We start from the raw sequence: 433119 nt of genomic DNA, 5'->3' as shown, positions 1-433119 counted from the left end.
GACTGCGTTCGTTGGGAGGGGAAACGACACAACACCGGTGAACTCCCGGCCGCTCGTCTCGTCGGTGAGGACGTAGTCGATACCTTCGTCGTCCAAGGTATCGAGAATCGCCTCACGTTTGCCCGCCGGGATGGTGACCTGTACGAGTCGCACACCGAATCGACGGGGGCGGGTGAAAAATAACCCGCGGTGGTTTTCAAGCCTGAGCGAAAAGAGAGCGTATGTTCCAAAATCGCCCCGACCGCGACACCGAAATCGTCCTCGTCGGGCGGTCAAACGTCGGGAAATCGACGCTTATGCGCCTTCTCACCGGCCACAAGAAGTTCAATACGGGCAAGAAACCGGGCGTGACCCGGCAACCGAACCACTTCGACTGGGCACCGGAGAGTTTCATGATAACCGACCTCCCCGGCTTCGGATTCATGTCCGGCGTGGATGAAGACCACCGCGAGGAGATCAAGACCAACATCGTTCACTATATCGAGGAAAACGCGGACAACATCATGCTCGGCGTCCTCGTCGTGGACGGAAAGAGTGTCATCGACATCATTGACCGCCACACCACAGACGAGACGATTCCCCACGACGTGGAGATGTTCTACTTCCTCAGAGAACTCGGGATTCCCGTCGTCGTCGCCGTCAACAAGATGGACAAGGTGGACGACAAAGACGAGCGCCTGAACGACCTCGCAGACCGACTCGGCCTCGCCCCGCCGTGGAAGCAGTGGCAAGACGTTATCTGCCCGATTACCGCCAAACGCGGCAACATCGACACGTTGAACGAGGCGCTTCGAGAGCACGCCCACGCGAACAAGCGCGACGACTTGCTCAAATTTTTTTAAATCGTAATTTTGTGAGTGGTGCGCTTCTCCATCACTCCACTACCGTCGAATACGGTGGCGGAAGGAGGACGTCCGTGTCTGGGTATCGTGTCTTCCAGTCGCCCCACGTCGTCAGTTCTGAAGGGCGGATGACGAGACGCTCGCCTTCGAGTGGCCCGCAGATGGCGCGCCCGAGAATTTGACTCCAATAGGAGCGCGTCGCCTCGTCGAACATCACGAGATTGGCGTTGTTGCGGACGTGTTCTGAGACAACCGAGCTGTTCTTGTAGGCGACGAACGTTCTGTTCTCCAGTTCGCTCGCGGCGGTGTAGACGCCCGGTGCCTGCCAGAGGAGGCCGGAGACGAGAAAGCGCGTTGGCTCGTTGTTGATGAGTCGGTCTGTGACGAGGCCGCTGCCACAGAGCGGGCAATACGTTATCAAAACGGGGCCGCCGAAGTCGTCGTTCACTATCTCGTGCCACCAGAGAATCGTGAGCGGGTAGGCTCGCGCTCGCTCGTCATCGCGGAGGCCGATGACGGTCTGGTGGTCGGCGAGAGTCAGTTGGTTGCGCCGGAGATATTTTGACTCGATTTCGAGGCCGTTCCAGCTCGTGCCGAATCGCGGTTCGACGATGGCGCGGATGGTTTTCGGTTTGATCTCCTCCTCGCAAATTGTACTCGGGATGCCCTGTTCTGCGAGTGAGAGGGGCGGGACGGGTTCGGTGGTCGTCGGCTCCGTTGGCGACCCACCCGTGAGACAGCCCGCAGCGGCGCTGAGTCCGGCGGCTGTGGCGAGAAACCGACGACGGTGCATGGAAGAACTAAGCACGAATCGAACGTAACTGGTGCGCGTGTGGGTACGGGCCGCTCACAACCATAGAGAGTGGGCGGCTCAGAATGTGAGCGTCGTCACAAGGGGCTCAGAGGGGGTAACTGTCGTCACCGCCGCCCAGTGAGACGTATCGGATGGAGGGATTTGACGCTTACCAATCAGCGAGTCCGCGCAGTTCCGTAGACACGGTCGCCACGTCACCCGTGTCGAACAGTCCCGCCTCGGTCGCAATCCCCGTCACGAGGTCGGGTGGCGTGCGGTCGAAGGTAGGATTCGACACGCCGAGGGTTGCGTCGCCGTCGTACAGTTCCGCCGCGTCTCGTGGCTCGGGGTCGTAGCCGTCTCGCGGATTCACCTTGTCGAGCGAGCAGACGGCGTAGAAGGGGATTCCGAGCGTGTTGGCGGCGCTCGCCGCGACGCGCGTTCCGACCTTGTTCACGACGCTGCCGTCTGCGAGAATCGTGTCCGCGCCGGCGACGACACACGCCACGTCGAAGTCCGCGAGCGCTTGGGCGATACCCGCATCCGAGACGAGCGTCGTTTTCGTCGTCGAGGCAAGCCTCTCTGCGACGCGGACGCCTTCGCCGCCGGGGTTCGAGACGGCGACGATGACGTGGGCAGGCGTCGCGTGGTTGAGGGCGGTGAGCACCGTCCCGGAGCGCGATAGCGTGAACACGGTTTTCCCAGAAAGGCAGTCAAGTTCGGTTGCTGCCGCGTTGTCTGCGTGTTCTGCGCGCGTTCGAACGGCGCGAGCCTCGGCGGCCACCGCCTCTGGCGTGTGGGCGGCGGCGTGCAGCACGCGATTGATGCGGTTTTCGATGACCACCATGCTCGGGCGGGCGGCGACGAGGTCGCGGGCGAGGGCGGCGACGTCCTCCCAATCGTCGGCCGCTTTCGCGCCTTCGTGGAGGACGTCGAGTGCCCACAACGAGAGCTGTGCCGAGCCGTGGTCGCGGTCGTCGCGGATGGTTTCGACCGACAGGTCTCGGGCCATACACCTCCTTCGTCCGGCGAACATTTAGAAGGGCGGGCGGTGAATCTCCGCGTATGCCACGCGTGGCACTCATCGCAGACACGCACATTCCCTCCCGAAAAGAGACCATCCCCGAATGGGTGGTAGCCCAAATCGAATCAGCCGAGTACACCATTCACGCGGGCGATTTCGACTCGGTTGACGCCTTCGAGCGCGTCAAAGAGATTGCCGGTGAATCGTTCACGGCGTGTCTCGGAAACATGGATGCAGACGACCTCGACTTGCCAGAGGTTGCCACCCTCGACGTGGGCGAGGTTCGCTTCGTCGTCACCCACGGCACCGGCGATCTCGACACCTACAAAGAGCGAGTGGCTGGTATTGTCGCTGACCACGCGGCAGGGACGACCATCGGCGTCTCCGGGCACACCCATCAGGTGCTCGACGAAGTGGTAGACGGCGTACGTCTGTTGAATCCGGGCAGTGCAACTGGCGCAGCCCCCGCGCTCACGACGACCATGCTCGTTGTGGATGTCGACGGCGACGCCATCTCCGTCTCGCGCATCGACGGGTAGCTTGCACCTATCGGGTCGCTTTTTAGGTGACGACAGCGACCAACACCTATGGAACTGTTCTCGGTGCCCGACCTCCCCGAGGTGCGTCCGGGCGACGACATCGCCGCGCTCATCGCAGAACGCGTCTCGCTCGACCCCGACGACGTCGTGGTGATTGCGAGCACCATCATCTCGAAGGCGGAGGGCAGACAGGCCAATCTTGCTGAGTTCCCGGCCGGCCCCCGTGCCCGCGAAATCGCGGCGACTCTCGAAGCGATTACCGGCGAGGAAAAAGACCCACGCTTCGCCCAAGCCGTGCTCGAAGAATCGACGGACATCGTGATGGACGCGCCCTTCTTACTTACGGAAACCCGCTTTGGCCACGTCGGCGTGAACGCGGGCATCGACCGCTCGAACGTCCCCGATGCAGACCTGCTTCTCCTGCCGAAACGCCCGAGTGAAAGCGCCGCGCGGATTCACGACGAACTCGGCGTCCCCGTCGTCGTGACCGACACCTGCGGCCGACCGTTTCGTCACGGCCAGCGCGCGGTGGCGATTGGGTGGGCGGGCATGCCGGCGAGCCGCGACTGGCGCGGCGAGCGCGACAGAGACGGCCGCGAACTCGGCGTCACCGTCCAGTGTGTCGTCGACGAACTGGCGGGCGCGGCGAACCTCGTCTCGGGCGAAGGCGACGGTGGGACACCCGTGACCATCGTCCGCGACTGGGAGTTCGGTGACCACGGCGGCAGCGAGAACCTGTATCGGTCTGTCGAGACAGATTTCGTCCGCCAAGCACTCAGAGGGTGGTCGTATGAACGGAATTGAGCTAACCCCGGAACACCCCGTTTCGGAGCTTGCGGAGTACGGAACGTTGGCGGAAGCGGCTGGGTTCGACACCGGATTCGTCTCCGCCCACTACAACAACCGCGACCCGTTCATCGCACTCGACCGCATCGGACAGGCGACGACCGACCTGCGCGTCGGCCCTGGCGTCGTCAATCCCTACGAAACCCACCCCGTGGCGCTCGCTTCGCGGATGGCGACGCTCGACGAATCGACGGACGGCCGCGCGGTGTTCGGGCTGGGCGCGGGCGACCGCTCGACGCTCACGAATTTGGGCTACGACCGCGACCGGCCCCTGCGGCGGGTGCTCGAAACGATGAAAGTCGCCCAACGGCTGTGGGCGGGCGAGCGCGTCACCCACGATGGGACGTTTACGGCGACCGATGCGGGCCTCAACTACGACGCGGGCGAGATTCCCGTTTACATTGGCGCACAGGGGCCACACATGCTCAAAATGAGCGCGAAACACGCAGACGGTGTGCTGATAAACGCCTCACACCCGGCCGATGTCGAGTGGGCGGCGGGCCAGATTTCTGAGGGGTTAGCGATGCGTCCCGACGACCGTGGCGCGTTCGATGCTGCGGCCTACGCGAGCGTGAGCATCGCAGAAGACGGGGAGGCGGCGCGCGAGGCTGCCCGGCCGCCGGTCGCGTTCATCGCGGGCGGGGCCGCACCGCCAGTGTTGGAACGCCACGGCATCGACCCCGATGCGGCGGCACAGATTGGTGAACAGATTGGCGCCGGTAAATTCACCGCGGCGTTCGGTGCGGTCACCGACGACATGATAGACGCCTTCTGTATCGCGGGGACGCCCGACGAAGTGGCGGAAAAGGTGGACGGCGTCCTCGCGCACGTCGATAGCATCGTGATGGGGTCGCCGCTTGGCCCAGATATCGAGACGGCTATTGCCCTTGCTGGGGCGGTCCTTGCGTGACGTCACCGACCATCGCGTCGCCCACCGCACCGAGGCCGAGGTAGAGCAGAGCGAGCATCGAGACGCCCGTAAGGAGCGCGCCCATCGTGAGCAAGAGCGCAGAGAGTGGGTCGCTCAGGGCGACGTCAGTAAAGCGCATCGTGAGTTCGACGGCGTTGTTCAGGAGTTCCAAAGCGATGTTTGCCATAGTCGTGGGATTGTACTGCGGGTATTTGATTGCTACTGTCCGACACGGCAGACGGTATAAGTCCGTCGCGCCGAGAGAGTAGGTATGAGCGAGGATTCGACGCTCGATGCGTTCGCCGGGGGCGAGGCGGCAGAAGAAGAGGCAGACGCGGCCCCGGAACCGAGTGCGAATGAGATTGCGCCCGCCACTTCGACCTACGCGTGGTCACCCGAGGGTGCCGCCTGCGAGGCGTGCGGAGAAGTCGTCGAGCGCCGGTGGCGCGATGGGGACGAGTTAGTCTGTGAATCGTGTAAATCCTGGTAGTTGACGGGTTGAGTGCCCAGTAACGTTAGATATTCTGGGGCACTATAACGGGCGAAGAGGTGCACACTCTCGTTGGGTATATGACAGAAAGCATTTGTAACCAGCCTCCGGAGTGTCAGACAACCTCATTGTAGAGCGTAACTACCCCTCCCATGACAGACGCCGACATCACTAGCGCCGAACCGAGTGCGGCAACTACTGCGTTGTCCATCGACGACGCGGGCGCACTCGCAGAGGACATAATCGAGAACGTAGAACAGGTAATCGTCGGAAATCACGGCACCGTCGAGCAAATCGTCACCGCCATCTTAGCACGCGGGCACATCCTCTTAGAGGACGTTCCCGGCGTCGGGAAGACGATGCTCTCGCGCGCCGTTGCTCGGTCGGTCGATTGCTCGTTTAAACGCGTCCAGTTCACTCCCGATTTGCTCCCCTCTGACGTGACCGGCGTCAACGTCTTCAACCAGCAAACCCGAGAGTTCGAGTTCCGCCCCGGCCCAATTTTCGCAAACTTCGTCCTCGGCGACGAAATCAACCGCGCACCGCCGAAAACCCAGAGTTCGCTGTTAGAGGCGATGGAAGAAGAACAGGTGACGGTCGATGGCGACACCCACCGCGTCCCGCTGCCCTTCACCATCATCGCGACCCAGAACTCCGTCGAGCGAAATCGCACCTACGAACTCCCGATGGCCGAAGTCGACCGCTTCATGAAGAAACTCCACCTCGGCTACCCCGACGAGGACGCAGAGAGCGAGATGCTCCTGCGCGTCGTTGGCCATCACCCAATCGAGGAACTCCAGCCGGTTGCGAGCGCAGCAGCCCTCCAATCGGCCCGCGAAACCGTCTCGCAGGTGTCCATCGAGGAGCCGATTCGCCGCTACGTCACCCAGATTGCGGGCCACACCCGCGAAAACGCCGTCCTCGGCGTGAGTCCGCGCGGCTCCATCTCACTGCTGCGCGCCGCCCAAGCCCGTGCGGTCATCGACGGCCGCGACTACGTCATCCCCGACGACGTCCAACAGGAGGCCGTGTCGGTGCTCGCCCACCGCATCCAACTCGGCGCGGACACGGCTGGCGTGACCAAGCGCGAACTCATCGAGGACGCACTCGAAGCCGTTTCGGTTCCATGAGCATCACCCGCCGGGGCATCGTGGTGGTGGTCGCCATCGCACTCGCACTCGCCATGTCCTATCAGTTCGGCGGGCGAGCGCTGAACGCCATCGTCGTTCCCGCTGCCATCGCGCTCGTCGCGGGAGCCATCCAGAGCACGCGCCTCTCGAAGCCGGACGTGAAACGAAGCCAGCCAGCGCCCGGCTTCCCGGGAGAGACGCGAACCGTCTCGCTCATCGTCGAAGGCACGAACACCGCGAGCGCGAGCATCACCGACGCCGTTGGCGACGGGCTGTCTTCGACGAAGACGCACTTCGAGGCATCCGTCCCCGGCACCATCACCTACGACATCGAGTACGACCGGCGGGGCGAACACGAACTCGGCCCGGTCACCGTTTCGGTTCGAGATATGTTCGGCCTGTTCGAGCGCACCTTCTCGTACCCGCTCATCACGCGGACGCTCGTCTATCCGCGACTCGAAGACCTCTCAGACGACGCACGCCACACGCTGAATCTCCTCTTTGACGAAGCTGCCGTCATCTCGCGCCAAGAGTTCGACAGCCTGCGCGAGTACGTCCCCGGCGACCCGCTGCGCGACATCCACTGGAAGACGAGCGCGAAACGCGATGGCGACCTGCTCGTCGCGGAGTTCATCGGTGAGGCAGAAGAAGACGGCCTCTCCATCGTCGCAGAGGGCGACGCCGGGCGCGCAGACGAGATGGCCTGTGCCGCCGCGAGCGTCGCGGCCTACGTCCTCGATTCGGGACTTTCCTGCGACGTGACCGCCCCCGGTGGCCACGTCACCCGCGCCCGCGGTGATAGCCAACGAAACCGTGTCCTCACGCTGTTCGCCCAGACGCCCGCCGGCGGGGTCGCAACCGCCCGCCGTGAGGCTGCTGATGTGCTCGTTTCTGCGACGGGCGACGGCCCGACGACCCTCTCGCTGCGCGACCGTGAACTGACCTTTAGCGACCTGACTCGCCGGGCTGCGGTGGCCGCAGACGGCGGGATCCCTGAGCCATGAGTACTGAAACCCCCTCCTTTGTCGACCGCACCGACTTCGGCCTGCGCGACCCGCTTCGCGTCCTCTCGCTCGTCGCTGCCGCCATCCTGACCATCTCCTACGTGAACGTGCTGTACGAGGTGACGACCATCGTCGGTGGCTCTACCGACCTCCTCGTACTCGTCGCCGGGACGCTCCTCGTGAGCACGCTACTCGCGCGCTATCTCTCCTCGTGGGTTGCCCTCCTGCTCGCCGCCATCATGCTCGGCGGCGGCATGTGGGTCTACCTCCAGTCGATTCCCGACGGCTTTGCCCTGCTCCTCCAGACCGAGCGCGTCCTGAGCGACGTGACCGCGCTCATGACCGGCCTGTCGATTCTTCGGGTGACGAAAGCCAGCGTCTGGGCGATGGCAATTGCGCCCGGGCCAGTGTTCCTCTCGTGGTATTTCGTCATGCAGCGACGCTACGCCCTCGGTGCGCTCGTCGGCGCGATTCCCCTCGGCTTGTTCGTCCTCACGGGAGACGCTGACATGCTGCTCACCGCGATGGGCGTGACCGCCGCCGCCGCACTCGTCGGGTTTGGCGAACTCGAACGCTTTGGCGCGAGGCTCGGACAGGCAGACCTGTTGACCGTCGTGCTCGCGACGATGGTCGTGCTCTCGCTTACCATCAGCGTCGTGCCCGGCGGCGCGTCGAACCCGCTGTTCCCGGGCCACTCAGGCGGCGACACCATCGAATCGAACCTGCTCACCGCAGACGAGGAGGTCGCCGTCCTCGGGAGCATCAGCCTCTCACCGGAGGTGCGCTTTAGCGTGACCGCAGACCGCCCACAGTACTGGAAAGTTGGCAGCTACGACCGCTACACCGGTGGCGGCTGGGTGCGAACCGGCGAAAGCACGCTCTATACGAGTTCGCTCGCCGCGCCGGAGGGTGATTCGCGGCGACTCGTCCAGACGTTCGAGATAGAGACCAGTCGGATGGACACGATGCCCTCGGCGTGGAAGCCAGTGAGCGTCCGCGGGACGCAATCAGACCGGACGCGGGTGACCCAACACGAGGGTATCCAGCCGCTTGGCTCACTCCGCGAAGGCGACCGCTACACAGTGTTGAGCCGGGTGCCCCAGACCCACCCCGACCAACTGCGTTCGGCAGGGACGGACTACCCAGAATACATCGAAGACCGGTATCTCCAACTCCCCGAATCGACGCCCGACCGCGTGGGTGAGTTCACCTCGCAAATCACGGCCAACGCCGAGAACCCCTACGACACCGCGCGCGTCATCGAGGTATATCTCGAATCGAACAAAGCGTACTCCTTAGACGTTGAACGGCCGGACGGCGACATCGCAGACTCGTTCCTCTTCGAGATGGACCGCGGCTACTGCACCTACTACGCGACGACGATGGTGACGATGCTCCGCACCCAAGGCATCCCGGCGCGCCTCGCGGTTGGTTACACGCCCGGCGAACAGGTCGCAGACGATAAGTGGGTCGTCCGCGGCTTAGACGCCCACGCGTGGGTGGAAGTGTACTTCCCCGAGACCGGCTGGGTGCAGTTCGACCCGACGCCCGCAGGCCCGCGCGAAAACGCAGAAACCCAACGCCTAACCCAAGCGCGAGCGGCCGGTGAGGAGAACGTCGATACGAACGAAACCGGCGCGACGACGACCACCGAGACGCCGGATACGAACACGAACACCAGTTCGAACAACACCGTCTCCGGCCCCGACGACGACCGCCTCTCCGAGATTCTCGGCGGCGACCCCGGCTCACAGGGCACCTCGAACACGAGTACGCCACCACCCGGTCCCGATGGAGCCGCGCCTGAAGATGGGGGTGGTGGCATCCCGATTCCGAGCCGCGAACAGACCGCCGTTGGGCTGGTCGCGCTCGTCGGGATGGCCGCGGGTGCCCACCGCACGGGAGCGTCGAAGCGCGCCTATCGCGCCCTCTGGCTGCGCTGGCCACAGTCTGGCACGCCAAAAGAGGATGCCGCACGCGCGTTCGCCCGCCTCGAATACCTGCTCTCGCGTCATCACGGACCGCGTCGACCGGGCGAGACGCCCCGGCAGTATCTGACGAGAGTGGACGCAGACGGCGATGCGCGGCGAGTCGGCGCAATATACGAGCGAGCGACGTACGCTGGTCGCGTGAGCCGCGAGGAGGCAGACGAAGCGCTCTCGCTCGTGACCGATAAAGTCCGGGACGCAACCCCGTTGGTGCGGCGGCTGGGTCGGTAGCGTCTCACGAATTTCTAAAAACACAACACCCGACAGCGTTTAGTAGGTCCCTTTCGTATCTCGGGTCGTAATGTCGGAAGTGTGCTCGACGTGTGGATTGCCCGAGGAACTCTGCGTCTGTGAGGACGTAGCTCGGGAATCACAGCAGATTAACATCCGCATCGACGAGCGTCGCTATGGGAAGGAGGTAACGATCATTGAAGGTCTCGATCCAAAGGACGTGGACATGGATAGTCTCTCGTCTGACCTGAAATCGAAGTTCGCCTGCGGTGGCACCGTCGAAGACGGCTCCATCGAACTCCAGGGGAACCACACGGGCCGCGTAGAGGACTTCCTGCGCGATAAGGGCTTCAACGTCGCCTGACCTTCAACTGAATCGTCACCTTCGGCCTTCGGGCCACACCTTCACTTTCTACGAAAACAGAGCGCCAGCGGTGCTAAAACGGCGCGCCGGGGCCTTCGTTGGACTGCTCTGCTTCGAGCCCGCCGGTTGCAAAGTCGTACTCCCACGCATCCAGCCCGCCAGCGAGGCTCTCGACGCGGGCGTGAGACGTGCCTTCGTACGACGAGATGAGCCGCACTGCCTGTAAACTGGAGACGCCGTGCGGGCAGACGGTCACGATGTGGTCTGCATCTGTGAGCGTCGGGATCTTGGTTACGAGGCTGTGAAACGGGATGTTCTCGCTGCCGGGGATGTGTCCCCGGGCGAACGCTCCGGGCGAACGAATGTCGATGATACGCACGTCTGCGCCCTCATCGAGCAGCGCTTTGACCTCGTCCGGCGCGATTTCGTCGTCCCTGCGGTCGGTCATATACGTGGTTTATTCGGTGGGTGAGGATAAGCATCTGGGTTGAGATGAAAAAGAAGAAAACGGGGTTGTTGAGACAGAGAGGAATCAACCACCTCGAAAGCCCCTGCGTTTTCAACGGCTGCACCTCGCTGTCGCCAGAAATCGGAGGTTTCTGAGATGCCAAAGCGGCTTTGCCGCTTTGAACCACGCGCTTCGCCTCACTCCGTTCGGCTGCAGTGCTTACGTCGGTTCGCTCGCCGAAAACGCGGCCCCTTTCAGTCCCACCCGTGGCGGTTGGTGAGCTGACTGGGTTGTAGAGATTGAGGAGAGGAGCTAGATGAGGCCTTCTTCTTTCGCCAGTAGAATGCCTTCAATCGTGGCGTCGTTTGCGGGTTCTTTTCGAGCAAGTTCCAACGCCTCATCAACGGGAACCGACGTGACGGTGATGAACTCATTGCCGTCGAGTTTGCGCTCGACGGGGCGGAGGCCCTCTGCGAACACGATTCCGCGGCGGTGGCGCAACACGCCAGTTGAGCACCAAAACTCTTCTATGAGGGCGAGGCTGTCTGCGGCGAAGCCCGTTTCTTCTTGCAGTTCGCGCGCCCCGGCTTGGGTGTAGGATTCGCCTTGCTCGACGATGCCTGCGGGGAGTTCGAGACACTGCTCGCCAATGGCGGGCCGGTACTGGTCTACGAGAATAATCTCGTCGTCTGCGACAGCCACCACGACGACGGCGTCGGGTAGTTCCGCCCAGTAGTACTTCTTCTCGGAGCCGTCCGGTTGGGTGACGAGGTCGTAGCCGCCGGTGTACCAGCCGGTTTCGTACTCGGCTTTCGATTCGAGAACGGGCCAGTCGTGGTCGCGCGACTCGGTCATACGTCCTGTACAACCGTTATCCGATAAAGTGTGCCGTTGTGAGAGACGTACACTGCGTCACCGTCCACGGCGGCGGGGTTGCGCTGGCCAAGCGCCGACCGTTCGTCAAAAGGTGAGTGGGTAAACGCCTCTTTCAGGCCAATCGGCCCCTTCCAGTAGGGTTCAGACTGCCCGGATGCGAGCGCCACACTGGTGTAGGGATAGCGATTACTCGGCAGGAACGACCCGTTTACCACCTCGTGGTCGCCGTCTGTGGGCGTCGCGGTCAGGTAGTAGGGGTCGCCGCTATTGAGCAGACTCGGCACCGCACCGAGCGCGAGCAAGAGGACGAGAAACACACCGATGGCGAGGAGCGCGTTGCGGGTGACCGGGCGCATACCGAGGGTTGGGAGCGAACGGGAAAAAGCGCCTCGCTAGAGTTAGAGCGTCTCGCGGTAGATGCGGCCGAACGCTTGGCGACGCAGGGTTGCCACAGCGGCCGCCTCCTCGTTCTGGAAGGTGGCGGCCACGACTGTGTTCGCAAACGGGGCGACGTGCCAGACGACGTGGTCTACGCTGTCGCTTCCGGCTTCGACGACGTCGTACTCGTCGTGGGCGGCACACCACTCGTCGAACTCTTCGCGGGTGCCGACGGTGACTTTGAGCAGTGAGGAGAACAGCGCGTTTCGTGCGGTCGTGACCACGTCGTCGGTGACACGTTCGTGGTACTCCTCGCGGTCGAACGCCATCGCTTTCGCCGTCTCTTTGACCGTGAGTTGGGCGGCGGGGCCGACCTGTTCGAACTGCTCGCGGGCGTCCTCTATAGTCTCGGGCGAGAAAAGGCCGTCTTTGTGCATGGTCTGTGTATGTGGCGGGACGCAGTTACGCGTTTTCGTCTTCGTCTTTCGCGCGATGTTCTTCCGCCATCCGCTTTGCCTCCTCCATCGCCGCCTGCGTTTTCGCGTCTAACTCGGGCGACTGGTCGGGCGCTTCCGTGTGGTGTGCATGGTTTGGCTCGTCATCGAAGAGGTCGCCCGGGCGCACGTCGTCGTGGTCGTGTTCGTGGTCGTGTTCGTGGTTGTGACCCGTCGTATCCTCGAACACCTGCGGGTACTCGCGTTCTTCTGCGAACTCGGTGACGCGCGCGGCGAGTTCTTTCTGTCCCTCCGCAGACCAGCCGGGGGCGTGTTCGTCCAACCACGCTTCGTGCTCGGCGTTGCCGAGGATGGCGGTGAAGGCGAGGTGGTTCGCAAGATGCTTGCCGTCCATCTGCGGTGCCTCACAGACCGGGCAGACATATCCCATGATGGGTGGAATGTGAGCCGTCGAAAAAAGGCAATCGCCTCACTCGTCTGTTTTGAGGAAGATGAGCGCATCCTCGCCGTCTTCGTAGTAGCCGGGAACGCGGTGGTGTGGGGCGAAGCCAAAGCGTTTGTAGAGCGCCTGTGCGCCCGCGTTCGAGTCCCTGACTTCGAGTTTCACCGAGCGCACGCCGTGGGTGGCGAGGACGAACAGCGCGCGTTCGAGCAATAAACTGCCAATCCCCTCACCTCGGTGGGCGGGCGAGACGGCAAAGTCCTTGATGTGGCCAATCGGCCGCCCATGGTTCGCCACCGCGTCGGCCACGACGTAGCCCACGATGTCGTCGGTTTCGGCGACGAGAAAGCCCGGTTCGCCAACGAAAAACTCGAACGCCTGATACGGCCACGGCTGGGGGAACGACTGGCGTTCGATGCGGAAAATTGAGAGCAAATCTGTGCGCGTTGCTTCCCGAATTTCGACTGCCTGCCCGACATCGTCGGCCGTCGTTGTCACAGAGAGAAATACGCACGGAACGCTATATATCACATTTGGGCGAACATTTTCTGCCGGTGGGTCCCTCCCGCTGGCGTGGGGCGAGTCAGTGACCGAGAGTCGTCGCTCGGGGCCGGTGAAAACGAAAGAGAAGGGAAGAGAGATTAGTCGTCTGCGGGTGCTGCGCCGCCTTCGGTCTGCATCTTCGTGTGTGGCAGTTTGCCACCGTCTGCGAGGATTTCACGCTCGCGCTCGGACGCTTCGAGTTCTGCGGTGAACTCCCAGTCGTCGTTGACGCGAACCGTGAACGTCTCCTTGCCGTTGCGGACGCCTTCTGCGACGTCGTCGACGATTTCCATGTCGTCGCCCTGTTCGAGCTTGTCGTAGGTCTCCTCGTCGATGACGAGTGGGATGAGACCGAAGTTGAACAGGTTCGCTTTGTGGATGCGGGCGAACGACTGGGCGAAAACGCCCTGGATGCCGAGGAACATCGGACACAGCGCGGCGTGTTCGCGGGAGGAGCCCTGCCCGTAGTTCTCGCCGGCGACGAGGAAGCCGCCGTCGGAGTCGAGCGAGCGCTGGGCGAAGCTCTGGTCGACGCGCGAGAGCGTGAACTCAGAGAGCTTTGGGATGTTCGACCGGTACATCAGGATGTCCTGCGTCGCTGGGATGATGTGGTCGGTCGTGATGTTGTCCTCCATCTTGAGGAGCGCGGAGCCTTCGAGATGGGCGTCGAGTGGGTCTTTCAGCGGCACGTCGCCGATGTTTGGCCCCTTGATGAGGCTGTCGTCGACGGGTTCGTCCGGCGTGATGATGTCCGCTTTCGAGCCGTTGTATTTGTCGGGCATCACGGCACCCGGTGCGGCTAAGTCGCCAAGTTCCTCTGCGAGGTCGCGTGGGTCGACGATTTCGCCTTTGATACCGGCGGCGGCGGCAACCTCTGGCGAGCAGAGGTAGACGTTGTCGTCTTCGATACCGGAGCGACCCTCGAAGTTGCGGTTGAACGTCCGCAGGGAGACGGAGTTGGAGGCTGGGACGTGACCGATACCGATACACGCACCACAAGTTGCCTCGGAGAAGTTGACACCGGCGGCCATCATCTCTGCGACCCAGCCCTCACGGGCGAGGAGTTCTGCAGACTGCTTGGAGCCGGGTGCGACGATGAACTCCGTTTTCTTGTTGACTTCGCGGCCTTCGACCATCTTCGCGGCCGGGAGGATGTCCGTGTAGCCACCGTTTGTACAGGAGCCAACCATGACCTGGTCGACCTGCGTGCCTGCGACTTCGCGGACGGGAACGACCTTGTCCGGCATGGATGGGCACGCGATGAGCGGTTCGAGGTCGGAGAGGTCGATGACGATTTCGTCGTCGTACTCCGCGTCCTCGTCGGGCTGGAGGTCAACGTAGTCGTCTTCGCGGCCGACCCGAGAGAGGAAGTCCTTCGTCGCCTCGTCGGTTGGGAAGATGGAGGACGTCGCGCCGAGTTCCGTACCCATGTTGGTGATGGTCGTGCGCTCGGGGACGGTGAGCGTCTCGACACCGGGGCCGGTGTACTCGAAGATTTTGCCGACGCCGCCTTTGACGGAGAGCCGACGGAGCATCTCGAGGATGACGTCTTTTGCGGTCGACCATTCTGGGAGTTCGCCTTCGAGACGAACGTTCACGACTTCCGGCATCTCGACGTAGTAGGGGCCGCCACCCATGGCGACGGCGATGTCGAGGCCACCGGCACCGATGGCGAGCTGGCCGAGGCCACCGGGCGTTGGCGTGTGGGAGTCAGATCCGAGGAGCGTCTTGCCGGGTGCGGCGAAGTTCTCCTTGTGGACGTTGTGGCAGATGCCGTTGCCGGGACGGGAGAAGTAGGCCCCGAACGTGCCTGCTGCAGACCGGAGGAAGCGGTGGTCGTCAGAGTTCTTAAAGTCGAACTGGTAGGTCTGGTGGTCACAGTACTGGGCGGCGAGTTCCGTCTGGACTTCGTCGATTTCGAGCGCTTCGAACTGGAGCCAGACGAGCGTCCCCGTCGTGTCCTGTGTGAGCACTTGGTCGATTTCGATACCAATCTCTTCACCTGTCTCAAGTTCCCCTTCGACAAGGTGGTCAGCAAGAATTTTTTCCGTAAGCGTCTGTCCCATATCAGCTAAAAATGCAGGCTACAGTGTTATAAATCCCGTGAAATTAGCCATGGAAAACCATCATAAACACCGCTTCCGCCGGCAATTTTCTCGAAAGAATTGCCATTTTCACGCGAACTGATAGACACTTGGTGACATATCAACTAGACGGTCGCACAGCCTCGCCGCGGAGGTCGTCGAGAACCGAATCGAGCGCGACACGAATCGAGGAGATAGACGCCGTGCGCGTGGTCGTCGCGCGCGTCTGCATCGCATAGAGCAACAGGCCCACGAGGTGTTCTGCGGCGACGGGCACGTCTACGTCTGCGAACTGGCCCGCCTCGATACCGGCCTCGATGAAGTCTGAAACCGTTGTGACGAGCAGCGAGTCGAGTTTCGTGAACTTCTCGCGGTAGGCCTCGCTTTGAGCCGCCTGTGCGCGAAGCTCTGCGTACACGCGCAGGAAGGTTCGTTTGTCCGCTGAGACCGTCTCCGGGAGGAGTTTATCAACGAACGCACGCAGGTTCGTCTCGGGGTCTGCGCCAGCACCGTCTAAGTACTCTGCGGTGAACTGAGCGAGGTGGAAGTCGAGCAACGCCAACAGGAGGTCGTCTTTGTCGTCGAAGTGGTAGTAGATGAGCGAGGGGCTCTGGCCGAGTTCGTCGCCAATGGCCTTTATCGAGAGGTCGGCGTAGCCGTGGGTGGCGAGCGCGTCGAACGCCGCCGCGATGATTCGGTGTTTCGTGGAGCCTGAGTCCGCTCGCACGCCGGGATGGGTCATAGAGTTCTCACCGGAACTTCGACGCGCGTGACCCTCAATACTTCGAGAATGGGTCAGGCCTCGACGGTTTCTTCGTCGTGTTCGCTGTCACCTTCCTCGAAGAACGTGACGCCAGTCGCCTCCGCTGCGTATTCCCAGAGCCGTATTGCGACCTGTTCGTCACGGGCGGACGTGGAGATTTTCGCGGGTTCCGGGTAGCCACGGATTTCGAACCAGCCGTCGGGGCCGTAGTAGCCGCCCGCCTGTGCATCGGGCGCGGTCGCCGCGTAGAGGGTCGGCAGCGCGCCTTGGTCTTGGTCCATGCTGAAAAAGCCGATGCCGAAGTCCGTGAGCGAGCTGTGGCGCTGGAGGTTCGTTCGCGTAAAGCCGGGGTGGGCGGCGAGCGAGCGAGTGCCCGCGTCGTGGGCGTCGAGTTGGCGCTGGAGTTCGAGGGCGAACATGAGGTCTGCAAGCTTGCTTTGACCGTATTCGCGCCACTGGCTGTAGGACTTCTCGCCGCGGAAGTTGTCGAAGTCGATGCTGGCTCGGCGGTGGGCGAGGCTCGACAGCGTCACGACCCGCGAATCGGGTGTAGAGAGGAGCATCGGGAGCAACTGCCCGGTGAGCGCGAAGTGGCCGATGAAGTTCACGCCGAACTGGAGTTCGAAGCCTTCCTCGGTCTTCGAGAACGGCGGAATCATCACGCCTGCGTTGTTCACGAGCACGTCGAGGTCGCTGTAGCGGTCGGTGAACGCGGCGGCGAACTGTGCGACCGAGTCGAGGCTTGCGAGGTCAAGTTCCATCGTGTCGAGCGAGGCGTTCTCCACCTCGGATTCGAGTTTGCGTCGGGCGGCGTCGGCACGGTCTGCGCTCCGACACGCCATCACGACGTGTGCGCCCTTTTCCGCGAGTTGTTTCGTCGACGCGTAGCCAATGCCGCTGTTCGCGCCGGTCACGATGACCGTCTTGCCGGTGGAGTCGGGGATGTCTGCCGCCGTCCAGTTTGTAGATGCCATTGTGTGTTTCCAAGTGAGCGCCCAACAGAGTTGTTTGAACGTTCAATCAAATACTGGGATGGGGTTCGAGGCGATAAGCATATCGGTAAAATGATGGCTGTATGGGAGGTTCGTGCTTCGGCAGACCTTTGCTCTCGGGCCAAACTCCCATAGGTATGTTCCGAAGCGGGCAGTTCGTTGCAGACAACGTTACCCCGGTCACCGACGAACAAATCCAACCGAACGGCATCGACCTCACCCTCGAAGCCGTGTTCGAACAGCGCGAACCCGGCCGAATCGGCACGGACGGCAAGGAAGTTGGCGACCGCCAGCGCATGGCGGGCGAACAAGTGGTCGAAGTGCCACCTGAAGAGCCCGACCCGAACGGGGCGTACTACCTGCCACCCGGCGGCTACATCGTCCGCTATGCCGAAATCGTCTCCATCCCCGAAGAACACGTCGGGTTCATCTACCCGCGCTCGTCGCTGCTTCGCAACTCATGTATGCTGAACACCGCGGTCTGGGACGCGGGCTACGAAGGCAAAGGCGAAGGCCTGCTCCAAGTCCACCACGACATCGAAATCGAACACGGCGCGCGCATCGCCCAGCTGGTGCTCGCAGAAGCCGACCACGAGGGCGTTTACGAGGGGTCGTATCAGGGCGAAAACCTCGACTAAGAGAGGTATTGTCACTCGATATTTTGATAATTTAATGCAATCAGCGATAGATATTAATGTGGTATTCTCGTGCAGTTGCTATGGCACGTCAGAACACGCCACGACGGACGTTTCTCAAAGGCATCGGCGCGGCAAGCGTCGGCACGGCGCTCGCAACCGGGAGCGCGGGTGCGTCGTTGCCACTCGTTGACGACGTTCTCAATCTCACAAGCGAAGACCCACAGGAAGTGCTCGTTGTCTTCGACTCCACCGACGACATCTCGTTGCTCTCAGGACTCAGCCTCGTAGACGGCTTCGTGGGCCTGAACGTCCTCCCAATCGGCTACACCCGCCTGACCGGGTCGCAAATCGAGGAAGTCGCGTCGTGGGACGCCGTCCGGCGCGTCGAAGCCAACAAAGAACTCAATTACCACAACGCAGACGCCCGCGAGGTGACCGGCGTTTCGACCGTTCAGTCAGACCTCGGCTACACCGGCGAAAACGTCCACACCGCCGTCATCGACTCGGGAATTTCGGGGCTGCATCCTGACCACCAAGTGAACCTCCAGCACAACTATCGCTACCTCAACCCGCTCGGGACGAGCGAGACCACCTTCTGGACGGACGTTGGCAACATCGACACCGACGACAACGGCCACGGCACCCACACCAGCGGGTCGATTGCGGGCGACGGGACGAACACCGCCGAGAACCGGGGGATGGCCCCGAACGCCGACCTCACCGTTTACTCTGCGGGACTCACGCTCCTCATCATTCACGCTGTTTCTGCGATGGACCACCTCATCGCTGAGCGCCTCGCCGGAAACACCGACGCCCACATCGTCTCGAATTCGTATGGGAGCGCGAGCGCAGACGACTACGAACCCGATGCCGCGCTCAACGTGGCGACGTGGGAAGCGTTCCAAGCCGGGATTCTCCCCGTCTTTTCAGCGGGGAACTCCGGCCCGGCGACCAACACGCTCAACGACTACGCGAAAGCCCCGCACGTCCTCAGCGTGGCCGCCACCGACGACCAGAAGGCGGTCACCGACTTCTCCTCGCGCGGTCGCGCCTCCTCGTACTCGGGCGAGACGAACTACGACCGCCAGACCGCCTTCGAGAACTTGAGTGCGTATCACGCAGGCGAGTCCGTGAGCGGCCCGGTCGGCCTCTATCGCAACGGCGTCGGCGCACCCGGCAACGCCGTCGTGAGCACGCTCTCGCCGCTCGACCCACTCAACGCGACGGGTGACGGAAACGACCTCTACTACGGCCCGCTCAGCGGGACGAGTATGTCGTGTCCCGTCACCGCCGGGATTGCCACGCTCATGGTAGACGCCTACTACGACGCGACGGGGTCGTACCCGGAACCACTCGACGTGTTGAACACCATTGAGGCAACCGCCACGGAAGCCCGAGAAACGTACACTCCGGCGAACATCGGCGCAGGCTTCGTTGATGCGGAAGCGGCCGTCTCGCGGGCGGCAAACGGCGACTTCGCTGCCTTCAGCGAGGTCAGCATCGTGAGCGAATAATTAGATGAGTTTCGTGGTCTCTCGGAGGACGCCTCCGGAGTGCCACACGAGGTGCTTTTCCTCTGCGTGCAGTTCTGCGTGTTCGAACGTCTCGTACTCGCTTCCCGCCCGGACGCGGAAGCCACAGTCTGGCTCCGGGCAACTGTACTCGTAGGCCATGCGAGAGATACGCGCGCTGAGGAGAAAGCAGTGTGTTAATTGTTAGCAAACAGGTCTGAACGCCCGAAGTTCAGACGTTTGGACGATTTGGCCAGAAGAGTATTTTATAGACAATTGTTGCCTAGTGCCATGCGCTTCAGCAGACGCACACTCCTAAAAGCAACAGGCGCGGCGGGCGCAGCCACTCTCGTCCCGTTCACGGGGAGCGGCTTTGCACAGACTCCAACCATCGACACCAGTCTCGACACCGACAGCACCGAATTACAGGAAGTGCTGGTCGTGTTCGACGACTCCGCGAACGTCGACCTCATCACCCAGTTCGACCTCCCGGCGGGCCACTACGCCTTCGAAGTGTTGCCGATTGCCTATACGAAGCTCACGGGCGACCAGATTGCGACGCTCGCGGAGATTCCCGCCGTGAAATACGTCCAAGCGAACACACAACTCGACTACCACAACGACGATTCGCGGGAGGCGACGGGCGCGGACATCGTCCAAGAGAACCTGTTTTACACGGGCGAAACCGCCCATTCGGTGGTCATCGACTCGGGCATCGACGGCGACCACCCCGACCACCAAACGAACCTCCAGCACAACTGGCGCTACACCGACCCACTCGATGCGGGCACGATGTGGGTCGATGCCGGTCCCGCAGACACCGACGACAACGGCCACGGCACCCACACCAGTGGCTCGGTGGCTGGGGACGGCACCGCGAGCGACGGCAAGTACCGCGGGATGGCCCCCGACGCGAAACTCACCGTCTACTCGGCGGGGGTGACCCTCCTCATCGTCCAAGCCGTAGGAGCCTACGACCACCTGCTCTCGCGGGTGGAACAAGGGAAAACTGACGTGCAAATCGTCTCGAACTCGTATGGCAGTTCAAGCCCCGACGACTTCGTGCCGAGCGACGCGCTCAACGTCGCCACGTGGGAGGCGTTCCAGCGCGGTATCCTCCCCATTTTCTCTGCGGGCAACGACGGCCCCGGCGAGAACACGCTCAACAACTACGCGAAAGCCCCGCACGTCCTCGGCGTCGCCGCAACGTTCGACGACAAGACGGTCACCGATTTCTCCTCTCGTGGCCGATTCGCCGACTACGACGGCGGCGGCGAGGGCGCACAGTACGACCGCGAACTCGCGCTGTCGAATCTGACCGACTACTTCGACGCGAACCTCGCAGACCAGCCGGTGCTCTCTGAAACCTCCTTTACCGGAACCGTCGGCCCCGGTTCGAGCGACGCGGGCGTCGGTGACTCGGCGTATCAGGAGTGGACGGCCCCCGAGAAGGCGGGCTACGTCGAAGCCGACGTGTCGTGGACGCCGCCGGGCCAAGATTTAGACATCTACCTCCATCAAGGCGCAAAAGACGGCCCCGTCGTTGCAAGCGGCGCGAGCCTCGACAACCCCGAACACGTCGCGGGAGCCGTGACCGGCGGCGAGACGTACTACTTCGAAATCGTCCCGTACGCGAATCTCACCGCCTCGTGGACAATCGACCTCACCGCGCGCGAAGCCCCGCCTGCGGGCCAGCAGCCGGAAGGCCCGTTCGGCATCTACCGCAACGGCGTCGGCGCGAACGGCAACCTCGTCATGAGCACGCTGTCGCCGGACGACCCACTCCAAGCCTACGCGAGCACGAGCGACCCGAACGAACAGGACGCAGAAATCTGGTACGGCAAAATCTCGGGAACGAGTATGTCCTGTCCCGTCACCGCCGGGGTCGCCACGCTCGTCGTGGACGCCTACAACCAGACCCACGGTGAGTACCCAGACCCCCTCGACGTGTTGCTCATCATGGAGGCGAGTGCGAAGGACGTACGCGGCGGCTACAACCCGGCGAACATCGGTGCCGGGTTCGTGGATGCCGTCGGCGCGGTCACGCTCGCAGAGGAGAACAAGCCACACCCGGCGAAGTTCAACGACGTAGACCTCACGAGCCTCGACGAGACGGCCACCGACACGGTGTTTGAGGCAACTGGCTCGCGGGCCGACGACGGCTCCGTGTTCACCGCCGGGCAGACGAATCAGGTGACGATAACCGTCGAGAGCTCGACCGGATCTGCGTTCGTCCGCGATACGATTCCGTTCGACTGGACGCTCGTCGGTGGCGACGACGCCGAGGTGTACACCGAAAACGGCACGCGCTACGTTGAGTTCACCGAACCCGTCGGCGCGGTCGAAGACGGCGATGACCCAGTCACTCGGACGTACTTCCTCGAAGCCCCCGACTCGACGGGCAGCTACGAGTTCGGCCCCGCAGCGGCCACCGCGACGTTCGACGAGGTGCGCACGGTGACGCTGACCGGCACGGACAGCAACACCGTCGGCGGTGTCGATACGAACTGAGCAGTTCTCCTTTTTCGCGCAGCGAGCCGTGCTGGCCGGGCCATAACGTATATGCGAATGTGCCTAATATCGAGACTATCGACAGGTTGTGAAGGTATGCCCTAGCATGAAAGCGACTGACGACCGTGTCCGCGTGTGGGTACTTGGAACGATTTTGGTAGCGGTCGCGCTCGTTCTCTCACCGATGGCCGTCACCGCGCTCCCCGACGACCCACTTTCCGGGACAACGAACACGACTGACACCACGAATACGACGCTTGAGGCGAGCACGGAGACGCTGACTGACACACCGACCACGACGCTTGAAGCAAACACGGAAACGCTGACCTCGACAGCAACGCTTTCGACGACGCTCGATTCGACTGATTCGACCACCGAGACGACGACTTCCGCGACCACTTCGACGGACACGCTAACCGACGAGGTGTCGGCTCCGACGCCCACGCCGACCGAAACCGTCGATGGCGTCGAATCGACCGTCGAGGACACGGCGACCAATGTCGTCGAAGACGTGAGCGACGGAACGACCACCGAGAGCGTTGACACGGGAGACGCGACGAGCGAGTTAACCGCGACCACAGACACCCTCACCGACGGTTCGACTGACCCAGCCGACACGGTTGTGGAAACCGTTGAGTCGACCACCACCGCAACCGTCTCGGTGGAAACGGCATCGACCACCGACCTGACCGCGACCACTGAGACGACGGTCACGGAAACGGCGGTCACGACTGACACCGTCGCAAGCAACCCGACGAAAACGGTCACCGAAACCCTCGCCACCGATACGACCACGACGACCGAGGCGGTTGTCGAGGAGACGGACGGTGTGACGGAGGACACGACCGAGGACGAATCACCCACGCAAACGAACGACACCACGGCGTCTGTGGAGGCGAGTTCGAGCGAATCCGCCGACGTTGTGGCGGTGGCAAGTTCCGCATCCAGCGAAGAACGGAACGTGGCGGAGTCGGCGGAGACAACCGCAGCAGCCGACAACGCCACAGCACTCCTCCCGCCGTTTTCGACGGGTTCGTTGCCGGAACCCGTACCTGAGGAACCCGGCATCGCGCTCGGCGTGGGCGCGCTCGTCACCGCGGGCGCGGTGCGCTATGGGCCTGCCATCGACTGGTCGAGTTTCAGCCACGTTGCAACGCAGGCGTCACACTCTGCCATCACCAGCAGGCTGCATGCGGGCGTAGAGCGCGTGACGCGCATCATTGCGCCGTTTCGCTACAGCCGCTTTGACGACTCAGACCCGCTCGAACACGAGGGGCGCGACGCCGTCTATTCGGCCATCAGCGAGTCGCCCGGCATCTACCTCTCTGCGGTGGCCGACCGCGCCGACGTGCCGCTTTCGACGGCCCGCCACCACCTCCGGGTGCTCGAAGACGAGCAGCTGATTTCGGGCGCGAAAATACGGGGCAAGCGCCGGTTCTATGCTGCCCACACGGAGGGTCACGAACTCGCCGCGGCGCTCAACGACGAGGCGACGGCGGCCGTCTTAGACGCGCTCTCGCGGCTCGGCCCGTCCTCGGTGTCTGCACTCGCCGCCGACCTTGGACGCGACCCGAGTACGGTGACCCACCACCTCCAACGGCTCGAAGCCGACGACATCGTGGTGCGCGAACGCGAGGGCCGAGCGGTCGTCACCCGGCTCTCGCCCGAGGCGAACGCCGCCCTGCGCCCCGAACCAGAGCCAGCACCCTCCGCGCGCATCATGGCCGACGGCTCAGGCGTCGAGGAAGGTCTCGACCAGTAAGTCGAACTGCTGTTCGAGGTCGGCTGGCGTGTGGACGACCTGCCCGAGAATGACTTCGTCAAAGCCCATGGCTTCGACCGCATCGAGGTCGGCGTGGATGTCCGCAGGCGTGCCGGTCAGGCAGTAGCGTTTTGCGTAGTCGAAATCCCGGTCGCCCGCGAGATAGTCCTCGAACGCGGGTTTCTGTTCGCGGTGGGCTTCTTCGCGGTCGTCGGTGTCCACGACGTGGATGTACTGGAGCATCACCCGGCGCAGGGAGTCGGGGTCGACACCCTGTTCGCGGGCGTACTCGGAAATGATCTCCCACTCGGCTTCGAGTTTCTCAGGCTGCGTTGGCCGGGCAAGCCAGCCCCCACAGTCGAGAATCCGGTCGAGAATGGGGCGTGGAATGCGACGGTTACCGTCTTCGTCAACAATCGACGAGCCACCAGCGAGGAGCTTTGGTGGGGTGTCGAGCACGGGGTCGATGCGCACATTCTCGAACTCGTGAAAGCGCCCGGAGAAGGAGGCTTCGCCCTCGAACAGCCGGTTCAACACGGACACGGCTTCGCTCACACGCGGGCCGCGTTCGGTGCGCGGAACCCCCGTCACTTCGAACTCCTTTGGCACGTATCCGGCTCCAAGCCCGAGCGTGACCTGCCCCTCCGTGAGGTGCTGAATCGAGAGGGCTTGTGAGGCGATGTTCGCGGTGTGCCGAAGCGGCGCGATGAGAATGGACGTGCCTAGATTCGCAGATGGCGCGACTGCGGCGGCGTGTGACAGCGCAATCAGTGGGTCGAGCAGGCTCGTGTGGTAGGTATCTGGTTTGACGACGTGGTCGAGTACCCAGAGCCCGTGAAAGCCCGCGTCGGTCGCTTCGCGCGCCCACCAGCGAATCGTCTCCGCCGGGACGCGATACTCGCCGGTACAGTGGGTTGGCAGCATACTCCCAAGGTGCATACCTCGAAGTGGTGGGTGTGTGACTAAGTAGCTAGCCTTCGGGGAAGCGCATCTCGCGACAGTCAGTCGGATTCGGTGAGTTCGATTTCGTTCACCGAGAGGTGGATGTACCGGATTGGTGAGTGGCCCGTCGGTGGAATCGGGTCGGTCGGGAGCAACGCTTCATCGAAGTGGATAGACGATCCGGTGAGAAACTCCGTCTGACCGGCGACGATTGCGCCCTTGATGTCCGCGAAGTGTTCTATCGTCACGGAGCCAACACCGGCGTTACCGCCGTTTGGCGCGTAGATGACGCCCGTGAACTGGCCGTCGTAGAGAAGCATATCGGCGTCAGCAGGGGCGTAAATCCACAGCGAGTTCGCCCTGTCACCCGCTACGGTAACGGTCGCGTAGTTGAAAGTAAGTGCAGTCCCGTTGAACCAGACGCGAGCCGTCCCGTTTTCAGAGTTGATAACACGGAGTTCCGCGCCGTTGCTGACCGTCAAGCTGTTGTTCACGACGAGGTTGACGTCACCCTGGCTCAGGTCGAGGACGAGCACCTCGTCGGAGCCGTCTAAGGTGAGGTCATCGACGATGTAGTCGCCAGCCGAGAGAGTGACGGGGCCGCCACTGGCGTCTACGTTGGTACCCGAGAGTGCTGAGACATTTGCATTATCGTTGGTCGGCGCGATGGCACGCACTTTTGCATCGATAACACGGTCGATCGCAGCAACGTCCTCGAAGTAGACTGGCTGTTGTTTCATCCAGCCAGCAATCGTCCCTTTTTGCGTGACCAGCGAGCTGTAGGTCACGTTCCCAGAGATGTACATGCTGTTCGAGTTGGCGTTTAGCGAACCCCCTGCGATGAGGTCTCCGTTGATGTTGACCTGTCCTGTGGTGATTTCTACGTCTCCTGCCCCGATGACGTGCCCATTCGACCCAGCCGTCGCGGCATCGTAGGGGCCAACCCGCGAATCGTAGCTGTCGGTGAAGTCCGTCCCAGAGCTGGCCTTAATAATGACGTCGTCCGGTGAGGTCGAAAACAATCCACCTAGCACCCCCGGGTTCTGGAGTGGCGCAGCGAACTCGATCGAGGCAGTCTCGGCCGCCGAGTCGTACGTGACCGTTCCGTTGAACTCGCGTTCGAAATACGCGCCCCACGCGACGTAGTAGTCGCTCTGGATGGTCACTCGGACACGAGAGCCGGGTTTCAGGATAGCACCCTCATCTTGTGAGTGATACACCGATTGAGAGTGCACCGACTGCTCGGTGATGACGGCTTCAGTGTCGAGGGTCGTCTGTCCGCTGGTGACGATGATAGGAAGCGTCAACGTGTCGTCTTTGTAGTGGAATCGTGGTGCAGAGATCATCCGCGCTTGCCCGTCCCCATCGACGCGCCAGAGCCCACCGCCTTGTGCGGCGAGCGTGACGTTACCATTGCGATACACGACGTCGCCAAGCGGCTCGTTTACGAGCACCGTCTCGACCTCGTTCGATTCGTACGGGAAAACCTCGACGCGGATTGACCCGGCACCCTCGCGGACGTGCATCGTTCCCTCTTTGCCGTCGAGTCCGAGCGCCATCGTCTGGAGTTTCGTGTCGCCAAGTGCAACCTGTTCCATGCGGTTGTCGAGTTGCATGAGTGTGACCTCTGCTTTGCTCGTCTCTGCGGTGTTCGATGCCATTTCGAGGCCGGCCGAACCCACCGACGCGGTGAGTGCGACAGTCGTCATGACGAAAAAGAGCAACAGGACGACCCCAATCGTCTCGGCCTGTGCTCGCGTGGCTGTCCCCCAGTTGTTGTGTGGTGAGCCTCTCGGCTGTCCACTGTCCCCCCAGTGTCCCATTGTCTAACCCCCCAGTTAGCCCGTCCCCACAGGCTATCTTAGGTGAAAAGTGTACGTTTATTAGTATATACTTATCGTAAGAATGTTTGACAGTATTGAATGTATTAATTGCGTGTGTTTTTCTACAGATTATTACTACGGATGGTCTGGAAACGACCCATTACTACCACCGAATGATTTGTGATTATCGACACGGATTCGGGAAATCGTACCCACCAGCACCGTAAGTAGACACATTACTATCACATCTGCCACCTATCCAGAGTGGGCTCGCTCACCGCTCGAAGTAGCGGTTGTAGTGTTCCCGACACCCCGGATTAAACGCCGCCCCGCACGCCGGACACGCGTCGTCGGCGCCGAGATACGCCGTGACCGAGAGTTCTGTGTCACAGACGCCACACAGCACCGCAGGCTCGTCGAATCGGGCGCGCGGCCAGACGACGGCGTCGTGGTCAGCGACGGCTTCGTGACACTGGAAACACGGGTAGTAGGTCTCACAGCAGGCGAATTTGAGCGCGACCACGTCGCGGGCTGTGTCGTAGTGGGCACAGCGCGTCTCTGAGTCGACGCCGACGCCTCGAACCTCGGGCATTGGCGGGGGTTGGGGTGGTATCGGGTTGAACGTTCTGCCAGCTCAAGGTTCTTATCAGTGGTCGGTGAAACGAGGGTATGGCTAGCGCTTCGGGGTCGCTCTCTGAACCCTACGTGCTCGCACACACGAAGCGACGGCTGTTTCCAAAGTCTGAAGATTCGCAAGTGTATGCTGTCACTGACACACAGTTTTCGACGGGAACGTGGCTCGCAGACGAGCGCATTCGAGCAGACATCGTCGAAGAACTCGCGCCGTTCAACCACGTCAAGATTGGTAGTGGCTATCCGGACTTAGTCGGCGTCAGAACGCTCGAACCCGAACTGCTCGCTGTCGAGCGCTTCGGTGACGACCCGCCGCTCGTCGCCATCGAGGCAAAAGGCCACACAAGCAACGGACTAGTGGACACAGAGCGCGGCATCGTGCAGGCGTACAACCGCCTCGGGGAGGCGAACGCGGCGTATCTGGCCGCACCGGCAGACGCCATCACGCAAACCGATGCGACGCTCGCACGCGAGTTGAACGTGGGGATTTTGAGCGTCTCCCCGGACGGCGCAGTCGAACCGACTGTCGTCCCACGGCTCGTTGGTCACCGTGGCTCTGAAGCGACGGACGCAATCCGATTTCAGGCAAGCGCACAGGGCGTCGCCGACAAGTCCTTCGGGTTGAATCACCCGAAAAACTACCTCGGCTATGCGCTTGCTTTTGCGCTCGGGGAGAACCAACACGAGGTCGAGCAAACGCTCTCGCGGTACGTCGTCCGTGAGACGAACAGTGCCCGACGGGGAGCCCTATTTCTTGGCCTTGTAGACGACGACCTCGGTCGAGAGACCCTGACACCACTCGGTCACGAAGTGGTGCGATTTGCACAGGAGACCTGTGGCAGCGTGGAAGCGGCCCTCGAACGGTTCGAACACTGGAAAGGAACCCAGTCGCGCTTTTACACCGACGCCCCGCGCTGGGGGCAACTCGCCCGGCGCGTCGTGTTTGCCTACCCGGCGACCCAACTGCTTGTGACGGAACTCCAGCAGCTCCACGAATGGAACACGCCCGAGCCAACGCTCATCGACCTCGTGACGACGCTCTACGAACAACACCCAACGTTCACGGTTGAGTTGTTCATTCGGGGAACGGCTTCGGTTCGGTCTGCCGTGCTCAGCGAGGACGGTGAGTTAGTGAGGGAGGCACTCATGGACGGCAACGTGTATCACTCGCCAACCGTGTTCCAGTTGAAGGCGATGCTCTATCACGTTGGCCTGCTCGCAGAACGGGGGAAAGAACCGAACCGCCTCGACCCGGAAACTGACAGCTGGGCGCTCAGAACGCCGGTGTGAGCGAAATCCGGCGAGGGCGTTTCAGCTCTGGACGGCAGTATCAGACCGCCGGAACCGCCCGAGACGGCTGTAGCCTTCTATCTCGCCGCGCTCGCTGAGGAGCACCTCGTACTGGCCGAGGATGTCCTGGGTGTCCGGAACCGAGTGGCGTTCGACGACTTCGACGACCGCTCGCCACCCGTCGTCGCCAGTGGCCATGACCTCAGAGACGCCGTCTAAGTCGTGACCGATGAGGTCGGTTGCCGTCTCCGCGACGCGCGTGCGAACGTCGAGGATGGACAGGTCGCCATCGAGCGACGGGTCGTCTGCTGCGTCCTCGTCGATGGTCGGGTCGTCTTCGTCGTGCTGGTAGCAAAACGACCCGTCGGTCGCCTCCCGGTCACAACGCGCGCCGTCTTCGGTGAGCGCGCGACATTGGTCTACGTCGGTGCTCATTTAGTTCGTTGCCGTGAGTTCGAACTCCTGGATGTCCTCCAGGTCACCGGATTGGGTTACTTGCTCTAGCCTGCTCATCTCGGCTGCGTACTTGAGGAACGTGTCCACGGAGGCGGCGACGACGCGTGCTTCGACGGTGAGCAGTTCGATCCCGACGACCGAGAGGCGGGCGAACACGTCGATGACGACGCCCTTGTCGAGGATGCGGTCGAGTACGTCTGCGAGACTGGAGGTGTCTGGTTGGGAACCTGCCATTGCCTGTGTCCGTCTCTCGTGGACCCCTTTATTCGTTGAGGCCGACGGGTAAAATTTCCAGACTGTTTGGCCGTCACAATTAGAAGGCGGTGTGGCAAATGGCTATGAGAACAATGAACCGTCATACCGACCAGCGGCGGGCACAGAGACGATGACGAGCAATTACTACGTCTACGGCGTCGTCGGAAAGACGACGGTAGACGTTGCCGTTGCCGGGGTAGAGGGGGCGACCGATATCTACACGGTCGACTATCCACCGTTCTCAGCGATCGTCTCCGACATCGACACCGAAGAGCCGGAAGAAACCGACGAGAACGCTCGGGCACACGACGACGTGTTGCAGGCCGTAATGCAGCTAGACGGCGGCACGACGGTCGTTCCGATGCGGTTTGGAATGGTGTTCGACTCCGCACGCGGGGTGAAGAACATCCTACGTGGCGGGCGCAGAGCCTTCACCAAGGCGCTGCGTGACACCGAGGGGAAGGTGGAACTCGGAGTGAAACTCGTGGCAAAACAGGACGCAGACGTGGACACCGAGGCCGTCCACGATGACGTGACCCCGCGGCTTGCCCCCGTGGCAGAACAGGCCGCAGACGGCGACCACTTCAGCGACCTCCTCGTGTTGAACAAGTCATATCTCGTCGCCCGCGAGAACCGCGACGCCTTCGACGCCGTGGTTGAGGAACTCGAAGCCGAGTACCCCGACCTGCGGGTGCAGTACACGGGGCCGTGGGCACCGTACAACTTCGTAGACATCGAAATCAGCGGGGAACGGAGCAATGTTACTGGTCGATGACCTCCTGGTTCGTCCGCTGGTCTCCATCCTCAACGCCATCCACACCGTCGCGCTCACCGAGCTGTACGACACCGACGCCATCCGCGACCAGCTCAAAGAAGCGCGGTTGCTCTACGAACTCGGCGACCTCTCGCATGCGGCGTACGAAGCGAGAAAAGCAGAACTCGAAGCCGAACTGGAGCGGGCAAAACGCGCCCACGAACGCCTCGGCGGGCGCGTGGAGGTGAAACAATAATGGACACTGACCTTGGTGACACACTCGACACGGCAAAAGAGACCGCAGAAGACGTCGCAGAGACGGTCACAGACACGGCTTCAGACCACGCACCCGAGGAGGTAGAACGCCTCCAAGAAGCAGGAGACGAAGCAACCTCGATGGTCGATGAAATCAACGTGACCCAATTGGCACAGGCCATCACCATCTCCGAGGTACCTGACGCCCTCGACGATGCCGACCTGAACGACGTGATTACCGAACGCGACGTGGCGGACGTGCTCGACATAGACGACGTGCCGGAGGCCGTCGATGCCGAGGCGGCGAAAAACGCGATGGACGTGCGCGGTGCGTGGCGACACGCCCGCCGAATGGTCGCGGCGCTCAAAGGCGACGACGAGCGGGACGTGGAGACGCCCGATGTGAGCGACGAAGCCGTAGACGAGCCCGAAGATTTAGACCAGTTCAGCCAACTTGCGGTCCAGAAGAAGGCGAGCGAGGCCGTCGACGAGTTCCGCGACGAGTTATTGAAGGCGAGAGCGCGGCTGAAAGAACTTCACGACACGAACAAAGAGCGGACGACGCCGGATTCGCGCCAGCCGTCATCGCGGAGTCCAACTGCCGTATCGACGGTGCCGTCTCGGAACTCCGGGACGGTGCCGGGGCTTCGCGGCTCGACGGTTCCCGAAGAAACGAAGTACTCCACCGCGCCGAACCGTCCGCGCATCTACGGGAGTCGCTTCGAGGAGGAAGATGATGGATAGCGCCCGGCCCTCCCGCCAGCAAGGCGACCTCGCGGACATGGTCGAGCTGCTGCTCGACAAGGGCGTCGTCATCAACGCCGACATCGCGGTGTCGGTCGGCGACACGGAACTGCTCGACATCCGTATCCGCGCGGCCATCGCCTCCTTCGAAACGGCCGCCCAGTACGGCCTCGAATTCCCGAGCGGCACGGACATGGAACGGGTGGCGGAAGCCTCCGGGCGAGCCCCACTCGACACAGACACCATCGACGCGACGGCAATGACCGCCGAAGGAGACGCCGATGACGACGATTGAGGTGGACGGCGCGGACAACGGCCTCGTCACGCTCGTCGCCGCCGTCGCGGACGTGTTGCTCGAAGTGATGGAGCGCGAAGCAATCCGCCGAATGGAGTCTGAAACGCTCTCAGATGAGGAAATCGAACGCCTCGGGAGACGGCTTGCCACGCTCGAAGCCGAGTTGGAGCGGTTCAAACGCGACGAGGGAATCGAGGACGACGTGACCCGGTTGCGCGGCGACCTGAACGGCCTCATCGAGCACGCCCTCGAACTGCCTGACGACGCCGTCGGACTGGGGGGAACGAGATGAGTGACGAGCGCCGCTACGTGTTCTGTGTGGTCTCGCTCGCAGACGGCCCCGTGAGCTACCGGACGGTCGGCCTCGATGGAACCGACGCGTACCTCGTCTGTGACGGTGACCTCGGCGCGCTCGTCCAGCCACAAGACACGGCGTTCGAGTCGACCGAGAAGACTGATGTTCAGCGGTTGCTCGTCGACCACCTCGCCATCGTAGACGAGATTGGCGAGGCGTTCGGGACGCCGCTGCCGTTTCGCTTCAACACCGTGTTCGAGGGTGGTGACGACGCAGTGCGGGCGTGGCTTCGTGAGTCGCGCGACGAACTTGCGACCCAACTCGACCGCCTCAATGGTCACTGGGAGTATCGGGTCGAAGTCGTCTGGGCCGACGACCGCCCGGCCAAAAATGAGACCGACTACCGCCTCAACGAACTCGAAGCAATCCTCGAAGATGCCCCACCCGGAAAGCGATTTCTCGTCGAAAAGCAGTACGAACAACGCGTGTCCGAACTCGCCCGCGAGCGGAAGGCCGCAGAGCAGGACGCGCTCGAATCGCGGGTGGAGCCACACGCGAAAGCCGTCAAAGCGCTCGGTGAGCAGTCGGTGAAACTGGGCGGAGGGAGAGAGGACGGCGAAGTCGTCGCGCGAATCTCCGCGCTCGCCACCGAGGCGGGTGCCGAAGCGATAGGCGACAAACTGGACGAGGTGGCCACAGAGGAGGGCGTTGAAGTCAGATACACCGGGCCGTGGCCGCCGTACACCCACGTCGCAGAGGGCGTTCTCGAATGAAGCCAAGCAAAGGTGAGGAAGACGCGTTCGTGGATTTTGTCGACGTGATTCTCCGCGAAGGAGCCGTCGTGCAGGCAGATGTCGTACTCTCGGTGGCTGACGTGCCGCTCGTCGGCATCAAACTCTCTGCGGCGCTCGCGGGGATGAAAGCGATGACCGACTACGGCATGTTCGAGGACTGGGACGAGCGGATTCGCGTTGGTGGGGAGACGGACGATACAGAACGCGCCATTGAGTGAGAAGTTCACTTAGAAGTGGTCGCGCCCCGTATCTCGCGTCGTGACCGAGCACGTAGACGACACGCCGACGATTACCTGCTCGCGGTGTGACCGCGAGTGGAGCCTTTCCTACGAACTCGACGACCTCGGGGTGGGCAACCAGTCGTTCGAGCAGTTCGCCTTAGACCACATGCGCCACACCGGCCACTTCCCCGACGAAGTGACGCCGTGGATAGCCGATTGCCAGCAGTGTCCCGACGGCGAGCACTTCTTGTCTGAAAGTCCGGCGCGTCGATGGGCAGAGACGCACGTCCGCCACACGCGCCACGACGTCGTCCTCGAACACGCAGGTGACGACCCCATTTGCGTCGGGGCTGACGGCGACGACACCTACTGACTTCGGTGTTACTACCGGCCTTAAGAGCCTGTCTCGTGTAGGAATAGGCAAATCGTGTCATCACGACACGAGGATAGGCCATGACCTCGAACGACCCACTCGCGCCGCAGGAGACGCCCCACTCGGCGACGGACATTACGCATCCGGGCGGCATGCGCGGCAACCGCGTCATGCCAACGGCCCGGCTCCAGCACGCAGACCCGTTCGTCGTGTTCGAGCGATTTTACATCGAGCCAACGCAGGGATTTTCGACCCACCCACACCGCGGGTTCGAAATCGTCTCTTACATGCTCGCGGGCGGGATGCGTCACGACGATTCCCTTGGCGAGTCACATACCGCCCGCGAAGGCGACGCGATGCGAATTACGACCGGGAGTGGCATCCAGCACTCGGAGCTGCCCGCAGACGGTGCGGCGTGCAACGGCCTGCAACTCTGGGTGAACCTCCCGCGCGAGAAGAAGGGACTCGACCCGTCGTATCAGGACGCGACGGCCGCCGAGTTGCCAGTTGAGGAAGTGGAGGGCGCAACCGTCACGACCGTCGTCGGCGCGGGGTCACCGATTACCCTCGAAGCCGACGTCGAGTACCGCGACGTGACGATTTCAGCGGAGTGGAATTGGCGCGTCCCCGACGGCTGGTGCGGCGTGTGCTACGCCATCGCCGGAGCCGGACGCGTAGACGGCCACGACTTCGCCGCGGGCGAGTACGTGCGTCGAGACGGTGGCACGACGACGCTTTCGAGCGACGGCGACCTCCGCGTCGCGGCCATTTCAGGAAAGCCACACGGCGAATCCATCCGCCAACGCGGCCCGTTCGTCGATTGAGAGTACCCGATACAACCAACACCATGAGCAACGAGATACCCGTCACCGACGACCTGCCAGACAGCCCAATTCACACCACCGGTACCGACCACATGACCATCTGGGGGAGCAACGAGGAGGATACGGTCGCGTTCTACCGCGACCTGCTTGGCATGCCACTCGTGCTCCGCCAGCCGAATCTTGACGACCCCTCCCAAACACACCTGTTTTTCGACACGGGCGACGGCCGCATCATCACGTTCTTCGTGAGCGACGACCGGGAGTCGAACCCGTACGGCCAGCGCGGGGCCGTTGGCTCGGTGCACCACCTCTGTTTCCGCATCGCGCCCGACCGCTTCGAGGAGATGATCGAGGCCATCGATGACGACGGCCGGAGCTACAACATCTTCGACCGCGGCATCTTCTTCTCGCTGTACACCCACGACAACAACGGCCTCGTCATCGAGCTCTCGACCGACAAGTACGACATCCCCGACGACCGCCGGGGCGAGGTACTCGCGAAGGTGCAAGCGCTTCGGGAGGCTGATGGGTCAGATTTCGCCGAGGATAAGCACATGAAGGCAGCGTTAGAGGAGTTGGGGATGGACGCGACGGCGCACGAGTTGCCCGATGCGCCGACTGGGACAGGGGTCTAGTCGCGAAAAAATCCGTCGTGTCACTGGAGGTCGGTGGCAGATGACAAAGGATAGCAACGTTCAGTCGGGTGGGAGAGAAACGCCATATTTTGTCGCGACACACCCCAGAATGATATTATACCATTATATTCCAATAGAATATAACTATTGGTAAATATTATCATATTAAGGATACCGCACACATATTATAGGTGTTAACATCAAATAAGATGAGAGATACAAAACGATTATTAATGATGTCTCCACGGGTACAATATGGCACGAGATAACACACCACTCAATCGACGAGATTTGTTGAAGGCGACCGGTGCAGTTGGCACTGCGGGATTAGTTGGACTCGCTGGTTGTACGGGCGGCGGCAATGATGGTGGAGACGGCGGTGATGGCGGCGATGGCGGCAGTGGCGGAGACGGCGGCAGTGGCGGTGATGGCGGAGACTACCCCCCACTCGGGAACTTCCCCATCGAAGGAGACACGGCAATTTTCGGGTTCAACGTCCCACAGTCCGGGCCGTACGCCTCTGAGGGTGAAGACGAACTGCGAGCGTACAAACTCGCGGTAAAGCACCTGAACGAGGGAGGTGGATGGGTCGATTCCCAGTTCGACGACCTCTCGGGCGACGGCGTTCTCGGGTACACCATCGACCACGTAGACGGTGATACGGCTACCGACGCAGACCAAGCACGACAGTCCGCGTCCGGGATGATTCAGCGTGACAACGCAGTCATGATCTCGGGCGGGTCGTCCTCCGCGGTGGCAATCGCCGTCCAAGGGCTATGTCAGAACGAGAAGGTCATGTTCATGGCGTGTCTGACCCACTCGAACGACACCACCGGAAAAGATTGTGTGCGCTACTCATTCCGTGAGATGTTCAACGCGTACATGACCGGGCAGGCACTGGCACCAGTGGTAAAGGAGGCATACGGAAGCGACCTCTCCTTCTATCAGCTATACGCCGACTATAGTTGGGGGCAGACCCAGCAAGCCTCGATGAACAAGTTCATGACCGAAATCGCAGGCTGGGAACAGACCGAATCGGTTGCGACGCCACTGGGTACCACAGACTACTCGACGTACCTCTCAGAAGCACAGAACTCCGGTGCGGACGTCCTCATCCTCAACCACTACGGGCTTGATGGCGCAAACTCCGTCCAGCAGGCTATCGACGCGGGTATTGACGAGAATATGGAGATTCTCGTTCCGCTGTACAACCGCCCGATGGCCGAGGCAGCAGGTGGCGCAATCGAAGGCGTCTACGGAACAGTCGCGTGGGACTCACAAATCGACAATACCCCATCGAAGGAGTTCACCGAAGCGTTCAACGCAGAGTACGACCGGACGCCGTCCGGGCCCGCACAGCTTGCGTACGCCCAGACGCTCCAGTACGCTGCGGCCGTCGAGCGGGCAGGCACCTTCTACCCGCCAGAGGTCATCAAGCAATTGGAGGATTACGAATACGACAACATCGGGATGGGAGCAGAGACCATGCGTGGGTGCGACCACCAGTCCCAGCGTGACGTCCCAGTCGTGAAAGGGCTTCCAGCCGCAGACCAGCAGTCAGGCAAATACTTCGAAATTGTCAACATCACGAGTCGTGACGATCTCGGGTATGCCTGTGATGCAGGTCCGGCCGCCGAGTGTGAGCTCGGTTCGTACGAATAAGGCCGTCCTGCAACTACCGTTATCTTAATGAAAGTAAAATTCCAGATGTCCACCGCCGAGTGCATGAGTACATTTACCACACACATGAAAGAATTCGATTCGAACAACAGAAATCGGAGTCCGAGGGTATGAGTGTCCTGTCAGACATCATCGTCATCCTCCTCAACGGGCTTCAGCAGGGAGCCATCTACGTCCTTCTCGCCGTTGGTCTTTCCATCATCCTAGGGACGCTCAAGTTTGTCAACTTCGCCCACGGTGCCCTCTATCTCGTCGGGACGTACGCAGGTCTCTTTGTCGCCCTCAGTGTCCCCCTTTCGAGCGGCAAACTACAGGAGTGGGGATTTTCTACGTTTGGACTGGGTTGGGGATTCTTAGCCGCGCTGTTACTGGTCCCACTCGTCGTCTTCGTCGTCGGGTTGGCGATGGAGCGCTACCTCGCGCGGTCGTTTTACGACCGCCCTGACACGGACCAGATTCTCGTCACATTTGGGCTCGCAATCGTCGTCCAAGAACTGTTCCGAACCCTCTTTGGAAGTAACAGCCTCCCGTTTACCCAACCAGAGCGAATCCTCGAGTTCGGATCCTTCGCCGGGATTCCCGTCTCTGGCCCAGTCGCCCTGCCTATCGTGGGTAACTTCCCACAGTGGCGGCTGTGGGTCATCGGAATCACCGCCATTCTCGTGGCGCTTGTCTACCTCATGGTCGAGTACACTGACTTCGGCCTCGTCGTCCGCGCCGGGACGCGCGACGCGGAGATGGTCCGACTCCTCGGCATCAAGATTACGCGACCCTACATCGTCGTGTTCGGCATCGGTGCCGCACTCGCCGGCGTCGCGGGTGTCGTTGGTGGTCCCCTGAACGTCGTCAACCCAACCATCGGGACGAACATTTTGGTGCCGGCGTTTCTCACCGTCGTCATCGGCGGCGTTGGGAGCATCGCCGGTGCCGTAGTTGGTGGCATCGTCTTCGGCCTCACCACGGCCGCACTGGTGTCGCTGGCACCGGCGTGGTCGCAGGTCGGGCTGTATGCAATCGCGGCCATCGTCCTGCTCGTTCGCCCACAGGGAATCCTCGGTGACGAGGAGGTGGCTCCGTGAGCCAAAAAGAAACAAACCGGAGCGCAAGCAGTGACGGCGGAACCGTCTTCGGAAGTAGCGTTATCGCCCGCTGGGAACACCTTCGCGGACAGGAGGGAACCGTAGTCGCACTGACTGCCATCTTCGTGGCCTTATTCCCGTGGCTGTTCGCCCGTGCACCGGTCGTCGCAGACTTCCTGCAAGGCTATCAGGACCTCGCGACACTCATCCTCATCTGGGGCATCTTCGCCATCGGCTTTGACCTCCTGCTTGGCTACACCGGCCTGCTCTCGTTTGGCCACGCGGCCTTCTGGGGTGGGTCAGCGTACGCCGCTGGCATCATCGCCAAGAACGTCATCGCAGATCCACTCGTGATGGTGCTCACCGGGACTGCCTTCGCGGTGGTCCTCGCGTGGGTGCTTGGCTTCCTCTCGCTTCGGCGCGGTGGAATTTACTTCTCGATTCTGACGCTCGCGTTCGCACAGATGTTCTACTACATGGCCGCCTCCCCGCTGGCATTCCTGACCAACGGTGAGAACGGACTGACCGGCGTTCACGTCGACAGCCTCCTCGGAGTGGTCAATCTCGAAGCCGACCTACCATCCATCGCGGGAACGCTCTTGGGAACGGGATTCTACGCCTTCGTTGGCGTGTTCTTCGTCGCCGCCGTCGCCATCGCATTCCGCATCCTGAACTCGCCATACGGGATGGTGTTTCGGGCGATTCGTGAGAACGAATCGCGCGCCGAGTTCGTTGGCCTCAACGTCTGGCGATACAAACTGATGGCGTTCATCATCTCTGGAGCGTTCGCTGGCGTCGCGGGGAGTCTGTTCGCGATTCACGGGGCGTACGTCCCGCTCGAGTCGCTGTTCTGGACGCAGTCGGGTGAAATCGTCATCATGACCGTCCTTGGCGGTGCAGGGTCGATGTTCGGCCCTATTCTTGGTGTCGGTGTATATCTCTACATCGAGAACATCGTCAGCACGCTCCAGGCACTGACGCTTCCGGGAACGAGCATCGTGCTCATCGAGGATTTCGGATTCTACTGGCACCTCTTGCTCGGAACCGTGTTCGTCGTGGTCGTCTGGCTCGCCCCTGACGGTCTCTGGGGAATCCTCGGGTCTATCCGTCGATTCATCGCCCAGCAACTGAGACGGCTCGTCGTGTTCGTCACCGAGCGGCTCGGAGGTGCGAACTGATGGCGCTGTTAGAGACCGAGAACCTCGTCAAAGAGTTCGGCGGACTCGTCGCCACCGACGACGTGAACCTGACCGTCGAACAAGACGAGCGCGTCTCCATCATCGGCCCAAACGGGGCCGGGAAGTCGACGCTCATCAATCTCATCACGCGACGTCTTGAGCCGACGAGTGGCGACATCCGTTTCAAAGGAGAGTCTATCCTCGGCCTCAAGCCCCACGAGGTGGTCCAGCGGGGCGTCTCGAAGTCGTTCCAGACCGCCGCTATCTTCCCCGACCTCACGGTCCAAGAGAACGCGGAGATTGCGGCACTGGCCGCAGAACGCGGCGCGTTTGGCTTCGGATTCCTGACCCACCGCGACAGCCTCACCGACGTCCGCGACCTCGCCCACGACACCCTCGAATCGGTCGGCTTACGGGAGCGCTCACAGACCATTGCAGCCGACCTGCCGTACGGTGACAAACGGCGACTGGAGATTGGTATCGCACTCGCGAGTGGGCCAGACCTGCTCTTGATGGACGAACCCACCGCGGGGATGTCCCCCGAGGAGACGAAAGCGACGGTCGAACTCATCGAACAGGTCAAACGCGACCACGGCCTCACGTTCGTCCTCGTCGAACACGACATGGAGATCGTCTTTAGTATCTCAGACCGCATCATCGTGCTCAGTCGCGGGGGGATCATCGCAGAAGGAACACCCGACGAGATTCGGGGCAACGAAGACGTCCAAGAAGCCTACCTCGGAGGAGTCGAGCTATGAGTCTCTTAGAAATCGAGTCGATAAACGCGTACTACGGAGAGAGCCACATCATCCGTGACCTCTCGATGAACGTAGAGGAAGGCGAAATCTGTACCCTGCTCGGTCGCAACGGTGCTGGAAAAACGACGACGCTTCGGTGTATCGCTGGAGCGACACCGCCTGCGGTCCGTGCGGGCCATATCCGATTCAAAGGAAACGACATCACCGGCACTGCCACAGAAGACGTCTCGGTGCAAGGTATCTCGCTCGTCCCCGAAGAGCGCCGCATCTTCCCGAACCTCACGGTAGCGGAGAATCTTCACCTTGCAGAGGTCGTCAACAACAGGTCGAACACCTTCGGCCGGTCGCTGTCGTTCGGTCATACGGGGATGAGCACAGAGGAGGTGTACGCCCAGTTCCCCCGATTGGACGAACGCAAAAGCCAGCGGGCTGGAACGCTCTCGGGCGGCGAACAGCAGATGCTCGCGATTGCTCGTGCTCTGAAACAGAACACCGATTTGATGCTCCTCGACGAACCCTACGAGGGGCTCGCGCCGAAGATTATCGAGGACGTAGAGAACGCGGTCAAACGCATCAGTGACGAGGGGACGACCATCCTCCTCGTCGAGCAGAACGCTGCCGCGGCCATCAAGCTGGCAGACCGCGCCTACGTTATCGACCAGGGAGGCATCGTGTTCGACGGCACGGCCGACGAACTGCGCGACGACACCGAAACACGCGAACGCTACCTCGGGGTGTGACCGATGGCGGCAACCCAGCCGGACCTCGAAACGGCGCTCGACACGCTCATCGCTGCCGGTGCAGTGGACGAAGCGTCGGACGGCACGCTAACCACGACCGAACCGTTCGAGAAGGTGTTGGCGCTGTACCACGACGTGTACGGAGCGGTTTCCACCGAGGAGTTCCACACCACCGTAGCAGAGCTGTTCGGTATCGACGAGAACGTCGTTGAGCAACGAATCGACGACCTCGACATCACCCGCGCCGACGTGGTCGCCTACCTCGCTGCCCAGTCGTTTCTTGAGGTGCCGGTCGGCCAGCAACTGCTCGCGGTCATGGCCGAGCTACTCGTCGAAATCACGCCGTCATCGCCGGTTCCAGACGAACTCACCGAACTCGATGATGGCTCGTATGAGTCGTTCCTCGAAACAAACCCCGACGCGGTGATTACTGTCTGGCGACGGTTCTGTGACCCGTGTGATGCGATGAAAGCAGACCTAGACGATATCCTCAAGCGAATTCCCGATGGCGTCGCCGTCGCGGGTGTTGACGGCGAGGCCACCGACAGTTTCTGTCGGACGTTTGCTGTCGATTCGGCACCGACAGTGCTCTGTTTCGCTGCTGGGGAACTGGTCGAAAACACGTCTGGACGACAGTCGGCCGCCGAAATCGGACACCTTCTCGACCGCATCTACTAGCGTTACTCGTTTTTCGGAACACCCGTCACCATGACCGGTCGTCCAGCATTCAAAATGACCGACTGCGTGACGCTCCCGAACAGCGCCTTCCCCGCCGGAGAGCGTTTGCGCCCGCCGATGACGATGAGGTCTGCGTCCTCGTCGTTTGCGAACTCGATGATAACGGTGGCCGGGTCGCCCGACGCTTCGTTGACAGTGTATTCGATATCCTGCGCTTCGAGCCACTCTCCCGCCTCTCGAATCGAATGCAACTGCGTCGCTGACGCTCCGCTCGGGTTGTCAACGAAACTGTGGACAAGGGTGACTTCCTTCTCTGCAGCCTTGCCTGGCAACTTCCCGACTTCTTCGACACATGCGAGCGCGTGTGCGGCATCGTCATCGACACCAATTACCACATGGTACATACTAACACGACCTCGTGATGGGGCTTAGTAGTTGTGCCACACGAACGCAATCGTCTGCACATGCGGTCGCAGAATGCAGCTCTCTTTTTGACGGGTTTGGATTCAGCCGCCGCACTCCGCTCGTTGTATAAGATTCAAAAACGGATCCGACGGGACCGAGCAAAACCGAAGGTTTTGCGACGGTCGTCAGGGGAGTGAGATTTTGCGCAGCAAAATCAAACGGACCCGACGGGATTTGAACCCGCGACATCTTGGTCCGGAACCAAGGACTCTGTCCACTGAGCTACGGGCCCTCACAATTGAGTTCCGGACAAGAAGGTAAAACCGTTGTGAGTCAGTCTTCGCCGTCGGCCATGGCCGGGCCGGGCTGGTCGATGACCGACTGTTTCCACGTCCCGCGGGTGAACCATGCGGCGGCGGTGATTGCGCCGACGATGTTGCCGAGGGCCATCCCCCACCAGATGCCGGTTGGGCCCATGCCTTCGACGAAGGCGAGGTAGTACACCGTCGGGACGCGGCCAATCCAGAGGGCGAGCATGGAGAAGACGAGTGCCGTCTTCGTGTTGCCCGCGCCGCGGTAGGCTCCGAGGAGGACTTGGAGGACGCCGATGAAGGCGAACTCCACCGAGCGAATCCGGAGGTACTCGCTGCCGAGACGGATGGTTGCTGCGGCGTCGGCCGTGCCGGTGTCGAGGAACACGCCGACGATGGGTTCGGGGAACAGGGCGGCGATGACGGCAACGCCGAGCATGACGCCTGCGCCGACGACGGCGGCGAGTTTGACGGCGCGCTCTGCGCGGGCGGTTTGCTTTGCGCCGAGGTTCTGGCCGACCATCGTGTTGGTCGCCCGTCCGAGGCCCATTGCGGGGAGGAACACGAGCGAGATGAGGCGGTTGCCGAGGCCGTAGGCGGCGACGACGGGCGGGGCGAACGTCACGACCATAGCGGTGAGCGTAATCATCGCCAGTGCGCTCGCGGACTGTTCGAGCGCGCTCGGGACGCCGATGGAGACGATTTTGCGGATGATGTCGAGTTCAGGGTTCAGATCCGAGAGGCGCACGTCCGGGCCCGAAGTCGTCATGAACAGCACGTAGAAGCCGAGGCCGGTGGCGATGGCTCTGGAGACGAGCGTGGCGAGGGCCGCGCCTTCGATGCCGAGGGCGGGGAAGCCAATCCAGCCGAAGATGAAGATGGGGTCTAACACGACGTTGAGCGCGACGCTGATGGCCATGATGCGCATCGGCGTGCGGGTGTTGCCGTAGCCGCGCATCAGCGCGGAGAAGACAAAAAAGCCGAACAGAAACGGCGTTCCGAGGAAGAACACGCGCATGTAGGCTGCGGCGAGCGGGACGACTTCGAGAGCCGTCTCAGGGTCGCTCGGGAGGAGGCCAAGCATCGGCTTGGTGGCGAAAAAGCCGAGCGCGCCAAGGACGATGGCGAGCAGCGTGACGAACGACATCGTCTGGCCCGCGACTTTCCCTGCAGAGCCTTCGCTCTTTGCGCCGGTGTACTGGGCAACGAGCGTGCTCCCGGCGACGGTGAACCCGCCACCGACCGAAAGCAGGAGGAAAATGAGCGGAAACGCGAGGCTCATCGCGCCGACGGCGGCGGCCGAAAGGCGGCCGAGCCAGATGGTGTCGGCGATGTTGTAGGCGACCTGGAGGAGCTGCGTGATGACGATTGGCAACGCCAAACGGAACATCGGCCGGGCCAGTCCCCCCTCAGTTATCGAACTCTGGGTTTGGCCACTACTCACTATTGTTATCCAATTGAAGGAAAGATATCAGCGCTCTGGTTCGGCCGCTATGGCGTCTCGCCGGTTTCGAGCGTGAACGGCTTCTTCGGGTAGGCAACACAGGTCAGCATGTAGCCCTTGCCGAGTTCCTCTTCGCCCAGCATCTGCTGGTTGTCGTGGACGACGAAGTCCTCTGCGTTCTCGCCGGAGGCGACCTTCCCCGCACAGGAGATACACTGGCCCTGACGGCAGGCGTAGGGGAGGTCCCAGCCTTCGTCTTCGCCCGCGTCGAGGATTGTCTCGTTGTTTGCGACTTCAATCGTTTTCCCTTCTTTTGCGAACTCGATTTCGAAGTACTCGACTTCGTCTTCAGGGATGTCGGCCGGGCTCGAAGACCCAGCGGATTCGCCGCCTTCTTCGAGTTCGCCGCCAGCTTCGCCCCCAGCGACTGCGCCGACGGCGCCGCCGCCACCAATCGAGCGGTTCATCGGTTCGGGGAAATCCGTTTCTGCGACGGACGCGGCGCGCCGTTCGAGGACTTGGTCGGTGATGTCCTCTGGAAGCGACTTGGCCGTTCCCGTCGAATAGTGCAAGGCAACCGCGACGAGCGTTAACAGCACCCCGAGCGCGACACCCAGTACTTCAACCATGGTCGGCGGTACGGAAGCCTAGTTTAACAGCATTTTGATTAGGGCGGACGGTTCGGGGGCAAAAATTGGAATTCGGAGGTCGATTACGGTTCGATGCGCGCGAGCGAATCCCCCCGGCGGAACTCCTCGTTCTCACCGACGAGGCGCTCTGCGAGGGTTCCCGACTGGGGCGCAGGTACGTCGACGCTCACCTTCTCGATTTGAATCTCGCAGATGGTGTCACCCGCTTCGACGGTCGCGCCCTCACGGACGAACCAGTTCGAGACGACGCCTTCGTCTACGTCCATCGCGTCCGCTGGCCACACCGCCGCCGAATCGACGAGGACCGCAGCGTCGCTCATTGGGTGTCGCGGATGGCGTCTGCGATTTGCTTCGCGCTCGGGTTGAGAGCGGTTTCGAGCGGCCGGGCGTACGGAATTGGCACGTCCGGGATGGCGAGTCTGCGAACCTCCTCTAAGTCGTCTAAGGCGTGTTCTGCGACCCGTGCGACGACCTCGCCGGTGAGGCCAAAGGAGCGGTAATCTTCGTCCACGACGATGAGCCGTCCCGTCTTGCGCACCGAGTCCACCACCGTCTTGGTGTCGAACGGCACGAGCGTCCGGAGGTCAATAATCTCCGTCTCGATACCCTCGTCTGCGAGTTCGCGGGCGGCCTCACAGGCACGGTGGACGTGGAGTCCGAGGGTGACGACGGTCGCGTCTGCCCCTTCGCGCTTGATGTCGGCTTGCCCGAACGGAATCGTGTACGGCTCTTCTGGGACGGTGTTCTTCGGCCCCTCGGGCGACGGCATCCAGCCGAGGCCCATGAGCCGCTTGTGAAACATGAATACGACCGGGTCGTCGTCCCGAATCGCGCTGTGCATCAGCCCCTTCGCGTCGTACGCATTCGAGGGCACGACGACCTTCATGCCCGGCAGGTGGGCGAAGGTGCCGTACAGCGTCTGAGAGTGCTGGCCAGCGTCAGAGTACGTCCCGCCAACGGCAGTCATGAGCACCATCGGGACGCTCACCGCCCCGCCGCTCATGTACGTGTTCTTCGCCATCTGGTTGTATATTTGGTCCATCGCGACGCCGAAGAAGTCGACGAACATGAGTTCGGCAATCGGGCGCATCCCGGCTTGGGCCGCGCCGACGGCCGCGCCGATGAACGCCGTTTCGCTGATGGGTACGTCCATCACGCGGTCACGGCCGAACTCATCGAGCAGGCCCGTCGTGGAGCTGAAGATGCCGCCGTAGTCGGCGATGTCTTCGCCCATGACGAACACTTCTTCGTTGGCCTCCATCTCCTGTTTGATGGCCTCGACCATCGCGCGACTCATCGTCAGTTCGCGTTCTGCGACTTGTTGGGTCATTAGTCATCACCCTCCTGTGCGGCGGCCATGTTCGCCGCCTCGACCCACTCCTCCGGTGGGTTGTGGAACACGTCTTCGAGCGCCTCGTGTGGCTCCGGTTCCGGTTGTTCTTTCGCCCACGCGATTGCCTCGTCGACGCGCTCGTGGGCCTTCGTGCGAATCTCGTCGAGTTCCGATTGGTCGACGCCCTCGTTCAACAGGTCTTGTTCGAGGCGCGGAATCGGGTCGAGTTTCTTGATGCGCTCCAGTTCATCGTCAGGCCGGTAGGCTTCGGCGTCGCCCATGAAGTGACCCATGTGGCGGTGTACCTGCACCTCAAGCAAGGTTGGGCCGTTTCCGTTGCGGGCGCGGCTGACGGCCTTTTTCGCGGCTTCGTACACCGCAATCGCGTCGTTCGAGTCAACGCGCTCGCCGGGCATGCCGTGGCCCTTCGCGCGCATCGAACCGTCTTTGACGTCCGTAACGCGGTCTTTGGGCATGCTGATGGCCCAGTCGTTGTCCTCAATGACGAAGACGACCGGGAGCTGCTGGACCTGCGCGAGATTCAGCGATTCGAAGAAGCCGCCTTGGTCGATGGCTCCCTCACCGAGGAACGCGACGGCCACGGAATCGAGTCCGCGCTTTTTCGCGGCCATCGCCGCACCGACGGCGGTCGGACAGCCTTGCGCAATAATGCCACTGCAGGCGAAGTTGACGCTCGGGTCGAACAGGTGCATGTGCCCGCCTTTACCCCGACAGAGGCCCGTTTCGCGGCCAAAAATCTCCGCTGTCATCTTCTTTAAGTCGACGCCTTTGGCGATGGCGATGTGGTGGGGCCGGTGTGGGCCGGTTACCGTGTCGTCATCGCGCAGGTGTTGACAGACCCCCGCACCCGAGGCCTCGTGACCGGCCGCGAGATGCAACTCCCCCGGAATCGGCCCGGCGGAGATGTCGAACGCCGGTTGTTTCCCCTCCAGATACTCCTCCTGAAGGCGCTCTTCATAGTAACGCGCAGTTACCATGTTGTCGTACATTTGCTGTAATTCGGTAACGCTTGGCATGAGTTCCCCTCACATACAACATTTGCCGAGAGGGAAATTAAACGTTCACGTCTGTAGACAGTACTGACTCAGGGGTGTGAACGTCCAGAAAATTGGGGATACGGGGGGATTGGGGTAGGGGAGTTGCGTGTGTACGTGGGGATTAGCACATAGACCGGAGGTCTTCTACGAAGTGGTCGCGGTCGATTCGAATCCACTCTGTGTTTCCGAGCACCCGGAGTTTGTCTACGGTCAGTTCAACGTACTCGCCGCGGTATGCGACGTCTAGCGTGCTGTTCTCGTACTCCAGGTCCACCGCACGGGGGATCCCGTCTTGGTTGGCCTGCATCATTTGCTGTTCAGGAGTAGGGGGTACTTAACGTAGCGAAACCGGCGAATAACGCAAAAAATGATTATATTCCCAGATATTGATGGTATGTCTACCCATGTCATGAAACACGTCGCGTTGATCGAAAATCGAAACGCTAGCAATGCGGACGTTCAGAAAATCGCGAGAGAATTTGTGGGCATTTTTCCAGATTTTACTCTAGAACCTGTCACGAAAGTCGCCGAATTTAGTCGTTCTTGCGCGCGACCTCGTGACGACCAAAGCCGTAGCGAAGCCGGTTGGCCAGCCGCCGCGCGAAACGCTCCTCGGTGCGGCTCTCGAAGCGCTCTGCGAGCGACTGGTAGATGAGCGGGACGGGCACTTCCTGTTCTAAGGCTTCCTGTACCGTCCACGTCCCCGTCGAACCACCCGCGACGTAGTCTGCGACGTCGCCCAAGTCGTTGCCCTCCTCTGCGAAGGCTTCCTCACAGAGTTCAAGGAGCCACGACCGGATGACCGCGCCGTTGTTCCACGTCCGGGCGACAGCCTCTAAATCGAGGTCGTAGCGGCCGTTTGCGAGCAGGTCGAAGCCCTCGCCGTAGGCCTGCATGAGCACGTACTCGACGCCGTTGTGCACCATCTTCACGTAGTGGCCGGAGCCTGCAGGCCCCATACGGTCGTGGCCTGCGGGGCCGGTTGCGACGGCGTCAAACACCGGCGTCAGTTCGTCGTAGGCCCACTCGAGGCCGCCAATCATGAGCGAGAAGCCGAGTTCTGCGCCCGCGGGGCCACCGGAGGTGCCACAGTCGAGGTACGCAGCAGGACACTCCTCGGCGCGGCGCGTCGATTCCTTGAAAAAGGAGTTCCCGCCGTCTACGACGATGTCGTCGTCGGTGAGCGACGGGTTGAGTTCTGCGAGCGTGGCGTCCACCGCGTCGCCCGCGGGCACCATGAGCCAGATGCGCTTTTGGTCGCCGAGTTGTGTGAGGAAGTTGTCGAGCGTGGCCGCAGGCTGTGCGCCGGCTTCCGCGGCCGTGGCGACGGCCTCTTCGTCAAGGTCGAAGGCGACCACGTCGTGGCCCGCTGCGAGCACGCGAGAGACGACGATTTGCCCCATTCTGCCGAGTCCGATGACGCCGAGTTGCATATTGCACCCTCCGTGGACGCAAAGTAAGGGGTTGTGGTTCGCCGTGGGGGAGATACGGGAACCTTTATCAAAATACGGGCAATCTCTCGGGGTATGAGCGTGATGTCGTCGGTAGTACGCTACTAGCGCGAATGCTCGCGCACGATTCCTTAGCCGACGGCGACCCGTCAGTATCGGGTTTGCCCCTGCTCAGACTCGCTGCTTTCAAACCATGACAGATATGCAAGAGACCTACGACCCCGACACGATAGAGCGAAAATGGCGCGACGCGTGGGAAGGCTCCGACGTGTACGCCTACGAGGGCGACGAAGAGCGCCCCGACTACATCATCGACACGCCCCCACCGTACCCGACCGGTGACTTCCACATCGGCAACGCCCTCGGCTGGTGTTACATGGACTTCGCCGCCCGGTACCACCGCCTCAAAGGCGACGACGTGCTGTTCCCACAGGGCTGGGACTGCCATGGTCTCCCGACGGAAGTCAAAGTTGAGGAGAACAACAACATCCACCGAACGGACGTGCCCCGCGACGAGTTCCGCCAGATGTGTATCGAACACACCGAGGCGCAAATCGACGCGATGTACGAGACGATGCAGACCCTCGGATTCAGCCAGGACTGGGACCACGAGTTCCGCACCATGGACCCCTCCTACTGGGGGAAGACCCAGCGCTCGTTCGTCGAGATGGCCGAAAAAGACCTCGTCTACCGCGACGAACACCCCGTCAACTGGTGTCCGCGCTGTGAGACGGCCATCGCAGACGCCGAAGTCGAGAACATCGACCGCCAAGGGAATCTCTACTACATCACCTTCCCCGGCGTCGAAAACGCCGACATCGAAATCGCCACCACGCGCCCTGAACTGCTCGCGGCGTGTGTCGGCATGGCCGTGAATCCTGACGACGAACGCTACGCAGACCGCATCGGCGACACCTTCGAGGTGCCGCTGTTCGGCCAGGAAGTCGAACTCCTCGCAGACGACGACGTGGACGGCGACTTCGGAACCGGCGCGGTCATGATCTGTACGTTCGGGGACAAACAGGACGTTCGCTGGTGGGCAGAACACGGCTTAGACCTGCGTGCGGTGTTCACCGAAGACGGCCACCTGAACGACCTCGCAGGCGAGTTCGCAGGCCTCACGATTGCGGAGGCGAAAGAAGCCGTCGCCGAGAAATTGGACGAGGAGGGGTACCTCAACGACACCCAGCCGACCGAGCAGTCGGTCGGCGCGTGCTGGCGCTGTGATACGCCAATCGAAATCCTGAGCAAAGAGCAGTGGTTCATCCGCGTCGACACGGACGAAATCATGGAAAAAGCCCAGGAAATCGAGTGGATTCCAGAGCACATGTACACCCGCCTCGAAGACTGGGCGGAGGGCATGGAGTGGGACTGGGTTATCTCCCGCCAGCGCGTGTTCGCAACGCCGATTCCGGTCTGGTTCTGTGACGAATGCGACCACGTCCACGTCGCAACCACCGACGACCTGCCGGTTGACCCGACCGACTCCGGTCCGTCTATCGGGGACTGTCCAGAGTGTGGCAGCGACAACTGGCGCGGCGAGACCGACGTGATGGACACGTGGATGGACTCATCCATCTCCGCGATGCACGTCGCAGGCTGGCCAGAGAATGAGTTCTCGCCTGTCCAACTGCGCGAGCAGGGCCACGACATCATCCGGACGTGGGCGTTCTACACCATCCTCCGCACTGCGGCGCTCACCGACGAGATTCCGTGGGAAGAAGCGCTCATCAACGGCATGGTGTTCGGTGAAGATGGTCACAAAATGTCGAAGTCGCGCAACAACTTCGTCCAGCCAGAGGAGGTTGTGGAAGAACACTCCGCGGACGCCTTCCGCCAAGCCATCGCCCTCGGCGGCCAACCCGGCTCTGACATCCAGTTCCAGTGGAAGGAAGTCACGAGCGCGACACGCTTCCAGACGAAGGTGTGGAACATCACGCGCTTTGCACTCCAGCACTTGGACGAGGAGACGCCCGAGATTCAAGACCCGGCCTACCGCGACGCGGACAAATGGATTCTCTCGAAACTCGCGCGCACGGCCACAGAAGTGGGCGAAGACATGGACGCCTACCGCTTCGACGCCGCGCTCCGCAAAGTGCGCGAGTTCATCTGGCACGACCTCGCAGACGACTATCTGGAACTCATCAAGGGCCGCCTCTACGAGGGTCGTCCCGGCGAGCGAAACGCCGCCCGCCACGCCCTCTATACGGCGCTCAGTGCCTCGCTCGTGATGCTCGCACCGTTCGCTCCGTTCTTCGCCGCAGAGGCCTACAGCCACCTCCCCGGTGGCGAGGACACGGTTCACAAAGCCGCGTGGCCCGTCCTCTCGTTCGAAGACGAGGAGGCAGAGGCGCGCGGCGACCTCGTCGCCAACGCCGCCTCCACCATCCGCGCGTGGAAATCCGAGGAGGGCATGGCGCTCAACGCCGAACTCGACCGCATCGAACTCTACCCCGAGGACGACCTCTCGATTGACACCTACGACCTTTCCGGTACCGTCAACGCGCCGGTCTACATCGAACAAGGCGTGCCGAACGTCGACCTCGTCCCGGTCGGCGTCGACCCAGACCACAGCGTCATCGGGCCGAAGTTCCGCGGCAAGGCAGGCGCGGTCATCGCTGCCCTCGAAGCCGCAGACCCCGCCGCGTTGAAGAAAGAAAAGCGCACGGGCGAAGTCGAGTTAGAGGTCGATGGCGAGACCATCACCCTCGACGCAGACGCCTTCGACATCAAAGAAGAACAGCAGGCCGCGACGGGCGAAGAGGTCGAAGTGCTGGAGATTGGGGGCGCGACGCTCTTGCTGTTCCCCTAACTGATTCTCAACTTTTTTCGAGCCAGTCGCAGAAGCTGTCGAACGATTTCATCCCGTTTGTTCCCACCCTCACCAGAAAACTCATCACACACGCCTGAAACGACAACAGTATGGCTCTTTCTCGCAGACAGGTTCTTCATTTGCTCTCCGTCTCACTGGTTGGGTTCGCGGGTTGTAGCACGTCGAGTCCCACGAATACCGACGATAGCACGCAGACGCCAACGATGGCATCCACGACGAACCCATCCCTAGAACAAACGACAACAGGCGCGTGGGACGTGACAGATCTTCAAATTTCAAATCAGACGGGGTCGCCTGTTACGGTGACAATCGAGCTGTGGGAACGCCCATTTGTGGAAAAAGAAGACCCCTACGAGACGCTCACGGAAACGAGAACCCCGGGACCGGATGAAGAACCGGTGTTCACCGACACGTTCGAAATGGAGCGTAACGGCGGACGAACCTACGAGAATCTCCCTGCGTTTGATAACGCGGTTCGCGTCTCCCTCTCGGTCGAGGATGGCCCGTCTGGCGCGTATAGCTGGAGGGGGGACGGCGGTGACAGTCGCGGATTAACTGTCACCATCGAATCCGACCACATCGAATTTCAGGAGTACGTCGCATAGCAGTCCTCGCCGTCGAAAAACCGAACCCAACCGCACCTGTTTTTGCCACACCTCGTGTAGCGACTCCATGGACGAGCGAGTGCGCGAACACGCCCGAACCCTCGTAAACTGGAGTGCACGAATCGAACGCGGCGACACCGTCGTTGTCAACGTCGGCGAAGACGCCCATGACCTCGGCGTCGCCGTCGCAGAGGAGTTGGGGAACGTCGGCGCGACCATGTTCGTCACCTACGGTTCTGGCGAGATGCTCCGTGGCTACCTCAAAAACCATGACGGCGACTTCGAGGAGGTGCGTGGACCGGAACTCGCCGCCTACGAGAACGCAGACAGTGTCCTCTTTCTCGGCGGCGGATTCAACACCACCGAACTCGCGGACGTAGACAGCGACGTGCGACAGGCGTACAACCGCGCGACAAACACCGCCCGCGAAGCCCGGATGGACACCGACTGGGTCTCGACCGTGCACCCGACCCGGTCGCTCGCCCAGCAAGCCGGGATGTCCTACGCAGAGTACCAAGATTTCGTCTACAACGCGGTGCTCCGCGACTGGGAATCGCTCGCAGACGAGATGGCGCAGATGAAAGACATCCTCGATGCGGGAAGCGAAGTCCGACTCGTCAAAGCGGACACCGACCTCACCATGTTTATCGAAGGCCGCATCGCAGTGAACTCCGGGGCTTCCGTGGCCTACGACTCACACAATCTGCCCTCCGGCGAGGTGTTCACCGCACCGTACGACACCGAAGGAACCGTCTACTTCGACGTGCCGATGACACTCAACGGCAAGCGCGTCCGCGACGTGCACCTCACCTTCGAGGACGGCGAAGTGGTGGAGTTCAGCGCCGGACAGAACGAAGAAGTCTTAGAAGAAATTCTGAATACGGACGAGGGTGCACGCCGCCTCGGAGAGCTAGGTGTCGGCATGAACCGCGGCATCGACCGCTTCACCGACTCGATTCTGTTCGACGAGAAGATGGGCGACACCGTCCACCTCGCCGTCGGCCGGGCTTATGACTCGAATATCCCAGAGGGCGAAGAAGGCAACAAAAGCGCCGTCCACGTGGACATGATTACGGACATGAGCGAGGACTCGCGCATTGAAGTCGATGGGGAAGTCGTCCAGCGAAACGGCGTGTTCAGGTGGGAAGACGGGTTCGAAAAGTAATGCAGCGTTCGTTCGAAGGCGTTACCCGAGCAGGCTTTTGACCCACCCGTTATTCTGGACGAAGGTCGTCTTTTCGAGATAGGCATCCACGCCGAGAATGCGGCCCGCACCGAACGCACCGAGACCGAACAGCAAGGCTGCGTACACGATGTGGTCGTCAACGACCCATCCGTGTGCGATTGGCAGCCCAGCGAGGATGCCACCCTGTAAGGCCGCGGCCCAGTAGAACAACATCATTATCGCACCCCAGAACGCGCTCCAGCGGACGAAAGCCCCAAGCATGAGCGCGAGGCCGGCGAGCGTCAACCCCCACGCGTTGAGTGGATCGATGAGTCCGATATAGTCGGTGCCGAGCGTCATCCACAACCCCCCAAGCGGGTTGCCTTCGGGAATCGCGTTGAGGAGGAAGCCGCGAGCAGACCAGGTCGGGTCGAGAATCTTCGTAATCCCACCCTGGAACAGTACCCATCCCATGACAACACGGAGGATGACGAGGGAGTAGCCAACCCAGTGGTCTGAGTAGTCAAAACTGACACTGCGTCCGAACAGCTCAGCATCCATTGTATTAGTTTCAGACATATACGTCTGCGAAAATGTAAACAAGATATAAAAAATTGTTGTCTGTTTCGGCTAGCACCGCGAATTACGCCTCAAACACGGCCACCAGCACGAACAGACTTCCAAGCAACGCCACCGCAGCGACGATGTAGAGGCGCGTGCTCGTCTGAACTCGGTTACGAACCAGAAGAACGCGCCGGTCGCGTAGAAAAACACGGCAAACGCGAGCAGGATACCTTGGACAAGTCGGTCTGGTCGCTCGCGTTCTGGGGCTGGTTTTACGATGCCCCGATTCGAGGTGCGGGCGGAGGTCGTCGAACCGCTCGGTCGGCACGGCAAGCAGCCGCGGCGAGGTCAGCCGAGACGCTCCCGACGCGTAGGAGAGGTAACAAAGCGTCACGTCACCGACGTGGACGGGTTGAATCCCGTCGAGCAAAGCCAACGAGATGGTGGTTCCGACGTGCAGTTCACCCCGCTCCGGGTCGAGCCACCCCTCCCCAGAGAGGGCGGCGGTGACGACGAGCAGGAGAAACGTGAACGCGAAGATGCCGTAGAATGCGCGGCCGTCTGCGAGAAAGGCGAGGCCAAACACGACGGCGAGTAGCACGGCAGGAGGCACGATCTGTCGCCAGCCATCGACGCCCGGAAATTCGAACGGAGCGAACGCAGGGCGCTGAGATTTGTCGGTCAGCATCGGCCAGAGGTAGAGAATCGACCCCGGGCCGCCGACGAGAAGGAGGAGAACGAACAGCGCAATGACCGCCGGGCGTGCGGAGGCGAGAACGAGGGGAACAATGAGTGCGAGAAAGGCGACAAAGAGGAGGATAATCGCCGTGAAAGCGGAGACTGAAAGGATGCTGAGGGCGCGGACGACGCGCGAGGTGTCGCCGGAGACCGACCACTCGATGCGTGGAGACGCAGTCACGATAGACTAGTTTCTGTCAGGCGGATAAAATCAGTTCCACCACTCGCCACGACGGTCTGAATACGACGCCTCGCGGAAGGGGTCTGGGTACTCAGATTCTTCTTCGAACCCGAAGCCGTAGCCGAGCCACCAGCCGACGTGCCAGCCGGTGGCGTCGCGGTCGATGTGCGTGAGCGTGATTTCGAGGTGCGTGTAGGTTTCGAGCGCGCCGTCACCGTCCGGGTCTTGGCCACGGACTGCGCCACACGAACCGGGGTCAACACCACACGGCGAACGGTCAGTAAAGCGAATCACGATGTCGGCTTCGGACGCCGAATCCACCGTGGCAAAGGAGACGTTCTCGGGGACGTAGTTGTCCGCGCCGCCTGCGTAGTAATCGAGGGCGTGTTGAACCTGAGCGCGGGCTTCGGCGCGTTCGCCCTCCGGAACCACGCCGTAGTCAACGTACACCGAGAGTTCTGCGTGGTCCCACGGGAGCGGGCGTTCGGTGGCGTTCGTCTGTGGCAGCGTCGTCAGACTCGCCTGCCCGTCCATAATCGACCGGGGTTCGTCTGAGTGGTCGAGGCCCATCGCGTGGCCGAACTCGTGTTTGAGGACGTGGGTTGTGGATTTGTCAGAGAGCCCAGAGAGCACCTGAATCGTTTCGGGGCGGCGCACCTGCCGGGCGTCGGTGATGTACGGTGCACAGCCCGCGACCTCGCGTTTGTCGCCGCAGGTTTCTACGTGCGGGACGAACTCGATGATGATGTCCGGGTTTTCGGCGTTCGGTTCGAAGTCGAACGAGAGTGGATAGCCCGCGTAGCGCTCGCTGTTTACCTCCCAGTAGGCAAGCGCCGCTTCGACGAGCGGTTCGTAGTCGCGCGAGTCGCCTTCGGGAATCGAAAGGGCAACGGTCAACGTCTGTTCTTGCCACGGATTGTCCTGTGCGACAACGGCCGTCGGCGTGGCTTGCGGCGTCGGTGTCTGGGTTTGGGTGGCCGGTGCGGCGGTGGTCTGGCCGGTAGACTGCGTGGTCGGAGTGGCGGTGTCAGCAAAACCCGGGTCTATGGGGGCCGCACAGCCCGCGAGGACGATGAGGAACGAAAGCAGGAGGACGCGCCCGTTCATTACGCACATATCGGCTCGCCCCACCTATCATGCTTGTGGTGGGAGCAGTCGCTCTCTGCGATGAAAGTGGCTGAGGGGAGTAAGCCCCCTTCTGTTCAACCCGGTATTCGGCTGAGCGTCCGCATCGTCGTCCGGGCTACCTTAGCCGATGGGACTTGCACCGGTGAGGTTTCGCCGTTCCATCCGTTCTCCACCATCGACCCTCGGTGGGTTAGCTTCCCGTCCTTGCGGTTGGGGTCGCGCACCTCATCGGTCCGGTGGAGGGGTCTCGTTTCTGTTCCAGAGCCAGCGGTCTCCCGCTCCAGACTTGCGCCTGGTCACCTGCCCAGACAGTGGGGGGACTTTCCTCGTTGGCTTGCGCCACGGGAACCGGGCTCCCTCTGCCGGCAGATGGTAGGCCGCGTACCACAATTAAGGCGTTCGATTGGCGGGGAGACAGGAGGCGATGGGATAGTTCGGGTTCCAAATTGTCTGAATGAAAGCGTTGATTACTATTGTTCTCGTTACAGGTGGTATGTCCGAGGCTCAAACTGCGCTCTTTTCATACGACGACGGCCGCGGGGCTGTCGACCTCGCACGCGAGGCGGTAGACCTGTTCGTCAACAACGGCCAGCGAAAACAGCCCGGGAGTATGCGCGATGCCTTCTACAACCGAGCCGGTGTGTTCATCCGCCTGCAAGCGACGCAGGGACGGGGGCGACTCAGAGGCTGTGCTGGAACCGTCCAGAGTACAGAGCGCGTGGGCCACACCATCATCGAAGCCGCCATTCAGGCGGCGAGCACCGACTCGTGTGGCTCCGAACTCGAAGCCGCAGAGCTTTCGAGCACCGCATTTTCGGTCTGCATCGTCACCGACGTGATTCCGACCGACGACCCTGCCACAGACTTAGAAGTCGGCACCCACGGCCTCGCCGTCCAAAAGGGCCGCCAATCGGGCTGGCTCTACCCGACCGTCCCGGTTGAAAACGGCTGGAGCGAGTTCGAGTACTTAGACCGGACGTGCCGAAAAGCCGGGCTCTCGCCAACGGCGTGGGAAAAAGACGACGTGGACGTGTTGCTGTTTCGCAGTCAGGTGTTCGAAGAGCGAACCCCGAACGGGTCGATAAAAGAACTGACCTTCTAATTCTCGCCGAAGCCGACCTTCATCGCGTCCGTCGCGGCGCGTTTTGCTGCGTCCGTGAGGTCAAACTCACGGACGAGTTCACCCTCGCGGATGAGCGGTTCGAGCAACGGTCTCCCGTCGGTGGGGCCGGGGCGACTCGCAAGGCCGACGTCGTGGCCACCGTCGCGGGTGCGGTACACCTGTTTTTTCCCCGAGAGCTTCCCGCGTTTTGAGGCGGGTTCGCCTTCGACTTCGACAATGTCGAGCGCGAAGTCGAGCGGGTCTGCGTTCGAGACGTAGCCGCCGACGCCGAAGCCATCGACGAGGTCTTTCAGGTCGTAGAGGTCTGCGGGCTGGAGGCCACCGGAGACGAAGATATCGACGTGGTCGTAGCCGCGCACGTCGAGTTCCCAGCGCACCTCTTTGATGATGTGTGCGAAGTCGCCGCGCCGCGAGCGCGTCGTGTCGATGCGGATGCTCTCTAAGTCCTCTCCGAGTTCCGCGGCGGCGCGAAGCGCCTCCTCGACCTCGTCGCCGTAGGTGTCACAGAGCGCGACGCCCTGTCCAGTCGCCTCGTAGAAGGCGCGCCACGCGGCTTCCTGTTCGCCCCGGCCGTAGCAGATGAGCAGGGCGTGGGGCATCGTGCCGCCCGCTTCACGCCCGAGCAGGTCGCCTGCGGCAGCGTGCGAGAAGCCGTCGAAGCCCGCGAGGAGCGCAGAGCGTTCGACGACCGCAGCCATCGAGGGGTGGACGTGGCGCGCGCCGAAGCTGAGCATGGTCGTGTCGGGGGCGGCGTGGCGGGCGGAGAGCGCCTTCGTCGCAATCCCGGTCGCGTGTGAGAGAAAGCCGAGCAACGCCGTCTCGTAGCGCGCGAAGTCGCGGTACTTGCCCGTGATCTGGAGGACGGGCCCCGCATCGAACAGGTTGCCCTCAGAGAGGGCATCGACATCGACGGGAAGGCCTTCTAAGAGGTGGGCGGCGTCTTTGACGCCGGCAAAGAGCTTGAACTCGCCCGTGGGAAATTGATTGGCCGTTACTTCCGCGACGACCGTCGGGTTCTTCCCCGCGTGGTCGAGAGTGGTTTCGGTCCGCTCGAAGTAGACATCCGTGGCGCGCCCGGCACGGATGGCTTCGGTGGACACGATATCGAACGCATCGGACATAGTCGGCGTTTCCCGGCCAAGCGCGAAAAAGCTACCCGTCTATGTTGGCGAGTTCGCGGACGGTGGGCGCGTTCACGATTTTGACGCGCGTCCCCGACCGGGTCACCCGGAAGGCGTCTGCGAACGGTTCGCCTTCGGGGATGCGATAAACGCCATCGCCACGAGGGTCCGCGCCGTTTCGTTCGAGCACCTGCCGGTAGGCATCGTGGAACTCGCGGGCGTCTTCCTCGGACTCCCACTCGGTCACCCAGACGTAGCCGTACGCGTCGCCGTTGTGGTACGGAACGAGGCTGTCACCGGCCCACCCGGTCGAGGCCGGGAAGGCATAGGCGTACGGCGACTGGTCGGTGACCACGCCGTTCGCCCAGAGCATGGCGTAGATGGACGCTTCGCCAACCGTGTCCGCGTTGGTGTCGAGGGAAAACCGCTCCCAGCCGCCCGACGACCGGTCTGGCACGTCGAGTTCGACCGGGCGGTCGTCCGGGTAGTCTTCGGGGTGGATGACCTGTTCTGTGCTCTCGGGAACGTCGTCGTAGGCGGCGTTGACGGCCTCCCAGCCGCCTCGGTCGCGCAGTGACTCGACGAACGTCGGCCCTTCTGCATACGGCTGGTAGATAACCGAGAAGACGCCGCGATTGAAGTCGTCTGGCGCACTGCTCGTGCCCCGGTCGGGGCGGGCTATGCAGTCCCACTCGGCCTGACAGCGCGATTCGTAGAGCTGTTCGACGTAGTTCGCGTCACCTTCGGTGAGGCCGTCTGCGGCGAGTTCGCCGTCTTGGGTGGTCCGCCCGCCGGGAAAGCCAAAGTGCTGGTCTTGGAGGGCGTGGACGAGTTCGTGTGACAGCGTCGTCCGGTCGACCATCGGCGTCGCAGAGTCGCTCACAAGCGTGATTTCGCCGCCCCCGCTGTAGTAGCCCTGTACCGCACTGCCGTAGACGCCGCCAAAGGCGTCCGAAACGGTGTCGTCTTCGGAGACGAGAAACAGCCCCTCCCAGACCTGTTCGTTCCACCGGTCGTAGTCGGTCGGTTCGCCGTCGTCGTTCCCGCGCCGAGCGCGGTACTCCTCGCGGCTGATGAGCGTCACCGAGACCGACTCTTTGAACTCCAGCCCGCGGATAACCTCGACGCGGGCCATCGTCCGGGCGATGACGGCCTTGCGCTCGGTTTCGTTCAGGCCGTCGCTCTCATCGATAGAAAGCGGGTCGTCGTGCCAATAGCCGTTTTCCCAGCCAAGCGTGTCGTCGTCGGGGTCGTCTTGCGGGCCGAGAAGGCCGCCGACACAGCCGGAAAGCACGACGAGAAAGGCGAGGGCAACGAGCGAGCGAGTACGCGCCATCAGGCGGCGGTCTCAGACACGTCGGGGAGGTCGTCGGTCGTCGGCGCGTTCACGATGGTGACCGTGTCGCCCTCGAAGGAGACGTAGAAGGCGTCTGCGAACGGTTCTCCCTCGGGGATGACCCAGACGTTTTCGCTCACGCGGTGTGCACCCCAGTGTTGGAGGAGACGCTCGTAGCCCGTGACGAACTGCGCTGCGTCTTCAGGGGAGTCCCAGACGAGTTTCCAGACGTAGGCCGTCTCGCCGTCACCGTTTTTGTACACGTGCATCCGGTCGCCGTCCCAGCCGCGGGTGTAGCGCAGGTCGTAGTTGAACGGGTCAGAGCTGTTGACCTGCCCGTTGTCCTCGTAGTTGATGAATTCCTGGGGCTGCACCACGCGCGACTGATTGTACGAATCGGTGAACGTGTAGGCGAACATCGAAGAGAGTGCGGACTGCCCGAGGCTCGCGTAGGCCGGGCGCTCTTGGTCTGGGTTTGGCGACTCGGGGATGACGCGCTCCCAGTCACCGGCGTTCGTGTCTTCGAGGGTTACATCGGTCGGCTCGTCTTCGCCGTATTTCTGCGGGTAGATGACCTGTTCTGCGCTGTTGGGCAGGTTCGCGTAGAGGTCGTTCACGCCGTCCCACCCCTGCGTGCGGTGCATCTGGCCGACGAAGCCGGGACCGTCGCTGTACGGGAAGAAGTTGAGGAAGTAGATACCCCAGTGGAAGTCGTCAGGGACGCCGCCACCGCCGCTCGATTCGGGCGCTTCGAGACACTCCCACTCGCCGCCACAGCGTTCGAGATAGAGCCGCTGGACGTAGTTTGCTTCCCCTTCGATGAGGCCGTTTCGCGCGTTGTAGAGTTCGCGGGTTGGCCGCGAGATAGAGGAGATGTTGTAGTGTTGGTCTTGGAGGGCGTGGACGAGTTCGTGTGAGAGTGTTCCTTCTGCGTCGAGCGACGGCGTATCGGAGTTGGCGACGATGACGATGGCGTCCTCTTTCGGGCTGTAGTAGCCGAGGACGTTCGAGCCGCGATTCGTGTTCTGGACGTCTAAGGCGTCTCTGTCTTCGCCGACGAAGAACATCGCTTCGAACTTCGAGTTGTCGAAGGCGCGAAAGTCGTCTGAGTACTCCTCTTGGCTCTGGTTCTGGTACTCGGCGCGCGTGATAATTTCGACTGGGACGGTCTCGTTGAATTCGAGTTTGCGCACGTTTTCGACCCGCGCCATCGCGCGGGCGACGATGGCGTCGAGTTCCGTCTCGTTCAGGCCGTCGTCGGTCGTCACCGAGAGCACGTCGTCGTGCCAGTAGCCGTTCTCCCAGCCGAGTACGTCACTCTCGGGGTCGGGGCGGGGCGTCGTGGTCGGCGTCTGTGTCGCTGCCTGCGTCGTTGTCGTCGGACTCGGCGACGCAGTTTGCGTGTCCGCTGGCGTCGTTGTCGTCGCATCGGTGGTCTCTCCTGAGAGCACACCGCTACACCCAGAGAGGACGAGGAGGAGTGCGACCAGGACGGTGGCGAGTGCTCGCATACCTCTACAATAGCGGGTGGCAGTGAAAAAGCACCCGGCGAGTTCACGCTGCGAGCAGGATTTTTGCCCGGCGGCGGGAGATGTCTAGCATGGAACTCAACCCAGCAACCACGGCAGTCGTCGTCGTAGACATGCAAAATGGCTTCTGCCATCCCGATGGGAGCCTTTATTCGCCCGGCAGCAAGGCCGTCGTAGACGACGTGACCGCCCTCGTCGCACGGGCGCGGACAGCGGGTGCGACCATCGTCTACACACGGGACGTCCATCCGCCAGCACAGTTCGAGAACGCGCACTACTACGACGAGTTCGAGCGGTGGGGCGAACACGTCGTTGAGGGAACGTGGGAGACGGAATTCGTCGATAGCCTCGACGTGCGCGAAGAGGACCACATCGTCGAAAAAAACACTTACGACGCCTTCTACCAGACGGAGTTGGAGGGCTTTCTCTCGGCCCATGGCATCACCGACCTGCTCATCTGTGGGACGCTTGCGAACGTGTGCGTCCTTCACACCGCGTCAAGCGCGGCACTGCGTGATTTCCGCCCGATCATCATCCGTGAGGCGGTGGGCGCAATCGAGGAAGGGCACAAACAGTACGCCCTCGACCACGCGGCGTGGCTGTTCGGCGACGTCCTTTCACGGGCCGACGTGGCCTTCGCTCAGGACTGAAACAGCCGGAACGCCGCCTGCCCGGTCGCCACTTCTTTGGTCTCTCCCTCGGGCGTCTCGCTTTCGACCGTGATGTCCGCCCAGCCAACCGAGGAGCCAGTGCGGACGACTTCCGCGTGCGCGGTGAGGTCGGCGGAGGCGCGACGGAGATAATTCACGTTCAGGTTGACCGTCGCAAGCGTGTCTTCGAGCGGATTTGCGAGCGTCGTTCGCAGGGCGAGGCCGCCCGCGGTGTCGATGAGCGAGGCCGCGACGCCGCCGTGAATTGTGGGTGGCTCCGTTGGGTTCGTGAACTTGTCGTCGAAGGGGATGGTGAGCGAAATCTCCCCGTAGGAGACGGCGTCGACGCGCATGCCGAGCCACGCGAGGTAGCCGTGTTGTTCGTCGATGACGTGTTGAATCGTCTTGGCCGTCCCATCGGGGATTTGCTGGTCGCTCATATGCAGGTGCTAACGGGCAACGGCCTTCTATGCACTGGCTTGTCGTGCTGACAATCAGTAATTTCGAACTATCTTGAATATTTATATGCTCAGCTCGCGAAGGTGTTTGTAGATACACTGCTGGGGCCAGTGTGGGGGATTGGGGTTGATAGGAATATTCGAGTGGAGGGTACACGGAGCAACTATTGGGACACTGCTAGTCATGGCGTTGGCGGTGTTCGAGGACGCCATTCGCTCGGTGGCAGACATCGTGCACTTCTGGGACGATGATGACGAGACCGAATCCACTGAGAATCGCGTGCCAGCGGGTCCACACCTCGTCGCCCACGTCGTAAAGCGCGTCCCGCCAGACGCCATCGTGACCAAATCGTGGACAGACCCGATAACGGACTGTCACCCAATTCAGTACATCCTCAAAGAGGCGTTCCTCTCGAAGCAAACGCCGAAGCTCGTGCTCACGAAACAGGCGACAATCAACGAGGTCCGCCACGTCTTTTCGCTGTTGCCCTACACCGAAGGCGAAGACGAAGGAGAGCGCGACGGCTACTACGTAAATACCAGTCAGGGCGTGGTCGTGCTCACACTCGAAACGCCGGTCAAGCCCGACGAATCGTGAGCGCCACGTCGTCGCCAATCGAAAAGTCGTGACCCGGTAAGACGAGTTTTGCGCCGAACGTGTCCTGTGAACAGTACAGCGATAGCCCCGTGAGAGAAACGCTGTTTGCGCGGAGTTCAATGTCGTCCCACGTCACGTCGCGGTCGGTGGCGACGCCGACGCGTTCGCCCGCAAGTGTGACTCCTTGCTCGCCGCGATTGCCGAGTGCGCCCCCGCCGTCGTAATGGGGAAGGCCGCCATCGAGCACGACACCCGGTGCGCCCTCGATGCCCGCGAACCATTCGCCCGGAGCCGGGTGTGCCGGTTCATCGAGGCGAACCCACGTCTCGCCGGTTTCGACCACCGTTCCCGTTCCGTCCCACGCGAGCGGGCGCACCTCGCAGTCGAGGTCGAGTGCGACAGAGCCCGCCGCCCGGTAGTGATTCGCCTCGTGTGGGCGAAAGCCGAGGTGGATGTGGTTCGACACCCACGGCGCGAAGAATCCGGCGCGCACCATTTCGCCCAAGGAGTCACCGACTTCGACCACGTCTCCCGCTTCGACGGCGGGTTCGACGTGCAACAGTCGGGCGACGTACTCGCCCGTGTCCACGAGGATGAGGTAGTCGTGTTCCGGCGCGTAGGGCTTTGGTGGGGCGCGCACCGCACGGGTGTCGAGCACTTCGCCTGCGACCGGTGAGGGCGCGTCGTTCGTCTCGGGGTAGAGGTCGATGGCACAGCCGTGGTCGTGGGCCGTGTACGGCGAGTTGTAGAGCGAAAAGCGTGGGTATCGAGCGAGTACCGACGAGTCGAGCGTGACCATCGCCTGCCAGTAGCAAGGGAGGGTGTTTAGTCCCGTCGGGAACTCTATTTTTACATGCGCGTGATTCGTGGCCGGGCAGCCACCGTGGCCACAGACCGGGAGGCCAGTCGCCGGCTGCTCGACTGGGTAGCCGACACCGGAGAGCCAGCCGTCCGCGTCTGGACGCCCCACCGACAGGTCGCCTTCGGGCGACGCGATGCGGGGTCGCCGGGTTACGAGCAAGCGAAACAAGCGGCGAACGCCCACGGCTTCCCGCCAATCGAACGCAACGTCGGCGGCCGCGCGGTCGCCTACACCGGGACGACAGTCTCCTTCGGGCGGGCCGTGCCGATTTCCGACATGCGAAGCGGCCTCAGCGACCGCTACGACAGCCTCACGGCGGACGTACAGACGGCGCTCGCGCGCCTCTCGGTCCATGCCACAACTGGCGAACCACCGAACTCATTCTGTCCGGGCGCACACTCGCTGCAAGCCGACGGGAAACTCGTCGGCATCGCCCAACGCGTCCGGCGCGGCGCGGCACTCGTCGCGGGCATCTGCATCGTCGCAGACCACGCGGAGATTGCGGCCGTCCTTGACCCCGTTTACGACGCCCTCGGCGTGCCCTTTGACCCACATTCGGTGGGAAGCGTCGAGAAGGCGGGCGGCCCGGCGGACCCCGAGAAAGTCATCGACGCGCTCGAAGCCTCGCTCGCCGGGCCGGGCGACCACGAAGTCGTCTCGGTTCGGGACGTTTAGGGTACTCCGTGGCGCAGATGCTTCCATGCTCATTACTAACGCGACGCTCGCGGACGGCCGCCGCCGCGACGTGCGCATCGCGGACGGGACCATCACCGAGATCGGCCGCACCCTCGCGGGCGACGCAGACGTAGACGCGAGCGGCAAACTTCTGTTACCGGGGATGATCGACGCCCACGTCCACTTTCGCCAGCCGGGGTACGACCACAAGGAGACGTGGGAGACGGGAAGCCAGTCGGCGGCGGCGGGCGGGGTAACCACCGTCGTCGACCAGCCGAACACTTCGCCACCGACCGTTTCCGGTGAAGCGTTCGACGAGAAGGTCGCCTTCGCAGAACAGTCGTACGTAGACTGGGGAATCAACGGCGGCGTGACCGAGAACTGGAGTCGAAAGAGCCTGCTGTCGCGGCCACTGTTCGCGCTCGGTGAGGTGTTCCTCGCAGACTCGACCGGGAACATGGGCATCGCCCCCGGATTGTTCGAGGACGCCGTAAAAGCCGCCACGAAGAAGGGCGTCGCCGTCACCGTCCACGCAGAGGACGCAACGCTGTTCGACGAGTCCGCGAAAGACCGCGACGACGCCGACGCGTGGAGCGCCTTCCGCACCGCAGAGGCCGAAGCGGAAGCCGTCGAACTCGCCTGTCGGGTGGGCGAGGAAGTGGGCGCACAGCTCCACATCGCCCACACGAGCACGCCCGAGGGCATCGACATCGCTGCAGACTACGGCATGACCTGCGAGGTGTCGCCCCACCACCTCCTGCTCTCGCGGGCCGACTCAGAAGAACTCGGCACGTTCGGGCGGATGAACCCGCCACTGCGCAGCGAACAGCGCCGTGCGGCCGTCTACAAGCGCGTTGCCGACGGGACAGTGGACATGATTGCGACCGACCACGCTCCACACACGCGCGAAGAGAAAGACGCGAGCATCTGGGACGCCCCGAGCGGCGTCCCCGGCGTCGAAACGGCCCTCCCGCTGCTGCTCGAAGAGGCGCGCAAAGGCAACCTGACCTACGAGCGCGTCCGCCAGCTTACGGCGTCGAACCCCGCCGCCGTGTTCGACCTGCCGAAAAAAGGTCGCGTTGCCGTTGGCATGGACGCAGACCTCGTGCTCGTAGACCCAGACAACAGCCGCGAGATTCGCGGTGCTGACCTGCACTCGAAGTGCGGCTGGACGCCGTTCGAAGGCATGCGCGGCGTGTTCCCCGAGTGGACGATGGTTCGCGGTGAGCTGGTGTACGAAGACGGCGAATTCGGTGAGGCAGTCGGGCAGAACGTTCGCTGAGCGAAAGTTTTGGTTTCCCGGCTCGTAGCTAGGGGAATGGCCGAGATTCCCCCAGAGTTCCACGACCTGTTCGAGGGCCGTGCCTTCGCGCAGTTTGCCTCAGTCCTCCCCGACGGCAGCCCCCACGTCGTCCCTATGTGGGTCGAATACGACGACGGTTTTCTTTACGTGAATACGGTGACAGGTAACCGAAAGCACCGCAACGTCGAACGCGACCCACACGTCTCGCTCGCCATCAGTGACCCAGAGAATCCGTATCGGTACCTCCACATCCGCGGCGAGGTGGTCGAGATGACCGAAGACGTTGGGCAAGAACAGCTCAACCGACTCGCAGAGCGCTACACGGGCAAGAAAAAGTCGCCGCGCGAAGGCGCGGCAGATGCGTCGCGGACGGTGCTGAAGATTCGCCCCGACGCCGTGGTGGGTCGCGCCTCGCCGACGCGCCAGCGCCGTTAGAGCGCGAACGAGGCGAGCACCGAACCCACCATCATGCCCGCGCCGAACCCGGCGATGCGCGCCATCGCGCGCCGGGAGTTTGTTCTGTCCAGTCGCCCCCCTCAGAGAGGTACGACTGCATCGTCTCGATGGCTTGCCCCATGAACACCGAGCCAGTCCAGCCGAGCGTCGCAAAGCCAAGCGCGAGCGCGCCGAGGGCGAACACCTGACTCGTCGCAAAGGTGGCGTCACCCTGATAGAGCGCGTAGGCGACGGTGGCGACGATGCCGACGAGGCCCGCGCCGGCGAGGAGTCGAATGCGTGGGCGGAGCCACGCGCCAACGTCCATTAGTCGATGGCGTCGCGCATCCGTGGGTCAAGTGCGTCGCGCATCCCGTCACCGAGGAGGTTGAACCCGAGGACGGTGATGGCGAGGAACAGCCCGGGGAAGAACGACCACCACCAAATACCTGAAAGGAGGCCGTTGGTGACCCCGTTCGAGAGCATCAGCCCCCACGACGGCGTCCCGGGCGCGGCCCCGAAGCCGAGGAACGATAGCGCCGCGATGTCGATGATGGCGAGGCCGAAGTTCAGCGTACTCTGGACGGTGATGGGCGCGAGCGTGTTCGGCAGGATGTGGCGGAACAGCACGCGTGGGTCGCGCGCCCCAAGCGCGACGATGGCATCCACGTACTCGTCTTCGAGCACCTTGAGCGCCGCCCCACGGACGACGCGGGCGAACCGGGGCGTATAGACGAGCGTGAGCGCGATGACGACCTTCCAGAGGCCTGCACCGAAGATGGCGACAAGCGCGACCGCGAGCAGGAGTGATGGGAACGCGAGCAGCACGTCCATCGTCCGCATGATGACGTTGTCGGTCATGTCCGAGTAGTAAGCGGCCATGATGCCAAGCGTGATGCCCGAAATCGTCGAGAGGCCGCCGCGTTCGAGTCCTACGAGGTGTTTCGCGCGGGCAACGACGACATCATCTACCTCCTGTTAGTGATTCGCGACGAAGCCGAAAAACGCGCCATCTGCATCCCGTCGGACTACGACGTGCGAACCGGAGAAGTAAATGATTTCGCGCGCCCGCGAGGAGGGCGTTGTCTACACCCACGTCCGCCGCCTCTCGACCGACCGCATCATCACCTTCACCCACGAGCAGGCGGCGATGCTGTTGCCACAGCGAGACGAGAACTGACTCAGGGTTCGTGAATGCACCCGCACTCGGGGCACTCGACTTCTTCATACCGTAACTCCTGACTCGCCTGTCGCACCTCGCGCATCACCGTCGAGATCCGCTCTTCTGCGGCGAGTTCTTCGTCCACGGTCAAATCGACGCCCTCGACTTCGAGGAGGAACTTGGCGATTTCCGTCGCCTCGTACATCACGTCGTCGAGTTCCTCTGCGGTGAAGAAGTCACACATCGCGCCGTAGAGGAAGGTCGCACCCGCTTTTCGCACCTTACTCTCGAAACTCGAACGCGCTTGGTTGACCGCTTGTGGCGAGTAGGTGTCGGTCATGAAGGGGACGAGTTCGGGGAGGTTGCGCCCGATTTTCGTCATCTCGACGCCGGTTTCGGTGCGGAAGTCAGAGCAGAGGCGCGCGATGGCCCACTCGCGGGCGGTCACGTACGTGCGATCGCGCAGGAACTGGTTGACGCGGTCGTAGGCTGCGCCGTCCATCTTCGAGAAGCGGGCGTACTCGCGCACGTCCTCGGGGATGTCGCGGTCGGGTTCTGACTCGGGTGGGGTGTTCGATTCCGGAGTTGCCGGTTCGGATTCCGTGGCGTCCGAAGCGGCGTGTGTCTCAGGGGAGTCGCTGTCCGTGTCCTCGTCTGCCTGCTCCACAGCGTTGTCCGGAGCGGGCGGGTCACCTGCCATATGCCACCCTGTTTCGCCGGCCCCAAAACCGTATCGACGGAGGGATAACGACTTTGCCACCAGCACTCGTTTGCCCGCGTATGAACGTGCTGTTGGGTATCGGCGGAACCGACGACTCACTTTACGCGCTCTCAGAAGTCGTCGAGCGGACGAAAGCGACGGGTGATACGCTCACCATCGCCATCCTCGATAACCCCGAATCAGACCGCACCAAAGACGCCATCGAGCGACGCGTGCGCGAGGTTCTCGAAGCAAACGGCGTCGAAGCGAGCATCGAACACCTCTCTGGACACCCCGGAAGCAAGCTGGTCGAGCTGGCAGACAGCGGCGAGTTCGACCGCGTCGTCTTGGGCGGCGGCCAGCGCAGTCCGATGGGAAAAATCAACTTGGGGAGCGTCTCTGAGTTCGTCCTGCTCAACTCCCGAACGTCGGTGACGCTCATCCGATGAGCCACGACGTCTACCCCGACGAGGTGACAGGCCCCTTCGAGGAACCGCCGCTTTCGTTCACCGATACGGAAGGCCGCGAACTTGTCGTCGAAGCGTACGACGGCGCGATAGAAGAACTCGTGGCGATGTACGTCGAGTTCGACCCCGCAGACCGCGCACAGGGCATCCCGCCGGTTGGCGAACAGAGCGTCCGCAAGTGGCTCGAAAACATCGTCCCGAAAGGGCACAACGTGGTCGTCCGCCACGACGGCGATGTCATTGGGCACGCCACGCTCGTCCCCGACGACGGCGAGTCGTACGAACTCGCCATCTTCGTCCTCCACGCGTATCAGGGCGCAGGGATTGGCTCGAAGCTGCTGACCGCACTGCTCGGGCTTGGTGCCACACGAGGCGTCAAAAAGGTGTGGCTCACCGTCGAGCGATGGAACGCCGCTGCGATTGGTCTGTATCACAAAGTCGGCTTCGAGACGAGCGGCACCGAGAGCTTCGAACTCGAAATGGCGATTCGACTAAACTGAGAGCACGGGCTGGCTCGCGTAGAGCAACACGTATTCTGCGGCTTTCGAGAGCACTTCGTCAGGTCGCCCCGTAAGCGGTTCGCGGGGGATGACGAGGAAGTCTGCGTCCACGTCGTCTGCCACGTCCAAGATGACGCTTCCGGGGTGCTGGGTTTTGCGGTGCAGCGAGAAGCCAGCGGCCGCAGAGTGCCCAACCGAGACGGATTCCGGGCGGATGGATTCGAGTGATTTGACGAACGTCTCCATGCGGTCTGCGACGGTGTCAGGTTCGAGTTCGCCTGTCGCCATCGCACGGACGGAGTCTTCGCTCACGATACTGAGGAGGTGAACCGATGCGCCGTAACGTTCGGCAATCGCAAGCGCGTATTCGGCAGCCTGCATCGAGGCTTCGCTGCCGTCGACGGGAGCGAGCACCGTGTCAACTGAAACGGGCGCAGCCATGTGCCAACCTGGGTCGCCCCACCTAAAAAAGGCTCCGAGGGCGCGACAGGCAGAATTTATACATCATCGCGCAAAACGAGAGCGTATGATTGACTCCGTGGTCATCGCAACCGATGGTTCAGCTAGCGTCGAGCGAGCCGTGACGGTTGCGCTCGACCTCGCAAACCGCTTCGATGCCACGGTCCACGCCCTCTACGTCATCGATGACAGCGAGATTGACACCGCCCCCGACAGCATCCGTGCGGAGTTCCGCGACGCGCTCGAAGACGCCGCAGACGAGGCGCTTGCGGCGGTGAAAGCGGGCGCTGCTGGTGAGGTCGTCACCGCCATCGAAACCGGCCGCCCGGCGAGCGTCATCTGCGAGTACGCCCGCGACAACGACATCGACGTCGTCGCAACCGGCACCCGCGGCCGTCACGGCGAACACCGCTTCCTCTTGGGAAGCGTCGCGGAGACGGTGGTTCGCCGGTGTTCGGTGCCCGTTCTCACGGTTCGACAGCTCGAAGGCGAAGCCAGCCAGTAACCGAAATCGCTCGTCTCGCCAACCGAGGCGTTCTTTCCTTGCCAGCCCAACGGGTGCGTATGGACGATTATCTCATCGACGACGAACACCTCTCGTTGTCTCGAAAATCCGTACTCCCGGGGACGGGCTTTTTCACCCCCGATTCGTTCGAAGACGAACTCGAAGACCAAGAAGTCGCGGAAGCCGTAGACGGTGCCTCGACCGTCGTCATCGCAGACCCGGACGCAGACGGACTCGCGTGTGTGGCGCTCATCCGCGCCGCCTACGGCGAGGCCGCGCTCGTCGGCGCTAGCCCCTACGATTTAGAGGACGCGATGGAGCGCGTCGCAGCGTACGCAGAACCCGGCGCAAGCGTCTTCATCTGTGACCTCTGTCCGGACAAGTTCAAGTACGTTGACGAAGAGCTGCACCTGCTCGTAGACCACGCAGACGTGACGTGGTACGACCACCACCAGTGGAACGACGAAGTGACCGAGGCCGTCCGCGAGACGGGCGTCGAACTCGTTATTGGCAACTCAGAAGAGGAGTGTACCGCGGACGTGGCGCTTCGCTCTATCGACTTCGAGTTCCCCGACTACTTAGTCGACCTCGCCGCGGTCACGCGCGACCACGACCTCTGGCTGCGCGAAGACCCACGCAGCGACGACCTCGCAGACCTCGCCTACTGGAGCGAACCAGAGGAGTACGCAGAACTCATCCAAGAACACGGTGCAGACCTTCCGGAAGAAGCAGCGGAGTTCTTAGCCGAGATGCGCGTCGAAAAAGAGGCACTCATCGAACAGGCGATTTCGCGTGCCAACTTCCACGAAATCGGTGAGTGGACGGTCGGCGTCACCTACGGCCGGTGTTCGCAAAACGAGGTCGCAGAGGCCCTCCGCGAACAGGGGTCTGACGCCGCCGTCATCGTCAAACCCGCAGGCAGTGCGTCGATTCGTGGCACCGAGACGTTCAAGCGGTGTCACGAAGTTGCCGAACAGGTAAACGGCGGCGGCCACCCGAAAGCCGCAGGCTGTAAACCTGACATCTACAACGATATGCTCGATTACGCTCACCACTGGACGACCCAAGGTGCGGTGACTAAACAGGCCATCCTCTCTGCGTTCGAGCGACTCGCAGTCGAGGAGTCTGCGGAAGACGACGCAGACGGCGACATCGAATAGCACTCGCGCCTCGAAAGAGGGCGAACGTTTATATCATAATACTGCAATAACAGCCACAGGGGCCACTTGTCGATTTGTTCTCTGTGCCCCTACCCCCCACCCCCCTTACGTCGCCACGAGCGACGGCGTTTCAGGCGTCGCGGTCGCCAACGACCCAGCGGTCTGAGTAGGCCGCCCCGCAGGTACAGTGGGCGTAGGCGTGAATGACGTTCCCTTCCGCGTACAGGCCGCCGACCTCCTCGTTTTGCTCCTCTGCGAACGCGAAGATGTTGCGCACTTGGTGGTCATCGTCGGACTCGTCGTCCCACTTTCGCGGGCAGGTCGCAGAGAGCAGGTCGCCGCCGATGTCACCTTCGGTGCCCATCGCCCGCTGGGCGAACGTCATTGGGTCAACGCCGGTCGCTTTCTCGTACATCGCTCGGCCTTGTTCGCCGGGGAGCACCATCACGACGCCTTCGTCTCGCAGTTCGCCGTGGTCTGCAAGCGCCTCCGGGTTCGAGAGGGCGTGGGCGGCGAAGAAAATCAACACGTCGTCGGTACGCTCACCAGCAAGGAACTCCGCACGCGCAGTTTCGCTCATGGCCGTGCTATCGGCGCAGTAAATAAAAACGGTGTGGCTTAGCGCTCGAAGTTCGTCGCCGCGAGGAGGATGCGAAGCGCCTCGTCCGGCGGGAGGTCGGGCGCGACCGCGTCAGTCACGGTGCACAAGAGTTCCTCGAAGGCTTCGCCCAGATTGTTGGTCGAAATCGTCGCCTCTGAGCGCTCGCCGCAGACGGTGAGCGAGAGGGCGAACTCGCTACAATCGAGTTCGTGTTTGAGGAATCGATTGTCAAGGACAACTTAGCAGAGATTTTGCTCTTGCTCATTGGCTTCCGGGGGCAACCCACGGCAAAGAACTCCTGGGTGACCTCTCGAAGCTGTTCAACGCCCACCTCAGCCCGGGGACGGTGTATCCGGCGTTGCACGAGCTCGAAGCCGAGAACGTCCTTGAGATGCACAAACTCGTCCGAACAAAAGAGTATTCCACCGAAAACGATGGCGTGGCCCGCGAGCGCATCGAAGACGCCATGCGCCAGCACCTCGCGGTTGGGCTCTTTCTCTACGGCTCGCTCCAGCACATCTAAGTTTCGTCGAGCGACCGCGCAATATCGGTGAGGCTCGAATTCGGGGCTTCAACCGCCGTGTACACGGCTCGTTCGCCTGGTTTTCTGATACCGTAGAGGAATCCCTCTTCGACGATATCGACGAGGACAGAGCTGTCGAACGAGCGCCCGGAGGATTTGACCCACGCGTCGAGGTGGTTCTCGCCCTCACCGGCGGCGCGTGCGAGGCGAGCGTTGTCGAACGCGCCGTGGAACTCCGGGCCGTCGCTGCCAAGGGGTGATTCGATTCGTGCGTGATACTGCGTGCCGTCGAGGACGAGTCGGACGACCTCGCCGACGGGGAAGGCGTCGTGGTACGCTTCGGGGATGGAAATCGACGGACGGTCGGTTCGACCGCGGCGAGTGAGGCGAGCGCGAACCTCCGTCACCGAAGGGTTGTCACTCGAAATCTTGTCAGCCATTGCTGAGACCACGAACGCTGACCGGAAAGGTACTGCGCTTTGTGAGCGAAAAAGCCGTGTCACTCTCGAAGCGAGGTGCGGAAAACTAAACCGCCAAAAATCAGCGTTATTCTTCGTCTTCGCCGTCGCCCTCACCGAGGAGGTCTTCGATTGACTCGTCACCGCGGGCGGTGATTTTGGCGTTGATTTGGCGCGTTTCGTCGCTGATTTCGCGGCCGCGGACGGTGATGCGGCGGCGCTCGCCGTCGCGCTCTGGTTTGTAGCCCGTGCCACCGGTGAGGAGGATGGCCTTGACGTTCGGGCCGGAGACGTCTGGGCGCATCGCGCGGCCGGTGTTGTCGGAGCCGCCAGTGATTGCGAGCGTGTAACCGGAGAGGCCAACGGCGCTGCCGTCTACCTCGTCGCCGATGGACTTGCCCATGAATCGGTTCGCATCCTGTCCCTCGATGTCGCGCTGAAAGGTCTCGCCGGACTCGGGGTCAGCGACGACGACCTGAAAGTCTGCCATGCGTGTGTAAATATGGTCGCGCTTGAAAAGCACATCGAAACCTCGTTTTCCCCCGGTTGGTGGGGCGACCAGCCGGGTACGTGTCCTGAGATTGTGCCCCCTGTCAACGTCACCCGATATGCCCGAGCGCATATCGACAGAACACCGGGAGAAGACCGGAACCGGTCGAAAACAGCCGAATTGTCAGTATGAATCACCGAAGCATCAAGTGCGTCCGGAACGAACACACAGCCATCATGGACTCAAAGCGGCTCGAACGGGCACTCACGGCGGAGTTTGACCCGAATGCAGACGAGCTGCGCGTCGTCGTCCGTCAGGCGTGTGACCTAGCCGATTCGGGGAAAATCGCCCGCGACCACGGCCACGAGCTGACGGTCGAGGACATCGTTGCGAACCTGCGCGACGCCCCGAAACACAGTTCGCTCTCCCAGCGCTGGAACTGGTGGCTTGGCGCACTTGAGACGGCCTATGGCGGGTACGCTGAGTTCCGGATTCTCCCGACGCTGTTTGGCGACATCTGAACCGATGGAGGCAAACGAACAGCGCCAGTAACGTCTGCCAGATGAAGCTACGCTTTCTTGGTGGGGCGCGAGAGGTTGGCCGGAGTGCCATCCTCGTAAACGACCGCCTCCTCTTAGACTACGGGATGGCCCCCGGCAACCCGCCAGCCTACCCCGTTGGCGACGTTTCGCCCGAAGCCGTCGTCGTCTCACACGGTCACTTAGACCACATCGGTGCGTTGCCGACGCTGCTGTCGGGTACCGAACGACCGCCGATTCACTGGACGCCGCCGACCCGCGAACTCGCCCTGACGCTCTGTCGAGACACGCTCAAACTCCACGGCGGAACCTACGACTGCCCGTTCACCGAAGTCGAAGTCGGCCGGATGACGCAAGTCTCGAAAGAACACGGCTACGGCGAGACGTTCGAGGCCGCCGGGCACGAAATCACGTTCTACAACGCCGGACACATCCCCGGCAGCGCCCACGTCCTCGTAGACGACGGCGAGACAAGACTGCTCTACACCGGCGACTTTCACACCGACGACACCCGTCTGCTCTCGGGGACAACCGACCGGCCCGAGGCGGACGTGGTGCTCTGTGAATCGACCTACTCGGACGTTGACCACGACCCGCGCGAGCAGGTCGAACGCCGCTTCGCAGAGAGCGTGCAAACCACGGTCAGAGAGGGCGGCACCGTCATCGTTCCCGCCTTTGCGATTGGCCGCACCCAGGAACTCCTCCACATCTGTGCGGCCCACGGCATCGACTGCTACGTCGATGGGATGGGCAAGTACATCACGCAGATGCTGCGCAACTATCCCGCGTACGTCCGGGATGAAGACGCACTCAAGCGGGCGAAATCAAACGCCCGGTTCGTGACCGGGAAAAACGGCCAGCGAAAACGCATTGCCCGGAAGAACACGGTCATCGTGACCACGAGCGGGATGCTCACCGGCGGCCCGGCGATGACATACGTCCCCGAAATTCGAACGAATCCAGTGAACAAACTCACCTTTACGGGCTATCAGGTCGAAGGCACGCCGGGTCGTGAACTGCTGGAGTACGGGCGGGCAGAAATCAACCGACAGGTGATGCCCGTGAGTGCCCAAGTGGAGGCGTACGACTTCTCCGCCCACGCCGACCGAGAGGGGCTTAAAGAGTTCCTCGCCAGCTACACAGACACGCCAGTCTTGCTCAATCACGGCGACCGGTGTGAGGCGTTTGCAGCGGAGTTAGAGGGTGAGGGGTTCGACGCGAGTGCGCCTGCGCTTGACGAGACGGTTCACGTCGAGTGACCAACTCCCGGACGCACTGGCAAACTGGAAAATCATGCCAAGCACTACCAATGATTATGCGCTCGTCTCGCATCTAGAGAGGGTTGGGGAACAACAGTGGCAACAGAAGTCGATTCACCCATCTTTGGGGGCTCGAAGTATCGGGTCCTCCTGCCGATTGACACAGACGAACAGAGCGCGCTCTCGCAGGCACACTACGTGAACTCGCTCCCGAACGCAACGGAGACGGTGATGGTGACGCTCACCCACGTGTTACACGGCACAGAACTCGAAGCGTCGAGGGAACTCCAGAGCGCCCAGCGCGTCGGCGCGGTACAGGCCGCCCACGAGTGGCTCACTGAGCACAACATCGAAGCCGAAATCCGGGACGTGGACCATCCGTATCCACCGCGGGACGGGATTCTCGCGCTTGCAGACAAGATTAACGTAGACGCCATCGTGCTGTCGGGCAGAAAGCGCAGCGCGGTCGAGAGTGTCCTGTTCGGGAGCGTCGTCCAGACCATCCTCAGAAACACGACGCGCCCCGTGGTCATCGTCGACCCTTCGAACAACGACGAGTGACCACAGGACACCGAACACGTATTTTATGACAGGAGAAATTCGGATTCACACACCCACAGCACCGTTCTTCGACACCCAGTTTTATTGGACAAAGTTCGAATGTTCGCGCGTTTTTCGATTATTTGGTAAACTTTTTGTCCTCAGTTGAGGAATGCAGCGCATGGTCAGTCCAGGAATTCACGACATCCACTTCGACGACGCACCGGACGTCACCACGAACGTCCCCGGCCCAGCGTCGAAGCGACTCATCGAGAAGCAGTCGAAAATCGACAGCAACGCCGTCGCGTATCCAAAGCGCGTCCCCATCGCCATCGAGGAAGCAAAGGGCGCGACGGTGCGCGATGCAGACGGCAACACGTTTCTCGACTTCTTCGCCGGAATTGGCGTGTTGAACGTCGGCCACTCGAACCCGTACGTCCTCGAAGGCGTCCAAGAACAGCTGGAGAAAGTCGTCCACACGGTCGACTTCCCGACCGAGGCACGCCTCGAACTCATCGAGCGACTGAACGACATCGCGCCCGGCGCGCTCCCCGACAACAACCGCGTGGTGTTCGGCGGGCCGACCGGCAGTGACGCCATCGAGGCGACCATCAAACTCGCAAAGCACAACACGGGCGGTTCCGGGCTTATTGCTTTCCGTGGCTCGTATCACGGCGGGAGTGCGGGTGCGCTGAGCCTCACGGCGGGCAAGAAGTACAAAGAGGACTACACCCCACTGCTCGGTGACGTGACCCACGTCCCCTACCCCTACGCGACGCGACAAGAGCAGTCGCCGGAAGAAGCCGCGGAGGCGGCGTTGGCAAACGTCCGCGAACTCCTCGAAGACCCCTACAGCGGGCTGGCGAACCCGGCCGGCATTTGGGTCGAACCGATTCAGGGCGAAGGCGGCGTCGTGACGCCACCGGCGGGCTTTCTCCCCCGCCTAAAGGAACTCGCCACGGCCAACGACGTGCCGCTCATCGTCGACGAAATCCAGACCGGATTCGGGCGAACCGGCGAGTGGTTCGCAAGCGACTGGGAAGACCTCACGCCGGACATCATGCCAATGGCGAAGGCGATAGGCGGCATTGGCCTGCCACTCTCCGCGACGATGTACCACGAAGACCTTGATACGTGGGGGCCGGGCGGCCACGTCGGCACCTACCGTGGCAACGTGCCCGCGATGGTCGGCGGCATTCGCGCCATCGACTACATCGAAGAGCACGACCTTCTCGCGCACGCCCGCGAGATGGGCGGCTACATGCGCGAGCGCCTGCAAGCGGCCGCAGACGAGACGGACAACATCATCGAGGTGCGCGGCCGCGGGCTGTTCACCGGCGTTGAGTTCGTCGACAGCGACGGCAAACCGGACAAAGACGTGGTCAAAGAAATCCAGCAATACTGCTACGAGCGCGGCGTACTGGTCTGGAGTGCTGGTCGCTACGGCAGCGTGTTGCGGCTCATCCCACCGCTCGTCGTGACGCCTGAGCAGGTCGAAGTCGGGATGGACGTCGTCGTCGAAGCAATCGCTGAAACCTGCTAACTCGAAGGGGTATCAGTGGGTTTCCCGCCAGTGGGCTGCGATGGCTTCGCCACTGGTCACCCACGTATCGCCCGTGGCGATGGTGTGCTGGAGGAGTTCTTCGAGCATGTCGATGCGCCCCGCGCGGCCGATGATTTGGGGGTGCATCGTCAGGACGAAACAGCGCCCGCGCTTGTGGAGGCCGTCGAACTCGCGTCGCCACGTGTCGAAGACGGGCTGCGTGGGTGAGATGCCGCTCTGGTAGGGAAGCGGTGGATACATGTTGAACCCGAAAAACGGCCAGTCATCGAGGCTCCACTCGAACGGGATTTCGATGAGTTCGCGCTCGCCGTCTAAATCGTGGAAGTAGGGAATATCGGTGTCGATGAGACTGCTTTCGTAGGTGAAGCCGTTGTCTGCGAGCAGCGAAAGCGAGTTGTTGCTCAGGTCTGCGGCGGGGCTTCGGTAGCCGACCGGCGTCTCACCGATGACGTCGTCGAACGCATCGAGGCCGCGTTTCAGTTCTTCTTCTTCCTCGTCTGGGGTCATGTTCGCGGGGTTCGTGTGGGTGTAGCCGTGGTGGCCCAGCTCGTGGCCCGCTTCGTGAATCGCTTGGATGGTTTCGGGGTACGATTCGACGACTTTCCCGGGGACGAAGAAGGTACATGTGCGGTCGTAGCGCTCGAACAGTTCGAGGATGCGCGGCACCGCGACGTTCGGCCCGAACTCGCCGCGGGTCTTTATCGGTGGTTTGTCGTACGCGGGGTCGGCTTCGATTTTCGTCCGCCAGAGTTCTTCTGCGTCAAGGTCGAAACTGAACATCGCCGCTGCTCGATTCTCCCCCCAGTTCGTATCCGTGGTAGACATTCACAGGAACGTTCACCGAGCGTGGTAAAATAGCAATGGGTGCCAGCCATCGGTGCGGCGTTGAGTCGTCAAGATTTTCGGCCAATACCACAGGGAGGCATACAGTTAGGGTACTCTGCGAAAATGGGAACACGAGGCCAGTGTGGCATGACAACAACTAGAACACAAGTGTGTGAGTATATCGAGGAAAACAGCGACCAACTGTTCGCCCTGCTTTCGGATCTCGTCCAACAGGAGTCGGTCACCGGGAACGAAGGCCCCGTCCAAGAGGTCGTCATCGAGAAGTTCGAATCACTCGGGCTTTCGCCTGACGTGTGGGAGCCAGATGTAGAAGAACTCCGCGGACATCCGGGCTTTTTCGAAACGACATCGTTCGCAAAGTACGGGTACGATGGCCGACCGAACGTCGCCGCCGTCGTCGAAGGCTCAGGCGATGGGCCGTCGCTCGCCTTCAGCGGGCACGTCGACGTGGTGTCGCCAAACCCCACCTCCGCGTGGAGTTACGAACCGTGGGGCGCAGAAATCGAAGACGGGCGAATGTACGGGCGCGGAACCGCCGACATGAAAGGTGGCGTCGCATCCTTCATCTTCGCGTATCAGGCGCTTTCGGAACTCGACATCGACCTCGTGGGCGACCTCATCCTCCAGACAACCATTGAGGAAGAAGACGGCGGCGTTGGTGGCCTGCTCTCTGCGTTAGAGCGGGGCTACCAGCCGGATGCGGCCATCGTCCCGGAGCCGTGGATGGTTCCGAACGTCGGAATCGCCAGCGCGGGCGTGATGTACTTCCGCGTCACGGTACCCGGGAAGTCGGCACACGCCGCGCGCGGCTACAAGGGCGTAAACGCCATCGGGAAGGCGTGTAAAATCTACCAAGCGCTCGATGACCTCGACAAAGAGCGCAAAGCCAGAATCGAATACGCGCCCATTACCAACCGCGACCCGGACGCCGCCGGGAACGTCACCAACCTCAACGTCGGCGTCATCGAAGCCGGCGATTGGCCCTCGACGGTGCCCGGCGAAGCCGTCATCGAGTGTCGCATCGGGTGGCCGCCGGGCGAAACCCGCGAGGAGGTTCGCGCACAGGTCGAAGCGGCAGTCAAAGGTGCCGTCGCGGGCGACGACTGGCTGTCTGCACACGAACCCACCATCGAGTGGTTCGGCTGGAGCGCAGACCCACACGAAACGTCGACGGACGAGGAAATCGTCAAATTCGCAAAACAGAACGCAGAGAGTGTCACCGGACGCACCGGCGAGTTCATCGGCGGCGACGCCGGACTCGACGAGCGCTTTTACAACCTCTACTACGACATCCCGGCCGTGACGCTCGGTCCCACGGGTGAGAACATCCACGGCGCAGACGAGTACGTAGAACTCGACTCGCTCGTCGAAACGGCCCAGGCACTCGCGCTCACGGCGCTCGATTGGTGTGGAACTACCACCACAGACAACTAAATTACGTTTTTATTAGTCCCGTATTATTGGGCAGTATCCGACAATCAGCCATCGGAATTGTTTTATCATCGGTTCATGTTATGTAACACCATGACAAAGGAAGACTACTCCTCGCAGCGTCGTCGGTTCCTGAAAACGCTTGGAGGCGCAGCGACCGTGTCGATGGTTGCTGGCTGTCTCGGCGACAACGAAGGCGCAGACGGAACGACTACCACGAGCGGTTCTGGCGGCGAAGAGACGACCACCAGCGGTGGCGGCGGTGGCGGCGGTGGCTCCAGCGGCGACGCGCTCAAAATCGGTGTGTACGGGCCGTTCTCCGGGCCAGCCTCGAACATCGGTGACGCGCTGAAAAAGGGCGCACAACTCGCGGCAAAGGAGATTAACGCGAGCGATTCTGACACGCAGATGGAACTCTACTTCGGTGACTCTGAGTCCGAGCCAGCGAAAGGCCGCAGCGCGGTCGAGTTCCTCATCGACGAAGAGGAAGTCGATATGATTGCCGGTGGCTTCCACAGTGACGTGAGCCTCGCGGTGGTCGAAGTCACCGCAGCGAAAGGCGTCCCACAGATGATTTCGAACTCGGTGAGCGCGGCCATCAACGAGAAGATGGAAAGCCAGGACATGCGCAACGTGTTCAAGATGAGCCCGCCGTCTGAGGCGTACGGCCTCGGCTGGCAGCAGTTCTTAGACGGGATGCAGGAGGCAGGTGACGGTTACTTCCCGTACGAGAACAAGCGCATCGCGATGATTGGCGAGACTACCTCCTACGGGACGTCCGTGATGGACGCCACCGCGTCCTACTTAGAGGAAGGTGGCTGGAACATCGTCTCGAAAGACGAAGTGGCAGTCGATGAGACGAACTTCACGTCGCTGCTGACCCGGATTCGCTCGAACGACCCGGACATCGTCTGGGCAGTCCAGACCGCGCCGTCTGCGGGGGCGAACCTCATCAAGCAGTTCAGACAGACCGGCTTCGACCAGACCCACTTCATGCACACGTTCGTGCCGTCGAACCCCGAAACCATCAACCTCGCCGGGGACGCCGCAAACGGCGTGCTCTGGATGACCAACATCGGCGTAATCCCGAAGCTCACCAAGGAGATCGGACTGGCCGACGCGTGGCAGTCTGAGTACGGAAGCGCCGTGCCTGGGTCCTCCGGATCGCTCTCGTACGACAACCTCAAAATCGTCGAGAAGGTGATGGCGGAAATCGGCGGCAAAGCAGAGCTCTCGGTCGAATCGTGGGAACAGGCGGTCATCGACCTCGAACCCCACACTGGGTCTGCAGGAAACTTCGACTGGACCGAAGACGGCCCGTTCCACCAAGCACTGTGGGGCAAGGATACGGTGCCAGCGCTGGCGTCACAGATTGTCAACCAGGAAAACAACGTCGTCTGGCCGTTCGAACTCTCGGACACGGAAATCGACAACTCGCTGTACGAGTAACCTAAGCGCACCACCCACCGTCAACGACGAGCGTTTCACCCGTCACGAACGACGCGGCATCGCTCGCGAGGAACACCACCGCGTTCGACACGTCCTGTGGCGTGCCAAAGCGCGGTACCAACGTCTGTTCTTTCTTGTAGGCAACCGTCTCAGGGTCGTCGAGTTCTTGGGCTGCCATGCCCGCGTCGATGATACCCGGCGCAACGGCGTTCACGCGCACGCCCTCGGGCGAGAAATCGACCGCGAGCTGGCGCGTCAGATTCACCAGCCCCGCTTTTGATGGCCCGTAGGCGGCGTAGCCCGGCGAGCCGTGTAAGCCCGCCGTAGAGGCGATGTTCACGATGCTCCCCCCGGTTTCGAGTAGCGACGGCAGCGCATAGCGGGCGGTGAGAAACGCACCGCGAAGATTCACCGCGAGAACTTCGTCCCACTCATCAACAGAAACTTCATCTGCGCTCCCGAGGTGGTTCACTCCCGCGTTGTTCACCAAAACGTCGAGAGGGCCGAACCGGTCGAGTGCCGCCGCGATACTCTCGCGCACCTGCGTTTTGTCGGTGAGGTCTGTCTGGAAGAAGGCTGCAGTTCCGCCCTGTGCTTCAATCGCTGCAACGACCGACTGCTGTTCGTCGCGCGGTGTTTCTGCGATGTCGATGACGGAGACCGTCGCCCCCGCTGCCGCGAACGAGCGCGCGATATGGCGGCCGAGGCCGGTTGCCGCGCCGGTCACGAGGACGTGGTCGTCTGCAAACGAGAGGCCGTCTGCGAGCGAGGGAATCGGGCCTGTCATGTGACGAGATGGCGCTGAAGGGGTATAACAATTCGAAACGCGGCAACCAGCCCGTCTCAGACGGTCGGCCAGCCGTGGTAGGCGGCGTACGCCTCGAACCCGTCACCGAGCAGGTCGGCAAGGGCGTCGGTGAGTACCTCGGATTCGACATCGTAGGCGGCAATCGCCTGCTCGAACGAGACGAAGCCGCTCGCAACGTCTTCTGCGACGCGCGCGACGGCGCGATTTTCGTGTGGGCCGTAGCCACCACCGCCACCCATCGTCACCGAGACGACGTCGCCGGTGTCGAGGGGCGTATCCCACACGGTGCCGAGCGGCGATTGCTCGCCGTCAGATCGCGTGACAGACGTGTCGCCGGTCATCCCAGTGCCGCCGCCGTTTACTCCCCACGCGCCGTTTTCGAGGCGGCCAGCGTAGCCCGTGCCGCTCGCGGGACCGGAGGCGATTTCGAAAGCGCGGCGAACGCCGAGCCCGCCGCGATACTCGCCAATGCCGCCGCTGTCGGGTACGAGGCTGTAGTCCGCGACGCGAAGCCACTCGTGGTCCTGTTCGATGGCTTCGATGGGGATGTTCATCTCGTTTTGCAGCGGGTTCGTGGTCGCGGACGCGCCGTCGCCACCGGGGTAGGCTCCCCAGCCACCACCGGGCAGGTCCATGAACACCTCGGTGTGGTCTGCGAACTGTTTGGCGAACACAATGGGCGTCGTGCTGTTGAATGCGCTCGCCGGGACGTGTTCCGGAGAGAGGTCAGCGAGCGCCCGGAGCACGGCGTCGTAGATGCGACAGCACGTCTTCATTCGGGCGCGCGTCGCCGCCGGTTCGGTCGGGTTCACTAACGTCCCCGACGGCGCTTCGATGGAAATTGGCCGGTAGACGCCGGCGCTGATGGGAAGTTCTGCACCGCCGAGCGACGCCAACACCGCGAAGTACGCAGCAGAGTGCGTCGAGGCGATGGGCGAGTTGATGTAGCCGGGGAACTGGTCGGCCGTCCCGGTGAAATCAACGGTCAGTTCGTCACCCTTGACGGTGACTTCGACGCGAACCGTGGTGTCCACGGGGTCGTCACCGGGTGCTTCGATTTCGACCGTCTCGCTTCCCGTCGCGGTGCGGTCTTCGAGTGCGGCGATGCGAGTTCGCATGAACCGCTCTGCGTAGCTGTCGAGTTCTGAGAGCACCTCGTTGTACGTCTCGACGCCGTACTTCGTGGCGATGCCCGACAGGCGCTCGACGCCGCGCCGGTTCGCCGAGAGTTGGGCGTTGAAGTCACCGATGACGTACTCGCTCGCCCGGACGTTCGAGGCGAGCGTGCGGACGAAGTTGTCGAACTCGCGGCTCGTCGTATCGAGAACGAGCGGCGGGAAGCGAAAGCCCTCGCCGTAGGTGGTCGAAACGCCCGTTCCTAAACTGGCCGCACCCTGCCCACCCATGTCGATGTGGTGAGCGATACTGCCCGCAAAACCGATGCGCTCGCCGTCGACGAACACCGGGTGGAAGGCAATGATGTCCACGATGTGCTGGCCGCCGTGGTACGGGTCGTTGAACACCAGAATCTCGTCTTCGCTGAGCGACGCGGCCACCTCGAAGTTCTGGGCAAGCGCGTACGGCATCGACCCCAGGTGCATCGGGATGTGCTCTGCCTGCGCGATGAGGTCGCCATCGGGGCCGAACAGCGCGGTCGAGCAGTCTCTCGCCTCTCGAATCACCGACGAGTAGGCAGTACGAAGCAGGGTCTCACCCATCTCTTCGGCCGCGCTGTGCAGCGAGTTTCTGACGATTTCTAAGGTTGCCGGGTCGATGTTACTCATCTGCGTCCTCCAGAATCATGTTGTAGTGGTCGTCGATGCGAAGGGTTTGGTTCGGGAGGACAACGGCCGTGCTGTCTTCCATCTCCACGATTGCCGGGCCGATTGTCTCGTAGCCCGGTGGCAGGGTTTGGCGCTCCAGTACGGTCGCCGTGTGGTGGTCGCCATCAAGGTACACTTCGCGGGTTTCTGGTTCTGCGGCGTCGTCAATGTCCCACTGGATGGTTGGCTTCTCGCCGGGGACGGTCACCGCGACGCGGCAGGTCACCACCTCGATGTCGCTCGCCATCACGAAGCCGTAGCGTTCGTCGTGGCGTTCCCGGAAGCGGTCTGCGAGCGCGTCGAGGGCTGTATCGGTCAACGCGGTCGGCGTCTCGACGCTAATCTCGTGGGCTTGGCCCGCAAAGCGCAGGTCGGTGTGGCGCGTCACCGTCGCCGACTCGGGGACAGTAATCCCACTGCGCGCAGCGGTTTCGAGGGCGGCGAACTGCTGTTCGAGCGTCGTCGCGGGCGTGTCCGCGAGTCGGCTGATGTTCGTCTTGCTGGCGGTGCGCCGCACGTCGGAGTACACCAGTCCAACCGCAGAGAGGATGCCGGGGCGCGGCGGGACGACGACCCGACTGGCCCCGAGTTCGCGGGCAACCGCGGCCGCGTGGAGCGGGCCTGCCCCGCCGAAGGCGACAAAGGAGAACTCTCGCGGGTCGATGCCCTGCTGGACGCTCAACACCCGCGCACTCTCGACCATGTTCATGTTCACGATATCGTAGACGGCCTGTGCCGCCTCACGCACGCTGCAGTCGAGTTTCTCCGCGAGCGGGGTGAGGGCGTCTTCTGCCGCCTGTTTCGAGAGGTCGATAGAGCCGCCGAAGTTGGCGTCCGGGTTGATGAGGCCAAGGACGACGTTCGCGTCGGTGACGGTCGGTTCCGTACCGCCGTGGCCGTAGCACGCAGGCCCGGGGTCTGCCCCCGCAGACCGCGGCCCGACTTTGAGCAGGCCGCCGTCGTCCACCCACGCGATGCTGCCGCCGCCCGCGCCGATGGTCCGAATGTCGTACATCGGAATCGAGGCGGCCTGCTCGCCGATGGTTCCCTCCTTCGTGATTTCCGGCGTCCCGTTTCTGACGAGGCTGGTGTCCGCGCTCGTCCCGCCCATGTCGAAAGTGAAGATGTCGGAGAACCCGGCCTGCTGGGCGAGCGCGGTAGCCGCAGTCACGCCCGCCGCAGGCCCAGAGACGCCGAGGTAGACCGGTAACCGTGCGGCTTCACTCGTAGGCACAACGCCGCCGTCAGAGCGCATGACGACGATTTCATCGACGTCACTGTGGGCGTTGATTTCGCTCGTCAACCGGTCGAGGTACGTCTCTGCGACCGGGCGCGCGTAGGCGTTCAACACCGTCGTGTTCGTCCGCTCGTACTCGCGAAACTCGGGGAGTACTTCACTGGAGGTCGTCACCGGAACGTCGAGTTCGGCGTCGAGCAGTTCCTTTGCGCGCCGTTCGTGTTCGTCGTTCACATAGGAGTGGAGAAACGAGACGGCGACCGACTCGATGTTCGCCGCTGAGAGCACCGTCGCAATCTCCTGTACGGCAGCCTCGTCAAGTTCCGTGACGACCTCGCCGTCGGGGCCGATGCGCTCTTCGACCCCAAAGCACCGATATCGGGGGACGAGCGGCTGTTTTCGTTCGTACGACAGGTCGTAAATGTCGTCGCGGTCTTGTCGGTCGAGTTCCAGAATGTCCGCGAACGGCGCGGTGGTGACGAGCGCCGTCTCCGCCCCCGCCCGTTCGAGGATGGCGTTCGTGACGACGGTCGTGCCGTGTGAGAGCCGACTCGCTGCGTCCACCCCACTTTCGCGGAGCGCGTTGCCGACCGATTTCTCCGGCGTTTCGGGGACAGAGGGCGTCTTTACGACGCGCACCGTCCCGCTCTGTTCGTCAATGCTGATGAAGTCGGTGAACGTGCCACCGATATCGACGCCGATTCGTGTGTCTTCGGTCATAATTATGAGAGTCCGATTCGAGTGTGCTGGTTCTGCGAGTCGCGGTCTGCAAACCGCGCCGGGGAGAATGGAGAGAGGGAGACGAACGGCGACTCACCGAGTGCGAGCGCAGAGACGGCCTCGCCGACGCCCGGAGAGAGCATGAAGCCGTGGCCGTTGTACCCGGCCGCCGTGATGAGATTTGGAACCGCCGTGTGCGCACCGATAATCGGCATGCCATCGGGTGTGGCCGCTTTCAGGCCCGCCCACGAGCGTTCGATTTCCATGTCCACAAAGCGCGAATCGACGCGCGCGACGCGTTCACCGAGTTCGAGAAGAATGTCGAGACTGACGCTGCCATCGTACGCATCCGGGTCTGCAGTTTGGCCCGAGATTGGCCCGCCGATGAGCGACCCGCCGCCCGGCTCCTCGCGGTAGTAGACGTTGTGGTCGAGCGAGAGCACCATCGGGGAGTCGTCGAGGCTAACCGGCGACGTGACCGCGAACGTCCGAATCGGTGAGATTGGAAGCGAGACGCCCGCCATCGAGCAGATGCGCGGTGCCCAGACGCCCGCCGCGTTCACGACGGTCTGTGGCCGAATACAGAGGTCGCCCGCCGTGACTGCCTCGATACGGCCGTCGGAAATCGAGAGGTCAGTTACCGGCGTGTTCGTGTGAATCGTCGCACCCGCCTCACGAACAGCCTGCGCCTGCGCGGTCGCAAACAGGTACGGGTCTGCGTAGCCGTCGGTCGTGACTTCAGTGCCAAAGGAAACCGCGTCGTCGCACAGTGTCGGGAGGCGGTTTCTGCATTCCTGCCCCTCGTAGCGCGTGACGGGCGTGTCGAATCGCTCGGCGTTGTCGGCGGCCTGTTCGAGTTTCTCGCGGTAGTCGGCTCCGCCGAGCAGCAGGTAGCCCGGCTGGTGGAGACCAATCCCGATTTGACGTTCGAGGGCTTCGAAAACCGGCACGCTTCGGGCGGCGAAGTGTGCCGTCTCTAGGGTGGAAAACTGGCTGCGGAACATGCCCGCGGCTTTCGCGGTGCTCCCGTTGCCAATCGAGGCCGCTTCGAGAAGCATCGCGTCGCCGCCGCGTTCTGCGACCCCCCTTGCCACGCTCGTCCCCACCGCACCGCCACCGATAATCAGTACGTCACACGAAATCGAGGTGGGCATGGTCAGGTTGACCGACGCCCGAGGTACATCTCGACTAATTCATCTTCGTCGGTGAGCTCGTCTTTCCGGCCCTCGAAGGACACCGAGCCCTGGTCTAAGATGTAGATGTACTCGGCGATGTTGAGGACCTTCCGGACGTTCTGTTCGACGATGATCATGTCGATGCCCGCATCCTTGAGGCGTGCAAGATGCTCGAACACATCGTCAATAAGGTTCGGCGCAAGCCCGGCGCTCGGTTCGTCGAGCAAGAGGAATTTCGGGTCGGCCATCAGCGCGCGGCCGAGTGCCAACATCGCCTGCTGGCCACCACTCATCGACCCGGCGTGTTGGCTCGCGCGCTCGCGGAGGACGGGGAACGTCTCGTAGACGTGTTCGTACCGTTCTGCAAGCACGTCGCTATCGGATTCGAGATACGCACCCATCCGCAGGTTCTCTTTGACGGTCATCTCCGGGAACACGTTGCCGCCCTGTGGGACGGTGACGATGCCGCGTTCGACGATTTCTCGCGGCGTGGCGTCGGTCATGTCTTCGCCGAGAATTTCTAAGGTGCCGTCCCAGATGGGGACGAGTCCGTTCATCGCCTTGAGCGAGGTCGATTTCCCGCTCCCGTTCGGCCCGATGATGCAGTTTACCCGGCCGACTTTGACGTCCATCGACAGGTCGTGAAGCACCTGATTCTCGCCGTAGCCAGTATCGACGCCGTCGAGAATGAGTGCAGACTGTTCGCTCATTGTTATTGTCCTCCGAGGTAGGCTTCTCTCACAAGGTCGTTTTGCTGTACTTCTTCGAACGTGCCGCTCGCGATGTTCTGTCCGTTGTTCATGACGATGACGCGGTCACAGAGCTCGGCGACGATGGACATGTCGTGTTCGATTATGAGGATGGTTCTCCCGTTCTCGTTGAGTTTTGCGATGTGGTCTAAGATGTCGTCCATGAGCGCCGGATTCACCCCGGCGCTTGGCTCGTCGAGTAAGATGAGGTCTGGGTCGAGCATCAACACCCGCGCGATCTCGAGCAGTTTCTTCTGCCCACCACTCAGATCCTCGCCGTGGCTGTCGGCAACCCGGGAGAGTTCTAAGTCGTCCAATAGTTTGCGTGCGTGTTGGAGTTTTGCCTCGCCAGAGAGCGGCGATTGGGGGACGAGCATGTTCTCGAACACGGTGAGTTTGCCAAACGGCTTCGTCTCCTGAAACGTCCGGCCAAGACCAAGCGTTGCGATTTCGTGGGTCGAACTCGACGTGATTTCGGTGCCGTCGAACACGATGCGTCCGTCGTCAGCCGCAAGGAATCCCGTGGTGAGGTTGAACGTCGTCGTCTTCCCACTCCCGTTCGGGCCGATGAGGCCGACGATTTCGCCGCGTTCGATTTCGAAGTCCAGCCCGTCTACGGCGACGAGGCCGCCAAACGACTTTTTCAGTCCGTCAATTTCGAGTAGTGCAGTCATTTGTCACGCTCCTCCGTGTCGCTAAAGCGGTCAGTGAATCCGTCGAACTGCTGTTTGAGGATATCGCGTTGCGTGGCGCTGCCCGCGAGTCCGCTGGGGAAAAACAGGATAACCAACATCAACAACAGCCCCCAGATGAGCAGGCGCTGTTCGATAACGCCACGGAGCAACTCCGCGACACCGACGACGGCGATGACGCCGACGATTGCGCCGCTGAACGTCCCGAGCCCGCCGATGATGCTCATTGCCATGAACTGAATCATCTGGTTGAGTTCGAGCATCGGCGGGGAGATGATGAGGATGTTGTACGCCTGCAGGCCCCCGGCGACACCGGCGAGCGACGAGCCGATGAAGAAGCCGACGAGCTTGTGGCGGTAGGTGTCGTTGCCGAGCATCTGTGCGGCATCCTCTGCCTCACGAATCGCCCGTGCAATCAGTCCGAATCGAGAGACGAGCAGGGCGTACTGCACGAGAAGCAGTGCGAGGACGAGCACCAACACGAAGTAATAGAAGACAATCCGGTCGCCGCCGAACATCGGTGCGAAGCCGGTGTAGCCCGTTGGCCCGTTGGTCACGTCGCGGAACGTGATGACCGCAAGGTGAATGATTTCGGCGAATGCGAGCGTCACCATCGCGAGATACGACCCGCTGAGTCGGAGCGACGGAATCGTAATCGGGAGGCTAAACAGCCCCGCAAGCAGCCCGCCGATGACGAGCGCCAGCACCGGTGGAATGCCGAACTCAGCAGCGCAGATGACCGTTGCGTACGCGCCGACGCCGTAGAGCGCCGCGTGCGTGAAACTGAACATGCCGAAGTAGCCAGCAAGCAGGTTCCAACTGGAAACTGCGAGGATGAAGATGAGAATCTGGAGCGTTACACTCAAATGGAACTGGCGGAGGAAGAACGGCGCGCCGAGCGCGAACAGAACGCCGAGTGCGAAGATAACGCCTTTCGGCCCGAGAAGGTCTTCGCTGAGTCGGGTTTGCGTCCGTGAAAGCGTCAGGCGAAGCGACTCTGCGAGGCTCATCCGTCGATCACGCCTCCGATGCCGGTTGGCTTCACAATCAGAATCACAATCATCGCGAGAAAGAGCAACATCGAAGTCTGCTGGCTCGACGTGAACGTGAGGCTCACACTGCGGAGGACGCCGATGAGCAACGCCGCAATCAGCGTGCCACGGACGCTTCCGAGGCCGCCGATGATAACCACGATGAACGCGAGCAAGAACGGTTGCCAGCCCACAGAGGGGTAGATGTTGAAAATCGGGGCGAGCAACGCGCCCGCGAGTCCGGCAAGCGCCGCACTGATGCCGAAGGTGATGGCGTAGATGCGATCAGAGCGAACGCCCATGAGCTTTGCCGTGTTCTGGTCTTGGGCAACCGCGCGCATCGCCATGCCAAGGCGCGTATATTTGATAACCGCAAAGAGCACGCCGAGTGCGGCGAGCGCGACGATGAACAGATACACCTGTTCTGCCACGAAGAAAAACGGCCCGACTTCCCACACGCCCGGCACGATGGTGGGAAGCGTTCGTCGGGTGGAACCAAGCGCGGAGGCTCGAACGACGTTTTCTAGAACTACTGCCAATCCGAACGTCCCGATGATGGCGGCGAATTCAGCGTTATCTCTGTCCCGAAGGCGGCGGACTACCCCAAACTCCGTCACCATGCCGAGGACGAACACGACGAGAACCGCGCCCGGAAGCGCCAACAACGCGTTGCCCGTTAGCTCGAAGGTGAGAAAGCCGGCGTAACCACCCATCATAAACATTGCACCGTGGGCGAAGTTGAGGATACGAGTCACACCCCAAATGAGTGTGAGTCCAACCGCCACCAATGCAAGTTGGCCACCAAACAAAATCCCGTTAAAAATTTGTTGGATGACCAAGAGTAGGTCGACCATATTACGCCCTTTGCAGAAGAAGGATAAAAACCTTGTTTTGTGTTCACTCCTAACAAAGAATAAAACTCCGTGCTGGCGTGCGCTTGTTGGTTTCAAGATGACCAGCAATTGCGCCACTGGGACGCGCTCAGCAACAAGCAGACCGCAGTGTTCGCTAAACGACGCTACTCTGAACCGGCTCGTCGAGTGTCAGTCCATCTCCGGTAAGAGTTTCGTCATCAGTTTCTCGATATCGTAGTCGTTGAACGGGTTTGGCTCGTTTTTCAGCGTCGTGATGACGAACGTCGAACTCGTTCTGTCGATTTCGTCTACGTCCTCGAAGGCTTCGATGAGCTCTTCGACCATCTCACGCGACATAAGGTGTGAGACGAGAATGAAGTCCGTGTCGCCAAGCGTGAAATAGACCTGATTGACCCCGTTTATGGCCCCCAACTTCTCGCCTACGGTCTTGTGATACCCGGAATCGTACTCCGCCCACACCTCGGTGATGAGGGTCAAGCCAAGGCCTGCTTTCTTGAAGTTGATGTCGAACACTTCGTTCTCGATGATTCCGTCTTCTTGGAGTTTTTTGAGCCGATAGTGAACGGTCGATTTCGGGATTCCCGTCTCGTCTGTAATCCTGTCTGGACTGCCAGAGCCGAGCGTCCCGATTGCTTTGAGAATCCGAATATCCTTCTCGTCCATAGACTACGTTCGGAACATTCCGTAATGATTGTTCTGTGTTTAGCCCTCGCGATTAATGTCAGTAAAATTGGCGTTCCGAGAAGTGGCGGATGAGACGCAAAAACTGCGGAAAAATCGCGGCGGTCGGGGTGGGTCAGTCGTCGCTCGTCAGTCCGGTTCGCAAACCACTTGAAGCACCGGGCTTCGCGGAGATGTCCTTGCGCCGGGCATCGAGTTCGGAGAAGCCGTACACCAGCACCACCAGCGTCACGACGCCGAGTGGGAGCAAGATGAGCGGGCTGAGGTTCGTGATGCCGTACAGGACGTAAATCACGCCCGTGGCGATGAGCACCGTAAACGCGTAGTACATCTGCGTGCGGACGTGGTCGATGTGGTCTGACCCCGCGAACGTCGAGGCGAGGACGGTGGTGTCAGAGATGGGCGAGCAGTTGTCACCGAACACCGCACCGCTGAACATCGCACCGACGGCGACGGCGAGGAAATGTGGGTCGTTACTGCCAATCGACCACGCGAGTGGAATCACGATTGGCGTCATAATCGACATCGTCCCCCACGAGGTACCGATGGCGAAGGCGATGAACGCCGAGGTGAAGAACACGACGACGGGAACCATCAACGGTGAGACGACGCCGGTTGCGTACTGGGTGACGTACGCGCCGGTGCCGAGCGCAGAGGCAACGGAGCCAATCGACCACGCGAGTACGAGAATGCTTATCGCAGGGAGCATCGTCCCGAAGCCGTCTAAGACGGTCTCCATCGACTCGGAGATAGACATGAGCCCTTCGCTGAGTGCGAGGAGGATGGCGGTCGAAACCATGGCGAACGACCCCCAGACAAGCGCGGTCGCAACGGCGGTGTTGTTGACCATCTCGATGAACGTTCGGTCGGGTGCATATCCCATCATCACCGCACCGCCGATGACGGTCGCAACGAGGGCGAACACCGGCAGTGCGAACACGCGAAGCGGGGCGTCCTCGGTGACCGGTTCGCCCAACTCTTCTTTGATGTTCTGCAGCGCATTTGCGTCCTCGCGGATGACGTTGCCCGTTTTCACCGCCCGATTTTCGGCGGTGAGCATCTCACCGAAGTCCCGCCCCGAGATGACGATGATGCCGACCATCACCACCGCGAGAATGGAGTACATGTTGTACGGAATGCTCTGGATGAACGTTGCTGCGGCAGACGGCGTCTGGTCTGCAATGCCGAGTTCTTGATACTGGGTTTCGATGAGGCCGATTTCGAAGGCGACCCAGCTCGAGATCCCGATTGTCGCCACGGGTGCGGCAGTCGAGTCGAGGATGTAGGCGAGTTTTTCGCGCGACATCTTGAGTTCGTCTGCGAGGTTCTTCATCGAACTGCCGACGATGGCGTTGTTGGCGTAGTCGTCGAAGCACCAGAGAATGCCGAGCAGCCAGGTCGAGATGCCGATTTTTCGGTGAGAGTTGATACGGCGCGTTGCGAATTTGGTGATGGCGTGTGCGCCCCCTAGCTTCCAGATGAGCGCGATACCCGCCCCGAGTAACATCACGAACACGAGAATCGTTGCGTTAAACGTACTCGCTCCGATTGCGTTTACAATCCACTCGAACGTTTGGGCGACACCGATGTTTCCAGCGTAAATGACCGCACCAATCCACACGCCGACGAACAGCGAAAGCATCGCCCGTCGGGTGATAATCGCCAGCGCAATGGCGAGAAGCGGTGGTGCGAGGGATAGTATCCCGAAGTGTGGAGCCATGTTCTATGCCTTCACATATCATGCAATAAAATATTTTTGCCAATTTTTTAACTAATTAGTGCCAATATTTACCACGTGCTGGACAGCAGTGGACGGTCAGCCGATACTGCTCGGAGAGGGCGAGCAACTGTTCAGTTTCAAGAGCCGTCGGGCTCTCGATGCCGCCAGACGAACCCCTTTCTGTGTGGCATCCGAAGGTACGGCGATGGTCTCCAATCAAAGCGACACCTTCGACATCGGTGGCGAGCTTACCGTCAACCGGCTCGGCTTCGGCGCGATGCGCATCACCGGCGACGGCATCATCGGTGAGCCAAACGACGTCGCGAACGCAAAGGAAGTACTCCAAACCGCAGTCGAACTGGGCGTCAACTTCATCGACACCGCAGACTCCTACGGCCCGGGAACCAGTGAGCGACTCATCCGTGAGGCACTCACGCCCTACGCGGACGATCTCGTGATTGCGACGAAAGGCGGTCTGCTTCGCAACCGAGAGACCGACTGGAAACCGTGTGGCAACCCCGACTACCTCAGGAACGCCCACCTTGCCAGCCTCGACCGCCTCGGTCTCGACGCGATTGACCTCTATCAGTTCCACCGCCCCGACCCGGACACGCCGTTCGAAGACTCGGTGGAAACACTCGCAGAACTCAAAGACGAGGGCGTGATTCGCCACGTCGGGCTCAGCAACGTGAGCGTAGAGCAGTTAGAGACCGCCCGCGAGCTGGTAGACATCGCCACGGTCCAGAACCGATACTCCATCAAAGAGCGCGAATCAGAGGACGTTCTCTCGGTGTGCGAGGACGAAGACATCGGCTTCATCCCGTGGTTCCCGCTCGGCGCGGGCGACCTCGGCAAGACGGGCGAGATGCTCGACGAGATCGCCGCGACCCACAGCGCCACGCGCTATCAGATTGCCCTCGCGTGGTTGCTGCAGCACTCGCCGGTCATGCTCCCGATTCCGGGCACCTCCAGTCTGACGCATTTAGAAGAGAACGTCGCCGCCTCCGGCATCACCCTTGCTGCCGACGAAGTGGCGCGCCTCGACGCGTAACCGAGAAATCCTTTTTCTCCCGTGCGACCGTATGTTTAGCATGGCCCAACACGACCTCGGTCCAGCGGAGAAGGCAGCCTTACACGAACTCCAACTCGGTATCGAAGACCTGTATCGTGCCTACGGAAAGTTTCTCGAATTTCACCACGGAATCGGCCACGCGATGGATCGGTTTGCCACCGCAGAGCGCGTCCTTCGGGAGACGGGCTACACCGAGTTCGCAGATGAGCTGCGCGACCACCAGCTCCCTGCGGGCGTGGTTGGCGACAAATGGACGTACGAACTCGTAGAGGAGTTCAAGCGGGGCTTTCTCGCGGACGCAGATGGGTTCGAGCAGCGGGTGTGTCGAGAACTCGCTGGTGGGGTAGACCACGTCAGCGAGCGCGAGTTACAGTCATACTGGCGGGCAAACGCGAACCCGAGAGCCTAGGCCTGTTCGACGTTCTCCGCGTGTTTTTCGAGGTCTGCGGCGAGTTTGCGAGCCTGCTCTGGCGACAGTCGCACCGAATCGGCGTGCGGCGCGAGGGTGTCGAGTTCCGTCGGGTCGAGTTCGAGTTGGAGTGAGACGTGGTCTGGATTTTTTCTCGGCGAAGTGACGTTGAGTGTCGCAAATGCTTCCTCGGTGAAGCCGTGGCCTTTCGCCTCGCCGTCTACGAGGTCAAGCGTGGTGTACGCGTTGACCGTCATGAGTCGGTCTGCCATCAGTCGTTTGCTGGCGCTGGCGAGGCGTCCATTGCGTCGTCTTCTGCGTACGGGTACCACGTCATCTTCGTGTTGTGCATGAACGGGTCTTCGTACGAGGTTTCCTCCGGTTCAGCGAGGCCTTGGAGGTCGTCTTCGTCCTTCGCGGCGATGAAGTCACGGAAGCTCTGGCCCTCCTCGCGCTGGGCTTCGTACACCTGCAGGAGGTTCTTGATGTAGCCCGGCACCTCGTCTGCGGCGACGCGCATCTCGACCCATTCTGCGAACTGCGGGTTCTCACCGAGACCGCCGCCGAGGCCGATGTCGAACGCTTCGACGGGGTCGCCGTCCTTGCGCGTCTTCATGCCCCGAAGGCTGATGTCCGCAATCTGTGGCTGGGCGCACGAGGCGGTACAGCCAGAGAGGTGGATGTGGAAGTCGGTGAGCCCTTCTGGCAACTCGACGTTGTCGCGCAGCCAGCGGCCGTAGCGCACCATCCGGTTTTTCGTCTCCACGATGGAGAGCGAGCAGTACTCGGTTCCCGTACACGCAATCGACCCGCGCATGAACGGGTGTGGGTCTGGCGAGTACTCCTCTAAGAGTGGCTCTGCGAGGAAGTCGTCGAGGTCTTCTTCTGCGATGTCTGCAACGATGATGTTCTGGCGCTGGGTGAGGCCAATCATCTCAGAGCCGTACTCCTCAGCGAGGTCTGCGAGTTCGATGACGTCTGCTGCATCTTGGCGGCCAACGAGGACGTAGAGACCGACGAAGTACTGGCCGTCGCTCTGTTCGTGGACGCCGATGTAGTCGCCCGGCGCGTCGTTTCGCCCGGCGTTGTAGTCGTACTCGTGGCGCAGGTCGTCGCCCGCGGTTTCGAGTTCGTAGTCGATGTAGTCGTCTTGGAGCACGCTGCGGAACTTCTCTGGCCCCCACTCGTCCATGAGGAACTTGATGCGGGCGTTGAAGCGGTTGTCGCGGTCGCCGTGGTCGCGAAACAGCGCGGAGATACCGGCCGACACGTCGGTCATCTCCTCGGGGCGACAGAACACGTCGATGTCGCGGGCGATGCGCGGCTCTTTGCGTGCGAGGCCGCCGCCGACGCGGACGTTGAAGCCGGTGACTTCCTCGCCGTCGATTTCTTTGGTCGCGGGTTCGAAGGCAAGGTCGTTGATGTCGCCCTGTCCGGCTCCCCGTGTGTCGCCGGTCACGGACACCTTCCACTTGCGCGGGAGGTTCGAGTAGGCTTCGTTGCCTTTGAACTCCTCGTTGAGTTCTTGAACGAGGGGCCAGACGTCTACGTGCTCGTCTGCGTCGCGGCCTGCGACCGGGCTGCCGACGATGTTGCGCCACGAGTCACCGCAGGCTTGGATGGTCGAGAGGCCGACTGCTTCGAGTCGGGAGAAGATGTCCGGGATATCTTCGAGTTGAATCCAGTGGAGTTGAATCGACTGACGGGTCGTCCAGTCACAGACCGCGCCAGGCCACTCGGGGTTGTCGGCGGGACCGGTTGCGTAGTCCTGTGCAATCTCTCCGACGACGCGAAGCTGTTCTGGCGTGAGCCGGCCCATCGGGACGCCGACGCGCATCATAAAGTAGCTCTCTTGACCGGAGCGCTGGTGGTACAGTCCCCACCATTTGAAGCGTTCGAACCAGGCGTCGTGTTCGTCTTCGGGGATGGCTTCGAAGCCCTCCTCGGCGAATCGTTCGAGGTGGTCTCGAATTTCGAGACCGTAGGTCTCGTCTTTCCAGCCCTCGACTTTGGTTGGCATATCTGGCTAGTTGTCCTAGGTTCATATACGCCCAAGCGTGCCGTCAATCATCCCCGCGTCTGCCTAATTGCGGAGAATGTTGCTCCTTTTATCGAGCCGACTCTCGGTGGCGAAGCCGAGGAATGTGCACACTTTCAGGGACGACGCCGTGAAACTCCCCGTCTACGACTCGGCCCACGGTCACCCAATCGGTGACGCTTTCTTCGCCACACAGGATACAGCGACCCGCGATTTTCGCGGCGATGTCGCCGTCTGCGACGGAGACGCTGACGAACGCCTCTGCGAGGAAATCGGCCACCTCACAGGCGCACACGTCGTGTCGGGCGAGCAACCAGAGGTCGCTCACGCTGACTCTGCGGGCGTCGTTTACGCTTATCCACGCCCCGTCGTCGAGCGTGTGGACGGCGACTGTCATGCCCGTGCTTACCCCCGAACGACCCAAAGCCCACCGGCCCGAGCAACGTTCCCCGGCGGTGGTGACAGACAGAACTGAGAAAAACGCACGCAGGCGCGTGATTGTAGCACAGCTTGGGCGTCGCAGAAAGCGGGCGATGTTGCCGACAAGCGGTTTTGTGGGTCAGACTTTCAGGTGAGCGCGGGCTTATTTGAGTTAGGCTTCTACGAGGTGATAGGTCAGCGAACCCCGACACCGGCGCGTTCTCATCTTTCGACGCAGAGCGCGCATCAATCGAACGGAGGGACACCACTTGAGTAACCAGACATCGAACACAGACACCGATTCAGAACAAGCAAACGACCACGCTGCGAGCCACTTAGACGATCTCGAAGATGGCAGTGGCTGCACCGAAATCTGGGAGAAGCTCTCAGAGCAACGCGAAGCCGCAGACGACTGACGACACGGCCGTCGATAGCTGTGCGCAGACCGTGCACGCCACGCGCAGATTTTTACGTTCCATCCTCCTACGGCGTCCTATGAGAGAGCCGCGGCGACGCGACGAGATAGGTGCAGGCCGCGAGTCGCCCGTCGGTGAACCCGTCATCCGCGGCGACCCGTCGGTCACCGGCGAACGCGCACAGGAAGCCGCCCGCTTCGACCCCAACGACCCAGAAAGCCTCGCCGCCGCCGCCCAAACGGTGCGCGACTTCGCAAACAACACCATCGGCGACGAAGACTACGTCTACATGCTCGAAGGCGCGGCCGCCTGCGCCGCCCTCGTGCGCGGTGAAGGCTCCTACAAAGCCGCAGCCGCCCGCGCTGACGGCGGCGTCACTGTCTCCTTCATCCGCAAGTGGGCGCGCGTCCACGACCTCCCGCGGGCCATCCGCCGTCACGTCGCCCAAGGCGAAATCGCTCCGACCGCCGCCAAACACATCGCTCGCGTCCGGGGCGAATCGCGTTTCCTGCTTGCGTGGGCCGTCCTCGACAACGACCTCACCGTTCGGCAGGTGCGCGCCACTGCGAGCGCCATCAACAACGGCGAGAGCATCGAAGCCGCTCTCGCAGAACAGGGCGTCCACCCCGGCGAAGTCACCCTTTCACTGCCGATGGACGCCTACCGTGAACTCCGTCGGAAAGCCTCAAACCAAGGCGTCGAACCCGGCGACATCGTCGCTGAGGCACTCGATACTGTGTGGGGTGACGAGTAGCAAACCCGCAGACGGAATCGTAAAGGTTTACCACTAACCACCGGTAGATGGAAGTACAGGGCTGGTAGCTCAGTTAGGCAGAGCGTCTGGCTTTTAACCAGACGGCCAGGGGTTCAAATCCCTTCCAGCCCGTTACATTCTCCCGCGAGCGAGTGCTGTTTCGACACTGAAGGGATTTGAAGCAGGGAGCAGCTTGTCTGCGACTGGCGTTCAAATCCAGCGGGCACAGACCGCGTCGTCGTTCGTAATCGCTCCGCGATTACTCACTTCCAGCAAACAAATTTACCGTCCTGTGCTCCGGAGGAGCACACCGCCGATGTGGCAGAGCCGCATCGTGATTCGTGAATCCTCCGGATTCACTCACTTCCGAAGCGATTAGAAATCGCTTCGTCGTTCGCCAAACGCTCCGCGTTTGGCTCACCTTTATCTCAAAACCGAACACAGAAACAGGCATGAAACTCGTCGCTTCCACACTCTCACTTCTTTTGACGGCGACTGGTGTCTTTCTCATCCTCGTGAGTCTCGCAACCATCGCGGGAATGCCGTGGACGACCAAAGCGAGCGCGCTTGCCGCGGGGATACAGGTGGGTGGGGCGCTCGTGGCGGCGGCTCTCGGCGCAGGGTTCGTGTGGGCTGGAAGAAAAGCGTAGACCGGATTAGCCTTTGTTCGGGAGGTACGCGAAGGTAACCATGAAGATGACCGAGAGGAGGCTCAAGATGGTGACGCCCCAAAGTCCGTTGATGGTGTCTTCGAACTCGGTGATTTCGTGCTCTTGTGCGGCGAACTCGTCGTAGTTTGGCGAGAGCTGCACTTCCTCTTCGGAGACGAAGTTCGCGACGTAGGACTCACCGGAGAGGGTCACGTTACCCCCTTGGGAGAGTTCGATGGTGTTGGTTTTTGGCGCGAACCAATCGACGGTTACCCCACTCGAAGACACGCTCTTGACGGTGGTCGAGTTGTTCTGGTACTGGATTTGGTCACCGGTCTGGAACTCTTGGGTGTCCGGGTCGGGGAGGTACTCAGAGAGCAGTCGGAGGCTCTCGTTTTCTGAGTAGACGACGTAGCGCTCGCCGTTGCGGGTGATGGTTTCGTTGTCCACGGCAGGGTCAGCGGCCAGCCGCTGGGTGACGTTGAACTCCTGGTGGAGCGCGAACGAAGAGACGTTCGTGCCGTTCGGGACGAGGACGCGGTACGTCCCGTCGTTGTACGGAACGGTCGAGTTGTTCGCTAACTCCGCGGTGTATTCCGCAGACTGGTTCGTCCACTGGAGTTCACCGGCGTAGCTGGCACCACCGCCGCCGCCGTGCCCGCCGCCGCCCGACTCTTCGAGGGCGATTTTCGTCACCGTGTACGTTCGGTCGCCGACCGTGACCGTGTCGTTCATGCCGTACGTGGGGCTATCCAGTTTGATGTGCGGCTGTTCGGCCGTTGCGATGAGCCCGTAGGCCCCCGCACCGGCAACGACGAAGAACACTGCAAATATGGCCGCGGCGCGTCGTTGCATGCCTCAAGCGTCGAACGGACGCCGTATAACGGTTACTAATGAGTATCGCGAAGTCCCCAAACCGGGAGCCAGCACGGCTATCTGCGGGGGACAGCCCACAGATGCCTCGCAGACCGAGCCAACACGGCGCACGCCGGAGATAGTGTTATATGCTACCGAGTCGCATAACTCCTAAGGGTATCGATGGCTACAATGACCCAGCGAGCAGCATGGATGCACTCCGCTGACCACAGGATTCTGGACTATCTCCAGCGCGAGCGCCCGGACTACGCACCGCTCATCGCCAACCGGCTTGGCATGCACTTGAAATACGTCGAACAGCGCATCGAGGTGCTCTGTGCCTACGGCCTGCTCGAAGCAATCAGCGACGAGGTCGTCTATCGCATCACCGAGCGAGGAATCGACTATCTCGAAGGTGCACTGGACCCGACGACGCTCACGCCAGCGAGCGACGAGGCTTAAAACGAGAGGTGCGAGGACGACGAGGGCATGTCGTCTCCGTCGTCGATGCCACCCTCGCGGACGAACCGACATTTTGCATCCGTGAGATACACGTCGCCATCTTCGACCGTTATTTCCACCTCCACGAGCGTCGAGCCTGCGGCTTTGCCGTTGTCGCAGTGCCCAGAACAGCCGTCGAACATCGAGCCGTGTTTGGGGCAAATGAGCTCGCCGTCACGGATAGCCGCGCCCGTCCCGCGGTCGAGCCGTTGGTCGGTTTCGTGCTGGCAGAAGTTCTTCCACGCCGCGACGCAGTCTGCGAGATTGACGAGGATGACTTCCTCTTCGCTGCCATCCAATTCACGCACGGTGAACAGATACGAATCGGTTTCTGAGAGGTCAGAAAGAGAACAGAGGTGCGTTCCGCGAGGCATACCAAACCTGCGCACAGCGCTCCCTTCAATGCACCGCCCTCGGCACATCCACGGGCTTTATCGACGTGGCCTCCGCTTCGTGACACAATGAGACTCTACAACGCGGCCAAACCCGTGCTGTTCCGGTTGCCCCCGGAGACGGCCCACGGGATGGTCCACCGGCTGCTCGGGGCGGTCGATGGCACGCCGATCATGAGCGCGATGCGTCGTGCCTACACGGTCAACGACGACCGTCTCCGGGTGCGGGCGTTTAACCAGCAGTTCGAGAATCCGATTGGCGTGGCCGCCGGATTCGACAAGAACGCAGAGATTCCCGGCGCGCTCGCTGGCCTCGGTTTCAGTCACGTCGAAGTCGGCGGCGTCACCGCAGAACGCCAACCCGGCAATCCGAAACCGCGCATGTTCCGCCTGCCCGAAGACGAGGCGCTCGTCAACCGCATGGGGTTCAACAACGAGGGCGCAGACCTGATTGGCGACCGCCTCGCAGACGTGGACGTGGACTTCCCGCTCGGCATCAACATCGGGAAGTCGAAATCGACCCCGCTCGAAGACGCCGCCGAGGACTATCTGTACACCTACGAGCGCGTCAAAGACGGCGGCGACTACTTCGTGGTGAACGTCTCCAGCCCGAACACACCGGGGCTGCGCGAGCTCCAGAACCGCGAGCCGCTCGAACGCATTTTTCGTACGCTTCAAGACGCCGGCGCGAGCCCGCTGCTCGTGAAACTCTCGCCGAATCTCACGAACGCCGCCGTCGAAGACGCCCTCGCTGTGATCGACGAACTGGACTTAGCCGGCGTCATCGCGACCAACACCTCAACCGACCGCCCGGCCCATCTCCAGAACGCAAACAGCGCCCAGACCGGCGGCTTGTCTGGAAAGCCAATCGAAGGCCGCGCCACGGAGATGATTCGCTTCGTCGCAAAACGCACGGACAAACCCGTCGTCGGCGTCGGCGGCATCGACTCAGCGCGCGGGGCGTATGAGAAAATCAAAGCGGGCGCGAGCGTCCTCCAACTCTACACTGGGCTCATCTATCACGGCCCCTCTCTCGCGCGTGACATCAACAAAGGACTCCTGAAACTGCTCGAAGAAGACGGTTACGACAGCGTCGAAGACGCCGTCGGTGCGGATTTACCCTGATTACTGCAGCGCGCTCAGGTCGAACTCGAAACCGACGACGGGCAGTTCGACGCCGTGTTCGACGAGCACTTCCGGATGTACCTCGCCGATGACGCCGGCTTCCTCGCCGTCTACGACGACCGCGGCGGTACGCCCGGCGATGAACGACGGATGCTGAGTTGCCGGGGTTTCGAGTTCCACGTTGAAGGCGCGACAGAGCGCCTGCAGGCGGGCTTTCGCGTCCTCGTAGGACACGTCGTTGCGCGCGAGGACGGCGGCGACGTGCCGTGCCTCTGCGACGCGGGTGTTCAGCGAGTCGTCGCGGTGGGCGACGAAGCCGATTTCCGCCAAGTCCTGTGGGTACGCCCGGTGGGTGTTGTTCTCTAAGACCATCATGAGCGACGGGAGGTTCCACGTCCGAAGCATGGTGTACTCCTCGCTGTACGGTTCGGTGATGGTCACCGGAGTTTCCGCGCCGAGGCCGTCGTCATCGGGCGAAATTCCCATGCGTTCGAAATTTTCGACCTCGCTCGTCATGTGGAAGTTGAGCAGGTCTTGGAAACCAAGCCCGACGAGCGTGTCGCGCGCGGCGGTTTCGAGCCGCGAGCGCTCGTGGAGGCCGCCGACGGTCGACACATCAGGGTACGTCGGTTCGAGGTCGTTGAAGCCGTAGGCCCGCCCGATGTCGTCCACGATGTCGAGCGGGTGGAGTACGTCCACGCGGTACGGCGGGATGGACACCTCGTAGGCGAGTTCGTCGTCACCGACGGTTTCGACTTCGGCGTCGAGGCCGGCGCGTTCGAGCAAGTCCACGATTTCTTTCTCCTCGAAGTCGAGGCCAAGCAGCTTTTCGATGCGCTCGTGAGTGACGGTTTTCGTCTCCACCTCGAAGTCGGGGCGCGTGAGTTCGCGGTCCGGGTACTCGACCGTGACCTGTTCGACAGTCCCGCCGCGGGCATCGAGTGCGTAGCAGATGATGTTACACATCCGGTCTACGGTCCACTGATCCGTACCCGTGAGTTCGATGAACAGGTCGCGCGAGTCGGTCGAAACCTCCGTGCGACGGCCGTTTATGACCGGCGGGAACGAGAACAGGCCGATATCGTCGTAGATGGCCGGGAACTTGTCGAGGCCTTCCACGAGGTCTGCGTACTTCGTGCCCGTTTCGTGTTCCGTGAGCACTTCGCGCGGGGTGAGTTCCTGATCTGAATCGAGCGCGACGAAGGTGACGCCGTCGGGGTCAACGCCCTTGTACGTGATGCACTGATCGCCCGCTTCGTCGGTCGCTTTCGCGCCCTTGAGCATGGTCAGGTCGTGGACGCCGATTGCGCCTTTGGCGCGCTTGCGCCCCATCGTCGCGTGGAGTTTTTCTTGGAGCTGGATGAGTGATTCGAGCCCCTCATCTGAGAGGTTCACGCCACGGACGATTGCTCCGGTCACGTAGGGGCGTTCGTCGGGCACCGATTCGTCTACGACAATCGACCAGTCCGCGTCGTTCGTCCGTGGGATGTAGACGCCGCGGTCGTCACCGTACTGGTAGCGAAGCGACCGGGCGACGCCCTCGACCGAGAGACGGTCTAAGCGGTCCGGGGCGAACTCCAGTTGGAACTCGCCGTCGTCGGTTTCGCCCTCGAATTCGAGGCCGAGGCCGAACAGGTCGGTTTTGAGTTCGTCGTCGCTCTTTTCGTCGTGGCCGGTGAGCCGGCGCAGTTCGTCTGGATCAACGTCAACAACGGGCATTAGTAGACTACCTCCACGTTTCGCAGCAGGTCAAGGTCACACAGCGTGCCGTGTACGTCGCGGATGTCTTCGAAGCCGTGCATCAACATGAGCAACCGCTCTAAGGCAAGTCCCCACGCCATCACATCGCACTCGACGCCGAGGGGGTCGAGCACTTCGCGGCGGAAGATGCCACTGTTCCCGATTTCGATGATTTCGCCGGTCTCGGGGTGGCGGCCGAATAGCTCGAAGCTCGGTTCCGTATAGGGGTTGTAGTGCGGTTTGAACTCCAAGTCGGTGATGCCGAACTGCTCGTAGAACTCGGTGAACGTTCCCATCAGGTCGCGCACCGAGAGGTCGTCGGCCATGACCCAGCCCTCGATTTGGTAGAATTCGAGCAGGTGGGTCGGGTCGAGTGTGTCGTTGCGGTACACCTTCTCGACGGAGAAGTGCCGAGACGGCTTTTCGAGTTCCCCGACCTCGTGACCGGAGAGATACCGCATCGAGAGCGAGGTGGTGTGCCCCCGAAGGTCGATTGCGCGGGCGACATCCTCGGTCCACGGCGAGTGGTACCCCTCGCCGTCCTCGCCCGCACCGTAGAGATGAGCGTCGTGCACCCGTTCGAGCAGGGCTTCGGGGAGGTTGTCCATCGGCGGCACGTCGAGGGCGAACTGGTCCCAGTGGGTGCGCGCCGGGTGGTCTTGGGGCATGAACAGACAGTCGTTAATCCAGAACTCGCTATCCGCGTGCGGGCCTTCCATCTCCTGGAAGCCCATGCCGACGAGCACGTCTTTGACGCGGTTTGCCGTCTGGCGGAGGATGTGTTCTTTGCCGCCGCGGTACTCCTCTGCGTCGGCTTCGACGTTGTATTCGGCGAACTCGACGTCCTGCCAGTCGCCGGAAGTGAGCATCTCGGTGGTGAGCCGACCAACGGTTTCTGCCACTTCGACCCCTGCCATCAGGGCATCGACACCAGCGTCGGTGAGGCGGACAGAGCGGATGGTCGATTCTGCGACTTCGACGAGGTCACGACGAGAGAGCTGAGAGAGAACGTCGCTGTCTTCGACGGAATTACCTGCGATGAGTGCGGCGAGAGCGGTCGCTTCTGGGTCTGCGTCGGGGTTTGCGTCAGGGTTCACCGAGACTGCGCCGCTGTCTATCGAGCCGTAGCCTTTGCGCGCGAAATTCGAGAGCGCGATGTTGACCTGTGGGCCGCCAAGGCCGGAGGCGCCGATGATGCGCCCCATCTCGACTGATTCCTCGGCAGCGCCCTGTTCGAGCGCTGCCTCGTAGAGGCGGACTTCGGGGAGGCCGTCCTCGGCGTAGTCGCGTCCTTCGTCGGTGATGGTGACGGTCTCGTCTGTTTCCTCTGTAACGGTAACGAGGCCCTCGGCTTCGAGCGCGAAGGCGGCTCCGGCGACCGTCTCTGCGGGGAGGTCGGTGGCCTCCGCCAGTCGGGAGAATGTCTGTGCGTCTGTGGCGGACGCGGCCTCTAAGACCGCGACCTGTGGTTCGGGTAGTTTCATTATTTGGTGTTGTCGCGTACACTGCAAGCAAGTCAGTTAGCGGTTCCGGATGCGCTCACGCCGGTTTCCTCTGGCCCGAAAGCCGGATTCCACCGCCGCGCTATTCAGAACCGAAAAAAGCCGAACCCGGGGGTCACACGAGAGTCGTCGCCGGTCAACACAGGCGTGGGTTCGGATGCCATATCCGGTGATACGAGCGGATTCGCTAAAAAGCGTTCCGGACATTGCTGGAGAGCGCGAACCGCAGATATTGAACACCGACTCAGCGACGCGAGGAGACGAGTTCGATGTCCGCGTCTTTGAGGAGGTGTTCGACCTCTGCGCGCTTTTCTTGATGGTCTTCTAAGAACTCCTTCATCAGCTCTGCGGCCTGCTCTTTACAGCCGCCACAGAGGCGCTCGCCGCCGACACACTCGTCGTACACCTTCTTCGCGAAGGCGTCGTCGTCCGCGGCGAGCAGGTAGGCGTACAGTTCGTAGACGGGACACTTGTCGGCCTCGCCGCCGAGTCGGCGCTGTTCTTCGGCCGTCGAGCGGCCGCCCGTCGTCGCGGATTTCACCTTGTCGTAGCCGTCCTGTGGGTCGTCGAGCAGACTGATGTGACTCGCCGGAATCGAGGAGGACATCTTCCCGCCAGTGAGCCCGGTCATGAAGCGGTGATAAATCGAGGACGGCGCGTAGAAGCCGTAGCCGCCGTTGTCGAGTTCGACCTCTCGGGCCAACGCCTCTGCCTCCTCGCGGGTGAGGTCGAACGAGTCGATGTGTTCGTCGTAGACGCGTTTTTCGCCCTCGACGGCTTCGATGAGCGCCTCGAACGCCTCTTTGGTGGCGTTGCGGTCAACGAACCGAACCCGTGGTTCGAGCGGCTCTTTCCCGGCAGAGTCGAGTTTGGCGACGACGCTGCCGAAGCCGTCGTCGTCGGGGTTGCCGTGTTCGCGGAGCCATGCAGCGGCGTCCTCACACCGGACGGTGTCGCCGTCGTCGGCCGAGAGCGCGCCGTGGGCCGCCCCGAGCAGTTCGAGTTCGTCACCACTGGCTTCGAAACTGGCGAACGCTTTGGTGACGCCGAAGAAGCGCATCCGGGCGGCGAGGTCACGGGCGAGGCGAACGTGGGGGTCTTGGTCCGGCCCCACGGGAATGACCGTCGGCTTCGGTTCGTCGAGTTGAGGGTAGAGAATGTCCGCCATTTGCGTCACGACGCTCTGCATATGCGAAACGTCCGTCTCACCGTCGAAGCCGTAGATGTTCTCCAGTTCGGAGAAGTTGGCCTTGATGCCGAGTTCGAACGCGAGATCCTGCAGCCCGCGGTTCTCTGATTGACGATACAGTTCGCCTGCTTCAGGGTCGAAGCCGAGCGCGAGCAGGCTCAGTAGGTAGTCGCGGGCGTGTTCGTCGATTTCTTCCCACGAGAGGCCGCGGGCGGCGTGGGCTTCTAAGTCAGCAATCAGGGCGTAGGCGTCCGCGCCCTGCTGTTGATGCCAGATGATTTCGTCGAAAACGAGTTTGTGGCCGATGTGGGGGTCGCCCGTTGGCATGAATCCCGAGAGCGCAGCGGTTGGCTTGCCCGCGGCCATCGCGTCGAGGACGGCCCGATAGTCACGGTGGCCGAAGATGACCCCCCGTCGCATCAGGTAATGTGGATTCTCCACGTCGGCAAGCAATTCGTCGAACTCCTCAATGCCGAACTCCTCGAACAGTTTTCGGTAGTCAGCGATGGTCGACGAACCCCACGGGTCGAGCGTCGTCGCATCTGTCTCGCCCGCTGCTCCCGTGTTGTGGTCTGTATCGCGTGTCATGGTGTGAGTCGACCTACTGACAACCAGGTCTCTGTTCCGTCGTTCGCATCCGTCAGCGCAAAAACCATTCGTTTTCTGACCCCGTGGGCGAGTCGCACGTCGAGCGCCAACTCGCGCAGGGCGAAGGCGTGGTCGCGTTCGAGCACGCGAATCAGGTACTCGGAGTGGCTCAGGTCGGAGACCGACTCCACCTCGGCGTAGGTCCGGAAGTCAGCGCCGAATTTGAAGCCCGTTTTGGGGACGACGTCCCGGTCGCGCAGTTCGGTGTACACCGTCAGGCGACGGTCGAATCGGTCGCCTTCGGCTTCGCGGCCGCGCTCAACGATTGCGTCAACGCCTCCTTCGACTGAGAGCGTCCCGTTGGCAGCGAGGTAGGCGGCTTCGAGCAGCGAGAGTTGCACCGGGCCGTCTTCCATCCGACGACCACCGAGTGGCTGGCCGTAGAACGCTGACGCATAGAGGTCGCTCGGCGGCTCCCAGACGACGACGCGGTCGTCGATGAGTGTCCCCGAGCAGGCGGGGAGGTCAAACGTCGAACTGCCGTCGATGTTGAGTTCGTCGGTGTCGAAGTAGGTGATTTCACCCTCCTCGTCTACCACGGCGAGGACGAGAGTTCCCAAAGAAGCCGCGGGAACGCGTTGGCGCTCGCCAACGGCGCGGATGCGATAGGCTATCTCGTCGTTCCACGGGCCGTTGCCGCGGGGGAAGACTACGAAGTCCTCGTCGTCGGTCGGTTCGACCCAGCCCTCGCGTGCGGGAGAGAGATAGAAGCCGCGGTCGCGGAGGTCGCGGTAGACCTGAAAGCGGACGGCGAAGCCGTCGCCGGTGACGTGGGAGAAAAACGCCTGAAAGTCCATCCCATCGACCGTGTCAAGGTCGCCGCGAAAGAGCAGGTGCGCCGCTTCGACGGGGTCGAGTTCGACCTCGTTGCCCCCGAGCGGGCGGCCGTAACCACGGGCGTCGTAGTACTGCTGGCGGGCGTTCCCGCCAACGTGGACGACGCCGTCTTCGAGCGTGCCGTTCATGCCTATTTGCTGGCGGCTGACGACAAAGGGCCTGCGGTCAGACCGCGTCGCAGGTGGCGTCGAGACACCGATGACCCGACGCCGTTTCGAATTGGGGCAGGCCACACGGACAGTCGCCCGCGTGGAGACCGGTCGGGAACGCAAAGCCCGTCTCGCACTCTGGATAGTTTTCACATCCGGCGATGAGGCTGCCCCGTCGGAGGATGTTCAGGTCGCCGCCGCACTTGGGACTCTGCCATTTCCCGTCGAACTCGGCTTGAATCAGCCCGTCAAGCGACTCACACGAGCGGTCGATACAGAGCTCGAATGCCTGTCCGTGGGTGGCGCACATTTTTGGCAGGCCGCAGTCGTCGCACTGTTCGTCATGAATGTCTGCGTGCTGGGGCAGGCCATAGGATGCATCACACCCAAGACACGAGACGGATTTTCGGGTTTTGAGGAGTGTGCCTTCGCACGCGGGACAGGTGCCGACCGGCGTTCCCGCTTCGCTCGCCGGAACGCGAGCTTCGGTGTGTTCGTCATGAATTGTGACCGTGAGCGTCTCGTCGCCGTCGGTTGCGATGATGGCAGACTCGCTCATCGACAGGGAATCGGCGCGGGTGAGCCACGCGACGGGCTGGTAGCCGTCTGCGTCGTGGATGAGGAGCGTATTGTCGGGCTTTGCAATCACCACGACGTGGCCGCGAGCGGTCTGTTCGCGGGTACCTTCGACGCTCATCGTACAGTCGCCAGCGAGGACGCGAATCGAGTCGGGCATGGCCCGGACTGGTTGCGTGTTCGTATAAAAATCTCAGTTCACGCGGACAGTTTTTCGCTCAATCTGCGGCAACAACGGCAGGTCGGGGAACGCGATGTGGACCGCGTACTCAATCTCCTCGAAGTTGCCGCCGAAAACGGGAACGAGCAGCGTGTCCTCGCCAAGATACGACGCCTTCGAAGAAACTTCCGTGTCGTTGCCCGTCACTCGAAGCCCGGCGCGTGCGCCCTTGCCGACGTTCTTGACGTGGACTTCGCGCATGTCGTTTTGCCCCGTCGAGATGGTTTCAGGGAAGTCCCCCCAGTCGAGTTCGACGCTCGGGAGTTTGCGGGCGGCTTTGAAGACGCGCTCTGCAACACCCTCAGAGAGCCCGGCGTCGATGAGGCCGTCTACACCCGCGGCGCGCACGTCTTCTGGCGTTTCGATGCCCTCTCCAGCGAGTTTGTGCGCACGCCCCGAGCCGACGCCGTCGATGGCGGTGAGGCCGACGGCGGCGCTCGAAATCCCGGTTTCCACGCGGGCTTCGACCCGGCGTGCGAGGTTCGCGGTTTCTGCGGTGTCGAAGCGTTCTAAGAACGACTGCATCGCCGCGAGCAGGCGGCGGGCGTTCTGTTGGATGACCCACGCATCAGAGCGGAGTTCCGGCGGCGTCCCGCCGTTCATGCTGGCTCTCAAGATGGCGAGCACTTTGCGCTGGCCGGGTTCCATGCTGTCGGGCGTGTTCTGGCCGACGAGGATAGCGTTGATGGCGTCGCGCTCTGACTGACGCGCGCTCACGCTGTCGAACTCGGCGGCGCAGGCGACGGTTTCGAGAATCGCGGCCTCGTCCACGAAGTCGCGGTCGGCGAGGCGTTTGAAACGTTCTGCGGTGGCAAGTCTGAGGTAGAACTTCGAGGCGAGCACGCCGAGGCCCGTGCCGTCGACGCCCAAATTGTCGTCCATCTCGACGAACCCCCGAGAAACGAGGCCCGAGAGCGCGTCGCGCACGCGGTCGCGGAGGCCCGCGAAGTCGTACTCCTCTGGTTTCGAGCGGGCGCGAACGGCGTAGAACGTGGTGTCAAGCCAGCTCATCACGTCGTCTAAGTCGCGCAGCGTACCCATCGAAATTTCTGCGTTGAGGTGGGCGTCCAAGTCGTCTGCGAGTCGGGACTCGATTTCCTTGCCCTCGCGGAGCAGTTTGCGGTACTTATCGGCCTCGGAACGGTCACACACCACCCAGCCGTAGCCCACGTCGTCGTAGCCCGGTCGCCCGGCGCGTCCGAGCATCTGGAGCACGTCGAGCGGGCTCATGTCCACCTCGCCTTCGAGTGGGTCGTGGAGTTTGGTGTCGCGGATGACAACACATCTGGCAGGAAGGTTCACCCCCCACGCGAGCGTGGACGTGGAGAATAAAAGCTGTATTTTGCCCTCGCGGAACCACTGTTCGACGGCGTCCTTGTCCTCTTTCGAGAGGCCCGCGTGATGGAATGCAACGCCGTCTGTCACCGAATTTTGGAGCGTGTTGTTCTGGAGTTTCTGGGCGTCCGTATGAAAATCGTAGTCGCCGCGTGCGCCAATCGGGATGTCGCGTTCTGCGAGTTCGTCGCGGGCTTTTTTCGCCGCCTGCACCGTGTCTTGGCGGCTGGCCACGAAGACGAGCGCCTGTCCGCCGTCTCTGATGTGCGGTTCTGCGAGGTCGATAGCGCGGTAGAGTCTGCGATACTTGTCGGCAAAGGAGTTGTCTCCGTGGGTGTACGTCTGGACGTCTGCGTGGAGGTCAACCGGGCGGTAGGCGTCGTCGAACTCAAGGGTGGTTTCGGGGACGGCCCCGAGCCAATCGGCCACGTCTTGGATGTTCGGCATGGTCGCAGAGAGCGCGACGATGCGCGGATTACACAGCCGACGGAGCCGCGAGACGGTGACTTCGAGAACGCTGCCTCTGCGGTCTGAGTCGAGCAGGTGTACCTCGTCGATGATACAGCAGGTCACGTCGGTGATAAACGAGTAGCGCGGCGAGTCGTGTTTGCGGGTGGCCGAGTCCGTCTTCTCGGGGGTCATCACGAGGATGTCGGCTCGCTCTGCCCGCCGGGAGTTCAGGTCGCGTTCGCCCGTGACGACGTAGACGGAGTAGCCGAGGTCTTCGAAGCGTTCCCACTCGGACTCTTTCTCGTTGGTGAGCGCGCGAAGCGGCGCGATGAACAGCGCCTTCCCGCCGTCTGCGAGAGCTTTACAGATTGCGAGTTCGGCAAGCGCGGTTTTTCCACTCGCCGTGGGCGCGCTCGCGACGAGGTTCTCCTCGCGGTGTAAAATCGCGGGCAACGCCTCGCGTTGCATCTGGTTGAACTCCTCGAACGGGAACACGGCTTCGAACTGCGGGATTGCCTCTGCGACTTTCACGCGAGACACCTCACAATGCGAGTAGGGAACGTGAGAGAGACCGCCATCTGGTAGCACCTTAGTCGCCCTGCCAAAAGGCGTTTCCTAGTCGGCCGCGCTTGCACTCGCCCGTTTGAACATGCCCGTGCTCGACGAGTGATAGAAATAGACGCCGAGTCCAACGGCGGCGGTGATATTAGAGAGTGTCACCGCCCAGAACACGGCGTCCATGCCAAACGAGAGGACGAGGCCGCCAACGGCGGCGATAGGTAGGCGCACGCCCCAGTACTGGATGAGCGAGGCGAACATGCTGACCTTCGTCCGGCTTGCGCCGTTGAATCCTGCCTGAAACAGGTAGATCGCCCCCAGCGCAGGATAGCCGTAGGCGAGGATGCGCAGGTACTCGATCGAGAGCGCGAGGCTTTCTTCTGAGAGTTCGGGGACGAACAGCGTCGTGAGCGTGGCTGGGAACAGCCACTGGACAAGTCCGATGAGCGCGAGCCCACCGGCGGCGAGTTGGACGCCGAGCCACGTCGTCTGCTTCGCCCGCTCTACTTTCTTCGCGCCGAGGTTCTGCCCGACGATGCTCTGGGCGGCTTGTTGCAGGCCCTGTGCGGGGATGAACGCGACGCTCGCCACGCGCGCCCCGACAACGTATGCGGCGATACCCGCGACGCCGCCAACGGCGAAGACGACGACGACGATGATGAGGCGCACAATCTGGTTCGCGCTCTGTTGGACGGCCGTGGGAAGCCCCACGCTGAAGATGGAGCGCAGTTCCGCCATGTCGAACACGAACGACTGCGCAGAGAGCATGCCGCCGTTTCGCCCGCGGAGGATGAGCACGAGGCCAAGGGCCATTCCGGTTGTGTAGCCAATGACGGTGGCAAGCGCCGCACCCGCCACGCCAAGCCCTTCGAGTGGGCCGTAGCCGAAGATGAGCAGCGGGTCGAGAACGATGTTCACGACGACCGACGTGAGATTCATCCAGAGCGACGCGCGCGAGTCACCCCATGCGACGAGTCCGGCTTCGAGCGTGTCGCCGAGCGCGATAAGCGGGAGTCCGAGCGCGATGACGCCGAGATACACGGCGGCCATCGCCGGAACCGCTCCATCCACGCTCAGTGGGTTCGTACTCACGAGAAGGGTGGTGAGCGGGCGGGCGGCGAGAAAGGCGAGTGCGCCGAGTACGACGCCCATTCCAAGAGTGATGTAGATGCCAGAGCCGAACGACTGGCGTGCGCCAGTGAGGTTGTCGCCACCGATGCGTTGAGAGACGCGAATCTGCGTCCCAACGTAGGGGATGAAGATAGAAATGGCGAACAACAGCGCCACCGCAGGCGCGACGAGTCCCACCGCAGCGACGGCGTCACCGCTCAACCGACCGAGGAAGATGAGGTCAACGATTTGGACGACGACCTGCACGAAATTCTGAACCAGTAGCGGAGTCGAGAGAACCAGCAACGCGCGGAGTAACGGCCCATCGGTGATATCGGCCGGAGAGAGCTCAAAGCTTGGACGCCACATTCTGAAAGATATAGTACAATTATTGCCCCAGATACATATATTTGTCAGGGATTCTCGCGGGGAAAAATATCACACCACTCGTGCGCAGAATCGTACACCGTGACGCACATCGGTACGGTCAGGGCGCGACGCTTGTGGCGACAAATTGGGGTTACCTTAGCTTTTTGTCCCCGTGTCTCCAGACATTTGCGTATGAGTCGCTCGCGGAAGCCTGACTGGCTGAAGATGCGCCCGCCATCCGGCCAGCAGTTCACCAAAATCAAGCAAACCCTGCGCGAGCACAACCTCCACACCGTGTGCGAGGAGGCCAGTTGCCCGAATCTTGGCGACTGCTGGAGTGGTCGCAACGGGCCGGGCACGGCGACGTTCATGCTGATGGGCGACCGCTGTTCGCGGGGCTGTAACTTTTGTGACGTACAGACCGGCGGGATGGAACCGCTCGACGAGGACGAACCCGCGAACGTGGCAGAAGCTATCGCCGAGATTGGCCTAGACTACGTCGTGCTCACCTCAGTCGACCGCGACGACCTCCCCGACCAAGGGGCGGGCCACTTCGCCGAAACCATCCGCGAAATCAAGCGCCGCGACCCGGGCATCCTCGTCGAAGTGCTAATTCCCGATTTCCAGGGCGAACCCGAGTTAGTGCAAAAAATCATCGACGCGAACCCGGACGTCATCGCCCACAACATCGAGACGTGCGAACGCCTCCAGTGGCCGGTTCGGGACAAGCGGGCGGCCTACGACCAGAGCCTCTCGGTGCTCGAACAGGTCGCAGACGAGTCGAATATTTACACGAAGACGAGCATCATGCTCGGCGTTGGCGAGTACGACCACGAGGTGTACCAGACGCTCTCTGACCTCCGGGAGTCAGACGTGGACATTGTCACGCTCGGCCAGTATCTCCAGCCGTCGCGTCGCCACCTCGATGTGTCCGAGTTCGTCCACCCAGACCGGTTCGACGTCTGGCGGCAGGTGGCAGAAGACGAACTCGGCTTCCTCTACTGTGCCAGCGGGCCGATGGTTCGGTCTTCGTACAAGGCTGGCGAGCTGTTCGTCGATGCCATCCTGCGCGAAGGCAAGACCGTAGAGCAGGCACGCGAAGAGGCGCGGGCGGCGTCACAGTCGGCCTGAGTCGGCTGGTTTCACCCACAATTCTTGCGTGAGCGACGCACTGGCAAACCAGTGTGTCACTCGATTCTTCATCAAATTTCATATTCGACCAGAAGTGTCCAGTAACAATCCACGATGTTGAGTTATAATTCCACTATTCTCGCCCAAAATGGACGTTTTCCTAAGAAAGTCCGGCAAGAATAGGAGTTACCCAAAGGGATTTACGAAAACACTTTAACCAAGGATGATGACTTTTTGCTCATGTCAGGAAGGTGGGTTCGACCGTGAGCACGCTTCAGCGTGACCCCAGCGACCAGGTACAGATTCTCGACGATGAGGGCAACGTCTTAGAAGGTGCAACCGTCCCCGACCTCGACGACGAGACGCTCGTGAGCATGTACCAGAACATGACACTCGCGCGTCGATTCGACCAGCGGGCGGTCAGTCTCCAGCGCCAAGGCCGGATGGGAACCTACCCCCCACTCTCGGGGCAGGAAGGAGCCCAGATTGGCAGCGTCATGGCGCTCGAAGACGAAGACTGGATGTTCCCCTCCTACCGCGAACACGGTGCCGCACTCATTCGCGGCCTTCCACTCAAACAGACCCTCCTCTACTGGATGGGTCACGAAGACGGCAACAAACCGCCGGAAGATGTGAACATCTTCACCGCCTCCGTCCCGATTGCGACGCAGGTGCTCCACGCCACCGGTGCCGCGTGGGCCTCGAAGCTCAAAGGCGAGAACAAGGCGTTCATCTGCTACTTCGGTGACGGCGCGACGAGCGAAGGCGACTTCCACGAAGGCCTCAACTTCGCGGGCGTCTTCGACACGCCGAACATCTTCTTCTGTAACAACAACCAGTGGGCGATTTCGGTGCCCCGCGAACGCCAGACTGCGGCGAAAACCATCGCCCAGAAGGCCGTTGCCTACGGCTTTGAGGGCGTCCAAGTTGACGGCATGGACCCGCTCGCCGTCTACAAGGTCACGAAAGACGCCGTGGACAAGGCAAAAGACCCACAGGGCGAACTTCGCCCGACGCTCATCGAGGCCGTCCAGTACCGCTTCGGGGCGCACACCACGGCCGACGACCCGACCGTCTACCGCGACGACGACGAGGTCGAACACTGGAAGAAGAAAGACCCGATTCCGCGCTTAGAGAAGTACCTCCGCGGCGAGGGATTGCTTGACGACGAGAAAGTCGAGGCCATCGAGCAGGAAATCGAAGACGACGTGGCAGAGGCCATCGCTGAGGCAGAGGCCGTCCCGCGTCCATCACCCGACGAAATCTTCTCCCACGTCTTCGAGGAGATGCCCGCTCGCGTCCGTGCCCAGTGGGAGGACTTCGAACAGCTCCGCGAGATGTACGGCGACGAAAAACTCTTGGAGGAATAAATGAGCGATACGCAAAATCTCACGCTTGTACAGGCGGTCCGCGACGGGCTGAAAGGCGAAATGGAACGCGACGACGATGTCATCGTGATGGGCGAGGACGTCGGGAAAAACGGCGGCGTCTTCCGCGCCACCCAAGGCCTGTGGGCCGAGTTCGGTGACGACCGCGTCATCGACACGCCGCTCGCAGAATCCGGCATCGTCGGGTCGGCCATCGGCATGGCCGCTTACGGCATGAAGCCGGTTCCCGAAATCCAGTTTCTTGGGTTCATCTATCCCGCCTTCGACCAGATTGTGAGCCACGCCGCCCGCCTCCGCACCCGGAGTCGCGGCCGGTACACCTGCCCGATGGTGGTTCGTGCGCCCTACGGTGGCGGCATCCGCGCTCCAGAACACCACTCTGAGTCGAAAGAAGCCTTCTTCTCGCACGAACCCGGCCTGAAGGTCGTCGTGCCTTCGACGCCGTACGACACGAAGGGGCTGCTCGCAAGCGCCATCCGCGACCCCGACCCAGTCATCTTCTTAGAGCCAAAGCTCATCTACCGCGCCTTCCGCGAGGAAGTGCCAAACGAGACGTACACCGTGCCACTCGGAAAGGCCGCCACCCGCCGCGAGGGGACGGACGTGTCCGTGTTCACGTGGGGTGCGATGACCCGACCAACGCTCGAAGCTGCAGACGAGCTGTCTGAAGAAGGCATCGACGTGGAGGTCATCGACCTCCGTACGCTCTCGCCGCTCGACGACGAGGCAATCATCGAATCGTTCAAGAAGACCGGCCGCGCGGCCGTCGTCCACGAGGCCCCGCTCACCGGCGGCCTCGGCGGCGAAATCGCCGCGACGATTCAGGAGGAGGCGCTCCTCTATCAGGAAGCGCCGGTAAAGCGCATCACCGGGTTCGACACGCCGTTCCCGCTCTACGCGCTCGAAAACTACTACCTCCCACAGGTGGCCCGTATCAAGGAAGGCATCAAAGAGGCCTACGAGTTCTAAGATGGTATTCGAATTCAAGCTCCCCGACGTTGGGGAAGGACTCACGGAAGCAGAAATCGTTAGCTGGCTCGTCTCCGAGGGTGACACCGTCACCGAAGACATGCCGGTTGCCGAAGCAGAGACGGACAAGGCAGTTGTCGAGATTCCCTCGCCCGTAAACGGAACCGTCAGAGAGATTCTCGCAGAGGCAGGCGAGATGGTTCCGGTTGGCAACGTCATCATCACATTCAACGTGGAGGGTGAAGACGAACCGCCAGTCGAAGCGGAGACGGAAACGGAAGAAGCAGAAGCCGAGGAACCAGTCGAAGCCGAAAAGGCCGCCTCGAACGGTGAATCGTCTGCCAAAGGCGGTCGCGTCTTCGCCGCACCGAGCGCCCGTCGTCTCGCCCGCGAACTCGGCGTCGACATCACGACAGTCGTCGGCTCAGGCCCGAGCGGTCGCGTGACCGACCAAGACGTTCGCACCGCCGCAGAAGGTGGTGATGACGGCGCACAGGCCGCCGAACCGGAGCCAGAAGTCGAGTCGGAGCCCGCTCCAGAGACCACTGAATCGACCGCAGGTGGTTCACAGGCCGTCTCGATGCAGAAAGTAGACCGCGAGAAGACGCTCGCTGCACCCGCGACGCGGACGCTTGCGAAGGAACTTGACGTCGACCTGAACGCCGTGCCAGAAGTCGAGAAACGCGAAGGCCAGTCGTTCGTGACGCCCGAGGCCGTCCGCGAGTACGCAGAGGCCCAAACCGCCGCCAAGGAGGCGGACGTGGCCGCAATCGCGGAAACGTCCAAAGAGGACGAGCGCGTGCCGTATCGGGGCATTCGCCGCACCATTGGCAAGCAGATGGAGCGTTCGAAGTACACCGCTCCGCACGTCACGCATCACGACGAAATCGACGTGACCGACCTCGTGGCGATGCGCGCAGACCTCAAAGAAGAGGCGGAGAGCCGCGGTGTCAAGCTCTCGTACATGCCGTTCGTCATGAAGGCCATCGTGGCCGGGCTGAAGGAGTTCCCGTACATGAACTCCATGCTCGACGAGGAGGCAGAGGAAATCGTCCTCAAGAAGGACTACAACATCGGCGTGGCCGTGGCGACGGACGCAGGCCTGATGGTTCCCGTCGTGAAAGGCGTAGACCAGAAGGGCATGCTGCAGGTGTCCCAAGAGATGAACGACCTCGTGGAAAAGGCACGCGACCGCTCGATTGCCCGCAGCGACATGCAGGGTGGGACGTTCACCATCACGAACTTCGGCGCAATCGGCGGCGAGTACGCGACGCCAATCATCAACTTCCCCGAAGTCGCCATCCTCGGACTCGGCGCAATCAAAGAAAAGCCCCGTGTGGTCGACGGCGACGTCGTGCCGCGCCACATCATGACGATTTCGCTCTCGATTGACCACCGCATCATCGACGGCGCGGTCGCGGCACAGTTTGCCAACACGGTCAAGAACTATCTGGAAAACCCCGCACTACTACTACTTGAATAATGGTCGTTGGAGACATCGCAACTGGGACGGACGTATTGGTTATCGGTGCGGGACCGGGCGGCTACGTGGCCGCCATCCGCGCCGGGCAACTCGACTTAGACGTGACGATAGTCGAAAAGGACGCCTACGGGGGAACCTGCCTGAACTACGGGTGTATCCCCTCGAAGGCGCTCATCTCCGCAACCGATGTGGCGCACAACGCCGCAAACGCAGAGGACATGGGCATCCACGCAGACCCCGCCGTCGACATGCAGGGCATGGTCGCGTGGAAAGACGGCGTCGTGAACCAACTCACCGGCGGCGTCGAGAAACTGATGAAAGCAAACGGCGTGAACCTCATGCAGGGCACCGCCGAGTTCGCTGGCGAGAACACCGTTCGCGTCGCCCACGGCGGCGAGGGACAGGGATCTGAGTCCATCGAGTTCGATTCGTGTATCATCGCAACCGGCTCGCGGCCGTTCCAGATTCCCGGCTTCGAGTTCGACGGCGAACACGTGCTGAGTTCGCGCGACGCTCTCGCGCTTGACGAGATTCCAGAGAAGCTCGTCGTCGTCGGCGCGGGCTACATCGGGATGGAACTCTCGACGGTGTTCGCCAAACTCGGCACCGAGGTCACCATCGTGGAGATGCTCGATGACGCGCTGCCCGGCTACGAACCGGACGTTGCCCGCGTGGTCAAGAAGAAAGCCGAGGAACTCGGCATCGAGTTCCACTTCGGCGAGGCCGCCAAAGAGTGGCGCAAAGAAGCAGACGGCATGACCGTCGTCACCGAGAACAAAGACGGCGAAACCTCGGAGTTCAAAGCCGACAAGACGCTCGTCGCCGTTGGCCGCCAGCCGGTCTCGGACACGCTCAACCTCGAAGCCGTCGGCCTCGAACCCGACGAGAAGGGCTTCCTCCAGACCGACGACCAGTGTCGCACCGACGTGGGTCACATCTACGCCATCGGCGACGTTGCCGGTGAGCCGATGCTCGCCCACAAAGCCTCGAAAGAGGGCCACGTCGCCGCCGAAGTCATCGCAGGCGAGCCGTCGACGCTCGACTATCAGGCCATCCCCGCCGCGGTGTTTACCGACCCCGAAATCGGAACCGTCGGCATGACCCAAGACGAGGCCAAAGACGCCGGCTTCGAGCCTGCCGTCGGCAAGTTCCCGTTCATGGCGAGCGGGCGCGCGCTCTCAACCGGCCACAGTGATGGGTTCGTCCGCGTCGTCGCAGACGAGGAGTCGGGCTTCATCCTCGGCGGCCAGATTGTGGGGGCGGAGGCCTCAGAGCTGATTGCCGAACTCGCGCTCGCCATTGAGATGGGCGCGACCATAGAAGACCTGACCGCGACGATTCACACCCACCCGACGCTCGCAGAAGCCGTGATGGAGGCCGCCGCAAACGCTCGCGGCGAGGCCATCCACACGCTGAACCGGTAGGCGTTCTCCGTCTCTTCTCTCGATTCTCACCGCGTGATACTCAACGCGCCGCTATATCGACTCGGCAGACGAATCTTTACGCATGGAGCGAACTGTCCTCTTTCATGTCGCGTTGGGCGTGTTTGTCGGTCTCGTCGCTGGGTTCGGGAGCGGCCTCCTCGTGACTGCGTGGCTCGACCCGCTCATCTGGCCGTCGCTGTTCGTCGGGATTCCAGTGGGACTAACCGTCGCCGTTGGGGCGACCCTTGCGACGTACGCGATACTGGCACGCCGGACGGAGCGCCGCGGCGGTGACCTAACCCAGCGGACGGCGACCCGCATGTGGGCGGCGGTCGCAGGACTCGTCGGGGTGGGCGTGCTCGCGCTGCTCGCGGTTGGCGTCGTCGCGGTTGGCGAACTCGGGGTGGGCGTGGGCCTGCTCGCCTTTGGGTTCCCGCTCTGGTATCTCATCTGTGTGGGCGGGGCATACGCCTTCCTTGGGGCACGACACAGCGCGGGAAATCGGCGGGCAGGGTCTCTCTGAGTGAGAACGCGCAGTAGCGTTAAATCTCCGTCTGACGTATAGAGTAGCCGAGGGTCTTGGGGTAGACCCGGTGGTTTCAAATGGCAATGCGAAAATACAACCCGTTTGACGAACTCGAAGAGATGTTTGAACGCATGGGACGCCAGTTCGAAGATATGCCCGGAAAAGGCATGATGGGCATGTCTCAGATTATGGTCGACGTAGAGGAACGCGACGAGGAGTTCGTCCTCACCGCAGACCTCCCCGGCTTCACCCGCGAAGACATCCATCTCTCGGTACTCGGTGACCGCGTGTCGATCAAAGCCGAACACGAGGAGTCGATGGAAGAAGAAGACGCGACCTACGTCAAAAAAGAGCGCCGCCACCGCACGGTTCGCCGCTCGCTGCATCTCCCAGAGGACGTAAACGGTGACGACGCGAAAGCGTCGTACAAAAACGGCGTCCTCTCGGTGACGCTGCCGAAGGTCGCTGGCGCGACGAAAGGCAAGCAGATCAACATCGACTAAGCGGTTTTTCTCTGCGGGTCCCGCTGTGGGGCCCGCGAGGCTATCAGACACCTGCGAGCGTCAGGTATGGTAGTTCTTTTACCTTCGCCACCTGAACGAGAGTACATGGATTACGACCCCCGCGCAGTCGAGGGGAAGTGGCGCGAGCAGTGGGCCGAGGAGGGCCTGTACGAAGCCACCCCCGACGACCGAGAGGAGGCGACGTTCATCACGGTTGCGTATCCGTATCCGAGCGGCGGGATGCACATCGGGCACGCCCGGACGTACACCGTCCCGGACGTGTACGCCCGCTATCGCCGCCAACAGGGCGACAACGTGCTGTTCCCACTCGGCTGGCACGTCACGGGTACGCCGATTATCGGTGCCGTCGAACGCTTGAAGAAGGGCGAGGAGAAGCAACTCTCCGTCCTGCGCGACACCTACAACGTCCCCGAGGAGACGCTTTCGGACCTGGAGACGCCGATGGGCTTTGCTCGCTATTTTATCGAAGAGCACTACAAGAAGAACATGAAGGCGCTCGGCCTCTCTATCGACTGGCGTCGTGAGTTCACGACGAACGACGAGCGCTACTCGAAGTTCATCACGTGGCAGTACGAAACCCTGCGCGAGCGCGGGTTGTTGGAGAAGGGCCTCCACCCGGTCAAGTTCTGTACGAACGAGCAGAACCCGGTGACGACCCACGACTTGCTGGAGGGCGAAACTGCGGAGTTCCAAGAGTACACGCTGGTCAAGTTCCGCGACGGCGACACCGTGTTGCCGATGGCGACGCTGCGCCCGGAGACGGTTCACGGCGTCACGAACGCCTACGTCCAACCGGACGGCGAGTACCGCAGAGCCACCGTGGACGGCGAGGAGTGGATTGTCTCGGTCGAGGCAGTCGAAAAACTGCGCTTACAAGAGCGCGACGTAGAGGTCACCGAGGAACTGACGGGTGAAGCCCTGATTGGCACGTTCGTCACGAATCCCGTGACCGACGAGGAAGTCCTCATCCTGCCCGCCGATTTCGTGGACACCGACAACGCGACGGGCGTCGTCATGTCCGTCCCGGCCCACAGCCCAGACGACTGGGTGGCGCTCGCAGAGGCCAAAGCCGACACCGCGCGGATGGAAGCCTTTGGCATCGACCCCGCCGACGTCAAGGCCATCGAGCCGCGCGCTATCCTGACCGTGGAGGGCTACGGCGAGTTCCCCGCCAAAGACGCCGTCGAAGAACACGAGATTACGTCCTCGGACGACCCTGCACTGGAGAAGGCCACCAAAGAGGTCTACAACCGCGAGTTCCACGCCGGGAAGCTTTCTGACATGTACGGCGAGTACGCGGGCGAAATCGTCGAACACGTCCGCGACGACCTGAAAGCCCACTACCAGAGTCAGGGTGCCTTCGACGCGATGTACGAGTTCTCAGAGGAAGTTATCTGCCGGTGTGGCGGCGTTGTCGAAGTCGCCAAACAGGACACGTGGTTCCTGCGCTACAACGACGAAGACTGGAAACAGAAAACGAAAGAAGCCATCGCGGATTTGGACGCGATTCCAGAAAACACCCGCGAACAGTACCTGCACACGGTTGACTGGCTGAACGAGTGGCCGTGTATTCGCAACTACGGGCTGGGGACGCGCCTGCCGTGGGACACGGACTTCGTCATCGAGCCATTGTCCGATTCGACCATCTACATGGCGTACTACACCATCGCCCACCGCATCCAAGACGTGCCTCCAGAGGAACTCACCCGTGAGTTCTTCGACACCTTACTGCTCGGCGAGGGCGACAACAAGAAGGCCCTCAACCTGCGCGAGGAGTGGGATTACTGGTATCCCGTCGATTACCGGTGTTCGGGCAACGACCTGATTTCGAACCACCTGACGTTCTACTTGTTCCACCACGCAGAGCTGTTCGAGAAGCCAAATCAGCCGAAGGGCATCACCATCATGGGGATGGGGCTACTCGAAGGCGACAAGATGTCCTCCTCTAAGGGCCACGTCGTGTTGCCCGCAGAGGCCATCGAAGAGTATGGCGCGGACACCGTCCGGCTGTTCTTGCTCAACTCCGCAGAGCCGTGGCAGGACTACGACTGGCGCGCAGAGCAAGTCGAGTCCACGCGCAACCAGTTAGACCGCTTCTGGATGCGCGCCCAAGCGCTCATCGACGGCGACGAGGGCGAAAAAGACCTGAAGCACATCGACCGCTGGCTGCTCGCAAAGCTGCAGGACACGGTCGAGACGACGACCGAGGCGCTCGACCGCTTCGAGACGCGAACGGCGAGTCAGGCCGCCTTCTACAGCTTCGAGGAGAATCTGCGCTGGTACCGTCGCCGCGCGAATCTGGAACGCCCCGGCGCGACGTGGACGCTGCGGAAGGTGCTCGAAACCCGCCTGCGCCTGCTCGCGCCTATCGTCCCGTTCGTCACGAACGAACTGCACGAGCAGTTGACCGGAAAATCGGTCGAGGAGTCACCGTGGCCGAAAGTCGAATCCGAGTTCGTCCGCACGGAAACCGAAGTGCGCGAACAGCTAATCACACGGCTGACCGACGACATCCAAGACATCGTCAACGTCACGGACTCGAACCCGGAGACGATTCGCATCTACACCGCCGCCGACTGGAAGTACACCGTCTTCGACGAGGTCGTCGAGACGGGGACGAACATTGGCCAGGTGATGGGCAAGGTCATGCAACACGAGTCCCTGCGCGAGAAGGGCAATCAGGTCAACGACCTGGTGCAGAGTCTCGTAGATGTGGTTCGTGGACGCGACGACGACGTGCTCGCCGCGATGGCCGAATTGGACGAATTCGAGGTGTACGAGGACGCCGCGCGCTTCTTCAGCGCAGAGTTCGACGCGAACATCGAGATTTACCGCGAAGGCGAAGACGCCGTTGACCCGGCGGACAAAGCCCGCCACGCAGAGCCGTTCCGTCCGGCGATCCATCTGGAATAGGTCGGATTCGCTGAGTGTAGGCCTACGTTCATTCTTTCTCGGCGCGTCTAGGACAGTATGAGCGAGAGCGAGATTGCCACCACAGACGAATCGGGGCTTACCGGCGACCTGAAAGAGGTGTACCGAACGGTCAAACCAGAGATGGGGATGCACGGCAACACCGAGATGAGCCTGCTTGGGCTCATCTGGTTCGGCCTGCTCGTCGTGTTGCTCATCCCGCTTGCGCCGTTTATCGCGCTCGTCTGGGCGATTGGCTACGTGCGCGAGCGGATGCTGTCTGAAGAAGAAGTGAACGTCCACGTCCGCGACCAGATTCGAGCGCGCGAGCGCGTTCGAAAAGGACGCACTGGGTAGGGAGTTGAGTAGGCGTTAGTGGAGTGCGGTGCCGATGAGGTCGAACGGATAGCCGTTGTCGTTTTCGTCTGCGTGTTCGTAGACGACGTGAGCGGCGGCAACGTCCTGAATTGCGAGGCCGGTTGAGTCGAAGACGGTGAGGCCGTCTTCTTCGGTGCGACCCTCGATTTTGCCGACGACAATTTCGCCAATCTGCCCGTAGATGTCCTCGTCTGTGAGGACGCCTTCGTGGAACGGGACGTTGATTTCGCCCGAGTGGGTCGTCTGGTCGTAGTCGTCGATGACGAGCTTTGCGTCGAGAAGAATCTCGTCTGCGAGTTCGTGTTTGCCCTCCGCGTCTGCGCCCATCGCGTTGATGTGGGTGTGTTCGCCAACGGCCTCCCGGGAAACGATTGGGGATTCGACCGGCGTGACAGTCGAAAGGATGTCACACTGGGCGGCCTCCTCGATGGAGCCTGCGCGCACGTCGAAGCGGTCGTCGAAGGCATCGATGAAGGCGGCGACGGCCTCCTCGTCTAAGTCGGAGATGACGACGGTTTCGATGTCGCGAATCTGGCTGATAGCTTCGAGTTGCGTGTAGGACTGGACGCCCGCGCCGACGAGACCCATGGAGGTGGCGTCTTCGATGGCGAGGTGGTCGGTGGCGACGGCGGCGGCCGCACCAGTGCGCTTCATCGTGAGTTCCGTCCCGTCCATGATGGCGAGCGGGAAGGCGTTTTCCGGGTCAGAGTAGACCATCGTCCCCATCACGGTTGGGAGGCCGAACTTGTCGCGGTTGTCGGGGTGGACGTTCACCCACTTGATGCCCGCGGCGTCCCAGTCGCCCGCGTCGATGTAGGCGGGCATCGACCGAAAGTCGCCGTTGTACTGTGGCAGGTCGATGTAGGATTTCGCGGGCATCTGGGCGTCGCCGCGCTCGTAGGCGGCGAAGGCGTCCTCGATTGCCTGGATGAGTTCAGGCATCTGCGTGTTCTCGTCTACGGCCTCCCGATTGAGGAGTAACGTGTCCATGGTGGCGATTTTTGCGCCCGGAACTTAGTTCCATCTTTCCGTGATTCCGGGGGGAGAACGCAGGAAACGTCCAGATTCACCTTTGGAGACTGACCAAAAAGCCTATTCCGAGGGGCCGAATCGTTTCAGTTAATGTATATTTCCCCCCGCAACCCTCCTTTGTTGTGCGCTTCTCCTTACCGCTGGGTGCAGTGGCTTGACGAGTGACGACCCAAAACAGAGCGTTTCTGCGACGCCACTTGACGTGCCCGAAGACCCGACCTACCCGCCCGGCGTCACGGAGAACGGCATCGAAAGCGTGAGCACACTCCTTTCAGCACACAAAAAAGCACTCGCAACTCAGTCGGTGACAGTTCACGAAGCAACGACGGCGACGCGCATCTGCCATCGGGTCAACTCCACCGACGGCGAGTCGTTCAGTTGCGAGGGGGAGACGGTCATCTACGACGGAACTATCGACGCACGAGTCGCGAATCAGAGTCACTACCTGTTCTCTACGCGCTCTAAGGCAACGAGACGAGAGCACGTCGACGCCTATGTGCTTCACCACTACGCCAACGGCGAGCGCATCTACACGAACCAAACCCGCGCAGAGAACACCACCTATCAGGTACAACGCAATCCGAACGGTGACCCGATCGATCCGCGAAACATGCTGTACCTTATCGGCAACGAAGGTATCCTCACGAACTACCTCCACTCGATGAACATCGTGTCAGTCGAGCAGATTCAGGACTCTCCGACGCAGCTGTATCGAATTACTGCAGACGGATTCGAAAAGCCAGAGGAGTTCATCGGCAGCGGTGACCAAACGGTTTCGGATGGACACCTCACGCTCGTCGTCGCAGAGAACGGGGCAATCCAGTCTTACAACAGCTCCTATACGACTACCGACGAACAAGGCCGCGTCCACGTCGAACAGTCCGTGAGCTACGAGAACTGGGGGAACACGACGGTCGACGCATCCGACTGGATTTCGAAGGTGAACGAGACGAACGAACCGACCGCCGAGACGGCCACCGCGACGGAGGCGACCTGAATGCGGCGTCTTGGTGCCACCCTCGCCGTCGCGCTGTTGCTCGTTACCGCCGGGTGTAGCGGCTTCCTTGGCGACGATTCGAAGCAGGGCTTCACCGCGACTCCCGTGGATGTACCGACCGACGAGCCAACGCCGACGCCCACGGAAATCGTCCCCGGCGTCGGCGTCTCACGTACCGGTGCCATACTTGGCTACTCGCTCGAATATTCGATTCAGCGAGCCGGCGAGAATTACTACGTCTGGCAGTACTATTCTGTGGGACAGGTGGGGAACACGACCGTCGAGCGACCGTCGTGGGTCGAGACGGCGCCGGGTGAGGGCGGCGACGCCACTCCCGAGTCAGCGTCGTAAAAAGTCAAAAAGCGATTCGAGAGTCAGTGGTGAGTGGTGGATTACTGGCCGACTTTTACATCATGCCGCCCATGCCGCCCATACCGCCCATACCGCCACCCATACCGCCGCCAGGTGGCATCTCCTCGTCGCCGCCCTTGTTGGTGGAGAGGTCACCAGCGGCGATGATGTCGTCAATTTTGAGGACGAGGTTCGCGGCCTCGGTGGCACTGGAGATTGCCTGCTCTTTCGCGTGGGCTGGCTCGACGATTCCTGCCTCGAAGGTGTCTTCGATTTCGCCGGAGAAGACGTTCAGGCCAGCGCGCTTCTCGCCGGCTTCGTGGGCTGAACGAAGGTCGACGAGCGTGTCGATGGAGTCGAGACCAGCGTTCTCTGCGAGGACGCGTGGCACGAGTTCGAGTGCGTCTGCGAACGCTTCGACAGCGAGCTGCTCGCGGCCGCTGACGGAGTCTGCGTACTCGCGGAGCCGGGAGGCGAGTTCGACTTCGATTGCGCCGCCACCGGCGAGGACGCGGCCGTCGGAGACGGTCTGTGCGACGACGTCCAGTGCGTCGGTGATGCCGCGTTCGAGTTCGTCAACGACGTGTTTCGTGGAGCCACGAAGGAGGAGGGTGACGCCGTGGGCCTCGCCCTCGCCTTCGACGTAGAACAGTTCGTCTTCTTCGTCACGGCGGATGGAGCCGTGGCCGAGGTCTGCTTCCTCGACGCTGTCTAAGTCGGAGACGATGGAGCCGCCGAGCACTTCCTTGAGGAACTCGATGTCGGACTTCTTCGTCCGGCGGACAGCGAGGATGCCTTCCTTTGCGAGGTAGTGCTGGGCGAGGTCGTCGATGCCCTTCTGACAGAAGACGACGTTCGCGCCGACGTCCTTGATCTGCTCGACCTTCTTTTTCAGCTGGGCTTCTTCGTTGTCGATGAACTGCTGCAGCTGCGATGGGTCGGTGATGGAGACCTCGGTGTCGACGTTGGCCTCTTCGATTTCGATGGCTTCCTTGAGGAGAAGTACGTTCGCGTCAGCGACTTCTTTCGGCATCGAGTCGTGGACAGGGTCTTTGTCGATTGCGCCACCGACGAGGAGTTCGGACTCGCCTGCTGCGCGGCCGGTCTGGGTCTCGATGTTGATGAAGTCGAGGTCGACGACGTTCTCGCCTTCGTCGTTTACGACCGTGACCTGACGGACGGCGTCGACGATGATCTGGCTGAGGACGTCCTTGTTGAGTTCTGCGCCCTTGCCGGTCATGGAGGTCTCTGCGACCTTTCGGAGGAGCTGTTCGTCGTCAGTGTCGATGCGGTCTGCGATGTCGTCGATTTCCTTGCGTGCCTGCTGGCTTGCGAGGTGGAAGCCCTTGATGATGGCCGTTGGGTGGATGTCCTGCTCTAAGAGGTCCTCTGCGTTCTTGAGGAGTTCACCCGTGACGGCGACGGCGGTCGTCGTGCCGTCTCCTGCCTCGTCTTCTTGGGTCTCTGCGACCTCAATAATCATCTCGGCCGTCGGGTTGTTGATGTCCATCTCTTTGAGGATGGTCACGCCGTCGTTCGTGATGGTGACGTCGCCCATCGAGTCGACGAGCATTTTGTCCATCCCTTTCGGGCCGAGTGTGGAGCGTACTGCGTCAGCAACTGCGCGGGCTGCGCGGATGTTGTGTGCCTGTGCGTCGCGGTCCTTCATGCGCTGGGAATCTTCGCCGAGAATGATCATCGGCTGACCCTGCATTCGCTGACTCATAATCAAGAACGACTATAATTGCGATTCTATATAACTTTTTTGCTTTCTTGCGAGGGTAGAATCGGGACACAGAGCCCCGAAACAGCCGATAATCACGCGATAGGGCCGTCTCAAGCGCACGGTCGTGTGGATGGTTCTCACGACATGACACCAGTCTAACTCGCTCGTTTAAGTAGTGAAATCGGCTCGCCTATGCTTCCCGTGCGATGTAGACGCCGAGGATGCCGCCAACCGCGCTCAACACGACGGTGTAGAGGAGGACGAAAAAGAGGATAATCCAGACGATGAGGCCAACCGCCAGTCCGCCCCGTGGCGCACCGGTGCTGATGGTGAAAAACGAGACGATGCCGAAAAAGAGGAAGGCGATGCCCATGATGGGAATCGCCGAAATCGCGCCCGAGAGCGCCCCGACTTTCAGCCCCTCGTCTTTCTGGAGATACCCCGCGATGGCGCCGCCGAGCACCGGCGAGAAGGGAATCCACGAAAAAATGACTGCGACGACCGCGCCGATGAGCGCATTGACCCAAATATTCTGCTCTGCCATACCCTCAATAGGCGGGGAGCAAAGAATAGTCTATTGGATGATGTGTTAGTGTGAATTGGGCGCAGGACCTCGTTCGCAGCGGACGAATCCGACGACCGCGCTGACGGCCATTCCGACGAAAAACGCAAGCGTTCCCAAGATGAGCGCTTCGATGGCGAGGTAGCCCAGTCCATCGAGTTGGAGGAAAGACCCGAGTCGGCTTGGAAGCGAGCGGTGTGACAGGCCGAGAAACACATGGTCTGTGTGAAATCCGAGCAGGCAAGCGTAGGCGAAAATCCACGAGACCAACAGCCCACGTCGAACATACCCGACACCGAACGCGGCGAGTACCGCGACGACTGCGGCGTCGTACGGAATGAACACGACGCCGCCGGTGACCCTGAACACGCCCACGGCGTAGGCCGCGAACGTGAACGAGAACAGAGTGAAGGCAGAAAGGGCAACGAACGGCCAGCGTGGCGGTTTCGACCCGAAAAACAGCGAGTGGAGAGAGGGAACCATGCGCGAAGTTTCTCAGACGAGCGTCTTAACTGTTGGAGTGGTAACAGGTGTGGGCGCAGGGAGCGACAAGACGCGCTGCTGGTGGGTGTTGCGTTGCAGAAAACGCCAGGACTGGGATTTGAACCCAGAATCCCGAAAGGGAACACGCTTTCCAGGCGTGCGCCTTACCGTTCGGCCATCCTGGCTCGCGTCCGTGACTATCCCCGTGATGCGTTTAAGTCCTTCTTTTTCCGGCGGCGAGACGGCGGTCTGCGAGGGCTGTTAGCACCGACGCCCCGACGAAGACGAGGAGCGCCACCCCACCTTTCACCAGCAGGTCAACCGGCTGGCTGGTGAGCAGTTCGTACCCTTGGACGAGCACCAGAAACGCGAGTGCGCCAACGACGCCCCACAGCAGGCTCGCCTTCGTCCGGGGGTGCATCGCGTGGTCGTTACTCCACGGAGGCGATGGCTTCGATTTCGACGCCGACGCCCTTTGGCAGGCTGCCGACTTCAACGGCGCTCCGTGCAGGTGGCTCGTCGTCGAAGTACGTGGCGTAGGTGTCGTTCATCTCCGCGAAGTCGTCGATGTCGTCTAAGAAGACGGAGACTTTGAGCACGTCGCTCATCTCCGCGCCCGCTTCCGCGAGCACGGCGGTCAGGTTGTCGAGGCACTGACGCGCCTGTACGTCGATGGGTTCGTCATCCAGCAGCTCACCGTCGGGCGTGAGGGGAATCTGCCCGGCGGTGAACACGAGCGACCCGTTGGTGGTTGCCTGGCTGTACGCCCCGACGGCTTCTGGAGCCTCGTCGGTGTGGATGATTTCCTTCATACCACGAGACCCAACGCCGAGCGTGATAAAACTGCAGGAGTCTCGCCCCCGGCGAAGGTTGAAGCCCGTGGTGTGTCAACGAACCCACGAACACATGGGAGACGACTACGAGCTTTCGCCGCCCGAACTGACCGCAGACCGGATTCTCACCCTCACAGACCCGCGATTCACCGACGAGTCGGTCGCCATCGTGACCGGGGCGGCCTCCGGCATCGGCCGCGCCACCGCCGTCGCCCTCGCCAAAAACGGCCTCACCGTCGTCGCCACCGACATGGACGAAGACGGCCTCGCAGAGACTGTCGAAATCGCAGCCGAAGTGGGCGCGACCGGTCCCATCGAAACCGCTGACGTGAATCTCACCGACGACACCGCGGTCGAAGCGCTCGTCGAGACGGCCGCCGAGTTGGGCCAACTGCGCTACGTGGCGAACATCGCCGGACTACAGCACATAGACCCCATCGAGAGCTTCCCGATGGAGACCTACGATCTCATGCAGAACGTGATGGTTCGCGCGCCGTTCTTGCTCACGAAATGCGCCCTCCCGCACATCCGCGAGGCCGACGACGGCGTCGGCGCAATCGCCAACATGGCATCGGTCCACGGGCACGTCGCCACCCAGGACAAACCCGTGTACATCATGACGAAGTTCGCCCTCCGCGGGCTGACACAGGCGATTGCCGCAGAGGGCGAGGGGAGGGTTCGAAGTTTCAGCGTCTCTACGGCCTACGTCAAAACGCCACTTGTCACGAAGCAAGTCCCCGACACCGCCCGCGAGCGGGGAATCAGCGAGCGCGAGGTGGTCGAAGACGTGATGCTCGGCCACAGCCGCGTAAAAGAGATGATGGAACCGGTAGACGTGGCGAACCTCTTCACGTTCGGTTTCTCGCAGTACGGCCAGCATCTCGATGGGGGCGACCTGCGCTGGGACGGCGGCATGACACTCACCTATGAGTAAGCGCGTCGCCATTGCGTGTCAAGGCGGCGGAAGCCACACCGCGTTCACCGGTGGCGTTCTCAAAGGCATCCTGCAGGAACGCCCGGACATCGAAATCACTGGGTTCTCTGGTACCTCGGGTGGAGCCATCTCCGCGCTCGCGGCGTGGTACGGCCTGCTCACCGACGGGCCAGAAGAAGCCTGCCGACTCATCGACGCCGTCTGGGCCGACATCGCCGCGACGCCCGGTGTCGACCAGTGGGTCAATAACTCGGTTGTTTCATGGACGCGCGCGAGCAACAGCGGACTCCCACTCCCCGAAATCAGCCCCTACAACCACCCCTTCGCAAACTGGGGTCACGACCAACTCCGCGAGACGCTCCGGCGGGTCATCGACTTCGAGCGTATTCCAGAACTCTACGACGAAAGCCAGCCAAACTTCGTCGTCGGAACCGTAAATGTGAACGCGGGCGACTTCGAGACGTTCGAGAATGCGGCGATTACCGAGGACGCCATCCTCGCGTCGACGGCGATTCCAACCCTGTTTCCGGCGGTCGAAATCAACGGCCACGTTCACTGGGACGGCCTGTTCAGCCAGAACCCGCCGATTCACGACCTCATGACCGGAGCCGGCGAGAAGCCCGACGAAATCTGGGTCATCCAGATAAATCCGCAGGTGCGCGAAGGCGAGCCACAATCGCTGGTCGAGATTCACGACCGGCGCAACGAGTTGGCCGGTAACATCTCGCTCAACCAAGAGCTGCGCTTCATCCACCGAGTAAACGAATGGGTCGAAGACGGGCACCTCCCCAAAGAACACTACAAACCCGTCAGAACCCGGAAAATCGAGTTGAAGCGAGAACTCCCGAGCGCGTCGAAGCTCGACCGCTCGCCCGCGTTCTTAGAAGACTTGCTCGAACACGGCGAACAACGCGGGCGGTCGTTCGTCGCTCAGATAAGCACGTCCACTTCGTAGTCGTTGGCTTCGAGCGCGGCGAGCACCGCTGCGACGTGGTCGTGGCCGCGAGTTTCTAAGTCGACTTCGACCTCCGCGGCGTTCATCGCGAGGTCGCGCGAGGTGCGGTCGTGTTGGATGGCGTAGATGTTCGCCTTCTCTGTGGCGATGACCTCGATGAGGCGTTCGAGCGCGCCGGGGCGGTCTTTGAGCACGGTCCGAATCTTCAGGTAGCGCCCCGTTTCGACCAGCCCGCGCATGATGACCGTCGTGAGCACGTTCAAGTCGATGTTTCCGCCACACAGCGCGGGGACAATTACCTCCCCTTCCTCGTAGTCAAACTTCTCAGAGAGCAGCGCGGCGAGCGGGACGGCCCCTGCCCCTTCAACGAGCGTCTTGCCGCGTTCGAGCAGCGAGATGAGCGCGACGGCGATTTCGGAATCAGAGACAGTGACGACCTCGTCCACGCGCTCTTCGATGACCTCGAACGTCTGCTGGCCGACGCTCCGGGTGGCGATGCCGTCGGCGATGGTATCAACGCTGTCTATTTGCTGGACAGAACCTTTTTCGAGCGATTGGGCGACACTTGAGGCCCCCTCTGCCTGCACGCCAATGACGCGAATGTCTGGATTCTTGGCTTTGAGCGCGGTCGCAATCCCGGCGATGAGACCGCCGCCACCGATGCCCACCACGACAGTATCGACTTCGGGGAGGTCGTCGTAGATTTCTAAGCCGATGGTTCCCTGCCCGGCCATCACCTTCTCGTCGTCGAAGGCGTGGACGTAACACCGCCCCTCCTCGCGCTCAATTTGGTGGGCTTTGTCCGCGGCCTCGTCGTAGTCTTTGCCGTAGAGGACGACCTCCGCACCGTAGGCGCGCGTCGCCTTGACCTTCGAGATGGGGGCGTATTCGGGCATCACGATTTTCGCGTCCACGCCGTTTCGCGTGGCGGCGAGCGCGACACCCTGTGCGTGATTCCCGGCGCTCGCGGTGACGACACCGGCGGCCTGTTCCTCGGGCGAAAGCGTGGCAATGCGATTCGACGCGCCACGAATCTTGAACGACCCCGTGCGCTGGAAGGTTTCGAGTTTGAGATGCACCGTCGCGCCGGTGATATCGGAGAAGGTGTGAGAATAGTCGAGCGGTGTGTGGCGGGCGACCGCCTCAACCCGCTCTCGGGCCTTGATTACGTCAGCAAGTTCGAGCATACTGGTGGTTGCTTGCCCGCCGCATTAATCGTTACCTGTGGCTCTCGGATGGTAAAGTAGGGGGGATAGGGACTGAGCATTCCCAGGGGATGGGGGACGCGGTCCCAAAGCGTATGACTGCATCTGGATGACAGCAGGGAGAGCATATAAAGAATTGGGAGGCGGAGTGAAAGTGAAAACGATAGGCTGCGCCGCTATCGAACGGCTGTCAGACGCTCGTGCGCCAGGTGTCAGTCGAGGTGGTGTCTGACACCTGTATGCTCGCAGGCAGACAGATTACGCAACTTCGTGAACGCGCACCGCATTTTCCGCGAGGTAGCGTCGCACGCGGGCTTCGAACGAGTCATCGCCGGGCCACGCGACCGATTCTGCAACGTCGAGGCGGTCGGGATCACCAACGTACACCGCGACCGAGTGGTCGGTGAACGGTACGCTCACCCGGACGTACAGCCCGCTTTCGACGCCCTCGTAGGCGTCGAGCGAGCGGATGTCAGCGGTTCGTAAGAGCTTGCCAGTGACGGAGTCGCCGGGTGCGGGGGCGAGCGTCGGGTAGGTACCTTCGACGCGCCGGAGCCCATCGAGCCGGGCGTCACAGACGAACTCGTAGGTTGCGACCACCTCGCTGACCGTGTCGGGGTCGGTCAGCGTGCCGTAGACGAACACATCCATAGACAGAGCTACACGACTCGGTGTCTTGCGCGTTGTGGAAAAAAGCGACTGACGGAGCCTTATCGCTCTGCGAGCGGTGTGACCGTGCGGGCTTCTGCGCCGACGTAGCGAGCGCGGGGGCGGATGAGGCGGTTGTCCTCGTACTGCTCTAAGACGTGGGCAATCCAGCCACCGGCCCGGGACATGGCGAAGATTGGCGTGTAGATGTCGATTGGGATGCCCATCTGGTAGTACGTCGTCGCAGAGTAGAAGTCCACGTTCGGCGCGAGGCCCTTCTCCTCGCTCACATACTCCTCGATGGCGACGGAGTAGTTGTACCACTTCATGTCGCCTGCGGCCTCACCGAGCGATTCAGACTGCTCGCCGAGGATGTTGGCGCGCGGGTCTTTGACGTTGTAGACGCGGTGGCCGAAGCCGGGGACACGACGGCCGTTAGCGAGGGCGTCTTCGACCCACTGGCCGGGCGCTTTGCCGCTTGCGTCGACCTCTTCTAACATCTTCATCACGTTCGCGTTCGCGCCGCCGTGGAGACTGCCTGCGAGCGTGCCCACGGCGCTCGTGATGGAGCTGTGGAGGTCGGTGAGCGTCGAAGCCGTCACCATCGCAGAGAACGTCGAAGCGTTCAGGCCGTGGTCTGCGTGGAGCACGAGCGCCTGGTCGAACACGTCTTCTAAGACGTCGTTTGGCTCCTCGTCGTTCAGCATGTAGAGGAAGTTCGCCGCGTGCGAGAGGTCTTGGCGCGGGTCAACGGGGTCGTTCCCGTTGCGGATGCGCGTGTACGCCGCGAGGAGCGTCGGAATCTTCGCGGTGATGCGTCGCGCCTTGCGGAGGTTCGCGTCAATGTCAGTCGGGTCGACGTCGGCGTTTGCGTCGGGGTCGTAGGCGGAGAGTGCGGAGACGAGCGTTCTGAGGGCCGCCATTGGCTCTTCGTCCTGCTCTGCGAGTTCCCGAACCTCGGCGAGCAGGCCGTCTGTGACCTCGCGTTCGGTGGCCATCGCGTCAGCGAACTCGGCGAGTTCGTCCTCTGTCGGCAGCTCACCGTGCCAGAGGAGGTAGAGTACTTCTTCGTAGCTTGTATTTCGAGCGAGATCCTCGATTGTATAGCCACGGTAGACGAGCTTGCCAGCGTCGCCGTCAATAAACGAAAGTGACGACTCTGCAACAAGCACACCTTCTAGCCCTTTCTTGAGCTCGTCAGACATACCGTGACACTAGCTTACCTGCCGGGAAAAACATTATTGTTCGTCCGCATACTGCCGCGGGCTCCGGGCAACGTTTTTTGCCGGTGCCAGTAAACTGCCGTGTATGTCCGATGAGGTCGGCTATGAGCCGGTCAGCGTAAAGCAGGTTTTAGCAGAGATGAAAGACATCGCTGAACTGCTCATCGACCTCTCCTACTCGGCGGTGTTGCTCGGCAGCGACGAGGTCGCAGAGGAGGTGCTCGTCTTAGAAGAACGCATGGACGTCCTCCAGATGCAAGCGCGCATGAGCCTGCTCATGGCCGCACGCAGCCCCGAAGACGCAGAGGCGCTCGCGCCCGTCCTCGGCGTCGTCGGCGCAGCCGAGAAAATCAGCGACGCAGCGGGCGATATCGCCAAAATCGTCTTAGAAGACATCGGCCTGCCCGACGCCATGCGGGCGGCGATTCCAGAGGCCGTCGAAACCCTCGTGCGCGTGACCATCACTGAACAGTCCGCACTCGACGGGAAATCGCTCGGCCGTGAGAACATCGAGACCGAAACCGGCGTGCGCATCATCGCGCTCCGGCGCAGCGGCAACTGGCTGCTGAATCCCGACCACGAAACGAAACTCGAAGCCGGTGACGTGATGTTGCTGCGCGGGCCGGAAGACGGCGTCTCACGGGTGTACGAGCAAGCGAGCGGCCGTGCCTACGTCCCACCGAACCCACCGGAACCCGGCATCGAGGACTTAGAGCGCGCGGTCGACTCGATTGTGCTGATGAAGAACATGGCCGAACTCGCCGTGGACTTGGCCTACGGCTCCGTGCTCTTCGACAGCGCAGAAGTCGCAGAGGAAGTCGTCGAATTGGAAGCCGAAGTGGACGCGCTCCAATCGCGCTTCGAGGCGTGGGTGTTGCAGGCGGCCAGTCGCGTCGACGACCCCGTCCAGTTGCGCGGGCTCGTCCACCTCGCGCGCTCGACGGAAGTCATCAGCGACGCCGCGCTCGAAATCAGCGAGGGTGTCCTGCGCGGCCTCGGCACCCACCCCGTGGTCGAACAGGCTGTCCTCGAAAGCGACGAGGTCATCATCCGCCTGACGGTGGGCGAGGGAAGCGACTTAGACGGCGTGACGCTGCGCGATAAGATGGTGAAAACCGAGACGGGAATGCGCGTGATTGCCGTCCACCGCCGGAACAAAACCCACGACGCTCGCGGCGTCCCTGACGAGTGGGTTGTCTCGCCGGGGCCGCTCACGGCGCTCCACGTCGGTGACGTGCTCATCGCAAAGGGTACGCGAACCGGGGCAGAACGCCTCGCGCAACTCGCCGGTCAGGACTCTCTCGACAGCCTGTAGGCCGAGACGAGTGTGAGAATCACCGTAGCGAACGCGCCGAGCGACGTGGCGAGGACGAATCCTAACGCGAGGTAAAACAGCGGCGAGCGGAACGTTCCCGGCAGAAGGACGAAAAACACGAAGATGGCGAGCGTGGCGAGGAGGGCGAAGCCAAAGCCACGCCGTGCGTTCTGTGGCACGTTGAGCGCGGCGACCATGTTCGCACGCGGCGAGCGGGACGGTTCGTCAGTCACACACGGAGTTTGGGTGCGAGAGCAAAAACCACGTTGGTTTCCCGCATACCGAACATCTAAAGAGCGTGGGGTTGCCGTCTAGGGGTAATGACGACCCTCGGCACGGCAGAGGCCGCTCCCGGTGAGATGGACGTCGGTCGGTTAGCCGTTGGCGAACTCCGCGACGGCAGCCCGCTTCGGCTCCCTGTCGCCGTGATAAACGGGGCTTCCGAGGGGAGCACGCTCTATATTCAGGCGGCGAGTGACGGCGACGAACTGAACGGCGTTGGCGTATTGAAGACGCTCGTTCCACAACTCGACCCGACCGAACTCGCTGGCACGATTCTCCTCGTCGGCATCGTCAACTATCACGGTTTTCAGGTCGCACAGCACAGAAACCCAATCGACGACACGAAGATGAACCGGGCGTACCCCGGTGACAAAAACGGCACCTCATCAGAGCGAATTGCCGCCGCCACCTTCGAAATCGCGAGTCGCGCAGACTACGTGCTCGACCTCCACCAGGGCTCGACCAGCCGGATGATAAACGAAACCCGCGTCCGCTGTGGCCGTCGCCACCACATGCACGACGAGTGCCTCGAACTCGCCCGCGTGTTCGGCTGTGGCCACATTTTGGACCAGAAAGGGCCGAACGGCCAACTCGCCCGCGCTGCGCCCGATAAGGGCATCCCGACCATCGACCCCGAACTCGGCGGCGCGGTTGGCTGGGACGAACAAAGCATCGGCCTCGGCGTCCGCGGCATCTACAACGTGCTTCGCTACTACGGCTTCTTAGACGGCGACGTGGACATCGAGCCCCAGACCCGTGCGCGTGGCTTTCGCCAGTTTGGCGCGCCCTCCGGCGGCCTCGTGAGCTTCGAGAAAGACCTCGGCGACCGAGTGCGAGCGGGCGACACGCTGTTTCGCGTCACCGACGTGTTCGGCACCGTAAAGGACACCATTGACGCCGACACCGACGGCATCTTCTGGCGAACCCGCCGCCTTCCGCAGGTTGCAACCGGCGAGTACGTCTGCTCGGTCGGCGTCGATATCGACGAAATCTGATGTACGCCTGCACGTCCTGTGCCCGAACCTACGAATCGAGTCCTGACGAGCCGTGGCGCTGTGCGTGCGGCCACGCCCTCGATTTTGCCGACCGACCGTTGCCCGACGGCCCCGCACCCGACCCGGTTGCGCTCGATACGCGCCCCGGCCTCTGGACGTTCTCGGAGTTTCTGCCGATGGAGCCGCGGGTCACGCTCGGGGAGGGGTGGACGCCGCTCGTGGATGCCGCAGAGTGGGACGCCCAGTTCAAACTTGAGTACGTCTTTCCGACGGGGAGTTTCAAAGACCGAGGCGCGACGACGACGCTCTCGTGGGCCAGTCAACTGGGCGTCGAAACCGTCATCGAAGACTCCTCGGGGAACGCGGGCGCGGCAATCGCCACCTACGCCGCCCGCACGGGCATCGACGCGGAAATCTACGTCCCTGCAGCGGTGAAACCCGCAAAGCGCCGTGCCATCGAACGCGCCGGGGCGACCGTCGTCCCCATCGAAGGCGACCGACAAGCCGTCACCGACGCCTGCATCGAGGCGGCAGAACGCGGCGAGGGCTGGTACGCGAGCCACGCGTGGAATCCCGCCTTCTTCGCCGGAACGCAAACGGTGGCCTTCGAACTCGCCGCCCAGCGCGACTGGGACGTGCCCGATGCGGTCGTGTTGCCACTCGGCCACGGGACGCTGTTTTTGGGCGCGTATCGCGGCTTTAAAGCCCTGCTTGAAGCGGGCTGGACGACTGAAATGCCACGTTTATTGGGCGCACAGGCCGCCGGATTCGCCCCGATTGCAGACGAACTGCACGGCCCGACAGACGCCAAAAACGACGTTGCAGACGGGATTCAGATACGCGACCCCGCCCGCAAAGACCAGTTGCTCGCCGCAATCGAAGCCACCGGCGGCGACGCGATTGCCGTCGAAGCCGAAGAAACGAACGCCGAACTCGACCGCCTCCACCGCGCGGGTTTCTACGTCGAACCGACGAGCGCGAGCGCGACGGCCGCACTCGCTACCTACCGTGCGCGTGGCGTTATCGACGACGGCGACGACGTGGTCGTCCCGCTCACGGGGAGTGCACTGAAGATGCAGTGAGAGATGACAATCGAATAGCTATTTTCGCCTCCTGAGAAGCAGCGGTATGAGCGTCCTCGCACGCGGCTGGTCGCCCTCACCCCGGCAGTCGCTTGCCCTCCGGCTGTTTCTCGGCGCGCTACTCGTGGCGAATCCCCTCTACATCGGCGTGTTCAATCTCGACTTAACGAGCACGACTACGAAGTCAAGCCAGTGAGTACGGACGACGGTCGAATCACCGTCGGCGAGTCGAGATCTGATAACGAATTCCCCGAAGTCGAGTGCTAAGCACCACAGACGACGCCGCTGTGTGCCTACGAGCGCGAACGACTGGAAACTGGAGCGCGTGAATTCGATCTTGAGTGGGGAGGCATGGATACACGCGACCGATTCGTCCATCACGCCGGTGGTGACTCGCCGTACTACGAGCGACGCGTGGAGCTATCCGGGAGTACCGCAACCGTCACCCTTCGTCCCGTCTCTGCACGGACAGTTATCGAGGAGACAGCTATCGAACCCAATGAGTTGTCGCTTCGAGGGCGGTATGCATTGCTCGTCGGAAGCCTGAAAACCGATGAGTCGCTCCCGGCGGCGAATCATATCATCCGCACGGACGACGGCTACGTCATGCTCGCGGGGACGGGTCGCGCAGAATCGAGTTCTGGTGACTCGGTTGAAGCCCTCGTTTCCCTGCTATTGGTCGTCGCTGGTTTCAGTTTGCTCTGGCGAACCTATCGCAGGCTCCCGGAAAACTGGTGAGTACGCTATTGCTCAGGAAGTGTAGGTGTGTACCTGCTGGCGCGAACCACGGATGGAACGGCCGTGGCGGCGGTGGCAACCGCCAAGGCCCGACCAAGGGGACGATCGGGCGTCTCGCCACCGTGGTGAGCGGTGGCGAGCGCGCCAGCAGTGCAGTGGCATGGCAGACAGCGACGGCGTTTGGCGACGCCGTCGCGAAACCGACGCGGTTTGGTGCAGCGCAGTAGGGTGCGCGTTGGGTAGTTCACAGCCGCGTGGGGCGCGGCCGGGGCGATGCAACCGGTAGGAGATACCGGCGTGTGCCCGACGTGGAAGCCGGGCGTGGGGGAAGGGCCGAAGCCGGGGAACTCTCAGCGAGCGTCCGTTAGGTCAACGAAAGACCCCTCGGACGCCGTAATCCATTGCGTCATCAGCGCGTCTTCGCTCGCCTCGCGTGGGTACACGGTGCACTCTTCGCGTGGGCCGTTCGACTCGATCGTGTAATCGAGGTCGAACTCTGGCCAGCGGTTGCGCGAGGTAAACGACTGGGCTTTCGCGCCGTTCGACCATCCGGACTTGCTGAGATCGTATTCGTTTCCGCTCATGGTTGGGGTCTCCGTTCACGTCGGGTCATCGACGCGTACCAAAGCCAAGTGGCCCTCCCACCATACCTATACACCGACTAAGCAGACCGTTAATTCCGTTCTAAAGACGAGAACGGTCTGAAACGGTCTGCAATACAGTGAAAGAGACACCAAAAAACGCAGGCCGTCAGCGCTCTGCGTGGGTTTCCCACTCGAACCTACCACGAACTAACGGTTTCGCGATATGTCTCCGTGCACACGGCGGCACCTCGTACCACCCGCGCTCGATGCTGCGCGCGACCGACACTTCTACCTTCCCCGGCGCGCTCGTGGAACAGTCCCGACAGCGATAGCCTTGATCTGCGCCTGCAGACTTCATTCGGCAACCACACGTCGGGCATTCGGGGGTTTCGAACGCGGTTGTGTTCAACCCGCGAACGGCGAACTTTTCGAGTTTCAGCGTGCCTCGGCTGAGTTCGCCACACACCACGAGGTCGTCGCCGACGCGGAGGGCGCGCACGCGGTCACGGAACCGCTTCGTTGGCTCGAACGCCGCACACTGGAGGCGCGCTCCGTCGGATTCAATGTCGAAGAAAACGTGCCCTCCTTCCCGCGTTTCCGGTGGGGTGGCTACTCGGCCCGAAAGCCGGTACGCGTGGCCGTTTTTTGCAGTAGAAATCGTACCCTGCTTGAGGTGTGCGTCGGTGCCCTGGTTCGTCACGAACAGCGCGGTTTGCTCGACGGGTTCGCTCTCGATGGCGTGAGCAACCTCTCGGACGGCCCCCGGGTCGTCGCCGCGAATCCCGTGGAGGATGGGACCGGGCGTGTGGGGTACACAGACGGCTTGTCCTTCGACCTCGTCAACCGTGTCCCAAACTGCGGGATAGCCCGTCTCCGCGGCCGCAAACACCGAGTCGTAGTCGATGTCGCGCTCGGTTCCCCACCGCTCGCGGGGGCGATAGGAGATGTATTCGTAGGTCCACTCAGAAAAGGCGTCCCACGCGCCGACAGCGGCAAGCGCGCCGATGAGGCCGCGCCCGCGCTTCCAGTCAGTAGCGAGAAACCCCTCTTGCGAGATGAGTTCGCGGGCGTCTGCGATGTCGTGAAACTCCGTGACGGCGTCACGAGCGAACTGGGTGACGGCGTCGGAGACAGTGTCCGTCGGAGACACCACGAGCCCCGGATTCGTGCGCGGGTCTGCGGTTTCTGCAGACGCTTCAATTTCCTCTCGCGCAATCTCGAAGGCCGGCTCGGAGGCAAAGTCGGTGTGAATACAGAGCGCGGCGTTGCCGCGTGTTTTGTGTTTCACGGCTGGGTTCAGCCGGATGAGGAGGAGACGAGCGACGTGCCCGTCGGCCTCGCGGATGCGGGCGGCGATGCGGGCGGCGGCGTAGGTCGTACACATCCCGCGTTCTCTCGAATCGGTGTCGTCGAGGCCAATGAGCGTCACGCGAGGGGGTTACCGGCGCTCGAATTTCCCGGTTTCGACCCGACGATTGAATATATGAATCTATCCCCACAGACCGGGTGAATCGACCGAAGGCGCGGGTTTTCGGGTGGCACAACGCATATATGGCAGGACTAGCTTATTATAGTCCATGTCACGGTCAGCACTGGTCGAGAACGTGACCGCAATGCTCGCCGATGCGGGCTTTACGGTGAGCGACCGGTGTGCCATCCGTCCGAAAAGCTTCGACGTGGCGGCCCGCCGGCACGATGACCTCATTCTGGTCAAGATTCTCGGCAACATCGACGCCTTAGACGCACACACAGGCATCGAGATGCGCCGCCTCGGACGGTTCTTGGACGCGACACCGCTCGTCCTCGGCCTCCGAACCCGCGACGAAGACTTGAAACCGGGCGTCGTCTACTTCCGCCACGGCGTCCCCGTCATCAGCCCCGATACCGCGATGGACTTCTTCGTCGAAGGTGTTCCACCGCTCATCTACGCCGCCCCCGGCGGCCTCTACGTGAACATCGACGAGGAAGTGCTCGCAGACGCCCGCGAAGAGCGCGGGTGGAGCCTCGGACAGCTCGCCACCGAACTCGGCGTCTCGCGACGTACTGTCTCGAAATACGAAGACGGCATGAACGCGAGCGTCGAAGTGGCCGCCCACTTAGAGGAGCTGTTCAACCAGCCGCTCACGACGCCCGTCGAGATGCTCGCAGAGGAGCTGGCGAAGGAGGAACGGCAGGCAGAGGAGTCCGTAGACCCCGACGATGCGCACTTCGTGAGCGCGCTCACGCGGGTTGGCTTCCAAGTCCATCCGACCGCCCGTGCACCCTTCAAGGCCGTAAGCGAGACGGACAACCGCGAAGACCGCGTCCTCACCGGACATTCTGCGTTCACGAAAACCGCAGAGAAGCGCGCTCGCATCATGAGTTCGCTCGGTGAAGTCACCCAGACCCGGTCTGTGTACGTTGTCGACCGCGCAAAGCGCGATTCGGTGAAACACACGGCCATCATCGAACAGCAAGAAATCGAGCGCATCGACGACCCCGACGACCTGCGTGACCTCATCTACGAGCGCACGAAACGCTCTGGCTCTGAGGCCTAACTACTCTTTCAGCCGGTCGCGGACAGCGGCCCGGTCTTCTGCACTTTCGAGCGTATCGGTATCGAGCAGACGCTCTAGCTTGCGCTCGAACTGTTCGTCGGTGAGTTCGCCGCGTGCGTAGCGGTCTCTGAGCGTTTCGAGCGCGTCACGCTTGTTTTCTGCTGGCTCGTCCGCCTGTTCGCGCTCGCTCGGGGCGTTCCACTGGTCGTCCCACCACGTCTCGAGACCGTCCTCGTCATCGCCAAAGAGGAGCGCGACGATTGGGACGACGACGATGTAGCCAAACAGCATGGCCGCGAGCCACCAGCTTTGCCCGGTGAACATGGCGGCGAGCCAGATACCGGTAACGAGCAGACTTGCGATACCGGCGGCGTTTTTTCCGGCGCGTGCCCGAACCGTTGAACCCATTGGGTGTACATTGGCGTGAGACGGCTAAAAACACAGGTGTCACTGGCAGCGAGTTCCAGTCGAAACAAGGGGGTGTGGGTTGCGTTGGCGAACGCCAGCAGCGACCGCAAAATCGGTGCTTATGCGTAGGTTTCTTCTAAGTACTGGACGATGTCGCCGCTCTCTGCCATCCCGGAGACGCCGTGTTCCTCGTCAACGATGACGGGAACGCCGGTCTGGCCGCTTACTTCCTTTACTTCGGTGCGCTCTGCGTGCGCCGAAGGGACGTCGATTGTGTCGTACTCCAGTCCGAGTTCGTCGAGTTTGTTCGTGACTTTCGCACAGAACGGGCAGCCGGGAAGATTGTAAACTTGAATCGTGCTCATCGACCCCTCCTATGGAGTCGTTCGTAAAAAGGGGAACGGAGGTGTGTGCCGCGCACACAACAGCGGCGGATTAGAGTTGACCGGCGAGCAGGCCGCTCGTGCGGACGAAGAAGTAAAAGACGAACAGGCCAGCCAGAATCCACTGCCCAGCGTGCACGTCGCGCGCTTCGCCGGTGGCGGCTTTCACGAGCGGGTAGGAGATGATCCCTGCGGCGATGCCGTAGGCGATAGAGAACGTAAACGGCATCACGAGGATGGTCAGGCCTGCGGGAACGGCGTGTGAAATCTTGTCCCACTGGACGTCCGCGATGTTGCGGAGCATGAGCACCGCGACCACCACGAGTGCGATATGTGAGGCATAGAGCGGCACGGCGGCGGCGAGCGGCACGAGAGCGAGCGACGCAAGGAACAGGAGTGCAACGACGAGGGCGGTCATGCCCGTCCGACCGCCTTCTTCGACACCCGTCGCGGATTCGATGTACGTCGTGACCGTCGAGGTGCCGAGAATCCCACCTGCGGTCGTCCCGACCGCGTCGGCCATGAGCGGTTTGTCGATGTCGGGGAGGTCACCTTCGTCGTCGAGGAAGCCTGCGACCTGCGCGACGCCGGTGAGCGTCCCCGCGGTGTCGAAGAAGTCCACGAAGAAGAACGTGAACACGATGAGCGAGAAGGCGAGGGCGTCAACGTTCTGGAAGCCCTGGACGAACGCGCCGACGAGCGGCGTGATGTCGTAGCCAGCCGCGGAGTAGGTGACCTGGGTAGAGCCAACGAGCGAGCCTGCAGCGAGCGTGGTTCCGTCTGGAACCTGCTCTGCGGGCAGGGCGCGGTAGCCCATCGCGTGGGCGGCGTACCCGGCGAGCGTGGTCAGGATGATGCCGATGATGATGGAGCCACGAACGCCACGAGCGTAGAGCGCGAACGTGACGAACAGGCCCACCGCGGAGATGATGGCGATGGGGTCTGCGGCGAACACCGGATTGAACGACACGAACGTCGCAGCGTCGCCCGCGACGACGCGCATGGCTTCGAGGCCGATAATCGCAAGGAAGAGGCCAATCCCGGTCCCGACAGCGAACTTGACGGGTTCGGGAAACAGCCCGATGATGAACTCACGCGCCCCGACGGCGGTGAGCGCGATGAACACCACACCCTCCACGACGACGGCGGCGAGCGCGGTCTGCCACGGAACGCCGAGACCGAGGACGACGGTGAACGCGAAAAAGGCGTTCAGCCCAAGGCCCGGTGCTTGGGCGAACGGTCGATTCGCATAGAAGGCCATCACGAGCGTTGCGATGGCCGCTGAAATCATGGTGACCACAGCAATCATCTGGAATGTTTGTGCGTCGGTGCGCCCCGGGACGTCGATTGCGAGGTTGAGAATTGCGGGATTGACGACCACGATGTACGACATCGTGAGGAACGTCGTGAGCCCGGCAACGACCTCGGTTTGGAGGTCGGTGTTGTGTTCCTCGAAGCCGAAATACTCGGCAATTGTGTCAGTTATCGCCATAATGCACGTTTAAGCACAGTGCCTGAAATTGACTTAAAAGTTATCCTCTCACTGCCACGTAAATCAGCACAAACGTGTATAGATTAGGGTTCGAGCTGGGTTAGCGCGCCGACCGGTGCGTCGGTGAGTTCGCGGGCGCGGGAGACGCCTTCTTCGCCCACGGCGATGAGCGCAAACACGCCGCCGACGTCGGCGTTCGCGCTCGCGGCGATGTCGAGGAGGAGCTCTTGGGTTTCCCCAGAGCGGATGAGGTCGTCTACGACGAGCACCATGTCGTTCGCGTCGATGGCCGAGGCCGGGAGGTAGTAGGTGAGTTCGATGCCAGACTGGAGGCGTTGGCGGGCTTCGATGAACTCTTCTACGGCAGTTTCTTTGGACTTCTTCGCATACGCGAGGCGTGCGCCGAAGTAACTCGCCATCGCGGCGGCGAGCGTGATGCCGTCGGTCGCGGCGGTGAGCACCACATCAGGCGTCTCGAACTCGAAGGTGTCGGCGGCGATGGGGGCGACGAGGTCGAGAAATGACTGGTCGAAGACGACACCGGAGTTATCGACGTACCCCTCGCTGTCCACGCGGATGCGGGCGTGGAGTTCGCGGGCGAGTTCGTCGTGGCCGACGCCGCCGACGACCTCACGGGCGCGTTCGACGCCGGGGAGGACGTGGCCGTTGACGTAGCGATTCAGGTCACCGGCGGGGAGGCCGGTGAGGGAGGCGAGTTCGTCGTACGTCCGACTCTGCTTGAGCATTCGGAGGACGGCGACCGCCTGCAACTGGATTGCGGCTTTCTCCGCGCGATTCATGCCCTGTACCTCACGGTTGCACAGTTATGAATACATCGATGGGCTGTCAGGCCGGAAGTAACCATTTGCGTGCATTAGCATGGGCACGTCGTGTTGAGGTTATGAGAGGAGTTGGACGATTGTGCGGCGGTGGCTGTGCGGTGGCTGTGCTGTGGGGTTGTAGTTCGGTTGCTGTGCGGTGCGGAGGCCGTCCAGCGAAGCATCCGAGTGCGCCAGCGACGCATTCGGCCTTTTTCACGCATGGTTTTGCAACGAGCGGTTCGCCTCTGGCGAACCCGAGTTGTAAAAAGATGCGCACTAATAGGGCTCGTTTTTCAGCCCCAGCAGATACGCAATCACGTTCGTGGTGATGTGGAGCAGTGGGGTGAGGATGAGGACGGTCACGATGATGGGGAGGGTGAACGTCTGGCGGAACCAGCCGGGAGTGACAAGGAAGGTCAACAGGAGGGCGACGACGACGAAGTCGAGTTGGTCGAGGAAGGGGAACGCCGCGCCGCGTTCGCGCCCGGAGCGGCGTTTGATGAACGAGGCGAGAATGTCACCGAGCATCGCGCCGAACGCGAGCGTAAAACCGACGGTGAGCGGGAACGCCGGGAGCATGAAGTCGAGTTGGTGGTTGAGGCTGGGACGAATAGCGTTGAGGAGGAGGGCGACGAGGATGCCAATGGCCGTTCCGGCGGCGGTTCCGCGCCACGTTTTCCCGTCACCGAGGAGGCGCTTTCCGTTCCACGTCCGGCCGCCGTCGATGGGCGGACCGCCGCCAAAGAGGACAGCGGCGTTGTTGGGGATGTAGGCAGGCAACATCGCCCAGAAGGCAATCGCAACCACCGCAAAGATACCCATATATCTGCCCTGACTCGGGCGGCTACCTTAATCGGGGGTGGTTTTCATCTGTCACAGACGAAAAGCAACATTCTGAATAGGGGAGCGCAAAAAGTGCCGGTATGATTCCGCCCATCGCGAGCAAATTCGTGGCAGGGGAGACGGAGGCGACAGCCCTCGACCACGCGCGAACGCTCAATCAACGGGGGGTAAAGGCCATTCTCAATCTCCTTGGTGAACACTATGCGGAGCGCGCAGAGGCAGACGCGGACGCAGACGTGTACATCGACCTCGTGGACGACATCGCCGCGGCGAATCTCGATGCGTGTATCTCGGTAAAGCCCTCGCAGGTGGGCATCGACTTCGGCGCGGACGTGTTCGCAGAAAACGTCACGCGTATCGTTGACCACGCCGCGCCGAAGGGTGTGTTCGTCTGGTTAGATATGGAAGACCACACGACGACCGACGACACCCTCGACGTGTTCGAGAGCCTCGCGCGCAAACACGAAGGTGGCGTCGGGCTTGCGATTCAGGCGAACCTGAAGCGCACGCGCGAGGACTTAGAACGCCTCGCCGACGTCCCAGGGAAGATTCGACTCGTCAAGGGCGCGTACGACGAACCAAAAGAAATCGCGTACAAGGACAAAGCCGCGGTGAATCGTGCGTACAAGGAGTACCTGCAGTTCATGTTCGAGGAGTTCGAGGGCGGCATCGCCGTCGGGAGCCACGACCCCGAGATGATTGCCTACGCAAAGGAACTCCACGACGAGTACGGCACGGATTTCGAGATTCAGATGCTGATGGGCGTCCGCACCGACGCGCAGTACGACCTCGCAGAAGAGTACGACGTGTGGCAGTACGTCCCCTACGGCGACCGCTGGGCGCAGTATTTCTACCGCCGCGTGATGGAGCGAAAGGAGAACCTGCTGTTCGCGGTGCGGGCGATTGTTGGTCGCTGAACCGAGAGGTGCGAAGGAAAGGGCTGATAATCGTGGGGCGTGTTGGTACGCTAAATGGCCTCCTGGAAACGCGACATGGCCAGTGGCCTGGTCGTCCTCATCCCTATCCTCGTCGTGGCGTACGTGGTCTTCCGACTGTACATTCTGATTGCGTCGATTTCAGGCGTTGCCAACATCCAACCAATCTGGCTCGGCGTCATTCTGACGCTCCTCGTCTTTTCGCTGTTCGTCCTCGCAGTGGGCTACCTGATGCGAACCGCATTCGGGAGCTTCGTAGAGGAGACCATCGACGGGCTCATGAATCGACTGCCGGGCCTTCGCATCGTCTACAACGCCTCGAAGATGGCAATTGAAACCGCGCTGACCGGCACCGAAGACCTCCAAAAGCCCGTGAAAGTCGAGACGTGGGACGGGCTTCGGATGACCGCGTTCAAGACGGGAAAAATCGCTCCTGATGGCCGCGAAGTGCTCTTTTTACCGACCTCTCCGAACATCACGACTGGCTTCGTCATCGAAGCGGAGTCTGACCGCTTCGAGGAGGTAGACGAGAAGGTAGAAGACGCGCTCATTCGCGTCCTCTCCGCCGGGTTCGGTGAGAACCGAGACTCCGCGGGCGTAAAAATCGACGTGCGCGAAGATGGCGAGAACCCAGCCCCCGGCGACGACTGAACGGAGCGCCTTTACTTTCTCACCACCTACCGGCGAGCAGTGAAGCTGCACGTCCGCTACGAGGGCGACGACGACCCGAAGAAGTGTACCGCCCGCAAACTCGCACGGTTCGACCGCTGTGAGCTACATCGCTCGGCGCGGGCAACGCCCTACGGCGTTATCTTGAACCCCCACGCAGAGCAGGCGCTCTCGCCTGCGGACGCCGAGCACACGAACCTCGTCGCGCTCGACTGCTCGTGGGAAACGGCGGGAGAGGCGATGTTCACCATGCGCGGCGAACACCGTGCCCTGCCCTTCCTCGTCGCCGCGAACCCGGTGAACTACGGCAAGCCGTTCCAGTTGAACACGGTCGAGGCGTTCGCCGCCGGACTTACGATTCTTGGCGAGCGCGAGCACGCAGAAGACATCCTCTCTAAGTTCCGGTGGGGCCACACCTTCCTCGAACTGAACGAGGAACCGCTCCGGCGCTATGCCGAGTGTGCCGATTCGACGGAAATCGTCGCGGTGCAAGACGAGTACTTAGACCGCGGCGAGTGAGTCCGGGGCAACTCGGAAACTTTTAACCGCCACAGGCGGTAACCCGCCAGTATGGCCAGCTTTGAAGCCGCGGAAAAGCGGATTCTCGAAAAGATGATCTGCATGCGGTGTAACGCACGAAACCCAAAACGCGCAGAGAAATGCCGCAAATGCGGCTACGCAAGGCTTCGACCGAAGAGCAAAGAACGGCGCGCAGCCTAAGGCTGCCACTCACGGCCAAGGATGGCGTAACGCTCGATTGCGACGCGCTCGCCGTCCAGAATCGCCGCTTCTTCGAACGTCCCTTCGTGCCGATAGCCGAGGCCCTGCCAGATGCGTGCAGACGCCTCGTTCGGCGCGAGTACGTCCGCGTAGACGCGGTGGAGGCCGCGTTCGCGGAAGGCGTAGTCGGTCATTAATCGACTCGCTTCGGTGCCGTGGCCCGACCCCCAGAACTCGGGGGCGAGAAATAGGCCGATTTCTGCGTTCCCGTCTCCCGCCTCAAACGGGCCGAGGCCAATGGTTCCGGCGCGTTCGCCATCGACACAAATCAGGAGGTTTGCGGCAGTCTCTGCTGAGATGCTCTCTTCGAAATACTTCGTTTCCTGCTTGAGATTGATGGGCGCGCGACTGTAGAGCGTTGGGCGAACCTGCGGGTGATTGATTGTGTCGCGGAGAAATTCGAGATCGGCTTCTTCGATGGTATAGAGCGACAGGCCGTCGCCTTCCATGTAAAGTGCGCCAGGCATGACGCTCAGGACGCAGAACTGACCCAAAAAAGTTGCTCGGCGCGGTTATTCGGGGTACTTCGACTTGCGCTGTTCTGCCCGAGAGAGCGCCGTCTCGATGACATCGCGCACGTCGCCGTGGAACTCGTCGCCGTGGCCCGAGTACATGTGTTCGACGCCTTCGGGGAGGCGCTCGAGAATCTCTTTGATGCTCTCGATGAGGCGTTCGCGCGACTGGCCGGGCATGTCCGTGCGCCCGAAGCTGCCGTAGTCGAAGGCGGCGTCGTTGTGAACGACCACGTCGCCAGAGAAGATGGTCGAATTGCTCACGAGAGAGATGTGGTCTGCAGCGTGACCCGGCGTGTAGATGGCCTCGAACGACTCGTCGCCAATTTCGACAGTCTCGCCGTCGTCTAAGTGGTGGGTTCGCAGGTCGTGTTCGCCGTAGGCGTAACACTCACAGTCGAACGCGTCGAGAACCGCGTCCAGCTTTGCGACGTGGTCGCCGTGCTGGTGGGTGAGCACGACCGCATCGAGGTGGTCTGTGTGCTCGCGGACGGCTTCTACGACGCCATCCATCGCACCTGCGTCGACGAGCACCGTCCGCTCACCGATGACGAGGTAGACGTTAGAGGTGAACGCCTCCGCGTCTTCGGTGATATTGATAACGTGCATACAAACCCGTGGACCCGGGGGTTCTTGAGGCTACCGGGGGAGGCAAGTGAGAGACGCGACGGCTTTCGTCACGAAAGATGATTGTTCGACAGCGCGAACAGAGTTGTTCAGAATACAACAGTTGTCGTGGCCTTTTTCCGCGTGAATCCACAATGGTCCAGTATGGGATTTGGGAGCTACGATGAAACCGAGCAGTCACGACAAGAGGTTGATAGTGACGAAGAAGCTGGTGAAGCTGTAGCGACCAGCGATGCACACCACAATGGAAGCATCGACTACGAAAACGGCGCGTCTTCGGACGAACTGCTCGACCGGTTACAGGAAATAAAGGAGCAGTGAAACAGGGCGTGCGGGCGCTCGGCATCGCCGAGTCGTTCCGCAATGAGCGAAGTACGCTGGCTGGCGTCGTCACACGCGCCAGCCGCGTCGTCGACGGCTTTTCTTTCGAGACGTGTACGGTCGGCGGCCTCGACGCCACAGAAGCACTCTGTACCCTCTACGAGCGCCTCGACCGCGAAGACGTACGCTACGTCATGATTTCTGGTATCGCACTCGCATGGTACAACCTCGTGGACTTACACCGGGTGCACGAGGAAACCGGGCGACCGGTCATCTCTGTGACCTACGAAGCCAGCGACGGACTTGAACAGGGCCTCCGAGACGCCTTCTCGGGCGACGAGTTAGCGGCGCGCATGGCAATCTACGACGCCCAACCGCCGCGCCACGAACTCTCAGTGGGCACGGAGACGGTGTGGGTGCGGTCGGTCGGCTGTTCCCCCGAGGAAGCCGCCGAAGTCGTCCGCGGGTTCACGCCCGAAGGCGGGCGGCCAGAACCGCTCCGGGTGGCCAGACTCGCGGCACGGGCGGCCGACGAGTGGGAGAATTAAGTAGCCCGCTCGCCCAGAGTCTGCCAATGGGAAAAATGGACGGCCTCACCGTCACCGAGTGTACGAAGTGCCCCGACCTCGTGGAGTGTCGGTCGCAAATCGTGAACGGTGTCGGCCCGGCGGACGCGGACATTCTGTTCGTGGGCGAAGGCCCCGGCGCACAGGAGGACGAACAGGGCGAACCCTTCGTCGGACGGAGCGGAACCGTCCTCTCTGACACCCTCCGCGATGTGGGCTTAGAACGCGAGATCGTCCGTATCACCAACTGCGTGCGTTGTCGCCCACCGGACAACCGCAACCCTCGCAAAGAGGAACTCGCAAACTGCCGTGAGTATTTAGAGACAGAAATCGACCGCGTTGACCCCGAACTCGTCGTCACGCTCGGGAAAGTTCCCTCAGAACACCTCTTGGGGCGGTCGGTCGCGGTGACGAGCGAGGCCGGGAGTCTCGTGGACAAAGCCATCGCCGGAAAGCCCCGACGCATCCTCATTTCGGTACATCCAGCGGCGACGTTGTACGACCGCAACCAGACCGACACCTTCGTCGAGACGCTCACGAAGGCCGCGGAGTTCACCACCGACACGGGCGGGCAAAAACGCCTCGGCGACTTCTGACGAGCGCAGAACCCACCGCAACGGAAAGCGACTTGTTCTGCACCGCGAACCTTCACGTATGAGCCAGCGTGCCCCACAGCAGACGGCGATGGCGGACATCGTCGTCGTGGACTACGGTCTTGGCAACCTCAGAAGCGTCACCCGCGGGCTAGAACGCGCCGGGGCGGCGGTCGAAATCACCGACGACCCCGACCGGTTTGCCGACGCAGACGGCATCGTCCTCCCCGGCGTCGGCGCGTTCCGCGAGGGCGTCGAGAACGCAGGCCCCTACCGCGAGGCACTCCGCGCCGCCGCAGATCGCGGCCAGCCCGTCTTCGGGATTTGTCTCGGGATGCAGATGCTCCTCACCGCGAGCGAGGAGGCAGACCGCGCCGGACAGGGCGAGGTGACCGGCCTTGACTTCATCCCCGGAAACAACGTAAAGTTCCGCGAGGGCCAGAAGGTACCCCACATGGGCTGGAACCAACTCACCGTGAAACGCGACCACCCACTCGTGGAAGGCGTCGATGGCGAATACGCCTACTTCGTCCACTCGTACTACGCCGTCCCCGACGCCGAGGACGCGGTTGTGGCGACCACCGACTACGGCATCGAGTTCCCCGCCATCATCGCAAACGAAGCGGGCAACGTCTTCGGCACGCAGTTCCACCCCGAGAAGAGCGGAGAGGCGGGACTCCGTATCCTCAAAAACTTCGTGGACATCTGCATCGCAGACTGATTACAAAAATTCGCGCACGTCCGAGTACCACATGTCATGGTCGTCCACCATGTCGATACGGCGGGCGATTTCTGCGGCGAGGACGTGCCAGCAGAGTTGTTCTGGATCGGCTTTATCGAGGTTGAACGCCGCGTCCTGACACTCGCAAGCGCGCCCCTCGATTACGTACTCGTCTTCGTGGCCAACGACGACGGTGAAGTCGCGGTACTGTTTGACTCTGAGTTCCGAGACGGCTTCGATGGCGCGCACCCCGCGCGAGCCGTGTATCGAGATAATGCGGTCGACGATGGGCGGAGCGAGCGCTCCGGACTCTGCTAAATCGGCCTGCCACCGTTCGACCGCGTTCACGAGGTTCCCTACGGGTCGCGCACCAAAAACCCATGCGATGGCCGGGTTAGGTCTGGCTCGTCGTGCGTGCGTCGACCCATCCGACAGACCGCGTGAAAACGAGGTGGGTCGCCACGAGCACCGCAACGCTTCCGACCATGAGCGCGGCTTCTTCAGGCGAGGAAAGCACACCAAGCGAGACGATGAGGGTCGTCGCACACGCCGGGGCATGGACGGTGTCGGTTTCGAACATCCCGATGCTCGTGAGGATAATCGACAGAATCGCGCTTGCGACGAGCTGTCCCCCCGCGAGCGACGCCGGAGCAAAGGTGGCCGTGATGGTGACGCCGCCTGCGAGAAGCATATAGGAGACGAGGCCGGAAAGCGCGCCGACGAGGTGGCCACCGACGACGCGACGGGGCGAGAGCGTGTCATCATCGGCCGCGAGCATGAACGCGGAAGGACCGAGACTCGGGAAGATGAACGGGTTGCCGGACGCCCACGCGAGCGCGGCAAGGACACTGAACAGCACCCCCGCGTACAGACTCGTCTGGACGGTCCGGCCCATAGCCGTGCTCACGGGTGGAGGAAGAAAATATTGTTCACTCGCCCCGAGAGCGTGTCCCTTTTCGTCTACCACCGGCGAGAACAGATATGCACGTCCGGGAAGGGGACATCGAGGTCGCCGTACCAGAACAGTCAGGCGACTCGATAGAGGACGCCGTGTTCTTCAATCCAAATCAGGAGTTGAACCGTGACATCACCATCGCCGTCCTCAGAGCCTACGCCGAGCGAAACGAGTACGCGAGTTCCTACTTAGACGCCACCGCCGCGAGCGGGATTCGCGGCGTCCGCGCGGCGAACGACGGCTGGGAGGTCACCTGCTGTGACGTAGACGATGACGCCGTTGCGCTCTGTGAGGAAAACTTCGCGCGAAACGATCTCACGGGAACTGCCGTCCGTCGAAATGCGAACGCACTGATGCACGAAGAACGCTTCGACGTCGTGGACGTAGACCCGTTCGGGACGCCCACGCCCTTCGCAGACGCCGCGTTCAACAGCGCGCGAAATCTCGTCTGCGTGACCGCTACCGACACGGCTCCGCTCTGTGGCGCACACTTCAACTCCGGCGTCCGCAAGTACTCTGCGGTGCCGCGAAACACCGATTACCACGCCGAGATGGGGCTGCGCATCCTCCTCTCGATGCTCGCTCGCACCGCCGCCCGCTACGACGTGGGCGTCACCCCCATCCTGAGCCACGTCACCCGCCACTACGTCCGTGTGTATCTCGAATGCAGCCCCCGCGCCACGGACGCGAACCACGCCGTCGATGAACTTGGCTACGTCCACCACTGCAACGAGTGCATGCACCGCGAGTGGGAACAGGGCCTCATCGCCCACCCACCCGAGGCGTGCCCGAACTGCGAGACGGGCATGGTGAGCGCAGGCCCCGTCTGGCTCGGAAGCATCCGCGATCCACACTTCACCGCGGCCGTCCGCGACCACCTCAGCGAGGAGATGGGGCGAGCGAAAAAAGCCGAACGCATGCTCGCAACCGTCGAAGACGAACTCAACGTTCCCTTCCACTTCGACCAGCACAAAGTCTGCAAGCAGTGGGGCGTTTCGGCCCCTGCGATGGACGACTTCCTCGACGTACTCCGTGACGCTGGCTACGACGCGCGACGAGCACACTACGGCGGCACCACCTTCCACACCGACGCGACGATTGCGGAAATCGAGCAGGCCGCCCGCGAGCCGTTCAGTTCTTGAACCGTTCACCCAGCGATTGCCCGACGGCTGTTTCGCTGAGCCCCATCCATGCTGCTTCGTTCGATGCGAACTGTCAAGAATCGCAGGGTGTGGCCACAACCCTTGAAAGGTCCCATCGGTAACGGAGTATCTATCGAATGGCCGCCCTCCACACGGTGAAAGCAGTCGTGACCGTGGCGAAAGAAAAACAGTTGAACGTCAAAGCCGCGAGTCTCGCCTACTTCGCCGTCGCCTCGTTCATCCCATTCGCGCTCCTCTGTATCATCGCGCTCACGAAGTGGGGTGGCGACGGTTTCGCCGCCTTTGTCATCGAGAGTGTCCTTTCGAAGGCGCTCCCGGCACAGTCAGAACAGATTCGGTCGATGGTGATGAACGCCGCGGGGCGAACACGGGCAACGGCCCTCTCCGGCATCGTCCTCTTTTGGTCGTCGCTCCGGCTGTTTCGCGGACTCGATTCGGTGTTCGTCGAACTCTACGGCGACCGCGAAAAACACGGCATTGCAGACCGCATCCAGAACATCACGCTCGCGTTCATCACCGTGACCGGCGCGGTTGCGCTCATCCTCGGGATGGGGTTCGCCCTCGCGGTTCACTTCGACGCCGCGTTCTGGCGGTATCTCGGCCCGCTGCTCCTCGTCCCCGGACTCTCGCTCGTGTTCCTCCCACTGTTTCACATCTTCCCGAAGGGGACGGTTCCACTGGGTGAGGCGCTCCCCGGCGCGCTCATGGCCGCCGTGTCGTGGGCGCTGTTGTTCCTCGTGTTTCGCCTCTACATCACGACCATCGGGCAGGCACGACTCTACAGTGCGGCGGGAATCGCCCTCGTCGTGCTGACGTGGCTGTATCTCGGCGCTATCTTTCTCCTCCTTGGCGTGGTGTACAACGCCGTGACCAACGGCCACGTCGAACCCGAGCGGCCACCGAGTTTTTTGTAGTCGTTGACGAATTGACGAACTGTGAATCAACGCGCCGAAACCATTGCTACCACTGGGAAGGCCATCGTCCGCGAGGCACAAGACCAGCAGATTACGTTTCTGGCAGCCAGCCTCGCCTACTACGCCTTTATCTCGCTCATCCCGTTGTTGTTGCTCACGCTCGCCCTCGGGTCGCTGTTCGGTGGAGAGGCATTCAGCGAAGCAATCGTCGGTGCGCTCTCGGGGATGCTCTCTTCGGACGGTGAAGCCCTCATCGCCGCCGCGCTCACCGGCGCGGCCGGACGGGGTGGCGCGACCATCATCGGCATTGGCTTCCTGCTGTGGAGCGGCCTCAAAATCTTTCGCGCCCTCGACATCGCCTTTTCGAGCGTCTACGACAGCGCGCTGCCCGACTCCATCGTCGCACAGGTGAAAAACGGCCTCGTGACGCTCATCGCGGTCGCGGGCGGCCTTATGCTCACCGCCGCCGTCGGCGCGGCAATCGCGTTCACCGGCCTGCCCGTCCTCCAGCTCGTCGGCCCGTTCGCGCTCGTCATCGTCCTCGCGGTGGCGTTCGTGCCGCTGTACTACTTTTTGCCCGCGGGAGACGTTTCACTCCGTGAAGCGCTGCCGGGCGCGGTGTTCGCCGCGGTTGGCTGGACCGTCCTCCAGACCGGCTTTCGCATCTACGCCGGGCAAGCAGAGCAGTTTCAGGCCTACGGCATCATCGGCGCGGTGTTGTTGCTCGTGACGCTGTTCTATCTCGGGAGCATCGTCTTGCTCGCTGGGGCGGTCATCAACGCCGTTCTCGCCGGGCGAACCGGCGCACCGAAAGACCGGCAGTTACACAAAGGCGGCCCACGACGTGACAAGCGACAACCTGCGAGCATGACCGACGAACGCGACGACACAAAGACGGCCCCCGAATCGGTTTCCGACGAGCTTGCCGCGCTTCGCGCGGACTTAGAAGCGTTCGAGGAGGAAATCGAACAGCGGACGGTCACGCGCGACGAAGTCGAAAGCGACCTCGAACGCTACGTTCGCGGCCGAATGCGCCGAGGCCACGCCCGTGGCTGGGGACCGTATCTCGTGTTGCTCTACGGCACCGTCATGACCCTCGGGGCGTTTTTCTACCTCTCCGGTGGCTGGGCCATCCTCGCGATGCTCGTCGTCTGGCTCTCGACGCTCGGCCTCTACGTCGTGATGCTCGGCGTCGGCCTCGTCGGGAACGCGGTCAACGTCCCCGGCCGGGTGCGTGACCGCTACAGCGCGTGGCGACAAGACAGATGACCAGAGGCTTTGGCGAACTCGACTTTTTGCGTGCCCTCATCCCCGAGGTACTGATACCGCTGTTCGCGCTGGTCACCCAACTCGGTGACCTCTGGTTTTACTTCGTCGTCCTCTCCGTGCTCTACTGGCTCGGGCCGCGAACCCCGCTCTGGCGCGACGGCGTCAACCGAGAGAAGATGGCCTACGTCATCGCACTCACACTCGGCGCGCTCTCGCTCACCCTCGCGCTCAAAGGGCTGTTCGCCCTGCCGCGCCCACCCGCGCCGGACGTCGTGCCCGGCAGCCAGTTCATCCCACAGACCTACCACGCCGCCTATGAGTGGCTCGCGGTCTCTGACGGCTACGGCTTCCCGAGCGGCCACGCCCTCGGCTCGACCGTCGTCTGGGGCGGCCTCGCGCTCACCCTCACCGTGAGTACGTTTCGCCGCCGACTCGCAACCGCGGCGGGCATCGTCGCGCTCATCTCGCTGTCGCGGCTCATCCTCGGCGTCCACTACTTAGTGGATATCCTCGCCGGAATCACCCTCGGGGCGGCCTACCTGCTCGCAGAACGGCGCATCACGGGCGAAGACCCGCGACTCGCCTTCTGGATTGCTTCCGGATTTGCGGCCATCGCGTTCGTGACGACTGGGTTCGGGGTCGAAGGAGCCGCCGCGGTCGGAGCCACAGTTGGCGGCGTGTTCACCTGGCAGGCCGTCTCGCCACGACTCGACCGCACGCCGACCAGACGCGAAGCCTACATCACCGCCGTCATCGGGCTGCCCGTCCTCGGCCTCTTGCTCGCGCTCACGACGACCGTGTCGGAGATACTGGTTGCCTCGCTCCTCGGCAACGCCGCCGTCATCGCGGGACTGTTGGCGCTGCCGCTCGTGAGTAATCGCCAGTAAAAAACCGGTGGATTTCGGCCTTAGAACGTTTCGAGGTAGCGGTCGAGTTCCCACTCGCTGACGGAGATGCGGTAGTCGTCGTACTCCTGAGTTTTCGCCTGAACGAACTTCTCGTAGACGTGCTCGCCAAGGGCCTCCTGGACGAGTTCGTCTTCTTTGAGTGCGTCGAGGGCTTCACCGAGGTTGGATGGGAGCGTCTCGATGCCGTACTCTGCGCGTTTATCGGCGTCGAACTCGTAGATGTTCTCGCGGACTGGGTCGGGCGCTTCGAGGCCTTTCTCGATGCCGTCGAGACCGGCGTGGATGAGCGCAGCGAATGCGAGGTACGGGTTGCACGATGGGTCTGGGAAGCGCGCTTCGATGCGGCTTGCAGCCGGAACGCGGGCGGCAGGCCGACGGATGAGCGCAGAGCGGTTGCGGTCAGACCACGCGACGTACACTGGGGCTTCGTAGCCGGGAACGAGGCGCTTGTATGAGTTAACCGTCGGGTTGCAGACGGCCGTGACCGCAGGCGCGTGTTCGAGGATGCCTGCGAGGAACTGCTTTGCCGTCTCTGAGAGGCTGAACTCGTCGTCGCCGTCGTGGAACGCGTTCTCGCCGTCCGAGGTGAACAGCGACAGATGCGTGTGCATCCCAGAGCCGTTGATTTTGGCGATTGGCTTTGGCATGAACGTCGCGTGGTAGCCGTGTTCTGCGGCGATGGCACGGACGACCATGCGGAAGGTTGCGACGTTGTCGGCCGTGGTAAGCGCGTCGTCGTACTCGAAGTTGATTTCGTGCTGGCCTTCTGCGACCTCGTGGTGGCTGGCTTCGATTTCGAAGCCCATGGACTCTAAGCCGTAGATGATGTCGCGGCGAACGTCAGAGGCGAGGTCTTTTGGGGCAACGTCGAAGTAGCCACCAGCGTCGTTGGTGATCGTCGTTGCGCGGCCGTTCTCGTCCTCTTCGAACAGGAAGAACTCCGGTTCTGGCGCGGCGTTTACCTCATAGCCCATCTCCTCTGCACGGGCGATTGCCTGCTTCAGCACGTAGCGTGGGTCACCCTCGAACGGCTCGTTGTTCGAGGTGTTGACGACGTCGCACATGAGGCGACCGGAGGCGCTGTCTTCGGTGTTGCGCCATGGGAGAATCGCAAACGTTGCTGGGTCGGGCTTGAGCCGCATGTCCGATTCCTGAATGCGTACGAATCCCTCAATGGAGGAACCGTCGAAATAGATGCCTTCGGTAAATGCCTTCTCCGCCTGCGAGGCGGGGACGGCGACGTTCTTCACAGTGCCGAGAATGTCAGTGAACTGGAGGCGAAGGAAATCAACATTGTTTTCTTCGATTTTGTCCACAACAGCCTGTGCTTCTGCCGAAAGACCGCCATCAGTGGCAATATTTTCGTTTGTCATCTTTCTCTTACACGCCTTCGGACTACCTCAATCATTAAAACACTAATGGTCGGTGCAAGTCTCTGATTTGCGTCCAAAATTGGATATTCGTAAAATTCTAATGGGAGGAGGAAGTGGTAGAGAATATGACGTACGAAAACCTCGACAGCAAACTCATCAACGCGCTGCTCGAAGATGGCCGCGCCAGTCTTCGCAGCCTCGCAGACGAACTCGACGTGTCCGTGACAACTGTCTCAAATCACCTGAAGAACTTAGAACAAGAGGGTGTCATCACCGGCTACACCCCAATAGTCAGCTACGACAAACTCGGCTACGGCGTCACCGCAGTCATCCAGCTCAAGGTCGAAGGCTCTGCGCTTCCCGACATCACCGAACAGCTTCGCACCCACCGTCAGATGGTGTCGGTCTACGAAGTCACCGGCGACCACGACATCATCGCGATTGGCAAGTTCAAGGACACAGACGACATGAACAAGCAAATCAAGGCGCTGCTCGTCGAACCCGAAATCAAAGAGTCGAACACGAGCGTCGTGCTGAACGCCGCCGCAGAGCACGAGCAGTTCGACTTAGAAATCGAAGAATAACCACCGAAACCGGGCACCGAGCACGGCGATTTCGCGTGGCGTTTTTTCACAGAGGCAGAAAATACCCACGCCGAGAGCGGCGTTTTTGCAAATACGCAACATCGAAATCGAGGAGCGATGGACGCTCCGCTCGCGGGTGAGCAGCAAAAAATCGGCGTTTGGTTTCGCAGCGATACTGGACGTGGGTTGAGGTGGGTGTATGGTGTTCCTTTGAGGGGAGCTTACATTGCGCCGCCCATGCCGCCCATACCGCCCATGCCACCCATGCCGCCGCCCATACCGCCCATGTCCATGTCGTCATCGTCGTCGTCGACCTGGCCACCGGAGAGGTCGCCAGCCGCGATGACGTCGTCGATGCGGAGGATCATGACGGCGGCTTCGGTTGCGGATTCGATCGCTTGGGTCTTGACGCGGAGTGGCTCCACGACGCCTTCGGCTTCCATGTCGATGATGTCGCCGGTGTAGGCGTCGAGGCCCGTCGTCGTCTCGCCTGCGTCGTGCTTCGAGCGAAGGTTGACGAGGCTGTCGATTGGGTCGAGGCCAGCGTTCTCTGCGAGGGTGCGTGGAATCACGTCGATGGCGTCTGCGAACGCTTCGACGGCGAGCTGCTCGCGGCCACCAACGGAGTCGGCGTAGTCGCGAAGACCGAGGGCGAGTTCCGTCTCCGGTGCTGCGCCGCCGGGCAGGACTTTGCCGTCTTCGAGCGTGACGCGGACGACGCCGAGGGAGTCCTCGATTGCGCGCTCGACTTCGTCGACGACGTGCTCGGTGCCGCCGCGGAGGATGAGCGTGACGGACTTCGCTTCTTTGACGTCCTCGACGAAGATGCGGTCTTTGCCGCCAACGTCGCGCTCTGCGACGGAGCCAGCGAAGCCGAGGTCTGCTTCCTCGATGTCGTCAAGGTTGGAGACGACGCGAGCGCCCGTTGCGCGGGCGAGGCGTTTGATGTCGGACTTCTTGACGCGCCGGGCGGCGAGGATGCCTTCCTTTGCGAGGTAGTGCTGGGCCATGTCGTCGATGCCCTTCTGGCAGAAGACGACGTCAGCGCCGACGGCTTTGAGCTTGTCGACCATCTCCTTCAGCTGTTTTTCCTCTTGGTCGAGGAACTGCTGGAGCTGGTCTGGGTCGGTGACGTTGACTTCGGCGTCGATTTCCGTCTCCTTGATTTCGAGCGCCTGGTCGAGAACGGCGACGTTCGCGTCTTCGACGGCGTACGGCATGTTGTCGTGGACGCGGGTCTTCGAGATGATGACGCCTTCGACGAGTTCGGATTCGTCGATGGAGCCGCCGACGACCTTCTCGACTTTGATGTTGTCCGTGTCGATGCCGTCTTCGTCAGCGACGGCGCGGACGGCGTCGACGACGAGCGAGGAGAGCGTATCCTTCGCGCTCTCCGCACCCTTGCCGGTCATCGCGGTCGCGGCGATTTGGGTGAGAATTTCCTCGTCGTCTGGGGAGACGTCGATGGCGATGTTCTCTAAGATTTCCTTGGACTTGGCTGCGGCCTGACGGTACCCCTGTGCGAGGGTCGTCGCGTGGATGTCCTGTTCTAAGAGGTCTTCTGCCTGCTGGAGCAGGCCGCCCGTGATGACGACGGCGGTCGTCGTCCCGTCACCGACTTCGTCCTCTTGGGTCTGGGCGACTTCGACGATCATGTTCGCCGCAGGGTGCTCAATGTCCATCTCCTTGAGGATGGTCACACCGTCGTTCGTGACGACGACCGACCCCATGGAGTCGACGAGCATTTTGTCCATCCCTTTCGGGCCGAGTGTGGTGCGTACCGCTTCGGCGACCGCCTTGCCGGCGGTGATGTTCATCGACTGCGCATCGCGACCGGATGTGCGCTGGCTATCCTCTGAAAGTACAATGAGGGGCTGGTTGCCCATTCGCTGAGCCATAATCAGTCAGCAGATTGAATGCGATTCTATATAAATCTGTTGGCGGCCAGTTGAGAAAACGTGACACAGAGCCACCGCCAGCGGGTGTGAGAACGACTAACAAACGACAGTTTATATACTGTTAGCCGGAGAAGCGGTGGAACTCCATGCCCTCGGTTTTGAGTTCGTTGTGGGCGCGTTCTAAGTAGGAGTAGACGGTGCCGTGGGGCGCGCCGTCTAAGAGCATTTCTGCGGCTTTGCGGGCGACTTCGACCTGTTTTGGCGTACCGATGATGCCGAGAGTTGAGCCGTAGATGGTGACCGCCGCACCGGACAGTTCGGACATCAGTTGCCGGGTGCGACCGCCTTCACCGATGAGGCGGCCCTTCTGGCGTTTCATGTCGTTTTTGTTGCGGCTGTGGGCGTCGATGTCGATGAGGTCGAACATCATCATGTCGTCGTTGAGCAGGGAGAGCGCCGCGTCCGGGGAAAAGCCCCGACCGATAGCGCGCACCACATCGGGGCCTTTCAGCCCGGCGATGGGGTCGCCAACCGACTCGACTTTCACAGAGCCAGACTCAGAGTCGATGTCGAGGCGTACCTCCGCACGCTCCTCGATTTCGCGCATGGTCGCACCGCCTTCACCGATAAGGACGCCAATGCGGTCTTGCGGAATCTTTACGTGTTGCATGGCGGACTCTACTTTCTCACGCAGTTTTAAGCCTTCGCACACGGCCGACGCGCTCACTCAGCGCCCGCTGTGACGCCGAACTCTACGTCCCCAACCGGCCCCAACCGACGGAGCGTCGGGAGGGCGGTCACGTAGAACGCGACGAACAAGAACGACGCGCCCGTCGCAAGCATGACCGGCTGGGTGCCGTACACGTCAGCCGCCGCCCCACCGAGCAGCGCCCCGAGCGGCGTCGCCACCGTGGCCATGCTCGTGAGCACCGAGGTGACCCGCCCGACGAGACGCTCTGGCATCCCCGTCTGGACGAGCGTCATGATGAGCACGTTCGTCGCGCCGATTGGCACGGAGGCGAGCGCGATGAGCGCGACGGTCAGCGAGAGCGAGGGCGCGAGAATCGCCGCCACCCAGAGTGCCCCGGAGGCGGCGTAGCTCACCACCAAGAGGCGGCCAATCGGGAAGTGGTCGACCGACGACGCCGCAATCGCGCCGACGAGCATCCCCCCAGAAAGCGAGGCGAGCAAGAAACCGTAGGCCGCAGAGTCACCGAGGGTGTCGGCGTACGCCGGAAACACCGCGAACGCCCCGCCAAAGGCGAAGTTCGCCACGACTGCACCCACGATGAGCATGAACAGGGGCGAGTTGCGAAGCGCGGCGATGCCCTCGCGCAAGTCGGTGAGGTAATTCTGGACGGGCGAGCCCGTCGTCTCAGTCGTGTCCTCCGCAGGCGGCACGCGAACGGAAAAAAAGAGCAACGCTGCGGCCGCGAACGTCACCGAATCTGCGAGAAACAGCGCAACTGCGCCGAAGAAGGCGACGATGAGGCCGCCAACGGCGTTGAACACGAAGTCCACACCCTGATAGGCAAACGAGAACGCCGAGTTCGCCGCCACCAGTTCGTCGTCAGCGACGAGCCGCGGCAGCGCGACGATTTGGGCGGGATACACCAACTGGTTGAGCGCAGAGAGGATGGGCATCACCACGAGCACGAACCAGACCGTGAGGTGGCCGGTGTAGTGGGCGAGCGGGATGGCGAGCACGAGAACGCCTTGAATCACTTGCGTCGTGACGAGCACGCGGCGAATCGACAGCCGATCGACGAGCGGTCCGGCGAGAAACTGAAACGCCCCCGGGAGAAGGGTGAGAAAGCCCGCAAGACCAGTATAAAAGGACGACCCCGTGAGCGAGTAGACGAGCCACATCGCCGCGATATAGTAGAGGCTGTCGCCCGCATTCGTGATGAGCCGCCCGGCCATGAGCCGGAGAAATGGCCCATTTCGAGAGAGCGAGTGCATGGCTGCAGTGACGCAGAAAGCGGCCATAAATGATTGCAGGATATCACTTCTGTCGCGTGCGTTGCAGAAGCGAGATTCTGTAAGAATGGAGAGATTATGCGCGGTGTTCGTCGGTAATCGAAAGCGAGTCATCGACGGTGACCGTGAGCGTGCCATCCTCAACGTGACCCGTGGCGCGCAGGCGGAGCGGGTCGGTTGAGACGGTTTCGACGGCCGTGTCTTTGAGCCACTGAAGACGCCACGTCGGTTCGGCAGTTGGCGACACGCCGTGGTCGTGGTGAAACGCAATCACCGCCGGGTCGAACAAGAGCGCCTCTGGAATCGTCATATAGACGGCTTCATCACAGCGCTTACAGCCGAATCGTGCCATCCGGTCATCGGTGCCACGGGCGTCAACGTCGAGTAAAACTTCGGGCGTGGTCCGTCCCTCACAGGAGAGACAGAAGCCATCGACCGCACCGCGGGCTTTCGAGCGCAGCCAGCGGTCGAACACGAGCGGATACTCGTCGCGGTCGTACCCGTCAAACACGCCCGGTGGGACGGCACCGTCTAAGCTGGTTCGCTCGCAGGCCGCACAAATGACCGACGCGCGTTCGTTCTCGTAGGCGAATTCGAGCGCCCCGCCACACGCCGGGCACGGGTCGGGCAGGGTGAACGGGCCAACTGACGCAGCGTGTTCGTACGCCCCGGCGTGAATCGCGCCAACGACGTGCGACCCGGCATACCGCAGGCGGTAGCCGTCTTCGACTTTGTCGATGAAGACGCCCGTGAGCTTTCCGAGGTGGTAGTTGAACTGGCCGGAGTCGCGCATGCCTACGCGTTCGCGGAGGGCGGAAAATGACAACGGACCGTCTCGTGTATCTGCGAGCGCACGGAGGATGGCAACGCGCGTCTCGTTGCCGAGCAGCGCGAACGCCTCGTCAGGGCCGACGTCCTCCACAGATTCGTTCATGACGGGGAAACGTCACTCTCCGATAACTGCGTTTCGCTGGGTCAGTCTTCCTGCCCGGTGACGTGAGCGAGCAGCGAATCGGTGTCGGTATCGATGCCCTGTCGGGCGAAAAAGTTCGCAATGTTGCGACAGTCGCGGGTGAGGAAGTCGCGGTAGTTCGGGTGGTGGACGGTGACCGCTTGGCCGAGGTCGATGACCGTGAGTTCGCCCTCGTGGACGATGATGTTGTACTCAGAGAGGTCGCCGTGGACGAGGCCCGCGTCGTAGAGTCGGCGCATGTATTCGCGGACGACGTTGAAGGCGGTTTCGGGATTCTCGATGTGTACCTCACCGAGGCGGCGGGCGCGGTCCTCGCCCTGACCCAGGTACTCCATGACGAGGACGTTTCGCTCGGTGGCGATTGGCTCTGGGACGCGGACGCCGGCCTTTTTCGCGCGTTTGAGGTTCGCGAACTCCTTTTTGACCCACGCCATCACGACCTGTCGTTTGCGGTTGCCAATCCCCTCGAAGCGCGGGTCGCCTTCTAAGTAGTCGCGCATCTGGCGGAAGTTGCTCGTGTTGATGAGGTACACCTTCACGGCGACTTCGCCGTCGGGCCCGTCCGCGAGGTAGACGTTCGCCTCCTTCCCGGTGGAAATCGGCCCACCAAACGCGTCGATGTAGCCGTCTTGGACGAGTTTGTAGAGCGCCGCGAGCGTCGCGTCGTCGAACACCGCCGCCTCGACTTTGAACTGTTCTGTGTCCTTCAGTCGAATGGCGAACTCCTCGAAGTCGCGGTCGTGGCTCTTTGCGATGCGGTCTGCCTCGCTATCGGGGACGTCGATTTCCTCCCATTCGTCGGCGTCTTCCATCTCGGTGTCTACGAGGCCGTAGTCATCGCTCATCTACGGGAGCGTAAGGTGTCTACGCCTAAAAGCGGTGGCACTTCACGCGGTGATGTGGCCTTCGCGGCGCAACTGGTCTGCTTCCTGCTTTTTGAACCGCCAGACGATGTCCGCCTTCTCGTCTTGCCAGTCCCACGGTTCGACGATGACCACGTCATCCTCTCGAATCCAGACGCGCTTTCGCATCCGACCGGGGATGCGGGCGGTGCGTTCGACCCCGTCCATGCACTGCACTTTCACCCGGTTCGCGCCGAGCATGTCCGTGACGACCGCGAACACCTCACCGTCATCGGGCATCCGCAGGTTTTTCCTGCCCTCATTGCTCTCGTTCTCGCTCATGGGGGCCTGTTTATCGGGAGGGCATTTAAGATTTGCAACCTCGAGCGAGCGAGGACACCGCTGACTGCCGTCTCCCGCACACTTAACCGCGCGTTTAGTGAACTGGTACCAATGCGCGCAGTAGTGTTTCAGGGTGCGGGGGAACCGCTCACGATAGAGGACGTACCGGAACCAGAATGCCAGTCACACGGCATCGTCGTCGAGACGGAGGCGTGTGGCATCTGTCGGTCTGACTGGCACGCGTGGCAGGGCGACTGGGACTGGGTTGGCGTGAAACCGAAACCCGGCCAGATTTTCGGCCACGAACCCGTCGGCATCGTCCGCGAGGTCGGCTCTGACGTGACGCGATTCGAGGAAGGCGACCGCGTCACCACGCCGTTCAATCTCTCCGATGGAACCTGTCCGCACTGTCGTGCGGGGCGGGCGAACATCTGTGAGAACATCGTCCCGCTTGGCTTCGTCGGCATCGCACAGGGTGCGTTCGCAGGGCAGTTCGCGCTCCCCGACGCAGACCACAACGCCGTCCGCCTCCCCGACGACGTAGACCCCGTTTCGGTCGCGGCGCTCGGTTGTCGGTTCGCCACTGCCTTCCACGGTCTCGCCCACCGCGTCTCAGTAAACGCCGGCGACTGGGTCGCCGTCCACGGCTGTGGCGGCGTTGGGCTTTCAGCAGTGCACATCGCCGCCGCGCTCGGCGCGACCGTCGTGGCCGTGGACATCGGGGAGTCCAAACTCGACAAGGCCCGCGAGCTGGGCGCACACGAGACGGTGAACGCCACCGAGGTCGATTCGGTCACCCGCGAAATAAAGCGCCTCACGGGCGGCGGGGCGAACGTCTCGGTCGATGCGCTCGGCATCGAAGAGACGTGCCAGAACTCGGTGAACTGCCTCGTGAAAGGCGGCCAGCACCTCCAAATCGGGCTGACGACGAGCGACGAACAGGGCGAAATTGCACTCCCGATAGACGCCATCGCCATGGGCGAAAAAGAGATCTACGGTGCGTTCGGGATGCAGCCAAACCGCTACGACGAAATCTTCCGCATGATTGCAAACGGGAGCCTCGACCCCGGCAAAATCGTCTCGGAGACGGTTTCGCTCGATGCCGTCCCCGAGAAGCTCGCGGCCTTATCGGACTTCGAGTCGGTCGGCATTCCGGTCGTCAACGAGTTCTGAGCCGCCATCATCGCACTTAAGCGTCCGCGCCGAAAGTCCCGGAGTATGTTGGACAAACTCGGTACCGCAGGCCTCGTTGGCCTCGTCGTGCTGGTCGCCGGACTCGGTGTGATTGCCGTTGCAGACCCGCTTATCGCCGCCGGACTCGCGCTCGTGCTCGTCGGCGTTGGGCTCGTCGCAAAAGGACTCGTCTCGGGGCTGCTCTCTGCGTTCGGGATGGGCGGGATGTTCTAGTTGCGCGAGAGCAGATACGCGAACAGCCCGGCCGTCCCCGTCATCACGTTGAGCAAGAACAGCGTGCCCACAAACGCCCCCCAGTACGACGCGCGCTTTTTCCCGCTTCGTTGTGCGTCTCTGTAGACACACGACCCAGCAAGCACCGCTAACACCGTGTTAAAGATAAGGAAGAGAACCAGCAACACCCCCAAATCGGGACCACCAGCGAGGGCGAACGAAACCATATTTCTCAATCGTTGCACAACTGGTAAAAGCTTGCTGGCCCTTTAGATAGCGTCTGAGACTGTGTTCGGTGCTGATGTATCGTCACCTGCACAGACTTTATCAGCCTCCCTTGCACAACGTTAGCTAGTGGCGCGCGAAACCGACGCCGCCCAGTCGGAAGCGATTACGTCGACGATTCTCGAAACCAGTCCGGTTGGCATCGCCGTCTTTGATGGCGATGCGACAATCGTTCGCGTAAACGACCGTCTCGCAGACCTGCTTGGCGCGGCAAAGGACAAAATCGTCGCGAAAATCACCCGGCTCGAAGAGTGGCCCGTGTACGACGAGACGAGAACCCACGTCCCGAAAGCAGACCTCCCGATTCGGCGGGTGATTCTCACCGGGAAGCCACTCTACAACCAAGAGTACCAAATCCCCCGGAGCGACGGCGAGTGGCTGTGGTGTTCGCTGAACGCTGCCCCGATTTTTGACGACGACGGGTCGGTCGCATTCGTCGTCGTCTCGGTCGAAAACATCACCGAGCGAAAGGAGCGCGAACAAGCGCTCATCGAGCAGCACGCGGAGCTACAGACGGTCAATCAGATTAACAGCGTCATCAGAGACATCAACCACTCGCTCGTCGGGGCGACGACGCAGGAGGAGATCGAAACCGCCGTCTGTGACTGTATCGCCGCCTCAGACCTCTATACGTTCGCGTGGATTGGCGTGCGACACGCGAGCGGCATGGGGGTGGTTCCGCGAGCGAGCGCAGGCGTCGATGATGCCTACTACGACACGCTGAAATCGCTCGCCCGAAACAGCCCCGAAGACGCAGAGCAGTGGCCCTCGGCGAAGGTGTTCACGACGGGAACGTACTACCTCGCAGACAACGTTTTGAAGATGACGGCCATTCCCGAGTCAATCCAACACCAGTCACTGCGCCTCGGTGGCACGTCGTCGGTGGCAATCCCGCTGGTGTACGACACGACGGTGTACGCCGTGTTGGTCATCTCGACCGACCGCGAGGATGCGTTCACCACCGGAGAACTCGACGTGCTCTCCGAACTCGGCGAGACGATTGGCTACGCCATCAACGCCAGCCAAGCACGGCGGCTGTTGTTCACCGATTCGGTCATCGAACTCGAATTCGAAATCACAGACGAAAACGCCGTGTTCGCAAAGCTCTCGCGCGAAGCGCCGTGTCACATCGAGATACACCAACTCGTGACTCGCAACGACGGCGGAATCGTCCTCTACTGTGAGGTGAGCGGTGCGCCAGCCGACAGAGTAGAGCAGACCGCGCGCGCGTTTCCCGAGGTCACAACACTGAGACGCATCCGCGAAGACAACGGGACGGCCCTGTTCGAGTTCAACGTGTCGGCCCCGTCTGCGACCAAGTCGCTCATGGACCTCGGCGGGCAGATTACGCGCACAGTGTCGACAGACGGCGTGACCCGTATCGTCGTCGAGTTCGCGCCCGAAGCAGACATCCACGCCGCCGTCCACGCGGTGTCTGATATCTACCCGAATGCCACGCTCACCGCAAAACGCGAGCGTGACCGTCCGGTCGAGACCACGCGCGAGTACAGGCACAAACTCAACGAGCAACTGACCGACCGCCAGCGCGACGCACTCAGCGCTGCCTACCACGCGGGCTACTTCGACTGGCCACGTGGTTCGACCGCAGAGGAAATCGCCGCGTCGATGGGAATCTCCTCTGCAACGTTCCACCAACACCTGAGAGCGGCCCAACGAAAGCGGTTAGCGGCGTTTTTCGACAAGGATGGCGGAGGAAACCTACACACATAGGCATCGCCTTTGTACGGGTGCGCGCGCAACAGACAACTGCCTCTCCGGGAAGAGGTGTCTCTAACAGGGTGTAAAGTGGGGTAGGGGGGAGGGGCCGTTTCCGGCACCTAATGCCACTCCAACGTGGAAAAATGCCACACTGTTGGAAGTAGCATGGATACGTAGGGGGGTGAATGGGTTAAACGTGCCCCTAGCTGACAACCGTTTTTAATTAGATCTAGTCACTCTCACCGTGCCCAGCACGATGCTCGCTGATGAGGCGGTCTATCATCGCCTCTTGTTGCTCTTTCTGGCGTTTTTCGGCGCGCGTCTCCCACGCATCGATGACGGCATTCACGTCACTTTCGCGCGCTACCGCGAGGTCGTCTATCTCTTGAATCGTAACTTTTGTCGAATCTCCGACAGGAATGTCGTGGGCAAACAACACCGCTTCCGCGGCGTCGGAAAGCGTCCCGTGTTTGAGGACGACGCGTGGCTCGGTTGCGGCGAGCGCTTCCGCGGTACTCCGGCCCGCCCCGCTCGCGTCCCTGAGATAAATCACGTCGTCTTTCGCCAGTCCGTAGCGGTCTTTCGTCTCCGAAATTGCGCCTTTCGTGAACTGTGAGAGGGGTTTGACCGAGACGAGGTCGGTGCCGCCCGCGACGTCTGCAAGATTCGAGTGGTCGATGCGCCAGAGGTCTTTGAGCCGTTCGAGTTTGTCAGCGAGTTCTTCGTTCGTCGATTTTTGTGCGGCGAGTTCGCGCTTCAAACGCTCGTTATCGCGTTCGACGCGGGTGATTTCGCGGCGCTCGCGCGCCTCTTTTCGCTCCTCGCGGCGGGCCTGTGATAGCTCAGTTTCGTACTCGGTGAGGCGCTCGTTTTTCGTTGCAATCGTCTCACGAAGGTCTTCGACGTGTGATTGGAGCCGACCGACCTGTGCTTCGAGGCGTTTGATACGCTTTTCTTCGCGCGTCAGCTCGCGCTCTGTGTGTTCCGTCTGCTCCTCTTCCGGGTCGTCGTCTGCCAGTAAGTCGTCCAACACGGCTTCGACGGTTTCGCCACCGGCGAGCACACGGGCGGTCACCTCGCCGCGGTCTACAGGCGCGGGGACTTTCCGCGCGATGCGGTCGAACTGGTCTTCGTGGGCGTCGTAGGCGAACAGCGCCGCGGCCATCGCGTCGCGTTCGTGGTCGTTGTCGTAGCCCTCCTCGCGGGTGCGGTGTTGTTTTTCATCGACGGGCAAATCGCTCGTCGGTTCCCACGCCGCCGCAGTGAAACTGCGACGGAACTTCTCGACGGTCTCTGGCATCGGCGTCACGTCCGCGGCGACGAGAATCGGTCGGCCGCGCTCGATAATCCACTCGATAACCGCCGCCGTATCCGCGGTGCGCGTAGAGAGCACGTCGAGCACTTCGCCGTCTAAGCCGACGATGGCGACGCCGGTGGTCGTCCCGGGGTCGATGCCCACGAGGACGTGGTCGCGGCGCTGTGCAAGCGGGCGAAACTCGATGCCGTCGCGGCGCTCGCGCTCCATTTCGACGCGCACGTCACCGGAGCGGTGGGTCGTCACTGGAATCTCTGCGGGCCGGCCCTCGACCGTGAAAATAGCCCTTGAATAGCCACCGTACTTCTCGGTCACGGCTTTCTCGAAGTCGAGGCCAACGTCTTTGAGCGTGGCTTCGACTTCGCGAGTACGGGTTCTAACCGCGCCGTGAATCCGCCGCGTAAAGCGGTCTTCGCTCCAGCCGCCTTTGCCGGTCGAGCGCCCGCGCGACACCTTGATTCTCGTCGTGTTCGTGAACGCAGACACCTCATAACCGACGTTCGCAGCGGCGAGTCGGGCCGCCGCTTCTGCTTCCTGCATCGGGTCTTTGCCGTAGGGGACGCCGTGGCGCGAGGCTACCCTTGAAAGGGGTTCGGGGCGTTCGTCGCCGGTCACCTGCACGAGTTTCGTCTCGCTCGGGAGTTCGCGCAGAAAGTGGACGAGGGCGTCCTTGTCCGCGGCGAGTTCGTACATGTTGTCGGTGGCGACGATGGCCGGTTGGTCGTGCTGGATGAGCCGACGAAGCTTGCGGAAGGTGACGACATCGCGGTCGAGTGACTCGCCGGTGAAAGCAACGAGGGCGAAGGAGGGCGCGTCACCCCGGATGTCGCCGCTTTGCACGTCAACCCCGAAAATCAGGGCGTCGAGGGCACTCGTTCGAGTACTCACACGGTCGGTTAGGGCGCCTTGTTACTTAAACTCACGGCGGCACCCGCCTCAGGCGGTTTGTCTGACCACGCCGCCAAAGAAGAGAGCGGCGACGAGGGCGAAGACGACGAGCACGCGCCATCCCGCAGCGTAGCCGTTCACGTCCGCGACGTAGCCGAACAAGGGCGGGATGACGAGCGCGCCGGAGTTGAGTGCGGTCTGCGCGCCTGCGGTGGCCGCCCCCACCTCGTCGGGCGCGACGAGCATCGTCACCGAGGCGTGGTACAGGCCCGTAAAGCCGAGGACTGAGAGGCCGAGCAGCGCGAACACAGCAATCGCGGTTAGGCGGGCGTCGGCCAGCGGAAGGAGGAAAAACAGCGCCGCAGAGCAGAGCGCGAGGACGACCATGATGAGTGCGCTCCCGCGCACCGACTCGCCCGGGAGCCGGTCTGCGAGCCCGCCAAAGGCGATTCTTCCCGTACTCCCCATCACTTGGACGAGTGCGAGGGTAAGCCCCGCAACGCCCACCGAAATCGAGATGGATTCGGTGAGGTAGGGCACGAGGTAGCCCGTCATCGTGAACAGCGTCGCGGCGAGGAACACCCCGCCCACGATGAGCAGGACGTAGGCTCGGTTGTCCGCGAGGCCGCGCACGTCCGGGATGGCGAGTGCGCCCGTTCCAGCGCTCCCGTCGCGGTAGCCCTGTGAGAATGCGGCGGTGACGAGAAAAGCGAGGCCGGCGGCGACATAAAATCCCGCATCCCACGGCACGCCAGCGCGGGCGGCGAGGCCGGTGACGACGAGCGCGCTCGCGCCTGCGCCAGCGGAGACGCCGACCTGTTTGATGCCAAGGGCGAGATTGCGCTTTGAGTTTGGCACCTTCTCGACGATGGCGCGGTTGGTCGAGGGCATCGCGGTCGCGTAGGCCGCGCCGAGGGCGAACACCGCGCCCAGCAAAAAGGCAAACGAGGAGGCGAGGGTGACCCCAAGGACGCCGAAGGCGAGCGCGACGAGCCCCGCCGTCATGACGCGTTTTTCGCCAAGGCCATCGACGGCCGCGCCCATCGGGAACAGAAAGAGGGTGTAGCCGAGGGTGAGCGTCGAGACGACGAGGCCGAGCGAGAATTTCGAGAGGCTGAATCCAGATTGGATGAGGCCCGTCGCGGCGAACACGCTGTAGTAGCAGACGCTCGCGGCGACCTGCCACGCGAGAATGACGGCGACGGTGCGCCGGGTGTCAGTCATCCGGGTAAGGGACATCGACGGTTTGGCCGTCGTGAGGGACGAACACGTCACCATCGAACGCGGCAACAGCATCCGAATGGATGAGACCCGCGTTGCCGGCATACCGCGAGGAGATGTGCGTCAGCGCGAGGCGTTTGACGCCCGCTTTTTTCGCCACTTCGCCCGCTTCGGTGCCCGTCGAGTGGCCCGTCTCGCGGGCGCGGCCTGCGCGCTCGTCGTCGAACGTCGCGTCGTGGATGAGCAGGTCTGCGTCGGTGGCCGCCTCGATGACCTCTGGGGAAGGACGGGTGTCGCCGGTGTAGACGAAGCGGCGGCCGGGTCGGGGCTTGCCCACGACTTGCTCGGGTTCGACGACGGTGCCGTCTTCGAGTTCCACAGGGTTACCGGCGTGGAGTTCTTGAAAGAGTGGGCCGACTGGGACGCCGAGTGCCTCTGCTTTTTCGCGGTTGAATCGGCCTTTGCGGTCTTCTTCGACCAGCGCGTAGCCGACCGACGTGGTGCGGTGGTCGGTTTCGAAGGTGCGAACCTCGTAGTCCTCGCCCGCGTAGGCGACCTCGTCGGGTTCGACTTCGTTGATGTGGACGGGGTAGGAGGGGTGTGCGCCCGTCGCTTCGACGAGATTCCGGATTTCGCGGCGGGTGCCGGTTGGCGTGTGAATCATGAGCGGGTCGTCGCGCCCGTTGAAGTCCCACGTCTGGACGAGGCCGGGAATTCCGAGGACGTGGTCGCCGTGGAGGTGCGTGACGAACAGGTGGGAGACGGCGAACCCGGTTCCAAAGCGCATCATCTGTCGCTGGGTGCCTTCGGCGGCATCGAACAGCAGTCGCTCGCCTTCGCGGTTGACCATCAGCGCACTGGGATTGCGCTCGGTGGTCGGCACCGCCCCACTCGTTCCGAGAAACGTCACGCGCATTGCCCGAATTTGGGCGATGGAGGATTAAACGCGCTTCGGAAACAGCCTGTGACCTGTCGAATCGTTCAACGGGAAAAACAGCCGACGTGAACCGATTGAAACGGTCGGAAACAAAGGATAGTTCTTATCCTGTAGGAATACTACGAAAGAAGCGTATGTCACAGAAACTGATTGGTTCGCTGCTCATGGCCGCCCTGCTCGTCCTCGCAGGGTGTACCGGCGGAATGGGACCGACAGACGAGACAACGACGGCGAGCGGCGGCGACGCCGCGACGACGGGAACGGTAAACTTCTACATTTCTGACCAAGAGAACGCCATCGGCGATTTCGAACACCTGAACGTCACGGTGGACGCGGTGTCGTTCCGCAAGGCTGGTGGCGACGACACGGAGGAGACCGAGACGACGACAGCTGAGGAGACGGCTGCAACGGAGACGACCGCGACCGAAACGGCGACCGAGACGACGGCGGAAACGACCGCCGAAACGACGGTGACCCAAACCACCGCCGAGGAAGCCGCACTCCAAGACGACGAAACGGAGACCGAGGAGACGGCGACGATGACCGAGGCGGAGACCGAGACTGAAGACGAATCCGAGAGCGACGACGGCTGGGAAACCTACGATGTTGACGCGAAAACGTTCGACCTGACGCAGTTGCAGGGCGAAAACGCAGAGAAGCTCTCCGAGTTCGACCTCGAAGCGGGCACGTACACCGAGGTACGCCTCCACATCTCAGACGTGAACGGAACGCTCACCGACGGCGAGAAAGTGAACGTGAAACTCCCGAGCAACACGCTCAAAATCAAATCCGAGTTCACGGTTGACGCGGAGTCAGAGACCGACTTCGTCTACGACATCACCGTCCACTCTGCGGGCAACAGCGGGAAGTACGTCATCAAGCCGGTCGTGAGCGAATCCGGCGCGAACATTCCGTACACCGACATCGGCGCGAAGGACGATGAGGAAGCCGACGCCGAAGAAGACGACGAGGGTGAGGAATCTGACGACGCAGACGACCTCTCCGTCGAGTTTGTCGGCGAAGTCGTCGCAAACGAGAACGCGACCGTGAAAGTCACGCAGGCGGGCGAACCCGTCGCGGACGCAAACGTGACCATGAACGGCGAAGTAGTCGGAACCACGGATGAGGACGGAACGCTCACCTTCAGCGCACCCGCCGAAGGCGACGTGGAGGTGAAAGCCGTCTCCGGCGACGCAGAAGGCGAAGCGGAAATCTCGCTTTCGGCGGCGGCAAACGCCTCGGCGAACGGCAACGGACAGGGCACCGAGACGGCCGCATAACCGACCGATTCTTACCCCCGCCGTTCCTTTCTTGCACTAATGGACGGGCCGCTGTGGACCGATACGCACGCGCCAACGCTTTCTGAGCTCCCCCAGCCGGAGGTACGCGACTACCTCACGCGAGCGGTGGACGAACCGCTCAATCTCGTCCTCCACGGGCCACAGGGAAGCGGAAAAACCGCCGCCGTGCGCGCACTCGCCGCGGCCGCACACGACGACCCGGATAACGACTTGGTCGAGATCAACGTCGCTGACTTCTTCAACCGAACCAAGAAAGAAATCACGAACGACCCGCGCTTCGAGCACTTCCTGACCGGGAAAAGCGACCTCCCGAAGCGCGACATGATAAACCACGTCCTCAAGGAATCGGCGAGTTACGCGCCGGTGTCGGGGAACTACAAAACCATCCTCCTCGACAACGCAGAAGCCATCCGCGAGGACTTCCAGCAGGCGCTGCGCCGGGTGATGGAGCGCCACCACGCGACGACGCAGTTCGTCATCACGACGCGCCAACCCACCAAGTTGATTCCGCCTATCAAATCGCGGTGTTTCCCGGTTCCCGTGCGCGCACCGACCGCCAAAGAGTCCGCGGACGTGCTCCAGCGAATCGTTGACGCAGAGGAAGTTGACCACGACGACGACGGCATCCAGTACCTCGCGGGCTATGGCGGGGGCGACTTGCGAAAGGCAATTTTGGGGGCGCAAACCACCTACGAGGACGCGGGCGAAATCACGATGCAGACCGCCTACGAGACCCTCGGTGACATCGGCAACAAAGAACAGGTCGAGACGATGGTCGCAAAGGCCGAAAAACGCCAGTTCACCGACGCGCGCAAGATTCTCGACGACCTGCTCGTAGACGAGGGCTACAGCGGCGGTGAGGTGTTACAGGATATTCTGTCGGTGGCGCGCTCGCGCTACAGTGGCGAGAACCTCGCACACCTCCACGAGATTGCAGGTGAGATTGATATGGATTTGGCGGAGGGGACGAGCGACCGGATTCACATTTCTCACTTGCTCGCTGAGTTGGGTCGGTAAGCTATTTTCGGCCGCCAGCCAACCGCTCTGCCTCTGGGCGCATCCGCAGTCTGAGCATCGAGAGAGTCCCGAGCGCGGGGCCGATGGCGAGCGGCGCAAACGCCCACTGCCAGCCAACGAACTCCACGAGAATCGGGATGAGTTGAATCGAGACAATCGTGAGCAGGAAGCCGATTGCGGTCTGGAGCGTGAGCGCCGTGCCGACGTAGCTGCCGTCTGCGAGTTCGGTGATTGACACCGAGAACTGCGCTGAATCGGCGATGACGGCGAACCCCCAGAGCAAGACAAACGGGGTGAGAATCCAGAGTGGTGCGCCGAAGACGAATCCCGCGGTGAGACAGCTCAGGCCGCTCACGGTCATACTGGCGCTCGTGATGGTGGTTCGGCCGAGGCGGTCTGCGGCGAGGCCAGCAAAGAGCGCTCCAAATCCGCCAACGGCGATGGTGGCGAAAGCGAGCAGGCCGGCGGTTTGCGCGGTTCCGGGCGTGCCCGCGGCGAGGCTGGCGACGAGGAAGACAGGAATCCACGTCCAGACGGCGTAGAGTTCCCACATGTGGCCGAAGTAGCCGCCGTTTGCGAGCAGGGTCGGGCGGTCGCGGAGGATGCGCACCGTCGCTCGCGGGTCGAACGGGGCGGCGGGCGACTGGTAGGGGCCTTCGGTCACGAACAGCGCCATGGCCGCGCCGACGAGGGCGACGCCCGCCGCACCGAACAAGACGGCGCGTGGGTTGCCAACGCCGCCAATGACGCGGATGAGGTGGGGGAGCGCAGAGCCGACGGTGATTGCGCCAACGAGGACGCCCACGGCCATGCCGCGGCCCGCGCGAAACCAGCCTGCGAGCAGTTTCATGCCGGGCGGGTAGACGCCCGCGAGCACCATCCCGGTGAGAAAGCGGAGCGCGACGGCGGGGAGAAGCGAGGAGACGAACGCGGCGATGGCGGCGGTCGCGCCCGCCCCGACGAGCGCCGACCCAGCGATGAGGTATTTTGGGGGAATCACGTCCGAGAGGGTGAAAATCGCAGAGAGCAGCGCTCCGGTGACGAAGCCAAGTTGGACGGAGGTGGTGAGCCACGCCGATTCACTCGGAGTGAGTCCCCACTCGGTGGCGAGTTCGGGGGCGGCCGCCGTCGCGGAGAACCACAGCGACATGATGAGTAACTCGGCGAGTGCGATGAGGAAGAGGGCACGCCACCGGCCAGCAGACGCGGCGTCAGACATTATTCAAAGAGATGACAGACACGGGCTAAAGCGTTGCTCGGATGGGCGGGGTATCGACACGAAATGCGACACGCAAAACGAGCGGTGGTGACTGGTGTGTGTCGATGACTGTGAGGCATCCCCACATCCCAGTTCAACTTGACGAAAATGCAGAACTGCCCGTAGTCACGCGATTTTAGTCACACTAGTACAGTGACCTCTCCGATTAGTGGACGTAAATGTTGACCAAAAAACATTTACAGTGACTGTCTGTCACAGTGGAGTGAATGTTACGACACGACCGACGAACCCACCTCGGGGTTCTCGGTTCCCTGGTGGGGGGTCGAGATACTTCAGAACTGTTGACAGCAATGGAAACGAGGAGCGTGAACAGACACGATGGGTAAGCGGCCACCCAGTGACCGCCTCACGAGTTCTCGGCGGCGGTTGCTCGCGCTCGCGGGCGCACTCGGCCTCGCCGGGTGTTCGCAGTTACCCCCCAACAGCGACGACTCGGGAGCGACCACTACCCGAACCACAACCACCGAGCCGACAGAGACACACACCACGGAAACGCAGACGACCACCGAGTCGCCGGAACCAACTCACGAAGCGCTGGTTGGCGAGGTCCCCATCCAGCGAACCGAGTACACCTACCGTGAGTTACCGTACGAAAAGCGCCCGCAGTTTTTCGGTGCATTCCGCAATTCACCGCCGGAGTGTCGGACTTCACCGGACGCCCTTGACAGCGTGCCGAACCTCATTCCGGCCACGGTGGACGGCGAAACCGGCCACTTCCCGCTGCGGACGACGCGGTGGCTCCTGCGCTGTCTGCACTGCTATCGCACCGAGGGCGACGCGGCGTATCTCGAAAAAGCAGAAGAGATGTCACAGGCCCTCGTTGACGACGCCGCCGTTGGCGAGAACGACGGCCTGTACTTCTCCTATCGCCTCGACAAAGCCGGCTCAAGCGCCGAGCTGAAAGCGCCGTGGTACTCCGGCATGTGCCAGGGCGTGGGCCTCTCTGCGTACACCTACTTCCACGAACTCACCGGCGACGAGAAGTACAAGAAACTCGCACAGCGCGTCTTCCAGACGTTCAAGTCCGTCAAAAGCACCACCGACGGCCCTTGGACGACGATGGTCGATTCAGATGGATATTACTGGGTTGAGGAGTACCCCTTCGAGCCGCCAACGCACGTCTTGAATGGCTATTGCATCGGTATCTGGGGGCTGTACGACTACTGGCTGCACACGAAATCCGCAGAGGCGAAACGTCTGCTCGACGCGAGCGTCACGACCATCCAACAGTACGCAGAAAACTGGCGCGTGCCCGGTGAGGTGAGCTACTATGGCTTAGACGGCCACCGACGCTGGGAACTCGGCCAGACAGAGCGGTACCCAGACCCGTATCGGGGCAACGACTACTACCACGGCGTCCACCTCATCCAGCTCGGTAAGTTGTACCAGATAACGGATGATGACTACTTCAGAGAAGTGCGCGAACTCTACGAGTCGGACGACCCCGGCGACATGTCCTGAGGAGAGAGGACGAGGATGTGGCGCGTGAGCGTCCCGTGGACGTAGCGCTTGAAGGCGTGGGTGACCTCCCAGCCCGCCGCACGGGCGGCTTCGGCCCACGGGCGGTCTGCGACGAGGACGCATTTGCTCCCGACGCGGCGGGCTTCACTGAGCGCGCCTTCGACGAGTGTTTCGAGGTCGAGGTTGGCGATTTTCGACTGGCGACCGTACGGTGCGTCGAACACCACGCCGTCTGCAACGTCGTCCCGGAGCGCGAGGGCGGTTGCGTCCCCGCGAATCACGCCGAAGTCGGCGTCGTCGGGGAGGAGCGTTCCGAGATTTTCCTCGGTGCCTCGCACCATCTTCCACTGGGCGTCGTTACCGATGGCGCGCGACCCGATGAGTCCGGCTTCGAGCAACACACCGCCGGTGCCACACATCGGGTCGACGATGGTTCGACCGGGGCCGCCACCGGCGATGTTGACGAGGGCGCGGGCGAGCAGCGGTGCCATCGACCCGGGCTGGAAGAAGGGGCGAGTGGTCGGATTCCGATCACCAAAGTCGCGGACGCTCGCGGCGGCCTCCCAGCCGAGGGCGCACACGTCGTCTGCGAACAGCGCGCGAAGCGTGTGGTCTGGGTCGTCTAAATCGACGCTGAAGCCGCGGTCTACGAGCACGCTGCCGAGTTCGCGCTCTGCCTGCTGCGTCGAGACGTTCGCGGTGCGCTGGATGTTGCGGGCGCGGACGGCGACGCTCCCTTCGCGGTCGAATGTGGCAGCAGAAAGGAGGGTGCGGGCGCTTGCGACCGAGGCGTCGGTGTGGCCAACGAGTTCGCTCGCGCGGTGGGTGTAGGCGAGTCGGGAGACGGCATCGGGGTCGATACTGCCACAGCGAGCGAGGCCGGTGGCCATCACGGAGACGCTCGTGGCGGCGCTTTCGGCCTCGCAGGCGGCGAAGGCGTGATCTTCGCCGCCGAGTTCCAGGACGTACACAGTCCGCACTCTGAAACCTCGAACAAAGAGCGTATCGGTTAAATACGCCGGAACCTGTCGGAACCGGGCACCAACATTTATAAACCTTAAATACAAGTTTTTAAACGAAACATGACTGACCCCAAGGAGACTATTAATATCGAGAACGTCGTTGCCTCCACAGGCATCGGTCAGGAACTCGACCTTCAGTCTGTCGCAATGGACCTTGAGGGGGCGGACTACGACCCCGAGCAGTTCCCCGGTCTCGTCTACCGTACGCAGAACCCGAAATCTGCCGCACTCATCTTCCGCTCCGGCAAAATCGTCTGCACTGGCGCGAAGAGTACCGACGACGTCCACGAGAGCCTGAACATCGTGTTCGACAAACTCCGTGAACTCAACATTGACGTCGACGAAGACCCGGAAATCGTCGTCCAGAACATCGTCACGAGCGCCGACCTCGGGCGCAACCTCAACCTGAACGCAATCGCCATCGGCCTCGGCTTAGAGAACATCGAGTACGAACCAGAGCAGTTCCCGGGCCTCGTCTACCGCATTGACGAACCGAAAGTCGTCGCCCTTCTCTTTGGCTCCGGCAAACTCGTCATCACCGGCGGGAAACAGCCCGTCGACGCAGAGCACGCCGTCGACAAAATCGTCTCGCGGCTGGAAGAACTCGGCCTGCTCGAGTAACTTTCGCCACACACAAGCCTTTTCGAGCACTCAACACCCAGTATGGACTCTACCGCATTGCAGGTCACTCCCGCAGAAGGCGGCCTGCTCGCGGTCGCCGGAACGTTCGTCCTTGGGGCGCTTTTTTACGCACTCACGGCGCACATCGCCGCCCGCTACGTCCTCGGAGACGTGCCCGTCACCCGCGCGCTCATGGTCGGGCCCGTGCCCGCACTCGTGACGATTCTGCTCCAACAGTACCCCGTCGCGGTGATGCTCGTGATGGGCTTTCTCGCAGACTTCCTCGCCATTCGCTTCGTCTATCGCGTCAGGCTCAAAACGGGCGGCCTCATCACGGTCATCCACTACACCGTGACGGTGCTCATCGCGCTCGTCCTCGCAAACCTCTTGGCGCTGCTCAGTACCGCACCCGTCTGATTATTCGACAAGGCGTTCGATTTCGGTCACCAAAATCCCGGACGCGCCGAGCTGTTTGACCTCGGTGATGGTCTCGAACACGTCGCGTTCGTCAACGACCACATGAACTGCGACGGCGTCGCCGCCCGCGATGTCCATGACCGTTGGCCCGCCGAGACCGGGGAGCGCCTCGCGGATGGCGTCTAGCTGGTCGCGCGGGACGTTCATCATCAGATAGCGCTTGCCCTCTGCGTGTAACACGGAGTTGAGCGCGGTCTTGATTTGGTCCACCTTGGCGTCGTCAACCACGTCATCGCGAGCGAACAGCCGGACAGAGCTGTTCAGCACTTCGTCGAGGATGGCAAGCCGGTTGACGCGAAGCGTTGTCCCCGTTGAGGTGATGTCGATGATGGCGTCGGCCATATCGACGTGCGGGGTGAGTTCGGTCGCGCCCGTGACCTCCACGATGTCAGGGTCGATGTCGCGTTCTGCGAAGTAGTTGCGCGCGATGTTCGGGAACTCGGTGGCGACGGTTTTCCCCTCCAAGTCATAAATTTCCTCGATGTCGCCGTCTTCGGGCGCGGCGAGGACGAGGCGACACTGGCCGTAGCCGAGGTCTAAGAGGTCGGTGAGGTTCGTGACCCCGGATTCGTGTTTCTGGTCTAAGCCCGTGATGCCGATGTCTGCCGCACCGTCTGCGACGTACTCGGGGATGTCTGCGGCGCGGACGAACAGAATCGTCACGTCGGGGTCAACCGTGCTGGCGTAGAGTTTGCGGTCTGCGCCGTCCACGACATGGAGTCCTGCGCGTTCGAGCAGGTCAATCGTCGGGTCGTGCAGTCGGCCTTTGTTCGGCACGGCGATGCGCATATGTTCGGGCGAAGGAGGCGAAGGGGCAACTGTGTTTCGTCCGTGACAGACCGGTGGCTTTTCGCCAGCCGACACAGAATCTCCGGCCATGACTACGCTCCAGATTACCGGCGGGACGGTGCTCCGACCGGACTTTTCGGTCGAAGCCGCAGACGTGCTCGTAGACCAAGACTCGGGCACGATTCTCGCCGTGGGTGACGTGGAAGACGGCGACGAAACGCTCGACGCGTCGGGGTCACTCGTCATGCCGGGGCTCGTAAACGCCCACTGCCACGTTGCGATGACGCTCCTGCGTGGCTACGCCGACGACAAGCCGCTCGGGGAGTGGCTGCGAGAGGACATCTGGCCCGCAGAGGCCGAGTTGACGCCGGAAGACGTGCGCGCCGGAGCCGAGTTGGGCATCGTCGAAATGCTCAAAGCCGGTGTCACGACGTTCGGAGACATGTATTTCGAGGTTCCAGAGGTTGCCGCCGCCGTCGAGGAGTTGGGCGTCCGCGCCCGCATCGGTCACGGCATCGTCACGATTGGCAGAGATGAAGAGGCCGCATGGGACGACATCAACGAATCCTTCGACGTGGCCACCGAGTTCGACGGCGCGGCAGACGGCCGCATCAAGACGGCTGTGATGCCCCACAGCCTCACGACGGTCGGCGAAGAATACTACCGCGACTTCATCCCGCAGGTGCGCGAGGCGGGCCTCTCGCTACACTACCACGCGAACGAGACGGTGAACGAAGTCGAGCCAATCGTCGAAGAACGCGGCGAACGCCCCATCGAGTACGCAGACGACCTCGGCATGCTGGAAGCAGACGACTTCTTCGCCCACGGCGTCCACCTCAATGAAACCGAGATTTCCCTGCTCGCAGCCCGCGAAGCCGCTGTCGTCCACTGCCCGGCCTCGAACATGAAACTCGCGAGCGGAATGGCCCCCGTCCAGAAACTCCGCGACGCGGGCGTAACCGTCGCACTCGGCACGGACGGCGCGGCCTCGAACAACGACTTAGACCTCTTCGATGAGATGCGCGACGCCGCGATGCTCGGCAAACTCGCCGCACAGGATGCGAGCGCCGTGCCCGCGGAAGCCGTCGTGGAGATGGCGACGCAAGGCGGCGCAGACGCGCTCGGCTTCGACGTGGGTCGCCTCGAGGAAGGCGCGAAAGCCGACATCGCCGTCGTGGACTTCGACGCGCCACACCTGACGCCCGCCCACGACTACGTGAGCCACCTCGCCTACGCAGTCCGCGGGTCTGACGTGCGCCACACCGTCTGTGACGGACAGGTACTCATGCGCGACCGCGACGTACTCGTCGCAGACGAAGACGCCATTCGTGAACGCGCTGCCGACGCCGCCCATGCACTCGTAGAGCGAGTCTAAGTTCCGGCACGTTTCCGAATTGTTGGATTTTTATCGTGAGCCGGGGACAGTATGTGTCCGAAGACACAACATTCGATATAAACGTCGAGAAGTGTTTTTGAACCGTTAAACCTGATTTGAGCGGCTATTTTTTCTCGGATGAACTGAAAGAACCACACAAAACTGAACTGAACAAAAATCTGTATTTATCCCTTTTCCAGAATATCACTGAATCGATGAGCTCGAAACCAAAGCTATTCGCAGTCGCCGCCGTCCTGGTAATGCTGCTCGCCACCGTCGGCCCGGTGGCTGCGTTCGCCGGAGACGACACCGCCGGAAACGACTCGATGTCGACGGCGGGTAACGACGCACCGCTCGCCATCCACGTGAGCGAGACCGAAGAAGACGCTACCGTCACGGTGACCAACGGCACAGAGCCGGTCGCGGACGCGACCGTGAACGTCACCGCCCTCGGTGATGCCAGCTACACGGGCGAAGGTAGTTACACGACCGACGAGAACGGCACGGTGATCCTCGCAACCCCGGACGAGGCAGTCGAAGTCGAACTCGTCGCCACCGCGAACGGCGAGAACGCGACCATGACCACCGTCCTCGGTGACTGGGAGCCGACGTACGATGACGATGCGCCATTCGGCCAGCACGTCTCTCGATTCGTCCACCACCTGTTAGACCGCGACGACCTTGACGACGACAAACCGTTCGGTCAGATGGTGCGCGAGTTCGTCCACAACCAGAAAGACAAGGCGAACGACCACGCGAAGAAACACGACCAAGCAGATAGCACCGACGACCGCGACGACAAATCCGACCGTGCTGACCACGACGACGACCGCAGCGACAAGCGCGCAGACAACGCCCGCGACAACGAAGACAAGCGACCCGACCACGCTGGCCCGAAAGACAAACAGGACAAGGGTGCTGACGACAGCGACGAAGACGACGAAGAGACCGAAGAAAGCGACTGAAAACACACTCACTCAGAGGCACCCCGCTCCCGCCGTGGGATCTCCCACACCCCGATTTTCACCCACCAATTTTCAGGCACGGTAGTCGAGTTCGGTAGCGTTTTCACCCGCCTGTACAATTCTTCGCCCATGAGTGAAGCCTATCCGCCAGTGAGCGAGCATCTCGACGACGTCGAGACCGCTCGCGCTGAAGGGCGCCGCAAGATGGACTGGGCGCTCCAGCACATGCCGATTCTCCAGGCGCTCCGCGAGACGTACGAAGCCGAAAAGCCGTTTGCCGGACACGTCATCGGGATGGCGATGCACGTCGAAGCGAAAACCGCGAACCTCGTCGAACTGCTCGCCCTCGGCGGCGCGGAAGTCGCCATCACGGGCTGCAACCCGCTCTCGACGCACAACGACGTGAGCGCCGCGCTCGACGCGAACGACAACATCACCTCCTACGCCGTCCGCGGCGTCGACAGCGACGAGTACTACGACGCCATCGAGGCCGTCATCGCCCACGAGCCGACCATCACCGTAGACGACGGCATGGACATGGTCGCCGCCATCCACGAGAGCCACCCCGAGCTCATCGACACCATCATCGGCGGCGCAGAGGAGACGACCACGGGCGTCCACCGCCTGCGCGCGATGGACCGCGACGGCGAACTCAAGTACCCCGTCTTCGCCGTGAACGACACGCCGATGAAGCGCCTGTTCGACAACATCCACGGCACCGGCGAGTCCAGTTTGGCGACAATCGCCATGACGACGAACCTCTCCTATGCGGGCAAAACCGTGGTCGTCGCCGGCTACGGCTACTGTGGCAAGGGTGTGGCGAAGAAGGCCGCTGGTCAGAACGCCCACGTCGTCGTCACGGAAGTCGACCCACGCCGCGCGCTCGAAGCCCACATGGAGGGCTATGAGGTGCTGCCAATGGCCGACGCCGCAGAAATCGGTGACGTGTTCATCACGACCACCGGCAACCGCGACGTCATCACCCGCGAGCACTTCGAGGTCATGAAAGACGGCGTCTTGCTCGCAAACGCGGGCCACTTCGACGTCGAAATCAATCTCGACCAGCTCGACGACCTCGCAGCGAACGTCTACGAGGCACGCGACGGTGTCATGGCCTACGAAATGGCCGACGGGCGCGACCTGAACGTCCTCGCCGAAGGCCGTCTCGTCAACCTCGCAAGCCCAATCGCACTCGGCCATCCGGTCGAAGTGATGGACCAGAGCTTCGGCGTGCAGGCCGTCGTGGTCGAAGAACTCGTCGAGAATGCTGAAAAGTACGACGCAGGCGTCCACGAGGTTCCAGACGAACTCGACCGCCGCGTCGCAGAAATCAAGCTGGAGGCAGAGGGCATCGACTTCGATGCGCTCTCAGAGGCCCAAGCCGACTATCTCGGTAGCTGGGACCACGGAACGTAGGGTCACGACGCTATTTTGCGCCACGGACGACGTGGCCGTATTTGAGCAGTGAGACGAACACAGCGCCGCCGATAGCGTTGCCCACCGTTGCGAGCACGAGGAAGTGCAGGTAGTCGAGGACGCCGAGTTCGGGGACTAAAAACAGTCCCGCGAGCACTTCGACGTTGCCCGCGATGCTGTGGGGCAGTCCGGCCATCCCGATGGTAACGGTGACGAGCCAGACGAAAAAGACGCGGCTGATGGTCTCTTGGGCGGCGGCGACGAGCCACGAGAGCAGACCCATGAGCCAGCCAGCGAGAATCGCGGCGGTGAACAGCCCCCACGTCGAGTGTTCGGTGAGTTTCCCCGAAATCTCTACGAACGCAGCGGCGTCCGCGATACCGTACGACGGCGCGGCGGTGACGGCGATGGCGGCGAACACGATGCCGCCGATGATGTTGCCAGCATACACGATGCCCCACAGGCGGCCGAGTTGGGCGAGCGTGGCATCACGGTTCAACACGGGCAACACGGCGAGGGTTGTGTGTTCGGTGAACAGCTCAGAGCGCCCGAGGACGACGAAGATGAAGCCCACAGCGTAGGCGTTTGCGAGCGCGAGGTGCAGGAGTGGCTCGCTCCACACGTCGCCCGCCATGGTGATGATGACGGCCATCAACAGCGGGCCAAAGCCGATGTCGAGGCCCGCAGAGAGCGCGGAGAGAAACAACCCCGTGCGGGGCCGCGTGAGTTCGTTCAACCCCTCATCGATTTGCCGCGAGAGAATCGTCTTCGAGGAGGTTTGGGCCGTGACTGGTTCCTCGCCCGCGCTTGGTTCGCCACTCATGGTGCTACGCGCAGGTTCACCGATTGCCAGTAAAAGTCGTCTGGCCCCCAAGGTGGCCGACACCCCCGGCGGGTAGGGCCTTTTATACGTCCCCGGCGACCACTCTGAGCCACGAATGGCAAACTCCAACTCGAAGGGGAATCGGCGCGAGCGCGAACTCGTGAACCTCCTCGACGACGCCGGATTCGCGGTCATGCGCGCCCCCGCGAGCGGCGCGGCGACCACCCGCGAACTCCCCGACGTGCTCGCCGGCAACGGCGACGTGTTCTACGCAATCGAGGCGAAGTCTTCCTCCGGGCGACCCATCTATCTCACGGGCGAAGAGGTCGAAGCCCTCGTGTACTTCTCGCAGAACTTCGGCGCGAAACCGCGCATCGCGGTGCGCTTTGACCGCGAGGACTGGTACTTTTTCCACCCCGCAGACCTCTACGTCACCGACGGCGGGAACTACCGCGTCAAAAAGGAGACGGCGCTCGCAGAAGGCGAAGACTTGGACGAACTGATTGGAAAATCAAAGAAAACGCGGCTGTCAGACCTGAGCGACGAGACCTAGGCCGCTTGCGCCACGTCCGGAGCCGACTCCGGCGAGGCATCTACTTCTGCGGGTCGGGCGAGCCGCGAGTAGGGGAACGAGTACCGGCGCAGTCGGGTGCGTCGCAGGGTGTCACTGGGGTAGACGACTTCGACCACGAGGTCGGCTGCGTCGTAGCGGTGGTTGCCGGGATACCCGGCGACGGTCGTGTTCGCGGACGGAATCTCGACCTCATCCGCGCGGTCGGTCGTGACGCGATAGACGATGAGTCGGTCGCCCGTCTCACGGTCGGTCACGCGGTCACCGGCTTCGAGTTTGTGGTCACTGCAGAGGTACGGGCGAGGCTCGCCCCGCCGGGCGACGACGCGGTCGCCACATACCGCACATTTGGTGGTGAACTTGCCCGGTGGGGGCACCCGGCCGAGGGTGATTTCGAGGGCGACGCGGCGCAAGTGCTTGCACTTTGCGTGTCTGAGTTCGTAATCCGGGCAGGAACACTCGTGGTGAGCGAGGTCGACGACGTACGTCGCACCGCTCTCGCTATCGACGGCGTAGCGTCCATCAGGAAGCTGTCGGACGGCCATGCGTTCCGTCCACGCACGCGCAGACCGGCGGTCCATCCGCGAGGTGTCCGGGGCGAGTGCGATTTTTCGTGCTGGTGACGCTGGTGTTGCTTGCAAAGGCGTCATAGTTTCTGTGTGGGTAGCGACACGTCATTCGCCGTAGCGTCCGCCAACCACTCCACAGGAAATATAGGTGTTCAAAAGACGTAAAGGCTTCTTCTCACGGACGTATCAGTGTTTTTCTCCGACGTAATTGGCGTGTAAACGCCCCCCATGTTTCGACTGGAAGGGGAGCCACAGGGTTCGAAGCGCTTTTGGAGCGGGGAAGAAAACGCCGTGCATGGAATTAGAGCGGGACACAGTCCGTGAAATCGTCGTCTCGACGCTTGCGGTCGTGCTGTTCGTCGCTGCGGTGGTGGTCATCGGGGCAACATACACGAAAGAATCGCTGTCGAGTCAGGGCGCGCTCGCGCTCGTCGGCACAATCGTCGCGTTCGTGCTACTGATGGGCGTGGTTGGCTTCTGGCTCTCTCGGCAAGATTAGGCTTCTTCTGACTCGGCTTCCGCCTGCTCTGTGCGCCAGTCGGTGAGTTCGTCGTCATCGGCGTCGTCAAGCGCCTTTTCGTAGTACGCCATCGGATGCGAGATGGTCTCACACCGGTCGTCTTTGTTGACGCAGTCGCCGTAGGACTGCATGGTCGCACACGACGGCGCTGAGTACTCGGTCGGGCTGGTCGCCCCGCGGATGTGGTCTGTCTGGTAGCGCGTGATGTCCTCACCGAAGCCGGGGTTCACCTCGTACAGCGAGACGATTTCGTCCGTGTTCATCCCAATGCTCGCGAGAAACGCGGTGATGGCAAAGCGCGAGTGATGTTCTAAGTGCTCGCCTTTCTGAATCTTGTCGAGCAGCGCGGTCATACACGGCGGGAATAGGTCGGGGACGACGGTGTCGATTTCCCGAGTTAAGTCGAGTTCCGAGATGACTTCTTCTAAGTGTTCAACTTCCGCTGTGAGCGACTCCGCGATCGCGTCGGGGACGTTCAGCGGCAGGCCGTCTTCGATGCGGTGTTGGATGGCCTGTTTGAGCAAATCATAACACTCGGCTTGCGTCACCGGCACCTGCCCGTCTGCGAGTTCGCGGTTGACGAGTCGCCACTCGTCGCCCCACATATCGGCCGCGAGCAGGAGGTACGTCGCCACATCGACGCGGTAGCCCGCGCCGTCTTCGTGGACGTGACTCGTGAGGTCGAACTCGGCGAGCAACTGGTCGAACGAGAGGCGTTCGGTCTGCGTGCTCTTGAGTTCGGTTCGGTCTTCGAACTCCTCTGTGAACCGCTCGTGGGCCGCTGTGGCCTCTGCGCGGGCGTAGCGCCGGGTGCAGATGTGAACGTCCACGAGTGAGACGAGCACGCGTGCGACCGGGTAGGAGAGCAGTTCGTCGCGGACGCTTCGCACGGGTTCGCCCACGTCGCCGTCGGTGAGTGCGCCCTCCACGCGCGCCACCGCCCGTTCGACGACAGGGTCGTCCTCGCGGGCGACGAGTTCTGCGAGGTCGACACCCGCCTCTTGAACCGCCTGACGTGAGGTGGCGAGAAACGGGTATCTGGCGTGGAGTTGCTTCATTGAACTGCACCTTCTTGGTGAGTCCGAATAAATTGAATGGATTTGCTGAGAATTCGGTCAGCCGATGGGCACAACGGGCACCAGCGCTCAGGGTGCGTGGCGAAAGGAGAGAGAAGTGTGGTTAGTCGCTCTGGATGCGTGGGGCGAGCATGTAGGTGACGCTGCCCTGTCCCTCTGCGAGTTCGAAGTGGAGTTTCACCGGGAACTCCTCGCCTAAGTCGATGGTGACCTCCCCGTCTTTCGGGATGGCCTTGTTCATATCTTTCAGATAGTCGAGCGAGAACAGCGAGCGCGCTTGCCCGGCTTGGAGGTCGATGAGGTCTTCGCGGGGGAGTTCGAGGCGCACGTCGTCCGTGTCGCCCTCTGCGGACACGTAGAACAGCTCGTCTGCCTCTTCGACGCCGAGTGCGATGTGGTCTGAGACCATATCGGCGGCCTTGACTGCCCGGTCGATGTCGCGTCCCTCGATGACGACCTGTGCTGGGAGGTCCAGATTCGGAATGTCTGGTTCCTGCCGGATGGAGTCGGGGTCGATGAGCGCGAGGGTGTACTCTAAGCCCTCGATTTGGATGTGGAGCTTGCGCGTCTCCTCGTCGAGTTCGAGCTGCACAAGCTGGCCGGAGCTGGCCATTCCTGCGATGTTCTCCAGTCGGGAGAGATTAACGCCAATGACGCCGCCGTCCGCCTCGTAGGACTCGAAGGCGCTGGCATCGAGCGTAAGGTCAACCATCCCAACGTTCGCGGGGTCGACCGCCCGGATGGCGAACCCGTCCTCGTTGAGGTGGATTTTACACTCGTCTACCAGCACACTCACGGAATCAAGGGCCGTCCGGAGCGTTTCAGCGCCCACGATAGCCTTGAACATGTATTTCGGGGTACGAAAGCCCGGCATAAAAAGACTCGCGTTCGCGCCTGCGGACCCGCGCGTGCGCGATAGCCGTCAGTGAGTTTTGTGGCCAGCAACCAGCCGACTCGACCTCACATCAAAACCCGGCTGTCGCCCCACGAGCGAGGACGTACGAACAGAACAACGACGCGTGCCACAGAACCCACAATCCGCTCCACGGCCAGAACCCATACTGAGTACACAATATTGCTCCAGAACTCACGCGTGCCGACAATAGATTTTGCCTCCTGAGCCACTGATACGCGCCGAAACCCTAATATGAACAGTTGTTCAAGTATTCAATCATGGCCCAAGATACGACGCGACTTCGCCGCCTCCTCGCGGACGAGAGCGGCACCTGTTGTGACGCGGATGTGGATGCCCGACTCGACGCGCTCGCCTCGCTGACCGAGCAGATGCCAGAGACTTATGAGACAGACAGTGCGGTGTTGAAAACGCTCGGCAACGAGACACGCTACCGGATTGTGCGCCTGCTCGTCGCCGCAGACGGCGAACTCTGCGTCTGTGAAATCACGCCGTTGTTCGACGTGAGCGAGAGCGCGGTCAGCCACGCGCTGTCAGACCTCACCGAAGCCGGACTGCTGTCGCGGCGAAAGTCAGGGACGTGGCGTTACTATCAGACGACGCCGCGCGCCGAGAAGCTCGTCGCCGCGCTCGACGCGACCCGAGGTGGAGACGAATGAGCGACACACCGATTCGCGTCGCGTTCATGTGCGTCCAGAACGCCGGGCGCAGCCAGATGTCAACCGCGTTCGCAGAACGTGAGCGAGCAGAACGCGGCCTCGAAACCGAGGTCGAAATTCTGACCGGTGGCACCCACCCCGCAGCCCACGTCCACGAGGAAGTGGTAGAAATCATGGCGGAGGATGGCTTCGACCTACAAGACCGCACTCCCCGCCAGATCACGACAGAGGAACTGGCCTCGTGTGACTACGTGGCGACGATGGGCTGTTCGACACTCGAACTCGACCCCGCCGCGGGCGTCGACGTGCGAGACTGGGCACTCGCAGACCCGGACGGCCAAGACGTAGAGCGCGTCCGCGAGATTCGAGACGAGATTGCGGCGAACGTTCACGCGCTGTTTGACGAAATCGAGGAGGAATTACAATGACAGAGCAGACAAAGAGTGTAGACGACACCGCAACCGAACGCGACGCGACCGCACAGCGACGAGCGGTTCGCGCTCGCTACGCGAACATCGCCACCGCAATGGAGACGGGTTGTGAGAGCGGCGGCTGCTGTGATGGCGAGTCAGCCACGGCTAGCTCTGCACGACTCGGCTACTCGGCCGACGAAATGCAGTCGGTCGAAGCGGGTGCGGATTTGGGCCTCGGCTGTGGCAATCCAACCGCGCTCGCCGCGCTCACCGTGGGCGACACCGTCCTCGATTTGGGGTCTGGAGCCGGCTTCGACTGCTTCCTCGCCGCCCAGCAGGTGGGCGAAATGGGCCGGGTCATCGGCGTCGACATGACCCCCGAGATGGTTGAGAAGGCCCGTGACAACGTGGCGAAAAACGGCGCAAGGACGGTCGAGTTCCGCCTCGGCGAAATCGAACATCTCCCCGTCGCAGACGAGACAATCGATGTCATCATTTCGAACTGCGTCATCAACCTCTCACCCGAGAAGCCACAGGTGTTCCGCGAGGCGTACCGTGTCCTCAACCCCGGCGGCAGGCTGGCGATTTCCGACGTGGTGATGGCCACGTCGGTTCCCGAATCGGTTCGGAAAAATCCCGAGTCGGTGGCCGCCTGCGTCGCCGGAGCATCGACTATCGAGAACCTCGAAACAATGCTGGCTGCGGCCGGGTTCGAGAACGTCGAAATCACGCCGAAGGGCGAGAGCGCGGAGTTCATCCGCGAGTGGGACGCGTCACTCAATCTCAGCGACTACATCGTTTCGGCGACGATTACGGGCGAGAAGCCAGAATCGGGTGGCGAAACGCCCGCATGAGTGGGCTGTTCTCGCTCCGCTCGACCACCCACAGCCCCGTTTCTGTGGGTCGAAGGGCGTAAGAAGCCCCGTTCCCTACGCCACGGCAATCAGATGCCACGCAAAGACCACTACTACAACAAATCGAAGCAGGAAGGCTACCGGTCGCGGGCGGCCTACAAGCTGAAACAGCTGAACGAAGAGGCCCACCTCATCGACGAAGGCGACACCGTGGTCGACCTCGGGGCCGCCCCCGGTGGCTGGCTGCAGGTCGCAAACGAGTTGGCCGGCCCCTCGGGGACGGTCATCGGCGTCGACCTCCAGCGCATCGACCCCATCGACGGCGTGGAGACCATCAAAGGCGACATGACGACCGACGAAATCAAAGACGCGGTGAGAGAGACCGCAGGCGAGGCCGACGTCGTCATCTCCGACATGGCGCCGAACATGACCGGCGAGTACAGCTTAGACTCGGCGCGCTCTGCGTACCTCGCTCGCCAAGCGTTCGAGACGGCAATCGATATCCTCGCCCCCGGCGGCGACTTCGTGGCCAAGATTTTCGACGGTCAAGACGTCCAACCGCTCCGCGAGGACATGGGAAAGGAGTTCAAATACGTCCGCGCCATCCACCCCGACGCCTCGCGTGACGAATCCTCCGAACTCTATCTGGTCGCCAAAGGCTTCCTCACCTCGCCCGTCCGCGAGGGTGACCGCGTCGAAGTCACCATCGAGAGCGTCGGCAAGGAAGGCGACGGCGTCGCCAAATTAGAAGGGTACACGCTGTTCGTTCCGGGCACGGAAGAAGGCGAAACGGTGGAAGTCAAAGTCACGGACATCAAGCCGCGCTTTGGCTTCGCAGAGCGCATCGACAACTAGTCTGCGAGCGGTGACGGGCCAGTCATTTTTACGAGTACGAGACTGCCGAGGTTGTGGGAGGCGTCGCTCTCGGCTGCGGTAGGGTAGAAAACGCAGGATGCGTTAGTCGAACACGAAGCCGCCGGTTTCTGCGCCCTCCTCACGCGAGCGGACGTAGCCGACGACCGCGTAGACGAACGGGGTGTCTGCGAACGCAATCAGGAGTTTGAGGACGTACTGGCCGATGATGAGACCCGCGACCTGCGGGAGCGGCAGTGGTGCGCCCGTCCCGAGGAGTTGGGGGACGAGGAGGAAGGCGAGCGTGACGAAGATGACGGTGTCGATAATCTGGCTGCTCGCGGTCGAGCCGATGTTTCTAAGCCAGAGGTGGTCGCCGTCGGTGTACTCTCTGATTCTATGGAACGCGAACACGTCCCAGTTCTGGCTCACGATGTAGGCGGCGAGGCTGCCGATGACGATGTTCGTACTCGCGCCGAGCACCTGGGCGAAGGTTCCGGCATCAACCGGCGAAAACTGGAACGTCGGTGCTTGAATCGTCGTCCAGACGAGCGCGAGCATGATGAAGTTCATCACAAAGCCGATGTTCACGAGGCGAGTCGCACGCTCTCGGCCGTAGAGTTCGGCATAGCAGTCAGAGGCGAAGAAGGTGAGCGCGTAGGCGAGCGCCGCGCCGGGGAGCGTGAGCGTGTTGCCGGTGAAGGGAAGCGAGAAAGGAATGGCAAAGGCGAGCACCTTCGAGGCGGTGAGTTGGGCGGTGACGAGCGCAGTGATGAAGAGAGACGCAAGTGAGATAACGACGATATCGTCCCCGTCACTCATCCTCGATTCTCCCGTGTCGGTCGTCAATTTCATCCAGTAAATCGAGCATTTTCCGAATCGACGCGCGAATTGCCTCGCTGCGGTTGACAAATTTTCCCTCGTCTCCGACGTGGGCATCGAGGTCTGAGAGAAGTTCCTGTGGGACCTCAACGCTGATTTTAGGCATATGAAAAAATTACGACTCGATTACTTAAACCTGTACTAGTCCGCACCCGCTTGCTTTTTCTCGGGGATGCGACGGCCGCCGAGCGTGACGACCCAGAGCAGCCCAAGCCCGATGAAGTAGGCAAGCAGCGTCGGAATCGAGAGGATGAACATCATGAACATCCCCCCGGGCGCGCCAAACGCAGCAATCGCGAGGACGGCGATGGTGACCTCGCGCCACCGGCCGCGGAAGGTGCGGTAGGTGATGATGCGCCCGCGGTGGAACAGCAACATCGTGACCGGAATCATGGCGAGGATGCCAACCCCGGCGGTGGTGAGGAACACCAGCCACCCGAAGGCGTTGATGCGATAGGAGATTATCATGTTCGCCTGAATCGCGTCGTTTGTCAGCCACGAGATGACCGTTGGCGCGATGTAGGAGTAGCCAATGGCGCTGCCGGCGATGATGCCGACGAACAGCGACAGCCCCCAGACGAGCAGGACGTTGCGGTTGCCGCGGGCGAAGCCACGCTCCTTGAGCGCGGGCCACGCGAAGTAGAGCAACACGGGGATGATGGAGACGGCGGCGAGCACCGTGGCGATTTTCACCTCGAAGATGAGCGCCTCGACGGGGTGGAGCGCGACGATGCCCACCTCTTCGGGGCGCACGGCTTCTGGCAGGCGACGCAGGAAGTCGGCCTTGATGAGGCCAATCCCGCCCTGGTAGAGGAAGACGAACACAGACGCGAGGACGAGCATGAACGTCCCGACCAGCCAGAACGCTTTGGACGTGAGACTGTCCAAGATGAACGCGATGTCGTAGTAGTAGCCGCCGATGTCGTCTTCGGATTTCTCGTCCTCTGAGAAGGCGTTGAAGATGCCCGTCGTCGTGCGCGTCAGCGTGCTCGACTCTTCGCGTTCCCGCTCTTCTCGCGCCTCGACGTCGGCTTCCGTTTCGACGGGCGCTTCTGCGTCGTCGGCTTCGGCCATGTCGTTGGCCGCGGCGGCCGTCGCGCCGTTTTCGACCGGCTCTGCTTCGAGCGCCTCTTGTACCTCGTCGAAGCGGTCTAAGATGGCTTGGGCCTTGTCCGCGTCGTCATCTTGCATCGCGGCGCTCGCGTGTTGGAGCGCCTCGTCTTCGGACATGGCGGCGAACACTTCTGCGGGTGCGGCGTAGACCGCGGCAGCGTCGAGCGGTTCGATGTCGATGTCTGCGGGGTCGCCCGCGCTCGCCGCGTCGGGGGCCTTCCGCGACCGCCGCGTCGAGACGACGACCTTGGTGAGCATGAGGCTAAAGCCGTAGAGAATGAGCAGCGGCACGGCCCACATGATTTGGGTGAAGGGGTCTGGCGGCGAGAACAGCGCGCCGAAGACGAAGATGGCGACCACCGCGTGGCGCCACTTGTCTCGCCACGTTTCGTAGGGGACGACTTCGATGTAGGCGAGGCCGCTCATCGCCAGCGGAAGCTGGGCGGCGAGGCCGAAGGAGACGGTGAGCAAGAAGACGAACTGCGCCCAGTGGACGATGGAGTACGTTGGCTGGAAACCGCCTTTAATCGCGTTCCCGGCGAGGAACTCGAACATGAGGGGGAAAAACAGGAAGTAGGCGTACACGATGCCAGCGACGAACAGGACGAAGCTGAGCGTGAGCACGAACGCGAGTTTCCAAAAGCCGATGCGCTGGGTGGGCCAGAGGCCGCGTTCGCGCAGTGCACCGCGCGAATAGTAAATGAGGAAGGGGAGCGCGAGGAGCGCGCCGACGACGAGCCCGATTTTCACCTGTAATAGGATGACGTCGAACGGCGTGACTGCAATCACGTCGGTCTGGGAAGCGACGTTGTCACCGAGTTTCGAGAACAGGTCGGCTTTGAGTTGCACCCAGACGAACTTACGCAGGGCGTAGATGGTGCCCATCAGCCCGATGACGAACACGATGAACACCTTCTGTAGATGGGTCTGTGCGGTGCTGAGCATCGCGCCAAGCGTTTCGCGCCCGCTTGCGACAGCGCGTTTCGTGTCGTCGTCTATCGCTCCAGACATCCCCGTATCTGGCGAACGTAGCCCGGTCTGAGTTATCAATCTTGTTCTCTGCGCGGAGAAGAAAGCTTACAAACGTTGGCCGGACTACCCTCGTGTAATGACGGGAGTAGCGGAGGAGAGAGACGATGGCTGACCACTTCTCGGCTCCGGCGGTAGAAGAGGACGGCGGCATCGTCAGCGAGGGCCCCTCTTCTGACAAAGAGATGCCACTTGCAGAGCACATAGAGGAGATGGTGCGGCGCACCGGCATCGTCCTCATTCTCATGGCCGTCGTGAGCGGCATCGTCTTTCCCTTCGCAGACCAGATCATCAACTTCCTCTGGAACAACATCCTCCCCGGCACCGACGTTGCCCGCCCGCGGGTGTACCACCCGCTCGCGCTGTTGCTCGCGCGGCTTAAGGTCGCCACGCTCGCCGGGTTCGTCATCGCGCTCCCCGTGTTCGTCTACGAGACGTATCTGTTCATGCGCCCCGGCCTCTACAAACACGAGCGCCGCTACTACCTCGCCGCCGTCCCGACGAGTCTCATCCTCGCGTTCATCGGCGTCGCGTTCGCGTTCTATCTCGTGCTCCCGACGATTTTCACCTACTTCACCTACTACACGCAGGGAGCAGCGACCGTCGCCTACGGCCTGACCGAGACGTTCAACCTCATCGTGTTGCTGATGGGCTTTTTCGCGCTCATCTTCCAGATTCCGCTCATGGTCATGCTCGCCATCATGATGGGGTTGACCACCCGCAAGTGGCTGGCAGACCGTCGCCTCTACTTCTGGGGGGCGTTCGCGGGGATTGCATTCCTGTTCAGTCCTGACCCGACGGGGATGGCCCCCATCATCGTCGCCGCCACGATGATTGCGCTGTTCGAAGGCACCCTGTTGCTCCTGCGGTGGACGCAGCGATAACACTCTTTTCTCCGCCCACCCTCTGCCCACTCGAATGAGAGTGTTGGTGGTCCGCCACGGCGAGACGCACTGGAATCGCGAGCGACGCATGCAAGGGTGGGCCCCCTCACAGCTCACCGAAGCCGGGCAAGAACAAGCGCGAGTGACGGGCGAACGGCTTGCCGCCGAATACGACATCTCCCACATCTACGCCTCCGACCTGACGCGCACCCGCGAGACGACGGCGCTCATCCGCGAATCCGTCGCGGCAGCCGTCACCTTCGACGCCGCGTGGCGCGAGCGCGACCTCGGCGTGTATCAGGGACTCACCTACGACGACATCACCGAGCGATTCCCCGAGTTTTCGCTCCAGAGAGCCGGACTGGAAGCCGCCGCGAAGGTGCCAGACGGCGGCGAGAGCATCGTGCAGGTCAGAGAGCGCGTGCTCGGCGGCTGGCAGGAACTCACAGCAAACGGCCACGACGACGACACCGTGCTCGTCGTGAGCCACGGCGGCCCGCTCTACTTGCTGCTTGGCCACCTCCAAGGTCACGACATCGTCGAGAGCTACATGCGTATGAATCTGCAAAACTGCGCCGTCTCAGAAATCGCAGTCGAGGACGGCGACGCGCGGGTCGTGCGCGAAAACGAGACGCCCTATTGACCGGTCGGATATTCGGTGTCGAACACGTTCTCAACGAGAGGTTCATCTTCTTGCTGCCCGGCCGGACTCACGCTCCCCGTTCGATACCCGAATAAATCGAGCGTGACGTGGTCGAAGCCCACGTTTTTGAGGTGGTCGCGGGCGGCGCGGATGAAGTCTACGTCGAGGGCGCGCTCCAGTTCCTGCTCGTCGATTTCGATGCGCGCGAGGCCGTCGTGGTCGCGCACCCGGAACTGCGAGAACCCCCACGTCCGGAGCAACTGTTCTGCTTTGTCAACCCGCGTGAGGCGTTCTTCGGTGACTTCGAGGCCGGTCGGGATGCGCGAGGAGAGACATGCCATCGCGGGTTTGTCGGCCACCGAGAGGTTGTACAACTCCGCAATCTCGCGGACTTCGGCTTTGGTGATACCTTGGGCGACGAGCGGCGAGTAGGCGTTCAGTTCCTCGACGGCGCGCAGGCCGGGGCGGTGGCCCTCGCCGAGGTCGGAAGCGTTCGTGCCGTCGCAGACGAGTTCGATGTCGAGTTCGCGGGCTTTGTCGAACATCTTGCCGAGGCGCATCGTCCGGCAGTGATAGCAGCGGTCTTCGTCGTTTTTGACGAAGTCGGGGCTGTCGAGTTCGCTGAATTCCACGATTTCGTGGCAAATCCCGATTTCTTCTGCGACCGAGACGGCGTCGCTGAGTTCGGCGTCGGGCAGCGTCTCGCTCTTTGCGGTGCACGCGACGGCGTTCTCACCGAGGGCGTCTGCGGCGAGTGCCGCGACCACGCTCGAATCAACGCCGCCACTGAAGGCGACGAGAACGCTCTCTCTTTCCGCGAGGTCGTCGCGGACGGCTTGTGCTTTCTCCTCGACCGTAGGCATGCGCGTCGCTACTTCCCGCGCGCAGAAAAGCACGTTGTCCCGCGTCAGGGGTGTGCGGGCCGGGCGAGCGGGTCGCGCGACAGGTCGTACTGCACCGCGAGAACCGACCCGGTGGCGGTCACCTCGCCTTCGGGGCCGAGTTCGACTCGAACCCGCATCTTCGGGCCAACATCTCCCTCCACCCACCCACGCAGGTGGATTGGGCCGATTGGCGTTGGCCGCAGGTAGGAGACGTCGAGACGACCGGTGACGCAGACGATACGCGGCTGACTTCCGAGTGGCCGACCTTCGGCGCGATAGGCCGCCGTCATCGCCGTCCACATGGCGTGGCAGTCGATGACGGAGGCGATGTAGCCGCCGTAGAGCACCTGTGCAAACCCAGCGTTGTACTGCGTGTCGGGGTGCACCGTCGCCACAAGCGCCTCGCCGTCTTCGTAGCTCTTCAGCTGAAACCCGTGATGATTTGCGGGACCACAGCCGTAGCAGGTCAACTCCGGCCACGAATCTTGGACGGCAAGCTGTATGGCAGTCATACGATTTCCTCCGGTTCTTCGGGCGGCAGTGGCGTTTCTGCGAGCAGTCGGCTTGCGACAGCGACGATGACGAGCGCGAAGAGAATCGAGACGAGTCCCGCGCCGAGCAAGAGCAGCGGATAGCCCGTGGCGGTCGCAAGTCCCGCGAACAGCGCCGGCCCGGTCGCCCGGCCGAGGAAAGTGGTGCTGTTGCGCAGGCTGAGCGCCCCGGCGCGGTACTCGCCGCTCACCGCGTCGCTGATGGCGGCGTCAACCGCGGGCATCGAGAGGCCGAGGCCCGCCCCGACGATGACCGCACCGACGGCCACGACAAGGACGCTCGGCGCGAGCCAGATGACGAGCAGGCCGAGGCCGAAGCAGACGAACCCGCCCGCGACGAGCAGGCCGTTCGAGATGTAGCGCGCGAGGCGGCCATTCTGGGTCGAGACGACGATGGAACCAGCTTCCGCCGCAACGATGGTGCCGCCGATGAACACCGGCGCGAGGGCGTACTGTTCTGAGAGTAAGAACGGCAGAACCGTGATGATGGCCCCGAACAACAGCAGTTCAGTCGCGAAGGCCGCCGCGTAGAGAAACAGCGTGTTCGGCCCCGTGACCACCGAAACCGCATTGCGGAGGTAGGTGAGGCTGCGCATCTCACGCTCAATGGCCGGTTCCTCGAGTGCGAGGAGGGCGAACAGTCCCACCGGAAGTGCGAGGAGGCAGGCGACGAAGGGGACGTTCCACCCGAAGGTGACGAGGATGCCGCCAACGAGCGGGAACAGCGCCGCACCCGCAGACAGCACGGCGATGTTCATCCCGAGGACGGCGTTTCGTTGCGTGCCCTCGTAGGTGTCACCGATGATGGTCACGGTCGCCACGAACAACCCGGCGGCGGCCGTGCCCTGAATCGCCCGGAGGACGAGCAGCGTGGTGAAATTCGGCGCGAAGAAGATGGCCCCGCCGGTGAGGCCGAAGGCGAACAGGCTCGTCACGAGCACGCGCTTTCTCCCGACGCGGTCTGCAAGCAGGCCAATAAACGGCGAGAGCACGATGCCGACGACGAAGTAGGCGCTCACCACGAGGCTTGCTTGGGCGTCGGTGACGACGAAGGCGTCACGAATCACCGGGAGCGCCGGGGCGATGAGCGGGACGCCGATTGGCGCGAGCAGCGTGCTCAAGAGCACGACTTGTACTGTCCGTGAGCGCCACGGAACCTGTCCCGACGAGAAACGTCCAGCCATCAGTCCATTCCCCGCGCGGCGACCGGTCTGTTCCCACGCACTAACCACACCATACTAGCTACGTCGCTTGCAGCATGGATAATCCTGATTCAGGAGGGCCTGTAACTCCCGAAAACCGGACTCTCGCGGGAATTTTTCGGGCCGTGGCGCGGCGGTGTGCTACCGCGAACGCTTTTTGTCTCGGGGTGGGTATCACTGCGCTGAATGGATTTCGAGGGCATCCCGGGCGTTGGAGAGAAAACAGCGGCGGCGCTTGCGCAACTCGACGACCCCGAGACGGCGCTCAAACGCGGCGACGTCCTGCGGTTATCGAGCGCGCCCGGCATCACCGAAGGGCGCGCGGCGAGCATCGCGCGGGCGGCCATCCGCGAGCAACACGGTGACCCCGGCCGATTTCTCGCCACCAGCCGCGCCCGCGAACTGTACGCTGACACCCTGTCGTTGCTCCAACAGCGCACCGTCACGACGTACGCGAAAAAGCGCTTAGAGACGCTGTTTCCGAGTTCGAAACGCTCGCGCATCGACGAGGTGCGTGCGTTCGTGGAGGTGGCGACGGAGCGCGAACCGACACCGGAGGTATTAGACGCGCTTTCTGCGGTCGAACCGCTCGTCAACCCGCGCGGCGTCCGGGTGCGCGACCGCTGTCTGGCGACGATGGACGCAGAGACCTACGCGAGCGCGAAGGAAGCCATCCCCGAGTTGAGCGTCGAAATCGTCGACGACGCTCGCCGTCTCGGAGATTTGGCGCGGGGCTACGCCACCGTCATCGCCTTAGACGAGGAGTTCGCGGGCGTGGACATAGACGGCGACGTGCAGGTGAAGCCCGACGCGCTCGACAACGTCGTCGAAATCGTCCCCGAACGGACGCTCTCCTTTTTTGCGACCAACCGCGAGCGCCTACAGGCGGCGATTCGCGTCCACCGCGCGGCGGAGATGAAGCCGCCTGCGGGCCTCGATTTGGACGCGCTCGAAGCCGGACTCGCCCGACTGAACGACGACGGCACGGTCAAGGGTGACGACGAACTCGAACGGCTCACTGCGGCCGCAAACGACCTCGACGCGGCGGTGTCGATGGCCGAAAACGTGGCGAACGACCGCCTGCGCGAGGCGATTCAGGCCCGCGACGTGACCATCGAAGGCTCAGACCTGCTTTCACTCGTGGAGCAGGGCGCAGGCGTCGATTCCCTGCTCTCGCGCGAACTCGCAGACGAGTACGACGCGGCCATCGAGGCGGCACGCGACCATCTCGTGGATTCGCTCTCGCTCGACGCAGGCGAGGAAGAAGTCGGGCGCATGATTTTCGGCGAGGAGCCGACGTTTCCCGTGGGGCATCAAGAGCAGGTTGTGACCCGACTTCGTGAGGACTTGACAGTGGCGCGTGACCGCCGGGCCGCGCGCCGAAAGCGCGAAGTCGCCCGCGAGTTGGCTGGGCTGACGGAGGCGGTAGACGAACTCGTGTTCGCCTCGCTCGAACTCGACGTGGAACTCGCCATCGCGCGCTTCGTCGCGGATTTCGACTGCGTGATGCCCGAGTTGTCGGGCGAGGGGTTCGCCATCGAAGGTGGGCGTTCGCCGTTGCTCGACGTGTCCTTCGAGGACGTTGAGCCGGTTGATTACGCCGTCTCCGGCGTTACGTTGCTCTCGGGGGTCAACAGCGGGGGGAAAACCTCGACGCTCGACCTTTGTGCGGTCATCGTCATCCTCGCGCACATGGGCCTGCCCGTGCCCGCTGAACATGCGCGCGTCGGGCTGGTCGAAGAACTGCATTACCACGCGAAAACGCAGGGGACGCTTGACGCCGGTGCGTTCGAGAGCACGCTCCGCGACTTCGCGGGGCTCGTCACGGGCGAGGCGAAAAAGCTCGTGCTCGTAGACGAGTTGGAGTCGATTACCGAACCCGGCGCGAGTGCGAAAATCATCGCGGGCATCCTCGAAGCCTTGGACGAGCGCGACGCCTCTGGCGTGTTCGTCTCCCACCTCGCAGGCGAGATACGCGATGCGGCCGACTACACCGTCGCGGTGGACGGCATCGAAGCCGTGGGACTCGTGGATGGGGAGCTGGTCGTGAACCGCTCGCCGCAGAAAAATCATCTCGCGCGCTCGACGCCGGAGTTGATCGTCGAAAAGCTCGCGGCGGAGGGCGACGCCACCTTCTACGGCCGGTTGCTCGAAAAGTTCGAAGCCTGAAGCCCGCGGCTTCTAAGCTTTCAGCGCGCCTATCTTCGGTGATGTCTTCCCAGTACCGGTGTCCAGTGAAGGGCTGTGCGTTTCTGGTGCGCGCCGACGACGAGAATCACGTCCTCACGATGGCCGTCAAACACCACGAACTCAAACACGACACACCCGTCTCCGGGGCAGAAGTCAGACGCACGATGACGCTCGTCTGACACCGATAAACCCCAATTTGGCGAACAGTTAAGTAGCGTCACAGGCACGGTGAAAGTGATGGCTGATGACCCCGACGGGGGGATGCTTTCGTGGGATGAGTCGGTGTTCCGAGACGAGCATGTGTTCGAAATCGACTACGTCCCCGAAGTATTCCGCCACCGCGAGACGCAGATGCGGAGTCTGAAATACGCACTCCGGCCAGCGGTGCGGGGGTCGCGCCCGCTGAACGTCCTGATTCGCGGGCCGCCCGGAACTGGCAAGACGACCGCCGTCCAGAGCCTGTTCGGGGAACTCAACGCAGAAACCGATGTGCGCACGGTGCGCGTCAACTGTCAGGTGGATTCGACGCGCTACTCCGTCTTCTCGCGCATCTTCCAGGGAATCTTCGACTACGAGCCGCCCTCAAGCGGCATCTCCTTTAAAAAGCTGTTCGGCCAAGTCACCGACCACCTCGTGGACGAAGACGAAGTGCTGGTGGTCGCCCTCGACGACGTGAACTACCTGTTCTACGAATCGGAGGCTTCAGACACGCTCTACTCGCTTTTGCGCGCTCACGAGGCCCACGCCGGGGCGAAAATCGGCGTCGTGGTGATTTCTTCAGACCTCAGTTTGGACGTTATCGAGGAACTCGACAGCCGCGTCCAGAGCGTGTTCCGCCCCGAAGAGGTGTTCTTCCCGGCCTACGACGAAGCCGCGATTCGCGACATCCTCGCAGACCGCGCGAAACCCGGCTTCCACGAGGGCGTCATCAAAGGCGACGTGTTAGACCGCGTGGCCGCGCTCACCGCGGACGCAGGCGACCTGCGCGTCGGGATTGACCTCCTGCGCCGGGCGGGGCTGAACGCCGAGATGCGCGCGAGTCGCGTCGTCACGGGCGACGACGTGGAAGCCGCCTTCGACAAATCGAAGTACATCCACCTCTCGCGGAGCCTCAGAGGCTTGTCAGAGCCAGAGCGTGCGCTCATCAAGGTAATTGCAGAACACGAAGGCGAGCAGGCGGGAGCCGTCTACGAGTCGTTCCACGAGGAGACCGACCTCGGTTACACGCGCTACTCTGAACTCATCAACAAACTCGACCAACTCGGCCTCATCGAAGCGCGCTACACGAACGTCGAAGGCCGCGGCCGGTCGCGCGAGTTGACGCTGAAATACGACGCCCAAGCCGTCTTAGACCGGCTTTAAAACGTCTCGACGTGCGCTTGCACGTCCAGTTCGAGCGTCCATGAGTCCGGTTCTTGTTCTACGAGATGCCAGTACGAATTCGCAATCGATTCTGGGTCGAGGTACTGGTACGGGTCGCCCTCAACGGCTGCATCCGTGACCGTCGGGTCTCGAATCGGGCCGTCGATGACGACGTGGGCGACGTGAATCCCCTCGGGGCCGAGTTCGCGCGCCATGGATTCGGCCATCCCGCGAACCGCGAACTTGGCGGCCGAAAAGCCGACCGCGCCCTCTCTACCGCGAACCGAGGAGGTCGCGCCGGTGAAGATGATGGTCCCGCGTTCGGCGTCGAGCATGTCGGGGAGGACGGCTTTCGTACAGAGCAGACTACCGACGGCGGCGACGCGCCAGGCGTGTTCGAACTCAGCGAGCGAGATGTCTCGCACGCCCTTCCGCGCCGAGTCGCTCGCGTTGTTGACGAGCACGGAGACCGGGCCAAACGCCTCGCGGACGGTGGCGAAGGCGGCGGCCACGGCCGCAGGGTCGGTTACGTCCACAGGGACGGCGAGGACGGTTCCGGGCGCGGCGTCGAGTTCGTCGACAAGTGCGTCGAGGTAGTCACCCGACCGTGCGAGCAGCGCAATCTGACACCCTTCGACCGCGAACCGGCGCGCGAGCGCCGCCCCGAGTCCCGGCCCCACCCCCGAAATTACTACCGTCTCGCCCATTGCTGTTCAATATCTGCGTGAGGAGAAAAACGATTCGTGCCCGACTACGGTTACTGCGAGTCCGCGACGATGCCGGTCGCGCGCTCGAATACTTCGTCTGCGCGGGCGGGGTCGCGGGCCTCTGCGGTGACGCGGATGAGCGGCTGGGTGCCAGACGCGCGCAGGAGGAACCACGCGTCACCGAGGTCGACGCGGACGCCGTCTAAGGTTTGCACGTCGTCGAACTCGGAGAGCACGCGGGCTTCGATAGCCGCCATGAGTTCGTCTTTGCGCTCGACTTCGAGGCTGGTGCGGCGAATCGGATACGGCTCTAATTCGCCGACGCGCTCTGCGAGCGAGCGCTTGCTCGCGAGTTCGACGAGGCGAACCGCGGCGAGCGGGCCGTCCGGACACAGGGTTTCGTCGGGCCAAATCCACGCGCCAGAGGGTTCGCCGCCGAACACCACGTCCGGTTCCGTGGCGCGCTCTGCGACGTACACGTCGCCGACTTTGGTGCGCGTGAGTTCTGCGCCTTTTTCTGCGAGCAGGTCTGCGACGACGAGACTGGTGTCTACGGGCGCGGCGACCCGATCGCCCTCGCCTGCGGCGTCGAGTGCGAAGAGCGCGAGCAGCATATCTCCAGAGATAAAGTCGCCGTCGCCGGTGACGGCCATCATGCGGTCTGCGTCGCCGTCGTGGGCGATGCCGAGGTCTGCGTCGGAGGCCGCGACGAGCTGGCAGAGCGACTCGCAGGTCTCTGCGGTTGGCTCGCTCGGGCGACCGGGGAACCGGCCGTCCGGCTGGGCGTTCAGGGTTTCAACCTCACAATCGAGGCGAGTGAGGGCTTCTGCGGTGACGCCGCCTGCGCCGTTTCCCACGTCCACGATGACCGAGAGCGGTTCGTCGAGAGAGACGGCGTCGACGAGCGTCTGGATGTGGCGCTCTGCGCCGTCTTTCGCGTGGCGCTTGCCGAGGCCCTCCCAGCCGACGGGGTCGAAGTAGTCGTCGCGGATGCGTGCGGTGATGGCCTCGCGTTGGGCTTCGTCAAACGCCTGCCCGGAGGGGTTCCAGAGCTTGATACCGTTGTCGGGGGCGGGGTTGTGGGAGGCGGTAATCGAGACGCCTGCGTCTGCGTCCTCGCCCGCGACGGCACGGGCGACGGTTGGCGTGGCAGCGAGGCCGATGTCGATGACGTCGGTGCCGCTTTCTCGCAGCCCGGCGACCAGCGCATCAGTCAAAAATTCGCCACTTTCGCGGGGGTCGCGGCCGACGACGACGCGGTCGGCTTCGGCGGCAAGTGCCCGCCCGACGGCGAGTGCAAGGTCTGCTGTCACGACCTCACCGACGGGGCCTCGAATACCACTCGTTCCAAACATGATACTGGCGACGGAGTACGGAACCAAAAAGGGCGTGGCCGGCCGCGGTGCTTTTTGACACCCCACGTCTATGGTGGGCACATGAAAGCGACCGGTGGAAGCGATGACGCAAAGCGCCGCGCGGGCGAACGCGCCGCGGCAGAAGCCACAGACGGAATGGTCGTCGGCCTTGGAACGGGGTCGACGACCGCCTACGCGATTCGCGCACTCGGGCAAGCGGTGAACGCGGGCCTCGACATCCAAGGCATTCCGACCTCGTTTCAGTCGCGCCAGCTCGCCCTGAGCGCCGGGATTCCACTCACCTCACTCGATGCAGTAGACACCGTCCACCTCGCCATCGACGGCGCAGACCAACTCGCCGGTCGCCACTGCATCAAAGGCGGCGGCGCGGCCCACACGCGCGAGAAAATCGTGGATGCGGCCGCAGAGCGGTTCGTCGTCGTCGCCGATAGTACAAAGCAAGCAGAGACGCTCGACCATCCGGTTCCCGTCGAAGTCATCCCCGAGGCGTGGACCGTCGTCACAGACGATATTTCGAACAAAGTCGGCGGCGCAGCCACCCTCCGCGAAGCCGAGCGCAAAGACGGCCCCGTCGTCACGGACAACGGAAACGTCGTCCTCGACTGCGACTTCGGTGAGATACGCGACCCGGCCATGCTCGCACTCGACCTCGCCGCGATTCCGGGCGTGGTCGAACACGGCCTGTTCATCAATCTCGTCGATACGGCGTTCGTCGGCACGGACGCGGGCGTCGAAGAACAGCCGTTTTAGGCGGCGCTGGCGCTCAGAGGTGTGGGGTGTGAAAGAATGGTTGATTTTCCCCCAGAATGGGAGAGAGACTATCCGAGTTTAGAGGTCGCGCGGCTGGACCGTCTTACGGTCGTTCTCTTTGGCGCGGCGTGCGGCGTCTTCGAGAAGCTCTGCGACTTCCTCGTCGAGTGCGTCGTAAAAGTCGGACGCAACGTTCATGTCATCGAGCGCTTCCTTGACGGCGGCTTTGACGATCAGGTCTGCCATACGGACTTCTGTTTCCCATCACCGTTTATAAGGTTTCTCAAATGGACTCGGTGTAAGAAGGTCCCTACCCCCGACAAACCCCCGTTTCGAGTCGATAACTAGGTGCGCTTCGAGTGTAAACGAGGGGGTATGCGCGACATATTAGAAGCCGTCGCCGCAGGTGAGTTGAGCCCCGCGGCCGCGGAAGCCGAGTTAGCGGGGTATGCAACCGACGACGCCGGGCGATTTGACGCCGCCCGCGAGCACCGAAGCGGCGTCCCCGAAGCCGTCTATGGGACGGGCAAAACGACCGCTGAAATCTGTTCGCTGGTCGAAACTGCACTGGAAACGACGGGGCGAGCAATCGCCACCAGACTGACCATCGAAGACGCGAACGCGGTTCGTTCTGCGCTCCGCCCCGCATTCTCCGGGACACTCTCGTTCGACGAGCGCGCGGGCGTGCTCAGAGCGCACGCAGAAGACTTCGAGCGCCGTGACCTGGACGCGACGGTCGGTATCGTGACGGCCGGAACCGCAGACGGCGGCCCCGCAGGCGAAGCGGCGGCGATTGCGAGCGAGATGGGTGCGACCGTAGAACGCATCGACGACGTGGGCGTGGCGGGCATCCATCGGCTGTTCGATTCCTTAGAAGACCTGCGCGCGCTCGACGTGCTCATCGTGGCGGCGGGTCGCGAAGGCGCGTTGCCGACGGTGATTGCCGGACTCGTAGACGTGCCGGTGATTGCCCTGCCCATCGCCTCTGGCTACGGCGTCGGCGGCGATGGCGAAGCCGCGCTGTTTGGGATGCTGCAGTCGTGTACGGCGTTGACAACCGTGAACATCGATGCGGGCTTCGTTGCAGGGGCGCAAGCCGGATTGATTGCGCGACGGCTCCATTCTGCGAGGAATCGGCAGGAATAACCGGCTTTTGCCGGACTATCGTACGATTCTCAGGAGAATCGGGCAAGAATCGTGCAAGAGTATATCTACCTCGGCCGCGAACGATTCCTGCCGGTAGACAAGTGCCGGCGCGTATAATGCCAGAGTGCAACTACTGTGGCTCCCACGTGTCTGACCGCTTCGCTCGAGTATTTGCAGACGAGAGTGGACAGGTAAACGCATGTCCGAACTGCTCAGCGAACGCGGGAATTGCGGAGGCATCCAAGACCCGTGCGGATCGACAACCCGCCAGATAATCCGCGGATTCGTATCGACTAGAGACCAATTATTCGGCGCGTTTTCCTCCCTACCCCCCATTCTCATTCGCCGAAATCGCTACGGCTGTCGGTTTCGTTTACGCAACTAGATGCACTACGTCTACGTCGTCGAATGCGCAGACGGGTCGCTCTACACGGGTTACACGACCGACGTGGAACGCCGCGTCGAAGAACACAACGCCGGAACCGGAGCGAAGTACACGCGCGGACGTGGTCCCGTCGAACTCGTCCACACAGAACAGTTCGAATCGAAGTCGCGGGCGATGAGCCGCGAATACGAGATTAAACAGTTTTCCCGGACGCGAAAAGAGCGGCTGTGTGAGTGAGTAAATTCCCGACCCGGCAGCAGCGAGATTTTTCACCCCGCAGTCGGAGTGAAGCGTATGGACAAGATTTCATTCGGCACCGACGGGTGGCGCGCCACCCTTGACGTGTTCACCACCCCGCGCGTGCGCATGGTCGGGCAAGCCGTCGCCACCACCCTCGCAGACACGGGTGAAACGCGACCCGTCGCTATCGGCTACGACGCCCGGGAGAGCTCACGCGGGTTCGCAGACACGCTCGCAGACGTACTCACCGCGAACGGCTTCGACGTGGTGATGCCGCCGCGTGACTGCCCGACGCCGGTCGTCGCGTGGAACATCGTGGAGCGAGACCTCGCGGGCGCGCTCATGGTCACGGCGAGCCACAACCCACCCGAGTACAACGGCGTGAAATTCATCCCGGACAACGGCGCGCCCGCACTCCCGGCGGTCACGGACGAAATTGTCGCTAATCTCGCAGAACCCGAATCGCTTCCCGAAGCCGACCACGGCAGCGTCGAGGAAGTGGACTTCGTCGGCGCACACCGTGACCACGCCCTCGACCTCGTTTCGGGCGACCTCTCTGGACTCACGATTGCCTACGACGCGATGCACGGGAGCGGTCGCGGCGTCACCGACGCCCTGCTCGAAGCCGCCGGTGCGGAGGTCGTTCGCCTGCGGGACGAACAGGACGCGACCTTCGGTGGCACGCCACCGGAGCCAAATGCCGAGAACCTGCAGGCACTCGCAGTCGCCGTCGAATCGGGCGAGGCCGACCTCGGCGTGGCGAACGACGGCGACGCAGACCGCATCGGCGTCGTGACCGCAGAACGGGGCTACCTGAGCGCGAACCTGTTTTTCGCCGCCATCTACGACTACCTGCTCGAATCGGATTCAGGGCCAGCCGTCCGGACGGTTTCGACCACGTACCTTATCGACCGCATCGCAGAATCCCACGGCGAAGCAGTCGTCGAGACCGCCGTTGGCTTCAAGTGGGTCGCCCAAGCGATGCAGGATTCAGACGCGCTCATCGGCGGCGAGGAGTCGGGCGGCTTCTCCATCCGTGGGCACGTCCCCGAGAAAGACGGCGTCCTGATGGCGCTGCTCGCCGCCGTCGCAGAGTCCGAAAAATCGCTCGACCAGCGCGTCACGGACCTGCTCGAAGCACACGGCGAAATCCGGCAGAACAAGATTAGCCTCGACTGCCCCGACTCAGAGAAAGCGCGGGTGCTCGAAGCACTCGACGGCGACCTCCCCGAGACGGTCGCCGGGGTGAATGTCAAGGACGTGAACTCGAAAGACGGCTTCAAAATCCTCCTCGAAGATGGGTCGTGGCTGCTGGTTCGACCGTCTGGAACGGAGCCGAAACTTCGCGTGTATGCGGAGGCGGGCAGCGACGAGCGCGTCGCAGAGTTGCTTGAGGCAGGCCGAGAACTGGTCGAACCGCTCGTCTGAATCGGCCGGAGAGCGCCATTATTCGCAGACATGGCAGCACGATACAGTAATAAGCTCACACAGCGATTGAAGCGGAGTGAATCATCTGCGACTCCTGTTCGTCCTGTTTCTGGCCTATACGGCGCTCGCGGTTGGGTTTTTCATTGACCAGAACACGATTCAGGCAGGGGTTGCAGCGCTCGCGGCAGTTGGGAGTCTCTCGCTTCTGGTGTGGTACGTCAAAACCGGCGAGCGAACGCAGGCAAACTCCTGAAAGTTAGCGTCTGACGCCGCGAAACCGTCCCCCGCCGAGTGCTTCGATATCGAATCCCAGTTTTGCGTAGAACGGCCGATTTTTCGTGTCGAATTCCGCGTCTAACCGAGGCACGTCCTCGAGAGCGGCTTCCACGAGTCTCCGGCCAATGCCCTGCCCGCGGCGGGCGCGGCGGACGGCCACGGCGTCGATATGCCCACCAGAGCGGACGAGCGCACCTAAAAGTCGCCCGTCCTCCACGGCGACGAGTGCCTCGCGCGTGTCACACTTTTCGCGGACGGTGGCGGCGTCGATTTCGAGCATCGCGCCGTCTAAAATGGTCATCACCGTCGGCAGTTCTTCGACGGTGCCGGGCCGGACACGCATTATCCGCCCTTGATGAGTCGGAGAATCTTCACGCGCGCTGCGTCAACCGGTTGATCTTCGGGGACGAGCGAGCCATCGACTAACACTGAAACTTCGTGGACGTTGAGGCCCACCGCTTCCACGAGGTCTGCGTACGTGCCGTCTTCGAGTGTGACCTCGTGGGTGTCCTCGCCAACGACTTCGACCGTGACGCGCATGGCGTGAAACATGACCGGACGCGCCCTAAACGTGTCGCGTTAGGTCGGCGGCACCCACGAATCGCCCATGTCATCGGGTTCTTCGACCAGCGGCTCCGGTGGGGTCCGCTCGCCCCGGTAGGTGCGATACGCCGTAAGCGCGAGCGCCCCAAGCCCTAGCAGGAGGACGAGGAACGAGATGAGGCCCCCGACGAAGGGGATGCGCGCGGCTAAGGCGACGACGAGCAGGCCAAGGAACAGCGCCGCCCAGCGGTTCGGGTAGCCCGCAAAGTCGAGCAGCCACGTCCCGATGGCGAAGCGCCCGTAGATGGTGCCAATCCACAGGACGACGGCGAACAGGAAGATGCCCGCGAGCGAGAGCGGGATGCCGACGATGGTGAACAGCAGCACCACCAGGACGATTGGCACGCCAATCAGCGTGAGCAGACCCACGCCACCCGAGCGCAGCGGGGCGGTCGTCGCGGCTGTCGAAACCCGACCCGAGAACTTCGGGAAAACGAGCAACAACACCGCGCCGAGCAGGAAGCTCACGAGGAAGCCGTAGATGGTGAGCGTCGCGTCGAAGAAGCCCGTATCGGGCGTGTCAACGACCGGGCCGACACCGAGTCCAGCGTTGCGCGTGACCGCGCCGCCAACGGTGGCGTCAGGTGCGCGGTTGAGTTCGCCGTCGTACTCGAGGTTGCCCGCGATGGCCGCGGTCGAGCCGAGGACGATACTCTCGCTGTCGATGCGCGCGTCACCGGCGATTTGGCCGTTCACAACGGTCGAACCGGAGCCGGATTCGAAGTCGCCGCCGACGGTCGCCTCAGGCCCGAGCGTTGTCGTTCCACCGTAGGCTCCCACGTCGCCGGCGACATCCCCGTTCACCGTGATGGTGCCCGCGAAGGCAGAGACGGAGCCGGTCACCTCACCGTTGATGACGACGTTTCCCGAAAACACGTTTACGTCGCCGTTTACGACGCCGTTGATGACGACGTTGCCAGCGAAGATGTCGAGGTTGTCGTTGATGGTCTCGCCGGCGGCAATCGTCACGTCGCCACCGGTGCGCGTGTCAGCCGCGACGACGCCCGGTATCGCTCCGAACAGGACGATGAGCGTGAGCAAGGCCGCAAGGATGTGTCTGTGTGTTCCCACCCGTACCCTCATGGTAGGTAAATGTACGCCAGAAGAGACGATAAAGTGCGTTGTGTGCAATACAGAGTCTCACCCGGGCTGGAACGTCCCTTCGACCCCACCTGAGTCTCGGAGCGTTTACAAGCCGATGGCCCCTCACTTCGGCCATGAGCGAGGCGGACACTGAATCGCGAGCCGGACGCGAGGAAATCTGGATCGAGAAGTATCGCCCACAGACGTTAGACGACGTCGTGGGCCACGAGAACATCGTGGGACGGCTCAAGAGCTACGTGGCGAAAAACGACCTCCCCCACCTCCTGTTTTCGGGACCAGCAGGCGTCGGGAAAACCACCTCGGCGGTCGCCATCGCCCGCGAACTCTATGGCGACGACTGGCGCGAGAACTTTCTCGAACTGAACGCCTCGGACGAGCGCGGCATCGACGTGGTGCGCGACCGCATCAAGAACTTCGCCCGCGCGAGCTTCGGCGGCTACGACTACCGCGTCATCTTCTTAGACGAGGCAGACTCGCTGACCTCAGACGCCCAGTCCGCCCTCCGCCGGACGATGGAGCAGTTCTCGAACAACACGCGCTTCATCCTCTCGTGTAACTACTCCTCGCGCATCATTGACCCAATCCAGTCGCGGTGCGCCGTCTTCCGCTTCGCACCCCTCGACGACGAGTCCGTGGCTGCACAGGTGCGCATCATCGCAGAAACCGAGGGTATTCCGGTTACCGACGAGGGCGTCGATGCCCTCGTCTACGCCGCAGATGGTGACATGCGAAAGGCCATCAACGCATTGCAGGCCGCCGCGGTCATGGGCGAAGAAGTGAACGAGGAAGCCGTCTTCACCATCACCTCGACCGCCCGCCCCGAGGAGATAAAGGAGATGGTCATGAAGGCGCTCGACGGCGATTTCACCGCCGCGCGCTCGACGCTCGATGAGTTGCTCACCGAAAAAGGGCTCGCGGGCGGCGACATCATCAACCAACTCCACCGTTCTGTCTGGGAGTTCGGCCTCTCTGACAAGGACGCCGTGCGCGTCATGGATCGGATTGGAGAAGCCGACTACCGGATTACCGCGGGCGCAAACGAGCGCGTCCAGTTAGAGGCGCTTCTGGCCTCGCTCGCGCTCCACAACTAGTTGAGCCGCCAGATTTCGTAGTTGAGGAGCGCGGCGAACGACACCCAGAGCAGATAGGGCACGAGCAACAGCGCCGCGCGGCGGTCGACGCGGTCGAACAGCGCGATGGTGGCGACGATGGCCGCCCAGAGCGCGGCGATGGTGACCAGCCCGAGAAACGGCGATTCGAGGCCGAAGAACGCCGCAGACCACCCGATATTGAGCGCAAACTGGAGGGCGAACGCGGCGAGGGCGACGCGCACGGCACGTCTGTGGAAGCCGCCGCGCCAGACGAGCCACGCGCCAGCGCCCATGAGCGCAAAGAGCGTCGTCCAGACCGGGCCAAACACCCAGTTTGGCGGGTTGAACGCAGGTTTGGCGAGGGTTGCGTACCACGTGTTGATTTGCGACGCGGTGAACACGGTTCCGAGCGCGCCGAGGAGTTCTGCGCCGAGAATCGCTCCGGCGAGGGTGCTGTACGGGCGTCGGACCGGGAGCGACGAGTGAGAGACGTCCATGGTGACCAGTACGTGCTCACGGGTTTTGAGGAAAGGGGAGAGAGGTGGGAAAATACCATGTTCCACGGGAAGGGGGTGGGGGAACCCGCTTTGCCTGTGGCCACCTGGTGGGTGGAGGAGTTCCCGCAACCCTGCGTGACACAAACACGATATGACGATACGCGAATTCGGGTAACTCCCAGTTAGACGGTAACTATTGGTAATGTAAATACCCGAGGTAAGCAGGAGGTGAGTGAGTTACGCCGGGTGACCGCGCAGTTAAGCCGCCTGACGGGCGCTACCTGTCGATTTGTCCACTGTTGAGAGAGTATGCGGAACTGTTTTACGCGCACACAGGCCAGTTGTGGACACGAATGAGCGACCTCGAAGCGGAGTATCGTCTCGAATATTTCGAGACGGAGGACTTCCACCGACTGGAGTGCTCTGAGTGCGGGGCGCACTTCTGGACGCGAGATGGGTCTCGCGAGACCTGTGGTGAGCCGCCGTGTGCTGAGTACAGTTTCATCGACAACCCCGGGTTCGACGGCGAATACACCTTAGAGGAGATGCGCGAGGCGTTTCTCTCGTTTTTCGAGACGAACGACCACACGCGCATCGACCCCTATCCCGTCGCCGCGAACCGCTGGCGAGACGACGTGCTGTTGACCCAAGCATCAATCTACGACTTCCAGCCACTCGTCACGAGCGGGCAGACGCCGCCACCGGCGAACCCGCTCACGATTAGCCAGCCGTGCATCCGGATGCAGGACATCGACAACGTGGGCAAGACGGGCCGCCACACGATGGCGTTCGAGATGATGGCCCACCACGCCTTCAACGCCAAAGAGGAGGCGGGCGACAAGTACGCCTACGAGGGCGAAGTGTACTGGAAATCCGAGACGGTCGAGTACTGCGACAAGTTCTTCGAATCGCTCGGCGTCGACCCCGTCGAGATCACCTACATCGAAGACCCGTGGGTTGGCGGCGGCAACGCCGGACCGGCGTTCGAAGTCATCTTCAAGGGCGTCGAACTCGCCACGCTCGTCTTCATGTCCTTAGAACAGGACCCGGAGGGCGACTACGAGATGAAAGACGGCAACACGTACTCCGAGATGGACACGTACATCGTGGACACCGGGTACGGCTTAGAGCGCTGGACGTGGGTCAGTCAGGGCACGCCGACGGTGTACGAAGCCGTCTACCCCGACATGATTGCGTTCCTCAAAGAGAACGCGGGCATCGAACTCACCGCAGAACAAGAGGACATCGTCCACCGCGCCGCGAAGCTCGCGGGGCACATGGACATCGACGAGGCAGAGGACATGGAGTCCGCCCGCGACAACATCGCAGAGCACATCGGCGTCTCCACGACCGAACTGACCGAGTTGATGGAGCCGTTAGAGGACATCTACGCCATCGCCGACCACTGTCGGACGCTCGCGTACATGCTCGGCGACGGCATCGTCCCCTCGAACGTCTCGACGGGCTACCTGACGCGCATGGTGCTGCGGCGCACCAAACGCCTCGTGGACAACGTCGGCATCGACGCGCCGTTAGACGAACTCGTGGATATGCAGGCAGAACGCCTCGGCTACCGCAACCGCGACACCATCCGCGACATCGTCCGGACGGAAGTCGAGAAGTACCGCGAGACGCTCGAACGCGGCGGTCGCCGGGTTCGCCAGCTCGCAGAAGAGTACGCAGCGCGCGGCGAGGCCATCCCGACGCGCGAACTCATCGAACTGTACGACTCCCACGGCATCCAGCCGGACATGGTCGAAGAGATTGCCCTTGACGTCGGGGCAGACGTGAACGTCCCAGATGACTTCTACAGCCTCGTGGCCTCGCGCCACGGCGGCGAGCAGGCCTTCGAGGACGAAGACGAGCGAGAAGAATCGGCAGAAGACCGCCTCGCCGAACTGCCGAAAACAGACCGTCTGTACTACGAAGACCAACAGCGCACCGAGTTCGAAGCCGTCGTCATCGACGTGTTCGAGCGCGAAGACGGCTACGACGTCGTCTTAGACCAGACGATGTTCTACCCCGAAGGCGGGGGCCAGCCAGCAGACCGCGGGTCGCTCTCGACCGACGACGTGAGCGTCGAAGTCACCGACGTGCAAATCGTCGATGGCGTCGTCCTGCATCGCACCGACGACGACCCCGGCAAGGGCGAATTCGTCCGCGGGCAGGTCGATACGACCCGTCGCCGCCGGCTGATGCGCCACCACACCGCGACCCACGTCGTGATTCACGCCGCGCGCAAGGTGCTCGGCGAGCACATCCGACAGGCCGGAGCGCAGAAGGGACTCACCTCCTCGCGCATCGACGTGACCCACTACAACCGCATCACGCGCGAGCAGGTCAAGGAAATCGAACGCCTCGCGAACGAAATCGTGATGGACAACACGCCGGTCAAACAGGAGTGGCCAGACCGCCACGACGCAGAGAGCAAACACGGCTTCGACCTGTATCAAGGCGGCATCCCACCGGGTGAGAACATCCGTCTCATCTACGTCGCAGACGACGTGCAGGCGTGCGGTGGCACCCACGTCGCTCGAACCGGCGACATCGGGGCCATCAAGATTCTCACCACCGAGCGCGTCCAAGACGGGGTCGAGCGCCTCGTGTTCGCCGCCGGTGACGCCGCCATCGAGGCGACCCAGGAGAACGAAGATTCGCTCTACGAAGCCGCAGACATCTTCGACGTGAGCCCCGACGAAGTGCCCGCGACCGCAGCGCGCTTTTTCGAGGAGTGGAAGGGCCGCGGCAAGCAGATAGAGGACTTGAAAGAACAGCTCGCCGAGATTCGCGCCAGCGGCGGTGCGGGCGGCGAGGAAGTCGAACTGGGCGACGGCGCGGTCGCCATCGTCCAGCGCATCGACGCCGACATGGACGAACTCCGCGCGACCGCGAACGCCCTCGCAGAAGACGGGAAGATTGCCGTCCTCGGCAGTGGCGCGTCGGGTGCACAGTTCGTCGTCGCCGTCCCCAACGGCGTGGACGTGAACGCCGGTGAGGTCGTTGGCGAACTCGCCCGTCGCGTCGGCGGTGGCGGTGGCGGCCCCGCAGACTTCGCCCAAGGGGGCGGCCCAGACGCCGACAAGCTGGACGACGCCTTAGACGAGGCTCCCGAAGTCCTGAAAAGCGTCCTGAACGCGTAACTCGGGCTTCGCAGTCGCTATTCTCTTTATCTTCGTCCCCCGAGTGCCAACCATGGAAGTCACCACCGCAGACGGCACGACGCTCGTCTCCAACATCGCCGGGAGCGGCGAGACGGTCGCGCTCGTCGGCGACGCTGGCTACGGCGCGTGGCAGTGGGGCTGGCAGCACGCCGCCCTGACCGGGCCGTTCGAAACGCTCGTGTACGACCACCGCGGGACGGGGCGCTCGGATGTGCCGCCCGGCCCCTACACGGTCGAAACGCTCGCAGACGACCTTGAATCGGTGTTGAAAGCCCACGACGTGCGGAAAGCCCACCTCGTCGGCGCGGGTCTTGGGGGGATGGTCGCACTCGACTACGCCCGGCGCTACTCGCGGGCGCGGTCACTGTGTCTGATTGGGACGGCCGCGAACGGTGGGGACATCGACACGACGCCGCTTGCTGCGCCGCGCGACGACCCGGCGGCGCTCCGAGCGTCGCTCAGGAACGCGCTGTCGCCCGACTTCTTCAGTGAGCAAGACACCACCATCGACCAGTTGGTCGAGTGGCGCACAGAAGACGCGACGCAAGCGGGGTGGGCCGCCCAGCAGGCCGCCATCGAGGCGTTCGATGCGGGCGCGCTCTACGAAATCACGCTCCCGGCGCTTGTCTGCCACGGGACCGCCGACGCGGTGTGGCCCGTCTCAGGAGGCGAACAACTGGCCGAGGGCTTGCCGAAGGGCGACTTTTTCCCGCTCTCCGGCGCGGGCCACCTCTGTCACGTCGAGCACTCACGGGTCGTCAACGACGAGGTGCTCGGTTTTCTCGAAGCACGATAATCAGCGGCTCGGGCGCACAAACGCCCGGCAGAAACCTTGGGGAGCGTAACGCACTAAACGCTTGCTCTCATCTAGACAGTAATGACTCGGCTTCGATTCGCCCTTTTAAACGCCGCTCACGACGACACGGACACGAAGCGCAACTTCCGGCGCGAAGTGGACGCAGACCTCGTGGAGTTTCACGCCACCGAAGGCAGACTGCCGGACAGCTTTGACTTCGATGGCTTTCTCGTGACCGGGTCGCGCTCGTCTGTGTACTGGGACGAAGCGTGGATTCAACCCCTCAAAGACTGGGCGCGCGAAGCCGTAGACCGGGGCCTGCCCGCCCTCGGCGTCTGTTACGGCCACCAACTGCTCGCCGACGTGCTCGGCGGCACCGTCGAAGGGATGGGCGCCTATGAAATCGGGTATCGAGAGATCACGCACCTCGACAACACGCCGCTGTTTGCGGGGATCGATGAGCACTTTCTCTCGTTCACCTCACATCAAGACGCCGTCACGGAACTCCCACCCGGCGCAACGCGCACCGCAGAGAACGACTACGGCGTCCACGGCTTCCAGTTGGGCGACAGCTTCGGCGTCCAGTTCCACCCCGAATACGATATGGAGACGGCGAGACTGCTCACCGAGAGCAAAGACCTGACCGACGAGAAGCGCGCCGAGGTCATGGGTGGCATCACCGAGGAAAACTACGCCCGCGCCCAGCAGGCGAAACTCGTCTTCGAGAACTTCTGTGACTACGTCCGCGAGGTCAAGGACATCCCGCGCGCACCGGCCCGTCGGTAGGAACGACCGACTAACTAAGCCCGAGTCGCACTTTTTACGGCTATGGCAGTCCGTTCACCAACTCCCGTGAGACACCTCGGTGGCGCGCTCCTCATCACCGCCGGGGCGTTCGTCCTCAGCGTGGCGCTCTCGTTGCCTGCGCTCTTTATCTCAGCGGAGACGCTTCTCGGGTTCACGATTATCGTCATCCTCTCTGAACTCGGCTTTGCAGCGGCTGCAGGCGTGTTCCTCGTGGTCGCCCACCACCGCCTCGACTACTTCAACCTCCACTGGCCAGCGCGACGCGGGTACGTCGCCATCGTCGCCGGGACGGTGGGCCTGCTCGTCTTCCGATACCTTTCGTTGCTCCTCATCTTCGCCCTCGGCCTTCCCGTCGCGGGAAACGCCATCGTTGACCCCGCCCTCGACGGGTTTCGCGACACGTTGCTCGTGTTGGTTCCCCTCTCGATTTTGGTGATTGGTCCGGCCGAGGAATTGCTGTTTCGCGGCGTTCTCCAGCGGTATCTCACCGAGTCGTTCAGCACGGCGAGCGCCATCGCGCTCACGAGTCTGTTGTTCACCCTCGCCCACGTCCCAACGTCACTTCTCGCCACGCCCGACCCACTCGCTGTGGGCGTCGCGGGCGCGGTGCTGTTCGGGATTTCCGTCCTCCTCGGCGTTCTCTACGACCGCACGCAAAATCTCGTCATCCCGATGCTAGTTCATGGACTGTACGACGCGGTTCTGTTCGGGACGGCGTACGTGGTGCTCGGGTTCTAAAAAAACGGCTCGCAGATTACGTGTACCGGCCGGTCTGTGCGCCACATTCGAGACAGACGGTGACGAGGGCGTCTTTGGTCTCGACCATCTCGATTTTCTGCGGGGTGCGCTCGCCACAGTCCTCACAGTCGCCGTAGAGATCGATTTCGGTCGATTCTTTGGGCGACCCGATGGCGAGGGCGACGACGCGCTCGTCGGTGTGGTTGAACCCCTGTTGGTGGTCGCCGGGGGCAAAGCGGATGGCCTCGCCTTCCTCGACGGTGACCTCGCCGTCGTCGGTTTCGAACGTCGCCGTACCCTCTTGGATGTAGAACACCTCTTCTTGGTCGTGGTGGCAGTGATAGCCGAAGGCGAAGCTCTCGCCGGGGGCGAGTTCGAAGTAGTTGAGCGCGAGGCCCTCGGTTTCGAGTGCCTTTGCGACGGGAACCCGGCGGCTTGCCGGACTCATTCGACGGTCTAACTCGTCGATACGAACCTTTTGCATGGGTGGAACGCGGGTGCGGAGCGATAAAAGTCCTAGCCCTCGTGTTTTTTGCCTGTCCAGTAGTCGGCGGCGGATTCGGGTGGATTCGTGTGGTTTCTCAGTCCAGGCTACGTCGCGCTCATTCACCGAATCCAAGGGAGAACGACGTGGAGACGCGCGAATCGGATTTTGGAGAGGGGTGAAAGTGGCACCCGCCAGTCCAATTGGCGGCCCGACATAATAATAAACCATGAGGTAGGAGTAACATGGGACGAAGAGTCACGAGGTTCGATATCAATGCACTCAATTGTTCTTACGAAAGGCGTCCCCGACTTCAGAGAGGGACAGGTCTCTTTTAACGAGGAGGGACACCTCGAACGGGGAAAGACGCCGACGGTGATGAATCCGAACGACAAGTTCGCACTGGAGGCGGCGATGCAGACAAAAGTCAGACACGGCGGCCGTGTCAGCGTGATGAGCATGGGGCCACCGGGCTATCAGGGCATCCTCATAGAAGCGATGCGAGACGTCTACGCAGACGACCTGTATTTGCTCTCAGACCGCGAGATGGCCGCCTCTGATACGTGGGCGACTGCGATTACGCTCAGCGCGGGCATCGAGAAACTCGGTGAGCCAGACCTCATCTTTGCGGGGTTCAAAACCGCAGACGGTGAGACGGGCCACACCGGCCCCCAGACAGCGTGGTGTCTCGACTGGCCGATGATTACCCACGTCATCGCCCTCGACGTGGACGAGGAGGAAAAACGAGTTCGCGCAAAACGTCTCGTCGAAGGCGACATCAAGGAGGTAGAGACCGTCGAGGTCGACCTGCCTGCGTTCATCGTGATGGACCCCGAGTTCGAGCCGAGCTATCGACGGGCCGAACACCGACTCGTGTTCAAAGACCTACGCCAGGAGACCCAAAAACGCGCAGAGAATGCAGAGAACGCGATTACGGTCTGGGACCACGTCGCGTTGAACTTAGACCCGAACTTCATCGGGCTTGATGGGTCACCAACCATCGTGTCCTCGGTCGACCCGATTCCGAAAGCGCCCGCAGAGCGCGAGGCGACGATGGTCGAAGCGACGGACATGGAAGGGATGAAAGAAGTGTTTGACGTGATGGACGCGTTCGCAGCGGGGGACTAATCATGGCACTCGACCCATCCAACCACACAGTTCCGGAACTCGAATCCGCACTCGCGGAGATAGACGACGCGACGGCGCTAGCCGAGATGCTCGAAGCCGAAAAAGACGGGAAGAATCGAACGACCGCCATCGCCGCCATCGAAGCGCGCATGGAAGCGGTTGGCGGAGCAGAGGACGAAGCCGAGGCCCAGGACGAGCCGGAAGGGGCGAAAGAGCGACCGGAAGCCAAGCGCGCCATCGATGTCATCGAACTCGCCGAGGACTTGCCCGACGAACTCGAACACCCCACGGTGGACAAAAAACACGTCCGCGCGCTCGTTGGCGGCACCTACCGCGACATGTGGGTGTACTGCGAGACCCAGGCGGGCGAACTCATCGACGTGTCGAAGGAGATGCTCGGGAAGGCGCGCGAGCTGATAGACGAGTACAACGACGACTACGACGCGGACGAACGGGTCGTCGGCGTCGTCATCGGTGACAATGCGAGCGACCTCGCAGACGACGTGATCGCCTACGGCGCGGACGTGGCAATTTACCACGAGGACGACCGCCTCGAACGCTTCCAGCACAAGCCGTACACCGAAATCGTCTCGGACATGAGTCGGGGGGACGCAGACTGGCGCGACTACGATAAACCGCGATACTTCCTGTTCCCGGCGACGAACAACGGCCGCGACCTCTCTGCGATGGTGCAGGCCGAACTCGACAGCGGGCTGGCGAGTGACTGTTCTGACCTCTACATCACGGACGAACTCATCTCGAACCCCGTGAAGACGGGCGAGCCCGGCGTGAAAGTCGAGTTCGAGCGCGTGTTGCACATGAAACGCCCCGACTTCAGCGGATTCGAGTACTCGACGATTCTCTGTCTCGACAACCCGACTCGGGAGTTCCACCCGCAGGGCGCGTCGGTGATTCCGGGGAGCTTCCCCGTCCCTGAGGCGGACGAAGACCGGGTTGGCCTCATCGTCGACCACAGCCTCGAATTACCCGACGAGTGGTTCAAGGTACATGTCACGGAGTTCAACCAACTCGACGAGGGCGTCGACCTCACTGGCCGCGAGGTCATCGTGGCGGTGGGTCGCGGCATTGGCAAAGACCCGACGAAGGGAATCGAACTCGCGCTCGACCTCGTCAAACAGTTCGACGACGCAGACCTCGGCCTCTCGCGCGGGGTGGTGACGGCGTCGTACAAGGTCGGCGGCCACGTCGAACAGTACGTCGCAGAGGAGCGCCAACTCGGTGAGACCGGACAGGTGGTCGCGCCGCCGCTGTACATCGCGGCTGGCATCTCCGGGGCGATTCAGCACAAAGTCGGCGTCGACCAGTCGGACACGATTATCGCCATCAACACCGACTCCGACGCGCGGATTCGAGATTTCTCCGATTACTTCATCGAGGGAGACCTGTTCGAGGTGCTCCCGCAGTTGACCGAGGCGCTCGAAAGCGGCGAATTGAATCTGAAAGCACTCGCGGACGGACGCGGTGACGCACAATGACTGAGTACGAACACTACGAAGCAGTCGTGGTCGGCGCTGGCCCCGGTGGGGCGGCAGCGGCCGCGGTGCTCGCACGAAACGGTATCGAAACACTCGTTTTAGAACGCGGCGTCGACGCCGGGTCGAAAAACGTCTCAGGCGGCCTCCTCTACGCGGAGGAATCTGCCCCCTACACGATTGACGACCTGTTCCCCGACTTCCGCGAGGAAGCCGCAGAACGGCCCATCACGGAGTACCACCTCCACAACATCGCTGGGAAGAAGGTGAAGTCGTTCGACATCACCGACCTCCACGAACACGACACCGAGTGGTCTGATGCGGTGCTCCGCCGCAAGATGGACTCGTGGCTCGCCGGAAGAGTCCACGAGATGACCCGCGAGACCGGTGGCGGCCTGCTCACCGGCGTGCGCGTAAACGGCCTCTTGCGGGAAAAGGGGAAAATCGTGGGCGTCACCTGCGACGAACTCGACCCCATCACCGCAGACCTCATCGTCGCCGCAGACGGCGTGAACTCGGAACTCGCCCGGCAAGCCGGGTTGATGGACTGGGACGAACCAGAAGAGTGGTTCCAGGGCGTGAAAGCGGTCGCAGAGATGCCCGCAGACGTTATCGCAGAGCGGTTCGACATTAGCGAGAACGAAGGGATTGCCCACCTGTTCTCGGGGAACCTCTTTGGCAACGTCCGCGGCGGTGGCTTCCTCTACACCAACCAAGAGTCGCTGTCGATTGGGACGGTGTTCCACTTGGACTCGCTCATGGAAGAGCGCGCAGAGCCCCACCAGTTGCTCGACAACCTGCTCACCCACCCGCTGCTCGCAGACTGGCTCGGCAACGACTACACGGAACTCGAATACTCCGCAAAACTCGTCCCCGACTCGAAGAAGGTGGCTCACACGTCACCGTTCAAGGACAACCTCGTGCTCGTTGGCGACGCTGCGGGCCAGATGCAGGCCCAAGGGCCGATTATCAAGGGCATGAACCACGCCGTGACCGCAGGCGCGCTCGCCGCAGAGGCGTTCGCAGAGGCGCGCGCCCGCGGCGACATCGAGGCAGTTGGCCAGCGCTACACCGACAAACTCTACGACGAAGGCGTGATGAAAAAGCTCCGCCCGCGCGGCTATCAGGTGGCCCGGCGGGTCGGCGAAAACGGCCCGGCAGAGGGCATTCTCGATGGCTTGCTCACCTCGCCGGTGGGTCGCCTCGGCGTCCGTGCGCTCGGTGGCCGTCTCGAAAAACTCTACTCTGCGCCGTCGCTGTCGATGATGGTGCCGGACACCCAGACGCCGTACGTCACGCTACCGACGGTGATTGCAGAGGAACTCGGGACGCGTATCAGCACCGAGAGCGAGGTCACGCCGCCGTCGCTCGCAGACCGGATTGGCAACCTCACCTACGACACGGACGTGGGCAACCCGCACATCAAACTGCTCGACAACTCACTGGAGGCGAGCGGGGCGGCGGTCACGGCGTGTCCGGTGAGCGCGATGGACTTCGGCGGTGGCTGTTACCGCGAGGAGACGATTATGGTGGACGGAAAAGAAGAGCGCATCGTGAGCCTCGACACCCAGCCGTGTGTCGAATGTGGCACCTGCGCGGTGGTCGCAGAGACGAAGTGGGAACACCCACGCGGTGAGAAGGGCGTCGAGTTCAAGTGGGGCTGAGATGTCCCACTCGCCGTACTGGGAGCGCATCTCGTCGCTCGCAGAGCGGGCACAAGCAGACCGCGAGCAGTCGACACTCGCACGCGGCGAGGCGGCCGACGAGCGGGCGCTAACCTACCTCCGCGACGGAGTCGGCCAAGTCGCGCTCGTCTACATCGAGGCGCGCACCGGCGACGAGCAGGTGCGCTTTTCCACAGTCGAGTTCTCGCTGCTCGAACGCGCGCTGAACGACTGGCTCGACTGCTATGCCCACTGCTACGGCGTCGAGTTGAACGCCGAGTTCACCGTCCGCGAGGTCGCAGAGCTACTCCTGAAAACGGACAACATCCGCGACACGGCACAACTGCTCACCGGCGTGCCAACCAGACGGTCAACAATCACGAAAAACTATTAGGGAAGACGGCGTGGTAAGGCTTGTCATGAAACTCTCTGACAAGCTCGAGTTCGGCCACGAAGACCGACGTCTCATCTACGAATACATCGAGAGCCACGGGGCGGTGACGCCAAAAGAGCTAGAGCGAACGCTCCGCGTTGACCCGAGCGGCCTCAAACACCACATTGCGATTCTCAAACGCGACGGTCTCATCGAAGTCGCAGACGACAAGCTGCTCGTCTCCATCGAGGCCGGGGCAGAAGAGGAGTTCACCGACGAGGGCGTCGATTACACCATCCGCCCCGCCCGGCAAGAAGACCTCACGGGGCTGGTGGGCGCGATTCGCCAGGTTTCAGAGGAGAAAACCTACATCGTTGGTGAGTCGGTCGCGGACGTCATCGATCACGAAGAGGTGTTGCTCCGGCACAACGAGTTGGAGTCGCGTATGTTCTTCGTCGCGTGCGTGAACCGAGAGGTCGTCGGCTGGGTGCATCTGAGCGCGCCTGAGTTAGAAAAACTCGGTCACACCGCGGAGTTGACCGTCGGCGTCATCGACGAGTACCGGGGCCACGGCATCGGGAGCCATCTCCTGCACCGCGGGCTCGAATGGGCCAAGGAAAACGGCTTCGAGAAAATCTACAACTCGGTGCCGTCTACGAACACCGACGCAATCCAGTTCCTCGAATCCCACGACTGGGAAATCGAGGCGACGCGCGCGAAACACTACAAGCTCGGTGAGACGTACATCGATGAAGTGATGATGGCCGTGCGGCTCTGACGGCGGTTGTGAGAGAGTTTTTCACGGTGAAGAAGCGAGCGAACGCGCCGAAAATCGCCCGAAAGCGACACGCCTCGCTAGCTATTAACATGGTTTTAAGTGGGTTGCCGACATTCACCTCAGCATGGCAATTGACCCACAGTTCCACGAAAACCGCGAGGTAGTGGACGAACACAACGGCCACGACGTGTGGGGTCCCGTCGACGAACCCGAAGTACTCGGTATCCACGGAACCCACGTCGCAGTTGATTTTGACATCTGTATCGAAGACGGCGCGTGTCTCGAAGACTGCCCCGTAGACGTGTTCGAATGGGTAGACACCCCCGGCCACCCCGAAAGCGAGCGGAAGGCAGACCCGGCTAAAGAAGCCCAGTGTATCGACTGCATGCTCTGTGTAGACGTGTGCCCGGTCGATGCAATCGACGTGGACGCCGGCCGACAGGCCGGTGGCGGCTGGTAACGAAAAAGCGAATTTTACTTCGTATCGAGTCCGTCCGGGAGCGTGCCGAACGCCTGCGCGTCTGCGAGTTCCCGCATTCGCTCGCGGAGATGCTGTTCACAGAGCCCGACCTTCATGTGGTCTTTTTCCACGGCGAAGGCAGCCTCTCGGTCGCAGTAGTGACAGCGCATACAATGACTACGCTTCTCTAGCAGTTGAAGGCTCCGACCCCGACAAGCGTTGACAAAAGCGGTCGAGCTCCGTCCCTGAGAGGGTCTCCTTCCCGAGTACGTCGATGTGCGCGTCGCTGCCGCCGGTCACGAGGAGGTCATGCTCTTCGACTGCCTCCCAGACGAGCGCGTCGTCTACGGGGCGGTCGTAGGGATAGTATGCCTCGATGGCGTCGAGTGAGACAGCGAGGTCGAGGGCTTTCTCGGGGTGTGGGTACCGGAACGGGTGGGCGAGGCTGACGACGGCGCAGGCGTCCGTGAGCAGTTTCGCGCCGTCGTCGAAGGAGGGAATGGCCGCCCGGCGGACGAAACACGGCCCGTCGTCGCCGATGAGTTCGTCGAAGGCGTCCTGATAGGCGTACGGTGCCTCACTCGCCTCGATGGCGCGGGCGATGTGCGGGCGGCCAACGCCCGATTTATACTCGATGTCGAGGGAGACGCCGAGGCGGGCTTCAACGGCCGCGACGATTGCGCGCGCCCGTTCGAGGCGGTTTTGCTGGATGCGGTCGAGCGTCGAGACGAGGGAATCGGTCGGCGTGACGGCGTAGCCAAGCAGGTCGATGTCGAAGCTTCCGGCGTCAACGCGCAGTTCGATGCCACGGATGAACGTGATGTCCTCGTGGCTCGTCACGGGCGCAGCGAGGCCGGGGTGGATGAGGTCGTGGTCGGTGATGGCCACCACGTCGAGTTCCGCGAGCGTCGCCGCCCGCGGCACGTCGGAGAGCGCCATCGTGCCGTCAGACGCCGTTGTGTGTACGTGGAGGTCTGCAACCGGCATAGAAAACCCCACGCAGGGAGGGAGGATACCCCTTCGGGTGGACGCATGTCAGTAATATTTCCTTAAAGACCATTAAGAATCAATAGTCATACATGGACAACAGTTATAATTATTCTTCATGCACGATTGGGTATGAGACTCAACAACGGCGCAAGCGAACTCATCGAAGCCCAGACCTACCCAACAACCTCCGGCGACTTCGTCGAGCAGTACGGCGACGAGGAAATCCAGCTCGCAAACGGCGCAGAGACGTTCGGTGAGGTGTTCGGCCTGTACGAAGCCGACGAAACCTTCACCGACGCAGAGGACGCAAAGCTCGCGGCGTTCCAGGCAGTGAGCCACAAGGGCGTTGGGCGGCGCTACTACTCTGATCGTGAATCGTTCGACATCGGTGAAAACAGTCCGGAGGCCGTCTCCTTCTAGGCCCAGTCGATTACGCCGTCGAGTGAGAGCGGCACAGCCCCTTTTTTGTAGCCACTGAACGAGCCGTCGGGTCGTGCTCTAAACACGACGGCTGGTTCGTGGTGGACGTTCGGTTGCTCGCCAGCGACGGCGTTCCACTCGTCGTCACGAAACGAGGTGCAGTCAACGAACAGGACGGCGTCGTGGTGTTCGCTGAGTTGGCCGTTCGTCTTCGTCGCCGCGGTGTCCCTGACCGCCGCGGTTGGCGTGTTCGCCACGCGTTTGGTCGGCGGACGCGGGCGGGTGACCTCAACGATGACATCCTCGGTGCCTTTGAGGGCGCGAAAGTCGAGGGTGTGTCCGGTGTGAACGTCGATTTCTGGCACCAACTCGTAGCCCGCGTCGATAAGGAGGCGGGCGGCGTTGAACTCGCCCATCGTCGCGTCCATGCGCGTCTGGTCGAGGCGGGCGCTCGTCCCGAGTTTCGACGCCATCGTATAGCGGTACTCGTCGAGCAAGCCGGTGTCCAAGAGGTCTTCGTAGAACTGGATGGCCTCGTCGCGGTCTGCGTCCGGGAACCCAGAAGCGTGGTCGTAAAAGTACCGACGGGTAGTCTCGCGGCCGTCTTTCGAGAAGAACACGGGGAGGAAGAACCACGCGACGTGGTCGTAGCTTGCGAGCCACGGGTCCGTGTCTTTGAGGTCGGCCAAGAGTTCGCGCTGTGCCCACCGCGCGACGGGGTAGGGTACTTCGTCAAAGGAGTACTTGTCCGTCCGCCAGAGCGTACTCGGGGTTTGTGTGTTCCCAAGCCAGTAGGCCTCGCTGTCGTTCCAACAAAAGAGCGCGAAGTCGCCGTTGTCCATCGTGAACCGGCGCGCGTCGTAGCCGCCGGGTGGTTTGAACCACGGCCCAGACATGGTCGCGCCGATGGTGTCGTCGAGTTCCGAAAGCAGTGCCCGGCGCACCCGCTTTTCGGACCACTGCTGGGGTGAACGCCGGAAGCGAAGCGGACCTGCCACAGGTGGTCAGACGGGGCGGAGGTGCATACGGGTTACGAACAACTGACTGGTCATCGAATTGGCGTGTTTCAGCAAAAAGACAAGTACCGATACATTGATAGTGAAAAACCTGCAAGTATGAGTGTATTTCGCATGTCAATGGGTGCCTATGACGAACAGGAACACATGCGCCGCGAAGAGAAAACTAGCCGTGTCAACGCAGACAACCCAGACGACACACGCCTTCGGTACGAGGGTAAAGTCGAATACGACTCCGGCGACTCCGCTGCGGCGTTGCTCGAACAGTTCAAGAAGATGAAACAACAGTAACGCTTCTGTTTTTCCGCAGTAACAAAAGCGAGAGTCCAGTGACGACCACCATCGCCACGACGTGGCCAAGGAGCGCCGCGGCGAGCACTGGTTGGCCAGCCACAAACGGGACGAGCGCGAGTTGTAACAGCCCGAACGCGAGCGTCTCTCCGTCGGCGCGAGACAGCGCACGCGCCTGGTCTGGGGGGAACTCGTACGTCCACGACCGCCAGAGTGCGGTGACGCTCGCCCACCAGCCCGTGCCGATGCGATAGCAGAGGTCCCAGCAGACGAGCAACAGCAGGTACACCCCGAGCATGGGCGGCGACTCGCCCAGCAGTTGAGTCACCAACGGCTCTGTGCCCGTGTCGAAGGTGAACAGGTAGGTGACCAAGGCGACGAAGGCGAGCACCGCGAGGACGACTTCGACGTTCGGGCCAAAGAGCAGTCGCCGGTAGGTTCGCGGGGCGTCTGCGGTGCGAATCCGGTTCGCAATCCGGCTCATGGCAAGACTGCCGACCGCCGCAACCACGATGGCAGTCGTCCCCGCCGGGACGGCGTTCCAGCGCCCAGAGAGCGCCGCGACGACGAGCAAGCCACCCTCGAAGAGGACGAACTGGACGAGCGCAGAGCGCCACGGCGAGAGGCTGACGCCGGGCAGCGCGCCGACGATGCTCTCGTACACCCATGCGTCGCCGTACGTTGACGGCTGCTCACCCATCGATGACCTCGACGGTACCTGCGCCGAGGGCTTTTCTCACGGCGTCGTCGAACGGGATTCCGGGGACTGAAATCAGGCCTTCGATGCGGTGGTCGGTGACGACGACCGTGTTTTTCATGCCGTGAATCAACGGGTGGGCGACGCTCGAAGGGACATCCGTCACCAAATCGAGCCAGTACGCAGAGAGCGTCGGCGTGAGCACCGGCACTTGGATGATGGTCAGGTCGTGGCCCTGAATCTCGGCGGTGCGTTCTAACACCTCGCGGTAGGTGAGCACGTCCGGGCCGCCGATTTCGTAGGTTTCCCCCGCGGTTTCGGGGACGGAAAGGACGCCCACGAGGTAGGCAATCACGTCGTCTACGTCGATGGGCTGGCACTTCGTGTTCACCCAGCGTGGGGTGACCATCACCGGCAGGCGGTCTGCGAGCTGGCGCACCATCTCGAAACTCGCACTCCCGTCACCGATAATGATGGCCGCCCGGAGCGTCGTCAAGTCGTAGGCACCCTCTCTGAGGACGAGTTCGACCTCGCGGCGCGACCGGAGGTGGTCTGAGAGGTGGTCGCGGTCTTCACCAAGGCCGCCGAGATAGATGACGCGCGAGACGCCCGCCCGGCTCGCGGCGCGCTCGAAGTTGTGGGCTGCCCGGCGGTCGCGTTCGCGGAAGTCGTCGCCCGCGCCCATCGAGTGGACGAGGTAGTAGGCGGCGTCTACGTCTTCGACGGCAGCGTCTACGCCCCACGGGTCGAGTAAGTCCCCCGAGAAGACCGAGACGCCTGTGGGGGCGTCGTAGCTCGCGGCATCCCGGACGAGAACGCGCACGTCGTGGCCAGCATCGAGCAACGCAGGAACCAACCGACGGCCAACGAATCCCGTCGCGCCGGTGACCAGAATGTTCATACCGCTAAGAAGTCTCGCAGACGGCTTAATTGTCTGTGTCCCACCCGGCGGTTTCGGGTGCGCCTCGTGCGAGTTCGATGGCACCCGCGAGACCGGGAGGCGCAGGCGTCCCGAGTTCACCAGCCCGGGCTGTCCACTCAGCGATTGCCTGCCCGACCCACGAATCGGCGCCCACCACCTGCTCGCGGGCGGAGGCGTACTTCGCCTCGTTTATCGCCGTCGTGCCGGGGCTCGAAGCGGCGGCGACGGCAATAAATTCGGCGCGATCTTCGTCGGTCGCCTCGCGGGCGGCGAGCCGGGAGACAATTCCCGACAGTCGGTCGGGGTCGGGGTGGACGAACACCTTCTCACCGATGGCGTGACGGCCGAACAGGGGGCGGGCGTCGGTCGGCGTCCGGTCGAGCAGGCGCTCGCCGCCAAACAGTTCTTCGACGCGCTCACACTCGGTTTCGTAGTCGAGCGAGAGGTTGTAGCCAGGATACACCGCGCACTCCTCGGGGTAGAGGTCGCTCGCGTGGATGCGACACTGGAGCGTTTCGGGGTCGAGAAACGCACACGTCGGGAGCCACGTCGGGTCGGTGTCGAAGGGAGCGACCGGCTTCGGCGGTTTGCGAAGCCCGACGAAAAACGCCGGGCCACCCTCTATTGCGGCAAGCGTGATGCCGTCGACCGTGACCCGGGAGTCGGCGACGTTGTCGTCCTGAAAGAGCCGGGGGACGAGCGCGTCACCGTAGCCCGCGTCGAGAAAGCGCCGCACCTCTTCGCGGCGGAGCGGAACGAGATTGTACACGTCATCGAGCGGTTGGCGCGGGCCGCGTCGCTCGTGGTCGAGCGTCGTCGGAGAGAGCGCGCGCCAGTCGATACAGCAGCCAGCGCAGCCCTCGCAGTTCACGCGCATAGCGTGACCCACGATACCACGGGGTAAAAAGAAACGCCGTCAGCGCAGCGAGATGCGGTTGACTTCGTCCCACGTCGTCTCATCGAGTACCACAATCTCCGTCGAGCCGATGATGTAGAGGTGGTCGTTGATGTAGACGGCGCGCTGTGGGTTGTCGATGTTCACCGACTTCTCGATGGAGAGGCCGTCTTCGTAGGCGACGATGTGGCCCTGCTCCACGCCGGGGAGGAAGAACACGCCGTGTTTCGCGTCGAGGAGGAACGCGTGGTGGCTCTGCTGGATGGCAGACCAGCGGTCATCGAGCTTCAGGTCGTCTTCGATGGTTGGGTTCGTTGGGTCAGAGACGTCGAACATGACGGCCTTCACCGAGCCGTTATCTTGGCCAATGCCGAGGACGCGGTCGTCACCGACTGGGTGGAGGTACGACGAGAAGCCGGGCAGCTTCAGTTCGCCTTCGAGGGTCGGGTTGGTCGGGTCAGAGAGGTCTAAGACGTGGAACGGGTCGATTTGGCGGAAGGTGACGACGTAGCCGCGGTCACCGTCGAAGCGGACGCCGAAGATGCGCTCGTTTTCGCCCATGTCTTTGACCGAGCCAATCGTCGAGAGCGACTCGTCTAAGACGTACACGTCATTCACCGACTGGGCTTGCGCGCCGAGGAACCATGGCGCGGAGATGGTCGTGGCGATGCGGAGGTTGCCCTCGTGTTCGTCCATCGAGAACTGGTTGAGCGGCGTGCCGGGAACCGCACCCGTCGCGGTTACCTCAAAGCCGTCTTCGACGGCGACTTTCACGATGCTCGTGGTGATGAACTCGCGTTGGTGTTTCTCGACGTAGTTCTGAGCGCGCTGTTCGAGCTGTTTGGCGAGCCGTTCGCGTTCCTGCTGGGAGAGCGAGGCGTACCACTGCTGGAGAATGGCCTGCACCTCGACCGTGCGTGCTTGATCTGAAAGGTCGTAGCCTTCGAGGCGCTCTAAGCGGTCGACCGTCTGCTGGTCGAGCAGGTCGCGGGCGTCCGTGAGCAGGAAGTCGAGCATGATGTCGCCTTGACTTGGGTACTCGGAGTAGGTGAGGTAGATGCCGGTCTCGGACATTGTGACGACGGAGGCGTAGCCGCCGACAAAGGCGAGTTGGTCGGTCACGTCACCGGACTCTGGGTCGACGGCCATCGCGGTGTAGGTGAGTGAGGTCGGAACTGGCTCAGACGGGTGGAGGATATCCGTACACCGGACGGACACGCCAGCGAGGGGTTCAATCGGGCAGGGTTCGCCGTAGTTGATGTTCTGCTGGACGACGAGGTACACCGTGCCGTTCATCAAGCGGGCGGTGTGGACGTAGCCGTTCACCTGTTTCTCCCACGACTGGCGTGGGTTTTCGGGGTCGGATACGTCGTAGGCAGTGATGCGGTCGCCACCGAGGACGAGCAGTGTGTCGTTCGCGAGCAGGAGTTCGCCGGAGGCGTCAATTTTCGAGACCAAGTCCGCTTGTTCTGGCGGGAGTGCGCTCACGACGTTCGTCTCCGGTTCCTTGTACGAGCCGTCGTCTGCGCGTTCGTAATAGTAGTAGTACTGGCCTTGGCTCACGAACAGGTGCGTCCCGTCGGTTTTCACGATGTCTGGTTCGTCAATGCCGACGATTTGGACGTTCGTGCCAGAGAAGCGGTCAGGCTGTGAAACGCCGGCGTCGCCGCCTTGACTCGTGGTGGACGACGGCGCGCCCTCTGCACCGTCTGCGCTGGCTTCTTCGACGGCCACGTCGCCGCCAAAGCCGCCGTAGCTACTGCTCCGGGCGCGTCCGGCTTCGAGATACTGCTGGAAGGCGGCTTGCGACTCGAAGCGTTCGAGCGCGGCAGGCGTCGGGTCTGGATTCGGGGTGTCCCCCGGACGGTCAAGTGCGGGTAACATCGCACCGACGAGCACCCCCGTCGTGACGAGTATCACGAGCGAGAGCGTTACGATGCGAAACGGCGTTAGGCGAACCATGATAGTCTCTCTGAGCGAACTGCTCAGGATGTAGTAAGGTGAGAGAGTCAAATAGCGATTGCCTAACATCAAATACTGGTTTGAGTTATCGTGCCGGGAGTCGGTTTTGGCCGCAACGTGTCGGTTTTCTCGAAAAATTGAGCCGAGGGGGCGAGAGTGGACCGCAGTCGGGATATTGCTTTACCCATGGAGCGAGTCAATGGGGTATGGCACGACGGTCGTGTGAGGCGTGCGGGCGCAAAGTCAAGATAGCTGGCGGCATTGGCGACCTCTGGTCGTTCGATTACGGGCCGTCAGACGGGATGACGCTCGAATACGAAGACGGCCGCGAGTATTTCCTCTGTTTTGAGTGTATCGAGCAGCTCCCGGCGGCTGCCACCCCAGAGGACGTAGAGGCGCTCTAGTGGGTTCGGTGGTATTTTCCCCGCGCGGGCAGAGCGTTCTACCGTGAACCCGGAGCGCATTTTAGACGAGTTTCCCGCACCGTCCTTTCGCGGTGCCCAGAAGCAGGCGCTCCTCGACATCAAGCAGGCCTACGAAGCGGGCAACGACGTGGTGCTCGTGCGCGCACCCACGGGCAGTGGGAAGTCGCTACTCGCCCGTGCCATCGCCGGATGCGCACGTAAACCCGGAGAGGGCGACCCGACTAGACCCATTGGGGCGTACTACACCACCCCGCAGGTGTCGCAGCTAGACGACGTGGCAGGCGACGCGCTGCTCGAAGATTTACAGATTATCAGGGGCAAGGGTAACTACAAGTGCATCCTGCCGGGCGAATCGACCACGCCCGTCAATCAAGCGCCCTGCGCCCGCGAGAAGGGGTTTGACTGCAACGTCAAACACCGGTGTCCGTACTTTTCTGACCGCGCTATCGCGGCGAACCGCTCGATTGCGGCGATGACGCTCGCTTACTTCATGCAAACGGCGGGCACCGAAGCGTTCGGCCAGCGCGACGTGGTCGTGATAGACGAAGCCCACGGCCTCGCGGAGTGGGCGGAGATGTACGCGACCATTGACCTCCAGCCGCGAACGGTCCCGGTCTGGGAGCACCTGAAGGTCCCCGAGATAGACGGCCTCGACCGCGCCGTCCAGTTCGCAGACGGCGTCAAAGACATCTGCACCCGCCGGAAGGACGAACTCATCCGCAAAATCGAACTCTCGCCCGCCGAAGTCGCAGAGCGCGACCGGCTGCAAAAACTCATCTCTGACCTCAAATGGTTCGTCGAAGACTACCGGAACCCCGAGAGTCCAACGACGTGGGTCGTAGACCAACCGGACGGCGAGGGTGGTGGCGTCACCGTGAAACCGATGAATCCGGAGCGGTATCTGCGCCACACCGTCTGGGACAGAGGCACCAAGTTTGCACTCCTCTCTGCGACGATTCTCAACCGCGAGGCGTTCTGTCGGCAGGTCGGCCTCGATCCGAACAAAGTCGCGCTCGTGGACGTACCCCACACGTTCCCGCTCGAAAACCGGCGGCTCTACGACGTGACCCAGGGGAAGATGACCTACGAACACCGGGAGCAAACGCTCCCGAAAATCGCCCGCCTCATCGTCCAGTTGATGCAAAAACACCCCGACGAGAAGGGTATCGTCCACGCCCACTCGTACGCGATTCAAGCCGAATTGAAGCGAATGCTTGGGGAGTTCGGCGTCGGCGGGCGCGTGCAGGCACACAGCCGTGAGAACCGTAACGAGGACTTGGAAATCTGGAAGGCAACGGACGACCCCGACGTGTTCCTCTCGGTCAAGATGGAGGAGGCGCTCGACCTGAAAGGTGACCTCGCGCGCTGGCAGGTGCTCTGTAAAGCGCCGTATCTGAACACCGCAGACTCACGGGTGGCCCGTCGCCTCGAAGAGGGCCAGTGGGCGTGGTACCACCGCGCCGCCCTCCGAACCGTGATTCAGGGCTGTGGCCGGGTGGTCAGAGCACCGGACGACTACGGCGCGACGTACCTCGCGGATTCGAGTTTACTCGACCTGTTCGAGCGCGCCGAACCGGACATGCCGCCGTGGTTCAAAGAGCAGGTGGATGCGATGAGCGTGCCCGACCTGCCCGAGTTCGACGGGAAAGCCGCCGCGGGCGAGAAGTTCGGCAGCCCCTCGCGGCAGGCAAAACGGCCACCGACGCGCACCTCGACGCAGTCGTCCGGGTCGTCATCGGGGTCGTCCACATCCTCGGCTGCCGGTGGCTCCCGCTCGCGGCGAAAGGGTGACTCGAAAAACAAATCGTTCGAAGACCACCCCCTCTCCGATATCTGGAGCGAGTAGTCAGTCGATTCGCGCGTCCACGACGACGTGCCAGACGCCCTCGCTGTGACTCTTTACTTTGCGCGTGTCGAGGACTTCGACCGAGCGGCCAGCCTCCGCTGCGGCCGCCGTGAGCCGGTCGAGCGGTCGCTCCCAGAGCAGTTTCTCGGGCGTCGTCGCGTGCATGTGGAGCGTCCCCCCAGGTTCGAGCGCGGCGAACGCCGAGTCCAGATACTCGTGGGCGTCGTAGTAGCCCATCACGACGCGCTCTGCGGACACGTCAACGTCGCGGCAATCTGCGAGGATGGCGTCCACGCGGTCGGTCACGCCGTTGAGCATGGCGTTTTCTGCGAGGAATTTGAACGAGTTGGGGTTGCGTTCGGTGGCCGTGACGGACGCACCGGCGCGGGCCATCGGGAGGGTGAAGTAGCCGATTCCCGCGAACATGTCGAAGACGCGCTCGTCTTTTTCGACTACCTCGCCCATCCGAGCGCGTTCTGCCTGATTGCCCGGCGAGAACATGACCTGTGCGAGGTCGAGGGCGTATTTCGTGCCGTGTTCGGTGTGGACGGTTTCGGTGTCGCCGGTGCCCGCGAGGACGGTTCCAGAAGGTTCCCGGAGTTCACCAGAGATGCCTTCGCGCGCGAGGACAGTGTCCGCCTCGCCGTGGAGGGTGAGGAGCGCCTCGCCCACCTCTTCGGGGCGCGGCGTTTCGTCTGGAAGTTGGACGAGCACGACCGACCCGATGACCGCCCACGAAGTGGGAGCCAGTTCGAGTTCTGCGTCCGTCCAGCCTTGTGTGGCAAGAACGTCTTCGAGCGTGCGGGTGCGCCGCTCAGGACGTTCTTGACGAATCACGTCGAACACGGCGGTTTCGCTCGGCGCGGTGAGAATCGGAAGTTCGACGGTTTCGTCGTCGTGGGAGACGACTCTGCGCGAGGCGTCGTAGACGCCCTCAGCTTTGAGCGAGTCGATGGCGGCTTCCGCGTCGGGCTTTGCGACGAGCGCGGCGAGATTACGCATCGTCGGGGAGGATGTGGAGACCAGCGCGACTCTTGAGGACGGGCACCATCGTCGCGTCCGGGTCGAGATACGACGGTCGCGAGATGGTCTTTGACTCGAAGGTTTCGGGGTCTAACACCTGCACGGCGTGTTCGTCTTCGACGGTGACGAGCGTCGTCTCTTCTGCGTCATCCGCAGAACCGACTTTCTTCGCGCTCGCGGCCTCTTCGTCGCCGAAGGGCGCTTCGAACGGCTCACCCGTCGTGAGGCGAATCCCCTTCAGGTGTCCTTGGACGCTCTTTACGAGCACCGGCCCCGCGTCGTCGTCGGGGTCAATGACATCGCCGGGTGTGAAGGGCGGCAGGCGGACGGCGAAGGTGACGCGGTAGACGCCGTTGCCGTCTTCGTCCTCGGTGACGAGCGTCTCTGAGTCAGAGTAGGAGCCGCCGAACTCGTTGACCACTCGACGGGCGATTTTCATCCCGATTTTGTTGGTCGAGACCTTGACGTTGAGGCCGTCGTCGCTGCGTTTGGTCTCGGTGATAAACGCCTCGCGGTCGCCAGTTTCCTGCATGCCTGCGACGACTTCGTTTGCGATTTCCTCTGCGCGATTCATCTCCTCGGCAGTTGGCGTGCGATTGCGCCCGCGAATCTGAACGGTGCTCGCGTAGTAGCTGCCCGCAATTTTTCCACACCGAGAGCAGGTCTGGCGCGAGATTTTGACGGGCACCATCACTTCCTCTTCGACAGGCGTGTCGCGGATGACGCCCGTGAAATAACAGTGCATCCGGATGGTGTTCTGGTCTACCTGTTCGGGTTCGACCACCCAGTTTACGTCTTCGACGTCGATGTGGACCTGCAGGTGGCGCGAGACCTCCTCGATGGCGATGTCGGTGTAGTCGTCTGCGCCGACATCCACCCAGGCGCTCTTGCGGTGGAGCGCCCCGCAGTGGGCACAGACGAGCACCTCGATGCGGTCGGGCGCAGAGACGAACTCGAAGTTCTCGAAGTAACAGGCGTCACAGAGCTTCGCGTCCGGGTCCACTGGCTCACCCGGCCGTGGCTCCTCGGGTGGGGCCATCGTTTCCCCACAGCGTGGACAGAAGGCGCGCGAATCGGTCATTGGTAGCTCTACGCGGTTCAGGTGGTAAAAACGCCGCGTCCCAACGGCCAGAACTGTGCGTCAGTATAACAGGGAAGCTTTAGGTTGCGAGTCGCTTACGACCAGCCATGAATTGGAAGCCAGACTGGGGTCTGCGCGGGCGCATGGCACTCACCATGTTCCTGCTGTTTGCCCTCTACATCGTCTTCATCGGCGTGTTGACGCTGTACTTTGACAGCCTCATTCTCATCGTCATGATGATGGGCATTTTCATGTTCGCCCAGTTTTTCTTCAGCGACAAGTTGGCGCTCTATTCGATGGGCGCGAAAGTCGTAGACGAGGACGAATACCCCGAGTTACACGCCATGATTGGCCGCCTCGCCCAGCAGGCTGACCTGCCGAAACCGAAGGTCGCGGTCGCAAACTCGCGCGTGCCAAACGCGTTTGCAACCGGGCGTTCGCAAAAGAACTCGGCGGTGGCAGTCACCACGGGCATCATGCAGACGCTCGACCGCGATGAGTTAGAGGGTGTTCTGGCCCACGAACTCGCGCATATCAAAAATCGCGACGTGATGGTCATGACCATCGCCTCGTTCCTCTCGACGATTGCGTTCCTCATCGTCCGCTGGGGCTGGCTGTTCGGCGGTGGCGGGCGCAACCGCGACGGGGGCGGTGCGCCGGTTATCGTGGCCATCCTCGTCTCGCTCGTCGTCTGGGTGGTCTCGTTCCTGCTCATCCGTGCGCTCTCGCGCTACCGCGAGTACTCCGCAGACCGCGGCGGGGCCATCATCACGGGCCGGCCGTCGGCGCTCGCCTCCGCGCTGATGAAGATTTCGAGCGGGATGGAGCGCGTGCCGAAAGAAGACCTGCGCGAGCAGGCTGAGATGAACGCGTTCTTCATCATCCCGATAAAGAGCGGCTTCATCGGACGGATTGCGAGCACCCACCCACCGATGGAAAAGCGCATCGAGAAACTCCGCGAACTCGAACGCGAGATGGAACGCGCATAGATGGGTATCCTCGACACCATTCGGGAAGTCCTCGGGATGCGCGCCGAAGCCGATTCGATGCGCGCCGCAGACCCGGACGACCTGTTCGGCATGAGTACGGCGTATCTCACGATGGAAGCAGACCTCGGTTTCGAGCCGTCAGCGGAGGCCGCGCTCTGCTTTGCGGGCGTCGACAACACCGACTTCGCAGACACCGTCCGCGAGGTGGACGACATCCTCCACGCCGGGAAAGAAGAGACCGGGACGGACGTGTCGTTCCAGAAAGACGGTCACGGCTACGAGTGGGTGGTGCTCGAAGACGACGACCCAGAAGACCTCGTAACGAGCATCCACTTCGCCGCAGACACGTTCATCGAACGCGACTATGGCTCGCGCCTGCTCGCCGCGGTGTTCGGCTTCGAGAAAGACGGCCAATCGGCGTACTGGATTTACTCGTTCCGGCGCGGGACGTACTACCCGTTCGCGCCGAAGGGCAGCAAAGAACACGAATCGAGCGTGGAGTTCAAACTCGAAAGCGTCCTCGACGGCGAACTCGAACTCGAACCCCAGAAAGAGTTCTGGTACCCGCTCTGGCCGAGTTCGCCGGGTCGCCACCCGTGGGAATAGCAGCCTGAGTTTTCACGGAAATAGTTTTGCGTGGGAGTCGTGACCACCGGTTCACCACCCGGCAGTTTCACTTTCACCTTCCTGTTAACGAGGCTTTATACCCCTGTGAGAAAAAGGACGGAGTATGGCAAAAGACGTCGATCTTGAGAGTCTCCCTGGTGTCGGTCCGGCAACCGCAGACAAACTCATCGAAGCCGGGTTCGACACGTTCCAATCCATCGCAGTCGCGAGCCCCGGCGAACTGTCGAACACCGCAGACATCGGTGAGTCGACCGCCGCAGACATCATCAACGCCGCCCGCAAGACGGCGGACATCGGCGGCTTCGAGACCGGCTCCTCGGTGCTCGAACGACGCCAGAAGATTGGCAAACTCAGCTGGCTCGTCCCGGAGGTAGACGAACTGCTCGGCGGCGGCGTTGAGACCCAGTCGATCACCGAAGTGTACGGCGAGTTCGGTGCCGGGAAGTCCCAGATCACCCACCAGCTCTCGGTGAACGTCCAGCTCCCCCGCGAGTTTGGCGGGCTTGAGGGCAGCGCCATCTTCATCGACTCAGAGGACACCTTCCGCCCAGAGCGTATCGACGACATGGTTCGTGGCCTCGACGACGAAATCCTCGCCGCGTCGATGGAACGGCGCGAAATCGAGGGCAGTCCCGGCGACGACGAAGCCATGGAACTGCTCATCCAGGACTTCTTAGACCACATCCACGTCGCAAAGGCGTTCAACTCGAACCACCAGATGCTGCTCGCCCAGAAAGCAAAGGAGATTGCGAGCGACTCACAGGAAACCGACTGGCCGGTGCGCCTGCTCAGTGTGGACTCGCTGACCGCCCACTTCCGTGCTGAGTACGTCGGCCGTGGCCAACTCGCCCAGCGCCAGCAGAAACTCAACAAACACCTCCATGACCTGATGCGCGTTGGCGACCTCAACAACACCGCCGTGCTCGTGACCAATCAGGTCTCCTCGAACCCCGACTCGTTCTTCGGCGACCCAACCCAGCCAATCGGTGGGAACATCCTCGGCCACACCTCGACGTTCCGGATGTACCTGCGCAAGTCGAAGGGAACGAAGCGTATCGTCCGCCTCGTTGACGCTCCGAACCTCCCCGACGGCGAAGCCGTCATGCGCGTCGAAGGCGAAGGGCTGAAACCAGAGTAAGCGGTCTCGATTTTTCTCGGTGGCGTTGCGACCGTGGGTGAAAACTGAAAACGACTGCTTGCGTCGAGTTACTCTTCGGTGACGGTTTTATCGAGTTCTTTCTCACCGAAGTAAATTTCCGCACCGTCCTGGGCGACTTTCTCGGCGAGCACAGCGCACTTGATGCGCATCGGGCTGATGTCAACGCCGAGCATCTCGGTCATGTCGTCGCGGTCTAAGGCTTCGAGTTCGTCTACGGTCATTCCCGGCAGCTTCTGTGAGAGCAGACTGGCGCTTGCTTGACTGATGGCACAGCCGTCGCCGGTGAAGGCAACGCGGACGATCGTTTCTTCGTCCTCGTCTAAGACGACGTCCATACGAATCTCGTCACCACACAGTGGATTCTCGCCGACGTGCGTGAACGTCGGATTCTCCAATTTCCCGTAGTTACGCGGGTTTTTGTAGTGGTCGAGAATCTGCTGTCGGTACATGTCCGAACCCAGTCCCATATTGTCCTGAATATGAGAGTGCAGCCTAAAAGGATTCCGCAGCGGAAAACGTGCGTTCAGAAATAGTCTGAAAAAATATACATAAATATCTCAATAACCGATAGTGTGTGGAATAAAGTCTGATTACGGCAAATTCCACCTATCAAGAATGAGTGATTAGCAATAACTTTATTACCGATAACGTTCATTATATGATTGATACCAGAGATTCCGAGTTCTTGGAATGGGGTATCAACTGTGGGGGATTGGCGGGGGAAAATTGCAGCAAACTGCTGAGTCGTATGTTTCGGTTTCGTAACCGAATTCGCGTGGGGACGCGAATCAATACTATACAGCAAGGGGGTGGTTCACGGGGGTGAACCGCGGTGGCTCGTTGGGGGACGATTCACCGCACGCCCATGGGGGTGGGCGAGAAAACGAGGGGTGTCTGGGGGGGTTTCGTTCGCGGTTTTTACAAATTCGTAAAAAGCAGCCAGTGGAACGGTCCGATTAAATATCAGCAAACAGTTCGCGAGCGGCGTCCACCGCGTCTACGAGTGCGTCGATTTCCTCGCGCGTGTTGTAGAGATAGAACGATGCGCGAGCGGACGCGGAGATCCCAAGGCGGTCGTGGAGCGGCTGCGTACAGTGGTCGCCCGCGCGGATGGCCACGCCGTAGTCGTTGACGATGCTGGAGAGGTCGTGGGCGTGGACGCTGTCGAGCGTGAACGCGACGAGCCCGGAGCGGTCTTCACCGAGACCCGGCCCGTAGGTGGTTACGTCGTCGAACTCAGCGAACCGCGAGAGCGCGTACTCCGCAAGCTGGTGTTCGTGGGCCTGAATGTTGTCCATCCCGATGTCGTCTAAGTAGTCACACGCCTCAGCGAAGGCGATGCCCTCTGCGATGAGCGGCGTGCCCGCTTCGTACTTCCACGGCAGGTCGTTCCACGTCGACTCCTCGTAGGTGACCTTGCGAATCATCTCGCCGCCGTAAAGGAACGGCTCCATGTCTTCGAGGATGGCTTTCTTGCCGTAGAGGCCGCCTACGCCCGTCGGGCCGCACATCTTGTGGGCCGAAAAGGCGTAGAAGTCAACGCCCAAGTCTTTCACATCCACGCGGCGGTTCGGGACGGCCTGTGCGCCGTCTGCGAAGATGTAGGCGTCGTGGTCGTGGGCGAGTTGGGCGAGGTCGGAGATGGGGTTGACCGTCCCGAGCACGTTCGAGATGTGGACGGCGCTCACCATCTGGGTGTCGTCGTCTATGAGTTCGCGGGCGTGCTCCATATCGAGTTTCCCGTCCTCGGTGATACGGATGTAGCGCACCTCTGCGCCCGTTCGCTTGGCGATCTGCTGCCAGGTGACGAGCGAGGCGTGGTGTTCCATCTCCGTGAGCACGACGTTGTCACCCTCGCTTAATTCGTTCAAGCCCCACGCGTAGGCGACGAGGTTGATGCTCTCGGTCGTGTTCTTCGTGAAAATCATCTCCTCGCGGCCGTCTGCGCCGACGAACTCTGCAACGCGGTCGTGGGCCTGTTCGTAGGCGATGGAGGCTTCCTGACTCAGGTAGTGGATGCCCCGGTGGACGTTCGCGTTGTACCCCCGGTAGTAGTCCCCGAAGATGTCGATGACGCGGTTTGGCGTCTGACTGGTTGCGGCGTTGTCGAGATACACCAACGGCGTGTCGTCCCCGACGGTCCGCGAGAGAATCGGGAAATCCTCTCGCAACCGGGCGACGTCGAGTGGTGCTGACTCTTGGGTTCCCATTGGGTGAAGTATAGCAGTGGAGACTGAACTTTCCTTCGGTCGGCGCTTGCTTGTGCCAGAAAAACGGGCGAAAAGCGCCGCGAGACGGCGAGAAACACGAACAGAGAGATCATACCAGAGACGGCGAACTGCGGCGTTATCCGAGTCGAAGCACCTGCGCGTGGCGGGTGTCACCGATGGTGAGCACGGTGCTCTCATCGACGAAGCCGTGTTCGACCGCGAGGGCAATCGAGCGCGTGCCAACGATGTTTGCGACCGTCGCGCGACGGAGGCTTGCGATGACGGCCTCTTCGGTCATCTCCTCGCCGTCGTAGAAGCTCTCGCTCACCGAGATGGTGACGTCGCCCTCCGAGAACGTTTTTCCGAGAATCTCAGAGTCACAGACGGAGACGAGCAGGCCCTCCGGGGTTTCGCGTTCGTTGACAATCATTCGTCGACGAGTTTGCGCTCTGCCTCTTGGCGCAGTTCTTCTGCCTCTGCGGCGAACTGTTCTGCGAGTTCGTCTTCACCGACTTTCTCGTGAGCGCGGGCTTTCTCCTCTAACAGGTCGATGCTCCGGAAGCCGAGGCGGACGGCGTTGTCAAAGCAGTTGACCGCCTCCTCTGCGAGGCCGCGTTCGAGCAGGAAGAAGCCGCGATTGTACCAGCCCTGTGGGAAGCGCGGGTCGATTTCGACGGCGCGTTCTGCGTGTTCGAGCGCCTGTTCCGGGCGGCCGAACTCCCAGAGCGCGTAGGCGAGGTTGGTCTCGGCGCTCGCGGCGTGTTCTGAGCGGTCGTCGAGCGAGAGCGCTTCTTGATACGCCCCAATCGCCTCGTCGAACTCTTCGAGTTCGGCGTGGGCGACGCCCTTGTTCACCCACGCCTCTTGAGCGGTCAGGTCATCGTCTGCGAACTGTGCGGCCCGCCCGAAGGCGTCGGTTGCCTGCTCGTAGCGGTTGATTTGCATGTAGCCAAGGCCGACTTCGAGCAGTTGTGGCGCATCGACGTTGTCCGTCGCGAGCTGGCGCTGGTCGAGCAGGTCGGTGAGGACACGCGCGTCAACCGGGTCGACCTTCGAGGGGTCGACTTTCAGTTCGGGTGGGTCGAGGTCAAACTCGTCGTACGACTCAGAGAATCCCTGTCCCTCCGAGAACTGGTGTGGGTCGCGGTCGGAGTCGGTCATTGCCGGGCGTAGGCAATCACGCGCATTAAGGGCTACGCCACAGTGACCCGCAGAGTAATCGTCTCGACCGGCGAACGTTCGGTATGCGACTGTTCGTGAGCATCGACTTAGATGAGCTCGAAGACGCGGTGGTCGCCGTCCAAGAACCGCTTTCGGGGGCGAGTGGCCTCGACCTCGTGGCCCCCGAGCAGGCCCACATCACACTGAAATTCCTCGGCGAGGTCGCAGAACAGGGCATCGACGACATCGAAGCCGCCCTCGAAGATGCGGTCAGAACCGCTGCGGTGCGCCCTTTTTCAGCCACGTTCGAGGGACTTGGCGCGTTTCCGAGCGCGGAGTACATTCGGGTCGTGTGGCTCGGCGTGGGCGAGGGAACCGAAGAACTCACGCGGCTCTACGAAGCAATCGAACGCCGCCTCATCGAGGAGGGGTTCGAACCGGAGAGCCACGGATTTACGCCGCACGTCACCCTCGGGCGGATGCGCCACGGTGGGGGCAAAGAGACGGTACAGCGCGCACTCGAAGCAGAGGGGGTGACGGCGGGGTCAATGCGGGTGACCGAGGTGCGACTCAAAGAGAGTCTGCTTACGGACAACGGCCCGGTGTACGTCACGCGTTCTCGCGTCGAACTGATTTAGGCCGGCCAAAACTTTTCAACTGAGTGATAATTCTTAAGCCCGCGCCAGCACAAGGAAGGGTATGGGACTACTGGCGAATCTCACGCTGGTTTTCGTCGCGGGATTCATCACCGCACTGGCAACCGGGATTGGTGCGTTGCCGTTTTTTCTGGTCGAACGCGTGAGCGACCGATGGAACGTCGCGCTGTGGGGGCTTGCCTCGGGCATCATGGTGTCTGCGTCGTTGTTCGGGCTGATTAGCGAGGGGCTTGCGAACGGGACGCCCGCAGAACTCGGCGTTGGCCTCGCCGCGGGCGTCGTGCTCGTCGTCGTGAGCCACCGCATCATCTCGGGGCTCGAAGTCTCGCCAAAGCGCTACGAGCAGGCGGATTTTCGCAAACTCCTGTTGATTCTCGGCATCCTCACCGTCCACTCGTTTCCAGAAGGCGTGGCCATCGGCGTCTCGTTTGCCGACCTGAATCTGGACGGGGGCTTTTCCCTGCTCGGATTCAGCGTGCCGTTGCTCGCCATCTTCATGACCATCGCCATCTCGATTCACAACATCCCCGAGGGCGTCGCCATCTCCATCCCGCTGCAGTCGATGGGCGTCTCGAAGTGGCGGATGGTGTGGTGGGCCGTGTTTTCGAGCCTCCCCCAGCCAATCGGGGCGGTGATTGCCTTCTACTTCGTCCGCATCGCGCGGGAGTTCTTGCCCTTTGGCTTTGGCTTTGCCGCAGGGGCGATGATTTATCTCGTCCTCTCTGAGTTCATCCCCGAGGCGCTCGAACTGGGCAAGGCAGTGCCCGGCGGCGGACGGGCGGAACTCGTCTCCGGACTCGTCGTGGGCGTGCTCATCATGGTGCCCCTCGCGTTCATCTGAACCAGTGAGGGTGGCCAGAGTCAAAGGAACAAGAATTTAAGCCATCAAGGGGTACGCCCGTGTACTATGGGCAAGAAGTCGAAGGCCAAGAAAAAGCGCCTGGCCAAACTCACTCGCCAGAACACGCGCGTCCCCGCGTGGGTCATGATGAAGACGGACATGGAAGTCCGACAGAACTACAAGCGCCGCAGCTGGCGGCGAAGCGACACTGACGAATAATCATGAGCGCAAGCGATTTCGAGGAGCGCATCATCACGGTGCCGCTTCGTGACGTGACGGCAGTAGCAAAGCACCAGCGAGCAAACCGTGCGATGAAAATCATCCGCGAACACCTCGCAAAGAACTTCAAAGTCGACGCAGAAGACGTCCGCCTCGACCCAGCCATCAACGAGGCCATCTGGTCTCAGGGTCAGAAGCGTCCGCCGCGCAAACTCCGCGTTCGCGCAGCACGCTTCGAAGAGGACGGCGCCCACATCGTCGAAGCCGAACCGGCAGAGTAACGCTGTGCTTCGTGCGGCATTCTCCGGTTCCGCGTACGTCGGTATCTTCGCGCGGGCCACTGACGATTGCGTAGTCGTTCGCCCCGACGTCGAGGACACCCTCGTCTCCGATATTGCAGACGAACTCGGCGTCGACCCAGTGCAAACGACCGTCGGCGGGTCGGGCGCGCTTGGCGCGCTCGTCACCGGAAACGAAAACGGTCTGCTCGTTTCGAGCCGCATCAGTGAGTACGAATACGAGCGTCTCGCAGACGGCGTCTCCGTCCCGGTGTACGAACTGCCCGGGCGCATCAACGCCGCTGGAAACGTGATTCTCGCAAACGACACCGGCGCGTACGTCCACCCCGACCTCAGCGACGAGGCGGTGGAGGCGGTTCGCGACGGCCTCTCTGTGCCCGTCGAACGCGGCGACCTCGCCGGCGTCAGAACCGTTGGCGCGGCGGCGGTCGCCACCAACAAGGGCGTCCTCTGTCACCCGAAAGCGACCGACCAGGAACTCGACGAAATCGAAGCCCTGCTCGGCGTCCCGGCCGACATCGGCACCATCAACTACGGTGCCCCGCTCGTTGGCTCCGGACTCATCGCAAACGACACCGGCTACGTCGCTGGCAAAGATACGACCGGCCCCGAACTCGGCCGTATCGAAGACGCGCTTGACTACATCGCATAACCGGCTGACTAGCGCCACTTTTCTCCGGCCCGCAGTCGAGGAGACACCCGCTCGTGAGGAGAAGGGAAGATACTTCCCGCTCGCTCTCCGAAAGTTGTTCCATGAGTCAATTCACCGTGACTGGTCAGTTCAAGACAAGCCGTGGCTGGGAGTCGTACACCAAAACAATCGACGCGCCAAACGAGAACGTTGCAGAAGAGCGCATCTACACGCAGTTCGGCTCGAAACACGGTCTCAACCGAGCGAAGATCACCATTGACTCCGTCGAGGAGGCAGAGGAGGTCGCAGCATGAGTGCCCAACAGCAGATGCAGCAGCTCTCCCAACAGCTTCAGGCTCTCGATGAAGAGCGTCAGGAAGTCGAAGCTGAAATCGAACAGAAGCGCGAAGAAAAGCAGTCGATGGACGAGGCAATCGAAGCCCTCGAACTCTTAGAATCCGGCTCGACGGTGCAGGTGCCACTCGGTGGCGGCGCACACCTCCGCGCAGAGATTCAGGACATCGACGAAGTCGTCGTCACCCTCGGTGGCGGCTACGCCGCAGAACGCGAACAGGAAGACGCCATCGAAACCCTGAAGCACAAGAAAGAGACGGTCGACGAAGAGATCAGTGAGCTTCAGGACGAAGTCGCAGAAATCGAAGAGCAGTCCTCGCAGTTAGAGCAGCAGGCCCAGCAGATGCAACAACAGCAGATGCAACAGCAGATGCAGCAGATGCAACAGCAGGGCGAAGGCGACGAAGAATAAGGCAGGATGTTCGATGGACTAAAAGAGAAGCTTTCGAGCTTCCGAAAGGACGTCGAGGAGTCGGCCGAAGTCGAGGAGGACGCCGACGACTCGCCCGCAGCCGATACGGACGCGGCCGAGGAGCCAGTGCAGGACGCCGCGTCCGAGCCGGAATCTGTCGAACCCGACGCGACGCCGGATTCAGAGCCGGAGCCAGCCGAACCGGAACCGGTTGCCGAACCTGAGACCGAACTGGAAGCCGAGTCCGAATCAGAGCCAGAACCGGTCGACGTAGCTGAAGACGTGGAAACCGAGGAAGCCGAGAAATCGAACGGCAGAAGCCTCGGCGAGCGCGCGAAACTGTTCGCCACCGGTCGGGTCGTCATCGACGAAGACGACTTAGAAGACCCGCTCTGGAATCTGGAGATGGCGCTCATCCAAAGCGACGTGGAGATGAACGTCGCAGAGGAGATTTTAGACCGCATCCGCGAGAAACTCGTCGGTGAGACGCGCGTCCGCGGACGGAGTACGGGCGACATCGTCGAAGAAGCGCTGCACGACGCCCTCTACGACGTGATTAGCGTCGGGCAGTTCGACTTCGACGGGCGGATTCAGGAGGCAGACAAACCAGTCGTCATCATCTTCACGGGTGTAAACGGCGTCGGGAAGACGACCTCTATCGCCAAGCTCTCGAAATACTTCGAGAAACAGGGTCTCTCGACGGTGCTCGCAAACGGCGACACGTATCGGGCGGGCGCAAACGAACAGCTCGCAGAACACGCGCGCCTGCTCGAGAAGAAAATCATCACCCACGACCAAGGCAGCGACCCGACGGCCGTCATCTACGACGCCGTCGAGTACGCGAAGGCAAACGACATCGACGTGGTGCTCGGTGACACCGCCGGCCGACTCCACACGAACAACGACCTGATGGCGCAACTCGAAAAAATCGACCGCGTCGTCGGGCCGGACATGACCATCTTCGTGGACGAAGCGGTGGCCGGACAGGACGCAGTCGAGCGCGCCCGGACGTTCAACAACGCCGCGGCCATCGACGGCGCAATCTTGACGAAAGCCGACGCCGACTCGAACGGCGGCGCGGCCATCTCCATCGCCCACGTCACGGGCAAGCCAATTCTCTTCCTCGGCGTCGGGCAGGGGTACGACGACATCGAGCGATTCGACCCCGAGCAGATGCTCGAACGTCTCCTTGGCGAGTAATCTCGGGGCCACCGCCCGAGAAAAAGCCTTTATCACTTCGACCGCCTAGGCTCGCGTAACATGGTACTTGACAATCTCGGGAGTTCCCTTCGGGGCACCCTCGACAAACTCCGCGGGAAATCTCGTCTCAGCAAGGAGGATGTCGAGGAGATCGTCAAGGAGATTCAGCGCTCTCTCCTGCAGGCCGACGTCGACGTCGGCCTCGTGATGGAACTCTCCGACAACATCAAACAACGCGCACTGGAGGAAGAACCGCCGGGAGGCACCTCCGCGCGCGACCACGTCCTGCGCATCGTCTACGAAGAGCTCGTAGACCTCGTCGGTGAGAGCACCGAACTGCCACTCGAAAAACAGACCATCATGCTCGCGGGCTTACAGGGGTCGGGGAAGACGACCTCCGCCGCGAAGATGGCGTGGTGGTTCTCGAAGAAGGGCCTGCGCCCCGCGGTCATCCAAACGGACACCTTCCGGCCGGGTGCCTACGACCAGGCAAAAGAGATGTGTCGGCGAGCAGAAGTCGATTTCTACGGCGACCCCGACGAAGAAGACCCCGTCAAAATCGCCCGCGAGGGCCTCGAAGCGACGAAGGATGCGGACGTGCAAATCGTGGACACGGCCGGTCGCCACGCGTTAGAAGACGACCTCATCGAAGAAATCGAGGAGATTCGCGCGGCAGTGAACCCAGACCGCTCGCTGCTCGTGCTTGACGCGGCAATCGGGCAGGGCGCAAAAGCGCAAGCCCAGCAGTTCGACGAGTCGGTGGGTATCAACGGCGTCATCATCTCGAAACTCGACGGGACGGCCAAAGGTGGGGGTGCGCTCACCGCGGTCAAGGAGACGAACTCCTCGATTGCCTTCCTCGGGATGGGTGAGACGGTCCAGGACATCGAACGCTTCGAGCCGAGTGGCTTCATCTCGCGGCTGCTCGGGATGGGCGATCTGAAGCAACTCACCGAGCGCGTCGAACGCGCGATGGCAGAAACCCAGGACGAAGACGACGACTGGGACCCAGAGGACATGCTGAAAGGCAAGTTCACCCTCCGAGACATGCGCCGGCAGATGCAGGCGATGAACAAGATGGGACCACTCGACCAGGTGCTCGATATGATTCCCGGCCTCGGCGGCGGACTCAAAGACCAACTCCCCGACGACGCGATGGACGTGACCAAAGACCGGATGCGCGTCTTCGAGTTCATCATGGATTCGATGACCGAAAACGAGTTGGAGAACCCCCGGTCTATCAGCGCGAGTCAGGTCAAACGGATTGCGCGTGGCTCTGGCACCTCAGAGGAGAAGGTGCGTGAACTGCTCCAGCAACACAAGATGATGGAGCAGACGCTCAAGCAGTTCGGTGGCATGGGCGACGGCGACATGCAGCGGATGATGAAGCGGATGGAAAAACAAGGCGGTGGCGGCATGGGCGGCCTCGGCGGCATGGGGCCGTTCTGAGTCGCCGTAAACTGGTTTTTTATCCCTGCGGGCGCACAGTCAGACCATGAGTGCCCGCGACATCGCACTAGAGGCGTACCGGGAAGCCCTCCCGGCGCTCACGGCGAGTGTCGCGGGCGGCCTGTTCGCGGGCGTCGTCCTCAGTGGGATGCGCGCCGAACTTCAGGACGTGGCCGGACTGCTTGTGTTGATTCCTGCGCTTCTCGCCACCCGCGGGAACGTCTATGGCTCGCTTGGCGCGCGACTGGCAACCGGACTCCACCAAGGGCTTGTCGAGCCACACGTCTTCAACGGTGACCGCAGGCTCCAGTCTGCGGTGGTGGCGGCGATGGCGAATGGGATTCTCGCCAGTCTGTTCGCAGCGTCGGTCGCGTTTTTCGTCCTCGATGGGCTGTCGAGACCGGTCGCACCGCTCGGGACGTTGTTGGCGATTGCGCTCGTCGCTGGCTTACTCTCGGGGATTGCGCTCTCGGGGGTCGTCGTAACCGTCGTCTTCGCGGGGTACCGACGCGGACACAACCCGGACACGCTCGTTGGCCCCGTCGTGACGACGACCGGCGACGTGTTCGGTCTCGCCTTTCTCCTGCTCGCCGTGCGAACCGTGCTCACGCTGGGGGGCGGCTAGATGCCCACCGAGTGGACCATCAAAGCGATTACCCGCGCGATGCTGCCCGTCTTACTCCCGCTCACGCTCGTCGAAATCGGGAGTGGACTCGTCCTCGGGACGTTCGAGAGCACACTTATTCGCCACCCTTCGCTGCTCGTGCTCGTCCCCGTCACCATCGGCACCGCGGGGAATCTCGGAAGTATTCTCGCCGCGCGGCTTTCGACGGCGTTTCACCTCGGATTGCTCTCCTTTGGCCGAGCGGATGAAACCCTCCTCGGAAACGCACTTGCGACAATCGGCCTCGCGCTTACCGTGTTTCCGGTCGTCGGCGTCGGCGCGTGGGTGCTCGCGTGGCTCACCGTCGGCACCGACCTTTCGGTACTGACGGTGTTGCTCGTCTCGGTGACGAGCGGGGCGACCCTCGCGGTGGTGGCCGTCGTCATCACGTTCATTGCGACGTATGCGGCCTACCGCTTCGAGCTCGACCCCGACGACGTGGTGATTCCCGTCGTCACGAACGCCTCAGACGTGCTCGGCGTCATCATCCTGTTTCTCGCCGTGCGGACTTTCGTCTGAACCGACGAACATTTGCCCCGCTCGCCCCGACGGGCACACGTGCAGTTCGGTGACCTTCTCTGGACCGTCGGCCCGCGGGTGGCGAAGATTTCACTGTTTATCGCCATCGGTGTCTTCCTCGCCAACCTCGCCGTCGCCTTCGGCGCGGTGCGGAAAATCGCCGCCCTCTCGCGGCCGCTCACCCAGCCCGCAAATCTACCCGAGGAAGTCGGCACCGCGATTCTGACGACGACGGCTTCGACCACCGCCGGGTACGGGATGCTCGCAGAGTTCCGCGAGTCGGGCATGCTCGACGACCGCGCCACGCTCGTCGCGGTCACCATCAACACGTTCTTCGGCTTCGCCCAGCATATCTTCACCTTCTACGCACCCGTCCTCATTCCGATTCTCGGCCTCCGGGTCGGTCTCATGTACGTCGGCGCGCGGGCGCTCATCGCCCTCGCCATCACCATCGTCGGAATCTGCGCAGGAGCACTCCTCCTCTCTGGGCGCAACGTGAATCACGCGGCGCGACCCGACACTATCGAAACGCCGGATGCAAAGACCCAATCGACCCGAGAGAAACTCACAGACGCAGCCACGAACACCGCGACAAAGCTCCGCGATATCGTCCCTCGGCTCGCCATCATCTACACGCTGGTCGTGTTCCTCACCTCGCGCTACGACGTGGCCGCCGCGACTGCCTTCGCAGACCCCGTCGTCGAAGCGGTGGGGCTGCCCGGCGCGGCCGTACCGGTCATCGCTGTACTCACCCTCGATACGACCAACGGCGCGCTCGTGCTTGCGCCACTCATCGAAAACGGGACGTTCACCGCGCGGGCGGCGGTGGCAACGATGCTCATCGGGAGCATCATCTCGTTTGCCGTCACCACGTTCAAACGCTCGATTCCGTTCCAGTACGGCATCTGGGGGGCAGAGTTCGGGTCGAAAGTCATCGCCGTGAACACGGGACTGAAGCTCATTTTCATCTCACTCGCAGTGGCGATTTTGCTCGCGCCCATCTGGTAACTCGACGTACGACGTGGTTATGTCGAATCGTCGTCGACAATCGCACGCAACACGCCGACAAAATCAGCATCAGATGAGAGTCCGTCGAACGACGTGTCGAGATTCTCGCGCGCGCGTTCGATTCGGGCAACGAGGTCTCTGTACTCTTCGTTCGATTCGAGGACAGAGCGGGTGAATTCGGCTTCGAGGGCGGCTTTGCGAGCAACGAGCGAGAAGTAGTTTTGTAAGTCGTCTGCGACCGCACTGCGTGCGAGCAGTCGTTCGATGGTGTCACGGAGCTGGTCGCGTGTGGGCGGTTTCGTGACGTATTCGTCAAAGCCCATTTCGATGATATCGAAGCCTGGGTCGACGGCCGTCACCATTGCCACCCGGCAATCAATGTCTCGTGCCCGGATTTCTTCGAGCACCTCGTCGCCGGACATCCCCGGCATCATGCGGTCTAAGAGGACGACATCGATGGAATCGTCAAGTTTCGAGAGCGCCTCTTGGCCGGATGCAGCGTGTATGACGGTGTAGGACTCTGCCAGCCACCGTTCGTACGTTTCGCCCACATCTGGCTCGTCTTCGACGATGAGGACGGTTGGCTGCGCAGAAGTTGCCATGATAGATGTGTGATACGGATGCAGACCTCTTGATACTTTGTCTACCTATTCATCGCTGAAACGAAGCGGGCGGAGATGTTTCGAGCGAGAATATATGGATTAGCCGAGAAGCTGTGATGGTCTGGAAAACGAATCGTGTCTTTCTGCGCTGCGTTTGTGTGCGAAAGCTGTGGGACGTGCATGGTGATGACCGAGCGCTGTCGCTCCTCGATGAGTAGGCTGGTCGAAAAAGGGCCAAGAGCTAGATGTTGAACACCACTCGCTACCGCGCCTTCTTTCAAATCCTAATCTGGGTGCTGTCGCTCAGGGATTTGATCGCAACAGAAAGCCAAGGGCCGGATTTGAACCGGCGATGGGCGGCTCTGCAGGCCGCTGCGTTTGGCCGGACTCTGCCACCTTGGCGCATCACATGGTAGAGGGGTGAGTCGCTTAAGCGTAGCGGTCTGTAATGAATCACCAGACGCGAGCGTTGTCACTCGCCGTCTGTAAATGAAAAAAGCCCAGAGCTCTCGCTCTAGGCTAAATGAATGAAGTATGAATGGAGGCGGCGAACCACTGGTTGCAGACCGTTATAACGGACTGTTCTCCAATTCCACCGGGACAAACCCTGCGTGTACTATGGATGGCAGTCCTGGGACTGTACCTTGTCACCCTTGCGGGTCAGCTCTCCCAGAGACTCTCGTACTCCAGTACTCACTGGAACGCAGGCAGGCTTATCTTCCGTGTTCGGGATGGGTACGGGAGTGACCCTGCCGCTCTGGCCGCCTTAACGCCGATCTGTGGAATCGAACCACTGGCACCGTGTGTGGTGAACACCAGTTATCGGTGGTATGTGCTGTAATGTACGTGCAATCCAGTTTACGCCCGGACTCGTTCCGAGTCCATCCGTAATGCGGTATGATTAAGTGGCGACCTGTTAGTGCTCGCGGGCTAAACGCCTCGTTGCCTCAGCGCGTACACCCCGAGTCTATCGAACTCGTCTTCTACGAGTGGTCTTAATAGTGCTTCTTTTCCAGGTGGGTTTCGAGCTTAGATGCATTCAGCTCTTACCCCTTGTTGCGTAGCTGCCCGGCACGTGCCCTTTCGGACAACCGGTACACCAGTGGCAACCATTCGTAGTTCCTCTCGTACTATACGAACGTTCCCGTCAAGCACCTTGCACCCCCAATAGATAGCAGCCGACCTGTCTCACGACGGTCTAAACCCAGCTCACGACCTCCTTTAATAGGCGAACAACCTCACCCTTGCCCGCTGCTGCACGGGCAGGATGGAGGGAACCGACATCGAGGTAGCAAGCCACCGGGTCGATATGTGCTCTTGCCGGTGACGACTCTGTTATCCCTAGGGTAGCTTTTCTGTCATCAATTGCCCGCATCGAGCGGGACTAATTGGTTCGCTAGACCACGCTTTCGCGTCAGCGTTCCTCGTTGGGAAGAACACTGTCAGACGACCTTATGCTCTTGCACTCTTCCTCGGGTCTCCGACCCGAGTGAGGTCATCTTAGGGCGCGCTCGATATCTTTTCAAGCGCGTACCGCCCCAGTCAAACTGCCCGGCTACCGGTGTCCTCCTCCCGGAGTGAGGGTCACAGTCACTAACGGGTAGTATTTCAGTGATGTCTCGGTGATCCGCTAGCGCGGATACCTGTGTAACGACTCCTACCTATCCTGCACATTAGCGACCATGTCCCAGCGACAGCCTGCAGTAAAGCTCCATAGGGTCTTCGCTTCCCCTTGGGGGTCTCCAGACTCCGCACTGGAATGTACAGTTCACCGGGCCCAACGTTGGGACAGTGGCGCTCTGGTTGATCCATTCATGCAAGCCGCTACTTAAGCGGCAAGGTACTACGCTACCTTAAGAGGGTCATAGTTACCCCCGCCGTTGACGGGTCCTTCGTCCTATTGTACTAGGTGTTCAGATACCCGCACTGGGCAGGATTCAGTGACCGTACGAGTCTTTGCAGATTTGCGGTCACCTATGTTGTTATTAGACAGTCCGAGCGCCCGAGTCACTGCGACCTGCCCCATTCCGGGGCAGGCATCCCTTATCGCGAACTTACGGGACTAATTTGCCGAATTCCCTAACGTCGGTTATTCCCGACAGGCCTTAGCTTTCTCCGCTATGGACACCTGTGTCGGTTCTCGGTACGATCATCATAATTGCCTTTTCACGGGCTCCAGGTTGGGTCGAGTTTCCCTATCCTGCCGTTCATCCGCTTCGTGCCATTACGGCTTCCACGGATTTGGACAGTTCGACCGGGCGAATGCCCGGCTCGACCGACCCCGAAGCGTCGGCTTTTAGTTTATGATGGCGCTGGAATATTAACCAGCTTCCCTTTTGTCTTACTCGAATTGCGGTAAGACTTAGGATCGGCTAACCCTCAGCTGACGAACATTGCTGAGGAACCCTTATCCATTCGGCCGTCGAGATTCTCACCCGACTATCGCTGCTACTATGGCCAGGATTTTCGTTACTGCTCGGTCCACACGAGTTCTCACCCGCGCTTCCACCCAAACAGAATGCCAACCTACTGAATCACGATGTTACTCGTGCCGTCAGGTCTCGGTGGTAGACTTGAGCCCCGATCATTTTCGGCGCCTCGAACCTCGGCCGGTAAGCTGTTACGCTATTCTTAGAGGGTAGCTGCTTCTAAGCTCACCTCCCGGCTGTTTAGGGCTCGAGACCACCTTTAAATCGCACTTAGTCTACACTTTGGGACCTTAACCCGACTCTGGGTTGTCTCCCTCACGGTACACAGGCTTACCCCGCGCACCGGACTCCCAGCTTCGACAGCGTCTGTAGGTTCGGAGTTTGACAGGGGAGTCGACTCCTCTCGGAGGCGAGCTCCCCAATCGGTCGCTCTACCCCACAGACTACCTCAGCTGAGGTCATGCTTCGACATGTTTCGGTTGGAACCAGCTGTTTCCGAGTTCGATGGGCCTTTCACCCCTACACACAGATCACGGGAGGGTATTGTAGGACACCACCCCTAGCAGGCTTCCACATGGCTTTCGCCATGCTTCACCTTGCCCATGTGTAGATCACTCGGTTTCGGGTCGTGCCCGTTTGGCTCCCCGCACTTGAATACGGCGGCCCTCACGCAAAGCGCTGCGGCCATGTTGGTTTCCCTATGCCTTCCTCGATACTCGAGTTAGACTCGCCAAACAAGCACACTCCCTGGCTCGTTTTTCAAAACGCACGACGGAACACCGGCTCTCTGAGATTCGTACTAGAGGCTCGCACCTCGTTCCTTTTTCTCAGAGCCTTTTATGCCCCGTCGCTCCATCACTGACTGATTTCAAGACCTATTGCACCTTCCTTCTCGGAGTGCTTTTCAGCGTTCGCTCACGCTACTTGTTTACTATCGGTCTCAAGTTGTATTTAGTCTTGGCAGTAGATGCCTGCCTTATTGGCGAGGGATTTCCAACCCCCGCTACTCAGGTACTGGTGCACAGCGTACTGATTTGTGTTACGGGGTTTTCACCCTGTGTCACGCTCTGTTCCAAGAGACTTCACACAAAATTTCTGCTGATGAGTACCAGCCCATACACCACATTGCCCGAAGGCTTCGGTTTGGACTGTGTCGCCTTCACTCGCCGTTACTAACGACATCCCGATTTGGTTTCTTTTCCTGCTCCTACTAAGATGTTTCAATTCGGAGCGTTCCCCATTGCGCGAAGCAATTGTAAAGGGATTCCCATTAGGAGATCTGTAGTTCTTAGCCTCCGTGCGGCTCCCTACAGCTTTTCGCAGCTTGGCACGTCCTTCGTCGGCACTTGAGCCGAGCTATCCACCAGCCAGTATAGTTTCCACGATTGTTTGTTCCGGTTGTGACTCGGAACGCGTCCAGTGGACGTCTGGATTGCACGTACACACAGCGTCATCACGCACACATCGGGTAAGATGATGCGTTCAACCCTTCCCACTCGCGCTTACACGGAGTGGTGCATCGGTTCTTGCAGGTATTCAATCAAAGCGCCGTCTCCCACTTAAGGGATACGGTTCGTGATTGAACACGTTTGCATGGACCCACAGGGATTCGAACCCTGGGCATCCTCCTTGCAAAGGAGGCACTCTACCACTGAGCTATGGGCCCGCCTTCCAACTGGAAGGCAGTTGTTAGCCTTGATAGTTCTAAGGTGCCCGACCGGTGAAACGCGGTCGAACTGTGAAACCAGTTAAGGTGGGTCGGGCCGAAGCCCGATCCCGGTCTTTAGGAGGTGATCCAGCCGCAGATTCCCCTACGGCTACCTTGTTACGACTTAAGCCCCCTTGCGAAGCCCAGATTCGACCACCGTTACGGTGGCCTCATCCGGACCTCACTCGGGTGCTTTGACGGGCGGTGTGTGCAAGGAGCAGGGACGTATTCACCGCGCCCTTCTGAGACGCGATTACTACCGAATCCAGCTTCATGAGGGCGAGTTTCAGCCCTCAATCCGAACTACGATTGAGTTTAGGAGATTAGCGTCCTCTTTCGAGGTTGCAACCCATTGTCTCAACCATTGTAGCCCGCGTGTAGCCCAGCACATTCGGGGCATGCTGACCTACCGTTGCCCGTTCCTTCCTCCGCTTTGGCAGCGGCAGTCCACCTAATGTACCCAACCACCTCAGGGGTGTTGCTGGCAATTAGGCGTGCGGGTCTCGCTCGTTGCCTGACTTAACAGGACGCCTCACGGTACGAGCTGACGGCGGCCATGCACCTCCTCTCAGTAGGTCAAGTAAGCTCATCACACTGACTTTCACTCCTACTGTCGATGCTGGTGAGATGTCCGGCGTTGAGTCCAATTAAACCGCAGGCTCCTCCGGTTGTAGTGCTCCCCCGCCAATTCCTTTAAGTTTCATCCTTGCGGACGTACTTCCCAGGCGGCTCGCTTCACGGCTTCCCTACGGCACAACACTGGCTCGTAGCCAGTGTCACACCTAGCGAGCATCGTTTACAGCTAGGACTACCCGGGTATCTAATCCGGTTCGAGACCCTAGCTTTCGTCCCTCACTGTCGGATCCGTTCTTCTGGAGTGCTTTCGCCATCGGTGGTCCGTCTAGGATTACAGGATTTCACTCCTACCCCGGACGTACCCTCCAGACCTCCCGGTCCCAAGCCGCACGGTTTCCGTTGGACGCCTGCTCGTTAAGCGAGCAGATTTCCCAACGGACCTGTGCGGCCAGCTACGGACGCTTTAGGCCCAATAATAGCGGTCATCACTTGAGCTGCCGGTATTACCGCGGCGGCTGGCACCGGTCTTGCCCAGCCCTTATTCTTGTACCTCCTTACGGTACAGAAAAGCGAGGACTGTATGCCCTCGCACTTGGGGTTCCCTTATCGCACTGTCGTGCAGTGTAAAGTTTTCGCGCCTGCTGCGCCCCGTAGGGCCCGGAATCTTGTCTCAGATTCCGTCTCCGAGCTCTTGCTCTCACAACTCGTACCGATTATCGGCACGGTGGGCCGTTACCCCACCGTCTACCTAATCGGCCGCAGTCACATCCTATGGCGCCGGAGCATTTCAAGGTCTAAGCATTCCAGCAGAAGACCCCTATTTGACATTATCCTCAGTTTCCCGAGGTTATTTCAATCCATAGGGTAGTTTGACCACGTGTTACGGAGCTTTCCGCCACGAATCTAAATTCGTGCAACTAGCATGGCTAAATCGAACCCCAATAGCAATGACCTCCGGCAGGATCAACCGGAATGTTCCCCTGGTAAACCAGGGGGGTGTGGCGGGAGCTGTGTATGAAACACAGCTACCATATCGCTAAATCGCTATTGGTATCACAAGTTCGACGACACACGATTACCGATCGGGTGTCACCGAACTATCAAGGCTAACATCAGATCCCATCTTTACGGCGGACCGCAGGGGTGGAATCCTCATTTCCTTCGGACCTGAACATACTCCGGGACGGGTCATAAACCCATCGAACGGTGCGTGTCGGCCCATGAGTGGGGACGGGATTCAACCATCGCCCAGTCACGCTTGCTTTCTGTCTGCATTCATTCGGAATGTCCTTACCCACTTAAGGGCGTCGGATTCCGATTCGAAGGTGGGTGTCGGAGGGTGGCTCCGACCTCCCGCGCTTCACATTACATCCGAACGCCCTTACACACTTAAGGGCATCGGAATCAGGTGGACGCCGGGTGTCGATTTCCGGGCGTCCCGCGCTTATTAATCCCGAATGCCCTTACACACTTAAGGGCTACGGATGCAATCCGGTGCAACGAGGCCGGGTCGGGCGTCCGACCCTCCTGCGCTGCTTCACATTATTCCCGATGGGGGGGTTACACTTAAGACCGTCGAACGAACGGCGCTTCGTCATGCGGTTTCATGGGTACTGCAGACACGACCCGCGAGAACAGAGCCACATAGTGGTGTGACGAGCCGCTCTGCAAAGACCGCCGAACAGAGAGCGTTGCAACTGAGCAACGAGAGTGACGCAATGAATGGTGTCGCGCGGATGGAGGCCGACCGATCATCCCTCGCCTGTCGCGTCAGGTCTGGTCGGGTGTTGGCCGCGCAGACTGGTCTACGAGCAGGGGTGGTATAGGGGACACGGTCTCATCGAGAGGTGTGCCCGAGCGCGCTACGCGAGCGTACGGAAAGAGTAACTACGGCCGAAAAATGCGTATGAATGCGAGCTTAGATCTCTTCTAAGTGTTCGATACCCTTCTTCGAGACGTTGGCCTCGGTGATGACGGTAGGCATCCAGTTTGGCTTATCATCGGGTGCTTCCTCCTTCCAGGCCCAGCCATCGTAGATGTGGACTTTCGTTGTCCCTTTTTCGCGGAGGCGAAGTTCGGTACGCTTTGCCGCACTCTCGCTTTTCGCGGGCTTCAGTCGACGGGCGGCTTTGAGTGCTGCCTGTCGGGGGGTTCGTCCTGAGAAGACGCTCGATTCCTTACCGCTCTTGTCGCGCAGGGCAAAGTTGCGCTTTGAATCCTCACTACGTGCCATGGTTTTGGCTCCATGTCAAACGAGCACATGCCACCTAATAAAGATATCCCCAAAATCGGGGTACTCCGACGCCATCTTTATATACGTGATTCAGGAAAGTTGGCTGATTCGACCGAAAATCACCGACTAGGCTGGTATGTGCAACCCTTGCACGCACCCCTCATTTTAAATATAATGACCGGCTGAGCGCTCTGACGCTTCGATACAGGCCGACTCACGGTAGACTTAAGTATCCACTACAGCGAACCTGCGAATAAGATACCGCGATGGTACGGAAAAAGAAGCTCAGTCCGAGTGGGGCAAAAGACGAGAATGGGGAATACCACAACGTGCACCTGAACCTGCACGAAGACGAGCTGAAAGTTGCAGGGATGGATATCGGTGATGAAGTGTTCGTTCGCGTACGCGAGGGGAAAATCATCATCCAAAAAGCAGACCAAGATAAGGTCGAACACGAGTTCTAACCCACCAATTCTCCCTTCGCTACTCACACGGTGGAGTCACAACCCACGCCCAACAAGAGGGCTAACTCCGTCCATCGCGTAGCACCACACAGTAATGGCGCGTTTTCGGTTCGAACCCACCCCTCGAACGCTCGACTGGACGCTGTTTGTCGTCGTCGCCCTCGAAGTCGCAACCGGTCTCCTCAGTCTCGTCGCTGGTGAACCAGCCGACGCCATCGTCTTCGTCAGCCACGGGGTGCTTGGATTCACTCTTACCGTCCTCGTTGCCTGGAAACTGCGCCGCGTGGCTCCCCGCCTCAGAACCCGGGTTGCAGGACGGTGGACGACCGCACTCTCCGCCCTCCTCACAGCGGTCACCCTTGGCGCGCTCGCAACCGGCGTGTTCTGGGCGTTCGGTGGTGACTTTCGATTCTTGCTGTGGAACGCACTCAACGTCCACATCGCGCTTGGGTTGCTCGTCGTCCCCATCCTTGCACTCCACCTGAGACGTCACTACCACACGCCACAACCGGCGGACTTCACACAACGTCGAATCGCCCTCCAGTACGGGACTCTTCTCGTGTTCGGCGCGCTCACATGGCGAGTGCAACAGGCAACAAGCCGACTCCTCGCCCTCCCCGGCGCAACCAGACGATTCACCGGCTCGAAAGAACGCGGGAGCGACGCGGGGAACGCCTTCCCGCTGACCAGCTGGGTCGCAGACGACCCCGCCCCAATCGACGTCGAACACTGGACGCTCACACTCACCGGCGAACTCGCACAGCCACGCTCGTTCAACTATGACGACCTCACACCCGAGGACGAAACCCGCGCCATCCTCGACTGTACGAGTGGCTGGTACTCAGCCCATGACTGGCAGGGCATCGCCGTTGGGTCCCTCCTCGACCTCGCAGAACCCACCCCGGCGGCGCGCTGGGTTTCCTTCCGGTCGGTTACCGGCTACCGGTGGAGTCTCCCCATCGAAGAAGCCCGTGACGCGCTCCTCGCAACCCACGTCGACGGCGAAGCGCTCGTCCACGGCCACGGCGCGCCGCTCAGGCTGGTCGCGCCCGGGAGACGTGGCTTCCAGTGGGTGAAATGGATTACGGCAATAGAACTGCGAGAACGCAGAGACGTGAGCGAGTGGCTGGCGATTTTCGTGAGTGGGTTCAGCGAGACTCCTCGGGAGTAATCGGCTTTCCGTCCTTCGTTGGGGGTGCGATGTGGTCGATGAACTGCTCAACAGCTGGTTCGTGCACGCGCACGCGAACCGCGAGGTCGCCAAGTTCGCCGGGTTTGCCGACCGAGAAGTTCACGACGCCCTTGAACGCCGCCTGCTTTTTCAACCCGAACGAAAAGGTGTCGCCTTCAAGCGTCGAAAAGAACTCACCGCGGGCGGTGTCGAGAATTTGCTGTTTGTGCAAACACTGCGAGAAGTGGTCCATGCTGTGGGCTTCTGCCACCAACTCACCGGGGTTCGTCGAGACCGTCGCCTCGGGGAACAGGTTCGTGATGGCGTCGGCCACACGGTCTGTGACCTCCGTCGCCTTGACTGGCGCCGTGATTTCGACGTCAACGGAGTAAATCATTCGGTGGCCTCCGATTCATTCGCGACGGTCTCAAGGGCGTCGATACCGTCTTCGAGAAGCGTCCGAATCGACTCGTGGAACGCCGCAAGCGAAGTCGTGTTCTCGATGACCACGTCCGCTTGCTCCATCGCCTCGCCCATCCCGTAGCCGAGTTCGCGTTCGTCGCGTTCGCGCAGGTCAGCCTTCGCTTCGGCCGTCGGGTCTCTCCCCCGGTCTCGAACCCGTTCGAGTCGAGTTTCGAAGGGCACCTCGATACTCGCAAGGACGAACTGGTCGCCAAACGCCGCCTCGAAACATTCGACTTCGGCCGCGCCACGAATCCCGTCGACAAGCACCACGTCGCTGTCTTCAAGGTGTGCTTCGATGAGCGGCAACGACCGGTCTGCAACGGCCGCAAGCCCGCCTTGCTCTCTGAGGTCAGTCGCCACGAGTCCCATGTTGTCCTCCGTGATGTCGAGCCCACGGTCGCGACACTCGGCCCGGATGACATCCCCCATGGTCAACACGGGAATGTCGAGTTCCTTCGCAACCGTCGCGGCCTCGCTCTTGCCGCTTCCCGGCAGTCCGACGATACCGATAACACGCATTACGTCGGCGTACTCGTGAGGCGCGCATAAGCCCTCTGCTCCGGGTGGGACACAACTTTTCTCGCTTCACCACTTACGACGAGTATGGCACAACGCCCCTTGTTGGTTCGCGCCCTCTGGTTCGTCGCCGTTGGCTGGTGGCTCACCCCCGCACTCATCAACATCGCGTGGTTCCTGAACGCCACCCTCATCCTCCTCCCGCTCGGCATCAAACTCATCAACCTCGTCCCGACCGCCCTCACGCTGAAAGAGCCACGCTCGCTTTCGACACCGGAGTCGAGCCGCGGCCAACACTCACTGGTCATCAGACTCCTCTACTTCATTTTCATCGGCTGGTGGCTCAGCCTCGCGTGGGCGAACATCGCTGCCTTCTTCGCCATCACCATCATCGGCCTCCCCATCGCCTACTGGATGTTCAATCTGCTCCCCTTCGTCACCTCGCTGTACCGCTTCGACGGGTAAAACGCAGACCGCTACAATTTTTGACTGTCACCGAGAACGACCGGTAGGGCACGTAGCTCAGTCTGGATAGAGCGTCGGACTTCTATCCTTCTCAGCACTCTGCTGGGAGGGGAAGACATCCGACGGTCGTGGGTTCGAATCCCATCGTGCTCGTTCGAAATCGCTCCGCAATTTCTCACTCGCACGGTGTACCTCGCAAACGCTTCGCGTTTGCTCAGTCCCATCGTGCTCTGTCATTCCTGCTTAGATGCACAACAGAAAGTCGTGAGTGACGACTCTCGTTTTCTGTCGTTCTCAAATCAATTCACGACAACGACACAGCTCCGCAACCACCTCGCTACCGCTCCGGTTCCTCTTTCTCGCCGCGATTTGTGGGTATCATTTCTGTCCCGCACTCGGGACAGAGGAGTTGTAAATCGGCTTTCGTCACATCGTCACTCAGGAGCGACCGGCGGCGGTGGAAGGTGCGTTCGCCACACGCGGGACACGCTTTCAAGATTTCCACGTCGTCTGAGCCAAAGGGTGCGCCGATGGCGAGCCCCGAGACCGGTTCCGTGCCGTCGTTGTAGCCGTGTTGGAACTCTCCCGGCGCAAACCGGATGATTTCGCCTGCGGCAACCTGTTCGGTTCCAGCCTCGGTCTCAAAGGTGGCCGTCCCCGACTGAACGTAGAAAATCTCCTCTTGGTCGTGGTGGGTGTGATACCCGCCCGAGAACGCTTCGCCCGCGTCAAGTTCGAAGTAGTTCAGTCCGACATCTGTCGCCCCGAGCGCGAGCCCCACGCGAAACGGCCCCGGCGAGCGCGGATACGGATTTTTCACCTGTTCGACTGCGTCAACCCTGACTTTCTCCATAACGCCTCGACGCACCCCAAGGTAGTGGTCGTATCGTCCATCAAGCCACACCGTAGGTGCAGTTATCATGTTAGCACAATGAATCGTTAGTATAGCTATGGCGCTCTCGCAACTTCTCGTTCGCTCGATACATGTCCTCGCGATGGCAGTGCTGTTGGGCGGGAGCGCAGTCGTCTGGTTGACGGTTCGAACCCGAGCACCCTCTCCGGTCGAGCGAGGATTTCTACTCCAGCTTGCGACGGGCTACGAGTGGCTGTTCTGGGCGTCACTCGGGACGCTTGTCATGACCGGCGTGGGCAATCTCGGCGCGCTCGCCCCCGCTATTCCGACGCTCTCGACCCAGTGGGGAATGGTGTTGTACACGAAACTCGCGGCGGTGGTCGGATTGCTCCTCTTTTCGGCCGGTCGGACGGTCGCGGTGGTCCGCCTTCGAGACGCGGACATCGCAGCGAACGTCGTTCCCACCCTGTCGCGGGCCTACGCGGGAACCACGCTCTACGTACTTGGCTTGCTCGCGCTCGCGGAGGTGCTCGCCCATGGCTGAGACGGCTCGCACGCGCCCGGACAACCTCCTCGTGTTCGGGCTCGCCACCTTCCACGTCACGCTCCTCACCACGACTGGCCTGTTCGTGCTCCACTCGTCTGGCTCGATTGGCCGCCTGCTCGCAGGGCTCGATACGCTCACCGGCTTCGCCCTGTTTCTCGCCCTCTGGGCAAGTACGTGGTGGACGACGCGCTGGGTGCTCACCCGTGCCCCGCTCAACCCCGAAAACTCAGACAGTCGGCTCCGGAGTGCCATGCTCTGGGGCTACCTCGGCGGTGCAGTGACGGGAATAGTCTTCCTCCCGGTGGCGTTCGTCCTCGTTTTCCTGTTCACGTTCGGCGTCGCAGTGCTCGCCAACCTCGCGTCGTTCATCGTGCTCGTGTTCGGAATCCCGGTCGCCGCCATCGTCGGCGGACTCGTGGGCACGGCGTTCGGCCTGTTCGATTTCTGTATCTACCGCGTGGCGAGTTCGTTCGTGCCCAAGCGCCGCGCGTGAGTTCCCACGAAGTGACTTCCCGTCTCAAAATGTGAGTGAGTCTATGCTTCGAAGCCGTCTTCGAAGATGAACGTGCCGTTGCGCTGGACGACTTCTCCATCAACCTCGATGAACGAGTCTTCTGCCATGTCCACAATCATATCGACGTGGGTCGCACTCTGATTCTGTTCTGCCCCCTCACCGACACACTCGTCGTAGGCGCGGCCGACGGCCATGTGGACGGTGTCGCCCATCTTTTCGTCAAACAGCATGTTGTAGGTGAACTGGTCGATATCTCGATTCATCCCAATCCCCAGTTCACCGAGCCGACGTGCCCCATCGTCCGTGTTGAGGATGTTCGTGAGCACCGCTTCGTTCTTCTCCGCAGCGTGCTCGACAACGACGCCGTCTTCGAACTTGAGCCATGCACCCGTGACCTCGCGGCCCTGGTGGTAGAGCGGGAGATCAAACAGAACCTCACCCTCGACGGAATCGGGGACGGGCGCGGTGAACACCTCGCCGCCGGGCATGTTGTGCATCCCCGAGTCGTTGATGGTAATCATGTTTTCGAGGCTCATCGTGAGGTCCGTCGAGTCGCCACTCACGATGCGAATCTCGGAGGCTGGATTCAGAATTTCGACCATCTGTTGTTGGTGGGCGCGCTGGGCGTCCCAGTCTTTGTTGATGGCGTCCCAGACGAAGTTCTCGTAGCCTTCGAGGCTCATCTCCGCGAGTTGGGCGCTGCCAGTGCCGGGGAACTGCGTGGCGACCCAGCGCTTCGAGAGACGTTCTTCGAGCGTGGGCGACATGGCCCGAGAGTGGGCGGCGAGCACTTCTGGAGCCACGTCGCTCGTCTCGGTGGCGTTCACCTCGGTGCGAATCGAGATGTACACGTCCATCTCCTCGAACAGCGCCATGATGTGGCTCGGCGTCTCGAAATCCTCGGGGTCGGAGGCCCGGAGATAGGCGCGGGCGGCGCGCGAATCGCTCGCCATGTAGAACGGGTGTGCACCCTTATCACCGATGAGTTCGTGGAGCGCCACGACGAGGTCTGCGGCGACCGACGGGGCGACGATGACGACGTTGTCACCCTTCTCTACGCGCGTCGAGTGTTCGACGAGAACCTGTGCCTGTTCGCGGATACGCGGGTCCATACCGGATATTCATGCAGGTTGCCGATACCCCTTTCGGGTGCCTTCTGTACAGCGAGCGTGCCCGTCTCACACCACGATTATCTCCTCGGTACGCGACTAGGGAAGTAGACTATGGGTTCGCTTGAAACGCCTCCAGTCGCGACGTTCGCCGTCTCACGACAGCTTGCCCTCGAATGGACCGGCCTCAGCCTCGCCGGATTCGTCGTGTCGCTGTTCGCCCTCGGCGGCCTCTACGCCGGCGTCACTGGCAAAACGGTGGGTGGCATCGTCATCGAATCGGGCAACACGGGCAGTGTCGTCACCACGCTCGTCGTCGGACTCGTCCTCATCATCGGCGTCATCGTCGTCCACGAACTCATCCACGGGGTGGCCATGTCCCACTACGGCGGTAACCCACGCTACGGCACGGGTGTGGCATACTTCGTGCTCCCGTACGCCTACGCCACCGCTGACACCGAGTTTACGCGCAACCAGTTCATCGTCATCGCCCTCGCGCCGCTGGTCATCATCACCGCAGTGGGGGTTCCGATAATGCTCATTTTCGACCTCCCGCTGCTCCTGTTGGCGCTCGCCATCAACATCGCGGGCGCGGTTGGCGACCTCTGGATGGTGAGCGTCCTCAGTCGCTTCCCCGCCGACGTGGACGTGGTCGATACCATGACCGGCCTCGCCGTCTACGGCAGCGTCGAAGCCCCGCCACTCCAGGGCATCGGCGGCGTGCTCCGACGGACGCTCATCGGCTTTGGCGTGACCATCGGCGTGTTCCTCATCGTGTCGATGCTCGCCCCGATTTTTCTCAGTCTCGCCGGCGTTACCGAGTTCTCGCTTGGCCCACCCGAAACGATTTGGAGCATTTTCCAGTGGGAAAGTAGCCCCGAGGGTTTTTCCTCCTCGCTCGGCGGCGGCATCGTCGGCGTGAGCGGGCTGGTTGGACTTGCCTACGGCGTGCTCGGGACGAGACGTGCGCGCTGACAGGACGACCACGACCTATTTCGGGTATCCCGAAAAACGAGGGGTATGCTCGATTTGCGAAGCGACACCGTGACCCTACCCGACGACGACATGCGCGAAGCCGCCGCCGAAGCCGACGTCGGTGACGACGTGTACAGCGAAGACCCGACGGTCAACGAACTCGAAGCCCGCGCCGCGGAGATTATCGGCAAAGACGACGCGCTGTTCGTCCCCTCGGGGACGATGGGCAACCAGATTGCCGCGAAGGTGCACACGAGTCCCGGCTACGAGGTGCTCGTCGAACGCGAGAGCCACATCTACAAGTGGGAACTTGGCGGCCTCGCCCAGCATTCTCAGTTGCAGGTGCGCACGATAGACGGCGGCGACCGCGGCGTCCTCACGCCGGAAGCCATCCGCGAGAACGCCATAGAGGAGAGCGACCACGAAGCCGGAACCGGCCTCGTGTGCGTCGAGAATACGCACAACGCGAAAGGTGGCGTCGTCGTCTCACCCGAGGAGATGGACGCCGCAGCGAACGCAGCCCACGACATCGGCGTCCCGCTTCACGTCGATGGTGCGCGCATCTTCAACGCCGCAGCCGCGGCAGATGTGCCCGCAAGCCGCCTCGTGAAAGAGGCAGATTCGGTGATGTTCTGTCTCTCGAAGGGCCTCGGCGCGCCCGTCGGCTCGATGCTCGCGGGCAGTGAGGAGTTCATCGACGCCGCCCACCAGGTTCGCAAGCTCATGGGTGGCGGGATGCGACAGGCGGGGATGGTCGCCGCACCCGGCTTGCTCGCGCTCGAAAACCGGTCACGGCTCGCAGCCGACCACGAGAACGCCAAACGGCTTGCCGCCGGACTCAGAGACCACGGCCTCACCGTCAAAGAACCAGAGACGAACATCGTGCTCGTCGAGACGGGCGAGCAGTCAACCGACGAGTTCCTCTCTGCGTGCGAAGAACAGGGCGTGCTTGGCGTGCCGTTTGCCGACGGCGTGGTTCGCTTTTGCACCCACTGGAACGTCTCAACAGAGGACGTAGAAACCGTCATCGACGCCGTCGGGCAGACGCGCTAACGACGCCCGCCGTCCATCCCCTCGCGGAAGGCGAGGAGCGTCCGGCGCATGAACAGATAGACCGCAAGGATGAACGAGAGGAACACCACGACAAGCCCGACGAGGACGAGCGTGTTGGTGTCCATGCCAAATATCATGCAGTTGCGTTCCCGCCGAGCGGGGAAAGTCGTTTCGGGGGACCAATTCTGTGAAAGGATTGATATGTTAGTGCGAAGAAGCGTGCGACAATGCCGTTGTTGCCCTCCTCTCCCAGTGCCGACGGGGACGATGCCACCCCGCGCGTCATCGGCGTCGATAGCGATGACGCAGACGCCCTTCTCGGCGCGTTGTCCTCGGAAACCGCCCGGCGGGTGTTGACCGCGCTCCACGACGAGCCAGCTCCGCCCTCGGCGCTCGCAGACCGCATCGGAACCTCGCTCCAGAACGTCCAGTACCACTTAAAGCGCCTCGAATCGGCGGGGGCGATTTCGGTGGTTGACACCATCTACTCGGAGAAGGGCCGCGAGATGAACGTCTACGCACCCGCCGACAAACCGCTCGTCATCTTCGCGGGCCGCGAGCAGGAAACGGGTGGCCTCAAGAGCGTCATCACGCGACTGTTCTCGGGGGTTGCCGTTCTCGCCGGCGCGAGTCTGGTGGTGCACGCATGGGCGAGTCGGCGCGGCGTGCCGGGTGGAAGTATAACGACACCAACGCAGATAACGGCCGCGACGACCAAGACGACGCAGCAAAGTGGCGGTGGGTTCAGCATCGCAGAGGCGACCACACAGACGGTAACGGAGACGGCAACACAGACCGCGAGCGCCACCGCCGAGCTGACGACCGCGGCCACGAGTGACGCGGGGCTGCCGCCGGGTGCGCTGTTTTTCGCCGGCGGTGCCATCGTCTTGCTGGCGTGGGCTGTGGTAGCCTATACGGATAGGTGAAATCCGTCTTTGACCTTACCGAGATTACATTTACACACGAGCCATACCACCAGATGGGGCGGCGATATGCCCGCCTACACCTGCTGGCGCTGACCGTGTGGGGTCAGCCCTCCAATTCTATTCTAAACGTGTCGAAGGCCGTCCCGGCTGGTTCGATGAGGCGGCCTTCGGCGTGGTCTCCAACGACCTCGAGTTCCGCGTAGCCCGGGCGATGCCAGCGCGGGTCTGCGTGGCTCCCCGGATTCAGAAAGCCAATGTCGCCGCGCTGCTCGAAGCCGGGTTCGTGTGAGTGACCGAACACGACGAGGTGGGCGTTCGCCTGCCGCCCGAACATGGTGAGCGACGTGTCGGTGTGTTCGTGGCCGTGAGTGAGCGCGATTCTGAGGCCGTCAAACTCGATGACGCGCTCTGCGGGGAGCCGCGAGCGAACCGCGTGGACGTCGGTGTTGCCGTACACCGCCTCCAGTCGGGTCGCTTCCTGTTCGAACGCGGAAAGGGCGGCTTCGGTGTAGAAATCGCCTGCGTGCAACACGAGGTCGGCCTCGGAGACGGCATCGAACACGCGTCCCGAAAGACGGTGGCCGGTGTTGCCGTGAGTGTCTGAGACGACGGTAATCATGGCAATCGGTACGCGTCGATGACACAAGACTACCCCGGAACGATTTTGGCCACAGGATGACACGAATGCATAATGGCTGGAAGCAAATCCGTCGTCTACGCCGCCCTCTTCGCGAACGGAGCCATCGCGGTGCTCAAATTCTTCGGCTTCCTGCTGACCGGAAGCCCCGCGATGCTCTCTGAGACTTACCACTCCATCTCCGACACCGGCAACCAAATCTTCCTCCTCATCGGGATTCGATACGGTGCGAAAGAGGCGAACCGTGACCATCCCTTTGGCTACGGGAAAGCCCAGTTTTTCTACTCGTTTCTCGTGAGCGTCTTGCTGTTCGGGATTGCAGGCTGGGAGAGCGCGAAACACGGCTACGAAGCAATCATGCACCCCCACGTCCCCGCCACCGGGTCTGCGACCCTTCTCGGGGTGACGATTCCGTCGGTGTGGGTGAACTACAGCGTCCTCATCGGCGCAATCGCCTTCGAGAGCTACGCCTTCAAGAAGGCCTATGCGGTGATGAAACTGCAAATCGACGAACACGAATGGGCTGGCTTCCGCGAGGCGTTCAAGAAGACGAGCGACGTGACGACGCTCACCGCGCTCACCGAGGACACGATTGCGCTCGGCGGAGCGGGCATCGCCCTCGCAGGCATCTACCTGACGCGCGTGACCGGCAATCCGTTCTACGACTCTGTTGCGGCCCTGCTCATCGGGCTGATGCTCATGGGCTTCGCCGTCGCGCTGGCGTGGGAGAACAAACGCCTGTTGCTCGGTGAGAGTCTCCCTGCCACAGAGGAACAAGACCTGCGGGACATCGTGCGCAACTGGGAGGGCGTCGAGCGAATCGAGGACTTTCGCACGGTTTACTTCGGCCCGGAGCGCCTGATTCTGGTCGCGGACATCGCCTTCGCAAACGGCTTCGACACCGAGGAGATCGACGACATCATCACCGAGATGGAAGCCGCGCTCAAGAAAGAAGAGCCGGACGTGACGAAGGTGTACATCGAACCGGAAGTGCTCAACTGAGCCGAGGCGGCGAAGTATTTTAAGCGAATACGGCGAACCCTCGTCCAACGTGGCAGACGAAGGGTACCTGCGATTCTTCCCCTACGACGCGCCGTACGACAACCAGCACGAGGCGATGGACCGCATCTACAACTCACTCGCCCGTGAGCAGGACGTCCTCTTCGAGGGAGCCTGCGGGACTGGGAAGACTCTCTCTGCGCTCGTCCCGGCGCTCGAATACGCCCGCGAAACGGGCAAGACGGTCGTCATCACGACGAACGTCCACCAGCAGATGCGCCAATTCATCGCCGAGGCCCGCGCGATTACGCGCAAGGAGCCGATTCGCACGGTCGTGTTCAAGGGCAAAAAGTCGATGTGCCACATCGACGTGGGCTACGAAGAGTGTCAGGTGCTCCGGGATACCACCCGCGAGTACGTCGACACCGAACAAGACCGCGAGCAGTTAGAACAGCGCGAACAGGAGTTGCTCGAAGCGAGTCAGGCGGGTGAAGACGGCGCAGCAGAGGCGCGGGCCACCGTGATGAAAGAACTCGAAACGCTCGGTGACGACCTCTCTGACCTCAAATCGAACGTCTGTGAACACTACTACAACAACCTCACAGCCGATACGAGCGAGTTCTTCTCGTGGCTGTTCGCGGACGTGCGCACCCCGGACGACGTGTACGACTACGCAGAACAGCGCCACCTCTGTGGCTACGAACTCCTGAAAGAGGGGATGGAAGGCGTCGACCTCGTCGTCTGTAACTACCACCACCTCCTCGACCCGATGATTCGCGAGCAGTTCTTCCGGTGGTTAGACCGCGACCCCGAGGACATCATCGTCGCGTTCGACGAGGCGCACAACGTCGAGGATGCGGCACGCAAACACGCCTCGAAAACGCTCACCGAGAACACCGTAGACCAGGCGTTAGACGAGGTCGAAGACACCGACGACCCGCGCAGACAGCCCGCGAAAAACGTGATTGGCGCGTTCCGCCGGGCGCTCTCGCAGGTGCTCGACGACACGCTCAGCTACGGCGAGAAAAAGCGGGTCAAAGAGAACTGGAAAGACCTCCCGATTGCCAACGACGACCGCCGCGACGACCTCACGCTGGCCTTTCTGCAAACGTACTCGGGACAGGGAATCAACGCCGACTTAGAGCAGGCTCAAGCGCTCGGAGCGACGTTAGACCAAGAGTACGAAGACGCCTATAAAAACGGCGAGACCACCACGAGACAGGAGTGTCAAACCCTACAAGCCGCCCGGTTCATCGCCCTCTGGATGGCAGAAGGCGGAAAGGGCGGCCAATACCCCGTCGTCTCCGTGCGGCGCAACGAGCAGACGAATGAGGTGTACGCTCGCGCCGAACTGTACACCTGCATCCCCCAGCAGGTCACCCGTGACCTGTTCGATGAAGTGTACGCGAGCATTCTGATGAGCGCAACGCTGCGGCCGTTCGACGTGTTCGAGGACGTACTCGGCCTCGAAGACCCCGCGACGATGGCCTACGGCCTTCAGTTCCCCGAGGAAAATCGCCGCACGTTCGCCGTCGAGACCCCGGCGCTGTTTTCGAGCGAGCGGGGCAACCCCGAGACGCAAGCCGAGATTGCGGACGTGCTCCGCGATGCGATTCGGATGACGCCGGGCAACACCCTCGCCTTTTTCCCGAGTTACGCCGAAGCCGAACGCTACTTCGAGATGGTGTCTGGCACAGTGGACGCGAAACTCTACCGTGACGAGCCCGGCCAGTCGGTCGAAGACATTCGCCAAGAGTTCTCGAATCACGACCACGCTGCCCTCTTTACCTCGCTCTGGGGAACCCTGACAGAAGGCGTGAGCTTCGACGGCGACGACGCGCGAACCGTCGTGGTCGTCGGCGTGCCGTACCCACATCTGAACGACCGGATGGAAGCCGTCCAAGCGGCCTACGACGCCGCGTTTTCCGACCGCGGGCGGGACGCTGGCTGGGAGTACGCCGTCGAGATTCCGACGGTCAGAAAAACCCGCCAAGCCCTGGGAAGGGTGATTCGCTCGCCCGAGGATTTCGGGGTGCGGGCGCTCGTGGATAAGCGATATACCGAGGCCGCCCGCAAGGATATGGGCAAGTACAGCGTCCGCGGGACGTTCCCGCCCGAGGAGCGTGGAGAGATGCTCGATATCGCGCCTGATAAACTCAAGTTCGCGATGCTCAACTTCTACGGCGATAAGGATGCGTGGGGGCCAGAGGGGCCGCCTGCGCCCTAAGCGGGGAGCCGAATTCGGCTGGCGACTTCGCGGTGTTTCGCGTCGAACAGTTCGAGCTGTGAGACCGTCCACGTAATCGGCTCGATGGTCGCAGAAAGCGTCCCGCCGCGCCCGAGCGTGATGTGTGGGGTGTAGTCGTCGCCTTCGAGTCCCTCGATGTTGCTAAACGTCTCCGTGAGGCGGTTGTGCAGTTGCATGAGACCGGGACTTTCGACGGCGAGGTAGACGACCGGGCCGGGGCCGCGCGTCGGCTGGTCGAACTGGTCGATGCCCGTTACCTGCACTTCGAAGGCGGGTGCGCCCGCGAGCGCTTGTCGAAGGCGTGTCTCGAGCGTGTAAAACTCCTCGTCGCCCAGCCGTTTTGCGAGGAGGGTGTGGCGCTCTCGAATCCGGTCGAAGCCAACAAGCTGTGGAAACAGGTCCGCAGCGAGGCGTGACACCTCACCGGGAACTGGGACGTTCAGGCTGTACACTCAAATAGTGTCGAGGAACCAGAGGACGATAAGGGCGATGATGATGAGCCCCATGATCGAGCTCATAAATTCGACGGCAAAGTCGAGAACCTGGAGGACGATTTCGAGGGCCACCCAAACCACCACGAGCCCGAGCAGGAGCTTGAGCAAGTCCCCGATGTTGATCGAACTGAGTGCATCTGACATAGACACTAATTAACACGGCTCAATAAAAATACTCCGACAAACGACTGTCTGTGGAATTGTATTCACCGTTGAGATGTCAGAAGCGTTGCTACTCGAAGCGAGTGGTCAACATACAATTATAACGAACAATGCCGTATGTCTAGGGAAGGTTGCACTCATGGTTCAAGCAGACACCCTCCTGATTCCCCTGTTGATGGGCCTGTTCTTGGTCGCCGTGGCGATAGTTCTCGTCCGAACTGGGCCGATCAGGACGCTCACCGAACCCGACCGAGACGTTGTCGGCGCAGTAACCCGACTCGTCCACCATCCGGCGAGTTGGGTGGCGGGCTTTCTCGTGCTCTCGCTTGGCTTCGGTGGCGGCATCATCCTTGCCGTGAGCGGCGAGGACGTCCCGGCCGTGCTCAAACAGACCGTCGGCGTCGTGCTGGTCGTCGTGGCGCTCGGCGTGCTCGCTAGCTTCCTCTTTTCTGGCGTATACGGCTCCGCGCGCGCCCGCGGGCTGACCAGCGCGCAGGCAACCGCCATCGGCGGGTGGTGCATTGGCCTACTGTTTCTCGGTGCCGTCGTCGTGAAACTCATCATGGCCGGGTGACTACCGACCGGGTCGCCAGTACAACAGACAGACCGCAAGGAGGAACGCGACCGTCGAGATGTCGAGTGAGTACGCAGAGAGGCTCGTGACCAGTCCCGTAGAGCCGCCGGTCACGCCCGCGAGAAGCGTGGCGACGAGCGGGAAGCTACAGGCGATACACGAGGCGACGCCGAACAGCGCCGAAATCGCGGCGACCGCCACGTCGAGGATGGTGACGTAGAGCAGGTAGCTGAGCGCGAGGTAGCCAATCACCCGGTAGGGAATGAACGAGAGATGGCCAAACGCCCCGGTGTAGAACACGCGCGGCCCCCAGCCGGGGGCGGACATCGTGACCTGCAGCCCGCTCGGAAGGTGGCTGTGGGCGGCCTGGAGCGAGGAGAGTTCGACCAGCCCGGAGAGCATCGAGAGGGCGAGCAGGTAGGCGAGTGAAGCCACGAGCGCGACTGCTTTGAGACGCCGACTGGCTTGTGTGGGTCGGGTGTGAATCACCGCCCAGAGGGCGACGTTAATCCAGAGAAATGGGTAGACGAGATACCGATAGCTGCTCACGGTAGTGTTGGTGAAACCGAGATAGGCGAATATCGAGAGGAGTTCGACGGCCACCAACGCCGCCCAGAACGGCAGTTCCGAAGGGAGCGATTGACGATAGCGAACCAACTGCGTCATGTGATCGAATACGACGCCGCAAGCGTGAGCGCGAGCGCTGCGAGCAGGCCAATCAGCATGACGAAGCTCACAGAGCGCGGTTCGCTGACAAGGTGCTGGTAGTAGCCCGCGACGAACAGCGCCTTCACGAACGAAAGGACGATGATGACGCCAAAGGCCACCCAGTAGGCGAGGCCCGCGAATTCGATTAACACCTGTGCCGTCGCCAGAACGAACAGGACGACGTAGATTGCGGCGTAGAGTTTTGTTGATGTCATGATGGTTACCTACAGGATGTAGAACAGCGGGAACAGGAACAGCCAGACGATATCGACAAAGTGCCAGTACAGCCCGAAGTACTCGATCGAGCGGTTGTTTTCGAGGTACGCCCCCCGCGAGGCGCGGACGAACAGGTACACGATGATGAAGAGGCCAACGATGACGTGGGCGGCGTGCAAGCCCGTCGTGAGGAAGAACGTCGAGGTGCGGATGTTCGTAGACAGCCAGAGGCCTTCGTGGAACAGTTCGTACCATTCGATCCCCTTATTGATGAGGAAACCCACGCCGAGCAGGAACGTCGCGGCGAGCGTCACCATGAGCAGGCGCTTGTTCTTTCGTTCGGCGGCGACGAGCGCGAGCACGATGCTAAAACTGCTCGTGAGCAGGAGGTAGGTGTTTATCAGCCCCGGCACAGGGTCGTGGGGGACTGGCTCCCACGCGATCCAGCCCGACGCCACGCGGATGAACACGTACGACCCGATGAACGCGCCAAAGAGCACCACGTCTGAGGCGAGGAAAATCCAGACGCCGAGTTTCATGTTCTCGATACCCGCAAACGGCCAGCGTTCGCCGGTGGGTTCTGCTGGGCCGTGGAACTTCTCTAACCCCATGGAGACAAGTGCATACATGCCAAGGCCGAAGCCAAAGACGGCGCAGAGGACGTAGAAACCGCCTGCGAAATCGGGTGCGAGGACGCCCTGGCTGAACCCCGACAGCCCGAGGAACGCGAAGAAGGCCGCGACGCCGACGACGAGCGGCCAGATGCTCGCGTGGCTCGGGTGGTGGTCGTGATTCTCGACTGCGACGCCGCCATCGGTGGCTTCGGACGTGCTTTCAGAGAACGTGAGCATCCCCGTGCCGTAGCTCGGCGTTCCGGGGAAGTTGTCGAGCGGCGGTGGCGAGGAGACGGCCCACTCCGCGGTCGTGGCGTACACCCACGGGTTGTCGTCGGCCTTTTCGCCTGCCCAGAGGCTCACCGTGAGGTTGTAGAACATCACGAGGAACGACGCGCCAAGGATGAACCCGCCGACGGTGGCGAGTTGGTGCCACGTGATGAGCGCGACGTGGTACTCGAACACCCGGCGGGGCGTTTCCCACGCGATGAACATCGGGAAGTAGAGCAGGTTGAATCCGACGAAGTAGAGCGCGAAGTGCACCTTCCCGAGGAACTCGTTGTACATCCGCCCACTCATCTTCGGATACCAGTAGTAGAGGCCGCCAAACAGGGCGGTGACCCCGCCCACCATCACGTAGTGGAAGTGGGCGACGACCCAGTAGGTGCCCCGGAACTCGTAGTCGAGGACGACCGCGCCGAGGAACACCCCGGTGATCCCACCGATGATGAACAGCAAGAGCGCCCCAAACGAGAACAGGAAGGGCGTCGTAAAGCGTATTCTCCCCTTAATCATGGTGTAGATGAGCGCGAACACCATCAGGTCAAAGGGCAGCGAGATACCGATGGTGGTCGCCATGAACAGCGTCTTGATGTTGAGGTTAATTGAGGTGAGGAACATGTGGTGCATCCACACCATGAAGCTCTGAATCGCCACGAGCACCATCGAGGCGATGAACCAGCGTCGGCCGACGAGGCGGCGGCCGGTGAACGTCTGGAACGTCTCCGCCATCACGCCAAGGGCGGGGAAGAAGACGATGTACACCTCAGGGTGGCCAAAGAACCAGAACAGGTGCGCCCAGAGGATGGAGCCGCCGGGGTTGTCCGGCATGAAGTACGTCGTGCCGAGCAGACGGTCTGAGAGGAGAATCAACAGCGCGGCGAGCAGCGCAGCGAACGCGAACAGCATCATCCAGACAGTGAGGAGAATGGTCCACGAGAACAGCGGCATCCGCCGGAGGGTGAGGCCTTTCGCGCGCATACGATGCATCGTCGTGAGGAAGTTCACCGACGAGACGGTGACCGAAGCGACGAACAACATGAGCGCGAGAATCGCCGTACTCGCGCCCACTTCGGGGGTGAACACGGGGACGTTGAGCGGCGCGTACATCGTCCAGCCGCCCGAAAACGTCCCTTCTTGGAAGAAGGAGACGCCAAGGAGGAGCCCAGAAGCCAGATAGAGCCAGTAGGAAAGCGAGTTGAGCCGCGGGAACGCGAGGTCTTTCGCGCCGAGTTGGAGCGGGACGACGTAGTTGGCGAAGCCAAAGGCGAGCGGCGAGAGGAACCAGAACACCATGATGAGCCCGTGCAGCGAGACGGTCTGGTTGTAGGCCGTCGCAGAGAGAATGCTCGGGCCGGGCGTCCAGAGCTGGGCGCGGATGAGCAAGGCGAGGACGCCGCCGAAGATGAGGAAGAACAGCGCCGTCACGGTGTAGAGGATGCCGATGTCCTTGTGATTCGTCGTGACGAGCCAACGTTTGACCGAGGCAGTCGGTGGCAGCCCACCTTCTGTCGGGACGAGTCCGTCTTCCGCGCCGGGTGTCGGCAGCGTGCCTTCGCTCCGGTCGATTTCCTGCTCCCCGTCCGCTGGCTGTCGGTCGTCTGTTGTCATGCTGTCACCGTTTGATTCGCCGTTTCGTTCGCCGTCGTGTTCTCGTACCAGTCGTCGAACGCACCCCGCTCCATGACGATAATATCAGCCGCCATGTAGGAGTGCCCCACCCCGCAGAGTTCGTAACACAGCGCTTGATACGACCCCGGTTCGTCGCCGATAACCCACTGAGTCGTCTCCTGGCCGGGGATGGCGTCCATTTTCACCCGCAACCCCGGGACGCCAAAGGAGTGGAACACGTCTTCTGAGGTGGCGACGAGGCGGATGCGCTGGTCCTCTGGAATCCGCAGCTCACCCGACGTCGTGTGCCCGTTTGGGTACTCGAACTTCCAGCCAAACTGGAAGCCGGTGACCTTGATTTCCAGTTCGTCTTCTTGAGGGACGTCCCCGGCTTCGACGAACAGCAGCGTTCCGTAGGTCCAGGTGATAAGTGAGAGCACGATAATCGAACTCAGGAAAAACGAAACGAACAGTTTCCGCCCGCCGCCACCACCGGTCGGGAGTTCACCGAGGCGTGGGCGGTCTTTCGCATCCGATTTCGCGCGACTCGGCTGGTCGCGGTACTTGTACGCGTTGTACAACATGTAGGTGATAACGACAACCCCGACGAGCGTGCCGAGGATGAGGAATACCACGAAAATTCGTTCGAACACGTTCGCGCGCGTCCCCCCCGGAATGAGTCCCCCAAGCCCAGACGCGAGGAAGATACTCGTGACAAGTGGTACCCAAATCATTATCACAATCTATTATTATATGTATATTCGCACATTTAGTGATTTCGGGAATTCACGGATTTCAGACCGATTAATGCCCACAAAACACACCCTATCCGCCCAAATACATAAGAAATAAAAACTGTCTACGTGGCAGCAAGAGAGGGAACGTTTTTGCCGGTAGTAATGGTAACTATTGACATGGCCGAAAATGATGCGCAATATTTAGCGGAGATGTCAGACGACGTGGCAGACCCGGATTTTGACCATTTGACCGGCGTCATCACCGACGGGTTCGTCGGCGCGGTAGGCGGGCTGGTCGGCACGGCGGCGATGACGATTGGACTGCTCGTTGGCGCGTCGCTGAGCGTCTTCGACGTGAGCGAGTTCGCCTCGTTTGCGACGTTGCTCGGCCTCGATGCGCTCTATCCGGCGAACCCCACGGCGGTTGGCTACGCCATCTTCCTGCTTGGCGGCATGATAATCTGGCCGCTGTTGCTCGCCTCGCTCGGAGCGTACCTCCCGGGTGAGAAATACGCGATAAAGGGCGTCTCCTTTGGCTTCGTGCTGTGGACCGGCTTTGCGCCCGCGTTCTATCCGGGCGTGGGCGGACTCGCGCTCGCCCTCTACCTCGTCGTGACGCTGTTGGCCCACTTCGCCTACGGCTTCACCCTCGGCGCGGTGTTTGACTACCTCTCGACGCGCCCGAAGACGCTCGTCTGAGGTACACATTCTCACGCACGGCAGGCGATTTCCGCCCGAAAATGCGCAACACTTTTGTACTCCTCTCTCTCATGATTTCAACACATGTCACGGACTGCCGTCGTTGGCTCGCCCCTCTCGGTGAGCACGGCGTCCGTTATCGTCAGCGTGCGACCGCGACCGGGCCTCTAGGCCCTTAATACCAATTCTTCAACGTCCGGTTCGCCTCACTTCCTCAGAACGTACAACTACGTGTTCTGAGTGTCACATCCGACAACCCATCCCACAGCACACACCCAATGACCACAGAATCCACAAAAATCGCCCTCGCCTTCTCCGGCGGGCTCGACACGACCGTTTGCGTCCCACTGCTCAAAGAAGAATACGGCTACGACGAAGTCGTCGGCATCACCGTCGACGTTGGCCAACCGGAAGCTGAGTTCGACGAAGCAGAAGAGACCGCAGACGCGCTCGACTTAGAACACTACGTCATCGACGCGAAAGCCGAGTTCGCAAACCTCTGTCTTGACGCCGTCAAAGCGAACGCAGACTACCAAGGCTACCCACTTGGCACCGCACTCGCCCGCCCAATCATCGCCGAAGCCATCCTCGAAAAGGCAAAAGAGGTCGGCTGTACCGGCATCGCCCACGGCTGTACGGGCAAGGGCAACGACCAACTGCGCTTCGAGGCCGTCTGGCGCGAATCTGACTTAGAAGTCATCGCTCCCGTGCGCGAACTCGGCCTCACCCGCGAGTGGGAAATCGAGTACGCAGCAGAGAAGAACCTCCCCGTAGAGAGCGGCAACGAGGGCGCGTGGAGTATCGACACGAACCTCTGGAGTCGCTCGGTCGAAGGCGACGACTTAGAAGACCCCTCGTTCATCCCCGGCGAGGACATCTACGAGTGGACGACGGCCCCGACCGGCGAGACCGAACTCGTCGAGATTACGTTCGAGAACGGCTACCCGGTCGCCGTAGACGGCGAGCAGCTGGACGCCGTCTCGCTCATCGAGTACCTGAACGAGTTCGCAGGCAAATACGGCATTGGCCGCACCGACCTGATGGAAGACCGCATGCTCGGGCTCAAAGTGCGCGAGAACTACGAGCACCCCGCCGCGACAGTGCTCCTGAACGCCCACGAGGGCTTAGAACAGCTCGTCCTCACCAAAGAGGAGCGCTCGTTCAAGAAACAAATCGACAACCAGTGGGCTGAAAAAGCCTACGAGGGCCTCATCAACGCCCCGCTCGTCACGGCGCTCGAAGGGTTCATCAACACGACCCAAGAGCGCGTCACGGGTACGGTCACCGTGAAGTTCCAGGGCGGACAGGCCCGCGTCGTCGCCCGCGAGAGCGATTTCGCGGTGTACTCAGAATCGGCCGCCTCGTTCAACACGGAGACGGTCGACGGCATCACGCAGGCAGACGCGACCGGCGTGGCGAAGTACCACGGCTTCCAGTCGCGCCTTGCGAACTCGATTCTCAAAGGCGCAAAACAGGAAGCGCCAACGCCGATGGCAGACGGCGGCGAGGACCAGTGAAATGGGGGAGGAATCCGCAGATGGCGACGTGGTTCGCCGGGAACGCTTTAGCGGCGGCCCCGCCCGCGGATTCCTCTCCTCGATGGATGCGGACACCCGGATTTTCACCGCGGACTTAGAGGTAGACCGCGCCCACGTCCTGATGCTCGCAGAGCAGGGCATCATCAGCGAGGACGAGGCGGGCCAGATTCTCCAAGCGCTCAACGTCGTTGAGGTGGAGGGCTTTTCGGCGCTCCCCGACGGCGAGGACATCCACGCCGCCATCGAGACGGCGGTCATCGGCCAGATTGGCCCCGTCGGTGGGAAGATGCACACCGCCCGCAGCCGCAACGACGAGGTCGCGGCGTGCATCCGCCACCGCTTCCGCGAGGACCTCCTCGACGCCGCAGAGGCGACCCTCGCGCTGCGCGAGGTGCTCTGTGAGGTGGCCGCAGAACACGCAGACACGCTGATGCCCGGTTTCACCCACCTCCAGCCCGCCCAACCGACGACGGTTGGCCACTACCTGCTCAGCTACGAGCAGGCGCTTTCTCGGGATACGGCGCGTCTCATGGACGCCTATGCGCGCGTGAATCAGTCGCCCCTTGGCGGGGCGGCCTTTGCGGGCACGCCGTTCGACATCGACCGCGAGCGCACCGCCGAGTTGCTCGGCTTCGACGGCGTCCTCGAAAACTCGATGGACGCGAGTTCGGCGCGCGACTTCCTCCTCGAAGGGGTAAGCGCGCTCGCAACGCTCGCGACGACGCTGTCTGGCCTCGCTGAAGACATCATCGTGTTCGCGAACAAGGGCTACGTCGAGCTGTCCGATGACTACTCATCGACCTCCTCGATTATGCCCCAGAAGAAGAACCCCGACACGCTCGAACTCGTGCGCTCGACGGCGGGCAACGCGAGCGCGGGCCTGAACGGCCTGCTCACGACGCTGAAGGGGCTGCCCCGCGCGTACAACCGCGACTTACAGAACGCGACACCCCACGCGTGGGCGGCCGCAGATGCCGTGACCGAAGCGACGGCCGTCGCGGCGGGCGCGGTGGCGACGGCCGATTGGCAGGAGGACACCCTCGCCACGGAGGCGGGGGCTGGCTTCTCGACGGCGACCGGCGTCGCAGACCTGCTTGCGATGTCCGGGATTCCGTTCCGCACGGCCCACGAAGTCGTGGCGACGGCGGCAGCGGAAGGTCAGGAATACGAGACGATTGCGGCGGCCGCGGAGGAGCTACTCGGTGCGCCCCTTTCAGACTACGTCTCACAGGAGGCCGTCGAGGCGGCGCTTGACCCCGCTCAGAGCGTCGAGAGCCGCGACTCGCAGGGTGGCCCCGCCGCTGAGGCGGTGGCGGCCCATCTCGCGGCGGCGACCGAGGCTCGCGAAGCAGACCAGGAGTGCGTGGCGTTCCACCGTGACAACCTCACGACGACCCGCGCCGAACTCCACGACGAGGTGAATCAGTATGTGTGAACGACCGCCGTCCCTTCGAGGGACGAATAATACATCTGGAATTTGATAATGCGAATTCAGAACGTGCGAAAATTGCCATCTCGGTGCGGTTAGACGGTAGTCTGTTTATTGTTTTAGTCTGACAAGTTCGATGGGTTTATAGGGGTGCGTGTCGGAGGAGCAATCACCATGGCAGAATGTGTCGAATGTGGAGCCGATGTGGCGCTTCACGACGACTTAGAAATTGGCGAAATCGTAGATTGCACAACCTGTGGCGCTGAACTCGAAGTAGTGGACGTCAACCCGCCGGTCCTCGAGAAGGCCCCTGAGCTGGAAGAGGACTGGGGGGAGTAAATTGCAAGTCACGAACGCCCACACCACGACGAGGTGGCTCGCATGAACGTTGGCATCCTCTACTCGCGCATCCGCAAAGACGAGAAACTCCTGCTCGCAGAACTCCGCGAGCGCGGCCACGAGGTCACGAAAATCGACGTCCGCAAGGTGCAGTTCGGCCTGACCGAACCACCTGAAATCTTCGACGACGTCGATATCGTCTTAGACCGCTGTCTCGCCACGAGCCGGAGCAAGTACGCAACCCAGTACGTCGCTGCCTACGGCATCCCGGTCATAAACAGCCCGGAGACCGCCGAGGTGTGCGCCGACAAGGCGAAAAACAGCCTCGCGCTCGCACAGGCGGGCGTCCCAACGCCCGCGACGGACGTAGCGTTCACCAAAGAGAGCGCGATGGAGTCCATCGAGAAGTTCGGCTACCCTTGCGTCCTCAAACCCGTCGTCGGGTCGTGGGGCCGCCTGATGGCCAAACTCGACTCGCGTGACGCAGCCGAAGCCATCTTAGAACACAAGGCAACGCTTGGCCACTACGAGCACAAGGTGTTCTACATCCAGGAGTTCGTGGACAAGCCCGGCCGCGACATCCGCGTGCTCGCAACCGACGGCGAACCCGTCGCCGCGATGGTTCGTAGCTCCGACCACTGGCTGACCAACGCCGCGAAGGGTGCGACAACCGAAGCGTTCGAACTCGACGACGAGGCACTCGAACTCGTCAAGAAGGCGAGTGACGCCGTCGGCGGCGGATTGTTGGGAATCGACCTCATGGAGACCGGTGATGGCTACACCGTCCACGAGGTCAACCACACCGTCGAGTTCAAGGCGCTCACCGACGCGACTGACGTGGACGTGCCCGCGAAGGTCGTCGACTGGCTCGAATCCAAGGTCAAGGTCGAGGTTCCTGCCTGATGAGCGAGCAACTCTCAGCCGCCGTCGTCGGCGGCTCCGGCTTTACCGGCGGCGAACTCCTTCGCCTGCTGACCGGCCACCCCGATTTCGAGGTGGCCCAGGCAACGAGCCGCCAATACGCGAACAAGTCCGTGGGGTCTGTCCACCCGAACCTTCGGGGCACCGACCTCCGGTTTTCTGCACCTGACGACCTCGAAAGCGTGGATATCCTGTTCGCCGCGACGCCCCACGGCGTCTCGATGCAGCACATCGACGGCTTTCAGGAGGCCGCGGACACGGTCGTTGACCTGAGCGCGGATTTCCGCCTCAAGACCACAGACCAGTACGACCAGTGGTACGACGGCCACGAGCGTCCCGAGCTACTGGAAAAATCGGTGTACGCACTGCCCGAACTCCACCGTGAGGATCTCCCCGGCGCGGACCTCATCGCCGCGGGTGGCTGTAACGCCACAGCGACGATTATGGGCCTCTACCCGCTGTTCGAAGCGGGCATCCTCGGCGGCGACGAACAGGTCGTCGTTGACGTGAAAGTCGGCTCCTCAGAGGGCGGTGCGAGCGGTGGGAAAGCCTCCTCGCACGCAGAGCGCTCGGGTATCGTCCGCCCGTACGCGCCTATCACCCACCGCCACGAGGCGGAAATCGAACAGGAACTCGGCCTTCGCGTTTCGTTTACCGTCCACGCCGTGGACATGATTCGCGGCGCATCGGCCACCTGCCACGTCTTCCCGAACGAGCGCGTCACGAAAGGCGACCTCTGGAAAGCCTACCGGGGCAGCTACGAGGACGAACCGTTCGTCCGGATGGCCGCTGGCGGCGGTGGCGTCTATCGCTACCCCGAACCCAAAGCCGTGGCCGGAACGAACTTCGCGGAAGTCGGCTTCGAACTCGACCCACGCAACAAGCGCCTCGTCGTGTTTTCGGCCATCGACAACATGATGAAAGGCTCGGCCGGACAGGCGATTCACGCGGCCAACATCGCCCTTGGCTTAGAGGAAACTGCGGGCTTAGACTTCCTCGGCCTGCACCCCGTGGGGGCACCGTAGATGACGGTAGTTGTGAAGATAGGCGGCGCACGCGCGGTCAACCCCGAGGGTGCGGTTGCGGATATTGCGGACCTCATCAAGCAGGGCGAACAGGTCGTCGTCGTCCACGGTGGCTCGACCGCCGTCGATGACACCTTAGAGCGCCTTGGTGAGGAACCCGAGTACGTCGAAACCCCCGGCGGCGTCGTCGGGCGGTTTACCGACGAAACCACCATCGAGGTGTTCAAGATGGTCATGCCCGGCCTGCTGAACACCGACCTCACGACGCTCTTACAGAACGCGGGCGTCAACGCGGTCGGCCTCTCCGGCGTCGATGGGAAACTCCTCACTGGACCTCGGAAGTCGGCCGTGCGCGTCGTAGAAGACGGCAAGAAGAAGATTCGCCGCGGCGACCACTCCGGGAAGATTACCGCGGTCAACGCGGACCTGCTCGAAACCCTGCTCGCAGCAGGCTACACGCCCGTTGCGACGGTTCCGATGCTCGCGGATGACGGGGTTCCCGTCAACGCGGATGCAGACCGGGCGGCCGCGGCGATTGCGGGCGCACTCGGCGCGACGCTCGTCGTCCTCACGGACGTACCGGGCATCCTCGAAGACCCGGACGACGCATCGACACTCATCTCGCAGGCGACGACGCCCGAAGAGTTCGCCGTCATCGAAGACGCCGCAGAGGGGTTCATGACGAAGAAGGTCATGGCCGCGACTGAGGCACTCGAAGGCGGCGCGAGCGAAGTCGTCGTCGCAGACGCGAACGCAGAGGCACCACTCACCGCGGCCGTAAACGGCGGCGGTACCCACATCACCCCCGGCGCACTCCAGTCATGAGCGGCTTTGTCTTTTCAGAAAAACCGATTCGTATCGACTCAGGCAGCGGCGTCACCGTCACCGACGACGGCGGCACTGACTACCTCGACTTTGGCGCAAGCTACGCTTGCACGCCACTCGGCCACTGCCACCCGACGGTCACGGAAGCCGTCCAGCACCAAGCCGAGACGCTGACCTACGTGCAGGCATCGTACCCCGTTTCTGCCCGCGACGAGTTGTACGAGCGACTCGCTGACCTCGCACCGGGCGACATTTCGAACGTCTGGCTCTGCAACTCGGGCACGGAAGCCAACGAGGCGGCCATCAAGTTCGCCCGGAGTGCGACCGACAACACGAAAATCATCGCGGCCACCCGCGGGTTCCACGGCCGCACCGCAGGCGCGTTGTCTGCGACGTGGAAGAAGAAGTACAAAGCCCCCTTCGAGCCGCTCGTAGACGACGTGGAGTTCGTCCCCTACGGAGACGAAGACGCACTGGACGAAGCCGTGGACGACGACACGGCGGCCGTCTTCCTCGAACCGATTCAGGGCGAAGGCGGCATCAATCCCGCCCCCGAGGGCTACCTGCAGGCGGCCCGTGATTTCACCGACGAGACGGGTGCGGCGCTCGTCTTCGACGAGATTCAGACCGGCCTCGGCCGGACGGGCACGCTCTGGGCGTGCGAGCAGTCGGGCGTCACCCCCGACATCCTCACGAGCGCGAAGGGCCTCGCAAACGGCCTCCCGGTCGGCGCGACGCTCGTCGCAGACTGGATTGCCGCAGACGCCGGGCCACACGGTTCGACGTTCAGCGGCGGCCCGGTCATCTGCGCGGCGGCAAACGCCACGCTCTCGACGCTCGTAGACGAGGAGATTCCCGCCCACGCAGCCGAGATGGGCGAGTACCTCACGAGCGAGTTAGAGAAAAAGGTCGGCGACACCGTCCGCGACATCCGCGGCGAAGGCCTGATGATTGGCGTTGAGGTCAAACGCGGCGCGAACCGCATGCTCCGCGACCTCGCGCTCGACCACCAGATTCTCGCCCTCCCCGCAGGGCGGACTGTCGTGCGGTTCCTCCCGCCGCTCATCATTGAGGAGGAACACGCCGACACGGTCGTAGACGCCCTCGCAGAGATACTGCAATGACCGACGCGCAAACCATCCTTTCAGATCTCGTTTCGATTCCCTCGGTGAGCGGCGACGAAGCCGCCGCCGCAGAGCGCCTTGCTGCCTACTTCGAAGAACACGACCGCGAGGTGTGGATAGACGAGGTTGGCAACGTCCGCGCACCCGCAGACGACAGCGTGTTGCTCACCTCGCACATCGACACCGTCCCCGGCGAGATTCCCGTCGAAATCGCCCCCGCCGAAGACGGCTCGGGCGACGCGCTCTGGGGCCGGGGGAGCGTGGACGCGACGGGGCCGCTCGCGTCGATGGCCGCCGCGGCCGTCTCGACCGGCGTGAGCTTCGTCGGCGTGGTGCGCGAGGAGACCGATTCGCTCGGCGCACGCCACCTCGTCGAAACGCGCGAAACGGTCCCCGATGCGGTCATCAACGGCGAGCCGAGCGGCTGGAACGGCATCACGCTCGGCTATCGGGGCTTCCTGCCCGGGACGTACATCGCCACGAGCGAGTCCGGGCACACCTCGCGGCCGGAGAACAACGCGCTGCAAGACGCCATCGCGTGGTGGAGCGCCGTCGCAGAGGAGTTTTCAGTACCCGACGACACGCCCGTCTTCGAGCAGGTGACGGCAAAGCCGACCGACTTCCACGGCGGCACGTCCGAAGACGGCCTCGCCGTCGAAGCCACGGCAACCATCCAGTTTCGCATCCCGCCAAGTCTCACCGCAGACGACATCCGCGAGATTGCGGAAACTCACCTGCACACGGGCACAATAACGTGGCGTCGCCACATCCCGCCCGTGATGATGAGTCCGCGCACCGAAGTCGCCCGTGCCTTTCGTGTGGCGATTCGCGCCGAAGGTGGACAGCCACGCTTGCTCCGGAAAACCGGCACGAGCGACATGAACATCTTCGCCGGGGAGTGGGACTGCCCGATGGTGACCTACGGTCCCGGCGACTCGGACTTAGACCACGCACCGAACGAACACCTGCCGCTCGCCGAATACGACCGCGCGGTGTCGGTGCTCGAAGCTGTCTGTAAAAAACTCAAATCATGACCCGTCACTTCCTCGATATCGACGACCTTTCGACTGCCGAACTGGACACCGTCCTCGACACCGCGGCTGACCTGAAAGCCGCCGTCGAAGCCGGAGACGCCCACGAGCATCTGGAGAACCAAACGCTCGGGATGCTGTTTGAGAAACCGAGTACGCGAACCCGCATCTCCTTCGAGACGGGCATGACTCAACTTGGCGGCCACGCCATCTTCCTCGGCCCCGAGGACATCCAGTTGAGCCGCGGCGAACCGCTCAAGGACACCTCGCGGGCGGTGTCGCGCTACGTCGATTTCCTCATGGCGCGTGTGTTCGAGCACGCAGACCTCGTGGAACTGGCCGAGTACGCAGACGTGCCGGTCGTAAACGGTCTCACCGACGACGCCCACCCGTGCCAGACGCTCGCGGATTTGCTTACCATCAAAGAGCGCTTCGACGGCTTCGAAGATGTCTCCGTCGCGTGGGTCGGTGACGGCAACAACGTCGCCCAGTCCTTTGTTTTGGGCGCGGCGATGGTCGGCCTTGACGTGACCGTTGCCACCCCCGAGGGCTACGAGATAGCCGAAGCGGTGATTGGCACCGCAGCGGGCCTCGGACAGGCCCCCGAAACCACAAACGACCCGGACGACGCCGTCGCGGGTGCGGACGTGGTGTACACCGACGTCTGGGTGAGCATGGGCCAAGAGAACCAGCGTGCGATGAAGCTCGAAGCGTTCGACGGCTTCCAGCTCAACGAGACGTTCCTCGACGACGACACGCTCGTCATGCACTGTCTCCCTGCCCACCGGGGCGAGGAGATTACCGACGCGGTAATCGAATCCGACCGGTCGATTGTCTGGCAGCAGGCCGAAAACCGGATGCACGCCCAGAAGGCACTGCTCACGTTCCTCGCGGACGCCGAGTGACTGATATGACCCGGTCGCGTCTTTTCTGCCAATGGCGTCACCCCTCGTCGTCGATGCAGGCGAACTGACCGCAGACGAGATTCTCGCGGCAATCCGCGACGGCCAGCGCGTCGTGGTGAAAACCTCGCTGTTCGGCACGCCGAAGCAAATCACCCTCCGGTACGACGGCAACATCTTCTACTGCGACACGCCGACGCGCCTGCACAAACACACGACCGAAGCCGAGATGCGAACCTGCATTCTAAAACACGGCTACACCAGCGACGCGTCAGAATCGCAGTGAGGTGCCGGTAACGCCGGGATTTATTCACGACCCAGACATATCCCAGCCATGGTATCGGCCGAACCAGACCCCCAACGGTTTCGTGATTTGATGGTCGGCGGTGAGCCGGGCTTCGAGGGCGTGATGACGTGCGTATTCGGCATCCAGACCCACGAGAGTCGCACATATCTCATGTTGCTGGAAAACCCCGGCAGCACCGTCGCCGAGCTCGCAGACAAAATGGAGCGCGACCGGAGCAACGTGAACCGCTCGCTCGCCACGCTGCTCGACAAAGGCCTTGCAATGCGCGAACGCCGCCTGCTTGATGGCGGCGGCCACGTCTATCAGTACACCGCAACCGACCTGCCCGAAGCCCGCGAACTCATGCACGAGACGCTCGATGAGTGGGCCGCCTACGTCCACAACCGTATCGACGAGTTCGGTGAGGAGACACAGGCGTAGACGGACCGTCCAACAGTCACTGGGTTGCGCTCAGCTTCAGGAACTGCGGGACTGCGACGGCTTCGAGAACCGCCATTCCGTACGCGACCAACTGAACCGTTCCGTGGAGAAACAAGAACGCGACAAGTGCGATTGCCACCGCGCTGCTGAGACCAATACCGTACCGGAGAGCCGGATTTTCGAGTGGAGAGCTCATGTGAGAATCACATAGTGTCGGTGAATTAACAATTTTCATTCGAGAGAGCCTGCCCGAATCTTACACTAATCGCCTCCTTTTTGCACGCCCAGTGCTTTGGCGCGGACAATGACGAATCTCCAGTTGGAACCGAACTCCGAGGTTCCCGACGTAGCCGACGACGGCGTTTGGCTCGCGTGTATCGAGTGTGGCGAAGCCCTCGCACCGTTCGACGACATCCTCTACACCTGTCCCGAGTGCGACGGCCTACTCGAAGCACGCTACGACTCCTATCCCACCTTCGACGACTTCTCGGGGAGCGGCGTCTGGCGCTACCGGGAGACCATGCCCGTCGAGATGGGCGTCACGCTCCAAGAGGGCAACACGCCACTGTACCCGGTCCCCGAAATCGAGGACGAGGTTGGCGTCGAGTACCTCCGCGTCAAACACGAAGGCATGAACCCGACGGGGAGTTTCAAAGACCGCGGCATGACCGTTGGCGTGCAGGTCGCTCGCGTCCTCGGCGTCGACCGCCTCGCGTGTGCGAGCACGGGGAACACCTCCGCCGCACTCGCCGCCTACGGCACCCGGTCGGGCCTCGAAACGCTCGTCTTGCTTCCGGCAGGCAAAGTCGCCGCCGGAAAGGTCGCCCAAGCCAGCCTCCACGGCGCGCGGATTCTGGAAGTCGACGGCAACTTCGACACCTGCCTCGACATCGTCTCCGACCTCGCAGACCGCGGGGAGGCGTACCTGCTCAACTCGCTGAATCCGTTCCGCCTCGAAGGCCAGAAGACGATTGGCTTAGAAATCCTCGAATCAGTGCGCGACGAAACCGGCGCGTTCCCCGACCGCATCGTCCTCCCCGTCGGCAACGCCGGGAACACCGCAGCGCTCTACAAGGCGTTCCGCGAACTCGTTGCATCTGGCGAGTTGGCCGAAGACGAAGTACCGAAATTAACTGGCGTGCAGGCAGCAGGCGCAGCGCCGATGGTCGAAGCCATCGAGAACGGCGCGGACGAAGTCACGCGCTGGGATGAAGTCGAGACGAAGGCGACGGCCATCCGCATCGGGAACCCGGTGAACGCGCCGAAAGCCCTGCCGGGCATTCGCGCGACGGGCGGGACGGCCATCGCCGTCTCCGACGAGGAGATCACCGACGCCCAGCGGTCGCTCGCCGAAGAAGGCGTGGGCGTCGAACCCGCGAGCGCCGCCTCTGTGGCGGGCCTGCGCAAACTCCGCGCACAGGGCGTCGTCTCGGCCGACGAACGCGTGGTCTGTCTCACGACGGGTCACCTGCTCAAAGACCCGGACGCCGCGGCGGCTGCGGGCCGCGACCCTGAGCCAGTTCCCGGCACGACAGAAGGCGTTCTCGACCACCTACAGGGCTAAATCGAGCACCGGCGCGGGTGTGTGAGACAGACGTGTGCCTCTTGTCTCACACTCGTCTGACTGACATTCATGTGGGTGTGTGTCATACTCTAAATTCCCTGACTCATGTCCCAACGAAGTAGGCTCGACAATCCGCGTGGGGTGGATGGTGACCTCTCTTCCAACCAACGCGCACTGTATCAGACGAGAATCGCCGCACTCAAAGGTCACATCGCAAGCCTCGAAGCAGAACTCAAGGCGGCAGAACAGCGCACCGAGGCAATCGTAGACCAGTACGAACAGATTCTCGAAACACGCACGAGGCACCCAGAAAACAAGAACTCGGACTCCCACGGAACAGACCAGAGCGCGAAAGACCGCGTTCAGTCGTTCCTGACCCGATAACACCACACCGCCCCAAACCCCCGACGGGGTGGGTAAAACAGCGTCTGCGTCTTTTTAGTCGTCGAGCGTAATCGTGCGAATCTCGATGATACGCTCATCGTTCTCGATGGTTGCCTTGTCCTCTGGCGTGAGTTCGTCGTCCAGGTTGTACACCGAGAGTGCTTCCCCGCCGATGGTTTCGCGGGCGTTGAACATCCCCGCGATGTTGATTTCTGCGTTGCCGAGCACCGTCCCGATGAAACCGATGACGCCGGGTGCGTCGTAGTTGCGGGCGACGAGCATCTGGCCGTGCGGGATGGCGTCCACGCGGTAGCCGTCGATACGGACGATGCGCGGGTCGTTGCCCGCAAACAGCGTGCCCGAGACGCTGAGTTCGTCGCCTTCCGTGTTCCCGACGGTGACGGTGATGAGGCTCTGGAAGTCCTCTGCCTGGTGGGACTTCGATTCGACCACGTCGATGCCGCGCTCCTCTGCGATGCGCGGGGCGTTGACGGCGTTGACCTGCCATTCGAGCGGCTCGAACACGCCCTTGAGCGCGCTCGCGGTGACGAGGTCTATGTCTTCTGCGGCGATGTCGCCCGCATAGGTGATTTCGACCTTGCCGATGCGGTCGCCGTAGAGTTGGGCGGCGACCTTGCCTGCGGTGTCTGCGAGTTCGATGTACGGCTTGACGCGTGGGAAGGCGCTCGCGTCCATCGACGGCGCGTTGAGCGCGTTCATGACCGGCTCCTCTGCGAAGGCGGCGATAATCTGGTCTGCGATGCTCGTTGAAACGCTCTCTTGGGCGGCTTCCGTGCTCGCGCCGAGGTGTGGCGTCACGACGACGCTATCGACCGATAGCAGCGGGTTGTCCGGCGAGATTGGCTCGTCTGCGAACACGTCGATGGCCGCGCCTTTGAGGACGCCGTCTTCGCAGGCGGCGGCGAGCGCGGCTTCGTCCACGATGCCCCCGCGGGCGCAGTTGACGACGTAGCCGCCTTCGAGTTGGGCGAGTTCTTCTTCGCCAATCAGGTTCGCCGTCTCGGGCGTGAGCGGCGTGTGGATGGTGAGGAAGTCAGCCTGTGAGAGGCAGTCGTCTAGCTTCACGAGTTCCGCGCCAATCTGGGCGGCGCGCTCTTCTGAGATGTATGGATCGTAGGCGACGAGGTCCATGCCGAGTGCGCCGAGGCGCTTTGCGACCTCTTGGCCGACGCGGCCGAGGCCGAGGATGCCGAGCGTCTTGCCGTTGACTTCGGTGCCGAGGTAGTCGCCTTTGGCCCACTCGCCTGCCTTCAGACGGATGTGGGCTTGGGGGATGTTGCGGGCGGCGGCGAACGCCATGGCGACGGTGTGCTCTGCGGCGGCGCGGACGTTACCCTCCGGCGCGTTTGCGACGATGACGCCGTGGTCGGTGGCGGCGTCGATGTCGATGTTGTCGACGCCAATCCCGGCGCGACCAACGATGATGAGGTTGTCTGCAGCTTCGAACACGTCGGCGGAAACCTCGGTTCCAGACCGGACGATAAGCGCGTGAATATCGGCGACCGCATCGAGGAGTGCATCGCCCTCGACGTCGTACGCCGTCTCTACTTCGTGGCCCGCTTCACGGAGTTGCTGAAGCCCGGCCTCAGCGATAGGATCCGTGACGAGTACGTTCATGTGTCGGGAGAACAGGGCGCGAAGGTTAACGCTTTCTTCATTCGCGGAAAATGCCGCGTTCTCGCCGCGGTAGCACACGCCTTCGGCGACGGGCGATGTCTGCCGAAGACACAATGCTCAAGTCTCGTCACCCGGGCGATTTCGTATGGAACTTGTCGCGTTCGACTTCGACGGCACGCTTTCGGATTCGGAGATGACCGTCCTGCTCGGTGAGCGCTGTGGCGTCGCAGCGGAGATGGCGGACATCACCGAACGGGCGATGAACAACGAACTCAGCTACGCAGAGAGCCTGCGCTCGCGGGCAGACCTGCTCTCCGGACTCGCGGACGAAGAAGCGCAGAAAGCGTTCGACAAGGTGCGCCTGCGACCCGGTGCGGCAGACCTCATCCGCGACCTGCGCGAAGCGGGCGTCCACGTCGCAATCTTGACTGGTGGTTTCGAGCGCGGCGTCGAAGCGGCACTCGCCCGCGAAGGCGTCTCGGTCGATACCATCGTTGCAAACCGGCTGCTCGTCGCAGACGGCGCGCTCACCGGCGAGGTGGAGGGGCCGCTCATCGAGGGTACGAAAGACACGGCGCTCGAAACGCTAACCTCAGACCTCGGCATCGACCTCCGAGACACGGTGGCCGTTGGCGACGGCGCGAACGACCTTCCGATGCTCAAAGTCGCCGGGTTGTCGATTGGCTACCTGCCGAAACCAGCCGTCAGACCGCACTGTCAAATCGTCGTCGCACGGATGGACCGCCTGCAAAAAGTGCTCGCAGAAGACGGCGTCCTCTAGTTCGAGGCCGCTTCGATTGCCTGGTCCAAGTCCGCGAGAATGTCGGCTGGGTCTTCAAGCCCGACCGAGAGGCGGACGAGGTCGGGGCGGACGCCGCTCGATTCTTTCTCTTCTTCGGTGAGCTGTTGGTGCGTCGTACTCGCCGGGTGGATGATGAGCGTCTTCGCGTCGCCCACGTTTGCGAGCAGGCTTGCGAGTTGCGTCGATTCGGTCATCTTCTTGGCCGTGTCGTAGCCACCGTCTATGCCAAAGGTGAGCATGCCGCCGTAGCCACCGTTCAGGTACTTCGTCGCGTTGTCGTGGGTTTCGTGGCTTTCTAAGCCGGGGTAGGTGACCCACGACACATCGGGGTGGTCCTCAAGGAACTCGGCGACGATGAGCGCGTTCTCGCAGTGGCGCTCCATGCGCAGCGGTAAGGTCTCCAGCTTCTGGAGGACGTTCCACGCGTCAAACGGCGACTGCGGGTTGCCGAGGTCACGAAGCCCGCGGGCGAGCGCGGTGACGGTGAACGCCGCCTCGCCGAATCGCTCGCGGAAGTTTACGCCGTGATACGCCGGGTTGTCCTCGGTGATTTCGGGGTAGTCGCCGTCTTCCCACGGGAAGTTTCCGGAGTCGATGAGCGCGCCGCCAATCGTCGTGCCCGCGCCGGTAATCCACTTCGTGGTCGAATGCCAGATGAGGTCTGCGCCGTGCTCGAACGGGTTGCACAGATACGGCGTCGCGAACGTGTTGTCCACGAGCAGGGGCACGTCGTTGTCGTGCGCGATGTCGGCAAGCCGCTCGAAGTCAGGCGTCACGAGCGCGGGATTGCCAATCGTCTCGACGTGGACGTAGGCGGTGTCCTCGTCGATGGCCTCTGCGTAGCCCTCGTAGTCGAGCGGGTCGACGAACGTCGTGGTGACGCCTCGTCGCGGTGCTGAGTGGCTGAGATACGTGTGCGTGCCGCCGTAGATGGCCGACGACGAGACGACGTTTTTACCCTGTTCTGTGAGGACGAAGTTCGCGAGGTCGAACGCGGCCATCCCCGAGGACGTGGCGAGCGCGCCGACGCCGCCTTCGAGCGAGGCGAGGCGCTCTTGGAGCATCGAGACGGTCGGGTTCATCAGCCGCGAGTAGATGTTGCCCTCCTCTTCTAAGGCGAAGAGGCGGGCGGCGTGGTCTGCGTCGTCGAACACGTAGGAGGTCGTCTGGTGAATCGGTGGTGCGCGTGCGCCGGTCGCCGGGTCCGGTTCCTGGCCTGCGTGCAGGCTCCGGGTGGCGAAACGTGGAGTATGCTCGTCTGACATTGTTCGTGCCGGTATTATTTCCACAAGTAATATAAAAGTACGCACTATGCTTTGCAATAATTGCCCGAGACTATGACACGTGACGGAAGTACGAACGTTTAGGAGTCGTCCGGCGAATGAGAATGGATATGCTTCGGGCGATTTCGCGGCGGCTTGTGGGCGTGGTGAGTGACTACCCACTCAAAACGGCGGGACTCATCGCGGTGCTCGCGGGCGGGCGCGTCGCCTATCGGTCGCTCTCTATGGCAGTTGCGGAGACAGAATCAGCCGCGATGGGGCTGACGCCAAGTCACGTCATCGAGTTCGCAAGCGCACAACCGGCCTACGCGCTCGCCGTGGTCGTTGGCCTCGCGCTCATCGCCCGCGCCGAGTAATCACTTCCCGAACAGGCTTGTGTGCACCGGGGCGAACTGTCGGTCTGACTTGCTTGAGATCGTGTCGGTCACGGCCTTGCCGGAGACGCCAGCTTCGAGGAAATCTGCGAGCGGCGGGCCGACTTTTTCTGGCTCCACGAGGAACGCGTCGTGGCCGTGGTCTGAGGTGATCTTGTGGTGGGCCGTCGGCGTCTCTCCCTGTCGGAAGGCAACGGCGAGCGTCTCTGCTTGTTCGGTCGTGAAGTGCCAGTCGCCCGTAAACGAGAGGACGAGCGCCTCGCCGGTGAACGCCGCGAGTGCGTCGGCGTCGGACTCGAATCCCGCAGACAGGTCGTAGTTGTCCATCGCCCGCGTCAGGTAGAGGTAGCTGTTGGCGTCGAAGCGCTCGACGAACTTTTCTGCCTGATAGTCGAGGTAGGACTCCACGTCGCGATACGGGAAGAAACCGGCCGCCGGGTCGACCGGAAAGGCGTCGCGGGCGGCGTCTCTGCCCGCAGACCGACGGCCGAACTTCCGGTCCATCGAGTCCTTCGAGAGGTACATCGTGTGGCCGATTTGGCGGGCGAGCGCGAGGCCGTACTTCGGCGGGTCGCCCCCGTAATATTCGCCGCCGTTCCAGTTCGCGTCCGTCGTGATGGCCCGCCGCGCAATCGCATCGAGCGCGAGACACTGCGGGTCGAGGCGGGCGGCGGTCGCTACCGCGACGATGCGGTCGACGTGGTCCGGGTGCTGTTTCGCCCAGTCGAGGGCGTTCATGCCGCCAACGCTCCCGCCGACGACGGCGTGGAGGTTTGGCACCCCGAGGTGGTCGAGCAGTTCGCGCTGGGCGCGGGTCCAGTCACCGACGGTCACCGGCGGGAAGTCGGTTCCCCACGGCTCACCGTCCGGCCCCTCGCTCGACGGCCCGCTCGACCCGTAGCACGACCCCGGCACGTTCGCGCAGACGACGAAGTACTCGGTCGTGTCGATGGCTTTGCCCGGCCCGACAATGTCGTCCCACCACGCCGTCGCCTGCCCGCCGTGGCTGGCCCGCCTGAGTCCGGAGACGTGCGCACTGCCCGTGAGCGCGTGACAGACGAGCACTGCGTTGTCACCCGTAAAGTCGCCGTAGGTTTCGTAGGCAATCTCCAGATTCGGGATGGACTCGCCACACTCGAACTCGAATTCTCCCAATTGCGCGACGCCGTCGTCGCTCATGGCAGGGCCTCCGCGAGGTCTGTGATGATGTCATCGACATCCTCGATACCCACCGAAAACCGCACGAGATCGGGGCTGACGCCGCTTTCGAGCTGTTCTTGCTCGGTGAGTTGGGCGTGGGTCGTCGAGGCCGGATGGATGATGAGCGTCTTCGAGTCACCGACGTTCGCAAGGAAGCTCGCCAGTTTCGTCTCCTCACACAGCCGCTTTGCGGCGTCGTAGCCGCCCTTCGGCCCGAACGCAATCATGCCACCGTAGCCGCCGTCTAAGTATTTGGAGGCGTTGTCGTGCGTTTCGTGGCTGTCGAGGCCGGGGTAGGCGACCCAGTCGATGGCTGGATGGGCGTCTAAGAACTCGGCAACTGCCTGTGCGTTCTCGCAGTGGCGCTCCATCCGAAGCGGGAGCGTCTCGATACCTTGCAGGGTAAGCCACGCGTTGAACGGCGATTGGCCGCTTCCGGTCGTCCGCACGGCGCGGTGGCGGGCGGCTTCGACGAGCGCACGGTCGCCAAACCGTTCGGTGAAGTTCGTCCCGTGGAAGGCGGGGTTCGGTTGGCCGACTTCGGGGTAGTCGCGCCAGTCGAAGTCGCCGCCTGCGATGAGCGTGCCACCGACGGTGGTTCCAGAGCCGTGGAGCCATTTGGTGGTCGAGTGCCAGATGAGGTCTGCGCCGTGCTCGAAGGGATTGCACAGATACGGCGTCGCGAACGTGTTGTCCACGAACAGCGGCGCGCCGTTTGCGTGGGCAATCTCCGCGATGCGTTCGAGGTCGGGCGTCACGAGTGCCGGATTCGAGATGCTCTCGACGTGGACGTAGGCGGTGTCCTCATCGATAGCCTCTCCGTAGGCGTCGTAGTCGAGCGTCGGGACGAAGCGTGGCTCAATCCCGCGGTTTCCGGCGGTATTGGAAAAGTACGAGTGGGTGCCGCCGTAGATGGAGGCCGCAGAGACGATGTTGTCGCCGGGTCGGGCGAGCGTGGTGGTTGCGGCGTCCAAGGCGGCCATGCCCGCGGAGGTGGCGAGCGCCGCGCTCCCGCCTTCGAGCGCGGTGAGTCTGGCTTCGAGCATGGCGGTCGTCGGGTTTGAAAAGCGTGAGTAGATGTTCCCCTCTTCTTCGAGGGCGAACCGGGACGCAGCCGTCGCGGCGTCCTCGAACACGTACGAGGTCGTTTGGTAGATAGGTGGGGCGCGCGCCCCTGTCGCGGGGTCTGGTTCCTGTCCCGCGTGGAGACAGCGCGTAGAGAAACCCGGCCACTCGGAGTGAGTCATGTGTGAGACTCATATTCCCGGAGCTTTCTATAACTGTGAGTATAGGCAAAACCTGCACTCGCCCGCTAAAAAGTCGCGCAAATCGCCTTACGCAGCGCAGATGATGGTGCAGTGTGAGCGCACGTCACTGATTTGGGAGTTCTCGACTACGTTCTCGGTCTCGGTGGTCTCTTCGAGCCGCGACATGCTCACGACTACGACCGCGTCCTAGAAATCAGCCAACTCGCTGTCGAGGTCTTTGGTCCCGAGTTCGAAGAGGAAAATCGCCTGGTTTTCTTTGAGGCTTATCTTCCCGTCAACGATGTACTCACTGACGTATTCCTCTGCATTGGACTGGTCATTGAACCCTTCGATGTCTGGCACTTCATCGCCGTCGCGCAACACGAGCACCCGTTCGGTCTCTTTGGTAGACCGGACAGTGTACCATCCGCTTGCTTTGACGGAGATCTCTTCACCCGCGGTGCGCCCGACGAACTCCGTGGTTCGTGGGTTCTCGCCGTCGTTCACGTCGCCGGCCCACGGAACGAGAGTGTCGTCACCGACGGTGAATTCGATATTCACAGGGATGTTAGAACCGTCGTGTTTCGTCAGAGCCGTCCCGAGGAGCGTGACCTCAGCATCGTAGTCAGCACCGGGCACGACCGCACCATCGACGATGTTGAAGTCGTCTTTCGTGATGGGCACGATTTGGTCTTCGCGGTCAACCGGAACCGTCCGCTTTGCGATGATAGACGAGCGCTTTTCGTCTTGTTTGTGCACCACGTACACGTCGAGGTACTCACCACCGCTTGCACAGACTTCCTCGCCCGAGAGCGAGACAGACAACACTTCACCGCCCGTCCAGAACCCGTCTGCCACGTCACCGGTTTTCGGGATGGGGTGGCGCGTCGTGTGCAAGCCGTCTCGCACGAGAATCTCTAAGTCCTCGACGTTCGCCTGTTGGCCACCCTCGTGGTAAAACAGCAAGTCGGCGTAGGTCTGGTCGCCGACCTGTGACGCACGAGCCGCGTCAGTCATTATTATCACTGGTGCTGGACCGCCCGCTGCGTCGGTCATGCCATACATCATTCCCGTCGTAAGCGCAGCCGAGAGAATGGTCACCGCAACCATCGTAATCACCCCCACCAGTGGCGACATCCCCCGGTCTGACCTGCGAATATCAAATCGCATGTCTCTGTCCCCTGTCCCCACATTCGCGTGAGAATAATATCGTTAAACGGGAAATGTCAGAATTAGAGATTTACTAACTACCGAGACAGACCTGACAGGAAGAACGTTCACGTCGAGCGTTTTCTCACTGAAACGGTCGTCCCACTGCGAACACAGAGATTTAGCCCGTTCAGGTTCTTCCTACCCACATGGTCGGGACAGACCGGATACGCCTCGCACTCGTCGTGTTCGTCGTGTTGTTCGCGCAGGTGCTCCTCTACCCCGGCGTCCCGGACTTACTCGCGGCCCTCGGCGCGACCACGAGCCTCGACGCAGGCATGTGGTTTCTCACGGCCGAATTTCTGGGATTCGTCCTCTTTGCGGGCGTCTGGGGGAGTTTGAGCGATTCGACGGGACGGCGAGCGCCCTACATCGCCCTCGGCGCACTCGGTGGGGCGGTTGGCTACTCTCTGCTCGCCGTCCTCCCCGTGGTCGGCATCACCGCCTTCGGAGCCGTGCTCGTTCTTCGATTCGTCCAAGGCGCGGTCACCATCGCCGCCTTCTCGCTCGCCATGACCATGCTGATGGATTTGGACGGCGGCCACGGCAAGAACATGGGCGCGGCGGGCATCGCCATCGGCCTCGGCACTGCTCTCGGCGCACCGCTCGGCGGCAGACTCACCACGATAGACCCACTCGCACCACTCTACCTCGCAAGCGGCCTGCTCGCACTCGGGGCCGTACTCACGATATTCGTCACCGACCGCGCCCCGAAGAATCACGACGGTGTCGCAGCCACCCTTTCGGGCCTCAAGAAGACGCCCGTCCTCCTCCTGCCCTACGCCTTTGGCTTCATCGACCGACTCACGGCGGGCTTTTTCGCCCTCGTCGGGACGTTCTATTTCCGCACCGCGTTCGGCTTAGACGCCGCCCAAACCGGCCTCGTGCTCGCGCTGTTTTTCGTCCCGTTTGCCCTGCTTCAGTACCCCTTTGGCGTACTCTCAGACCGAATCGGGAGAGTCGGGCCGGTCGTCGTCGGTTCGGGCCTGTATGGGGTGGCCGTCATCGCCGTTGGCCTCGCCTCCAGCCTGAACGCCGCCCGCGTCGGCATGGTCGTCGTCGGCGTCCTTGGCGCGCTCATGGCCCCGGCGACGATGGCGCTCGTAAACGACCTCTCGCGGGACACCGAACGCGGCGTCGCCATGGGCGGGTTCAACATCTTCGGCTCGATCGGGTTTCTCACGGGCATCGTCGTCGGCGGCGCGGTGGCCGATGCCTACGGCTTCCTCGCCGCGTTCCTCGTCGCAGGCGGGCTGGAAATCGCCATCGCGCTGCTCACGATTCCCGTGTTCGTCCGCCTAAAACTCGAAAAACAGTCGCTGTTCGGCGCGGAAGCCGGACGCTGAGTTAGTCGTCCAGTTCAGCGCGGGCGGCCGAAAGGGCGGCCTCGGTGTCCGCATCGACGCCGACGTCGGTCATGGCCTCGCCAATCGTCCGTATCCCGCGCAGAATCTGGTCGTCATCGAGGTTGCCCATGTTCGAGACGCGGAAGATGTGTCCGCCGAGGTGGGCCTGTCCGCCGCTGATGGAGACGTTTCGCTCTTTGACCGCGTCGAAAAAGTCGCTCGGTGCTTCTTTGACCGATTCGGGCAACGCGACCGACGTGAGCGTGTTCGAGTAGGCCGAATCCTCGTTGAGCGAGGCGAAAAGTGAGAGGCCCATCGCCTCGAAGCCAGCGCGGAACGCCGCGGACTGGCGGCGGTGGCGGGCAATGCGCGTCGGCATCGTCTCGTCTTCAATTTGCTCGACGGCGACCGCGAGCGACCGAAACAGCGGGACGGCGCTCGTAAACGGCGTCTGGTGGGACTCGGCTTTGCGAAGATGCCAGTCTAAGTCCTCGTAGAACGGCGCGCCCTCGCCGTCGATGTGCTCAACGGCGCGGTCTGCGACGTACATCGCGCTCACGCCCGGCGGCGCGGCGAGCGCCTTCTGGGAGTCGGTGATGGCGATGTCAACGTTCCAGTCGTCGATTTTGAACACATCGCCGCCGATGCTGGTGACGCCGTCTACGACGAAGCGGGCGTCCGCGGCGGCAGCGAGTTCACCGACCTGTTCGACCGGGTTCAACACGCCCGTCGAGGTCTCGTTGTGTACTATCGTGACCACGTCCGTGTCGTCGGTGATGACCTCGGCAACCTCGGCAAGGTCGAACGATTCACCCCACTCGATTTCGACGGCCGAAACCTGTGCGTGGCGGTCTGCGATGCGTTTGAACCGGCGGCCGAACTTGCCGTTTACGAGCGCGACGACCTCGCTGTCGTCGTCCGTGAGGTTCGCCACGGCGGCCTCCATGCCCATCGTGGCCGTGCCGTTCAAGATGAGGCTGGTTCCTCCTGCGGACGTAGAAGACCCGTCGAGTGTCGAACACTCGAAGATGTAAGAAAGGCCGTCCTGCGCGCGAGCGTAGGTGGCTTCGAATTCGGCCGAGCGGTGTGAGATCATCGACCCGTCCATGGCTCTGCGTACCGCATCGGTGATCGGGACTGGTCCTGGGTTCAACAGGAGGAACTCCTCCGACATACCTCTCACTTTGAGGCCCAACAGATAACGCCTGTGGGTCTGACCAAGTGTCGCCAGTGTCAGGCCATGTTCACACACAAAGCCCCCACATGCTTCGGCAACCCGCTCATCGTACGGTTCTATTTCGAGGAGAACGCGGGCGTCATCGTCTCGGTTGACCCCGACGCCGACCTCGACCTCCTCGCCTTTGCAAAGCGGTGTGCCGCCGAACTCGAAACCATCGAGACCCTCTCCCCGAGATTTTAACACCGGGCGACCAATCACGGAGTAATGACTGACGGCGACGACAATCCCTATCTCTCAGACCCCGTAGCCGAGTTTCGCCCGCTCGCAGAGTTGAGCGACGACGAGGCGCGCGAAGAGGTCGAACTGCTCCGCGAAGCCATCCGCTATCACGACCGACGCTACTACGTCGAGAACCAGCCAGTCATCGCAGACCGAACCTACGACGCCCTGTTCAGCCGCCTCCAGGACGTCGAAGATGCCTTCGACCTCTGGGCGGAAGACAGTCCGACACGCCGAGTCGGTGAGGAACCGTTAGACGAACTCGAAACCGTCGAGCACGTCGCCGCGATGAAGTCAATCGACTCCTCGGGCGAAGAAGCCGACATGCGCGCGTTCGACCAGCGAGTCCGCGATGCGGTGGGCGCAGTCGAGTATTTCTGTGAACCGAAATTCGACGGCCTCTCCGTCGAAGTCGTCTACGAAGACGGGCGCTACGAACGGGCCGCAACCCGCGGCGATGGCGTCACCGGCGAGGACGTGACCGCAAACGTCCGGACGATTCGCTCCGTCCCCCAGCGTCTGCACGGCGATTTTCCGGATCGGCTCGTCGTGCGCGGCGAGGTGTACATGCCGCGCGACGCGTTTCAGGCGCACAACCGCGAGCGCATCGAGGCGGGCGACGACCCGTTTGCGAACCCGCGAAACGCGGCGGCGGGAACGCTGCGACAGCTCGACCCGAAGATTACCGCACAGCGCCCGCTCGACTGCTTTTTCTTCGACGTGCTCGATTCGACCCGGACGTTCGAGACTCACGCAGCCCAACACGACCGGCTCCCCGAGTGGGGCCTCAAAGCCTCTGCTCGCTCGCGGTTGGTTCCTGGTATTGAAGAGGCAATCGGCTACCGAAACGAGATACAGGACGCCCGCGACGAGTTGAACTACGAAATCGACGGCACGGTCATCAAGGTCAACGACCGGGCGGCGTGTGACGAGTTGGGCGAGACGGCTCGCGCCCCGCGCTGGGCGTTCGCCTACAAGTTCCCCGCCCGCACCGAGCAGACGCGCATCGCGGACATCGTGGTGCAGGTCGGGCGCACCGGCCGCCTGACGCCGGTTGCCCTGCTCGACCCCGTCGACGTGTCGGGCGTCACCGTCTCCAGAGCGACCTTGCATAACCCCGGCGAAATCGAGGCGATGAACGTGAACATCGGCGACGAAATCCGCATTGAGCGGGCGGGCGACGTGATTCCGTACGTCGCAGAAGTCGTCGAGAAACACTCTGCGGGGCACTTCGCGTACCCCGACACCTGCCCAGTCTGTGACAGTCCAGTCGAACGCGACGGCCCGCTCGCCTTCTGTACCGGCGGCTTCGCCTGTCGCGCCCAACTCGAACGCGCCGTGAGCCACTACGCCAGCCGTGGGGCGCTCGACATCGAAGGCCTCGGCCAAGAGAAGGTCGTCCAACTCATCGAAGAAGGGCTCATCGAGACGATAGCCGACCTCTACACGCTCTCGCGCGACGACCTCGTAGAACTTGAGGGGTGGGGCGAAAAGAGCGCCGACAACCTGCTCTCTGAGTTAGAAGCGGCGAAACACCCTTCGCTTGCCGCTTTCCTCGTCGGCCTCGGGATTCCGTCGGTGGGACCGACCACCGCGCGGTCGCTCGCCGGCGAATTCGGCACGCTCGACGCGATAATGGACGCGAGCGAAGCGGAATTACAGGAAGTAGATGACGTGGGCGAAACAGTTGCCGCGGACATTCACACCTTTTTCGAGAGCGAGGAAAACCGGCGCGTGATTGCCCAGCTACGCGAGCGCGGCGTCGAACCCGAGTCCGTCGAATGGGCGGGTGGCGACGAACTCGCTGGCCTCACCTTCGTGTTCACCGGCAGCCTGTCAGAGATGACACGCAGCGAGGCCCAAGCACTCGTCCAGCAACACGGCGCGAACGCGACGGGGAGCGTCTCGGGGAACACCGACTACCTCGTGGCCGGAGAGAATCCGGGGGCGAGCAAGACGAGCGATGCGGAGGCGAAAGAGGTTCCGATTCTCGACGAAGACGCCTTCTGGGAACTGCTCGCAGGCGAGGGAGTTACTCCTTCCAAATAAGCCCCGAAACGTCTCCCGAAAGGACGGTCACATCCTCGTCGTTGGTGCAGCCGAAGGTGGCGTCTATGTTGTAGCGGTCGTCGGCCTCGTTTATCGTATCGAGCGTCATCTCACAGGTGATTCGCTCGCCCGTATAGACCGGTCTGCGGAAGCGAAACGTCATCGTGTGGGCGAAAAAGTGGATGTCGCTACCGAGTTTCGTCGGCAAGGTGGCGGTGAGCAGTCCCTGTGCCATGAGCCTGCCCTCCTCGTCGGGTTCGGTGTGGCGGGGTTGGTCGTCGCCGGATAACTCGCCAAACTGGCGGACGTCCTCGTGGGTGAAGGTGCGTTCGTAGGTGTGCGTGTCGCCTTCAGCAAGGTGCATTGGTGGGGACACGCCGGGCGAAACAAAAGGTGTGTGGCTTAGAGGTCTGCGCGCTCGAAGCGGAGGTAGCCAAGGGCAAGCGGAATTACCGCCCACGCGAGGAGGATGAGCAGGCCGAACCAGCCTTCGGCAAAGAGGGACGTGACTTGTCCGGGCATCGAGACTCCGGCGTCGGCCGGGAGCACGAGCTTGATGGCGTTGCCAAACGCGGCGCTCGGGCTGACGTTCGTGAGGAACTGGTACCAGCTCGGCGGTGGCCCTTGGAAGCCGAAGCTCCCGGTGATGGCGTAGTTGAGGAGCGTTGGGATGAGCCCCCAGAGGAACTCGAACAGGAGGAAAAAGCCGATGACTGCGGCGGTTGCCTTCGAGGAGGAACTGGTCGAAGCGGAGATGCCAACTCCGACGCTCACGAACACGGCTCCGAACAGGAGCGTGAGGGCGGTGAACCCGAGGAACGTCGCTGGTGAGAACGAACTGTAGAGGGTAATCGCGATGACGGCGGCGAGGGCGAAGCCGGCGAGAATCGCCGTGGCGAGCACGCCAGAGCGACCGACCACCTTGCCGAGCACGACGTCGCGGCGGGTGTGGGGCAGTGCGAGCAGGAACTTGAGACTCCCGCTCTCTCGCTCACCGACGATTGCTTTGTAGCCGACGATGAGACCGGTGAGTGGGACGAGCGTCCCAACCGGCCCGAGCAAGAACACGATGAATCCGACCGCAGAGATGGCTTCATTTGCGCCGCTGAAGAATTCAGCAAAGATGTAGGCCGCACCGCCCGCGAACAGGACGAACAGCGTGGCAAGTGCGAGCAGCACTTTCGAGCGGATGGCGTCCGCGAAGTCCTTTTTGGCGACGGTGACGACGCTCATGCGGACACCTCCGTGTACGAGGCGAACAGGTCTTCGAGTGAGGCTTCTTTGGTCGAGAAGTCTTGGACGGTCGCGCCGTTGTCCTCGAGCGTGGTGAGGACGCGCGTTTTGCTCCCGTCTTCACACGAAACGGTGAGCGTGTCCTCGTCGTGGGTCACGTCGATGACTCCAGAGAGGTCGCGCACGGCGGCGAGTGCTTCGTCCGGGAGCGCACCGACCGTGATGACGAGGGTGGTTCCGGCGTCGGTCTCGTCGCGCAGGGCGTCGAGGGTGTCCTCTGCGACGAGTTCACCCTGTCTGAGAATCCCCACGCGGTCGCAGATGGCTTCGACCTGCTCTAAGATGTGACTGGAGAAGAACACGGTCGCGCCGCGGTCGCGCTCTTCGGTGATGATGCGGCGCATCTCGCGTGCGCCGTTCGGGTCGAGACCAGTGGAGGGTTCGTCTAAGATGAGGAGGTCTGGACTGCCCGCGATAGCCATGGCGAGGGCGAGACGCTGGCGCATCCCTTTCGAGTAGCCGCCTGCTTTGCGGTCGCCGTCGCCTGCAAGCCCGACGCGCTTTAACAGCGCGTCCGGATCGTCGGTTGCGTTTTTCGACTCGATGGCGAACTCGACGTGCTTGCGCCCGGTGAGGCGGTTGTACACGGAGAAGCCTTCGGGGAGGACGCCCGTGTTCTGGCGGACGGCGAGGCTCTCTTGTTGGGCGTCGTGGCCGAGCACGGTGACCGTGCCGGCCGTTGGGCGGATGAAGTCTAAGAGGAGGTTGATGGTCGTCGATTTCCCCGCCCCGTTCGGGCCGAGAAAGCCATAAATTTCGCCTTGCTCGACACGTAGCGAGAGTTGTTTCAGGGCGACCGTGTCACCGAATCGCTTGGTGACATCGGCCAGTTCAATGGCGGCCATAGTGGCTCATGTGTTGAGCGAGTGAAAAATTTTGTGTCACACCTCGTCCGTGGGATTGTGACGCGCTGCCATCCGCGTCGCTTCTTTCTCGTATCGCTCACGGGTTGCTTCGTCTTCGACGGGATACACGTCGCTCGCGTCTACGTCGATGGCCGCGGTCACCGGAATCCGACCGAGTGCGCTCGCCGCCCGCTCTTTCGGGAGATGGCGAGTTCCGTCCTCGGTGGCGTACACGAGCGAGATCAGTCCCTTGTCGTCGTAGGTTCGGTGGACGAGCCAGAGGCGCATTGAATCGGTCATGTCGGGTGGTCAGACCGCCCTGTGCTTGTATCCCACGGTAGCGAACGGTTGAAACGCTTCGAGATGTTCGAGTCAGGTATGGACGTGGCCGCCCTCCGTGAGCAGGCTGCAACACTGCCCACCGAGCCCGGTGTCTACCAGTTTTTAGCGGGCGGTACCACGCTCTACGTCGGAAAAGCGGTCAACCTGCGCGCTCGGGTGCGGTCGTACGCAGACCCCCGGAGCTACCGCATCGGCCAGATGGTCGAGTTGGCAGAGACGATCGACTACGCCGTCACCGACACCGAGACGCAGGCATTACTGCTCGAAGCGAATCTCATCAAGCGCCACCAACCGAAGTACAACGTCCGGCTGAAAGACGACAAATCCTATCCACTGGTCCAACTCACGGGCCACCAGTTCCCGCGCATCGAAGTCACGCGCGACCCCGAGGCAGGCGCGACCGTCTTCGGGCCGTACACCGACCGCCGACGCGTCGATGCGGTGGTGAAAGCCATCCGCGAAACCTACGGCATCCGCGGGTGTTCTGACCACAAGTTCGCAGGCCGAACCCGTCCGTGTATCGACTTCAACATCGGGCTGTGTACCGCACCGTGTACCGGCGAAATCACCGAGGACGCCTACGTCGGGGACGTCGACGCTGTCATTCGATTTTTCGAAGGTGAAAGCGGCATCCTCACCGAACCGCTCGAAGCCGAGATGGAGCGCGCCTCGCTGAACCGGGAGTTCGAGCGGGCCGCCAACCTCAGAGACCGCCTCGAAGCCGCCAAACGGTTCCACGGCGGTGGCGGCGATGTTGTCGCCAAATCGGGCAGCGAGATGGTCGTGGACGTCCTCGGCGTGGTCATCGAAGGCGAGACCGCCACGGTTGCCCGCCTCCACAGCGAACGCGGCCAGCTCGTGGAGCGAAAACAGTACACGATGACTGCCCCCGAAGGTGACGAAGAACGGGTGGCAGCCGTCCTCGCCGCGTTCATCCCGCAGTTCTACGCCGAACGCGAGTTACCGGACGCGATTCTGCTGCCAGAGCGCCACGAAGACCCGGAACTCGACCGGTGGCTGGAGGCAGAGGGCGTCTCGGTGCGGGTGCCGGGGGCAGGAAGGGAGGCGACGCTCGTTGATTTAGCGCTGAAAAACGCCCGCCGGTCGCCTGCCACTGACGAGGGGAGAGCGCTCGGTGACGCCCTCACCATGGGGCGCATCCGCCGCATCGAGGGGTTCGACGTGAGCCACGCACAGGGCAAAGCCGTCGTCGGAAGCAACGTCACGTTCGTCGATGGCTCTCCCGAGAAATCGGACTACCGTCGGAAGAAACTCACCGACACGAACGACGACTACGCGAACATGCACGACCTCGTCCGGTGGCGGGCAGCCCGCGCCGTCTCGGGCAGAGACGACCGCCCTGACCCCGATCTCCTGCTCATCGACGGCGGGGAAGGGCAGTTGAACGCAGCGCGCGAGGCGCTCGCTGAGACCGGCTGGGACGTGCCCGCGATTGCGCTCGCAAAGGCCGAGGAACTCGTGATAACGCCCGATGGCACCTTCGACTGGCCGTCGAACGCACCGCAACTCCACCTGCTCCAGCGCGTGCGCGATGAGTCGCATCGCTTTGCGGTGCAGTACCACCAGACGCTCCGCGACGAGGTGAAAACCGTTCTCGACGACATCCCGGGTGTCGGTCCCGAACTCAGGAAGCGACTCCTCCGGCGGTTCGGGAGCGTCGATGGTATCAAAGCCGCCTCAGTGTGCGAGTTGCAAACCGTCTCTGGCGTCGGGAAATCGCGGGCAGAGACCATCAAGCGCCGACTGCAGTAGGCAGGCCAACAATTAACTCAGTGACACGAGAATCGAGGGTATGGACAGTTTCTTCTACGAACTGGGGAAGCGCTCTACGGGCCCCGACCTAAGCGGCATCGGGCGAATCGTAGCCCTCGTCGTCGCCGCGTTTTTCATCCTTGGCTTTCTGAGCGTCCTCGACACCACCGCAATTCTCGGCATCCTCGCGCTCGGTGCAGCCGCCGTCATCGTCGCAAAGTCGGTCGTCATCGTCCAAGCCTACGAAAAGCAGGCGCTCACCATCTTCGGTGAGTTCCGCGAACTGCTCGGTCCCGGCATCCGGTTTGTCCCGCCGTTCGTCTCCCAGACCTACGCCTTCGACATGCGCACCCAGACGATGGACGTGCCCTCACAGGAGGCCATCACACGCGACAACTCGCCGGTCGTCGCAAACGCCGTCATCTACCTCCGCGTGACCGACGCAAAGCGGGCGTTCCTCGAAGTGGACGACTACATGCGCGCCACGTCGAATCTGGCGCAGACCACGCTGCGAGCGGTGCTCGGGGATATGGCGCTTGACGACACGCTCTCCCGGCGACGCGAAATCAACGACCGCATCCGCCGCGAGTTAGAGGGGCCGACCGACGCGTGGGGCGTCCGCGTCGAAGCCGTCGAGGTGCAAGCCATCACGCCGAGCCAAGACGTGGTCGCCGCGATGGAAGAACAGACCTCCGCAGAGCGCCGCCGCCGGGCGATGATTCTCGAAGCCCAAGGGGAACGCCGGAGTTCCATCGAGCGGGCGCAAGGGGACAAAAACTCCTCAGTCATCCGCGCACAGGGGGAAAAACAGGCCCAGATGCTCGAAGCCCAAGGCGACGCGATTGCGACGACGCTCCGGGCGCGGGCCGCAGAGTCGATGGGCGAGCGTGCCGTCCTCGATAAGGGCTTAGAATCGCTCGAAGCCATCGGGACGAGCCCCTCGACCACCTACATCATGCCCCAAGAGCTCACCTCGCTCGTTGGGCGTTACGGCAAACACCTGACTGGGAGCGACGTGAGCGAGGGCGGTGAAGAGCTGCTGAGCCAAGCATTCGACGCCGAAACCCGCGAGCTGCTCGGACTGGACGACATCGACGAGATTCTCCAACAAGTCGAGAACGCGGAGGGAGCAGTGCAGACAGAGGAAGTCGAAGCAGAGTAGCGAACGTCGGTGCAAACTGCAACCAAACTGTCGATAACCCCACCGAACTGGTGTTTCTGTCCTACTCAAGCCCGCACGGAGCGACAGGACTGTATGGAGATTCGACCCGCAATCCCTGACGATTTCGCTGGCATCAAGGCCGTGGCCCACGCCGCATGGAAGGCCACCTACGCGGACGCCATCGACGGAGAAACCATTTCCCGAACCGTCGAGGAGTGGTATTCGGAAGGTTCACTCCAAGCCATTCTTGATCAGCCCGAGACCGACTTCCTCGTTGCAGACGACGGCGGTGTCGTCGGCTTCTGCCATGGCTACATGGACGACGGTGAAGGAGACATCGTTCGCCTGTACACCCATCCTGACCGCTGGGACGAGGGAATTGGCTACCGACTCTACGAACGCCTCCGCGACGACATGCGCGACTCGAACGTGCCCGAGATGAAGGCCATCGTGGTCGAAAGCGACGAGATGGCGCGCACGCTGTTTACCCGGATGGGCTTCGAGCAGTCGGGGTCGGGGAGCGTGAAAATGGGTGACGAGACGGTGAGTGAACTCGTCTACTCGCGGGCAGTCTGACCTACCAGTCAATCGTCGAGAGTACGTCGTAGTAATCGACGGCGTGGTCGATTCTGCGCTGTTCGTCCTCGGGAAGGGCGAGCGTCATCGCCACGCGCATCCAGCACGTCTGGGGGAGTTCGGGTGGCTCTCCGCCTGTCGTTCGCAAGAAGGAGTCGCTCGTGAGCGTTTCGAGCGCCCGGTAGCCGAGGTCTGCGTCACGGGCTGGAACAAGGCAATCTGCGAGTTCCTGAAGATTGTACTCACCGAGGCGTTCAACGAAAACATCCCGAGCGATGCCCTCGCGGATGCTGTCTCTGAAGTGGGCGCAGTAGGCTTCGGTGAAGGCGTCGCTTCCCACCGTGTGGCCGAGCACCTGCTCGTAGCATCGGTCCCGAAACAGGGTGGCAGCGAGGGCTTCGAAGCCCGGTTCGTGCTCACTGCGCGCGAGGAGTGACTGGATGAGAACCGCGTACAGTTGCTCGCGGTCGGCTTCCGGCGAGAGGCTGCGTTCTGCCTCGGCAACGAGGTCGTCACGCAGGTCAGCCGGGAGGCGGTCTCCGAGACTGGGTCGGTCGAGTATCGAGCGAAGGGTGTCGGTGTGTGGTGGTGAATGGTGGTGTGTCATGTCTCAAAATCAGCCGCGGCGTCGGTCGAGTGTCACCACTCGTGAGCGCGAGCTAACCACCGCTCGAAACCGTGAGCGGCCGCGACGTTCGTGCATGCTGTGGTGCCCCGGCAGGACGGTTAAACCTTTCCAATATTAGTTTCACTAATACAAATTTAGTTGTTATTCGGGGAAGTGAGTGCAAGTGCTCCTGTACAGCCCCAGCATTTTCATGAATCGAGACGCGACACGCGGACATGAGCTACACGTGGCAGTACTACGACCTCGTGTTGGTGGGAATCGCGCTGGCGATGAGCCTCGGCGTCGGTGTCGGGGTACTCACGACGATGGCGCTCACGACGAGCGTGACGCTCGCGGGACTTGCTGCAATCGGCATTATGGGCCACGCACTGTTCGTAAACGGCCCGGTCTCAGAGCCAAGTGACCTCACCGACGAGGTCCAAACGCTGAACTAGACTTCACCGGGCGCGGGGACGCCGTCGTCGGCACCGAGGTTGAACTCCTTTCTGAGTTTGTGAATCCGGTCGCGGATATCAGCCGCCAACTCGAACTCCAGATTGTCCGCCGCCTCCTGCATCCGGTCTTCGAGTTCGAAGATGAGGTCGAGTGCTTCGTCGTCGGTTTCGGGCGTGACGCGGGCGACGTTGCGCTGTTTTTTCTTGCTTCCCGGCAGGCTCGTCTTCCCCACGTCCTTCTCGATGGTTTTCGGCTCGAAGCCGTGGTCTTCGTTGAAGCGCGTCTGAATCTCCCGGCGGCGCTGGGTCTCGTCGATGGCCGTGCGCATCGCGTCGGTCACGTTATCGGCGTAGAGGATGACCTCGCCGTTTACGTTGCGGGCGGCCCGCCCCATCGTCTGGATGAGTGTGGTCGAAGACCGCAAGAAGCCCTGCTGGTCTGCGTCGAGGACGGCGACGAGTGAGACTTCGGGAATGTCGAGGCCCTCGCGCAGGAGGTTGATACCAACGAGTACGTCGAACTCTCCGAGGCGAAGCCCGCGAATCAACTCGTGGCGTTCGAGCGTGTCTGTCTCGTCGTGCATGTACTCGACGGCGACGCCCGCCTCCTCGAAGTACTCGGTCAGGTCTTCTGCCATCCGCTTCGTGAGCGTGGTCACGAGCACGCGCTCGTCGCGTTCGGTGCGCTCTGCGATGCGGTTGAGCAGGTCTTCGACCTGCCCCTCGGCGGGTGAAATCTCCACCTTCGGGTCCACGAGGTGGGTCGGGCGAACGATTTGTTCGACAATCTGGTCTGAGTGCTCGCGCTCGTAATCCGCAGGCGTCGCGCTCACGAACAGCGTTTTTGCCGTCTTCTCCTGGAACTCCTCGAACGTCAGGGGACGGTTGTCGTAGGCCGTTGGCAACCGAAAGCCGTTGCCGACGAGCGAGTCTTTACGCGATTTATCACCCGCGAACTGGCCTTTGATTTGCGGGAGCGTGACGTGCGATTCGTCGATGACCGTCAGAAAGTCGTCGGGGAAGTAGTCGAGCAGCGTGTACGGCGGGTCGCCCACGGTGCGGTTGTCGAGATGCACCGAGTAGTTCTCGATGCCAGAACAGTAGCCCGTCTCGCGCATCATCTCTAGGTCAAAGGTGGTGCGCTCTTCGATTCGTTGGGCGGCGATGAGGTCGCCCTTGCGCTGGAAGTAGCTGATGCGGTCTGCCAGGAGGTCTTCGATTTCGGAGATTGCTTGTTCTAAGCGCTCTTCGGGAATCGAGTAGTGCTCTGCGGGGTGGATGAGGACGGCCGGTTCCGTGCTCTTGACCTCGCCCTCAAGCGTATCGACCTTCAGCATCCGGTCGATTTCGTCGCCCCAGAACTCGATGCGAACGGCGTAGCGGCCGTACATCGGGAACACTTCGAGGGTGTCGCCGCGCACCCGGAACGTCCCGTTCGTGAAGTCGACGTCGTTGCGGTCGTAGTTCAGGTCGACCAGTCGCTTGAGAACCTCGTCGCGGTCTAACTGCTGGCCCTCCTCTAAGCGCAGCGCCATCGACTCGTAGTTATTCGGGTCACCGAGGCCGTAAATCGCAGAGACCGAGGCCACGACGATCACGTCGTCGCGGGTCAGCAGCGAGCGCGTCGCAGAGTGGCGCAAGCGGTCGATTTCCTCGTTGATGGAGGCGTCTTTGTCGATGTAGGTGTCGGTCTGTTCGATGTACGCTTCGGGCTGGTAGTAGTCGTAGTAGGAGACGAAGTACTCCACCGCGTTGTCCGGAAAGAGGTTCTTGAACTCCTCGTACAACTGGGCGGCGAGCGTCTTGTTGTGGGCGATGACGAGCGTCGGCTTCTGGATTTCTTCTACGACCCAGCTCACGGTGTTGGTCTTCCCAGAGCCGGTCACCCCGAGCAGGGTCTGGCGGTCCATCCCCTCGCGGAAGCCCGCCGCGAGTTGCTCGATTGCCTCAGGTTGGTCACCCGCGGGGTCGAACGGCGCGTCCACCCGAAACGGTCGCCCCTTTCCCGGTTTGTCGGGAGAAAGCGGGCCGGAATCACTCATTGGCAGGTGTTGGGCCCCAAGCCACTTGACCTGTGTGCCCGCTCAGAGCACGCCGCCTGTCGAGAGCGTGAGCGACGACCAGCCGTGTTTCCGAACGTGCAACGAGAGGGCACAGAGCAGGGAAATCGCCCCGGCTGCCATCGCGATGGTGAACGCCACTCGGTAGCCGAGGTCCGTGTAGATGCGCGACCCGGCAACCGTCTCGCCCGTCCAGTAGGCGTCGAGGGCGATGCCCATCACGGTGGGAAACACCGCGGCACCCGAGTACGCGATGGTGTTCACCGTCCCCGTGGAAACGCCACTTGCGGCGCTGTCGTGACGTTCTTTGATGACGGTGTAGGCAATTGCAAAGCCACCCATGAGGAAGCCCAACAGGAAGAACATGAGCGCGACGAAGGCGAGTGGTGGCGCGCCAAACACGACAACGACGCCGATAATGGCCGTGTAGGCAACCCCCGCAACGACGAGAATCGCCGTCCGGTTTTCGAGGCGGTCGGATATCCACCCGAACGTCGGCGGCCCGATGACCAGCCCGACGCTCCCGAGAAGGGTGTAGGTGGACGCAGTCGTGACCGAGACGCCGTACTGCTGGACGACGAATGGAACGCCCCACAGCCCAAGCAGCGTGATATTGACGCCGATGACACAGAACAACATCGTGCCTGCGAGCCACGTTTCGCGTTCGCTGAGAACGCCTTTCAGATTCGATGCAACGTCAGAAAGCGAAAGCGACGGTGAGGACGGGACGCCGTCGATTGGTTCGAGCCCCGCCTGTTTGGGGGTGTCGCGAGCGAGCAGATAGATTGCGATGGCGAGGAAAAAGCCAAGCCCACCGAGTGCCATGACCGTCTCGCGCCAGCCAACGGTTGTGACCGCGAGCGCGAGCGGTGTCGTCGCGAGGATGCCGCCGAGGCCAGAAAAGCCGACGGTCAGGCCGTTCAGCGTGGCGAACTCCGTCGCCCGATACCAGTTTGCGACAAACCGGAGGATGGAGATGTAGATGACCGACGCGCCGAGGCCGAGCAGCGCACGGCTCACGAAGGCAAGCGCGTAGGTGTTAGCGACCGCGAACGAGAGTGCGCCCACGCTCATCACGAGGACGGCAATCGTCGCCGTCTTGCGGATGCCAGCGCGGTCTACGAGCACGCCCGACGGCAGTTGCAGGGACGCGTAGATGTAGAAAAACGCGGCATGCAGGGTTCCGAGGCTCGCGCCCGTAGTGTCGAACGCGCGCATCAATTCCTCTGCGAGCACGGCAGTTGAGAGCCGGTAGAGACTCACGAGGAGGAACGCGACCGCGAGGGTACCCCACACCAGCCAACGGCGTCGTGACGGGTCAGACCAGAGACTCACACGTAGGTGTGTCACAGAGTGTCGTAAAAAACGTTCACGAAGCGGCAGGTGTCAGTACTCGAACGGCAAGTCGTTCGGGCGTTCTGCGGCCACCCACCAGAGCGCGTCCTCGCGCGGATGGCGACGTTTGACGTGGTCGTCGAGCAGCAGGCGGTTCGAGAAGTCGCGGCCACAGCGCGCACACCGATGATGGTTGTTGTGTGGCATACTAGCTCAAACGACGGCGAGGAAAATGAAGCTGTATTCTGCCGAGCCTGAAGGTTCAGCAGACCGGTTTCGGGTTCACGCCCATGCTTTCGAGGGCGTCGGTGTATTCGCCATAGGCCGCCTGCAGCGCCTCGCTCGCGGCGTCAAGGGCGAGCGCCCAGTCTTCCTCTGTCTCACAGAGGGCACCGAGGGCGGCAACCGCCTGTTCCTCTTGGTCGTCTAAGTCGCTCGCGAGGTCGCGGAACAACTGCGACGTTTTTGGGTCTGCCTTGCCGACGAAGAAGCCGACCAACTGCTTTTTCGAGGCGCGGGCGGCGAGCACGCGGCCACAGAAGCCCCCGAGGCGAGGAATCGACTCGTCGAGATCGCGGAGATAGTCCTGAATCGCTGGCACGCGATCACCGACATCCTCGTCGCCGAGTTTCCCGACGACCTGCTCGTAGTGGTCGTACTCGTCCGCGGCGGCAGCCTCGAAGACGGCGCGGGCGGTGTCGGCTTCCTCCGAGTCGGCCCACGCCTCGAACGTCTCTGCGGCGGCGAGTTCCGCGGTCGCGGCGGCTTTCAAGACGGGTATCTTGTCGAGTTCGCCGTGGGTGTCGGCGTACAGCGCCTTCGAGGAGCCAAGCCGGGACAGCGGCGTCTTGTTCTCCTCACGGACGGTGTCGAGGAAATCCTCCGGAGTCATAGCATTCTCTACGATTGCTCGTCGGATTTATCCATCGGTCGCGGAGAACGGGCCGCACCGCACGCAGTGGCCGAATATCAGCAGAAAAAACGGAGTGTCTGTCGCTTAGTTGCCGCGCTCGATTGGGGCGTCGACGAGGTTGCCCCACTCGGTCCACGAACCGTCGTAGTTCACGACGCTGTCGTAGCCGAGGAGTTCGGAGAGGGCGAACCACGCAATCGAGGAACGCTCACCAATACGGCAGTAGGTGACGACCTCCTGGTCGTTTTTGATGCCCTGACTCTCGTAGAGTTCGCGGAGTTCGTCTGCGGACTTGAACGTGCCGTCGTCGGTGACCGTCGCGGCCCACGAGATGTTCGACGCGCCGGGGATGTGGCCGCCGCGCTGTGCGGTCTCTTGGAGGCCTGGTGGGGCGAGAATCTCGCCGGAGAACTCTTCTGGGCTACGAACGTCGACGAGCGGAACGCCGCGGTCGATGGCCTTCTCTACGTCCGTGCGGTAGGCGCGGATGCCCTCGAACGGACCGCGCGCGGTGTACGTCTGCTCGCTGTATTCGGGGACTTCGTCGGTGGTTGGGTAGTCGTTTTCGACCCAGTAGTCGCGGCCGCCGTTCAGGAGGCGCACGTCTTCGTGGCCGTAGTACTTGAACTGCCAGTAGGTGTAGGCGGCGAACCAGTTCGAGTTGTCGCCGTAGAGGACGACCGTCGTATCTTCGGTGATGCCGTGGCTCCCAAGCAGGCTCTCGAAGTCTTCCTTTTCGAGGATGTCTCGCTGGACCTGGTCTTGGAGCTGCGTTTCCCAGTTGAAGCCAACCGCGCCCGGGGCGTGGGCGTCTTCGTAGGCTTCCGTGTCTACGTCGACCTCGACCAGTCGATAGGCAGGGTCGTCGCTCTGGAACTCATCTAAGTGGCTCTCCACCCAGTCTGCGGAGACAAGGACGTCTTTTGCGTAATCGCTCATGAGTGCGCTTACACCTAGGCGAGCGACACACATAGTAGTACCACTTAAGGCAGGTCCGGCCCCTCCTCACGCGTCCCAACAAATATTACCGACATACGTGACGCGACACAGCACGCGAAAAACCGGTGGGCAAGAGCGTAAGCCTGCGTCTCTACAGGATTGGTCAATAAGGCACGTCCCCACAGAAGTCGGAAGTCGCGGTAACACGTTCTGGTATTGCAGAGGTGTCAGATTTCACGCGAGCAAAGACCACCCGCAGCGACGGTGGTGAAAACGGTATTTTTACAATAGTATAAATGAAGTATTATTTATGCGCGCTCGGAACGTCGGTGGGAGTGGCTCCGTCTTATTTGGGGCGGCACAACTGCTCGCCGTTCCGGGATACTACGGCCTCAGTCAGAACGTTCTCAGCCTCGGTGTGGGCTGTGCGCTCGTGGCGTTCGGCGCGGTACTGGTGTTCCACCGCCAAACACAGTCTCACAGAGGCCGTTAGAGTCAATCGCCGTCCCTGTTGCAACATTCTCCGCAACTCCGAACTCGCGGGTAATTCACGCGCAGGACGAAGGTTAAAGCGTGGCCCCGCATGCCATTCTGTATGGACGAAACCATCGTTTCGGCGGCGTGGGTTGCCGAACGACTGGCCGACGTAGACCTCGTGGACGTACGCGACGCGTGGGAGTTCGGCGGGATTGGCCACCTCCCCGGAGCCGTGAACATCCCCTACGACAGTTTCCGCGACGAAGACGGCGGCGACGAAGGCATGCTTCCCGGCGCGGAAACGTTTTCAAAACTCATGCAGGACGCAGGTATCTCCCGCGATGACCACATTGTCGCCTACGACGACACCCACGGCGTGTTCGCCGCCCGGTTTCTCGTGACCGCAGCACTCTACGGCCACGACCCCGCAAAGCTCCACCTCCTCTCTGGCGACTTCAGCGCGTGGCAACTCGACTACGAGACGACGAGCGAGACGAGCGAGCCAACGCCGAGCGACTACGAGGCGACCATCCCCGACGACCGACCACTGATTGACGCAGACGAGGTGGCCGCCGCCATCGGCACCGACACCGTCATCATCGACACGCGCGAGCAGTGGGAGTACGAAGAGGGCCACATCGAAGGCGCGGTGCAACTCGACTGGCGTGAGCTGGTAGACGACGAGACCCGCGGCATCGTCGCGCCCGAAACAGCGACCGAGATACTCGAAGCGAAAGGCATCGTCCCCGAAAAGCCGGTCATCCTCTACTGCAACACCGCCCGGCGCATCAGCCACACCTATCTCGTCCTCACATGGCTTGGCTTCACCGACCTCTCGTTTTACGAAGGAAGCCTCACCGAGTGGGAAGCGCGCGGCATGGAAATCGAATCGGACAGCTAAAACAGCGACCCCTGTCGCATCTGCCGGTCTGAGAGCAAGTCGATTGCCTCGACGAACACCGCGATGACGAGCGGCCCGGCGATGAAGCCCATCACACCCACGCTGAGGATGCCACCGACGAACCCGATGAAGTAGAGGCTTCCCGGCAGGTCTGCGGTTCGCTCTGCAAGCCGCGGGCGAATGAGCGCGTCGGGGACGAACGCGATAACGATGAGGCCAAGCGCGAACACGGCAAGGGCCGCGTTCACATCGCCAATGCTCACCTGATAGGCAGTGAGTGCCACCACCAACACGCTCGGGCCGACGATGGGGATGAATTGGAAGATACCCGCGATGACGGCGAGAGCGAAAAACGACTCGTAGCCGAGGAGGAAAAACACGATGAGCGCGAGGACGAACGTCCCGAGCGCAGTCGCCCCCTGTAAGATGTAAATCGCAAACAGCGTGTCGCGGATGCGCTCGTGGAGCGCGATGACGATGTCGTGATACGCGGGCGGAATCGGGCGGAAGATGGCGGCCGCGACGCCGCGTGGCTGGAGGAGGATGGCGAACACGAGAAAGGTGAACAGCGCGGCTTTGAGCGCGAGCACCGGCGCGGCTTGAACCCCAGTGATGGCGAGGTGAGTCAGCGTGTTGTTCGCATAGAGAATCGCATCTTCGGTGCGAATGACGTAGAAAAACTCGCTGTATCGAAGCACGATTTCGGGCGGGAGGTTCTGGATGAACTCAGCGAGTTGGAGGCGACGGAGGTAGATGACGATGCCAATCGGTGCGAGCACGCCAACGAGGCTCAAAAAGGCGATAACCGTTGCAAGGGCGCTCGCGTAGCGTGGTTTGAGGTGGTGGGTGACGAGCCGTTCGCGGAGGGGAAACAGGACGTAGGCGACCGTGATGGCGAAGAACACCGTGGCGACGACGTCCGCGAGCAAAACCGCGGCGAGCAACGCGATGAACGTAACTAACCCGGCGAGAACGTACTGGCGCTGGCCGCTGTGTGACACAGCAACAGTCAGTCGGCAAGTAATAAAATACTAGGTATAAATCGAGAGCGCACACCGGGTGTGTACGCACATGTAGCGGCAGATTTGCAGTCGAAATGAAGGGGTTAAGCCAGGTGATGCGGCCGATTTATCGAGGTCAGTGGGCGACGCCAACGGTCAGGAGCGTCCCGAGTTCGCGGTAGCGTTCGACCATGTCCGCGCGGGTATCGAATCCCTCGTAGGGGAAGGCGTCTTCGTCGGGAATTTCGATGTCGAAGTCACCGATGTGGTCTTGTGCTGCGACGAACAGGCCCGCCTCGCGGAAGGCCGCGCGGTACTGGTCGCGCGTCCAGCGGGTCATCTCGACTGCGATGTTGTCCTGCCAGTGGTGCGAGTGGACGTTCTCTTCGTAGTAGTTCACCGCACAGTAGAACGTCCCGCCGGGTTTGAGCACGCGGGCGACCTCGCGGAGGGTGTTATGGGGGTCTTTCGCGTAGTAGAACGCCTCCATCGTCCAGACGTGGTCGACGCTGTTGTCGGCAAACGGGAGGTCGTCGAAATCGCCAACGACGTACCCAGATTCGAGCGAATCGGTGTAGCTGCGGGCGTTTCGGGCCATCTCGGGCGAGCCGTCAAGGCCGTAGGTGCGACCCGCGCCTTTCGTCTCCCGCAGAGCGCGCACGGCATAGCCGCTGCCCGTCCCGAGGTCAAGGATCGTGTCGCCCGGCTCGACTGGCATGCGGGCGAGGGCGTGTTTCGCCGTGTGCCAGTGGCGGTCTTCCATCCCTTTGTCGCGGCCGTCTGTGGCCCAGGCGTCGAACTCTTGGCGAATGCTCATACGACGACAAATGAAGCGGGGAACCTAAACGGATTCGACGTGATGCCCGGGCGTTTAACCGGCTTCGACGCCGAGAGAGAATATGGTCGGGAGAACGCGCCGGTACGCCCTCGCTGATTCGGCGCAGCAACTGGTGGGCGGATTCCTGCTCGCAGGCCCGTTCGTCGTCACCGAAGAGGTCTGGGTGCTTGCGAGAAATATGACGATTTGGCACGGCCTCGTGACGCTCTCGCTCGTCTTTGCGATTGGCTACGGCGCGCTGTACAAAGCAGACGACGGCCGCGACCCGGACCGCGAGGCGGACGTGGCGGGAATTCCGATTCGATTCCTCTCGCTCATGCTCGTTGCCTTCGGGTCGGTCATCATTCTCGCCATGGCGTTTGCCGCCCCACAGACGTTCCTCTCCGACCTCGCCGTGAACGCGCGCTACGAAGTGACGGCAAAAGCCATCTCCGTCGGCGCAATTTTCAGCGTCGTCGGCGCGGCGACCGCAGACAGTGTGTTCTAAGCGACAGGTCAGCCACACCCGCAGGCTTAAGGTATCGCCGGTTGCTTTTTGGCGATATGGATTACGCCCTTGCAGTCGAAAACACGCCAAATTCCATCCCGGGCGGCACAGGACTCCTGCTTTTGCACCCGAGCACGGGTGAAACAGACCGCATCGACACCGACTTTCTGAACACCGACACCGACTACATCCTCGTCATCTCGACGCGCACCACCGCCCGCGAAGTCGAGCAGAAACTCGAATACTACGGCGTTGACCGCGGGAAAACTGAGATTCTAGACGCACTCTCCATCGAACGCGGCTACTCTCGACGCAGCGGGAAGGGCATCCACTACGTCTCCTCGCCCGACGATTTGGACGGCATCGTCCGCGAAACCCGCAAGTTCTTAGAGCGCCACGACGGCAACAAACTCCGCGTGAGCGTCGATTCGGTCACCGAGATGGCTTACTACGCCGACGACGACCGCGCCCGCGAGGCGGTCAAAGAACTCCTCGAACTCCTCAAAGAACACGACGCTGTGGGCCTGTTCCACCTCGCAGAAGAAGTCCACGACCAAGACGTGGTCACCGCGTACTGCGACCTGTTCGACGGCATCATCACGCTCGACGAAAACGGCAACGTCGAAGGCGAGTTCTAACTCAGTCTTCACGCAGTCGCGCAATCGTTTTTTCAGCCCACTTGACCGCGTAGGGCGCACCGTGTTCGCGGTAGGCCTGCGTATCCAACGCGCCAAACGGTGCGGGAAGCGAGAGCCCATGTTTCACCGCGCTACAGGCGTATTCGGTCGCCGCCGCGAACTCCGTTTTTCCAAGTGCCACCTCACGGGAGAGTCCCGACAGGCGAGGTTCCATTCGTTCGCCGGCGTCTTCCCACGCGTCGAACAACTCGGGATGGGTATTTTCCCACGAGACGAACACCTCGCGCGTCTGCAATCCGAGATACGCATCGTACAACGCTGCGGCAATCTGGTAGGTATCGACGGGGCCGAGGTCGAGCGCAGCGTCGAGGTCGCGGTAGGATTCACCGAAAAACGGCAGGAAGTGCTCTGGCTCGCCCGTGCTGAGTTCGACGAACGCTTCGGCGATGAGGAAGTCGATGAACGCCTCGGGCGACCCCTGCGTGCGCGCTTTCACGAACACGAGCGGCGGTTCGGTTTGACGCGTCCACACGACGCTGCCGTCGCCCGGCATCCCGATGGTGAACGTCGTGTTCGCGTATTGGGTGAGCAAGTGGGGCGCGTCGTCGGGAAGCCACTCGCTCGGATAGCTGGTCGGCGACAGCGAATCTACGAGGAGGCCGAGGCTTTCTGCCTGGTCGGGGGCGAGCATCTCGAAGTCCTGTTCGCACTCAAGCACCACCGCTCCGGGGGCGTACTCGTCACGAACGTCCGCGAGCGCCCGGGAAAGATCACGCGCGTCGAACATTACGCAAGCGCGAGACTCGCGATAAGACCGAGTGCAAGAAGTGCTGAAACGCCGACGGTCGTGACCACAATCTTGGTTGCCTGACTCATACCGCGTCTGTTTCCGTGCGAGCGGTTAAAACCTTCAGTTCGCGGCGACGACTGACGGCGAGCGCCTGAAGGAAACGGTCGGATGCGTGGCTACCAACGCGAAGTCGAGAACGAGATGGGAGAAAAGGGGAGGGTTTCGGGTGGAATCGCGCGATTACGTCTCGTCTTCGTCGCGCCCGCCAATCCACGTCTCTGGCACTTCGATGATGTAGCGGCCGTTTTCTTGAAGCGCAATGATGTACTCCTCGCGGTCGTACAGTTCCATCAAGTTGAGTTCGTACTGGCCGGGTTCGAGAATCTTGATGCTCTCGAACTGGTCGTTTAGCTCCTCGCGGAGCTGTTCCATCGACGGTCGCTCTTCTTTCGGACTGCCAACGACACGACCCTCTGCGGGCGGTTTCTGTGGTTTTTCGGGAAGTTCATCCGGCGTCACCATCTCGCCGCGTGCGCTTGCTTGGGCACGGTCTTCGCGGTCATCGACGGTTTCGACCGGTGCTTCGATGATGTCCTCCTCTTCAGGTGCACTCGAAGCGGCGGCAGCCGGGGCTGGTTTTTCGTCTCTGCGCACCCAATCGCGCACTTTCGTGGTCGCCTTCCCAACCGATTCGGTCACCGAGGATTCGCGTTCCGGTGGCTGATCTGCCGGGTCGGGCGCGGAGCCAGACGGATAGAACTGGAACTTGTTGCCGCCACAGTCTGGACAGCCAGAGAGCATCTCCTTCGAGCCGTCACTGAACTCGTGGCCACAGGCCGTACACTGGTGTGGCATTATTGCCGAGTGACGAGGGCGCTGATGAGACTCTCGTCTTTGTGCAGCGTTTCGATGCGGTTCGCTGGGCCAATGACCGTGAGCTTCGCCGTCGAACGCCGCCCCATGAGCCGGTCTAACAGGCTGCCGTCGGAGGCATCCTGCTTCGGATACGTCTCGATTTCGATGCCGTTGAACTCATCCGGACTGATCTCGGTCATCGTCACTTCGATGAGTTTTGACTCCTCTGCAGGTGAGAGTCCCTCTTCGAGAATCACAATATTGCCCGCATGGACGCCATCTAAGATGGTCCGAATTTTCTCCATGCTCGTGAGCCTGTCCATGCGCTCGCCGCTGAACAGGTCGATTTGCACGCCGTCTTTGTTGGTTGCTTCTGCCATCCTAATCACCCGAAGTAGTCCGAAATCTTGTCGTACACTTCGTCCATGTTCTCTCCTTCAAGCGCCGACAGTGGGATTGTCTCGTGTTGAGGGAACGCATTGCGAATGCGCTGGACGTTCGATTCGTCTAAGTCCGTCTTGTTCGCGAGAATGAGCACCGGGAGCTTCTGACTCTCGATGATGCCAATCAGCATCGTGTTCACCTGCGTGAACGGGTCGGTCGAACTGTCGAGGACGTAGATGACGCCATCGACGTCTTCGCGCAGCCAGTGCATGGCCTCTGCGACGCCTTCGGTGGCCTCGCGGGAGCGACGAACCGCGTCGTCTTTCTCCATGTCGTGCTCTAAGAACTCCTTGTAATCGACCTTGGTCGTGACACCTGGCGTGTCCACGATGTCGATGGTGACGGACTTCCCGTTGCGCTTTATCTCGACGTTCTCTTTCCTCCGCGCGCGGCGCGTTTCGTGTGGAATGTGACTCTCCGGCCCGATGGCGTCGCCAGTCCAATCGCGAGCGATGCGATTTGCGAGCGTCGTCTTGCCCGCGTTTGGCGGCCCATAGATGCCAATGCGTTTCGGCTCAGAGCCGGAGAACAACTTATCTGTAACTCGTGAGATGCTATCTCGTAATTCGGCAAATAATCCCATCCTATTCTCCCGCTCCCTCGGAATATATCGTAGTCAAGGGTGCTTCTGAACATAGAAGCACTCTGAACTCACTTAAGCGTGCGTCAGACATGTGTCTGGATTTATAGACAATCGACGGACGGTGGCCTCAAGGGTGTTTCGGTGTCCCAAACGAGATGGCGCGATGGCCACGGAATCGAGAGAATACGCCGCTCAGGCGGGTTTCCACCCGAAACAAGGGGGTTCTGGCGAGTATGTGTCTAAATTCTGTTTTGACTGACTGTTGACCAGTCGTTGAGCCATGAGCGAAGTGAGCGGGGCTGCAATACTTGCCGCTAAAAACAGCTGGGTCGAGTAACTCACGACAGTGCGGGGGCACAACACACGCGACTCCACCTGAACTAGACGGGGTCGCGCACCGGATTTCTAGCGATTGTTAATGGAGTGGGCGAGAATAGGGAATATGAATTGTGGAGGAAAGAGCGTTCTCAGCCAGCAAATCAAGCGGTTAGCCGATGTCGAAGTGAAGCGAAGACAGGAATCTAGCCCCCCACCCCTTTGTTTCGAGTGGAGCGACCCAAGTGGGTGAGGATGGACTGGTCAGTTCCAGTTAATTCCACTAGCACCAACACAACAAACAGCACGACTTTCTCTACTACGGTTATGGTTGAACTATCTATCATATAAAGATACCTCTTTACAAAGGCTCCCGCTCGACCCCCTCCCCTCCTTTTTCTCGTTCCACCGGAAACAAAGGGGTGGGGGGCATCCCTTCCCGGCTGAGCACTCGTCCATCTCCAGTGACATCTTCACTGAACCCCTCACAGACGAACCACTAGCCTGCCCTCGAATCGACCATGTCATACACTCACAACACTCGGATTATCCTAGATTCTCTTCTAGTACTTCATCATTCAACCCCTTCTCTTCTAGTGCAACCTAGTCTCACTAGAGAAACTGCAACAACAACCCCTCCGTTTCCGGTCGAACCATGCTGTTTCTGTGGTCGAATCTCGGGTGCGCGGTCGAAACGGCTCACCACAACTGACTCGGGCACAAATCCATCGCTCCACGACCAACCGGAGATATTCACCTGTTTCCGACCCCGACCTTCGTTTCCCCTCCAAACCCTATTCGAGCGTGTCATCCGGACCGTTCGGTCGTCGATTCTGTTGGCACTCACCCGTCTAGTTCACTCGTTCTCGTCTCTCGCGGGCAGGTGATCGGCGGCTCACAACTGATTGCGGGCCGTTCGAGTTGAAACACCACCCTTCAGGCTCACTATTCACTGCCGACCCAAAATCCATCCAGAGTGGGGCGCTGTCAGCCGATTTCCGTCGATTTCCACCAGTTCAGTCCTCCGCAAAGCACAACCTTTAATAGATATTCTACCTCTGGTTCGTCTGCATCAAGTGGACGTGCGAACACGAATCTACTCGCCGGAAAGGCGTCTCTAGGGCGGCTGCGGGCTTCTCTCCCGGGCCGTCGTATCAGTTCCACCCGAAAGATAGGGGAGATAATCGATGGCACCTGACGAAACACACACGGATGGCGGTACTGACGACACAGACACCAGTCGAGAGTTCGACGTGGATTTAGACGACGTCGTCTTAGACGACCACGGCCTCGAAGACCCGGAAGAGGCGTCACAAGGGCTGTTTGACGACCTCTTGAGCGGTGAGCCAATCTTCGAGAACAAGGAGGTGCTCCGCCCGTCGTACACGCCGCACAAACTCCCCCACCGCGTAGAGCAAATCAACAACATGGCGACGATTCTCGTCGCCGCACTGCGCGGGGAGACGCCGTCTAACATCCTCATCTACGGCAAGACCGGGACCGGCAAGACGGCGAGTGCGAAGTTCGTCTCGAAAGAACTCGAAACCACCTCACAGAAGTACGAAGTGCCGTGTGAGGTCGAGTACATCAACTGCGAGGTGACCGACACCCAGTATCGCGTGCTCGCGCAGCTCGCGAACAAGTTCATCGAGAAAAACGAGCAGGTCATCGAAGACAAACTCGACCGTCTGGAGTCGTTGCGCGAGCGCGCGGCCGATGACTCTGCGGCACTCGAAGAGACTCGGTTTGCCTCGCTTGACGCGCTCGACGAGCGCCTGTCGGTACTCGAAGACGACCTCGCGTCGTTCGAACCCGTGCCGATGACCGGGTGGCCAACCGACCGCGTCTACACCACCTTCTTCGAAGCCGTCGATTACAACGAGCGCGTCGTCGTCATCATGCTCGACGAAATCGACAAACTCGTCGAGAAATCCGGCGATGACACCCTCTATAATCTCTCGCGGATGAACTCGGAACTCGACAACTCCCGCATCTCGATCATCGGCATCTCGAACGACCTCAAGTTCACCGACTTCCTCGACCCGCGCGTGAAATCCTCGCTTGGCGAAGAAGAAATCGTCTTCCCGCCGTACGACGCGAATCAACTGCGCGACATCCTCCAACACCGGGCGGACGTGTCGTTCAAGCCCGACTCACTTTCTGACGACGTGATTCCACTGTGTGCGGCGTTCGCCGCCCAGGAACACGGTGACGCACGCCGCGCGCTCGACCTGCTTCGGACGGCGGGCGAACTCGCAGAGCGCGACCAGATAGACCGCGTCGAGGAGAAACACGTCCGCAAGGCACAGGACAAAATCGAACTCGACCGCGTGGTCGAAGTCGTCCGCACCCTTCCAACGCAGTCGAAACTCGTACTCTTCTCGACTATCATGCTCGAGAAAAACGGCGTCCACAACATCAACACGGGCGAGGTGTACAACATCTACAAGCGCCTGTGTGGCGAAATCGACGCCGACATCCTCACCCAGCGCCGCGTCACCGACCTCATCAGCGAACTCGACATGCTCGGCATCGTAAACGCCGTCGTCGTGAGCAAGGGGCGCTACGGGCGCACGAAAGAAATCAGCTTGTCTGTGCCAATCGACGAGACAGAAGCCGTCCTCCTCTCAGATTCACGCCTCAGCGAGATTGGCGACGTCCAACCGTTCGTCCAAGCGCGGTTCGATAACTAAGCAAGCGAGTCCGAAGCAAAAACGGGTTTTACAGACTGCTCAGGCGAACAGCCGTGGCCGTCCGAATGCAACCATCCCGCCGAACAGCGAGAACGTCTCTGAGACCCACAGCCGGATGTTGCCGAGAATCGGGATGCGGAACTCCGCGGTGCCAATCACCCACGACGGGCGGACGGGGTTCTGGTTGCCGACTTGGTCGTAGATGCTGTTTGCGTCGCCTTTCGTGACGAAGCCGTCGTTCGGGGCGGGGCAGTGGGCGAGTTGCTCGCAGTTTTGTGCCCCTTGGATGTAGTCGGGGTTCGCCTTGGTGTACCAGTTTTCGCTCTCGTTTACGTGGAACATCGCCCGGTGGATAATCGGGGTCGTTCCGCTGTTGCCGTTGGGCTGGAACACGATGACGTCGCCGTAGTTGTTGAATTTGACGTACTCCGTGTGTGCGCCGATGGCGTTGGTCACAACCCCCGTTTCGTCGTAGGCTTCACCCGCCGCAAAGCGGTGTTCTTCCATCACGAACACGAGGTCGCCCGTCATCATGTTGGGCTCCATACTGCCACTTTCGACGGCGACCATCGGCGGCCAGATGCCGCTCACGGCGAACAAGATGAGCCCGACGAGGACGACTGCGCCCACGCTCACGAGCAGTTCGCGGGCGTAGGCAACCCCCTCGTGGTCGGTGGTTGCAAGCCATCGAAGCCATCCGACGACTCCGGACGGCTCTTCGTCGGGTCGGTCACCCGGGACACTCATTAGCGGTCGTTCGCAGGGTGGTCGTTTCAACGTTTGGCTTTGACCCGCTAGTGGTTCGCTATACTTTTGGCACTCCCCGAAGACAGACAGATGTGCCTTTAGAGAGCGACGCCCGCGTCGTCAGCGAACTCGTCAGCCGGGGATACAACGCTGAACGCGAAGCGGTCACCCTCATCGCGAGTTCGGCCGACCCGACGCGCACGCTCACTCTTGCGCTCGATACGCTCCCTGCGGATGCGCTCAAACTCACCGCCGCCCACGTCCGGGCTGTTCTCGACCAGAGTGACCCCTCTGCTTCCACTGCAGATGTACAGACTGCGGTCGATAGTGTCCCGGATTCGACTCCAGTTGAAACCGCGCCCGAAGCGTTCGAGCGGACGGTCGACCACTCGCTTCGCTCGCTTCAGATTGCGAACGATATGACCGGCGAGAGCACCGGAACGGGGCGATATGAGGACTTCGTCGCCGTGTTTCGCGACCGTTACGAGCGGCTGTCTGCAAAACTCCGCTCGCGCGTGAACCACCGCACGACGCGCGCGCTCAAGTCCATGCCCGGAAACAGTGAGGCGGGCATCATCGGGATGGTCAGTGACGTGCGTTCGACCGCCAACGGCCACTGGATAATCGAACTTGAGGACACGAACGGCGTGTTCCCGTGTCTCGTGATGAAAGACCGACCGCTCGCAGACCTCGTCAACGAGATTTTACTCGACGAAGTCATCGCCGTGGACGGAACGCTCTCTGACGACGCAGGTATCTTGTTTGTCGAATCGCTCTACTTCCCGGACATCCCGCGCACCCACAAGCCCTCGACCGCAGACCGCCACGTACAGGCGGCGCTCATCAGCGACGTGCACGTCGGCAGCCAGGAGTTCATGGCCGACGCGTGGAGTGATTTCGCCCATTGGCTCCACACCGAGGAGGCAGAACACGTCGAGTATCTGTGTATCGCGGGCGACATGGTGGAGGGCGTCGGCATCTACCCGAATCAGGACGAAGAACTCACCATCATCGACATCTACGACCAGTACGAGGAGTTCTCTGAGTACCTGAAGGAGGTGCCCGGCGACATGGAAATCGTGATGATTCCGGGCAATCACGACGCGGTGCGCCTCGCAGAACCCCAACCCGGGTTTTCCGACGAACTCAGAGATATAATGACCGCCCACGACGCACAGATTGCGTCGAACCCCTCCGTCGTCACGCTCGAAGGCGTGTCCGTGTTGATGTACCACGGCGTGTCACTCGACGAGGTCATCGCAGAGCTTCCCGCGGACAAAGCCAGCTACGAAGAGCCACACAAGGCGATGTACCAACTCCTGAAAAAGCGCCACGTCGCGCCACAGTACGGCGGTCACACGCGGGTTGCACCCGAAGAGAAGGACTATCTCGTCATCGACGAGGTCCCGGACATCTTCCACACCGGTCACGTCCACAAACTCGGCTACGGAATGTACCACAACGTGCTTGCGCTCAACAGCGGCTGTTGGCAGGCACAGACGGATTTCCAGAAAAGTGTGAACATCAACCCGGACTCCGGCTTCGCGCCTATCGTCGACTTAGACACGCTCGAAATGACGATTCGCTCGTTCAATTAGGGTCTTTGCGAAACTTGACCGTCGGCACTGAATCGAATCGTGGTCCCCTCCCAACGCGGCTGAACCCGACGCTGTCTGCGGCATCAAGAATCGGGTTTTGGTCTTCCGGCACGAGGAGTTCGACGCTCATCTGCTCTTTGGTCGCGAATCTGAGCGGTTCGTCGAGCAATCGTTTTGCGACGGTCATTTCACCCGAGAGTTGGGTGACGTACACGGTTTGTTGTTCTGCGTCGAAGCTCACGAACCCGATGATGTCGCCTTCGTCCTCTGCGACGCGCACACTGCGGTCGTGAATCAGGTTCCGCATGACATCGCTTGGCGAACCGGTCATTTCTGCCAGTGTGCCTGCATCGTCTTCGACGGCATCCCGCACGTCCATAGCCCTCAGTTCGCATGGAGATACATTAAATCCCTGACCCGGTTGGTTCTTGTCGCCTCGCTCCGTAGGATTGTCATGGTAGATGATACCACTGGGCATGCTGAGGGGCAGGAGCCGCGGTGTGATTTCTGCCGCCATCTCATCCCGGAGACACCGGTCGTGGCCAGTGTTGAGGAGTCTGAGTACCAATTTTGCTCTCAGGCGTGTCGTGAGGCGCTCGAAAAGAGCGCGTACGTCTTCACCGAATCTCACGGCTTCATGTGGTTCGACCCCGGCGTGTCTGCACTCAACACCAGCCTTCCACAGGGCGCACCACGCAACGCTTTCGTCCTTCTGTCGGGGCCTGCGGGCACCCGTGACCGCGCGTTGCAGGCCGAACTCATCTGGCGCACCCTCCAACGGGACGAATCCGCGATTATCGTGAGCTTTCAGGAACCGCCCGGCTCGATTGTCCAACAGTTTCTCACTTTCGAGTGGAACGTCCTGCCCTACTTAGAGCGCGACCAACTCCACATTCTCGACTGTTTCACCTACCGGCTCTCGACGCGAAGTCGGATGTACGAGCGTATGAACGAGTGGAACCAACACCTCCACCGCGTCGCAGAGAACGCGACGACGACCATCCGCGACCCGACGGACATAGACGAGGTGACGAACAAACTCGACAACTGCCTCGAAAACCACAACCTCGTGGACTCGGGGCTTGTGCTCATCGACTCGCTCACCGAGTTCGGTGCGCTCGTCCAACCCGTCAGAGCCTACGAGTTCGTCCGCACGATTCGCGCAGACGTTTGCAAAGGCCGGTTCGTCCCCGTCTACGCCGGAGCGACGGTCGTCACCGAGGAATCGCTGTTCCCCCACGACTTGGCGTACGCCGTCGATGGCGTTATCGACCTGCGGCTCACCGAAAAACTCGTCCCAGAAACGCTGTTAAAGCAGATTCGCATCCGCAAGATGAACGGCGTGCTCGTCATCCCCGAGTGGCACACCTACGAGTACACCTCCGGGCTTGGCATGGTGACGTTCGACCCCGAAGAAGAGCAAGCAAAGAGCGCGGCGAAGGCGACAGAAACCGACGAAAACACACCTGACCATGCAGACGCCGAAACTGACGACCAGCACACCGATCGCCCCGACGATACGGTCTAAATGTGACAGACGGCAAGCATTCGGAGGATGAACAAGGTTATCTCGCGCGACTCATAAAGAGGGGCCAATGAGTCACGTTCACACGCATACGGTGGTAGCATGCGCGTAGTTGCAAAGTTCGGCGGCACCAGCCTCGGCAGCGGTGACCGAATCAATCGAGCAGCCGATTCGATAGCGGCTGCGGTGGCCGCGGGCCACGAAATCGCCGTCGTCGCGAGCGCGATGGGGTCTACGACGGACGACCTGCTCGACGAAATCACGTTCGAAGCCGGTGAGGCAGACCGCGCAGAAATCGTGAGTATGGGCGAGCGCACCAGCGTCCGAATGCTGAAAGCCGCCCTCACTGCCCGCGGCGTAAACGCAGTGTTTCTCGAACCCGGCAGCGAGGGCTGGCCAATCATCACCGACGAACACGGCGAGGTGGACGTAGACGTCACGAAAGCAAACGCCGCAGCACTCGCCAAAACGATGGACGATGTCGTCCCCGTCATCACGGGCTTTCTCGCCCAAGACCACGCGGGCAACGTCACCACGCTCGGCCGCGGTGGCAGTGACACGACGGCGGTGATGCTCGGCAAGTACACCGGCGCAGACCAGGTCGTCATCGTCACCGACGTCGAAGGCGTCATGACCGGTGACCCACGCGTCGTCGAAGGCGCACGCAACGTCTCCCAGATTACGGTCGACGAATTGCGCGACCTCTCGTTTCGCGGCGCGGAAGTCGTCGCCCCGAGCGCACTCACCTACAAAGACGAGAACTTAGACGTTCGCGTCGTCCACTACCAACACGGTGACCTCCTCTCTGGCGGGACGAGCATCGAAGGCCAGTTCGAGAACATCATCGACCTGCGCGAGACGCGCCTCGCGTGCATCACGGTCGCCGGGCGTTCGATTCGCAATAAACCCGGGATTCTCGCCACGCTCTCACAGAAGCTTGGGGAGGCGGACATCAACATCGACGCCGTCGCAAGCGGCATGGATTCGGTGACGTTCTACATCGCCGCAGACCGGGCATCTGAGGCAGAAAAAGTGCTTCACGAGTGCGTTGTCGAAGAAGAACTGTTGTCGAGCGTGACGGTCGAAGACGACATCGCGGTCATCCGCGTCACCGGCGGTCTGATGAGCGAACCCGGCGTCGTCCGCGATATCATCGGCCCGCTCGCCGACGCGCACATCTCGATTCACGACATCATCACGAGCGCCTCATCCGTCGGCGTGTTCGTCGATTGGGACGTTCGAGAGTCCGCGCTCAAGGCCATCCAGTCTGACTTCTGAGCCGCCTCGAATTGTAGACAGCAGTACCCAAATTTGCGCATTGCCTCCCACCGAGACGCGGGAGTGTTCACTGTTGAATGCGTGAAATTATGGTGCTCCCTGTGCCCTTTCTTGCCATGACTGCGTACAAATCGAAGATGGTAGAGCCGATTCACCTGCCATCACGCGAGGTTCGAGAGGAAAATCTCGAACGCGCTGGCTACAACATGTTCAACCTCCCCTCAGAAGACGTGTACATCGACCTGCTCACCGACTCGGGCACGGGCACGATGAGCGCGAAACAGTGGGCGGCGATGATGCTCGGTGACGAAGCCTACGCCGGCAGCCGGAGCTTCGATAACCTCCAAGACGCCGTCTCTGACGTGATGGGCTTTGAGTACGTCATTCCGACCCACCAAGGCCGGGGCGCAGAGAACGTCCTCTACGGGACGCTCCTCGAAGCCGGTAACGTCGTCCCGAACAACACGCACTTCGACACGACGCGCGCCCACGTCGCAAACGCCGGTGCAGAAGCCGTTGACTGTCCCGTAGACGGCGCGATGGAGCTGCAATCGGACGAGCCGTTTAAGGGCAACTTCGACCTCGACAAGGGCTGGGCCGTGGTCGAAGAACACGGCGAAGACGCCGTCCCCGTCGTCATTCTCACCATCACCAACAACTCGACGGCCGGCCAGCCGGTGAGCATGGAAAACATCCGCGCCGTCAGCGAGTTCGCAGCCGACATCGACGCCACGTTCGTCATGGACGCCTGCCGATTCGCCGAAAACGCCTACTTCATCCAGCAGCGCGAGGCCGACTACGCGAACCACTCGGTCGCAGAAATCGCCCGCGAGGAACTCTCCTACGCCGACGCGCTCGTCATGAGCGGGAAGAAAGACGCGCTCGTGAACATCGGCGGCTTCGTCGCCTGCCGCGATGAGACTCTCTTCGAACACGCCCGCCAGCGCGCCATCCTCTACGAGGGCTTTTCGACCTACGGCGGCCTCGCCGGGCGCGATATTGAAGCCATGGCACAGGGGCTTCGCGAGGCGGTCACGCAGGAGTACATCGAATCGCGCGTCGGCCAAGTCCAGGAACTCGCCACGCTTCTCGATGCGGCTGACCTCCCCGTCTACCTCCCCGCAGGCGGCCACGCTGTCTACCTTGACGCAGAAGGCTTCTTCCCGCACATCCCGCTCGACCAGTTCCCCGGACAGGCGCTCGCCTGCGAACTCTACCGCGAGGGCGGCGTCCGCGGCGTCGAACTCGGGAGCTTTGCCTTCCCCGGCACGAACCGCCCGGAACTCGTCCGCCTCGCCATCCCGCGGCGCACCTACCACCGCGAACACTTAGAGCACATCGCAGACACTGTCGCAGGCGTCTATGACCGACGCGACTCGGTGTCAGGGCTCGAAATCGTCTCTGAACCGCCGATGAAAGAACTGCGCCACTTCTCTGCGGAACTCCGCCCGGTCTGATTACCGACCGCGACGCAGCCGAGTGGCGATGTCTTCTGGCAGTCCGACTGCGTTCACTTTCTCCTCGACCGCGTCGATGTCGTAGCTGACGCGCCGTTCATCGACGCTCATTGTTTCCACATCGACCACGGCAAAGGCGGCGCGCGGGTCGCCGTCGCGGGGCTGGCCGACGCTGCCGGGATTCAACACGACTCCCTCCTCGAAGGTGCGGTGGCCCTGGACATGGGTGTGGCCGGTCACGAGCACGTCCTCGCCGCGGAGCATCGCGGCGTCGAACAGGTCGGGGTAGGTGTAGCGGTCGGGGTCGTCCGGGTGGCCATGGACGAGTTTCACTCGTCCAGCACACTCGGTGCGCGTTGGTGGGAGGGCGGCGAGCCACTCGAACTGGTCGCTCGACAGGACACGCGCTGCGTAGCGCACCCCCGCCCGGGCCATCCCGTTGAAGTGGTCGGTCGTGCCGGTCACGACGGCGCGGTCGTGGTTGCCCATAATCGAGACACAGTCGTTCGCTCTAAGCAGGTCGATACACTCGCCGGGCCACGGGTTGTAGCCGACCACGTCACCGGCACAGACGAGCGCATCGACCGCGGGCATCGCCTCCATGACGGCTTCTAAGGCGACGAGGTTGCTGTGTACGTCAGCGATGACGCCGAGTTTCATACTGAAAAAAGGTGACGCGAGGGTTTAGTTCCCGTTCTCAATGGCCGTCTCGAAGCCGCTTTCGGTGCGGGCGACGGCGGCGGCACAGACGGCGTGTTCTAAGTCCGCGTCGTAGACGGCTTTTGCGGCTTCTGTGGCGGCTTTGGTGTTGAGCGGGTAGGATTCGGGGGTGTCGCTCTCGTAGGTGGCGACGAGGGTCGGTTCGGTCACTTCTTTCACGATGAGCGCGTCGCTGCGGACGGTGCCGATGTAACTTCGCTCGCCTACGGTGCCGGCGATGCGCGGGGTGTTGTAGCTGTCTTTCTCGTAGTCCATCGCCAGGAGGGCTTCCACGAGTGCGTCGCGGGCGGGGTAGCCGCGTTCGATTTTCTCGGTGATGGGGTCTACGTGCGAACCGTTGCCGACGACGGCGGTGTCGCCCGCGATGCGCAGGCAGTTGTACGAGACGTAGGGGTTGTCCGTCGGTTCGGCGTCGGCGGTTGGCGCGACGGTGAGCGTCCCCTCACGGTCTACGACCTGGCGGTTCGGAAACGAGCGGGAGGAAACGCGATACGCACCGATGTCTGGCCCGATGACGATGAATCGTCCAACGTACATACACGGTACTGCATAGGTTGGGCATAAGTAGGCGTCGATATATGCACGTTCGTCCGTGCGAAACCCACTGACACACCGCGGGCGAACGCGCAACGCTTACAAAGGGGCACAGTCTACCGATGTGTGCAGCAAGGAGTCCCATGGGGTAGTGGCCAATCCTGTCAGCTTCTGGGGCTGACGACCGCAGTTCGAATCTGCGTGGGACTATTCGTTGGTTTTTGTGCTTGTCGGTTGGTTTCTCACGAACTCGCGCCCCTGAGCCCCCGGCCTCCCCGTGCGAGTTCGAACCCCCTTATTTCGAGTGTAAAACGCCCTGAATGTGTCCTATCTGCATTCTCGTGTCTTGTGAATGCGTAACGCTGTGCAGTCGAAAATATGGTTTTGGTACCACGCCTTTGCGTGACTTTCCCACGCAATCAGTTTTCGATGGTTCTGACGTATCTAGTGGGGAACAACAGTGCTTCGAGGGGCGGTGAGACGACTGTATCGTCCGCTGATGGGTGTACTGGTCGTTGGAATGGCACTCAGCGTCGTGGTGGCTCCGGTCGCCGCTCAGGATGATGACGTTCTGTTCATCTACCAAAGTCACCACCTCACGGTGTGGCTCTCGGGTGACGCGCTCGTCCACGATGGCGATGGGTTCACGACGCGCACAGACGGCGTGCCGTACGTCCATTCGTCTGAAGGCTTTTTCATCATCTACGAGTTCGACGCTGACCCTGGCTACGACTACTACTTCCTCTGCTTGGCGACCGATACCTACGCAGAAAGCTGTACCGACTGGGTGATAGTGAACGATGGCAACTCCTACACCGCGTGGTACACCGTCTCACCGGACAGTTTCGGCTACGGCGAGGAGCTGTTCAACCTCACACTCTCGCGGTGGAACCCCGCAACAGAGCAGGTCGAATATGTCGATAACATCTGGTTCTACGTCGATTTCATCCCCGAAACCGTGCCGACCGAACAGTAGACCGTCGTCGTGACCGAGAGCCAGAACACGCCCCAGCCCACGAATGAGGCCGTGACCACCGAATCGTTCGGGGCGGAGGCAACCGCAAGCCGGTCGTCGAACGACCTCGCAGAAGACCGGGGCTTCCTGAGTAGCGGCGACCGCGGACTGACCGACCCCGAAACGCTCGCCATCATCGGGCTGGTCGTCTCCATCATCGGCGTGCTGGTCGAACCCACGAGAGGGCGCTGATGGCCCGCGGCGCACCGCTCCTCTGGAGTGTGCTCATCTCCCTGCCGTTTCTCATCGGTGGTGGGCGGATTCTGCTCGGTATGACCAGCCTCGTCTACCCGCAGCTGCTTGGCTGGGCACTGGTGGTGTTTGGCCTCGTCATCGTCGCCATCGGCGCGTACGTCCAGCGGACGGCCCCAGCGGCGGTGCAACTCAGCGCCAACGAGTACATCATCGACCGACGCCATCCGACTCAGCGCGTCGCGACCGTCCGGCTCACCGGTGGCTTCGTCTTTCTCTCGGTTGCGACGTATCTCACCTACTTCACCCAAGAGCCGCTCGTCTACCCGCTCGTGGCGCTCATCCTCGGGCTGGTGTTGTTCTCACAGGGGCTGTTCACCTACTGGGCGAACTCGCTTACGACCTACTACCTGACCAACGAGCGAGTCATCAGCGAGTACCGATTCATCTCGCTCGTCCGCAAGGAACTCCCGCTTTCTAAGGTCAGGGGGATCCAAGAGAACCGGTCGCTGCTCGAAACCGTCGTCGGACTCGGAAACGTCCAAATCGCCGCCGGCGGGAGTGGACACCTCGAAATCATTCTTCGCAACGTCCGCGACTCGACCGGCTTCGCAGACCACCTGCGCGAACCCATCTAACGTGGTACGCGTTCTCGAACCCCTTCATTTCGACTGCAACCCCTCGTAGCTGGCCGTTCTGGCTATTTTTCGACCGTTCATCGGCTGAAACGGCCACAGTTCCAGTGGAAACAAAGGGGTAGTGAGTTACCACATCCCACATGTTTAGGTGCGCAAGGCGAGAAGCGACTGCTACATGATTCCCGCCTCCTTCGAGGAGTTCGAACCGGGGCAGACCTTCGAATTCGGCAGTCACACGCTCACCGAAGCCGAAATCATTGAGTTTGCCGAGGAGTACGACCCCCAGCCATTCCACGTCAGTGCCGAAGCAGCCGCGGACACGATGTTCGGCGGCCTCATCGCAAGCGGGTGGCAGACCTGCTCGGTGACGATGCGCCTGCTCGTCGATAATTTCATGAACAAAACCGCGAGCCTCGGTGCGGCCGGTGTCGATGAACTGCGCTGGCTCCAACCAGTCAGGCCGGGCGACACCCTCTCTGTGCGTATCGAAGTGCTCGAAACCTCGCCCGCAGAAAACGACCCGACGCGCGGGAACGTCACCTACGAACTCTCGACGTACAATCAAAACGACGAAAAGGTGCTGTCGATGAAAGCCCTCGGAATGATTGGCCGAGACGCCTAACGGTCTAAAAAGTCCGTAACGAGCTTTTGGGTCTCATCTTCTTGATACGCCGTGAGCGCGTGATGAAGCGCCTGGTTCATCGATTCATCGAGATTGAGCGGGCGCACCGAGTGCACCTGACGCTTTGCGATGCCGAGCACGTAGGTCGGTTTCTCTGCGAGCGTGTCCTCTAAGTCTGCAACCATCGCATCGAACTCGCCTGCGTCTGCGACCTGTTCGACGAGGCCTACGTCGTAGGCTCGGTCTGCGTCGATATTCTTGCCCGTCATGATGAGCCACTTGGTCATCCCCTCGCCAATCATGCCGGGGAGCTTCTGTGACCCGCCTAAGTCCATGGCGAGACCGACGTTCGCTTCAGGGAGGCCGAACTGCGCCCGGTGGCTCGCCACGCGAATATCACACGCAAGCGTGAGTTCGAGGCCGCCGCCGAGCGCGTAGCCGTCGATGGCGGCGACGATGGGCGCGTCGAGCGCCTCAAGGGTTCTGAGCGCGTCGTGGACGACTTCGAGGTTGTCGCGAACGTCGATTGGCTTCTGCTCTGCCCACTCAGGGACACCGGACATGTCCACGCCCGCAGAGAAATGGTCGCCCGCGCCGCGAATCGTCACCACGTCTACGTCCTCGTCTGCTAACTCCCGAAACAGCGCGCGCAGTTCGACGAACATCTCGCCGGTCATCGCGTTCAGTTTCTCCGGGCGATTTAGCGTTACCGTGACACGACCAGCATCGCGCTCCACGAGAAGTGTCTCGTATGCCATTGATACACAGTCACTCGCTTCCGGTGCAAAGTAGTTGCCGATGGCGGATTTTTTGGCGACCGAACGCGTCAGAAGCCTTCGTACAGCCCGGCTTCGACGACCTGCATGAGGATGGTCGCAAACTCGGTGTTCGCACTCCAGAGTCCCGCTTCCTCGCCCGAGCGATAGGTCGAAACCGAGAGTAAGATGATGTCGTCGTCACCGAGCAAGATACGGCCGGTCTGGTCGTCGCTCGGGCGATAGCCACGCGCTGGCTCGGTGGCCACGCCGAGGTCGCGTGCAATCTCGTTGACGCCGCCGTCGTCGCTGAGAACGCTCACTGAAACTCCGCGCGCGTCGGCCGACGCGAGCGCCTCGCACACCTCCGGCGGGAAGTGTCGGGTGTCGCCGGTGCCGAGAATGAGGCGGTCGTTCGCCGTCTCGATGAGGCTCACCGCGCGATTGTTGATGCGGGCCGCCCCACTTATCGTCCAGATGTCTTCGCGCTCTTCGATGCCCGTCCCCTCTGAAATCGCCTGTTCGACGTAGCTGAACGCGCGATTTTGCTCGCGCTCGAAGCGTTCTGTGAGCAGTTCGCGGGCCTCCGTGATGTCCACGGGCTTGTACGTAATCGGATTCGATTGTTGAATCTCGATGAGCCCCTGCGATTCGAGGCTCTCTGCGGTGGCGTACACCTGCGAGCGCGGCACGCTCGTCGCGTCGTTCACCTCGCGGGCGGTTCCCGTCCGCAGCCGCTGGAGGGTGATGAACACCTTTGCCTCGTAGGTCGTGAGCCCCAACTGCTCGAGTGACTCAACGGCGTCGTGGAAATCTGCGTCACTAGTGGCATTTTCACTGCCACTCATTGCACACCTCTGTCACATTTCCAATCCGAACAGTCATCTCTTTTGTTACTCTGTGATGGACAGATACATTACCTTTTTCTCTCGACATTGCGTCACAAGACAATCTCTTCGAGGTACGCAACGGCCTGGATTGGTGAATTTACTGTTTCAATTCCGTCGATATCGTGCGTGTTGAGTCCACAGACGGGCTTTCCGAAATCAAGGGCGTGCGCGATTTCTGACAGCGTTCCGTAATGACCGTCGATTGCAATGACGCCCGTCCCGTTCATCACGACGAGGACATTTCGCGCGTTTCCCAAGCCCGTCGCGAGCGCCGTGTCGACGTAGTCGTTCGCCGCAGCCGGGTCTGTCCCCGAGAGAATACCAATCGTGTGTCCGCCCTCCTCGCGCGCGCCGCGACAGACCGCTTCCATCACGCCACCAAGCCCGCCACAGATGACCGTATGGCCGCGTCGCCCGAGTTCTCTGCCGACTTCAACCGCCGTCTCGTAGGTCGGCTCATCGACCGTGCTCCCACCGATGACACTCACTCGCATGGCTCAGTGAAAGCAACCAGACACAAAAAAGTTCTCGCGCGAGTCACGCTACCAGTCCATGCCGCCGTTGACCGAGAGCACCTGTCCGGTCATGTACGCAGATTTCGGGCTAGCCACGTAGCTCACCATGCCCGTGATGTCCTCGACGCTGGCGAACCGACCCAAGGGGATGCGCCCGAGGATTTTCTCTTGCACCTCCGACGGGACGATGTCGAGCATGTCGGTCTTGACGAAGCCGGGCGCGACGCAGTTGGCCGTCGAGCCAGACCGCGCCATTTCGAGGGCAATCGTCCGGGTGAATCCGAACAGCCCGCTTTTCGTGGTCGCGTAGTTCGCTTGGCCGTAGTTCCCCTGCTGGCCAACGACGCTCGAGATGTTGATGAGCCGGCCGTGTTCTGCGTCGAGGAGGTCGTCGAAAAAGCAGTTCGTGCTGTTGAACACCCCGCCTAAGTTCACGTCCATGACGCGGTCCCAGTCTTCGCGCGTCATGTTGGTGAACGTCTTGTCGATGGTGATGCCCGCGTTGTTCACGAGCACGTCGATGGGGCCAACGCGGTCGTGGACGCGCTCGCACATCGCGGCGACCTCGTCGTAGTCTGAAACGTCACACTGCATCGAGATGGCGGTTCCGCCGTTCGCTTCTATTTCTTCGACCACGGTCGCGGCCTCGGCTTCACCCGACCGGTAGTTCACCACCACCGTTGCGCCGTGGCTCGCCAAATCGAGTGCAATCCCGCGACCGATGCCCCGAGAGCTTCCGGTCACCAGGCAGGTTTGGGTTGTGAGCATAGCTCACACTTCGGGGGCAGAAAAGAAATGGATTGCTTAGAGTTGGTCTTTCCAGGCCTGTGCCCGGGACTGTGAGACCTCTGCAATCTCCGCGAGCGTCTCTACGTCTGCGACGGCGAGGTCGGTGACGGTCTTGATGCCGGCCTCGCGCAGGCGGTCTGCGTAGGTTGGGCCGATGCCGTCTACGGTTTCGACGTCCGCCGCTGCCTCGTCGTCCGAGACGAGACTCGACTGCTGGGTGTCTGCGTCTCCCGTGTCTTCGATTTCGATGGTCGCCGCTTCGTCTTCGTCCATCGATTCGGCTGCCGATTCTGCTTCTGCATCGGCGTCCGATTCTTCAGCCACAGGTTCGTCAGCGTCCGGCTCGGCTGCTTCCGGTTCGTCGGCTTCTTCTTCGACCTGCGAGCGTTCGAGGTACCACTCGCTCACGCGCGGCCAGAGGTCGCGGTGGGAGCTGCCCGAGACCGAGAGGCCGATGTGGCCCGTCGGGAACTCGAAGGTTTCCGTGTCGTCGCTTGCGATGACGTCGTTGAACGGCTTCGAGGACTCCGGTGGGATGAGGTGGTCGTACTCGCCCATGATTTGGAGGACGGGCATGTCGATGTTCGTGAGGTCGACGCGCTTGCCGTTCAGCTCGAGCTCGTTTTTGTAGAGCTTGTTCTGCTGGTAGATGTCCTCTAAGAACTGGACGTAGGTCTTTCCGGCAACGTCGATGCCGTCAGAAAGCCACTGCTCCATCCGGCCGAAGTTCTCGATGAAGTCTTCGTTTTCGAGATTGTCGAACAGCCGGACGTACTTGTTGACGTAGTTGTCAACGGGGTCCATCAGCGCAAAGCCGATGTCGAGCATGTCGCTTGGCATGTTGCCAAACGTGTCGGTCACGTCAGACGGCGAGTAGTACTTCTCGTCGCCCCACATTTCGAGAACGCCGCCGGTGTCGCGGAAACACAGCCCCGCGGCCATCAGCCCGAGGTTGCGTACCTTCTCGGGGTGGAGTGCGGCGTACATCGCGCTCATGGTGCCGCCCATGCAGTAGCCGAGGATGTTGATGGACTCCTGGCCCGAACGCTCGCGCACCACGTCAACGCAGTTTTCGATGTAGCGGTTGACGTAGTCGTCGAGCGTCAGGTGGGCGTCCATTCGGGATGGCTCGTTCCAGTCGATGAGGTAGACGTCGTGGCCTGCATCGAGCAGGTGGCGAACCACGCTGCGGTCTGGCTGGAGGTCTAAGATGTACGGCCGGTTGATGAGCGCGTACACGATGAGAATCGGAACCTTGTGCTGCTCGTCGGTTCGCGACTCGTAGTGGAGCAATTCGAGTTTGTTCTCCGTGTAAACGACCTCGCTCGGCGTCTCGCCCACGTCAACTTCGAGCATTCGCTCTAGCTGTTCGGGAGCGATTTCGCCCTTCTCGAAGCCTTGGGTCGCGGCTTCGAAGGCGCGCCGCTGGAGGTCGAGTGTCGCTGCGAGCGGGTTCGTATAGGACATCTCAGTTCTCCTCTAGGAGCTGGTCTAACTTCTCTTCGACACGCTGCTGGCGGCGTTCGAGTTCGACGAGTCGCTCGCCGACTTCCATCACGTCACTGCGGGTGGCAAAGCCCCATTCTTGGAGGGCTTCTTCGCTCGCGGCGTCTGCCTGCTTTCGCGCTTCCATCATCGTCTCGACGAACTGGCCGGTGCCGGCGGCGAACGCCGAGGTGCTCATGACTTCTTTGAACGCCTTGTTGGCGCTCTGGAGCCAGATGTCGCGGAACTCGGTCATGTCAACGTCTTCGCCTTCGGCCACGTCGCCTGCGCGCGTCATCATGCGCTCTGCGGCGTCCATCCAGACCTCGTAGGCCCGGGTGTAGCCTTTCATCCCCTGGTTCAACTGCTCTTCGTCAGGCACGGAGCCTTCGAAGGCGTCAGCCCAGGCGTCCATAAACGCAGACTGCGCTTCCATGTTCTGTTCGAACGAGCGCGCGACGCTCTCGTTCCACTGTTCTACGAACTGACTCCACTGTGCTTGCATGTCGTTTTGGCTCATGTTACTCATGGTAAATAATCGGGTGACCGCGGTGAAAAATGATTCGTCGGTTTAGGCGTCGAGCTGCTCGCGGGCCTGCTCCTGGAACTCCTCTGCCTGGGACTCGAAGCGCTCGACGGCTTCGACCGTCTGGGCTTCCATGTCCTCTGCGTTCTCGAGCACGAGCGTCGTCTGCTCTTTGAGCGCGTTCAGGTACTCTTCCGAGAGCTCGTCGTAGTTTTCGAGGCTGCGTTCGAACTCCTGTTCGACGCCCTCGTAGAGTTCGGAGTGCCCTTCGGAGAGCGTTTCGAACTGCTCGTCAACGATGTCGCGGACCTGCTCTACGTTGCCGCGGGAGCCAGGAATCGTCGCCTCGATGGCGTCGAAGTAGCTGTGGAGTGCGGCCTTCGTGAAGGCAACGCCCGACTGCTGGGCGGACTTCTGGCTCTCTAAGCCGTTGAGGAAGAGCTTACCCATGCTCTTCTGGAAGGCGACAGACTGCTCTGCCATGCGCTGGCTCTGGTTGATCATCGTGCGCTGCATCTCGAATGCTGCCGAAACGGGCGTGGTGTATTGACTCATGATTAGTCCTCTCTGTTGCGTTTGACCGGAATGACGACGGTTTGAACGATGTCTCCTTCTTGGATATCGAGCGCTTCGCGCTCGGCGTCGGGGATGCTAATGCGCCCCCCGCTCTGGACACGGGTCTTGAACGTCGCCATGCCCATGCTCATCGCGCCAAGTTGCGAGAGACCGGAAAGCCCCGACCCCGTGCTCGCCCCCAACATCGACTGTACGTAGTCTTGCTGTTGGTCGAGCGCCTGCTGGCTCGCCTGCTGGAACTGCCGGGCGAACTGCGCCGGCGTCCACATCATCTCGTCATTCTCGGTCATTGCTCATCACCACCTACTCCCTCCAAGGGGATAAAGATTCCCTTCGATACCATCCAATACCATTCAATGGTTTCGGGTGGGCTCTGTTGTGTATCTCAACACAATACTTTATGATGTGTGAGAACGAATCGCAAGTATCAATGAGTTCTGAACCGCGGCATCAGTCTTTGGCTGAAACGTGGATGAAAACATCTACTCGACTGTTCAACAGCGCGATAGAGGCAAACCGGGCCACCCTTGCCGCCTTTGGGGTTCCAACCGTGCCGACCAACGGCACGACAACCGTTCCGGAGACTGAAGACGTACACGCCCTTGCCGGGGTCGACCTCGAGGGCTGGGACGTCGAAGTCACCGCAGACCACCGCGACGCCCTCGACATTGGTGACAAAGTTCGTTTCACGAAAACCATCTCGGAGAACGATGTCATCGAGTTCGCCCGCGCGAGCGGTGACACGAACCGCCTCCACCTCGACGAACCCTACGCAGAGAAAACCCGCTTCAAAGGCCGCATCGTCCACGGGACGCTCGCCGCAGGCCTCATCAGCGCTGCCCTCGCCCGGCTCCCGGGGCTCGTCATCTACCTCTCACAGGACGTGGAGTTCCGTAACCCCGTCCGAATCGGTGACCGCATCACTGCGGAAGTAGAAATCGTCGAAGACCTCGGGGACTACCGCTACCGACTCTCGACCATCGTCACCGATGGCGACGACACCATCGTCGACGGCGAAGCCGTTGTCCTCCTCGATAAGCGCCCTGACGCCTAAGCCTGTACGACTTCTGTCTCGGGCGTTAGAAACGCCCGAATCACTTCATTGAACGCGGCTGGCCGCTCTCGCGGCGGCCAATGACCGCAGTCTTCGAACACGGAGAGCGTGCTCTCCTGAATCTCCTCCGCCGCACGCACCGACCAGCGCACCGGAAACAGCGGGTCGTCTTCGCCGTGGACCACCAGCGTCGGTACGTCAACCTCGGCCAACTCGTCTACGTAGTTCGTGAGAAACCCATTGAACAGGAACTCACTGCGCTGCCAACTCGACAGCGTCTCGCCAACGGCCGGGTCGCTTGCCGCGTCGAACACGTCGTTTACGAACTCGCTGCTTCGATTGGTGGTAAACCCGCGCAGGCTCTCTCTGACCGACAGGTGCGTGCTCGTCGTGCCAGCCCACCACAGCGGGCCAAAGCCGGGCGTCCAGAGCGCCATCGACGCCGGAAGTCGCCACGGGGCGTCCCGGCCAAGCCCGTGGCTGTCCACGAGCACGAGTTTCTCGACCGCTTCTTCGAGCGCGTGTCCAAGCGCCACCGCCCCACCCATAGAGATGCCGACGAGCGTTGGCGCGTCGATGTCGAGTTCGTCTAAAAACGCCGACAGCACCTCGCGGTAGTACGCAGTCGTGTAGCACCGTCGTGGCTTCTCACTCTCGCCGTGACCGGGGAAGTCGAGCGCGTAGACGCGGTGGGTCTCTGCCAACGCTGGAATCGTGTGTCGCCACGAAACGGTGGCAGCGTCGAGGCCGATGCCGTGGAGCAACACGACTGGCGGCCCCTCACCGGCTTCGAAATACCGCACAGAAACGCGCTCATCTTCGACTGGAAGCGAGACGCGCTGTGATGTCGGTTCGGAAGAACTCATCTTGAAAATGCTCCGAAAGGACGACGTATGAGACTTTGGAAAGCGGCTACTTGGGGTCGTACGCGCCCGCGCGCTCGAACTCGCCGCGCCGCCTGAGAACGCTCGGCGTCCGACACACCCCGTCTGCACCCGTCACTTGGGGAATCGTACAGTTGTTGCAACTCGCACACACCACCGCGCTTTCCGCATCGGCAAGCAATCGCGCCGCAAGCCGCGGCTCTGCGTAAAACGGCCGCGCCATCCCGGCCATGTCGCACGCGCCAGACAACAGCAGTCGGTCGATTTGTGGGCGCGTCCGCACGCCCCCTTCCATGAGTACGGGCACATCGACCGCTGCGCGAACCGTCCGACAGAACGACTCGTTCCAGCCTTCCGCGTCCGAAAACCGCCGGGCTTGCAGTCGATTGCCCATCTCCACCGAGCGCGCCCGCACGCGCCCGCCAAACGCTTCCTCGTAGCCCGATTCGAGCTGTTCGAGGTGCCACGCCCGCGCCGGGAACCGCCCCCGAACGATGCTCATGTCCCAGAACGTCGAAACCTCGACCGGTACGAGCGCATCGAAGCCGAGGTTTGCCGCGCGTTTGGCCAATTCAATGCCGTCTTCGACCGACAGCTTCCGCCGAACAAACCACGGGGCGGCCGTCTCCGCCGGAATCTTCGTGACGAGCGGTACGTCCCCCGCGTGCGTGCGAATCTCGTCGTATACTGCTTCGAGGAAGCGAAAGCCGTCCGCGAACTCGTCGGTTCGCCGGTTGTAGTACGGCGAGAGGAACTGCTGGATGATGCCCATGTTCGCCCCGGCGAGGTGGATGCCGTCGTAGCCCGCATCGACGGCGTGGCCCGCCGCCCGTCCGAAATCCGCGGCCAAGTCGTACACCTCGTCGGTCGAAAGGATGTGAGGCGTATACGAAAACACACCCAACCGGTCGAGCGCGCGGAGGAACCGCGGCGGTCTCGACACCGCCAACTGCGTAAGATTCGGATGTTCTAAACGATAGCCCGCGTGCCATGTCTCCATACTCCTGAGTCCGCCGTGTTCGAGTTGGATGAAAATGTGCGACCCGTGGTCGTGAATCGCGTCGGTGACTTCCGTGAGTTCCGAGACGAACGCCGGGTCGTGGACGCGCGTCATCCCCGGGGCGGCACATCCACCCTCGCCGCGGACGATAGTCGCGCCCTGGAAAATGAGTCCCACGCCCGACGCGGCGGCTGGTTCGAGCTTTCGGCGCAGTATCGCTGGCGCATCCGGACCGTTGCCCGCACATTCGAGCAGTGGTGCGCGATACAGCCGATTCGGGAGCGTGACGCCGCCGAGTGCTACCGGATCGTGAAGCGACGGCATACGCTCATCTATGCGGTGTGACAGTAAAAAGCCGCTTTCGCCTACTTCGACACGTCGAGCAGCGCAACGCGTTCGAGGACGAGCGCTTCGAGCGGTGCTCCCGAGGCAGCGCGCTCTGTGTCCCCAATATCGAACAGGTCGCAGACGAGCGCTTCGTCGTAGCGCCCGAGCGTTGCGCTTTCGGTGAGCAGGGTTTCAACCTCCCTTGCTGCGGCCGCTTCGTCGCCGGCTCCGTCTTCGACCACGAGTACGACGAGGTCGCACTCGCCTTCGTTCGCGCCGACTTCGAGCGCCTGATTTATCTGGCGGCGCGCAGCGACGTAGAGTAAGATTTCGACCGCACGGTCGTCCGCGACGTTCTCGCCGCGCGCAAACGCACGGTCTGCGAGTTCGACCGCCCGCCGGAGGTGCGCCTCGCTCACGACGTAGCGCGCGTCGAACGCCTGAATCGTACACCCCGTCTCTGCGCCGATGGCTTGGAGGCTGGTGACGAACTCGGTGATGTCGTCGATGGTCGCGGTTCCTTCGACAACCCGCATCAGAAATCACCGAACGTCGCCTGGTCTTCTTCGGTGTCGGTGGGTTCCTCCCCGCCCGTGGCGCGGGTCACGCGGGCTTTCGCTTCGGCGTCCGGGTCGACACCGCTCATCGACGCGTCCTGTCGACCCGCGTTTTCGAGGATGTTCTCTGCGGTTTTGCGCCGCCCCCGAAGCGCGCCGAGCACCACGGCTTTGTCGGCGTTTCGCAACTCAGCGCGCGTCGTAATTCCGGCCTCGTAGAGCCGTCGGGCGCGCTTTCTCCCCACGCCGCGCACGCCTGCGAGGTCGAGGAGTTCTTCGCCCACGCCGTACTGGACGCGCTTTCTGGCCTCGCGGATGGCGGGTGCCCACTGTAAGTCGAGTTCGCCCGCAAGCCGTTCTGCCGCGCCGAGCAACCAGTCTGCGGTTTCGACCTTCCCACGAATGTCGCCCGGCCCGATGCCGTAGCGGTCGGTGATGCGGTCTTCGTCCTCCTCGCTCGCCCAGTCTTCCATCATGCGGGCCGTCTTGTGGGCCGCAAGCCAGTCTTCGAACGGCCCGGCGTCGAACTCACTTGGGACTCGCCCAAGGTACTCACGTTCGCGTTTGTAGCACTCTTCTGTGTACTGCTCGCGGTCGCCAGACCGCAAGTAGAGTTGGTACATGTTCGGCGTCCGGCTCACGAGGTGGTACAGCCCGAAGGCGGTCGGGCGCTCGTCTGTGGCCCGCAGTCCGTCGATGATTTCTGCGGCGCTCATCGGGTCGAGATACAGCCGTGAGACGGTGTGGCCGATGCTCGTGGCGAACATGTCGTCGCCCTCGCGTTCTAAGAAGCCGTTCACTTCGAGGTAGTCGAGGACGTTGTCGAGCACCTGTTCGATGCGCCCCTGTTCTGTCGTCTGGGTCGCATAGAGCGTCTGGTCTAAGAAGTCGAGCAGTCCCTGTCTGGAGTCTGCAAATCCGGAGGCGACGGTCGCAAGGATGTGGGTGCGCATCGCGGGCTCTGCGGCCAACTTCGAGCGCACGTTTTCTGGGCCAGTCCAGATGTAGCGGTCGAACAGTTCGTCGAGTTCGTCGTGGGAGTTTGCGAGCAACACGGCCTCGCCGTGGGGGTCGAGTCCCGGCCTGCCCGCGCGCCCACACATCTGGTGGACTTCGAGCACTGAGAGCGGCTTCATTCCGCCGAGCGTGCCGTCGTAGCGCCGCCAGTCGCGCACGATAACGCGGCGACTCGGTGTGTTGACACCCGCAGCGAGCGTCGGCGTCGCGGAGACGACCTTGATGAGGCGGTCGCGGAAGGCGTCTTCGACGGCCGTTCGGTGTTCGGTCGTCAGCCCGGCGTGGTGGAACGCCGCGCCCTTTTTCACCGCGTCCGCGAGGTTGTCGCTCGTTTCGGTGTCGGAGATGTCACGAATCTCTTTGGCGAGGACCGCGAGCTTTCGGCGTTCCTCTGCGCTGAGGAAGTCCTCGACCGCACCCGCGAGTCGTCGTGCCGCCGCCTCCGCATTCCGTCGCGAGTTGACGAACACGAGCGTCGACCCCTCGTCTGCGAGCGTATCTTTGACGATGGCGGCGGTCGGCTTTTCGCCGTTTTTCACCGGGAGCGACCGCTGGGTGCCGTCTTCTAAGTGGAGTGCCTGTCCGTAGTGGACGCCCTTCTGTAACTCGATGGGTCGCCAATCTGAGTCGATGAGCGTCGCGTCCAGCCACTCGGCGATGTCTTCGGGGTTGCCAACGGTCGCAGAGAGCGCCACCGTCTGCAGGCCGAGATTTCGCTGGCGGAGTTTAGCGAGGGTGACTTCGAGCGTCGGGCCGCGGCTGCGGTCGTCGACGAGATGAACTTCGTCTGCGACCGCACAGCTCAGGTCGTCTATCCACGGTGCGCCATTGCGGACGAGCGAGTCGACTTTCTCGCTCGTGGCGACGATGATGTCGCACTTCCCAAGCCACTCGCCGTCGGATTCGTAGTTGCCCGTCGAGACACCGACCGTCAGGCCGTACTGTTCGAACTGCTCAAACTCGGCTTTTTTCTCGCTTGCGAGCGCGCGCAGGGGAACAATATAGAGTGCTTTCCCGCCGCGTTCGACGCTCGCGAGCATGCCGAGTTGGGCGATGAGCGTCTTGCCGCTCGCCGTTGGCACGCTTGCGACGATGCTTTGGCCGTCCGTGATACCGGCTTCGACTGCCTCGCCCTGTGGCGGGTAGAGCGATTCGATTCCGGCGTCCTGTAAGTGGCCCGGGAACCACTCGGGTACGCCAGTGAGGTCCGCGACATCCATTACTCTCCTTTCTCGCGTCTTGCCGTTTAAACTGTCGCACGCTCCGTCAACCCTATTACCGAATCGGCCAAAGCGCAGGCCATGAAAGTCGAGTTCGACCGCGACACCTGCATTGGCATGTTCCAGTGCGTTGCCGAATGGGAGGAAGGGTTCGCCCGCGACGAGACGGCGGGCAAAGCAGACCTACTTGAGGGAGAGGAAGTGGATGAAGACGTGTTCGTCCGCGACGTACCAGCAGACGAGGAGTTCGACGCGAAGTTCGCCGCCCGCGTCTGTCCCGTTGATGCCATCACAATCTACGACGACGACGGCGAACAGCTCATCCCCTGAGCCGCCGATTCACGCTGCTTCTCGGTCGGTCCGCTTTCACCCCTAGACCGACGAGTGTCAGACTCGTCTCGGATGAATTGACAAAAAGATTATATTCTCGGCTGAACCTATTGTGAATCGGGTGAGAGAATGGCACAGCGACGCGAACACCGGCATCTCGAAGAATGGGCCGCACTCATCGGCGTGCCCGTTCCGGACAAGCCACGCGGCAGAACCGACGACCAGCGACAAGCCTGAGCGTTGCCACTCTGTGGCGTAAGCGCGAAAAAACTGGCAGGGTGAACCGGCTTAGCTGATTTTCTCGTACTGTTCAGAGAGTTTGTCTGCGGCCGCGCCGAGCTGCTCGCGTTCGAGCTCGTTCAGGTTCCAGTCAACGACTTCTTCGACGCCGTTTGCGCCGAGCTTGACGGGGACGCCGAGGCCGACGTCGTCGTGACCGTACTCGCCGTCGAGGGCGACGCTCGCGGGGAGCACTGCGCCGGTGTCGTTGAGGATGGCTTCGACCATGTGGGCGACGCCCGTTGCGGGGCCCCACTGGGTTGCGCCCTTGCGCTCGATGACGTTCATCGCAGATTCCTTCAGGTCTGCGAGAATCTCGTCTTTCTCGTCGCTCGAGAACTCAGGGTCTGCGCCGTTGATGCGCACCTTCGAGAACACGGGCACCTGTGCGTCGCCGTGCTCACCGAGGATGGTGGCTTCGACGTTTTTGACGGGCACGTCGAAACGGTCGCTGAGGACGTAGCGGAAGCGCGCGGAGTCGAGACGGCCACCGAAGCCAATGACCTGCTCGCGGGCGCGGTCGCCGGTTTCGTAGAGGTGGCGGTTCAGCAGGTCAACCGGGTTCGACGTGGTGACGCTGATGAAGTCGTCGTTGTACTCAGCAAGCGAGGAGCCGATATCCTCCATGATGGGCGCGTTGTCGCCCGCGAGGTCGATGCGGGTCTGGCCCGGTTTGCGTGGGATGCCAGCCGTGATGACGACGACGTCGGAGCCTTCGGTGGCCGAGTAGTCGCCTTGGACGACACGCGTGTTCGAGTCGTACGCGATGCCGTGGTTCGTGTCCGCGGCCTGGCCGACCGTCTTGTCTTCCATCTTCGGGATGTCCACGAAGACGAGTTCGTCTACCACGTCGCGAAGCGCGAGGTTGTACCCAGCAGCGGCGCCGACCGTGCCTGCAGCACCGACTATGCTAACTTTCGCCATAATACCTGAATCACTCTCTGTTTCCGGGTTAAACGCTTCGAAACCGTGGCCTACTTGCGGGAAAATGTCGCCGCAAACTTCGCCGGAGGCCTTTTTGAGATTGCGTGCGTGCACTCAGATATGAGTGGGTTCGACAAAGAGGCAGAACGCCAACGCCTCCGCGAACAGTTCAAGAAGGATGAAGCGAATCGCAAAGAGACCGAGCGCATGAGCGAGCTGTTGCTCAAGGGCGCGACCATGACCAACAAACACTGTGACACCTGTGGCGACCCCATCTTCCGCTATCAGGGCCAGGAGTTCTGTGCGACTTGCGAGGGCAACAGACAGGAGGCAAGCGACGCGCAGGCACAGCAAGCCCAACAGGCACAGCAAACACAGCAGTCCCAACCGCAACCCGCCCCACAAGAGGCCGAAAACGGCGAACACCCGGTCGAACAGGCGGCCACCGAGGCAAAGGCAGACGAACTCGAAGCCGCCACACAAGCGGCCGACTCCGCGATGGACGACCTCGACGAGCAAGCGACCGAAATCGCGCGCGTGCCTACACAGCCCGCACAGCGAAATTCACCGTCCACGCAGTCTGCAGACCTCAGCCAAGCCCAGCAGTCGCTCGTCCGCACGCTCACCAAACTCACGACTGCTGCAGAACAGGAAGACGACGTTGGGCGCACGAAAGAGTACCTTGAAGCCGCCCACGAAGCCGCAGACGCCCTTGCCGCCGTCAAAAAAGCGAGCCGTTAGTTCTTCTTCGAGTAGTCGCTGCCCACCACTTCTCGAATCCGTTCCGCCGTCACCTTGCCAACACCCTTCACTTCCATCAACTCCTCCTCGGTGGCTTCCATCACGGCTTCGACCGTCCCGAAGTCAGCCAGCAACGCCCGCGCGGTCACGGGGCCGATGTCCGCAATCGACGCGACGACGTACTCCTGTTGTTCGGTGAGCGTTTTCTTCGTCTTCTTGCCGTGGACGCTCACTTCGCGCTGGTCGGTTTTCTGCTCGCGCGAGGCAATCACTTGGAGCAGGTCAGCCGTGTCTTTCTGGTCTTCAGTTCGCAACACGCTCGCGCCGAAATCGATGGCGAGCGACGCGAGCGCGCCGCGAATCGCGTTCGGGTGGACGTTGCGCTCGCCGTAGAGGTTCTCGCCTTCGATGATGACGACGGGGCGGCCGTAGTAGCGCGCCGCGTCGCCCACCTGCTCGAACATCGAGCGGTCGCCTCCGGTGAGCGTATCGAGGAAGTCAGAGACCGATTTGCGCTCGACGACGACACGGTCTGAGAGTACGTAGTCACCGACTTCGAGCGTCTCTAAGCGAATTTTCACGCCGTCGCGCTTCGAGAGGTCGCGGGCGATGGTCGAGTCGAGTTCGCGCTGGTCTGCGACGATTTCGATGGTGTCCTCGTCTTCGACGCCGCCCGCCCGCGGCACGTCCTTCTCGGGGTCGTCGGCTTCGCTCTCTCCTTTCTCTTTTTTCGCCTCCGCAAAATCCGTGAGCGCCGGTTGGACGTTCTTTTTCGACTCGCTCCCGCCGTTGGTCTCGGCTTTCACCGCCGCGCTCTCTGTCCCGGTTTCCGCGCTCGCAAACTCGCTCAGGGCGTGCTGGCCGAGTTCCGTCTCTAAGTCCGCGACAATCCCTTTCAGCTTCTGCAACTCGTCTTGCATCTTCGACTCTTCCTGGCGGGATTTCCAGAAAAACGCCTCGTCGCGCGTGTTCTTGGCGATGAGGACGACGACACGACCCTCGGCCTGTCGGCCGGTCCGCCCTTTGCGCTGAATCGAGCGAATCCCCTTCGGGACGGGTTCGTAGAACAGCACCAAATCGACCTCGGGCACGTCAAGCCCCTCTTCTGCAACGGAGGTAGAAACGAGCACTTCGAACTCGCCGCTGCGGAAGGCGTCGAGCGTCTCTTGTTGCTCTTTTTGGGTCATCCCGTCGGAGCCTTCGCGATCGCCCTGCCCGACGAACTTCCGCACCGAAAAGTGAGCGGAGAGGAACTCCACGAGCGTCTCTGCGGTGTCGCGGTACTCGGTGAACACGATGACGCGCTCGCCGTCTTTGATGCCGAGCGTCTCTGCTATCAGCATCCGCGTCTGGGAGAGCTTCGGGTGGAGACCGTCGTACTCGCGGGCTTTCCGCATCGCTTCGCGAATCTTTGGTTCTGAGACGAGTCGCTGACTAGCCTTCGATGCGCCTGACGAACGCGCTTCGTTGCGCAGGCGCTCGAAGTAGGCGATGAGTGATTCGACGCCTTGGGATTCGACGACCTCGACGGCGTGTTTCAGCTTCATCACCTCGGCGTGGACGCTCATCCCTTTGTACCCCTCAGACTGGTCGTTGCGGATGAGTTTCTGGAGTTCGCGCTGGGCGGCGAACAGTTCCTTTCGCGAGATGTCTACGCGCGCGGACTTCAGGACGCCAAGTTGTTTCAGTTTCTCAAGCCGGTCTTTGACAATCTCGTTCATCCCGTCGCGGATTTCGAGGATTTCCTTCGGCACTTGGACGTTCTTCCACTCGACTTCCGTGTCGTGGGTGTACTCGTCTACGTCAGAATCGCCCTCGCCTTTGACCGCCACGTTCGAGAGGCCGAGGTTCTGGCAGACGGTGAGAATCTCCTCAGCATCGCCACCCGGCGACGCGCTCATCCCCGTCACGAGCGGCTCCTCTGCGTCGGCGTGATACCGCTCTGCGATGTAGCAGTAGGCGTAGTCGCCGGTCGCGCGGTGGCACTCGTCGAAGGTGAGGTGGGTCACGTCGGCGAGTGAAATCCGACTGCCGACGAGGTCGTTTTCAATGACCTGTGGGGTTGCAATGATAATCGTCGCATCCTGCCAGAGGGAGACGCGGTCGTCCGGGCGAACCTCGCCCGTGAACACGACGATTTCTTCGTCGGGAATGTCGAGGGCCATCCGGTAGAACTCGGCGTGTTGTTGCACCAGTGGCTTCGTCGGTGCGAGCAACACGGACTTACCGCCGTGCTGGTGGAGGCGTTGGGCGGTGACGAGCAGGCTCACGGTGGTCTTCCCGAGGCCGGTTGGCAGACACACGAGCGTGTGGCCGGATTGGGCGTCACCGGCGAGTTCGATTTGGTAGAGTCGGCGCTCAATGACCGACGGTCGGAGCAATGGGTGGTCTACGTAGGCTTGCTGGTCGGTCGCCGCCATTTCCAGAAAATTTGCCGTGCCGCCGGTTAAGGGTTCGTGTAGCGGGGTGAAAGTGGCCGACTGCTTATTGGTCTCTCCTGCGAAGGCTCTCGTATGACGGTTTACGAATCTGATATCCCGGGCGTGGGGCGAAAGTTCGAACTCGAACTCAGTGGTGGGGCGCGACTCATCACCCTCATCCACCACGACGGCCGACGAGAGGTGTTCTACCGACCGAATCAGGATGCAGACAGCCAAAAGCTGTTCGACTTAGACAGCCAGCGCGCCCGCCACTTCGGTGCGATTCTCGAAGGCGCGTACTTCGAATCCGTGGCCGTCGAAAACCTCTCTGTCCCGCTCGGAAACGCCATCATCAACTGGGAAGCGGTTCCCGAGAACTCGCCACTCGCCGGAACCACGCTCGCCGATTCCGGCATCCGCGCGCACACCGGGGCCTCCGTCATCGCCATCCAACGCGCAGAGGACACCATCCCGAACCCCGACCCCGAGACGACGACCATCGAACCCGGCGACTACCTCGTCGCCCTCGGCACGCGCGAACAGGTCACCGCGCTCAACCAACTCCTCTCGGCCGGGGCTTAAGATGGCGGCTGCGTCAGCCGGAAACCTCCTCCTCGAAGCAGGCGTCGTGTTCGCCGTCCTCGCCATCGGTGGCAGCGTCGCAAGCCGGTTCGGCCAGTCGGTGATTCCCGCCTACATCCTCTTTGGCATCCTCATCGGCCCCTTCGCGCCCGATATCGCGGGCCAGTCGCTCACGCTCATCGAGACGCGGGAGTTCATCAGCCTGCTCGCGGAACTCGGAATCGTCTTCTTGCTCTTTTTCATCGGCCTCGAATTCAGCTTCGACCGGCTGATACAGGCGGGTCGCAAGCTCGGTATCGCCGGTGGCGTCGATTTCGTCGTGAACTTCGGTATCGGCATCGTCGCCGGGTTCGCCCTTGGCTTCTCGCTGCTTGAGACGTTCTTCCTCGCAGGAATCGTCTACGCGTCTTCGAGTGCGATTATCACGAAAACGCTCGTCGACCTCGGGTGGATTGCAGACCCCGAGAGCGAAACCATCCTCGGCGTGCTCGTCTTCGAAGACATCATCCTCGCCGTCTATCTCGCCATCCTCACCGCCCTCGCGTTCGGTGACGGCGGCCTCGCCTCCATCGGCGCGTCGCTCGCGCGGTCTGGGGCGTTCCTCGTCGTGCTCGTCGCCCTCGCTGCTCGCGGCCAGCCGCTCGTCGAACGCCTGCTCGACGTACAATCGTCCGAATTGTTCTTGCTCCGCGTGGTGGGTGCTATCGTTTTCGCCGGCGGGCTTGCCCTCGCTTTCGGCGTGAGCGAAGCAGTCGCCGCCTTCTTCATCGGCGCGGCGTTCGGCACGACCTCCCACGCCCACCGCATCGAACGCATCATCTCCTCCGAGCGCGACCTCTACGCCGCCGTGTTCTTCTTCTCGATTGGGCTCGGCACCGACCCTCGGCTCTTGGCGACGGTCGCTGTGCCCGTGCTCGTGCTCGTCGTCTTGACCACTGCGAGCAAACTGCTCTCGGGCTACGTGAGCGGCCAGCGATACAATCTCGGTCGTCGTCGGTCGATTCGTGTCTCACTCGCCATGATTGCCCGCGGCGAGTTTTCGCTCGTCGTCGCTGCCATCGCCGCCACGGCCGGGGGGTCGCTCGTGTTGAGCGAGACGATTCCCGCGATTGGCGTCGGCTACGTGCTCGTCATGAGCATCTTGGGGACGATGGCGATGCGCTATTCAAAGACGGTCGAGCGATGGCTCGGGGTTGCTGTCTGAGGAACCGACCACACACCGCCCGTTTTTCCGCGATTCGACACCCGGCACGCTCGTACAGAACGGGCTGTAGTTGAGTCGATACACCTGTTCGTCACGGCGCAGATAGTAGCCAGCCGCCGTGCCGTCGTAGCGTGGCACCTCGGAGAGCGCGTCGGTCATTTCGGCGTACTGGCCGCGATTCAGCGTGACCATCTCTTGGGGATTCTCTGCTGAGACGCGCTGGAGCGTTGACTGGAGGATGACGACCTCGGAGACGCGCTCGTCTGCCATCGCCACCACGGTCGCGTCTTCCGGCGGGTCGTCGGCCCACCGGACGGTTAACTTGCCGCCTTCGATGCCTTCGAGGTTGAGACAGCCCGCTGTCGCCGCGAGCACACCCGTCGCTACCGCTTTCAGCGCAGAGCGTCGCGTTTTCGGGGTGGTCATAGCCGACAAATTTCACCGCCTTCACAAGAAGATTACTGCTTTCAGAGCAGGAACGACAGATTCTGCACCGCACTCGGCAGGTAGGTGAGCGCGAGGTACATCGTCACCGCAGAGCCGAGTGGAATCGTGAGGTTGTCGTCGATGACGTACCCCGCGATGACGGGTTTCACGCCGTCTGCGATGGTTGCGGCGAGCGCGCCGCAGACGGCGACGAGAAACGGAACCGACCACACCGCGATGAACAGACAGACGCCGAACATCGCGAGCAGGACGTACGCCTGTTTGGCAGCCCGGAGTTCACCGGAGCCGAGAATCCCGCTGATGGGGTCGCCAATCGAGAGCATCAACATGGCGGGAATCGCAATCCGCGGTTCGAACACGAGCGCAACCGCGGTGACGCCCCAGACGTAGAGCGCATATCCTGCCAAATTGTCCTTCTCGTACTCGCGGGTCAGGTCGTCGTAGATTTTCCAGTCGAGGCCGACGATGAGGCGGACGATTTCAAGAAACAACACGACCACCGACCCGGCGACGAGAGCGTAGCCCAACTGCTGCCAGGTGAGCACGCCTAGCCAGTACGAGAGGGGGGCGAAAATGCCCGAGGCGTGGATGAGTCGGCGTTCGATTTCGTCGTCCATCAGAGGTCGTCAAACGAACGGTCGCCTGCGCGGAGCGCGAGCAGGAGTTCGGGGAGATCGGCAATGGCGACGCGGGCCTGGGCGGTCGTGTCGCGTTCACGGACGGTCACCGTGCCGTCTTCGAGCGATTCGTAGTCCACGGTCACGCAAAACGGCGTGCCGATTTCGTCCTGTCTGCGATACCGGCGACCGATGTTACCGGAATCGTCGTACGCAGCGGACAGGCCGTACTGACGGAGGGTGTCTGCGATTTCGTGGGCCTGTTCGCCCATGCCGTCGCGGTCCATCAGCGGGAAGACGGCGACGTTCGTCGGCGCGAGTTCGGGGACGAGTTTGAGGAACGTTCGCTCCTCGCCATCGACTTCGTCCTCGGTCATCGCGTGTTCGAGGACGGTGTGGACGATGCGACCCACGCCGAACGACGGTTCGACGACGTGGGGCGTGATGTGCTCGCCCGACTCGGTCTGTTCTTCGACGGCGAACCCGGTTTTCTCGACGGGAATGGTGTACGCTTCACCATCGACTTCGACCGTTACGTCGTCGCCGTCGAACGCCGAACGGTCGCGGGCGGCGAGCGCTTCGAGTTCTTCGACAATCTGACCAGCCGCAGAGCCGTACTCAGGACCGAGATAGGCCATGTCGGGTTCGACAACGGCGCGTTCGACCGTCTTCGGCTCGTCGTACTGCTTGAAGATGGTGAACTCTTCGCCCGAGTGCGCGCCGTGGTGCGAGAGGTCGTAGTCGCCTCGGTAGGCGAACCCGGTGATTTCGACCCAGTTGCCGTCCAACTCGGCTTCTGCGTCCCAACAGTCGCTCGCGTAGTGGGCGCGCTCGCCCGCGAGGTGCTGACGGTACCGGAACCGGTCCATGTCTACGCCGATGCGCTCGTACCAGCCCGCGGCGACGCCGAGGTAGTAGCCAACCCACGCGCTCTCGATGACGCCCTGTTCGACGGCGTCGCCGATGGTCATGGTCACGTACTCCTGGCCGTCTGCTTGCTGCTGGGCCGCCGGATAGAGCGTCACTTCCACGTCCGCGACGCGGTGGAGCGGTGGCTCGTCCGCTTCGGGGTCGATGAAGTGTTCGAGTTCCGCCTGCGTGAACTCACGCACGCGAATCAGGCCGCGCCGGGGACTTATCTCGTTGCGGTAGGCCGTGCCAATCTGCGCGACGCCGAACGGAAGCGTGTTGCGGGCGTACTCTTTGAGACGGGGGAACTCCACGAAGATACCCTGTGCCGTCTCGGGGCGCAGGTAGCCCGGCGACGACGAACCGGGACCGATGTTCGTGCCGAACATGAGGTTGAACTCTGACACTTCGGTGCCCGCGAGTTTCGCGTGACACGACGGGCATTCGAGGTCGTATTCAGCAATCAGTTCTGCAACCTCTTCGGGCGAGTAGCTCTCTGCTTCCTCGATGTCCGTGTTGTCCTCGACGAGGTGGTCTGCGCGGTGACTCTCGCCACACTCAGGGCATTCGACGATCATGTCGTCGAACCCATCTAAGTGGCCGGAGGCTTCGAACACCGGTTCGGGCATGATGGTCGGTGCGTCGATTTCCTCGTGGCCCTCTTTGACGACGAACTGGTCGCGCCAGGTGTCTTCGAGGTTGCGCTTTAATGCCGCACCCTGCGGGCCGTAGACGTAGAAGCCGGCGACGCCGCCGTAGGCACCCGAAGCGGGGAAGTAGAAGCCGCGGCGCTTTGCGAGTTCCGAGAGTCGTTCTGCGTCAGAGCTCATTGGAGACAGGCGATGAGGAGGTCCATGTCGCGGACGATGCCGATGAGCTCGTCGCCGCTCATGACCGGAATCTGTTCGATGTCTTCGTTGCGCATCAGCTTCGCTGCGTCCTGTGCGGTGCGCCGGCGGCCAATCGTTTTCAGGTCGTCGCTCATGAACTCGCTGACCGGGCCGCTTGGCAGTTCGACGTTGCGGGTCGGCAGATAGCGGTTGCCCGTCGCCTTGATGCCCTCCCACATCCACTCGTCGTCCTCATTGGCGATGGAGTCGCCCGTGCCGTCCTCGCCTTCGACCACGCGTGCGACGTTCAGGATGTCCACTTCGGTGATGATACCCGCGACCTCGGCCTCGTCGTCGAGGACGATACCGTAGGCTTCGTCGGCGTAGGACAGTTCGCGCTCACAGACACGCAGCGGCGAACCCGAAAACACGGTGTTGACGCGGTATTCGTAAAGCTCGCCGACCTCCATCTCACCGGGGGCGTCACCAGCGGCAATGGCGCGAACCACGTCGGTCACGGTGACGATGCCCTCAAGCTGGCCGTCCACGACGGGGATGCGGCGGGCGCCTTCTGCAATCATCAACTCGGCAACGTCGGTGATGTCGGCGTCTGCCTGCGTCGTCGGCACTTCTTCGACGAGCAGTGCAAGCTGGTCTTCGTCCGGGTCTGTAATCAGGGCTTCACGCGAGACGAGACCGCGAAACTCCTCGCCGTCATCGGTCTGCTTGATGACCGGCACCGAGGAAAACTTGCGCTCCTGGAGATATTCGAGCACGTCATCTCGCGTGCCGGGTAACTCCACCGTCACGAGCGAGTCACGCGGCGTCATCGCATCAGAGACTTTCATTGTCTGTTACTTGCGCCATGCAGGTACTAAGTACTTCCACCTTGGGCATGCAGGCCACACCCACGAAACGAACGCGACGGGATAACTGTCACGTCCACCTGCCACGACGACTAAAAATCCCGAAACCCCCTCGTTTCCGCTGGAACCCTTATTCTTCAGACTGCTCTTGCATCGCTTCGACTTCCTCCGCGCTTACGGCCCTTCCGCTCACGTCCGGTTGTTGGTCGCCCATCGCGCCGTAGTGCTGTTTGAAGTCTTCTGCGTGCGGGAAGAACTTGGCCGGGTCGTCGTGTTTGAACGAGCCGAGCATCGTGCCGTCGAGTTTCTGGACGTGGGTGTAGATTTCGCCTGCTTCCATCGCGTGGGAGACGAGGTTGCCCGCATTCCAGAGTTCGTACTGCCCGGCGATGAAGATGGCATTTTTCGAGGGTTCATCGAGCAGTTTGGTGACGAAAAACACGTGGCCGTCCATCTCCTTGCGGAACACGTCGTAGGTCGAGAACTCGCCTGCTTCGAACGTTTCGACGAAGTCGTCTGCGTAGTTGCCGGGGATGACGTGGACGAGACCGAAGCGACCTTTTGGCCCGGCGTCTGGTGGCTCGGTCGCGGTGTGACCCGCGGCGACGTAGTACGCGTTCCAGCCCTGGTCTTCGTACTCTGCGGCCATGGCTTTCATCTCGTCGATGGTGGCCGTCCAGCCGTTTTTCAGCACGTCTGCGTCCTGGGCCAGCCGGTCTGCGTACTCCTGTTGGTCGTCTCCGTGTTCGGGCATACTCGCTCTAGACCGCTACTCCCGGTAAAAGTTGTTGACTCTAGGCACCAATCCCCAAGCCAAACTCCATCACGAGCGAGACGAGAAGCGTCAGGAGGCTTGCGAGAAACAGCTTTGTCGACCCCCGCATCCGGTCGTTTACCGGCAGGGTCGTCCCTTTGAGCGGCGGCACGCGGTAGGTCAGCCGTTCGAAGGGCGTTTCATCCCGACTCGTATCGCTCTCGTCTTTCCACGGCGCGCTTGGCCGCAACTGGAAGGCGGCGACGCCGAAGGCGAGAAAGCCGAGCACGAACAGCATGTTCTTCACGCCCGGCCAGCCGCCGCCGACGCCGAAGCTCACGAGCGCAGAAATCGAGAAGAGGACGAGCGTCACCGCACCGACGTACACCAGCGCATCGACCGCTTGCTGGGTTCGCAGTGACGGCTCGGTGCTCATCGAGCGAAGATGTGTTCGTCTAAGTACTCAGACGGTTCCTGATACTCGGCTTTGTGGCGATGACACAGGCTCAGGCGGCCCGACTCGCTCACCGAAAGCTGTTCGGGTTTGATGATGTCTGCGTCGCCGTTTGCGCGCTGTGCGTCTTCGGGGACGACGCCGTCACAGATGCTGCCGAACTCCGCGCGAAGGTAGGCAGCGGCGTCTTTCTCATTGCCGCTTGCGACGAGTTCCTCCGCTTCGGTGAGGTGGGTGCGAATCTCCGCGGGAACCTCGAGGTCGCCAAACACCTCGCGGTTTATGTCCTCGATGTTCGAAAACCGCGTCTCCATGCCGAGGACTTCGCGGGCACGCTCACCAATCGACTTGTCTGCGCGCGTGCGCTCGCGGACGATTTCGCGGAGCAACTCGATGCCACCCCACACCTCATCGTCTATGTCTTCGTACTTCGGCGGGCGAATCTTCGTCGGACACCGCGTGCTGAACGGACAGCCCTTCGGTGGGTCACGCGGGCTGGGTGGCGTCCCACGGAGCGTGATGCGCTCGCGTTCGACCGTCGGATTCGGGTCTGGAATCGCAGACAGCAACGAGAGCGTGTACGGATTCGCTGGGTCGGTGAACAGCTCTTCTGTGTCGCCAATCTCCATGATGTGTCCGAGATACATCACCGCGGTTCGGTCACAGATGTGACGCACCACAGAGAGGTCGTGGGCGATGAACAGATACGTCAGCCCGAACTCCTCTTGGAGGTCTTCGAGCAGGTTCAGAATCTTCGCCTGCACAGATACGTCAAGCGCCGAGACCGGTTCGTCGAGTACGACGAACTCCGGTTCGAGCGCGAGCGCGCGGGCGATGCCGATGCGCTGGCGCTGGCCACCGGAGAACTGGTGGGGATAGCGGAAGTAGTGCTCCTCGCGCAGGCCAACGGTTTCGAGCAGGTTTCGCACCTTATCCCGGCGGTCGCGGGGCGTGCCAATCTCGTGTACGTCGAGTGGCTCGCGGATGATCTCCCCGACCGTCATACGGTCGTTGAGGCTGGACTCTGGGTCTTGGAAGACAATCTGGGCGTTGCGCCGCCAGTTTTTCAGGTCGGAGCCAGACAGCTTCGTGATGTCCGTGCCCTTGTACTTGACCTCGCCACCGGTCGCCTTCTCTAAGCGAACGAGCGTGCGGCCAAGCGTGGTCTTCCCACAGCCGGACTCGCCGACGAGACCGAGCGTTTCGCCTTTCTTGATTTCGAAGTTGACGCCGTCAACTGCTTTGACGGGGTTCCCACTGAACAGCCCGCTGCTCTCATAGTAGGTCTTTAATTCGTTAACCTCGACCAGCGTCTGGCCCGTTGCGACGGTCGTCTCGAACTCACTTGCGGTTTCACTGCTCATTGTTCATACACCTCGCTTCGCGCGCGGTGGGTTTCGACTGCGTCCTCCCGCGTCCCGTCCTCGGGATACAGGAGACAGGCGGCGGTGTGGTTGTCTGCCGATTCGTGAATCGGGACCGACACCGGGTGGACCGAGTTACACTCATCGAACGCCTTCGGGCAGCGGGGTGCGAACCGACAGTAGGTCGCTGGTTCGTTCGGCGTCGGCACCTCGCCTTTGATGGTGCGAAGCCGATCTTCGCCCGGATGGCGGCCCGGAATGCTTTCGAGCAGCCCCTCGGTGTAGGGGTGTTTGGGGTCGCCAAACAGCTCTTCGACCGGTGCGGACTCGATGATCTCGCCCGCGTACATCACGTTCACGCGGTCTGCAATCTCCGCGATGACACCCATGTCGTGGGTGATGAACATGATAGAGAGGCCGCGTTCTTCTTGAATCTCCTCTAAGAGTTCGAGAATCTGGGCCTGAATCGTCACGTCGAGCGCCGTGGTTGGCTCGTCTGCGATGATGAGCTCTGGCTTGCTCGCCAGTGCCATCGCGATGACCGCACGCTGGCGCATCCCCCCGGAGAACTGGTGAGGGTACTCGTCAACGCGACGGCGGGCGTCCGGAATGCTCACGGCTTCGAGCAGGCGGACAGCCTCTTCGGTCGCCTCGTGGCCGCGCAGGCCGCGGTGGAGGCGAAGCACTTCCTTGATCTGGTTCCCGACGGTGTACACCGGGTTGAGCGAGGTGAGCGGGTCTTGGAAAATCATCGAGATGCCGGGCCCGCGAATCTTGCGGTACTCGGCCTCGGTTTTCCCAACCAGCTCTTCGCCCTTGAAGCGAATCGACGACCCGTCTAAGATTCGGCCGGGTGAGTCGACGATACCCATAATCGAGCGGGCGGTCACCGACTTCCCGGAACCGGACTCACCGACGATGCCGACGGTTTCGCCTTCGCGGATGTCGAAGCTGATGCCGTCGACCGCGCGGATGACCTCCTTGTCAGTGAAGAACGCCGTCCGCAGGTTGTTGACGTCGAGGACGGGCTCGCCCGTCTCTCGCTGGGTGGACTGTTCGAGTTCGTCCATGGAACTCATCCACCACCACCTCCGGCGGCGGCAGCAGCCTCACCGCCCGTCTCGTCACCAACACCACTTTTGGGGTCGAGTGAGTCGCGGATGCCGTCACCGAGCGCGTTGAACGCGGTCACGACGAGCACGATGAGCAGGCCCGGGATGAGCGAGACGTGCCACGCATCGGTGGTCACGTAGTTCTGTCCGGCGCTGATGGCGCTGCCCCATTCAGGGGTTGGCGGCGAGATGCCAAGCCCGAGGAACGACAGCGCAGAGGTGCCGATGATGATGCCACCGAGCGTCATCGAGCCGTAGATGAGCAGGTAGCCGAGGATGTACGGCAGCATGTGTTTTTTCATCGTCACGGTCGAGCGCTGCCCGTAGCTGCGGGCGGCGTCAACCCACTCTTGTTCTGAGACCTGGAACGCAGGCCCGCGGATCGCGCGCCAGAGGAACGGCCAGCCCGTCCCGGCGAAGATGAGCGCAATCAGCAAGCCGCCGTTGTAGATGCTCGACAGCCAGTGGTCTTGGAACACCACCGAGAGCAAGATGAGGATGAGCAGTTGTGGCAGACTCATGATGGAGTCGCTCGCCACAACCGTTGCGAGGTCAACCAGCCCCTTGTAGTACGCCGTGAGCAGGCCAAAGCCAGCCGCGAGGAACGTACTCAGGCTGATGGAGACGAGGCCGATAAACAGCGACACCCGCGCCCCGTGTACCATGAAGGTAAACAAGTCCTGTCCGGGTGTTGGCATGGTGCCAAACGGATGGAACCTGCCGTATTCGTCGTACTGCCACGGCTGGATGTTCGTACTCCCCGCCCCGCGCGAGGCGGTCATCAGGTTCGCGTCACCGACGAACGCCTCTTGGACGGACTGGGTGTCTTCGTTGAAGTACTTGAACTGATTTTCGTATGGGCGGTCAATGTTCTCGTCGAACGTCGTTGGGCCGAGCGTTGGCGCGAACACCGCCATAATCACGAACAGGAACACGATGATGAAGCCGAACTGGCCCCACCGGTGGTTTTTCATCCGGCGCACCACGTCGTCGCGTGGCGTCCAGTCTGCGTAGCGGTAGTTGTCGCGGAACACCTTGTATCCGACGAGCACCCACGCGAGGAACGTGAAGGCGTAGGTGTAGGTGAGCAACACGCGGATGAGCCACGCCCACTTGGGTTCGAGCCCGAGGAAGGTGTTCACCCACGGACCGTTTGCCGATTCCTGATAGCCTTGATTCGGGATGAGTTCCCGCGAGGTGAGCGTTGGAATCTGTGCGGCACTGGCCGAGGCATCTTTGAATGCGGCAGCGAGCGACGCGCCGGTACCGCCCGGAATCGCAGCGATCACCGACGAGATGAACCCGAGCACGGTCGTCGCAACCGCCCCGAATTCGAGCACGAACAGGAGTGCCATGATGGAACCCCAGATGAGTGCAGGACGCGGGTTCTCCCTGATACGCTGGAGAAGCGGTACGTCTTCTGTTACACTGTTTTGGCTCATTGTTAGTTGTTATCGTAGCCGACTCGTGGGTCGATGACGGTGTACAGGAAGTCCTGCAGGATGTTCACAGAGAGCGTAAGCAGGATGAAGATGTACATGAGCGACCCCACGAGTGGGAGGTCGCCTTGGACGGTCGCGTCGAAGAATAGCTTGCCAATCCCGTTGATGGCGAAGACGGTTTCGACGAGCACGGAACCACCGATGAGCAAGAACGCCTCACCCGTGATGATGGGGACGAGCGGGATGAGCGCGTTTCTGAACACGTGCTTCCAGACGATTGCGCGCCGGGGCAGTCCCTTTGCACGCGCTGTCTCGACGTAGTTCGAGTTGATGGTCTCTAACACCGCCGTCCGGCCAATACGCATCTCGTTACCCATCGAAGACGACCCGAGCACCAGCGCGGCGGGCATAATCTGTTTGACCGCCGCGAGCAGTCGGCTCGGGTCTGAGAGGTTCGTGAGTTCAGGAGAGCGAATGATGTTCGTTTCGACGATCCACGCACTCCAGTTGAAGCCGAACAGAACCTTCTGTGACTGGGTGAGCAGACTCACCAGAATCACGGCGAGCCAGAAGTTCGGCATTGCCCGCCAGACAATCCCTCCGAACGAGGCGATGTAGTCGCTCCAGGTGTTTGGGTGGAGTCCGGCGTAAAAACCGAGCGGGATGCCAATGAAGATGGCAATCAGGACCGACCAGAAGCCGAGCCAGATGGTGCGCGGCGCACGCGTGGCGATGACTTGGTAGACGGTGGTGTCAGGGCTGATGACCCAGGACTGCCCGAGGTTGAAGGTGAACAGGTCCCAGAGGAACTGGAAGTACTGTTCCCAGATGGGCACTGGCTCACCGCTTACTGTTTCGAGGCCGAGGCGGACGGCAATTTCGTGGTATGCTTCTGCAGATCCTGTCGGCCCGAGAATCGACGCGACCGGGTCGACCGGCCCTACCCGGATAATCAGGAAGGTGATGGAGGTCGAGAACACGAGGATAGGAATCGCGAGCAGCACCCGCCGGAGGAAGTAGCTCCAGCGACTCACGATTGGTCACCCCCGTGTCGTTGTGTATAAGTCATAATTAATGCTGTAGGCTATTGTGTGGTTACCTGTTACGGCAATTATCTCTTTCGTTCCCGAAGCACGCTAACAGCGTTCAGCAGTGCGAAAAAACGGAAACGAGCGGGTAGAAATTACTGTTCTTTCCAGGTGCGGTTAAGCATCTGACGCGAGGTCCCCATGCCACCGAACACTGGCACGTGAACGTTGTTGTAGTAGAAGCGCTCGCGGAGGTTGTGGAACGTGTTGACGAACACGACGTCCTCCCAGTTTGCTTCTTCCATCTCGACGTACGCTTCGTTACGGATTTGCTCTGCTTCTTCCGTTGGGGCGCGGTTGTCGAGGACGCGCTGGAAGGCTTCTTCTGCGCGGTCGGACGCCTCGGTGCCGCTCCAGTTCGTGTAGGAGAGTGGCCCCTCTTGGGAGGTGTCCGTGCGTGGTGGGTAGATGAGCTGCAGGAAGTTGTCTGCACCCGGCCAGTCAGCGATCCAGCCGAGGGTGTAGGCTTCTAAGTTGCCGTTGCGACCGCGCTCGAGCATCGCGGCGAACTCTGCCTGCTCGATTTCGAGGTCGATGTAGGCTGCGCCGAGACGACCCTGGAGGATCTCTGCAATCTGGCTCCACGTCTCGGAGGTGTAGTGGGTGAAGGTCAGGCTGTAGCGGTTGTCCTCGCCGTAGCCGGCTTCTTCCATGACCTGCTGTGCGCCCTGTACGTCTGCTTGGTTGTAGCCGTACGGGTAGCTCTCTTCTGCGTGGGTGTTGTACGCGTTCCCTGCACCTGGGTAGATGAGCGGTGGCGTGAGGTGGTACGCCGGTGCGACGCGGCTCTTGAACACCTGCTCTGCGAACTCTTTCTGGTTGGTCACGTAGGCGACTGCCTGACGGACTGGCTTTGGCACGCTTGCCGTGTTGAAGCCGAAGTAGAAGGTCGAAATCTCTGGCACGCGGACGTAGTTGACCGTCTCGCCGTTGCGGACGGGACCGTAGGTACCGATGTCGCGGCCGAGGTCGTCGGTGTTGTCAACGGAGACGAGGCCGGGGTCGTACTGTGGGGTCGGAATGGAGAGGAAGTCGGACTTCTTGTCCATCGACCACTCGTACGCCGCGTTGTCGTCTTCGATGATTTCCCAGTTGACGCTGTCGAGGTAGGCCTTCTCGCCGTGGTAGTCCTCGTAGCGCGTGACCGAGGCGTTCGAACCCTGGTCCCAGTTGCCGAACTTGAACGGCCCACAGCCGATTGGGTTGCTCGTTGCGAATTCGCTGTGTTCCATCTCACCGTCGTAGCCCTCGATGTCGCCAACGATGCCTTCTGGAATGCAGGCGAAGGAGGTGTAGGCGAGCATCGCGAGGGTGGACGCGAATGCCTGCTCAAGCTCGAAGGTGAGTTCGGTGTCGCTCGTCGCTTCCGCGGAAATCGAGCCGGGCACGTAGGCATCGTCGGAGTCGGTCTCGTGGACCATGCCGAGCGAGTCGAGAATGAAGTAGGTACGCCGCGAGTTCTCGGAGGCCGCGAGGCGCTCCCAGGAGTAGACGAAGTCAGCCGCTGTGACCTGCGACCCGTCGTGGTACGTGGCGTCTTTGAGCGTGAACGTATACTGCGTGAAGTCGTCGTTCGTGGTATAGTCTTCTGCGAGGCTCTGGACAACCGCCGTCTCCCCGTTCGGGTAGATCATGAGGTTGTCGAAGATCTGACGAATGACGCGGCCCGACGCCGTGTCTGTGGCCTTGATTGGGTCGAGCGTCGTCATCGTGGAGTTGATGAGGTTGAGGGTTCCACCCGTCTGGGCCTCCATCTCCTCCGTCGTCGTCGTGTCGCCGCCGTCGGTGGTCTCGCCGCCGGTGGTCGTCGTTTCTTCGTCACCGCCACCGCCGGTACATCCGGCAAGTGCCATCGCGGTCGCAGCTGCACCCGTCGCTTGCAGGAAGCGACGTCGGTTGAGGCTGTTACTGTCTGTCATCCATCTGCTCCTTTCCTTTGTTACCCGATAAATTTACCGCTGTTTCGTTGTGGCGTCCCATGCCGTCCGGTAGCACGGTTTTGGTATACTTTGACATGGCATTCAGCACAGATTTGTCTTAACGCTTTTTGGGAATATACCTGTCGTAGGGTAAAATTTGCACTTCACCTATCGCTACCTCCTGAAAGTAGACAGTTCACCCGTCCGCGCGTGCGCTAAGAACCCCGTCGATTAATCGTAAAAGATGATGGCGATAGCCCCGTGACACTCCGTACCGTGCCGTCCCAATTCGGAGCGTTTATATTGTTTGTTATGATATAGCATAGTATGGCACCGGACATTACGGCTCGGTCGGAACCGGTCTTTGACGAAGCCGAGGTTATGGCCTCGGTCGATGAAGCGGGGAGCATCTCCCGACTCATCATTGCCGACATTTGCCGTGATGACGCATGGGTATCGTGTCCGGTCAACAACACCGTGACACTCTCGGCCTGGGCATAACCCACACACCTTCTTTCGACCTTACTACCCGCACACAGACCTGTACATTTTTCATCGCCGCCACCGTGGCGAGCGTATGCACTATCGGGAAGTCTCCACCGCCCGCGAGTTCGTCACTCGCTTAGAGACGGGTGCCGACTGGCGCGAAGAGCTCGAATCCCTCGCCGCCGCCGAAGGCATCGACGCAGCGTTCTTTTTCGGACTCGGTGCGGTGCAGGACGCAGAAGTCTGGTTCTACGACCAGACCGACACGGAGTACTATCCCGTCGAATTCGACGAACCGCTCGAAGTCGCCGCCTGCGTGGGCAACATCTCGTGGCTCGACGACGAGCGCTTCGCCCACACCCACGCCGTCCTCTCGCGGGCGGACGGCGAGACTCTCGCTGGCCACCTCAACGCGGGCACCGTGTTCGCCGGTGAGGTGTACGTGAAAACCTTCGAGGAACCGCTCGAACGAACCTTTGACGACACCACGGAACTCGACCTCTGGCCGCTATGAGGCCGGAAGACGAGCGCTACTTCGAGACGCTCGAAAACCGCTTAGACGATGCGATGGCGCTCGCGACGAAGGCAAAAGAGCAGGGCAACGACCCCAAACCCGAAGTCGAGATTCCGATTGCCAAAGACATGGCAGACCGCGTCGAGAACATCCTCGGCATCGACGGGGTCGCCGCCCGCGTCCGCGAACTCGAAGACCAGATGAGCCGTGAGGAGGCGGCGCTCGAACTCGCCAAAGACTTCGCAGACGGCAAAGTCGGTGACTACGAAACCCGCGAAGGAAAAATCGAAGGTGCGGTCAGGACGGCGGTTGCCCTCCTCACCGAAGGCGTGGTCGCCGCACCCATCGAGGGCATCGACCGCGTCGAAATCGTCCCGAACGACGACGGCAGCGAGTACGTCCGCGTGTTTTACGCCGGCCCGATTCGCTCTGCGGGTGGGACGGCACAAGCGCTGTCCGTGCTCGTCGCAGACTACACCCGCGCGCTCATCGGCATCGACCAGTACAAACCGCGCGACGACGAGGTCGAACGCTACGCAGAAGAGCTCGAACTCTACGACAAAGAGACCGGCCTCCAGTACACGCCAAAGCCCAAAGAGACGAAGTTCATCGCCCGCAACTGCCCCATCTGCTTAGACGGGGAGGCAACCGGCAGCGAGGAGGTTTCCGGGTTTCGCGACCTAGAGCGCGTCGGCACGAACAACCCTCGCGGTGGGATGTGTCTCGTCCTCGGTGAAGGGATTGCCCAGAAAGCGCCGAAAATCAAGCGTTACACCTCCGCACTCGACGAAATCGACTGGCCGTGGCTCGACGACCTCATCGACGGCACCATTGGCAAAGACGACGGGGAGGAGGAAACTGACGAAGAGCCCACAGAGGCCGCAGACGCAGACGAGGCCGAACCCGAGCCGGAACCAGAAGTCGACGGGCCACCGCGCGCCAAACCCAAGACCAAGTTTCTGCGCGACCTGATTGCGGGCCGCCCCGTCTTTTCCCACCCGAGCATGCCCGGCGGCTTTCGCCTGCGCTACGGCCGCTCGCGCAACCACGGCTTCGCAACCGCGGGCGTCCAACCCGCCACGATGCACGTCGTAGACGACTTCCTCGCAACGGGCACCCAAATCAAGACCGAACGCCCCGGGAAAGCCGGTGGGGTCATCCCCGTTGACTCCATCGAAGGCCCCACGGTCAAACTCGCAAACGGGGACGTGCGCCGCATTGATGACCCCGCAGAGGCGCTGAAACTCCGCAATGGTGTGGTCGAAATCTTAGACCTCGGGGAGTACCTCGTCAACTTCGGCGAGTTCGTCGAGAACAACCACGAGTTGATTCCCGCGTCGTATGTCTACGAGTGGTGGATTCAGGACTTCGAGCACGCGGGCGCAGATGTCCAAGCGCTCGCAGACGACGCGCGCGTAGACGTAGAACACCCTGACCCAGCCCAAGCGCTTGCGTGGGCCGAGGCGTACGACGCGCCACTGCATCCCGACTACACCTACCTCTGGCACGACCTCACCGTCGAGCAGTTCGAAACGCTCGCAGACACCGTTTCGCAGGGGTATCTCGATGACGGGGCGCTCTACGTGCCGAACACGGACGACGCGAGACAGGCGCTCGAATGGCTCCTCATCGAGCACTCACAGGGCCCAGAGGAGATTCGCATCCCGACGTGGAAACCGTTCGTCGCGTCGCTCGGCCTCAGCGAGGAGTTAGACAAACAATGGGACGACCTCTCTGCTGAATCCCGAAAATGGCCAAATGCACACAAAGCCGTGAACGAAGTCGCTCCGTTCACCCTCCAAGAACGCGCGCCGACCCGCATCGGGAACCGCATGGGGCGGCCCGAAAAATCGGAAAAGCGCGACCTGAGTCCGGCGGTTCACACCCTGTTCCCGATTGGTGAGGCCGGGGGCAATCAGCGCTCGGTTTCGGAAGCCGCGAACCACTTCGCCGACCGCAACGCCGTCCGCGGCGAGGTCGAAGTCACCGTAGGCAAGCGCACCTGCACCGCCTGTGGCGAAATCACGTTCAAAAACAAGTGCCCGAAGTGCCAGAGTGCGACCCAACCCCAGTACGAGTGTTGGAGCTGTGAAATCGAGGTCGAACCCGACGAAGCAGGCCGTGCAGAGTGCCCGCGCTGTGGCAAGGAAGCCTCCAGTGAATGGCGCCGCCCGGTCAACATCCGCGAGGAGTACCGCAACGCCCTCGATAACGTGGGCGAACGCGAGACCTCCTTTGACATCCTGAAAGGCGTGAAAGGCCTCACATCGAAACATAAGACGCCCGAACCGATGGAGAAGGGCATCCTCCGGAGCAAAAACGGCGTCTCCGTGTTCAAAGACGGCACCGTCCGCTACGACATGACCGACCTGCCCGTCACTGCCGTCCGCGCGGACGAACTCGACGTCACCGCCGACCAACTGCGCGAACTCGGCTACTACGAGGACATGAACGGCGACCCCCTCGAACACGACGACCAAGTGGTCGAACTCCGGGTGCAGGACATCGTCCTCTCAGACGGCGCGGCAGAACACATGCTCCGCATCGGCGGCTTTGTCGATGACTTGCTGACCCAGTACTACGACCTCGAACCGTTCTACGAGTTCGAAGACCGGCAGGATTTGGTCGGCGAACTCGTTTTCGGGATGGCTCCCCACACGAGTGCCGCAGTCGTCGGCCGCGTGATTGGCTTCACGAGTGCGGCAGTGGGATATGCACATCCGTACTTTCACGCGGCAAAACGGCGGAATTGCTTCTACCCGACGACCAAGGTTTGGTTCGCGGACGAAGCAGGCGAGTGGCACTACGACGAGATTAAGTCGCTTGTCGAGGAGCGTCTCGAAAATCCACGCGAGGACGACTTTGGGACGCTCGTTTCGGAACTTGATGGTGACGTGTTCGTGCCTTCGGTGACTGATGAGGGTGAAGTCGTTCGAAAACGGGTTGAAGCAGTCTCGAAGCACCCCTCTCCTGACCATCTGATTCAAATCGAGACGCGCAGTGGACGAGAGCTAAAAGTCACGCCGGAACACGAAGTCCAAGTTTACGACTTCGATAATGATTCAGTGACCGGCAAAAAGGCACTGGAACTCTCTACTGATGACTGTCTTGTTACACCAACGCAGTTGAATCTGGAAACTCGTTCCACTACAAATCAGAAATTCGACCTTTTATCCGAATTTCTTGAAATCGACTCAATCGACAATAGTTGTTTGATGATTCATGGTTTAGAGAAAGATACGCTCTATCAGGTATTTGAAGAGAATCTATCTGGCCAGTGGGATGGTGAGTTCTATGCTCTCAAAACCACAGCAAAGATTCTCGGTATCAACCACAAAACACTGAGTAACTATTTATACCGTGAAAGTTTCCCTGCTGACCTTCTCTGCGAAATTCTTGGTTCTGAACAAGCGCTGTTAGAGTTCGTCCCAGATGATGTGATGCTTGGGATGAAGCGAGATACAGCGAAGATAAAACGGACTGTTGAATTAACTGAACGGCTTTCGACTCTATTAGGATATTATACAGCAGAAGGTTTCGCAAGAGAACAGGAAACTCCAAAAGGACCTATTCATCAGACAACTATCTGCGGAACCGAAATACAGGCGCGTGAATTCTTCATTGACGCTCTTGAGCAAGAATTTGAAGTCAATCCCTACAAAGAAAATGAGGCCAAAGTCACCGCTTCTGGCCGTCTGTTACGCACTTTCTTCGACTCAGTTATTGAAGCAGGAATCTTCGCTCATACGAAGCGTGTCCCACAATGCATATTTGATTCAACAGACGAAATTGTTGCAGCCTACTTGAGAGGATACTTCAGTGGAGATGGTCACACAACCTCTAACTATCTCTCCGTTCAGGCAACTACTGTAAGTTTAGAACTCACTGAAGATCTTCTTGCTCTGCTAACCAAACTCGGAATCAAAGCTCGGGTTGACCGCAAGCCTCCTGTAAAACTCTGTGAAAAATTCCCAGATTTCTATTCGATAGACGATTCACTGACATCCCGACCTTCGTTTGTGATCATGATTTCTTCAGAAGATGCACGAGAATTTGCATCGACTATCGGATTTCATCTCACTCGAAAACAGGAGATTCTATCTCGGGTTTCAAATTCCACTCAAATATCCTCCCGTCGAGTCTTCGATGGTGGCGACTCTGATGTCCTGATAGAATCTATTAGTAGCGTCCAAATTCTTGAAAGCGATGCCGAATATCTCTATGATATCACCGTTTCTGACACCCACTCATTGATTGCCAATGATCTTGGGGTTAAGCAATGTGACGGGGATGAAGATTGCGTCATGCTCCTCATGGACGGCCTGCTCAACTTCTCGAAGCAGTACCTTCCGAACAAGCGCGGCGGCCGCATGGACGCTCCGCTCGTCATGTCCTCGCGCATCGACCCCTCGGAAATCGACGACGAGGCGCACAACATGGACATCGTGGACCGCTATCCCCGCGAGTTCTACGAGGCGACCCGCGAGATGGCAGACCCCGGCGACGTGGACATCAAAATCGCCGAGGCAAATCTCGGGACCGACCGCGAGTACACCGAGTTTCGCCACACCCACGACACCTCGAACATCGCGCTCGGCCCTGACCTCTCTGCGTACAAAACGCTCGGGTCGATGATGGACAAGATGGAGGCGCAACTCGAACTCGCGCGAAAGCTTCGGGCCGTCGATGAAACCGACGTCGCAGAGCGCGTCATCGAGTACCACTTCATGCCCGACATCATCGGCAACCTCCGGGCGTTCTCCCGCCAGAAGACGCGGTGTCTCGACTGCGGCAAGAAGTTCCGTCGCTTCCCGCTCTCTGGTGACTGCAACGAGTGTGGCGGCCGGGTCAATCTCACTGTCCACGAAGGCTCCGTGAAAAAGTACGTGGACACCGCCATCCGCGTCGCAGACGAGTACGGCGCACGCGAATACACCAAACAGCGTCTCGACATCCTCGACCAGTCGATTCGCTCGGTGTTCGAGAATGACAAAAACAAGGCGTCGAAGATTTCTGATTTCATGTAGAACCTTTTTCCGGCGGGGGGTCGCGTTGCGACCCCCGCTGGCAAAAACGTTCACCGAAGCAGGTTTCCTGCTTCGAGCCTTCGTTCGCTCCGCTCACGAAGACATGAAAAAGGCCGAACGCGCCGCTGGCGCGTTCGGATGCCGCACTTAACGGCTTCCGCAACAGCAACCGCCACCGCACTGACTCGCTACCGCAACTGCCTCCGCAACCGCACAGCGATCACACCGCCTCCGCAACGTCTCTGACAAAACTCATTCTGCCAAATCTGACTTTTTCAGACGTTGACGTGGCGTTTTATCTCGTTAGCGAGCGAATGTCGTGGGTATGGGTGACACTGCACAAACACACGCTGAGAAGAAACTCCCGTTCGGCCTTGACGTGTACGACGAAGGTGGCGAGAAACTCGGGACGATTCGCGGGTTCGACGAACACGGCTTCTACGTCACCACGAACGACGGCCCCGGCGGCCTCTCAATTGAGCACCTTCGGGCAGGCCACGAGTTCGGTGAAGGCGAGTTGATGTGGCGCTGTTTCTCGTGTGGCGAGATGGGCGACATCGAAGATGACCTTCCCGACACCTGCCCGTCGTGTGACGCGCCGAAAGAGGACCTCTACTACTACACGGAAGACTGATTTTCTCTCCGGGGCCACTCCCGGTATGGATATTGTCGTGTTCGGCGCGGGGAGTTTGGGCAGTCTCATTGGCGGCCTTCTCGCCCGCGAACACGACGTGACGCTCGTCGGACGCGACCCACACATGCAGGCCGTGCGTGAGTCGGGACTCCACCTCGGCGGCGCGTTCGATTTCACTGTCCACCCCGAGGCGGGCACGACCGTTCCCACGAGCGCAGACCTCGTCGTCGTCACCGTCAAGGCCTTCGACACCGAGGCGGCGGCACGCGCCCTCGCGGACTGTACTGCAGACGCCCTGCTCACTCTGCAAAATGGGATGGGCAACGAGGAAACCCTCGCCGCGCTGCTCGATTGTTCCATTCTCGCGGGCACCTGCACCTACGGCGCGGTGAACCCGGAACCGGGCCACGTTTACTGTACGGGCATCGGCGACGTAGTGCTCGGCATGCCGGGCGGCGGGAACGCCCCGCTCGCAGCCCGCGTTGGCGAGGCGTTCGAGACGGCCGGAATCGTCACCACCGTCGCCGCCGACATGCCGCTTCGCCGGTGGGAGAAACTCGCGGTGAATGCGGGAATCAATCCCGTCACTGCCCTCGCGCGCATCGAAAACGGCGAGATCCTTGACGGGCCGGCACACGAGCTGGCAACCGAGGCCGCCCGCGAAACCGCCCGGGTCGCCCAGTCGCTGGGTATCGACCTCACCGAAGCCGCCGCCGTCGCTGCGGTCGAAGCGGTCGCAGCGGCCACGGCTGAAAACACGTCGTCGATGTTCCAAGACATTCGCTTAGACCGGCGGACGGAAATCGACGCCATCAACGGCTACATCGTCGCGCACGCGGGAGCCGTTCCCGTCCCAGTGAACGCGTCGCTCACGAACTTGCTAAAAGCGTGGGAGAAGCGTCACGCACGGGGTGCGTGAGCCAGAAGACCGGTTAGAACGGGGCCTGTGGGCCTTCGTTTTCGTCGCTGTCGTCGTCGCCCGGGAAATTCGGCGTCATGCCGTGGCCCATTCCCTCGTCCATGCCGTCCATGCCGGTGGTGGCGTGGACTTGGTTGATTTCGGGAATCTCTTTGACCATCCGGCTCTTGATCGCCTGAATCGTCATCGGCGAGATGCCACAGCCACTGCACGCACCGCCGAGGGAGACCGTGACCGAGCCCTCTTCGCGGTTGATGTCTTGGATGGCTGCACTGCCGCCGTGCATCTGAATCTGCGGGAAGTTGCGCCGCAGGAAGTTCATAACGCGCTCTTCTAAGTCGTCTTCTGGCTCTCTGGATTCCGTGCTCATGGTCGCGGCTATGGGACGATTCTCCTTAGATGTTTGGTCTTCGGTTATTCGCGGAGGTCGAAGACGGCTTTGAGTTCTTCGTTGATGTAGTCGAGATACACCGAGAGAACAGCATCCAGTTTCTCGTCGTCGACGATGACCGCGGTCACGCGCTCGTGGGGGTTTTCTGGGATGTCGATGCGGAACTCGCCGTCGCCCTCGTAGAACGGTTCGCTCTCGTTCAACACTTGTTGGTCGATGGCGTGGATGAGTTGAGAGTCGTACTCGTCGTTCATGCGGTTGAACGCTGACTTGTACGCCTGCTGGAGTTGGGAGAAGTAGTGGACGTACTTGTCCTCGAACTTCTCCGGGTCGAACTCGGTCATGGCTGGTGAAAGGAGAACGGCGGATAAAAATTGGCCGAATCAACGAAGGTCGAGAGATGCTGCTGTGGTGCATCGAAGTGTCGTGGTGCACCCCTCCGAATTGTATATCGTCCTATTCCATTTATCACGCACAGGCCCTCGATATGGAGACTCGCTGCTCGCGGCCGCGAACCCGCCCTCATTTCCTGTCTAACCGCTCTTCGAACCACTCCCACTCGCGCCCGAACTGGTTTGTCTCCTTCAGGTTCCACACGTCTGCGTCTTCGACCACGTCGCCAACGCGATACGACTGTATCATGTTCCAGAGCCACATCCCCACCCCAAGGAAGAGGATGAGCGCGCCCACGGTGGCGGCGCGCTGGAGCGGGACGAACACTTCGGGGTAGGCGGCATACCGCCGGGGGAGTCCGGCCAATCCCATCAACAACATCGGGCTGAAGGTGAGGAACGTGCCGAGGATGCTCACCCACGCGTGCGCCCGAGCCAGCCGCTGGTTGAACATTCGCCCGGTGAGGATGGGATACCAGTAGTAACTCGCCGCGAACATGGCGAACACGATGATGCCCACCAGAATCAGGTGGAAGTGCCCGACGACGTAGTAGGTGTCGTGGAGCAGGAGGTCAACTGGAATCGAGGCGAGGAAGACGCCCGTGACCCCGCCGATGATGAACGTCGAAATCCCACCGACGCAGAAGATCATCGGCGCGGTCAGCCGAATTTTCCCGTTGTAGAGCGTGGTTATCCAGTTAAAGGTTTTCACGGCGCTCGGGATGGCAATCGCCAGTGAGACGGCCATGAACGACGCGCGCAGCCGGGGGTCCATCCCGGTGGTGAACATGTGGTGGGCCCACACACCGAACGAGAGTACGCCGATGGCGAGCGTCGAGTAGACGACGAACTTGAACCCGAACAGCTTGCGTCCCGCGAATTTGGGGAGAATGTAGCTCACGATGCCAAACGCCGGGAGGACGAGGATGTACACTTCTGGGTGGCCGAAGAACCAGAACAGGTGTTGCCAGAGCGCGGGGCCACCGGCTTCGAGCGAGTAGAAGAGCGTCCCGAAGTTCCGGTCGAGCAGGAGCATAATCATGGCACTCCCGAGCATGGGGAACGCGAAGATGATGAGGCCGCTCGCGGTGAGCATCGTCCACGAGAAGATGTCGAGGTTCGCCCAGTTGATGATGCTCGAATCGCGCTCCTCAACGATGGTGACGATGATGTTTATGGCCGCCATCACGGTGGCAATCCCCGAGAGATGGAGACCCAACAAGAACAGGTCAACCTCTGGATTCGCCACCGCACGCGACATCGGTGTGTACATCGTCCAGCCAATCGTCGGCGGCTTGATGGCGAACAGCGCCGCCGTCGGGAAGCCAAGCGGCGCGAGCACTTTGGCGATGACTTCCGTAATCAGTCCCGCGCGTACGAGCAACAGCGCGGGCGGCAGCAACCAGAACGCGATAGCGTTCACACGAGGGAACGCCATGTCGTCTGCGCCCACGAGCGTCGGGATGAAGTAGTTCGCAATCCCCGTGAACACGGGCGTGGCGAAGAAAAACAGCATCGTGATGCCGTGAGTGGTGAACAGCGCGTTGTACGTCTCTGCACTCCACACCGTCGTTTCTGCGGTGAGCAACTCGGTGCGCATCATGAGCGCGTCGATGCCACCCCACAGCCCAGCCACGGTGGCGAGCAGCAAATAGAGCAACCCGATGTCGGCGTGATCCACGGTGGTAATCCACCGAAGGAGTCCAGCCGGTTTCTCACGGGTCGCTGTCTCTGCCGATTCGATAAACCCGCCGTCGGTGAGCAGGCGCTTCGAGCCGGTCGTTCTGAGGAGGGCGAGCGTGGCGAGTGAGATACACGCGGCGACGAACAGGACGGTTGGGTTCATGGGTGGGTCTCCGAGAGGCTCGCGTACACTGCGCCGAGCGTGAAGCCGTAGGCGAGGTGGGCAAGCAATGTTGTGACGCCATACATCAGCAAGATGGGGCCTGTGAGGCTCCCTCTGCCGAGCACGATGAAGATGACCCAGAAGGCGACGGCAAAGCCCATCCCGCGGACGGCGGGGTCTGGCCACAGCGGCAGGTAATTTTCGAGCGAGATGAACAGGAGGGGCCAGGCGAAGATGCCCGCGAGGGCAAACAGGATGAAGCCAAGCGCCGTTTGCCCGGGAAGGCCAACGAATCGAGCAATCACGTCGAACAGCCCGATTTGCGACCGCGTCTCCACTTCGAACATGACGAGCATCACCGAAAGCAGGGCCATACCGGCGGCCCCACCCGCGATGGCGCTCAACGGTCGGTTCATTGGTTGGGCATCCTACCCGTGGGATAAAAACGTTCGCGGCCATCGTTTGTTCAACTGGCAATTTTCGAGATGCGGCTCGTGTGAGCCGCGTTATCCGCTGTGATCGACGTCATCAGGCGGTTTTACGCCGAGATGCGCCGTCGTCACGGACTGGAAATAAACTGCATGCTACGATATAAAATACGCGCCACACTCCTTCACACCGGCTGCGTGAGTTCCCGGCACAACGCCCGGTCGGTGGCTTTTTGGTCGATTCACGACTCCTGCCGTCGATGACCGTCGTCTACTTCGTTCGCCACGCCCACTCTCCGTGGCTTCCCAATCGAGAAGCCCCCCGCCCGATCTCCGCGGAAGGCCACGAGGCCGCCGCCACGCTCGCAACGTCGCTCGCTCCATCTCCACTCGACACAGTTTACTCCAGTCCCTACGCTCGCGCCGTCCAGACGGTCGAACCAATCGCCGTCGACCACGACCATCCCGTCGAGGTTGTTGCCGACTTCCGCGAGCGCCAACTGACCGATGGGCCAGTGGAGGCGATTGGCGAAACCTTCGAGCGCGCAATTGACGCCGTCTGGGCTGACTGGGACTTTGCGTGGCCGGGCGGCGAGTCGAATCACGAGGCACAGGCGCGGGGTGTGTCCGCACTCGAAGCCCTGCTCTACGCCCACGCGGGAGACCACGTCGTCATCGGCACCCACGGCAATCTCCTCACGCTCATGTTGAACCACTACGACGACCGCTTCGACATCGAGTTTTGGCGCAACAGTCTTTCGATGCCGGACTGTTATCGCGTCGAATTCTCAGGCGGTGAGCTGCATTCAAGTGAGCGTCTCCCGGCTGGCCAGACCTGACTGCTCGCTGGCGTGTGAGCGAAACAGAGAATTTCTTACCGTGCGAATAGCCTAGTAGCCGAGCGTGAACTCGGTGGGGACGCTATGCAGACAGTAATGCCGAGAATTCTCATCGTGGGGCGTGATTTCGACATCACCACGTCCCTCGTGCGAGACCTCAGAGAAGCGGGCTACGATGTAGACGGTATCCACAGCCACGGCGATATCGATGCCGTCTGGCAACAGGGCTACTTTGACGCCGTCGTCCTTGGCGGCGGGCTCTCAGAAGAACAACGCGCCGCGTGGCTCACCACGCTCGAAACCCGTTCGCCGGGAACACCCGTGTTCACCAAAGGGTTGGATGGCGTCCCCGGCGGAATGTCCACGTATCTCGCATCGGTGGTTGGCCAACTCGGCCCGAACGCGAGTCCCTGAGTTTCTCAGTCACGACGACTGGGTGTAGCGTTCCTGCTCGACGTAGGTGATTTCGACGACGACCTGCTGGTCCGTGTGCTGTGAGACGGCACTCGCGATTGCGGGTGCCAACCCTGAATACGCCCGGTCAGGCGGGCGACGGATGACAACGGTGACTTGCTGCTTGTCGGTGAGCAGTCCTGCGTCCGTAATCGACGTATCGACCCGAACGAGTTCGAGTTCGCGGTACCCCGGCTGTGACAGGATGTTTTCGACGTCGCTGTTGACCGTGTTCTCGAACGAAACCTGTTGAGTCGTCACGGCTCCGGCGACGGCGAGCGAACTCACGACAAGGACGGCCGCCGCAATCGCGCCAATCGACGGTCGCCCGATGTCGCCGTTTTCGACCCGACCCGGCCGGTAGCCGAGATAGCGCAACACGGCAAACCCGGAGAGATTGATTGCCGCCGCGTTCATGATGAGCAGGACGAACGCCCCAGCGGCGACCGTTGGGTACCCCCACGCAATACCAATTCCCACCGCCGCGGCGGCGGGGATGAGCGCGGCAGCAATCATGACACCGATGAGTGAGGCGGGAAGCGCCGTTGCCAGCCCGAACGCGCCCGCCGCCCCCGCGCTGATACCGACGATAAACGAGAGAAATCCCGGCGAGATGCGTTGGCTAATCTGGTCGACCGTCTCGACGTCGAGCGCGGTTGGCATGAACGCCGCCGACTTCAACACCCACCCGAAAGCGGCCGCGCCAACGATGGCGAGCGCCAGCCCATACACCTGCGCGCGCATGCCCTCTGCGAACATTTTACGGTCGTCGAGGACGGCACCGACGCTCGCGGTCAGCGCAGAGCCGACCTGCGGGGCGATGACCATCGACCCGACGACGATGGCCGGTGAGTTGAGCAACAGCCCTGCCGTCGCCACGAGCGCAGAGAGCACCGTCATCGCGTAGTACGTCACCGGATTCGGGTGCATGTTGCGCGCCTTCGTCCGAATCTCTTCGCTTGCGATGCGGTCGTTTTCGTCGGTTCCCTCGATGTACTGTTCTTCGAGCTCGCTGAATCGCGGCGTGTGCACCGTCTCTGCGTTCAACACAACCGTGTACTCTTCGCGTTCAATCCCGGCTTCTTCGAGTCGGTCTAAGACGTGCTCGACCGCCTGTGGTGGGAGGGGAAAATGAAAGACCATGCCGTCGCCCGTTCCCTCTTCGACTGTCGAGATAGAATCGATATTTTCGTCGTCGAGGATGTCCTCGACGGAAGCCCGATGTTCGCTTGGAACGAACACCTGTACGAGACGCATATCACCTTTCGCGCGAGGATGCGTATCAGTGATGCGGCCGTTTCACAGCCGGTCAGGACAGTTGCTCGCCAACCAATCGGTCTGCTTCCGCGATGAACGCCTGCTCTTTGCCCTTCGGGACGGTCGCACCCGCCGCGACGTTGTGGCCGCCACCGTCGCCGCCGACCGACCGCGCAGCCTCGCCAATGACCACCGAGAGGTCGAGTCCCTTGCGGACGAGCGCGGGCGACCCGCGCGCAGAAACCTTCACCTCCTCGGGTTCGTCGGTTTTGTCTGCGAACGCGAAGATTGGCACGCCGCGGTCGATGCCGTCTGCGCCCACGGCCATCCCCGCGATGATGCCGACAATCGTCTCGCGGATGCGGTCGCCCGCGTGGAACCACTGGATGTGTTCTTCCCGATTCACGCCCTCCTCAGTGACCCAGCGCAGACCATCCGAGAGATTTCGACGGTGATTCGAGAGCAGTTTTCGCGCACGGTCGAGCGCCCCTTCGCGGTCCCCGAGACAGACGGCGAGTCCAACGTCTGCGCGGTCGTAGCGGGCGGTGGCGTTGAGCAGCGTCGAAAACTCACTCGGGTCGCGCAGTTCCGTCCCCTCGTCCTCTGTGGCGAGCGTGTAGGACGTGCCCACCAAACTTTGAATCCGGTCTGCGGGCACGCCACGGCTGATGGCGTGTTTGAGCAACGCACTCGCAAGTGTCTGGCGCTCGTCGAGCGACAGGTCAACCCAGCGCCGCCACTCGTTCCCGTCTTTCAAGTCGAGGTCAAGCTTCGAGAGGAAGTTGTGCGCCCCGCGCTCTGAGTTCGAAATCCCGGGGATGTTGACGTCGCTCGCGTATTCGAGGAGCCTCGGGAGTGGGCGCGTCTGTTTCCCATAAAAGGTGAGGTCGGTGCCGGTGTCGAGGACGCCGACTTCGACGCCCTCTGCCACGATGTTCGCGTTCGCGCCCAGCAACTCGCCGTCGGTGGCTTGCATGTCGCCTACCGCGCCGACCACGGCGAGGGCGGCCAAGTCTCGATTCTCTTCGCCCCCTAATGCCCGCGCGAGCACGTATGCCGCGCCGGCTCCCGAAAGCTCCGAGGCACCATCCAACCCGAACAGCAGCGGATTCAGATGGAACGCTGTCTCGGTCTCTGCGGGCTGGTGGTGGTCTGCGATTATCGGCGTAAAATCGCCCGCCTCCTCGTGAGCGCCAATCGCGTCGAGTTGCCCGCTGCCGAAGTCAGTAAACAGAACCGTCTCGTAGTCACACGCCGCAATCGAGGCGATTTCGGTCTCGTCCAGTTGCTTTTTGAACACCGTCTCGAAGGGAACCTCAGCGCGTTCGAGCGCGCGCGAGGCTATCGCCGCGCTCGTGAGTCCGTCTGCGTCGATGTGTGAGGCGAGCAGCACTTTGTCCGCCTCGCGGAGACGGTCAGCGCACGCCTCGGCGCGGGCTTCGAGTTCGGGGACGGGACCGGCCATTATCCATGGTTGGGGCGGTATCCCGTTTAAAGACTCGCTTGCTGCGAGCAGAACAGTTAGTTTGCAGACGCCGCGATGACTGCCCGCGCGAGCGTCTCAAAATCCGCCTTTTCAGGCACTACGTCGACTGCGATTCCAAGCCCCTCGGCCGTCGATTTCGTGGGTTCGCCAATGACGCCGACCACCGCGTCGTTCAGGCCTGCCAATGCTTCACTGCGAAGCCCTCGTTTCTCTGCCGCATCCAAGAAGTTCTGGACCATCAGCGAGGAGGTAAAAATCGCGCCTGAAAGCTCGCCTGCGGCGGCCGCCTCTGCGGAGCTTCCGGCATCCTCGGGACGCACGAGTTCGTACAGAATCGTCTCGTGAACGTAGGCTCCGGCGGCTTCGAGACCGTCGGTGAGGACAGGGCTGCCGTGGTCGCTTCTGGCGACTTCGACGCGCGCGCCGTCCACGTCGGCAGCAAGTTCTTCGACCAATCCGGCAGACGAAAATTCGTCGGGGATGCGGTGGACGGGATACTCGAAGTCGCGGAGTCGGCTGGCGGTTCCCTCGCCAACCGCGCAGATGGTTCCCTTCGCGTTCCAGCCCGTTTGGTTCGCAAGTTCGACGCCGGTCTTGCTCGTGAGAATCGTGAAGTCGCCGTCCTCGCGGGGAGCGGTTCCGGTCGGGCGGACTTCGAGCATGGCGTCGCCGAGTGCGTCTGCGCCGAGCGATTCGATGAATTTGACGGCGGCCTCAAGGCGGCCGTCATCGGGACGGAAGACGGCAATCATCGGAGGAACTCCTTGACCTTCTCGCGGGTCGCGGCGACTTCACCAATCACGGTGATTGCGGGCGGTTTGATGCCTTCTTCGTCGCGCACGTTAACGATGGTGTCGAGCGTGCCCATCGCCACGCGCATGTCGGGCCACGTCGCGCGTTCGATGAGTGCGACGGGAGTATCAGGGGCCATGCCCGCTTCCAGCAGTGCCTTCGTGTAGTTCGGGAGCTTGCCGACGCCCATCACGACGACGATGGTGCCGCCGGTGTCCGCGAGCGCCTGCCAGTTGACCGCCGATTCCTCTTTTGTCGGGTCTTCGTGACCCGTGACGAACGAAACGCTTGAGGCGTGGTCGCGGTGGGTGACGGGGATGCCCGCGACGCCCGGCCCGCCAATCGTCGAAGTCACGCCGGGGACGATTTCGAACGGAATTTCATTCTCGGCAAGGTGTTCCATCTCCTCGCCACCGCGGCCGAACACGAACGGGTCGCCACCTTTGAGTCGCACGACGGTTTTCCCCTCGCGGGCAAGTTCGACCAGCCGGTTGTTCGTGTACTCTTGGGGCGTCCACTCGCCGCCGGCGCGCTTGCCCACGTCCTCGCGTCGGGCTTCGGGAATGAGGTCGATGATTTCCGGGCCGGGCAGTTTGTCGTGGAGGACGACGTCGGCTACATCGAGCAGCCGGCGGGCTTTGACGGTCATCAACTCGGGGTCGCCCGGGCCGCTACCGACGAGATAGACCTTCCCCGTCATGTTATTCCTCGCTGTCGAGCGCGCGCTTTGCTTCCTCGACGAGTTCGCGCGCCCCGCGGTCTGCGAGTTCGTGGGCGAGGTCGCGAGCTTGGACGGGATGGCGTTCGATTTTCAAATCGCGGGTCACGGAAATCGTGTCTTCGCCATCCTGACTCAGCACGCGAACGGTCGTGTGGACGTGTGCGCCTTGAACGACGGCGGTGACGCCAATCGGCGCGATACACCCGCCGTTCAGTTCAGCGAGAATGGTTCGCTCGACCGTCGTCTCGACGCGCGTTCGAGGATGGTCGAGTTTCTTGTGGAGGAAGTCGCCCAGTTCGCCGTCGAGGGCGGTGACCGCAATCGCACCTTGGCCGGGCGCAGGAACGAACGAGGTCATCGGCAGGCGCTTCATGTTGACTTTCTCGTCTAACCCGGAGCGCACGAGGCCGGCTTCGGCCATCACGAGCGCGTCGTATCGCGGCTCTGGGTCGTATTCGAGGACGCCCTTTTCGAACTCGGAGAGGTCGTTGAACCACTGTTCGAAGTTCCGGCGGTACTCGTTTTCGTAGTCGGGATTGTCGAGATTCCCTTTGCGCGCGTGCTCTGCCTCCATGCGCTGTTCGTGCTCTTTCTGCAAACGGGTGGCAAACAGCTTCTGGACGCGAGTATCGACGTTGCCGCGGATGGGTTCGACCTGCAGATCCGGGCGTTCTGCGAGCAGTTGGGCTTTGCGCCGGAGACTCGACGTGCCGACCACCGCGCCCTGTGGGAGTTCGTTCAACTCGCTCCCGTCCTCGGTCACGAGCACGTCGCCGGGGTGGGTGCGCTGGGGGACGCCCGCGACGACGAGGTTTTCAGGCATCTCGGTCGGCATGTCTTTCATCGAGTGGACGGCGGCGTCAACCTCGCCGTCGAGCACTTTTTCGTCCAGACTGCGGACGAACGCGCCCGTCTTGCCCAGTTGGTGGATGAGGGCGTCTTCGAGTTGGTCGCCCGTGGTCTCCACCTCCACGAGTTCGACCTCGTGACGGCGGTCTTCGAGCGCCGTCTTGACGATGCTCGCCTGTCGCAGCGCAAGGTCAGAGCCTCGCGTGGCTAGGCGAATCGTCGTCTTCTCGGTAGTCATTACGTGGCTCTCTGCGTTCGACGTGCAAAAGCACATTCGTTCGGGGTCAGGCGGTGACCGCGACGCCAGTGCAATAGGCTGCCTACAAAAAACGCTACAGCGCGTGTTTGTACGCTTCGAGCGTCTGCTCGATGTCTTCTTCCGTGTGCGCGTAGCTCACGAACTGGGATTCGAACTGATTGGCCGTGAGGAAGATACCCTGTTCTTTCATCTTCGGCCAGAACAGGCGCTCCCAGCGGTCGGTCTCTGCGGCTTTCACGTCGCCGCCGTTTTTCGGACAGGTCGAATACCGCGGGCAGTCGGGGTTCTGGGTACAGCCAGCTTCGCAGTGGCCGTCCCACGAGTCGGGCGCGTCGCGGGTGAAAATGAGTTTGAACATGCTGTCGGTGCCCGCCACGGTGTACGACGGGGCCTGGTCTTCGACGAGGTCCGTGAGCCCCCGACGCAGTTGGTCGCCGAGCGCGTTGATGTGGTCGTACACCTTGTTCTCGGCGGCGAATTTCAGGGTTTCAAGCCCCGCAGCCATCGTCACGGGGTGGCCTGAGAACGTCCCGGCTTGGAACACGTCGCCAGACGGGGTGAACTGCTCCATGATTTCGACTTTGCCGCCGATTGCGCCGACAGGGAACCCGCCGCCGATGACCTTGCCGAAGGTTGTGAGGTCGGGGTCGACGCCGAATTTCCCCTGTGCACACCCGAGGCCGCCAACGCGAAAGCCGGTGATGACCTCGTCGAGAATGAGCAGGCTGCCGTGATTCTCGGTAATCGCCCGGAGCGATTCGAGGTAGCCCTCGACGGGCGGAACGATGCCGTAGTTGCCGAGAATCGGTTCGGTTATCACCGCCGCAATCTCGTCGCCGTGGGCGTCGAACACCTCGCGGATCGCCTCCTCGTCGTTGAACGGGACGGGAATCGACTTCGCGGCGAACTCGGCCGGGATGCCCGGACTCGATGGGGCGACCCCCGACGCGTCGCCTTTGACGAGCGTCGATTCCTGTGCGCCGTGGTAGCCGCCTTGCATGACGACGATTTTGTCGCGACCGGTGTAGCCGCGAGCCAGTCGCACCGCAGACACCGTCGCTTCCGTGCCGCTGTTGACAAAGCGCACCATCTCGACGCTCGGGACGTGGCGGGAGATGAACTCTGCGTGCTCGACTTCGACTTCCGTTGGGGCGCCGAACATCGGGCCTTCGGCGACGGTGCGCTGGATGGCTGCGGTCACCTGGTCTGGGAGGTCGTGACCCAACAAAAGCGGGCCGTAGCCGTTCACGTAGTCGATGTAGCGGTTACCGTCCGCGTCGATGACGTGGCCGCCGTCGCCGCGATTGATGAAGAAGGGATACGGTCTGGTTGCCCGGACTGGTGAGTTGACCCCGCCGGGGAGCACCGACAGCGCTCGGTCGTAGAGTGCGCGCGAGTTCGACTCGTTCATGGCCGGTGCTTCTCGCTCGGGGACGAAAGAACTGACTCTCTCACTCCGCGAGGAACGAATCGACCAACCTGATGAATCGGTCTACGAACCGGTCGGGGACCGATGACGTAATCGAACCAAGCAGTCGCGCCGTCTCAGCTGGCCGACACAGCGCGAGCGTCACGCGATTTTGCTCGTCGCGGCGCTTTTCGACAATCGCTGCCTCGACGAGGTTATCGAGGTGCCATTCGAGCGTACTCCGCGCAATGTCGAGCGCGTCAGCCACCGCGTTCGGCCGCGAGGGGCCGTGTTCGAGCAGGTAAATCAGCACGTCACGGACGGTCTCGCGGCGAAACAGCGCGAGCGTTCTGCGCTCCCACGGGTCGTAGCCGGTGGTAAAATAGTGCGTCTGGCCGAACAGCGCCTCCGCGACGATTTTTCCTTGATGCTCCAGTTTCCGGGTGTGGTACTGCACCTGTCCGGGGGCCAAGTCGAGTTGGCGCGCCAGCTCGTTGAAGTGTAACCCCGCGTGGGCGTCGATGTGGGCGAAGATGCGGTCGCGTTGGTGGGCCATCAGACAGCCTCCTGTGAAATCGTCCGCGCGTAGTACACCGCGCCGATGACGAGGGCGACGAGCGCCACGTCGAAGCCGTGTTCGAGCAGGTGGTGGACGTTCGTATCGACCGTCCCCGTCATCGCGAGTGCCGCGACGACCGACCGGGCGACGAGCGCCGCAAGCGCGAGGGCGACAAGCAGGTACGGCCGCGACTGCCGGCGAAGAAACGCGGCGAGGGCGAGTCCGAGCAAGAGCGCACCCCCAATCGACGCGAGCGCGACGACTGCAACCAGCGACAGGTCTGTCGCCGTCGTCGCCGCGTGCAACGCTACTCCCGGCACTCCCAACTCCATTATCCCGTTATTCGGGGTCAGCCACCTTTATCGCTGTCTCTCGTGCGAATTTCCACGCGCGACCGCACGGCCACATCCGAATTTCGTATAGCAGAATACAATTTATAACAATTCCCGTTCTCAACTCGGTACGTCTGTTTCTGCCCGTTGCTGACACTCAGCCACCCGAAGAGAGAATTTGGGAACTTCACTATCCTCCAACACGAATCAATTGTTTCCGTAACACTAATAATATCTTTAGACGCGTCTAAAAATATGCGCTACCCGTTAATGGCACGCATTTCACGTACCGACACCAAACCGCGACCGGCACGGAGGTCTGAACATGGCTCCTGATCGCTCAGTGGCGGCCGGCCACGGCAACGCGTTCTCTACGAGTTTCCTCGCCGCTCCGGCGCTCGTCGTGCTCCGCGTCACCCTCGGGTGGGTATTCTTCTATGGCGGAATCACCAAGGTCACCGACCCGACGTGGACAGCCGCTGGCTACCTCGAAAACGCCGTTCCGGCCGGTAACCCGTTTTCCACCCTCTGGCCCACCCTCGCCACGATCCCTGCCGTCGATTTACTCGTCCAGTGGGGCCTCACCCTCACCGGCCTTTGCCTCTTGCTCGGCGCGTTTGTCCGCTGGAGCGCACTCTGGGCGAGCGCGATGATGGCGATGTTCTGGGCGAGCAGCCTCCCGCTCTCGAACGGCATCCTTGTGGATCAACACATCATCTACATCATCGCGCTCGGTTGTCTCTCCGCGTTCGGCGCGGGCCGCATCGCTGGCCTCGATGCAAGGCTAGAGCAATCGGCAGTCGCCGCCGAACACCGGTGGCTCCGCTACCTACTCGGCTGAACTCAGCAGAGCGAGTCGTACGTCTCTCGCAACGTTTTCGCATCGTGCATCCAGTTGTACCGCTCTGCTACGGCTCTGCGGCCATTCTCCCCCCACTGCGCCGCTTGCTCTTGGTCGGTGCCAAGTTCGACCAGTGCGGCCGCCATTGCGTCTGCGTCGTCGGCTGTCGCAACAACGCCAGCGTCCGTTTCACCGACGACGCGCTCTAACGGTGGCACGTCGGAGACGAGCACGGGTTTGCCCATCGCCATGTACTGGAACAGTTTGTGGGGGATGGTGGTGTCCGTATGGGGGGTCGAGGCGTGGGGGACGAGACACACGTCGCTCGCCGCCATGTAGGCGGGGACTTCCTCGAAATCGACCCACCCGGTGAACGTCATCGCATCCGTCACGCCGTGGCGCTCGCAGAAGGCGTCGAATCGACTGCCATACTCGGCGCTTCCGGGCGCGCCAACGATGAGAATGCGGCTGTTCGGAAGTCGGTCGCGGACTGCGGCGAACCCTTCGACCACAGGTTCGAGGCCGCGGTGAGGGGCGAACTTGCCGACGTAGCTGATGACGAACTCGTCTTCGAACCCAGCGACGGGCTTCGCGTCGGTGTCGAAGTGGGTTCGGTCGACCGTGTTTCCGACGATAGCGACCGAGTCGGCGTCGGCCCCACAATCGGTCACGTAGTGGGCTTTTGCCTCCTCGCAGACGGCAAGGACGCCGTCTGCGCGCTGGACGCAGTTTCGTTCGAGTCGCTTCCACCGCCGTATCGGCAGGGCGGCGTACTTCGTGAGCAACCCAACATTCGTCACCACGTCTTCGACGCTGTGCATCCGACGCCACTGTCGGATGGCCTCTGGGTAGTTCTCGTGGAGGTCTGCAACCACCGGGACGCTGCGGTCGTCGCCGACGGCAAGTCCCGTGCCCACGAGCGGGAGGTCGTGGACGTGGATGGCGTCGATTGACTTCGATTCGTGGACGGTTTCGATGGCGCGTTTCCAGAAGGGGTGGACGAACGTCACGAGATACTGCAACGTCTGGCGTTGGCGTCTCAGTGGAGACTGGTCGTGTTCGGAAAAACGCCACACATCGATGCCGTCGACGGTCTCGCGGGCTGGCTTCTTGGCTGTTGTGCGACAGATGAGCGTCACGTCGTGACCAGCGGCCTGCAGGGCGCGCGCCTCTTTTGCGACGCGGATGTCTCGCGGAAACTCCTTTCGGAGCACCATGCAGACGTGCATTTCCTGTGGACTTCGGCGGTGGCGGCTTAATTCTGTTGCCCGCGGCGGTGCCGCAAGTCGATTTTCGTGACTCGTGGACGAAAGAGCAAAGGGGCCGGTCGACTGAGCATGCAGGCAATGACCGGCCTGGTCGCGTTCGGAGTGATGGCACACGATGGGTGAGGTAGACCGCGCGAGCATCGCGCTGTTCGGGTCGCGAATCCTCTCTCAGTTGCTCGGATTCGTGAGCGTCATCTACTTCGCCCAACAGCTTGGAGCGGAGGGTCTCGGCGTCTACTTCACCTTCGTTACCGTGGTGAGTGTGACCGGCGTTTTCTCGAAATTCGGCCTGCCGGGGGCAGTGGTCAAGCGGATGAATCAGGCGAAAACCGACCACGAGCGAGGTCGATATCTCTCGGGGTCGTTTGTCTTACTCATCGTTCCGTTCGCCATCGCGGGCGGCTTGTTGTTGCTGTTTGGCCCGCAGTTGACTGACTACGTCGGCCTCGCTGCCGCGGCACCGCTCGCGGTTGCAGGGGTTGCGATTGCCGTCAGTTCGAACCTGCTCAGCTCCGCACTCAAGGGCGAAAACCGCGTCGCGACGACGGCGGTGTTAGAACTGCTCGACCAGATTAGCCGCCTCGCGATTAGCGTCGCCCTCCTCGTTGCAGGCTGGGGCGTCCTCGCCCTCGTCGTCGGGCGGATCTCCGGGAACGTCCTCAAGGGAATCGCCTCCTACGCCGTCCTCGAAACCTCGTTTTCGGTGCCCACACTCACGACGCTCACGAGCCTCTTTGACTTCTCTAAGTACACCGTCGGGATGAACGTCAGTTCGCTCGCCTACAACTGGGCTGACACGCTCGTCCTCGCCGCATTCGCCACCAAAGCCGCGGTCGGCATCTACGAGACGGTCTGGATGCTGAGTGCGGTCACGCTTCTGGCCGCCCAAGTCATCGGCATCTCGCTCGCCCCGTCGATGACGCGCTGGCACGAGGCGGGCCAACTCTACCGTGTCGAACGCGGGTTCACGCAGGGGCTCTCGTTCGCACTCATCCTCGTGTTTCCCGCGCTCATCGGCGCATACCTCATCGGTGATTCGCTGCTCCAGACGCTCTATGGCTACAGCGCCGGAACCACCATCCTCCTCATCCTCCTCACCGGGCAGATTTCAGAGGGTGTGAAGAACATCACGCAGAACACGTTGTTCGGGATTGACCAGCCCGAACACGTCTTCTGGACGAACATCCTCACCCTTGGCGCGAACGTCGTGCTCAACCTCATCCTCGTGCCGCCGTTCGGCATGCTTGGTGCGGCCGTCGCAACCTTCACCACGGCAACCGTGGCCGCCGTCTCGCAGGTCTACTATCTCCGCCAGTACATCGAGATACGTGTCAATTACGTCACGCTCGCGTGGCAGGCTGGCGGCGCGGTCGTCATGGGCGTCGTCGTCGCCGCGTTGGCCGGCGTCTTCCCGCTTGGCAACGAATTCGGCCTGTTCGCGCTCGTCGCCGTCGGTGCGCTCGTGTACGGTGGCGTCATTCTGACCAACGTCACCATGCGCGAACGCTTGCTCGGAAGCGGCCTGTTCTGACTGCCCGTGGGCTTATGCGAGTCGCCCGCTTTGCGTCGAGTAGCTGCATGTCACGAAACGTCGTCCTGTGCTGTCTCGACACGGTCAGGAAGGACTTTTTCGACCGGTTTGCGACGCGCCTGCAGGACCGAGCTGACGTCACCTTCGAGCAGTGTCGCGCGGCCAGTTGCTGGAGCGTGCCGAGCCACGCGAGCATGGTCACCGGCGACCTCCCCCACGAACACGGGATACACGCGAAAAACCCGCGTCTCGACGCCCTCTCAGCGCGTGAGACCATTCGTGACGACCTGCCCGACCACCAGTTTCTCGGCGTGAGTTCGAACATCTACGCCGGGTCGGCCTACGGCTTTGACGCCATCTTCGACGAGTTCGTGGACATCACCCGCGACCACCGCTACCCCGACGCGCTCGACGCCCCGACGTTCATCGCAGAAGAGACCGAGCCGGGGCTGGCGCGATACGCCGCCGTCCTTCGCGCCTGCCTCGCCCACCCCGAGACGGGAACGAGTTTCGCGAACACCGTTGCCGCCCAACTCCAGCATCTCTCGCGAAACGGCCCGCTCTCGAAATTCCCGGCTCTCTTCGACGACGGGGCGAGGTCGGCGTGTCGAGCGGCACGCTCTCGAATCGACGGCCGCGACGACCCCTACTTCTTGTTCGTGAACTTCATGGAGGGGCACGAACCCCACCGCGACACGCTGGGCTACGACCGTGAAAGCTACGACGTGCCCACGGGCTGGTCGTCTCGCCCACTCCAGACGTGGGACGCGGTGGAGCCGTCGCCCGAAATCAACCGACAGCTCGGCTGGTATCGCGACCTCTACGGCGCGTCGATTGCGTACCTCGACCGCGTCGTCGACGAGTTCGTGAGCGACGTCCTCGCCGCGACCGACCGCGAAACGACTGTCGTCATCACGGCAGACCACGGCGAAAACCTCGCACTGCCCGAAGACGACGGGCACCTCGGGCACATCACGAGTCTCACGGAAGGGGTCCTGCACGTTCCGTTGCTCATCATCAATCCGCCTGCCGGTTACGACGCCGTCGAATCCGACTATGTCTCCCATCTCGAACTCCGTCGCTTGCTCGCGGGGCTGGCGCACGACGAAACGCCTGACGTGACCGCAGACCGCATCCCCGCGGAGGTGCTCGCGATGACGCCCGGAAACGACCCGCTTCGAGAAACCGACCCTGCGTACTGGACCCGACGCATCCGCTGTGTGTACGACGGCGAGACGAAATACGAGTGGGACAGTCTCGGTGTCGAGCAGGCGGTCGAACTCGACCACGACAGACCGTGCTGGCAATCGAGACCGCCTGACACGTCGTCGGTACCCTCGTGGGTGAGAACCGAGTTCGACACCGCTCTCGGTGCCGTTTCCGTGGCCGCGGAAGAGGACGAAACGCCGATGGATGATGCCGTCCTCGACCGACTCGAAGACCTCGGCTACCGCTGACCGTCCGTGTCCTTCTTCGCGCGCCCTCGGCGCGTTTGCAAGTGGTCTTGGCCGTGACACTTACGGTGTGTGACTCCACTGTCGAAACGAATGCGAGACAAAGTCCTCCAGCGATGGGTCAAGCAACCGCCGGCGAGTCCGGAAATCCAGTATCTCAGGGATGCAGAGCGACTGAACGCCTGGGAGCAACTCGGCGAGCGAACGCGGGTGCTCGACATCGCCTCAGAGTCGAACGTCACCGCCGGGTTGCAGGCTGAAGCAGTCGCCCGCGTTGACTTTTCGCCCGACGCAATCGACCACGCCCGTGACATTCTCGGTGATGACGTAGACAGATACGAGGTCACAGACCCAGAGAAACCCGACCTCCCGTTTCCGGACGACCATTTCGACGCCGCCGTGTCAATTGGGCCGTACGACTGGAAGTTCCTCGACATCGACCACCTCACCGCGGAGGTCAACCGCGTCCTCGAATCGGACGGCCTCTTTTCGTTTTCTGTCCCGACGCCCCGCTCGCCGTACGCCACCCGTGGGCGCAACCGCTTTCGCTACTACGAACCCGACGAGGCGCTCGACATCATCGCGCCCGACTGGCAACTGGTCGATTACGACCTCGTGTTCCAGTACCCCGACCGCATCCACCGCATCGTGAAGTCGCTGCCGACCACGATGCAAGAACCGTTCGTGGACTTCTCGTGGCGCGCCACGAAGGAACTCACCAAACGCGACCGCTGGAACGAGGCGGCGTATCTCGTGCTCGGCGCGAAACCCATGGAGTACGACGACTCGCTCGAAAGCGCCCTCGAGTGCCTGTTTCGTCAGGCCGAGGACAACGGTTTCTGGGATACACACGACTCGAAGTTCATCCGCGGTCTCGACTACTCCATCGACACCGGGGAACACGCCCCGGCAGGCCCGGCGGACCTCTCGTGGACCCGCGACGACACCATCCAGTGGCGCTACGCCCCGTTCGCGCTCATGGGGGCGATGCAGTGGCGCGTCTCCGAGCGAGGAACTGACGCCGTAGACGAGAAGCTGCGCGACCAACTCGCCTACTTTGAGGACAAACTCGCAGACGACCCCAGCCGAATCGGAATGCCCAGTTACGGCGTCGGCCCGCTCATCCTGAGCTACGCGCTCGCTGATTCCGTCTTCGAGGAGGAGTATGCTGAGATGGCACGCACGCTGTTCGACTACTCGCGCGAGGCGTTTGACTTCTCTCACGCGGAGGACAGCCTGCTCGCCTACGGCTGGTCGTATCTCTACGAACAGACCGGTGACGAGGACGTGCTCGCCGCCATCGAGGATGCGCTCTGGGAGATCAACGAACGGCTCGACCCACCCTCTGGAACCTTCCAGTTCGACAACGGCACGACCCGCCGCCATCAGAATCAGATGTACACCATCTGGGGGATGGCCCGCGCCATCGAGGTGACGGGCAAGACGGGCTACTTAGACAGCCTCGAACTCGTGTTGGACTACACTATCGACGAGCGAATGCAGGCAGACGGTGCGTTCATCTGGGAGGACGTCGCTCAGCCGATTCGCGGCTGGACGGAGTTCGTCATCGACTTCTTCGACCGCCGTCCGCCACACTGGGACTTCCTGTACGAGTGTCACCAGACGTTCTTCGTGAACGCCGTCACCCACTACTATGCCGCCGGTGGTGAGCGCGACTACGACCGCGCAGTCGGTGAGGCCATGGCGTGGATATACGGAACCAACGCGCTCGACGCAGACCTCACAGAGCTGAGCGGCCTCGGCGTCCCAATGCGATTCGTGACCCGAGATGGCCACATGGACGTCCCCGACCAGATGTACAAGGGAGCCTACGAAGTCGGCTCGTACATCATGGCGCTCACCAATCTCCTCGACGCAGACGGGCCGTTCCGATGAGCGCAGAACAGCTGGCTTCCGACGCGCGTGTGTGCGTCCTTGGGCTTGGCCACGTTGGCCTCCCAACTGCCCTGCTCGCCGCCCAGTCACACGACGTCGTCGGCGTGGATATCGATGCCGACCACGTCGCCGCGCTCAACGACGGCGACGTTCCGGTCTCCGAACCGGGTATCGACGACCTCTATGCAGCGGTCACAGACCGATTTTCGGCCCACACGAGCGTTGTTGACGCGGATATCTATGTCATCGTCACACCAACACCGGTTCACACCGAGAGCCGGATTGCGGATTTGAGCTACATCCGCGCGGCAGCAGAGATGGTCGTCCCGACGCTCGCTGCGGGAGACCTCGTAATTCTCGAATCGACGGTGCCACCGGGAACGACCGAGCGACTTATCGCGCCAATTCTCGAAGACAGCGGGCTCTCAATCGGGGAGTTTCACCTCTCCTACTGCCCCGAACGGGCGAGTCCGGGTGACACCCTCACGGAAATCACGCAGAACAACCGCGTCGTTGGCGGCACAGACGAGGCATCGATAACTCACGCCGTCGCGTTCTACGACTCGTTCGTAGACGGCGCGATTCGCACGACGACGCCCCGAACCGCCGAGTTCGTCAAACTCGTCGAGAACACTTTTCGTGACGTGAACATCGCGCTGGCAAACGAGTTCGCGCTCATCGCAGAGGAGTTCTCCCTCGACGGACACGAAGCCACAGCGCTCGCAAACGAGCATCCGCGAGTGAACGTCCACCGCGCCGGGCCGGGTGTTGGCGGCCACTGCATCCCCGTCGACCCACAGTTCCTCTCGCAGCACGCGACCCACGACCGACTCATCTCGTTGGCCCGCGAGGTGAACTCCTCGATGGCGGGCCACGTCGTCCGCCTGATTCGGTCGGTGCTTTCAGACGACACGAGGGCGACGGTCACGCTGTTCGGCGCGGCCTACAAGGCAGACGTTGGCGACACCCGCAGGACGCCGGCAAAACGGCTCGTCGAACTCCTCACCGGACTCGGCTACGAGATTCGCGTCTACGACCCGTTCGTCACCGAATTCGTCGTGGAACCAGAACCACTCGACTCGGCGGTCGCTGACAGCGATTGCATCGTCATCCTCACCGACCACAGCGAGTTCGCAACGCTCGACCCGTCGTCAGTCAGTGCACAGATGGCGACGAAAACCGTCGTTGACACGCGCGCACTCATCGACCAGGCCCAGTGGGAGCAGGCTGGCTTTCGCGTCTCCGTGCTCGGTGACGGCACCACGTAGCCCTCACTCGTCTGCGAGCAGGCCTTCGTACATCGCCACGAGTTTCTCACCTTCGAGCTCCCAGTTGTAGCGGTGTTCGACCGCGTCCCTCCCGTTTTTTCCGAGCCGCGTGGCTTCGTCTGGAGCCGCGGCGAGCGCGCAGGCCGCCTCCGCGAGTGCGGTGGCGTCTCCGGCTTCGACGACCCGGCCAGCGTCGGCATCTTCGACCACGCGAGCAAGCGGCGGGAGATCCGTCACGATGACCGGTTTCGCCATCGCCATGTACTGGAACAGTTTGTGGGGGATGGTGGTGTTCGTGTGGGGGGTCGAGGCGTGGGGGACGAGACACACGTCGCTCGCCGCCATGTACGCCGGGAAGTCAGCGAAGTCAACCCACCCGGTGAACGTGACCCGATCTGTCACGCCGTGACGTGCTGCAAGTTCGCGCAGTTCGTTCTCGTAGGGTTCTGCGCCAGCGCCAACGAGCAGGAGGCGCGCGTTCGGGACGTTGGTGACGATGGTTTCCAGCGCTTTCACCGCGGTCGTCAGCCCCCGGTGGACGCCGAACGTCCCGACGTAGCTGATGACGAACTCGTCTTCGTAGCCGGGAACGGGGGTTTCGTCGCCGGTGAACCAGTCGAGATTGACCGTGTTCGAGACGACGGTCGAACGAAACGGCGAGAGGGCGCAGTCGTGATGGTAGTGGGTTGCTGCCTCTTCGGTGACGGTCACGACGTGGTCTACGGCTTTCACACACCGCCGTTCGATGCGCTTGTAGCGTGAAACGGGCTTGAGTGCCCAGTGGACCGCGAACTCGGGGTCGTCGAGGGCGGTCTTCACCGAATGAGGTTCTCGCCACAGTCGGAGTGCCTCGGGGTAGTTCTCGTGGAGGTCTGCGACGACGGGAATCCCGGATCGATTCCCGACGATGACCCCCTCTCGGACGAGCGGAAGGTCGTGGACGTGGATGGCGTCTGCGTCTGTTTCGGCGACGAGCGCGTCGAGTTTGCGCACCCAGAGCGGGTGAACGTTTGCGAGCAGATTGACCGCCGCGCTCGTCAGTCGCCGTGTTTTCGCGGTGAGCGATCCCTCTTCGATTCGGACGATGTCCATTCCGTCTGCGCGCTCGCGCGTCGGTGCGCCGGGTTCGCCTCGGCACAGAAGCGTGACCGTGTGCCCTGCCTTCGTGAGCGAGGCGACTTCTTTTTCGATACGCACGTCTGGCGGGTACGTGTGCGCGAGAACCATACAAATGTGCATTGACTGTGTTTGTTATTCGGCGGTGGCGGTCGCTCGCTGACCCGGTGGTTCGAGTGCGGTGCAGATACGGTCGATAATCTGGGTGCCAGCAGTGCCGTCGCCGTAGAGGGTCGGCGCACCGCGCATCGCCGCCCGCGCCTCGGCATCCTCGAACAGGGTTCTGAGGCGGTCGCCGAGGGCATCGGGTGTCACCAACTCGTTTACGCCATGGGCGACGGTTTCGGGGCGTTCGGTGTTCGGCCTGACGGTGAGACAGGGCACCTCAAGGATGGACGCTTCCTCTTGGACGCCACCCGAATCGGTCACGACCACGCGGGCGTCTGCGAGGAGGCTGAGGAAATCGACGTAGTCGAGCGGTTCTGTGACCGTGAGCGCCGTCGGGTCTCCCTCGCTCCAGGTGTCGATTTTCGCGGCGACGCGCGGATGGGCTGGGAGCACCACGGGGAACGGCAGTGACGCAAGCGCCGACAGAATGGCGTGGAGCCGGGCAGTCGAATCGGTGTTTCGCGGTCGATGAATCGTCGCCACGGCGTAGGGTTCCTCAAGCGAGAGCGCGTCGTGAATCGTCGATTTGCGCTTGGCGATAGCGAGGTTCTCCTCGCAGGCGTCTACGATGGTGTTTCCAGTCACGAACACCCCGTCTTCGATACCCTCATTCTGGAGGTTCTCTCGGGCGGTTTCGGTTGGAGCGAACAGCAAGTCTGCCACGTCGTCTGCGAGCGCCCGATTTACTTCCTCTGGCATCGCTTGGTCGCCGCTTCGGAGGCCGGCTTCGACGTGTGCGAACAGGGCTGGGGCTTTGCTCGTGGCGAGTGCCGCAGAGAGCACTGCATTCGTGTCTCCCTGTGCAACGACCACGTCAGGCTCGTAGATATCGAGCAGGCTGTCGATTTCGGTGAGCGCGTCTGCGGTTTGTTGAGCGTGGCCGCCGCTCCCAACGCCGAGATTTTCGGCCGGATTCGAAAGCCCGAGTGTCTCGAAAAACACGGCACTCATCTCCTCGTCATAGTGTTGGTTCGTGTGGCAAATCGTGAACGTCACGTCGTCGTGGGCCTCGGCTGCGCGAATGACCGGTGACATCTTGATAATCTCTGGTCGCGTGCCGACGACGAAAAGCAAGTGCCACGGCTGTGGAGGGGCTTTTGTCACTACGAAAGCATACTGGACGAGCGAGTTATTTGTTTGGGCTGACCTGTTAGGGAGCAGGCGGAAAAAGAGCCCGAAGAGACTGGTCTATACCGCGTCGCGGCCGCGCTTGCCCGTGCGAATCTGGACGGCTTCCTCGACCGGAAGGACGAAGATTTTCCCGTCGCCCGGCTGCCCGGTGTTCGCCGCCTCCTGAATCGCGCTCACGACGGTTTCTGCGGGGATGTCGGCGACGATACACTCGACTTTGACCTTCTGGTGGAGGTCAACGGTGTACTCTTCGCCGCGCCACTGCCCTTTCTTGGCGGGTTGGCTGCCCCGGCCGCTCACGTTCGTCACCGAAATACTGGGCGCGCCCGCCTCGGAGAGTGCTTTTTTCACGTCGCCGAGCTTGTCGGGGCGGATGTACGCCATGACGAGTTTAATCTGCCCGTCGTTTGCCGTGTCACTCATCGTCACACACTCCGCCGTCCGTCCGGATACCACCATCGGTCAGGGTGTCTGGCTGGCCGAATTCGGGGTAGGTGTCCACGCCGTGTTCGGAGATGTCGAGGCCTTCGCGCTCGTGTTCTGCGCTCACGCGCGCTTCACCGAGCGCCTTGATGACGCCGAAGACGACTACCGTCGAGGCAATCGTCCAGACGGCGATGACGCCGACGCCCGCGAGTTGGGCGATGAGCTGGCTTACGGAGAAGCCCGAGACGGCGAAGAAGGGGTAGAGAATCGCACCGAGGATGCCCGCAGAGCCGTGGACGGGGAACACCGCACACACGTCGTCGATTTGGAGGCGCTTTTCTAAGAACTCGAAGACAAGCGGGAGCTGTGCGCCCGCGAGCAGGCCAATGATGAGGCCGCCGGTCCAGACGAGGTCGTCTGCGCTGCTCGTGATGGCGACGAGTCCGGCGAGCATGCCGTTTGCCACGTAGAGCGTGTCTACTTTCTTCGTCCGGATGAGTGAGAGTCCGCCCGCACCGATTGCGCCCGCAGCCATCCCGAGGGTGGTGATGAGCGCGACCCGACCGACCGACTGGAACGCGCCGAGGACGAGTTGGCCGTCTTCGACGGCGAACACCGTTGCCGCGGTGGCGACGTTGAAGCCGTACCAGCCGAAGGCGAGGATGAGCGTGCCGAGCACCGCGAACGTCACGGAGTGGCCGGGGATGACGTTCGCGCTGCCGTCTGCGTTGAAGCGGTCGAGGCGCGGGCCAATAATCCACGCCGCGGTGAGGCCCGCAATGCCGCCCATGCCGTGGACGATCATGCCGCCGGCGAAGTCGTGGAAACCAAGCGCGGCGAGCATGCCACCGGCCCACGTGAAGCCGACGACGACTGGGTAGATGATGGCGGCGAGCAGGATGGTGTAGGCCACGTAGGCACGGAGTTTACACCGGCCGGCGACCGCGCCCGAGACGATGGTGGCTGCGGTCATGGCGAACACCGCGCCGAACAGCCAACCGACCCATGCGTTACTACTCGCAGGCGAGAGCGTGTCTGCGAACGCCCCGCCAACCGAGTACGCGCTGCCGCCGGTGATGTCACCGACGATGGTCGAAACAGCCGCGCCAACGAGGAAGAAGACTATGACGCCGACGCTCCACGTCAGCATGTTCTTCGTGAGCTGGTTTGCGACGTTCTTCGAGCGCACCTGTCCGGCTTCGAGCATGGCAAAGCCGGCGTGCATGAAGAAGATGAGGAAGGTGCCAACCAGCACCCACAGCAGATTGACGCCCTCTACGATGACTGCCGGATCTACCTGCAGTGGAAGCGTCAGCATGTTCCCCCCGCCATCTGTAATGGTTTTTCGTGTGTATGTGCCCGTTCGTCCACTAAATCCGCAGTGAAACGTGCGTTACTGTACTGAGTCACAGTAGTTTGCCATGGTATGGCCATACATATGTGTTGGCGTTGAAAAAACACCTATTTTTGGAGGATAACTCGCCAAACGTGCAAATTACAAACGGATAAGAGTGATATAAGGATGTATTTTGTCCACTGGCAGGACAAATGTTGCCACAGATGTTGGGAATGTAAACCAGCTGTATTTTTGGCTGTTTCACCGCCTGCGTGTGAGACGTTTCGCAAAAAGTGTCGCCCGCTGTCGATTCTCTCTGAGCCCCTCTCCCTCCCTCAGTGTGCGCGCGGTGGTGCGCGCAAGCGGTGGTCCCTCAGACCGCCTTTGTCCCTTCGAGGCCCGTGCGAATCTGGACGGCCTCCTCGACCGGAAGGACGAACACCTTGCCGTCACCCGGTTGGCCGGTACTCGCACCCTCGACGATGGCCTCAACGACGGTTTCTGCGGGGATGTCGGCGACGATACACTCGACTTTGACCTTCTGGTGGAGGTCGACCGTGTACTCCTCACCACGCCATTGGCCTTTCTTGGCGGGTTGACTGCCCCGGCCGCTGACGTTCGTCACCGAGATGCTCGGTGCGCCGACTTCCGCGAGCGCCTTTTTCACGTCGCCGAGCTTGTCGGGGCGGATGTACGCCATGACGAGTTTGATGCCACCGTCGTTCGGGGTCTCACTCATCGGTCTTCCCTCCATCCGTGCGGACGCCACCGTCCGTGCTCACACCGGCGAGCGCGCGGTCTGGGTTGTTGTTGCCAACGAACTCTGGGTACGCGGAGATGCCGTGTTCGCCCTGGTCGAGTCCTTCGAGTTCCTCTTCTTCGCTGACGTTGAGGCCGACCGCAGCGTCTGCGATTTTGAAGATGATGACCGTCGTGACGATGGTCCAGGCGGCGATGACGACGATGCCAACGCCCTGCATCAGCAGTTGGGTGGCCGAGAAGCCGCCTACGGCGAAGACCGGAATCAGGAACGTGCCGAGCGCCCCGGCGCTACCGTGAACCGGGAAGACGCCACACACGTCGTCGATTTTCAGCTTGTCTACGACGAAGCGGTAGACGAGCGGAGCCTGTGCACCGGCGAGTAGACCGATGATGATGCCGCCCCACCACGTGACGTGGGGAACCGCACCGGTCACGCCAACGAGGCCCGCGAGCAGACCGTTTGCGGTGAACAGTGGGTCGGGCTTGCCTTCGGTGTACGTCGTCATGAGCGAGGCCGCGACCGCACCGGCACCCATGCCGAGTGTCGTCACGAGGGCGACGCGCCCGAGCGCTGCGCCATTGTAGACGAGTGATTCGCCGTCTGCGGCGACTTCGAGGACGGCGGCCTGCGTGCCGACGTTGAAGCCGTACCAGCCAAAGGCGAGGATGAGCGTCCCGAGCACCGCGAAGGTGATCGAGTGGCCCGGAATCGGGATGCTGTTGCCCTTCTCGTCGAACCGGCCGCGGCGTGGGCCGACCATGTAGGCGGCCACGAGCCCGGCGACGCCGCCGAGCATGTGGACGACCGTCGCGCCCGCGAAGTCTAAGTAGCCAACGCCGAGCGCCGCGCCGATGAACCCGTCAGCAGACAGCAGGCCGCCGCCCCACGCGAAACCCTGAATCACGGGGTAGACAACGGCGGTGATGCCGACCGAGTAGAAGACGTACGCCTTGAACTTGATGCGCTCTGCGACCGCGCCCGAGACGATGGTGGCGGCGGTCATGGCGAACACCGCACCGAACAGCCAGCCAATCCACGCATCGGGGTTGTTGATGTACGCGAACGCCTCTGCGATGTTGTACGACCCACTGGAGGTGAGTCCCGCCGCGATGCTCGCGATGGCGAGTCCGGCGAAGAAGTAGACGAGGACGCCAAGCGACCAGTCCATCATGTTTTTCATCAGGACGTTACCGACGTTCTTCGCGCGAACCTGCCCGACTTCGAGCAGGGCGAAGCCCGCCTGCATGAAGAAGATGAGGAACGAGACCATCAGAATCCAGGTGTTGTTCACACCTTGGGCGATGATGGCTGGGTCAAGTGCCAGTGGTACCGTCATGGTTCAACTCCCGCACATGACACTGGACATTCGCCCACCAATCCGTCCCAAACCTCGTGTTTAGTGTTCCAAATCACGCTTGATGTTGACTATCACTGAGTATATAAAAGTTAGAGTTGACAATCACAATTTTCAAAATGCATAAAATAACAAACGGCGAATATTAGGGATACTATTATCTATTTAAGGTTATTCTCTTTCACAAAAGTAGCGGTTCGTCCAGTAAAAAGCTGGACAATTGTCCACTGTCGTTCGTGGCGCTGTCGTCGCGTGGCGCGCGTGACGCGCCTCAGAGCCGGTCTGCGAGGTCTGCGGCGAAGTAGGTGAGAATCAGGTCTGCCCCCGCACGTTTTGCAGAGAGCAACGATTCGTAGGCGACTGCTTCGAGATTCAGCCACCCCTTCTCCGCGGCGGCGTGGAGCATCGCATACTCGCCGCTCACGTTGTACGCCGCAATCGGGTGGTCGAACTCTCGGCGCAGGTCGGAGACGATATCGAGGTACGGCAGGGCGGGCTTGACCATCAGGATGTCTGCCCCTTGCTCGGCGTCGAGCGTGGCCTCGCGGAGCGCTTCGCGCTTGTTCGCCGGGTCCATCTGGTAGTGACGCCGGTCACCAAAGGAGGGCGCGCCGTCCGCTGCGTCCCGAAACGGCCCGTAGAACGCGCTCTGGTACTTCGCGGAGTACGCCATAATCGACACGTCAGTGTGCCCGGCTTCGTCCAGTCCCTCTCGAATCGCGCCAACCATCCCGTCCATCATCCCGCTCGGAGCGACCATCTCGGCTCCGGCTTCGGCGTGCGAGACGGCGATTTTCTGGAGCAACGGCAGGGTTGCGTCGTTGTCCACCGTCATGTGCGCGTGTTCGGGTGCGCCCTCCTCAAGCGGCCCGCAGTGGCCGTGGTCGGTGTACTCACAGAGGCAGATGTCGGTCATGACGTAGGCGTCCGTCTCCGCCGTAATCCGGCGGGTCGCCTCCTGAATCACGCCGTCTTCGGCCCACGCCCGCGAACCGTCGGGGTCTTTCGACTGCGGAATGCCGAACAGCATGATGGCTTCGACGCCCGTCTCTCTGACCTCTTCGACGCGATTTACAATCTCATCGAGTGGCACGCGCTCGTGGCCCGGCATCGACTGAATCGCTACGCGTTCATCGATGGTCGCATCAACGAACACGGGCGTGATGAGGTCGCTCGCAGACAGCTCGGTTTCGCGCACGAGGGGGCGCACACCGTCGGTTCGCAGACGGCGTGGCCGGTGGGTGAGGTCCATGTGCGCACGTGGGTGAGGAACGCTAAAAGGGTTCTCGGATGGGTGCTTGCATCTCAAAACGGCTTTCACCACACTAGTCAACTTTCCAATATGCCTGGCGACCCATTCCTGCTTGGTGACGACGTGGTGCTCTGTACGGTTTCTGAAGACGACCTGTCGTTCATGAATCGCAACATCAACAACCCCGCGGTGCGCCGCCCGCTCACCTCGACCATTCCCCGGACGATGGCCGAGACGCGCCAGTACTTCGAAGACCACATTTCGAAAGAAGACGACTCGTTTCACCTGCTGATTTGCACGCCCGACGGCACACGCCGGTCGGCATGAATACGCTGTTCAAAGTCGCCCGCCGAGATTGCCATCTGGGTCGACCCCGAGTTCCACGGCACCGGCTACGGCACGGCGGCCTCAACGCTCATCCTCGACTTTGCCTTTGCAGAACAGCGTCTCCACCGCGTGCAGACGCGCGTGCTCGAAACGAACCCCGCCTCCCAGCGCATCTGGGAGAAACTTGGCTTCACCCACGAGGGCACCCACCGCGACGAGGAGTACGACGACGGCGAGTTCGTCGATACGCACTACTACGCCAACTTAGAGGACGAATGGTAACACGCCGCGTGGTCGATGAAATAGCTCTTTGACATTTCAACACGCTTTACTGACCGACCAGCGAAGTTGTCAATAATGCAACGTAGGGGTTTTCTCTCTTTGGTGGGCAGTGTTGGGGTTTGTGGCTGTGTTGGTGGGCGGACGACGTCGCCGCCGCCCGACCCAGTCGCGGAGTTCACGGCGACTGCACCGTGGCCAATGGCTGGGTTTGGCCCAGCAGGGACGGGGCAAAATCCGGCTTCTGACCCACTCCAGAATCAAGCCGAGGCGTGGACTCGCCACCTCGCACCGACGACGGGCGGGTCGGTCAGTCCGCACGTCGTCACCGACACGGACACCGTCTACGCCGCGGCGGATTCGCGGGTGACGGCGCTTTCTGCACCCGATGGCGACCAACTCTGGTCGCACGACTTTTCGCACAAAACGGTGAGCGGTCTCGCGGTCACCGAAGACGGCCTCCTCGTCACGGCGAGTGGTCCGTCCGGCCCGCGACTTGCGAAGTTCGAGAAAGAAACCGGCGACACCCGCTGGACGAACTTTCTCGACAGCGCCGCCCACGGCCCGCCCGTCGTCACCGACGACCGGATTGTGGTGCTCACGGCCGCGCCAAGCGGCGGCGTCTCGTCGTTTAGCCACGACGGTGACCGCCAGTGGACGACGTCCATCGTCGCGCGAACTAACGGGCCACGGGCGGCGCTCCACGACGAATCCGTATTCGTCGCAGACGGCGGCGAGCTCGTCTCGCTTACCGCAGCGACCGGCGAGGTTCGCTGGCGGCGTCGGCTTTCCGTCCCGATCACGCGCCCGCCCGTCGTGGCGAACGGTCGCGTCTACGCCACCACGGCGAGCGGTCTCAGCGTGTTCGAAACCGATAGTACGCGCGTGTGGGAGCGCACGCTCGGTGAGAAAATCGGTCTCTCGTGTCCGTGCGTGACCGCAGACGCCGTCACCGCCGCAGACAATACCGGCCGCGTGACCGGCCTCGACGCAGCGACCGGCGACGTACAGTGGCGGTCGTTTCTCAACGGCGGCGTCGCCTCGCCGCTTGTCGCCGCCAATCAGACTGTCGCGCTCGCAACCGAACACGGCTTGCTCACTGGCCTCGAAGCCGGGTCGACTCGTTGGACGCGCGAGCTGTCGCTCCGTGAGCGCCTCGATGTACCACTTCGGGCGACGCTCGTTCCCGCCCACGACCGACTCTACGTGGCGCTCAACGACGGCTGGCTCTACGCACTCGGGTAGCTGGCTACTTTACGACCGTAAACGCGTGCATGTAGGTGTCGAGTTCGCTTCCAGCCCGCACCCAGAGCGGCACGAGCGCTTCGAGATAGCGCGCCGCGGTGATGTCGCCCACGTCGAACGCGCCGGGCCAGCCGAGTTCTTTGAGCAGGTCGTCGGTTTCTGCTTTCGCCCCCTCATCGTTCCCGCAGATGAACATGTTCGGCGTTTCGCCCTCAAATTCCGGGTCAACCATCTGGGCGTTCGTCACCGTGTTAAAGCACTTCACGACGCGGGCGTCCGGTAGTCTTGCCTGAATCCGCTCGCCAAGTGAGTCCTGGCCGCCGGTAAAGAGGTGAGGTGGCATCCCCACGGAGAAATCGAGCGGGTTCGTCGCGTCGAGGACGAGCTTGCCCGCGAAGTTTTCGGGGCCAGCCATCTCAAGGGCGTTCTCGGCACCCTCGCCGTTCAGCGCGAGTACGACGATGTCACCAAACGCGGCCGCCTCTGCGAACGAGCCAACCGACCCGGCATCGTCCACTTCGTCGACCCACTCGGTGAGTTTGTCGGTGCTGCGTGTGCCGAGCATGACCTCGTAGCCGTGGCGGGCAAAGCCGCGACCGAGTGCCTGTCCAACGTCCCCGCTCCCGAGAATTCCCACACGTTTCGCTGCCATGCTTGAGGGAGGTGTCTGTGAAAGATAAGGATGCGTCTCAGCCCTCGAATCCGTCTTCCCACCGGAACGTGCCAGTCGCACCTTTTTGGGTGCGCGACAGGAGTTGCGCACGAAAAACCTGTCCTGTGAAAGAAAGTTTCACGGGGTCAGCGAGACGCAAAGCGTCTCGCCCGACACCAAAAACCGCGTTGCGTGCGTCTATTTCTCGAAGCCGTCTTCGAAGATGAACGTGCCGTTGCGCTGGATAACCTCGCCATCCACCGTGATGAACGAGTCCTCGCTCATGTCCACAATCATGTCGGTGTGCACGACCGAATCGTTCCGTTCGTTGCCCTCGCCAACGGTGTCGTCGTAGGCGCGGCCGACGGCCATGTGGACGGTGTCGCCCATCTTTTCGTCAAACAGCATGTTGTAGGTGAACTGGTCGATATCTCGATTCATCCCAATCCCCAGTTCACCGAGCCGACGTGCCCCGTCGTCCGTGTCGAGGAGTGCTTTGAGTACGTCTTCGTTCTTGTCTGCTGTGAACTCCACGACCTCGCCGTTTTCGAACTTGAGCCACGCGCCGTTGACTTCCCGGCCCTGAACCATCACGGGCTTGTCGAACAGCACTTCACCCTCGACGGAATCGGGGACGGGCGCGGTGAACACCTCGCCGCCGGGCATGTTGTGCTCGCCGTTGTCGTTGAGCACAAGATTACCTTTGATTGACATGGTCACGTCCGTCGTGTCGCCCGATTTGATGTGGACTTCGTCTGCGTCTTCGAGAATCTCGACCAGTTGCGCTTGGTGTTCTTTGACGGCGTCCCAGTCTTTGTTGACCGCGCTGAAGACGAAGTTTTCGTAGGCGTCCGTGGACATCTCTGCTTTCTGTGCGCCGGCTTTCGTCGGGAACTGTGTGAGGTTCCAGCGCTTTTCTAAGTAGGCTTCCTGAATCTCGCGGTTCTCGGCTGCTTTCTTCTGGTTTTTCTTCGGTGGGACGTCGCTTTGCTCGTTCATGTTCGACTGCCCGCGGATGGCGATGAACACATCCGCAGCCTCGATTCCCGCGAGTGCCATCTCGTTCAGCGTGATATCGTCTTCATCGACCGCTCGCATGTAGGCGCGCGTCGCTCGCTCGCTGCTTATCTTGACCTCTGTGGTCGCCCCAATTTCGCCACACAGCTCTGAGACGGCGACGATGAGGTCTTCTGACTCGGGAGAGCCGGTGATGATGACGTTGTCTCCCTGTTCGACGCCCGTCGAGTGATTGACGATGACCGCTGCTTGCTCACGAATACGAGAATCCATGTCTACACATGCGGAAAGCGTTCACTTAAAAATCAGCAGAACAACCTTTCTGTAAGAAATCGGACAACGAGGGGCCGATTAGAGGTTCGCTTTGTCCATTGCCCCGAGCGCTTCGACGACGAGTTCGGAGATGTCCACGACGTCGATGTCGTCTTCGAAGTCGCCGGTCTTGCGGCCGTCTTCGTACATCGTCATGCACATCGGGCAGGCGACGACGAACTTCTCGACGGCGCTGCCGGTGTCGGTGTCCTCAAGCGCTTCGCGGATGCGCTCTTCGCTCGGTTTCGAGGTCTCTTCGAAGTCCATCCAGAGACCGCCGCCACCGCCGCCACAACAGAACGAATTGCTACGGTTGCGCGGCATCTCATCGAGCATCACGCCCGTCGCGCGGATGACTTCGCGGGGTGCCTCGTACTCGTCGTTGTACCGCCCGAGGTGACACGGGTCGTGGTACGTGACGGTGTAGTCGAGTTCGGTTCCGCGGAGGCCGAGGGTACCCGAATTCACGAGTTCTTCGACCACTTGCGTGTAGTGGTACACTTCGCCGCCCCAGCCGAAGTCTGGGTACTCGTTTTTGAACGTGTTGTAGGAGTGGGGGTCGGTACAGACGACCTTCTCGAACTCACAGTCCTCGAAGGCGGCGATGTTGTCCTCGGTGAGCATCTCGTAGAGGCCTTCCTCACCGACGCGGCGCACGTCGTTGCCGTCGTTCTGCTCGTCGTCGTAGAGAATCCCGAAGCTCACGCCGGACTCGTGGAAGATGGTGGCGAGGGCGCGAGCGACGCGCTTGTTGCGCTCGTCGTAGCTTGGGTAGTCACCGACGTACCAGAGGTACTCGACGGGTTCCTCGCGCGCGTCCGGAATCTCGAAGTCCAACTGGTCGGTCCAGTCTGCGCGTTTGCGCTGTGGGTCACCGAAGGAGTTGCCGTTCGAGAAGATGTTCATCATGGCTTCCTGAACGTTCTCGGACATCTGGCCCGACTCGGTGAGCCGCCGGTTCATCTCCGTAAAGGAGGAGAGGTGCTCGATTTCGACGGGGCAGGCGTCCATGCAGGCCATACACGCCATACACGACTCCATCGTGTGGCTGTCAATGACGCTTGTGCCACCGTCTGCGATGATCGGCATCTCTTCGGTGGTGCCAGCGTCGAGGCCTTCGCGGTAGGATTTCAGGTCGAGAATCACGTCGCGTGGGTCGAGCGGGCGGCCGGAGGCGTTCGCCGGACAGACCGACGAACACCGGCCACACTTCGTACACGCGTCCTGGTCGAGGATCTGCTTCCACGAGAAGTCGTCAATCGAGGACGCGCCGATCTCGTCCGGGCTGGCGTCTGCGGGCACGCCGGGAAGCCGTTTGCCGGCCATCTCGTCGCGGGTGACGACGTTTGCGAAACTCGAAATCATGTGGAACGGCTTCGCGTACGGCACCGCGGCGACGAAGATGAGCGCGAGCAGCGCGTGGCTCCACCACGAAAGCGGGTAGAGTGCAAGCGCCTGTTCTGGCGTGACGCCCGCGACTCTGAGTACGTCTGCGACGAACCAGCCGACGAAGCTCACGGTCTCGAAGCCGGGGAAGTCCTGTGCGAGGATACGGATACCCTCGGTGAGGTAGCCACCGACGCCGAGCAGGAACAGCGTCCAGATGAAGAGGTCGTCTTCGAGCGAGGTGTGTTTGCCCCAGAGGCGGTCTTTGCGGACGGCGTAGCGCCGGTAGAGCGCCATGCCGATACCGATGACGAACAGGAAACCAAGGGCGTCCATCACGAGCGAGTACGAGAGGTAGAACTCGTTTACGAAGAACGACGGTTGACCAAGCGCCTTGGTCCAGATGTCCATGTCGATGGCGAGGATGGTCGTCCCGATAAGCAGGGTCAGAAAGCCCCACATGATGAAGGCGTGCATCACGCCGCCATAGAGGTCTCTGTTGAACTGTTTCTCGTTCGAGCCGACGATTTTCACGGCGCTCACGATGCGCCCCGGAAGGTCGTCGAGGCGCTCGAACCAGTCGTCCGTGCCTCGGGTGTAGCGGGCAAAGCGGTCGTAGACGCCGTAGAGGAACACGGCGACGACGACGGCGGCCAGATAGTAGAACAGCACCTCACCGACTGGGCTGATCTGCCAAAACGTTGGCCGCGTCTGCGTTGCTCCCGCCTGAAGGAGGAGTGTCATCTATAATCACCGTGGAACAATACGCGCTTAAGTCTTGTCACCCACGCAAGCCTAGCCATGGCTCCGTCTTCGTAAACGAACAATTTAGTTAAAGTTTATACGAAAGCGACGGCCACCAACCCAGCCGCCGCCACCAGTCCGGGCACGTCGCGGCGCGCAAAGCGTAGCCGTGGGAGCGTCGGATTCCATGCGAAACACCGCGCTCGGAGCGCTAGCGAGAGCGTGTCCGCGCGCGAGAACGCCCGCGCGAGGCCAGACAGCGCGATGATGCTCGCGCGCTCTGGAATCGAGCGCTGGTCGCCAAGGCGGGCGTCTATCGCCAGCCGCATCCGGCGAATATCCGCGAGTAACACGGGCAAAAATCGGAACACGAGCGAGACGCCCATCCCGAGAAACTGGCCTGCCTTCCCGGGAATCACGCGCTGAATCGCCGCCCGCGAGGCCCGTGCTGGGGTCGTCCGGACGTATGTCGCCGCGACGAGCACGATGAGCACCGCGCGATAACTGGCGAGCGCCGGGCCGGTCGCCTCTGCAATCGAAAACCACGGCGGGCCGAGCACCAGCCCTTCGAGTATCGGCGCGAACACGAGCACTGCGAGGACGATGCGCAACTCGCGCAACGCGGCGAAAAGCGGCGTCTCCGACACCCACAGCGAGACGCCCGCAACAATCGACAGCGCGGCCAACCCCGCGAATGTGGTGTGGGCGAACGCCGCCACCGCAAACGCAAGCTGGAACGCCAATTTGGTTCGCGGGTCGAGCGCGTGGGCGAACGACTCGCCGGGTTCGTACGTCAACATGGCGGGCGAACGCCGAGGTCTGAGAGAGCGGAGCGCACCGCCTCCGGCGTGCCAGAGACCCCAATCTGCCCGTCGCTCATCACCACGACGCGGTCTGCGAGCGAGAACACGTCGCGCAGGTCGTGGGTCACGATGATGATGCCTGTCCCGGCTTCCTGGAGGGATTCGAGTCGCGCGAGCACCGACTGACGGGCGGGTTCGTCGAGACCGGTGAAGGGTTCGTCAAGGACGAGAAAATCGGGTTCCATCGCAAGCGCGCCCGCGATGGCGACGCGCTCTTGCTCGCCGCCCGAGAGCCGGTCGATGCGCTCTGCCTCACGGCCTGCCATGTTCACCGACGCGAGCGCAGCGTCGACTCGGCGGTCGATCTCTGCATGCGAGAGTCCCAAATTCTCCGGGCCAAAGCGCACGTCTTCGCCAACCGTCGCGGCGACGAAGCCGTCGCGCGGGTCTTGAAACACCATGCCCACGGCGACGCGCGCGGCGACGAGGTCGTCTTGTACGGAAATCCCGTTCACGCAGACGCTTCCCTCGTCGGGTTCGAGCAGGCCGTTCAGGTGACGAACGAGCGTCGTCTTACCCGAGCCGTTCGGCCCGGCGAGAATGAGAAACTCGCCGTCGGCTATCGAGAGCGAGACGTCGTCTACGGCCGCCACGCCTGCGTACCGGTGGACGAGACCCTCGACCGCAATCATGCGGCGACGAGACGGTCACTCCGAACAATTGCCACGGCCGCGGCGATTTTCAACAGCTCACCGGGGATGAACACGAGCGCGCCTGCGGTGAGCGCCGCCATCGCACCGAGGTCTGCAATCACGATGAGGCCGAGGACGCCAAGGCCGTAGATGACGGCGGTCCCGACGAGGAGCCCAACCACCATTCGGGGTACCGGAAGCTCTTCGGCTGGCTTGATTTCGAGGCCGCCGTGGGCGATGAAGCCGATGAGAACGGCCGCGAACAAGTACGACCAGAGGTAGCCCGCGGTGCTCCCGAACAGGTGGCCAACTCCGGCCGCACCGCCTTGGAACACGGGTGCGCCAACCGCTCCGGCGAGCAGGTAGAGCGCCATTGACGCGCCACCCCAGACGGGACCGAGCAGGAGTCCGGCAAGGAACACGCCGAGCACTTGCATCGAAAACGGCACGCTCGAAAACGGAATCGGGAAAGAAATGTACGCGAATGCGCCGGTCAACGCGGCCATCAGCGCCGCCCGCGCCACGTTCAACACGATTTCGTCGCCAACGAGGTTCACATCGCTCGTATCGACACTCATCTGCGCTCACCCGGAAGTTCAACTGCAAACATCATCTTCCACCTTCCCGTCAACCACGGTTAATTCTTCGGTTGACGACTTGGCTCGCCAACAGCTATTTACCCTTCGACGGTCTCAGATTCTCGGTATCGCAGCCATGGACGAAAAAACAGAATCCCTCCGAAATCTCTTCCTCTCGGTCGCGGGCGACACCACCGTCACCGAACAACAGGAAGCAAGCCGCGGGTCGCTCACGCCGAAAACCGGGGTGAGAAAACGCCTCACCGCCATCATCGCAAAGATGCGCGAGCGCTACGCGTTCACGACGGAACTCACGGACGCGAAACTCGCCACCCTCGTCGAAGCCTACTACGAAGACGAATCCGACGACGCCATCGCCACCACGCTCGACGTGACGCCAGAAACCGTGTTCCACGCGCGCATGGACCTCCACCTCGTCCGCGACAGCGACGTGGACACCGACTTCGACCTCGACGCCCTCCGCACCGCGCTCGCCGCCGACACCCCAGTCACGACCATCGCCACCGACCTCGACACCGACGACGCCACGGTTCGCCGCGCTCAGCGCGTCATCAACGCCCAAGCCGCACGCCGCCGCGTCAGCGACCGATTCGTGAGCGACTTCGAAGAAGTCTTAGACGCCAACCTCAGCACCTCAATGACCAAATCCACCCGCGAAACTGGCCTTGAGGATGCGACCGAGGGGATGGAGTCGAACGTTTCCTTCTAGAGAAACTTTTTCCGCTTCGGGTGCGCTTCGCACACCGCTCAGCGCAAAAACTTTCATGAAAAAGGCCGAACTCGCCATCGGCGAGTTCGGATACCCCACTGGATGGCTACCGCCACTGCACAGCACCGCACGCATCAATTTTCTAACTACCTGAGCGACCGCACCGTCTCCGCCCTGAAATTTATATTCGATTCCGGAACCAGAGGGGGCTGTGCCGACGTTCCGAGACCTCGCGATCGCCGCCTACTGCCCGCGTCAGTTGTACTACGAGCGTCGGGAAGCCGACCGGTCGCCACCGCCCGAGGTGGCTGCGAAACGGAAACTGGCCTTTCAATATCCTGAATTGTTGGAGGTGGACGAACTTCCCACCGAAATCGCCGTGACGCCCACGCAGTTTCGAACGAATCTACACTGCGCACGCGCACGATTCGACCGATTCGATGAACTCGCTGACCCCGCTGACGAGAGGGTTCTCCTCACAGGCAAAGACGCCCGTGGCATCGCGCACAAAGTCATTGACGACCCGCCTGCCCCCTCGCTTGTGTTCACTGGGTCGCCGCCCCCCAACGGTGTCTGGCATCCCCAAACCGTCCACGCCGTCGCCGCGGCGAAGGCCCTCTCGTGGGAGCGAGAAACGCCGGTCGAACGCGCGTTCGTGGAGTACCCGACTCACGGCATCGTCCGCGAGGTGTGCCTGACGACTCGCAAAAAGGCGACCTATCGTCGGGCGCTTCGAACTGTCCGCGCGTTAGACGGGCCGCCGCCCCGCCTCAACAATCGCGAGAAGTGTGGCGCGTGTGACTTTCGCACCAAATGCGGGGTGAAAACACGCTCGTTGCGCTCACTGCTCTCCTAGCCACGCTTCGATGTCGTCGGCCAAGGTGCCCCGGCGGTGGATGACGCCCGCTTCCACGTCGACCACGGTGCTTTCGGTGCCGCGGGTTTCGCCCGCGTCGAGGACGACAGCGACGGCCTCGCGGAGTTCCGGATCGATGTCTTCGATGACGTGGGCGCTCGGCTGGCCGCTAATGTTCGCGCTCGTCGCGGTCACTGGATCGACTTTGCCCAAGAGCGAGAGCGCCACCTCGTGGTCGGGAATCCGAATGCCGACCTTGTCGAGTCCACCCGTGAGTTCGTCTGGAACCACCGGTTTGCCTTCGACGATGACCGTCACCGGCCCCGGTAGGAACTGTTCCATGAACCGCCGTTCGCGGTCGGTCGGCGTGGTATAGTCGAGCGCCGTCTCCACGTCGGGCACGCCGAGCGAGAGCGGCTTGTCACGGGCGCGGCCCTTTAGCTCGAAGACGCGGTCGATGGCGGCGGGGTTGAGTGCGTCGGCTCCGAGCCCGTACACGGTTTCGGTCGGGAAAATGACCACGTCACCGTCGCGGATGGCGCGTGCAGCGCGGTCAATGTCGGCGTCACTGACCGTCATCGTTCAGTTCGAGATGGCTTCTTCGACGGCGTCGTAGTCGGGGAAGTCTGGCCACTCGGAGGCGACCCATGCGAAGTCGACGATGCCGTCTTCATCGATGCGGAAGATGGCCGGGCGCGGTTCTTCGATTCCTGCCATCCCGTCTAAGTCGTTCACGATGCCGTAGGACTCTGCGACCTCGTTTGCGGGGTCTGAAAATAGCTGATAGTCCATCTCGCGTGCTGCGATGAACGTCTTGTGCTCGTAGGGCGAGGAGATAGAGAGGCCAACGACCTGCAGGTGGTCGCCCCAGTTGCGGTCGCGAATCTCGTTCCAGATGTAGGTCGCGGGGAACGCGCCGTCCATCGGGTGGAAGACGAGCAGGACCGGGCCATCTTCGAACAGGTCCGAGAGTGCAACGTCCTCCCAGTACTCCTCGTTTACGAGCGGACGCGTGAAGTCGGGGGCGGTGTCGCCGACATCCACGTGGTCTGTCTCGGGAAGGTCGACGACGTCGAAATCGACCATTAGGCTGCCTCCTCGCCGTAGACGCGGTCGAGATACGCGACGATGTTTGCGCTCTCTGACATGGTCACGCCCGTCTCCTCGTCGACGATGGCGGGGACGGTTCGCTTCCCGCTGATGCGCTTGACGACGTTGCGCTCTGAGTGCATCGCCTCGACGAACCGCGAGTCGTATTCGACATCGTACTCTTGGAGCTTTCGCACGACGCGCTCGCAGTACGGACAGGCCTGCAACCGGTACAGCGTAATCGACGGAGTGTCTGACATACCCGCACTTCGGGGGTCACGCCAAAGAGCGCTTCGCTCAACTGAGGTATGACAACTCTTAATCCTGCACACTCTCAATAGCGACACGTTAATGGGTATATCTGCGGCTACGACGCCACTTGTCGCAACTCCACCCGTCCCCCTCGACGTCGAGGTGTTCGGGTTGCAAGTGGCCGATGGGACCTTCATCGGTCTCGGCGTTGTAGCAATTATCGGGCTCATCGCGCTGTCTGCATTCTTCTCCTCTTCGGAGATTGCAATGTTCTCGCTCGCCGCCCACCGCGTCGAGTCGCTGGTCGAAGACGGCAAACCCGGCGCGAGCGTCCTGAAAGACCTGAAAGATGACCCGCATCGGCTGTTAGTGACGATTCTCGTTGGCAACAACATCGCCAACATCGCCATGTCCTCGATTGCGACGGGGCTGCTTGCGTTGCTCGGGTTTTCCGGCGGCGAGTCGGTGCTCATCGCCACCCTCGGCATCACCGCGCTCGTATTGCTGTTCGGTGAGAGTGCGCCGAAGTCCTACGCCGTCGAGAACACCGAGTCGTGGGCGCTCAAAATCGCCCGCCCGCTCAAACTCTCTGAGTACATCTTGCTCCCGCTGGTCGTCACTTTCGACTACCTCACGCGGCTGGTGAACAAGGTGACCGGCGGGCGGTCGTCCATCGAAACCTCGTACATCACCCGCCAAGAACTCCAAGACCTGCTCGAAACCGGCGAGCGCGAAGGTGTCTTAGAGGAAGAAGAACACGAGATGCTCCAGCGCATCTTCCGCTTTAACAGTACCATCGTAAAGGAGGTCATGACGCCTCGCCTCGACGTGACTGGCGTGCCGAAAGATGCCAGCTTAGAAGAGGCCATCGAGACGTGTGTCCAGAGCGGCCACGCGCGGATTCCCGTGTACGAAGGCGGCCTCGACAACATCCTCGGCGTCGTCCACATCCGCGACCTCGTGCGCGACCTGAACTACGGTGAGGGCGGCGAGAACCTCAACTTAGAAGACCTGTTGGAGCCGGTTCTCCACGTCCCCGAATCCAAAAACGTCGATGACCTGCTCGCAGAGATGCGCAAAGAGCGCATGCACATGGTCATCGTCATCGACGAGTTCGGGACGACCGAAGGGCTTGCGACCACCGAGGACATGACCGAGGAAATCGTCGGTGAGATACTCGAAAGCGAGGAAGAAGAGCCAATCGAGTTCTTAGACGAGACCACCGCGCTCGTCCGCGGCGAGGTCAACATCGACGAGGTGAACGACGCGCTCGAAATTGACCTGCCTGAAGGCGAGGAGTTCGAGACCATCGCCGGGTTCATCTTCAACCGCGTGGGTCGGCTCGTCGAAGAGGGTGAGGTCATCACCTACGACGGCGTCCGCATCCAAGTTGAGAAGGTCGAGAACACCCGCATCATGAAAGCGCGCGTCTCGATTACGCCGGACGAAGAACTCGAAGAGACAGACCCCGAAGAAGTCTCCTCATAGGCTCGAAACGGCGGAAAACAGCCCGTAGCCCACGCCGAGGGCGAGGGCGAGCGACCCAATCCACGCGAGGACGGTAAACACCATTTTCTTCCGGCTGACACCGGCGTTTTGTGCCGCATAGCCGCTGCCGATAATGGCACTCACGATGATTTCGTTGAACGAGACGGGGACGCCGAGGAACACCGCAACTTGGGCAATCGCAAACGACGGGATGAGCGCGGCAATCGACCGCCGCGGCCCGAGCGAGGAGTAGTCTTGGGCGAGCGCCTTTATCATACGCGGCGCGCCGGTCCAACTGCCAAGTAAGAGGCCACACCCGCCGCCGACGAGCGTTGCCGTGAGCGGAATCGTGTAGGGTTCGAGCAGCGGAAGCATCGGGCCGATGGCGAGGCCAACCTGACTGCCGCCGGCCGAGAAGGCGACCAGACCGCCGAGAGCGAGCAGGAAGTGGCGCTGGCCGCGCGCTTTGTTCCCACGAATGTCGCGGGCGAGCAACAGTGCCACGGTGAGCGCCACGGCCAGCGAGACGAGAATGTGAATGAGTGGGATGCCGAAAATCGGCGGGCTTGACGCCTGCTTTGCCATCAGTGCCGCAAAGGAGTCGCCGAATCCCGGTGGGCCGAAGATGGCGAACTCGACGTTCGCGAGGATGAGGCCGATGAGGCCGGCGAGTGCGGGGACGGCAAGTTCTTCGTTGACGTTCGGACTTCTGAGCAGGCGTGCGGTGGCGTAGGCCGTCCCGCCGCCGACAAAGGGCACGAGCACCCAGAGGATGGTTATCTGCTGGTACTTCGCCCACGCAGGATTCCCGCCCGCGGCGAGGCCCACGCCGACAACCGCGCCGGTCACGGTGAATGCGGTGGCGATGGGGTATCCCGCGAACACACCGATTGCGACGAGCGTCGCGGCGGTGAGCAAGGCAACCGTCGCCGCGAGTGGCGACAGCGAGACGCCCGTAATGAGCTCTCTGCCAACGGCCTCTGAGACGTTTGCGCCCTGTAAGATGGCTCCGGCGAGGCCGAGCAGGCCAACGATGAATCCGGCGCGCATGACAGAGATAGCGTTCGCTCCGACGGCGGGTGCGAACGGTGTCGAGCCTGAGGAACCGGCTCCGATTGCCCAGGCCATGAAGAAACTCGCGCCACCGGCAACGACGACTGTCAGGAGTGTCCCTGCGTCGACCATCTGGGCAGGCCTACAGTCGGTGTCGGTATTACACTATCGGCTGGAACATTTCACGGGCATCGCCGTGTCGGTGGTGCTATTTCTCATGAACGTCTGACCACCAATCTCGCCGCGTCCGCGAAAAAACGCACCCAGTCAGTTCGTCGTCGAACGCGACCGCCCTTTTGACTCGGGGGCTTCGACGCCCTCTGCGGCTTCGACCGTCTCGGTCTGTTTTTCGATGTCGATGTGCCAGCGGTCGATGGTGTCTTCGTACTCGGTGAGGAGGTCTGAAACCTGCGCTTTCACCGCGTCGTCGTTGACGTTCACCTCGAAGACGAACGTCTCTTCAGCCTCGAAGCGCGCGGTTTGCTGGAGGTTCGCGCTCACGAGTTCGTTGTCGAAGTAGTACGGTGCGAGTTGGGTCATGACCTTGCGATAGACGGTGTCTTCGACCTTGCGGATGGCTTTGCGCCCCGCGGAGTCCGCCGCACGCGCGACGTAGTCGATGGATTCGTTCCACCGCCCCATCGCCTCATCCGGGTCGTCTAACTTCTCGTAGGACTCGGACAGCTTCTTGCCCGCTGTCTTCAGGTCGTCATTCGGTTCTTTGCCCGCTTTCTCCCCCCGCCCCTCGCTGATGGAGGCTTGCTTCGCGGTTTTCTCACTTACGTCCTCGTCGAGTCGTTCGTGGCTCTTTGGCCGCCATTCGTCCCACGCTTCGAAGGCCTCACCATCTATCCCGAGGTCGCGCAGCGCACGCGTGATGCGCTCGCCGTGTTCGACGATATCGCCCCACGACCCCCGACGTTTGAATCCGGAGATACTCTCTTCCATCGCTTAGCACAGGCCTTGGCTGGGCCAGTATAAAACGTCACCGCTGGTGTACAATCAGTCGCGTCCGTAGGTCAGCCGCGTCGCCAGGTTGTCAAGCCGCGCTTGCAGCCCCGACAGCCACGCGCCGGGCGACACCGTCCGTAAGTCGTCGTCATCGACTTCGATGCGAGCGGTGCCAAAGGGGTCGTGTCGCTCGCGGTCCTCGCTGTCTTTGCCGTCGGTCGTGACCGACACGACGGAACTCATCGCGCACCGACCGCAGGTTTCGACGTTTTTCCCTCCCATGACTCACTCTTACACGCTACTGTGCCGACGATGATGTTAACTATTGGTGTTCGGAGAACCCCGACGGGCTTTTTTAGCGTCCATGCTATCTGCACACACATGTATCTTCGAGCCGGGTTTGCGCGCGACGGGAGGCGACCATGACCGAGGGGACAGAACCGGAGGAACCAGCCGTTCCCGACTGGGAAGACGCCTACGTAGACCGGGTGAGCGACCGGCTGATGTTCAACTACGACCTCGAAAAAGACCGGCGCGTCCGTGGCGAGACGTACACGCTGTATGGGCGGATGAACCTTCAGACCCAAAAACAGTTTCTTCACCCCTCCATCAACTACGCCAACCACGAGTCAGAAGAACACCTGTTCGTCCAACGCCGGCCGACGCTCTCGGTGGCCGATTTAGAACGCGCCGTCGAGCTGGCTCACGACCTCGCAGACGAGTGGATCGCGGCTGACGAAACGCACTTTGGCACGGATTTCACCTACGCATTCGTCGTCCCCGAAATCTCTGAGGATGTTCGCTCGTTTGTCGACACGTTCAGCGACCGGACGCTCATCAAATACGGCTACTACGGCCACTACGAAATCAGCCTCATCGTCGTCGCCCCACAGCGCGAGGATATCGTCGCAAGCGAGAGCGCGGACGTCGCACAGGCCTTTTCGCTGTGGGCCGACCTCGATCTCGAAAAACCGGGCTTCGTCTCGCGCCTGCTTGGACGGCTGCGGCGCTAAGCGGTCGAAAAAAGAAAAACTGGTTCTGCGTCAGTCGTCGCTCGGTTGCGCGATGGAGGTTCCAGCTCGAGCGTCTTTGATGTTGGTGTAGCCGATACGGACGAGCGCGAGTGCGAGTCCAATCAGTGTGAGTGCCAACACAATCTGTACGACCGCAGAGAGTTGGGCGCTTAGTGTTGCCTCGGCCATCCACGCGTCGCTCAAGAACTTGGCGTAGATATTCTCGTAGAACGCGAGCCAACCGAGCCCGAGGATGGTGATAGAGACCATCACCGCCATCGGGACGCCCGTCGAGATGAGCTGCTTGCTCTCGTCCCAGTTTGCAAGCCACACGGTCGCCGTCAGGAGTGCGAGGGCAGCGAGCAACTGATTCGCGCCGCCGAACAGCTGCCAGAGCGTGAGCCACGACCCACTCGTGATGAGGACGTAAGCGGGGACGGTCTGGATAACGGCGTTCGAGTAGCGGTTCGCGGCGAGCGATTCGACGCTCGATTCGGGCGTGCCCACGATTTCTTCCATCATGTAGCGCCCGAGACGCACGGCGGTGTCCGTACTGGTGAGCAGGAAGCTCACGAGCACGAGGCCCATGAACGGCGCACCGTAGGCCGCTGGAATGCCAAAGCTGGTGAGCATGATGCCACCGCCCGCTGCGAAGTTGGGCAGTGCCCGGCCGATGCCAGTGCCGGCGGTCACGCCAGCGATGGCGATCGTTCCGAGTGCGATGGTGGCGAGCAGGCCTTCGCCGAGCATGCCACCGTAGCCGATGACGCGGGCGTCAGATTCCTTGTGGAGCTGTTTCGAGGTCGTCCCCGAGGAGACGAGTGAGTGGAACCCGCTGATTGTCCCGCACGCGATGGTGATGAACAGCAACGGGAACAATGGCGTGGAACCGGTTGTCCCCCAGAAGCCGGCGAACGCCGGAATCTGGTCGCTGATGACGAGTGGCTGGCTTGGCGTGATTGCGCCGATGCCAAGCGCGCTGCCGAGCGTGCCGACGATGATGGCGAGCAGTGCGCCACCGACACCTGCGTAGAGCAGGAACGAGGAGAGGTAGTCACGCGGTTGCAGGAGCATCCACACCGGGAGGACGCTCGCTGCTGCGGCGTAAATCATGACGATTGGAATCCACGCCGCGACGTTTGCGTTGATAACGTTCGGAACGGGGAGTGGCCCGTTCAACAGGATGATGACGTTGCTCGGCCACGTCGCCGGTGTCTCGGCGAGCGGCGTGAGCGCGATTGGGTACTGGATACCGACCCAGACGCTTGCGAACACGCCAGCGACGAACACGACCGTTCCCGGGAGGAACGGCAGGTTCATCTGATAGAGGTACACCCCGAAGATGAACGCGAGCGCGATGTACAACAGACTCGCAGTTGCCGCCTGCGGATAGGCATTGAACACGATGCCAACCACGAGGGCGAACACCGCGACGACGAGGATGATGGTGAGGAAGGCGAACCAGAGCAGCATGTTCTTGCCGCGCTCGCCGACGTACTCACCGATGATGTATCCGATGGACTTCCCCTCGTGGCGGAGACTTGCCGCGAGCGAGACGAAGTCGTGAACACTGCCTAAAAGCGGGTTGCCGATGGCAATCCAGAGCAGTGCGGGGAACCAGCCCCACACTGCGGCGGCGGTGATGGGGCCGACAATCGGCGCACCGCCTGCAATACTTGAATAGTGATGGCCAAGGAGCACCGGCTTTTTCGCCGGAACGTACTCTTGCCCGTCTTCGTACTTGTGGGCGGGCGTTTCACGACTGTCATCCAGGTCAACGAACCGGGCGAGGTACCGCGAATAGCCCAGGTAGCCGACGGTGAACAGGATGAGCGATGTTAACACCAGCCAAATTATCTGTACCATGGTTGCGTGACTCATTCTCAACCATGGAGAAATCGTATATAAAGGTTAACTATTGTTTTACCTAGATGGATTGTCGCTTCCGGTGCAATAGTCTGCGTAAGCGTCTCGTTATTTCCAACTTCAAATTGTCAAATCAATAGCTAATTCGCTCGAAACATCGGTGAGGAACTCGCCTTTGATTTCGGAAATTCGCGTCTCGATTTCTGCGACGATGGGCGGGCCGAACACGTCGTGTGCGGTTTCGAGTCGCTCGCGCTCGGTCGCCACACGGTCGCGGAGATAGCGCGCCCCGCGCCCGTCTTCGTCCGGATCTGGTTCCGGTGTCAGGCGGTTTGCGACGAGACCCGCGACAAGCAACTCTTGGCTTTCGAGTTGCTCAATGGCACGCTCGCTTTCTCGAATCGAGAGCTGGTCTGGGTTGAACACGAGGAAGAAGGCCGCGTCCTCGCGGAGCGTTTCGGTGGCGAACTCGAACATCTCCTTTCGTTTTTGCAGGCGCTCGATGATGGGGTCGCCGTCCATCATGCGCCGCGGTTCGTTGTTGCCAATCGCCGCCCGCTCGTACAGCTTAACGCTCTGTTTTCGCTTGAGCAGCAGGCGTTGAATCCAGCCGTCGAGGAACTCAGGAAGCGAGAGCAACCGGAGGGTGCCGCCCGTGGGCGAAGTGTCGAACACGACGCGGTCGTACGTCGGGGAGTTTCGCATCACGTCCACGAACCGGTCGAACAGCGCCGCCTCGTAGGCGCCGGGCGTCTGGTGTGCCATCTCGATTTGGCGGTCGATTTGGTTGACCATCGCCGCGCTCACTTGGTCTGAGAGCGCGCGTTTGGTCTCCATGAGATGTCTCGAAACCTCCTCGTCGGGGTCGATTTCCATCGCGTCCAAGTTGGGGATGCCCTCGACCGAACTCGGCGTGTCCGTAAACTGCTGGTCGAACACATCTGAGGTGCTATGGGCGGGGTCAGTCGAAACCAGCAGTGTGTCCATGTCCGCGGTCGCACACTTGCGCGCGAACGCAGAGGAGACGGTGGTCTTGCCAACACCGCCTTTGCCGCCGAAGAAGACGAATTTGCGCATGGTTAGAAGTGGTACTGCTGGCCCTTGCGTTCGAGCATCGACCCACGGTCCCACATGCGCCGCTCCCATGCCTCGAACTCGTCTTCTAAGTACGGCAGGAGTTCTGCGGTGTAGTAGGAGATGGGGCTCGGGATGCCAAACGCGTCGGGGAAACACGCGAGCATGAAGTCGTCTTCTACGTCCTCTGCTTCCTTCTCTACGAGTTCGTAGGCCGGATGGGCAATCATCCCGTGATACAGCCCGGCCAACCACTCTTCGAGCACCTCCCGAAATGCCGCAATCCGCGCTGCGAGTGTCATCTGTTCACAACCTCCTGTGGTGTCGGATAAAACAGTGTCGCCTCCGCGTGCAACTCGGTAACACTGAAGGTGTTCCACAAGCGACGAAGCAGGCATGAACGCGGACGCCATTCCCGTCACGATTCTCTCGGGGAGCCTCGGTGCGGGGAAGACTACCTTGCTCAACCACCTCCTGCACAACGCGGGCGACCTCGACATCGCCGTGCTCGTAAACGACATGGGCGAAATCAACATCGACGCGGCGCTCGTGAGTGACAACTCAGAACTCTCGGTCGCAGACGGTGGCGTCACCGAACTCTCGAATGGCTGTATCTGCTGTGAGCTCCAAGACGACCTGAACGAAGCCGTCGTCCGCCTCGCACAGAACCGCGACTTCGACCACCTCGTCGTTGAGTCCTCTGGCATCAGCGAACCCGAACCCGTCGCCCGGCTGTTCACCACTGAGTCGCGCGCGGCGGCGCTCTATACCGTCGATTCACTCGTCACCGTCGTTGACTCACGGCTCTTTTTTGACGCCTTCGGCGGTGAGGGTATCCCGGAACGTCGCGACACAGACGACGCAGACACCCGTCCGCTCTCAGACCTGCTCATCGAACAGGTCGAGTTCTCGAATCTGGTCGTGTTGAACAAAACCGACCTCGTCACCGACGAGGAGTTAGAGACGGTGGCGGAACTGGTTCGCGCCCTCCGCCCGGACGCGGAACTTCGCTACACCTCGCATGGTGCACTCGACCCACACGAACTCCTCGGTCAGCATCTCTACAACCCGCAGACGGCGGCCGACGCGGCGGGCTGGAAACAGGCGCTCGCCGCAGACGACGAACACGACCACAGCCACGGGCACAGTCACCACGACCATGCCCACCCCGAGGCGGTGTACGGCGTCTCATCGTTTACCTTCCGCGCGCGACGGCCCTTCCACCCGACGCGCATCGCAGCCCTCCTCGGCGACCTGCCACGGGGCATCATCCGCTCGAAAGGGGCGTGCTGGGCGGCAGGCTGTGGCGACAACAAACTCGTTTTCGGGCAGGCAGGCCCGTCCGCGCGAATCGAGGTGTCGGGGCCGTGGATTGCGAGTCTGTCGGAACTCGACCAAGAACTCTACAAGGCAAATAGACCGAATCTCGACTGGGACGACGAGTGGGGCGACCGACGCACGGAACTCGTGTTCATTGGAACCGACTTACAGGAAGCCACCGTGCGCGAAAACCTCGAAGCCTGCTTGCTCACCAACGAGGAGATGGCCGCAGACTGGGACGCCTTTGAGAATCCACTGCCGACGGAACTCGGCGACCTCGTCGTGCTCGCAGAACCCTAACAGGCACAGCCGGTCGAACCGGGCGAGCGTTCGAACGCCATGTCGTCACCGCACGCGGGACACGCAGGCGGTGTTTCTCCCTCAAAGTTCAGGTCGAGGATGCGCTCTGCGCAGTCGTGACACCAGTAGGCACCTTTCGATTCTCGGGTTCCACCGCCGCGATTGGTCGATTGGGTGGACGCTTCGAACGTTTCTTTGAGTGTGTCGAGCAGGCCCATAGCTCTGTGCTCAGAGTCGTCGTGTATAGTACTATCTCGCGTGTCCGTGCCTCGCGCACGGCCGCTAGAGGAACGGGAGACTCAGGAGGACCATCACGAGCAACGCGGCGATGATACCGTAGAAGTAGCGTTCGAGGACAGCCTGTGCGGGGACCTCACCAGCGAGTTCGGGGCGGGCCACCCAGACCATCTGGTAGTAGATAACGGCCGCACAGCCGAGGAAAACGGCGATAGACGCGCCAACCGCCGTATGAATCGGCGCGCCCAGCGAAAGCACGTACACCGGCCCCGCAGAGAAGATGAGCAGGAACGCCGTACACAGGACGACGAGAAACGGGACGGGGTCTATTGGTTGGTTGCGACGAGTCCGAAGCGCCATACCTTATGGTACGCCATGACGTACCAAGAATGTGTCTTATCGATTATCACGGAACTACCTGCGGCAAACGGCCGATTCCAGCGAGTTTCTGCGGAGACACCCGACAGTATAAGTCACCGGAACGGCGAGAAAGGCCATGAGTCAGAAGTCACAGGGCGACCCGCGCGTCCTTTTCGTGATGAATCTCGTTCTCTCTGCGCTGTTTGCGACGGTGGTCGTCTGGGGTGCGTCGTTCATCGACTTGCTTGCGTTCACCTTTGAGAACGTCGCGACCGCCGCGCTCGTGTTGACCGCGCTCACCTATCTCGTCATCATGCGATAGTGTCGCGTCCGTGGGTCACATCCGGTCATTTATGGCAATCGGCGTTGCCCATACGAACAATGACCATCGAGGACCGCGGCGACGCGCAAGTCGTCACGCACGCACTGGCCAAAGACACGCTGTCGAAACTCAGAGACGTAAAGACCTCACAGGTAGCCTTCCGCAAAGGCCTCGTCAAGCTTGGGCGCATCTGTGGCTACGAAATCATCGACGGCGTCATGGAAACCGAGTACGTCACCATCCAGACGCCGATGCAGGAGACGACCGGCGAGCGCGTCAAAGGCTTAGATGACGTCGTCATCATCAACGTGCTCCGCGCGGCGACGCCGTTCGTCGAAGGCCTCCTCAAAGCGTTCCCCCGCGCGAAACAGGGCGTCATCAGCGCCGGACGCGACGAGGAAGCCGGGATGGCGGACGGCGAGTTCCCCATCACGATTGACTACGTGAAACTCCCCGAAATCAAGGAAACCGACACGGTCATCGTCGCAGACCCGATGCTCGCAACGGGCTCGACGATGTGCACCGTCTTAGAACACGTCCTCGAAGACGCACCAGACCCACAGGACCTCATCGTACTCTCTGCGGTGAGCGCGCCGCCAGGCCTGCTTCGTGTCGCGGATGCGGTTCCCGAAGCGGACATCCTCACCGTCGCTATCGATGACTACCTCGATGACGACGGCTACATCATCCCCGGCCTCGGTGACGCTGGCGACCGTGCGTTCCGCACCCAGTAATCTAGACTTATATCTTTTCAGCCAGATTTCGTGACATGAGCGATGCTCCCTGTGACGACTGCGGCGACGCCGTGGCCGATGCCCTGACGCGAACCGTCCGACTGAGCGTAGACCGGTCGCAGATTGACGCCCAACGCCTCTGTCCGGACTGTTTTGCCACTTGGATTGCCCGCTACCAGCGGGAGATGCAACCCGGCCCTGAAACCGTCGGTGACGGGTCGAGCGAAATCATCATCGACTGACCCTCCTGTTTCGGGTGGAAATCGCCTGCGGAAACTCGGATGCCGGCGCCGAAGTTCCGAACGAACTCAACCACTTTCATCTCTATAGCGAAAGATAGTCACACGAGTCGGTTGTCGTGGCCGCTCGCATCGCGGTGTCGCCACATCGAACCCTCTGGTTTCGGGTGGAAACCCACAGCAGGAAGTCGAATGTTCGGTGGGAAATCGCTACCGAAACAGACCCCTGTTTTTCTCGTGGGGGGTCCATATACCACGGCAGGCGTCCTCACTACTCGGTGGTCTGTCGGTGTGACTTCAGTCCGCTGACCGGCTTTTTCATGCAGGCATTCGTCTTGACCGTCCTATCAGCTAAACAAACTATAGTTGTTCTATATAGTTGTGTGCATCAATTATTCTAGTCACAAATAAAACAGTAAATTCTACCGAATCGTGACACTATGGTTTCGGTTTTGCGTGCATTACGAACTGCTGCTCAAACACTGGGCCCGTATTTTGCTCAAATATATAGACTCAAACATATTTGCCAATCTATCTATAGAGTCGAACGGGTCGTCACCGTGAGTGAATAAGCTTTTCATTCAGAGTCGCTATTACGGCAGTATGGCAGATAGCAATTCCAACCAATCAACTGGTTCGAACACAAGCCGTCGGACATTCATGCAGGTGGCTGGTGCCACAGGTATCGCCGCGCTCGCTGGTTGTACCGGAGGCGGCGGTGGCGACACGACCCGTCTCTCCTGGCACGCAGGCGGAACGGGCGGGACGTACTTCCCACTCTCGAACGAGTTCAAGACCATCGTCGAGGAGCACTCGGACTTCACATTGCAGGTGCAGTCGACCGGTGCATCTGTCGAGAACGTGGGGTCGCTCCAGTCTGGCGACGCGGACTTCGCGCTCATCCAGAACGACGTTGCCTACTTCGCAAAGAACGGTGAAGGCATCGAAGCGTTCGAGGGCAACCCCGTGGAGAACCTCCGTGGCGTCGCAACACTCTATCCAGAGACCATCACCCTCGTCACGCTGAAATCGACGGGTATCACCGAGCCGGCAGACCTCGCAGGCAAGACCATCAACACCGGTGACCTTGGCTCCGGGACACAGGTCAACGCCGTCCAGATTCTCGAAGCCATCGGCATCACCGACTACGAAGAGCAGAACGCCGGCTTCTCGACGGCCGCAGACCAGCTCAGAAACGGCGACATCGACGCCGCGTTCGTCGTCGGTGGGTGGCCAGTCGGTGCGATTTCCGACCTCGCCGCGAACAACGACATCGAAATCGTTTCGTTCACCGGCGACGCCCGCCAGAAAGTGCTCGACGCCGCCCCGTTCTACGCAGAGGACACCATCCCCGGTGGTACGTACGGGGGCGTGAGCGAGGACCGCGAGACGGTCTCCGTTAAGGCGATGATCGCCACGCGCGCCGAACTCGAAGCTGACACCGTCGAAGGCGTGACCGCGGCAATCTTCGACAACACCGACCAGCTGGAAATCAAAAAGAACTTTATCAGCAAGGAAACGGCTCAAGAGGGTATGTCGATTGACCTCCACGAAGGCGCAGCCGCCTACTTCGGCTAAGCACCTGTACCCTTTCGAACGCGCACTCATCTTTGCTGTCTCCTGAGACAATGTCCCAACATCGATACAAACTCGTTGCGCTTGCCGTGCTCTTGCTTGTCTGCAGTGCAGGGCTTGCGACAGCGATTCCGGGCGAACGCGTCCTCGTCGTCTCCGATGCAGACACTGGCGAGCAGTTACTGGCCGTCTCCGTCGAAGAAAACACGACGGTGAACCTTTCCTACATGCACAGCGTCGAAAAGACCCCCGTGTACGACATTTACGAAATTCACGGCGAGCGCCTTGATAACACGGAGATGCGCTTCCAGTCGTACGGCTGGGGGCTCCCGGCCCGAGAGGACGTCCACGCCGAAAACGGCTTTTTCGTATTCAACCCAGAAAATCGGTCGTATGATGAACTTTACGTCAAGCCGGGTCGTATCGCCTCTCATCGCTTGACCGTCGGTGACCAGACGTACGACCTCGTCTCGCTCTCTGACGCTCAATCCGTCAGCATCACCGTAGAGCGCCGCTCTGTGCTCTCAACCGCCCTCTCACTTGAACCATGACTGATACCACACAACCGGACGACCCCTCGGCTGTAGACGAACTATCCGAAGAAGAACAAGAAGCGTTGTTAAAGGAACTCGAACGAAAGCGGTCACTCCGTGGCGTCGCCTCGATTGTCGTCACGGTAATCGCACTCGCCTTCTCGACCTATCAGATGTGGCTTGCCGCACGCGGGTTTGAGTTCAACGTCACCCTCCCGTTCGTGGGCGAAGTTGGGTTTGGCCAGCTCCAGTCGCTCCAGCTAAACGCCATCCACGTCGTGTTCGCCCTCGTGATTGCGTTCTTACTCTTTCCGCCCTCGACCGGCGATGGCTTCGTCTCTGGCCGACTCGCCCGCCTGCATTCGTGGGTGCGTGAGTCTGCGGGCGAGAACAGCGCGGTCGCGGGTGTTGCAGACCGCGTGGCTGACTTTTTCTACTGGTTCATGGGCGACCGAAACATCGACCGCATCACACCCTACGACCTCGTGTTGGTACTCCTCGCGATGCTCGCGGGCCACTACTACCTCACGAACTTCGATGAAATCTTGAACCTCCGGGCGGTCGGCCTCGCGTCGGGTCGCACGCTCGGTGAGGTGTACACGTTCCTCGCCCCGCTCGACGCCCTGCCCATCATTGGAACCTCGTCGTGGGCGTATCTGCTCGGTATTATCGCCGTTTTGCTCGTCTTAGAGGCGACCCGCCGGGCGCTTGGGTTCTACTTGATGGCCATCGTGGGCTTTTTCATCGTCTATGCGAAGTTCGGCTGGCTCATCGCCCCCAACACGCCTTTCATTGGCGTGCTCTCGATTACGGACACGTCGTGGGGGCAAATCATCCGCAATCTCTGGTACACAGACCAAGGGATTCTCGGGGTTCCCGTGCGCGTCTCGCTTGAGTTCATCTACATCTTCATCCTGTTCGGGGCGTTCCTCGAAACCTCGGGGGCGGGTCAGTGGTTCATCGACCTCGCCTACTCCGTGACCGGGAAGCGCAAGGGTGGCCCGGCGAAGGCGTCGATTCTCGCTTCAGGCTTCATGGGAACCATCTCTGGGTCGTCGATTGCGAACACGGTGACGACCGGTGCGTTCACCATCCCGCTGATGAAGCGCTCTGGCTACCGCCCCGAGTTCGCGGGGGCGGTCGAAGCCTCGGCCTCCTCGGGTGGCCAGATTCTCCCGCCCGTCATGGGCGCGGCCGCGTTCCTCATCGTTGAGTACACGCTGACGCCGTACCCGGACGTCATCATTGCCGCCGCCATCCCCGCAATCGTGTTCTTCTTCGGTGTCTGGGTGATGGTCCACCTCGAAGCCTCTCGGCTCGACATCGGTGGCGTCGAAGGCGTTGACCTCGTCAACGTCGGTGACCACATGAAAAGCGGCTGGTTCTACCTCCTGCCGCTTGGCTTGCTGCTCTACTACCTCATCATCGTGCGCCTCTCTGTGGCCCGCTCTGCGTGGTTCACGCTGCTAGCCATCATGGCGCTCATCGTGGTGGTGGCCGCCTACAACGAACGGACGCGCGTCCCGCTCATCGGCTCTATCGTTGGCCTGTTCGCGCTACAGTTCGCTGCCTACCTGTTCACGGGAACGGGTCTCGTCGGCGCGGCACTCGGCGAGACGGGGCCTGCCCTAGGTGCCGTCGAAGCGCTGTTCGCCGCTGGCGGCTCGCTCGGCATCATCATGCTCGGCGTCGGCGTGGCGACGTTGCTCGCCCGGCCGAACATCGAGGCACCGCTGCTCGAATACGACGACCAAGTCGATGACGCAGCGGAGACGGTCGGCAATGTGCTCAACCGGGAACGGTTGATGGACACTGCGGCCGCACGGTACGCCACCTTCATCCTGAAGGCGATGGACGGCGGTGCGCGCACCGCGACCACCGTCGTCGTGGCTGTCGCTGCTGCCGGTATCATCCCGGGCGTCATCGCGACCTCCGGCCTCGGACCGAATCTGACGGCGCTTATTTTGAACATCGCAGGCACGTCGTTCGTCCTCTTGTTGATCATCACGGCTATCTCCTGTATCATCCTCGGGATGGGGATGCCGACCACCGTCACCTACATCATTCTGGTGTCGATGCTCGGGCCAGCGATGACCTCCTTTGGGATTCCGATTCTCGCAGCTCACCTGTTCATCCTCTACTTCGGCGTCATCGCAGACATCACGCCGCCAGTGGCCGTGGCTGCCTACGCCGCGTCCGGTGTCGCAAAATCCGACCCCTTCCAAACCGGGGTCGAAGCGTTCAGCCTCTCGCTGAACAAGGCGATCGTGCCGTTCGCGTTCGTCCTCTCGCCGGGCATCCTGCTCATCCGCGGGGTTGGGACGGGCGAGGAAGTCCACGTCCTGAACGCGGCCGACGTGCTCGACTTCGGATTCTTCATCCCTGAAGTCGTCTTGCCAATCATCGCCGTGTTCGTCGGCGTTGTCGGCCTCGGCGCGACGGTCATTGGCTACCTCTACACCGACGTGAGCCGCGTGAACCGTGCTGCCTTTGCACTCTCCGCGCTGTTGCTCATGGCTCCGGGGATGCTCACTGACGTTGTGAACTCGGTTGCGAACACGGGCGAACTCGGTATCGTGCAACTCGCGCTTCGCGGCGTGGGTGCTATCCTGTTCGTCCTGCTCGTCGTCACGAACCGTCGCGCCGCCGGTCCTCGGGCTGAGGGCGCGAGCGCGACTTCTGACACGACGGCATAATTTACAACTCGGTCACTCGATTTTTGCGCGGCCGCTCGTCGCACTTTGAATTCGGTCACGGAGCGTCGCGGCTTCAGAAACCGGTGTGCGCACTGAAAAAGAAACGTCCGCCTCGTAGGCCGCGTCGAACTCGTAGCCCGTCGATTCGATGATGCCGCGAACTGTGCCCGAATCGTCGTATTCGATGGTAATCGACACCTGCTCGTGGGGTCGTTCTTCTTTGATACCCGCCGCCTCAACCGCTTTCTTTGTCGCTTGTGAGTAGGCGCGAACCAGCCCACCAACGCCGAGGTTCGTCCCGCCGTAATAGCGCGTAATCACGACGACGACGTTCTCCAACTCCTCGTGTTTCAGGACGGAGAGCGCGGGTTTGCCCGCAGAGTTCGTCGGTTCGCCGTCGTCGCTCGCCCACTCGCGCAGCGGGTCTGCTCGTATTCGGTAGGCGGGCACGTTGTGCGTGGCGTCTGCGTACTCGTCGGAAACGGCGTCGATGAATGCCTCTGCGTCCTCGACGGTCGAGGCGGGCATGGCGTGGCCGATGAACTCAGACCCGCGCACGGAAACGCGGGCTTCGCCGCGGCCGAGAACGGTGCGATACGGGTCTGTCGTCATGTCCGATGGCTTCGACAGGCGCGCCTATACGCGTTACGAGAAGATGAGAAAAGCGAGGGCCAATGCCCTCTCCGGGAGAGAACGTGGTTCGATGGTGCCTCTGACTGCGACGGCGTAGACGGGTCGCGTCGTTTCAGTCCGTCGCCATGTGTACGTTTACGGCGCTTCTATTCAATCCATCGACCGAATTGGGGGGCTCAGCGGCGGGTTTTGTTACACGTGTTACTTACTCACGTCTAAGTCTTCGCCCACGCGGACGATGGCTTCGAGGTCGAAGCCACCCTCCGCTAAGTTCTCGACGGCGCCCTGATTGCGGTCGACGACCACGATGAGCCGAGAGACGGTTGCGCCGAGTTCGGTTTCGACGAACTGGGCGGTTTCGAGAATCGTGCCGCCGGTCGTCGTCACGTCTTCGAGGAGTGCAACCTTGTCGCCTTCCTCGATAGTTCCCTCGATGCGGGTGTCGGTGCCGTAGCCCTTCGCCTCCTTGCGGATGAACGCACCCTTGATGCCCGTCTTCATCGTCACCGCGGCGACGAGCGGCACTGCGCCCAACTCGGGGCCAGCTATCACGTCAATGTCGCTGTCTGCGAGCATCGACGCAATCTCATCGGCAATCGCTTCGAGCACCGCCGGTTGGGTCTCGAAGATATACTTATCCACGTAGTACGTCGAGGTCTCGCCGCTCGCCAGTTCGAACTCGCCGTACTTCACAGCGCCACACTCCTCGATAAGAGACGCAATGTCAGCCATTGCCAATTCGACTGCGAGAGGCGGCAAAAACGTTGTCTATTCGAGTTCGATTTTCCGGACGAACGGCAGGCGACGAATCTCATTGATGAGGTCGCCGGGCAGCTCGTCGTCCATGATGATGTAGAGGCGCGGTTCGTCGGTGAACTCCGGGTCTTCGCTGATGGTCTGGCGAATCGAGATGCCGTTGTCCGCGAGCAGGCCCGTCACCGTGGCGACGATGCCCGGTTCGTCTGCGTCCGCGACTTCGACGGTCAGCACGGTCAAATCGAGCACCGGCGCGAGGTCGCGCAGGCTCGGAATCGCGGAGATGTTCTCGAAGATACGTTTGAGTTCCTCGTCTGCGAGAATCGCGTCGGTCGTCGCGTCTACGACTCTGCGGTCTACGTCAATCTCGCGGGCGATGCCCGTGTTCGGGATTTCAATACCGCCAGAAACGACCCGGCCCTGTTCGTTCACCGAGAAGCCGCGTTCTAAGAGGAGGCGGATGACCGCCTGCTGGCTCGGGCTGCCCTCGAACTTCTGCATGATTTCGTCGAACATTCAGAGCGCACCTTTCGTACTCGGCGTGTCCGTCCGCCGCTCGTCGATTCGCGTCGCGTCGTCGAGGCTCCGGGCGAGGGCTTTGAACAGCGCCTCGACCTCGTGGTGGGCGTTGTCGCCGGTGACGCTCGCGTGCAGCGTCAGCCCGGCGTTCATGGCGAGCGACATGGCGAAGTGCTCTGCCATGTGGCTCGTGAACTCACCGATGTGATCTTGGGAGAACTCGCCTTCGAAGCCGAAGTAGGGGCGTCCCGAGATGTCCACAACCACCGACGCAACGGCCTCGTCCAGCGGTACCTTGCGGTCTGCGTAGCGGACGATGCCGCGTTTGTCGCCAAGTGCCTCGTCGAAGGCTTGGCCGAGGGTGATGGCCACGTCTTCTACGGTGTGGTGGTCGTCAATCTCCAAGTCGCCGTCACACCGCACTGTCAGGTCGAACAGCCCGTGGGTGGCGAATGCTTCGAGCATGTGGTCGAAAAAGCCGATGCCCGTGTCCACGACGGATTCGCCCTCGCCGTCGATTCCGAGGGTAACCTCGATGTCCGTCTCGGCCGTTTCGCGCGTGACGGCCGCCGAGCGTTCACTCATAGCAGGAAAAAGACTGTCCACCTACATGGTGGTTCCGTTTATCCGGGTTTACTCCAACGCCGCTTGCGCTTCTTCGAGCGAGAATCGCCCCTCGTACAGCGCACTCCCGACCACGACGGCGTCCGCCCCCGCATCTCGCAGCGCCACCACGTCCTCGATAGTCGCCACGCCGCCACTTGCAACGATTGGAATCTCGACTACTTCCGCAAGTCGTTTCACCGGCTCAGTCTGGACGCCTTCCAGCCTGCCCTCCACGTCCACGTCGGTGAAGAGAATCGCGCCCGCACCCAATTCCTCGTAGCGTTTGGCTGCCTCTGCCGGGTCGAGTCCCGTGCCCTCAGTCCATCCCGAAACCACGACTTCGCCACCTTTCGCGTCGAGCGAGACCATCACGCTGCCCGGATACTGTTCGTTGATTTCCTCGACAATCTCCGGATTCTCGATGGCGGCGGTTCCGAGAATCACGCGGTCAACGCCACGCGAGAGCAGGTCGAAGGCGTCTTCCGCAGTGCGAATTCCACCGCCTAGCTGCACGTCCACGTCCACAGCGTCGAGAATGGCTTCGACGGCCGTCGCGTTCTGTCGTTCGCCCTCGAACGCGCCGTCTAAGTCCACGAGGTGGAGGGTGGTCGCGCCCGCCGCAATCCACTTTTCTGCGGCTTCGACGGGGTCGCCGTAGGTCTTTTCCGTGCCGCGCTCGCCGCCGACGAGCTGGACGACCTGTCCGTCTTGCATGTCCACTGCCGGGATGACGCAAAACTCTGGAAATGCGCTCATTGCCCGGAGGTGGGGAGGGCGTGTGCGTAAAGCCCTCGGCTTCGGCAGGAACTGCTACTCGGCTTCGTCCTCGTCGGGTTCGACGAGCACCAGCGGGTTGCCGTACAAATCCTCGATGACGGCTTCGAGGCCGAACAGCCGTTCTGCCGGTTGCTGGCGAATCGTCACGTTGCCCTCCGCGAGTTGTTCGATGGTGCCCCGACAGTCGTGAACCACGTAGGCCCACGGCGTGGCGTTCCCGATTTGGGCGCGCATTCGCGCGGCGGTCTCCGGCCCGTGAAACTCGTCGTGTGGTTTTTCCAGTGCGATTGCCACTTCCGTCTGTGCCCATGGGGTCACCGTGACCCACCGAACGCCCGGTGCGACCTCCGTATCCTCACGCGGGACGAACCCGAGCGTGTTGGTGTAGAAGTCGAGCGCGTCGTCCTGGTCTTCGACATACACCGTGACGAACGCCAACCGTTCTATCATAGCCCAGTTACACCATTCGACAATATACCTCCGTTGGCCGTTTCCGAGGCCGACACGGTTTAACCGCCTCGTCCCCATCGATGTGACGTGCTTAGCGCGCTGCTCATCGTTGGCTTGCTCGTCGCTGCCTTTGTTGGTTTCAACATCGGTGGTTCCTCTACGGGCGTGGCCTTCGGCCCGGCTGTTGGCAGTCGCGTCATCTCGAAACTCGCCGCTGCCGCGTTGATGTCCGGCTTCGCCCTGCTCGGCGGCTGGACTGTGGGCCGCAACGTGGTCGAAACCATGGGTGGCCAAATCGTCCCACAGGACTACTTCACGCTCGCGGCGAGCGTCGCCATCCTGTTTTTCATCGGTCTCGCGCTGCTCATCTCGAACCTGTTTGGCGTCCCTGCTTCAACCTCGATGACCGCCGTCGGCGCGATTGCGGGCCTCGGCGTCGCTACCGGCAGCATCGACTGGGCCGTGATGGGCCACATCGTGAGCTGGTGGCTCGTCGCGCCCATCCTCGCCTTCTGGGTGTGTGCGGTCATCGGGCGCTATCTCTACCCCTATCTCGACCACTGGTTTGCCTTAGACCGAAGCGACGGCGCGTTCATCGAACTCGACCGCTCGGGGGTCATCCCGCGGCCCCACTTCGGAGAGACTGTGAGCCCGCGAAACATCCTCGGCGGCGTCCTCGTCATAGCCATTGGCTGTTACATGGCCTTCTCTGCGGGCGCGTCGAACGTCGCAAACGCCATCGCTCCGCTGTATGGCAACGGCGCTATCACGATGAATCAGGGCATCCTGCTCGCCGGGGGCGCAATCGGCCTCGGGGCGTTCACCATCGCCCGGCGCACCCTCGATACGGTTGGTAACGACCTGACGGACCTCCCGATTCTCGCCGCGCTCATCGTGGAAGTCGTGAGCGCGAGCCTGATTACGGGCCTCTCGTACCTCGGCATTCCCGCGAGCCTCGCCGTGAGCGCGACGATGTGCATCATCGGCCTCGGCTGGGGGCGCGCCACCCGAACCGTGACCATCTCACAGGCCGCGAGCGTCGCGGTCAGGGGAACTGCAGGCGGTGCGACGGCCGAAGACGGCGGCGTCTCGGTGAACGCGCTCACCGCAGAGCGCGAGGATACGGTGCCAAAGATTGGCGAACAGCAACCCGACTCCATCACCGCGAGCGAGCTGTTCGACCCGCAGGCGACGGGCAAAGTCATCATGCTCTGGTTGCTCACGCCGACGCTCGCCGCCGTCGCGTCATACCTACTCTTCCGCTTTGCCCCGTTTCTGTGAGCATCCCGCCTGATTTATCATGACCTCGCAAACAGCAAGGTCTAACAAGCAGGCGACCCAACCGAGCCATGATGCCCACGGTAGAATACCTCAACTACGAAGTACTGGACGACCAGGGCTGGGACATGGACGACGACGACCTCTTCGAGCAGGCTGCAGACGCCGGTCTCGACGCAGAGGACTACGGTACCCTCGAAGTCAACCAGGGCGAGTACGTCCTCGAAGCCGCAGAGGCACAGGGCTACGACTGGCCATTCTCGTGCCGTGCTGGTGCCTGTGCAAACTGCGCAGCCATCATCATGGAAGGCGAAATCGAGATGGACATGCAGCAGATTCTCTCCGACGAAGAAGTCGAGGAGAAGGGCGTCCGCCTGACCTGCATCGGCAGCCCTGCCGCTGACGAGATCAAAATCGTCTACAACGCAAAGCACCTCGACTACCTGCAGAACCGCGTCATCTAAACGCTTCCCTGCAACCTTTTCCGCGCTGCTACAGCCGTGAGCCACAGCACTCGCCCACCACAAACGCTTATCTCGCTTGAGTGTCCGTATTCTGTCAGTGTTCGCTTCGATTCCAGACCTCCTGCGGCTTCTCATCATTCCGGTTCTCGGGTGGGCGGCGTGGCGCGATATCAAGACGCGCCGGGTGCCAAACGCGACGTGGATTCCCCTCGCACTCCTCGCCGTCTCGCTGTTCGCCTGGGACGGCTATACCGCCTACACCAGCAGCGCGTTCGCCCGCCAGTTGTTCCTCATCCGTGCAGGCCTCAGCGTCGGCCTCGTCATCCCGCTCAGCTACCTGTTCTGGCGCATCGGCGGCTTTGGCGGCGCAGACGCGAAGGCGATGTTCGTCCTCGCCGTCCTGTTCCCGACGTTTCCCGTCTATCGTGTCGCGGACACGGTGCTCCCCTACGCCTGGACGCCGATTGGCGTCTTCTCGCTCACCATCCTCACGAACACCGTCCTCATCGGGCTGTTCTACCCGGTGGTGCTGACGCTTAGAAACGCCCTCTCTGGCAACGTCTCTGCGGTGATGTTCGTCGGCAGACCCGTCTCGTGGCAGCGAGTCACCCAATCCTATGGCCGCCTGCTCGAAACGCCTGCAGGCTTTACGCGCGGCGGTCTCGACATCGACGCGCTGCGGATGTACCTGCGCTATCGCGGGCTGACGCTCGAAGCCGTCAGAGGCGATCCTGATACGTACCGCGACCCGCGGTCGCTTCCCGCAGAGCCGAATCCGCCGGGCGACGGTGCGCTCACCGACGGTGGCGTCGAACTCGAAGCGACCGAACCCGACCCCGCAGACCCCACCGCAAACGACCCGTGGGGCGCACAGGCGTTTCTCGACGACATCGACCACTCGGCCTACGGCACCACGCCCGCCCAACTGCGCGAGGGACTCGACTTACTCGTCACCGCAGACGAGGTGTGGGTGTCGCCGGGTGTGCCGTTCATCGTCCCGCTGTTTTTCGGCCTGCTCGTCGCGCTCACCTACGGCGACGTGCTGTATTCGCTGTTGCAGGCGCTCGGACTCGCGTGAAAAGACTCAAAGCCGCCTCCTCCCTTCTCCCGACTATGATTGACCTCGCGTTCGACGAGAACGGCCTGCTCCCAGCCATCACACAGGACGATGAGACGGGCGAGGTGCTGATGCTCGCCTACGTCACTGAAGAAGCCGTTGCGAAAACCGAGGAGACCGGATTTGCCCACTACTACTCGCGTTCGCGCGACGAACTCTGGAAGAAGGGGGCAACCAGCGGCCACGTCCAGCACGTCTCCGATATTCGCGTCGATTGTGATGGCGACACCCTACTCTACCTCGTCCAGCAGGACGGCGGCGGGGCCTGTCACACGGGCTATCGCTCATGTTTCTACCGCACGCTCTCGGGTGAAGTGGTCGGTGAAAAGGCGTTCGACCCGGAGGAGGTCTACTGAGTCGCTTCTTCTTTCTCGGCTTCGATGGCTTCTTCTTTGGCCGCAATCAGCGCGTCGTACATCCCGTCTGCGAGTTCCTGTGCGCGGTGGATGCCGCGGGCTTCGGCGTAGATGCGGATGAGCGGTTCGGTGCCGCTCGGGCGGACGAGCACCCACGCATCGCCGTAGTCGAGGCGGAAGCCGTCGATGGTCGAAAGTTCCGCAGACGCCTTCTCTGCTTGCTGCTCTGCGGCGTGCAGCATCGCGTCGTACTCGGCGTCGGAGTCGTAGTGAATCTTCGTCCGGACGTTCTCGTAGCCCTCGAAGCGGTTTACGACCTCGCTCGCGGTGCGGTCTGCGAGCAGTTCGAGGAACTTCGCGGCGGTGTACGCCCCATCACGGGCAAGCCGATAGTCGGGGAACAACACGCCGCCGTTGCCCTCTCCGGCGACTGGGACGTGCACGTCGCCCCGCTGGAGTTCTTCGATGCGCGTAATGATGTTCGTGCTTCCCACCGGCGTGAGTTCGAGCGACGCACCGATTTCGGTGGTCAGGTCAACGAGGCGCTGGGAGACGTTTACCGCCGAGACGGTGGCGTCGTCGGGCGTGAGTTCAGCCTCCGCAAGCGCGGCGAGCGTGGCGTCACCTTCGATGTAGCGCCCTTTCTCGTCGTAGAAGATGGCGCGGTCTGCGTCGCCGTCGTGGGCGATGCCGATATCCGCACCCGACGCCCGGACGAGGCGGCCGAGGTCTGCAAGATTTTCGGGGATGGGTTCGGGGTCGCGTCCGGGGAAGTGGCCGTCCGGTTGGGCGTTTACGGTCACGACCTCGCAGCCGAGTTCGCGGAAGAAGTCGGGGCTGGTGAGCGAGCCTGCGCCGTGGCCCGGGTCGAGGGCGACGGTCAGGTTCGCCGCGGCGATTTGCTCGCGGTCGACCGAGTCGAGGAGTTCTTCGACGTACGCATCGCGTGCGCCATCGACGACGCGGGTAGTGCCCGTCTCGTTCCACGCTACCTTGTCGAACTTCTCCCCGAGAATGGTGCCCTCGACGCGTTCGAGCTGGTGTTTCGAGAGTTCGACGCCGTCGTCACCGATGAGTTTGATGCCGTTGTACTCCGGCGGGTTGTGACTCGCCGTAATCATGAGCCCGGGGACGCCTTCGCGCTCGGCATATGCCTGTAAGCCCGGCGTCGGGATGATGCCGAGGCGGTCTACGTTCGCCCCGGTGCTCGCAAGCCCGCTCGCGGCGGCGTCTGCGAACATCCGTCCAGTGGTTCGTGTGTCTCGGCCAACGGCGACGCGGTCTGCGTTCCAGACCGTTCCAGCGGCCGCGGCGACGCGCAGGGCGAACGAGGGCGTGAGTTCGATATTCGCCACCCCACGGGTGCCACTCGACCCGAATACTTTCATTGTCGAATCCCTAGCGGCGGCCAATTGAAAGCCTTGCGACGTTCTCCGGCGGGTGTGTGGCAGTCTCGGGCAGGATTCGACGGTCAGGTGTGCACGGCGTGATAAACCAGTAACGGAGATATCAAACCGACCACCTTGCTCTGTTTTGCCCTACTCGCTACCGGTTGCCTCCGGCGTTCGTCGCCCCCAGAGAAGGGACAGCGCGTTGCCCACACCGACGACGACCGCGAATTTTGCCAAATCTGGACTCACCCCTGCGAGCAACACAGCCCCGCCAGCGACGCCCATCACGACGAATCCGAGTTCCATGTAGTCCGGAACGGCGTCGTACACAGCCCGGAGCGACCCACCTGCAAAGACGAATGCGTAGCCACAGAGTAGTCCCAACACCGTTGGAGCGATGTCATTGGTGATTCCCCACGCCACCACCGTCGCCACAAACAGCGCAAGCCCTTTCGAAACGGTGCGTTGAGTTTTCAAGTGCACAACAAAGCGTTCGCTGAGGGATGGATAAATTAGCTCTGGATGACATGTCCGTGTCGGTGAAAAACAGCAGTCGCGATGTATGATTCAGTCGTCCGCGCTCACCGACCCATTACTCCCATTTCCAAGCGCCTCGTTCACGGTGCCAGCCGTCTGCTTCAAGATGCCGCGGAAGGCCTTGCGCCGGGCGACGAACAGGCCTCCCCCGAGGACGACGTAGAGCGCCGTGTAGGCGAGCAGGAGTTCGTAGCTCGAAATTGAGAGCGTGATGAGGTCGCGGATGAGCAGGAACTCCATGACGACCTGCGAGACGAACAACACGAGCAAGGCAATCGCCTCGCGCACCGAAATCTCGAAGTTCACGAGCAGGGCGATGGCGAAGAACGACTGGGCTGCGGTCAGCCAGATTTCGCCCGACTGTTTCTGGTCGAACGGGAGTGCGCCGTAGGTTCCGAGGGCGATGGAGTAGACGACCACGAGCGTCCCGATGAGGAGCGTCCACTGGTTGAGTTTCGAGGAGATGAGCGCGTTGAACCCGGCGGTCGAGCGCGCCTTGTTCACGAGGTAAGCGACGACGATGAGTTCGGGCGACTCAGAGGCGAGCGGCGCAATCCACTGAATCATGAAGAAGGACGGAATCCCGACTGCGGTGCCGAGCTCTTCGAGGCCGTGGGCGAACGGTTCGACCGCGGTGAAAATCATCAGCCCGGAGTAGGCAAACAGCACGAAGACGGCTGCAAGGCGCGGCCCGCGGGGGAACTGCTGGAGATAGGCGGGCACGCCCACGTTGTGTTCTTCGGTCTCCACGTCGCCTTTGAGGACGATGAGGATGTAGGTGATGTAGAGACCGACGAGGAACGCCATGTCGAAGATGTCGATGCCGCCGCCGAGCGGGACGAGGAACGCCCAGAGTGTCGCGGCGAGCAGGAAGACGATTTCGAGGCCGACGTCGCGGTCGAGTGTCACCACGTCTGCGAGGAAGCCACTGCGGCGTTCGACGGCCGGGTCGTCCCCAGACCCGCGCCGGAAGATGGTGAAAAGCGCGATTCCGGCCCAGCCGAGACCGATGAGAATGCGATTCGCGCCGGTCATGTTCGCCACGGCGAGGTTTCCGGCTTCGATACCGCGTTCGGTGCCGGCGTACACGCCTGCGTTCCACGCGTAGAGCGCGTCAACCGCGTATTCGGGCGCGACGGCGAGCACCGCCAAGATGGCGATGGCGAACGCCCGGGGAACGTCTTTTTCTGCGGTTTCTGCCCCCCACGCGAGCAGGAAGGATGCGCCGAGGACGGCGAGGCCGCTCACAGCCACGGTGGCCATCGTCGAGAGCGACGGAATCAGCCCCAGCCACACCGCGATCCACGGCAGCGTGAGCGCGACGGTCGCCGCAATCGCACCGAGTGCTTGTCGTTTCATCAGTCGATTCGCCCCTCCTCGTCGCCTGCCTTCCAGCACGCGGATGATACGCGTATCATGTCTGTCTCGAGTAGTGTGTCTCGTCCGTGACAAAGCGCGTCACGTATTTAATCCACAAGCTATCCGTCTTCTTGGCGATTTCGGGTGTGAGCAGCGCTGACGCTCACAAATCCGATGTTTTGCGGGTGGTGGGGGATTTTCCGGATAGAGAGCCTCAAACCCCGATACTCGACTAAATCAGGGGTAGATTGTCGATTTGCTCAATCGAGCACGTCGATGTCCGCGCGTGGGGCGTTCTTCTTCACGCTCTCGATGCCGCGTTCTGCGCCCTGTTTGGTCTGGTAGCCTTCGCCGCTGTCTGCGATGATGTTCCCGTTCGAGGCGACGAGCCGCCAGCGCCACTCGCCTGCGGCGTCTTTGAACAGTTCGAACGTCGGAGTGTTTGCCATACTTGACTCTCGCACGACCAGTACAAAGAAGCGTGGTGTCTCAGATTCGACACGATACG

At 61.8% G+C, this 433119-nt stretch carries 474 protein-coding genes, 7 tRNA genes, 3 rRNA genes, 1 other RNA gene and 3 pseudogenes (2 of these 488 cut by a window edge); 234 read left to right on the top strand and 254 right to left on the bottom strand.

Annotation, left to right across the window (positions count from 1 at the left end):
- Nucleotides 1-153: the beginning of a TIGR00341 family protein gene (locus V5N13_RS10565; RefSeq protein ID WP_336360730.1), read on the bottom strand. The gene continues 1140 nt to the left of window position 1, outside the view; only the first 153 of its 1293 coding nucleotides appear in the window; the start codon lies at nt 151-153; its stop codon lies off the left edge, out of view.
- 68 nt (nt 154-221) lie between these two features.
- Here V5N13_RS10565 and engB point away from each other — a divergent pair, with 68 nt between their 5' ends.
- Nucleotides 222-842 carry a GTP-binding protein EngB gene (gene engB, locus V5N13_RS10560; RefSeq protein ID WP_336360729.1) on the top strand — a complete coding sequence of 207 codons (621 nt, stop codon included), beginning with the start codon at nt 222-224 and terminating at the stop codon, nt 840-842.
- A 31-nt stretch (nt 843-873) separates the two neighbouring features.
- Here engB and V5N13_RS10555 read toward each other — a convergent pair whose 3' ends face one another.
- Both V5N13_RS10555 and V5N13_RS10550 read right to left on the bottom strand, forming a co-directional pair.
- Entirely contained in the window at nt 874-1635 is a 762-nt protein-coding gene (locus V5N13_RS10555; RefSeq protein WP_336360728.1) for a DUF3179 domain-containing (seleno)protein, read from the bottom strand.
- 169 nt (nt 1636-1804) lie between these two features.
- A complete protein-coding gene (locus V5N13_RS10550) occupies nt 1805-2647 on the bottom strand; it encodes a translation initiation factor eIF-2B (protein ID WP_336360727.1) in 843 nt (280 codons plus the stop codon).
- Nucleotides 2648-2700: 53 nt separating this feature from the next.
- Here V5N13_RS10550 and V5N13_RS10545 point away from each other — a divergent pair, with 53 nt between their 5' ends.
- The 3 genes from V5N13_RS10545 to V5N13_RS10535 are packed head-to-tail and all read left to right on the top strand — an operon-like array spanning nt 2701 to nt 4954.
- The gene (locus tag V5N13_RS10545) at nt 2701-3198 is read left to right on the top strand and encodes a metallophosphoesterase family protein (RefSeq protein ID WP_336360726.1); all 498 of its coding nucleotides are present in this window, start codon (nt 2701-2703) and stop codon (nt 3196-3198) included.
- Between the two features lie 48 nt (nt 3199-3246).
- Nucleotides 3247-4002 (top strand): coenzyme F420-0:L-glutamate ligase, encoded by a 756-nt coding sequence (locus V5N13_RS10540; protein ID WP_336360725.1) that lies wholly within the window; start codon nt 3247-3249, stop codon nt 4000-4002.
- Nucleotides 3989-4954 carry a 5,10-methylenetetrahydromethanopterin reductase gene (locus tag V5N13_RS10535; RefSeq protein ID WP_336360724.1) on the top strand — a complete coding sequence of 322 codons (966 nt, stop codon included), beginning with the start codon at nt 3989-3991 and terminating at the stop codon, nt 4952-4954. Before V5N13_RS10540 ends, V5N13_RS10535 begins: the two co-directional genes overlap by 14 nt.
- On the opposite strand, the gene V5N13_RS10530 is transcribed toward V5N13_RS10535, so the two are convergent.
- Nucleotides 4923-5141, bottom strand: coding sequence for a hypothetical protein (locus V5N13_RS10530; RefSeq protein WP_332897875.1), 219 nt, complete (start codon nt 5139-5141; stop codon nt 4923-4925). The genes V5N13_RS10535 and V5N13_RS10530 overlap by 32 nt on opposite strands.
- Before the next feature lie 84 nt (nt 5142-5225).
- Here V5N13_RS10530 and V5N13_RS10525 point away from each other — a divergent pair, with 84 nt between their 5' ends.
- From V5N13_RS10525 to yciH, 5 genes are all read left to right on the top strand, one after another.
- Entirely contained in the window at nt 5226-5444 is a 219-nt protein-coding gene (locus V5N13_RS10525; protein WP_336360723.1) for a DUF7573 domain-containing protein, read from the top strand.
- Nucleotides 5445-5596: 152 nt separating this feature from the next.
- Nucleotides 5597-6574 (top strand): AAA family ATPase, encoded by a 978-nt coding sequence (locus V5N13_RS10520; RefSeq protein ID WP_336360722.1) that lies wholly within the window; start codon nt 5597-5599, stop codon nt 6572-6574.
- On the top strand, nt 6571-7578 hold the full coding sequence (locus tag V5N13_RS10515) for a DUF58 domain-containing protein (RefSeq protein ID WP_336360721.1): 1008 nt from the start codon (nt 6571-6573) through the stop codon (nt 7576-7578). The genes V5N13_RS10520 and V5N13_RS10515 overlap by 4 nt, the downstream gene beginning before the upstream one ends.
- The gene (locus tag V5N13_RS10510; protein WP_336360720.1) at nt 7575-9797 is read left to right on the top strand and encodes a transglutaminase TgpA family protein; all 2223 of its coding nucleotides are present in this window, start codon (nt 7575-7577) and stop codon (nt 9795-9797) included. The genes V5N13_RS10515 and V5N13_RS10510 overlap by 4 nt, the downstream gene beginning before the upstream one ends.
- A gap of 70 nt (nt 9798-9867) precedes the next feature.
- Complete coding sequence (yciH, locus tag V5N13_RS10505; protein WP_276245642.1) at nt 9868-10161, top strand: stress response translation initiation inhibitor YciH; 294 nt, start codon at nt 9868-9870, stop codon at nt 10159-10161.
- 73 nt (nt 10162-10234) lie between these two features.
- Here yciH and V5N13_RS10500 read toward each other — a convergent pair whose 3' ends face one another.
- From V5N13_RS10500 to V5N13_RS10460, 9 genes are all read right to left on the bottom strand, one after another.
- The gene (locus V5N13_RS10500; protein WP_332897870.1) at nt 10235-10609 is read right to left on the bottom strand and encodes a rhodanese-like domain-containing protein; all 375 of its coding nucleotides are present in this window, start codon (nt 10607-10609) and stop codon (nt 10235-10237) included.
- A 312-nt stretch (nt 10610-10921) separates the two neighbouring features.
- The gene (locus tag V5N13_RS10495) at nt 10922-11464 is read right to left on the bottom strand and encodes an NUDIX hydrolase (protein ID WP_332897869.1); all 543 of its coding nucleotides are present in this window, start codon (nt 11462-11464) and stop codon (nt 10922-10924) included.
- The gene (locus tag V5N13_RS10490; RefSeq protein ID WP_336360719.1) at nt 11461-11841 is read right to left on the bottom strand and encodes a hypothetical protein; all 381 of its coding nucleotides are present in this window, start codon (nt 11839-11841) and stop codon (nt 11461-11463) included. Before V5N13_RS10490 ends, V5N13_RS10495 begins: the two co-directional genes overlap by 4 nt.
- Nucleotides 11842-11883: 42 nt before the next feature.
- Nucleotides 11884-12300: a DUF5809 family protein gene (locus V5N13_RS10485; RefSeq protein WP_336360718.1), complete on the bottom strand. Its 417-nt coding sequence runs from the start codon at nt 12298-12300 to the stop codon at nt 11884-11886.
- 25 nt (nt 12301-12325) lie between these two features.
- On the bottom strand, nt 12326-12748 hold the full coding sequence (locus tag V5N13_RS10480; protein WP_336360717.1) for a DUF5810 domain-containing protein: 423 nt from the start codon (nt 12746-12748) through the stop codon (nt 12326-12328).
- A gap of 39 nt (nt 12749-12787) precedes the next feature.
- The gene (rimI, locus tag V5N13_RS10475) at nt 12788-13258 is read right to left on the bottom strand and encodes a ribosomal protein S18-alanine N-acetyltransferase (protein WP_332897865.1); all 471 of its coding nucleotides are present in this window, start codon (nt 13256-13258) and stop codon (nt 12788-12790) included.
- Between the two features lie 143 nt (nt 13259-13401).
- Entirely contained in the window at nt 13402-15369 is a 1968-nt protein-coding gene (locus tag V5N13_RS10470) for an aconitate hydratase (RefSeq protein ID WP_336360716.1), read from the bottom strand.
- 139 nt (nt 15370-15508) lie between these two features.
- Nucleotides 15509-16129: a TetR/AcrR family transcriptional regulator gene (locus tag V5N13_RS10465; RefSeq protein WP_336360715.1), complete on the bottom strand. Its 621-nt coding sequence runs from the start codon at nt 16127-16129 to the stop codon at nt 15509-15511.
- Between the two features lie 53 nt (nt 16130-16182).
- Nucleotides 16183-17124 carry an oxidoreductase gene (locus V5N13_RS10460; protein ID WP_336360714.1) on the bottom strand — a complete coding sequence of 314 codons (942 nt, stop codon included), beginning with the start codon at nt 17122-17124 and terminating at the stop codon, nt 16183-16185.
- 155 nt (nt 17125-17279) lie between these two features.
- On the opposite strand from V5N13_RS10460, the gene V5N13_RS10455 reads away from it, so the two are divergent.
- Together V5N13_RS10455 and V5N13_RS10450 are read left to right on the top strand one after the other, a co-directional pair.
- Nucleotides 17280-17780 (top strand): deoxyuridine 5'-triphosphate nucleotidohydrolase, encoded by a 501-nt coding sequence (locus V5N13_RS10455; protein WP_442904924.1) that lies wholly within the window; start codon nt 17280-17282, stop codon nt 17778-17780.
- An 80-nt stretch (nt 17781-17860) separates the two neighbouring features.
- The gene (locus V5N13_RS10450; RefSeq protein WP_336360713.1) at nt 17861-19294 is read left to right on the top strand and encodes a S8 family peptidase; all 1434 of its coding nucleotides are present in this window, start codon (nt 17861-17863) and stop codon (nt 19292-19294) included.
- On the opposite strand, the gene V5N13_RS10445 is transcribed toward V5N13_RS10450, so the two are convergent.
- On the bottom strand, nt 19295-19453 hold the full coding sequence (locus V5N13_RS10445) for a hypothetical protein (protein ID WP_332897859.1): 159 nt from the start codon (nt 19451-19453) through the stop codon (nt 19295-19297).
- Nucleotides 19454-19582: 129 nt separating this feature from the next.
- Between V5N13_RS10445 and V5N13_RS10440 the strand changes: the two genes are divergently transcribed.
- Nucleotides 19583-21802, top strand: a complete 2220-nt coding sequence (locus V5N13_RS10440) for a S8 family serine peptidase (protein WP_336360712.1) — start codon at nt 19583-19585, stop codon at nt 21800-21802.
- A 106-nt stretch (nt 21803-21908) separates the two neighbouring features.
- A complete protein-coding gene (locus tag V5N13_RS10435; protein WP_336360711.1) occupies nt 21909-23564 on the top strand; it encodes a winged helix-turn-helix transcriptional regulator in 1656 nt (551 codons plus the stop codon).
- Here the strand turns inward: V5N13_RS10435 and V5N13_RS10430 are convergent.
- From V5N13_RS10430 to V5N13_RS10420, 3 genes are all read right to left on the bottom strand, one after another.
- Nucleotides 23535-24503 (bottom strand): LLM class flavin-dependent oxidoreductase, encoded by a 969-nt coding sequence (locus tag V5N13_RS10430; RefSeq protein WP_336360710.1) that lies wholly within the window; start codon nt 24501-24503, stop codon nt 23535-23537. The two genes, V5N13_RS10435 and V5N13_RS10430, sit on opposite strands and share 30 nt — an antisense overlap.
- Nucleotides 24504-24565: 62 nt before the next feature.
- On the bottom strand, nt 24566-26329 hold the full coding sequence (locus V5N13_RS10425; protein WP_336360709.1) for a DUF7289 family protein: 1764 nt from the start codon (nt 26327-26329) through the stop codon (nt 24566-24568).
- Nucleotides 26330-26603: 274 nt separating this feature from the next.
- On the bottom strand, nt 26604-26921 hold the full coding sequence (locus tag V5N13_RS10420; RefSeq protein WP_336360708.1) for a CHY zinc finger protein: 318 nt from the start codon (nt 26919-26921) through the stop codon (nt 26604-26606).
- A 77-nt stretch (nt 26922-26998) separates the two neighbouring features.
- Here V5N13_RS10420 and V5N13_RS10415 point away from each other — a divergent pair, with 77 nt between their 5' ends.
- Nucleotides 26999-28252: a hypothetical protein gene (locus V5N13_RS10415; RefSeq protein ID WP_336360707.1), complete on the top strand. Its 1254-nt coding sequence runs from the start codon at nt 26999-27001 to the stop codon at nt 28250-28252.
- 21 nt (nt 28253-28273) lie between these two features.
- On the opposite strand, the gene gvpO is transcribed toward V5N13_RS10415, so the two are convergent.
- Both gvpO and gvpA read right to left on the bottom strand, forming a co-directional pair.
- On the bottom strand, nt 28274-28687 hold the full coding sequence (gvpO, locus tag V5N13_RS10410; RefSeq protein ID WP_336360706.1) for a gas vesicle protein GvpO, halophile-type: 414 nt from the start codon (nt 28685-28687) through the stop codon (nt 28274-28276).
- A complete protein-coding gene (gvpA, locus tag V5N13_RS10405; protein ID WP_332897853.1) occupies nt 28688-28942 on the bottom strand; it encodes a gas vesicle protein GvpA in 255 nt (84 codons plus the stop codon). It abuts the gene before it with no gap.
- A 151-nt stretch (nt 28943-29093) separates the two neighbouring features.
- Here gvpA and V5N13_RS10400 point away from each other — a divergent pair, with 151 nt between their 5' ends.
- From V5N13_RS10400 to V5N13_RS10325, 16 genes are all read left to right on the top strand, one after another.
- Entirely contained in the window at nt 29094-29738 is a 645-nt protein-coding gene (locus V5N13_RS10400; protein WP_336360705.1) for a GvpL/GvpF family gas vesicle protein, read from the top strand.
- Complete coding sequence (gvpG, locus tag V5N13_RS10395) at nt 29722-29973, top strand: gas vesicle protein GvpG (protein ID WP_336360704.1); 252 nt, start codon at nt 29722-29724, stop codon at nt 29971-29973. The genes V5N13_RS10400 and gvpG overlap by 17 nt, the downstream gene beginning before the upstream one ends.
- Complete coding sequence (locus tag V5N13_RS10390) at nt 29973-30716, top strand: hypothetical protein (RefSeq protein ID WP_336360703.1); 744 nt, start codon at nt 29973-29975, stop codon at nt 30714-30716. The genes gvpG and V5N13_RS10390 overlap by 1 nt, the downstream gene beginning before the upstream one ends.
- On the top strand, nt 30709-31011 hold the full coding sequence (gene gvpJ / locus V5N13_RS10385; RefSeq protein WP_442905069.1) for a gas vesicle protein GvpJ: 303 nt from the start codon (nt 30709-30711) through the stop codon (nt 31009-31011). Before V5N13_RS10390 ends, gvpJ begins: the two co-directional genes overlap by 8 nt.
- The gene (locus V5N13_RS10380; protein WP_336360702.1) at nt 30998-31303 is read left to right on the top strand and encodes a gas vesicle protein K; all 306 of its coding nucleotides are present in this window, start codon (nt 30998-31000) and stop codon (nt 31301-31303) included. The genes gvpJ and V5N13_RS10380 overlap by 14 nt, the downstream gene beginning before the upstream one ends.
- On the top strand, nt 31300-32079 hold the full coding sequence (gene gvpL, locus V5N13_RS10375; protein WP_336360701.1) for a gas vesicle protein GvpL: 780 nt from the start codon (nt 31300-31302) through the stop codon (nt 32077-32079). The genes V5N13_RS10380 and gvpL overlap by 4 nt, the downstream gene beginning before the upstream one ends.
- Nucleotides 32076-32318 carry a gas vesicle protein GvpM gene (gene gvpM / locus V5N13_RS10370; RefSeq protein ID WP_336360700.1) on the top strand — a complete coding sequence of 81 codons (243 nt, stop codon included), beginning with the start codon at nt 32076-32078 and terminating at the stop codon, nt 32316-32318. Before gvpL ends, gvpM begins: the two co-directional genes overlap by 4 nt.
- A gap of 40 nt (nt 32319-32358) precedes the next feature.
- Entirely contained in the window at nt 32359-32694 is a 336-nt protein-coding gene (locus tag V5N13_RS10365; protein WP_332897846.1) for a hypothetical protein, read from the top strand.
- Between the two features lie 80 nt (nt 32695-32774).
- Nucleotides 32775-33518: a pirin family protein gene (locus tag V5N13_RS10360; protein ID WP_336360699.1), complete on the top strand. Its 744-nt coding sequence runs from the start codon at nt 32775-32777 to the stop codon at nt 33516-33518.
- Between the two features lie 23 nt (nt 33519-33541).
- Complete coding sequence (locus V5N13_RS10355) at nt 33542-34153, top strand: VOC family protein (protein ID WP_336360698.1); 612 nt, start codon at nt 33542-33544, stop codon at nt 34151-34153.
- Nucleotides 34154-34408: 255 nt separating this feature from the next.
- Nucleotides 34409-35815 (top strand): ABC transporter substrate-binding protein, encoded by a 1407-nt coding sequence (locus V5N13_RS10350; protein ID WP_336360697.1) that lies wholly within the window; start codon nt 34409-34411, stop codon nt 35813-35815.
- A 128-nt stretch (nt 35816-35943) separates the two neighbouring features.
- The gene (locus V5N13_RS10345; protein ID WP_332897842.1) at nt 35944-36912 is read left to right on the top strand and encodes a branched-chain amino acid ABC transporter permease; all 969 of its coding nucleotides are present in this window, start codon (nt 35944-35946) and stop codon (nt 36910-36912) included.
- The gene (locus V5N13_RS10340) at nt 36909-38090 is read left to right on the top strand and encodes a branched-chain amino acid ABC transporter permease (protein ID WP_336360696.1); all 1182 of its coding nucleotides are present in this window, start codon (nt 36909-36911) and stop codon (nt 38088-38090) included. Before V5N13_RS10345 ends, V5N13_RS10340 begins: the two co-directional genes overlap by 4 nt.
- On the top strand, nt 38090-38848 hold the full coding sequence (locus tag V5N13_RS10335; protein ID WP_336360695.1) for an ABC transporter ATP-binding protein: 759 nt from the start codon (nt 38090-38092) through the stop codon (nt 38846-38848). The genes V5N13_RS10340 and V5N13_RS10335 overlap by 1 nt, the downstream gene beginning before the upstream one ends.
- Nucleotides 38845-39588, top strand: a complete 744-nt coding sequence (locus V5N13_RS10330; protein WP_336360694.1) for an ABC transporter ATP-binding protein — start codon at nt 38845-38847, stop codon at nt 39586-39588. Before V5N13_RS10335 ends, V5N13_RS10330 begins: the two co-directional genes overlap by 4 nt.
- Before the next feature lie 3 nt (nt 39589-39591).
- Nucleotides 39592-40266: a thioredoxin family protein gene (locus tag V5N13_RS10325; RefSeq protein WP_336360693.1), complete on the top strand. Its 675-nt coding sequence runs from the start codon at nt 39592-39594 to the stop codon at nt 40264-40266.
- A gap of 2 nt (nt 40267-40268) precedes the next feature.
- Here V5N13_RS10325 and V5N13_RS10320 read toward each other — a convergent pair whose 3' ends face one another.
- From V5N13_RS10320 to gnd, 9 genes are all read right to left on the bottom strand, one after another.
- Complete coding sequence (locus tag V5N13_RS10320) at nt 40269-40670, bottom strand: universal stress protein (protein ID WP_336360692.1); 402 nt, start codon at nt 40668-40670, stop codon at nt 40269-40271.
- A 220-nt stretch (nt 40671-40890) separates the two neighbouring features.
- Nucleotides 40891-40963 (bottom strand) — tRNA-Arg (locus tag V5N13_RS10315).
- Between the two features lie 41 nt (nt 40964-41004).
- Entirely contained in the window at nt 41005-42372 is a 1368-nt protein-coding gene (locus tag V5N13_RS10310) for an MATE family efflux transporter (RefSeq protein ID WP_442905097.1), read from the bottom strand.
- A 101-nt stretch (nt 42373-42473) separates the two neighbouring features.
- Nucleotides 42474-43055, bottom strand: a complete 582-nt coding sequence (locus V5N13_RS10305) for a 2Fe-2S iron-sulfur cluster-binding protein (RefSeq protein ID WP_336360690.1) — start codon at nt 43053-43055, stop codon at nt 42474-42476.
- Between the two features lie 83 nt (nt 43056-43138).
- On the bottom strand, nt 43139-43396 hold the full coding sequence (locus V5N13_RS10300; protein WP_332897834.1) for a lipoyl domain-containing protein: 258 nt from the start codon (nt 43394-43396) through the stop codon (nt 43139-43141).
- Nucleotides 43393-44406: an alpha-ketoacid dehydrogenase subunit beta gene (locus V5N13_RS10295; RefSeq protein ID WP_336360689.1), complete on the bottom strand. Its 1014-nt coding sequence runs from the start codon at nt 44404-44406 to the stop codon at nt 43393-43395. Before V5N13_RS10295 ends, V5N13_RS10300 begins: the two co-directional genes overlap by 4 nt.
- Nucleotides 44406-45419 carry a thiamine pyrophosphate-dependent dehydrogenase E1 component subunit alpha gene (locus tag V5N13_RS10290; protein WP_442905068.1) on the bottom strand — a complete coding sequence of 338 codons (1014 nt, stop codon included), beginning with the start codon at nt 45417-45419 and terminating at the stop codon, nt 44406-44408. The genes V5N13_RS10295 and V5N13_RS10290 overlap by 1 nt, the downstream gene beginning before the upstream one ends.
- 169 nt (nt 45420-45588) lie before the next feature.
- A complete protein-coding gene (locus tag V5N13_RS10285) occupies nt 45589-45777 on the bottom strand; it encodes a hypothetical protein (RefSeq protein WP_332897831.1) in 189 nt (62 codons plus the stop codon).
- A 223-nt stretch (nt 45778-46000) separates the two neighbouring features.
- Nucleotides 46001-46900 carry a phosphogluconate dehydrogenase (NAD(+)-dependent, decarboxylating) gene (gnd, locus tag V5N13_RS10280; RefSeq protein ID WP_336360687.1) on the bottom strand — a complete coding sequence of 300 codons (900 nt, stop codon included), beginning with the start codon at nt 46898-46900 and terminating at the stop codon, nt 46001-46003.
- 211 nt (nt 46901-47111) lie between these two features.
- Between gnd and V5N13_RS10275 the strand changes: the two genes are divergently transcribed.
- The 3 genes from V5N13_RS10275 to V5N13_RS10265 all read left to right on the top strand — a co-directional run bounded on the left by V5N13_RS10275 (nt 47112) and on the right by V5N13_RS10265 (nt 51521).
- Nucleotides 47112-49730, top strand: a complete 2619-nt coding sequence (locus tag V5N13_RS10275; RefSeq protein WP_336360686.1) for a valine--tRNA ligase — start codon at nt 47112-47114, stop codon at nt 49728-49730.
- Nucleotides 49731-50053: 323 nt separating this feature from the next.
- Nucleotides 50054-50356 (top strand): hypothetical protein, encoded by a 303-nt coding sequence (locus V5N13_RS10270; protein ID WP_336360685.1) that lies wholly within the window; start codon nt 50054-50056, stop codon nt 50354-50356.
- Nucleotides 50357-50423: 67 nt separating this feature from the next.
- Nucleotides 50424-51521: an aminopeptidase gene (locus tag V5N13_RS10265; RefSeq protein WP_336360684.1), complete on the top strand. Its 1098-nt coding sequence runs from the start codon at nt 50424-50426 to the stop codon at nt 51519-51521.
- A gap of 21 nt (nt 51522-51542) precedes the next feature.
- Here V5N13_RS10265 and V5N13_RS10260 read toward each other — a convergent pair whose 3' ends face one another.
- The 4 genes from V5N13_RS10260 to rnpB form a co-directional block, all read right to left on the bottom strand.
- Nucleotides 51543-52100, bottom strand: a complete 558-nt coding sequence (locus V5N13_RS10260) for a DoxX family protein (protein ID WP_442905067.1) — start codon at nt 52098-52100, stop codon at nt 51543-51545.
- A 64-nt stretch (nt 52101-52164) separates the two neighbouring features.
- Nucleotides 52165-53004 (bottom strand): hypothetical protein, encoded by an 840-nt coding sequence (locus V5N13_RS10255; RefSeq protein ID WP_336360682.1) that lies wholly within the window; start codon nt 53002-53004, stop codon nt 52165-52167.
- 30 nt (nt 53005-53034) lie between these two features.
- Nucleotides 53035-54111 (bottom strand): matrixin family metalloprotease, encoded by a 1077-nt coding sequence (locus V5N13_RS10250; protein ID WP_336360681.1) that lies wholly within the window; start codon nt 54109-54111, stop codon nt 53035-53037.
- A 68-nt stretch (nt 54112-54179) separates the two neighbouring features.
- Nucleotides 54180-54496, bottom strand: an RNA gene (rnpB, locus tag V5N13_RS10245) — RNase P RNA component.
- A 129-nt stretch (nt 54497-54625) separates the two neighbouring features.
- Between rnpB and V5N13_RS10240 the strand changes: the two genes are divergently transcribed.
- On the top strand, nt 54626-55234 hold the full coding sequence (locus V5N13_RS10240; RefSeq protein WP_336360680.1) for a TIGR00296 family protein: 609 nt from the start codon (nt 54626-54628) through the stop codon (nt 55232-55234).
- On the opposite strand, the gene V5N13_RS10235 is transcribed toward V5N13_RS10240, so the two are convergent.
- Genes V5N13_RS10235 through V5N13_RS10225 form a run of 3 tightly spaced genes read right to left on the bottom strand, consistent with a single transcriptional unit; the run spans nt 55231 to nt 59223 of the window.
- Nucleotides 55231-56376: a nicotinate phosphoribosyltransferase gene (locus tag V5N13_RS10235; protein ID WP_336360679.1), complete on the bottom strand. Its 1146-nt coding sequence runs from the start codon at nt 56374-56376 to the stop codon at nt 55231-55233. The two genes, V5N13_RS10240 and V5N13_RS10235, sit on opposite strands and share 4 nt — an antisense overlap.
- A 31-nt stretch (nt 56377-56407) precedes the next feature.
- Complete coding sequence (locus V5N13_RS10230) at nt 56408-57712, bottom strand: Hvo_1808 family surface protein (protein ID WP_336360678.1); 1305 nt, start codon at nt 57710-57712, stop codon at nt 56408-56410.
- Nucleotides 57712-59223, bottom strand: a complete 1512-nt coding sequence (locus V5N13_RS10225) for an Hvo_1808 family surface protein (protein WP_336360677.1) — start codon at nt 59221-59223, stop codon at nt 57712-57714. Before V5N13_RS10225 ends, V5N13_RS10230 begins: the two co-directional genes overlap by 1 nt.
- An 89-nt stretch (nt 59224-59312) precedes the next feature.
- On the opposite strand from V5N13_RS10225, the gene V5N13_RS10220 reads away from it, so the two are divergent.
- Nucleotides 59313-59891 (top strand): cysteine hydrolase family protein, encoded by a 579-nt coding sequence (locus V5N13_RS10220; RefSeq protein WP_336360676.1) that lies wholly within the window; start codon nt 59313-59315, stop codon nt 59889-59891.
- On the opposite strand, the gene V5N13_RS10215 is transcribed toward V5N13_RS10220, so the two are convergent.
- On the bottom strand, nt 59882-60331 hold the full coding sequence (locus V5N13_RS10215) for a PaaI family thioesterase (RefSeq protein ID WP_332897820.1): 450 nt from the start codon (nt 60329-60331) through the stop codon (nt 59882-59884). The genes V5N13_RS10220 and V5N13_RS10215 overlap by 10 nt on opposite strands.
- A 202-nt stretch (nt 60332-60533) precedes the next feature.
- Here V5N13_RS10215 and V5N13_RS10210 point away from each other — a divergent pair, with 202 nt between their 5' ends.
- Nucleotides 60534-60947: a hypothetical protein gene (locus tag V5N13_RS10210; protein ID WP_336360675.1), complete on the top strand. Its 414-nt coding sequence runs from the start codon at nt 60534-60536 to the stop codon at nt 60945-60947.
- Here V5N13_RS10210 and V5N13_RS10205 read toward each other — a convergent pair.
- A complete protein-coding gene (locus V5N13_RS10205; RefSeq protein WP_336360674.1) occupies nt 60928-61746 on the bottom strand; it encodes a hypothetical protein in 819 nt (272 codons plus the stop codon). The two genes, V5N13_RS10210 and V5N13_RS10205, sit on opposite strands and share 20 nt — an antisense overlap.
- Nucleotides 61747-61800: 54 nt before the next feature.
- Between V5N13_RS10205 and V5N13_RS10200 the strand changes: the two genes are divergently transcribed.
- Genes V5N13_RS10200 through V5N13_RS10190 form a run of 3 tightly spaced genes read left to right on the top strand, consistent with a single transcriptional unit; the run spans nt 61801 to nt 64222 of the window.
- The gene (locus tag V5N13_RS10200; protein WP_336360673.1) at nt 61801-62484 is read left to right on the top strand and encodes a lipoate--protein ligase family protein; all 684 of its coding nucleotides are present in this window, start codon (nt 61801-61803) and stop codon (nt 62482-62484) included.
- Nucleotides 62485-62509: 25 nt separating this feature from the next.
- On the top strand, nt 62510-63766 hold the full coding sequence (locus V5N13_RS10195; protein WP_336360672.1) for a dihydroorotase: 1257 nt from the start codon (nt 62510-62512) through the stop codon (nt 63764-63766).
- A gap of 36 nt (nt 63767-63802) precedes the next feature.
- Entirely contained in the window at nt 63803-64222 is a 420-nt protein-coding gene (locus V5N13_RS10190; protein WP_336360671.1) for a PPOX class F420-dependent oxidoreductase, read from the top strand.
- On the opposite strand, the pseudogene V5N13_RS10185 reads toward V5N13_RS10190, so the two are convergent.
- Nucleotides 64219-64550 (bottom strand): annotated as a pseudogene (locus V5N13_RS10185) (DUF7268 family protein). The gene V5N13_RS10190 and the pseudogene V5N13_RS10185 sit on opposite strands and share 4 nt — an antisense overlap.
- Nucleotides 64550-65140, bottom strand: a pseudogene (locus V5N13_RS10180) (ABC transporter permease); the annotation flags it as partial. The pseudogenes V5N13_RS10185 and V5N13_RS10180, both read right to left, overlap by 1 nt.
- Here V5N13_RS10180 and V5N13_RS17165 point away from each other — a divergent pair.
- Both V5N13_RS17165 and V5N13_RS10175 read left to right on the top strand, forming a co-directional pair.
- Nucleotides 65120-65206: pseudogene (locus tag V5N13_RS17165) on the top strand (hypothetical protein); the annotation flags it as partial. The pseudogenes V5N13_RS10180 and V5N13_RS17165 sit on opposite strands and share 21 nt — an antisense overlap.
- A 70-nt stretch (nt 65207-65276) precedes the next feature.
- On the top strand, nt 65277-65402 hold the full coding sequence (locus V5N13_RS10175) for a hypothetical protein (protein WP_336360669.1): 126 nt from the start codon (nt 65277-65279) through the stop codon (nt 65400-65402).
- A gap of 1 nt (nt 65403) precedes the next feature.
- Here the strand turns inward: V5N13_RS10175 and V5N13_RS10170 are convergent, their stop codons facing one another.
- The gene (locus V5N13_RS10170) at nt 65404-66084 is read right to left on the bottom strand and encodes a DUF5806 family protein (RefSeq protein ID WP_336360668.1); all 681 of its coding nucleotides are present in this window, start codon (nt 66082-66084) and stop codon (nt 65404-65406) included.
- Nucleotides 66085-66164: 80 nt separating this feature from the next.
- On the opposite strand from V5N13_RS10170, the gene V5N13_RS10165 reads away from it, so the two are divergent.
- Nucleotides 66165-66533, top strand: a complete 369-nt coding sequence (locus V5N13_RS10165; RefSeq protein WP_332897806.1) for a universal stress protein — start codon at nt 66165-66167, stop codon at nt 66531-66533.
- Entirely contained in the window at nt 66530-67051 is a 522-nt protein-coding gene (locus V5N13_RS10160; protein ID WP_332897805.1) for a GNAT family N-acetyltransferase, read from the top strand. Before V5N13_RS10165 ends, V5N13_RS10160 begins: the two co-directional genes overlap by 4 nt.
- On the opposite strand, the gene V5N13_RS10155 is transcribed toward V5N13_RS10160, so the two are convergent.
- Complete coding sequence (locus tag V5N13_RS10155; protein WP_332897804.1) at nt 67043-67492, bottom strand: universal stress protein; 450 nt, start codon at nt 67490-67492, stop codon at nt 67043-67045. The two genes, V5N13_RS10160 and V5N13_RS10155, sit on opposite strands and share 9 nt — an antisense overlap.
- A gap of 85 nt (nt 67493-67577) precedes the next feature.
- Between V5N13_RS10155 and V5N13_RS10150 the strand changes: the two genes are divergently transcribed.
- The gene (locus tag V5N13_RS10150) at nt 67578-68015 is read left to right on the top strand and encodes a universal stress protein (RefSeq protein WP_336360667.1); all 438 of its coding nucleotides are present in this window, start codon (nt 67578-67580) and stop codon (nt 68013-68015) included.
- A gap of 59 nt (nt 68016-68074) precedes the next feature.
- Entirely contained in the window at nt 68075-69175 is a 1101-nt protein-coding gene (locus tag V5N13_RS10145; RefSeq protein WP_336360666.1) for a DHH family phosphoesterase, read from the top strand.
- Nucleotides 69176-69305: 130 nt separating this feature from the next.
- On the opposite strand, the gene V5N13_RS10140 is transcribed toward V5N13_RS10145, so the two are convergent.
- The gene (locus tag V5N13_RS10140; RefSeq protein WP_336360665.1) at nt 69306-69755 is read right to left on the bottom strand and encodes a DUF5807 family protein; all 450 of its coding nucleotides are present in this window, start codon (nt 69753-69755) and stop codon (nt 69306-69308) included.
- A gap of 241 nt (nt 69756-69996) precedes the next feature.
- Here V5N13_RS10140 and V5N13_RS10135 point away from each other — a divergent pair, with 241 nt between their 5' ends.
- The gene (locus V5N13_RS10135) at nt 69997-70299 is read left to right on the top strand and encodes a helix-turn-helix transcriptional regulator (protein ID WP_336361428.1); all 303 of its coding nucleotides are present in this window, start codon (nt 69997-69999) and stop codon (nt 70297-70299) included.
- Here the strand turns inward: V5N13_RS10135 and V5N13_RS10130 are convergent.
- Both V5N13_RS10130 and V5N13_RS10125 read right to left on the bottom strand, forming a co-directional pair.
- Nucleotides 70296-70739 (bottom strand): DUF7112 family protein, encoded by a 444-nt coding sequence (locus tag V5N13_RS10130; protein ID WP_336360664.1) that lies wholly within the window; start codon nt 70737-70739, stop codon nt 70296-70298. The two genes, V5N13_RS10135 and V5N13_RS10130, sit on opposite strands and share 4 nt — an antisense overlap.
- A gap of 106 nt (nt 70740-70845) precedes the next feature.
- Complete coding sequence (locus V5N13_RS10125; RefSeq protein ID WP_336360663.1) at nt 70846-71247, bottom strand: 30S ribosomal protein S6e; 402 nt, start codon at nt 71245-71247, stop codon at nt 70846-70848.
- A gap of 236 nt (nt 71248-71483) precedes the next feature.
- Here V5N13_RS10125 and V5N13_RS10120 point away from each other — a divergent pair, with 236 nt between their 5' ends.
- The 4 genes from V5N13_RS10120 (at nt 71484) to V5N13_RS10105 (ending at nt 75128) form a co-directional block, all read left to right on the top strand.
- Entirely contained in the window at nt 71484-71768 is a 285-nt protein-coding gene (locus V5N13_RS10120; protein ID WP_442905096.1) for a hypothetical protein, read from the top strand.
- Nucleotides 71769-71809: 41 nt separating this feature from the next.
- Nucleotides 71810-73045 carry an MBL fold metallo-hydrolase gene (locus V5N13_RS10115; protein WP_336360661.1) on the top strand — a complete coding sequence of 412 codons (1236 nt, stop codon included), beginning with the start codon at nt 71810-71812 and terminating at the stop codon, nt 73043-73045.
- Nucleotides 73046-73141: 96 nt separating this feature from the next.
- Nucleotides 73142-73606: a universal stress protein gene (locus V5N13_RS10110; protein ID WP_336360660.1), complete on the top strand. Its 465-nt coding sequence runs from the start codon at nt 73142-73144 to the stop codon at nt 73604-73606.
- A gap of 160 nt (nt 73607-73766) precedes the next feature.
- Entirely contained in the window at nt 73767-75128 is a 1362-nt protein-coding gene (locus tag V5N13_RS10105) for an aspartate aminotransferase family protein (protein ID WP_336360659.1), read from the top strand.
- 12 nt (nt 75129-75140) lie between these two features.
- On the opposite strand, the gene V5N13_RS10100 is transcribed toward V5N13_RS10105, so the two are convergent.
- Nucleotides 75141-75974, bottom strand: coding sequence for a polysaccharide deacetylase family protein (locus V5N13_RS10100; RefSeq protein WP_336360658.1), 834 nt, complete (start codon nt 75972-75974; stop codon nt 75141-75143).
- A gap of 147 nt (nt 75975-76121) precedes the next feature.
- On the opposite strand from V5N13_RS10100, the gene V5N13_RS10095 reads away from it, so the two are divergent.
- Together V5N13_RS10095 and V5N13_RS10090 are read left to right on the top strand one after the other, a co-directional pair.
- On the top strand, nt 76122-77429 hold the full coding sequence (locus V5N13_RS10095) for an ArgE/DapE family deacylase (RefSeq protein WP_336360657.1): 1308 nt from the start codon (nt 76122-76124) through the stop codon (nt 77427-77429).
- Nucleotides 77430-77519: 90 nt separating this feature from the next.
- On the top strand, nt 77520-78875 hold the full coding sequence (locus tag V5N13_RS10090; RefSeq protein WP_336360656.1) for an ABC transporter substrate-binding protein: 1356 nt from the start codon (nt 77520-77522) through the stop codon (nt 78873-78875).
- 1 nt (nt 78876) lies between these two features.
- On the opposite strand, the gene V5N13_RS10085 is transcribed toward V5N13_RS10090, so the two are convergent.
- The 10 genes from V5N13_RS10085 to V5N13_RS10040 form a co-directional block, all read right to left on the bottom strand.
- Complete coding sequence (locus V5N13_RS10085) at nt 78877-79662, bottom strand: SDR family NAD(P)-dependent oxidoreductase (RefSeq protein WP_336360655.1); 786 nt, start codon at nt 79660-79662, stop codon at nt 78877-78879.
- A gap of 56 nt (nt 79663-79718) precedes the next feature.
- Entirely contained in the window at nt 79719-81467 is a 1749-nt protein-coding gene (locus V5N13_RS10080; RefSeq protein ID WP_336360654.1) for a hydantoinase B/oxoprolinase family protein, read from the bottom strand.
- On the bottom strand, nt 81460-83463 hold the full coding sequence (locus V5N13_RS10075) for a hydantoinase/oxoprolinase family protein (protein ID WP_336360653.1): 2004 nt from the start codon (nt 83461-83463) through the stop codon (nt 81460-81462). Before V5N13_RS10075 ends, V5N13_RS10080 begins: the two co-directional genes overlap by 8 nt.
- Before the next feature lie 2 nt (nt 83464-83465).
- On the bottom strand, nt 83466-84617 hold the full coding sequence (locus tag V5N13_RS10070; RefSeq protein ID WP_336360652.1) for an NAD(P)/FAD-dependent oxidoreductase: 1152 nt from the start codon (nt 84615-84617) through the stop codon (nt 83466-83468).
- A gap of 2 nt (nt 84618-84619) precedes the next feature.
- Nucleotides 84620-85348, bottom strand: a complete 729-nt coding sequence (locus tag V5N13_RS10065) for an ABC transporter ATP-binding protein (protein ID WP_336360651.1) — start codon at nt 85346-85348, stop codon at nt 84620-84622.
- A 2-nt stretch (nt 85349-85350) separates the two neighbouring features.
- Nucleotides 85351-86061, bottom strand: a complete 711-nt coding sequence (locus tag V5N13_RS10060) for an ABC transporter ATP-binding protein (protein ID WP_336360650.1) — start codon at nt 86059-86061, stop codon at nt 85351-85353.
- A complete protein-coding gene (locus tag V5N13_RS10055) occupies nt 86058-87089 on the bottom strand; it encodes a branched-chain amino acid ABC transporter permease (protein WP_336360649.1) in 1032 nt (343 codons plus the stop codon). The genes V5N13_RS10060 and V5N13_RS10055 overlap by 4 nt, the downstream gene beginning before the upstream one ends.
- Nucleotides 87086-87964: a branched-chain amino acid ABC transporter permease gene (locus tag V5N13_RS10050; RefSeq protein WP_336360648.1), complete on the bottom strand. Its 879-nt coding sequence runs from the start codon at nt 87962-87964 to the stop codon at nt 87086-87088. The genes V5N13_RS10055 and V5N13_RS10050 overlap by 4 nt, the downstream gene beginning before the upstream one ends.
- Before the next feature lie 189 nt (nt 87965-88153).
- Nucleotides 88154-88648 (bottom strand): Lrp/AsnC family transcriptional regulator, encoded by a 495-nt coding sequence (locus V5N13_RS10045; RefSeq protein ID WP_336360647.1) that lies wholly within the window; start codon nt 88646-88648, stop codon nt 88154-88156.
- Nucleotides 88649-88781: 133 nt separating this feature from the next.
- Entirely contained in the window at nt 88782-90386 is a 1605-nt protein-coding gene (locus tag V5N13_RS10040) for a Na+/H+ antiporter NhaC family protein (protein ID WP_336360646.1), read from the bottom strand.
- A 205-nt stretch (nt 90387-90591) separates the two neighbouring features.
- Here V5N13_RS10040 and V5N13_RS10035 point away from each other — a divergent pair, with 205 nt between their 5' ends.
- Entirely contained in the window at nt 90592-91437 is an 846-nt protein-coding gene (locus V5N13_RS10035; RefSeq protein WP_336360645.1) for an aldo/keto reductase, read from the top strand.
- A 40-nt stretch (nt 91438-91477) separates the two neighbouring features.
- A complete protein-coding gene (locus tag V5N13_RS10030) occupies nt 91478-91867 on the top strand; it encodes a hypothetical protein (protein ID WP_336360644.1) in 390 nt (129 codons plus the stop codon).
- Here V5N13_RS10030 and V5N13_RS10025 read toward each other — a convergent pair.
- The 3 genes from V5N13_RS10025 to V5N13_RS10015 form a co-directional block, all read right to left on the bottom strand.
- Nucleotides 91864-92139, bottom strand: coding sequence for a DUF6360 family protein (locus tag V5N13_RS10025; protein ID WP_336360643.1), 276 nt, complete (start codon nt 92137-92139; stop codon nt 91864-91866). The two genes, V5N13_RS10030 and V5N13_RS10025, sit on opposite strands and share 4 nt — an antisense overlap.
- Nucleotides 92139-93887, bottom strand: coding sequence for a nitrite/sulfite reductase (locus V5N13_RS10020; protein ID WP_336360642.1), 1749 nt, complete (start codon nt 93885-93887; stop codon nt 92139-92141). Before V5N13_RS10020 ends, V5N13_RS10025 begins: the two co-directional genes overlap by 1 nt.
- Before the next feature lie 88 nt (nt 93888-93975).
- Entirely contained in the window at nt 93976-94302 is a 327-nt protein-coding gene (locus tag V5N13_RS10015; RefSeq protein ID WP_336360641.1) for a hypothetical protein, read from the bottom strand.
- Nucleotides 94303-94594: 292 nt separating this feature from the next.
- Between V5N13_RS10015 and V5N13_RS10010 the strand changes: the two genes are divergently transcribed.
- From V5N13_RS10010 to V5N13_RS09995, 4 genes are all read left to right on the top strand, one after another.
- Nucleotides 94595-94741, top strand: a complete 147-nt coding sequence (locus tag V5N13_RS10010) for a hypothetical protein (protein ID WP_336360640.1) — start codon at nt 94595-94597, stop codon at nt 94739-94741.
- Between the two features lie 79 nt (nt 94742-94820).
- Nucleotides 94821-95495: a DUF7119 family protein gene (locus V5N13_RS10005; protein ID WP_336360639.1), complete on the top strand. Its 675-nt coding sequence runs from the start codon at nt 94821-94823 to the stop codon at nt 95493-95495.
- A gap of 58 nt (nt 95496-95553) precedes the next feature.
- Nucleotides 95554-95627: transfer RNA gene (locus V5N13_RS10000), tRNA-Lys, on the top strand.
- 320 nt (nt 95628-95947) lie between these two features.
- Nucleotides 95948-96145: a hypothetical protein gene (locus V5N13_RS09995; protein ID WP_332897762.1), complete on the top strand. Its 198-nt coding sequence runs from the start codon at nt 95948-95950 to the stop codon at nt 96143-96145.
- Between the two features lie 6 nt (nt 96146-96151).
- On the opposite strand, the gene V5N13_RS09990 is transcribed toward V5N13_RS09995, so the two are convergent.
- Complete coding sequence (locus V5N13_RS09990; RefSeq protein WP_332897761.1) at nt 96152-97000, bottom strand: hypothetical protein; 849 nt, start codon at nt 96998-97000, stop codon at nt 96152-96154.
- Nucleotides 97001-97192: 192 nt separating this feature from the next.
- On the opposite strand from V5N13_RS09990, the gene V5N13_RS09985 reads away from it, so the two are divergent.
- Nucleotides 97193-97462, top strand: a complete 270-nt coding sequence (locus V5N13_RS09985) for a DUF2250 domain-containing protein (RefSeq protein WP_336360638.1) — start codon at nt 97193-97195, stop codon at nt 97460-97462.
- Here the strand turns inward: V5N13_RS09985 and V5N13_RS09980 are convergent.
- Nucleotides 97459-97875, bottom strand: coding sequence for a Rieske (2Fe-2S) protein (locus V5N13_RS09980; RefSeq protein ID WP_336360637.1), 417 nt, complete (start codon nt 97873-97875; stop codon nt 97459-97461). The genes V5N13_RS09985 and V5N13_RS09980 overlap by 4 nt on opposite strands.
- Before the next feature lie 87 nt (nt 97876-97962).
- On the opposite strand from V5N13_RS09980, the gene V5N13_RS09975 reads away from it, so the two are divergent.
- Complete coding sequence (locus tag V5N13_RS09975; protein WP_336360636.1) at nt 97963-99018, top strand: quinone-dependent dihydroorotate dehydrogenase; 1056 nt, start codon at nt 97963-97965, stop codon at nt 99016-99018.
- Here the strand turns inward: V5N13_RS09975 and pheT are convergent, their stop codons facing one another.
- The 7 genes from pheT to V5N13_RS09940 form a co-directional block, all read right to left on the bottom strand.
- Nucleotides 99019-100737 carry a phenylalanine--tRNA ligase subunit beta gene (pheT, locus tag V5N13_RS09970; RefSeq protein WP_336360635.1) on the bottom strand — a complete coding sequence of 573 codons (1719 nt, stop codon included), beginning with the start codon at nt 100735-100737 and terminating at the stop codon, nt 99019-99021. It abuts the gene before it with no gap.
- Nucleotides 100737-102242 (bottom strand): phenylalanine--tRNA ligase subunit alpha, encoded by a 1506-nt coding sequence (gene pheS, locus V5N13_RS09965; RefSeq protein WP_336360634.1) that lies wholly within the window; start codon nt 102240-102242, stop codon nt 100737-100739. Before pheS ends, pheT begins: the two co-directional genes overlap by 1 nt.
- Nucleotides 102243-102504: 262 nt before the next feature.
- Nucleotides 102505-104037 carry a tryptophan--tRNA ligase gene (locus V5N13_RS09960; protein ID WP_336360633.1) on the bottom strand — a complete coding sequence of 511 codons (1533 nt, stop codon included), beginning with the start codon at nt 104035-104037 and terminating at the stop codon, nt 102505-102507.
- Nucleotides 104034-105062, bottom strand: coding sequence for a tRNA-intron lyase (endA, locus tag V5N13_RS09955; RefSeq protein WP_336360632.1), 1029 nt, complete (start codon nt 105060-105062; stop codon nt 104034-104036). The genes V5N13_RS09960 and endA overlap by 4 nt, the downstream gene beginning before the upstream one ends.
- Nucleotides 105063-105099: 37 nt before the next feature.
- Complete coding sequence (locus V5N13_RS09950) at nt 105100-105819, bottom strand: DUF91 domain-containing protein (protein ID WP_336360631.1); 720 nt, start codon at nt 105817-105819, stop codon at nt 105100-105102.
- A 33-nt stretch (nt 105820-105852) separates the two neighbouring features.
- The gene (locus V5N13_RS09945; protein ID WP_336360630.1) at nt 105853-108195 is read right to left on the bottom strand and encodes a DEAD/DEAH box helicase; all 2343 of its coding nucleotides are present in this window, start codon (nt 108193-108195) and stop codon (nt 105853-105855) included.
- An 84-nt stretch (nt 108196-108279) separates the two neighbouring features.
- On the bottom strand, nt 108280-109701 hold the full coding sequence (locus V5N13_RS09940; protein WP_336360629.1) for an MATE family efflux transporter: 1422 nt from the start codon (nt 109699-109701) through the stop codon (nt 108280-108282).
- Nucleotides 109702-109893: 192 nt separating this feature from the next.
- Here V5N13_RS09940 and lipA point away from each other — a divergent pair, with 192 nt between their 5' ends.
- From lipA to V5N13_RS09895, 9 genes are all read left to right on the top strand, one after another.
- Nucleotides 109894-110832 carry a lipoyl synthase gene (lipA, locus tag V5N13_RS09935; protein ID WP_336360628.1) on the top strand — a complete coding sequence of 313 codons (939 nt, stop codon included), beginning with the start codon at nt 109894-109896 and terminating at the stop codon, nt 110830-110832.
- A gap of 263 nt (nt 110833-111095) precedes the next feature.
- Entirely contained in the window at nt 111096-112202 is a 1107-nt protein-coding gene (gene pdhA / locus V5N13_RS09930) for a pyruvate dehydrogenase (acetyl-transferring) E1 component subunit alpha (protein WP_336360627.1), read from the top strand.
- Nucleotides 112203-113189 (top strand): alpha-ketoacid dehydrogenase subunit beta, encoded by a 987-nt coding sequence (locus V5N13_RS09925; RefSeq protein ID WP_332897748.1) that lies wholly within the window; start codon nt 112203-112205, stop codon nt 113187-113189. It abuts the gene before it with no gap.
- 1 nt (nt 113190) lies between these two features.
- A complete protein-coding gene (locus V5N13_RS09920; protein WP_336360626.1) occupies nt 113191-114672 on the top strand; it encodes a dihydrolipoamide acetyltransferase family protein in 1482 nt (493 codons plus the stop codon).
- Complete coding sequence (gene lpdA, locus V5N13_RS09915; RefSeq protein WP_336360625.1) at nt 114672-116096, top strand: dihydrolipoyl dehydrogenase; 1425 nt, start codon at nt 114672-114674, stop codon at nt 116094-116096. Before V5N13_RS09920 ends, lpdA begins: the two co-directional genes overlap by 1 nt.
- A gap of 82 nt (nt 116097-116178) precedes the next feature.
- The gene (locus V5N13_RS09910) at nt 116179-116619 is read left to right on the top strand and encodes a hypothetical protein (RefSeq protein ID WP_336360624.1); all 441 of its coding nucleotides are present in this window, start codon (nt 116179-116181) and stop codon (nt 116617-116619) included.
- An 80-nt stretch (nt 116620-116699) separates the two neighbouring features.
- The gene (locus tag V5N13_RS09905) at nt 116700-117125 is read left to right on the top strand and encodes an Hsp20/alpha crystallin family protein (RefSeq protein ID WP_332897744.1); all 426 of its coding nucleotides are present in this window, start codon (nt 116700-116702) and stop codon (nt 117123-117125) included.
- 105 nt (nt 117126-117230) lie between these two features.
- Nucleotides 117231-120059: a leucine--tRNA ligase gene (gene leuS, locus V5N13_RS09900; protein ID WP_336360623.1), complete on the top strand. Its 2829-nt coding sequence runs from the start codon at nt 117231-117233 to the stop codon at nt 120057-120059.
- A 57-nt stretch (nt 120060-120116) separates the two neighbouring features.
- Nucleotides 120117-120413, top strand: a complete 297-nt coding sequence (locus V5N13_RS09895; protein ID WP_332897742.1) for a DUF7535 family protein — start codon at nt 120117-120119, stop codon at nt 120411-120413.
- 15 nt (nt 120414-120428) lie between these two features.
- Here V5N13_RS09895 and V5N13_RS09890 read toward each other — a convergent pair whose 3' ends face one another.
- Nucleotides 120429-121424 (bottom strand): ornithine cyclodeaminase family protein, encoded by a 996-nt coding sequence (locus V5N13_RS09890; protein ID WP_336360622.1) that lies wholly within the window; start codon nt 121422-121424, stop codon nt 120429-120431.
- A gap of 196 nt (nt 121425-121620) precedes the next feature.
- Between V5N13_RS09890 and V5N13_RS09885 the strand changes: the two genes are divergently transcribed.
- Nucleotides 121621-122463, top strand: coding sequence for a hypothetical protein (locus tag V5N13_RS09885; protein WP_336360621.1), 843 nt, complete (start codon nt 121621-121623; stop codon nt 122461-122463).
- On the top strand, nt 122464-122814 hold the full coding sequence (locus V5N13_RS09880; RefSeq protein WP_336360620.1) for a hypothetical protein: 351 nt from the start codon (nt 122464-122466) through the stop codon (nt 122812-122814). It begins immediately after the preceding gene.
- A 55-nt stretch (nt 122815-122869) separates the two neighbouring features.
- Here V5N13_RS09880 and thsB read toward each other — a convergent pair whose 3' ends face one another.
- The 6 genes from thsB to V5N13_RS09850 all read right to left on the bottom strand — a co-directional run bounded on the left by thsB (nt 122870) and on the right by V5N13_RS09850 (nt 126397).
- The gene (gene thsB / locus V5N13_RS09875; RefSeq protein WP_442905066.1) at nt 122870-124540 is read right to left on the bottom strand and encodes a thermosome subunit beta; all 1671 of its coding nucleotides are present in this window, start codon (nt 124538-124540) and stop codon (nt 122870-122872) included.
- 190 nt (nt 124541-124730) lie between these two features.
- Nucleotides 124731-125084, bottom strand: coding sequence for a DUF5518 domain-containing protein (locus V5N13_RS09870; protein ID WP_336360619.1), 354 nt, complete (start codon nt 125082-125084; stop codon nt 124731-124733).
- 45 nt (nt 125085-125129) lie between these two features.
- Nucleotides 125130-125585 (bottom strand): hypothetical protein, encoded by a 456-nt coding sequence (locus V5N13_RS09865; protein ID WP_336360618.1) that lies wholly within the window; start codon nt 125583-125585, stop codon nt 125130-125132.
- 103 nt (nt 125586-125688) lie between these two features.
- A tRNA-Ser gene (locus V5N13_RS09860) sits at nt 125689-125770 on the bottom strand.
- A gap of 29 nt (nt 125771-125799) precedes the next feature.
- Nucleotides 125800-126006 carry a hypothetical protein gene (locus tag V5N13_RS09855; protein WP_332897736.1) on the bottom strand — a complete coding sequence of 69 codons (207 nt, stop codon included), beginning with the start codon at nt 126004-126006 and terminating at the stop codon, nt 125800-125802.
- A 10-nt stretch (nt 126007-126016) separates the two neighbouring features.
- A complete protein-coding gene (locus tag V5N13_RS09850; protein WP_336360617.1) occupies nt 126017-126397 on the bottom strand; it encodes a Rid family detoxifying hydrolase in 381 nt (126 codons plus the stop codon).
- Between the two features lie 94 nt (nt 126398-126491).
- Between V5N13_RS09850 and V5N13_RS09845 the strand changes: the two genes are divergently transcribed.
- Together V5N13_RS09845 and V5N13_RS09840 are read left to right on the top strand one after the other, a co-directional pair.
- On the top strand, nt 126492-127352 hold the full coding sequence (locus V5N13_RS09845; protein ID WP_336360616.1) for an SDR family oxidoreductase: 861 nt from the start codon (nt 126492-126494) through the stop codon (nt 127350-127352).
- On the top strand, nt 127345-128307 hold the full coding sequence (locus V5N13_RS09840; protein ID WP_336360615.1) for a patatin-like phospholipase family protein: 963 nt from the start codon (nt 127345-127347) through the stop codon (nt 128305-128307). The genes V5N13_RS09845 and V5N13_RS09840 overlap by 8 nt, the downstream gene beginning before the upstream one ends.
- Here the strand turns inward: V5N13_RS09840 and ilvA are convergent.
- From ilvA to citZ, 3 genes are all read right to left on the bottom strand, one after another.
- On the bottom strand, nt 128283-129494 hold the full coding sequence (gene ilvA, locus V5N13_RS09835) for a threonine ammonia-lyase (protein WP_336360614.1): 1212 nt from the start codon (nt 129492-129494) through the stop codon (nt 128283-128285). The two genes, V5N13_RS09840 and ilvA, sit on opposite strands and share 25 nt — an antisense overlap.
- Nucleotides 129495-129770: 276 nt before the next feature.
- A complete protein-coding gene (locus V5N13_RS09830) occupies nt 129771-130163 on the bottom strand; it encodes a gamma-glutamylcyclotransferase family protein (protein ID WP_336360613.1) in 393 nt (130 codons plus the stop codon).
- Between the two features lie 59 nt (nt 130164-130222).
- Nucleotides 130223-131365: a citrate synthase gene (citZ, locus tag V5N13_RS09825; RefSeq protein WP_336360612.1), complete on the bottom strand. Its 1143-nt coding sequence runs from the start codon at nt 131363-131365 to the stop codon at nt 130223-130225.
- A gap of 103 nt (nt 131366-131468) precedes the next feature.
- On the opposite strand from citZ, the gene V5N13_RS09820 reads away from it, so the two are divergent.
- Complete coding sequence (locus V5N13_RS09820; RefSeq protein WP_336360611.1) at nt 131469-132698, top strand: potassium channel family protein; 1230 nt, start codon at nt 131469-131471, stop codon at nt 132696-132698.
- Here V5N13_RS09820 and V5N13_RS09815 read toward each other — a convergent pair.
- Nucleotides 132674-132931, bottom strand: a complete 258-nt coding sequence (locus V5N13_RS09815) for a DUF7536 family protein (RefSeq protein ID WP_336360610.1) — start codon at nt 132929-132931, stop codon at nt 132674-132676. The two genes, V5N13_RS09820 and V5N13_RS09815, sit on opposite strands and share 25 nt — an antisense overlap.
- 87 nt (nt 132932-133018) lie before the next feature.
- On the opposite strand from V5N13_RS09815, the gene V5N13_RS09810 reads away from it, so the two are divergent.
- The 4 genes from V5N13_RS09810 to V5N13_RS09795 all read left to right on the top strand — a co-directional run bounded on the left by V5N13_RS09810 (nt 133019) and on the right by V5N13_RS09795 (nt 135795).
- On the top strand, nt 133019-133975 hold the full coding sequence (locus V5N13_RS09810; protein WP_336360609.1) for a succinylglutamate desuccinylase/aspartoacylase family protein: 957 nt from the start codon (nt 133019-133021) through the stop codon (nt 133973-133975).
- Nucleotides 133975-135057, top strand: coding sequence for a pyridoxal-phosphate dependent enzyme (locus V5N13_RS09805; protein WP_336360608.1), 1083 nt, complete (start codon nt 133975-133977; stop codon nt 135055-135057). The genes V5N13_RS09810 and V5N13_RS09805 overlap by 1 nt, the downstream gene beginning before the upstream one ends.
- A 46-nt stretch (nt 135058-135103) precedes the next feature.
- Complete coding sequence (locus V5N13_RS09800; protein ID WP_336360607.1) at nt 135104-135253, top strand: hypothetical protein; 150 nt, start codon at nt 135104-135106, stop codon at nt 135251-135253.
- 155 nt (nt 135254-135408) lie between these two features.
- On the top strand, nt 135409-135795 hold the full coding sequence (locus V5N13_RS09795) for a hypothetical protein (RefSeq protein ID WP_336360606.1): 387 nt from the start codon (nt 135409-135411) through the stop codon (nt 135793-135795).
- Nucleotides 135796-136145: 350 nt separating this feature from the next.
- On the opposite strand, the gene V5N13_RS09790 is transcribed toward V5N13_RS09795, so the two are convergent.
- Both V5N13_RS09790 and V5N13_RS09785 read right to left on the bottom strand, forming a co-directional pair.
- Nucleotides 136146-136379 carry a DUF7511 domain-containing protein gene (locus V5N13_RS09790; RefSeq protein WP_332897724.1) on the bottom strand — a complete coding sequence of 78 codons (234 nt, stop codon included), beginning with the start codon at nt 136377-136379 and terminating at the stop codon, nt 136146-136148.
- A 166-nt stretch (nt 136380-136545) separates the two neighbouring features.
- Complete coding sequence (locus tag V5N13_RS09785) at nt 136546-137808, bottom strand: tRNA(Ile)(2)-agmatinylcytidine synthase (protein WP_336360605.1); 1263 nt, start codon at nt 137806-137808, stop codon at nt 136546-136548.
- Between the two features lie 148 nt (nt 137809-137956).
- Between V5N13_RS09785 and V5N13_RS09780 the strand changes: the two genes are divergently transcribed.
- Nucleotides 137957-138916: a transcriptional regulator gene (locus tag V5N13_RS09780; RefSeq protein WP_332897722.1), complete on the top strand. Its 960-nt coding sequence runs from the start codon at nt 137957-137959 to the stop codon at nt 138914-138916.
- On the opposite strand, the gene V5N13_RS09775 is transcribed toward V5N13_RS09780, so the two are convergent.
- The 5 genes from V5N13_RS09775 to V5N13_RS09755 all read right to left on the bottom strand — a co-directional run bounded on the left by V5N13_RS09775 (nt 138917) and on the right by V5N13_RS09755 (nt 142842).
- On the bottom strand, nt 138917-139324 hold the full coding sequence (locus V5N13_RS09775) for an SHOCT domain-containing protein (RefSeq protein WP_332897721.1): 408 nt from the start codon (nt 139322-139324) through the stop codon (nt 138917-138919).
- Between the two features lie 119 nt (nt 139325-139443).
- Nucleotides 139444-139689, bottom strand: coding sequence for a glutaredoxin family protein (locus tag V5N13_RS09770; RefSeq protein WP_332897720.1), 246 nt, complete (start codon nt 139687-139689; stop codon nt 139444-139446).
- A gap of 70 nt (nt 139690-139759) precedes the next feature.
- Entirely contained in the window at nt 139760-141199 is a 1440-nt protein-coding gene (locus V5N13_RS09765; protein ID WP_336360604.1) for an NCS2 family permease, read from the bottom strand.
- 83 nt (nt 141200-141282) lie between these two features.
- Nucleotides 141283-141999 (bottom strand): phosphoribosyltransferase family protein, encoded by a 717-nt coding sequence (locus tag V5N13_RS09760; protein ID WP_336360603.1) that lies wholly within the window; start codon nt 141997-141999, stop codon nt 141283-141285.
- A 297-nt stretch (nt 142000-142296) separates the two neighbouring features.
- On the bottom strand, nt 142297-142842 hold the full coding sequence (locus tag V5N13_RS09755; protein WP_336360602.1) for a CDP-2,3-bis-(O-geranylgeranyl)-sn-glycerol synthase: 546 nt from the start codon (nt 142840-142842) through the stop codon (nt 142297-142299).
- A gap of 101 nt (nt 142843-142943) precedes the next feature.
- On the opposite strand from V5N13_RS09755, the gene V5N13_RS09750 reads away from it, so the two are divergent.
- Genes V5N13_RS09750 through V5N13_RS09735 form a run of 4 tightly spaced genes read left to right on the top strand, consistent with a single transcriptional unit; the run spans nt 142944 to nt 145187 of the window.
- Complete coding sequence (locus V5N13_RS09750) at nt 142944-143780, top strand: proline dehydrogenase family protein (protein WP_332897716.1); 837 nt, start codon at nt 142944-142946, stop codon at nt 143778-143780.
- A 54-nt stretch (nt 143781-143834) separates the two neighbouring features.
- Complete coding sequence (locus V5N13_RS09745) at nt 143835-144449, top strand: DUF502 domain-containing protein (protein WP_332897715.1); 615 nt, start codon at nt 143835-143837, stop codon at nt 144447-144449.
- A 39-nt stretch (nt 144450-144488) separates the two neighbouring features.
- The gene (locus V5N13_RS09740; protein WP_336360601.1) at nt 144489-144986 is read left to right on the top strand and encodes a DUF367 family protein; all 498 of its coding nucleotides are present in this window, start codon (nt 144489-144491) and stop codon (nt 144984-144986) included.
- A 51-nt stretch (nt 144987-145037) separates the two neighbouring features.
- Nucleotides 145038-145187 carry a 50S ribosomal protein L40e gene (locus V5N13_RS09735; RefSeq protein ID WP_332897713.1) on the top strand — a complete coding sequence of 50 codons (150 nt, stop codon included), beginning with the start codon at nt 145038-145040 and terminating at the stop codon, nt 145185-145187.
- Here V5N13_RS09735 and V5N13_RS09730 read toward each other — a convergent pair.
- Together V5N13_RS09730 and V5N13_RS09725 are read right to left on the bottom strand one after the other, a co-directional pair.
- Nucleotides 145184-145714 (bottom strand): GNAT family N-acetyltransferase, encoded by a 531-nt coding sequence (locus V5N13_RS09730; RefSeq protein ID WP_336360600.1) that lies wholly within the window; start codon nt 145712-145714, stop codon nt 145184-145186. The two genes, V5N13_RS09735 and V5N13_RS09730, sit on opposite strands and share 4 nt — an antisense overlap.
- A gap of 45 nt (nt 145715-145759) precedes the next feature.
- Entirely contained in the window at nt 145760-146368 is a 609-nt protein-coding gene (locus V5N13_RS09725; protein WP_336360599.1) for an MBL fold metallo-hydrolase, read from the bottom strand.
- Between the two features lie 162 nt (nt 146369-146530).
- Between V5N13_RS09725 and V5N13_RS09720 the strand changes: the two genes are divergently transcribed.
- From V5N13_RS09720 to hisH, 4 genes are read left to right on the top strand one after another with little or no spacing between them, the layout of a single operon-like run.
- Nucleotides 146531-146707, top strand: a complete 177-nt coding sequence (locus V5N13_RS09720; RefSeq protein WP_332897710.1) for a DUF5786 family protein — start codon at nt 146531-146533, stop codon at nt 146705-146707.
- Nucleotides 146704-147255 carry an endonuclease dU gene (locus V5N13_RS09715; RefSeq protein WP_336360598.1) on the top strand — a complete coding sequence of 184 codons (552 nt, stop codon included), beginning with the start codon at nt 146704-146706 and terminating at the stop codon, nt 147253-147255. The genes V5N13_RS09720 and V5N13_RS09715 overlap by 4 nt, the downstream gene beginning before the upstream one ends.
- A 26-nt stretch (nt 147256-147281) precedes the next feature.
- The gene (locus tag V5N13_RS09710; RefSeq protein ID WP_336360597.1) at nt 147282-147869 is read left to right on the top strand and encodes a uracil-DNA glycosylase; all 588 of its coding nucleotides are present in this window, start codon (nt 147282-147284) and stop codon (nt 147867-147869) included.
- Between the two features lie 58 nt (nt 147870-147927).
- Nucleotides 147928-148587: an imidazole glycerol phosphate synthase subunit HisH gene (hisH, locus tag V5N13_RS09705; protein ID WP_336360596.1), complete on the top strand. Its 660-nt coding sequence runs from the start codon at nt 147928-147930 to the stop codon at nt 148585-148587.
- On the opposite strand, the gene V5N13_RS09700 is transcribed toward hisH, so the two are convergent.
- Together V5N13_RS09700 and V5N13_RS09695 are read right to left on the bottom strand one after the other, a co-directional pair.
- Entirely contained in the window at nt 148588-148935 is a 348-nt protein-coding gene (locus V5N13_RS09700; RefSeq protein ID WP_332897706.1) for a hypothetical protein, read from the bottom strand.
- Between the two features lie 46 nt (nt 148936-148981).
- Nucleotides 148982-149482 (bottom strand): HPP family protein, encoded by a 501-nt coding sequence (locus V5N13_RS09695; protein ID WP_336360595.1) that lies wholly within the window; start codon nt 149480-149482, stop codon nt 148982-148984.
- Between the two features lie 86 nt (nt 149483-149568).
- Here V5N13_RS09695 and V5N13_RS09690 point away from each other — a divergent pair, with 86 nt between their 5' ends.
- The 4 genes from V5N13_RS09690 to V5N13_RS09675 all read left to right on the top strand — a co-directional run bounded on the left by V5N13_RS09690 (nt 149569) and on the right by V5N13_RS09675 (nt 153775).
- Entirely contained in the window at nt 149569-150684 is a 1116-nt protein-coding gene (locus V5N13_RS09690) for a tRNA (guanine(26)-N(2))-dimethyltransferase (RefSeq protein WP_336360594.1), read from the top strand.
- A 137-nt stretch (nt 150685-150821) separates the two neighbouring features.
- Entirely contained in the window at nt 150822-151619 is a 798-nt protein-coding gene (locus tag V5N13_RS09685; protein WP_336360593.1) for a YihY/virulence factor BrkB family protein, read from the top strand.
- A 21-nt stretch (nt 151620-151640) separates the two neighbouring features.
- Nucleotides 151641-152888 carry a YihY/virulence factor BrkB family protein gene (locus V5N13_RS09680; RefSeq protein WP_336360592.1) on the top strand — a complete coding sequence of 416 codons (1248 nt, stop codon included), beginning with the start codon at nt 151641-151643 and terminating at the stop codon, nt 152886-152888.
- Complete coding sequence (locus V5N13_RS09675; RefSeq protein WP_336360591.1) at nt 152885-153775, top strand: phosphatase PAP2 family protein; 891 nt, start codon at nt 152885-152887, stop codon at nt 153773-153775. Before V5N13_RS09680 ends, V5N13_RS09675 begins: the two co-directional genes overlap by 4 nt.
- 20 nt (nt 153776-153795) lie before the next feature.
- On the opposite strand, the gene glnA is transcribed toward V5N13_RS09675, so the two are convergent.
- Nucleotides 153796-155169: a type I glutamate--ammonia ligase gene (gene glnA / locus V5N13_RS09670; RefSeq protein ID WP_332897700.1), complete on the bottom strand. Its 1374-nt coding sequence runs from the start codon at nt 155167-155169 to the stop codon at nt 153796-153798.
- Between the two features lie 113 nt (nt 155170-155282).
- Between glnA and lrp the strand changes: the two genes are divergently transcribed.
- Nucleotides 155283-155753, top strand: coding sequence for an HTH-type transcriptional regulator Lrp (gene lrp, locus V5N13_RS09665; protein ID WP_332897699.1), 471 nt, complete (start codon nt 155283-155285; stop codon nt 155751-155753).
- A 221-nt stretch (nt 155754-155974) separates the two neighbouring features.
- On the opposite strand, the gene thsA is transcribed toward lrp, so the two are convergent.
- From thsA to eif1A, 6 genes are all read right to left on the bottom strand, one after another.
- Nucleotides 155975-157639 carry a thermosome subunit alpha gene (gene thsA, locus V5N13_RS09660; RefSeq protein ID WP_332900066.1) on the bottom strand — a complete coding sequence of 555 codons (1665 nt, stop codon included), beginning with the start codon at nt 157637-157639 and terminating at the stop codon, nt 155975-155977.
- A gap of 133 nt (nt 157640-157772) precedes the next feature.
- Nucleotides 157773-158321: a KH domain-containing protein gene (locus tag V5N13_RS09655; RefSeq protein WP_336360590.1), complete on the bottom strand. Its 549-nt coding sequence runs from the start codon at nt 158319-158321 to the stop codon at nt 157773-157775.
- Nucleotides 158322-158374: 53 nt separating this feature from the next.
- Nucleotides 158375-159613, bottom strand: coding sequence for an MFS transporter (locus V5N13_RS09650; protein WP_336360589.1), 1239 nt, complete (start codon nt 159611-159613; stop codon nt 158375-158377).
- 94 nt (nt 159614-159707) lie between these two features.
- Nucleotides 159708-160565 (bottom strand): ArsR/SmtB family transcription factor, encoded by an 858-nt coding sequence (locus V5N13_RS09645; RefSeq protein WP_336360588.1) that lies wholly within the window; start codon nt 160563-160565, stop codon nt 159708-159710.
- 41 nt (nt 160566-160606) lie between these two features.
- Nucleotides 160607-161449, bottom strand: coding sequence for a serine/threonine-protein kinase Rio1 (gene rio1, locus V5N13_RS09640; RefSeq protein WP_336360587.1), 843 nt, complete (start codon nt 161447-161449; stop codon nt 160607-160609).
- Between the two features lie 42 nt (nt 161450-161491).
- A complete protein-coding gene (gene eif1A, locus V5N13_RS09635) occupies nt 161492-161788 on the bottom strand; it encodes a translation initiation factor eIF-1A (protein WP_332897694.1) in 297 nt (98 codons plus the stop codon).
- A gap of 111 nt (nt 161789-161899) precedes the next feature.
- On the opposite strand from eif1A, the gene V5N13_RS09630 reads away from it, so the two are divergent.
- Nucleotides 161900-162961: a zinc-dependent alcohol dehydrogenase family protein gene (locus V5N13_RS09630; RefSeq protein WP_336360586.1), complete on the top strand. Its 1062-nt coding sequence runs from the start codon at nt 161900-161902 to the stop codon at nt 162959-162961.
- A 45-nt stretch (nt 162962-163006) separates the two neighbouring features.
- Nucleotides 163007-163195, top strand: a complete 189-nt coding sequence (locus tag V5N13_RS09625; RefSeq protein WP_332897692.1) for a DUF7470 family protein — start codon at nt 163007-163009, stop codon at nt 163193-163195.
- Here V5N13_RS09625 and V5N13_RS09620 read toward each other — a convergent pair.
- Nucleotides 163192-163422, bottom strand: a complete 231-nt coding sequence (locus V5N13_RS09620; protein WP_336360585.1) for a hypothetical protein — start codon at nt 163420-163422, stop codon at nt 163192-163194. The genes V5N13_RS09625 and V5N13_RS09620 overlap by 4 nt on opposite strands.
- Before the next feature lie 127 nt (nt 163423-163549).
- On the opposite strand from V5N13_RS09620, the gene V5N13_RS09615 reads away from it, so the two are divergent.
- Nucleotides 163550-165211 (top strand): bacterio-opsin activator domain-containing protein, encoded by a 1662-nt coding sequence (locus tag V5N13_RS09615; protein WP_336360584.1) that lies wholly within the window; start codon nt 163550-163552, stop codon nt 165209-165211.
- Between the two features lie 217 nt (nt 165212-165428).
- Here the strand turns inward: V5N13_RS09615 and V5N13_RS09610 are convergent, their stop codons facing one another.
- From V5N13_RS09610 to rnz, 3 genes are read right to left on the bottom strand one after another with little or no spacing between them, the layout of a single operon-like run.
- Nucleotides 165429-167402 carry a DUF460 domain-containing protein gene (locus V5N13_RS09610; RefSeq protein WP_336360583.1) on the bottom strand — a complete coding sequence of 658 codons (1974 nt, stop codon included), beginning with the start codon at nt 167400-167402 and terminating at the stop codon, nt 165429-165431.
- Nucleotides 167403-167450: 48 nt separating this feature from the next.
- A complete protein-coding gene (locus V5N13_RS09605; protein ID WP_336360582.1) occupies nt 167451-168641 on the bottom strand; it encodes an MFS transporter in 1191 nt (396 codons plus the stop codon).
- Nucleotides 168619-169539, bottom strand: coding sequence for a ribonuclease Z (gene rnz, locus V5N13_RS09600; protein ID WP_336360581.1), 921 nt, complete (start codon nt 169537-169539; stop codon nt 168619-168621). Before rnz ends, V5N13_RS09605 begins: the two co-directional genes overlap by 23 nt.
- A gap of 155 nt (nt 169540-169694) precedes the next feature.
- On the opposite strand from rnz, the gene V5N13_RS09595 reads away from it, so the two are divergent.
- The gene (locus V5N13_RS09595) at nt 169695-170840 is read left to right on the top strand and encodes a DUF4382 domain-containing protein (RefSeq protein ID WP_336360580.1); all 1146 of its coding nucleotides are present in this window, start codon (nt 169695-169697) and stop codon (nt 170838-170840) included.
- 39 nt (nt 170841-170879) lie between these two features.
- Nucleotides 170880-171878 (top strand): AAA family ATPase, encoded by a 999-nt coding sequence (locus V5N13_RS09590; RefSeq protein WP_336360579.1) that lies wholly within the window; start codon nt 170880-170882, stop codon nt 171876-171878.
- Between the two features lies 1 nt (nt 171879).
- Here the strand turns inward: V5N13_RS09590 and V5N13_RS09585 are convergent, their stop codons facing one another.
- Entirely contained in the window at nt 171880-173097 is a 1218-nt protein-coding gene (locus V5N13_RS09585) for an MFS transporter (protein ID WP_336360578.1), read from the bottom strand.
- Nucleotides 173098-173475: 378 nt separating this feature from the next.
- Here V5N13_RS09585 and V5N13_RS09580 point away from each other — a divergent pair, with 378 nt between their 5' ends.
- Complete coding sequence (locus V5N13_RS09580; RefSeq protein WP_336360577.1) at nt 173476-174618, top strand: D-glucuronyl C5-epimerase family protein; 1143 nt, start codon at nt 173476-173478, stop codon at nt 174616-174618.
- Here the strand turns inward: V5N13_RS09580 and V5N13_RS09575 are convergent.
- Nucleotides 174585-175589, bottom strand: a complete 1005-nt coding sequence (locus V5N13_RS09575; RefSeq protein WP_336360576.1) for a THUMP domain-containing protein — start codon at nt 175587-175589, stop codon at nt 174585-174587. The two genes, V5N13_RS09580 and V5N13_RS09575, sit on opposite strands and share 34 nt — an antisense overlap.
- Nucleotides 175590-175700: 111 nt before the next feature.
- Here V5N13_RS09575 and V5N13_RS09570 point away from each other — a divergent pair, with 111 nt between their 5' ends.
- Entirely contained in the window at nt 175701-176261 is a 561-nt protein-coding gene (locus V5N13_RS09570) for a TATA-box-binding protein (RefSeq protein WP_332897681.1), read from the top strand.
- 42 nt (nt 176262-176303) lie between these two features.
- On the top strand, nt 176304-176678 hold the full coding sequence (locus V5N13_RS09565) for a DUF7473 family protein (RefSeq protein WP_332897680.1): 375 nt from the start codon (nt 176304-176306) through the stop codon (nt 176676-176678).
- On the opposite strand, the gene hisG is transcribed toward V5N13_RS09565, so the two are convergent.
- Nucleotides 176679-177527: an ATP phosphoribosyltransferase gene (hisG, locus tag V5N13_RS09560; protein ID WP_336360575.1), complete on the bottom strand. Its 849-nt coding sequence runs from the start codon at nt 177525-177527 to the stop codon at nt 176679-176681.
- Nucleotides 177528-177615: 88 nt separating this feature from the next.
- Between hisG and V5N13_RS09555 the strand changes: the two genes are divergently transcribed.
- From V5N13_RS09555 to V5N13_RS09545, 3 genes are all read left to right on the top strand, one after another.
- Nucleotides 177616-178902, top strand: coding sequence for an amidohydrolase (locus tag V5N13_RS09555; RefSeq protein ID WP_336360574.1), 1287 nt, complete (start codon nt 177616-177618; stop codon nt 178900-178902).
- Nucleotides 178903-179117: 215 nt separating this feature from the next.
- Complete coding sequence (locus V5N13_RS09550; protein WP_336360573.1) at nt 179118-179867, top strand: hypothetical protein; 750 nt, start codon at nt 179118-179120, stop codon at nt 179865-179867.
- A gap of 129 nt (nt 179868-179996) precedes the next feature.
- Nucleotides 179997-181283: an adenosylhomocysteinase gene (locus V5N13_RS09545; RefSeq protein WP_336360572.1), complete on the top strand. Its 1287-nt coding sequence runs from the start codon at nt 179997-179999 to the stop codon at nt 181281-181283.
- 10 nt (nt 181284-181293) lie between these two features.
- Here V5N13_RS09545 and V5N13_RS09540 read toward each other — a convergent pair whose 3' ends face one another.
- Nucleotides 181294-182106: a formate/nitrite transporter family protein gene (locus V5N13_RS09540; RefSeq protein ID WP_332897675.1), complete on the bottom strand. Its 813-nt coding sequence runs from the start codon at nt 182104-182106 to the stop codon at nt 181294-181296.
- 115 nt (nt 182107-182221) lie between these two features.
- Here V5N13_RS09540 and hjc point away from each other — a divergent pair, with 115 nt between their 5' ends.
- A complete protein-coding gene (gene hjc, locus V5N13_RS09535; RefSeq protein ID WP_332897674.1) occupies nt 182222-182659 on the top strand; it encodes a Holliday junction resolvase Hjc in 438 nt (145 codons plus the stop codon).
- On the opposite strand, the gene V5N13_RS09530 is transcribed toward hjc, so the two are convergent.
- Complete coding sequence (locus tag V5N13_RS09530) at nt 182656-183327, bottom strand: SWIM zinc finger family protein (protein ID WP_336360571.1); 672 nt, start codon at nt 183325-183327, stop codon at nt 182656-182658. The genes hjc and V5N13_RS09530 overlap by 4 nt on opposite strands.
- Nucleotides 183328-183541: 214 nt before the next feature.
- Here V5N13_RS09530 and V5N13_RS09525 point away from each other — a divergent pair, with 214 nt between their 5' ends.
- Complete coding sequence (locus V5N13_RS09525; protein WP_332897672.1) at nt 183542-183745, top strand: DUF7472 family protein; 204 nt, start codon at nt 183542-183544, stop codon at nt 183743-183745.
- Here the strand turns inward: V5N13_RS09525 and priL are convergent.
- Together priL and V5N13_RS09515 are read right to left on the bottom strand one after the other, a co-directional pair.
- Nucleotides 183742-184824: a DNA primase regulatory subunit PriL gene (gene priL / locus V5N13_RS09520; protein WP_336360570.1), complete on the bottom strand. Its 1083-nt coding sequence runs from the start codon at nt 184822-184824 to the stop codon at nt 183742-183744. The genes V5N13_RS09525 and priL overlap by 4 nt on opposite strands.
- Nucleotides 184825-184945: 121 nt before the next feature.
- Nucleotides 184946-185689, bottom strand: a complete 744-nt coding sequence (locus tag V5N13_RS09515; protein WP_332897670.1) for a DNA polymerase sliding clamp — start codon at nt 185687-185689, stop codon at nt 184946-184948.
- Nucleotides 185690-186015: 326 nt separating this feature from the next.
- Between V5N13_RS09515 and V5N13_RS09510 the strand changes: the two genes are divergently transcribed.
- From V5N13_RS09510 to V5N13_RS09495, 4 genes are all read left to right on the top strand, one after another.
- Complete coding sequence (locus tag V5N13_RS09510; protein ID WP_336360569.1) at nt 186016-186414, top strand: ArsR/SmtB family transcription factor; 399 nt, start codon at nt 186016-186018, stop codon at nt 186412-186414.
- Nucleotides 186411-186842, top strand: coding sequence for an arsenate-mycothiol transferase ArsC (locus V5N13_RS09505; protein ID WP_336360568.1), 432 nt, complete (start codon nt 186411-186413; stop codon nt 186840-186842). Before V5N13_RS09510 ends, V5N13_RS09505 begins: the two co-directional genes overlap by 4 nt.
- The gene (locus V5N13_RS09500) at nt 186839-187681 is read left to right on the top strand and encodes an arsenite methyltransferase (RefSeq protein WP_336360567.1); all 843 of its coding nucleotides are present in this window, start codon (nt 186839-186841) and stop codon (nt 187679-187681) included. Before V5N13_RS09505 ends, V5N13_RS09500 begins: the two co-directional genes overlap by 4 nt.
- 93 nt (nt 187682-187774) lie before the next feature.
- Nucleotides 187775-188536 carry a 23S rRNA (uridine(2552)-2'-O)-methyltransferase gene (locus V5N13_RS09495; RefSeq protein ID WP_336360566.1) on the top strand — a complete coding sequence of 254 codons (762 nt, stop codon included), beginning with the start codon at nt 187775-187777 and terminating at the stop codon, nt 188534-188536.
- A gap of 102 nt (nt 188537-188638) precedes the next feature.
- Here V5N13_RS09495 and V5N13_RS09490 read toward each other — a convergent pair whose 3' ends face one another.
- Genes V5N13_RS09490 through tatC (V5N13_RS09480) form a run of 3 tightly spaced genes read right to left on the bottom strand, consistent with a single transcriptional unit; the run spans nt 188639 to nt 191539 of the window.
- The gene (locus V5N13_RS09490) at nt 188639-189355 is read right to left on the bottom strand and encodes a queuosine precursor transporter (protein ID WP_336360565.1); all 717 of its coding nucleotides are present in this window, start codon (nt 189353-189355) and stop codon (nt 188639-188641) included.
- Nucleotides 189348-189521: a ribbon-helix-helix domain-containing protein gene (locus tag V5N13_RS09485; RefSeq protein ID WP_332897664.1), complete on the bottom strand. Its 174-nt coding sequence runs from the start codon at nt 189519-189521 to the stop codon at nt 189348-189350. Before V5N13_RS09485 ends, V5N13_RS09490 begins: the two co-directional genes overlap by 8 nt.
- A gap of 35 nt (nt 189522-189556) precedes the next feature.
- A complete protein-coding gene (gene tatC / locus V5N13_RS09480; RefSeq protein WP_336360564.1) occupies nt 189557-191539 on the bottom strand; it encodes a twin-arginine translocase subunit TatC in 1983 nt (660 codons plus the stop codon).
- A 125-nt stretch (nt 191540-191664) separates the two neighbouring features.
- Here tatC (V5N13_RS09480) and tatC (V5N13_RS09475) point away from each other — a divergent pair, with 125 nt between their 5' ends.
- Together tatC (V5N13_RS09475) and V5N13_RS09470 are read left to right on the top strand one after the other, a co-directional pair.
- Entirely contained in the window at nt 191665-192441 is a 777-nt protein-coding gene (gene tatC, locus V5N13_RS09475; RefSeq protein ID WP_332897662.1) for a twin-arginine translocase subunit TatC, read from the top strand.
- A gap of 34 nt (nt 192442-192475) precedes the next feature.
- Nucleotides 192476-193084 (top strand): histidine phosphatase family protein, encoded by a 609-nt coding sequence (locus V5N13_RS09470; RefSeq protein ID WP_336360563.1) that lies wholly within the window; start codon nt 192476-192478, stop codon nt 193082-193084.
- Here V5N13_RS09470 and larE read toward each other — a convergent pair.
- The 3 genes from larE to V5N13_RS09455 are packed head-to-tail and all read right to left on the bottom strand — an operon-like array spanning nt 193078 to nt 195703.
- Nucleotides 193078-193947, bottom strand: coding sequence for an ATP-dependent sacrificial sulfur transferase LarE (gene larE / locus V5N13_RS09465; RefSeq protein ID WP_336360562.1), 870 nt, complete (start codon nt 193945-193947; stop codon nt 193078-193080). The genes V5N13_RS09470 and larE overlap by 7 nt on opposite strands.
- A gap of 44 nt (nt 193948-193991) precedes the next feature.
- A complete protein-coding gene (locus V5N13_RS09460) occupies nt 193992-194480 on the bottom strand; it encodes a PaaI family thioesterase (RefSeq protein WP_336360561.1) in 489 nt (162 codons plus the stop codon).
- Nucleotides 194477-195703, bottom strand: a complete 1227-nt coding sequence (locus V5N13_RS09455; RefSeq protein ID WP_336360560.1) for an MFS transporter — start codon at nt 195701-195703, stop codon at nt 194477-194479. The genes V5N13_RS09460 and V5N13_RS09455 overlap by 4 nt, the downstream gene beginning before the upstream one ends.
- A gap of 204 nt (nt 195704-195907) precedes the next feature.
- Here V5N13_RS09455 and V5N13_RS09450 point away from each other — a divergent pair, with 204 nt between their 5' ends.
- Genes V5N13_RS09450 through V5N13_RS09440 form a run of 3 tightly spaced genes read left to right on the top strand, consistent with a single transcriptional unit; the run spans nt 195908 to nt 199273 of the window.
- Complete coding sequence (locus tag V5N13_RS09450) at nt 195908-197890, top strand: MutS-related protein (RefSeq protein WP_336360559.1); 1983 nt, start codon at nt 195908-195910, stop codon at nt 197888-197890.
- A 41-nt stretch (nt 197891-197931) separates the two neighbouring features.
- On the top strand, nt 197932-198090 hold the full coding sequence (locus V5N13_RS09445) for a hypothetical protein (RefSeq protein WP_332897656.1): 159 nt from the start codon (nt 197932-197934) through the stop codon (nt 198088-198090).
- A 58-nt stretch (nt 198091-198148) separates the two neighbouring features.
- The gene (locus tag V5N13_RS09440; protein ID WP_332897655.1) at nt 198149-199273 is read left to right on the top strand and encodes an ORC1-type DNA replication protein; all 1125 of its coding nucleotides are present in this window, start codon (nt 198149-198151) and stop codon (nt 199271-199273) included.
- Here V5N13_RS09440 and V5N13_RS09435 read toward each other — a convergent pair.
- Both V5N13_RS09435 and glmM (V5N13_RS09430) read right to left on the bottom strand, forming a co-directional pair.
- A complete protein-coding gene (locus V5N13_RS09435; RefSeq protein ID WP_336360558.1) occupies nt 199270-199980 on the bottom strand; it encodes an SDR family NAD(P)-dependent oxidoreductase in 711 nt (236 codons plus the stop codon). The genes V5N13_RS09440 and V5N13_RS09435 overlap by 4 nt on opposite strands.
- Nucleotides 199981-200030: 50 nt before the next feature.
- Complete coding sequence (gene glmM, locus V5N13_RS09430; RefSeq protein ID WP_336360557.1) at nt 200031-201335, bottom strand: phosphoglucosamine mutase; 1305 nt, start codon at nt 201333-201335, stop codon at nt 200031-200033.
- 81 nt (nt 201336-201416) lie between these two features.
- On the opposite strand from glmM (V5N13_RS09430), the gene rpiA reads away from it, so the two are divergent.
- Entirely contained in the window at nt 201417-202106 is a 690-nt protein-coding gene (gene rpiA, locus V5N13_RS09425; protein ID WP_336360556.1) for a ribose-5-phosphate isomerase RpiA, read from the top strand.
- 78 nt (nt 202107-202184) lie between these two features.
- Here rpiA and V5N13_RS09420 read toward each other — a convergent pair whose 3' ends face one another.
- Nucleotides 202185-202352 carry a DUF1931 family protein gene (locus tag V5N13_RS09420; protein ID WP_332897651.1) on the bottom strand — a complete coding sequence of 56 codons (168 nt, stop codon included), beginning with the start codon at nt 202350-202352 and terminating at the stop codon, nt 202185-202187.
- Nucleotides 202353-202481: 129 nt separating this feature from the next.
- Here V5N13_RS09420 and larB point away from each other — a divergent pair, with 129 nt between their 5' ends.
- The 5 genes from larB (at nt 202482) to V5N13_RS09400 (ending at nt 205558) form a co-directional block, all read left to right on the top strand.
- Nucleotides 202482-203252, top strand: a complete 771-nt coding sequence (gene larB / locus V5N13_RS09415; protein ID WP_336360555.1) for a nickel pincer cofactor biosynthesis protein LarB — start codon at nt 202482-202484, stop codon at nt 203250-203252.
- Between the two features lie 116 nt (nt 203253-203368).
- On the top strand, nt 203369-203527 hold the full coding sequence (locus V5N13_RS17160; RefSeq protein ID WP_442904922.1) for a DUF7563 family protein: 159 nt from the start codon (nt 203369-203371) through the stop codon (nt 203525-203527).
- Between the two features lie 110 nt (nt 203528-203637).
- Nucleotides 203638-203874, top strand: coding sequence for a GIY-YIG nuclease family protein (locus tag V5N13_RS09410; RefSeq protein ID WP_336360554.1), 237 nt, complete (start codon nt 203638-203640; stop codon nt 203872-203874).
- Between the two features lie 57 nt (nt 203875-203931).
- Nucleotides 203932-205305 (top strand): phosphoglucomutase/phosphomannomutase family protein, encoded by a 1374-nt coding sequence (locus V5N13_RS09405; RefSeq protein ID WP_336360553.1) that lies wholly within the window; start codon nt 203932-203934, stop codon nt 205303-205305.
- Between the two features lie 76 nt (nt 205306-205381).
- A complete protein-coding gene (locus tag V5N13_RS09400) occupies nt 205382-205558 on the top strand; it encodes a hypothetical protein (RefSeq protein WP_336360552.1) in 177 nt (58 codons plus the stop codon).
- 3 nt (nt 205559-205561) lie between these two features.
- On the opposite strand, the gene V5N13_RS09395 is transcribed toward V5N13_RS09400, so the two are convergent.
- From V5N13_RS09395 to V5N13_RS09385, 3 genes are read right to left on the bottom strand one after another with little or no spacing between them, the layout of a single operon-like run.
- Nucleotides 205562-205924 carry a GNAT family N-acetyltransferase gene (locus V5N13_RS09395; protein ID WP_336360551.1) on the bottom strand — a complete coding sequence of 121 codons (363 nt, stop codon included), beginning with the start codon at nt 205922-205924 and terminating at the stop codon, nt 205562-205564.
- On the bottom strand, nt 205924-206121 hold the full coding sequence (samp2, locus tag V5N13_RS09390) for a ubiquitin-like small modifier protein SAMP2 (protein WP_332897645.1): 198 nt from the start codon (nt 206119-206121) through the stop codon (nt 205924-205926). The genes V5N13_RS09395 and samp2 overlap by 1 nt, the downstream gene beginning before the upstream one ends.
- Before the next feature lie 39 nt (nt 206122-206160).
- A complete protein-coding gene (locus tag V5N13_RS09385) occupies nt 206161-207255 on the bottom strand; it encodes a bactofilin family protein (RefSeq protein WP_336360550.1) in 1095 nt (364 codons plus the stop codon).
- 146 nt (nt 207256-207401) lie between these two features.
- On the opposite strand from V5N13_RS09385, the gene V5N13_RS09380 reads away from it, so the two are divergent.
- Nucleotides 207402-208379, top strand: a complete 978-nt coding sequence (locus V5N13_RS09380; protein ID WP_336360549.1) for a replication factor C small subunit — start codon at nt 207402-207404, stop codon at nt 208377-208379.
- On the opposite strand, the gene V5N13_RS09375 is transcribed toward V5N13_RS09380, so the two are convergent.
- On the bottom strand, nt 208376-208876 hold the full coding sequence (locus V5N13_RS09375; RefSeq protein WP_336360548.1) for a TspO/MBR family protein: 501 nt from the start codon (nt 208874-208876) through the stop codon (nt 208376-208378). The genes V5N13_RS09380 and V5N13_RS09375 overlap by 4 nt on opposite strands.
- Before the next feature lie 353 nt (nt 208877-209229).
- Between V5N13_RS09375 and alaS the strand changes: the two genes are divergently transcribed.
- The 4 genes from alaS (at nt 209230) to V5N13_RS09355 (ending at nt 214378) form a co-directional block, all read left to right on the top strand.
- Nucleotides 209230-212016: an alanine--tRNA ligase gene (gene alaS, locus V5N13_RS09370; RefSeq protein ID WP_336360547.1), complete on the top strand. Its 2787-nt coding sequence runs from the start codon at nt 209230-209232 to the stop codon at nt 212014-212016.
- A 52-nt stretch (nt 212017-212068) separates the two neighbouring features.
- Nucleotides 212069-212833 (top strand): alpha/beta fold hydrolase, encoded by a 765-nt coding sequence (locus V5N13_RS09365; RefSeq protein WP_336360546.1) that lies wholly within the window; start codon nt 212069-212071, stop codon nt 212831-212833.
- Nucleotides 212834-212914: 81 nt separating this feature from the next.
- Nucleotides 212915-213619 carry a type 1 glutamine amidotransferase gene (locus V5N13_RS09360; protein WP_336360545.1) on the top strand — a complete coding sequence of 235 codons (705 nt, stop codon included), beginning with the start codon at nt 212915-212917 and terminating at the stop codon, nt 213617-213619.
- 42 nt (nt 213620-213661) lie between these two features.
- Nucleotides 213662-214378, top strand: coding sequence for a CPBP family intramembrane glutamic endopeptidase (locus tag V5N13_RS09355; RefSeq protein WP_336360544.1), 717 nt, complete (start codon nt 213662-213664; stop codon nt 214376-214378).
- A 16-nt stretch (nt 214379-214394) separates the two neighbouring features.
- Here the strand turns inward: V5N13_RS09355 and V5N13_RS09350 are convergent, their stop codons facing one another.
- Nucleotides 214395-214862 (bottom strand): cupin domain-containing protein, encoded by a 468-nt coding sequence (locus V5N13_RS09350; RefSeq protein WP_336360543.1) that lies wholly within the window; start codon nt 214860-214862, stop codon nt 214395-214397.
- 276 nt (nt 214863-215138) lie between these two features.
- On the opposite strand from V5N13_RS09350, the gene V5N13_RS09345 reads away from it, so the two are divergent.
- The 6 genes from V5N13_RS09345 (at nt 215139) to V5N13_RS09320 (ending at nt 220758) form a co-directional block, all read left to right on the top strand.
- Nucleotides 215139-215990, top strand: a complete 852-nt coding sequence (locus V5N13_RS09345; protein ID WP_336360542.1) for an electron transfer flavoprotein subunit beta/FixA family protein — start codon at nt 215139-215141, stop codon at nt 215988-215990.
- Complete coding sequence (locus V5N13_RS09340) at nt 215990-217486, top strand: electron transfer flavoprotein subunit alpha/FixB family protein (protein ID WP_442905095.1); 1497 nt, start codon at nt 215990-215992, stop codon at nt 217484-217486. Before V5N13_RS09345 ends, V5N13_RS09340 begins: the two co-directional genes overlap by 1 nt.
- Complete coding sequence (locus V5N13_RS09335) at nt 217483-219147, top strand: FAD-dependent monooxygenase (protein ID WP_336360540.1); 1665 nt, start codon at nt 217483-217485, stop codon at nt 219145-219147. Before V5N13_RS09340 ends, V5N13_RS09335 begins: the two co-directional genes overlap by 4 nt.
- Before the next feature lies 1 nt (nt 219148).
- Nucleotides 219149-219541, top strand: a complete 393-nt coding sequence (locus V5N13_RS09330) for a hypothetical protein (RefSeq protein ID WP_336360539.1) — start codon at nt 219149-219151, stop codon at nt 219539-219541.
- Between the two features lie 25 nt (nt 219542-219566).
- The gene (locus V5N13_RS09325) at nt 219567-220298 is read left to right on the top strand and encodes a GNAT family N-acetyltransferase (RefSeq protein WP_336360538.1); all 732 of its coding nucleotides are present in this window, start codon (nt 219567-219569) and stop codon (nt 220296-220298) included.
- A gap of 124 nt (nt 220299-220422) precedes the next feature.
- Entirely contained in the window at nt 220423-220758 is a 336-nt protein-coding gene (locus V5N13_RS09320; RefSeq protein WP_332897631.1) for a 4Fe-4S dicluster domain-containing protein, read from the top strand.
- A 14-nt stretch (nt 220759-220772) separates the two neighbouring features.
- On the opposite strand, the gene V5N13_RS09315 is transcribed toward V5N13_RS09320, so the two are convergent.
- Together V5N13_RS09315 and V5N13_RS09310 are read right to left on the bottom strand one after the other, a co-directional pair.
- Nucleotides 220773-220928 (bottom strand): DUF6757 family protein, encoded by a 156-nt coding sequence (locus tag V5N13_RS09315; RefSeq protein WP_332897630.1) that lies wholly within the window; start codon nt 220926-220928, stop codon nt 220773-220775.
- Nucleotides 220929-220935: 7 nt separating this feature from the next.
- Nucleotides 220936-221745, bottom strand: a complete 810-nt coding sequence (locus tag V5N13_RS09310; RefSeq protein WP_336360537.1) for a PHP domain-containing protein — start codon at nt 221743-221745, stop codon at nt 220936-220938.
- Nucleotides 221746-221877: 132 nt separating this feature from the next.
- Between V5N13_RS09310 and V5N13_RS09305 the strand changes: the two genes are divergently transcribed.
- Entirely contained in the window at nt 221878-222168 is a 291-nt protein-coding gene (locus tag V5N13_RS09305) for a DUF5789 family protein (RefSeq protein ID WP_336360536.1), read from the top strand.
- Here the strand turns inward: V5N13_RS09305 and V5N13_RS09300 are convergent.
- Nucleotides 222165-223166 carry a DUF5784 family protein gene (locus tag V5N13_RS09300; protein ID WP_336360535.1) on the bottom strand — a complete coding sequence of 334 codons (1002 nt, stop codon included), beginning with the start codon at nt 223164-223166 and terminating at the stop codon, nt 222165-222167. The genes V5N13_RS09305 and V5N13_RS09300 overlap by 4 nt on opposite strands.
- Before the next feature lie 132 nt (nt 223167-223298).
- On the opposite strand from V5N13_RS09300, the gene V5N13_RS09295 reads away from it, so the two are divergent.
- A complete protein-coding gene (locus V5N13_RS09295; protein WP_332900065.1) occupies nt 223299-223475 on the top strand; it encodes a DUF5786 family protein in 177 nt (58 codons plus the stop codon).
- Here V5N13_RS09295 and V5N13_RS09290 read toward each other — a convergent pair.
- Genes V5N13_RS09290 through V5N13_RS09275 form a run of 4 tightly spaced genes read right to left on the bottom strand, consistent with a single transcriptional unit; the run spans nt 223453 to nt 227951 of the window.
- Complete coding sequence (locus V5N13_RS09290) at nt 223453-224175, bottom strand: DUF7530 family protein (RefSeq protein WP_336360534.1); 723 nt, start codon at nt 224173-224175, stop codon at nt 223453-223455. The two genes, V5N13_RS09295 and V5N13_RS09290, sit on opposite strands and share 23 nt — an antisense overlap.
- Nucleotides 224168-225073 (bottom strand): NAD(P)H-binding protein, encoded by a 906-nt coding sequence (locus V5N13_RS09285; protein WP_332897625.1) that lies wholly within the window; start codon nt 225071-225073, stop codon nt 224168-224170. The genes V5N13_RS09290 and V5N13_RS09285 overlap by 8 nt, the downstream gene beginning before the upstream one ends.
- A gap of 25 nt (nt 225074-225098) precedes the next feature.
- Complete coding sequence (locus V5N13_RS09280) at nt 225099-225971, bottom strand: YkgJ family cysteine cluster protein (RefSeq protein ID WP_336360533.1); 873 nt, start codon at nt 225969-225971, stop codon at nt 225099-225101.
- A 39-nt stretch (nt 225972-226010) separates the two neighbouring features.
- Nucleotides 226011-227951 carry a beta-propeller domain-containing protein gene (locus V5N13_RS09275; protein ID WP_336360532.1) on the bottom strand — a complete coding sequence of 647 codons (1941 nt, stop codon included), beginning with the start codon at nt 227949-227951 and terminating at the stop codon, nt 226011-226013.
- Between the two features lie 206 nt (nt 227952-228157).
- On the opposite strand from V5N13_RS09275, the gene V5N13_RS09270 reads away from it, so the two are divergent.
- Nucleotides 228158-228355: a DUF7561 family protein gene (locus tag V5N13_RS09270; protein WP_332897622.1), complete on the top strand. Its 198-nt coding sequence runs from the start codon at nt 228158-228160 to the stop codon at nt 228353-228355.
- Between the two features lie 43 nt (nt 228356-228398).
- Nucleotides 228399-230222: an ATP-dependent DNA helicase gene (locus V5N13_RS09265; protein WP_336360531.1), complete on the top strand. Its 1824-nt coding sequence runs from the start codon at nt 228399-228401 to the stop codon at nt 230220-230222.
- Here the strand turns inward: V5N13_RS09265 and V5N13_RS09260 are convergent, their stop codons facing one another.
- Both V5N13_RS09260 and V5N13_RS09255 read right to left on the bottom strand, forming a co-directional pair.
- Nucleotides 230223-231224 (bottom strand): class I SAM-dependent methyltransferase, encoded by a 1002-nt coding sequence (locus tag V5N13_RS09260; RefSeq protein ID WP_336360530.1) that lies wholly within the window; start codon nt 231222-231224, stop codon nt 230223-230225.
- Entirely contained in the window at nt 231217-232326 is a 1110-nt protein-coding gene (locus V5N13_RS09255) for a 60S ribosomal export protein NMD3 (RefSeq protein ID WP_336360529.1), read from the bottom strand. The genes V5N13_RS09260 and V5N13_RS09255 overlap by 8 nt, the downstream gene beginning before the upstream one ends.
- 107 nt (nt 232327-232433) lie before the next feature.
- On the opposite strand from V5N13_RS09255, the gene htpX reads away from it, so the two are divergent.
- The 3 genes from htpX (at nt 232434) to radA (ending at nt 235080) form a co-directional block, all read left to right on the top strand.
- Nucleotides 232434-233315: a zinc metalloprotease HtpX gene (gene htpX / locus V5N13_RS09250; protein WP_336360528.1), complete on the top strand. Its 882-nt coding sequence runs from the start codon at nt 232434-232436 to the stop codon at nt 233313-233315.
- Entirely contained in the window at nt 233316-233921 is a 606-nt protein-coding gene (pspAB, locus tag V5N13_RS09245) for a PspA-associated protein PspAB (RefSeq protein ID WP_336360527.1), read from the top strand.
- Between the two features lie 124 nt (nt 233922-234045).
- Nucleotides 234046-235080 (top strand): DNA repair and recombination protein RadA, encoded by a 1035-nt coding sequence (gene radA, locus V5N13_RS09240; RefSeq protein WP_332897616.1) that lies wholly within the window; start codon nt 234046-234048, stop codon nt 235078-235080.
- 68 nt (nt 235081-235148) lie between these two features.
- On the opposite strand, the gene V5N13_RS09235 is transcribed toward radA, so the two are convergent.
- The 4 genes from V5N13_RS09235 to V5N13_RS09220 all read right to left on the bottom strand — a co-directional run bounded on the left by V5N13_RS09235 (nt 235149) and on the right by V5N13_RS09220 (nt 238472).
- Nucleotides 235149-235568, bottom strand: a complete 420-nt coding sequence (locus V5N13_RS09235; protein ID WP_336360526.1) for an iron-sulfur cluster assembly scaffold protein — start codon at nt 235566-235568, stop codon at nt 235149-235151.
- Nucleotides 235569-236057: 489 nt separating this feature from the next.
- Nucleotides 236058-237311, bottom strand: a complete 1254-nt coding sequence (locus V5N13_RS09230; RefSeq protein WP_336360525.1) for an aminotransferase class V-fold PLP-dependent enzyme — start codon at nt 237309-237311, stop codon at nt 236058-236060.
- A 136-nt stretch (nt 237312-237447) separates the two neighbouring features.
- Nucleotides 237448-237741, bottom strand: coding sequence for a DUF424 domain-containing protein (locus V5N13_RS09225; protein WP_336360524.1), 294 nt, complete (start codon nt 237739-237741; stop codon nt 237448-237450).
- Nucleotides 237738-238472 (bottom strand): tetratricopeptide repeat protein, encoded by a 735-nt coding sequence (locus V5N13_RS09220; protein WP_332897612.1) that lies wholly within the window; start codon nt 238470-238472, stop codon nt 237738-237740. Before V5N13_RS09220 ends, V5N13_RS09225 begins: the two co-directional genes overlap by 4 nt.
- A gap of 83 nt (nt 238473-238555) precedes the next feature.
- Here V5N13_RS09220 and thpR point away from each other — a divergent pair, with 83 nt between their 5' ends.
- The 12 genes from thpR (at nt 238556) to V5N13_RS09160 (ending at nt 246724) form a co-directional block, all read left to right on the top strand.
- On the top strand, nt 238556-239110 hold the full coding sequence (gene thpR, locus V5N13_RS09215) for an RNA 2',3'-cyclic phosphodiesterase (RefSeq protein WP_336360523.1): 555 nt from the start codon (nt 238556-238558) through the stop codon (nt 239108-239110).
- A 61-nt stretch (nt 239111-239171) separates the two neighbouring features.
- Nucleotides 239172-239969: a ZIP family metal transporter gene (locus tag V5N13_RS09210; protein ID WP_336360522.1), complete on the top strand. Its 798-nt coding sequence runs from the start codon at nt 239172-239174 to the stop codon at nt 239967-239969.
- A 66-nt stretch (nt 239970-240035) separates the two neighbouring features.
- Complete coding sequence (locus V5N13_RS09205) at nt 240036-240188, top strand: 50S ribosomal protein L39e (RefSeq protein ID WP_276245889.1); 153 nt, start codon at nt 240036-240038, stop codon at nt 240186-240188.
- A gap of 2 nt (nt 240189-240190) precedes the next feature.
- Nucleotides 240191-240469: a 50S ribosomal protein L31e gene (locus V5N13_RS09200; protein ID WP_332897609.1), complete on the top strand. Its 279-nt coding sequence runs from the start codon at nt 240191-240193 to the stop codon at nt 240467-240469.
- Nucleotides 240470-240473: 4 nt separating this feature from the next.
- Entirely contained in the window at nt 240474-241139 is a 666-nt protein-coding gene (locus tag V5N13_RS09195; RefSeq protein ID WP_336360521.1) for a translation initiation factor IF-6, read from the top strand.
- A 101-nt stretch (nt 241140-241240) separates the two neighbouring features.
- Nucleotides 241241-241432, top strand: coding sequence for a 50S ribosomal protein L18Ae (gene rpl18a, locus V5N13_RS09190; protein ID WP_332897607.1), 192 nt, complete (start codon nt 241241-241243; stop codon nt 241430-241432).
- Nucleotides 241429-241884 carry a prefoldin subunit alpha gene (pfdA, locus tag V5N13_RS09185; protein WP_336360520.1) on the top strand — a complete coding sequence of 152 codons (456 nt, stop codon included), beginning with the start codon at nt 241429-241431 and terminating at the stop codon, nt 241882-241884. The genes rpl18a and pfdA overlap by 4 nt, the downstream gene beginning before the upstream one ends.
- A 6-nt stretch (nt 241885-241890) precedes the next feature.
- Nucleotides 241891-243084 carry a signal recognition particle-docking protein FtsY gene (gene ftsY, locus V5N13_RS09180; RefSeq protein ID WP_336360519.1) on the top strand — a complete coding sequence of 398 codons (1194 nt, stop codon included), beginning with the start codon at nt 241891-241893 and terminating at the stop codon, nt 243082-243084.
- Nucleotides 243085-243144: 60 nt separating this feature from the next.
- On the top strand, nt 243145-244533 hold the full coding sequence (locus V5N13_RS09175; protein WP_336360518.1) for a signal recognition particle protein Srp54: 1389 nt from the start codon (nt 243145-243147) through the stop codon (nt 244531-244533).
- Nucleotides 244534-244579: 46 nt separating this feature from the next.
- Entirely contained in the window at nt 244580-245158 is a 579-nt protein-coding gene (locus V5N13_RS09170) for a magnesium transporter (RefSeq protein WP_336360517.1), read from the top strand.
- Complete coding sequence (locus V5N13_RS09165; RefSeq protein ID WP_336360516.1) at nt 245159-245716, top strand: magnesium transporter; 558 nt, start codon at nt 245159-245161, stop codon at nt 245714-245716.
- A gap of 39 nt (nt 245717-245755) precedes the next feature.
- On the top strand, nt 245756-246724 hold the full coding sequence (locus V5N13_RS09160; RefSeq protein ID WP_336360515.1) for a nucleoside recognition protein: 969 nt from the start codon (nt 245756-245758) through the stop codon (nt 246722-246724).
- A 17-nt stretch (nt 246725-246741) separates the two neighbouring features.
- Here the strand turns inward: V5N13_RS09160 and V5N13_RS09155 are convergent, their stop codons facing one another.
- The 7 genes from V5N13_RS09155 to V5N13_RS09125 form a co-directional block, all read right to left on the bottom strand.
- A complete protein-coding gene (locus V5N13_RS09155) occupies nt 246742-247326 on the bottom strand; it encodes a response regulator transcription factor (RefSeq protein WP_336360514.1) in 585 nt (194 codons plus the stop codon).
- 326 nt (nt 247327-247652) lie between these two features.
- Nucleotides 247653-247728 (bottom strand) — tRNA-Cys (locus tag V5N13_RS09150).
- Nucleotides 247729-247976: 248 nt separating this feature from the next.
- Nucleotides 247977-248095: ribosomal RNA gene (gene rrf, locus V5N13_RS09145) — 5S ribosomal RNA — on the bottom strand.
- A 131-nt stretch (nt 248096-248226) separates the two neighbouring features.
- Nucleotides 248227-251143, bottom strand: a 23S ribosomal RNA gene (locus V5N13_RS09140).
- A gap of 206 nt (nt 251144-251349) precedes the next feature.
- Nucleotides 251350-251421 (bottom strand) — tRNA-Ala (locus tag V5N13_RS09135).
- 119 nt (nt 251422-251540) lie between these two features.
- Nucleotides 251541-253013, bottom strand: a 16S ribosomal RNA gene (locus V5N13_RS09130).
- The 16S, 23S and 5S rRNA genes sit together here with 2 tRNA genes alongside, the layout of an rRNA operon.
- Nucleotides 253014-253957: 944 nt before the next feature.
- Nucleotides 253958-254272: a non-histone chromosomal MC1 family protein gene (locus V5N13_RS09125; protein WP_332897598.1), complete on the bottom strand. Its 315-nt coding sequence runs from the start codon at nt 254270-254272 to the stop codon at nt 253958-253960.
- A gap of 266 nt (nt 254273-254538) precedes the next feature.
- Between V5N13_RS09125 and V5N13_RS09120 the strand changes: the two genes are divergently transcribed.
- Nucleotides 254539-254736 (top strand): hypothetical protein, encoded by a 198-nt coding sequence (locus V5N13_RS09120; protein ID WP_276245903.1) that lies wholly within the window; start codon nt 254539-254541, stop codon nt 254734-254736.
- 94 nt (nt 254737-254830) lie between these two features.
- The gene (locus V5N13_RS09115; protein WP_336360513.1) at nt 254831-255907 is read left to right on the top strand and encodes a molybdopterin-dependent oxidoreductase; all 1077 of its coding nucleotides are present in this window, start codon (nt 254831-254833) and stop codon (nt 255905-255907) included.
- On the opposite strand, the gene V5N13_RS09110 is transcribed toward V5N13_RS09115, so the two are convergent.
- Together V5N13_RS09110 and V5N13_RS09105 are read right to left on the bottom strand one after the other, a co-directional pair.
- Entirely contained in the window at nt 255885-256304 is a 420-nt protein-coding gene (locus V5N13_RS09110) for an RNA-binding domain-containing protein (RefSeq protein ID WP_336360512.1), read from the bottom strand. The two genes, V5N13_RS09115 and V5N13_RS09110, sit on opposite strands and share 23 nt — an antisense overlap.
- Entirely contained in the window at nt 256301-256891 is a 591-nt protein-coding gene (locus tag V5N13_RS09105) for an AAA family ATPase (RefSeq protein ID WP_336360511.1), read from the bottom strand. Before V5N13_RS09105 ends, V5N13_RS09110 begins: the two co-directional genes overlap by 4 nt.
- Nucleotides 256892-256975: 84 nt before the next feature.
- Between V5N13_RS09105 and V5N13_RS09100 the strand changes: the two genes are divergently transcribed.
- Nucleotides 256976-257353, top strand: a complete 378-nt coding sequence (locus V5N13_RS09100) for a YccF domain-containing protein (protein ID WP_332897594.1) — start codon at nt 256976-256978, stop codon at nt 257351-257353.
- Between the two features lie 46 nt (nt 257354-257399).
- A tRNA-Arg gene (locus tag V5N13_RS09095) sits at nt 257400-257506 on the top strand.
- 184 nt (nt 257507-257690) lie between these two features.
- On the opposite strand, the gene V5N13_RS09090 is transcribed toward V5N13_RS09095, so the two are convergent.
- Complete coding sequence (locus V5N13_RS09090; protein WP_442905094.1) at nt 257691-258206, bottom strand: cupin domain-containing protein; 516 nt, start codon at nt 258204-258206, stop codon at nt 257691-257693.
- 97 nt (nt 258207-258303) lie between these two features.
- Between V5N13_RS09090 and V5N13_RS09085 the strand changes: the two genes are divergently transcribed.
- Nucleotides 258304-258750 carry a hypothetical protein gene (locus V5N13_RS09085; RefSeq protein ID WP_336360509.1) on the top strand — a complete coding sequence of 149 codons (447 nt, stop codon included), beginning with the start codon at nt 258304-258306 and terminating at the stop codon, nt 258748-258750.
- On the top strand, nt 258743-259246 hold the full coding sequence (locus V5N13_RS09080; RefSeq protein ID WP_336360508.1) for a hypothetical protein: 504 nt from the start codon (nt 258743-258745) through the stop codon (nt 259244-259246). The genes V5N13_RS09085 and V5N13_RS09080 overlap by 8 nt, the downstream gene beginning before the upstream one ends.
- A 41-nt stretch (nt 259247-259287) precedes the next feature.
- Here the strand turns inward: V5N13_RS09080 and V5N13_RS09075 are convergent, their stop codons facing one another.
- On the bottom strand, nt 259288-260379 hold the full coding sequence (locus V5N13_RS09075; RefSeq protein WP_336360507.1) for an aminopeptidase: 1092 nt from the start codon (nt 260377-260379) through the stop codon (nt 259288-259290).
- Nucleotides 260380-260490: 111 nt separating this feature from the next.
- Between V5N13_RS09075 and V5N13_RS09070 the strand changes: the two genes are divergently transcribed.
- Nucleotides 260491-261351 carry a DUF3267 domain-containing protein gene (locus tag V5N13_RS09070; protein WP_336360506.1) on the top strand — a complete coding sequence of 287 codons (861 nt, stop codon included), beginning with the start codon at nt 260491-260493 and terminating at the stop codon, nt 261349-261351.
- A 45-nt stretch (nt 261352-261396) separates the two neighbouring features.
- A complete protein-coding gene (locus V5N13_RS09065; RefSeq protein ID WP_336360505.1) occupies nt 261397-262404 on the top strand; it encodes a threonine aldolase family protein in 1008 nt (335 codons plus the stop codon).
- Here V5N13_RS09065 and V5N13_RS09060 read toward each other — a convergent pair.
- A complete protein-coding gene (locus V5N13_RS09060; RefSeq protein ID WP_332897587.1) occupies nt 262401-262541 on the bottom strand; it encodes a DUF7859 family protein in 141 nt (46 codons plus the stop codon). The two genes, V5N13_RS09065 and V5N13_RS09060, sit on opposite strands and share 4 nt — an antisense overlap.
- Before the next feature lie 90 nt (nt 262542-262631).
- On the opposite strand from V5N13_RS09060, the gene V5N13_RS09055 reads away from it, so the two are divergent.
- Nucleotides 262632-263330: an ArsR/SmtB family transcription factor gene (locus V5N13_RS09055; protein WP_336360504.1), complete on the top strand. Its 699-nt coding sequence runs from the start codon at nt 262632-262634 to the stop codon at nt 263328-263330.
- A 103-nt stretch (nt 263331-263433) separates the two neighbouring features.
- On the opposite strand, the gene V5N13_RS09050 is transcribed toward V5N13_RS09055, so the two are convergent.
- Entirely contained in the window at nt 263434-263949 is a 516-nt protein-coding gene (locus tag V5N13_RS09050) for a metallophosphoesterase (RefSeq protein ID WP_336360503.1), read from the bottom strand.
- Between the two features lie 72 nt (nt 263950-264021).
- Here V5N13_RS09050 and V5N13_RS09045 point away from each other — a divergent pair, with 72 nt between their 5' ends.
- Both V5N13_RS09045 and V5N13_RS09040 read left to right on the top strand, forming a co-directional pair.
- Nucleotides 264022-264969, top strand: coding sequence for a cation diffusion facilitator family transporter (locus V5N13_RS09045; protein ID WP_336360502.1), 948 nt, complete (start codon nt 264022-264024; stop codon nt 264967-264969).
- Between the two features lie 49 nt (nt 264970-265018).
- Entirely contained in the window at nt 265019-267193 is a 2175-nt protein-coding gene (locus tag V5N13_RS09040) for an ATP-dependent DNA helicase (protein ID WP_336360501.1), read from the top strand.
- Here V5N13_RS09040 and V5N13_RS09035 read toward each other — a convergent pair.
- Both V5N13_RS09035 and V5N13_RS09030 read right to left on the bottom strand, forming a co-directional pair.
- Nucleotides 267190-267666 carry a 2'-5' RNA ligase family protein gene (locus V5N13_RS09035; protein WP_332897582.1) on the bottom strand — a complete coding sequence of 159 codons (477 nt, stop codon included), beginning with the start codon at nt 267664-267666 and terminating at the stop codon, nt 267190-267192. The two genes, V5N13_RS09040 and V5N13_RS09035, sit on opposite strands and share 4 nt — an antisense overlap.
- A complete protein-coding gene (locus tag V5N13_RS09030; RefSeq protein ID WP_332897581.1) occupies nt 267667-267852 on the bottom strand; it encodes a DUF7554 family protein in 186 nt (61 codons plus the stop codon).
- Nucleotides 267853-268009: 157 nt separating this feature from the next.
- Between V5N13_RS09030 and V5N13_RS09025 the strand changes: the two genes are divergently transcribed.
- The gene (locus tag V5N13_RS09025; RefSeq protein ID WP_336360500.1) at nt 268010-268444 is read left to right on the top strand and encodes a hypothetical protein; all 435 of its coding nucleotides are present in this window, start codon (nt 268010-268012) and stop codon (nt 268442-268444) included.
- Here the strand turns inward: V5N13_RS09025 and V5N13_RS09020 are convergent, their stop codons facing one another.
- The 4 genes from V5N13_RS09020 to coxB are packed head-to-tail and all read right to left on the bottom strand — an operon-like array spanning nt 268445 to nt 272606.
- Nucleotides 268445-269110 (bottom strand): DUF7546 family protein, encoded by a 666-nt coding sequence (locus V5N13_RS09020; RefSeq protein ID WP_336360499.1) that lies wholly within the window; start codon nt 269108-269110, stop codon nt 268445-268447. It lies immediately after the preceding gene.
- Complete coding sequence (locus V5N13_RS09015) at nt 269107-269367, bottom strand: cytochrome C oxidase subunit IV family protein (RefSeq protein ID WP_332897578.1); 261 nt, start codon at nt 269365-269367, stop codon at nt 269107-269109. Before V5N13_RS09015 ends, V5N13_RS09020 begins: the two co-directional genes overlap by 4 nt.
- Before the next feature lie 9 nt (nt 269368-269376).
- The gene (locus V5N13_RS09010) at nt 269377-271872 is read right to left on the bottom strand and encodes a cbb3-type cytochrome c oxidase subunit I (protein WP_336360498.1); all 2496 of its coding nucleotides are present in this window, start codon (nt 271870-271872) and stop codon (nt 269377-269379) included.
- Nucleotides 271869-272606, bottom strand: coding sequence for a cytochrome c oxidase subunit II (coxB, locus tag V5N13_RS09005; protein ID WP_336360497.1), 738 nt, complete (start codon nt 272604-272606; stop codon nt 271869-271871). Before coxB ends, V5N13_RS09010 begins: the two co-directional genes overlap by 4 nt.
- A 180-nt stretch (nt 272607-272786) precedes the next feature.
- Here coxB and V5N13_RS09000 point away from each other — a divergent pair, with 180 nt between their 5' ends.
- The 12 genes from V5N13_RS09000 to V5N13_RS08945 all read left to right on the top strand — a co-directional run bounded on the left by V5N13_RS09000 (nt 272787) and on the right by V5N13_RS08945 (nt 283169).
- Nucleotides 272787-273308, top strand: coding sequence for a DUF6789 family protein (locus tag V5N13_RS09000; protein ID WP_336360496.1), 522 nt, complete (start codon nt 272787-272789; stop codon nt 273306-273308).
- 278 nt (nt 273309-273586) lie between these two features.
- Nucleotides 273587-274825, top strand: coding sequence for an argininosuccinate synthase (locus tag V5N13_RS08995; RefSeq protein WP_336360495.1), 1239 nt, complete (start codon nt 273587-273589; stop codon nt 274823-274825).
- Between the two features lies 1 nt (nt 274826).
- A complete protein-coding gene (gene argH / locus V5N13_RS08990; RefSeq protein ID WP_336360494.1) occupies nt 274827-276281 on the top strand; it encodes an argininosuccinate lyase in 1455 nt (484 codons plus the stop codon).
- A gap of 168 nt (nt 276282-276449) precedes the next feature.
- The gene (lysW, locus tag V5N13_RS08985; protein ID WP_332897572.1) at nt 276450-276614 is read left to right on the top strand and encodes a lysine biosynthesis protein LysW; all 165 of its coding nucleotides are present in this window, start codon (nt 276450-276452) and stop codon (nt 276612-276614) included.
- A gap of 42 nt (nt 276615-276656) precedes the next feature.
- Complete coding sequence (gene lysX / locus V5N13_RS08980) at nt 276657-277517, top strand: lysine biosynthesis protein LysX (protein ID WP_336360493.1); 861 nt, start codon at nt 276657-276659, stop codon at nt 277515-277517.
- Nucleotides 277517-278560, top strand: coding sequence for an N-acetyl-gamma-glutamyl-phosphate reductase (gene argC, locus V5N13_RS08975; protein WP_336360492.1), 1044 nt, complete (start codon nt 277517-277519; stop codon nt 278558-278560). Before lysX ends, argC begins: the two co-directional genes overlap by 1 nt.
- Nucleotides 278561-279385: an acetylglutamate/acetylaminoadipate kinase gene (locus tag V5N13_RS08970; protein WP_336360491.1), complete on the top strand. Its 825-nt coding sequence runs from the start codon at nt 278561-278563 to the stop codon at nt 279383-279385.
- Nucleotides 279382-280509, top strand: coding sequence for an aspartate aminotransferase family protein (locus V5N13_RS08965; RefSeq protein WP_332897568.1), 1128 nt, complete (start codon nt 279382-279384; stop codon nt 280507-280509). Before V5N13_RS08970 ends, V5N13_RS08965 begins: the two co-directional genes overlap by 4 nt.
- Nucleotides 280506-281543 (top strand): [LysW]-lysine hydrolase, encoded by a 1038-nt coding sequence (locus V5N13_RS08960; RefSeq protein WP_336360490.1) that lies wholly within the window; start codon nt 280506-280508, stop codon nt 281541-281543. The genes V5N13_RS08965 and V5N13_RS08960 overlap by 4 nt, the downstream gene beginning before the upstream one ends.
- Complete coding sequence (gene argF / locus V5N13_RS08955) at nt 281540-282445, top strand: ornithine carbamoyltransferase (protein WP_336360489.1); 906 nt, start codon at nt 281540-281542, stop codon at nt 282443-282445. Before V5N13_RS08960 ends, argF begins: the two co-directional genes overlap by 4 nt.
- Before the next feature lie 31 nt (nt 282446-282476).
- Nucleotides 282477-282728 carry a hypothetical protein gene (locus V5N13_RS08950; RefSeq protein WP_332897565.1) on the top strand — a complete coding sequence of 84 codons (252 nt, stop codon included), beginning with the start codon at nt 282477-282479 and terminating at the stop codon, nt 282726-282728.
- Between the two features lie 48 nt (nt 282729-282776).
- Nucleotides 282777-283169 carry a helix-turn-helix domain-containing protein gene (locus V5N13_RS08945; RefSeq protein ID WP_336360488.1) on the top strand — a complete coding sequence of 131 codons (393 nt, stop codon included), beginning with the start codon at nt 282777-282779 and terminating at the stop codon, nt 283167-283169.
- A gap of 16 nt (nt 283170-283185) precedes the next feature.
- Here the strand turns inward: V5N13_RS08945 and V5N13_RS08940 are convergent, their stop codons facing one another.
- Nucleotides 283186-283365 (bottom strand): hypothetical protein, encoded by a 180-nt coding sequence (locus V5N13_RS08940; RefSeq protein WP_332897563.1) that lies wholly within the window; start codon nt 283363-283365, stop codon nt 283186-283188.
- 108 nt (nt 283366-283473) lie between these two features.
- On the opposite strand from V5N13_RS08940, the gene thrC reads away from it, so the two are divergent.
- Both thrC and V5N13_RS08930 read left to right on the top strand, forming a co-directional pair.
- The gene (thrC, locus tag V5N13_RS08935; protein WP_336360487.1) at nt 283474-284733 is read left to right on the top strand and encodes a threonine synthase; all 1260 of its coding nucleotides are present in this window, start codon (nt 283474-283476) and stop codon (nt 284731-284733) included.
- 105 nt (nt 284734-284838) lie between these two features.
- Nucleotides 284839-285117 (top strand): hypothetical protein, encoded by a 279-nt coding sequence (locus tag V5N13_RS08930; RefSeq protein WP_336360486.1) that lies wholly within the window; start codon nt 284839-284841, stop codon nt 285115-285117.
- 54 nt (nt 285118-285171) lie between these two features.
- Here V5N13_RS08930 and serA read toward each other — a convergent pair whose 3' ends face one another.
- The gene (gene serA, locus V5N13_RS08925; RefSeq protein WP_336360485.1) at nt 285172-286755 is read right to left on the bottom strand and encodes a phosphoglycerate dehydrogenase; all 1584 of its coding nucleotides are present in this window, start codon (nt 286753-286755) and stop codon (nt 285172-285174) included.
- A gap of 145 nt (nt 286756-286900) precedes the next feature.
- On the opposite strand from serA, the gene serB reads away from it, so the two are divergent.
- Nucleotides 286901-287536 (top strand): phosphoserine phosphatase SerB, encoded by a 636-nt coding sequence (serB, locus tag V5N13_RS08920; protein ID WP_336360484.1) that lies wholly within the window; start codon nt 286901-286903, stop codon nt 287534-287536.
- Here serB and V5N13_RS08915 read toward each other — a convergent pair.
- A complete protein-coding gene (locus V5N13_RS08915) occupies nt 287533-288822 on the bottom strand; it encodes an O-acetylhomoserine aminocarboxypropyltransferase/cysteine synthase family protein (RefSeq protein ID WP_336360483.1) in 1290 nt (429 codons plus the stop codon). The genes serB and V5N13_RS08915 overlap by 4 nt on opposite strands.
- 128 nt (nt 288823-288950) lie before the next feature.
- On the opposite strand from V5N13_RS08915, the gene V5N13_RS08910 reads away from it, so the two are divergent.
- The gene (locus V5N13_RS08910) at nt 288951-289196 is read left to right on the top strand and encodes a hypothetical protein (RefSeq protein ID WP_332897557.1); all 246 of its coding nucleotides are present in this window, start codon (nt 288951-288953) and stop codon (nt 289194-289196) included.
- On the opposite strand, the gene metX is transcribed toward V5N13_RS08910, so the two are convergent.
- The 3 genes from metX to V5N13_RS08895 form a co-directional block, all read right to left on the bottom strand.
- The gene (metX, locus tag V5N13_RS08905; protein WP_336360482.1) at nt 289197-290393 is read right to left on the bottom strand and encodes a homoserine O-acetyltransferase MetX; all 1197 of its coding nucleotides are present in this window, start codon (nt 290391-290393) and stop codon (nt 289197-289199) included.
- A complete protein-coding gene (locus V5N13_RS08900; RefSeq protein ID WP_336360481.1) occupies nt 290390-291661 on the bottom strand; it encodes an O-acetylhomoserine aminocarboxypropyltransferase/cysteine synthase family protein in 1272 nt (423 codons plus the stop codon). The genes metX and V5N13_RS08900 overlap by 4 nt, the downstream gene beginning before the upstream one ends.
- 207 nt (nt 291662-291868) lie before the next feature.
- Nucleotides 291869-292831, bottom strand: coding sequence for a type IV pilin N-terminal domain-containing protein (locus V5N13_RS08895; protein WP_336360480.1), 963 nt, complete (start codon nt 292829-292831; stop codon nt 291869-291871).
- Between the two features lie 188 nt (nt 292832-293019).
- Between V5N13_RS08895 and V5N13_RS08890 the strand changes: the two genes are divergently transcribed.
- Complete coding sequence (locus tag V5N13_RS08890) at nt 293020-294216, top strand: MFS transporter (RefSeq protein WP_336360479.1); 1197 nt, start codon at nt 293020-293022, stop codon at nt 294214-294216.
- A 1-nt stretch (nt 294217) separates the two neighbouring features.
- Here V5N13_RS08890 and V5N13_RS08885 read toward each other — a convergent pair whose 3' ends face one another.
- The gene (locus V5N13_RS08885; RefSeq protein ID WP_336360478.1) at nt 294218-295390 is read right to left on the bottom strand and encodes a pyridoxal-phosphate-dependent aminotransferase family protein; all 1173 of its coding nucleotides are present in this window, start codon (nt 295388-295390) and stop codon (nt 294218-294220) included.
- A 66-nt stretch (nt 295391-295456) separates the two neighbouring features.
- Here V5N13_RS08885 and V5N13_RS08880 point away from each other — a divergent pair, with 66 nt between their 5' ends.
- Together V5N13_RS08880 and ligA are read left to right on the top strand one after the other, a co-directional pair.
- Nucleotides 295457-295636 carry a hypothetical protein gene (locus tag V5N13_RS08880; protein WP_336360477.1) on the top strand — a complete coding sequence of 60 codons (180 nt, stop codon included), beginning with the start codon at nt 295457-295459 and terminating at the stop codon, nt 295634-295636.
- 24 nt (nt 295637-295660) lie between these two features.
- The gene (ligA, locus tag V5N13_RS08875) at nt 295661-297724 is read left to right on the top strand and encodes an NAD-dependent DNA ligase LigA (RefSeq protein WP_336360476.1); all 2064 of its coding nucleotides are present in this window, start codon (nt 295661-295663) and stop codon (nt 297722-297724) included.
- Here the strand turns inward: ligA and V5N13_RS08870 are convergent.
- Genes V5N13_RS08870 through V5N13_RS08855 form a run of 4 tightly spaced genes read right to left on the bottom strand, consistent with a single transcriptional unit; the run spans nt 297708 to nt 300162 of the window.
- Nucleotides 297708-298088 (bottom strand): dehydratase, encoded by a 381-nt coding sequence (locus tag V5N13_RS08870; protein WP_336360475.1) that lies wholly within the window; start codon nt 298086-298088, stop codon nt 297708-297710. The two genes, ligA and V5N13_RS08870, sit on opposite strands and share 17 nt — an antisense overlap.
- 38 nt (nt 298089-298126) lie before the next feature.
- Complete coding sequence (locus V5N13_RS08865; protein ID WP_336360474.1) at nt 298127-298957, bottom strand: ABC transporter permease subunit; 831 nt, start codon at nt 298955-298957, stop codon at nt 298127-298129.
- Entirely contained in the window at nt 298954-299862 is a 909-nt protein-coding gene (locus tag V5N13_RS08860) for an ABC transporter ATP-binding protein (protein ID WP_336360473.1), read from the bottom strand. Before V5N13_RS08860 ends, V5N13_RS08865 begins: the two co-directional genes overlap by 4 nt.
- A gap of 36 nt (nt 299863-299898) precedes the next feature.
- Nucleotides 299899-300162 (bottom strand): hypothetical protein, encoded by a 264-nt coding sequence (locus V5N13_RS08855; protein ID WP_336360472.1) that lies wholly within the window; start codon nt 300160-300162, stop codon nt 299899-299901.
- Nucleotides 300163-300240: 78 nt separating this feature from the next.
- On the opposite strand from V5N13_RS08855, the gene V5N13_RS08850 reads away from it, so the two are divergent.
- The 3 genes from V5N13_RS08850 (at nt 300241) to V5N13_RS08840 (ending at nt 303715) form a co-directional block, all read left to right on the top strand.
- On the top strand, nt 300241-301977 hold the full coding sequence (locus tag V5N13_RS08850) for an excinuclease ABC subunit C (protein WP_336360471.1): 1737 nt from the start codon (nt 300241-300243) through the stop codon (nt 301975-301977).
- A gap of 40 nt (nt 301978-302017) precedes the next feature.
- Nucleotides 302018-303139 carry an SPFH domain-containing protein gene (locus V5N13_RS08845; protein ID WP_336360470.1) on the top strand — a complete coding sequence of 374 codons (1122 nt, stop codon included), beginning with the start codon at nt 302018-302020 and terminating at the stop codon, nt 303137-303139.
- 93 nt (nt 303140-303232) lie between these two features.
- On the top strand, nt 303233-303715 hold the full coding sequence (locus V5N13_RS08840; RefSeq protein ID WP_336360469.1) for a GNAT family N-acetyltransferase: 483 nt from the start codon (nt 303233-303235) through the stop codon (nt 303713-303715).
- Nucleotide 303716: 1 nt separating this feature from the next.
- Here the strand turns inward: V5N13_RS08840 and V5N13_RS08835 are convergent, their stop codons facing one another.
- A complete protein-coding gene (locus tag V5N13_RS08835; RefSeq protein ID WP_336360468.1) occupies nt 303717-304322 on the bottom strand; it encodes a ribonucleotide reductase N-terminal alpha domain-containing protein in 606 nt (201 codons plus the stop codon).
- 236 nt (nt 304323-304558) lie between these two features.
- On the opposite strand from V5N13_RS08835, the gene V5N13_RS08830 reads away from it, so the two are divergent.
- A complete protein-coding gene (locus V5N13_RS08830; RefSeq protein ID WP_332897540.1) occupies nt 304559-304777 on the top strand; it encodes a hypothetical protein in 219 nt (72 codons plus the stop codon).
- Here V5N13_RS08830 and uvrB read toward each other — a convergent pair.
- The 5 genes from uvrB to V5N13_RS08805 form a co-directional block, all read right to left on the bottom strand.
- Nucleotides 304774-306819 (bottom strand): excinuclease ABC subunit UvrB, encoded by a 2046-nt coding sequence (uvrB, locus tag V5N13_RS08825; protein ID WP_336360467.1) that lies wholly within the window; start codon nt 306817-306819, stop codon nt 304774-304776. The genes V5N13_RS08830 and uvrB overlap by 4 nt on opposite strands.
- 42 nt (nt 306820-306861) lie before the next feature.
- Nucleotides 306862-308172: an MFS transporter gene (locus V5N13_RS08820; RefSeq protein ID WP_336360466.1), complete on the bottom strand. Its 1311-nt coding sequence runs from the start codon at nt 308170-308172 to the stop codon at nt 306862-306864.
- A 51-nt stretch (nt 308173-308223) separates the two neighbouring features.
- Complete coding sequence (locus V5N13_RS08815) at nt 308224-308379, bottom strand: hypothetical protein (protein WP_332897537.1); 156 nt, start codon at nt 308377-308379, stop codon at nt 308224-308226.
- 55 nt (nt 308380-308434) lie between these two features.
- On the bottom strand, nt 308435-309064 hold the full coding sequence (locus tag V5N13_RS08810; RefSeq protein WP_336360465.1) for a rubrerythrin family protein: 630 nt from the start codon (nt 309062-309064) through the stop codon (nt 308435-308437).
- A 105-nt stretch (nt 309065-309169) separates the two neighbouring features.
- Nucleotides 309170-310024: a sulfurtransferase gene (locus tag V5N13_RS08805; RefSeq protein WP_336360464.1), complete on the bottom strand. Its 855-nt coding sequence runs from the start codon at nt 310022-310024 to the stop codon at nt 309170-309172.
- A 310-nt stretch (nt 310025-310334) separates the two neighbouring features.
- Between V5N13_RS08805 and V5N13_RS08800 the strand changes: the two genes are divergently transcribed.
- Entirely contained in the window at nt 310335-310517 is a 183-nt protein-coding gene (locus V5N13_RS08800; protein ID WP_336360463.1) for a hypothetical protein, read from the top strand.
- A 102-nt stretch (nt 310518-310619) separates the two neighbouring features.
- Nucleotides 310620-311402, top strand: a complete 783-nt coding sequence (locus V5N13_RS08795; RefSeq protein ID WP_336360462.1) for a sulfurtransferase — start codon at nt 310620-310622, stop codon at nt 311400-311402.
- Here the strand turns inward: V5N13_RS08795 and V5N13_RS08790 are convergent.
- Together V5N13_RS08790 and V5N13_RS08785 are read right to left on the bottom strand one after the other, a co-directional pair.
- A complete protein-coding gene (locus V5N13_RS08790; RefSeq protein ID WP_336360461.1) occupies nt 311399-312403 on the bottom strand; it encodes an AI-2E family transporter in 1005 nt (334 codons plus the stop codon). The two genes, V5N13_RS08795 and V5N13_RS08790, sit on opposite strands and share 4 nt — an antisense overlap.
- Before the next feature lie 136 nt (nt 312404-312539).
- Nucleotides 312540-313220 (bottom strand): class I SAM-dependent methyltransferase, encoded by a 681-nt coding sequence (locus V5N13_RS08785; protein WP_336360460.1) that lies wholly within the window; start codon nt 313218-313220, stop codon nt 312540-312542.
- 82 nt (nt 313221-313302) lie between these two features.
- Here V5N13_RS08785 and V5N13_RS08780 point away from each other — a divergent pair, with 82 nt between their 5' ends.
- Together V5N13_RS08780 and V5N13_RS08775 are read left to right on the top strand one after the other, a co-directional pair.
- The gene (locus V5N13_RS08780) at nt 313303-313728 is read left to right on the top strand and encodes a DUF2391 family protein (RefSeq protein WP_332897530.1); all 426 of its coding nucleotides are present in this window, start codon (nt 313303-313305) and stop codon (nt 313726-313728) included.
- 56 nt (nt 313729-313784) lie between these two features.
- Nucleotides 313785-314366 (top strand): DUF7090 family protein, encoded by a 582-nt coding sequence (locus V5N13_RS08775; RefSeq protein WP_336360459.1) that lies wholly within the window; start codon nt 313785-313787, stop codon nt 314364-314366.
- Nucleotide 314367: 1 nt separating this feature from the next.
- Here the strand turns inward: V5N13_RS08775 and V5N13_RS08770 are convergent, their stop codons facing one another.
- The 5 genes from V5N13_RS08770 to V5N13_RS08755 all read right to left on the bottom strand — a co-directional run bounded on the left by V5N13_RS08770 (nt 314368) and on the right by V5N13_RS08755 (nt 317038).
- Nucleotides 314368-315153, bottom strand: a complete 786-nt coding sequence (locus tag V5N13_RS08770; RefSeq protein WP_336360458.1) for a DUF7089 family protein — start codon at nt 315151-315153, stop codon at nt 314368-314370.
- Nucleotides 315153-315242: a hypothetical protein gene (locus V5N13_RS17155; protein ID WP_442904921.1), complete on the bottom strand. Its 90-nt coding sequence runs from the start codon at nt 315240-315242 to the stop codon at nt 315153-315155. The genes V5N13_RS08770 and V5N13_RS17155 overlap by 1 nt, the downstream gene beginning before the upstream one ends.
- Nucleotides 315243-315396: 154 nt before the next feature.
- Nucleotides 315397-316011, bottom strand: coding sequence for an OapC/ArvC family zinc-ribbon domain-containing protein (locus V5N13_RS08765; RefSeq protein ID WP_336360457.1), 615 nt, complete (start codon nt 316009-316011; stop codon nt 315397-315399).
- The gene (locus V5N13_RS08760) at nt 316011-316391 is read right to left on the bottom strand and encodes a DUF2073 domain-containing protein (protein ID WP_332897526.1); all 381 of its coding nucleotides are present in this window, start codon (nt 316389-316391) and stop codon (nt 316011-316013) included. The genes V5N13_RS08765 and V5N13_RS08760 overlap by 1 nt, the downstream gene beginning before the upstream one ends.
- 5 nt (nt 316392-316396) lie before the next feature.
- Complete coding sequence (locus V5N13_RS08755) at nt 316397-317038, bottom strand: Era-like GTP-binding protein (RefSeq protein ID WP_336360456.1); 642 nt, start codon at nt 317036-317038, stop codon at nt 316397-316399.
- 1502 nt (nt 317039-318540) lie between these two features.
- Between V5N13_RS08755 and V5N13_RS08750 the strand changes: the two genes are divergently transcribed.
- Nucleotides 318541-320046, top strand: a complete 1506-nt coding sequence (locus V5N13_RS08750; RefSeq protein WP_332897524.1) for a Cdc6/Cdc18 family protein — start codon at nt 318541-318543, stop codon at nt 320044-320046.
- Between the two features lie 39 nt (nt 320047-320085).
- Here V5N13_RS08750 and V5N13_RS08745 read toward each other — a convergent pair whose 3' ends face one another.
- A complete protein-coding gene (locus V5N13_RS08745) occupies nt 320086-320793 on the bottom strand; it encodes a S26 family signal peptidase (protein WP_332897523.1) in 708 nt (235 codons plus the stop codon).
- 92 nt (nt 320794-320885) lie between these two features.
- Here V5N13_RS08745 and V5N13_RS08740 point away from each other — a divergent pair, with 92 nt between their 5' ends.
- Nucleotides 320886-322391 (top strand): DNA-directed DNA polymerase II small subunit, encoded by a 1506-nt coding sequence (locus tag V5N13_RS08740; protein ID WP_336360455.1) that lies wholly within the window; start codon nt 320886-320888, stop codon nt 322389-322391.
- On the opposite strand, the gene V5N13_RS08735 is transcribed toward V5N13_RS08740, so the two are convergent.
- Nucleotides 322384-322770 (bottom strand): hypothetical protein, encoded by a 387-nt coding sequence (locus V5N13_RS08735; RefSeq protein WP_332897521.1) that lies wholly within the window; start codon nt 322768-322770, stop codon nt 322384-322386. The genes V5N13_RS08740 and V5N13_RS08735 overlap by 8 nt on opposite strands.
- A gap of 75 nt (nt 322771-322845) precedes the next feature.
- Here V5N13_RS08735 and V5N13_RS08730 point away from each other — a divergent pair, with 75 nt between their 5' ends.
- The 3 genes from V5N13_RS08730 to V5N13_RS08720 all read left to right on the top strand — a co-directional run bounded on the left by V5N13_RS08730 (nt 322846) and on the right by V5N13_RS08720 (nt 326651).
- Nucleotides 322846-323919, top strand: coding sequence for an ATPase domain-containing protein (locus V5N13_RS08730; protein ID WP_336360454.1), 1074 nt, complete (start codon nt 322846-322848; stop codon nt 323917-323919).
- A 99-nt stretch (nt 323920-324018) separates the two neighbouring features.
- Nucleotides 324019-325194 (top strand): aspartate kinase, encoded by a 1176-nt coding sequence (locus V5N13_RS08725; protein WP_336360453.1) that lies wholly within the window; start codon nt 324019-324021, stop codon nt 325192-325194.
- Between the two features lie 116 nt (nt 325195-325310).
- Entirely contained in the window at nt 325311-326651 is a 1341-nt protein-coding gene (locus V5N13_RS08720; protein WP_336360452.1) for a tryptophanase, read from the top strand.
- On the opposite strand, the gene V5N13_RS08715 is transcribed toward V5N13_RS08720, so the two are convergent.
- Together V5N13_RS08715 and V5N13_RS08710 are read right to left on the bottom strand one after the other, a co-directional pair.
- The gene (locus V5N13_RS08715; protein ID WP_332897517.1) at nt 326652-327311 is read right to left on the bottom strand and encodes a metallophosphoesterase family protein; all 660 of its coding nucleotides are present in this window, start codon (nt 327309-327311) and stop codon (nt 326652-326654) included. It abuts the gene before it with no gap.
- Nucleotides 327312-327335: 24 nt separating this feature from the next.
- Entirely contained in the window at nt 327336-327908 is a 573-nt protein-coding gene (locus tag V5N13_RS08710; RefSeq protein ID WP_336360451.1) for an IMP cyclohydrolase, read from the bottom strand.
- A 134-nt stretch (nt 327909-328042) separates the two neighbouring features.
- Between V5N13_RS08710 and V5N13_RS08705 the strand changes: the two genes are divergently transcribed.
- From V5N13_RS08705 to V5N13_RS08685, 5 genes are all read left to right on the top strand, one after another.
- Nucleotides 328043-328115: transfer RNA gene (locus tag V5N13_RS08705), tRNA-Gln, on the top strand.
- A 310-nt stretch (nt 328116-328425) separates the two neighbouring features.
- A complete protein-coding gene (locus V5N13_RS08700; RefSeq protein WP_336360450.1) occupies nt 328426-328881 on the top strand; it encodes a hypothetical protein in 456 nt (151 codons plus the stop codon).
- Between the two features lie 9 nt (nt 328882-328890).
- Nucleotides 328891-329112: a hypothetical protein gene (locus tag V5N13_RS08695; RefSeq protein ID WP_336360449.1), complete on the top strand. Its 222-nt coding sequence runs from the start codon at nt 328891-328893 to the stop codon at nt 329110-329112.
- Nucleotides 329112-329750 (top strand): PH domain-containing protein, encoded by a 639-nt coding sequence (locus V5N13_RS08690; protein ID WP_336360448.1) that lies wholly within the window; start codon nt 329112-329114, stop codon nt 329748-329750. The genes V5N13_RS08695 and V5N13_RS08690 overlap by 1 nt, the downstream gene beginning before the upstream one ends.
- 148 nt (nt 329751-329898) lie before the next feature.
- Nucleotides 329899-330372 (top strand): MaoC family dehydratase, encoded by a 474-nt coding sequence (locus V5N13_RS08685; RefSeq protein ID WP_442904920.1) that lies wholly within the window; start codon nt 329899-329901, stop codon nt 330370-330372.
- Here V5N13_RS08685 and V5N13_RS08680 read toward each other — a convergent pair.
- The 8 genes from V5N13_RS08680 to V5N13_RS08645 all read right to left on the bottom strand — a co-directional run bounded on the left by V5N13_RS08680 (nt 330369) and on the right by V5N13_RS08645 (nt 336198).
- A complete protein-coding gene (locus V5N13_RS08680) occupies nt 330369-331130 on the bottom strand; it encodes an enoyl-CoA hydratase/isomerase family protein (RefSeq protein WP_336360447.1) in 762 nt (253 codons plus the stop codon). The two genes, V5N13_RS08685 and V5N13_RS08680, sit on opposite strands and share 4 nt — an antisense overlap.
- A gap of 68 nt (nt 331131-331198) precedes the next feature.
- Entirely contained in the window at nt 331199-331975 is a 777-nt protein-coding gene (locus tag V5N13_RS08675) for a TrmB family transcriptional regulator (RefSeq protein ID WP_332897512.1), read from the bottom strand.
- A gap of 92 nt (nt 331976-332067) precedes the next feature.
- Complete coding sequence (locus V5N13_RS08670) at nt 332068-332511, bottom strand: TIGR00725 family protein (protein ID WP_336360446.1); 444 nt, start codon at nt 332509-332511, stop codon at nt 332068-332070.
- A gap of 48 nt (nt 332512-332559) precedes the next feature.
- The gene (locus V5N13_RS08665; RefSeq protein ID WP_336360445.1) at nt 332560-333300 is read right to left on the bottom strand and encodes a beta-ketoacyl-ACP reductase; all 741 of its coding nucleotides are present in this window, start codon (nt 333298-333300) and stop codon (nt 332560-332562) included.
- 36 nt (nt 333301-333336) lie between these two features.
- Nucleotides 333337-334788, bottom strand: coding sequence for a class III poly(R)-hydroxyalkanoic acid synthase subunit PhaC (gene phaC, locus V5N13_RS08660; RefSeq protein WP_336360444.1), 1452 nt, complete (start codon nt 334786-334788; stop codon nt 333337-333339).
- A 1-nt stretch (nt 334789) separates the two neighbouring features.
- Entirely contained in the window at nt 334790-335335 is a 546-nt protein-coding gene (locus V5N13_RS08655) for a poly(R)-hydroxyalkanoic acid synthase subunit PhaE (RefSeq protein WP_332897508.1), read from the bottom strand.
- 42 nt (nt 335336-335377) lie between these two features.
- Entirely contained in the window at nt 335378-335887 is a 510-nt protein-coding gene (locus V5N13_RS08650; protein ID WP_336360443.1) for a hypothetical protein, read from the bottom strand.
- Between the two features lie 2 nt (nt 335888-335889).
- A complete protein-coding gene (locus tag V5N13_RS08645) occupies nt 335890-336198 on the bottom strand; it encodes an AbrB/MazE/SpoVT family DNA-binding domain-containing protein (protein ID WP_332897506.1) in 309 nt (102 codons plus the stop codon).
- 140 nt (nt 336199-336338) lie between these two features.
- Here V5N13_RS08645 and V5N13_RS08640 point away from each other — a divergent pair, with 140 nt between their 5' ends.
- Nucleotides 336339-336962, top strand: coding sequence for a MaoC family dehydratase (locus V5N13_RS08640; RefSeq protein ID WP_336360442.1), 624 nt, complete (start codon nt 336339-336341; stop codon nt 336960-336962).
- Here the strand turns inward: V5N13_RS08640 and V5N13_RS08635 are convergent.
- The 4 genes from V5N13_RS08635 to V5N13_RS08620 are packed head-to-tail and all read right to left on the bottom strand — an operon-like array spanning nt 336959 to nt 341967.
- Nucleotides 336959-337828 carry an alpha/beta fold hydrolase gene (locus V5N13_RS08635; protein WP_336360441.1) on the bottom strand — a complete coding sequence of 290 codons (870 nt, stop codon included), beginning with the start codon at nt 337826-337828 and terminating at the stop codon, nt 336959-336961. The two genes, V5N13_RS08640 and V5N13_RS08635, sit on opposite strands and share 4 nt — an antisense overlap.
- A 46-nt stretch (nt 337829-337874) precedes the next feature.
- Complete coding sequence (locus V5N13_RS08630) at nt 337875-339170, bottom strand: oxidoreductase (protein WP_336360440.1); 1296 nt, start codon at nt 339168-339170, stop codon at nt 337875-337877.
- Nucleotides 339171-339211: 41 nt separating this feature from the next.
- Nucleotides 339212-339709: a KEOPS complex subunit Cgi121 gene (gene cgi121, locus V5N13_RS08625; protein WP_336360439.1), complete on the bottom strand. Its 498-nt coding sequence runs from the start codon at nt 339707-339709 to the stop codon at nt 339212-339214.
- Nucleotides 339709-341967, bottom strand: a complete 2259-nt coding sequence (locus V5N13_RS08620) for an ATP-dependent DNA helicase (RefSeq protein WP_336360438.1) — start codon at nt 341965-341967, stop codon at nt 339709-339711. Before V5N13_RS08620 ends, cgi121 begins: the two co-directional genes overlap by 1 nt.
- 81 nt (nt 341968-342048) lie before the next feature.
- Between V5N13_RS08620 and V5N13_RS08615 the strand changes: the two genes are divergently transcribed.
- Complete coding sequence (locus V5N13_RS08615) at nt 342049-342297, top strand: ferredoxin (protein WP_332897500.1); 249 nt, start codon at nt 342049-342051, stop codon at nt 342295-342297.
- A gap of 288 nt (nt 342298-342585) precedes the next feature.
- Here V5N13_RS08615 and mdh read toward each other — a convergent pair whose 3' ends face one another.
- Nucleotides 342586-343500, bottom strand: coding sequence for a malate dehydrogenase (gene mdh, locus V5N13_RS08610; protein WP_336360437.1), 915 nt, complete (start codon nt 343498-343500; stop codon nt 342586-342588).
- A 120-nt stretch (nt 343501-343620) separates the two neighbouring features.
- Here mdh and V5N13_RS08605 point away from each other — a divergent pair, with 120 nt between their 5' ends.
- Entirely contained in the window at nt 343621-344241 is a 621-nt protein-coding gene (locus tag V5N13_RS08605; RefSeq protein ID WP_336360436.1) for an Sjogren's syndrome/scleroderma autoantigen 1 family protein, read from the top strand.
- Here V5N13_RS08605 and V5N13_RS08600 read toward each other — a convergent pair.
- Complete coding sequence (locus V5N13_RS08600; protein ID WP_336360435.1) at nt 344238-346661, bottom strand: DEAD/DEAH box helicase; 2424 nt, start codon at nt 346659-346661, stop codon at nt 344238-344240. The two genes, V5N13_RS08605 and V5N13_RS08600, sit on opposite strands and share 4 nt — an antisense overlap.
- Nucleotides 346662-346754: 93 nt before the next feature.
- Here V5N13_RS08600 and V5N13_RS08595 point away from each other — a divergent pair, with 93 nt between their 5' ends.
- The gene (locus V5N13_RS08595; RefSeq protein WP_336360434.1) at nt 346755-347243 is read left to right on the top strand and encodes a cation:proton antiporter regulatory subunit; all 489 of its coding nucleotides are present in this window, start codon (nt 346755-346757) and stop codon (nt 347241-347243) included.
- A gap of 1 nt (nt 347244) precedes the next feature.
- The gene (locus tag V5N13_RS08590) at nt 347245-348447 is read left to right on the top strand and encodes a cation:proton antiporter (protein ID WP_336360433.1); all 1203 of its coding nucleotides are present in this window, start codon (nt 347245-347247) and stop codon (nt 348445-348447) included.
- On the opposite strand, the gene V5N13_RS08585 is transcribed toward V5N13_RS08590, so the two are convergent.
- The 11 genes from V5N13_RS08585 to V5N13_RS08535 form a co-directional block, all read right to left on the bottom strand.
- Nucleotides 348409-348873: a hypothetical protein gene (locus tag V5N13_RS08585; protein ID WP_336360432.1), complete on the bottom strand. Its 465-nt coding sequence runs from the start codon at nt 348871-348873 to the stop codon at nt 348409-348411. The two genes, V5N13_RS08590 and V5N13_RS08585, sit on opposite strands and share 39 nt — an antisense overlap.
- A gap of 41 nt (nt 348874-348914) precedes the next feature.
- Nucleotides 348915-349511: a diacylglycerol/polyprenol kinase family protein gene (locus V5N13_RS08580; RefSeq protein ID WP_336360431.1), complete on the bottom strand. Its 597-nt coding sequence runs from the start codon at nt 349509-349511 to the stop codon at nt 348915-348917.
- Nucleotides 349511-351250 (bottom strand): glycine--tRNA ligase, encoded by a 1740-nt coding sequence (gene glyS / locus V5N13_RS08575; protein WP_336360430.1) that lies wholly within the window; start codon nt 351248-351250, stop codon nt 349511-349513. Before glyS ends, V5N13_RS08580 begins: the two co-directional genes overlap by 1 nt.
- A complete protein-coding gene (locus tag V5N13_RS08570; RefSeq protein ID WP_336360429.1) occupies nt 351247-352098 on the bottom strand; it encodes a CBS domain-containing protein in 852 nt (283 codons plus the stop codon). The genes glyS and V5N13_RS08570 overlap by 4 nt, the downstream gene beginning before the upstream one ends.
- Nucleotides 352099-352246: 148 nt before the next feature.
- A complete protein-coding gene (locus V5N13_RS08565; protein ID WP_336360428.1) occupies nt 352247-352870 on the bottom strand; it encodes a DUF7529 family protein in 624 nt (207 codons plus the stop codon).
- A gap of 40 nt (nt 352871-352910) precedes the next feature.
- Complete coding sequence (locus tag V5N13_RS08560) at nt 352911-353306, bottom strand: DUF7555 family protein (RefSeq protein ID WP_336360427.1); 396 nt, start codon at nt 353304-353306, stop codon at nt 352911-352913.
- A complete protein-coding gene (locus tag V5N13_RS08555; RefSeq protein ID WP_336360426.1) occupies nt 353303-354688 on the bottom strand; it encodes an ABC transporter ATP-binding protein in 1386 nt (461 codons plus the stop codon). The genes V5N13_RS08560 and V5N13_RS08555 overlap by 4 nt, the downstream gene beginning before the upstream one ends.
- Complete coding sequence (locus V5N13_RS08550; RefSeq protein ID WP_336360425.1) at nt 354685-355767, bottom strand: ABC transporter ATP-binding protein; 1083 nt, start codon at nt 355765-355767, stop codon at nt 354685-354687. Before V5N13_RS08550 ends, V5N13_RS08555 begins: the two co-directional genes overlap by 4 nt.
- A complete protein-coding gene (locus V5N13_RS08545) occupies nt 355764-357242 on the bottom strand; it encodes an ABC transporter permease (RefSeq protein ID WP_336360424.1) in 1479 nt (492 codons plus the stop codon). Before V5N13_RS08545 ends, V5N13_RS08550 begins: the two co-directional genes overlap by 4 nt.
- 2 nt (nt 357243-357244) lie before the next feature.
- Nucleotides 357245-358276, bottom strand: coding sequence for an ABC transporter permease (locus tag V5N13_RS08540; RefSeq protein ID WP_332897485.1), 1032 nt, complete (start codon nt 358274-358276; stop codon nt 357245-357247).
- 149 nt (nt 358277-358425) lie between these two features.
- Nucleotides 358426-360249, bottom strand: coding sequence for an ABC transporter substrate-binding protein (locus tag V5N13_RS08535; RefSeq protein WP_332897484.1), 1824 nt, complete (start codon nt 360247-360249; stop codon nt 358426-358428).
- Nucleotides 360250-360576: 327 nt separating this feature from the next.
- Here V5N13_RS08535 and V5N13_RS08530 point away from each other — a divergent pair, with 327 nt between their 5' ends.
- The 5 genes from V5N13_RS08530 to V5N13_RS08510 all read left to right on the top strand — a co-directional run bounded on the left by V5N13_RS08530 (nt 360577) and on the right by V5N13_RS08510 (nt 367829).
- Nucleotides 360577-360750: a DUF7556 family protein gene (locus V5N13_RS08530; RefSeq protein WP_332897483.1), complete on the top strand. Its 174-nt coding sequence runs from the start codon at nt 360577-360579 to the stop codon at nt 360748-360750.
- Nucleotides 360751-360826: 76 nt separating this feature from the next.
- Complete coding sequence (locus V5N13_RS08525) at nt 360827-361249, top strand: PPC domain-containing DNA-binding protein (RefSeq protein WP_336360423.1); 423 nt, start codon at nt 360827-360829, stop codon at nt 361247-361249.
- Entirely contained in the window at nt 361246-366276 is a 5031-nt protein-coding gene (locus V5N13_RS08520) for a DNA polymerase II large subunit (RefSeq protein ID WP_336360422.1), read from the top strand. Before V5N13_RS08525 ends, V5N13_RS08520 begins: the two co-directional genes overlap by 4 nt.
- 325 nt (nt 366277-366601) lie before the next feature.
- Nucleotides 366602-366910, top strand: coding sequence for a DUF7130 family rubredoxin-like protein (locus V5N13_RS08515; RefSeq protein ID WP_336360421.1), 309 nt, complete (start codon nt 366602-366604; stop codon nt 366908-366910).
- 25 nt (nt 366911-366935) lie between these two features.
- Nucleotides 366936-367829, top strand: coding sequence for a ketopantoate reductase family protein (locus V5N13_RS08510; protein ID WP_336360420.1), 894 nt, complete (start codon nt 366936-366938; stop codon nt 367827-367829).
- Nucleotides 367830-367842: 13 nt separating this feature from the next.
- Here the strand turns inward: V5N13_RS08510 and V5N13_RS08505 are convergent, their stop codons facing one another.
- From V5N13_RS08505 to V5N13_RS08490, 4 genes are all read right to left on the bottom strand, one after another.
- Complete coding sequence (locus tag V5N13_RS08505; RefSeq protein ID WP_332897478.1) at nt 367843-368199, bottom strand: NifU family protein; 357 nt, start codon at nt 368197-368199, stop codon at nt 367843-367845.
- Between the two features lie 44 nt (nt 368200-368243).
- Nucleotides 368244-368564, bottom strand: a complete 321-nt coding sequence (locus V5N13_RS08500) for a DUF5783 family protein (RefSeq protein WP_336360419.1) — start codon at nt 368562-368564, stop codon at nt 368244-368246.
- Nucleotides 368565-368742: 178 nt separating this feature from the next.
- Complete coding sequence (locus tag V5N13_RS08495) at nt 368743-370458, bottom strand: cbb3-type cytochrome c oxidase subunit I (RefSeq protein WP_336360418.1); 1716 nt, start codon at nt 370456-370458, stop codon at nt 368743-368745.
- Entirely contained in the window at nt 370455-370874 is a 420-nt protein-coding gene (locus V5N13_RS08490; protein WP_336360417.1) for a DUF6789 family protein, read from the bottom strand. The genes V5N13_RS08495 and V5N13_RS08490 overlap by 4 nt, the downstream gene beginning before the upstream one ends.
- Before the next feature lie 272 nt (nt 370875-371146).
- Here V5N13_RS08490 and V5N13_RS08485 point away from each other — a divergent pair, with 272 nt between their 5' ends.
- Nucleotides 371147-371725 carry a histidine phosphatase family protein gene (locus V5N13_RS08485; protein ID WP_336360416.1) on the top strand — a complete coding sequence of 193 codons (579 nt, stop codon included), beginning with the start codon at nt 371147-371149 and terminating at the stop codon, nt 371723-371725.
- Nucleotides 371726-371821: 96 nt separating this feature from the next.
- Nucleotides 371822-372139 (top strand): hypothetical protein, encoded by a 318-nt coding sequence (locus V5N13_RS08480; protein WP_336360415.1) that lies wholly within the window; start codon nt 371822-371824, stop codon nt 372137-372139.
- 9 nt (nt 372140-372148) lie between these two features.
- Here the strand turns inward: V5N13_RS08480 and V5N13_RS08475 are convergent, their stop codons facing one another.
- The 8 genes from V5N13_RS08475 to V5N13_RS08440 all read right to left on the bottom strand — a co-directional run bounded on the left by V5N13_RS08475 (nt 372149) and on the right by V5N13_RS08440 (nt 379841).
- Nucleotides 372149-373435 (bottom strand): TIGR00341 family protein, encoded by a 1287-nt coding sequence (locus V5N13_RS08475; RefSeq protein ID WP_336360414.1) that lies wholly within the window; start codon nt 373433-373435, stop codon nt 372149-372151.
- Between the two features lie 52 nt (nt 373436-373487).
- Nucleotides 373488-374900, bottom strand: a complete 1413-nt coding sequence (locus V5N13_RS08470) for a DHH family phosphoesterase (protein ID WP_336360413.1) — start codon at nt 374898-374900, stop codon at nt 373488-373490.
- 56 nt (nt 374901-374956) lie between these two features.
- Nucleotides 374957-375673: a uroporphyrinogen-III synthase gene (locus V5N13_RS08465; RefSeq protein ID WP_336360412.1), complete on the bottom strand. Its 717-nt coding sequence runs from the start codon at nt 375671-375673 to the stop codon at nt 374957-374959.
- On the bottom strand, nt 375670-376413 hold the full coding sequence (gene cobA / locus V5N13_RS08460; RefSeq protein WP_336360411.1) for a uroporphyrinogen-III C-methyltransferase: 744 nt from the start codon (nt 376411-376413) through the stop codon (nt 375670-375672). The genes V5N13_RS08465 and cobA overlap by 4 nt, the downstream gene beginning before the upstream one ends.
- 1 nt (nt 376414) lies before the next feature.
- On the bottom strand, nt 376415-377521 hold the full coding sequence (gene hemC / locus V5N13_RS08455; RefSeq protein WP_336360410.1) for a hydroxymethylbilane synthase: 1107 nt from the start codon (nt 377519-377521) through the stop codon (nt 376415-376417).
- A 94-nt stretch (nt 377522-377615) separates the two neighbouring features.
- Nucleotides 377616-378953 (bottom strand): glutamate-1-semialdehyde 2,1-aminomutase, encoded by a 1338-nt coding sequence (gene hemL / locus V5N13_RS08450; protein ID WP_336360409.1) that lies wholly within the window; start codon nt 378951-378953, stop codon nt 377616-377618.
- Nucleotides 378954-378993: 40 nt separating this feature from the next.
- Nucleotides 378994-379506 carry a winged helix-turn-helix transcriptional regulator gene (locus tag V5N13_RS08445; RefSeq protein ID WP_336360408.1) on the bottom strand — a complete coding sequence of 171 codons (513 nt, stop codon included), beginning with the start codon at nt 379504-379506 and terminating at the stop codon, nt 378994-378996.
- The gene (locus V5N13_RS08440) at nt 379506-379841 is read right to left on the bottom strand and encodes a DUF7471 family protein (protein ID WP_336360407.1); all 336 of its coding nucleotides are present in this window, start codon (nt 379839-379841) and stop codon (nt 379506-379508) included. Before V5N13_RS08440 ends, V5N13_RS08445 begins: the two co-directional genes overlap by 1 nt.
- 325 nt (nt 379842-380166) lie before the next feature.
- Between V5N13_RS08440 and V5N13_RS08435 the strand changes: the two genes are divergently transcribed.
- The gene (locus V5N13_RS08435; protein WP_336360406.1) at nt 380167-380682 is read left to right on the top strand and encodes a DoxX family membrane protein; all 516 of its coding nucleotides are present in this window, start codon (nt 380167-380169) and stop codon (nt 380680-380682) included.
- Between the two features lie 2 nt (nt 380683-380684).
- On the opposite strand, the gene V5N13_RS08430 is transcribed toward V5N13_RS08435, so the two are convergent.
- The gene (locus V5N13_RS08430) at nt 380685-381911 is read right to left on the bottom strand and encodes a glycosyltransferase family 4 protein (protein WP_336360405.1); all 1227 of its coding nucleotides are present in this window, start codon (nt 381909-381911) and stop codon (nt 380685-380687) included.
- A 154-nt stretch (nt 381912-382065) separates the two neighbouring features.
- Here V5N13_RS08430 and V5N13_RS08425 point away from each other — a divergent pair, with 154 nt between their 5' ends.
- The 4 genes from V5N13_RS08425 (at nt 382066) to V5N13_RS08410 (ending at nt 388099) form a co-directional block, all read left to right on the top strand.
- Nucleotides 382066-383481, top strand: coding sequence for an oligosaccharide flippase family protein (locus V5N13_RS08425; protein WP_336360404.1), 1416 nt, complete (start codon nt 382066-382068; stop codon nt 383479-383481).
- A 47-nt stretch (nt 383482-383528) separates the two neighbouring features.
- On the top strand, nt 383529-384938 hold the full coding sequence (locus V5N13_RS08420; RefSeq protein WP_336360403.1) for a sulfatase-like hydrolase/transferase: 1410 nt from the start codon (nt 383529-383531) through the stop codon (nt 384936-384938).
- 90 nt (nt 384939-385028) lie between these two features.
- The gene (locus V5N13_RS08415) at nt 385029-386831 is read left to right on the top strand and encodes a class I SAM-dependent methyltransferase (protein WP_336360402.1); all 1803 of its coding nucleotides are present in this window, start codon (nt 385029-385031) and stop codon (nt 386829-386831) included.
- Complete coding sequence (locus tag V5N13_RS08410; RefSeq protein WP_336360401.1) at nt 386828-388099, top strand: nucleotide sugar dehydrogenase; 1272 nt, start codon at nt 386828-386830, stop codon at nt 388097-388099. The genes V5N13_RS08415 and V5N13_RS08410 overlap by 4 nt, the downstream gene beginning before the upstream one ends.
- 3 nt (nt 388100-388102) lie before the next feature.
- On the opposite strand, the gene V5N13_RS08405 is transcribed toward V5N13_RS08410, so the two are convergent.
- The 7 genes from V5N13_RS08405 to hemB all read right to left on the bottom strand — a co-directional run bounded on the left by V5N13_RS08405 (nt 388103) and on the right by hemB (nt 395645).
- Nucleotides 388103-389326, bottom strand: coding sequence for a glycosyltransferase family 4 protein (locus V5N13_RS08405; protein ID WP_336360400.1), 1224 nt, complete (start codon nt 389324-389326; stop codon nt 388103-388105).
- A 24-nt stretch (nt 389327-389350) separates the two neighbouring features.
- Nucleotides 389351-390487: a non-hydrolyzing UDP-N-acetylglucosamine 2-epimerase gene (gene wecB, locus V5N13_RS08400; RefSeq protein WP_332897456.1), complete on the bottom strand. Its 1137-nt coding sequence runs from the start codon at nt 390485-390487 to the stop codon at nt 389351-389353.
- Nucleotides 390488-390571: 84 nt separating this feature from the next.
- On the bottom strand, nt 390572-390937 hold the full coding sequence (locus V5N13_RS08395) for a P-II family nitrogen regulator (protein ID WP_332897455.1): 366 nt from the start codon (nt 390935-390937) through the stop codon (nt 390572-390574).
- Entirely contained in the window at nt 390930-392258 is a 1329-nt protein-coding gene (locus V5N13_RS08390; protein WP_336360399.1) for an ammonium transporter, read from the bottom strand. Before V5N13_RS08390 ends, V5N13_RS08395 begins: the two co-directional genes overlap by 8 nt.
- A 391-nt stretch (nt 392259-392649) precedes the next feature.
- Nucleotides 392650-393015 (bottom strand): P-II family nitrogen regulator, encoded by a 366-nt coding sequence (locus tag V5N13_RS08385; RefSeq protein WP_336360398.1) that lies wholly within the window; start codon nt 393013-393015, stop codon nt 392650-392652.
- On the bottom strand, nt 393008-394375 hold the full coding sequence (locus V5N13_RS08380; RefSeq protein WP_336360397.1) for an ammonium transporter: 1368 nt from the start codon (nt 394373-394375) through the stop codon (nt 393008-393010). The genes V5N13_RS08385 and V5N13_RS08380 overlap by 8 nt, the downstream gene beginning before the upstream one ends.
- A gap of 289 nt (nt 394376-394664) precedes the next feature.
- Nucleotides 394665-395645 carry a porphobilinogen synthase gene (gene hemB, locus V5N13_RS08375; protein ID WP_336360396.1) on the bottom strand — a complete coding sequence of 327 codons (981 nt, stop codon included), beginning with the start codon at nt 395643-395645 and terminating at the stop codon, nt 394665-394667.
- Nucleotides 395646-395735: 90 nt separating this feature from the next.
- On the opposite strand from hemB, the gene V5N13_RS08370 reads away from it, so the two are divergent.
- The 3 genes from V5N13_RS08370 (at nt 395736) to V5N13_RS08360 (ending at nt 397496) form a co-directional block, all read left to right on the top strand.
- Nucleotides 395736-395972 (top strand): hypothetical protein, encoded by a 237-nt coding sequence (locus tag V5N13_RS08370; RefSeq protein ID WP_336360395.1) that lies wholly within the window; start codon nt 395736-395738, stop codon nt 395970-395972.
- Nucleotides 395973-396254 (top strand): GNAT family N-acetyltransferase, encoded by a 282-nt coding sequence (locus V5N13_RS08365; RefSeq protein ID WP_336361426.1) that lies wholly within the window; start codon nt 395973-395975, stop codon nt 396252-396254.
- Nucleotides 396255-396329: 75 nt separating this feature from the next.
- Nucleotides 396330-397496: a PQQ-binding-like beta-propeller repeat protein gene (locus V5N13_RS08360; protein WP_336360394.1), complete on the top strand. Its 1167-nt coding sequence runs from the start codon at nt 396330-396332 to the stop codon at nt 397494-397496.
- 4 nt (nt 397497-397500) lie between these two features.
- Here the strand turns inward: V5N13_RS08360 and V5N13_RS08355 are convergent, their stop codons facing one another.
- The 6 genes from V5N13_RS08355 to V5N13_RS08330 all read right to left on the bottom strand — a co-directional run bounded on the left by V5N13_RS08355 (nt 397501) and on the right by V5N13_RS08330 (nt 403680).
- Nucleotides 397501-398148 (bottom strand): NADPH-dependent F420 reductase, encoded by a 648-nt coding sequence (locus V5N13_RS08355; RefSeq protein WP_336360393.1) that lies wholly within the window; start codon nt 398146-398148, stop codon nt 397501-397503.
- A gap of 198 nt (nt 398149-398346) precedes the next feature.
- Complete coding sequence (locus V5N13_RS08350) at nt 398347-399438, bottom strand: aminopeptidase (RefSeq protein WP_336360392.1); 1092 nt, start codon at nt 399436-399438, stop codon at nt 398347-398349.
- Nucleotides 399439-399516: 78 nt separating this feature from the next.
- Entirely contained in the window at nt 399517-401607 is a 2091-nt protein-coding gene (locus tag V5N13_RS08345; protein WP_336360391.1) for a heterodisulfide reductase-related iron-sulfur binding cluster, read from the bottom strand.
- 95 nt (nt 401608-401702) lie between these two features.
- Nucleotides 401703-402407, bottom strand: a complete 705-nt coding sequence (locus V5N13_RS08340) for an energy-coupling factor transporter transmembrane component T family protein (protein ID WP_336360390.1) — start codon at nt 402405-402407, stop codon at nt 401703-401705.
- On the bottom strand, nt 402401-403102 hold the full coding sequence (locus tag V5N13_RS08335) for an energy-coupling factor ABC transporter ATP-binding protein (RefSeq protein ID WP_336360389.1): 702 nt from the start codon (nt 403100-403102) through the stop codon (nt 402401-402403). The genes V5N13_RS08340 and V5N13_RS08335 overlap by 7 nt, the downstream gene beginning before the upstream one ends.
- Nucleotides 403099-403680, bottom strand: a complete 582-nt coding sequence (locus tag V5N13_RS08330; protein WP_336360388.1) for a biotin transporter BioY — start codon at nt 403678-403680, stop codon at nt 403099-403101. The genes V5N13_RS08335 and V5N13_RS08330 overlap by 4 nt, the downstream gene beginning before the upstream one ends.
- 136 nt (nt 403681-403816) lie before the next feature.
- Between V5N13_RS08330 and V5N13_RS08325 the strand changes: the two genes are divergently transcribed.
- On the top strand, nt 403817-404410 hold the full coding sequence (locus V5N13_RS08325; protein ID WP_336360387.1) for a conditioned medium-induced protein 4: 594 nt from the start codon (nt 403817-403819) through the stop codon (nt 404408-404410).
- 211 nt (nt 404411-404621) lie between these two features.
- Nucleotides 404622-405266, top strand: a complete 645-nt coding sequence (locus V5N13_RS08320) for a CRISPR-associated protein Cas4 (RefSeq protein ID WP_336360386.1) — start codon at nt 404622-404624, stop codon at nt 405264-405266.
- Here V5N13_RS08320 and V5N13_RS08315 read toward each other — a convergent pair.
- Genes V5N13_RS08315 through V5N13_RS08305 form a run of 3 tightly spaced genes read right to left on the bottom strand, consistent with a single transcriptional unit; the run spans nt 405252 to nt 406615 of the window.
- Nucleotides 405252-405845 (bottom strand): L-threonylcarbamoyladenylate synthase, encoded by a 594-nt coding sequence (locus V5N13_RS08315; protein WP_336360385.1) that lies wholly within the window; start codon nt 405843-405845, stop codon nt 405252-405254. The genes V5N13_RS08320 and V5N13_RS08315 overlap by 15 nt on opposite strands.
- Nucleotides 405846-405848: 3 nt before the next feature.
- The gene (locus V5N13_RS08310; protein ID WP_336360384.1) at nt 405849-406352 is read right to left on the bottom strand and encodes a redoxin domain-containing protein; all 504 of its coding nucleotides are present in this window, start codon (nt 406350-406352) and stop codon (nt 405849-405851) included.
- Nucleotides 406352-406615 (bottom strand): glutaredoxin family protein, encoded by a 264-nt coding sequence (locus tag V5N13_RS08305; RefSeq protein ID WP_332897437.1) that lies wholly within the window; start codon nt 406613-406615, stop codon nt 406352-406354. Before V5N13_RS08305 ends, V5N13_RS08310 begins: the two co-directional genes overlap by 1 nt.
- A gap of 91 nt (nt 406616-406706) precedes the next feature.
- Between V5N13_RS08305 and V5N13_RS08300 the strand changes: the two genes are divergently transcribed.
- On the top strand, nt 406707-408095 hold the full coding sequence (locus tag V5N13_RS08300) for a hemolysin family protein (protein ID WP_332897436.1): 1389 nt from the start codon (nt 406707-406709) through the stop codon (nt 408093-408095).
- Here the strand turns inward: V5N13_RS08300 and V5N13_RS08295 are convergent.
- From V5N13_RS08295 to V5N13_RS08285, 3 genes are all read right to left on the bottom strand, one after another.
- The gene (locus tag V5N13_RS08295; protein WP_336360383.1) at nt 408090-409280 is read right to left on the bottom strand and encodes an inorganic phosphate transporter; all 1191 of its coding nucleotides are present in this window, start codon (nt 409278-409280) and stop codon (nt 408090-408092) included. The two genes, V5N13_RS08300 and V5N13_RS08295, sit on opposite strands and share 6 nt — an antisense overlap.
- Before the next feature lie 135 nt (nt 409281-409415).
- Nucleotides 409416-410096 carry a DUF5828 family protein gene (locus tag V5N13_RS08290; RefSeq protein ID WP_336360382.1) on the bottom strand — a complete coding sequence of 227 codons (681 nt, stop codon included), beginning with the start codon at nt 410094-410096 and terminating at the stop codon, nt 409416-409418.
- A gap of 54 nt (nt 410097-410150) precedes the next feature.
- On the bottom strand, nt 410151-410342 hold the full coding sequence (locus V5N13_RS08285; protein WP_336360381.1) for a hypothetical protein: 192 nt from the start codon (nt 410340-410342) through the stop codon (nt 410151-410153).
- A gap of 179 nt (nt 410343-410521) precedes the next feature.
- Here V5N13_RS08285 and V5N13_RS08280 point away from each other — a divergent pair, with 179 nt between their 5' ends.
- Entirely contained in the window at nt 410522-411112 is a 591-nt protein-coding gene (locus tag V5N13_RS08280) for a hypothetical protein (protein ID WP_336360380.1), read from the top strand.
- A 30-nt stretch (nt 411113-411142) separates the two neighbouring features.
- Here the strand turns inward: V5N13_RS08280 and V5N13_RS08275 are convergent, their stop codons facing one another.
- The 3 genes from V5N13_RS08275 to V5N13_RS08265 form a co-directional block, all read right to left on the bottom strand.
- Nucleotides 411143-412978 carry a carbon starvation CstA family protein gene (locus tag V5N13_RS08275; protein ID WP_336361425.1) on the bottom strand — a complete coding sequence of 612 codons (1836 nt, stop codon included), beginning with the start codon at nt 412976-412978 and terminating at the stop codon, nt 411143-411145.
- 120 nt (nt 412979-413098) lie between these two features.
- Nucleotides 413099-414055 (bottom strand): ArsA family ATPase, encoded by a 957-nt coding sequence (locus tag V5N13_RS08270; RefSeq protein WP_336360379.1) that lies wholly within the window; start codon nt 414053-414055, stop codon nt 413099-413101.
- Nucleotides 414056-414057: 2 nt separating this feature from the next.
- Complete coding sequence (locus V5N13_RS08265) at nt 414058-414354, bottom strand: hypothetical protein (protein WP_332897430.1); 297 nt, start codon at nt 414352-414354, stop codon at nt 414058-414060.
- A 94-nt stretch (nt 414355-414448) separates the two neighbouring features.
- Here V5N13_RS08265 and V5N13_RS08260 point away from each other — a divergent pair, with 94 nt between their 5' ends.
- Nucleotides 414449-415672, top strand: a complete 1224-nt coding sequence (locus tag V5N13_RS08260; RefSeq protein ID WP_336360378.1) for a CobW family GTP-binding protein — start codon at nt 414449-414451, stop codon at nt 415670-415672.
- Here V5N13_RS08260 and V5N13_RS08255 read toward each other — a convergent pair.
- The gene (locus V5N13_RS08255) at nt 415669-415890 is read right to left on the bottom strand and encodes a hypothetical protein (RefSeq protein ID WP_336360377.1); all 222 of its coding nucleotides are present in this window, start codon (nt 415888-415890) and stop codon (nt 415669-415671) included. The genes V5N13_RS08260 and V5N13_RS08255 overlap by 4 nt on opposite strands.
- A gap of 64 nt (nt 415891-415954) precedes the next feature.
- Nucleotides 415955-416269 (bottom strand): hypothetical protein, encoded by a 315-nt coding sequence (locus V5N13_RS08250; RefSeq protein ID WP_336360376.1) that lies wholly within the window; start codon nt 416267-416269, stop codon nt 415955-415957.
- Between the two features lie 136 nt (nt 416270-416405).
- On the opposite strand from V5N13_RS08250, the gene V5N13_RS08245 reads away from it, so the two are divergent.
- The 6 genes from V5N13_RS08245 to V5N13_RS08220 all read left to right on the top strand — a co-directional run bounded on the left by V5N13_RS08245 (nt 416406) and on the right by V5N13_RS08220 (nt 422368).
- Nucleotides 416406-416591, top strand: coding sequence for a hypothetical protein (locus V5N13_RS08245; RefSeq protein ID WP_336360375.1), 186 nt, complete (start codon nt 416406-416408; stop codon nt 416589-416591).
- Nucleotides 416592-416650: 59 nt separating this feature from the next.
- The gene (gene upp, locus V5N13_RS08240) at nt 416651-417325 is read left to right on the top strand and encodes a uracil phosphoribosyltransferase (RefSeq protein WP_332897425.1); all 675 of its coding nucleotides are present in this window, start codon (nt 416651-416653) and stop codon (nt 417323-417325) included.
- A 35-nt stretch (nt 417326-417360) separates the two neighbouring features.
- The gene (locus V5N13_RS08235; RefSeq protein ID WP_336360374.1) at nt 417361-417567 is read left to right on the top strand and encodes a DUF7569 family protein; all 207 of its coding nucleotides are present in this window, start codon (nt 417361-417363) and stop codon (nt 417565-417567) included.
- Nucleotides 417568-418167: 600 nt separating this feature from the next.
- Entirely contained in the window at nt 418168-419142 is a 975-nt protein-coding gene (locus V5N13_RS08230) for a TAXI family TRAP transporter solute-binding subunit (protein ID WP_336360373.1), read from the top strand.
- Nucleotides 419143-419192: 50 nt separating this feature from the next.
- Nucleotides 419193-419690, top strand: coding sequence for a DUF1850 domain-containing protein (locus V5N13_RS08225; RefSeq protein WP_336360372.1), 498 nt, complete (start codon nt 419193-419195; stop codon nt 419688-419690).
- Entirely contained in the window at nt 419687-422368 is a 2682-nt protein-coding gene (locus V5N13_RS08220) for a TRAP transporter permease (protein WP_336360371.1), read from the top strand. The genes V5N13_RS08225 and V5N13_RS08220 overlap by 4 nt, the downstream gene beginning before the upstream one ends.
- 12 nt (nt 422369-422380) lie before the next feature.
- Here V5N13_RS08220 and V5N13_RS08215 read toward each other — a convergent pair whose 3' ends face one another.
- From V5N13_RS08215 to V5N13_RS08190, 6 genes are all read right to left on the bottom strand, one after another.
- Nucleotides 422381-422980, bottom strand: a complete 600-nt coding sequence (locus V5N13_RS08215; protein WP_336360370.1) for an IMPACT family protein — start codon at nt 422978-422980, stop codon at nt 422381-422383.
- Between the two features lie 222 nt (nt 422981-423202).
- Complete coding sequence (gene pyrE / locus V5N13_RS08210) at nt 423203-423733, bottom strand: orotate phosphoribosyltransferase (protein ID WP_336360369.1); 531 nt, start codon at nt 423731-423733, stop codon at nt 423203-423205.
- 36 nt (nt 423734-423769) lie between these two features.
- Nucleotides 423770-424273, bottom strand: coding sequence for an ACT domain-containing protein (locus tag V5N13_RS08205; protein WP_332897418.1), 504 nt, complete (start codon nt 424271-424273; stop codon nt 423770-423772).
- Nucleotides 424274-424861 carry an imidazoleglycerol-phosphate dehydratase HisB gene (gene hisB, locus V5N13_RS08200; protein WP_332897417.1) on the bottom strand — a complete coding sequence of 196 codons (588 nt, stop codon included), beginning with the start codon at nt 424859-424861 and terminating at the stop codon, nt 424274-424276.
- A 48-nt stretch (nt 424862-424909) separates the two neighbouring features.
- Entirely contained in the window at nt 424910-425638 is a 729-nt protein-coding gene (hisA, locus tag V5N13_RS08195) for a 1-(5-phosphoribosyl)-5-[(5-phosphoribosylamino)methylideneamino]imidazole-4-carboxamide isomerase (RefSeq protein ID WP_336360368.1), read from the bottom strand.
- 54 nt (nt 425639-425692) lie between these two features.
- Nucleotides 425693-426109 carry a VOC family protein gene (locus V5N13_RS08190; protein ID WP_332897415.1) on the bottom strand — a complete coding sequence of 139 codons (417 nt, stop codon included), beginning with the start codon at nt 426107-426109 and terminating at the stop codon, nt 425693-425695.
- An 87-nt stretch (nt 426110-426196) separates the two neighbouring features.
- On the opposite strand from V5N13_RS08190, the gene V5N13_RS08185 reads away from it, so the two are divergent.
- The 4 genes from V5N13_RS08185 to hisI all read left to right on the top strand — a co-directional run bounded on the left by V5N13_RS08185 (nt 426197) and on the right by hisI (nt 429324).
- Complete coding sequence (locus V5N13_RS08185; RefSeq protein ID WP_336360367.1) at nt 426197-427390, top strand: inorganic phosphate transporter; 1194 nt, start codon at nt 426197-426199, stop codon at nt 427388-427390.
- 71 nt (nt 427391-427461) lie between these two features.
- Complete coding sequence (fer, locus tag V5N13_RS08180) at nt 427462-427851, top strand: ferredoxin Fer (protein ID WP_332897413.1); 390 nt, start codon at nt 427462-427464, stop codon at nt 427849-427851.
- A gap of 97 nt (nt 427852-427948) precedes the next feature.
- Nucleotides 427949-428929: an A24 family peptidase gene (locus tag V5N13_RS08175; protein ID WP_336360366.1), complete on the top strand. Its 981-nt coding sequence runs from the start codon at nt 427949-427951 to the stop codon at nt 428927-428929.
- Between the two features lie 35 nt (nt 428930-428964).
- Nucleotides 428965-429324 (top strand): phosphoribosyl-AMP cyclohydrolase, encoded by a 360-nt coding sequence (gene hisI, locus V5N13_RS08170; protein WP_336360365.1) that lies wholly within the window; start codon nt 428965-428967, stop codon nt 429322-429324.
- Here the strand turns inward: hisI and glmM (V5N13_RS08165) are convergent.
- The 5 genes from glmM (V5N13_RS08165) to V5N13_RS08145 all read right to left on the bottom strand — a co-directional run.
- Nucleotides 429318-430712, bottom strand: a complete 1395-nt coding sequence (gene glmM / locus V5N13_RS08165; protein WP_336360364.1) for a phosphoglucosamine mutase — start codon at nt 430710-430712, stop codon at nt 429318-429320. The two genes, hisI and glmM (V5N13_RS08165), sit on opposite strands and share 7 nt — an antisense overlap.
- A gap of 150 nt (nt 430713-430862) precedes the next feature.
- Nucleotides 430863-431198 (bottom strand): hypothetical protein, encoded by a 336-nt coding sequence (locus V5N13_RS08160; protein ID WP_336360363.1) that lies wholly within the window; start codon nt 431196-431198, stop codon nt 430863-430865.
- An 84-nt stretch (nt 431199-431282) separates the two neighbouring features.
- On the bottom strand, nt 431283-432611 hold the full coding sequence (locus V5N13_RS08155) for a sodium:calcium antiporter (protein ID WP_336360362.1): 1329 nt from the start codon (nt 432609-432611) through the stop codon (nt 431283-431285).
- 260 nt (nt 432612-432871) lie between these two features.
- Nucleotides 432872-433060, bottom strand: coding sequence for an HVO_2922 family protein (locus V5N13_RS08150; RefSeq protein ID WP_332897407.1), 189 nt, complete (start codon nt 433058-433060; stop codon nt 432872-432874).
- A 40-nt stretch (nt 433061-433100) separates the two neighbouring features.
- On the bottom strand, nt 433101-433119 hold the end of the coding sequence (locus tag V5N13_RS08145; RefSeq protein ID WP_336360361.1) for an O-methyltransferase. The gene runs 650 nt beyond the window's last position; only the last 19 of its 669 coding nucleotides appear in the window; its start codon lies off the right edge, out of view; it ends in the stop codon at nt 433101-433103.

It is taken from the genome of Haladaptatus sp. ZSTT2 (genome assembly GCF_037081775.1).
GTDB lineage: Archaea > Halobacteriota > Halobacteria > Halobacteriales > Halococcaceae > QDMS2.
This window is presented reverse-complemented; position numbering and strand designations above follow the sequence as displayed.

Excerpts from the sequence above, each read along its gene's own strand:
- V5N13_RS08155 (WP_336360362.1), bottom strand. The coding sequence starts at position 432,611 with ATGAAACGACAAGCACTCGGTGCGATTGCGGCGACCGTCGCGCTCACG.
- mdh (WP_336360437.1), bottom strand. The coding sequence starts at position 343,500 with ATGGCGAAAGTTAGCATAGTCGGTGCTGCAGGCACGGTCGGCGCCGCT.
- V5N13_RS09320 (WP_332897631.1), top strand. The coding sequence starts at position 220,423 with ATGGCAATTGACCCACAGTTCCACGAAAACCGCGAGGTAGTGGACGAA.
- hisH (WP_336360596.1), top strand. The coding sequence starts at position 147,928 with ATGAGCCAGCGTGCCCCACAGCAGACGGCGATGGCGGACATCGTCGTC.
- V5N13_RS08615 (WP_332897500.1), top strand. The coding sequence starts at position 342,049 with ATGAAAGTCGAGTTCGACCGCGACACCTGCATTGGCATGTTCCAGTGC.
- V5N13_RS09085 (WP_336360509.1), top strand. The coding sequence starts at position 258,304 with ATGGCGCTCTCGCAACTTCTCGTTCGCTCGATACATGTCCTCGCGATG.
- V5N13_RS10130 (WP_336360664.1), bottom strand. The coding sequence starts at position 70,739 with ATGGCTGACAAGATTTCGAGTGACAACCCTTCGGTGACGGAGGTTCGC.
- V5N13_RS08885 (WP_336360478.1), bottom strand. The coding sequence starts at position 295,390 with ATGTCGGAGGAGTTCCTCCTGTTGAACCCAGGACCAGTCCCGATCACC.
- V5N13_RS09120 (WP_276245903.1), top strand. The coding sequence starts at position 254,539 with ATGGTACGGAAAAAGAAGCTCAGTCCGAGTGGGGCAAAAGACGAGAAT.
- V5N13_RS08830 (WP_332897540.1), top strand. The coding sequence starts at position 304,559 with ATGAGCTACACGTGGCAGTACTACGACCTCGTGTTGGTGGGAATCGCG.
- V5N13_RS09770 (WP_332897720.1), bottom strand. The coding sequence starts at position 139,689 with ATGAGCACGATTCAAGTTTACAATCTTCCCGGCTGCCCGTTCTGTGCG.
- rpiA (WP_336360556.1), top strand. The coding sequence starts at position 201,417 with ATGAAAGCGACCGGTGGAAGCGATGACGCAAAGCGCCGCGCGGGCGAA.
- V5N13_RS08515 (WP_336360421.1), top strand. The coding sequence starts at position 366,602 with ATGGGTGACACTGCACAAACACACGCTGAGAAGAAACTCCCGTTCGGC.
- V5N13_RS08380 (WP_336360397.1), bottom strand. The coding sequence starts at position 394,375 with ATGACGGTACCACTGGCACTTGACCCAGCCATCATCGCCCAAGGTGTG.
- V5N13_RS09695 (WP_336360595.1), bottom strand. The coding sequence starts at position 149,482 with ATGGGCCGGACCGTCCAGACGAGTCTGTACGCGGGGGTGCTGTTCAGT.
- V5N13_RS09690 (WP_336360594.1), top strand. The coding sequence starts at position 149,569 with ATGCACGTCCGGGAAGGGGACATCGAGGTCGCCGTACCAGAACAGTCA.
- V5N13_RS10295 (WP_336360689.1), bottom strand. The coding sequence starts at position 44,406 with ATGACCCAACAAGTCGCAGAACGCGAACTGACGATGAGTCGCGCGATG.
- V5N13_RS08715 (WP_332897517.1), bottom strand. The coding sequence starts at position 327,311 with ATGAAACTCGGCGTCATCGCTGACGTACACAGCAACCTCGTCGCCTTA.
- V5N13_RS08410 (WP_336360401.1), top strand. The coding sequence starts at position 386,828 with ATGAGCGCAGAACAGCTGGCTTCCGACGCGCGTGTGTGCGTCCTTGGG.
- V5N13_RS08950 (WP_332897565.1), top strand. The coding sequence starts at position 282,477 with ATGGCGTCACCCCTCGTCGTCGATGCAGGCGAACTGACCGCAGACGAG.
- V5N13_RS09165 (WP_336360516.1), top strand. The coding sequence starts at position 245,159 with ATGCCCACCGAGTGGACCATCAAAGCGATTACCCGCGCGATGCTGCCC.
- V5N13_RS08520 (WP_336360422.1), top strand. The coding sequence starts at position 361,246 with ATGAGGCCGGAAGACGAGCGCTACTTCGAGACGCTCGAAAACCGCTTA.
- V5N13_RS09940 (WP_336360629.1), bottom strand. The coding sequence starts at position 109,701 with ATGTGGCGTCCAAGCTTTGAGCTCTCTCCGGCCGATATCACCGATGGG.
- V5N13_RS09055 (WP_336360504.1), top strand. The coding sequence starts at position 262,632 with ATGCCGTTGTTGCCCTCCTCTCCCAGTGCCGACGGGGACGATGCCACC.
- V5N13_RS08590 (WP_336360433.1), top strand. The coding sequence starts at position 347,245 with ATGGCGGCTGCGTCAGCCGGAAACCTCCTCCTCGAAGCAGGCGTCGTG.
- V5N13_RS09960 (WP_336360633.1), bottom strand. The coding sequence starts at position 104,037 with ATGACACGCGATACAGACCACAACACGGGAGCAGCGGGCGAGACAGAT.
- V5N13_RS09605 (WP_336360582.1), bottom strand. The coding sequence starts at position 168,641 with ATGTCCCTTACCCGGATGACTGACACCCGGCGCACCGTCGCCGTCATT.
- glnA (WP_332897700.1), bottom strand. The coding sequence starts at position 155,169 with ATGACAAACGAAAATATTGCCACTGATGGCGGTCTTTCGGCAGAAGCA.
- V5N13_RS09540 (WP_332897675.1), bottom strand. The coding sequence starts at position 182,106 with ATGAGTGGCGAACCAAGCGCGGGCGAGGAACCAGTCACGGCCCAAACC.
- V5N13_RS08555 (WP_336360426.1), bottom strand. The coding sequence starts at position 354,688 with ATGAGCAGTGAAACCGCAAGTGAGTTCGAGACGACCGTCGCAACGGGC.
- V5N13_RS10205 (WP_336360674.1), bottom strand. The coding sequence starts at position 61,746 with ATGGTCACGCTCGACTCGTCGGTACTCGCTCGATACCCACGCTTTTCG.
- V5N13_RS09630 (WP_336360586.1), top strand. The coding sequence starts at position 161,900 with ATGCGCGCAGTAGTGTTTCAGGGTGCGGGGGAACCGCTCACGATAGAG.
- V5N13_RS08150 (WP_332897407.1), bottom strand. The coding sequence starts at position 433,060 with ATGGCAAACACTCCGACGTTCGAACTGTTCAAAGACGCCGCAGGCGAG.
- V5N13_RS09170 (WP_336360517.1), top strand. The coding sequence starts at position 244,580 with ATGAGTGCCCGCGACATCGCACTAGAGGCGTACCGGGAAGCCCTCCCG.
- coxB (WP_336360497.1), bottom strand. The coding sequence starts at position 272,606 with ATGATTTGGGTACCACTTGTCACGAGTATCTTCCTCGCGTCTGGGCTT.
- V5N13_RS09580 (WP_336360577.1), top strand. The coding sequence starts at position 173,476 with ATGGGTAAGCGGCCACCCAGTGACCGCCTCACGAGTTCTCGGCGGCGG.
- gvpJ (WP_442905069.1), top strand. The coding sequence starts at position 30,709 with ATGGATAGCGCCCGGCCCTCCCGCCAGCAAGGCGACCTCGCGGACATG.
- V5N13_RS09285 (WP_332897625.1), bottom strand. The coding sequence starts at position 225,073 with ATGAACATTCTGGTCACCGGCGCGACGGGATTCGTTGGCCGTCGGTTG.
- V5N13_RS10455 (WP_442904924.1), top strand. The coding sequence starts at position 17,280 with ATGTTCCGAAGCGGGCAGTTCGTTGCAGACAACGTTACCCCGGTCACC.
- V5N13_RS10500 (WP_332897870.1), bottom strand. The coding sequence starts at position 10,609 with ATGACCGACCGCAGGGACGACGAAATCGCGCCGGACGAGGTCAAAGCG.
- V5N13_RS08600 (WP_336360435.1), bottom strand. The coding sequence starts at position 346,661 with ATGGCGGCGACCGACCAGCAAGCCTACGTAGACCACCCATTGCTCCGA.
- V5N13_RS09355 (WP_336360544.1), top strand. The coding sequence starts at position 213,662 with ATGGCAGTCCGTTCACCAACTCCCGTGAGACACCTCGGTGGCGCGCTC.
- V5N13_RS09490 (WP_336360565.1), bottom strand. The coding sequence starts at position 189,355 with ATGAGTGACGGGGACGATATCGTCGTTATCTCACTTGCGTCTCTCTTC.
- V5N13_RS08390 (WP_336360399.1), bottom strand. The coding sequence starts at position 392,258 with ATGCTGACGCTTCCACTGCAGGTAGATCCGGCAGTCATCGTAGAGGGC.
- V5N13_RS08560 (WP_336360427.1), bottom strand. The coding sequence starts at position 353,306 with ATGAGCACCGAGCCGTCACTGCGAACCCAGCAAGCGGTCGATGCGCTG.
- V5N13_RS08445 (WP_336360408.1), bottom strand. The coding sequence starts at position 379,506 with ATGGCCCACCAACGCGACCGCATCTTCGCCCACATCGACGCCCACGCG.
- V5N13_RS10355 (WP_336360698.1), top strand. The coding sequence starts at position 33,542 with ATGAGCAACGAGATACCCGTCACCGACGACCTGCCAGACAGCCCAATT.
- radA (WP_332897616.1), top strand. The coding sequence starts at position 234,046 with ATGGCAAAAGACGTCGATCTTGAGAGTCTCCCTGGTGTCGGTCCGGCA.
- argC (WP_336360492.1), top strand. The coding sequence starts at position 277,517 with ATGAGCGAGCAACTCTCAGCCGCCGTCGTCGGCGGCTCCGGCTTTACC.
- V5N13_RS09470 (WP_336360563.1), top strand. The coding sequence starts at position 192,476 with ATGAGAGTGTTGGTGGTCCGCCACGGCGAGACGCACTGGAATCGCGAG.
- V5N13_RS08735 (WP_332897521.1), bottom strand. The coding sequence starts at position 322,770 with ATGGACGTGCGGGATGCCGTCGAAGACGATGCAGGCACACTGGCAGAA.
- upp (WP_332897425.1), top strand. The coding sequence starts at position 416,651 with ATGACCATCGAGGACCGCGGCGACGCGCAAGTCGTCACGCACGCACTG.
- V5N13_RS08680 (WP_336360447.1), bottom strand. The coding sequence starts at position 331,130 with ATGGCATACGAGACACTTCTCGTGGAGCGCGATGCTGGTCGTGTCACG.
- V5N13_RS09515 (WP_332897670.1), bottom strand. The coding sequence starts at position 185,689 with ATGTTCAAGGCTATCGTGGGCGCTGAAACGCTCCGGACGGCCCTTGAT.
- V5N13_RS10260 (WP_442905067.1), bottom strand. The coding sequence starts at position 52,100 with ATGTCTGAAACTAATACAATGGATGCTGAGCTGTTCGGACGCAGTGTC.
- V5N13_RS08295 (WP_336360383.1), bottom strand. The coding sequence starts at position 409,280 with ATGGTCGACGCAGGGACACTCCTGACAGTCGTCGTTGCCGGTGGCGCG.
- V5N13_RS08385 (WP_336360398.1), bottom strand. The coding sequence starts at position 393,015 with ATGAGTGAGACCCCGAACGACGGTGGCATCAAACTCGTCATGGCGTAC.
- V5N13_RS08440 (WP_336360407.1), bottom strand. The coding sequence starts at position 379,841 with ATGGAGTTGGGAGTGCCGGGAGTAGCGTTGCACGCGGCGACGACGGCG.
- V5N13_RS09305 (WP_336360536.1), top strand. The coding sequence starts at position 221,878 with ATGAGACTCAACAACGGCGCAAGCGAACTCATCGAAGCCCAGACCTAC.
- V5N13_RS08800 (WP_336360463.1), top strand. The coding sequence starts at position 310,335 with ATGCGCGCTCGGAACGTCGGTGGGAGTGGCTCCGTCTTATTTGGGGCG.
- V5N13_RS09505 (WP_336360568.1), top strand. The coding sequence starts at position 186,411 with ATGAGCGACACACCGATTCGCGTCGCGTTCATGTGCGTCCAGAACGCC.
- V5N13_RS10145 (WP_336360666.1), top strand. The coding sequence starts at position 68,075 with ATGGACGATTATCTCATCGACGACGAACACCTCTCGTTGTCTCGAAAA.
- V5N13_RS08510 (WP_336360420.1), top strand. The coding sequence starts at position 366,936 with ATGGATATTGTCGTGTTCGGCGCGGGGAGTTTGGGCAGTCTCATTGGC.
- V5N13_RS10345 (WP_332897842.1), top strand. The coding sequence starts at position 35,944 with ATGAGTGTCCTGTCAGACATCATCGTCATCCTCCTCAACGGGCTTCAG.
- V5N13_RS09880 (WP_336360620.1), top strand. The coding sequence starts at position 122,464 with ATGCGGCGTCTTGGTGCCACCCTCGCCGTCGCGCTGTTGCTCGTTACC.
- V5N13_RS10435 (WP_336360711.1), top strand. The coding sequence starts at position 21,909 with ATGAAAGCGACTGACGACCGTGTCCGCGTGTGGGTACTTGGAACGATT.
- V5N13_RS09995 (WP_332897762.1), top strand. The coding sequence starts at position 95,948 with ATGAAACTCGTCGCTTCCACACTCTCACTTCTTTTGACGGCGACTGGT.
- rio1 (WP_336360587.1), bottom strand. The coding sequence starts at position 161,449 with ATGAGCGATGACTACGGCCTCGTAGACACCGAGATGGAAGACGCCGAC.
- V5N13_RS09080 (WP_336360508.1), top strand. The coding sequence starts at position 258,743 with ATGGCTGAGACGGCTCGCACGCGCCCGGACAACCTCCTCGTGTTCGGG.
- V5N13_RS09525 (WP_332897672.1), top strand. The coding sequence starts at position 183,542 with ATGGAATTAGAGCGGGACACAGTCCGTGAAATCGTCGTCTCGACGCTT.
- V5N13_RS08970 (WP_336360491.1), top strand. The coding sequence starts at position 278,561 with ATGACGGTAGTTGTGAAGATAGGCGGCGCACGCGCGGTCAACCCCGAG.
- V5N13_RS08260 (WP_336360378.1), top strand. The coding sequence starts at position 414,449 with ATGAACGCGGACGCCATTCCCGTCACGATTCTCTCGGGGAGCCTCGGT.
- V5N13_RS08465 (WP_336360412.1), bottom strand. The coding sequence starts at position 375,673 with ATGATTGCCGTCTTCCGTCCCGATGACGGCCGCCTTGAGGCCGCCGTC.
- hisG (WP_336360575.1), bottom strand. The coding sequence starts at position 177,527 with ATGCGCATCGCCGTGCCGAACAAAGGCCGACTGCACGACCCGACGATT.
- V5N13_RS10265 (WP_336360684.1), top strand. The coding sequence starts at position 50,424 with ATGGACGAGCGAGTGCGCGAACACGCCCGAACCCTCGTAAACTGGAGT.
- ftsY (WP_336360519.1), top strand. The coding sequence starts at position 241,891 with ATGTTCGATGGACTAAAAGAGAAGCTTTCGAGCTTCCGAAAGGACGTC.
- V5N13_RS09020 (WP_336360499.1), bottom strand. The coding sequence starts at position 269,110 with ATGACGCAGTTGGTTCGCTATCGTCAATCGCTCCCTTCGGAACTGCCG.
- V5N13_RS08325 (WP_336360387.1), top strand. The coding sequence starts at position 403,817 with ATGGACGAAAAAACAGAATCCCTCCGAAATCTCTTCCTCTCGGTCGCG.
- V5N13_RS09555 (WP_336360574.1), top strand. The coding sequence starts at position 177,616 with ATGACTACGCTCCAGATTACCGGCGGGACGGTGCTCCGACCGGACTTT.
- V5N13_RS09155 (WP_336360514.1), bottom strand. The coding sequence starts at position 247,326 with ATGGCAACTTCTGCGCAGCCAACCGTCCTCATCGTCGAAGACGAGCCA.
- phaC (WP_336360444.1), bottom strand. The coding sequence starts at position 334,788 with ATGTCCTATACGAACCCGCTCGCAGCGACACTCGACCTCCAGCGGCGC.
- V5N13_RS09755 (WP_336360602.1), bottom strand. The coding sequence starts at position 142,842 with ATGGGTATCTTTGCGGTGGTTGCGATTGCCTTCTGGGCGATGTTGCCT.
- V5N13_RS08405 (WP_336360400.1), bottom strand. The coding sequence starts at position 389,326 with ATGGTTCTCGCGCACACGTACCCGCCAGACGTGCGTATCGAAAAAGAA.
- V5N13_RS08495 (WP_336360418.1), bottom strand. The coding sequence starts at position 370,458 with ATGAACCCAACCGTCCTGTTCGTCGCCGCGTGTATCTCACTCGCCACG.
- V5N13_RS08835 (WP_336360468.1), bottom strand. The coding sequence starts at position 304,322 with ATGACACACCACCATTCACCACCACACACCGACACCCTTCGCTCGATA.
- V5N13_RS09765 (WP_336360604.1), bottom strand. The coding sequence starts at position 141,199 with ATGGCGATAACTGACACAATTGCCGAGTATTTCGGCTTCGAGGAACAC.
- V5N13_RS09205 (WP_276245889.1), top strand. The coding sequence starts at position 240,036 with ATGGGCAAGAAGTCGAAGGCCAAGAAAAAGCGCCTGGCCAAACTCACT.
- hemL (WP_336360409.1), bottom strand. The coding sequence starts at position 378,953 with ATGAACGAGTCGAACTCGCGCGCACTCTACGACCGAGCGCTGTCGGTG.
- V5N13_RS08995 (WP_336360495.1), top strand. The coding sequence starts at position 273,587 with ATGACCACAGAATCCACAAAAATCGCCCTCGCCTTCTCCGGCGGGCTC.
- V5N13_RS08275 (WP_336361425.1), bottom strand. The coding sequence starts at position 412,978 with ATGGTACAGATAATTTGGCTGGTGTTAACATCGCTCATCCTGTTCACC.
- V5N13_RS08730 (WP_336360454.1), top strand. The coding sequence starts at position 322,846 with ATGGTAGATGATACCACTGGGCATGCTGAGGGGCAGGAGCCGCGGTGT.
- V5N13_RS08805 (WP_336360464.1), bottom strand. The coding sequence starts at position 310,024 with ATGAGCGATTACGCAAAAGACGTCCTTGTCTCCGCAGACTGGGTGGAG.
- samp2 (WP_332897645.1), bottom strand. The coding sequence starts at position 206,121 with ATGCGCGTCACGGTCGAAGTCGTTGGCGAGGACACCCACGAGGTCACA.
- V5N13_RS10510 (WP_336360720.1), top strand. The coding sequence starts at position 7,575 with ATGAGTACTGAAACCCCCTCCTTTGTCGACCGCACCGACTTCGGCCTG.
- V5N13_RS10030 (WP_336360644.1), top strand. The coding sequence starts at position 91,478 with ATGGCCCAACACGACCTCGGTCCAGCGGAGAAGGCAGCCTTACACGAA.
- V5N13_RS08930 (WP_336360486.1), top strand. The coding sequence starts at position 284,839 with ATGTCCCAACGAAGTAGGCTCGACAATCCGCGTGGGGTGGATGGTGAC.
- V5N13_RS09645 (WP_336360588.1), bottom strand. The coding sequence starts at position 160,565 with ATGAACGAATCTGTGGAGGACGTCGGCCCTGACGAGGCGTTCGCGCTG.
- V5N13_RS09230 (WP_336360525.1), bottom strand. The coding sequence starts at position 237,311 with ATGGGAACCCAAGAGTCAGCACCACTCGACGTCGCCCGGTTGCGAGAG.
- V5N13_RS09650 (WP_336360589.1), bottom strand. The coding sequence starts at position 159,613 with ATGCACTCGCTCTCTCGAAATGGGCCATTTCTCCGGCTCATGGCCGGG.
- V5N13_RS08310 (WP_336360384.1), bottom strand. The coding sequence starts at position 406,352 with ATGGTCGATTTCGACGTCGTCGACCTTCCCGAGACAGACCACGTGGAT.
- V5N13_RS09895 (WP_332897742.1), top strand. The coding sequence starts at position 120,117 with ATGAGCGAGAGCGAGATTGCCACCACAGACGAATCGGGGCTTACCGGC.
- V5N13_RS10380 (WP_336360702.1), top strand. The coding sequence starts at position 30,998 with ATGACGACGATTGAGGTGGACGGCGCGGACAACGGCCTCGTCACGCTC.
- V5N13_RS10540 (WP_336360725.1), top strand. The coding sequence starts at position 3,247 with ATGGAACTGTTCTCGGTGCCCGACCTCCCCGAGGTGCGTCCGGGCGAC.
- V5N13_RS08315 (WP_336360385.1), bottom strand. The coding sequence starts at position 405,845 with ATGACGGTCAGTGACGCCGACATTGACCGCGCTGCACGCGCCATCCGC.
- V5N13_RS08910 (WP_332897557.1), top strand. The coding sequence starts at position 288,951 with ATGCTTCGGGCGATTTCGCGGCGGCTTGTGGGCGTGGTGAGTGACTAC.
- V5N13_RS08620 (WP_336360438.1), bottom strand. The coding sequence starts at position 341,967 with ATGGATGTCGCGGACCTCACTGGCGTACCCGAGTGGTTCCCGGGCCAC.
- V5N13_RS09065 (WP_336360505.1), top strand. The coding sequence starts at position 261,397 with ATGCTCGATTTGCGAAGCGACACCGTGACCCTACCCGACGACGACATG.
- rpl18a (WP_332897607.1), top strand. The coding sequence starts at position 241,241 with ATGAGTCAATTCACCGTGACTGGTCAGTTCAAGACAAGCCGTGGCTGG.
- V5N13_RS08475 (WP_336360414.1), bottom strand. The coding sequence starts at position 373,435 with ATGCGTCTCGTACAGGTGTTCGTTCCAAGCGAACATCGGGCTTCCGTC.
- hisB (WP_332897417.1), bottom strand. The coding sequence starts at position 424,861 with ATGAGTGAACGCTCGGCGGCCGTCACGCGCGAAACGGCCGAGACGGAC.
- V5N13_RS08640 (WP_336360442.1), top strand. The coding sequence starts at position 336,339 with ATGAGTTCTGAACCGCGGCATCAGTCTTTGGCTGAAACGTGGATGAAA.
- V5N13_RS10140 (WP_336360665.1), bottom strand. The coding sequence starts at position 69,755 with ATGAGCGAAACTGCGCGTGCGGAGTTCCTTGCTGGTGAGCGTACCGAC.
- V5N13_RS10490 (WP_336360719.1), bottom strand. The coding sequence starts at position 11,841 with ATGCGCCCGGTCACCCGCAACGCGCTCCTCGCCATCGGTGTGTTTCTC.
- V5N13_RS10015 (WP_336360641.1), bottom strand. The coding sequence starts at position 94,302 with ATGACAGTCGCCGTCCACACGCTCGACGACGGGGCGTGGATAAGCGTA.
- V5N13_RS10160 (WP_332897805.1), top strand. The coding sequence starts at position 66,530 with ATGAGCCACGACGTCTACCCCGACGAGGTGACAGGCCCCTTCGAGGAA.
- V5N13_RS08435 (WP_336360406.1), top strand. The coding sequence starts at position 380,167 with ATGGCTCCTGATCGCTCAGTGGCGGCCGGCCACGGCAACGCGTTCTCT.
- V5N13_RS08670 (WP_336360446.1), bottom strand. The coding sequence starts at position 332,511 with ATGCGAGTGAGTGTCATCGGTGGGAGCACGGTCGATGAGCCGACCTAC.
- V5N13_RS10005 (WP_336360639.1), top strand. The coding sequence starts at position 94,821 with ATGAGAGAGCCGCGGCGACGCGACGAGATAGGTGCAGGCCGCGAGTCG.
- V5N13_RS09865 (WP_336360618.1), bottom strand. The coding sequence starts at position 125,585 with ATGGTTCCCTCTCTCCACTCGCTGTTTTTCGGGTCGAAACCGCCACGC.
- V5N13_RS10440 (WP_336360712.1), top strand. The coding sequence starts at position 19,583 with ATGCGCTTCAGCAGACGCACACTCCTAAAAGCAACAGGCGCGGCGGGC.
- pheT (WP_336360635.1), bottom strand. The coding sequence starts at position 100,737 with ATGCCCGTTGTTGACGTTGATCCAGACGAACTGCGCCGGCTCACCGGC.
- lysX (WP_336360493.1), top strand. The coding sequence starts at position 276,657 with ATGAACGTTGGCATCCTCTACTCGCGCATCCGCAAAGACGAGAAACTC.
- V5N13_RS09330 (WP_336360539.1), top strand. The coding sequence starts at position 219,149 with ATGTCCCACTCGCCGTACTGGGAGCGCATCTCGTCGCTCGCAGAGCGG.
- V5N13_RS10200 (WP_336360673.1), top strand. The coding sequence starts at position 61,801 with ATGCGCGTGATTCGTGGCCGGGCAGCCACCGTGGCCACAGACCGGGAG.
- priL (WP_336360570.1), bottom strand. The coding sequence starts at position 184,824 with ATGAAGCAACTCCACGCCAGATACCCGTTTCTCGCCACCTCACGTCAG.
- V5N13_RS09025 (WP_336360500.1), top strand. The coding sequence starts at position 268,010 with ATGGTTCAAGCAGACACCCTCCTGATTCCCCTGTTGATGGGCCTGTTC.
- V5N13_RS09060 (WP_332897587.1), bottom strand. The coding sequence starts at position 262,541 with ATGATATTTGGCATGGACACCAACACGCTCGTCCTCGTCGGGCTTGTC.
- eif1A (WP_332897694.1), bottom strand. The coding sequence starts at position 161,788 with ATGAGCGAGAACGAGAGCAATGAGGGCAGGAAAAACCTGCGGATGCCC.
- V5N13_RS10430 (WP_336360710.1), bottom strand. The coding sequence starts at position 24,503 with ATGCACCTTGGGAGTATGCTGCCAACCCACTGTACCGGCGAGTATCGC.
- V5N13_RS08900 (WP_336360481.1), bottom strand. The coding sequence starts at position 291,661 with ATGACTCACTCCGAGTGGCCGGGTTTCTCTACGCGCTGTCTCCACGCG.
- gvpA (WP_332897853.1), bottom strand. The coding sequence starts at position 28,942 with ATGGCAGGTTCCCAACCAGACACCTCCAGTCTCGCAGACGTACTCGAC.
- V5N13_RS09210 (WP_336360522.1), top strand. The coding sequence starts at position 239,172 with ATGGGACTACTGGCGAATCTCACGCTGGTTTTCGTCGCGGGATTCATC.
- gnd (WP_336360687.1), bottom strand. The coding sequence starts at position 46,900 with ATGCAACTCGGCGTCATCGGACTCGGCAGAATGGGGCAAATCGTCGTC.
- V5N13_RS17160 (WP_442904922.1), top strand. The coding sequence starts at position 203,369 with ATGCCAGAGTGCAACTACTGTGGCTCCCACGTGTCTGACCGCTTCGCT.
- V5N13_RS09730 (WP_336360600.1), bottom strand. The coding sequence starts at position 145,714 with ATGCCTGGCGCACTTTACATGGAAGGCGACGGCCTGTCGCTCTATACC.
- V5N13_RS09325 (WP_336360538.1), top strand. The coding sequence starts at position 219,567 with ATGAAACTCTCTGACAAGCTCGAGTTCGGCCACGAAGACCGACGTCTC.
- V5N13_RS08220 (WP_336360371.1), top strand. The coding sequence starts at position 419,687 with ATGACTGATACCACACAACCGGACGACCCCTCGGCTGTAGACGAACTA.
- V5N13_RS09570 (WP_332897681.1), top strand. The coding sequence starts at position 175,701 with ATGACTGACCCCAAGGAGACTATTAATATCGAGAACGTCGTTGCCTCC.
- V5N13_RS08700 (WP_336360450.1), top strand. The coding sequence starts at position 328,426 with ATGGCACTCAGCGTCGTGGTGGCTCCGGTCGCCGCTCAGGATGATGAC.
- V5N13_RS08530 (WP_332897483.1), top strand. The coding sequence starts at position 360,577 with ATGGCACCGGACATTACGGCTCGGTCGGAACCGGTCTTTGACGAAGCC.
- V5N13_RS08345 (WP_336360391.1), bottom strand. The coding sequence starts at position 401,607 with ATGACACTCCTCCTTCAGGCGGGAGCAACGCAGACGCGGCCAACGTTT.
- V5N13_RS08505 (WP_332897478.1), bottom strand. The coding sequence starts at position 368,199 with ATGAGCACGGAATCCAGAGAGCCAGAAGACGACTTAGAAGAGCGCGTT.
- larE (WP_336360562.1), bottom strand. The coding sequence starts at position 193,947 with ATGCCTACGGTCGAGGAGAAAGCACAAGCCGTCCGCGACGACCTCGCG.
- V5N13_RS08725 (WP_336360453.1), top strand. The coding sequence starts at position 324,019 with ATGCGCGTAGTTGCAAAGTTCGGCGGCACCAGCCTCGGCAGCGGTGAC.
- V5N13_RS09840 (WP_336360615.1), top strand. The coding sequence starts at position 127,345 with ATGAGTAAGCGCGTCGCCATTGCGTGTCAAGGCGGCGGAAGCCACACC.
- V5N13_RS08395 (WP_332897455.1), bottom strand. The coding sequence starts at position 390,937 with ATGAGTGACACGGCAAACGACGGGCAGATTAAACTCGTCATGGCGTAC.
- V5N13_RS10325 (WP_336360693.1), top strand. The coding sequence starts at position 39,592 with ATGGCGGCAACCCAGCCGGACCTCGAAACGGCGCTCGACACGCTCATC.
- V5N13_RS08780 (WP_332897530.1), top strand. The coding sequence starts at position 313,303 with ATGGTCGGGAGAACGCGCCGGTACGCCCTCGCTGATTCGGCGCAGCAA.
- pyrE (WP_336360369.1), bottom strand. The coding sequence starts at position 423,733 with ATGGCTGACATTGCGTCTCTTATCGAGGAGTGTGGCGCTGTGAAGTAC.
- V5N13_RS09105 (WP_336360511.1), bottom strand. The coding sequence starts at position 256,891 with ATGCGTGTTATCGGTATCGTCGGACTGCCGGGAAGCGGCAAGAGCGAG.
- V5N13_RS09350 (WP_336360543.1), bottom strand. The coding sequence starts at position 214,862 with ATGCAAAAGGTTCGTATCGACGAGTTAGACCGTCGAATGAGTCCGGCA.
- V5N13_RS08870 (WP_336360475.1), bottom strand. The coding sequence starts at position 298,088 with ATGCACCTTGCTGAAGGCGACACGCACACCTACGAACGCACCTTCACC.
- V5N13_RS10190 (WP_336360671.1), top strand. The coding sequence starts at position 63,803 with ATGGCCGAGATTCCCCCAGAGTTCCACGACCTGTTCGAGGGCCGTGCC.
- V5N13_RS09125 (WP_332897598.1), bottom strand. The coding sequence starts at position 254,272 with ATGGCACGTAGTGAGGATTCAAAGCGCAACTTTGCCCTGCGCGACAAG.
- V5N13_RS10170 (WP_336360668.1), bottom strand. The coding sequence starts at position 66,084 with ATGGCAGGTGACCCGCCCGCTCCGGACAACGCTGTGGAGCAGGCAGAC.
- V5N13_RS08570 (WP_336360429.1), bottom strand. The coding sequence starts at position 352,098 with ATGAAAGTCTCTGATGCGATGACGCCGCGTGACTCGCTCGTGACGGTG.
- V5N13_RS09830 (WP_336360613.1), bottom strand. The coding sequence starts at position 130,163 with ATGGATGTGTTCGTCTACGGCACGCTGACCGACCCCGACACGGTCAGC.
- argF (WP_336360489.1), top strand. The coding sequence starts at position 281,540 with ATGACCCGTCACTTCCTCGATATCGACGACCTTTCGACTGCCGAACTG.
- V5N13_RS10415 (WP_336360707.1), top strand. The coding sequence starts at position 26,999 with ATGGCTAGCGCTTCGGGGTCGCTCTCTGAACCCTACGTGCTCGCACAC.
- V5N13_RS10545 (WP_336360726.1), top strand. The coding sequence starts at position 2,701 with ATGCCACGCGTGGCACTCATCGCAGACACGCACATTCCCTCCCGAAAA.
- V5N13_RS08655 (WP_332897508.1), bottom strand. The coding sequence starts at position 335,335 with ATGAGTAACATGAGCCAAAACGACATGCAAGCACAGTGGAGTCAGTTC.
- V5N13_RS08750 (WP_332897524.1), top strand. The coding sequence starts at position 318,541 with ATGGCACCTGACGAAACACACACGGATGGCGGTACTGACGACACAGAC.
- V5N13_RS08965 (WP_332897568.1), top strand. The coding sequence starts at position 279,382 with ATGAGCGGCTTTGTCTTTTCAGAAAAACCGATTCGTATCGACTCAGGC.
- V5N13_RS10070 (WP_336360652.1), bottom strand. The coding sequence starts at position 84,617 with ATGCCCACCTCGATTTCGTGTGACGTACTGATTATCGGTGGCGGTGCG.
- V5N13_RS08855 (WP_336360472.1), bottom strand. The coding sequence starts at position 300,162 with ATGACCGATTCAATGCGCCTCTGGCTCGTCCACCGAACCTACGACGAC.
- V5N13_RS10465 (WP_336360715.1), bottom strand. The coding sequence starts at position 16,129 with ATGACCCATCCCGGCGTGCGAGCGGACTCAGGCTCCACGAAACACCGA.
- leuS (WP_336360623.1), top strand. The coding sequence starts at position 117,231 with ATGGATTACGACCCCCGCGCAGTCGAGGGGAAGTGGCGCGAGCAGTGG.
- V5N13_RS09850 (WP_336360617.1), bottom strand. The coding sequence starts at position 126,397 with ATGAAGGAAATCATCCACACCGACGAGGCTCCAGAAGCCGTCGGGGCG.
- V5N13_RS08230 (WP_336360373.1), top strand. The coding sequence starts at position 418,168 with ATGGCAGATAGCAATTCCAACCAATCAACTGGTTCGAACACAAGCCGT.
- V5N13_RS08305 (WP_332897437.1), bottom strand. The coding sequence starts at position 406,615 with ATGTCAGACACTCCGTCGATTACGCTGTACCGGTTGCAGGCCTGTCCG.
- V5N13_RS10285 (WP_332897831.1), bottom strand. The coding sequence starts at position 45,777 with ATGATGCAGGCCAACCAAGACGGGATCCCCCGTGCGGTGGACCTGGAG.
- argH (WP_336360494.1), top strand. The coding sequence starts at position 274,827 with ATGGGGGAGGAATCCGCAGATGGCGACGTGGTTCGCCGGGAACGCTTT.
- V5N13_RS08255 (WP_336360377.1), bottom strand. The coding sequence starts at position 415,890 with ATGGGCCTGCTCGACACACTCAAAGAAACGTTCGAAGCGTCCACCCAA.
- V5N13_RS08890 (WP_336360479.1), top strand. The coding sequence starts at position 293,020 with ATGGTCGGGACAGACCGGATACGCCTCGCACTCGTCGTGTTCGTCGTG.
- V5N13_RS09420 (WP_332897651.1), bottom strand. The coding sequence starts at position 202,352 with ATGGCAGACCTGATCGTCAAAGCCGCCGTCAAGGAAGCGCTCGATGAC.
- V5N13_RS09910 (WP_336360624.1), top strand. The coding sequence starts at position 116,179 with ATGGAGCGAACTGTCCTCTTTCATGTCGCGTTGGGCGTGTTTGTCGGT.
- V5N13_RS09565 (WP_332897680.1), top strand. The coding sequence starts at position 176,304 with ATGGACTCTACCGCATTGCAGGTCACTCCCGCAGAAGGCGGCCTGCTC.
- V5N13_RS08415 (WP_336360402.1), top strand. The coding sequence starts at position 385,029 with ATGCGAGACAAAGTCCTCCAGCGATGGGTCAAGCAACCGCCGGCGAGT.
- V5N13_RS09220 (WP_332897612.1), bottom strand. The coding sequence starts at position 238,472 with ATGACCGACTCCGACCGCGACCCACACCAGTTCTCGGAGGGACAGGGA.
- V5N13_RS08635 (WP_336360441.1), bottom strand. The coding sequence starts at position 337,828 with ATGAGTTCTTCCGAACCGACATCACAGCGCGTCTCGCTTCCAGTCGAA.
- V5N13_RS09790 (WP_332897724.1), bottom strand. The coding sequence starts at position 136,379 with ATGAGCGGAAACGAATACGATCTCAGCAAGTCCGGATGGTCGAACGGC.
- V5N13_RS08760 (WP_332897526.1), bottom strand. The coding sequence starts at position 316,391 with ATGGCAGAAGCAACCAACAAAGACGGCGTGCAAATCGACCTGTTCAGC.
- V5N13_RS09510 (WP_336360569.1), top strand. The coding sequence starts at position 186,016 with ATGGCCCAAGATACGACGCGACTTCGCCGCCTCCTCGCGGACGAGAGC.
- V5N13_RS09735 (WP_332897713.1), top strand. The coding sequence starts at position 145,038 with ATGGCCAGCTTTGAAGCCGCGGAAAAGCGGATTCTCGAAAAGATGATC.
- V5N13_RS09010 (WP_336360498.1), bottom strand. The coding sequence starts at position 271,872 with ATGACAACAGACGACCGACAGCCAGCGGACGGGGAGCAGGAAATCGAC.
- V5N13_RS09000 (WP_336360496.1), top strand. The coding sequence starts at position 272,787 with ATGGCCGAAAATGATGCGCAATATTTAGCGGAGATGTCAGACGACGTG.
- V5N13_RS09810 (WP_336360609.1), top strand. The coding sequence starts at position 133,019 with ATGACGACCCTCGGCACGGCAGAGGCCGCTCCCGGTGAGATGGACGTC.
- V5N13_RS08190 (WP_332897415.1), bottom strand. The coding sequence starts at position 426,109 with ATGATAGAACGGTTGGCGTTCGTCACGGTGTATGTCGAAGACCAGGAC.
- V5N13_RS09975 (WP_336360636.1), top strand. The coding sequence starts at position 97,963 with ATGAGACTCTACAACGCGGCCAAACCCGTGCTGTTCCGGTTGCCCCCG.
- V5N13_RS08430 (WP_336360405.1), bottom strand. The coding sequence starts at position 381,911 with ATGCACGTCTGCATGGTGCTCCGAAAGGAGTTTCCGCGAGACATCCGC.
- V5N13_RS10085 (WP_336360655.1), bottom strand. The coding sequence starts at position 79,662 with ATGACAGGCCCGATTCCCTCGCTCGCAGACGGCCTCTCGTTTGCAGAC.
- V5N13_RS09405 (WP_336360553.1), top strand. The coding sequence starts at position 203,932 with ATGGACAAGATTTCATTCGGCACCGACGGGTGGCGCGCCACCCTTGAC.
- V5N13_RS09725 (WP_336360599.1), bottom strand. The coding sequence starts at position 146,368 with ATGCACGTTATCAATATCACCGAAGACGCGGAGGCGTTCACCTCTAAC.
- V5N13_RS09345 (WP_336360542.1), top strand. The coding sequence starts at position 215,139 with ATGCACTCAATTGTTCTTACGAAAGGCGTCCCCGACTTCAGAGAGGGA.
- V5N13_RS10310 (WP_442905097.1), bottom strand. The coding sequence starts at position 42,372 with ATGTTCCGTTTGGCGTTGCCAATCGTCATCACGCAGCTCCTCCAGGTC.
- thsA (WP_332900066.1), bottom strand. The coding sequence starts at position 157,639 with ATGGGCAACCAGCCCCTCATTGTACTTTCAGAGGATAGCCAGCGCACA.
- V5N13_RS08795 (WP_336360462.1), top strand. The coding sequence starts at position 310,620 with ATGGACGAAACCATCGTTTCGGCGGCGTGGGTTGCCGAACGACTGGCC.
- V5N13_RS09750 (WP_332897716.1), top strand. The coding sequence starts at position 142,944 with ATGATTCCGCCCATCGCGAGCAAATTCGTGGCAGGGGAGACGGAGGCG.
- pfdA (WP_336360520.1), top strand. The coding sequence starts at position 241,429 with ATGAGTGCCCAACAGCAGATGCAGCAGCTCTCCCAACAGCTTCAGGCT.
- V5N13_RS09585 (WP_336360578.1), bottom strand. The coding sequence starts at position 173,097 with ATGTCTGACGCCGCGTCTGCTGGCCGGTGGCGTGCCCTCTTCCTCATC.
- V5N13_RS08350 (WP_336360392.1), bottom strand. The coding sequence starts at position 399,438 with ATGGATTCTCGTATTCGTGAGCAAGCAGCGGTCATCGTCAATCACTCG.
- V5N13_RS08675 (WP_332897512.1), bottom strand. The coding sequence starts at position 331,975 with ATGAGTGGCAGTGAAAATGCCACTAGTGACGCAGATTTCCACGACGCC.
- V5N13_RS10390 (WP_336360703.1), top strand. The coding sequence starts at position 29,973 with ATGGACACTGACCTTGGTGACACACTCGACACGGCAAAAGAGACCGCA.
- V5N13_RS09015 (WP_332897578.1), bottom strand. The coding sequence starts at position 269,367 with ATGACATCAACAAAACTCTACGCCGCAATCTACGTCGTCCTGTTCGTT.
- V5N13_RS08895 (WP_336360480.1), bottom strand. The coding sequence starts at position 292,831 with ATGCGATTTGATATTCGCAGGTCAGACCGGGGGATGTCGCCACTGGTG.
- V5N13_RS10350 (WP_336360697.1), top strand. The coding sequence starts at position 34,409 with ATGGCACGAGATAACACACCACTCAATCGACGAGATTTGTTGAAGGCG.
- V5N13_RS09870 (WP_336360619.1), bottom strand. The coding sequence starts at position 125,084 with ATGGCAGAGCAGAATATTTGGGTCAATGCGCTCATCGGCGCGGTCGTC.
- V5N13_RS08650 (WP_336360443.1), bottom strand. The coding sequence starts at position 335,887 with ATGAGTCAATACACCACGCCCGTTTCGGCAGCATTCGAGATGCAGCGC.
- V5N13_RS08330 (WP_336360388.1), bottom strand. The coding sequence starts at position 403,680 with ATGAGTGTCGATACGAGCGATGTGAACCTCGTTGGCGACGAAATCGTG.
- V5N13_RS08480 (WP_336360415.1), top strand. The coding sequence starts at position 371,822 with ATGCCGAGAATTCTCATCGTGGGGCGTGATTTCGACATCACCACGTCC.
- V5N13_RS09620 (WP_336360585.1), bottom strand. The coding sequence starts at position 163,422 with ATGGTTTCGTTCGCCCTCGCTGGTGGTCCCGATTTGGGGGTGTTGCTG.
- V5N13_RS09295 (WP_332900065.1), top strand. The coding sequence starts at position 223,299 with ATGTCAATGGGTGCCTATGACGAACAGGAACACATGCGCCGCGAAGAG.
- rnz (WP_336360581.1), bottom strand. The coding sequence starts at position 169,539 with ATGCGCGTGACGTTTCTCGGAACGAGTGGGGCGGTGCCGACCACCGAG.
- V5N13_RS08545 (WP_336360424.1), bottom strand. The coding sequence starts at position 357,242 with ATGAGCCAAAACAGTGTAACAGAAGACGTACCGCTTCTCCAGCGTATC.
- V5N13_RS08285 (WP_336360381.1), bottom strand. The coding sequence starts at position 410,342 with ATGAGTTCCGTCGTGTCGGTCACGACCGACGGCAAAGACAGCGAGGAC.
- V5N13_RS09380 (WP_336360549.1), top strand. The coding sequence starts at position 207,402 with ATGAGCGAGGCGGACACTGAATCGCGAGCCGGACGCGAGGAAATCTGG.
- V5N13_RS08765 (WP_336360457.1), bottom strand. The coding sequence starts at position 316,011 with ATGCCACACCAGTGTACGGCCTGTGGCCACGAGTTCAGTGACGGCTCG.
- hemC (WP_336360410.1), bottom strand. The coding sequence starts at position 377,521 with ATGACTACCGAGAAGACGACGATTCGCCTAGCCACGCGAGGCTCTGAC.
- V5N13_RS09820 (WP_336360611.1), top strand. The coding sequence starts at position 131,469 with ATGTCCGATGAGGTCGGCTATGAGCCGGTCAGCGTAAAGCAGGTTTTA.
- V5N13_RS08470 (WP_336360413.1), bottom strand. The coding sequence starts at position 374,900 with ATGGCCGGTCCCGTCCCCGAACTCGAAGCCCGCGCCGAGGCGTGCGCT.
- V5N13_RS09275 (WP_336360532.1), bottom strand. The coding sequence starts at position 227,951 with ATGGTTCGCCTAACGCCGTTTCGCATCGTAACGCTCTCGCTCGTGATA.
- V5N13_RS10320 (WP_336360692.1), bottom strand. The coding sequence starts at position 40,670 with ATGTACCATGTGGTAATTGGTGTCGATGACGATGCCGCACACGCGCTC.
- gvpL (WP_336360701.1), top strand. The coding sequence starts at position 31,300 with ATGAGTGACGAGCGCCGCTACGTGTTCTGTGTGGTCTCGCTCGCAGAC.
- V5N13_RS10155 (WP_332897804.1), bottom strand. The coding sequence starts at position 67,492 with ATGGCTGCGCCCGTTTCAGTTGACACGGTGCTCGCTCCCGTCGACGGC.
- V5N13_RS08565 (WP_336360428.1), bottom strand. The coding sequence starts at position 352,870 with ATGCCCGAACACGGAGACGACCAACAGGAGTACGCAGACCGGCTGGCC.
- V5N13_RS08810 (WP_336360465.1), bottom strand. The coding sequence starts at position 309,064 with ATGACTCCGGAGGATTTCCTCGACACCGTCCGTGAGGAGAACAAGACG.
- V5N13_RS09890 (WP_336360622.1), bottom strand. The coding sequence starts at position 121,424 with ATGGACACGTTACTCCTCAATCGGGAGGCCGTAGACGAGAACACGCAG.
- V5N13_RS10095 (WP_336360657.1), top strand. The coding sequence starts at position 76,122 with ATGACAACAACTAGAACACAAGTGTGTGAGTATATCGAGGAAAACAGC.
- citZ (WP_336360612.1), bottom strand. The coding sequence starts at position 131,365 with ATGTCTGACGAGCTCAAGAAAGGGCTAGAAGGTGTGCTTGTTGCAGAG.
- tatC (WP_332897662.1), top strand. The coding sequence starts at position 191,665 with ATGGCTGACCACTTCTCGGCTCCGGCGGTAGAAGAGGACGGCGGCATC.
- metX (WP_336360482.1), bottom strand. The coding sequence starts at position 290,393 with ATGAGCGACGACGGCGTCGCGCAATTGGGAGAATTCGAGTTCGAGTGT.
- V5N13_RS10425 (WP_336360709.1), bottom strand. The coding sequence starts at position 26,329 with ATGGGACACTGGGGGGACAGTGGACAGCCGAGAGGCTCACCACACAAC.
- V5N13_RS10120 (WP_442905096.1), top strand. The coding sequence starts at position 71,484 with ATGGACTCAAAGCGGCTCGAACGGGCACTCACGGCGGAGTTTGACCCG.
- V5N13_RS09045 (WP_336360502.1), top strand. The coding sequence starts at position 264,022 with ATGGCTGGAAGCAAATCCGTCGTCTACGCCGCCCTCTTCGCGAACGGA.
- V5N13_RS10040 (WP_336360646.1), bottom strand. The coding sequence starts at position 90,386 with ATGGCTCCACACTTCGGGATACTATCCCTCGCACCACCGCTTCTCGCC.
- lipA (WP_336360628.1), top strand. The coding sequence starts at position 109,894 with ATGAGTCGCTCGCGGAAGCCTGACTGGCTGAAGATGCGCCCGCCATCC.
- glmM (WP_336360364.1), bottom strand. The coding sequence starts at position 430,712 with ATGAAAGTATTCGGGTCGAGTGGCACCCGTGGGGTGGCGAATATCGAA.
- V5N13_RS09805 (WP_336360608.1), top strand. The coding sequence starts at position 133,975 with ATGTACGCCTGCACGTCCTGTGCCCGAACCTACGAATCGAGTCCTGAC.
- V5N13_RS09780 (WP_332897722.1), top strand. The coding sequence starts at position 137,957 with ATGTCACGGTCAGCACTGGTCGAGAACGTGACCGCAATGCTCGCCGAT.
- V5N13_RS08630 (WP_336360440.1), bottom strand. The coding sequence starts at position 339,170 with ATGCCGTCGCTTCACGATCCGGTAGCACTCGGCGGCGTCACGCTCCCG.
- V5N13_RS09625 (WP_332897692.1), top strand. The coding sequence starts at position 163,007 with ATGTTGGACAAACTCGGTACCGCAGGCCTCGTTGGCCTCGTCGTGCTG.
- V5N13_RS08235 (WP_336360374.1), top strand. The coding sequence starts at position 417,361 with ATGAGCGATGCTCCCTGTGACGACTGCGGCGACGCCGTGGCCGATGCC.
- V5N13_RS09800 (WP_336360607.1), top strand. The coding sequence starts at position 135,104 with ATGAGCGTCCTCGCACGCGGCTGGTCGCCCTCACCCCGGCAGTCGCTT.
- V5N13_RS09450 (WP_336360559.1), top strand. The coding sequence starts at position 195,908 with ATGGATTTCGAGGGCATCCCGGGCGTTGGAGAGAAAACAGCGGCGGCG.
- uvrB (WP_336360467.1), bottom strand. The coding sequence starts at position 306,819 with ATGAGTGATTCCGGCCCGCTTTCTCCCGACAAACCGGGAAAGGGGCGA.
- V5N13_RS10150 (WP_336360667.1), top strand. The coding sequence starts at position 67,578 with ATGATTGACTCCGTGGTCATCGCAACCGATGGTTCAGCTAGCGTCGAG.
- hemB (WP_336360396.1), bottom strand. The coding sequence starts at position 395,645 with ATGGACCTCACCCACCGGCCACGCCGTCTGCGAACCGACGGTGTGCGC.
- V5N13_RS10210 (WP_336360675.1), top strand. The coding sequence starts at position 60,534 with ATGGCGTTGGCGGTGTTCGAGGACGCCATTCGCTCGGTGGCAGACATC.
- V5N13_RS08580 (WP_336360431.1), bottom strand. The coding sequence starts at position 349,511 with ATGGACGACGAAATCGAACGCCGACTCATCCACGCCTCGGGCATTTTC.
- V5N13_RS10360 (WP_336360699.1), top strand. The coding sequence starts at position 32,775 with ATGACCTCGAACGACCCACTCGCGCCGCAGGAGACGCCCCACTCGGCG.
- ilvA (WP_336360614.1), bottom strand. The coding sequence starts at position 129,494 with ATGCTCGAACTTGCTGACGTAATCAAGGCCCGAGAGCGGGTTGAGGCG.
- lysW (WP_332897572.1), top strand. The coding sequence starts at position 276,450 with ATGGCAGAATGTGTCGAATGTGGAGCCGATGTGGCGCTTCACGACGAC.
- V5N13_RS10555 (WP_336360728.1), bottom strand. The coding sequence starts at position 1,635 with ATGCACCGTCGTCGGTTTCTCGCCACAGCCGCCGGACTCAGCGCCGCT.
- V5N13_RS08605 (WP_336360436.1), top strand. The coding sequence starts at position 343,621 with ATGAGTGGGTTCGACAAAGAGGCAGAACGCCAACGCCTCCGCGAACAG.
- V5N13_RS10535 (WP_336360724.1), top strand. The coding sequence starts at position 3,989 with ATGAACGGAATTGAGCTAACCCCGGAACACCCCGTTTCGGAGCTTGCG.
- V5N13_RS09440 (WP_332897655.1), top strand. The coding sequence starts at position 198,149 with ATGGCTGATGACCCCGACGGGGGGATGCTTTCGTGGGATGAGTCGGTG.
- V5N13_RS10290 (WP_442905068.1), bottom strand. The coding sequence starts at position 45,419 with ATGTACGACAACATGGTAACTGCGCGTTACTATGAAGAGCGCCTTCAG.
- V5N13_RS08960 (WP_336360490.1), top strand. The coding sequence starts at position 280,506 with ATGACCGACGCGCAAACCATCCTTTCAGATCTCGTTTCGATTCCCTCG.
- V5N13_RS09175 (WP_336360518.1), top strand. The coding sequence starts at position 243,145 with ATGGTACTTGACAATCTCGGGAGTTCCCTTCGGGGCACCCTCGACAAA.
- V5N13_RS09495 (WP_336360566.1), top strand. The coding sequence starts at position 187,775 with ATGCCACGCAAAGACCACTACTACAACAAATCGAAGCAGGAAGGCTAC.
- V5N13_RS10450 (WP_336360713.1), top strand. The coding sequence starts at position 17,861 with ATGGCACGTCAGAACACGCCACGACGGACGTTTCTCAAAGGCATCGGC.
- V5N13_RS08525 (WP_336360423.1), top strand. The coding sequence starts at position 360,827 with ATGCACTATCGGGAAGTCTCCACCGCCCGCGAGTTCGTCACTCGCTTA.
- V5N13_RS09075 (WP_336360507.1), bottom strand. The coding sequence starts at position 260,379 with ATGGACCCGCGTATCCGCGAACAGGCACAGGTTCTCGTCGAACACTCG.
- V5N13_RS10300 (WP_332897834.1), bottom strand. The coding sequence starts at position 43,396 with ATGAGCGACGCTGCGGTCCTCGTCGATTCGGCGGCGGTGTGGCCAGCG.
- thrC (WP_336360487.1), top strand. The coding sequence starts at position 283,474 with ATGACGAATCTCCAGTTGGAACCGAACTCCGAGGTTCCCGACGTAGCC.
- V5N13_RS09375 (WP_336360548.1), bottom strand. The coding sequence starts at position 208,876 with ATGGACGTCTCTCACTCGTCGCTCCCGGTCCGACGCCCGTACAGCACC.
- V5N13_RS10035 (WP_336360645.1), top strand. The coding sequence starts at position 90,592 with ATGGTCTCCAATCAAAGCGACACCTTCGACATCGGTGGCGAGCTTACC.
- cgi121 (WP_336360439.1), bottom strand. The coding sequence starts at position 339,709 with ATGCGGGTTGTCGAAGGAACCGCGACCATCGACGACATCACCGAGTTC.
- V5N13_RS08770 (WP_336360458.1), bottom strand. The coding sequence starts at position 315,153 with ATGTTCGACGCGCGTGATCTTTCCCGGGCGCTCGCGGACGTTCGTGAC.
- V5N13_RS09445 (WP_332897656.1), top strand. The coding sequence starts at position 197,932 with ATGTCTTCCCAGTACCGGTGTCCAGTGAAGGGCTGTGCGTTTCTGGTG.
- V5N13_RS08420 (WP_336360403.1), top strand. The coding sequence starts at position 383,529 with ATGTCACGAAACGTCGTCCTGTGCTGTCTCGACACGGTCAGGAAGGAC.
- V5N13_RS09590 (WP_336360579.1), top strand. The coding sequence starts at position 170,880 with ATGGACGGGCCGCTGTGGACCGATACGCACGCGCCAACGCTTTCTGAG.
- V5N13_RS08250 (WP_336360376.1), bottom strand. The coding sequence starts at position 416,269 with ATGGCGCTTCGGACTCGTCGCAACCAACCAATAGACCCCGTCCCGTTT.
- V5N13_RS08335 (WP_336360389.1), bottom strand. The coding sequence starts at position 403,102 with ATGATTGCGGTCGAGGGTCTCGTCCACCGGTACGCAGGCGTGGCGGCC.
- ligA (WP_336360476.1), top strand. The coding sequence starts at position 295,661 with ATGACTGACGGCGACGACAATCCCTATCTCTCAGACCCCGTAGCCGAG.
- V5N13_RS09845 (WP_336360616.1), top strand. The coding sequence starts at position 126,492 with ATGGGAGACGACTACGAGCTTTCGCCGCCCGAACTGACCGCAGACCGG.
- V5N13_RS10230 (WP_336360678.1), bottom strand. The coding sequence starts at position 57,712 with ATGGCGCGTACTCGCTCGCTCGTTGCCCTCGCCTTTCTCGTCGTGCTT.
- alaS (WP_336360547.1), top strand. The coding sequence starts at position 209,230 with ATGAGCGACCTCGAAGCGGAGTATCGTCTCGAATATTTCGAGACGGAG.
- V5N13_RS09395 (WP_336360551.1), bottom strand. The coding sequence starts at position 205,924 with ATGCGTGTCCGGCCCGGCACCGTCGAAGAACTGCCGACGGTGATGACC.
- V5N13_RS08690 (WP_336360448.1), top strand. The coding sequence starts at position 329,112 with ATGGCCCGCGGCGCACCGCTCCTCTGGAGTGTGCTCATCTCCCTGCCG.
- V5N13_RS10050 (WP_336360648.1), bottom strand. The coding sequence starts at position 87,964 with ATGGTCGACCTACTCTTGGTCATCCAACAAATTTTTAACGGGATTTTG.
- V5N13_RS10275 (WP_336360686.1), top strand. The coding sequence starts at position 47,112 with ATGACAGATATGCAAGAGACCTACGACCCCGACACGATAGAGCGAAAA.
- V5N13_RS09110 (WP_336360512.1), bottom strand. The coding sequence starts at position 256,304 with ATGATTTACTCCGTTGACGTCGAAATCACGGCGCCAGTCAAGGCGACG.
- V5N13_RS09280 (WP_336360533.1), bottom strand. The coding sequence starts at position 225,971 with ATGCGCGTGAACTGCGAGGGCTGCGCTGGCTGCTGTATCGACTGGCGC.
- hisA (WP_336360368.1), bottom strand. The coding sequence starts at position 425,638 with ATGAGCGCATTTCCAGAGTTTTGCGTCATCCCGGCAGTGGACATGCAA.
- V5N13_RS10480 (WP_336360717.1), bottom strand. The coding sequence starts at position 12,748 with ATGGGATATGTCTGCCCGGTCTGTGAGGCACCGCAGATGGACGGCAAG.
- V5N13_RS09090 (WP_442905094.1), bottom strand. The coding sequence starts at position 258,206 with ATGGAGAAAGTCAGGGTTGACGCAGTCGAACAGGTGAAAAATCCGTAT.
- hisI (WP_336360365.1), top strand. The coding sequence starts at position 428,965 with ATGATTGACCTCGCGTTCGACGAGAACGGCCTGCTCCCAGCCATCACA.
- V5N13_RS08645 (WP_332897506.1), bottom strand. The coding sequence starts at position 336,198 with ATGACCGAGAATGACGAGATGATGTGGACGCCGGCGCAGTTCGCCCGG.
- V5N13_RS08845 (WP_336360470.1), top strand. The coding sequence starts at position 302,018 with ATGGACAGTTTCTTCTACGAACTGGGGAAGCGCTCTACGGGCCCCGAC.
- V5N13_RS10075 (WP_336360653.1), bottom strand. The coding sequence starts at position 83,463 with ATGACCGAAGACACACGAATCGGCGTCGATATCGGTGGCACGTTCACC.
- V5N13_RS10330 (WP_336360694.1), top strand. The coding sequence starts at position 38,845 with ATGAGTCTCTTAGAAATCGAGTCGATAAACGCGTACTACGGAGAGAGC.
- V5N13_RS10065 (WP_336360651.1), bottom strand. The coding sequence starts at position 85,348 with ATGAGCGAACAGTCTGCACTCATTCTCGACGGCGTCGATACTGGCTAC.
- V5N13_RS09260 (WP_336360530.1), bottom strand. The coding sequence starts at position 231,224 with ATGCGTAATCTCGCCGCGCTCGTCGCAAAGCCCGACGCGGAAGCCGCC.
- gvpO (WP_336360706.1), bottom strand. The coding sequence starts at position 28,687 with ATGAGCACCGACGTAGACCAATGTCGCGCGCTCACCGAAGACGGCGCG.
- V5N13_RS09795 (WP_336360606.1), top strand. The coding sequence starts at position 135,409 with ATGGATACACGCGACCGATTCGTCCATCACGCCGGTGGTGACTCGCCG.
- V5N13_RS10495 (WP_332897869.1), bottom strand. The coding sequence starts at position 11,464 with ATGACCGAGTCGCGCGACCACGACTGGCCCGTTCTCGAATCGAAAGCC.
- V5N13_RS09950 (WP_336360631.1), bottom strand. The coding sequence starts at position 105,819 with ATGCCCGACTCGATTCGCGTCCTCGCTGGCGACTGTACGATGAGCGTC.
- V5N13_RS09760 (WP_336360603.1), bottom strand. The coding sequence starts at position 141,999 with ATGAATCGCGCGGAGAAAGCCGCAATCCAGTTGCAGGCGGTCGCCGTC.
- V5N13_RS10105 (WP_336360659.1), top strand. The coding sequence starts at position 73,767 with ATGGTCAGTCCAGGAATTCACGACATCCACTTCGACGACGCACCGGAC.
- V5N13_RS10235 (WP_336360679.1), bottom strand. The coding sequence starts at position 56,376 with ATGTCCGATGCGTTCGATATCGTGTCCACCGAAGCCATCCGTGCCGGG.
- V5N13_RS09685 (WP_336360593.1), top strand. The coding sequence starts at position 150,822 with ATGGCCGCCCTCCACACGGTGAAAGCAGTCGTGACCGTGGCGAAAGAA.
- glyS (WP_336360430.1), bottom strand. The coding sequence starts at position 351,250 with ATGAGCTCTGACGCAGAACGACTCTCGGAACTCGCAAAGCGCCGCGGC.
- V5N13_RS10305 (WP_336360690.1), bottom strand. The coding sequence starts at position 43,055 with ATGGTTGAAGTACTGGGTGTCGCGCTCGGGGTGCTGTTAACGCTCGTC.
- V5N13_RS09455 (WP_336360560.1), bottom strand. The coding sequence starts at position 195,703 with ATGGCTGGACGTTTCTCGTCGGGACAGGTTCCGTGGCGCTCACGGACA.
- V5N13_RS09255 (WP_336360529.1), bottom strand. The coding sequence starts at position 232,326 with ATGACCGATTCGCGCGCCTTCTGTCCACGCTGTGGGGAAACGATGGCC.
- V5N13_RS09310 (WP_336360537.1), bottom strand. The coding sequence starts at position 221,745 with ATGCCGGTTGCAGACCTCCACGTACACACAACGGCGTCTGACGGCACG.
- V5N13_RS08550 (WP_336360425.1), bottom strand. The coding sequence starts at position 355,767 with ATGAGTTCCATGGACGAACTCGAACAGTCCACCCAGCGAGAGACGGGC.
- V5N13_RS10515 (WP_336360721.1), top strand. The coding sequence starts at position 6,571 with ATGAGCATCACCCGCCGGGGCATCGTGGTGGTGGTCGCCATCGCACTC.
- V5N13_RS10420 (WP_336360708.1), bottom strand. The coding sequence starts at position 26,921 with ATGCCCGAGGTTCGAGGCGTCGGCGTCGACTCAGAGACGCGCTGTGCC.
- engB (WP_336360729.1), top strand. The coding sequence starts at position 222 with ATGTTCCAAAATCGCCCCGACCGCGACACCGAAATCGTCCTCGTCGGG.
- yciH (WP_276245642.1), top strand. The coding sequence starts at position 9,868 with ATGTCGGAAGTGTGCTCGACGTGTGGATTGCCCGAGGAACTCTGCGTC.
- serA (WP_336360485.1), bottom strand. The coding sequence starts at position 286,755 with ATGAACGTACTCGTCACGGATCCTATCGCTGAGGCCGGGCTTCAGCAA.
- V5N13_RS08710 (WP_336360451.1), bottom strand. The coding sequence starts at position 327,908 with ATGTACGTTGGACGATTCATCGTCATCGGGCCAGACATCGGTGCGTAT.
- V5N13_RS08485 (WP_336360416.1), top strand. The coding sequence starts at position 371,147 with ATGACCGTCGTCTACTTCGTTCGCCACGCCCACTCTCCGTGGCTTCCC.
- V5N13_RS10460 (WP_336360714.1), bottom strand. The coding sequence starts at position 17,124 with ATGGCATCTACAAACTGGACGGCGGCAGACATCCCCGACTCCACCGGC.
- V5N13_RS10240 (WP_336360680.1), top strand. The coding sequence starts at position 54,626 with ATGTCCGAGGCTCAAACTGCGCTCTTTTCATACGACGACGGCCGCGGG.
- V5N13_RS08425 (WP_336360404.1), top strand. The coding sequence starts at position 382,066 with ATGGGTGAGGTAGACCGCGCGAGCATCGCGCTGTTCGGGTCGCGAATC.
- V5N13_RS10115 (WP_336360661.1), top strand. The coding sequence starts at position 71,810 with ATGAAGCTACGCTTTCTTGGTGGGGCGCGAGAGGTTGGCCGGAGTGCC.
- V5N13_RS08665 (WP_336360445.1), bottom strand. The coding sequence starts at position 333,300 with ATGCTCACAACCCAAACCTGCCTGGTGACCGGAAGCTCTCGGGGCATC.
- V5N13_RS09335 (WP_336360540.1), top strand. The coding sequence starts at position 217,483 with ATGACTGAGTACGAACACTACGAAGCAGTCGTGGTCGGCGCTGGCCCC.
- V5N13_RS09410 (WP_336360554.1), top strand. The coding sequence starts at position 203,638 with ATGCACTACGTCTACGTCGTCGAATGCGCAGACGGGTCGCTCTACACG.
- glmM (WP_336360557.1), bottom strand. The coding sequence starts at position 201,335 with ATGTTTGGAACGAGTGGTATTCGAGGCCCCGTCGGTGAGGTCGTGACA.
- V5N13_RS08215 (WP_336360370.1), bottom strand. The coding sequence starts at position 422,980 with ATGACGACAGACCCGTATCGCACCGTTCTCGGCCGCGGCGAAGCCCGC.
- V5N13_RS09710 (WP_336360597.1), top strand. The coding sequence starts at position 147,282 with ATGGGAAAAATGGACGGCCTCACCGTCACCGAGTGTACGAAGTGCCCC.
- V5N13_RS10550 (WP_336360727.1), bottom strand. The coding sequence starts at position 2,647 with ATGGCCCGAGACCTGTCGGTCGAAACCATCCGCGACGACCGCGACCAC.
- V5N13_RS10080 (WP_336360654.1), bottom strand. The coding sequence starts at position 81,467 with ATGAGTAACATCGACCCGGCAACCTTAGAAATCGTCAGAAACTCGCTG.
- V5N13_RS09070 (WP_336360506.1), top strand. The coding sequence starts at position 260,491 with ATGGGTTCGCTTGAAACGCCTCCAGTCGCGACGTTCGCCGTCTCACGA.
- V5N13_RS09655 (WP_336360590.1), bottom strand. The coding sequence starts at position 158,321 with ATGCAACACGTAAAGATTCCGCAAGACCGCATTGGCGTCCTTATCGGT.
- cobA (WP_336360411.1), bottom strand. The coding sequence starts at position 376,413 with ATGACGGGGAAGGTCTATCTCGTCGGTAGCGGCCCGGGCGACCCCGAG.
- htpX (WP_336360528.1), top strand. The coding sequence starts at position 232,434 with ATGAATTGGAAGCCAGACTGGGGTCTGCGCGGGCGCATGGCACTCACC.
- endA (WP_336360632.1), bottom strand. The coding sequence starts at position 105,062 with ATGAACGGCACGCTCGAAGACGGCGTCGTCCACGTTGGCGGGAACGCC.
- V5N13_RS09365 (WP_336360546.1), top strand. The coding sequence starts at position 212,069 with ATGGAAGTCACCACCGCAGACGGCACGACGCTCGTCTCCAACATCGCC.
- V5N13_RS09485 (WP_332897664.1), bottom strand. The coding sequence starts at position 189,521 with ATGCCTAAAATCAGCGTTGAGGTCCCACAGGAACTTCTCTCAGACCTC.
- V5N13_RS10175 (WP_336360669.1), top strand. The coding sequence starts at position 65,277 with ATGATTTCGCGCGCCCGCGAGGAGGGCGTTGTCTACACCCACGTCCGC.
- serB (WP_336360484.1), top strand. The coding sequence starts at position 286,901 with ATGGAACTTGTCGCGTTCGACTTCGACGGCACGCTTTCGGATTCGGAG.
- V5N13_RS09720 (WP_332897710.1), top strand. The coding sequence starts at position 146,531 with ATGGGATTTGGGAGCTACGATGAAACCGAGCAGTCACGACAAGAGGTT.
- larB (WP_336360555.1), top strand. The coding sequence starts at position 202,482 with ATGCGCGACATATTAGAAGCCGTCGCCGCAGGTGAGTTGAGCCCCGCG.
- V5N13_RS10025 (WP_336360643.1), bottom strand. The coding sequence starts at position 92,139 with ATGGCAGACCGACTCATGACGGTCAACGCGTACACCACGCTTGACCTC.
- V5N13_RS08535 (WP_332897484.1), bottom strand. The coding sequence starts at position 360,249 with ATGACAGACAGTAACAGCCTCAACCGACGTCGCTTCCTGCAAGCGACG.
- V5N13_RS09435 (WP_336360558.1), bottom strand. The coding sequence starts at position 199,980 with ATGGGCGAGACGGTAGTAATTTCGGGGGTGGGGCCGGGACTCGGGGCG.
- V5N13_RS10485 (WP_336360718.1), bottom strand. The coding sequence starts at position 12,300 with ATGCACAAAGACGGCCTTTTCTCGCCCGAGACTATAGAGGACGCCCGC.
- V5N13_RS10090 (WP_336360656.1), top strand. The coding sequence starts at position 77,520 with ATGACAAAGGAAGACTACTCCTCGCAGCGTCGTCGGTTCCTGAAAACG.
- V5N13_RS08500 (WP_336360419.1), bottom strand. The coding sequence starts at position 368,564 with ATGACCGAGTTCGACCCGGAGAAGTTCGAGGACAAGTACGTCCACTAC.
- V5N13_RS08490 (WP_336360417.1), bottom strand. The coding sequence starts at position 370,874 with ATGAACCGACCGTTGAGCGCCATCGCGGGTGGGGCCGCCGGTATGGCC.
- V5N13_RS09980 (WP_336360637.1), bottom strand. The coding sequence starts at position 97,875 with ATGCCTCGCGGAACGCACCTCTGTTCTCTTTCTGACCTCTCAGAAACC.
- V5N13_RS09500 (WP_336360567.1), top strand. The coding sequence starts at position 186,839 with ATGACAGAGCAGACAAAGAGTGTAGACGACACCGCAACCGAACGCGAC.
- V5N13_RS09745 (WP_332897715.1), top strand. The coding sequence starts at position 143,835 with ATGGCCTCCTGGAAACGCGACATGGCCAGTGGCCTGGTCGTCCTCATC.
- fer (WP_332897413.1), top strand. The coding sequence starts at position 427,462 with ATGCCCACGGTAGAATACCTCAACTACGAAGTACTGGACGACCAGGGC.
- V5N13_RS10400 (WP_336360705.1), top strand. The coding sequence starts at position 29,094 with ATGACGAGCAATTACTACGTCTACGGCGTCGTCGGAAAGACGACGGTA.
- V5N13_RS09315 (WP_332897630.1), bottom strand. The coding sequence starts at position 220,928 with ATGCGCTGTCACTACTGCGACCGAGAGGCTGCCTTCGCCGTGGAAAAA.
- V5N13_RS08585 (WP_336360432.1), bottom strand. The coding sequence starts at position 348,873 with ATGACCACCCCGAAAACGCGACGCTCTGCGCTGAAAGCGGTAGCGACG.
- V5N13_RS08225 (WP_336360372.1), top strand. The coding sequence starts at position 419,193 with ATGTCCCAACATCGATACAAACTCGTTGCGCTTGCCGTGCTCTTGCTT.
- V5N13_RS09200 (WP_332897609.1), top strand. The coding sequence starts at position 240,191 with ATGAGCGCAAGCGATTTCGAGGAGCGCATCATCACGGTGCCGCTTCGT.
- V5N13_RS08360 (WP_336360394.1), top strand. The coding sequence starts at position 396,330 with ATGCAACGTAGGGGTTTTCTCTCTTTGGTGGGCAGTGTTGGGGTTTGT.
- V5N13_RS09100 (WP_332897594.1), top strand. The coding sequence starts at position 256,976 with ATGGCACAACGCCCCTTGTTGGTTCGCGCCCTCTGGTTCGTCGCCGTT.
- pspAB (WP_336360527.1), top strand. The coding sequence starts at position 233,316 with ATGGGTATCCTCGACACCATTCGGGAAGTCCTCGGGATGCGCGCCGAA.
- V5N13_RS08300 (WP_332897436.1), top strand. The coding sequence starts at position 406,707 with ATGGGTATATCTGCGGCTACGACGCCACTTGTCGCAACTCCACCCGTC.
- V5N13_RS08280 (WP_336360380.1), top strand. The coding sequence starts at position 410,522 with ATGACCGAGGGGACAGAACCGGAGGAACCAGCCGTTCCCGACTGGGAA.
- V5N13_RS10060 (WP_336360650.1), bottom strand. The coding sequence starts at position 86,061 with ATGACTGCACTACTCGAAATTGACGGACTGAAAAAGTCGTTTGGCGGC.
- V5N13_RS09225 (WP_336360524.1), bottom strand. The coding sequence starts at position 237,741 with ATGATTGTCAACGAACGCGAAACCCCGGAGGGCCTGCTCGTCTCCGTC.
- V5N13_RS10225 (WP_336360677.1), bottom strand. The coding sequence starts at position 59,223 with ATGCGAGCACTCGCCACCGTCCTGGTCGCACTCCTCCTCGTCCTCTCT.
- V5N13_RS09545 (WP_336360572.1), top strand. The coding sequence starts at position 179,997 with ATGAGTGAAGCCTATCCGCCAGTGAGCGAGCATCTCGACGACGTCGAG.
- V5N13_RS08745 (WP_332897523.1), bottom strand. The coding sequence starts at position 320,793 with ATGAGTGTCCCGGGTGACCGACCCGACGAAGAGCCGTCCGGAGTCGTC.
- lpdA (WP_336360625.1), top strand. The coding sequence starts at position 114,672 with ATGGTCGTTGGAGACATCGCAACTGGGACGGACGTATTGGTTATCGGT.
- V5N13_RS10470 (WP_336360716.1), bottom strand. The coding sequence starts at position 15,369 with ATGGGACAGACGCTTACGGAAAAAATTCTTGCTGACCACCTTGTCGAA.
- V5N13_RS10220 (WP_336360676.1), top strand. The coding sequence starts at position 59,313 with ATGGAACTCAACCCAGCAACCACGGCAGTCGTCGTCGTAGACATGCAA.
- gvpG (WP_336360704.1), top strand. The coding sequence starts at position 29,722 with ATGTTACTGGTCGATGACCTCCTGGTTCGTCCGCTGGTCTCCATCCTC.
- V5N13_RS08945 (WP_336360488.1), top strand. The coding sequence starts at position 282,777 with ATGGTATCGGCCGAACCAGACCCCCAACGGTTTCGTGATTTGATGGTC.
- V5N13_RS10530 (WP_332897875.1), bottom strand. The coding sequence starts at position 5,141 with ATGGCAAACATCGCTTTGGAACTCCTGAACAACGCCGTCGAACTCACG.
- V5N13_RS08595 (WP_336360434.1), top strand. The coding sequence starts at position 346,755 with ATGACGGTTTACGAATCTGATATCCCGGGCGTGGGGCGAAAGTTCGAA.
- V5N13_RS10165 (WP_332897806.1), top strand. The coding sequence starts at position 66,165 with ATGAACGTGCTGTTGGGTATCGGCGGAACCGACGACTCACTTTACGCG.
- pheS (WP_336360634.1), bottom strand. The coding sequence starts at position 102,242 with ATGAAACTACCCGAACCACAGGTCGCGGTCTTAGAGGCCGCGTCCGCC.
- hjc (WP_332897674.1), top strand. The coding sequence starts at position 182,222 with ATGGCAAACTCCAACTCGAAGGGGAATCGGCGCGAGCGCGAACTCGTG.
- V5N13_RS08755 (WP_336360456.1), bottom strand. The coding sequence starts at position 317,038 with ATGGGATTATTTGCCGAATTACGAGATAGCATCTCACGAGTTACAGAT.
- V5N13_RS08915 (WP_336360483.1), bottom strand. The coding sequence starts at position 288,822 with ATGTCAGACGAGCATACTCCACGTTTCGCCACCCGGAGCCTGCACGCA.
- V5N13_RS08270 (WP_336360379.1), bottom strand. The coding sequence starts at position 414,055 with ATGCGCAAATTCGTCTTCTTCGGCGGCAAAGGCGGTGTTGGCAAGACC.
- V5N13_RS09270 (WP_332897622.1), top strand. The coding sequence starts at position 228,158 with ATGGCACGACGGTCGTGTGAGGCGTGCGGGCGCAAAGTCAAGATAGCT.
- V5N13_RS10520 (WP_336360722.1), top strand. The coding sequence starts at position 5,597 with ATGACAGACGCCGACATCACTAGCGCCGAACCGAGTGCGGCAACTACT.
- V5N13_RS09775 (WP_332897721.1), bottom strand. The coding sequence starts at position 139,324 with ATGGGTTCAACGGTTCGGGCACGCGCCGGAAAAAACGCCGCCGGTATC.
- V5N13_RS08940 (WP_332897563.1), bottom strand. The coding sequence starts at position 283,365 with ATGAGCTCTCCACTCGAAAATCCGGCTCTCCGGTACGGTATTGGTCTC.
- V5N13_RS08785 (WP_336360460.1), bottom strand. The coding sequence starts at position 313,220 with ATGAGCATTCGCCAAGAGTTCGACGCCTGGGCCACAGACGGCCGCGAC.
- V5N13_RS10250 (WP_336360681.1), bottom strand. The coding sequence starts at position 54,111 with ATGAACGGGCGCGTCCTCCTGCTTTCGTTCCTCATCGTCCTCGCGGGC.
- V5N13_RS08355 (WP_336360393.1), bottom strand. The coding sequence starts at position 398,148 with ATGGCAGCGAAACGTGTGGGAATTCTCGGGAGCGGGGACGTTGGACAG.
- V5N13_RS10020 (WP_336360642.1), bottom strand. The coding sequence starts at position 93,887 with ATGCCAACCAAAGTCGAGGGCTGGAAAGACGAGACCTACGGTCTCGAA.
- V5N13_RS17155 (WP_442904921.1), bottom strand. The coding sequence starts at position 315,242 with ATGAGTCAGGCAACCAAGATTGTGGTCACGACCGTCGGCGTTTCAGCA.
- V5N13_RS09460 (WP_336360561.1), bottom strand. The coding sequence starts at position 194,480 with ATGACTGCCATACAGCTTGCCGTCCAAGATTCGTGGCCGGAGTTGACC.
- V5N13_RS08775 (WP_336360459.1), top strand. The coding sequence starts at position 313,785 with ATGGATTACGCCCTTGCAGTCGAAAACACGCCAAATTCCATCCCGGGC.
- V5N13_RS09595 (WP_336360580.1), top strand. The coding sequence starts at position 169,695 with ATGTCACAGAAACTGATTGGTTCGCTGCTCATGGCCGCCCTGCTCGTC.
- V5N13_RS10215 (WP_332897820.1), bottom strand. The coding sequence starts at position 60,331 with ATGAGCGACCAGCAAATCCCCGATGGGACGGCCAAGACGATTCAACAC.
- V5N13_RS08245 (WP_336360375.1), top strand. The coding sequence starts at position 416,406 with ATGAGTCAGAAGTCACAGGGCGACCCGCGCGTCCTTTTCGTGATGAAT.
- V5N13_RS08840 (WP_336360469.1), top strand. The coding sequence starts at position 303,233 with ATGGAGATTCGACCCGCAATCCCTGACGATTTCGCTGGCATCAAGGCC.
- V5N13_RS09550 (WP_336360573.1), top strand. The coding sequence starts at position 179,118 with ATGAGCTCGAAACCAAAGCTATTCGCAGTCGCCGCCGTCCTGGTAATG.
- gvpM (WP_336360700.1), top strand. The coding sequence starts at position 32,076 with ATGAAGCCAAGCAAAGGTGAGGAAGACGCGTTCGTGGATTTTGTCGAC.
- V5N13_RS09235 (WP_336360526.1), bottom strand. The coding sequence starts at position 235,568 with ATGGGACTGGGTTCGGACATGTACCGACAGCAGATTCTCGACCACTAC.
- V5N13_RS09530 (WP_336360571.1), bottom strand. The coding sequence starts at position 183,327 with ATGACGCCTTTGCAAGCAACACCAGCGTCACCAGCACGAAAAATCGCA.
- V5N13_RS09675 (WP_336360591.1), top strand. The coding sequence starts at position 152,885 with ATGACCAGAGGCTTTGGCGAACTCGACTTTTTGCGTGCCCTCATCCCC.
- V5N13_RS10045 (WP_336360647.1), bottom strand. The coding sequence starts at position 88,648 with ATGGACGAGAAGGATATTCGGATTCTCAAAGCAATCGGGACGCTCGGC.
- thpR (WP_336360523.1), top strand. The coding sequence starts at position 238,556 with ATGCGACTGTTCGTGAGCATCGACTTAGATGAGCTCGAAGACGCGGTG.
- V5N13_RS10195 (WP_336360672.1), top strand. The coding sequence starts at position 62,510 with ATGCTCATTACTAACGCGACGCTCGCGGACGGCCGCCGCCGCGACGTG.
- V5N13_RS09905 (WP_332897744.1), top strand. The coding sequence starts at position 116,700 with ATGGCAATGCGAAAATACAACCCGTTTGACGAACTCGAAGAGATGTTT.
- V5N13_RS09030 (WP_332897581.1), bottom strand. The coding sequence starts at position 267,852 with ATGTCAGATGCACTCAGTTCGATCAACATCGGGGACTTGCTCAAGCTC.
- V5N13_RS09290 (WP_336360534.1), bottom strand. The coding sequence starts at position 224,175 with ATGGGTGAGCAGCCGTCAACGTACGGCGACGCATGGGTGTACGAGAGC.
- V5N13_RS09050 (WP_336360503.1), bottom strand. The coding sequence starts at position 263,949 with ATGATTACCGTCGTCTCAGACACTCACGGCAACACCGGCCACCGTCTT.
- V5N13_RS10525 (WP_336360723.1), top strand. The coding sequence starts at position 5,226 with ATGAGCGAGGATTCGACGCTCGATGCGTTCGCCGGGGGCGAGGCGGCA.
- V5N13_RS08720 (WP_336360452.1), top strand. The coding sequence starts at position 325,311 with ATGACTGCGTACAAATCGAAGATGGTAGAGCCGATTCACCTGCCATCA.
- V5N13_RS08340 (WP_336360390.1), bottom strand. The coding sequence starts at position 402,407 with ATGTTGACGTACGAACCCGGCGAGTCGTTCGCCCACGCGCTCGACCCG.
- V5N13_RS08205 (WP_332897418.1), bottom strand. The coding sequence starts at position 424,273 with ATGTTCGACGAAATCATGCAGAAGTTCGAGGGCAGCCCGAGCCAGCAG.
- V5N13_RS10335 (WP_336360695.1), top strand. The coding sequence starts at position 38,090 with ATGGCGCTGTTAGAGACCGAGAACCTCGTCAAAGAGTTCGGCGGACTC.
- V5N13_RS09990 (WP_332897761.1), bottom strand. The coding sequence starts at position 97,000 with ATGCAACGACGCGCCGCGGCCATATTTGCAGTGTTCTTCGTCGTTGCC.
- V5N13_RS09925 (WP_332897748.1), top strand. The coding sequence starts at position 112,203 with ATGAGCGATACGCAAAATCTCACGCTTGTACAGGCGGTCCGCGACGGG.
- V5N13_RS08880 (WP_336360477.1), top strand. The coding sequence starts at position 295,457 with ATGTTCACACACAAAGCCCCCACATGCTTCGGCAACCCGCTCATCGTA.
- V5N13_RS10055 (WP_336360649.1), bottom strand. The coding sequence starts at position 87,089 with ATGAGCCTCGCAGAGTCGCTTCGCCTGACGCTTTCACGGACGCAAACC.
- V5N13_RS09920 (WP_336360626.1), top strand. The coding sequence starts at position 113,191 with ATGGTATTCGAATTCAAGCTCCCCGACGTTGGGGAAGGACTCACGGAA.
- V5N13_RS09360 (WP_336360545.1), top strand. The coding sequence starts at position 212,915 with ATGACTCGGCTTCGATTCGCCCTTTTAAACGCCGCTCACGACGACACG.
- V5N13_RS08860 (WP_336360473.1), bottom strand. The coding sequence starts at position 299,862 with ATGGCCGCCATTGAACTGGCCGATGTCACCAAGCGATTCGGTGACACG.
- V5N13_RS08850 (WP_336360471.1), top strand. The coding sequence starts at position 300,241 with ATGGACGTGGCCGCCCTCCGTGAGCAGGCTGCAACACTGCCCACCGAG.
- thsB (WP_442905066.1), bottom strand. The coding sequence starts at position 124,540 with ATGAGTCAGCGAATGCAGGGTCAGCCGATGATCATTCTCGGCGAAGAT.
- tatC (WP_336360564.1), bottom strand. The coding sequence starts at position 191,539 with ATGTCTGGAGCGATAGACGACGACACGAAACGCGCTGTCGCAAGCGGG.
- V5N13_RS10125 (WP_336360663.1), bottom strand. The coding sequence starts at position 71,247 with ATGGCAGACTTTCAGGTCGTCGTCGCTGACCCCGAGTCCGGCGAGACC.
- V5N13_RS09855 (WP_332897736.1), bottom strand. The coding sequence starts at position 126,006 with ATGCACCCCCGGACGAAGGCGAGCCTGCTGTGGGGCGTCGTTGGCGCA.
- V5N13_RS09115 (WP_336360513.1), top strand. The coding sequence starts at position 254,831 with ATGGCGCGTTTTCGGTTCGAACCCACCCCTCGAACGCTCGACTGGACG.
- V5N13_RS09985 (WP_336360638.1), top strand. The coding sequence starts at position 97,193 with ATGACCCAGCGAGCAGCATGGATGCACTCCGCTGACCACAGGATTCTG.
- V5N13_RS08815 (WP_332897537.1), bottom strand. The coding sequence starts at position 308,379 with ATGCCACACAACAACCATCATCGGTGTGCGCGCTGTGGCCGCGACTTC.
- V5N13_RS10445 (WP_332897859.1), bottom strand. The coding sequence starts at position 19,453 with ATGGCCTACGAGTACAGTTGCCCGGAGCCAGACTGTGGCTTCCGCGTC.
- V5N13_RS08265 (WP_332897430.1), bottom strand. The coding sequence starts at position 414,354 with ATGACACTCGCAGCGCGGATTGCGGCATTTCGGGAGGTGCTCGAAGAG.
- V5N13_RS10100 (WP_336360658.1), bottom strand. The coding sequence starts at position 75,974 with ATGTCTACCACGGATACGAACTGGGGGGAGAATCGAGCAGCGGCGATG.
- V5N13_RS08370 (WP_336360395.1), top strand. The coding sequence starts at position 395,736 with ATGCCTGGCGACCCATTCCTGCTTGGTGACGACGTGGTGCTCTGTACG.
- V5N13_RS08290 (WP_336360382.1), bottom strand. The coding sequence starts at position 410,096 with ATGGAAGAGAGTATCTCCGGATTCAAACGTCGGGGGTCGTGGGGCGAT.
- V5N13_RS08865 (WP_336360474.1), bottom strand. The coding sequence starts at position 298,957 with ATGAGCGTCGTCACCGTCGCCAAAAAGGACTTCGCGGACGCCATCCGC.